Genomic DNA, 454352 nt, shown 5'->3' on the forward strand with positions numbered 1-454352 from the left:
GTGCCGCGTGAGCGCATCGACCCCGGCCCCGATCGCCGCCGGCACGAGCGCCTGACTGACCATCCACAGAATGCCGAAGCAGACGCCCCCGGCAATCAGCGCAAGTTGCTGTCGAGCCACCCAGAGGAGATAACGCCCCGCCGAACGACTGTCGGGCTCACCGGCTTCAGCACGTGGCAGTTTCCGCACAGCCCCCGACGGTAACTGCAAACCGGCCCCGAGCGCCTTACATTTTTCAGCGGTCGACCTCGGTGAAGTCCCAGAACTGCGGCTTGCGGGCGACCAGGTGCGACGGCGGCTCGGCGAACGGTTCCGGGGTGCTGCCCCGCCACTTGGAGATGACGACGAGGCGCTGGTCGGTCGAGGAGTACACCTCGCTGCTCAGATGCATCGGATGCACCTCGACCTTGGGCAGCATCGCCTCACAGACCCAGGACAACAACTCCCCGAACGCCTCCGGGTGCGCCCTGACCTCCCACATGCGCACGATCACGGCGCTGGACTCTACCCCCATCGCGCTTCCTCCTCCCAGTGGCCGTTCGATCACCGTCGGCCGGACCACAAACCCTCGCGCCGGCAACATTCGCACGACCGGCCCACCGCGCGATCGAGCAAGGCCGCGCGACCGTTCCAACGCCGCGCGACCGAGCGTGGCCAACGCCGCGCGACCGTTCCAACGCCGCGCGACCGAGCGTGGCCGACGCCGCGCGACCGAGCGTGGCCGGCGCCAGGGCGGGCCCGGCGCCGCGGTGGGCGGGCGTCAGGCGGTCACGAGCGTGATGGGCATGGCCGAGTCGGACGGGAGGCCCAGTCGGCCCGGCAGAGCGCCCGCGGCGACCAGGTGGGAGCCCAGCGCCGCCACCATCGCGCCGTTGTCGGTGCAGAGCTTCGGGCGGGGTACGCGCACCGTGATCCCGTACTTCTCCGCGCGCTCCTGCGCCATCGAGCGGATCCGGGAATTGGCCGCCACGCCGCCGCCGATGACCAGGGTTTCGATGCCGTGCTCGCGGCAGGCGTCGACGGCCTTTGCGGTCAGGACGTCGCAGACCGCCTCCTGGAAGCTGGCCGCCACGTCGTTGACCGGGACCGGCTCGCCGTTGCGCTCGCGGGCCTCGACCCAGCGGGCGACCGCCGTCTTCAGGCCCGAGAACGAGAAGTCGAAGCGGTGCTCGGCCAGGTCGCGGGGGCCGGTCAGGCCGCGCGGGAACGGGATGACGACCTGGCCCTCGCGGGCGGCCTTGTCGATCGGCGGGCCGCCGGGGAAGGGCAGGCCGAGCAGGCGGGCCACCTTGTCGAAGGCCTCGCCGGCGGCGTCGTCGATCGTGGCGCCGAGCGGCGTCACGCCGGCGGCCAGGTCGTCGACCCGCAGCAGCGAGGAGTGGCCGCCGGAGACCAGCAGCGCGACCGCGGGCTCGGGCAGGGCGCCGTGCTCCAGGGTGTCGACGGCTACGTGCGCGGCCAGGTGGTTGACGCCGTAGATCGGCTTGCCCGCGGCCAGCGCGTAGGCCTTGGCCGCCGCGACGCCCACCAGCAGGGCGCCCGCGAGGCCGGGGCCGGCCGTGACCGCGATGGCGTCCACGTCGGACAGGGTCACGCCCGCCTTGTCCAGGGCCCGCTGCATGGTCGGGACCATGGCCTCGAAGTGGGCGCGGCTGGCCACCTCGGGCACCACGCCCCCGAACCGGGCGTGCTCGTCGACGCTCGACGCGATCTCGTCGGCGAGCAGCGTGTGCCCGCGGACGATCCCGACGCCCGTCTCGTCGCAGGACGTCTCGATCCCCAGAACGAGCGGCTCAGTCTTGCTCACGCATCATCACCAGTGCATCCGTGTTGCTGGGCTGGTAGTAACCGCGGCGGATGCCGACGGCCTCGAACCCGTACTCCGCATAAAGCCGCTGCGCCGGCGCGTTGTCGACGGCCACCTCGAGCAGCACCTGCCGCGCCCCGCGTCGCTTCGCCTCGGCCAGCAGCGCCTCCAGCAGCCGCCGGCCGATGCCGCGCCGCTGGGCCGACGTGCGCACCCCGAGGTTCTGCACCCACGCCTCGTCGGGACCGGCGACGGCCAGCCCGGCGTAGCCCAGCACCGAGCCGTCGACGTCCAGCGCCACCAGGTAGTAGTGGCCGAGCGCGAGCTCGTTCCAGAACATCCCCGCCGACCAGCGCTCCTCGCCGAACAGCTCGTCCTCGATCGGCAGCAGCTGCTCGATGTGAAACCACCGCAGCTCGGCGAGGTCGACGTCGCGCATCACAGAGCCGGTCACTGCAGCGCCGGTTTCCGCTCACCCGGCAGCACCGCATCGGGCCGCCGCAGGTACAGCGGCGTCAGCGTCTCCCCCGGCGCCTTGCTCCGCACCCGGTCCGCCGCCAGCGCGGCCAGCGCGAGCGCACCCGGATAGCGCGGCCCCTCGACCGGCACCCCGAGCACGTCGGCGTACTTCTCGGCCCCGTCCCCGGCCGCCACCCCGATCCCGGCAAGGGCCAGGTCGGCGGGCTTGGCCACGTCGGGCCCGTCGAGGCGCACCCCGTCCACGTACGTGGCCCAGTAGACCTCCTTGCGCCGCGCGTCCGTCGCCACCAGCGCCCGCCCGGGCAGCACCAGCCCGATCGCGTCGAGCGTGCACACCCCATAGACCGGGATCGCCAGCGCGTGCCCGAGCGCGGCCGCCGTGACCATGCCGGCCCGCAGCCCGGTGAACGGCCCGGGGCCCACGCCGGCCACCACCGCGGCCAGGTCGCCGGGAACCGCCTCGCCCTCGGCCAGCACGGCGGCGATCTGCGGGGCCAGCAGCTCGCCGGCGCCGCGCGCGTCGACCGTCACCCGCTCCGCGAGCAGCGTGACATCGTCGTCGATCCGCGCGAGCGCCGCGGTCACCGCCGCCGTCGCCGTGTCCACCACCATCACCAGCACACCCCAACCTTAGAGGAGGGGTAGGACACTTTCCCTGAGCGGCTCCGTAACGCGCCCGCAACGAGGCACCCCTAGCATCGGCGGCTATCGACGCCCGGGAGAGAGCCGCCGTGAACCCACCGATCCTGGTCGTGGACGTCGGCTCATGGGCCCTGTCCGCCGCCGTCGTCCTGCCGGACCAGCTCCAGCCGATCAAGGAGCCGGTCACCGGAGCGCTGCGCTGGCCCGGGGGCGCCACCCTGACCGGCCGCGACCAGCTGCTCATCGGCAGCCAGGCCGAGCACGCCCGCGACGAGCACCCGCAGCGCTACGTCGACGGCGTCCGCCGCGCCATCGACGCCAACGCCCCCATCTGGCTCGGCGACCGGCTCGTCACCGGCGCCGACCTGCTCGGCACGGCCCTCGACGCCATCGTGCAAGAGGCCCGCCGCTTGTACGGCCCGATCGCACGCCTGGTGATGAGCGCGCCCGTGACGTACCGGACGCATGATCCAAGGCGGGAAACGCTGGTCGCCGCCGCGGCGCTGGCCGGCTTCCCCGACGCCGAGCTCGTCAGCGACGCGAGCGCCGCCGTCCTCGACCCGATGACCTTGCTCGAGGTGCCCGAGGGCGGCTACGTCCTGGTGTGCGACCTCGGCGCGACGTGGACCGCGACGCTGGCGCAGGTGCGGCACGGGCAGCCGGTACCGCTGAGCCAGGAGAGCGCCGGGCACGGCCGCGACCTCGACGTGCTGCTCGTCGCCGACCTGCGGGCCGCGCTGGCGGAGTGGGTCGAGCCCGCGCTGACGGCCGGCGGCGACACGGGCGTGCGGGCCGGCCTGCACGCCCTGGACGTCGTGCGGCGGCTCAAGCACCGGCTCGCCGACCTCCCGGAGGTGACGGGCGAGGTGGAGCAGGGCGTTCCGCCGTACCGGATGGATCGCCGGCTCCTCGACAAGGTCACCGAGCCGGCGGCGCGCTGGTTGATCGCCAGCTGCCGGGCGGTCGTGGCGCGCGCGGGCATCCACCCGGGCGACGTGACCGCCGTCCTGCTCGTCGGCGGCGGGGCGCGCCTGCCGGGCCTCGGCCAGGTCCTGCACAACGGGCTCGGGCGCCCGGTCACCCGCCCGGCCGACCCCGAACTGTCCGTGCTGCGCGGCGCCGCGGCGTGGGTGCGCGGGCGGCAGTCGCGCGCGGTGCCCGCCGACCCGCCGACCTGGCGCGTCGAGCCGCTGTCGTGGACGATCCCGGGCGGCCGCGGGCGGGTGGTGCGGTGGCTGGTGCGGGAGGGTGAGCAGTACGGCCGCGACGCCCTTCTGGCGCAGGTCCGCACGGCCGACGACCGGGTGTTCGACCTGTCCTCCGGCCGCGGCGAGGGCGTCCTGCTCGAGCAGCGGGTCGCGGTGGGCGACGTGGTCGTCTCCGGGGCGGTGGCCGCGCACGCGCGCCTGGAGCCGGCCGGGGTCGAGCGCTTCCAGCTGGCCAAGCGCCACCACCTGCGGGTCGCCGGCGACTGGCTGCTCATGCCGGACCGCCGCACGCTCGTGGAGTGCTCCGGCGACGGCGAGTACGTCAAGGTGCGCGCGATCGCCAGCGGCGCCCTCGTCACCGAGCTGCGGCCGGGGCGCAGCGGGCGGGGCGGGCACGCGCAGGTCGCGCTGGGGCCGGGGCAGCAGCTGGCCCTGGTCACCTGGGACGCCGACGGCCGCTTCGCCGTCTGGGACGTGCTCTCGGGCCGCGTCATGGCCAGCTTTGCCGACGTTCACAAGCCGGATTTGGTACTGCTCAACGAATCCGAATGGCGCCTGCTCGCCACCGGCGAGGGCGCCGCGCACGTCGGACGGTACCGCCGGGACGTCGCCACGGTGTGGGACCTCGCGACCGGGGCCCGCCTCGACCGGATCGTCGGCGAGGACCTCGGCAAGCGGTTCACCGGCTACACCGAGACCAGCCGCGCGGACGCGTTCGCGAGCGAGGCCGAGAGCCCGGACGGCCGGCTGCGCGCGGCCGCGCTGGACGGCACGGTCTCGGTGCGCGACCTGGAGACGGAGGCCGAGGTGTTCCGGGCCGACCTGTCACCGGCGCGCCGGGTGAGCACCGCCTTCTGCCACGAGGGCCGCCACCTGCTCGCCCGCGGCACGGACGACGACGGCGCCTGGGTCGACGTGTGGGAGGTTTTGCAGCCCGCGTGAAACCGGGCATAACCGAAATTTCCGATAAGTCGCGGCGCGCCAGCGCCCGACTTATCGGATCAAAAGCGGAAGTCCAGCGCCCGACTTATCGGACCAAAACCGCAGCGCCGAGCTTCATCGGACCAACGCCGACGTCCGCGCAGACCAGTCGCTGCCACGGGGAATGAGCTCCACGACCCGGGAGTCGTCGTCGCGGCGGTCCAGCCGGATCTCCAGGTGCTCGTCGCTGAGCTGCGACACCACCCCGGACCCCCACTCGACCAGCGTCACCGAGTCCTCCAGCGTCGCGTCGAGGTCCAGCGCGTCGACCTCGCCGATCGGATCGGCCACGTTGCCCAGCCGGTACGCGTCGACGTGCACGAGCGGCACCACGCCCCCGCGCGCGCTGTCCGGCTGATGCACCCGGGCGATCACGAACGTCGGCGAGGTCACGTCCCCCCGCACGTTCAGCCCCGCGCCCACGCCCTGGGCCAGGGCGGTCTTGCCGGCGCCCAGCGGGCCGGTGAGCACGACCAGGTCGCCCGCGCGCAGCACGGCGGCGAGCGCCCGGCCGAAGTCCCGCGTCTCGTCGACGGTGGACAGGATCTTCGTCACGGCAGCACCTTCGATAGGAACGCGTCCATGGCCTCGTTGACCTCGCCGGCGTGCTCGAGCAGCACGACGTGGCCGCCGTCGGCGATGACGTCGAGCTCCGCCTCGGGCAGCACCGAGGTTATCTCCTGCGTGTGGGCGAGCGGCGTCAACACGTCCTTGTCGCCGCAGACCAGCAGGACGGGCACCGACTTCAGCGGGCCGAGCACGAGCAGCCGGGAGTGCGTGTAGAGGGTGCGCAGGTACCGCGCGATGACCTCGGTCGAGGTGGTCGAGTTCATCTTCTCGACGTACGAGACCAGGGCCGGGCTGGGGCGCGCGGTGCCGAACCCGTACCGGCGGGTCAGCAGCCAGGCGAGGTCGGTCGAGGCGCGCCGGCCGCGGTCGATCACGGCCGAGCTGATCGGGCCGGCGAACCCGACCAGCGGCAGCAGCGGCCGGCGGAACCGGGCCACGACCTCGGGGAAGCCGAAGGTGACGGTGTCGAGCTTGCCGGCCGAGGTGGAGATCAGGATGCAGGCCTCGACCCGGGTCTGGAACAGCTCGGGCAGCTGCTCGGCCAGGGCCATGATCGTCATGCCGCCCATCGAGTGCCCGACCAGCACGATCGGGCCCTCGGGGCAGGTCGCCTCCAGCACGGCGCGCAGGCCGGCGCCGAGGGAGTCGATCGTGTACTCCCCCTTCGTCAACCGCCCCGACCGCCCGTGCCCCGGCTGGTCGTAGAGGACCATGCGGTTCTTGCCCTCGTAGTGCTTGCGCTGGAAGTGGAACGTGCCCATGTCCAGGCAGAACCCGTGGACGAACACGAGCGTCGGCCCGGGGCCGTCGACCACCTCGACGTGCAGGTCGATCCCGTCGTCGGTGGTGACGGTCAGCTCCTCGTCGAAGTCCCAGACCCCGAAGTCCTCGTCCGTGTACGGGTCGTCGGCGTTCTTGGACCGGCGCACGATGTACCGCTCGGTGGCCACCCCGGCGGCGACCCCGGCCGCGGCGAGGCCGACGATCGCCCCGATGATCCCGGCCGTGCGCTTGCGACTGCCGCCCTTCACCACCTCGGTACCCATACCAAGAGCCTAAACGGTCGTTACCGGCGAGTTAAGCTCCCGACGGCTTCGCGCAGGTGGGCGGCCACATCGGCGGCGGTGACCGGCCCGTGCTCGGCGGCCCGGCGGCCGGCCAGCCCGTGGACGTAGGCGGCGGCGACCGCGGCGTGCTCGGCCTGCAGCCCGCCCGCGAGCAGGGATCCGAGCAGCCCGGCCAGCACGTCCCCGGTGCCGCCGGTGGCGAGCGCGGCGGTGCCGGTCGGGTTGACGTACACCCGGCCGTCAGGGGTGGCCACGATGGTCCGGTCGCCCTTGAGCAGGACCACCGCGTCCATGCGCGCGGCCAGGCCCGCGGCCGCGGCGATCCGGTCGTCGCCCGGCGCCCCGCCGGACAGCCGCTGGAACTCCCCGTCGTGCGGGGTGACCACGGTCGGCGCGTCCCGCTCGCGCAGCCAGTCGGCCATCCGCGCGTCGGCGAGCAGGGTGAGGGCGTCGGCGTCGAGGATCGCCGGCACCGGGGCGCCGAGGACCGCGCGCAGCTCGCCGTAGGAGCGCTCGTCGGTGCCCAGGCCGCTGCCGCACACCCAGGCCTGCACGCGCCCGGCGTCGGGCACCCGCTCGGTGGCGATGACCGTCGGGTGGTGGAAGCGCACGGCGTCGGCGGCGCCCCCCGCGTACCGCACGAGCCCCGACGGCCCCGCCAGCGCCCCGGCGGTGGAGAGCACCGCGGCCCCCGGGTACTTGTCGCCGCCGGTGGCCAGCCCCACGACCCCGCGGGAGTACTTGTTGTCGTTGGCCTGCGCCCGCGGCCACCACGCGGCGATGTCGTCCGCGTCGGGGACGTAGAGGGCCGGGTCGCCGTCGAGGTGCCCGGTCAGGCCGATGTCGACGAGCTCGACCAGCCCCGCGTGTACCGCCCCCGCCCCGACCAGCAGCCCCGGCTTGAGGACGCCGAACGTGACGGTGATGTCGGCGTGGATCGCCATGCCGGTCACCGCGCCGGTGTCGGCGTCGACCCCGGACGGCACGTCGACCGCGATCACCGGCGCCCCGGCCAGGATTCCGGCCACGTCGGCGACCCGGGAGGCGACCGGCTCGCGCAGCCCGCCGTGCCCGCCGATGCCGAGAATGCCGTCCACGACAAGATCGACGTTTCGGTACGACGGCGCCTGCTCGCCGAGCCGCCCGCCCGCCCGGTACAGCGCCTCGGCCCCGCCCCGGTGCACCCGGTCCGGGTCGAACAGCAGCGCGTCGACCCGGGCGCCCCGGCGGGCCAGCCGAGCGCCCGCGTGGAGCGCGTCGCCGCCGTTGTTGCCCGGGCCGACGAGGAGCAAAATGCGCGCGCCGTACACCCGGGGAAGGGTGTCGGCGCAGCGCCGGGCCAGGCCCGAGGCGGCGCGCTGCATGAGCGCGCCGTCGGGCAGGAGCTTCATCACGGACTCTTCGGCCGCGCGCACCTGCGCGACCCGCCAGGCTGCTCTCACGGGAACAACCCAACCACACCGTCCCTATTCGACGGTGACGGACTTCGCCAAGTTGCGCGGCTGATCCACGTCGTGCCCCCGGGCCGAGGCGATCTCGCAGGCCAGGACCTGCAGCGGGACCGTGGTGACCAGCGGGGCGAGCAGCGTCGGGGTGACCGGGACGTAGAAGAGGTGATCCGCGTACGGCTTCACCGCCACGTCGCCCTCCTCCGCGATCACGATCGTGCGCGCGCCGCGGGCCCGGACCTCCTGGATGTTGGAGACCACCTTGTCGTGCAGCACGCCGCGGCCGCGGGGCGAGGGGACCACGCAGATGACCGGCGTGCCCTCGTCGATCAGCGCGATGGGGCCGTGCTTGAGCTCACCGGCGGCGAAGCCCTCGGCGTGCATGTACGCCAGCTCCTTGAGCTTCAGCGCGCCCTCCAGGGCCACCGGGTAGCTCACGTGCCGGCCGATGAACAGCACGCTCTTGGCCTCGGCCAGCTCGCGGGCGAGCTCGCGGATCGGGGCCATCATGTTCAGCACCTGCTCGATCTTGGCCGGCATCTCCTGCAGCTGGGCGACGACCGCGCCGACCTCGTCCGCGTACTTCACCCCGCGCACCTGGGCCAGGTGCAGCCCGACGAGGTAGCAGGCGACGAGCTGGGTGAGGAACGCCTTGGTGGAGGCGACCGCGATCTCCGGCCCGGCGTGGGTGTAGAGCACGGCGTCGGACTCGCGCGGGATCGTCGAGCCGTTGGTGTTGCAGACGGCGAGTACCCGGGCCTTCTGCTCCTTCGCGTGCCGCAGCGCCATCAGGGTGTCCATGGTCTCGCCGGACTGGGAGATGGACACCACCAGCGTGGAGCGGTCGAGCACCGGGTCGCGGTAGCGGAACTCGCTGGCCAGCTCGACCTCGCAGGGGATGCGGGTCCAGTGCTCGATCGCGTACTTGGCGACCATGCCCGCGTGGTACGCCGTGCCGCAGGCGACGATGAACACCTTGTCGACGTCGCGCAGGTCCTGGTCGGTCAGGCGGACCTCGTCGAGCATGAGGTCGCCCTGCTCGTTGAGCCGGCCCAGGAGGGTCTCGGCGACCGCGTGCGGCTGCTCGGCGATCTCCTTGAGCATGAAGTACTCGTAGCCGCCCTTCTCGGCGGCGGAGGCGTCCCAGTCGATGTGGAAGTTCTTGCCCTCGGCCGGGTTGCCGAGGAAGTCGGTGATCACGATCTCGGACCCGCTGATCAGCACGACCTGGTCCTGGCCGAGCTCGACCGCCTCGCGGGTGTGCTCGATGAACGCGGAGACGTCGCTCGCCAGGTAGTTCTCGTCCTGGCCGCGGCCCACGACGAGCGGGGAGTTGCGCCGGGCGCCGACCACCACGCCGGGGGCCCGCACGTCGACGGCGAGCAGGGTGAACGCGCCCTCCAGCCGGCGGCAGACGGACCGCATGGCCTCGGCCAGCCGCGCGCCCGGGGTGTCGCCCTCGGCGTCCACGAGGGCCTGGGCGAGCAGGTGGGCCGCGCACTCGGAGTCGGTGTCGCTGGCGAACTCGATGCCGCCGTTCTCCAGCTCGGCGCGCAGCTTGGCGAAGTTCTCGATGATCCCGTTGTGGATCACCGCGACCCGGCCGTCGAACGAGCGGTGCGGGTGCGCGTTGCGGTCGGTCGGGCCGCCGTGGGTGGCCCAGCGGGTGTGGCCGATGCCCGTGGTGCCGGTGCCGAGGCCGTGCCCCTGCTCGTCGGCCAGGGCCTTCTCCAGGTTGGCGAGCTTGCCGGCGCGCTTGGCGGTGAGCAGCTCACCGTTCACGATGGCCACGCCGGCGGAGTCGTAGCCGCGGTACTCCAGCCGCCGCAGCCCGTCCAGCACGATGTTCAGAGCCGGCCGGGCGCCGGCGTACCCCACGATTCCGCACATGCCCGTACCGTAGCAGAATTTCGAGCAGAGCCCGTGCGCGAAACTGTCGCATACGCGCACGGGAAATGCGCACGAACGGCTGACCCTAGATAAGTGACGATCGGATCTGCGCGCCGCCGTCCACGACCAGGGTCTGGCCCGTCATCCAGCGTGACGCAGGACCGGCCAGGAAGGAGATGACATCGGCGATGTCGTCCGGCTCGCCGATCCGGCCGAGCGGGAGCTTGTCGTTGAGGTAGTCCTCGTTGCTCTCCCACAGCCCGCGCGCCAGGTGGGTGCGCACGATCCCGGGCGCCACCGCGTTGACCCGGACCGGGGCCAGCTCGGCGGCCATCTGCCGGGTCAGGTGGATGACGGCGGCCTTGGTGGCGTTGTAGTAGCCGATCCCCGGCTCGGTGAGCACGCCGCCGACCGACGCCACGTTGACGATGGTGCCGCTGCCCCGCTGGGCCATCGAGGCCTTCCAGACCAGCTGGCTCCACAGCACCGGGCCGAACTGGTTGAGCCGCACGGTCTTCTCGGCCCGGACCGGGTCGATGTCCATGAGCGGGCCGAAGTACGGGTTGGTGCCGGCGTTGTTCACCAGCACGTCGATCGCGCCGAAGTGCTCCATGGCCGCCTCGACCACCACCGCCGCCTGCTCCGGCTCGGCGGCGTGGGCGGCGCGGGTGAGCACGCCGACGTCCGGGAACTGCGCGGTGATCTCGGCCGCGACCTCGTCCAGGGCCTCGATCTTGCGGGAGGTCAGCACCACGTTGCAGCCCTCGGCGGCGAAGGCCATGGCGCTGGCCTTGCCGATTCCGCGGGACGCACCGGTGACGATCACTGTGCGGGCATCAGTCATGCGCGCACGTTACTACTGGGTAGGGCTGACCGTCCGCACGATGTGAGCGATCCGCTCGGCCGCGGCCCTGGCGATCTCCTGCGTGCCGGCCTCGACCATGACGCGGACGAGCTGCTCGGTGCCGGAGGGGCGCAGCAGCACCCGGCCGGTGCCCCCGAGCTCGCCCTCGACCTGCTTGGCCGCGTCGAGCACCTGCGGCGAGCGGGCGGCCGCGGCGCGGTCCAGCACCGGTACGTTGATCATGACCTGCGGCAGCCGCTTGACGACCTCGCCGAGCTCCTTGAGGCTCTTGCCCGAGCGCTCCATGCGGCCCATGAGGTGCAGGGCGGTGAGCACGCCGTCCCCGGTGGTGGCGAACGCCGGCATCACGATGTGCCCGCTCTGCTCGCCGCCGAGCGCGAGGCCCTTGGCGCGCAGCTCCTCCAGCACGTACCGGTCGCCGACCTTGGTCTCCAGCAGCCGGATGCCGGCCTCGGCCATCGCGAGCTTCAGGCCGAGGTTGCTCATCACGGTCGCGACCAGGGTGTCGTCGGTCAGCAGGCCGGCCTCGCGCATGGACAGGGCCAGGATCGCCATGATCTGGTCGCCGTCGATCTCGGTGCCGTCCGCGGCCACCGCGATGCACCGGTCGGCGTCGCCGTCGTGCGCGATGCCCAGGTCGGCGCCGTGCTCGACGACGGCCGCGCGCAGCTGGTCGATGTGGTTGGAGCCGCAGTCCTCGTTGATGTTGAGGCCGTCGGGGTCCGCGTTGATGGCGATGACGGAGGCACCCGCGCGGCGGTAGGCCTCGGGCGCGGCGGACGAGGCGGCCCCGTTCGCGCAGTCCACGACCACGGTGAGCTCGGCCAGCGGGCTGGGCAGCGAGGTCAGCAGGTGCTGGACGTAGCGGTCCTCGCCGTCGGCGTAGTCGGTGACCCGGCCCACGCCGGCCCCGGTCGGGCGGCGGTGGGTGCCGTCGTCCATGAGCCGCTCGATCTCGTTCTCGACCTCGTCGGGCAGCTTGTGCCCGCCGGCCGCGAAGAGCTTGATCCCGTTGTCCGGCATCGGGTTGTGCGACGCCGAGAGCATCACGCCGATGTCGGCCTCGAGCACGCCGGTCAGGTAGGCCACGGCCGGCGTCGGCAGCACCCCGACGCGCACCACGTTGGCGCCCGCGCTGGTCAGGCCGGCCACGACGGCCGCCTCCAGCATCTCCCCGCTCGCGCGGGGGTCGCGCCCGACCACCGCGACCGGGGCGTGGGAGTGGTCGTGCTCGAACAGGGCCTGGGCCGCCGCGATGGCGACCGCCATGGCCAGCTCGGGAGTCAGGTCGGCGTTGGCCCGCCCCCGGACTCCGTCGGTGCCGAAGAGTCGCCCCATCGCGAAACCTCCCAAGGTCGAACCCACCGCGCGCGCTTCGCCCGGCCCCTACCGCCCGAACAACACGAAACGGCCGGGCGCCCACCTCCAGGGTGGCACCCGGCCGACGTGCTTCGTTAGCGCTTCGAGTACTGAGGCGCCTTACGGGCCTTCTTCAGACCGTACTTCTTGCGCTCGGTCGCACGGGCGTCCCGGGTCAGGAAGCCGGCCTTCTTGAGCGCGGGGCGGTCGTCCGGGTCGTTCTCGATCAGGGCCCGGGCGATCGCCAGACGCAGGCCGCCGGCCTGGCCGGTGGTGCCGCCGCCACGCAGGTTGGCGAAGACGTCGAACTGCTCCGCCTTCTCCACGATCACCAGCGGCTCTTTCACCGACTGCTGGTGCACCTTGCTCGGGAAGTAGTTCTCCAGCTCGCGGCCGTTCAGCAGGAACTTGCCGGTGCCGGGGACCAGGCGGACCCGGACGATGGCCTCCTTGCGGCGGCCGACGGTCTGGATCGGCTGGCCGGCGCGGCGGGCGCGGGTCGGCGTCGTGCTGGTCGCGGTCGCGGCCGGAGCCGCGGTCGCGGCCGGGGCGGCCGGAGCCGCGGCGGCGGGGGCCTCAGCAGCGGCCGGAGCCTCGGCAGCGGCGGGGGCCTCAGCGGCAGCGGGAGCCTCAGCGGCCTCCGGAGCCTCAGCGGCGGCGGCAGGGGTCTCGACGGTCTCGACGGCCTCGGCGGCCGGCGTCTGGTCGGCGGTGGTCTCGTCGGTCACGCTCAGTCCTTCGTCCGCGCTCACTGCGCGATCTGCTTGATCTCGAACGGCTGGGGCAGCTGCGCGGCGTGCGGGTGCTCGGCGCCCGCGTACACCTTCAGCTTGTGGATCTGGCGCGCACCCAGCCGGTTGTGCGGGAGCATGCCCTTGACGGCCAGCTCGATCGCCCGCTCCGGGTTCTTGGTGAGCAGCTCCTCGTAGCCGACCCGCTTGAGACCACCCGGGTAGCCCGAGTGGCGGTAGGCCACCTTCGTCTGGCGCTTGTTGCCGGTCAGCGCCACCTTGCCGGCGTTGATCACGATGACGAAGTCGCCGGTGTCCACGTGCGGGGCGAACGTCGGCTTGTGCTTGCCGCGCAGCAGCGTCGCAGCGTGCGTGGCCAGGCGGCCGAGCACCACGTCGGTGGCGTCGATGACATGCCACACGCGCTCGATCTCACCCGGCTTCGGGCTGTACGTACCCACAGGTCTACCTTGCTTCCACGTCGTCGGTCTGGGGTGCGTCTCGATGACGGCACACAGAGCGCACGGTCATCCAGCGTACCCGAACGGTGGGAACGCCTTGTCATCGCACAACAGCAATCCACGATACTCGGCGTCCCCAGCGGAACAAAATCGGGTCAGACTTCCGGGAGCCGCCGCGGCGAGCGCCGGAGGTAGACCGCCCACGTGACGAGGACACACAGGGCGTAGAAGGCGATGAAGGCGACATAGGCCCCATCACCGGACTTGTACGTCAGGAAGGACTGCCGGAACGCCAGGTTCACGAGCACGCCGCCGGCCGCCCCGACCGCCCCGGCGACGCCGATGAGCGCGGTCGCCAGCCGCCGGGCCTCGCGCTCGTCGTCCGGATGCCTGGCCTTGAAGATCGCCGGGATCATCTTGTACGTCGATCCGTTCCCGAGCCCGCTGCAGAGGAACAGGAACACGAACCCGGCCACGAACAGCGGCAGCGAATGCCCACGGGAGGCGAGCAGCACCGTGCCCGCCCCGAGCGCCATGGCCACGAAGTTCCAGAAGGTGACCCGCGAGCCCCCGAACCGGTCGGCCAGCAACCCGCCGACCGGCCGGACCAGCGAGCCGAGCAGCGGACCCAGAAAGGTCAGGTAGGCCGCCTTGACCGGGGTGTCGAAGTCGGCCTTGAACTGCACCTGCAGCACCTGCCCGAAGGCGAAGCCGAAGCCGATGAACGAGCCGAACGTCCCGATGTACAGCAGCGACATGATCCATGCGTGCCCGTCCTTGATCACGTCCCGCATGGCCCGCTTGTCGTTCGAGGCGTGCGTCAGGTTGTCCATGTAGACGGCGGCCAGCAGCGCCGCGACCACGATCAGCGGGAGATAGATCAGGACGATCAGCCGCGGATGGGCGGCCCCGGCGGTGGCCAGCACGAGCAGCCCGACCAGCTGGACCGCGGCCACCCCGATGTTCCCGCCGCCGGCGTTGATCCCCAGCGCCCAGCCCTTGAGCCGCTGCGGGTAGAAGGCATTGATGTTGGCCATCGAGGAGGCGAAGTTGCCGCCGCCGACCCCGGCCACCGAGGCGGCGATGAGCAGCGTGGTGAACGAGACCCCCGGCTGCAGCACGATCCCGGCGTAGACCGTCGGGACGAGGAGCAGCAGCGCGCTGAAGATCGTCCAGTTGCGCCCGCCGAACGTGGCCACGGCGAACGTGTACGGCAGCCGCAGCACCGCGCCGACCAGCGTGGGCGCGCTCGTGAGCAGGAACTTCTGGGCCGGGTCGAGCCCGTAGCGGGGGCCCAGGAAGAGCACGAAGACCGACCACAGGCTCCAGATCGAGAAGCCGATGTGCTCGGACAGGATCGAGACGACCAGGTTGCGCCGGGCCACCCTGGCCCCGGTCGCGGCCCAGAACGCGGGGTCCTCGGGCCGCCATTCGTCGATCCACCGGCCACCGCGCCGCGGCGCGGGCTGGGACTGCGGCTTGTCCACGGCGAGAGTCATGGCCGCGAATGTAGGAACGACCCGTTTCCGCCCGTCGCACCGAAGTTGACGAGCCCGAAACGGAAACCCCACGGCGGCGGGATCCCGGTTGTGAGATCCCGCCGCCGTGGGGTTCAGCGAGCGATCAGGCCTTCTTGAAGGTCCACGTGCCGGTGTCGTCCGCGCCCGCGGGCGGGGACAGCTTCAGGGTGCCGCTGCCGCACTCGTACGCGCTCTTCTTGAGGATCGGCTGCGAGTCGACGGCGCCGCCGGTGTTGGTGGTGCCGCTCCCCGCGAACTCGGCGATCGAGACCTTGTCGGCCACGCGCTGGGCGACCGGCGCGGTCAGGTCCACGGTCACCGTGAGGGTGCTGAAGTCCACGGAGCCGGTCGGCTCGAGCGTCCCGGTGGTGCCGGACGGGCTCTTGATCGCGCCGTTGACCTTCCCGCCGTACGAGAAGCTGCCCTTCACGTCGTTGCCCGAGACGGAGAACGTGAAGGTCACCGGCTGCATCGGGCCGAAGTCGACCTGCGTCTTGCCGCCGGAGTCGATGGTCAGCAGGGTGCCGCCGCCACCTTGGAAGTTGCCGCCCACCGGCCCGGAGAGCTTGCCGGTGATGTTGTCCGCCTTCCAGGTCCCGACCAGGCACGACGCCACGGATCCCTGCCCGCCGCCGGTGGTCCCGTTGGTGTCGCCCGAGGCGCCCGTCGAGGCGGTGGCCGTCGAGCCCGCGCCGGGAACGCCGGAGGCGCCCGCCGAGGCCCCGGCGCCGGGGCTGGCCTTGTCACCACTGCATCCGGTGAGCCCGATGCTGAGCGCCGCAACGGCCGCGAGTGCGGCCTTGCCGGTCGTGCGCATCTGCTTCCTCCTCGCTGCTGTATAGGGGTCCATGGTTGTGTACCCCGCCGTGGACCGTCGCCAATCTACCGTGGGGGGATCTGGCACGGAGATTCGAGCACAGCTCGGTAACGGCCTGCTCAAGTTGCGTGTGAGTCGCTCTTAGCAGGCGCGAAACATTCGGGACCTATCGGCGAAACCGCCCTTCGGCAGCCTTTGGCCATGTCCGAAGCGGTCGCGGGGTCAGATTCGTCGAGGAAAGTGGTCGTGGTCGGCCACGGCATGGTCGGGCACCGGTTCGCCGAGGCGCTGGCGGCGCGCGACCCGGAGCGCCGGTGGCAGGTCACCGTGCTGGCCGAGGAGGGCCGCTCGGCCTACGACCGGGTGCGGCTCTCGGCGTACTTCGACGGCGTGTCCGCCGCCGACCTGACCTACGACGTGCCGGCCGGAGTGGACGTCCGCCTCGGCGAGCCGGCCCTCGCCATCGACCGGGGTGCGCGGCGGGTGGTGACGGCGCACGGGGAGTACACCTATGACGCCCTGGTCCTGGCGACGGGCTCGTCGGCCTTCGTGCCGCCGATCAGCGGGGTCGATCAACAGGGCGTCTTCGTGTACCGCACGCTCGACGATCTCGACGCGATCCGCGAACACGCGCGGGGGCGTGAGGTCGGGGCGGTGATCGGCGGCGGCCTGCTGGGCCTGGAGGCGGCCAACGCGCTGCGGCTGCTCGGGCTGCGCACGCACGTGATCGAGTTCGCCCCGCGGCTCATGCCGGTGCAGGTCGACGCGGCCGGCGGGGCGGTGCTGCGCCGCTACGTCGAGGACCTCGGGGTGCGCGTGCACCTGGGCGCCGGCACGACCGCGATCCGCGCGACCGCGCCGAGCGGGCGGCTCGGGCTGACCCTCTCCGACGGCGCCCACGTGCCCGCCGACATCGTGGTGGTCGCGGCCGGCATCCGGCCCCGCGACGAGCTGGCCCGGGCGGCCGGGCTCGCCGTCGGGGCGCGCGGCGGGGTGGTCGTCGACGCCGGCTGCCGCACCGAGGACCCGGCGATCTACGCGATCGGCGAGTGCGCCGAGGTCGGCGGGCGCTGCTACGGGCTGGTCGCGCCCGGGTACGCGATGGCCGAGGTGGTCGCCGACCGGCTGCTCGGGGGCGCGGCCGAGTTCCCCGGCGCGGACACGTCGACCAAGCTCAAGCTGCTCGGCGTCGACGTCGCGAGCTTCGGCGACGCCCTGCGCGAGGACCTGCTCGACGTCGTGTACCTGGACCCGGCCAACGGGCGCTACGCCAAGCTGGTGCTCTCCGACGACGCTCAGACGCTGCTCGGCGGGATTCTGGTCGGGGACGCGGGCGCGTACCCCACGCTGCGGGCCAGCGTCGGCGGCCCGCTGCCCGGCCACCCGCTCGCCCTGCTGGCCGGGGACGCCGCCCAGGCCGACGTCGCGCTGCCCGCCGCGGCCCAGGTGTGCAGCTGCAACGCGGTGACCCAGGGCCAGGTGGTGGCCGCGATCGCCGACGGCTGCACGGACGTCCCCGCGCTCAAGGAGTGCACCCGGGCCGGGACCAGCTGCGGGTCCTGCGTGCCGCTGCTGAAGAAGATCCTCGCCCAGCAGGGTGTCGTGGCCTCGAAGGCGCTGTGCGAGCACTTCGAGTACAGCCGCGCCGAACTTTTCGACATCGTGCGCATCCGGGAGATCCGGACCTTCTCGGAGCTGATCGCCGGCCACGGCCGCGGGCGCGGCTGCGACGTGTGCAAGCCGACGGTCGCCTCGATCCTCGCCTCGCTGCACAACGACTATGTGCTCGACGGGGAGCAGGCCTCGCTGCAGGACACCAACGACCACTTCCTGGCCAACATCCAGCGCAACGGCACCTACTCGGTCGTCCCGCGCATCCCGGGCGGCGAGATCACGCCGGAGAAGCTGATCGTGATCGGCGAGGTGGCGCGGGACTTCGGGCTGTACACGAAGATCACCGGCGGCCAGCGGATCGACCTGCTGGGGGCCCGGGTCGAGCAGCTGCCGGCGATCTGGGGCCGCCTGGTCGCGGCCGGGTTCGAGTCCGGGCACGCCTACGGCAAGGCGCTGCGCACGGTGAAGTCCTGCGTCGGCTCGACCTGGTGCCGGTACGGCGTGCAGGACTCCGTCGCGCTCGCCATCGAGCTGGAGCTGCGGTACCGCGGGCTGCGCGCCCCGCACAAGCTCAAGTCCGCCGTGTCCGGGTGCGCCCGCGAGTGCGCCGAGGCCAAGGGCAAGGACTTCGGCGTCATCGCCACCGACCAGGGCTGGAACCTCTACGTCGGCGGGAACGGCGGCTTCCGGCCCCGCCACGCCGACCTGCTCGCCGCGGACCTGTCGACCGCGGAGCTGATCCGGCTGGTCGACCGGTTCCTGATGTTCTACATCCGCACCGCCGACCGCCTGCAGCGCACCTCGGCCTGGGTCGAGGGGCTGGAGGGCGGCCTGGACTACCTGCGCGCGGTGATCGTCGAGGACTCCCTCGGCATCGCCGAAGAGCTCGACGCCATGATGGCCCGCCACGTCTCGTCGTACGCGGACGAGTGGCGGGCGACGGTCGAGGACCCGGAGCGGCTGGCGCGGTTCGTGTCGTTCGTCAACGCCCCCGGCACCCCCGACCCGACGATCTCCTTCGTTTCCGAACGCGGACAACCCGTCCCCGTCGTCCTAGGAGCGCGCCCGTGAACTGGACCGCCGTATGCCCGTACCTCCGGCTGGAGCCGGACCGTGGGGTGGCCGCCCTCGTCGGCGGCGAACAGGTGGCGCTCTTCCGCGTCTTCGACGGCGGCCTCTACGCCATCGGCAACGTCGACCCGATCAGCGGCGCGGCCGTGCTCTCCCGGGGGATCGTGGGCAGCCGCGGCGACCGCCCGGTGGTGGCCTCGCCGATGCACAAGCAGGCCTTCGACCTCACCACCGGCGAGTGCCTCGACGAGCCCGGGATCAGGGTTCCGGTGTACTCCGTGCGGGTCAACGACGGCATGGTGGAGATCGCGTGAGCTCCGGGAGCACGCTGGCGTCGCGTCTCGAGTCGGCCGAGGACCTGCCCCTGGCCGGCTTCACCGTGGCGGTGACCGCCGACCGGCGCCGCGACGAGCTCAGCGCCCTGCTGGAGCGGCGCGGGGCCCGGGTGGTGCTCGCCCCGGCGCTGCGGATCGTGCCGGTGGCCGACGACACCGAGCTCAAGGCCGCGACCGTGTCGTGCGTCGACATCGCCCCGGACATCGTGATCGCCACGACCGGCATCGGGCTGCGCGGCTGGATCGAGGCGGCGGAGGGCTGGGGCCTGGGCGAGGCGCTGCGCACGCGGCTCGGCGAGGCGTACCTGATCGCCCGCGGCCCCAAGGCCAAGGGCGCCGTCCGCGCCGCCGGGATGCTGGAGAACTGGTCCCCGGAGACCGAGAGCTGCGACGAGGTCCTCGACTACCTGATCTCGGGCGGCTACCGGGGCGGGATCCGGGGCCGGCGCATCGCCCTGCAGCTGCACGGCGAGCCGCACCCGGAGTTCACCACGGCGCTGCGGGACGCGGGCGCGATCGTCGTGGAGATTCCGGTGTACCGCTGGGCGCCCCCGGTTGACGCCGCCCCGCTGCGCCGCCTCGTCGACCTGATCTGCTCGCGCCTGGTCGACTCGGTCACCTTCACGTCGGCCCCGGCGGTCAGCTCGCTGCTGCGGGTGGCCGGCCCGGAGGCCCCGGACGTGCTGGAGGCGCTGCGGACCGACGTGCTGGCGGCCTGCGTGGGCCCGGTGACCGCGGCGCCGCTGCAGCGCCTGGGCGTGCCGGTCGCGGCGCCGTCCCGGGCCCGCCTGGGCGCGCTGGTGCGCATCCTGGTGGACGAGCTGCCCAAGCGCTCGCCCACCCTGCAGGTCGCGGGCGCGGCGGTGACCCTGCGCGGGCACGCCGCGATCATCGACGGCACCCTCAAGCCGCTCGCCCCGGGCCCGATGGCGGTCCTGCGCGCGCTGGCCGCCTCCCCGGGCCGCGTGCTGTCCAGGGCCGCGCTGCTGCGGGAGCTGCCGCGCGGCGCCGACGAGCACGCGGTGGAGATGGCGGTGGCCCGGCTGCGGGCGGCCCTGGGCGGCTCGTCCTTCGTCCAGACCGTGGTGAAGCGGGGGTACCGCCTCCGGGTGGACTGACTACTGCAGGTAGTGCTCGACCTCGTCGACGGAGTGGGCCTCCACCTCGTCGGGGGAGACGCCCTGCAGCTTGGCGGCGCGGCGCCGGCGCATGAGGTCCCAGAGCTGGTCGAGCTGCTCCTCGACGGCGCGCAGGCGGTCGTGCTCGTCCTGCTCGGTGATCTTGCCGGCCTGCAGCTGGGTGCGGAGCTTGTGCTCCTCGTCGACCAGGGTGGAGATCTGGTGGATCAGCGTCTTCTCGTCCATGGTCTGCATCATCCACCACGACCCCCGCGTCAGCGGAGGGTGAGGGCGGACCACCCGAATTGATCGATCGGGCCGGTGCCGCCGCCGATGCGCCACTCCGAGGCGTCGCCGATCGCGCGGCCGACGAAGCCCTTGGCCCAGGCCACCGCGGCGTCGGCCTCGTCGCCCGAGGCCAGCCGCGCGGCCACCGCGGTGGCGAAGGTCGCCCCGCTGCCGTCGGTGTTGCGGCTGGCGATGCGGGGGCTGTGCAGCACGCGCGCCTCGCCCTCCAGCCAGACCACGTCGATCGCGTCGCCGCCGGCCGCGAAGTCGCCGCCGGTGATCACGACGCAGCGCGGGCCGCGGGCGGCGAGCTGCGAGGCCGCGGTGGCCATGTCCCGCGGGGTCGCGACCTGCCAGCCGAGCAGGGCCGACGCCTCCTCGCGGTTCGGGGTGAGGACCGTGGTGTGGGGCAGCAGCCGCTCGTACGCCGCGATGAGGCCGCGCCGCGAGCCCTCCGCCGCCGTGAGCACCGGATCGACCACCAGGTTGGGCAGCGCCCCCGTGCGGGCGCGGGCGGCGATCGCCACCGCCGTCTCCGGGGTCGGCAGGATGCCCGTCTTCACCGCGGCCACCGGCAGGTCCTCCAGCACGCTGGTGAGCTGCGCGGTGACCACGTTGGTCGGCTGCGGGAACAGGTCGGCGGTGTCCCGGGTGTTGCGGGAGAGCACCGCGGTCACCACCGAGGCGCCGTGCATCCGCAGGGCGGCGAGGGTCCGCAGGTCGGCCTGCAGGCCCGACCCGCCGGAGGAGTCGGACGCCCCGATCGTGAGTACAACAGTCGGCTCCATTGGCGATAGGTCACCACGGAGGGTGACCCGCCGCCCGCACAAGCAGTCCGTTCCTAGCCGCGGCCCTCCCAGACGGGCTCGGGGACCTCGACGACCTCGCCGTCGGCGCGGAAGAGGACGTAGCGGTCGAAGGAGCGGCTGAACCAGCGGTCGTGGGTCACCGCGATCACCGTGCCGTCGAAGGCGGCCAGGCCCGCCTCGAGCGCCTCCGCGCTGGCCAGGTCCAGGTTGTCGGTCGGCTCGTCGAGCAGCAGCAGGGTCGCCCCGGACAGCTCCAGCAGCAGGACCAGGAACCGGGCCTGCTGGCCGCCGGAGAGGGTACCGAAGCGCTGGTCGGCCTGGCCCGCCAGCTCGTACCGCCCGAGGGCCGGCATCGCCTGCGGCCGCGGCAGCCCGGTGCGCCAGTCGTCGCCCCGCCAGAGGATCTCGGCGAGGGTCTTGTCCAGCAGCTCCGGCCGGTCGTGGGTCTGCGAGAAGTGGCCGGGCCGGACCCGCGCGCCGAGGCGTACCCGGCCGCCGTGGGCCACCGGGCTGAGCTCCGCGTTGATCTGCGGGCCGTCCGGGTCCGACCCGCCGCGGGCCAGCAGCCGCAGGAAGTGCGACTTGCCGGTGCCGTTGCCGCCGAGGACGGCCACCCGGTCGCCGTACCAGAGCTCCAGGTCGAAGGGGTACGTCAGCCCGTCGAGCTCCAGCTGCTCGCACATGACGGCGCGCTTGGCCGTGCGGCCGCCGGAGAGTCGCATCCGGATGTTCTGGTCCTTCGGCGGCTCCGGCGGGGGGCCGGCCTCCTCGAACTTGCGCAGACGGGTCTGGGCGGCCTGGTACCGCGAGGCGAGACCGTCGTTGTAGGCGGCCTTCGTGCGGTACATCAGGACCAGGGCCTTGAGCTTTTCGTGCTCCTCGTCCCAGCGCCGGCGCAGCTCGTCCAGCCGCTCGTGCCGCGCGCTGCGGGCCTCGTGCCAGGACGCGAACCCGCCGGGGTGCACCCACGCCGAGCCGCCCTCGACCGCGACGACCCGGTCGGCCGACTGGGCCAGCAGCTCCCGGTCGTGCGAGACGTAGAGGACGCTCTTCGCGGACTCGCGCAGCCGCTCCTCGAGCCAGCGCTTCCCGGGCACGTCGAGGAAGTTGTCCGGCTCGTCCAGCAGCAGCACCTCGTCCTCCCCGCGCAGGAGCAGCTCCAGCGCGAAGCGTTTCTGCTGCCCGCCGGAGAGCGTGCGCACCGGCCGCTCCCGGGTCTCGTCCCACGGCAGCCCGAGCGCGGCGACGCTGGCGGTGTCGAAGAGGACCTCCGCGTCGTACCCGCCCGCCTCGCCCCACGCGGCCAGCGCGTTGGCGTACTTGAGCTGCGCCTTCTCGTCGCCCTTGGCGTGCATGGCGATCTCGGCCGCGTGCAGCCGCCGCCCGACCTCGGCCAGGCGCGGCGGGGCCAGGTCGAGGGCCAGGTCGCCGAGCGTCCGGTCGTCCCCGATCATGCCGATGAACTGCCGCATCACGCCGAGCCCACCGGAGCGCGCGACCGCGCCCTCGTGCACCGGCAGGTCGCCGGCCACCATCTTCAGCAGGGTCGTCTTGCCGGCCCCGTTCGGCCCGACCAGCGCCACCTTCGCGCCCTCGCCGACCCGGAACGAGACCTCGGAGAAGAGCTCACGACCGTCCGGCAGCGTGTGCCCGACCCCTGCGACGTCCACATATCCCACGCATCAAAGCTTCAGGCGGCAGCGGTACCTCACGAAAGAGGTTTTTCGACCCGCAACACCCGGAACCCTTTGCGACTGGCGTGCCGCTCGGCCGCGAAACCCTGCTCCTCGAGCCACCGCTGCAGCGAGTCCCCGCCGAGATTCTTGGCCACGACCAGCCACGCGACCCCCGCGGGCGCGAGCCGGGGCAGCCACCGCAGCAGCAGCGCGTGCAGCTCCGGCTTGCCGATCCGGATCGGCGGGTTGGACCAGATCTGCGCGAAGCCGACAGTTTCCGCCACCTCGTCCGGTGCCGCGGCGATGACGTTCCGGCCGGCGGTGTTCTCGCGCGTGAGCTCGAGCGCGCGCTGGTTGACGTCGACGGCGTACACGGTGGCCCCGGGCGCGGCGGTGGCCAGCACGGTGGCGATCGGCCCGTACCCGCAGCCCAGGTCGAGCAGTGCCCCCTCGGTCCCGGCGTCGGGGAGCGGGGCCTCGGCGAGCAGCGTCGCGGTCCCGGGGTCGAGCCGGCTCCACGAGAACACCCCGGATGCCGAGGCGAGCCGGAACTCGCGGCCGAGCGCCTCGAAGACGACCTCGTGCCGCTCGTGCTCGACCGCCGGGTCGGCCGAGAAGTAGTGCTCGCCTGCCAAGATTTCCGCCTCCGATCGCGCTCGACACGATTGTCCCGCACGCCCGATCTTCGGCCGGCCCGTGCCCACCCGGTCACGCTGCGCAACCCGCCCGTTGCTGCTCTTGTTCGCCGGGGTCGCTGGGTGTCGGCGCCCTGACCAGGAGTGTTCGGCGGGACCGGGTGCATCGATGTCCGGCCAGGTTGGCACGGCCGGGCAACGCTGCGTCCATACGCAGGTGACGGGTCGTTTGGACGGCCACCCGATCGGATTGTGCGAAACATCGCCGACAAGCCACCGCCCGGCGGCGTCGGCTACCCTGTGCGACATGACTTCTCGGGACGAGCAGCGCCGGAAGCGGCGATCCGACTCGTTCCGCCGGGACGAGGCGGACGAAGCCGACAACTGGCTGGCCGGCCTCCGCGGCAGCGGCCGGGGCGAGCCCGATCCCTTCTCAGCGCCACCCCCGGACCCGTACGACGCGCCGCCCTTCGACTCGTTCGAAGGCCGCACCCCCGACGGCCGCGGCCGCCCTTCCGACGGCCCTGGACGCTCGTTCGACGGCCCTGGGCGTTCTTCTGACGGCCCTGGACGCACTTCTGACGGCCCTGGACGTTCGCCCGACGGCGCAGGCCGCTCTTTCGACGGTCCTGGCCGCATGGAGCGCTCAGGGGCCTCGGAGCGCGCTTTCGACGGCCCCTCACGGATGGAGCGTTCAGGCACGAGCGAGCGGGCCTTCGACGGCCCCTCACGGATGGAGCGTTCGAGCACGAGCGAGCGGGCCTTCGACGGCCCCTCGCGGATGGAGCGCTCGGGCACCAGCGAGCGCGCGGCCTCCTTCGACCGCACCACGGCCATCAAGCGCCCGGCACGCGGCGGCGATGCCCCCCGGACGGGCGAACCCCGCACGGGTGAAACCCGGGGCCGCCGTTCCCGCGAGGACTCCCCCAGCGGCGTGTTCGGCCCGGGCTCCCTGCCCCCGGCCCCGCCGCCGTCCCGCCCGGCCAACGTCGACGGCTGGTCGACCCCGGACGCCACCCCCGGCCGCCGCCGGGCCCAGGACGACGACTCCCCCAGCGGCGTGTACGGCCGCACGGCGCCCCCCGCCCGCCCCCCGCTCGACCAGCAGCTCCCCACCTCGACCACGTACGGCGCGCCGGACAGCGGCGGCTACGGCACCGGCGCGGCGTCGACGGGCATCGGCTCCCGCGGCGCATCCGGCGGCTACGGCGACGCCCCCGCGACCGGCTCGTACGGCAGCGCCACCTCCGCCTCACGCGGCGCGGCCGGCGCCAACGGCACCTACGGCAGCACGGGCGCCGACGGCACCTACGGCGGCACGGGCGCCGACGGCACCTACGGCGGCACGGGCGCAGCGACACGCGGCACGGCGGGCGGCACCAGCGCCGACGACTCGCGGGGCCGCCGGCGCGCCCGGGAGCGGGACGGCGACTCGTACGACCACGGTCCGGAGCTCACCCCGATCATCAAGCCGCTCGCCGAGCTGGCCGCGGCCCCGCCGACCACCGCCGACCCGCCGCCGTTGGTCCCGATCTTCCCCAACATGCGGCCCGACTCCTCCCCGACGAGCGGCGCCGCCCGCCGAGCCCGCCGCGCGGCCGCCGAGCAGCCCGCCGCCTTCGCGGGCGACCCGGGCTCCCGCACCGGCGAGGCCAACCCGCGCACCGGCGACCTCGGCCGCGGCGCCTCCCGAACCGGCGACCTCGGCACCCGCACCGGCGAAGCCGGCACCCGCGGCTCCCGAACCGGCGACGCGGTCACCCGCACCGGCGACCGCATGGGCGGCTTCACGACCGACCGCACCGGCGGCCTCACCGCGGACCGCACCGGTGATCGCACCGGTGGTTTCGGCGCCGACCGAACGGCCGACCGCACCGGCGGCCTCAGCGCAGACCGCACGGGTGGCCTGAGCACGGACCGCACGGGCGGCTTCGGCGCGGACCGCACCGGCGACGTCGCCGGTGGTGGACGCCGCCGCGCCGCCGACGACCCGCGCACCGGTGACGTGGCCGGCGGTCGCCGCCGCGCCGCCGCGGACGACCCCGACGCGGGCCGCAACGGCACCGGCGAGAGCGGCCTCTACGCCGGCGAGACCACCATGTTCCGCCCCGGCGACGACACCGGCGTACGGCGCCAGCGCGGCGCCAACGGCACCCGCGGCGCCGCCGACGACCCCGACACGCGCCGCAACGGCACAAGCGAGAGCGGCCTCTACGCCGGCGAGACGACCATGTTCCGCCCCGGCGAGGACACCGGCGTGCGGCGTCAACGCGGCGCCAACGGCACCCGCGCCAACGGCGTCTACGGCGCCCCGCCCAGCGGCCTCGACGACGACAGCCCCCGCAACGGCACCCGCGGCGGACGCGGACTCGACGACGACACCCGCAGCGGCACCCGCGGCCGCGGACTCGACGGCGGACGCGGCTTCGAGGACGACGGTGCCCGTGGTGGGCGTGGCCGCGGGTACGACGACGACGGCCCCCGCAGCGGCGCGCCCTACGCCGGCGAGACCACCATGTTCCGCCCCGGCGAGGACCCGCGCGGCGGGCGACGGGGCCGCCCGGCGTACGACGACGACGAGCGCGGCTTCGAGGACACCGGCCGCCGCTCCCGCGCGAGCTTCGAGTCCGCCGCCGCGCCCGACACCGCGCGGCGCGAGGACACCGGCGTGCGGCGCCGGAAAGAGGCCATGCGGGGCCGGTACGACGAGCCCCCGCAGCAGCGCCGCGCGCTGGATGACGACATGCCGTACGACGAGCCTTCCGAGGTTCGCCGGCGCCCGCGCGGTACCGGAGAATTCACCTCTGGCGGGACCAAGCGCCGCAGCGGGCCGCCCGATCGGCTGGATCGGCCGCGCGCGGTGATCGATCCGGTGCGTCCCGGCGGGCCGCGGCCGCACCGGTGGGTGGCCATGCTCAGCGTGATCGCGGTCGTGGTCGTGCTCGGGGCCTGCGGCGTGGGGACCTGGTTCATTCTCAAGGACGAGAAGAACGGGCCCGACTCGGCCAAGTCGAGCCAGACGTCGGCGCCGAAGAAGCGGGACATCAGCAGCCGGGACGTGGACCCCAAGCCGCTGTCCGAGGCCGAGGTGTTCCCGACCAACAACATCGTCGCGGCGCCGAACGAGCCGCCGTACGTCATCCTGACCACCCGCGCCGACAAGGACTGCAAGGTGGCCGCGACCGAGGAGCTGGCGACGCTGCTGGCCGGGGCGGGCTGCACGGAGGTCGTGCGGGCGACGATGAAGTCGCCGACCGAGGAGTACCTCATCACGGCCGGCATCTTCAACGTCAGCAGCGAGCAGGTGGCGGCCAAGACGTTCGACGGGATCAAGCCGATCGTCGACGGGCAGAAGGGCCGGTTCGCCGGCATGAGCGTCGGCGCGGGCACCGGGACCGACGCGCTCGTCCGCGCCCCCACGCAGCTGGGGTGGAACTACAAGGGCCACTTCATCACGTACTGCGTGATCGCCCGCGTGGACGGCAACAACTTCGCGCCGGGCGACGCGTACCCGAACCAGATCACGTACGACATCGTCGAGACGTACCTGGACAACGGGATCATCGAGAACCGCTCGATCATCCAGCCCGAGGCGACCCCGGCCGCGTCGCTGCCGAACACGCAGCCGAGCTGATCATCGATCCGGACATCTGGCTGAAATGTTGAAATTTCCGATAAGTCGCGGCGCGCCAGCACCCGACTTATCGGCCTAAAGGTCCCGCCGCCGCCGGGTGAGCTCCGAGCGGGCCAGCAGCGCCGCCGGATCCTCCGGGTAGGTCACCTCGACCAGGGTCAGCCCGTGCGCGGGCGCCACGACCACCTCGTCGGCCCGCGCGGTGCGCGTCAGCAGCGACCCCGGCCACTCGATGGCCCGCCGCCCGTCCCCCGCGACCAGCTGCGCCCCTACCAGGCTGCGCACCATCGACCAGCAGAACGCGTCCGCGGCCACGGTCGCCACCACGGTCCCGTCCGGGTCGCGCCGCCAGTCCATCCGGCTCACCGCGCGGATCGTGCTGGCGTGCTCCTTGCGCCGGCAGAACGCCGCGAAGTCGTGCTCGCCCACCAGCCCGGCCGCGGCCGCGTTCAGCAGCGCCAGGTCCAGCGGGCGCGGCCAGGCGAGGGTGTCCCGCCGGCGCAGGGGCTCGGCGCCGAAGGGGGCGTCCGTCACCCGGTACTCGTACCGCCGCGCCAACGCCGAGAAGCGCGCGTCGAACTCGGCGGGGACCGCCCGCGCCGCGAGCACGCGGACGTCCTGCGGCAGCAGCCCGGCCAACTTGCGTACGAGGGACGTCTGAAAAGCCTCCCAGCGCGGCAACGGCACGTCGACGTGGCACACCTGGCCCGTCGCATGCACCCCGGCGTCGGTGCGCCCGGCCACGGTCATCCCCTCGACCGTGCCGAAGAGCCGCTCCAGGACGGCCTGAAGCTCGCCGGCGACCGTGCGGCGGCCCGGCTGCACGGCCCACCCCGAGAAGTCCGTCCCGTCGTAGGCGACGTCGAGGCGAACGCGAACGCTCATTCGGTACTCCAAAAGGAAGGCCCGGCACCCCGTGAAGGGTGCCGGGCCGTCGAACCGTGGCCGGTGATCAGGCCTTGGTCTCGTCGTCCTTCGCCTCGGCGTCGCCCTCGTCCGCGGACTTCGCCGCGGCCGGGGTCTCGTCCTCGTCGTCGCCGGCGAGCACCGCGATCGAGTCGGCCTTGGCGGCCTTCCGGGCGGCCTTGCGCGGCGCCTTGGGAGCGGCGGCCACCTCGAGCTCCTCGACCAGCTCGATGATCGCCATCGGAGCGTTGTCGCCCTTGCGGGGGCCCTTCTTCACGATCCGGGTGTAGCCACCCGGACGGTTGCTGAACCGCGGCGCGATCTGGTCGAACAGCTGGAACACCACGTCCTTGTCCCGCACCACGGAGAGCGCTTGACGGCGCGCGTGCAGGTCGCCGCGCTTGGCCTTGGTGATGAGCTGCTCGGCGAGCGGGCGCAGCCGCTTGGCCTTCGTCTCGGTGGTGGTGATGCGACCGTGCTTGAACAGCGACGTGGCGAGATTCGCCAGCATCAGCCGCTCGTGCGCGGGGCTGCCGCCGAGGCGGGGACCTCTGGTGGGCGTGGGCATTCTCGGGACTCCTCTAGTACAGCAGCGGTTACAGCTGCTCGGTCTCGCGGTAGTCGTCGGCGTCGTAGTCCACCTCGGCGAAGGAGTCCACGACGTGGGCCGGGTCGAACGTCGGGGCGGAGTCCTTCAGACCCAGGCCCATCCCGGCGAGCTTCATCTTGACCTCGTCGATCGACTTCTGACCGAAATTCCTTATATCGAGGAGGTCTGCTTCCGTACGGCTTATCAATTCGCCCACGGAGTTGATGCCCTCGCGCTTGAGGCAGTTGTACGAGCGGACGGTCAGGTCCAGCTCCTCGATCGGCAGCGCCAGGTCGGCCGCGAGCTGCGCGTCCTGCGGCGACGGGCCGATGTCGATGCCCTCGGCGGTCTCGTCCAGCTCGCGCGCCAGGCCGAACAGCTCCACCAGCGTCGAGCCGGCCGAGGCCAGCGCGGTGCGCGGGGTCAGCGACGCCTTGGTCTCGACGTCGATGATGAGCCGGTCGAAGTCGGTGCGCTGCTCGACACGGGTCGCCTCGACGCGGTACGTCACCTTGAGCACCGGCGAGTAGATCGAGTCGACCGGGATGCGCCCGATCTCCTGGCCCTGCTGCTTGTTCTGGTTCGCGGTGACGTAACCGCGGCCCCGCTCGACCGTGAGCTCCATGTCGAGGCGGCCCTTGCCGTTGAGCGTGGCCAGCTTGAGGTCGGGGTTGTGCACGGAGACGCCGGCCGGGGGCTGGATGTCGCCCGCGGTGACGTCGCCGGGGCCCTGCTTGCGCAGGTACATCGAGACCGGCTCGTCGAGCTCGGAGCTGACGCACAGCTCCTTGATGTTCATGACGAGCTCGACCACGTCCTCCTTGACACCGGGGATCGTGGTGAACTCGTGCAGCACGCCGTCGATCTTGATGCTCGTCACCGCCGCGCCGGGGATCGAGCTGAGCAGGGTGCGCCGCAGCGAGTTGCCGAGGGTGTACCCGAAGCCCGGCTCGAGGGGCTCGATGGTGAACTTGGACCGGACCTCGCTGATCGACTCTTCGGCGAGGCTGGGCCGCTGGGAGATGAGCACTTCTGGTTCCTCCAGTTCGTTGCGCGCCCGCTATTTGACGCGCTCCGGGTCGGCGGGGCCTCGCGGCCCCGGCCGACAGGTAGAGCTACTTGCTGTAGAGCTCAACGATGAGCTGCTCCTGGACCTGGGTGTCGATGACCTGCCGGGCCGGCAGGCTGTGCACCAGGACCTTGAACTCGCTCGGGATGAACTCCAGCCACGCCGGGACGGTCTTGCTGCCCGCGAGGCCCTGGGCGACCTGGAAGGGGGTGAGCTCCCGCGACTTCTCGCGCACCTGCACGATGTCGTGCTCGCGCAGACGGTACGACGGGATGTCGACCTTCCGGCCGTTGACCACGATGTGGCCGTGCTTCACCAGCTGGCGGGCCATGTCGCGCGACGACGCGAGGCCGGCGCGGTACACGACGTTGTCCAGCCGCGACTCGAGGATGCGCAGCAGCTCCTCGCCGGTCTTGCCCGGCTTGGAGACGGCCTCCTCGTAGTAGCCGGCGAACTGACGCTCGAGCACGCCGTAGATGCGGCGGGCCTTCTGCTTCTCGCGCAGCTGCAGGAGGTACTCGGTCTCCTTCGGCCGGCCGCGGCCGTGCTGGCCGGGCGGGAAGGGACGCGACTCGAACGGGCATTTCGGCCCGTCGCACTTGCTGCCCTTGAGGAACAGCTTCATCTTCTCGCGCCGGCAACGGCGGCAGTCGGCACCTGTATAGCGAGCCATGTTCTCTGTCTCTTCCCTTAGACCCGGCGGCGCTTCGGCGGACGGCAGCCGTTGTGCGGCTGCGGCGTGACGTCAGAGATCTGCCCGACCTCCAGGCCGACGGCCTGCAGCGAGCGGATCGCGGTCTCGCGGCCGGAGCCGGGACCCTTCACGAAGACGTCGACCTTGCGCATGCCGTGCTCCATCGCGCGACGAGCGGCGGCCTCGGCGGCCAGCTGCGCGGCGAACGGGGTCGACTTGCGCGAGCCCTTGAAACCCACCTGGCCGGCGGAGGCCCAGGAGATGACAGCACCGGTCGGGTCAGTGATCGACACGATGGTGTTGTTGAACGTGCTCTTGATGTGCGCCTGCCCGTGGGCGACGTTCTTGCGTTCCTTGCGCCGGACCTTCTTGACAGCGGCCCCACCGGCGCGAGCCTTCGGCGGCATTCTCTATGCGCTCCTAGATTCGTTTGCTGAGATCTCGAACCGGCGGTTACTTCTTGCCCGGCTTCTTCTTGCCGGCGACCGTGCGCTTCGGACCCTTGCGGGTGCGCGCGTTGGTCCGGGTGCGCTGACCGCGCACGGGCAGGCCCTTGCGGTGCCGAATGCCCTCGTAGCAGCCGATCTCAACCTTGCGGCGGATGTCCGCCTGGACCTCGCGGCGAAGGTCACCTTCAACTTTGTAATTGGCCTCGATGTGGTCGCGCAGCTGCACGACCTCTTCGTCGGTCAGGTCCCGGGCCCGCTTGTTCGGGTCGATGCCGGTGGCGGCCAGGGTCTCGACAGCGCGCGTGCGCCCGATGCCGAAGATGTAGGTAAGTGCGATCTCCGTGCGCTTGTCGCGCGGGAGATCAACACCGACGAGACGTGCCATAGGTGGGCGTGCTCCTCAAGTGTGCGGAGGTCTGTGCCCGCTCCACTCCCGTCTGCCCACAGACGGGCCCTGGCCTCCGACCAGGGGTGCAGCCCCACGCATGCCACGCCGTCACGGCGGGCCGCCCGAGGCTGGAACGGGCGAAACAAAAAGCTCGCGGTGCTAGGGACTCAGCCCTGGCGCTGCTTGTGGCGCGGGTCAGTGCTGCAGATGACCATGACCCGGCCATGCCGCCGGATGACCCGGCAGTTGTTGCAGATCCGCTTGACGCTCGGCTTGACCTTCACGGTGTGCCTAACTCTCGCTGCGCACGCGCTCGCTCCCGCGAGCGGGCACGACAGAACCCGACCGTTATCTGGGTACCGACACCGATTACTTGTAGCGGTAGACGATGCGCCCGCGAGTGAGGTCGTAGGGCGAGAGCTCCACGACAACACGGTCCTCGGGCAGGATACGGATGTAGTGCTGCCGCATCTTGCCGCTGATGTGCGCCAAGACCTTGTGGCCATTGGCGAGCTCCACCCGGAACATCGCGTTCGGAAGTGGCTCGATCACTCGGCCCTCGATCTCGATGGCCCCGTCTTTCTTCGGCATGTCCTCCGCTACCTGACATCGGGTCTGGTGGTCGACGCTCGCATCCTTTTCTCAGAGGTCACGAAACCCCTGAGCCAGCCGCGGCTCCGGACATACCACTAGAAGCGCGTGGAGGCATGCCGGAGTGGACGCTTTGCGCCAATGGGCAAGTCTACGCGCGGGACCCCGTAGTACCAAATCCGGGGTCTCAGCTGTCGCGATAGCGGCGCTGACTCTCCGGCGGGTCCTTCCCGAGCACCTTGACCGAGAAGGTCGAGGCGAGCAGCACCGCACCCCACGGGCCCGCGACCCACATCGGCCAGAAGTAGACCGGCGAGCCGGCGGACAGGCTGACCAGGGCCCAGATGACCACGTTGACCGAGACGGCCACGAGCCAGGCGCTCCAGATGCCGACCAGCCACTTGGGGTTGCTGCGCTCCGCGTCGCCGCGCTCGTCCCGGTCGTCGGCCATGGGCGCCTTGGGCTCCAGCTGGGAGCCGCCGGTCGGGTGGAAGCCGGGCAGGTCCTTGAGGATGCCGTCCAGGTCGCCGTAGGTGCGGGCGGCGTAGGTCTCCTTGAGCCGATCGTCGTACTCGCCGAGCGACAACCGGCCCTCGTCGAGCGCCGCCTTCAGGCGCTCCGCCACGAACTGCCGGTCCACGTCGGCCGCGCGCAGGTCTTCCCGCCGGTCTGCCACCGCTCCCCCTTCGGACACTGCACACAGCATCGCATTCGGCGCTACGGCGCTTCCACCCCGGACTTTCCCTTACTCGGACGCCCCCACCGGCTCACGGGCCGTGACCAGGTCGCCCAGGCGGGCGCGACCCCCGTCGTGGGCCGTCAGCACCCAGACGCCGTCCTCGCAGAAGGCCATCGTGTGCTCCACGTGCGCGGCGACCGAGCCGTCCACGGTCACGACCGTCCAGCCGTCGTCGAGCTCGGCCACCTTCGGCTTGCCCCGCGTGATCATGGGCTCGATGGCGAGCGCCATGCCCGGGCGCAGCATCGGGCCCTTGCCCGGCCGGCCGGAGTTCTGCACGAACGGGTCCTGGTGCATGGCGCTGCCGATGCCGTGCCCGCCGTAGCCCTCGACGATCCCGTAGCGGCCCGCCTTGCGGATCGTCGACTGAATGGCGAAGGAGATGTCGGTCAGCCGCCCCTTGCCCGTCCGCGCCCCGCGCGCGGCGGCGGCGATGCCGGCCCACATGGCGTCCTCGGCGACTCGCACGAGGCGGAGCAGATCCGGGTGTACCGTCCCCACGCCGACCGTGATCGCCGCGTCCCCGTGCCATCCGTCGAGGTCGGCGCCGCAGTCGATGGAGATGAGGTCCCCCTCGCGCAGGACCTGCCGCGGGCTCGGGATCGCGTGCACGACCTGGTCGTTCACGGACGAGCAGATGGATGCCGGATAGCCGTGGTAGCCCTTGAAGCTCGGCACGGCCCCGGCGGCGCGGATGGTCTCCTCCGCGATCCGGTCCAGCTCGGCGGTGGAGATCCCGGGCGTGACGGCGTTGCGCATGCGGGTCAGGGCGTCGGCCACGACGAGCCCGGCGCGGCGCATGGCACCGATCTGCTCGGGCGTCTTGAGCTCGATCTCGACCTGGGAGTGTGCGGCCATGAAACGTACGTCCGCCGGCGCTCAGGCGCCGTAGGAACGGAGGGCGTCGATCGCGCGCACGGTGATGTCCTCCACGGGACCCGTCGCGTCGATGCCCACCAGCTTGCCCTGTGCGCCGTAGTAGTCGACCAGCGGCGACGTGTCGCGCGCGTAGACCTTCAGCCGCTCGGCGATGGTCTCGGCCTTGTCGTCGTCGCGCTGGAAGAGCTCGCCGCCGCACCGGTCGCAGACCCCGTCGTGCGTCGGCGCGTCGAACTCGATGTGCCAGATCTTGCCGCAGCCGCGGCAGGTCCGCCGGCCCGAGAGCCGGCGGATGACCTCTTCGTTCTCGACCACGAGCTCGAGCACGATGTCCAGCCCGGTGCCGAGGTCGGCCAGCAGCTTGTCCAGCGCGTTGGCCTGGGGCACCGTGCGCGGGAAGCCGTCGAGCAGGAAGCCGTCGGTCGCGTCGCCCTCGCTGAGCCGGTCGGACACCATGTTGATGGTGACCTCGTCCGGCACCAGCTGGCCCGCGTCCATGTACCGCTTGGCCTCGACGCCGAGCGGGGTGCCCTGCCCGACGTTGGCCCGGAAGATGTCGCCGGTGGAGATTTTGGGCACGGCGAGGTGCGCGGCGATGTACTCGGCCTGGGTCCCCTTGCCCGCCCCGGGGGGACCTACCAGCACCAGCCTCACTACCGGAGGAACCCTTCGTAGTTGCGCTGCATCAGCTGGCTCTCGATCTGCTTCACCGTCTCGAGGCCCACACCAACAATAATGAGGACCGCGGTGCCACCGAACGGGAAGTTCTGCAGAGCCTGCCCGCCGCCCACGATCCCGATGAGCAGGTTGGGCAGGATCGAGATGATGCCCAGGTAGAGCGCGCCGGGGAGGGTGATGCGGCTGAGGATGAAGTCAAGATACTCGGCGGTGGGCTTGCCCGGGCGGATGCCGGGGACGAATCCACCGTACTTGCGCATGTTGTCCGCCACCTCGGTCGGGTTGAAGGTGATGGACACGTAGAAGTAGGTGAAGAAGATGATCAGCAGGAAGTAGATCGAGATGTGCCAGGCACTGTTCTGCGGAACGATGTTCCGGTTGATCCACAGGATCGTCTTGTTCGTCGAGTCGGTGCCGGCGAACGAGGTGATCAGCTGCGGGATGTAGAGCAGCGAGGAGGCGAAGATGACCGGGATGACGCCCGCCTGGTTGACCTTCAGCGGGATGTAGGTCGAGGTGCCGCCGTACATGCGCCGGCCGATCATCCGCTTCGCGTACTGCACCGGGATGCGCCGCTGGGCCTGCTCGAGGAAGACCACGAAGGCGATGACGACGACCGCCAGGCCGACGATCACGAAGAACGTGGTCTTGTTGTCCTGCCAGATCTGGATGCCCTCGAGCGGGAGCCGGGCCGCGATCGAGGTGAAGATGAGGACCGACATGCCGTTGCCGACGCCGCGGTCGGTGACCAGCTCACCCAGCCACATGATGACGCCGGTGCCGGCGGTCATGGTGACGACCAGGCAGGTCAGCGTGAGCCACATCGGGATGCGGCCGGTGTCCGGGATGATCGGGTACTGCGACTGGTCGCACGCGCCGCCGAAGAGCTGGCCGGACCGCGCCAGGGCGACGAACGCCGAGGCCTGCAGGATGCCGAGCCCGAGGGTCAGGTAGCGCGTGTACTGCGTGATCTTCGCCTGGCCGGACTGGCCCTCCTTGCGGAGCTGCTCGAGGCGCGGGATCACCACCGTCAGCAGCTGCAGGATGATGCTCGCGGTGATGTAGGGCATGATGCCCAGCGCGAACACCGACAGCTGGAGCAGCGCCCCACCGGAGAACAGGTTCAACAGGGTGAAGACCTGGTTGTCCTTGCTGTTCTCGACGATGTTGAGGCACTTCTGCACGTTGCCGTAGCTGACGCCCGGGCTGGGCAGGGTCGCGCCGAGCCGGTACACGCCGATCATCAGCAGCGTGAACAAGATCTTCTTGCGCAGGTCAGGCGTTCGGAACGCACTAACAAAGGCGGAGAGCAACTTCATCCTCCTGCGCAAGGCGGCCGGTCGTTCGGCCGACGAGGTGGGGTCCGGGTGGTGCGTGTGACTGGGCCGTGCGATTGAGTCGAGCGTGTTACTGCGCAACGGACTCTAACAGGATGTCCGGGGCACATCACGTCCGGCTTTGAATGCGCCGCGTGGCGCCCACCACGGTGGTGGACGCCACGATAGCGCTCTATTCCGAGTCGCCGCCGAGCAGCTTGACAGAGCCGCCGGCCGCCTCGAGCTTCTCCTTGGCCGACGCGCTGAACTTGTGCGCGCTGACCTGCAGCTTCACGCCGCCGAGCTCCCCGTCGCCGAGGACCTTGACGAGCTCGCCCTTGCGGACGGCGCCGGCGTCGACCAGCTCGGCCACGCCGACCGTGCCGCCCTGCGGGAACAGCTCCGCGAGGCGTGCAAGGTTCACAACCTGGAACTCGATCCGGTTCCGGTTGCGGAAGCCCTTCATCTTCGGCAGGCGCATGTGCAGGGGGATCTGACCACCCTCGAACGCCGCCGAGATGTTCTTGCGGGCCTTGGAACCCTTGGTACCACGACCGGCGGTCTTGCCCTTGGAGCCCTCACCGCGACCCACACGGGTCTTCGCGGTCTTGGCGCCGGGGGCCGGACGCAGGTGGTGCAGCTTGATCGTCATGAGTTACTCCACCTCTTCCACCGTGACGAGGTGCGACACGGTGTGGATCATGCCGCGGATCTCCGGGCGATCCTCCTTGACGACCACGTCGCGGATCCGCTTCAGGCCCAGCGAGCGCAGCGTCTCGCGCTGGTTGTGCTTGCCGCCGATCTCGGACCGGATCTGGGTCACCTTGAGACGGGCCATGGCTATGCCCCCGCCCCGGCGCGCGCGGCCAGCATGGCGGCCGGCGCGACGTCCTCGACGGGCAGGCCACGGCGCGCGGCCACGGCCTCCGGGGACTCGAGCTTCTTCAGCGCCGCCACCGTCGCGTGGACGATGTTGATGGCGTTGGAGGAGCCGAGGCTCTTGGAGAGCACGTCGTGGATGCCCGCGCACTCCAGGACGGCGCGGACCGGGCCGCCGGCGATGACGCCCGTACCGGCGGAGGCCGGCTTGAGCAGCACGACACCGGCCGCGTCCTCGCCGATCACCGGGTGCGGGATGGACGCCGCGAGCCGCGGGACCTTGAAGAAGTGCTTCTTGGCCTCCTCGACACCCTTGGCGATGGCCGCGGGCACCTCCTTGGCCTTTCCGTAGCCGACGCCGACCGTGCCGTCGCCGTCGCCGACGATCACCAGGGCGGTGAAGCTGAAGCGACGACCACCCTTCACGACCTTGGCGACGCGGTTGATCGCGACGACCCGCTCGAGGTGCGGGGTCTTCTCGGCGGGCGCGTTGCCGCGGCCGCCTCCCTCACGACGATTCTCGCGACGGCCGCCACCACCTTCTTGGGTGTTACCGGACCCGCCGCCCCTGCGCTGAGGACCAGGCATGAACGTTTCTCCTTAGAACTCGAGTCCGGCTTCGCGGGCGGCATCCGCCAGCGCCGCGATGCGGCCGGCGTACTTGTTGCCACCACGATCGAAGACGACCTTGCCAACACCCGCGGCCTTGGCCCGGTCGGCGAGGAGCTTGCCGACCTTCGCGGCCTGCGCCTTCTTGTCGCCGTCGGTGCCGCGGACGGTCGCGTCGAGCGTCGAGGCCGAGGCCAGCGTGTGGCCCTTGAGGTCGTCGACGATCTGCGCGGTGATGTTGCGAAGCGAGCGGGTGACCACCAGGCGGGGACGCTCGGCGGTGCCACCGACGTGCTTGCGGATACGGAAGTGCCGGCGAGCACGCCCCGTGCGGCGCGCGGCGGCAACGCCGCCGGAGTTGCGGCGCTTGAGCAGCGTGGCGCTCATTTCTTACCAGCCTTTCCGGCCTTGCGGCGGATGACCTCGCCCTGGTACCGCACGCCCTTGCCCTTGTACGGCTCCGGCGGGCGAATCTTGCGGATGTTGGCGGCGACCTCGCCGACCTGCTGCTTGTCGATGCCGGCGATGTGGAACACCGTCGGCTTCTCGACCGTGAAGGTGATGCCGGGGGGCGGCGTCACGAGGACCGGGTGCGAGAACCCGAGCGCGAACTCGAGGTCGCTGCCCTTGGCCGTGACGCGGTAACCGGTGCCGGCGATCTCCAGGCTCTTGCGGTAGCCCTCGGTCACGCCGATCACCATGTTGGAGACCAGCGTGCGCGACAGGCCGTGCAGTTCCTTGGACTTCCGCTCGTCGTTCGGGCGGACGACGCTGAACGTGCCGTCCTCGGCCCGCTCGATCGTGATCGGCTCGGCCAGGGTGTGGCTCAGCTCGCCCTTGGGGCCCTTGACGGTGACACGGGCGCCGTCGACCTTGATGTCGACGCCGGCGGGCACCGTGATCGGCTTACGTCCGATTCGAGACATGTGATGCCTTCCCTTACCAGACGTAGGCGAGGACTTCCCCGCCCACCCCTCGCTTGCGAGCCTGCTTGTCGGTCAGCAGGCCCTGGGACGTCGAGATGATGGCCACGCCGAGGCCGCCGAGCACGCGCGGCATCTCGACCGACTTCGCGTACACGCGGAGGCCGGGCTTCGACACGCGGCGGATGCCGGCGAGGCTGCGCTCACGGTTCTGGCCGTACTTGAGGTCGACGACAAGGGTCTTGCCGACCTTGCCCTCTTCCGGGTCCTGAACCAGCCACGCGGACACATAGCCCTCGGACTTGAGCACCTCGGCGATGTTCGCCTTGATCTTCGAATATGGCATCGACACCCGGTCGTGGTACGCCTGGTTGGCGTTGCGCAGACGGGTCAGCATGTCTGCGATCGGGTCGGTCATGGTCATGGGTTTGTCAGCCTTTCTCGCCGCGGTTCCGCACCGGGTCGGTGGGCCTGCGGCGAAGGAGGATTACCAGGAAGCCTTGGAAACGCCGGGCAGTTCGCCACGGTGCGCCATCTCACGGATGCACACGCGGCACAGGCCGAACTTGCGGTAGACGGCCTTGGGCCGGCCGCAGCGCTGGCAGCGGGTGTACGCGCGGACCGCGAACTTGGGCTTCGCGGCGGCCTTGAGGACAAGGGCCTTCTTCGCCATTGGTCAGTTCTCCCTAGTTCTCACGGAAGGGGAAGCCGAGCAGCTTGAGCAGCGCGCGACCTTCCTCGTCCGTGCGGGCGGTGGTGACCACGGTGATGTCCATCCCTCGCGGCCGGTCGATGCGGTCCTGGTCGATCTCGTGGAACACCGACTGCTCGGTGAGACCGAACGTGTAGTTGCCGTTGCCGTCGAGCTTGCGCCCGTCGAGGCCGCGGAAGTCGCGGATACGCGGCAGCGCGATCGACAGCAGGCGGTCCAGGAACTCCCACATGCGGTCGTTGCGCAGGGTGACCTTGGCGCCGATCGGCATGCCCTCGCGCAGCTTGAACTGCGCGATCGACTTGGTGGCCCGCCGGACCTGCGGCTTCTGGCCGGTGATGGTGGCCAGGTCGCGGACCGCGCCGTCGATGAGCTTGGAGTCGCGAGCAGCCTCGCCGACACCCATGTTCACGACGACCTTGACCACGCCGGGGATCTGCATGACGTTGTCGTACTTGAACTGGTCCCGCATCGCGCCGGCGATCTCGTCGCGGTAGCGCTGCTTGAGGCGCGGGTTCACCTTCTCGACCGTCGTCATCACAGTTCCTTACCGGAACGGCGGGACACGCGGGTCTTCACGCCGTTCTCGTCCTCGCGGGAGCCGACCCGGGTCGCGTTGCCGTCCGAGTCGATCACCATCACGTTCGAGATGTGGATGGGGGCTTCCTGCGTCACGATGCCGCCGGTCTTCGAGCCCCGCTGGGTGGTGCGGATGCGGGTGTGCTTCTTGACCCGGTTCACGCCCTCGACGACGACCTTGTCCTCGCGCGGAAGCGCGGAGAGGACCTTGCCGCGGGAACCCTTGTCCTTGCCGGCGATGACGAGGACGGTGTCGCCCTTTTTCACCTTCATGGCTACAACACCTCCGGCGCGAGCGAGATGATCTTCATGAAACGCTTGTCCCGCAGCTCGCGACCGACGGGGCCGAAGATGCGGGTTCCGCGCGGGTCGCCGCCGTCCTTGATGATCACGGCGGCGTTCTCGTCGAAGCGGATGTACGAGCCGTCCGGCCGGCGCCGCTCCTTCGTGGTCCGGACGACGACGGCCTTGACCACGTCGCCCTTCTTCACGCCGGCGCCCGGGATGGCGTCCTTCACCGTGGCCACGATGATGTCGCCGATACCTGCATAGCGGCGGCCGGAGCCACCGAGAACGCGGATGCAGAGAATCTCCCGAGCACCCGTGTTGTCGGCGACGCGCAGCCGCGACTCCTGCTGAATCACGCTTGTCTCCTAATGTCTGCCAGTTCTCGGCGCCGGCCCGAGGCGATCCTGGGCACCGGCGCCGAGCTTGGCGGAACGACGGCCCTACTTGGCCTTTTCGAGGATCTCCACGACCCGCCAGCGCTTGGTCGCCGACAGGGGGCGGGTCTCCATGAGCAGCACCCGGTCGCCGACGCCGCAGGCGTTCTGCTCGTCGTGCGCCTTCAGCTTGCTGGTGCGGCGCATGACCTTGCCGTACAGCGGGTGCTTGACCTGGTCCTCGACCGCCACGACGACGGTCTTGTTCATCTTGTCGCTGACCACGAGGCCCTCACGGACCTTGCGGCGGCCGCGCACCTCGGTGCCCGACTCGGTCGTCTGCTCGCTCATGCTCATGCCACCTCAGCCACAGCGTCGGGCGCGGCGGAAAGACCCAGCTCGCGCTCGCGCATGATCGTGTAGATCCGGGCGATGTCCCTGCGGATGGTCTGCAGGCGCCCGTGGTTGTCCAGCTGGCCGGTGGCCGACTGCACGCGGAGATTGAACAGCTCCGCCTTGGCTTCCCGCAGCTTCTCGACCAGGGCCTCGTCGGACTGCTCACGCAGCTCGGTCGCCTTGATACCGGCGGCCATCACACATCAGCCCCTTCGCGCGTGACGATCCGGCACTTCAGCGGAAGCTTGTGGATCGCGCGGCGCATTGCTTCCCTGGCGATCTGCTCGTTCGGGAACGACATCTCGAACAGGATCCGGCCCGGCTTGATGTTGGCCACCCACCACTCCGGGGAGCCCTTACCGGAACCCATGCGGGTCTCGGCCGGCTTCTTGGTGATGGAGCGGTCCGGGAAGATCGTGATCCAGACCTTGCCACCACGGCGGATGTGCCGGGTCATCGCGATACGGGCCGCCTCGATCTGGCGGTTCGTGATGTACGCGGGCTCGAGAGCCTGAATACCGAACTCACCGAAGACCACGCGGGTGCCGCCCTTGGCCGGGCCGTGCCGGTCCGGGTGGTGCGGCTTGCGGAAGCCCTTCGGGGGCTTACGAGGGATCAGCATTCGTCAGCCCTCCTGCTGCGTCTCTGCCGGAGCGGCGGCGGGCGCCTCCGCGGCGGGGGCGCTGTCGCCGGCGGCCGCCTCGGCGGCGTGCGCGGCGGCGGCGGCCCGGCCGGCCTCGGTGCCACCGGCGGTCGTGCCGGAGGAACCGGAGCGACCGCGGCGCGGGCGCTCGGGCCGGTCGGCGCGGTCACGGCGGCCACGGGACGGAGCGGCCTCGGCCGGCGCCTCGCGACCCGGAACGGCGTCGCCCTTGTAGATCCAGACCTTCACGCCGATGCGGCCGAAGGTCGTACGGGCCTCGAAGAAGCCGTACTCGATGTTCGCGCGCAGCGAGTGCAGCGGCACGCGACCCTCGCGGTAGAACTCGGTGCGGCTCATCTCCGCGCCGCCGAGACGGCCGGAGACCTGCACCCGAATTCCGCGCACGAGCGGGTTCTTCATCGCCGACTGCATCGACTTGCGCATCGCGCGGCGGAAGCTGACGCGGCTGGACAGCTGCTCCGCCACGGCCTGCGCGACGAGCTGGGCATCCGACTCGGGGCTCTTCACCTCGAGGATGTTCAGCTGCACCTGCTTGCCGGTGAGCTTCTCGAGCTCGGCGCGGATGCGGTCCGCCTCGGCGCCCTTGCGGCCGATGACGATGCCCGGGCGGGCCGTGTGGATGTCCACGCGGACCCGGTCGCGGGTGCGCTCGATGTCGACCTTGGCGATGCCGGCCCGCTCCAGGCCCTTGGACATCATCCGACGGATCTTGACGTCCTCGGCGATGTAGTCCTTGTAGAGCTTGTCGGCGTACCAGCGGGACTTCCAGTCGGTGCTGATGCCGAGCCGGAACCCGTGCGGGTGAACCTTCTGACCCATTACTCGGTCCCTTCCTCGGCCTCAGCCTGGTCGGCGTCGGCCTTCTTGGCCGCAGCCTTCTTGGCCGGAGCCTTCTTCGCCGCCTTCTTGGCGGGCGGGGCCTCGACCTCGTCGACCTCGTCCGTCTCCGGCGTCACGGCCTTGGCGGCCTTGGTCGCCTTCGCCACGCCGGCCTTCGCCGCGCGGGCCTGGGCGGCCGGGACGCTCTCGACCACGATCGTGATGTGGCTGGTGCGCTTGCGGATGCGGTACGCCCGGCCCTGCGCCCGCGGCCGGAACCGCTTGAGCGTGGGGCCCTCGTCGACGTAGCACTCGGCGACCAGGAGCGAATCGGGGTCGAGACGCTCGTTGTTCTCTGCGTTGGCAATGGCGCTCGCGAGCACCTTGTAGACCGGCTCGCTCGCCGACTGCGGCGCGAACTGCAGCACCGTGAGCGCCTCGCGCGCGGGGAGACCGCGCACCAGGTTCACCACACGGCGCGCCTTCATCGGCGACACGCGGACGTGCCGCGCGATCGCCCGCGCACCGGGCAGCGCCGCCTCGCTCTTCGTTGGCATCGGGAAATCCTCTTGATTCCTATCGGCTGCCTTAGCGGCGGCGGCTCTTCCGGTCGTCCTTCTCGTGACCCTTGAACGTGCGGGTCAGCGCGAACTCGCCGAGCTTGTGCCCGACCATCGCCTCCGTCACGAAGACGGGCACGTGCTTGCGTCCGTCGTGGACGGCGATCGTGTGCCCGAGCATCTCGGGGACGATCGTCGACCGGCGCGACCAGGTCTTGATGACGTTCTTGGAGTTCTTGGCGTTCTGGACTTCCACCTTCTTGATCAGGTGGTCGTCAACGAACGGGCCCTTCTTCAGGCTGCGAGGCATTGCTCAGGCTCCTTAGCCGCGCTTCCGGGTGGCGTAACGCCGACGGACGATGAGACGGTCGCTCGGCTGGCCCTTGCGCCGCGTACGGCCCTCCGGCTTGCCCTTCGGGTTGACCGGGTGGCGACCACCCGAGGTCTTACCCTCACCACCACCGTGCGGGTGGTCGATGGGGTTCATCGCGACACCACGGACGGTCGGGCGCTTGCCCTTCCACCGCATACGGCCGGCCTTGCCCCAGTTGATGTTCGACTGGTCGGCGTTGCCGATCTCGCCGACGGTGGCACGGCAGTGCACGTCGACGCGCCGGATCTCACCCGAGGGCATACGCAGCGTGGCGTACTGGTCCTCGCGGCCGAGCAGCTGAATGCCGACGCCGGCCGAGCGGGCCAGCTTGGCGCCGCCACCCGGGCGCAGCTCCACCGCGTGCACGGTGGTGCCGACCGGGATGTTGCGCAGCGGCAGGTTGTTGCCGGGCTTGATGTCAGCGCCGGCACCGGCCTCGACCGCGTCGCCCTGCTTGAGGTCCTTCGGGGCGATGATGTAGCGCTTCTCGCCGTCGGCGTAGTGCAGCAGGGCGATGCGCGCGGTGCGGTTGGGGTCGTACTCGATGTGCGCGACCTTGGCGGGAATCCCGTCCTTGTCCGCACGCCGGAAGTCGATCAACCGGTACTGGCGCTTGTGCCCGCCGCCCTGGTGCCGAGCGGTGACCCGCCCGTGGACGTTGCGGCCGCCCTTGTTCGGCAGCGGCACGAGGAGCGACTTCTCGGGCGTCGATCGGGTGATCTCGGCGAAGTCGGAAACGCTCGAGCCACGACGACCGGGCGTCGTCGGCTTGTATTTACGGATAGCCATCGTCTATACCCCTCAGCTGACCGGTCCGCCGAAGGCTTCGATCCGGTCACCCTCGGCGAGCTTCACCATTGCCCGCTTCGTGTCCTTGCGCTTGCCCCAACCCGTGCGGGTCCGCTTGCGCTTGCCTTCGCGGTTGATGGTGTTGACCGTCAGGACGCGGACGTTGAAGATCTGCTGGATCGCGATCTTGATCTCGGTCTTGTTGGCGTCCGGGTGCACCAGGAACGTGTACCAGTTGCGGTTGAGCTCGCTGTAGCTCTTCTCCGAGACCACCGGCTGGATGATCACGTCCCGCGGGTCGGCGATCGTCGCCATGGCTCAGCCCTCCTCGTTGCTGTCGGCGTCGGCGCTTGCGCCCGACTCGGCCGGCACCCCGAGGAACTCGTCCAGCGCCGCGGTGGTGAACACCACGTCGTCGGCGACGAGCACGTCATGGGTGTTGAGCTGGTCGGCCACCAGCAGGTGGACCGACTGCTCGTTGCGCAGGCTGAGCCAGTTGGCCTCGTCGTCGCGGGCGAGCACCACGAGCACCCGGCGGGCCTCGGTGATGCCGCGCAGCGCGGCGAGCGCGTCCTTGGTCTTCGGCGTCTCGCCCTCGATGAAGGTCTCGACGACGTGGACGCGGCCCTCGCGGGCACGGTCCGACAGCGCACCGCGCAGGGCGGCGGCCTTCATCTTCTTGTTCACCCGCTGGGTGTAGTCGCGCGGCACGGGGCCGTGGACCACGCCACCACCGGTGAACTGCGGCGCGCGGATCGAGCCCTGGCGGGCGCGACCGGTGCCCTTCTGCTTGTAAGGCTTCTTGCCACCGCCGGCGACCTCGCCGCGGGACTTCGCCTTGTGCGTGCCCTGCCGCGCGGCGTTGAGCTGCGCGACGACGACCTGGTGCATCAGCGGGATGCTGGCCTGGGCGTCGAAGATGTCGTCGGGGAGCTCGACGGAGCCGTTGGTGGTGCCGTCGGCCTTACGAACGTCGACGGAGGTCATTTGGTGATCCCGCCCTTCTGCGCCTTCGTCTCGATCTTGGCCGCGCTGCGCAGGAGCACGAGGCTGCCCTTCGGGCCGGGGACGGCGCCCCGGACCAGGATCAGGCCCTGCTCGGCGTCGACCGCCTGAACGGTGACGTTCTGCACGGTGAAGCGCGCGCCACCCATGCGACCGGCCATGCGGACACCCTTGAACACGCGACCCGGGGTCGCGCAGGCGCCGATGGAGCCGGGCGAGCGGTGCTTGCGCTCGACACCGTGGCTGGCCCGCAGGCCGTGGAAGCCGTGCCGCTTCATGACACCGGCGTAACCCTTGCCCTTGGTGCGGCCGGTCACGTCGATGCGCTGGCCGGCGGCGAAGGTGTCGGCGCTGATCTCCTGGCCGAGCGAGTACTCGCCGGCGTCGGAGGTCCGCAGCTCCACGATGTGCCGCCGCGGCGCGACGTCCGCCTTGGCGAAGTGGCCGGCGCGCGGCTTGTTGACCTTGCGCGGGTCGATCTGCCCCCACGCGAGCTGAACCGCCGAGTACCCGTCGTTGTCGGGCGTGCGCACCTGGGTCACGACGCACGGGCCGGCCTGCACCACGGTCACCGGGACAACCTTGCCGTTGTCCCAGACCTGGGTCATGCCGAGCTTCTCACCCAGGATGCCCTTGACTTGCCTGTCCATAAGTCCGAGTCCCTACAGCTTGATCTCGATGTCGACACCGGCCGGCAGGTCGAGCCGCATGAGCGAGTCGACGGTCTTCGGCGTGGGGTCGATGATGTCGATCAGACGCTTGTGCGTGCGCATCTCGAAGTGCTCGCGCGAGTCCTTGTACTTGTGCGGCGAGCGGATCACGCAGTAGCGGTTGATCTCAGTGGGCAGCGGCACCGGCCCAGCGACCTGAGCCCCGGTGCGCGTGACCGTCTCGACGATCTTCCGCGCCGAGGAGTCGACGACCTCGTGGTCGTAGGCCTTGAGCCGGATGCGGATCTTCTGTCCCGCCATGGTGGCTTCAGTTCCCTCTCTCATGCGGGGCTTCGCAACCCCGCCAAACCCCGAAGGGTCCGGTGCCGCCTAATGTGTTTGTCCGACCCCCGCGGTCGGGCGTGTCGCGGCCAAGGGCCAGGCTCCGCCATATGCGATTTCCCGCTATGGAGACCGACCCCAGGGCGTGCCACGCCCGTCGAGGGGATCCGCGCCGGTCCAGTGGACCGACGCCGCGCAGAAGCGGTCGAGACTGTTCAACGAGCAGTCTCGACCGCCCCGCGACGCAACCCGTCCATTATGCCGCAAGCATCGCGACAAAGTGAAATCGGGGTACCTCTGGTGCTACTTGATGATCTTCGTCACGCGGCCGGCGCCGACGGTACGGCCACCCTCGCGGATCGCGAAGCGGAGGTTCTCCTCCATCGCGATGGGCTGGATGAGCTGCACCGCCATGCTGGTGTTGTCGCCCGGCATGACCATCTCGGTGCCCTCGGGCAGCGTGACGACGCCGGTGACGTCCGTGGTGCGGAAGTAGAACTGCGGCCGGTAGTTCTGGAAGAACGGGGTGTGCCGGCCACCCTCCTCCTTGGAGAGGATGTAGACGGTCGCCTCGAACTCGGTGTGCGGGGTGTTGCTGCCCGGCTTCACCACGACCATGCCGCGCTCGACGTCCTCGCGCTTGATACCGCGCAGGAGCAGGCCGACGTTCTCACCGGCGCGCGCCTCGTCGAGGATCTTGCGGAACATCTCGATGGCGGTGCAGGTGGTCTTCATCGACTTGGCCTTGATGCCGACGATCTCGACTTCCTCGTTCGGCTTGAGGATGCCGCGCTCGACACGACCGGTCACGACCGTGCCACGACCGGTGATCGTGAAGACGTCCTCGACGGGCATGAGGAACGGCTTCTCGGTCTCGCGCTCGGGCTGCGGGATCGCGGTGTCGACGGCGGTCATGAGCTCCATGAGAGCGTCCGACCACTTCTGGTCGCCCTCGAGGGCCTTGAGCGCCGAGACGCGCACGACGGGAGCGTCGTCGCCCGGGAACTCCTGGCTCGACAGCAGCTCACGGACCTCGAGCTCGACGAGCTCGAGGAGCTCCTCGTCGTCGACCATGTCGCTCTTGTTGAGCGCCACGACGATGTACGGCACACCGACCTGGCGGGCCAGCAGCACGTGCTCGCGGGTCTGCGGCATCGGGCCGTCGGTCGCCGCCACCACCAGGATCGCGCCGTCCATCTGCGCGGCACCGGTGATCATGTTCTTGATGTAGTCGGCGTGACCCGGGCAGTCGACGTGCGCGTAGTGCCGGGCCTCGGTCTGGTACTCGACGTGCGCGATCGAGATCGTGATGCCGCGGGCCTTCTCCTCCGGCGCCTTGTCGATCTCGTCGAACGGCGTGTACGGGTTCACGTCCGGCATGCGGTCGTGCAGCACCTTGGTAATGGCCGCCGTCAGCGTCGTCTTACCGTGGTCGATGTGACCGATGGTGCCGATGTTGACGTGCGGCTTAGTCCGCTCGAACTTCGCCTTCGCCACTGGTGTCCTCCTGTGGACTTCTTGGTTCACGGTGCGCCGACGCTGGAAGCGCCGACGCACCCTGTCGACTTGGGTCTGGCGGCCTAAGCCTCAGCCCCGCTGACTCAGCCTCACGGCCAATACCGGCGGCTTTACTCGCCGGTTGCCTTCGCGATGATCTCCTTCGCCACGTTCGCGGGAACCTCGGCGTAGGAGTCGAACTGCATCGAGTAGCTCGCCCGGCCCTGCGTCTTCGACCGCAGGTCGCCGACGTAGCCGAACATCTCCGACAACGGCACGGTGGCGCGGACGACACGGGCGCCGCCACGCTCCTCCATCGCCTGGATGGTGCCACGCCGGGAGTTGAGGTCGCCGATGACGTCGCCCATGTTCTCTTCCGGAGTGGTGACCTCGACGGCCATCAGCGGCTCGAGGAGCGTCGGAGTGGCGCGGCGCGCCGCCTCCTTCATCACCATCGAGCCGGCGATCTTGAACGCCATCTCCGACGAGTCGACCTCGTGGTACTGGCCGTCCAGCAGCGTCAGCTTCACGCCCACCATCGGGTACCCGGCCAGCACGCCGTACTGCATCGCGTCCTGCGCGCCGGCGTCCACCGAAGGAATGAACTCCTTCGGGATGCGCCCGCCCGAGACCGCGTTGACGAACTCGTAGGTCGCGCCGTCCGCCGACATCTCCAGCGGCTCGAGCTTGACGATGACCTTCGCGTACTGCCCCGAGCCACCGGTCTGCTTCTTGTGGACATAGTCGATCTTGTCCACAGTGCCCTTGATGGTCTCGCGGTAGGCCACCTGCGGCTTGCCGATGTTGGCCTCGACGCTGAACTCGCGGCGCATGCGGTCGACCAGGATGTCGAGGTGGAGCTCGCCCATCCCGGCGATGATCGTCTGGCCGGTCTCCTCGTCGTTCTTGACGCGGAAGGTCGGGTCCTCCTCGGCCAGGCGCTGAATGGCGGTGCCCAGCTTCTCCTGGTCGGCCTTGCTCTTCGGCTCGATGGCCACCTGAATGACCGGCTCCGGGAACGTCATCGACTCGAGGATGACCGGGTTGGCCGGGTCACACAGCGTGTCGCCGGTGGTGGTCTGCTTGAGACCCTGCACGGCGATGATGTCCCCCGCCTGGGCGCTGGGACGCTCTTCACGCTTGTTCGCGTGCATCTGGTAGATCTTGCCGATCCGCTCCTTGCGGTCCTTGGTGGAGTTGACCACCTGGGCGCCGGATTCGAGCGTGCCGGAGTAGATGCGCACGTAGGTCAGCTTGCCGAGGTGCTTGTCCGTCTGGATCTTGAAGGCCAGCGCGGAGAAGGGCTCGCTGTTCGACGGCTTGCGCAGCAGCGGGGTCTCGCCGTCGGTCGCCACGCCCTCGACCGCCGGAATGTCCAGCGGCGACGGCAGGAACTCGACCACGGCGTCGAGCATGGGCTGAACGCCCTTGTTCTTGAACGCCGAGCCGCACACGACCGGGTTGAGCTTGCCGGCGATCGTCGCCTTGCGGATCGCGGTCTTGAGCTCCTTGACGTCGAAGGTGTCGCCGTCGAGGTAGCGGACCATGATGTCGTCGTCGGTCTCGGCGAGCGTCTCGAGGAGCTTGTCCCGGTACTCGTTGGCCTGCTCGACCAGGTCCGCCGGGATCTCCTCGATCGCGTAGTCCTCGCCCTTCTGGGTCTCGCCGCGCCAGGTCAGCGCGCGCATCTCCAGCAGGTCGACGACGCCGATGTGGTCGCCCTCGAGGCCGATCGGAATCTGCAGCACCAGCGGGGTGGCGTTGAGCCGGTCGACCATCATCTGCACGCAGCGGAAGAAGTCGGCCCCGGTCCGGTCCAGCTTGTTGACGAAGCACATACGCGGGACGTTGTACTTGTCCGCCTGCCGCCAGACGTTCTCGGTCTGCGGCTCCACGCCGGCGACGCCGTCGTAGACCGCCACCGCACCGTCCAGGACGCGCAGCGACCGCTCGACCTCGACCGTGAAGTCGACGTGGCCGGGCGTGTCGATGATCTGGATCGTGTGGCCCTTCCACTCGCACTTCGTGGCGGCGGAGGTGATGGTGATGCCGCGCTCCTGCTCCTGCTCCATCCAGTCCATGACCGCCGCGCCCTCGTGGACCTCGCCGATCTTGTACGTGATGCCGGTGTAGAAGAGGATGCGCTCGGTCGTCGTCGTCTTACCGGCGTCGATGTGCGCCATGATGCCGATGTTGCGGACCTTGGCGAGGGCGGCGTCTGCGGCAGCCACTACAAATCCCTACTTCGTCTCTCGTCGGATGTGCTGAGAAGCGACGCTTACCAGCGGTAGTGCGCGAAGGCCTTGTTGGACTCCGCCATCTTGTGGGTGTCCTCGCGGCGCTTCACCGAAGCACCGAGACCGTTGCTGGCGTCCAGCAGCTCGTTCATGAGCCGCTCGGTCATGGTCTTCTCGCGACGGGCGCGGGAGTAGGTGACCAGCCAGCGCAGGCCCAGCGTCGTCGCCCGGGGAGGGCGCACCTCGACCGGCACCTGGTAGGTCGCGCCACCGACACGGCGGCTGCGAACCTCGAGGGTCGGCTTCACGTTGTCCATGGCGCGCTTGAGCGTCACCACGGGGTCGGTGCCGGTCTTCTCGCGGGCGCCTTCGAGCGCGGTGTACACGATGCGCTCAGCAAGCTGACGCTTGCCCTCGACCAGGATCTTGTTGATCAGCTGGGTGACGAGCAGCGAGTTGTAGACCGGGTCCGCCACGAGCGGCCGGCGCGGCGCGGGGCCTTTACGCGGCATGTCAGCTCTTCTCCTTCTTCGCGCCGTAACGGCTGCGGGCCTGCTTGCGGTTGCGGACACCCTGGGTGTCCAGCGAACCACGGATGATCTTGTACCGGACGCCGGGCAGGTCCTTCACACGGCCGCCACGGACCAGCACGATCGAGTGCTCCTGAAGGTTGTGACCGACACCGGGGATGTAGGCCGTCACCTCGATGCCGTTGCTCAGTCGCACACGGGCCACCTTGCGAAGCGCCGAGTTGGGCTTCTTCGGCGTGGTGGTGTACACACGCGTGCAGACGCCCCGCCGCTGCGGGCTTCCCTTGAGCGCCGGCGTCTTGGTCTTGCTCAGCTTCGCCTGGCGGCCCTTGCGGACCAGCTGCTGGATCGTAGGCACTGGGCCTGCCTCTCCCTTCGGCCTCGCGGCCGCAACGTCTTCTCTTCTGTCTCCCGGCGTGACCGGCACCCGCGGTCGGGCGTGTCGCCCGTTCCGCGGCCCGGCCCGATTGATCCCAGCCCGGGGTTGTGGTCCGCACCCACCCTCACTCCCGCGGAGCGGGGCCGATGTGGGCGCACGCACGAGTTGCCCGGCAATGCCGGGCACGAGGGGAAAGAGTACCCACCGTAAGGACGCTGGTCAAAATCGCCCTAGGCGCCCGCCGACGGAACACTCTTCACACCAAGAGTACCTGGTCGCGGATCGAAGTGTCCGGGGGGCCCGTTTCCCGTGCTCAACTGCCCGGATTCGCACCCGTCCGCCCTTGCTCGCGCCTGGCGTCCCGGGCCGCTTCGGGCTGCGCTTCGAGTTCAGCTCACGAGGGACGTGCGTGCTCTCGCGCGGCGCTCCGGGCTGCGCTTCGGGCTGCGCTTCGGGCTCAGCTCGCGAGGGACCTACCTGCTCGCGCCCGGCGCTCTGGCCTGCGCTCCGGGCTCAGCTCACGATGAACGTGAGCAGGATGACCAGCACCGCGAGGCCGCCGCCGACGCCGCCCAGGATCATCCCGGTGATCGCCATGCCCCGGCCGCTGACCTTGACCCCGGTGCCCGCGGCCCGGCGGATCTGGCGGGTGGCGGCGAGGCCCAGCCCGGCCGCTCCGGCGCCCAGAAAGACACCCAGGACGGTGAACGCGCCGGCGGCCGCCAGGCCCCAGCCCTCAGAGGCGCCGGTGAAGCCCAGGCACATGGCGAACAGCGCGACCAGGATCGAGGCGATGCCCGCGATCAGGGAGCCGATGGAGGGGCCGCTGGGCGTGGCCGCCACGGACGGGTAGGCGACCCCGAACGGGGTGCCCTGCACGGCGTCCACGCGCATGGCCGGGGCCAGTGCGGGCGACGGCGGGGCCATCGGCTGCGGGTACATGGGCTGCGGCTGGCCGTAGGCGGGAGGCGGCGGGCCGTAACCGGGCGGCTGCGGCTGATACGGCGGGTACGACATCTAGTTCACCGTCGAGTCGAAGTCGGTGCCGCGCTGGCGGGCGTAGTGCAGCAGGCCGATGATCGTGAGCACGACCAGGCCGGCGATGGCGAGCACGATCCCGGTCCAGGCGAGCCGCACGCCGCTGCGCAGGCGCCGGGAGCCGAGCAGGAAGCCCTCCGCGGCGACCAGCTCTCCCCGCGACTCGCGGGCCATGAGCAGCGCCAGCGTCGCCGGGATCACCCCGCCGAGGAACGGCCCGGTGACGACCGACAGCAGGCCCAGCCCGAACACGGCGGTGGCCTTGGTCGCCCGGACGGGGTCCGGGTCCAGCGGATGCCGGCTCGATGACGTCACGAGTCGACTCTATCCGGTGAACGGCGCCGGCTCCTTCCGGTGCCGTGCACCGCTTCGGTCCGGCGCGGTGCTCGGTCCGGTCCGGCGCGGTGCTCGGTCCGGTCCGGCGCGGTGCTCGGTCCGGTCCGGCGCGGTGCTCGGTCCGGTCCGGCGCGGTGCTCGGTCCGGTCCGGCGCGGTGCTCGGTCCGGTCCGGCGCGGTGCTCGGTCCGGTCCGGCGCGGTGCTCGGTCCGGTCCGGCGCGGTGCTCGGTCCGGTCCGCCGCGGGGCTCGGCTCCGGTCCGGAGCTCAGCTCCGGTCCGGGACTCGGCTCTGGTCCGCCGTGGGGCTCCGGCTCCAATCCGGCGCGGTGCTCGGCTCCGCGAGGGTCCACGGCGAAGGGGCGGGGACCCCGGAAGGTCCCCGCCCCTTGTTGCCTTGCGCCGTGCTCGTTACCGGAAGGAGCCCAGGTCGAAGTCGTCCAGCGGGACGGCCTGGCCACTCGCGGGCCCGAAGCCGTAGTCGGCCTCCGGGTAGCCGGTCATCGAGTAGACCTTCGCCTTCGCCTCCTCGGTCGGCTCGACCCGGATGCTGCGGTACTTGCTGATGCCAGTACCCGCCGGGATGAGCTTGCCGATGATGACGTTCTCCTTCAGACCGATCAGCGAGTCGCTGCGCGCGTGGATCGCGGCATCGGTCAGCACCCTGGTCGTCTCCTGGAACGAGGCCGCGGACAGCCACGACTCCGTCGCCAGCGACGCCTTGGTGATGCCCATGAGCACCGGACGACCAGCGGCCGGCTCACCGCCCTCGGCGACGACGCGGCGGTTCTCCGCCTCGAACATCGCGCGGTCGACGAGCACGCCCGGCAGGAACTCGGTCGAGCCGGAGTCGATGACCGTCACCCGCTTGAGCATCTGGCGGATGATGATCTCGATGTGCTTGTCGTGGATGAGCACGCCCTGCGAGCGGTACACCTCCTGGACCTCGGACGTCAGGTGCACCTGCACCGCCCGGGGACCCATGATGCGCAGCAGCTCGTGCGGGTCGATCGTGCCCTCGGTGAGCTTCTCGCCCACCTCGACGTGCTCGCCGTCCTGGATCCGCAGCTTGACGCGGCGGCTGAGCTTGTCGTGGACGATCTCGTCGCTGCCGTCGTCCGGCACGATGATGATCTTCCGCATCCGCTCGCCGTCCTCGATGCGCACGCGGCCGGGGGTGTCGGCGATGGGCGCCTTACCCTTCGGCACGCGGGCCTCGAAGATCTCCGTAACACGGGGCAGACCCTGGGTGATGTCCTCACCCGCGACACCACCGGTGTGGAAGGTACGCATCGTCAGCTGCGTGCCCGGCTCGCCGATGGACTGGGCGGCGATGATGCCGACCGCCTCGCCGACGTCGACCGTCTTGCCCGTGGGCAGCGACCGGCCGTAGCAGGCGCCACAGACGCCGAGCTTCGACTCGCAGGTGAGCACGCTGCGGACCCGGACCGTCTCCACGTTGGCCGCGACCAGCTGGTCGACCACCATCGAGTTGATGTCCGTGCCGCGCTCGGCGACCATGCGGCCGTCCGGGTCACGCACGTCGTCGGCCAGGGTGCGGGCGTGCACACCGGTCTCCGCGTGGACGTGGATGCGCATGACGCCGTTGTCGAGCTCGCCGACCGCCATCGGGATGGCGCGGTCGGTGCCGCAGTCCTCTTCGCGGATGATGACGTCCTGCGAGACGTCGACCAGACGACGGGTCAGGTAACCCGAGTCGGCGGTCCGCAGCGCGGTGTCGGCCAGACCCTTGCGGGCACCGTGGGTGGAGATGAAGTACTCCAGCACGGACAGACCCTCCCGGTAGCTGGCCTTGATCGGCCGCGGGATGATCTCGCCCTTCGGGTTGGCCACCAGGCCACGGATCGCGGCGATCTGGCGGAGCTGGAGGAGGTTACCGCGGGCACCCGAGTTGATCATCTTCCACAACGGGTTCTCGCGCGGCAGCGCGCTCTCCATCTCCTTGGCCACCTCGCCGGTCGCCTTGGTCCAGATCTCGATGAGCTCGCCGCGGCGCTCCTCGGCGGTCATGAGACCACGCTGGTACTGCTTGTCGATCCGCTCGGCCTCCTTCTCGTAGCGCTCGAGGATCTCGCGCTTACGAGGCGGCTGGATGACGTCCTCCATGCCGATGGTGACGCCGGACCAGGTGGCCCAGTGGAAGCCGGCCATCTTCAACGCGTCCAGGGCGGCCGCGAGGGAGACCTTCGGGAACCGCTCGGCGAGGTCGTTGACGATCGCCGAGAGCTGACCCTTGCGGATCTCGTAGTTCACGAAGCGGTACCCCACGGGGAGCGCCTCGTTGAACAGCACGCGCCCGAGCGTCGTCTCGACGATCACCGGCTCGCCCGGCTGCCAGCCCTCCGGCGCCTCCCACGGCTGCGCACCGGCGCCGTTGTCGACGCCGACGATGTCCTTCAGCCGGATCCGCACCGGCGCCTGCAGGTGCAGCTCGCCGTTGTCGAACGCCATCCGCGCCTCGGCGTCGGAGCTGAAGGTCCGCCCCTCACCCAGCAGGTTCTTCTGGATGTGCGAGAGGTGGTACAGGCCGATGACCATGTCCTGGGTGGGCATGGTGACCGGCTTGCCGTCGGCCGGCTTGAGGATGTTGTTGCTGGACAGCATGAGGATGCGGGCCTCGGCCTGCGCCTCCGCGGACAGCGGCACGTGCACGGCCATCTGGTCGCCGTCGAAGTCGGCGTTGAAGGCGGTGCAGACGAGCGGGTGGATCTGGATCGCCTTGCCCTCGACCAGCTGCGGCTCGAAGGCCTGGATGCCCAGGCGGTGCAGGGTCGGCGCGCGGTTGAGCAGCACCGGGTGCTCCGCGATGACCTCCTCCAGCACGTCCCACACGACCGGGCGCTGACGCTCGACCATGCGCTTGGCCGACTTGATGTTCTGCGCGTGGTTGAGGTCCACCAGGCGCTTCATCACGAACGGCTTGAACAGCTCCAGGGCCATCTGCTTGGGCAGGCCGCACTGGTGCAGCTTGAGCTGCGGGCCGACGACGATGACCGAACGGCCGGAGTAGTCGACGCGCTTGCCCAGCAGGTTCTGCCGGAAGCGACCCTGCTTGCCCTTGAGCATGTCGGACAGCGACTTCAGCGGCCGGTTGCCCGGGCCGGTGACGGGACGACCGCGGCGGCCGTTGTCGAACAGCGCGTCGACGGCCTCCTGCAGCATCCGCTTCTCGTTGTTGACGATGATCTCGGGGGCGCCCAGGTCGATCAGGCGCTTGAGCCGGTTGTTGCGGTTGATCACCCGGCGGTACAGGTCGTTGAGGTCGCTGGTGGCGAAGCGGCCACCGTCGAGCTGCACCATCGGGCGCAGGTCCGGCGGGATGACCGGGACGCAGTCCAGCACCATGCCCAGCGGCGAGTTGGCGGTGTTGAGGAACGCCGCGACGACCTTGAGGCGCTTGAGGGCCCGGATCTTGCGCTGGCCCTTGCCGCTGCGAATGGTCTCGCGCAGCAGCTCGGCCTCGTCGTCGAGGTCCAGGTTCTCCAGCAGAGCCTTGATCGCCTCGGCACCCATGGCGCCGTTGAAGTACTCACCGAACCGGTCGCGCAGCTCGCGGTAGAGCAGCTCGTCGGTGATGAGGTTCTTGCGCTCCAGCTTGCGGAACGTGTCCATGACCTCGTCGAGGCGGTCGATCTCACGCTGCGCGCGGTCGCGGATCTGCCGCATCTCGCGCTCGCCGGCCTCCTTGACCTTGCGGCGCACGTCGGCCTTCGCACCCTCGGCCTCGAGCTCGGCCAGGTCCTGCTCCAGCTTGGCGGCCCGCTTCTCGATCTCGGAGTCGCGCGCGTTCTCCGCCTGCCGCTTCTCGGCCGACACCTCGTTCTCGAGGGTGGCCAGGTCGCGGTGGCGAGCCTCCTTGTCGACGCTGGTGATCACGTACGACGCGAAGTAGATGATCTTCTCGAGGTCCTTCGGCGCCAGGTCGAGCAGGTAGCCGAGGCGGCTGGGCACACCCTTGAAGTACCAGATGTGCGTGACCGGCGCGGCGAGCTCGATGTGGCCCATGCGCTCACGGCGGACCTTCGCCCGGGTCACCTCGACGCCGCAGCGCTCGCAGATGATGCCCTTGAAGCGGACCCGCTTGTACTTACCGCAGTAGCACTCCCAGTCCCGGGTGGGGCCGAAGATCTTCTCGCAGAAGAGCCCGTCCTTCTCCGGCTTCAGGGTGCGGTAGTTGATCGTCTCGGGCTTCTTGACCTCGCCGTGGGACCACTGCCGAATGTCGTCGGCTGTGGCCAGGCCGATGCGGAGCTCGTCGAAGTAGTTGACGTCGAGCACTTCGTCTATGTCCTCACGATTCAGTTGCTCGGGTAATTGCTAGGTCGCGGCGGTGATGCCCCCCGTGGCTACGAGGGGCATCACCTGCGAATCAAACTTCCTCGACGCTGCTCGGCTCGCGCCGCGAGAGGTCGATGCCCAACTCCTCGGCGGCGCGGAACACCTCGTCGTCCGTCTCGCGCATCTCGAGGGCCACACCGTCGCTGGAGAGCACCTCGACGTTCAGGCACAGCGACTGCAGCTCCTTGAGGAGCACCTTGAAGGACTCCGGGATGCCCGGCTCGGGGATGTTCTCGCCCTTGACGATCGCCTCGTAGACCTTGACGCGGCCAAGGACGTCGTCGGACTTGATCGTCAGCAGCTCCTGCAGCGCGTAGGCCGCGCCGTAGGCCTGCATCGCCCAGCACTCCATCTCACCGAAGCGCTGGCCACCGAACTGCGCCTTACCACCCAGCGGCTGCTGCGTGATCATGGAGTACGGACCGGTGGACCGGGCGTGGATCTTGTCGTCGACCAGGTGGTTCAGCTTCAGGATGTAGATGTAGCCGACGGCGATCGGGTCGGGCAGCGGCTCGCCGGAGCGGCCGTCGAACAGCTGCGCCTTGCCGCTGGCCCCGATGAGCTGCTTGCCGTCCCGGTTGGGCAGCGTGCTGCTCAGCAGGCCGGCGATCTCCTCTTCCTTGGCGCCGTCGAAGACCGGGGTCGCCACGTTGGTGTCCGCCTCGGACTCCCCCGCGTTGATGGACTTCAGGGCGCGCTGCCACTCGTGTTCGTCGCCGTCGATCTTCCAACCGGTCTTGGCCACCCACCCGAGGTGGGTCTCCAGGACCTGGCCGATGTTCATACGGCTCGGCACGCCGAGCGGGTTGAGGACGATGTCGACCGGCGTCCCGTCCTCGAGGAACGGCATGTCCTCGACGGGCAGGATCTTGGAGATGACACCCTTGTTGCCGTGCCGGCCGGCGAGCTTGTCGCCGTCCTGGATCTTCCGCTTCTGGGCCACGTAGACGCGCACCAGCTCGTTCACGCCCGGGGACAGCTCGTCGCCGTCCTCGCGGCTGAACGTCCGCACGCCGATGACCGTGCCGGTCTCGCCGTGCGGCACCTTGAGGCTGGTGTCGCGGACCTCGCGGGCCTTCTCACCGAAGATCGCGCGCAGCAGCCGCTCCTCCGGGGTCAGCTCGGTCTCACCCTTGGGCGTGACCTTGCCGACGAGGATGTCGCCGGTGACGACCTCGGCGCCGATCCGGATGATCCCCCGCTCGTCGAGGTCGGCGAGCATTTCCTCGCTGACGTTCGGGATGTCGCGGGTGATCTCCTCCGGCCCCAGCTTGGTGTCGCGCGCGTCGACCTCGTGCTCCTCGATGTGGATCGAGGTGAGGACGTCGTTCTGCACCAGCTTCTGGGACAGGATGATCGCGTCTTCGTAGTTGTGCCCCTCCCAGGGCATGAAGGCCACGAGCAGGTTGCGCCCGAGTGCCATCTCGCCCTCGTCGGTGCACGGGCCGTCGGCGATGACCTGCCCCGCCTCGACCCGGTCGCCCTCGAAGATCACCGGCTTCTGGTTGACGCAGGAGCCGGAGTTGGAGCGGCGGAACTTGTGCAGCAGGTAGGTGCGGCGGTGGCCGTCGTCCTGGTGGATGGTGACGTAGTCGGCGCACATGTCCTCGACGACCCCGCCGACCTCGGCCACGACCACGTCGCCGGCGTCGACCGCGGCACGGTACTCCATGCCGGTGCCGACCAGCGGCGACTCCGCCTTGACCAGCGGCACGGCCTGGCGCTGCATGTTCGCGCCCATCAGTGCCCGGTTGGCGTCGTCGTGCTCGAGGAACGGGATCATCGCGGTCGCGACCGAGGTCATCTGCCGCGGCGACACGTCCATGTAGTCGACCTGGTCGGCGGGGACGTTGTCGACCTCGCCGCCCTTCCGGCGAACCAGGATCCGGTCCTCGGCGAAGTTGCCGTCGCTCTTCAGGGGAGCGTTGGCCTGCGCCTTGACGTACCGGTCCTCCTCGTCCGCGGTCAGGTAGTCGATCTGGTCGGTCACCTTGCCGTCGACGACCTTGCGGTAGGGCGTCTCGACGAAGCCGAACGGGTTGACCCGCGCGAACGTCGAGAGCGCGCCGATGAGACCGATGTTGGGACCCTCAGGGGTCTCGATCGGGCACATGCGGCCGTAGTGCGACGGGTGCACGTCACGGACCTCGAAGCCGGCCCGCTCACGGGACAGACCACCCGGGCCGAGCGCGCTCAGCCGGCGCCGGTGGGTCAGGCCCGCCAGCGGGTTGGTCTGGTCCATGAACTGCGACAGCTGGGAGGTGCCGAAGAACTCCTTGATCGCCGCCACGACGGGACGGATGTTGATCAGGGTCTGCGGCGTGATCGCCTCGACGTCCTGGGTCGTCATGCGCTCGCGGACGACGCGCTCCATCCGGGACAGGCCCACGCGGACCTGGTTCTGGATGAGCTCGCCGACCGTGCGCAGGCGACGGTTGCCGAAGTGGTCGATGTCGTCGGCCTCGTAGCCCTCTTCGCCAGTGTGCAGGCGGCAGAGGTACTCGACCGTGGCGACGATGTCCTCTTCGGTCAGAACGCCCTGGTGCATCGGGACGCCGACTTCGAGCTTCTTGTTGAACTTGTATCGGCCAACCTTGGCGACGTCGTACCGCTTCGGGTTGAAGAACAGGTTGTCGAGGAGGTTCTGCGCGTTCTCCCGCGTCGGCGGCTCACCCGGCCGCAGCTTGCGGTAGATGTCCAGCAGCGCCTCGTCCTGGCCGGCGATGTGGTCCTTCTCGAGCGTGGTCATCATGAGCTCGGACCAGCCGAACTTCTCACGGATGCGCTCGGCGGACCAGCCGATGGCCTTGAGCAGGACGGAGACCGCCTGCCGACGCTTGCGGTCGATGCGGACACCAACGGTGTCGCGCTTGTCGATGTCGAACTCCAGCCAGGCACCCCGGCTCGGGATGACCTTGACGCTGGTGAGGTCGCGGTCGGAGGTCTTGTCCGGCTGCTTGTCGAAGTACACGCCCGGGGAGCGGACAAGCTGGCTCACCACGACGCGCTCGGTGCCGTTGATGATGAAAGTGCCCTTGGGCGTCATCATCGGGAAGTCACCCATGAACACCGTCTGGCTCTTGATCTCGCCAGTGGTGTGGTTGGTGAACTCCGCGGTCACGAACAGCGGGGCGCAGTAGGTGAGGTCCTTCTCCTTGCACTCCTCGATCGGGGCCTTGACCTCGTCGAAGCGCGGAGCGGAGAACGACAGTGACATCGTTCCGGAGAAGTCCTCAATAGGACTGATCTCTTCGAGGATCTCCGCGAGCCCTGAACGGGCGTGCTGATCACCGGCCGAGCGGCTCTGCCAATTCTCGTTGCCAACCAGCCAATCGAACGAGTCGGTTTGGATGGCAAGGAGGTTGGGAACCTCTAGGTGTTCGGTGATCCTGCCGAAGGAGACCCGGCGGGGAGCGTAAGCGCTCGAACTGGTCTTCGCAGGGCGGGAAGCTGCCAAGATGCGTCCTTCCGAGGACCGGTGTTGCAGACAGGCCGTTTCGCGTGCAGCCTGACGACCTCCGATGTGGAGGAGCCCACGAAGAGGCACCTCACGCCGAAGGTGAAGTCAGAAGACAGCGCAAACTAGCAGTGTAGCCGAGAGGCTCACCGCTGTCCAGCGGCATCGTGCACGATGTTTCCAACGACCTTTTCGCAAGATCGTTTCGCCACCGGCCGAGCCGCTCGCGTCGGTCGTGGCCTGCGGTTTCCTGTCGATGCGCTCGGAGCCGAGTCCAAGAAGGATCGGGGCACATCAGGTCGGTCCGCTCGGCCGCCGCGTCCGCGGAAGGCAGTGCCTGATTAGCGTGCCTGCCCGCCGGTCACCGCGTCAAGGGTTCCCACGCGCGTCGGGGCTTCGTGACAGATATCTCGCACACCGACCACTAAGTGTTGTGGTCGGCCCCCTAGATCTTGGGGTCCTTACATCTCGCTGACAAAAAAGACGGCCGCCGGAGTCCGGCGGCCGTCCACGTGCCCGGAGCTAAGTTACTTGAGGGTAACCTTGGCGCCCTCGGCCTCGAGCTTCGCCTTGGCCTTGTCGGCGGCGTCCTTGTTGGCCTTCTCGAGGACGGCCTTCGGCGCGGCCTCGACGAGGTCCTTGGCCTCCTTGAGGCCCAGGCCGGTCAGCTCGCGCACGACCTTGATGACCTGGATCTTCTTGCCGCCGTCACCCTCCAGGATGACGTCGAACTCGGTCTTCTCCTCGACCTCGGGCGCGGCGGCGGCCGGGCCGGCAGCGCCGGCGACGGCGACCGGGGCGGCCGCGGTGACCTCGAAGACCTCTTCGAACTGCTTCACGAACTCGGAGAGCTCGATCAGCGTCATCTCCTTGAACGCGTCCAGGAGTTCGTCGGTGCTCAGCTTCGCCATGGTGGCGTTTCCTCTCAAAAGTTTGATTTTTCGGGGCAGGCCGGAATTACTCGGCCTCGCCACCGGCTTCCTGCGCGCGCTTGTCGACCAGAGCCTGGGCGGTGCGGACCGCCTTGGACAGCGGAGCCTGGAACAGCGCCGCGGCCTTGCTCAGGTTGCCCTTCATGGCGCCGGCCAGCTTCGCCAGCAGCACCTCACGGGACTCCAGGTCGGCCAGGCGACGGACCTCGTCCGCGCTGATGGCCTTGCCCTCGAAGACGCCACCCTTGATGACCAGCATCGGGTTGGCCTTCGCGAACTCGCGGAGGCTCTTGGCCGCCTCCACCGGGTCGCCGCCGACGAAGGCGAGCGCGGTAGGACCGGAGAACAAATCGTCGAGCCCGCTGATGCCCGCATCCGTCGCGGCACGCTTCGCGAGCGTGTTCTTCGCGACGGCGTACGTGGTCTCGCGGCCCAGGCTGCGGCGCAGATTCTTCAGCTGCGCCACGGTGAGGCCGCGGTACTCGGTCAGCACGGTGGCCGAGGAGCCCCGGAAGTGCTCGGTGAGCTCCGCGACTGCCGAGGCCTTGTCGTCTCGAACCGGCTTGTCCGCCATGTCCCTCCTCTCTCGTTGCTTCGGTGCTGATCAGGCCCCGAGCAATGAAAAACGCCCCGGGCGCAGGGGCGCTCGGAGCGGAGGACGGCACATGATCGCGCCGGCATTCACACCTGTTTCGCGGCCCTGCGCGGGTCGCCCGCATTGCGGCGGGACCTTCGATGTCCGCTCACGCGGACATGACCAGCGGTCTTCGGGTTTGCAGCTGACACACTACGTGACAATTTCGGTGATCGCCAAATCACGCGCGTTCTGTACGGATTTTTGCGTATATCGCGGTGAATGCGGCGCTCCATGCCGCACCCCAGAGGGTCGTCATCACCAGGGTGGGCAGGTGCGCCGCGCCCACCGTGTCGCGCGCCGCGGCCATCACCGGCGGGGCCAGCCAGGGCACCGGGAAGCTCTTGAGGCCGAACACGATCGTGAAGACGAGGCCGGCCACCAGCACGGCCAGCCCGCGGGCCGCCTGCACGGTCACCGCCCGGCTGGCCAGGCCGCCCAGGGCCACGGCGGGCAGCAGGAGCAGCAGGTGGGCCCAGAGCCCCATGGCGATGCCGGAGGCCAGCGAAGGGTCGCCCGCCTTCGGGGTGGTCACGCCGCCGACCAGCCACGGCAGCACCATGGCGATGAGCACCAGGGGCAGCCCGGCCAGCACGGCGGCGATCAGCCCGGCGGCGATCTCCCGGCCGGCCCCGCCGACGGCGACCCGGCCGAGGCGCCGCTGCACGTCGGGCTCGACGTCCAGGAGGATCTTGGTCTGCCAGGCGAGGACGGCGAACAGGATGGCCGCGGAGACGCCGTAGGCCTCGCCGGCCTGGGCCTGGCCGCCGCCGTACAGGATGGAGAGCACCACCAGAGCCGCCAGCACGGGTGCGGCGGCGCGGCCGGTCTGCACGAAGCCCGCCAGGCGCATGCGGATCAGGGCGGTCACAGCGGGAGCTCATCTCGTACCGTGACGATGTCAAAACCGGCCGAGCGCAATCGTGCGACGGTGTCGCCCGCCTCCGCCGCGTCGACGGAGAGCTCGATGACCTTCCTGCGGGCCGGCCGGTCGCCCGCGTGCACCTCGCCGTCGCGCACGTGCCAGCGGCGGGCGCCCGGCAGCCGCGCGACCTCGCCCAGGTGATCGCTGACCAGCACCGAGCCGCCGCGCCCGACGACCTCGGCGACGATCGCGGGGACCTGCTCGCGGGTCTGGGCGTCCAGGCCCTCCCAGGGCTCGTCGAGCACCAGCAGGCCGGGCGGGGCGAGCAGCGCCTGGACCAGGCCGACCTTCTGGGCCGAGCCCTTCGACAGCCGGCCGAGCCGGACGTCGAGGAAGTGCTCGAAGTGCAGGCGGCGGGCCCACCGCTCGATGTCCGCCCGCCCGTCCAGGCCGTGGATGGCCGCCATGTGCCGCAGGTGGCCGCGCGCCGTGAACGGCTGGTCCGCCGGGAAGCGCTCGGGGACCCAGCCGACGATCGCCGGGCGCTGCGTGACCAGGCCGCGCCCGGGTCGCAGTACACCCGCGGCAAGCTGCAGCAGCGTGGACTTGCCCGATCCGTTGGGGCCGGTCACCACCGCGGTCTCACCCGGCTCGAGGCTCAGGTCGACGCCCCGCAGCGTCCAGGGTGCGCGGCGGCCGTATCGAAACCACACGTCCTGGAAACGCACCGGGACAGCGTGCCATAGACACGCTGTCCCGGGTGGTACCGCTTCGCTGGGAGTCTGCTGACTACTCCGCCGCGGTGACGACGCTGTCGTCCTCGAGGAGGTTGCGGGTCTTGCTCGGGTCGACCGGGATGCCCGGGCCCATGGTGGTGGTGAGGAAGACCTTGCGCAGGTACTTGCCCTTGGAGGCCGACGGCTTGGCCCGGTTGATCTCGTCGAGCACCGCCGCGTAGTTCTCCACCAGCTGCTGCTCCGAGAAGCTCGCCTTGCCGATGATGAGGTGCAGGTTCGAGTGCTTGTCAACGCGGTAGGTGATCTTGCCACCCTTGATCTCGTTGATCGCCTTGGTGACGTCCATGGTCACCGTGCCCGTCTTCGGGTTCGGCATCAGGCCGCGCGGGCCCAGGATCCGCGCGATCCGGCCGATCTTGGCCATCTGGTCGGGCGTGGCGATCGCCGCGTCGAACTCCAGCCAGCCCTCCTGAATGCGGGCGACCAGCTCGTCGGTGCCGACCGCGTCCGCACCGGCGGCCTCGGCCTCGGCGGCCTTGGCGCCCTGCGCGAAGACGATGACGCGGGCGGTCTTGCCGGTGCCGTGCGGCAGGTTGACCGTGCCCCGGACCATCTGGTCGGCCTTGCGCGGGTCGACGCCCAGGCGCATGGCCACCTCGACGGTGGGGTCGAACTTCACGGTCGTGGTCTGCTTGGCCAGCTTGACGGCGGCCATGGGGCTGTAGAGCGCGTTGCGGTCGACGAGGTCGACGGCCTTGCGGTAGTTCTTGCCGTGCTGCGACATGTCGCTGACTTCTCCTGTGGTCTCAGTGCGGACGCCCTCGCGGGGCGTCCTCCCACTACCTGCTTCGGTTTTGCTTCAGACCGTGCTTCAGTCCTTGACGACGATGCCCATGGAGCGGGCAGTGCCGGCGATGATCCGCTCGGCCATCTCGATGTCGTTCGCGTTCAGGTCGGCCATCTTCTTCTCGGCGACCTCGCGGAGCTGGGCCTTGGTGATCGACCCGACCTTGTCCTTCTGCGGCACACCCGAGCCCTTGGGCACGCCGGCGGCCTTGAGCAGCAGGCGGGCGGCCGGGGGCGTCTTGAGGATGAAGGTGAACGTGCGGTCCTCGTAGACGCTGATCTGCGCCGGAATGATGTCACCGCGCTGGGACTCCGTCTGGGCGTTGTACGCCTTGACGAACTCCATGATGTTCACACCGTGCTGACCGAGGGCGGGACCGACCGGCGGCGCCGGAGTGGCCTGGCCGCCCGGCAACTGAAGCGTGAAGGTCTTGACGAGCTTCTTCTTCGGAGGCATGGCTGCTTTCGTCTTCCTGGGCTGGAATCGTTTTTTCGTGCGTTCTTTACGCACGCATGAGCGCCCGGCATCTTCGGCCGGACGCTCAAGCGTACCGCAGGGCTTTTTGAGATCTTTGACCAGGCCTTGCGGCCTTCGTTTTAGATCTTCGTGACCTGGTTGAAGTTGAGCTCGACCGGGGTCTCGCGGCCGAAGATCGAGACGAGGACCTTGAGCTTCTGCTGGTCCGCGTTGATCTCGCTGATCGTGGCCTGGAGCGAGGCGAAGGCGCCGTCGGTGACGGTGACCGAGTCGCCGACCTCGAAGTCGAGGACCTTGACCTCGGGCTTGCCGCCGGCCTTCTTGCCGCCCTCGGGCTGCACCGCGGGGGCGAGCCACTTGAGGACCTCGTCGAGCGAGAGCGGGGCCGGGCGGTCGGCCCGGTCGGTCGCGCCCACGAAGCCGGTGACGCCGGGCGTGTTGCGCACGCACGAGTACGACTCCGGGCTCAGCTCCATCCGGACGAGGATGTAGCCGGGGAAGACCTTGTTCTGCACCTGGGTGCGCTTGCCGTTCTTGATCTCGACTTCTTCACGCGTCGGGACCTCGACCTGGTAGATGAACTCTTCCATGTCGAGGCTCGTGATGCGGGTCTCGAGATTCGTCTTGACCTTGTTCTCGTAGCCGGCGTAGGAGTGCACGACGTACCAGTCACCGGGCGCGAAGCGCAGTGCGGCACGCAGCTCGGCGACGGGGTCCTCGGCTTCGGACGCCGCCGTCGGGGCGGCCGTCATCACCGGCGACGCCTCCTCGGGCTGCTCGTCGTCAGTCCCGGGCGTCTCGTCGAATTCCTGCACGCTGCTCACTTCCGTCTGTCTTTGTCTTCGGTAGCCGTCCGGCCTTTTCCCCGTCGGCCTTGTTGCTTCGGTCGCGGTCCGGTCAAAGCCCGGTCGCACGGCGCCGCCTGGCGGTCGCGGCGCCGTCGCCGCGCCTTACTGGTCGGCGTTGCCGTTACCGAAGGACCAGAGGACGAGCTTCGCGAAGCCGTAGTCGAGACCGCCGACGATGGCGAGCATGATGATCACGAACACCACAACGACGACGGTGTAGGTGGTCAGCTCCTTGCGGGTCGGCCAGATAACCTTACGCAGCTCGGCGACAACCTCGCGGATGAAGTTGATGAGCCGCGCGAAGATGTTGTTCGAGCCGCCCTCTTTGACCTTGACCTTCTGGCCGTCCTTGACCTTCAGGTCCTTGGACTTGGCCGCCTTGGTCTTGTCCTTGGCGCGACCGTTCTTGCCCGCGGTCTCGTCGTCGTCGAGATCGTCGTCGTCGGTGTCGTCGTCGACGTCGTCCGCGGCGTCGAGGCTGTCCAGCTCGTCGGCGAACTCTTCCTCGATGGCGGCGTCCTCGGCGCTGAGCTCCTCTTCACGGCGATCGTCGGCGGGGTTGGTCCCGCGTCGCCTGCGTTCGGCCACTTTCGCCCTCTTCCGTGATCTCGCGAGTGCTCGGTCCGTGGTGTCGGCCGGCAGCAAGACCCCGGGCCCTTGGACGACCCGTCGACCACCGGTTCGGCTCTACTCGCGAAGCCCCCGGCGAGAGCCGGCGGCGACGCGGTCGGACCAACCGTGACCGCTGTGGTCGACGTCCCGGCCTTCCGGCCGGGCGCACTAGACCCAGGTCAGGCCTTCGGCGCAGGGGCGACAGGACTCGAACCTGCAACCTGCGGTTTTGGAGACCGCTGCGCTACCAATTGCGCCACACCCCTTCGTGAGGAAGGCATCCCCGACGTCCCCGGACAGGCCGGTGTCGAGTTGCTCACCCCACGGCGGACCAGTGTACGGGTTGCGGGCGGGATATCCCAACCACCCCCCTCTACCGGTTGTCCCCCCGGTTTTTGATCGGGGCGCCGCGGACGATCGCCTTGGCCGCTCCCAGCACTTTCTCGCCCTGGCACGTCGCGGTCACGTCGATCTGCACCAGGCCATCGTCGAGGATCTTCTTCACCACGCCGCTGATCACGATCTCGGTGCCCTTGTCGTCATCCGGCACCACGACCGGATTCGCGAACCTGGTCGAAAATTCCACGATCGCGTTGGTACCGCCCACCCAGCACGCCACCGCCTGCCCGGCCAGCCCCATGGTCAGCATGCCGTGCGCGATGACCCCCGGAAGCCCGACGGCGCTCGCCTGGCGGTCGCTCCAGTGGATCGGGTTGAAGTCGCCCGACGCGCCCGCGTAGCGCACCAGCGTGGCTCGCGTGACCGTGTACGTCTGGGCCGGGAACTCGGTGCCTGGCTGCATCGTTCAGCCCTCCCCACGGATGACGAGCCGGGTCCAGATCGTGACGACAGGTTCACCCTCGACGGTGGAAACCTCATGCCGCGTGGTGAGGAACCCGTGCCCGGCCCGGCTGCTGATCTCCTCGACCGCCATCACCGTGACGAGGTGATCGCCGGCCTGGATGGGCCGCTCGTACTTGAACGTCTGCCCGCCGTGCACGACCCGGCTGTAGTCCAGCCCGAACCCGGGGTCGTCGACCAGCTGCTGGCCGGCGTTCTGGCTGAGGATGATCGCGAACGTGGGCGGGGCGATGACGTCGCTGTACCCGTGCGCCCGCGCCTCGGCCAGGTCGCGGTGAACGGGGTCGGCGGCGAAGACCGCGTCCGCGAACTCGCGAATCTTCTCCCGGCCCACCTCGTACGGCGGGGTCGGCGGGTACACCCGGCCCAAGAACGACTGATCCAGCGGCATACCGAGAAATTTACCGGTCGCGCGCGTCCGCCCCGGTCGCAGGCCCTCCGCTCGCTCGCACAGCGGCTTTTGCGCGCACGACGAAGCCCCGGCCGCTCGGGCCGGGGCTTCGTGAGGTCGTTGTCTCGGGCGCTGGGCGCCCGGCGACTAGCGGGTCTCGCGGTGCAGGGTGTGCTTGCCGTCCCGGGGGCAGAACTTCTTCAGCTCGATGCGGTCCGGGTCGTTGCGGCGGTTCTTCTTCGTGATGTAGTTCCGCTCTTTGCACTCCGTGCACGCCAGCGTGATCTTCGGACGAACGTCGGTCGCCTTGGCCATGGCGAAGTGCCTTCCTTCAGAACGTTCAGGTGGGGCGGATACAGATCCAGCGAACCATCATAGCGGCTCACACAGATGGACGCCCAATCGGGCGTCCCGTAGTGCTTGTGTAGCGGTGGCCGGACTTGAACCGGCGACACAGCGATTATGAGCCGCTTGCTCTGCCATCTGAGCTACACCGCCGCGGCGGACTCGATGTCTCAAGCCCGGTCTCGAGCCCCCTTACGGAATCGAACCGTAGACCTTCTCCTTACCATGGAGACGCTCTGCCGACTGAGCTAAGGGGGCGCGTCGCGTACGTTCCCGCACACGCGCTCGCTAAGCGTACACGGCCCCGCCCCAGGCACGAAATCGACTTGCCCACTTTGGGTCTACGCGCAGCTCAGGTGCCCTTTTCGGGGCCTCGATCGGGGTTTCTGCTCCTGTTTTCCGGCGTCCTGCGGAGCCGCGCGTCTGACGGAGTTGCGCGTCTTTACGGAACTGCGCGGAGCCAGCGGACCTCGCCCGCCGGGGCCTCGGCCGAGTCTTCCGCGGTCTGCACCTGCAGCCAGGACTCGAAGCGCTCGTACGGCAGCGGCCGGCTGAACAGGAAGCCCTGCCCCATGTCGCAGCGCATGTCCTCGAGCAGCCCGAGCGTGAGCTCGCTCTCCACGCCCTCGGCCACGACGTCGAGCCCGAAGTTGCGCGCCATGTCCACGATCGTCCGCACGATCGCGAGATCGCTGGGCGAGGTCGCCATGCCCTGCACGAACGTACGGTCGATCTTGACTTCCTGCACCGGCAGGCGGCTCAGGTCCGCGAACGACGAGCGACCGGCGCCGAAGTCGTCCACGGAGAGCCGCACGCCGAGGTCGCGCAGGCGGGTGAGGGTCGACAGCGCCCGGCCGCCGGCGAGCAGCCCCTCGTCCTCGGCGATCTCCAGGATCAGCCGGTCGGCGGGGACACAGTGCTCGTCCAGCAGTTCCGAGATCTGCAGCGGCAATTCAGAGTCGCCGAGTGTACGGGCGGAAAGGTTCACCGACACCACCAGCGGCCGCCCGGCGTCGTCCCACTCGCGGGCGCGGCGGATGGCCTCACGGAGTACCACATCGTTCAGGCGGTTGAGCTGGCCCGTGTGTTCGGCGACCGCGACGAAGTCCGGCGGTGCCACCTGCCCGTGCACCGGGTGCTCCCAGCGGGCCAGGCACTCCACGCCGACCAGCCGGCGGTCGGTGAGGGCGACCTTGGGCTGGAAGTACACCTCGAGCTCACCGCCGGCGAGGGCCGTGCGCAGATCGGCGGCCAGGCCCACCCGCCGCACCGCCCGCGACTGCAGGCCCGCGTTGAACACCTGGACGATGCCCCGCGACTTGGCGACGTGCGTGGCCACGTGCGCCCGCTGCAGCAGTTCCTCCGGCTCGGTGCCGTGCTCGGGATAGATCGCGACGCCGACGTACGTGTCGATGTCGATCGTCAGCGAATCGATCACCATCGGATCGCGCAGGCCCTGGCGTAACGTGTCGGCGACGTTCGCGGCCGCGTCGGCACTGGCCGTGCGCAGCTCGATCGCGAACTCGTCGTCGCCGACCCGGCCGACCAGCGCACCCTGCGGCGCGAGGGCCCGCAGCCGCCGGGCCACCTCGACCAGCACCTTGTCGCCGGCCGCGTGCCCGAGCGAGTCGTTGACCTGCCGCAGCGCGACGACGTCGAACAGCAGCACGGCGACGACCTCCCGCTGCTGCCCGCGCCCGCTCATCGCCTCGCCGAGCGCCTCGAGCATCCGGCGCCGGTTGGCCAGCCCCGTGAGCGAGTCATGGTTGGCGTCGAACTGAAGCCGATCGACAAGCCGACTGTTCTCGACGGCGACGCCGGTGTGCGCGGAGAGCGTCTCGATCAGCTGGACGTCGTCCTTGCCGAACGCCGTCCGCTCGCCGAGCCGCCCGGCCACCTCCAGCGTGCCGATCGTGACGCGCCCGGAGCGCAGCGGCACGACGATGATGTCCTTGACCGACGCCTCCTGCAGCGCCGTGCGCAGTTCGGGGTCGCCGACCCGGGGTCCCACCGCGATGGTACGGCCGGTGCGCATCGCCAGCTCCCGGAACAGATCCGGCGTCGGGGCGGTATCGAGCAGTCCCGGGTAGTCGAACCGTGCCGACAGCAGGATCTCCTGGTGCCGGCCCTGCGGCGGCAGCCAGAGCGAGGCCGAGTCGGCCACCAGCAGCGCGCGGACCCGGCCGAGCAGCACGTCCGGCAGCGTGCCGTCGTGGTTGGTGCTGGCGATGTCGCGGGTCAGGCCGTACATCTCCATGAGGCTGCGGTGCTGGCGCAGGAAGCGCGCGTAGGCCCGGTTGGCCAGGACCATCACCACGGCGATGAAGATCAGGAAGAGGATCGCCCAGGGGCTCGCCTGCAGCGTCAGCAGCATGACCAGGCCGAGCACGATGCCGACGGCCATCACCCCGAACCCGGGCAGCGCCGTGCGCAGGAACTGCGGCAGGTGCGCGACGCCCTGGACGAGCGTCATGACGCTGGCGACGGCGGCCAGCGTGACGATGTTGTTGGCAACGATGGCGAGCGCCAGCACCAGCCAGGTGCGCGGCTCGCTCGCGCCGCCCATGTGCATCGTGTAGACGACGAGCGTCGCCGCCGCCACACCGGCGAAGTGACTGGCCGCATTGAAGACGATCTTGTGCGGCCCGGGCCGGACGTTGAACAGGTACCACGTCAGCCCGGCGATGATCCGGATGACGATCACGAGCACGGGCGGCAGGTAGTACAGCGCCAGCAGGATCGGGACGTCGTTCATGCCGATCGCCAGCACCTGCCGGCGCACATCCAGGCGCAGCTGCATGTGCGTGGCCAGAATGGCAAAGAGCAGCAGCACGGGCGCGAACTGGATGTTGTCCATGATCGGATGGGCCTGATCAAAGAACAGGCCCGGCATGGCCATGAGGAACCCGATGACGATCAGCGGCCCGGTAACGAGCCAGGCCTGCGTGTCAGCGCGCCTGATCGGCGCCTTCGGTGCGGGCACCAGTTCCCCAATCGCGTGCAGCCGAGGCCATGATCAACCGCCGCCCCGCTGCATCGGCGACGTGTAGGGTCAGTCCCAGCTGAAGTCTTCGGTGACGAAAATGTGCTCAGGCGCGGCCGGGGACAGTTGTGCCGTGCCGACGAGCCCGGGTCGCGACCGGCCGAAGGCGGTCGAGTCATCAGCGTTCGCCGCAGCGGCTGACAGGCCTAACGCCATCGATCCAACTCCGATGGTCACCGCCAGCCGTACAATCCACCGGCCGAGCGTCTTGTCGCGCATCTGTTGCTCCCATGCGATCGCTGTGACACGTGGCCCGGTTTTGTTACCCACGATCGTGCCACAAGCCACGTCAGGACCAACAGAGCGCGGGCCAAGATGACGCGGTCGCGCGGAAGAATCGACCTTTCGGCCGATTTCAGGTCTGGCGGACCGGCTATATCACCTCACTCGTCGCAGCGTCCCCGCAACGTTTCGGCGCCGTCGGCAGTCGGCCTTCGTCGAACCCTGCCACCGCTTCCTCCATCGTGGTCCGCCGTTCGGCTGGCCCAAGTCCGCCCAAATCGGGCCCTCCTTCGTGTCTTCCGTGTCCGAACGACCTACCACGGCCGAACATTCAAATCGCGGACACCACGGCCATTGCGACTTACTAGACGCACCCACTGGAACCGGACAATCCCTCACCCCGCCGCGGCATTTTCTCCCGCGGCTGCGACGCTCGGCTGATGGCTCTATGGCGGTTCGCGATCCACCGCCCTCTCGGCGCGCGCACCGCCTGGGTGCGCTGAGCCGGCACCACGCACTGGGCGCCGTTCCCTATTACTTGTTCCTGGCGCTCGCCGACCCCTCTCCTGCTTCCGCACTGGCCGCCCTTCGCGCCTGAAGAGGGCGGCCACCGCACCCGGACCGGTCACCGGCTTTCCCGCCGCCGGCTTCGGACCCGCCTCGCGGGGGCCGTACGCCGGCCCTACCGCGCCCGACCCGTTCGTGCCGAACCCATTTCCGTGCCTGACCTGTTCCGTGCCGAATCCGTCTGCGCCCGACCGGTTTCTGGGCCCGACTCGCCCTGTGCCCGACTCGCTGGGCCCTGCCCTGCCTGCCCTGCCTGCCCTGCCTGCCCCCCCGTCCCCTCCCCCGCCCGCCCCCTGCCCCGGCCCCACCGCGCCCCGGCCCCGCCGCCCTACGCGACCCGCCCGCCCGGGACCGCCTTCAGCGCCCCCTGCCGATTGCGCGCCTTCCGCTTCGGCCGAGCCGCCACGATCTCGCGCCACTCCGCCTCAGCCCCGACCACCGAGGCCTCGATCCACTCGACCGCCTCCAGCTCGGTGCCGAACTCCCGGGTCCGCACCCGACCCTCCGGCCCACCCCGGCGAAGCTCGACCTGCCACCGACCCTCGGCCGCGTTGCGCACGTAGACGTCACGGCGCGTGAGCCGCGACCAACTGCCGTTCCACCACCGTCGCTCGTTCATGGGTACATCTTAGAACTGGTGTACGACATTTTTTGGGGCCGCCGAGTCGCACCACCCTCTCGGGTGCGGTGTTACCTTCCGAACGTGGAGTTTCCGGGGAAGGGTCTCGCCAAGGGACTGGCCGTCACGCTGGGCACGATGACCAAGCGGTCGCACACCCAGCAGTACCCGGACGTCGAACCCGACCTCCCGCCCCGCTCCCGCGGCGTGATCGCGCTGCTCGAGGAGAACTGCACCGTGTGCATGCTGTGCGCGCGGGAGTGCCCGGACTGGTGCATCTACATCGACTCGCACAAGGAAGAGGTCCTGGTCCCCGGCGCCGCCCGCGCCCGCCAGCGCAACGTCCTCGACCGGTTCGCGATCGACTTCTCCCTCTGCATGTACTGCGGCATCTGCATCGAGGTCTGCCCGTTCGACGCGCTGCACTGGTCGCCGGAGTTCGAGTACGCCGAGCACGACATCCGCGACCTCCTGCACGAAAAGCAGCGGCTCGAGGAGTGGGTGCCGACGGTACCGGCGCCGCCCGCTCACGATCCGCGGGGCGAGCCGGCCAAGGAGCAGACGGCCGCCGCCAAGCGCGCCGCCCGCGACGCCGACTGACCGTTCCCGCGATGCCGAACTGACCGTTGAGGTCGTCCGACTACGCGGCAGACGCCTGCGCAAGCTGAACCGGAGCACGCGCAGACCGAACCCCGTGGAGCGCATCTTGATGTTGCGCGGGAACCGAGGGTGATCGCGAGGCGGCCCGGCGGTCGATTCCTGTCATACCCGGATGGCAGGATGACGCGCAGAGAAAGGGGCGCAGCGATGACCGTGGCGGACGTGCTCACACTGGCGCTCGGCGCGGTTGCGCTGGGGGCCGGCCTACTGGTCGTGACGACCCGCCATGTCGTGCGCGCCGGCCTCTGGCTCGTCGTCGCCCTGGGCGCGATCGCCGGCCTCTACCTGGTGCTGACCGCCGAGCTGGTCGCCTGGGTCCAGGTGCTCGTCTACGTCGGCGCGGTCGTCGTACTGCTGCTCTTCGCCGTGATGCTCACCCGAGCCCCGATCGGCGCGAGCGACGACCTGGACCGCACCCGATGGCCCGGGGTCCTGATAGGCGCCGGCGCCGGAGCCGGACTGGCCGCATTGCTCATCGACGCATTCCGGTGGACCCGGCTCGACCTCCCGGAACCGGGAACGGCCGAGCGCCTGGGCGCTGCGCTGTTCCGCACCTGGGTACTGCCCTTCGAGCTCGTCTCGGTCCTGCTCCTGGCCGCCCTGGTCGGCGCGATCGTGGTCTCCCGCCCGGACATCGGTACCCGCATGACGGGACGGGGGCGCGGCTGATGCATCCCGTCCTGCCCTTCACCATCGCGGCCCTGTTGTTCGGCATCGGGGTGTACGGCGTCCTGGTACGCCGCAACGCCGTGCTCCTGCTGATGGCCGTCGAACTCATGCTCAACGCGGTCAACCTGGTCTTCGTGTCGGCGGACGCGACGATTCGAGCCGCCGTCCCCAACGCCGGGCAGTCGTTCACCCTGTTCGTGATCGTCCTGGCCGCCGCGGAGATCGGGGTCGGTCTGGCCCTCATCCTGCAGCTGTACCGGCTCCGCCAGACGGTCGGCGTCGACGACCTTCCCCTCGGCGACGGGCCCGCTCCCCCGCCACCGCCGACAACTCCCCGGCTCGGCTCGCAGCCAATGGCCCTGTCGGAAGAAGCAACACCGACCGACGTCGAGGTCGGACGGACCGACGTCGAGATGCCGGGCGCCGACGAAGAGACCGCAGGGGGCGCCGACGAAGTGACCGCAGGTGGTGCCACCGAAGCAAGGGGCGCCGCCGAGGCCGCGAGCGCCGACGACGAAACGCCACGGGTCGACGACGAGGTTGTAGGGGCCAGCGACGAAGGGGCTCAGGCCGACGGCAGGGCCACGGTAGTCGGAGATGACGTGGCCCAGGTCGACGACGAGCGGGCGCAGGCCGACGACGAGGCTGTTCGGATCAGCGGAGGAGAGGTGCGGGCCGGCAGCGACGTAGCGGCCGGCACCGAAGCCGGGTCCAGCGCCGGAGCTGAGCCCGACGCCGGCACCGAAACTGAGCCCGGTGCCGGAGCGGAGTTCGACGCTGAGCCCGGTGCCGAAAATGCGGCTGGTGCCGAAGCTGAGGCTGGCGCCGGAGCTGAGACCGGAGCCGGGGCTGGCGCCGGAGCTGAGACCGGAGCCGGGGCTGGCGCCGGAGCTGAGACCGGAGCCGGGGCTGGCGCCGGAGCTGAGGCTGAGACCGGAGCTGAGGCTGGTCGGGCTGGGGGCGACGGTGATCCGCCCGGCGGGGTGCGAACCGATCGCCAAGGTCAATCCGATGAAGAGGCGGACGGCACGAACTCGGGTGGATCGGGGGTGGCACGGTGAGCGTCGATGCACTTGGTGCCGCTCTGCCGGCTGTGCCGTTGGGGGCGGGGCTGGTTGGGCTGCTCTTGCGGTACAAGATGAGGGGCTTTTCGGTTCTTCTGGGTGTTGGCGGGGCAGCCATTGCGCTTGGGCTGGCGGTTGCCGTGGCGCTGCGGGGGGTGCGCGGGGCGGATTCCGGGGTCACGGTCGCGGAGTTTGGCCGGGTTGTGGTGACCTTCGGGACCTGGTTGGACGGGCCGGCAGGGCTGGTCGCCGTGGCCGTGGGGGTGGTTGCGCTCTGCGTTCAGATTTATTCGGTCGCGTATCTGCACGATGACTTGCGGTACGCGCCCTATGCGGCGCAGGTGAGCCTCTTTACCGGGGCGATGTTGCTGGTGGTGGTGTCCGGGGACCTGATCGCGTTGTTGGTCGGGTGGGAGGTCATGGGCATTTGCTCGTACCTGTTGATCGGGCACGATCGGCGGCTGCCCGAGGCGCCGCGGGCTGCGGTGAAGGCGTTCCTGGTGACGCGGGTCGGTGACATCGGGTTTCTGCTCGGGATCGTGGTGCTGGGGCTGCACGCGCGCAGTTTTCGGATCGCCGATGTGTTCGCCGCTGCCGGGTCGGGGGCGATCTCCGGTGGGACGCTGACGGCGGCGTGCGTGTTGCTGCTGGCGGGGGTGGCGGGGAAAAGCGCGCAGTTCCCGCTGCATACCTGGTTGCCGGATGCCATGGCTGGTCCGACGCCGATTTCCGCTTTGATCCACGCGGCGACGATGGTGGCGGCGGGGGTGTACGTGGTGGCGCGGCTGTATCCACTGTTCGAGCGGGCTCCGGCGGCGCTGGTTGTGCTGGCGGTGATGGCCTCGGTGACCATGCTGCTCGGGGCGCTCAGTGCGCTCGGGCAGGACGACATCAAGCGGGTGCTGGCCTGGTCGACGGTCAGCCAGCTCGGGTACATGACGGGGGCGCTCGCGGTGGGGGCGCCCTCGGCAGCGCTGTTCCACCTGCTGACGCACGCGGCGTTCAAGGCGCTGTTGTTCCTGGCGGCCGGGTCGGTGATCCACGCGGTCGGGAGCAACCTGATGGCGACGATGGGCGGGCTGCGCGGACGGATGCCGGTGACGTTCTGGACCATGACGATCGGGCTCGGGGCGCTGGCCGGGGTTCCGCCGCTGGCCGGGTTCTGGAGCAAGGACGCGATTCTCGAGGCGGCGACCGGGGCCGGGCCGGTGCCGCGCGGGGTGGCGTGGATGGTGCTCGGGTCGGGGGCGGTGACGGTGGCGCTGACCGCGGCGTACGTGGTGCGGCTCTGGCGTCGGACGTTCTTCGGGGCGCCGCGCACGGACGCGGCCGCGGCGGGGCACGAGCCGCCGTGGGCGATGCGCGGGACGCTGGTGGTGCTGGCCGTGCCCGCGGCGCTGCTCGGGCTGGCCGGTCTCTTCGCCGGGTTCAGCGAGCGGCTCGGGGCCGACGAGCGGGTCGCGCATCTGGGCTGGATGACGCTGGTCGCGCTGGCGCTGCTGGCCGTCGGAGGGCTGGTCGCGTGGCGGCGTGATCCGGTCGCGGCTCTGCCTGACACGGCGGTCGGGCGGGTGCTGGCCAATGCGTTCTACATAGACGCGGTGCAGGATGCGGTGGTGACTCGGCCGGTGACGGCGCTGGCGCGGCTGGCGCGGCGCGGGGACGAGGGGCTCGTGGACGGGGCCGTCGAGGGGGTCGGCGCCGGCGCCGGCGGGCTCGGCGGGCTGCTCGCGCGGGTCCACACGGCGGCGTTGCCTCGGGCGGCGACCGCGGTACTGGCCGGCGGCGTGGTGCTGGCGGCCGTGATCGTCGTCGCGCTGGGGGTGGGGCGATGAGTTCCGCGCAGGCGTTGTTGCTCGCGGCGTTGTTGTTGCCGGCGATCGGGGCGCTGTTCGCGGCCGCGATGCCGGGGCGGCTGGATCGGGCCGGGCGGGTCGGTGGGACGGTGTTTGCCGCCGCCTCGCTCGGGGTGGTTGTGGCGCTCGGGCTGGCTCGTACGGCGGTGCCGGGGGTGCGGCGGATCGAGCCGTTCGCCGAGATCGATGTGCCGTGGGCGCCGACGCTCAGCCTGCGGTTTCACATCGGCGTGGATGGGATCTCGTATCCGCTGGTGGTGCTGACCGCGCTGTTGACCGTGTTGTGCTGTGCGTACTGCTTGTGGCGGGTGCCGGAGCCGGGGCGCGGGCGGCTGCTTGTTGCGCTCCTGCTGGTGCTGCAGGCCGGCATCACGGGGGTGTTCCTGGCCCTCGATCTGGTGCTGTTCTTCGTGTTCTTCGAGGTCGTACTGCTGCCGATGTACGCCGTGATCGCGGTCTGGGGCGGGTCGGAGCGGCGGCGGGCGGCGCGGAAGTTCGTGCTGTACACCCTCTTCGGCTCTGTGCTTTTGCTTGTCGGGGTGTTCGTCGTGGTCTCGTCGGCGGGCACCGGGGACCTGGTGGCGCTGAGCGACCCGGCGGTGCGGCCGATGTCGGCGGGGATGCAGCTGCTGGCGTTTGTGCTGCTGGCGGTGGCGTTCGCGGTGAAGAGTCCGCTGTGGCCGCTGCACACGTGGCTGCCGGCGGCGCACACCGAGGCGCCTACGGTCGGGTCGGTGATCCTGGCCGGGGTGCTGCTGAAGATGGGCACGTACGGGCTGCTGCGGGTCGCGGTGGGGGTGGCGCCCGACGGGGCCGCTCGCGCCGCGCCGGTGCTCGGGATTCTGGCGACGGCGGCGATCCTCGCGGGTGGCCTGATCTGTTTGGCGCAGACGGAGTTGAAGCGGCTCATCGCGTACTCGTCGGTGGGGCACATGGGCTTCGTCCTGCTCGGCGTGGCGACGCTGACGGCGACGGGCATGCAGGCGGCGCTCATCGGCAACATCGCGCACGGGCTCGTGACCGGGCTGCTGTTCTTCGTGGCCGGCGCGATCAAGGACCGGACCCACACCGGGGAGCTCGATCAGCTGGGCGGGCTGCGGGAGACGGCGCCGGCGCTGAGCGGGGTGCTGGCGTTCGCGGCGATCGCCTCGCTGGGGCTGCCGGGGCTGGCCGGGTTCTGGGGTGAGGCGTTCGCGGTGGTGGCGGCGTTCCAGCGCGGCGGGGGCCTGTGGACGACGCTGGGCGTTCTGGCCGCGGTGGGGGCGGCGCTCGCGGCGGCGTACTTCCTGCGGCTGCTGCGGCGGGTCACCCACGGCGCCGCGACGCCGCTGGTCGCGCAGCTCGCCGCGCCCGTCCCGGTGGCCGCCGGCGTCTCGCCCGCGGCCGAAGAGGATGCGGCGCAAGCGGTCGGTGGTGGGGCAACCAGCGACGAGAGCGGATCGAGCCGGGGCGTGGGGCCGACCCGAGCCTTGGCGCGGCTGACCGCCGGTGAGCTGGTCGCGTGGGCGCCGTTGATCGTGCTCACGCTCGTCGTGGGGGTGGCGCCGGCGGTGGCGCTGCACTGGTCCAACGCGGCCGTCGAGGCGCTGGCGGGGGTGTTCGGGCGATGAGGATCGACCAGGTGGCGCTGATTCCCGCGTACGTGGCGGCGGGGACGGCCGTGCTCGCGCTGCTCGTGGACCTGTTCGTGCCCGGCCGGCGGGGGCCGGTGATGGGGGCGACCGCGCTCGGGATGGCCGGGGTGATCGCCGCCGCGATCGCGGTGGGGGTCGGGGGTGAGCATCGGACGGCGTTCTGCGTCGGGCCGGATCAGTGCTCGCTGGTGCTCGATCCGGCGGCCGCGATCGTCGCCGGGGTGTTCGCCGCGCTCGCGCTCGGGGCGCTGGGGCTGTCGGTGCCGCTGCTGCGGACCGGGGAGGTGCCGGTCGGGGAGTACTGCTTCCTGCTGGCCTGCTCGCTCACCGGCGCCGTGGTGCTGGGCGGGGCGCGGGACCTGATCACGCTGATCGTGGCGCTGGAGACGCTGACGCTGCCGCTGTACCTGCTGGTGGGGTTGCGGCGGGGTGCGCGCGAGGGCGGTACCGCCGCGGTCACGTTCTTTGTGGTGAGTGTTGTTTCGACCGCAGTGGCGCTGCTCGGGGCGGCGCTGGTCTTCACCGCGACCGGCGGGGTGCACTTCTCGGACATCGCGGCGGGGCCGGCGCACCTGGCCGGGCAGTCGGCGGAGGTCGGCGCGCCGGTGGCGGCGACCGGGGCGCTGCTGAAGGTCGGCGTGGTGCTGCTGCTGGTCGGGCTCGGGTTCAAGGTCGCGGCGGTGCCGGCGCATGCGTGGGCGCCCGCGACGTACGACGGGGCGCCCTTGCCGATCGCGGCGTATCTGTCGACGGCGTCCAAGCTCGGTGGGGTCGTCGCGCTGCTGCTGGTCGGGGTGTCGGCGGCGCGGCCGGTGCTCTCGACGTCGGGGCTGACGCTCGCGGTGCTGGCGGCGGCCAGCATGACGGTCGGCAACCTGGTGGCGCTGCGGCAACGGCGGATGGTGCGGCTGCTGGCGTGGTCGTCGGTGGCGCAGGCCGGCTATCTGCTCGCGCCGCTCGGGGCCCTGATCGCGGCCGACGAGGTGACGCCACTGCTGGTGGCGGCCGCCCTTGGATATGCCTTCTTCTATGTCGTACTGGAGTTCGCCGCCTTCGGAGCGCTGGTCGCGGTGCGCGGGGCGGGCGACGGCGGGGAGATCGCCGACTACCGGGGGCTGGCGCGGCGCTCGCCGTGGCTGACCGCGGTGCTGGTGCTCGCCCTGGCCGGGCTGGCCGGGTTGCCGCCGGGGCTCGCTGGGCTGTTCGCCAAGGTGGCGGTGGTGCGCGCGCTGCTCGGCGGGGATGCGACCTGGCTGGCGATCGTGGTGGCGGTGAACGCGGTGATCGGCCTGGCGTACTACGTCCGGGTCGGCGCCACCTTGTTCTCCCCCGCCGAGGTGAGGGGTGACGTGACGCAGCGCACGCGGGTGCCGTGGTCCGTGGGAGTTTCCGTGGCGTTTGCGGCGGTTGCGGCGGTCCTGGTCGGATTTGGACCGGAGCTGGTGATGCGGGCGGCCGGCATGTTCGGATGAGCTTTCAGCTAGCTCACAGCGAGCATTGGGAAGGGGTACGGGGAGTGGCGCTGTTGTAGGGAGCATGCAGCACAGGCATTTCAACGGCGTGAAGACGGCGGCCCTCCTCGGGCTGCTGACCTCCATCATTCTGCTTGTCGGCTACTGGCTCGGCGGTAGCACCGGTCTGGTCATCGCCGTGTTCCTGTCGCTGGGCATGAACGCGTTCAGCTACTTCTACTCCGACAAGATCGCGTTGCGGGCGATGAACGCGCAGCCGGTCACCGAGGCTCAAGCGCCGCAGCTGTACGCCATGGTCCGCGAACTGGCGACCTCGGCGGGACAGCCGATGCCGCGGCTGTACATCAGCCCGACCCGGCAGCCGAACGCATTCGCGACCGGGCGCAATCCGCAGAACGCCGCCGTGGCGGTCACCGCCGGCATCCTGGAGATGCTCACCCCCCGGGAACTGCGGGGCGTGATCGGCCATGAGCTCTCCCACGTGTACAACCGCGACATCTTGATCTCGAGTGTCGCCGGCGCCCTGGGCGGCATGATCACCATGCTGGCCAACCTCGCGATCTTCCTGCCGCTCGGCGGGTCGAACGACGACGAGGAGGGGCCCGGCATCGGCGGGCTGCTGCTCATGATGATCCTCGGCCCGCTCGCCGCGACCGTGATCCAGCTGGCGATCAGCCGGAGCCGGGAGTACCAGGCGGACGAGTCGGGCGCGCAGCTCACCGGCGACCCGCTGGCCCTGGCGAGCGCGCTGCGGAAGATCCACCGGGGTACCCAGGCCATGCCGCTGCCGGCCGACGGTCAGCTGGCGAGCCAGGCCCACCTGATGATCGACAATCCGTTGCGCGGGGGCGGCATCGCCTCGCTGTTCTCGACGCACCCGCCGATGGAGCAGCGGGTGGCCCGGCTCGAGCAGATGGCCGGGCTGGCGTTGCACCGGTAATCGCCAAACGCCCAGCTCACGGGCGTGTCGTTCACTCGGACAGGTAGTCGCGCAACGACGGCCGTGTAGCGTCTGCACCCATGGCTCAGACGCTCCACGCCGTGCTCACGGACCCGGACGAGTCCACAGAGCGTGACATCGAGATCCGCGAGGCGGACAGCTTCCTGCTCGTACGCGCCCCGAACGACCTGGCCGGGCTTCGCGATCTCGCCGATTTCCGCGATCTTGCCGATCGAGACGGGTCAACCCGCGAGGTGACTGTCAGCTAGGCTGCGCGGCCATGGGTGCAATCAGGCCATGGCACGTTCTGCTGCTGCTCTGCTGTCTTCTGGTGGTCGCCGCGGTCGCCACGACCATCATCGTGGTCACGCTGCGGCGCGGGAAACGATAGACAACCGAACGCCGCCCCGGCCCCTCGCGAGGGAACCGGGGCGGCACCGTTTCAGCGGTAGTTCGTGAACTGCAGCGCGATGCCGAAGTCCTCCTGCTTGAGCAGGGTGATCACGGCCTGCAGGTCGTCCTTCTTCTTGCCGGTCACGCGCAGCTGGTCGCCCTGGATCTGGGCCTGGACGCCCTTCGGGCCCTCGTCGCGGATCTTCTTCGAGATGGCCTTGGCCTTCTCCGACTCGATGCCCTGAATGATCTTGGCGTCGATCTTGTACACCTTGCCCGAGGCGCGGGCCTCGCCGGCGTCGAGGGACTTGAGCGAGATGTTGCGCTTGACGAGCTTCTCCTTGAAGACCTCCAGCGCGGCGACGACCCGCTCCTCGGTCTCGGCCTGAAGGGCGACCGCCTCCTCGCCGGACCACTTGATCTCAGCGCCGGTGCCGCGGAAGTCGAACCGCTGCGCCAGCTCCTTCTCGGCCTGGTTGAGCGCGTTGTCGACCTCCTGCCGGTCGACCTTGCTGACGATGTCGAACGAGGGTGCCGAAGCCATGGCAGACGCTCCCTGTTACTGCGTGCGTTAGACGGGTGTGGGCGTGCCGAGGGTACCCGTTTGCAAACCCCCGGGGGCCTACCGCTATTCTGGCTTCCGCCAGGCGGGTTGCCCGAGCGGCCAATGGGAGCGGACTGTAAATCCGTCGCGAAAGCTACAGAGGTTCGAATCCTCTACCCGCCACTGGCAAGACTGAAGGGCCTGTCACCAGGGTATGCCCCCGGGTGGCAGGCCCTCAGTGTCACGACAGCAGTCGCCCGATGCCGCCGCGGCGGGGATCGCCGGCGGCGCCGGCCACGCCCACGGCGCTCACCCCGCCGAAGTAGTGGTCCATCTTGTCCCAGCGCTGGATCTTGTACCCCGCCTCCTGCAGCGCCTCCAGCTCATCCTCCGGATACCCCGGCTCCGCATGCACCAGGTCCGACACCACATGGAACCGAGGCCGATGGATGGCCGAGAAGGTGTCAGTCCCGTCGACGAGCGTGTTGATCAGGGCGTGCAACAGCGCAGTCCGAATGCGAGTAGCGCCAGCCGACCCGATCGCCAATAAGAGCGGTCCATCCGGAGCGGTCACCACCGTCGGGCACATGCAGGACGCCATGCGCTCCCCAGGCAGCGTCCCCGGCCGGATGAGTTCCCCCTCGCCCAGCATCGAGTTCAGGTGAATCCCGAGCCCGTCCAGCCAAACCCCAGATCCGATCCCCAGCGTCAGCGTGATGACGCAAGCGTTGCCCCAAGGGTCGACCACCGAGATGTTGGTCGTGTCGCCCAGCCGCTGCGTCCCATAAGCCCGCAACGCGTCCGCCAATGCCACCGCCCGCGCCGGGCGGCCCATCGACTCCAGGTCCGGCAGCGACCCGAGCGTCACGATGAAGTCATTCAGGTCCGGCCGGGCCGAGACGGTCAGCCCCGCCAGCGAGGCCGAGGCCACCGGCTGCGCCAGCACCCGGTACGAGGCCAGATCGGCGGGCGTCAGAATCCCGCCCCCCGCCGCGATGGTCGACACCATCTGCTGCCCGATCCGCCCCGTGTAGAACGCCCCCGGGCCCTCGTCCGCCAGGATCCCCAGCGCCAGGTCCAGCCCCGGGTGGTACAGCAGGTCCCCGCCCGCCAGCAGCCGACCGGCCGGCGCGTACACCTGCGAGCCCAGGCCCGGCAGCATCGCCGGCGCCAGGGACTCCAGCGTCGCGGCATGCGGCTGCGGCAGGAGCGTTCCCGAGCGGGCGAGCGACAGGGCCGGCGCCACCACCCGCGGCCACGCCAAGCGGCCCCAGCGCTGGTGGATCGCCCCCGCGCCGGCCGGAACCCCGGGCACGCCAACGCTCGAGGCGCCGATCTCGTACCGCTGCGGCACCCCGCCGAACGCCACCGCGATCGGTTCCATCGGGGCCGCGGGGCGCCCGGCGTCTAGGCCGGGGACCGAGCAGAAGAAGTCCAGGCACGTCGTCGTGCCGGTCGAGGCCTCGTAGAACGTGGCGAAGCCGCCGCCCGCGATGCCGGTCAGGACGCTCTCGGCCACGCAGCTGGCCAGCATGGCGGCCACGGCGGCGTCGGCGGCCGTGCCGCCGTCCTGCAGGACGCGCAGGCCGACCTCGGTCGTCGCGGGATGTCCGGCGGCGACGCCCGCAGAAATTGAGGAATTCTCGCGGTAGCATCCGTGGACCATGGACCACCCGTCGGTTTCGCTGCCCGGTCGCGTGCGGGCGGGGTACGCGCTCGGCTCGCTCGTCACGGGCGCGTTCGGCACCGTGCCCGGTTTGTTGCTTCTGCCCTACCTGACCGACACCCTCGGGGTCGCGGCCGGGATCGCCGGGCTGCTCGTGCTCGCACCGAAGGCATGGGACGTGCTCATCAACCCGGTTGCCGGGAGGATCTCCGATCGTACCCGCACCCGATGGGGCGCCCGCCGACCATTTTTGCTCGGGGCCGGGCTGGCGGTGGCGGTACTGTTCGCGTTGATTTTCGCGGCACCGGTGAAAAGCGGCGTATACGTCGCCTTGATGTTCCTGGCGACGGCCACGGCGTACGCGTTCTATCAGGTGCCGTATGTCGCGATGCCCGCCGAAATGACCGATGACTACAGCGAGCGGACCCGCCTGATGACCTGGCGCGTCGCGTTGCTCGCGGTCGCCATCCTGGTGTCGGGCGCGCTGGCGCCGGTGGTCACCAAACAGTTCGGCGACGGCATTCCCGGCCATCGCGCCATGGGAGTCTTCGTCGCCGCACTCATCGTCGTCGGTACCCTCGGCAGCTTCTTCGGCACCCGCAAGGCCCCCGTCGGCGCCATTACGCAGAGCGAGCCGAGCCTGGCCGCGCAGCTGAAAACGGCACGGGCGAACAAGGCATTCACCCGATTGCTCATCTGCTTCATCATTCAGGCGGCCGGAATCGCCACCATGCTGGCCGGCGTGAGCTACTTCGCCACCCAGATCCTGGCCGATCCGGACACGGGATCGACATTGCTCTTCGCGTGTTTCGTCGGGCCGGCGCTGCTCGTCATGCCGCTCTGGTCGCGAATCGGAGCAAAAATCGGCAAACTCCGCTCGTACGTCCTGTCCTCCCTCATCTTCGCCGGTGCCGCCGCGCTCATCGCCTTGGCGCCGGTGCTGCCCAACGCCGTCGTGTACGTGCTCACCGGCCTGGTCGGCTGCGGCTACGCCGGCCAGCAGGTCTTCGGGCTGGCCATGCTGCCGGACTGCATCGCCTTCGACGCCGCGCGCACCGGCCGCCGCCAGGCCGGGGTGTTCACCGGGCTGTGGACGGCCGGGGAGACGTTCGGCCTGGCCCTGGGCCCGGGGATCTTCGCGCTGCTCCTGGCCGCGACCGGGTACGTCTCCAGCGACTCTGGCACCGCCGTCGCGCAGACCGACACCGCGCGAATGGGTGTGCAGCTCGGCTTCACGGTGATTCCCGCCGTTGTCGTCGCATTGGCGCTGTTCACTCTGCGAGGCTATGACCTGAACGAAGCGCGACTGTCGGAGGGCGAAGCACTTGAACGCACGGCCTGAGCACGACCTCGGCGGAGCCGAGGCCGACCGCCGCGGAGGGTTGGACCTGTGAGCGCGTTGCCTGAGCGGGGCATCCCGGCCAGGGACGTGCTCGCGGAGCTCGACGAGCTGCGCGCGCACGACCTGCCGACGCACGGCGGCCAGTTGTTCGCCTACGTGTACGACCCGGGCCTGGCCGGCCTCGACGACCTGGCCGCGGCCGCCCACGCGAGGTCGGCGCACGTCAACGGGCTCGATCCGACCGCCTTCCCCTCGCTGCTCGCGATGGAGAACGACCTTGTGGCGGCGGCCGCGCAGGTGCTCGGCGGCGACGAGCGGGCCGTGGGGAGCGTGACCTCAGGCGGTACCGAATCCCTGATCCTGGCAGTGAAAGCGGCCCGCGACGGACGGCCCGAGATCGCCCGGCCCCGGCTGGTCATGCCGGTCACCGCGCATGCGGCGCTGGCCAAGGCCGCGGCCTATCTGCGCGTCGAGCTCGACACCGTGCCGGTCGACCCGGTGTCGCTGCGCGTCGATCCGGCGGCGGTCGCGGCCGCGATCACCCCGGAGACGGTGCTCGTGGCCTGTTCGGCGCCGTCGTACGCGCACGGGCTGATCGACCCGGTCGAGCCCATCGCCGCCGCGGCGCAAGCGGCCGGGGTGCGCTGCCACGTGGACGCCTGCTTCGGCGGGTGGACGCTGCCGTACCTGCGCCGGCTGGGCGAGCCCATCCCGCCGTTCGACCTGTCGGTGCCCGGGGTCACGAGCATCTCCGTCGATCTGCACAAGTACGCGTACGCGCCCAAAGGCGTCTCCGTGCTGCTGCACCGCGACGAGGCCCTGCGCGCGCCGCAGTACTTCGGCTACGCGGACTGGCCCGGGTACACCATGGTCAACCCGGTCATCTCCTCGACCCGCTCCGGCGGCCCGATCGCCGCGGCGTGGGCGACCCTGCGGCACATCGGCGACGACGGATACCTGGCGCTGGCCGCGAAGACGCGTGACGCCACCCGCGACATCGCCCGCGCGGTGGCGCGGATCGAGGACTTCACGGCGGTACCCACGGAATCGACCGTCGTCGCGTTCATGTCGTCCGGCGTCGACCTGTTCGTGCTGGCCGACGAGCTCGCGGCGCGGGGCTGGCACACGCAGCCGCAGTTCCGCCACGGCGAGATTCCGGCCTCGGTACACCTCACGGTGACCGCGGCCGTCGCCCCGCGGGTCGGCGATTTCGAGGCCGACCTGTCCGCCGCGGTCGCCGCGGCGCGCGCGCACGGACCGATCGAGCTGCCCGACGGCCTGCTCGAACTGCTCGGCAGCGCCCCGGTGGACCAGATCGCGGCCGCGCTGGGCGTCGGCGAGGGCGGGGGGCTGCCGGAACGCATGGCGCCGATCAACTCGCTGTTGAATGCCGTCGATCCAGCAGTACGAGAGCAGCTTCTGGTGGCTTTTCTCAGTCTCCTGCAGCGACCTTCACGGCGGCCGTGAGCACGAGCTGGGCCAGCGCGGCGGGGACCAGGACGAGCCAGCACAGGCGCTGGAGCTGGTCCTCGCGCAGGCGCGGGTAGGACACGCGCACCCAGATCACCACGAACGACACCGCGAAGATCTTGATCAGCGTCCAGGCCCACCCGAGCTCGGCGTCCAGGCCGAACGGCCCCTTCCAGCCGCCGAGGAACAGCACGGTGGTGAGCGCGGCGATGACGACGATCCCGACGTACTCCGCGAGCAGGAAGAACGCGAACCGCAGCCCGGTGTACTCGGTCATGTAGCCGAACACCAGCTCGGAGTCCGCGATCGGCATGTCGAACGGCGGCCGGCGGATCTCGGCCAGCCCGGCGATGAAGAAGACGAGCATGGCCGGCAGCTGCCACAGCAGCCACCAGGGCCGCCACGCCTCGACGATGCCGGAGAGCGACAGGGTGCCCGCCGCCATCGCGACCGAGAGCGCCGAGAGAATGAACGGCAGCTCGTACCCGAGCAGCTGGGCCGCCGCGCGCAGGCCCCCGAGCAGCGCGTACTTGTTGGCGCTGGACCAGGCGGCCATGAGCACCGCGACCACGCCGATGCCGACCACCGCGAGCACGAAGAACAGCCCGATGTCGAGCTTCTGGGCGACCAGCCCGTTGGGCCCGAGCGGGATCACGAGCAGCACGACCAGGTACGGCAGCAGCGCGATCACCGGCGCCAGCCGGAACACCGCCCGATCGGCCGCGCGCGGCGTGATGTCCTCCTTCTGCACGAACTTCACGCCGTCGGCGACGAGCTGGGCCCAGCCGTGGAAGGCGCCCGCGTACATGGGCCCGAGCCGGCCCTGCATGTGCGCCATGACCTTGTGCTCGGCCTGCCCCACGATGAGCGGCAGCGTCAGAAACGCGATCACGACGCCGAGCACGCGGATCGCGACATCCAGCCAGACCGGCATCACTTCGGCCACTCTTTTGGATCCGGTACTCCCGGTGGCCGCATCGGCGCCCGCTTGCTCACGGTGTGCTCGCTCTCCCCGGGCTCCTTCGCCCCGGGCCAGGGCTTGGCCACCCGCGAGGCGAGCACGAACTCCTTGCGCAGCGGATGCCCCTCGAACTCGTCCGGCAGCAGCAGCGGCTTGAGCTCGCCGTGCCCGGTGAACCCGATCCCGAACATCTCGTGCGTCTCCCGCTCGTGCCACGCCGCGCCCGGGTAGATGTCCTTGACACTCGCGATGGCGGGCGCGGAGCGCGGGATCTCGGCCCGGATCAGCACGCCCCGCTTCTCCGTGGTCGACCAGAGGTGCACGACGAGCGTGAACCCGCCCGGCAGCTCGTCGACGGCGGAGAGCCAGTCGAAGTAGTCGTACCCCTCGCTCTTCGCGGTCTCGATCGCCTCGGCCCACCGCTCGGCGGCCACGTCGACGGTCGGGCGGGCGAACTGGCCCCCGCCGCTCTCGGACGTGTCACCCAGGTCGAAAAGGCTCATGGCTTCACTGGCTTCACCGGCGATGCCGTGAGCGCCTTGACGTCGGGCCGCGGGGTCCCGCCCAGCCCGGCCTGCTCCCCGGCGATCTTCTCCTGCAGCCGCATGATCCCGTGCAGCAGCGCCTCGGGCCGCGGCGGACATCCGGGCACGTACACGTCGACGGGGATGATCTGGTCGACGCCCTTGGTGACCGAGTACGAGTCCCAGTACGGCCCGCCGCAGTTGGAGCAGGCCCCGAACGAGATCACGTACTTCGGCTCGGGCATCTGGTCATAGAGCCGCTTCACGGCCGGCGCCATCTTGTCGGTCACGGTGCCCGACACCACCATGAGGTCGGCCTGCCGCGGCCCATGGGCGAACGGAATCACCCCGAGGCGCATGAAGTCGTGCCGCCCCATCGAGGTCGCGATGAACTCGATGGCACAACAGGCCAGCCCGAAGTTGAACACCCACAGCGAGTAGCGCCGCCCCCAGTTGAGCACGAACTTGATCGGCTCACCCAGCACTCCCGACATGGCGACAGCGTACTCGTGCCACGGCCTCCGCGACGCGGGGTAGGAACGTGCTTCGCGCTCCCTCGACGTCGACCACCGCCAGATACCCGTGCAGCCGCCAGAGTTCCTTCCGCTGGGCGAAGCCTTCCTCGATGGCCTGGACCTCCCGGTACCCGTCGAAGAGCGCCTCGCGCACGGGCGCGAAGTAGTCGACGAGGGCCAGGTCCGCCTCGGGATGCCCGTAGGAGGCTCGGCACCACGTCGGGGATCTCGGCTTGGCCGACCGCACGCTCGACGGCTCGCGCGAGTTCTTCGGGCAGCCGAGCGTCTGCGAGCCGGGGCTTGATCCGGCGCTCGAGATAGCACTCCCGCCACGTGTTGGCCGCGACGGGCCGGTTGTCCTGCAGGAACGGGCCGAGGAGCCATCAAAAGCTTCAAGCCGCATTTTGTACTTTCTGTGCCCGTGCAAGGTCGCGAGAGCCCGACGAGTTCGAGTCCCTTGGCCTCGGCCTCGAACTGCACGCGGTTCCCGAGCTTCGCGAACACCCTCAACGCGCCGGCCCGATAGATCCCGGCCGGGTGGGACGCGAGGTCATCCAACGAGACGAAGTCGTCGACCCGCCCGATCGCGGCGCCGACGGCTTTCAGGAGTTGCGGTTCGAGCAGCGGGTGCCACGCATGCCGAATAGCTCCACGCCGATGAATGACGCCGCCCCTGCCGCCGTCGAGCATCTGCGAAACCGCCCTAGAACGCGCGATATTCGACTACCAGGATCACGCCGCCGTCCGGTTCGTCGACCCAATCCACTACCACGCCGCTGTTTACAACCTGGTCACCGACCCTCGCGCGAACTGGGGTGCCAATCACCTCCTCGCGGCTGTGCTCCAGTGCAAACTCTGGCTTCATGGAGAGTTCGAACTGCTCGGGCCCTGTCGGGATCTCGTAGCGAATTGACGTTGCGCGGTCAGGCATCGACGCCCCCACCCTTGGAAGATAGCGACCAAGGTACCGGCATCGGAGATGGCACGCACGTTCGATTCGCGAAGGTCGGGACGACGCCACGACCGCACGGACTACCAGCTGGGCGCCATCGAGCTTCAGTCGCAATAGGTATACCGGCCGATCACTCTTCGTAAACGAGCGTGCTGGTCGACCGCGCGTTGCCTTAAAACGTTGCGGCCGAGGTTCGGTGCGACTATTAAAAGACAAGCGAGTTAACCCTACGAGTGACTAACCTTGGTAGCCGCCACATGAGCGATGCGATCGATTTGGCTTCAGGTAACTGGCGAAAGTCGCCATGCCTGGGCTGCGGAGAACTCACCAGGCGCGCCCGAGACGCGTGGATTGAAATCGTCGGGACCAGAAGCGGCAGCTGGCTTGCGGCAGTTAACGTCGACCCTCTACGGATGGTTGCCGACGAACTTCCCCCTCCCGCCGACGAACCGCTGGTCGCACTTGGCGTTGCTCACAACGTCTGCTTGGAACTGTCCGTAGCGCGTCTCCGTCGGCGCGAGATTGAACTTCCAGACGTTCTGCCGATCGCCATGCTAGAGGTACTTGACCACAACACGCCTCTACGCCAACCGCAGGACCCGACGCCCGTCGGAGAATGCCCGTTCTGCCAGGGACACGGTCGGCATATCACGAATGAAGACATTTACCCGAAGTGGCTACTGAGGTATCTGGAATCACGTGGCGCCCGAATGGTCCGCGACGACCGGACTGCCCGGCGGCTCGGCGGGCTGGTGACACCAGTATGCAACGACTGCAACAACACCTGGATGTCCACGATCGAAAATGATGTCAAGTACATCATTGTCTCAATGTTGAACGAACCTCGTGGCATTTCAATCGATGAGCAGCGGCGTCTGGCGTTGTGGGCTGCGGTCAAAGGCGTTCTGTTTGACCGGGTGGGTGGCGCTCCAGTTTTGCCGTTGGGCGTCGGGCACGATCTGAACATCAAACGCCGACCGCACCCTGAGATGCGCATCTGGATCGCAGCCTATTCAGATATGAGCAGCGTACTCGAAGCGCACCCGTGGCGAATCTTCACGCCGAAGGGCAGTTCCTCTGATCACCCCGACGAGTTACTCGGCTACTGCATGACGTTCTCGATTGTCCATCTGGTCTTCCAAGTCTTCGTGCCCATCATCGGTGGCTCGCTCGCGGAGCTGGAGAATTTCGACGGATCGGTATTGCAGATCTGGCCTACCGCGGCCGAGGAGTTGTCGTGGCCGCCGAGGTGGCAGTTCGACCGGCACTCCATTGTCGCCCTGGCACGCCGGATTTTTGACAATCGAGAGCCCGTGGAAATGGAGGTGACCCTCAAGCGGACGGACATCCACGAGCCTCGCAGGAGGCGACCATTCCTAGAGGGACCCGCACTATGACGGCTGAGCACACGCGCCTACAGCAGGACGAGGTCGTCTCGGTGGACTACTTCGCGTTCGTAGGCCGGGCCCAGCTCCGCGGCCAGGTCGCCCGTTGAGCGGCCCAGCAGTGGCGGTAGCTCCGTCGCGTCGTAGTTGACCAGACCTCGCGCCACCGGTACGCCGCCGCCATCCACGAGGTCCACCGGGTCCCCCGCGGCGAAGCGTCCGTCCACCGCCGTAATCCCCGCCGGCAGCAAGGACGCGTGGCCGGCCACCACCGCTCGCACCGCCCCCGCGTCCAGGACCAGGCGGCCCCGGGGCGAGGTGGCGTGGGCCAGCCAGAACAGCCGGGCCTGCGGACGTTCCCGCTGCCGGTGGAACAGTGTGCCGACGGTCTGACCGGTCAGGACCGCCGAGGCCTGGGGAGCCGAGGCCAGTACCACCGGAATCCCGCTCGTCGTGGCGATCCGTGCCGCCTCGACCTTCGTGACCATGCCGCCGGTGCCGACCCCCGCCTTGCCCGGGCGGCGGATGTCCACCCCGTCGAGGTCCGCGAAGGTGCGGACGTCCGTGATCGGGGACGAGGTCGGGAGGGAAGGGTCGCCCGTGTACAGGCCGTCCACATCGGACAACAGGACCAGCAGGTCGGCGTGGACCAGGGCGGCTACCAGAGCGGCCAGGCGGTCGTTGTCGCCGAAGCGGATCTCCTGCGTGGCCACCGTGTCGTTTTCGTTCACGATGGGGATGGCCTTGAGATCCAGCAGGCGGCGCAAGGTTCGGTACGCGTTGCGGTAGTGGGCCCGCCTCGTCACATCGTCGACGGTCAGGAGGACCTGGCCCACCACTCGGCCGTGGTTGGCGAAGGCGTCGTTGTACGCGCGCATCAGCAATCCCTGGCCGACGCTCGCTGCTGCCTGCTGGGTCGCCAGATCTCTTGGGCGGCGTGGCAAGCCCAGCGGGGACAGGCCCGCGGCGATGGCGCCCGACGAGACCAGGACCACCTCGGCCGGCGTCGCTGTCAGGGCGTCTACCAGGGCGTTCACTCGTTCGAAGTCCAGGCCGCCCGTGGCGGTGGTCAGGGAGGACGAACCGACCTTGACTACGATTCGCCTTGCCTCCGTGACCTGTTCTCGCACGGGGCTAATCTTGCCGCCTGGCCAGGGCACCAGCGCGGTAGGTTCCCATATCGTGGCCGACGAGGAGTACACCGAGCAGGTTCTCTCCCTGGTGGAGCGGATTCCGCCCGGGCGTGTCATGTCGTACGGGGCGATCGCTGAATACCTCGGCCGGGGCGGGCCTCGCCAGGTCGGGGCGGCCATGTCCCACTATGGCGGGCCCGTCCCCTGGCATCGGGTGGTGGCCGCGAACGGGCGGTTGGTTCCTGGGCACGAGCAGGAGGCGCTCCGCCGGCATCGGCGGGAAGGTACTCCGCTGCGCGGCGAGAAGGTCGACATGCGCCACGCCGCGTGGTGGCCCGAGGAGAGCTAAGCCACGGCGCCGTGGGCGGTGACCGTGGTCAGGCCGCCGTCGACCGGGAGCGTTGCGCCGTGGATGTGGGAGGCCTGGTCCGAGGCCAGGAACACGGCCGCGGCGGCGATCTCGGCCGGTGAGGACAGGCGGCGGCTCGGGACCGTGGCGACGATGCGCTCCAGGTGGGGGCGGATCGACGTGGCCCACTCGACGTCCGTGGGGCCGGGGGCGATCGTGTTCACGCGGATGCCGTGCGGGCCGAATTCCGCTGCCCACGCCGCGGTCAGGGCGTGCAGGGCCGCCTTCGTCGCGCTGTACAGGGCGCTGCCCGGCATTCCCGTCAGCGCGTTGATGGAGCCGATGTTGACGATGGCGCCGCCGCCTCTGGCCTGCATCTTCGGGGCCAGGGCGGCGGTCAGCAGGTATGGGGCCTTGATGTTGGTGGCCAGGGCGGCGTCCACCACGTCCTCGGGGGTGTCTGCCGTGGGGCGGCCGCCCACCAGGTACGCGGCGTTGTTGACCAGGATGTCGACGTCGCCGGACCGGGCGGCGAACGCTTCGATTGCCTCGCGGCCGGCGGTCAGGTCGGCCTGGAGATAGGTGGCTTGGCCGCCGGCGGCGGTGATCTTGCGGACGACCTCCGCGCCCATGTCGGGGCGGCGGCCGGTGACGATGACCTTTGCGCCCTCGGTGGCGAACCGTTCGGCGATCGCGCGGCCGATGCCGCTGGTCGAGCCGGTGATGAGGGCGGTGCGGCCTTGAAGGAGGCTCATGCTGTACAACCTCTGCTGTTTGGACTGTTTGGTCCAGGCGAACGTAACACCTTCTGGACTGGAGGGTCCAACAGACTAGGATGTGGGGATGAGCACGGCATTGACGGCGAAGGGGGCGGCCACCCGGGACCGGATCGTGGCCGGTGCGGCGGTGCTGCTGCGCGAGCGGGGCGTGGACGAGGTTTCGCTCGACGACGTCCGCGCGGCGACCGCCACCAGCAAGAGCCAGCTCTTTCACTACTTTCCGGCGGGGCGCTCCGGGCTGCTGCTGGCCATCGCGCAGCATGAGGCTTCCGCGGTACTGCACGATCAGGAGCCCCACCTCAGTTCCCTCGGGTCGCCGGAGTCCTGGGCGGCCTGGCGGGAGGCGGTGATCGCGCGCTATGAGGCGCAGGGGACGCGGTGCCCGCTCGCGGCGCTGACGCGGCAACTTGCTCCGAGCAACCCCGAGGTTCGGCCGATCGTGTCCGGGCTGCTCACGACGTGGCAGACGAAGCTGATCGAGGGGGCGCGGCGGGCGAAGGCGGCGGATCCGGAGAAGACTGGGCTCGTGATCCTGGCCGCGGTGCAGGGCGGGGTCGGGATCCTGCTCGCCACGGGCGACTCGACGGCGCTGCGCGTGGCGCTGGACGCCGCCCTGGTCGAGGTGCTCAGCGCAGCGCGCGGATAGCCTGCAGCGTCGTGTGGACGTTGAACTGGTCGCCGTCGTCGCTGGTCCAGCCGCCGTCCCTGCGCTGGGTCTCGATGAGGCGCTTCCTCGCCGCGCCCAGCAGCCAGTCCTCCGTGGACATGCCGATGCGGCGCAGTGAGGAGTAGAGCCAGGCCGTGTCCGCGCCGCTCATGGTCGGGACGCGGTCGGCCAGGGCGACCTGGATCTGGGCCGACTCGTAGAACCAGCCCAGGTGGTACAGCACGGCGCACCCCAGCCAGCCGGTGACCAGGAACGACGGCCAGCTGCCGTCGGGGCGCAGCGAGGCGCGGAAGGCCTCTGCCGCGCGGGCGATGCGGGCCGCGTGCTCGTCCTCGTCGCCGGGGGCGGGGCCGCCGATGACCAGCCAGTACGCCGCGCTGCAGGTCAGGAAGAGCTTGGCCTCGTCGTCGCCGGGCTGGGCCCAGGGCGGGGCGATGCCGGCCAGCGACTCGTCCTCTTCCCACATGCCGTCCGGGCGCTGGCTGCGGCCGAGCCAGTTCAGGGCGCGGCGGGCCGCGGGGCGGGTGATCGCGCCGAGGTCGTCCAGCTCGGCCAGGCGGAAGCAGGTGGCGTCGATCGAGGCGACGTGCGCGCCGTGGTACGCCGGCCAGCCACCCGTGGACGCCTGGCCGATCTCCGCGCGGTCGAGGACGTCGGCCGACGGGGCCTGGCCGGTGCGCAGCCAGGCTGAGCGCGCCCGGTCCACGGCGTCGCCGTGGGCGATGACGTAGCCGATCGCGGCGTCAAGGTCGACCATGCGCCGCAGACTACCGCTCGCCCGGCCCGCCCACATGGGTCGAGCCGGGCGATGTCCGGTTGATCACTGGAAACGAAGTATGGCCATCAGTAGATCGGCAGCGACGGGTCGACCGTCTTGACCCACGAGACCACGCCGCCCTGGACGTGTACCGCGTCCTTGAACCCCGCGGCCTTCACGGCGGCGAGGGCCTCGGCGGAACGGACGCCGCTCTTGCAGTACAAGACGATCTGCTTGTCCTGAGGGAGGTCGGCGAGCGCGTTGCCGTTGAGGAACTCGCCCTTCGGCACGAGCCGCGCGCCGGGCACCCGGACGATCTCCCACTCGGCCGGCTCCCGCACGTCGATCAGCTCGATCGGCTTGCCCGAGTCCTGCCAGTCCTTGAGCTCGCTCGCGGTGATGGTCGAGCCCACCGTCGCGGCCTGGGCCTCGTCCGACACGGCGCCGCAGAAGTCGTCGTAGTCGATGAGGCCGGTGACGGTCGGGTTCTCGCCGCAGATCGCGCAGTTCGGGTCCTTGCGCAGCTTGATCTTGCGGTACTCCATCTCGAGGGCGTCGTACACCATCAGGCGCCCGAGCAGCGTCTCGCCGATGCCGGTCAGGAGCTTGATCGCCTCCGTCACCTGGATCGCGCCGATCGACGCGCACAGCACGCCGAGCACGCCGCCCTCGGCGCAGGACGGGACCATGCCGGGCGGGGGCGGCTCCGGGTAGAGGCAGCGGTAGCACGGGCCGTGCTCGGCCCAGAAGACCGACGCCTGGCCGTCGAAGCGGTAGATCGAGCCCCACACGTACGGCTTGCCCAGCAGCACCGCGGCGTCGTTGACCATGTACCGCGTCGCGAAGTTGTCGGTGCCGTCGATGATCAGGTCGTACTGCGCGAAGATCTCCATGACGTTGTCGTTGGAGAGCGCCTCGTTGTGCAGGATGACGTTGACGTACGGGTTGATCTCCAGCACCGAGTCCCGCGCCGACTCGGCCTTGGGCCGGCCGATGTCCGACTGGCCGTGGATGATCTGGCGCTGCAGGTTGGACTCGTCGACGGTGTCGAACTCGACGATGCCGAGGGTGCCGACGCCGGCGGCCGCGAGGTACATCAGGGCGGGCGAGCCGAGGCCGCCCGCGCCCACACAGAGCACCTTCGCGTTCTTGAGTCGTTTCTGCCCGGCCACCCCGACGTCGGGAATGATCAGATGGCGTGAGTAGCGGCGGACCTCGTCCACCGACAGGTCGGCGGCGGGCTCGACCAAGGGAGGCAGCGACATGGTTCTCATTCTGCCTCGCCAGGGCCCCGAACCCGAGTGAGCTACGGCACTTGGGGACCCGTGTACGGCTTCCCGTCCACGTAGGGCCAGCTGTTGGCGATGCAGCCCTTCAGCCCGTACGTCTGCTGCATCATGACGGGCGCGGGCTTGCCGGCGTCCGGGCAGGCCTCGTGGCCGTGCCCGAGCTCGTGGCCGGTCTCGTGGTTGATCACGTACGTCTGATAGTCCGCGACCGGCGCGCCGTAGTCCGGGATGGCGGTGTTCCAGCGGGCCAGGTTAATGATGACCTTGCCGGTGATGCGGCAGGAGCTGTACCCGTCCGTGTGCAGCCCGGCCGTGCCGCACATCGCCTCGGAGGTGACCGGCGTGGCCAGGAACACGGTGAAGTCGGCGGCGCCCTCGCCCTTGACCCGCTGCAGGCGCAGCTGGCCGCCCGCGGTCCAGCCGCGCGGGTCGGCGTAGGTCTTCTCGACGGCCGCGGCGAACGCGTCGGCCTGCAGCGAGGCGCCGTTCTCCACGGCGATCCGGTACTTCTTCAGCGCCCCGGCCCCGCCCGCCACGGGACCGTCGGTGGTCGCGTACGCGAACGTGCCGTCCCCCTTGGCCGCCCCCGCCTCGGGCGGCGGACTGGCCGGCTGCGAGGGCGGGGCGAGCATCGGCTGCTCGTGGCGCACGGCGGCGGTGGGTTTTTCTTCCTGCGGCCCGGCGAAGAACAGCTGGCGGGTCAGGCCGGCGGCGGCCAGGAGCCCGGCCCCGGCCATCAGCCCGGCGATGAGGTACCGGCGGCGCCGGGCCTCCATGCGGCGGCGGTGGCGGGCGGCCCGCACGACCTCGCGGGCGGCCGTCGGGTCGCTCGGCAGCGCGGCCGGCTCCCGCCGGCGGTCACTGATCAGCCGGCTCACCATCGACGCTCAGCTTGCCATGCGCACCCGGGCGACGCGCGAGCGGACGGGCTCCTGCACCTGTACCGCAACCTGCCTTGTGGCTTCTGCTTTTCGGGTGGCTTCCGCCGTGACCTCGTCCAGCAGGCCGAAGACGGCGCGGGCGACCGAGCGTGGAACTTCCATCTGCGCCACGTGGCCGACGCCCTCGAGCATCATCAGCCGGCTGTCCGGGATGAGCTGGGCGACCTGCGGCGCCGTGCGGATGTCCACCAGCTTGTCCTGCCGCCCGGCGATCACCAGCGTGGGCGCGGTGATCTTGGCGGCGGAGCGCCAGATGGAGCCCTCCCCCGGCAGGTACGCCCGCAGGAAGCTGCCGACCAGGCCGCGCAGGCTGCCGACGTACGCCTCGGCGTACCACGGCACCAGGTGGCGCAGGCGGGCCTCCTCGATCGCCTCCAGCCGGCGCTGCTCCGGGTAGCGGGTCGGGTCGGCGTAGCAGGAGTCGATGACCATGTCCGCCAGCACCTCGGGCGTCATCGACGACATGTGCCGCGCGGCGAGGCGGGCGGCATTCGGCAGGAGCAGCAGCGGTACGACCCGGCCCTGCAACGAGCGCCGCGGGTCCAGGAACGGCATCGCCGGGGAGATCAGGGTCAGCGAGCGGACCAGGTCGGGGCGCTTGGCCGCGGCCTTGACGATCGCGGCGCCGCCCATCGAGTTGCCGAACAGGTGGACCGGGCCGCGGTCGCTGTACTCGATCCAGCGGATCACGTGCGACGCCATCGCGTCGATGGTGTAGCTGCGCGCCCGGCCGCTGTAGCCGAATCCAGGCAGGTCGATGGCCTGCCCGTCCAGCGCGACCCCGTCCGCGCGGGCGGCCAGGATGCCGGCCAGGTCGGTCCAGTTGGTCGACGAGCCACCCAGGCCGTGCACGTAGACCGCGGGCTCCGCGGTGGGGGACGCGGAGGGGGTGTCCCGGACGTACGCGACCGATCCATCGAGCTCGACCTCTCGCCCCGGCCACCGCTTGGGCACGTCGTCGGGTGACGGGACGGTGAACTCTGGGACAAGAGTGGCGCGCTTCATGCCCCAAGTGTGCCCGGAGAATCCAAGCAATACACGATCTTGGGCGCAGTTGAGCAACGCTACGGGAGGAGGGCCTCCAGGCGGCGGTTGACGGCGGCGAGGGTCGCGCGCACGATCGCCTGGCGGGCGTCGCCGTCGGCGCCGACCACCGCGGAGCCGGTGAGCTGCTCGACGAAGCCGTCGTACATCAGCAGGAGCACCACCACCGCGACCTCGCAGCTGCCGAGCGAGACCTCGGCGGCGTGCTCGATGTAGCAGCGCGCGCGGACCGTGGCATCGGTGTCGATGAGCAGCTGGTCGACGGCGGAGGCGGCGGCCAGGGCGGCCAGCTTCAGCATGTACCCGTCGAAGTTCGGGCCGCCGGCCACGCCCACCGCGGGCTGGTTGTCGGCGGTCAGCCGGACCTCGACGGTCGCGTCGATACCCTGGGTGCTGACGTCCACCGATTCGATGACGACCCGCGGCGAGACGATCGCGCCCGGGTTGGGCATCAGGGCGGGCGCCTTCTTCTCCTGGGCGGCCGGCTTGACGCGCGCGCCGCTGCTCACCGGGCGGCGGCGACGGGCCTCGCGACCGTACCCCGGAAGCGCACTGTGCGGCGCGTTGCGGGCGACGGACAGGCCGGGCGACGGGGGCCGGGGCGTCATCACCGGCGCGTCCAGGCTCGCCTCGGGCGCGTACGGGGCGGGCGCCAGCGGCTCCGGCATGCCGTCGGGCAGCAGCGGGTTCTGCTCGGCCGAGAGGCCCATGGTGTCGTTGAGCATCCGGGCCACGAGGCGGCTGACCAGGCCCGCGTCGGCCTCGTCGGCCAGCTCCAGGCGCAGGGTGTGCAACCCGTCTGCGTTCTTGCGCAGCGTCGCGCGGTCCACGCCGCGGACCGTCTGCACGGCCCGCAGGACGCTCTGCACGTCGAAGCCGTCGGGGCGGCTGTCCGGGTCGCCCGGCACGCCGTCCTCGTCCTCGCGCAGGTAGTTCTTGATCCGGGCCAGCTCGGGGGCGCCGACCGCGGCGGCCTGGGGCTCGCCGGCGACCAGGGCCGGGACGTCGGGCTCGGCGGGCACGCGCTGGGGCAGCTCCGGCGGGTCGTACGCGGGCTGGCGCATGTCGTCGGCGAACGTCGGCATGATCGGCTCGGCGGTCGTCATCGCCGTGGCCGAGCCGAGCAGGAGGGGCGGCAACGGCCCGACGAGCGGGTCGTCCTCCGGGACGCGCTGGGCGGGCAGCTGCTGTGGCTGGACCGGGGCCGGTGGTGGTGGCGCCGGTACCGGCTCGGGCTGCTGGCTCGGCGCGGCCCAGTCGAACTCCGGCTGCGCGGGCTCGGGGGCCCAGTGCCGCTGCTCCTGCGGCTGATACTGCTCCTGCGGCTGATAGGGGGCGGCCTGATAGCCCCATTGATCGATCGGCTGCTCGTACGACTGCTCGTACTGCTGGCTGTAGGCCGACGGCTGGGCGGAGATCGGACGGTGCACCTCGCCCGTGTTCTCCAGCTCGCGGCCGCCGTACACCGTGCCGGGGGCCGGAACGCTTCTGGTCTCGCCGGTGGGGCTCGACGTGGGCCAGCCCTGCCCGTCCGGGCCGTAGTGGCCGTAGTGCAGCGTGGACGTGGGCGGCTGGACGGGCGGCTCGACCTGCGGCGGAGGTGAGGAGACGGGCGGGCTCACCGGGGCCAAAATGTCGGAATACGAGCTCCGCACCTCGGCGCGGCCGCGATTGGCGGGATTTACGCCGTTCGTCCCATTCGTGCCGTTCCCGTTGATGCCGTGGCCGTTCACTCCATGGAGGTTGAAGGCGCCGGTCACCTGGGCGCGCCCGGCGATCGCGCCGGAGGCGGGCTCGCGCCAGGCCGAGACGATCGCCTCCAGGGCGTCGTCCGTCGGCGTACCGCCATTGGCCTGCGGATCCGGGTATGCGGCACGACCGCGACCCAGGCCCGGGGTCGGGCCGAGGTTTGCACCAGGGTAGGCGCCACCCGATTCCGGGTTACCGGCTTGCCCCGTTTCGTCCACCGCACGCTCCTCCGTCGCCCCTAGGTGAGGCTACCGTGTGGGTGGAAAGGGGGTAAGTTGCAATCTCGACCCAAATCCGGATGGTGAACATGACCTCGGCGATGAGCGGCACGCAGGCGGCCGGTCGGCCCGTGCGACTGCCGCGGTCGGCGCGGCGAAAGCAACTGCTCGCCGCGGCTCAGCAGGTGTTCGTGGCCCAGGGATACCACGCCGCGGCGATGGACGATATCGCGGAGCGGGCGGGCGTCTCGAAGCCGGTCTTGTACCAACATTTCCCGGGCAAGTTGGAGTTGTACCTCGCCCTGCTCGACACGCACTGCGACGCGATGGTCTCCCGGGTCCGCTCGGCCATGGAGGCGACCACCGACAACAAGGACCGCGTGCGGGGCGCCATCCAGGCGTACTTCGACTTCATAGACCACGAGAGCGAAGCGTTCCGCCTGGTCTTCGAGTCCGACCTGCGCAACGACCCGGCCGTGCGCGAGCGCGTGGACCGCGTCGAGACCGGGTGCATCGCCGCCATCACCGACACGATCATGGCCGACACCGGGGTGAGCCGCGCCCGCGCCGAGCTCCTCGCGTCCGGCCTGGTCGGCGCGGCCGAGATCGCGGCCCGGTTCTGGCTGGCCGGCGGCCGCCAGGTGGACAAGGCCGAGGCGGAGACCCTGCTGACCACATTGTCGTGGCGCGGCATCGCGAGCTTCCCCCTGCACGGCGAACACGCCTGATCGCGTTAATCTTCAACCACACTGGGTGTGCGGGCCGATGATGGCCGCGCCCGATCAAGGAGGAAGACGTGGAGGTCAAGATCGGCGTGCAGTACGCGCCTCGGGAACTGGTGCTGGAGAGCACGCAGTCGCCGGCCGAGGTCGAGTCTGCGGTCACCGACGCGATCAATGGTGGCGATAAAGGTGTGCTGTCCCTGGTCGACGACAAGGGCCGCCGGGTGATCGTGCCGGTTGGCAAGATCGCCTACGTGGAGATCGCCGAAGCGTCGCCGCGGCCGGTTGGGTTCTCTGCGGCGCGCTGAACCTATTTTTTTGGAAGGGCTCCCAGAATTTTTTGGGAGCCCTTCTTGGTGCACGAAATGTCGGGCGCTTCGCTAGCCGCGACATTTCGGACTTATACCCTGACGGGGGATGCGCGCACTTTGCCTGCTTTGTCGGGTTTCTGGGGCAAGATCAGTTGTTCAGGCCGACGGCGCCCATGCGGGCTGTGTGGGCCGTGGTCAGGCGCCTGAGCAGGGCCGGGAAGTCCGTACCGCGGGCCGCGAGCAGCATCGCGATCGACGGGCGCTCGGCCGCCACCCGCATCGACTGCGAGATCGCCTCCCCGACCAGCCGGCGGGCCCACATCGAGAGGCGGTTGCGCACCTTCGGGTCGATGGCGATCGCCGCCCGCAGCTCGTCGGCGGCGAAGTCGGCGTGCCGGGAGTCGTGCAGGACGTCGAGAATGAGGTCCCGGTCGGCGGTCGCGAGCACGACGGCGACCTCCCGGGTGAAGTCGTCCGCGATGCCGTCGCCGACGTACGCCTTGGCGAGCCCCTCGAGCCAGTCGTTGGGCTCGGTCTGCTCGTGGTACGCCGAAACGGCCTGCACATAGGGGGCCATCGCCGCCTCGGGGTCCGCGCCGAGCTCCGCCAGGCGGTCGGACAGGCGGCCGTAGTTGGCGATCTCACGGGCCGCCATCTCGCTGAGCACCGCACGTCGGCGCAGGTCGGGAGCGAGCCGGGCGTCGGCGGCCATGCGGTCGAAGGCGACGAGTTCGCCGTACGCGAGCATGCCCAGAAGGTCGGTGACCGCCTCCACCGCCGCCTCGCCGGTCGCTGCGGCCATGGACGGATCGTCTTCGGACCGGACGGCCGGGGTGACATCGGACACGTCGGCACAGTACCCCGCCGGAGACCTTGACGGGCGGCACGCAGTGTTGTGAGCGGATCCGCCTTTGTGTCGGTACAATGGATCGGATAGCCCTGGGCGGACCCTAGCCCTGGCAAACCGGCGCTTGTAGCCCGTGACCACAGTCAAACGGTCGCGTGTGGCCCGCGCCCCACACAGATCGAGCGCACCCAGCACTTCAGGGGCGCTCCCGCGAGAGAGACACCCCGAGCACAACATGACCATCGACAACACTGAGGCCGCCGAGACGGTGGCCCCCCGTGCGCCTGTGCGCACCGACAGTCCCTCCTTCGCCGACCTGGGCGCGCGGCCCGAGACCGTGGCCGCGCTCGAGGCGGTCGGCATCACACGCGCCTTCGCGATCCAGGAGTACGCGGTTCCCATCGCACTGCGGGGCACCGACCTGATCGGACAGGCGCCGACCGGCACCGGCAAGACCCTCGGGTTCGGCGTACCGCTGCTGGACCGCGTCACGGCCCCCGGCGAGGGCGCCGACGGGCTGCCCCAGGCGCTCGTCGTCGTGCCGACCCGCGAGCTGGGCCTCCAGGTCGCGCGGGACATCGCGGCGGCCGGAAAGACCAGAAACGTCCGAGTGCTTCCCTTGTACGGCGGTGTCGCGTACGAACCGCAGATCGAGGCGCTGCGCAACGGCGTGGAGATCGTGGTCGGCACGCCCGGCCGCCTGCTGGACCTGGCCAAGGGCAAGCACCTGCGCCTGCACGCCGTGCGCGCGCTGGTGCTCGACGAGGCCGACCGGATGCTCGACCTGGGCTTCCTCGACGACGTCGAGCGAATCCTGACCCTGCTGCCGGAGGAGCGTCAGACGATGCTCTTCTCGGCCACCATGCCCGACCCGATCGTCACGCTCGCGCGTAGGTTCCTGCGCCACCCGATGACGATCCACGCGCACCACGACGCCAACACCGGCCCCTCGCCGTTGACCAAGCAGTTCGTGTACCGCACGCACCCCCTCAACAAGATCGAGATCGTGGCCCGCGTCCTGCAGGCCACCGACCGCGGTCTCACGATGATCTTCTGCCGCACCAAGCGCGCCGCCGACCGGGTCGCCGAGGACCTCGACTTCCGCGGCTTCGCGGCCGCCGCCGTCCACGGCGACCTGGGCCAGGGCGCCCGCGAGCGGGCCCTCCGCGCCTTCCGCGCCGGCAAGATCGACGTCCTCGTCGCCACGGACGTGGCCGCCCGCGGCCTCGACGTCTCCGGCGTCACGCACGTCATCAACTACGACTGCCCGGAAGACCCGGACACGTACACCCACCGCATCGGCCGCACCGGCCGCGCCGGCGCCACCGGCGTCGCGGTGACGTTCGTGGACTGGGAGGACATGCCCCGCTGGCGGATCATCGACAAGAGCCTCGGGATGGAACTTCCGGAGCCGCCGGAGACGTACCACACCTCGGCGCACCTCCTCAGCGACATCGGCATCCCCGAGGGCACCACGGGCTCCCTCCCGACGGCTGACCGCAAGCGGGCCGGCCTGTCGGCGGAGAAGCTCGAGGACATTGAGGGCAAGCCCCGAGGCCGCGCCGCCCGCACCCGCGGCCGGGGCCGGTCCTCGTCCAGCGCCGTGTCTTCCTCCCCCGCCTCCTCCTCGGACACCGCGGAGTCGACGGAACCGCGCCGCCAGCGCCGCCGTCGCCGCCGCGGCGAGGTGGACGCGACCGAGCACGCCGAGTCGTCGGTGGCCACGGCCACCACCACCGGCTCCGCTACTGCGGGCACCGCTACCGCGCTCTTCTCCTCCGCCGGATCGGACGACGCGGCTTCGTTCGCGCCCGAGACGGCCGGCGACGAGGGCGGCGCGGGCCGGACTCGTCGGCGCCGCCGCCGTGGCGGCCGCGGGCGCGGTGGAGCGGGCGAGGCTGGGGAGAGCTCGGAGGGCTCGGCGGAGTAACCAGCACCGACATCGAGGGGCGGGCCTTTCAGGGGCCCGCCCTTTCGCATGTCCAGGGCCGGGTGGGGCCCGCCGCCCGCGGGGTGCGACTGCGACGCCCGCGCTGTGTCGGCCGAGGTTGCCGAGGCCGAGGTTGCCGATTAGGCAGCCGTCGTTAGGTCGCGTGGCGAAGTTCGGCCGGTCCGCGTCCGACCGCGGGCGATGGTGAACCCTCCGCACGCGTGGGCCAGTCTTGTGCGGCGTCTCCCGCGAGGGTGAGCCCCTCCGGATCTGCGGCGGACCTTTCTGGACGCGTGGCGAGCCCTTCATACGCGGGGCCGCTCGCACGCAGGGCCGCCTGCGGCACCTGTCCCGCGCGGTCCCCCCTCGGCGCGCGAGCTTTGACGCGCGCTCGCCTCGCGCTCGGCTGAGCCCGGCGCCGGACAGCTGTCTCCCGTCCACCCGACCGGCGGACCACCCCGACCGAGGCCGACGGGCTGGCGGCCGACCACCCGACCGACCGACCACCCGACCGACCGACCACCCGACCGACCGACCGACCGGCGGACCGACCGACCGGCGGACCGACCGACCGGCGGACCGGCGGGACCGGCGAACCGGCGGGACCGGCGGATCACCCGACCGAGGCCGACCGGCTGGCGGCGCACTGCCCGACCTAGACCGGCAGACTGGCCGCGCTCAACCCGACCGAGGCCGACCGGCTGGCGGCGCACTCCCCGACCGACGTGCTGGCGGGCCGCGCGAGGCCCTACTGCACGTCGAGCGTGAACTCGGCGCGGTGGACTGCGCCCGACTTCTGGAACTCGAAGTACATGCGGTAGCGGCCCGGGCTCGGAGCGGACAGCCAGAACTTCACCGCGCCGCCCACGAGCTGGTCCTCGGGGTGGACGTGCAGGTAGCCGAGGTCGCCGTCGCGGATGACGACCAGGTGGCCGTACGCCGCCAGGTAGCGCTCCAGATCGGTGACCGGGGAACCGTTCTGGAAGACGCGGAAGCTGATCGGCGCCGTGGCGTTGACCCTCGGAGTGCCCTCGTAGGTGACCGTGAATCCGTCAACCGCGACGCTACGCCCAGGGTCCGACATTTTCTGGGGCGTGTAGTCGCCGGCCACCGTGGCGTCGATCGACAGGGCCAGGGGCACCTGTTGGCCGGCCGGGTCGAGGGTCACGAAGTCGGAGTACAGGCGCCAGATTCCGGGGCTGCCCAACGTGAGCGGGATCGACCAGGTGCCGTCCGGGGCCATCTCCGGGTGCAGGTGCTGGAAGCCGGAGAGATCGTGTCGTACCACGATGAAGTGCATGAGCTTGTCGTGGTTCGGGACGAACTTCGTGACGGGCTTTCCGTCCGCGCCGAGGATGCGGAACGCGAACGTGCGCTGGACGTTGGCGGTGAAGGTGGGGGGCTCAGACGGTACCAACGTGAAACCGCCGGCGCTCAAGGAGAAGCCGCCCAGGTCGCCGATGACGGCACCGCCGTGCGAGTGGGACGGGATCGTGTTCGGGTCGGCCGTCGCCGCCGGGGTCGACTGCGGCGCCGTTGCGCGGGCTATGCCGAAGCCCAGCAGCAGGGCCGCGACCAATCCGGCCGCCACGAACGGTCCCTTGAACGCCATGCGATCCACCCTACCGAGGGAGTTTAAATAACTTTTGTCCAAATTGCGGGGTTAGTGACACGTGGGGTTTTGTCGCAAGAACTTGCGCAGCGCCGCAACTCTGGCCGTCACCGGACTCATTCTCCTGGTGGCGCCCGGGACCGGGCACGCGGATCCGACCGTGGACCGGCAACGGCAGCTCGCCAACGCCTGGCAGGAGCTCGAGAGCGTCATCGAACGGTACAACGCCGTGCGGGACGACCTGCGAGCCACCGACACGCGCCTTCAGCAGGTGAACTCGCAGCTCGGACCGCTGCAGACGGAGGTCGACGCCGCCCAGCGGGAGACCGATGCGCAGGCCGCCGCGCTCTACCGTAGCGGCGCCATCGGCTCGACGGCGGTGCTGATCACGGCGCAGTCGCCCGAGGCGTGGATGGATCAGCTGGCCATGCTGGACCAGATCTCGCGCCGGCGCGCTGGGGCACTGAAGTCACTCAAGTCCGCACAGGACCGGCTGAACACGCAGAAGGCCGAGCTCTCAACGCTGCAGCAGCAACAGCGCACGCAGAGCGCGGAGCTGGGCCAGCGCAAGGCCACGATCGAGGCCCAGCTGCGCCGGCTCGGAGGCGCGCGGGGCGCGCGGGCACCGTCGGGCGCGCTGCACGACGGGTTCGTGCCGCTGTTCACCGACGATGCCGCCGGTCGGGCGGTCAAGTTCGCGTTTTCACAGCTCGGCAAGGTGTACCAGTGGGGCGCCGACGGTCCGAACAGCTTCGACTGCTCGGGGCTGACCATGGCGGCGTGGAAGACCGCCGGAGTGGTGCTGCCGCACAACGCCGCCCGGCAGAAACAGACGGTCAAGCCGATCACGCGCGCCGAGCTGCAACCCGGTGACCTGGTCTTCTATTACAAGGACGTCAGCCATGTGGGGATCTACATCGGCTCGGGCCGCGTGATCGAAGCACCCCGGGCCGGAGAGCGTATCTCTATGCGACTGATCGACTACGCTCCGGTGGCCGGATTCGGCCGTCCGGTGTGATCGTTTCGGTTTTTGTCAGACCCCTCGTCTAGCGTCGTTGGCGTGCGACAGGAAGCGACAGAGGTACTCAAGAAGCTCGCCGGCCCCGCCGCTGAGCTGCGTGAAGATCAGTGGACGGCCATCGAGGCACTGGTGGCCCAGCACCGCCGCGTGCTCTGCGTGCAGCGCACCGGATGGGGCAAATCGGCCGTCTACTTCGTGGCCACCGCCCTGCTGCGAGCCCGCGGCGCCGGGCCGACCGTGATCGTGTCTCCGCTGCTCGCGCTCATGCGCAACCAGACCGACGCGGCGGCCCGGGCGGGGATCGTCGCCCGGACCATCAACTCCGCCAACCTGGAGGAGTGGGACGGGATCAGGGACGAGATCGCCGACGGCGCGGTCGACGTCCTGCTGGTCAGCCCGGAAAGGCTCAACAACCCAGCGTTCCGCGATGATGTACTGCCCAAGCTCGCCGCCACCACCGGCCTGCTCGTGGTCGACGAGGCACATTGCGTGTCCGACTGGGGCCACGACTTCCGGCCCGACTACCGCCGCCTGCGCACGCTGCTGCTCGACCTGGCGCCCGGCACGCCGGTCCTCGCGACCACGGCCACGGCCAACGCCCGGGTGACCGCGGACGTCGCCGAGCAGCTGGGCGACGCACTGGTACTGCGGGGATCCCTCGACCGCGAGTCCCTGCGCATGGGATCGCTGAGCCTGCCGTCTCCCGCGCACCGGCTGGCCTGGCTCGGCGAGCACCTGCGGGACCTGCCCGGCTCCGGGATCATCTACACGCTGACGGTGGCCGGCGCGCACGAGACGGCGGCGTTCTTGCGGGCGCAGGGGTACGACGTCGCGGCGTACACGGGGAAGAGCGAAGGCGCCGAACGGCTGGACGCCGAGGCGGACCTGCTCGGGAACCGCATCAAGGCACTCGTCGCGACCTCGGCGCTCGGCATGGGCTTCGACAAGCCCGACCTGGGGTTCGTGGTGCACCTCGGCGCGCCGTCGTCGCCGATCGCCTATTACCAGCAGGTGGGGCGGGCCGGCCGGGCGGTGGAGAAGGCCGACGTGCTGCTGCTGCCGGGCAAGGAGGACGGCGAGATCTGGCGGTACTTCGCCTCGCTCGCCTTCCCGCCCGAGCACCAGGTCCGCCAGGTGCTCGACGTGCTCGCCGACGCCGGCCGCCCGCTCTCGCTGCCGATGCTGGAGCCGCGGGTCGAGCTGCGCCGCGGCCGCCTCGAGCTGATGCTCAAGGTGCTCGACGTCGACGGCGCCGTGCACCGGACGCGCAGCGGCTGGGAGTCGACGGGCGAGCCGTGGAAGCACGACACCGAGCGGTACGCCCGCATCGCCGCGGCGCGCGAGGCGGAGCAGAAGGCGATGCGGCAGTACGCGGCGCTGACCACCTGCCGCCTGGAGTTCCTGCGCCGCCAGCTGGACGACCCGCAGGCCGCCCCGTGCGGACGGTGCGACACGTGCGCGGGCGCCTGGTACGCCACGGAGGTCTCCCCCGCCGCCCTCGACGCCGCCCGCGCCCACCTCGGCCGCGCCGGCGTCGAAATCGCCCCGCGCAAGCAGTGGCCGACCGCCCTGCCGGCCGTGGGCGTGCCGCTGAGCGGCAAGATCCCGCCCGCCGAGCAGTCCGAACCGGGCCGCGCGATCGGCCGCCTGAGCGACCTGGGCTGGGGCGACCGCCTGCGCGCCGTGCTCAGCGGGCCGGACGCCCCGGTCACCGACGAGGTCTTCAAGGGCGTGGTGGCCACCCTGGCCGAGTGGGCCAAGGGCGACGCCCGCTGGGAGGAGCGCCCGGCCGGCGTCGTGGTGCTGGGCTCGCAGCACGCCCCGACGCTGGTCGCCTCGCTGGGCGCGCGGATCGCCGAGGTGGGGCGGCTGCCGCTGCTCGGCACGATTCCGCCGGCCTGGTCCACGGAGTCCGCCTCGCGGACGAACAGCGCCCAGCGGGTGCGCGCCCTGTACGGCGGCTTCGAGGTGCCACCGGCCCTGGCCGACGCGGTGGTCTCCTTGGACGGCCCGGTCCTGCTGGTCGACGACATGGTCGACAGCGGCTGGACGATGGCCCTGGCGGCGCGGGCCCTACGCCAGGCCGGGGCGAAGGGGGTGCTGCCGTTCGCGTTGGCAGTGACCGCCTGACGCACGAGCCGCGCGACGACGACCGGGGGGCCGGGGCCGGGGGGAGGAGTGGAGGTTCGCGAGGAGAGGCAGGGGCCGCGCGGGGCAGGGGCCGCGCGGGGCAGGGGCCGCGCGGGGCAGGGGCCGCGCGGGGCAGGGGCCGCGCGGGGCAGGGGCCGCGCGGGGCAGGGGCCGCGCGGGGCAGGGGCCGCGCGGGGCAGGGGCCGCGCGGGGCAGGGGCACGCGAGGAGTTGCGGTCGCGTGGAGCAGGGGCCGCGGGGAGCGAGGGCAGGGGCGACGCCAGAGAGGGGCCGTGCGGGGCAAGAGCCGGGAGGAAGGGGTCGCCCGAAGGACTGGAAGCCGCGCGGAGCAGGGGCCGCGCGGGGCAAGCGCAGGGAGCGAAGCCGGCAGAGGGCCGCGCGGTGGTGGTAGGTGAGAGGGGGTTCTAGTCGACCAGGCGGAGGGCGACCGTCGGGGCGTCCAGGAGTACTGAGGCCGGTTCGGAGCCGACGACGGTCTGCAGGCGGTTGTCGCCCAGAACCAGTTCGACGCCGGTGTAGAGCTCCAAAGAGTCCCAGGCTTGGAGTTGGTAGGACTTGCGGTAGATGCGTTCGGTCTCCTCCTTGATGTCCGGGGAGGAGCGCTTCCAGATCAGGGTGCCGTTTTCGCTCGTGTCGGTGGCCTGTAGGCGGCCGGCTACCACTTCGAGTTTGACGTGTTCCTTGGCGATCCAGGCCGCCGCGGCCTCGTGGAGCCAGGCGGCTACCGAGATGTCGTCCGGGTCCGCCGGGTCCTTGCCTACCACCACCGGGTGGTTGGCGCTCACGACGAATCTGCGTCTGGCCAGGTCGTCCACCACTACCGCGACTGCGAAAGCCGCGGGGCGGGGGCCGATGTCCTTGACCGCTTCGCCGTGGCGGGGGCAGGCGGGTACGCCGGCTCGCATGCGCGGGACGGGCTGGCCGATCCGGCGGTGTTCGCCGAAGGCGGGGCATTCCTGTTCCTTGCAGCGCCATTCCCTGGCCATGAGGGACGCGCCTACGCCGCTGGGGTCGGCTCTGGTGAAGCGGCGGCGTACCACTCGGGTTCGGCCGAAGCGTTGGGAGCCTCTCGCGGTGAAGGACTGGAGGCCGTCCGGGCGGCCGCCTCTCGACTCTGGGGCATCCGAAGACGCTGGCACCGTTGGCGAGGCCACCGTGTCCGGAGATGACGTTTCCGGAGAAGCCGTGTTCGAAGAGGCCGTCTCGCCAGCAGAAGGCGAATCAGCAGAAGGCGAATCAGGAGAAGGAGAGTCGGGCTGCTCGGCGGAAGACGCCTCCGGAGCAGCATCGGCCGCAGAAGGTTCCGCGGCAGGGTCGTCGGAGGAAGCAGCAGAGGAAGCAGCTGAGGCAGCGGCAGAGGCAGCGGGAGCGGCAGAGGCAGCGGGAGACGAAGAGGGAGAGGCGTCCGACGGAGAAGAGGCGTTCTCGGGGGTCGGGGGCTCCGGCTCGGCCATCTCCTTCTCCGTGGCCGGGTCGTTCGGGTCCGGCGGGACGATCGGCAGGGTGGCCTTGCCGACCACCACCAGGCGTTCCTTGCCGTCCTTCGGCGGCGTCGGCTCGCCGCCCGGCGTCAGGACCGCGCCGCCCGCCCTCGGCGTCAGGCGCAGAATGCGCTCGGGGCTGTCCGCGATCCACGGGAAGCGGGCCGCCTGTTGCGGCAGGTCGCGTACGGCGATCAGGGGCAGGCCCGTGAAGTCGGCGATCTCCGCCGGGCGGTCGGCGACCACCGGGGTGACCTCGATCAGGCCGTCGTCGGCCCAGCGACCCAGGACCATGCGTTCCTTCGAGGTCAGGGCGGCTTCCGACAGGACCTCGCGGCCCGCTACCGGGTACAGCATGGCGCCGGCGTCGATCAGGTAGCGGCTCAGGGCGTCGACCACCATGCCCAGGCGCAGGAGGTTGATCGGGCGGCCGCCGTCCAGGGCCTGGAAGCGGGCTACCTCGGCCAGGTCCACTACGGCCTGGGCCAACGTTACGTCCGTGGTCAGCCGCTGCTCGATGGTGTCCATGACCCGGCTGATCTCGAACCGCACGGCGCCTCCTACCTGTCGACCCCATCACCCTACGGCGGGGCGGCCCGCGGACATACGGGACGCCACCAGGATCAGACTTGTGTACCAGGCAGGAAGGTTGCACGCCAGAACCTACAAAACGACGTTCGACTTACGAAACGGTCAATCGTCGTCTTCTTTGCCCTTTTTCTCGGGGCCGCGGCCTGGACCTGGGCCCTTGCCCGGGGCCTTCACGACCGGCGGTTTGGCCGCGGGCGGAGCGGTTTTCTGCGCGGTGGGAGCCTGCGTCACGACCGTGACCGCCGCCGGGGCCAGCAGGACCGAGCGGCACGCGGCGCCGTTCAGGGTGAAGTCGGCCGGCAGGGTCGAGGCGTCCCGGTACGCGCCGGCCACCGCGAAGTGCGCGCCGGCGGCGAGATCGGCGGCAAAATCAGGGCCGCCCAGCAGTACCGTCGTGCCGTCCTGGTGCCAGGTGGCGCCGTCGATCGCGCCGATTGCCTGGCCGTCGGGGACGCGGAAGGTCAGCGACCAGCCGCCCGAAGCGCCGCCGGCCGCCTTGAGGTCGAGATCCGCGTTGAAGGCGCCCGCGTTCTCGCTGCGCACCGAATATTCCACGGTGCAGTCGACCGGGGACGGGGCGGGAGCCGAGCCGGACATCCACGCGGGTTTCTTCGCCTGCGCGTCCGCCGCGGCGCTGCCCGAGGAGGACATGGCGAACACGCCGACCACGGCCACCGCCGCCACGCCGACCGCCGCCACCTTCCCGCGCGCGTCGCGGGACCGAAGCACGCGCGCGTTGCGAGACAGCAGCGCACGGACGTTGGGCGACAGGACCACGCGCCGGGTGGAAGCAAAGACCGCCGACGGCAAAGCCGAAAACGAGGACAAAGACGAAGAGGACGAAGCCGGCGAAGACGAAGACGAAAAAAGTGAGAACGACGAAGAAGGCGAGAACGACGAAGAACGCGACGAAGCCGTGGACAAGAGGTGCGCCATCTCCGCGGCCGAAGGGCGGTTCTCCGGGGCCTTGGCCAGGCAGCGCGCGATGGCCGCGGCCACGTCGCGCGAAACCCGGCCCGCCGGCAGCGGCTCCGGGCGGGTCCTGCGGTGCGCCTCGATCACGCCGGTCGTCGTGGTGCCGTCGGGCCAGGGGAAACGGCCGGCGAGGGCGCGGTACAAGAGGAGGCCGAGGGCGTAGATGTCGGTCGCCGCGGTGGTGGGCAGGCCCCGGATGCGCTCCGGGGCCAGGTAGGCCGGCGTGCCCATGATCTGGCCGGTCTTGTCGCTGTGGTCGCCGGCGACCGCCGAGATGCCGAAGTCGACGAGCTTGGCCCCGCCGTCGGTGAGCATCACGTTGGCCGGTTTGACGTCGCGGTGGACCAGGCCGCGGGCGTGCACGGCGGCGAGGGCGCCGGCCAGCTCGGCGCCCGCGCGCAGGATCGCCTCCGGGGACAGCGGGCCCGCGTCGTCCAGGGAGCGGCCGGTGACCAGCTCCATCACGACGTACGGGGCGCCGTCGGAGCGGTGGCCGAAGTCGTACACCTGCGCGATGTGCGGATGGCTCAGCAGCGCGGCCGCTCGGGCCTCGGCCTGGATGCGGCGGCGGGACTCCGGGTCGTCGAGCAGCTTCGGGGCCAGCAGCTTGACGGCGACCGGACGCTCGAGGATCTCGTCGAACGCGCGCCACACGACGGACATGCCGCCCGTGCCGAGGGGCTCGATCAGCCGATACCGGTCCACGCCATCGTGTTGCCCAGATTCATGTCCGTCACACGCACTTCCTCGGCATGCCGGGCTCCGTGGGCCGTGAGCAGGGCGAGGACGGGTTCGATCTTCTCGTACAGCAGCAGCACGACGTCCCCCGGCCGGGCCATCGACAGCGCGGCCGGGACCGCCTCGTCGACCGAGCGGACCTGGACGCAGGCGGTCTCCGGGGCGACCTTGACCAGCTCGTCGTGGACGATGCCGGGCACCTCGCCGGGCGAGCGGCCGCGGCGGTCGGCGTCCTCGTAGAGCACCACCCGGCCGAACCGCGCCCCGACCACCGCCGCCGACTCGCGCAGCAGGTCGTCGCGGCGGTCGCCCGGGAGCGTGATCACGGCGACCGCGCGCTCGTACCCCCAGACCCGCTCGACCAGGTCGCTCACCGCGGCGATGGCGTCGGGGTTGTGCGCGTAGTCGACCAGCACGTCGACGTCGCCGCAGCGCAGCAGCATGCCGCGGCCCGGGTTGTCGGCCGGGTCGGCGCCGAAGCCGCGCAGGCGCTCGGCGACCCGGGCGGTGGTCACGCCGAGGACCCGGGCCGCGGCCGTGGCGGCGAGCGCGTTGGCCACCAGGTGCCGGGCCGCGCCGCCGAAGCCGCCGCCGAGCTCGTGGGCGGCCAGCAGCGGGACCCAGCGGCGGCCGGCCAGTTCGACCAGCCAGCCGTCGGCGAGCAGGTACGCGCGGCCGCCCGTGTCCCAGTGCCGCCGGACGAGCGGGTTGCGCGGGTCGAGCGAGCACCAGATGATCTCGCGGCCGGGGAAGTCCAGCTCGCGGCTGCGCGGGTCGTCGGCGTTGAGCACGACCGCGCCGCCCTCCCGCACCCGCTCGGCCACGACGGACTTGACGTGCACGAGCTCCTCGACGCTCTCGACGCCGTCCTGGCCGAGGTGGTCGGAGGAGAGGTTGGTGATGACGCCGACGTCGCTCCAGTCGTACCCGAGGCCCTGGCGCAGCAGCCCGCCGCGCGCGGTTTCGAGGACGGCGGCGTCGACCGTCGGGTCGCCCAGCACCACCTGGGCCGAGCGCGGGCCGGTGGCGTCGGCGCGCTGGATGAGCCGGCCGCCGACCTCCACGCCGTCGGTGGTGGTCGTGCCGACCCGCAGCCCGGCCCCGGACAGCAGGTGCGCGGTCAGCCGGGCCACCGTGGTCTTGCCGTTGGTGCCGGTGATGGCCACGATCGGGATCCGCGAGGGGGTGCCGGCCGGGTACAGCGCGTCCACGATCGCCGCGCCGACGTCGTGCTGCTCCAGGTGCATGCGCAGCCCGGGCGCGGCGTTGACCTCGATCACCCCGCCGCCGCGCAGCGGGAGCTCCTCGGCGATGTCGGGCAGGCGCAGGTCGATCCCGGCGATGTCCAGCCCGACCAGGCCGGCGACCCGGCGGCACAGGTCGGCGACCGAGGGGTGCACGGTCTTGGTCACGTCCACGCTGGTGCCGCCGGTGGACAGGTTCGCGTTGTCGCGCAGCCACACCGTCCGCCCCGCCTCGGGCACGTCCGCGACCGCGAGCCCCTGGCGGCCGAGCAGCGACCGGGCCACCTCGTCGACGGCGAGCCGGGTCAGCGCCCTCGCGTGCCCGTCGCCGCGCCGGGGGTCCTCGTTCGCGCGCTCGATCAAACCGGCGACGTCGGTACGCCCATCGCCGATCACATGCGCCGCCACCCGCTCGGCCGCGGCGACGATCTCGCCGCCGACCATCAGCACCCGGTAGTCGCGCCCCTCGACCTGCCGCTCGACCACGGCATCGCCCCCGTCCGCGGACGCCGCGGCGAACGCGGTGCGCACGGCGTCCGGCGAGTCCAGCCCGAGGTACACGTGCTGCCCCTGCCGCCCCCCGCGCGGCTTGACCACGACCGGCGCGCCGAGCTCCGCGTAGAGCGCGAGCGCCTCCTCCGCCGTGGCGGCCGGGCCCCCGGCGGCGACCGGGATGCCGGCCTCGCCGAGCAGGCAGCGGGTGAGCTCCTTGTCCCCGGCGATGTCGACCCCGATGGCCGAGGTCTGGTCGGTGAGCGCGGCCCAGACCAGGCGGCGGTGCCGGCCGTACCCCAGCCGCAGCAGGCTCAGGTCGCCCACGCGCTCGACCGGGATGCCGCGCGCCCGGGCCGCCTCGGCGATCGCCTGGGTCGACGGGCCGGGTCTCTCCTGCTCGTACCGGCGCTGCAGCTCGGCCAGGTCCGGCGGCGGGGGCATCTCGTCACGCACGAGCGCGTGGACGATGCTTATCGCCTTTTCCAGTAATTTTTCCGACATGTCGGAGTCGAGCGGCTCGTCCAGCGGGCACTCCATGATGACGTCGAACGCCGCCGGGTCCTCGGTGCCCACGGTGCGGCCGAAGCTGACCTCGCGCCCGATGATGTTGGAGAGCTCGATCGCGATGTGCTCCGCGGTGTGGCCGAAGTAGGTGCCGCCGTGCAGCCGGGTGACGAACCCGCCGGGCGCCCCGAACGCGCAGTGGTGCTCGGCCAGCCCCGGCAGCAGGGCCAGCACGCGCTCCGGCAGCCCCGGGAAGTCGCAGGTCTCGCGGCCGGTGAGCTCGTCGAGCAGCACCCGGGTCACCTGGACCGGGCGGGCGACGTACCGGTTGGGCCCCCGCAAGCGGCGGCTGCTTTCAATACGCATTGTCCTCTTCCGCTTTCCTCATCGGAGCTCGCTCGGTCAGGTTGAACCGGTGTCCGGCCGGCAGGACGTGCAGTTGGGCGCCCCACAGGGCGATCGGCCCGCCCGCCTCGCCGGCGAACCCGGCCGACGGGCAGTGGATGTCCTGGGCCTGGCCGGCGTCGATCACGGTGACCGTGCCGCGGCCGAGCACCTCGAACACGTCGCCCTCGACGAGGATGGCGGTGTTCTCGTCGATGCCCAGGCCGAGCTCGTGGGGGAACATCGCGATGGCGCTGAGCAGCCGGTTGAGCCGCCCGCGCTCGGCGAAGTGCATGTCGATGAGCACGCCGGGCAGGAACTCCATGCCGGGGCCGGTCCGCACGCTGGTCGTGCTCACCGAGGCGATGCTGCCGCCGAGGATCATGGTGCTGGACATCATCGCGGCGCCCGCGCTGGTGCCGGCCAGGATCATGCCCTCGCCCAGCCGCGCGTGCAGCGCCGTGTCGACCTTGGAGCCGCCGACGACGGTGGTGATCCGGAGCTGGTCGCCGCCGGTGAAGAAGACGCCCGTGGCCCGCTCGATCGCGGCCACGGCGACGTCGCCGTTGGCGTCCTCGCGCGACTCGAGCCGCAGCGCGGTGACGCGCCGGGCCCCGAGGCGGTGAAAGACCTCGGCGTACTCCTGTTCCCGCAACCCCGGGCTCTGGCTCGCCGTGGCGATCACGACGAGGTGCGCGTCGCTCCCGCCCGCGAGCAGCACGAAGCGCTCGAGGATCTCGTCATCGCCGGCGTCGTGACTCTCCGCGCCCCCGATGACGAGCAGTTTTCCCGCCATCCCACCTCCACACCCAATAGTGCAAACCGGGACCGCCCGGCGCCCCGCGTTTGCCCGGATCGGGTTTCGAATTTGTTCGGGTGTTGGCGGCCGATGTGCCAGTCGCGCCATTGCGCATCGATCGGCGTCTCACTACAGTGAGCGCACTACGTGCATATGAAACGTTTTAATGAAACGTTTCACAATCAAAGGGAGCCCGCCATGCCCCTGCACAGACGAACGCGCGCGGCCGCCACCGCGCTGATATCCGCCGCCGCCCTGGTGCTCGTCGCGCCGCCCGTGCCGAGCAGCGCCGCCACGCCGGTCGCGCTGTCCGGGGCCCATTGGATCTGGTACCCCGAGGGCGACGCCCACGTCAGCGTGCCTGCCGGCTACCGGTACTTCCGCAAGTCCTTCACCGTCGCGGCCGGCAGTGTCAGCGACGCCCAGCTCGTGGTCACCGGCGACGACACGGTCGACGTGTGGCTCAACGGCAAGCCGCTCGCCGGATCGCAGCGGGTCACGGACTCGTGGAAGAGCGCCGTGTACGTCGATCTGCAGAGCGCACTGACAAGCGGTACCAACACCATTGCTCTTGCTTCGAAGAACACGACCGCCGGACCGGCCGGCGTGATCGGGCACGTGCACGTCGCCACGAGCGGCGGCACCACCGATCTCGTCACCGACGCCGGCTGGAAGAGCGGCCAGAGCGCGACCGCCGGCTGGGAGCAGCCCGGCTTCGCCGACGGCGGCTGGCCCGCCGCGAGCGACCTGGGCCTCTACGGCACCTCGCCGTGGAACACCTCGGTGGTGCTGCCCGACACGAACGCCGCCTCGCCGCTGAGCGTGGCGAGCGCGACCGTCGAGCACGTGGCCAACCCGCTCGGCATCGACGCCGCGCAGCCGCGCTTCGGCTGGAAGCTCGCCGCCTCGTCCGGGCAGCAGGAGCAGGCGGCGTACCAGCTTCAGGTCTCCACCAGCAGCGCGAACACCGCCGACGTGTGGGACAGCGGGCGGGTCGCCTCCGGCAACCAGGTCGACATCGCCTACGCCGGGCCGGCCCTGACCAGCATGCGGAAGTACTACTGGCGGGTGCGCGCCTGGGACACCCAGGGCCGGACCGGGGCCTGGAGCGCGACCCAGACCTTCGAGACCGCCCTGCGCGCGCCGGCCACGGAGTGGACCGGGGACTTCATCGGGCAGCCGGCCGTGAACGCCGATGTCTCCGGAGCGACCTGGATCTGGTACCCCGAGGGCGACCCCGCCACCTCCGTGCCCGCCGCCACGCGGTACTTCCGCCGGACCTTCAGCCTCGCCAGCGCGCCCGCCAGTGCGTCCCTGGTGGTCACCGGCGACGACACTGCCGACGTGTGGGTGAACGGGGTGCTGGTCAGCTCCTCGCCGCGGGTGACGGACTCCTGGAAGCGGGCGGCGACCATCGATCTCGCCGGGCGCCTGACCAGCGGTACCAACACCATCGCCATCGCGGCCCAGAACACCACCGCCTCCCCGGCCGGCGTGCTGGCCAAGCTGTTCCTGCCCGGCGGCACGACGATCAGCTCCGACGCCGCCTGGAAGTCGTTCACCAGCGCCCCCGCCGGCTGGAACACCACCGGCTTCAACGACTCGGGCTGGCCCGCGGCCAAGGCGGTCGCGACCTACGGCAGCGGCCCGTGGGGCGCCCAGGTCGTCGTCACCAAGCCGTCGCCGCTGCTGCGCAAGGGCTTCACGGTGAGCAAGGCGGTCGCCTCGGCCCGGCTGCTCACGACCGCGCTCGGCCTGCACGAGACCCGGCTCAACGGGGCCAGAGTCGGCAACGACGTGCTCGCCCCCGGGTGGACGGACTACAACAAGCGGCTGCAGTACAAGGAGTATGACGTCACCGGCCAGATCCGCCAGGGTGCCAACGCCCTGGGGGCCTATGTCGGCAACGGGTGGTACTCCGGCAACGTCGGCTTCGCCGGGACCGCGATCTACGGCTCCCAGCCGTGGTACTCCGCGCAGCTGCTCATCACCTTCACCGACGGCACCACGCAGACCGTGCGGACCGACAACACGTGGAAGGTGAGCGCGGGACCGATCCGCGCCGACGACCTCTACGGCGGCGAGTCCTACGACAACCGCCTGACCGTCGCCGGCTGGGACGGGCCCACGTTCAACGACAGCGCCTGGTCCACCGCCGCGGTCAAGGGCGGGACGAAGCCGAACCTCGTCGCGCAGGTCGACAACGGCGTCACCGTGCAGCAGGAGTTCCGGCCGGTCGCGATCACCCAGCCGCAGTCCGGCGTGTGGGTGCTCGACCTCGGCCAGAACTTCACCGGCTGGGACCGGCTCACGATGAGCGCGCCGGCCGGCACCACGGTGCAGCTGCGCCACGCCGAGGTACTCAACCCCGACGGCACCATCTACACGGCGAACCTGCGGGGTGCGGCGGCGACGGACCGGTACACCTTCAGCGGCTCCGGCACGGAGACCTACGAGCCGCGGTTCACCGTGCACGGGTACCGGTACGTGGAGCTCACCGGCCTGCCCGCGGGCTTCACCCCGACCGCCGACACGCTCACCGGCCGCGCGGCGTGGCAGACGGGCGCCCAGTCCGGCACGTTCACGTCGTCCAGCGCGATGCTCAACCAGCTGGCCAAGAACATCCTGTGGGGCGAGCGCGACAACATGCTCACCATCCCGACCGACTGCCCGCAGCGCGACGAGCGGCTCGGCTGGACCGGCGACATCGCCGCGTTCGTGGCCACGTCGACGTTCAACCTCGACGTGCACACGTTCCTGGACAAGTTCACCGACGACCTGACCGACGCCCAGCACGCCGACGGCGCGTTCACCGACGTCGCCCCGGGCGTGTCGGCCGGCGCCGGGACCGCGGGCTGGGGCGACGCGGGGGTGATCGTGCCGTACACCCTGTGGCAGCGCTACGGCGACACCCGCGTGATCGACGAGCACCTCACGGCCATGACCCGCTGGGTCGACTACCTGCGCAACACCTCGGGCAGCGACCTGATCCGCAACCAGAGCACGTACGGCGACTGGCTCAACGTCAACGACAACACCGCGCAGGATGTCGTCTCGACCGCGTTCTTCGCCTGGTCGGCCCGGCTGGTCTCGCGGATGGCCGCGGCGACCGGGCACACCGCCGAGGCCACCTCGTACGGCCAGCTGGCGGACCAGGTCGGCGCCGCCTTCACCAACCGCTTCGTGGCGGCCGACGGCACGGTCAGCGGCAACACCCAGACCGGCTACGTGATGGCCCTGGCCTTCGGGCTGCTGCCGGCCAACCGCGTCCAGGCGTCGGCGGACAAGCTGGTGGCCAAGGTCAACGCCGCCGGGGGCCACCTCTCGGTCGGCTTCCTCGGCGTGGAGAACCTGCTGCCGGTGCTGGCCGCGACCGGGCACGCCGACACCGCGTACACGGTGCTCATGCAGCCCGGCTTCCCCGGCTGGGGCTACCAGATCGCGAAGGGCGCCACCACGATCTGGGAGCGCTGGGACGGCATCCGTACCGACGGTTCCTTCAACGACCCCGGCATGAACTCCTTCAACCACTACGGCCTCGGCTCGGTCGGCGACTTCATGTACCGCCAGGTCGGCGGCGTCTCCCCGGCCAGTCCCGGCTACGCCGCGCTGACCATCGCCCCGATCCCGGGCGGCGGCCTGACGTCGGCCAAGTCGTCGTACGACACCCCGTACGGCGGCGCGGTCAGCGACTGGTCCATCGCCGGCGGCACGCTCACCCTGCGCGTGACGGTCCCGGCGGGCGCGACGGCGACGGTCAAGGTGCCGACGTCCAACGCCGCCTCGATCACCGCCCCCGCCCAGGCCGTGCCGAACGGGTCCGCCTCCTTCTATCTCCCGTCCGGCTCCTACACCTTCACCGCTTCCGTCTGAGCGACGAACCGCGGGACACTCAGGCGCATGAGTGTCCCGCGGTTCATCGACGCCGCCACCCTGCCGGCGACCACCCCTCCGCCGCTGACCGGGCCGTGGGCGCCCACCGACACCCGCATCGACCAAGCGGTCCTCGTCCCGCTGCCGGCCGGCCACGCCCCCGAGGACGTCGCCGTCTCCCCGGACGGAAGCGTCTTCACCGGTACCGCGGAAGGCACGATCTGGCGCCGCCGGTCCGACACGTTCGAGCGCCTGGCCGACACCGGCGGGCGGCCGCTGGGCATCGAGCACGATCCCCGCGACGACTCCCTGATCGTCTGCGACGCCTACCGGGGCCTGCTCCGCCTCACCCCCGACGGCGCGCTGCACGAGCTGACGAGCTCTGCTGCCGGTACTGGCATCCTCTTCTGCAACAACGCGGCGATCGCACAAGACGGCACCGTGTTCTTCAGCGACTCGTCGAACCGCTTCCCGCTCTCGCACTGGCGCCGCGACCTGCTGGAGCACCGCCCGAACGGCCGCATCCTGGCGTACTCCCCGGCGGCGGGCACCACGACGGAGGTCGCCACCGGCCTCTACTTCCCCAACGGCGTGGCCCTCACCCCGGACGAGTCCGCCCTGCTGGTGTGCGAGACGGTGGCGCACCGGCTGACCCGGATCGCCCTGCCTTCCGGTGAAGCCACGGTGCTGGCGGACCTGCCGGCGTACCCGGACAACATGTCATCCGTGGGCGACGGCACGTTCTGGATCGCGCTGGCCAGCCCGCGCGTCCCGATCGCCGAGCGGCTGCTCCCGCACCCGCGCGTGCGCACGGTGGTCGCCGCCCTGCCGACGTGGATGCAGCCCCAGCCGGGCAAGCACACGATCGCCGCCCAGGTCGACGCCGACGGCACCGTGCTGCGCACCCTGCACAGCCCGGCCGGGCGCTACCCGATGCTGACCGGCGTCCGCCAGGCCGGCGACACCCTGTGGTTCGGCAGCCTGACCGAGCGCAGCCTGGCCCACGTCCCGCTGAGCTAGTCGGTCTCGGGCCGTTCCAAAACGCGGGTCTCGTCCGGATCGGGCTGCTCGCGTTCGCCGCGGGCTTCTTCGAGAGCGGCCATCAGGGCGGCGTTGATGCGGGTGCCGCCGCGCTTGAAGCCGAGCTGCCGGCGCGCCTCTTCCAAAACCTGTTCCTCGGTACGCAGCAGCGTGTCCGACTCGATCCAGCGCACCAGCTCGACCAGGAGGGCGTGCGGGTACTCGGCGATCGGACGGCCCGGGGTGAACTCGGGCCTCGGCAGCGAGCGGGCCTCGTCCTCGTCCTCCGGGGCAGCGGCCGGCGGGTCCAGATGCAGGACCACCGTCGGCTCGTCGGTGCGCCTCGCCTCCACCGCAGCCACGGCCTCGTCGTAGGCGGCCCGCGCGCGGGCCGTCTCGGCGGCGGGGTCGGCGAACCAGTCGGTGGACCAGATGCGGTGGAAGCGCCAGCCCAGCCGTTCGAGCTGCTCCTGGCGCAGGCGGTCGCGGTCGCGGGCGGTGCTGGCCGCGTGGTAGGTCGCGCCGTCCGTCTCGATGGCCAGGACCATCTCGTTCGGGTTGGTCGGGTGGGCGCAGGCGAAGTCGATCGCGTACCCCGCGACGCCGAAGTGCGGCGTGACCGGGATGCCGGCGGCGGTCAGGCGGTCGCGGACGTCGGCCTCGAAGGCGCCCAGCGGCGGGCGGTCGGCGGCGGCCGGGCGCAGCGAGGTGCCGCCCGACTCGGTGTACTCCAGGTAGGAGCGCAGCAGCCGCACGCCGTCGCTGGTGGTGCGGGCCGGGTCCATGTCGGCGGCGGTGAACGAGCTGACCAGGGTCATCCGGCGGCGGGCCCGGGTCACGGCGACGTTCAGGCGGCGCTCCCCGCCCGGCAGCAGGAGGGGGCCGAAGCGGTACAGCAGCCGCCCCTGGGCGTTCTTGCCGTACCCGATGGACAGGATGATGGCGTCGCGCTCGTCGCCCTGGACGCGCTCGAGGTTCTTGACGAAGAACGGCTCGGCCGCGGTCTCGGCGAAGAACGGGTGCAGCTCCGGCCGCGCGGCGATGGCCCGGCGCAGGGCGAGGTCGATCCGCTCGGCGTGGGTGATGCCCATCGTGATGACGCCGAGCGACTCGTTGGGGCGGATCTGCGCGTGCTGCAGGATCAGCTCGACGACCCGCTCCACCTCGGCCGTGACCGAGTCGGTGGCCTCCTCGTCGCCCTCTGCCGCAACGAACGGCACGTGCACGTGCGAGACCGAGCCCTCCCCCGCCACGCCCGGGAACGTGACCAGCGAGCCCTCGTAGATGTGCGCGTTGGAGAAGCCGATCAGCCGGTCGTCCTGGCTGCGGTAGTGCCAGCGCAGGAGGTACCCGGGAAGCAGGGCACTGAGGACATCGAGGATGGACTCGTAGCCGGACGTCAGGGACAGGTCGATGGAGCCGTCCGCGTTGACGCCCAGCGGGTCGGCGCCGGTCCCCTCCTCGGCGGCGGTGAAGAACGAGGTCGGCGGGAGCTGGTGCTCGTCGCCGGCGACCACGATCTGGCGGCCGCGCAGCAGGGCGGGGACGGCGTCGGCCGGGGTGACCTGGCTGGCCTCGTCGAAGACGACCACGTCGAACAGGTCGGCCTGGGCCGGCAGCAGCTGGGAGACGACCAGCGGGCTCATCGCCCAGCACGGGCGCAGCGCGGTGAGCATGTGCGGGGCCGTGGCGAAGAGCTGGCGGATCGGCAGGTGCCGGCGCTTGAGGTTGGCCTGGTGCTCGACCAGCTTGCTCTCGTCCGGGTACTCGTCGCGGACCCGGGTGATGTGCTCGGCCACGGCCCGCAGGACCCGGGTGGCGGTGGCGTCGATGTGGCGGCGGTCGGCGTCGCGGTACTCCGCGACCGTGCGCTCCTGCAGCGGCCCGTCGAACGCGCCCACGCGGGGGTCGGTGAAGTTGAGGTGCTGCAGGATCGAGGCGTACCAGCACGCGTCGAAGACCGCGCCCGCCACGTCGGCGTCGGCGCGCCGGGCCTGCAGGTCGTCGACCAGCTGGTGCAGGCCGGCGTGGGCGAACGCCTCGGCGAGCTCGTTGAGGCGCGGCACCCGGCGCAGCGTGCGCTCGTCGGCGGCCAGCGACTGCACGACCCTGGCCAGGCGGTCGAGGTCCATGGTGAGGAGGGGGAGCTGCACGCAGTACCGCTGCAGCTCCTGCACTTCCCGATCGAGCTTGTCGAACGCGGCGCGGGCCCGGGGCAGGTCGTCGGGCAGCCGCGGCTCGCCGCCCCACTGCTCGCGCTGGCGCCGGGCCACGGCCAGGCCCTCGAAGAGCTGCTCGGGGCTCGGGGTGCCGGGGCCGCGCCACAGCCGGGCGGCCTGTTTGCGCAGCTTACGCCGGGCCCACCAGCCGGCCTCGGCGACCTGCGCGTAGGGGCGCAGGTCCTCGCGGTACACCTCGGGGCGGAAGTGCTGCAGGGTGGCGGCGATCTGGTCGAGGAACGCGAACAGCGCCCGCCAGCCCGTGACGTTCGTGGGACGCTGCAGGCCGGTCTGGGCGGCCACGTATTCCAGGGCGGGGCGCGTCTCGGCGAGGGTCCGGCCGGTCAGGCGCTCGGTCAGGTCGAACGCGACCTGGGCCTCCTGCGGGGTGCGCACCGCCGAGCCGATCCAGCCGGACTCCTGCTCGGTCAGGTTGAACCCGCCGACGGTGGCGTAGTCGCGCAGCTGCTCGCGCAGGCGGCGGGCGCCGGCCTCGTCGAGGCCCTCCAGGACCGGGCCGCGCAGCCGCACCCCGGGCATCGGGTGCACGACGGCGTTGAGGCGGATCAGCTCGGTCTGCGCCTGGAACGCCGAGATCCCCCACGGGCCGCGGATCTGGTGCATGGCCTCGTCGTGGTCGTTGAGCGCGGCCCGCCGGGCGGCGAGCGTCTCGTGCAGCACGACCAGGTCGGGCTGGGCGATGCGGGCGGCCGAGTCGAACGCGGCCTTGAGGTCGGCCGCGACCTTGCGCCGGGAGGTGGTGCCGTCGTGCACGTCCATGACGAGCTGGCCCAGGCCGCGGCGGTTCAGCCGGTCGGTGACGGCGGTGATCGCGGCCCGCTTCTCGGCCACGAACAGCACCCGCTTGCCCCGCGCGACCAGCGAGGCGATGAGGTTGGCGATGGTCTGGCTCTTGCCGGTGCCGGGCGGGCCCTTGATCACGCTGTGCTGGCCGGCCAGGACGGCGTTGATCGCGTAGTTCTGCGAGGAGTCGGCGTCGAGGACCAGGAACTCGTCCTCCGGCGGGATCCAGTCCGGGTCGCGCAGGGCGATGCCGGCCGCCGGGCGCAGCGCGGCCTGGGCGTCCCGGTCGCCGGCGATGGCCGCGATGACGTCGTGCTCGACCAGCGCCCGGGCCCCGGCCCGCAGGTCGGTGACCATCGGCAGCTTGGCGTAGGAGAAGGTGCCGAGCACGAAGCGCTGGGTGATCGCGAAGCCGCGCACCCGGCCCGCGGTTTCCTTCATGAGCCGCTCGTACAGCGGGCCTGCATCGAACCCCGCGGTGTAGCTGACCAGCTCCTCGAGCTCGTCGGCGTCGACGCGCACGCCGAAGTCCTCGTCGAGCAGCTGCAGCAGCGTCGGGTTGAGCTCCAGATCGCCCTGCAGGGTGAGGTCGAAGTCGTCCTCGGCCGCGCCGCGGGCCCTGAGCTGGGCCGAGCGCAGCAGCACCGGCGCGGCCGGAGTGCCGCCCTGGGGACCCTCGTCCCAGGTGGCGCTGCCGATCGCGGCGAAGCAGGTCTCGATGCCCCGCTCCTCGGTGAGCTCCCGCGCCTTGTTGCGGATCGTCCGGGCCCGCTTGATGGCGGCGGTGTGCGCGTCCTTGTCGGCGAACAGCTGGCCGAGCGGCAGGGTGCGGCCGCCGAGCAGGGCCTGCAGGGCGACGGGGTCGGCGGCGCTGAGGTCGAGCGTCCCGGCGCGCAGGTCGCGGTAGTAGAGCAGCGTGTTCCGGCCGCCGAGGTCGATCAGCTGAGACCGCCAGCGGCGGGCGGCCTCCTGGACAAGGTTGCCCCGCTCCTGCACGGCGCTAGCGTATCCGGCTGCGCAAGTTATAGATCGGCATCTTTACTGTTAACAAACCTTCGCGTACTGTCCTCCGCCAAGGGCGCCCTACCCTCCTTCTACCCGAGGCAGGACCATCGTGCGGAGACTGCGAATCGGGGTGATCGCGGCTGCCCTGGCAACGGTCGCGGCCACCGTCATCACCCAGACGCCGGCATTCGCCGCGGGCGCCACCGCGACGTTCGCCAAGACCTCGACCTGGGGCACCGGCTACGAGGCGAAGTACACGATCAACAACGGCACCGCGTCGGCCATCAACGGCTGGACGGTCGCCTTCGACCTGCCGTCCGGCACCTCGATCAGCTCGTCGTGGGACAGCAACCGGACCGGCTCGACCGGCCACATCGTCTTCACCGGCAGCTGGAACAACAGCATCCCGGCCGGCGGCTCGGTGAGCTTCGGCTTCATCGCGGGCGGCAGCGGCGACCCGGCCAACTGCACCCTGAACGGCGCCTCCTGCTCCGGCGGCACCACGAACCCGGGCGTCCCGAGCGCGCCGGGCAACCTGCGGGTCACCGCGACCACCAACACCAGCCTGGCGCTGGCCTGGGACGCCTCGACCGGTAGCCCGACCGGGTACCGCGTCTACGAGGGCAGCACCGTCCGGGCCACGGTCACCGGGACCAGCACCACGATCACCGGGCTGGCCGCGGGCTCGACCCACACGTACACGGTCAAGGCCTACAACGCGCAGGGCGAGTCGGCCGCGTCGAACAGCCTCACCGCCACCACCACGGGCGGGACCACGAACCCGACCGGCGGGGGTACCGCGGCGCCGTACCTGTACATGGGCTGGGGTGACCCGCCGAACCCGCAGACCGTGCAGCAGGCCACCGGCATCAAGTGGTTCACCATGGCCTTCGTGCTGTCCAGCGGCGGCTGCACCCCGGCCTGGGACGGCAGCCGGCCGCTCACTGGCGGCGCCGACCAGACCGCGATCAACCAGATCCGCGCCGGCGGCGGCGACGTCGTGCCGTCCTTCGGCGGCTGGCAGGGCAACAAGCTCGGCCCGAACTGCTCCACCCCGCAGGCCCTGGCCGGCGCCTACCAGACCGTGATCAACGCGTACGGGCTCAAGGCGATCGACATCGACATCGAGAACACCGACGAGTTCGAGAACGACACCGTCCGCAACCGGATCGTCGACGCGTTGAAGATCGTCAAGCAGAACAACCCGTCGATCAAGACCATCGTCACGTTCGGCACCGCGACCACGGGTCCCGGCTACTACGCCCAGCAGCTGATCAGCCGGGCCCAGTCCACCGGGGCGAACATCGACGTGTTCACGATCATGCCGTTCGACTTCGGCGGCGGGGCGAACATGTACCAGAGCACCGTCTCAGCCTCCGAAGGCCTCAAGACCATGCTCAAGTCCTCCTTCGGCTGGGACGACGCCACCGCCTACCGGCACATGGGCATCTCCGGCATGAACGGCCTGTCCGACCAGCAGGAGAACACCAGCCCGGCGCAGTGGCAGCAGATCCGCGACTACGCGCAGAACAACCACCTCGCCCGCCTCGCGTTCTGGTCGGTCAACCGCGACCGGCCCTGCCCCGGCGGCGGCGTGGTCTCCAACTGCTCCGGCGTCTCGCAGAACAATTGGCAGTACACCCAGATCACGGCCACCTTCACGGGCTGATCTCGGTGTGGAGGGGGCTCGCCTGCCTACAGGGCGAGCCCCCTCCGATCCGGGTGTCGTCCCAGCCAGTTCGAGTACCGCTCGTTGCGCCGGACGGCATCCGCGTACGACTCGATCGCGTACGCCCAGACCTGGCTCGCGAGGTTCGCCGCCGGCCCGTCGGGCAGCCACCCGAGCATCTGCCGCCAGTGCAGCGGCGCCCCGGCGATCGGCACGGTGACCAGCCCGGCCATCGGCCGCAGCGTCGCCTGGCACAGCCCGACGGCGTCGCCGGACTCGATGAGGTCGATCGCCCCGCGCACCTCGGTCTCGAACAGCACCTTCGGCGTGAACCCGGCCCGCGCGCAGGCCGCCGCGTGGCAGGACGAGAAGCACCCGTCCCCCGGCGCCGCCACCCACTGGGCCTCCGCCAGCTCCGAGAGCTCCACCTCGTCCCGCCCGGCCAGCACGTGGCCCTCGGGCAGCAGGAGGAAGACGGGATCGGCCGCGACCACCCGCCAGGCCAGCCCCGTGTCCGTCGCCGGCGGCGCGTCCCCGCACGCCCCGACCAGCACGAAGTCGAGCTTTCCGGCCAGTACGAGATCACCCAGCTCGGTCGACGACCACGATGCGTGCGTCGCGACCTGGGCGGCCGGGTGGTTGCTGGTGATCCGGTGCACGAGTCCGCCGAGGATCGGGCCGTTCACTGCCCCTATTCGGTACCGCCCATGCTGTTGTTCACTCGCGCTCGCCAGTCGAGTCGCCTCGTCCTGCAGTCCCTTCACGGCCGGCAGCAGAACCCGGGCCCGTGCAAGTACCAGCTCCCCCAGCGGCGTTGCTCGCGCACCGCGCCGGTCCCGCTCGAACAACGCCCCGCCGAGCGCGCGCTCGATCCGCTGCAGTTGCGCGGTGAGCGCGGGCTGGGCCAGGCCGAGCACGGACGCGGCCTTGGTCACGCTGCCGGCGTCCGCGATCGCGCATACGACGCGCAGATGCCGCAGCTCCAGTTCCATACCAAGACGGTAGGGCCGTTCCGCTCCTGGCAGAAGGCCTCCAGACATCGAGACATGCCGTTTTTACATAGCGGTACCCCCGGGGGGTATATACTTCGACGCTATGGAATCCCTCACCCGCCAGGCCGTGACCGCGACCCTGCACTGCCTGACCGGCTGCGCGATCGGCGAGATCCTCGGCATGGTCATCGGCACCGCCCTGGGTTGGTCCAATCTGCCGGTGATCGTGCTGTCGATCGCGCTGGCCTTCGTCTTCGGCTACGCCCTTACCCTGCGCTCGGTCCTGTCATCCGGCCTGGCCCTGGCCGCCGCCGTGCCGGTGGTCCTGGCCGCGGACACGGCCTCGATCACGTCGATGGAGATCGTGGACAACGCGGTGGTGCTGGCCATTCCCGGCGCCATGTCCGCCGGGCTGTCCTCGCCCTTGTTCTGGCTCAGCCTGGCGATCTCGCTGGTGGTGGCGTTCGCGGTGACGGTGCCGGTGAACCGCTGGCTGATCGCCCGCGGCCGCGGCCACGCGGTGGTGCACCAGCATCATCACTAGGCTTGCTTGGTGATCACCCGCTGGCCGGCCGCCGCGTCCGCTGTTGCGGGCTGCCTGGGCGCGGCCGGCCTGAGCTTCGCGGTGGCGGGTTCGCCCTGGTCGACGTACGTCTCCGAGGCGGGCGTGCCGGGCGCTCCGCACGCGGGGCTGTACTCGCTGTCGCTGGCCTTCCTGGCCCTTTCGCTGGCCCTCCTGGCGATCCCGGCGCGGCGGGTGCTCGGCCTGATCGGGTTGTCGCTGGCCGTCGCGGCGCCGCTGGCCGCGCTGTCCGGGGTGGTGCACTGCAGCCCCGGATGCCCGCTGCCGCCCTACGAGACCCCGGCGGCGCGCGACCTGATCCACGCGGCGGCGGCGATCGGCGCGTTGTTGCTGTGCGCCTTGGCGATCCTCCTGTACTCCCTGCTGCCACCCCCGCTGCGCTGGACCGGCTTGCTGGGGGTGTTGATCGCTTATCCGCCCCTGCTGGTCTCGGCCGCGGGGATCTTGTTCGCGGGCCGCTCTATGTTGACTGGCATAGCGGAGCGCGCGTCTCTGATCGCGGTCTCGGGCTGGGTCGTTTTCGCGGCTGCACGGCATTTCTTCGGACATTTCGCACTTTGTTATGGTTTATCCGATTTATGGCGCAAGCGCTCATGACCCGGACCGTGGTGATCACCGGGGCCAGCGCGGGCATCGGCCAGGCGGCGGCGCGCCGGTTCGCGGCGGCGGGCGACCGGCTGATCCTGCTCGGCCGCGACGCGCGCCGCCTGGCCGCGATCGGCGCCGAGCTGCCCGGTTCGACGACCGTCCGCGCCGACTTCGCCGACCTCGACCAGGTCCGCTCGGCCGCCGCGCGGGTCCGGGCCGCCTCCGACCGGGTGGACGTGCTGGTCAACAACGCCGGCGGCCTGTACCGCGGCCCGCGCGCCATCCTCGTCAACCACCTGGCCGGCTTCCTGTTCGCCCACGAACTGCTGGACCACCTGCGCGCGGCCGGCACCGCGCGCCTGATCACCACCGCCTCCCTGGCCGAGGCGTGGGGCGTGCTCGACGTGGACGATCCGCTGCGGGCGTCGCTGTGGCACCGGGTGCGCTGGCTGGCGTACGGCTCGTCCAAGCAGGCCAACATCCTCTTCACCGTCGAGGCCGCCCGGCGCTGGACTTCCTACGGCGTGCTGCCGACGGCGTTCTTCCCGGGGCTGGTGCGCAGCCGGTTCGCGTCCAGCAGCCCGCTGTTCATGCTCGGCAAGCTCATCCCGGTGCTGTTCACCTCGCCGTCCCGAGCGGCGGAGACGCTGCAGTGGCTGGCGGACGCCCCGGTCGGCGAGCTCGCGCCGGGCGGGTACTACTTCCTGCGCCAGCCGTTCGCCGCGACGCCTCGCTCGACCAACCCGGACCGCGCGCGGCGGCTGTGGGAGACCTCGCTCGCCGCGGCCGGGCTTCGCTGAGGCTTCAACGCCCGCCCGCACCGCGCCCGGCGGCTGTGGCTTCAACGCCCGCCCGCCCGCACCGCGGCCGGGCTTCGCTGAGGCTTCAACGCCCGCCCGCCCGCCCGCACCGCGGCCGGGCTTCGCTGAGGCTTCAACGCCCGCCCGCCCGGACCGCGCCCGGCGGCTGTGGGAGTCCTCGCGCGCCGCGGCCAGGCTTCGCTGAGGCTTCACCGCGGCCGGCGCTTCACTGAGGCTTCAACGCCCGCCCGGACCGCGCGCGGCGGCTGTGGGAGACCTCGCTCGCCGCGGCCGGGCTTCGCTGAGGCTTCACCGCGGCCGGCGCTTCACTGAGGCTTCGACGCCCGCCGTCTCGACACGCAGCCCCGCCGGTCCGGCCCCCTTTCCTCTTTGCTTTTGTAACCTGATCCTACCCAGCGCCGCCTAATCGATCTTCCGTGTCGACTCCGCGCAGTAATCGCGCACCGTCAGTTGGGTAGTTGAATCTCGGACCACTTTGCGTCCGGCCCAGGGTTCGCGGTGAAGTCGTACCGCACCCCCGGCTCCCCGATCGCCACCAGAGCCGCCGACCCCGACCCGTACAGCAGCCCCTCCACCTCGCGTCGTACCAGCAAGGGGCGCACCGCCGCCCCCGTGAACTCGCCGCCCGACAGCAGAGCGATCCAGTCGCCCCAGGCTTCCGGCGATGTCAACCCTGGCTTCGGATCCGGGGTGGAAGCAGTTCGCAAGGGTGCGAACGCATTGACATCCACGCCCTGGTTCACGAAGACGTGGTCGCCGGGCGAGAGCAAGCGGTGGGTCACCTGCACGCCGTCCCAGGACGTGACCGCGACCTCCGTCGGTTCGGCGCGCACCAGGTGGAAGGCGTCGAACGAGCGCAGCACGTCGTCCGAGGGCAGCAGGTGGGCCAGCGGCAGCGAGCCCCGCGTCGGGCGATCCCCCGCGGCCGGCAGGGGCGGGTAGCCGTTCAGCAAGGCCGTCACGCTCGGGCGGGCCGGGTCGACCGCCAGCCAGGTGCCGCCCGCGGTGCTGTCGCGGCCGCCGAAGCGGCCCGGCCAGTGTTCGGCGGGGGGTTCCCAGGGGCGGGCCAGGTACTCGTCGCGGACCGCGGCCATCAGGACGGGCCACGTGGCGTCGGGGTCGAACCGGAGGAGCACGGTGCACATGGACCGAACGTTATTCGTCCCAAAAGGGAAAAGAAAAGTCAGCCGACCGCGACGCGCGCGGTGAGCCAATCCGCGAACTCGTCGGCGGGCAGCGGCTTGGAGATGAAGAAGCCCTGGACCAGGTTGCAGCCCTCGCGGCGCAAGTGCAGGAGCGTCTCCTCGTCTTCGACGCCCTCCGCCACCACCATCAGGTCGAGGGCGTGGCCCAGCTGGACGGCCGAGCGCACGACGGCGCGGTCGCGATGGTCGACGGCGATGCGCTGGACGAAGGAGCGGTCGATCTTCATCTCGTGGATGGGCAGTTCGCGCAGGCGGCCCAGGGACGAATAGCCCGTGCCGAAGTCGTCGATGGCCAGTTTGACGCCCAGCGCGTGCAGGCGGTCGAGGATGGCCATGGCGCCGGTGGGGTCGGCCATGATGCTGCTCTCGGTGATCTCCAGAGTCAGAGCGCTCGCCGGTACGTCCGCCTGGCCCAGCAGTCGCGCCACGATGTCGGGGATGTCGGTCTCCTGCAGGCTGTTCGGCGACAGGTTGACCGCGACGTGCATGTCGTGGCCCATCCGGCGCCAGCTCGCGCAGCGGCGCAGGGACACCTCGAGGACGTGCAGGGTCAGGGGACGGATGAGGCCCGAGTGCTCGGCGAGCGGGATGAACTCGTCCGGCGGGACGAACCCGTGCACGGGGTGGTGCCAGCGGGCGAGGGCCTCGGCCCCGACGACCTGGCCGGTGGCGGTGGAGAGCTTGGGCTGGAAGACCACCACGATGTCGCGGCGCTGGATCGCCTCGCGCAGGTCGGCGACCATGGCCAGCCGGCGCGGGCTGTTGCGGTCGTCGTCGCTGGTGTAGACGCGCACGCCGGTGTGGGTGTTCTTGGCGACGTACATCGCCACGTCCGCGCGCTGGATCAGCGTCTTGGCGTCGTTGCCGTGCTCGGGGGCGAGCGCGATGCCGATGCTCACCCGCGCGTTGAGCCGCAGGTGCCCGATCGGGATGGGCTGATCCATCGCGGCGTCCAGGTCGTCGCCCACGGCGATGGCGACCTCGCGGGTGCGGATGTTCGGCAGCAGTACCGCGAACTCGTCCCCGCCGAACCGCGCGACCGTGCCGCGCTCGCCCAGCCGCTGCTGGAGCCGCTCGCCGACGAGCCGGAGCAGCTGGTCGCCGACGTCGTGGCCGAGGGCGTCGTTGACGTCCTTGAAGCGGTCGAGGTCCATCAGCAGTACCGCAACAGGGGTTCCCGAGGCTCTCAGCTGGTCGGTCAGCGCCTGGAAGCGCTGGCGGTTGGGCAGGCCGGTCAGCGGGTCGTAGGTGGCCAGGTGCTCCTTGAGCGCCACCTCGCGGCGCAGGTCGTCGAGCAGGCGGGCCTTGGTGAGGGAGAGGCTCGCGTGGTTGGCGAGGGCCTGGAACAGCCGCACGTGCTGCTCGCCGAAGGTCGGGATGTCGGGGAGGCTGTCGGCCACGAGCAGCACGCCGGAGTCGCCGTCGTTCAGCGGTACGGGCACCGCGATCCCGTCGTCGATCGAGCCGATCATGCGGCTGGCCTTGGTCACGAGCACCGGTTCGCCGGACCGCGCGGGCTGCCACCAGGCGGTGGCGGGCAGGACGTCGACGGTACCGATCTCGAAGGCGCTCTGCCCGTGCATGCGCAGCCGCAGGTAGGTGCCCTCGGGGCCGGGGATGATGAGCTCGGCCCGCTCCGCGCGCAGCTGGTCGCGGGCCTGTTCGAGGACGATCCGGGCCACGCCGCGGGTGTCGAGCGGGCCGTCGAGGGCACGCGTGAAGGCGTACAACTCCTCGACCTGCTGGTGGCCCTGGCTCTGGTGGACGAAGGCGCGGTAGGCGCGGTAGGTGACCGCGGAGACGATGCCCAGCAGGGCGATGGCGCGCGCGTCCCGCTCGATGGCGAGGGCGCTGATGAGCCCGATGCTGGTGGTGATGGCGACGAGCGGGAGGCCCTGCACGGCGCTCGGGAGCCGGCGCCACTCGGAGGGGTCGTCGTGCAGCGCGATCACGGCGGTGACCAGGACCGCGGCGATCACGTCGGCGACCAGCATGACGACGAGGACGAGCAGCCACTCCCGCGGCCCGCTGGGCAGGACCGGACCGGCGAGGGCCCGCAGCAGTACGGCCGAAGCGGTCGTCTGCACCCCCAGCAGGGCGATGTTGAAGCCGAGCTTGATGCCCCGCTGCCGGCGCAGCACGGTCAGGCCGACCACGCCGCCGATGAGCCGGACGCAGAGCAGCAGGGTCGGGTCGACGGACAGGAGTCCCAGGACCATCGGGATCTCGCTGAGGCTCATCGCGTGCCCGCCGCGGCGGACCCGGATGTGAATGGCGAAGCCCTCGGTCAGCGCGAACGCCACGAGCAGGATCGCCAGCGGCACCGGATCGGGATCGGCCGGCAGCCCGACGGAGCGGATACGCAGCGCATGGGCCGCGACGGTCGCGACACCCAGCCAGAGACTGAGCGTCGCGACCCGCGTGTCCGGGCGACTCCAACCGCGAACTTTCTTCATCAATCGCCCTGTTTGTACGGTTTATTGCCAGATGGAGCTGGACCAGTAGCTTCCACTCCATGTTCGGCCGCTCCAGGTGTTTCCTGACCAAGTTCGGCCGCTCCATGTGCGCCCGTCCCATGTGGCGCCGCTCCAGGTCCGCCCGCTCCAGGTGCGGCCGTCCCAGTTGGTGCCCGACCAGGTGGCGCCGGTCCAGCTCTTCTCGGTCAGCAGCCCGGTGAACAGCCCGGTGTTCATGGCCGTGCCGGTCCAGGTCGCGCCGTTCCAGGTGCCGCCGGTCCACGCGGTGCCGGCGGTGGAGGCCTTGCCCCAGGTCGTACCGTTCCAGGTCCTGCCCATGATGTCCTTCTCGCCGGTCAGCTCGACGCCGCTGATCGGGTCGGCGACGTGGGCGCTGCCGCGGGAGGCCTCCAGCGAGCCGGTGCCCGTGGAGGACGCCCAGGTCTGCGCCGCGGCCGCCGTGCTCGGCGTCGGGGCGTCGATGGCCTTCTTGACGTTCAGCTCGCCCGCGCCGCTGCCGAGCTTCTCGGCCTTGGGCATGACGTCGGCGGTACTGGTGAGCAGCTTCTTCACCTGATCCGGAGTGAGCGACGGGCGTTGCTGCAGCAGCAGCGCGACCGCGCCGGAGGTGATGGCGGCGGCCTGGGAACTGCCGCTGCCGCGGAAGTAGCGGCCCGTCGTGTCGCCGGGGACGAGGCCGGTCGGGTAGTTCGTGTCCACGTACGAGCCGGGGTCGCGCAGGCCGACGATCGAGCGCCCGGGCGCGGTCAGGTCGACCGAGCGGGTGGCGTTGCCGCGGCTGCTGAAGTCGGCCACGACGTCGTCGGAGCGCGAGTCGGTGCCCTTGGAGTCGGCCGCGCCGACCGCGATGACGTACGGGTTCATCGCGGGCATCGACAGGTTGCTGCGGGACGTGCCGTCGTTGCCGCCGGACACGACCACGGTGATGCCCTTCTTCCAGGCCGACTCGACCGCGTGCGAGAGCGGGTCGAGCTTCTCGTCCTGGTTGGAGTCGGTGCCGAAGGACAGGTTGATCACCTTGATGTTCAGGCCGGGGTCGTTGCGGTGGGTGACCACCCAGTCGATGCCGGCGATGACCTGCGACACGTCGGTCGCCCCGTCGGCCGCCGCGACCTTGACGCTGACCAGCGTGGCGCCGGGGGCCATGCCCGTGAACCGGCTGGGGTCGCTGACCGTCAGCAGGTTGGTGAGCGGGTCGCGGCCCGCGATCAGCCCGGCCATGTGCGTGCCGTGGCCGAACGTGTCCGCGTAGCGAAGGTTGGACGCCTGCGACTCGAACGACAGGTCCGGGCCGTTGACGATCCGGGTGGCGTCGTTCAGGCCGGTCACCGGCGAGACGCCGGAGTCGATCAAGGCCACGCCGACGCCCTGGCCGGTGATGTTCTGCAGGCTCGAGTCGAGCTTCTTCCACACGTCGAGGGCGCCGGTGGCGCGCACGACGCTGAACATCGAGTTGGAGTCGCCGTCGGCGCGCCATCGCGCCGCGGAGAGTGTGACCGTGCCGTCCACGGTCACGCCGCGCACTCCTTGCGCGGTCTTGAGCGCATTGATCTGCTGGCCTGGTACCTCGGCCACGAAGCCGTCCACCACGGACAGCGCCTGACCGACCGTGCCGCCGGCGCGGGTGACCGCGCGCGCGGCCGCGTCGGCGTCGGAGTACTCGACGATGACGCGGGTCAGTCCGGCGGTGGTGACCGTCGGTGTCGTGGCTGCGGTGGCCGCCGGCCCGCCCGGCGCGACCGCCCCCGCCGTGATCGCGATGATCGCGGCTGACGCGGCGCCCAGTGCGCTCCGGTATCTGCTCGGCATGCGGGCCCCTTCCATGGGTCGATGACTCGCCGTGATCCATGGTTGGGCAGTTCGTAACGGGACGTTGTCACCAGATCGGTCGTACTTCGCTCACGCTCGGTGACGCACAGCACTAAACCTCAGCCGGTACCCGCCGGATCGCACCCGGGCCGGCCTGCGGGACGACGTCGCGGGGCGCGATCCCGGCATGCCCCTCGTCACAGACGAGCTCGGCGTGCACGTGGGCGCCGCAGCCGCGGTGCACCGTCTCCAGGGGCGGGCCGCCGGGGTCGGCGAGGTAGCGGTCGCCCCACTCGCGCAGGGCCACGAACATCGGGTAGAGATCGAAACCCTTCTCCGTGAGCTTGTACTCGTCGCGAGCCCGCGCCCCCGGCTCGCGGTAGGGCACGCGGCGCAGGATCCCGTTGTCCACGAGTACGCCGAGCCGGTTGGTGAGCACCTGGCGGGGGATGCCGGTGCGGACCCGCATGTCGTCGAAGCGGAAGATGCCGTTGAAGACCTCCCGCAGGACGACGATGGTCCACCGCTCGCCGAGGATCGCCATCGCGCGCCCGATGGTGCAGTTGTCGACGGAGAACTCGAGGGCCTTCGGTCTCATGCGCTCAGGCTAACCCTTTTGCCGGGCTGAGTCTTGTTGACAGATCCAGCCCGCCCCGCGAGGCTGGGTCCATGACGCAGACCGAGGGCGACCTCCGCACCCGCACGTTCTCCTGGTCCGACCCGATGCTCAACGCCGAACAGCTCGGCCGGGTCAGCGGGCTGGAGCTGCTGCGGGCGATCAGCCGGGGCGAGCTGCCGGCCCCGCCGATCACGCACCTGCTCGGCACCGGGCGGATCGAGGCCGAGGAGGGGCGCGTGCGGGTCACGCTGGAGCCGCGGGAGTACCACTACAACCCCCTCGGCACCGTGCACGGCGGGGTGCTCGCGACGCTGCTCGACACCGCCACGGGGTGCGCGGTGCACTCGACGCTTCCGGCCGGCGTGGGGTACACGACGCTGGACCTCAACTCCAGGTTCCTGCGCCCGGCGTCGATCGCCTCGGGCACGCTGACCTGCGAGGGGACCGTGGTGTCGAAGGGCCGGCGGACCGCCCTGGCCGAGGCCCGGATCACCGACGCCCGCGGCGCACTGGTCGCCCACGCCACGTCGACATGCATGCTGTTCGATATCGACTAGCGGAGATGTTGACCGGAAATAAGGTATAAATCCGATATGTCGGGCTGAGGAACGATGCCCGACATATCGGCACTAACTACGCGCCGAAGGCACCGCTTCGCGAGCGCCCATAGGCACCAGCGACTGCCCCGGAGTGATCACGACCTGGCGCGGCTGCGCGATCTGGGCCACCAGGAGCGTTCCGATCAGGCCGAACAGTGCGTAGCCACCGAGCACGATCGCCGCGCGCTGGACGCCGGCGCCGGAGAAGTACACGATGCCGCGGATCGCCTCCGTGCCCAGGCCCGGGGGCAGCCACTGGCCGATCGCCCGCCAGAAGGGTGGCAGGAGCGGCGCCGCGTACGCCCCGCCCGCGCTCGGATTGCCCAGCACGACGAAGAGCAGCACCGTGAGGCCGGTACCGACGAAACCGAACGCCGCCTGCAGGGCCATCGTGCAGCAGCCCGACGCGAAGACCAGCAGCGCGCCGAACCACCACAGCTGCGCGAGGTGGCCGCCCAGCGCGCCGAACAGGGAGCCCGCGATGAGCGCGCCGCCCACGCCCGAGACGGCCGAGTAGACGGCCAGGGACAGCAGGCGGATCAGGGCCCGGTGCGGGTTGGCCGGCCGGGCGCCCTTGCTCATGCTGACCGCGAGCGCGACGAGGTACCCGCCGACGACCCACCCCAGCGCGAGGTAGAAGCCCGACAGGCCGCGCGCGTCGCCGAGCAGCGCCGGGTGGGCGTCCTCGGTGGTGAACGCGCGCTCCTGGGCGTCCTCGAGCGGGGTGAAGATCTGCTCCAGGACGGTGGCCACGCTCGCGCCGGCGGCGCTGGCGACGATGAGCCGGTCGGTGGCGTCGGTGTTGGAGACGACGAACGCCCCGTACACCTCGCGCTGGTCGATCATCCGGCGTGCGGCGTCCTCGCTGAACGCGGGGCGCGCGTCCAGCGGCTCGCCGGGCAGCCGGTCGAGCTTGCCGACCAGGTCGTCGAGGGCCTCCGGGGGCGCCGCGACGGCCACAGGAATCCGGTGCGGGGTCGGCTCGTGGAAGGCCCCGATGTAGCTCGCGATGAACGCCAGCTGCAGGGCCAGGACCGCGAGGACCAGCGCACCCGCGCGCGGCGTGACGCCGTCGCGCACTTCATGAAGAAATCCCGCTTTCACCACATTTGACGGTATCGTACGGGCGACTCCCGCGTGTCAGACTTGACCTAAATGTCCTTTCGGAAGACCCAGACCCGCATGAGGACGAACCGCAGCAGCGTCGTGACCGCGTTGGCGAACAGCAGGACCCCCAGCTCGGCCGCGTGGCTGTGCACCGGCGCGGCGGCGTCGAGCCCGGCCAGCGCCGCCGCGTTGAGCGCCAGGCCAAGGGCGAAGAGCAACAGACCCTGAAGCTGATGCCGTACCGCGCCGTCGCCGCCCCTGATCGCGAACGTCAACCGGCGGTTCAGCGCGGTGTTCGCGATCGCGGTCGTCAGCAGCGCCACGAAGTTCGCGGCCTGGGCGCCGATCTCGGGCCGCAGCAGCGCGTACAGGCCGAGGAAGGCCACCGTGGAGAGGACGCCGATCGCCCCGAACCGCAGCAGCTGCGGCAGCAGGCCCGCCGGCACGCCCTCCACCAGCGGCGCGCGGCCGAGCCGGCTGCGCAGTGCGGCCACCGGGACCTTGCCGGTGACCAGGGCCCGGCCCAGGCGGGCGATGCCCTTCAGGTCGGCCACGGCGGTCGCCACGATGTCGACCCGGCTGTCCGGGTCGTCGATCCAGTCCACCGGCACCTCGTGGATGCGCAGCCCGGCCCGCTGGGCCAGCACCAGCAGCTCGGTGTCGAAGAACCAGCCGGTGTCCTCGACCAGCGGCAGCAGCTGCTCGGCGACGTCGCGGCGGATGGCCTTGAAGCCGCACTGGGCGTCGGAGAAGTTCGCGCTGAGCGTCGTGCGCAGGATCCGGTTGTACGAGCGGGAGATGAACTCGCGCTTCGGCCCGCGCACGACCCGCGACCCGCGGGCCAGCCGGCTGCCGATGGAGACGTCGGAGTGCCCGGACAGCAGCGGCGCGACCAGCGGCAGCAGCGCGTTGAGGTCGGTGCTCAGGTCGACGTCCATGTACGCGAGCACCGGCGCGTCCGACGCCGTCCACGCCCGCTTCAGCGCGCGCCCTCGGCCCTTCTCGGCCAGCCGCAGCACCTCGACCCCGTCCAGCTCGACGCCGAGCGCCTTGGCCACCTCGGGGGTACCGTCCGTGCTCGCATTGTCGGCGACCGTGATCCGGAACGGGTACGGGAAGCTCTCCCTGAGGTACGCGTGCAGCCGTCGCACGCACGGCCCCAGATCCGCCTCCTCGTTGTAGACCGGAATGACGACGTCGAGGACGGCGCCGGCGTTCCGGGCGCCCGCGCCGACCGCGCGAGGAAGCGTCTCTGTGCTCATGCCGAAAGATTCGGCCCGCGACCTTCCGGCAAGGTCCGGCAAGCCTGTGACCGGGCTGTGAACGCGGAAACGGCCCCGCCGGGGCGGGGCCGTTCGCGTTGCGCAAAAGGTCAGCTGGTCAGGTCGTACAGGGTCGTGTTGCCGACCGTGGTGGCCGTGAAGTTGGCCTGCACCCAGGCGGCGATCTCGGCGCTCACGCTGCTGCCGCCGTTGCTCTGCCCGCCGAGGCCCGAGCCGCCGATGAAGTAGTGGATCTTCCCCTCCTGCACGTACTGCTGGAACTGGGCCAGGCTCGGCGCCGGGTCGCTGCCGTTGAAGCCGCCGATCGCCATCACCGGCAGCTCGGTCGCCAGCTGGTAGCCGGAGGCGTTGTTGGACCCGACCGCCGCCGCCACCCAGGTGTACTGCGAAGCGCCGGCCCGCAGCGCCGCCACCACCTCACTGCTCGGCGTCGTGGCGTTGAGCAGGCCGCCCATGCCGCCACCACCGCCGCCGGTCCGGGTGCCGCCGCCGAAGCCGCCGCCGCCGAAGTTCGCGCCACCGCCCCCGGCACCGCCGCGGAAGCCGCCACCGCCGCCGCCGAAGCCGTTGCCGCCCGCGACCGCGGGGCCGGCGGTGACGATCGAGCCGGTGTGCGCCGTCGCGGCCGTGTTCAGGGAGTAGGCGACCGGGCCGCCCAGCACCGCGAACAGGGCCAGCGCCGCCGCGGCCAGCCGCAGGTTGCGGCCCAGCTGCTGGCCGAGCAGGAGGCCGGCCGCGCCCAGGGCGCCGGTGACGAGCACGGCGACCTTCAGCCACGGGTGGAAGTCGGTGGCCCGGTCGAGCAGGATGTAGGACCAGACCGCGGTGACCGCGACCGCGCCGCCGAGGACCAGCAGGGCGTAGAGGTCGGTCCGGCGCCGCCACAGGGTCGCCGCGCCCATGCCGACCAGCGCGCCGATCGCCGGGGCCAGGGCCACCGTGTAGTAGTCGTGGAAGATGCCCTGCATGTAGCTGAAGACAACCACGGTGGTGACCAGCCAGCCGCCCCACAGGACGTAGGCGGCCTTGCGCGAGGACCAGATCAGGCCGGCCACGGTCAGGATGAGCGCCGCCGGCAGCAGCCAGGAGGCCTGGCCGCCGGTCTGCCCGTCGAGCATCCGCGACCAGCCGGTCTCGCCCCAGCCGCCGCCCCCGCCGCCGACGCTGCCGGTCTCGTCGCCCGTCAGCCGGCCGAAGCCGTTGTACCCGAGGGTGAGCTCGAGGATCGAGTTGGTCTGCGAGCCGCCGACGTAGGGCCGCCAGGACGCCGGGGTCAGCGAGACGGCCGCCACCCACCAGCCGGCCGAGACGATGACCGCCGCGCCCGCCGCGAGCAGCTGCACCAGCCGGCGGCCCCAGCCGGTCGGGGCGAAGAGCAGGTACGCCAGCCCGAACGCCGGCACCACCAGCAGCGCCTGCAGCATCTTGGTGAGGTAGCCGAAGCCGATCGCGGAGCCCGCGAAGACCAGCCACCAGGTGCTGCCCCGCTCCAGGGCCCGTAGCACGCCGTAGACGCCGGCCACGAGCAGCAGCATGAGCAGCGCGTCGGGGTTGTTGAACCGGAACATCAGGGTCGCCACCGGGGTGCTGGCGAGCACCGCGCCGGCGAGCAGGCCGGCGGCCGGGCCGTGCCAGCGGCGGACCGTGACGTACAGGAGCCAGACGGTCGCGACCCCGATCAGCGCCTGCGGGGCCAGGACGCTCCACGAGCTGAGCCCGAACAGCCGCGTCGACAGGCCGGTGATCCACAGCGCGGCCGGCGTCTTGTCGACCGTGATGAAGTTCGAGGCGTCGGACGAGCCGAAGAACCACGCCTTCCAGCTCTCGCCGCCCGCCTGGGCCGCGGCCGCGTAGAACGCGTTGCCCCAGCCGGAGGCGCTGAGGTTCCACAGGTACAGCACACCGGTGGCGAGCAGCAGCAGGACGAGCGAGGGCCGCACCCAGACGGGATCGCCGGCCCGCGCCCGGGTCTCGGCGGGCGCGGGGGGCGCGGCCGGAGGGGTCAGCGTGGTGGTCATGACGATCACGGTGCGGCCGCAGCCTTCCGGCCCCGTGCGGACAGGCTGTGCGCGAGCTGTGAGTCAGTCCCAGCTCGGATTGCGGCGTTCCCTGAAGGCGGCGATGCCCTCGGCCATGGCCGCCTCGTCCTGCGGCGGCACGGGGAGGTCCCCCAGCACGGCCTTCGCGGCCCGCAGGGTGAGCTCCGACCGGGCGGCGATCGTCGCGGCCAGGTCGTCCACCGTCGCCGCCAGGTCGCCGTCCGGGACCAGGACGTCGACCAGGCCCATCCGAAGCGCCTCCGCGGCCGGGAAGAGCTCAGCGGTGTACAGGAGCAGCTTCGCCTTGGCCGGCCCGACCAGCGAGGCCAGCCGGCGGGTGGTGGACGGCGGGTAGACGATGCCGAGCTTGGCCGGGGTGATCCCGAAGCGGGCCGACTCCCCCGCGACCCGCAGGTCGCAGGCGACGGCCAGCTGGCAGCCGCCGCCGACGCAGAAGCCGTCGATGCGGGCGATGACCGGCCGCGGGAACTCGGCCAGGGCGCGCTCGGCCGCGACCGCGAGGCTGTCGTCGCCGGACCGGGCGATCGCCGCGGCCTCGGTGATGTCGGCGCCCGCGCAGAACGTCCCGCCGGCCCCGGCCACCACGAGCACCCGCACGCCGGGGTCCTTGGCCAGGGCGTCGAGCATGCCGGGCAGGGCGCCCCACATGGCGGCGGTCATCGCGTTGCGCTTGGCCGGGTTGGTGATGACGAGCGTGGCGAGCGGGCCGTCCTGCGTGAGCAGAAGCTCGCCGGTCACCATTCGTGGACGGGGACGTTCGAGTGCATCCTCGGAAGGTACTCCGCGAGCAGCTTGCGCATGGTGTCGTCGCGCTGCACCGGGCCGCTGCCGTCGATCGCGTGGGCGGCCTCGACCAGCCAGGCGGCGCCGTTGCGCTGGGACAGGCAGCGGTGCTCGATGATGCCCAGCAGCCGGTCGCGGTGCCCGGGGTCGACGCCCCACTCGTCGAGGCCCTCGTAGGCCAGCGGCAGCAGCCGGCGCAGCACGAGCTCGGTCACCGGCAGCGTGCCCAGGCCGGGCCAGAACACCGAGGCCTCGATGCCGTGCCGGGCGGCGGTGTGGAAGTTCTCCTCGGCCGCGCCGAACGACATCTGCGTCCACACCGGACGGTCCTGCCCGGCCAGGCGGTGCACCAGGCCGAAGTAGAAGGCGGCGTTGGCCATGCTGTCCACGACGGTCGGCCCGGCCGGCAGCACCCGGTTCTCCACCCGCACGTGCGGCTTGCCGTCCACGACGTCGTAGATGGGCCGGTTCCAGCGGTAGATGGTGCCGTTGTGCAGCTTGAGCTCGCCCAGCCGGGGTGCCTCGCCGCGGTCGAGCACGTCGATCGGGTCCTCGTCCTCGCAGATCGGCAGCAGGGAGGGGAAGTACCGGACGTTCTCCTCGAACAGGTCGAAGATCGAGGTGATCCAGCGCTCGCCGAACCAGACCCGGGGCCGCACGCCCTGGCTCTTGAGCTCCTCGGCGCGGGTGTCGGTGGCCTGCTCGAACAGCGGGATGCGGGTCTCGCGCCACAGCTCCTGGCCGAACAGGTACGGCGCGTTGGCCCCCAGCGCCACCTGCACGGAGGCGATCGCCTGGGCCGCGTTCCAGTACGCCGCGAACTGCTGCGGCAGCACCTGCAGGTGGAACTGCACGCTGGTGCAGGCCGCCTCGGGCGCGATCGAGTCGCAGCGCACGTGCAGCCGCTCGACGCCGTCGATGGCGATCATGAGGTCCTCGCCGCGGACCGCGAAGATCTGCTCGTTCAGCAGCGCGTACCGCGGGTTGGCCGACAGCACGTCCGGGGTCAGCAGGTCGCGGCGCAGGGTGGGCAGGATGCCGATCATCGCCAGCCGGGTGTCGACCTGGGCCGCGTGCTCCTCGGCCGCGTTGAGGCTCTCCCGCACCTGCGCCTCGAAGCGGGCCAGGCCGTCGCCGGCCAGCCGCTGCGGCGGGACGTTGATCTCGATGTTGAACTGGCCGAGCTCGGTGACGAAGGCCGGGTCCGCGAGCGCGTCGAGGACCCGCTGGTTGCGCAGCGCCGGGTCGTAGTTCTCGTCGACCAGGTTGAGCTCGATCTCCAGGCCGCTCATGCCGTCGCCGGCCTCGAACGGGTCCTCGGCGAGCATCCGCGCGAAGGCGTCCAGGCAGCGGCGCACCTTGTCGCGGTACCGCATCCGGTCTTCCCGGCTGAACACCGTCGATTCGACGTCCTTGCCCATGGGATGCCACCTCCGCCGGGAGAACCGTGCATCTGGCATACCACGAACCGTGGACTTTTACTCCTGTCCGCCGCCCGTCGGCCGAAGACTGAGATGCCGCAGGGCCGCATGGACGTCACTCAACTTGGGCAATCCGGCCAGGAAGTCGTCCCACGCCTGCCGGTCGCGCTGCCAGGCGGCGAGGTAGTCCACGCACAGCTGCGGGGTGATCTTCTCCCGGCTCTCCTGGGCCGCCCGCAGCGCGCGGCGCATCTTGGCGCCCTCGGCGTCCAGCGGCAGCCGGGCCGTGATCCCGTCGATGAACGCGCCCCGCCGGTCCAGGTAGTCGCTCCAGAAGCCGTGCCCGGCGTCGGCGAGGTCGCGGCCGTCGTCGAGCAGCTCGAACACGCCCTCGGCGAGGCAGTCGCCGAACTCCTGGCGGCGGGCGCGGCCCGGGCCGTCGAACGGGTCGTAGGCCTTCTGGTCGGCCAGGCCGGTCACGGCGACGCGGCGCTGCCGGATGTGCTCGAAGAGGAAGAACCAGTCCTCGTTGTACACGTTGGGGAAGTACGAGCGGCTGCTCGTCGGCACCAGCAGCGCCCCGCCGCCGATGAAGGTGTCCTGCACGGCGCCGACCGCGCGGTTGGCGTGGCAGACCACGGAGTTGTCGGGGTAGCCGGTGTTCTCCAGGCCCACGGCGTCGTACTCGCCGAGCAGCCCGGCCGCCCCGCGCACGTCCTCGGCCGACACGGCGACGTCGTCGTCGAGGAACAGCACCGCCCGCCAGCCCGGCATCATGTGCGCGACCGCGAGCCCGACGTTGCGCTTCATGCTGGTGTCGGTCCGGCTGCGGAACGGCAGACCGCGGCGGCGCCAGGCGCGCGGCCCGGCGGTGCTGCCGCTGCGCGGTGCGGCGCCCCGGCCGGCGAGCAGCGCGTCCGCGCCCGGGCGGGGCAGCCGGGCCCGCGGCGGCACGTCCACGGCCACGGCCCGCACGCCCGCCCGCTCGGCCTCGTTGATCACCAGGCTGGCCGTGCTCCACCGGCTGCACAGCACCAGCAGCAGGCAGTCCAGCTCGCCGGCCAGGCGCATGGCGGCGCTGATGAAGCTCACCGGCCGGTTGGTGGGCACGATGATCGCGTCGAGGCTGCCGGGGCCGGCGCGATCGGGCCGGAGCAGCTGTCGGTGGGAGGAGTGGTGATGCGGCTCCGCGGAGGTCATGAAGCTGCCGACTCCACGCGATGCCTCCCCGCACTCCCCGATCGTGTGACGAGTACTCTAACGGCCCGCGCGCCCGGCGTGTCGCCGCTGCTCAGCCGGAGTCGGTCGGCCATTCGTGCAGTCGGATGTTCGGATCGGTCCAGTCGGGCACCGTGACGATCCCGGTGACGATCCGCACCCGCGAGACCAGGCTGAACGAGGCCGCCCCGGCGAAGCGGCGCTCCAGGTAACGGAAGTTGCGCTCGCGCCAGTCGACGTCGGTGAGCGCCCGCACGATGCCGTAGGTGCCGCGGCCGTACACCCCGTTGAAGATCGTCACCGTGGAGCCGTCCCGGCCGTAGGGGTTCGGGGCGCGCCAGAGGTGGGCCACGTCCTCGCGCAGCGTGAGCCGGCCGTCCTCCTCCTTGAGCACCGGCACCAGCGTGCGGCCCGTGCCGTCGGCGTCGCGGACCTCGAACGCGCCGGCCTCGATGCCCTCCCGGCCGACCTGGCGGACCGGGATGTCGAGCAGGTCGTACGTCTCCCGGGTGAGGTTGTTCCAGTCCACCCCGCCGAGCAGCAGCAGGTGGGTGTGGAAGTCGTCGCGGTCGAGCCGGGTGACGAGCTTGTAGCGGATCCGGTTGTTGGGGTTCACCTGGCGCAGGTAGCTGTAGAGCTCGAAGAGGGCGTCCGGGTCGGCGTAGCTGTAGAGCTCGACGTGGTCCGGGGCGAGCGGGTCGGCGTACTCCCGGGCCGCCTGCAGCTGCTCGGGCAGCTCGGCGCAGACCACGGTGAGCGGCTCGCCGGGCGGGAACCTGAGCGGGTTGAGCGGCTCGGACTCCATCCCGAACGCGCGCTTGAGCTCGTCGTAGCCGACCCGCTCCTCGGCCGTGAGCTGCTCGACCTCGAAGAGCACCGGGCCGCCGCCGGCGAACGAGCGGGGCGTGGCGAACAGGCGCGCGTACTTGTCCAGATGTACGTCCGGCGGCCGCTTGGCGTCGGCCCGCTTCTCCCACGACGAGATGGACGGCACGCTGACGCCGAAGACGCGCGCGAGGTCGCCCTGGCTCACCTTGCCGTCGGGCCGATCGTGCAGCCGGGCGTCGGCGCGGAGCGCCCGCAGCGCGTGCGCGAGGATGTCCGGATCGGTCACCGCTCCCCCCTTCAGCCGATTTCAGCGGGGCCCGAAGTGCCCGGGCCGACCGTGAGGATCGTCGATCCTCGCCGCGATCTGCTGCTACGTCGGCATTGTGCCGCTCTTGAGCGCTCACATTGTTTCAGGACGTGCTGAAACAATAGGCTCATCGACGTAAGAGCGGTAGGACTTCAGGGCATCGCTGAAATTCAGTCCCGATGACTGAAACGAGGGGGGTCGGAGCGATGTCCTCCGGACCGGTCCACCGCGAAACGCAAGACGGGGCGTGCCCGGTTGCCGCCGGGCCGCCCCAATTTCGGTAGCCCTGTCACGCCAGTAAAAGGACGTACCGATGCCCATGGTATTGGTTTCCGGTTCATCCGTACATCACAGTCCCGATGCGAATGTCATGGCCCTGTTCTTCGCCGTGCTCGTCACCTTCGCGGTGGTGGTCGGCTGGCTGGGCCGCTCGGTCAACACGTACCGGCATCCGGAGGCGACCCCGACGCCATATCACCGCGAGGTCAAACGCGAGGCACGCGACAATGTCGTGCGGGGTTGGCTGTGGATAGCGGTCCTGTGTCCCGTAATGTTCGTCACGCTGTACACCGTGATCCACTCCGGCGCGGGGTGAGCCCTTCAGCCGGGTTTAGCACACAGACAACCGGGGACGGAGCCTTTTCAGGGGCGCCGTCCCCGCCCCGCATTCCCCCGTCGGCCAAAGGAGCTCGACAACGGTGCCAGAGGTTCGTCCGGCGGTTCCCGCCGATCTTCCGGCCTTAGTGCGCGCATTCCATCAGGAGCGGTACTTCGCGGAGCGCATCGCCCGCCAGCCGCAGCTCGGCGTGCTGTTCGTGGCCCCGGCCGGTGAGCGGGTGGCCGGCGCGGCCTTCCTGCGCATGCAGCCCGCCGAGGAGTGGGAGCTGCGCGCCCGGCTGCGCAACGTGCCGGTCCTGAGCCACCTGCAGGTCGCCGCCGACCGGCGCCGCCAGGGCGTGGCCTCGGAGATCATGCAGGCCGCCGAGGACTACGCCCGCGGCCGCGGCCGGGCCGGCATCGCGCTCGGCGTGACGCCCACGAATGCCGCCGCGCGCCGGATGTACACCGGCCGCGGGTACGAGGAGTGGCCGCACGGCGAGGTCAACGCCATGGTCATCGACTACGACGACGAGGGCCGCAAGACGTTCAGCACCGAGCGCTGCCTGATCATGGTCAAGCCGCTGCCGGTGCACGTGCGGACCCCGGCGGCCGCGCTCGCCGCCGGAGCCAAGTAGGAACGGCGTTTCCGGGAACACCCACAAATGCGACTTATCCTCGCGTACCGTCGCTCCCATGGCGGGAAGCGTGCTGCTGAGGATCGCGAACGTGAATCCCGCCGGCGTGCGCACCCACACCGACCGGGCCCTCTACGGCTCGATCGGCATCTTCATCGTGCTGTACGGCGTGTACGCGATCGTCGGCGCCGCGAGCTTCGTCGACGCCTCCACCAACTACGCCCATCCCTGGTGGCAGTGGCTGGTCGGGCCGCCGGTCGCGCTGGCCGTGATCGCCTACGACCGGGCCGTCGTCGGGCGGGTCGCGGTCAACTTCGAGCAGCTCGACTCGGCCGACCCGCACCACCTGCTGAAGCGGCGGACCTTCGGGCTGTACGCCGGGCGGATCCTGCTGGCCCTGCTGTTCGCCGTGGTCATCACCGAGCCACTCATGCTGGCGCGGTACAAGGGCGAAATCGACGCCTACCTCGGCACGGTGCACAACGGCCAGCTCATCCAGCTTGAGCAGAGCGGTGCCATCGCGGCGTTCCAGAAGCAGGTCGGCGGCCTGCGGGCCGAGGACGCGGCCGACGACGCGGCCGTGGCCGACCTGCACAGACTCGCCGCGGACAAGCGCAAGGAGTCCGCCGCCGTCTACGACCAGGCACTGGCCGACTCCGGTGGCGACGGCGTCTCACGCCGGGCCGGCTGCCCGGCCGGCGGCTACTGCGACACCCTCGTGCAGCAGTCCCGCGCGCTCATGGACGAGGCCACCCGGCTGGACGGCGAGGCGGCCGCCCTGCGCACGGCCCAGGATCCCGGCCGCACGTCCCGGGCGGACCAGATCACGTCGCTGCTGGCCCAGATCGCCGAGCAGCGCGCCGACAACCGCGCCTCGGTCGAGGCCGGAGCCGGCTTCGGGGCCCGCACGACCGCCATGTGGCACCTGGTGACCAGCGACTTCTGGGGCTTCGGCTTCTTCTACCTGGGGGTGGCGGCCCTGCTGGTCTGCCTGGACTGCGCCGCGGTCTGGCTCAAGCTCGTCTCGCACGGCAACGGCTACGAGCGCACCGAGGCCCGCGAGGCCCGGCGCCGGGAGCTCTCCGAGACCCGGCGGCACGAGCAGGAACTGCAGGTCACGGCCCAGGCCCAGACCCTGGCCGGGGACGGCCTGGAGACCGTGGTGGCCGAGCGCCGCCTCATGGACGCCGCGGTCAGCCGCGCGACGGAGCGCCTGGTAGCCGAGCTCGAGGACCAGAGCCGACTGGTCCGTTAGGGCAGATCTTGCCCGATGTCTTGCTTTCGCCCCGGGTGGCCCGTGCATAGTGGGCCGGTGCAGACCCGCCTGCCTCAACGCACGTCGGTGCTGCCGCTCGTCATCGGCATCGTGCTGGTCCTCGTCGGCGGGGTCGGGGTGGCCCGCATGGTGTGGGACAAGTCCATCAACGCCTCGGCCAACTCCCCCGACGTCGACCGGATCGACCGCGGCGGCGAGCGGGCCGACCGGGCCGCCGACCCGCGCGCGGCCCGCTGCGGCGGCGCCCCGCTGAGCGCGCCCCGCGAGCTGCGCGGCGTCTGGATCACCACGGTCGAGAACATCGACTGGCCGAGCCGGCCGGGGCTGCCCGCGGACCAGATCAAGCAGGAGTACCTGGGCTGGCTGGACCTCGCCGTGCAGCGCAACCTCAACGCGGTCTTCGTGCACGTGCGGCCGAGCGGGGACGCGCTGTGGCCCTCGGAGTACGCGCCCTGGTCCGAGTGGATCACCGGCGTGCGCGGCCAGGGCCCCGGCTTCGACCTCATGCAGTGGATGATCGACGAGACCCACCGGCGCAACCTGGAGTTCCACGCCTGGTTCAACCCGTACCGGGGCAGCCAGCCCGCGCCCGCCGGGGCCGGACCGGACATCAACGCGCTCGCGCCCGACCACCCGCTGCGCAAGCACCCGGAGTGGGCCGTGGTCTACCCGTCGGAGGGCACCACCGGCAGCCGCCTGCACTTCAACCCGGGCATCCCGGAGGCGCGCAAGTTCGTCGAGGACTCGATGCTGGAGGCGGTGCAGAAGTACGACGTCGACGGGGTGCACTTCGACGACTTCTTCTACCAGTACCCGGTGGCCAAGCAGGACTACCCGGACGGCGCGGCGTACCGGACCTACGGCGCCGGCAAGAGCCTGGCCGACTGGCGCCGCGACAACGTGAATCTCCTGGTCAAGGAGATGAGCGAGCGGATCAAGAAGATCAAGCCGTGGGTGAAGTTCGGGATCAGCCCGTTCGGCATCTGGCGCAACGACGCCACCGACCCGGCCGGCTCCCCGACCCGCGGCCTGCAGAGCTACGACGAGATCTACGCCGACACCCGCCTGTGGGTGCAGCAGCAGTGGCTCGACTACATCGTGCCGCAGCTGTACTGGAACATCGGCTTCGAGGTCGCCGACTACGCCAAGCTCGTGCCCTGGTGGGTCGACGTCGTCAAAAAGACCAGGGTTCAGCTGTACGTCGGGCAGGCCGACTACCGCGCCGGCCAGTCGGGCCCGTGGTCCGATCCCGGCGAACTCGACCGCCAGCTGGCCCTGAACCGCAAGTATCCGCAGGTCACCGGCAGCGTCCACTTCAGTGCCAAGAACCTGCGCGCGGATGCCCTTGGGTCCGTCACGAAGTACACGAGCGACTTCTATGGTTCTCCGGCACTCCCGCCGGTGATGTCGTGGCTGCCCAACACCGCCCCCGCCGCCCCGACGCTGAACACCGAACCCAGCGGCGGCGGCGTGAAGCTGACCTGGAAGGGCAAGGGCGTCTCGTCGGCCGTCTACCGCGTCGACGGCGGCGCCGCCAGGCTCGTCGCCACCCGCCGCGGCGGCGACGGCGACTTCACCGGCCCCAAGGGCACCTACTGCGTCACCGAGCTGGACCGGTCCTGGAACGAAAGCGCTCCGTCTGGGTGATCCCCGCTCATCCGGGATTTACCGAGGCTTCGGCCCATGACGAGCTTCATCTCGGACCAGGACTTCACCACGCCCGCGCACGTGCGCCCCTCATTTTCCGATGAGCCCCCGGCCGCCGCCACGAACGCCCGCCGGCTCCCGCTGACCATCGTGTTCCTGGCCGCGGTGTGGCTGGTAGTCTCGTCGGTGCCGTTCGGGTACATCGGCGAGGGCCGCTACGACGCGTTCTGGAGCGACGCGGTCACCGGGATCGCGCTCGCCGTCGTGACCATCATCCGCCTGCTGCAACCGAGCGCGGCCGGCTTCACCCCGATCATCGGCGGCCTGGCCGGCTGGCTGCTCGTCGCCCCGCTGGTGCTGCAGTACGGCTGGACCGCCTCGACCGCGAACGACGTCGCCGTGGGCATTCTGATCCTCACCTGTGCGGCCCTGGGCCCGGAGGAACGTTCCCGGTGACGCAGGCGGGCCGCCCCAATACGGGGCGGCCCGAAATCCGTCGCTTTGTGTGGGGTCAGCGATCAAACACGTCGGCCACGTCGTGCCCGGCGTCCTTCACGTGATCCCCGGCCTGCTTGGCCTTCGCGGCGGCGCGCTCAGCGGCGCCCTCGGCCTGCAGACGCTCGTTGTCGGTGGCGTCGCCGTACTTCTCCTTGGCGGCACCCTTGAGCTCTTCGGCCTTGTGCTCGACCTTGTCCGTGAAACTCATCGCACATCCCTTCCACGTATTTGGTCTTTCGCCTTGCACTAAGCAGGTTGCCCGGCTTTCCGCCCCGCAAACGCAACTGCCGCGCGGCGGTCGTCACACCGGTGAGCACGAACGAGAGCGCAATCCCCAGCCCGGCCGCGGCGAGCGGGTTGTCGGTGAACACGTTCCCGCCCAGGTAGCCGAGCCCGACCACGTAGAGGCTCCACAGGATCGCCCCGACCGCGAAGGCGGGGAGCAGGCGGTTGCGGGGGAACTGGGCGTACCCGCTGACCAGGGCGACGGTGGTCCGTCCGAGCGGAACGAACCGCCCACCGGCGACGATGGCGCCACCGTGCCGATCGAGCAGGCGGGCCACCCAGCCGACGGCTTTGGCGTACCGCTCGCCGCGCAGGAACCGCTCGACGAACCTCCGGCCGCCACGCCGGGCCACCTCGTGCATGAGCACGTCGCCCACGAACACCGCCGTCGCCGACGCGAGCAGCACAATCCCCACGTGGAGGTGGCCGTTCGCGGCCAGCGCTCCCCCGGCGATCACGCTCGTCTCCGCCGGGACCGCGGGAATCAGGCAGTCCAGCACCAACAACACGAAGATCACCAGGTACGCCCAGCCGGCCATCGCTTCCATGCTCTTGAGCCTGCCGCCCGGGGGCCGCGGAATCAGCGGTGCCAACCCGCCGATCGTTCGGGGGGTTTCCCCTACCCGTACGGGTCGTTTCGGACCGCTTGCGCGACGGCCCGAATGTCGCCGCCGAGGTACGGGGCAGTCCATCGCGCCGTTCTCCCCACCAGCATCGGCGGCTGCTTCTGGACCAACGCCGTCCTGAGCGCCGCGAACGAATGCCCGGGCCAGCATTCGGATTCCACGCCGCCCTGGCGGTGGTGGCGGCGTCGACTATGTGTCCGAAGAGGTCCCGTTCGGCGCCTGGGTGTAGTGGCCAGGACCGTTGTTGACGCGGCTGATGGGTGGCCGGCCTCCGAGCGCGGTGTGTGATCGGTGGTGATTGTGGGTGTGCAGCCATGCGGGTAGGGCGTCGGCGCGGTCTTGGTTGCTGGTGTAGGGGCGTGCGTAGGCCCATTCGTCGGTCATGGTGCGGTTGAAGCGTTCGGCTTTGGCGTTGGTTTGTGGTCGATGTGGGCGGGTGCAGCGGGGTTCGGCGGCGGGGTCGATGCGGGCGTCGCGCCAGGCGTGGCCGCGGCGGTAGGCCAGGGCGTTGTCGGTCATGACCCGTTCGATGCGGTGACGCCAAGGGCGGCGACGTGGGCGGCGGCCCGGCGCAGGAAGCCGGCGCAGGTGGTGCTGCGTTCGTCGGGGTGGATTTCGGCGTAGGCGAGGCGGGTGTGGTCGTCGACACGCTGGATGAGCAGTCGCCGGCCGTGCACAGTCAGCCGGGCATGACGGTGGGCCATAGTGACCTCCGGTTCGGTGAAGCGTCGCCCGGCCGCTGCAGCGGTCGAGCGCCGCGCGTTGACGGTCGTGCCGGCGCTCGTCGTGGCGGTGGTTGCCACGGTGCTGGCGGTGAGTCTGTGCGCCGGGTTGGGCGTGATGGTCGCCCGGCGGTGAACGCGAGAACTCACGGGCCGGCGGTCGGTGCGGGAGACGCGGAGGTCGAGTCGAATGCCACCAGGTCCCAGGACGTGATGGTGGATGCCCGGCAGCGGCCGTGGATGCGGATGCTCAAGGCCGCAGGCAGCGTGAGTTCGGTGTGGGCGTCGCCGTAGGTGGTTGAGCTCCAGGCGCCGAGCTGCCGTTCGAACGAGGCCGGCGTCGGGGTGGCTGTCGATTCGGTGGGGCCGTTGTGACGAAACGGCCCCCGGCCCCGTGATGGGGCTGAGGGCCGTTCCTCTATGTCGGGCGCGTGTACTCAGGCCGTGAAGACCTCGCAGCGCGCGCCGGAATTGGTGTTGTTGCCGCGGCCCGGGTTTGCCGTGTCGGTGCCCGTGCCGCAGTCCACGGTGTCGTTGCCGCTGCCCGTGGTGATGGTGTCGTCGCCGGCGGCGGTCGTCACCGTGTTGTTGCCGTTGCCGGCGTTCACGGTGTCGTTGCCGCTGCCTGTGGTGATGGTGTCGTTGCCGGACTCTGACGCGATGGTGTTGTCGCCATCGCCGGCCCGGATCACATTGTTGCCGCCGCCCGCGGTGATTGTGTCGTTGCCCGGGCCGGTCGTGATGGTGTCGTTACCCGAGGCGGCCGAAATGACGTTGTTGCCCCCACCTGCGGTGATGACGTTGTTGCCGCCGCCGGCGTCCACCCAGTCGTTGCCGTCGCCGACGGTGATGGTGTCGTTGCCGGGGCCCGTCGTGATGCAGTCGGTTCCGCCGTTGCCGTCGACCACGTCGTTGCCGCCGCGGCCGAGGATCAGGTCGTTGCCCGCGGTGCCGGTCAGGCGCTCGTTGCCCGTTGCGCCGATGAGGACGTTCTGGACCGCGATGCCGGTGCAGGCGTCGGCGGGCTGGCTTGCCGACCGTACCGAAACGGGGCCCTTGGAAACGATTCCCGTCAGGGCGTCGGTGTAGGTGACCGAGCCGCCGGCCGCCACGGTGAGCAGGATCGGCTGGGACTTGAGGGTCACCGTCACCACGGCCGGCTCGCCGGACAGGGTCGCGACGCCGCCGGAAAAGAGGCCGCCCGACAGGGTGTAGACGCCGGTGCCGAGGGCGATCGTCGACGTGCTGCCGTCCAGGCGGACCTGCAGCGGCGAGGTGCCCGCGCCGACCGTGAACTTCAGGCCCGGCTCGACCGTCAGCGTACGGCCGCCGCGGTTCAGGACCGCGCCGCCGGTGAAGTCGTCGCCCGGGACCGTGGGGTGCGGGTCGACCGCGTCCTGGATGCCGTCGGCGTCGGCGTCGGGGACGGTGCAGGTGATGGTGCCGGCCCGCAGCGCGTGGCCCTCGTCGTTGGTGTCGTCCGACCACCAGACGCGCTTCTGGCCGGCGACGCACTCGGACTGGGGGGCGACCGCGAAGCCCTCGTTGTTGTAGTTCGGCATGCCCGCCGGGCGCTCGTACACCTTGGTGACCGCGAGCTTGCCCGACGCGTCGACGTCCAGGGTGGCCGTGCGGCCGCCGCAGGTGTCGTCGCAGGCGGCCCAGATCGGGCCGGTCTCCGGCTCGTACTGCAGATCCATCACCGAAACGAAGCCGCTCGCGATGGTGGCGACCCGGGTGAACGAGCCGTCGTCGGACAGCGCATAGGCGTAGATGGTGCCGTTGGCCTCGAGCCCGACGAGGAACAGCCCGCCCCCGTGGTTCGGGTAGGTGGCCGGGTCGTACGCCGCGCCGGTGTGCTCGTCGCGGAAGCCCTTCGCGGTGAGGTACCCGTCCGGCACGAACGCGATGCCCTCGAGCCCGCTGTTGGCGGCGACCGGCGGCAGGTCCGCGGTCAGCACCCACTCCTTGGTGATCGCGCCCGCGGCGACGTCGAAGCGCTCGACGGCCGGGCGGCTCACGCCGGAGTTGCTGTTGTCCCGCTCGGTGGAGATGTAGACGGCGCCGTTGGCGAGCGTCACGCCCTCGGCGTCCGGGTCACCGGTGCCGGTGCTCGGGTAGTGCAGGGGGTACGTGGCGGCCGGGTTCCACTGCGTGCCGTCGAAGCTCAGGCGGTACAACGTGCCGGGGCCGTTCTTGACCGCCCACAACTCGTCTTTTTGGTAAGCGAGGCCGCTCATGTTGCCGCCGAGGACGTTGGCGCCGTCGACGGTCGTGATCGCGGTGCCGCCCGGCCACGGGGACGCGGGGGTCTGGCCGGGGCACGCGTTGGCCGCGCCCTTGGTGCCGACCGTCGTGGTGGTGAACTCGCCGGTGCCGTCCGGGCAGCGGCCGTACGTCGTGGCCGCGTGCGCCGTCCAGGAGTACGAGTCGACCAGGGCGCCGCTCGCGGTGAACAGCCGCGCGGAGTCGGCGCTGCCCAGGCCGAAGACCGGGTCGACGTCCAGTGCCAGGAAGCCGCCGCCGGCGAGTGCAGTGCCGGAGCCGATGGTGTACACGTGGCTGTCGTCGTTGTCCTTGAGCGTCCAACCGGACACGTCGACGGCCGCCGGTCCGGTGTTGGTCAGCTCGATCCAGTCGCCGGGGGTGCCGCCGTTGGACTCGACCTCGTTGATGCGCACGGTCGCCACGCCCGGCTCCCGGCAGTCGTTCGCCGCCCCGCGCGTCGACGTCGTGGTCGTCTTGAACTCGCCGGTGCCGTCGGGGCAGCGGCCGTACGTGGTGGCCGCGTGCGCCGTCCACGAGTAGGAGTCGACGAGCGTCGTGCCGTCCGGCAGGAACAGCCGCGCGGAGTCCGCCGCGCCGAGGCCGTAGGAGGTCTCCACGTCGACCGGCAGGAAGGCGCCCGGGGCGATCGTGGTGCCGGCGGCGATCGTGTAGACGTGGGTGTCGTCGCTGTCCTTGACGATCCAGCCGGACAGGTCCACCACGGCGGAGCCGGTGTTGGTCAGCTCGACCCAGTCGCCCGGGGTGCCGCCGTTGGACTCGACCTCGTTGATGTGGATGGCCGGCGCGTCGGCCGCCTGGGCCGCGGTCACGCCCAGCCCGACGATCAGCAGCGGCGCCGCGGCGGCGAGCAAGAGGATTTTGGTGCGCACCTGCGCAGCGTCGGCCATCGTGGCGAAGCCGGCGTGAACACTCTGCGAACGGCTAGCTGCGCAGGGCCGCACGCTGGTCGGGCGTGAGCCGATCGGTATTCGCGACGGCGATATACCGCCCGTCCGGCCCTATCAAAGGAGCCACCGGGTCAGCGAAGCCTGGCCGCTCCGCCAGGGCGAGGGCCGCGGACACCCGTTCCACCGGCCAGCCCAGGGCGGCGGCCAACTCCACCGAGGAGCGCGGCGCAGAAGCATGGACCAGGGCCGCGATCACCGTCAGCATGTCCTCGGCCACCGCCGGGTCGTAGTCGTGGGCCATGGTCTGGCTCAGCTTCTCGAAGAACTGCCCCATGCGCTCCAGCCGGGCCCCGGCCGCGCCGCCGTATTCCAAGGCGCCCGCGCGAGCCGCCGCGCCCCAGCGGGCGTGCTGGTCGGCGCTGGTCTGCCAGGTGCGCAGCCAGACGTCGTCGTCGATCACGTACCGCTCCCGCCGCCCCGCCACCCGCTCCCGCCGCACGATCGACAGGGCCTCCAGGTAGGCGACCGCCTTCGACACCGAGGCCGGGCTCACCCGCAGGCGGGCCACCAGCTCGGCCGCGGTCAGGGTGCCGGCGTCGGTGGTGACGAGCGCGGTCAGCAGCCGGGACGCCATGCGCGACAGCCCCGACTCCACCATCAGCGCGGTGAATCGCTCGTCGAAGTCGGGGACGCCGACCGGCGCGGACGGCAGCGGCCGGGGCGCGTAGGTGCCGCGGCGCAGGTTCCGGGCGACCTCGCGGGAGACCGTCGAGGTCGGCCGGCCCAGCCGCCGGGCGATCTCCGCGTAGTCCAGCCGCTCGGCCAGCCCGGCCGCGATCTGCTCGCGGTCCTCGGGGGTGAGTCGCGCTCCTGCCACGAAACGCATCGTTGCATAAGCCATGGCAATTTTGAGCGCCAAACGCTCTACGTTTCCGAATATGGAAACTTTCGAGGTCGACGAACTGCGGATGCGGTACGGCGGCGACCGCGACGTCCTGCAGGGCGTGAGCTTCCGGGGCCGGCCCGGCGAGGTGCTCGCGCTGCTCGGGCCCAACGGCGCCGGGAAGAGCACCACCATCGAGATCCTCGAGGGCTTCCGCGCCCGCACCGGCGGCCGCGCGGCCGTCCTCGGCGTGGACCCGGCCCGCGGCGACGAGCGGTGGCGGGCCCGGGTCGGGATCGTGCTGCAGTCCTGGCGCGACCACGCGAAGTGGCGGGTCCGGGAGCTCCTCGCCCACCAGGCCCGGTACTACCCCGGCCGCGCCTGGGACCCGGACGCCCTCGTCGCCCAGGTCGGGCTGGCGGACCAGGCGCGGCAGCGGATCGGCACCCTCTCCGGCGGCCAGCGGCGCCGCCTCGACCTGGCCCTGGGCATCGTCGGACGGCCGGAGGTGCTGTTCCTCGACGAGCCGACGGCGGGCCTCGACGTGCTGGCCCGCCGCGAGTTCCACGGGCTGGTCGAGCGGCTGGTCGCCGAGGAGGGCACCGCGGTCCTGCTCACGACCCACGACCTGCACGAGGCCGAGCACCTGGCCGGGCACATCGTGATCCTGGACGGCGGGCGGGTGATCGCCGACGGGACCGCGGCCGAGCTCGCCGGCCCGGACGAGGTGCGCTGGCGGATCGGCGGGCGACAGTACGCCGAGACGACGCCCGACTCGACCCGCTTCGCCTACGAGCTGTTCGGCGCGCACGGCGAGGCGGTCGCCGACCTGGAGATCCGCCGCTCCTCGCTGGAGCACACCTACGTCGGGCTGGTGGCGCGATGAGGGCCTGGGAGCGCGCGCGGATCGAGCTGCGGCAGTCGCTGACCACCCCCGGCGACCTGTTCAACCACTGCTTCTGGCCGGCGCTGATGCTGGTCACGCTGTGGTTCCTGCGCGACCGCGCGGAGCTGTTGCCGTCGATCCTGGGCATGAACGCCGCGATGGCCATGGTGACCATGAGCCAGCACCTGACGGCCGACCGCGAGGACGGCACCCTGCTGCGCGCCCGCGCGACACCGGACGGCGTGCGGGCCTACCTGGCGGGCAAGGTCATCTCGGTGGCGGCCACCGTGCTCATCGACCTGGCCATCTTCGTCATTCCCGGAATTTTTATAACAAAAGTGTCAAATGTCGCTTTTGATCGGATCGCCTGGGTGCTCGCGCTCGGACTGCTCGCCACCCTCCCGCTCGGCGCGATCCTCGGCACGCTGTTCCCGACCGCCCGCGGGCAGGGCCTGCTCACGCTGCCGGTCCTGGCCGTCATCGGCATCTCGGGCATCTTCTATCCGGTCACCGTGCTGCCCGGCTGGGTTCAAGCAACCGCACAAGCCTTCCCGGTGTACTGGATGGGCCTCGGCATGCGCGCCGCGTTCCTCCAGGCGCCGGGTGCGACCGCCGGGATCGTCGCCGTCCTGGGTGCCTGGGCGGTCGGCGGCCTGGTGCTGGCCCCGCTCGTGCTACGCCGCAGCCTGACCCCGTGACTTGCGGCGGATCACCCAGACCAGAGCGCCTACCGCGAAGAGCGCGAGCCCAGGCAGTACCGACGAAACAGGCAAGGCGACCGCGAGCACCAGGCAGCCGGCCAGGCCCACGATCGGGACCACGGCGACCCGGAGCGTGAGCGCGGACGCGTTGGCGATGGCGTAGTACACGAGGACGCCGAACGACGAGAAGCCGATCGCGCCCCGCAGGTCGAGCAGCGCCACCAGCACCATGACGACCAGCCCGACCGCCACCTCGGCCCGGTGCGGGACCTGCCGCTGCGGGTGCACGGCGGCCAGGAAGCCGGGCAGGTGGCGGTCCCGGGCCATCGCGAGGGTGGTCCGGGAGACGCCGAGGACAAGCGCCAGCAGCGAGCCGAGCGCGGCCACCGCCGCGCCCGCGCGCACCACCGGGCCCAGGGCGCCGGCCCCGGCCGCGGCGACCGCGTCGGCGATCGGCGCCGTGGACGAGGCGAGCCGCGCCGGGCCGAGGGCGTGCAGGAGGGCGACGGCGACCGCGAGGTACACGAGCAGGGTCACGGCCAGGGCGATGAACACGGCCCGCGGAATGGTCCGCGCCGGGTCCGCGACCTCCTCGCCCAGCGTGGCGATGCGCGCGTAGCCGGCGAACGCGAAGAACAGCAGGGCGGCCGCCTCCAGCACGCCGAGCGGCCGCTGCGGCATGAGGGTCGAGGGCGGCGGGACGGCGGCCGGCCCGAGCAGCGCGACGACCACGGCGACGGCGAGCACGGCCAGCACCACGGCGACGATGACCCGGGTGGCGAGCGCCGACTTCTGCACGCCGAACAGGTTCAGCAGCGTGACCGCGCCGACCGCGGCGACGGCGATCAGGCGGGCGTGGCCGGGGAACGCGTACGCCCCGACGGTGAGCGCCATCGCCGCGCACGAGGCGGTCTTGCCGGCCACGAACCCCCAGCCGGCCAGGAAGCCCCAGAAGTCGCCGAGCCGGCGGCGGCCGTAGACGTAGGTGCCGCCGGACTCCGGGTACAGCGCGGCGAGGCGGGCGGAGGAGGCGGCGTTGCAGTACGCGACCAGCGCGGCCAGGCCGAGCGCGGCGAACAGCAGCCCGCCCCGCGCGTCCACGGCCCGCGCGGCCGGCGCGAACGCCGCGAACACGCCCGCGCCGATCATCGCCCCGAGCCCGACGACGACCGCGTCGAGGGTGCTCAATCTCCGGGCCAGTCTCGGGTTCGTCACGCCGCAATGGTGCCCGCATGAGGATTCGCGGTGGGGCCCGCCCTACCCCGAAGACTCCGTCCAGCAGGCTGGGGCATCGACGGCCGCCTGCATAGCGTCACCGTATGACGACGACCGTCCTGACGCGGGCGACCGGCGCGGAGCGGGCCCGGATGACCTGGCCGACGGTACTCGCGCTGCATCTTCTCCCGGGCGCGGCGACGTTCGCCGCCGCCCTCGCCCTGGGTCCGCTGATGCGGGCGTGGCACCTGCCGCCGCAGTTCGCGCTGACCCTGGCCTTCGCGTTCGTGCTGACCCCGATCGAACTCGGCCTGCTGCTGCGCGCGGCCGGCTGGTCGTGGCGGGGCCTGCCGGGGATCCTGGCGTTCCGGCGGAAGTTGCCGATCCGGTTGTACCTCCTCATCCTGCCCTGCGTCACCGCGATGGCCATCGGCCTCGTGGTGCTGCTCGCCCCTTTCGAGCAGCGATTCCTCGACGTCTATCCGATGGCGTGGCGGCTACCGGCCGATTCGACCGCGTTCCCGGTCTCGACGATGGTCGGCACGCTGCTGTTCACGCTGGCCGTGGACGGTCTCGTCAATCCGGCGGTCGAGGAGTTGTACTTCCGCGCGTACCTGCTGCCCCGCCTGCCCGTCCGCGGCGCGCTCGCGGTGCTGACCTCGGCCGGCCTGTTCGCCGCGCAGCACTTCTGGCAGCCGGAGAAATTCGTGTTCGTCTTCGTCGCGCAGGTCCTGCTGATCGCGGTCATGCTCCGGGTGCGCAGCGTGCGAATCAGCATCGCCGCGCACTGCCTGACCAACAGCCTGGCCATTCTCATGGCCCTCGTGCTTATGGTGTGAACTCGTCGGGCATCGGCGCCTCGACGGTCACCCGCTCGCCCCGGTGATCGAAGGAAAGGCGCCAGGAATGCAGCAACGTCCGCCCGGCGGGGTTCTTCTCGAACAGCGGATCCCCGACGATGGGATGCCCGATCCACGCCAGGTGCACCCGGATCTGATGCCGCCGCCCGGTGTGCGGAAACGCCTCGAGCAGCGCCCGCCCGTCGGTCTGTTCCCGCACGCTGAACGACGTCTGCGACGGATACGTTGACACGGTGTCAAAGATCGCCGCCGCCGGTACCGTCCATGCGTCGCCGTCCCGCTCGATGCTCTCCCGCGGCGCCGCGATCCGCACCCGGTTCTTGCGCCCCACACTGAGCGGCAGGTCGATCCGCCCGCTCGCCGGCAGGCCGCCGGGGCTGGTGACGGCGAGGTACGCCTTCTCCACGGTCCGCTTGTTGAACTGCCGGGTCAGCCCCCCGTGCGCGGCCAGGTCCTTCGCGAACAGGATGACCCCGGAGGTCACCTTGTCGATCCGGTGCACGGGAAACAGCTCCTCGCCCGCCTCCGCCGCCATCCGGACCAGGTCGGACTCGTGCCGCTCACCCATCACGGACACGCCAACCGGCTTGTCGAGCACCAGGACGGCGTCGTCCTCCAGGATCACGCGCTCACGAAACTCCGCCCACATCGTCTTAGCCTCTGCCCTGTCGCGCCTGTCGAGCCGAGACGGAGTCCAGATTTCGTCTGCGTGCGTCCCGTGGAAGCCAGGCTACCGGTGTTGTAACCGGGCTTTCACGGGAGGTGCGCAGGCGGAATCTGGGCCCGTCGCAGGCCGGCAGGCGCGGCAGGGTAGAGGCTTTATCTCGCACGTACGGACGAGGGGGCGAACGTGGGACTGGACCTGACCGAGCTGGAACCGTACCGCCGCGAGCTGGAGGTGCACTGCTACCGCATGCTGGGCAGCTTCCACGAGGCGGAGGACCTGGTGCAGGAGACCTATCTGCGGGCGTGGAAGAGCTGGCCCTCGTTCGAGGGGCGGTCCTCGGTGCGGGCTTGGCTGTACCGGATCGCCACGAATGCCTGTCTGGACGTGCTGAAGAGCGCTCAGCGGCGGGTCCTGCCCATGGACCTGGGCCCGCCGTCGGCGCCTGGCGCGGACGGCCCGCCGGTGACCGACGTGTCCTGGCTGGAACCTCTCCCGGATCGGGTGCTGGACGCCGACCCGGAGACGTGCACCGTGGCGCGGGAGACCGTGGAGCTCGCGTTCCTGGCCGCGCTGCAGCACCTGCCGCCGCGCCAGCGGGCGGTGCTGATCTCCCGCGACGTGCTGGGCTGGTCGGCGGCGGAGACGGCCGCCCTGCTGGACGTGACGGCGGCGTCGGTGAACAGCGCCCTGCAGCGCGCCCGCGCCACCTTGCGGGAGCGCCTTCCGTCCCGGGGCGAGGACTGGACTCCCGCGCGCGGGCCGGACCCCGCCGAGCAGGAGGTGCTGCGGCAGTACGTGGACGCCTTCCAGCGCGCGGACGTGGCGGGGATGGCCCGGCTGCTGGCCGCGGAGGCGCGCGCGGTGATGCCGCCGATCTCGGCCTGGTACCTCGGCCGCGACGCGATCGCCGGCGCGCTCGCGTTGAGCGTGCCGCCGGGGTCGCCGTTCTTCGTGGGGCGCATCCGGGTCGAGCTGACGCGGGCGAACCGCGACCCGGCGCTGATCGCGTACCACGTCCCGCCGGGCGAGACGGCGGAACGCCCGTTCGCCATCTCGGTGCTGCGCGTGGAGGGCGGCCAGATCCGGGAGCTGACCGCCTTCCACGACCCGGCCGTCTTCGCCGGCTTCGTCGCCCGGCGCTAGCCGGCCGTCAGCTTCCAGGCCAGGCCGGCCGGGTTGCCGCTCGGGTCGTACGCGTTGATGTTCGTCACGGTGATCGAGATGGTGTTGGCCCCCGGGACCAGGTGCACGCCGGTGGTCTGCGGGGTGCCGAGGCTGCCCGCGGCGACCGGCGCGCCGTTGAGCGTCACGGTGTAGAGGTTGTCCGCGTCGACCGTGAGCGTGACCGGCTGGGCGGCCTCGGCGGCGGTGACGGTCACCGTGCGGGTGAACGTCACCGTCTCCTGGTCCTCGGTGGTGAACTGGCCGGTCCAGATCCACGGTGCGGCCGGGACGACCGGCCAGAGCCCGCCGGTGCACAGGCCCTGCGCGTCGATCGCGGTGCAGCCGATGTGGCCGTAGGTGAGGGCCGCGGTGCCGGTGGCCCCGGACGGGTCGCTCCAGGCGTCGCCCGCCGACGACGCGGCCAGCACGGTCGACACCGGGGCCAGGGTCCAGGTGCCGGTCTGGCCGGCGTACGTGTAGGTGCCGCTCATCGCCCCGCCGGCGCCGATCGTGCCGACGTAGGAGACGCCACCGGCGCTGAAGGTGATCGACGTGCCGGTGAGCTTCCCGGTCAGCGGGCCGTTGCCGACCAGCGGCGGGTCGATGGTGACCAGGCCGGACAGCGTGCCGTCGGTGGCCACCGCGAGGCCGGTCACCCGCCACGGGCTGCTGATGTTGTACGTGATGTTGTGCTCGATCCCCGCGTAGGCCGTGGCCAGCACGGGGTTGCCCGGGTTGCCGAACGCCTGGGCCGCCGCGGCCGCGGTGACGGTGCCGAGGTCCCCGGTGAACGCCAGGTCGAGCACGCACGAGTCGAGGTACGGCTGCGCGGTGACCCCGGCGGCCCGGCAGACCGCCGTCGCGGCGTCCCGGTTGGCCGAGGGCAGCGCCGCCACCTCGGCGTACGCGTACGGGAACGCGAGGTCGGTGAACGTGCCGGTGGACTCCCCGTCCGCGTAGTCGAACAGCGACTCGGTCGGCGTCACCCGCCAGCTCGCGGCGTAGGCCCCGTAGAGCTGGACCGCCGTCGCCGGGTACGCCAGCACGTCCCCGGTCCGGCCGGTCAGGTCGTTGGCGGGGTTGCCGTCGTCGTTGCCGAGCAGCCCGGCGAGCTGCCCCTGCCGGGCCGGCGCGACGCTGACGTCCATGGTGAGGAAGCCCGCCAGCACGAACACCGTCGCGAAGGAGCCGTCGGGCCACGCCACCGTCTCCCCGGAGGCGCCCGCGGTGAGCGTGCCGCCGCCGGGCAGCGCGTACGGCGTGGCCGCCGGGGTGACCGGCTGGCCGTCGACCAGCGTGGTGATCCCGGAGCCGCCCAGGTAGATGCCGACCCGGTGGCCGGCGACCGAGAACGCCACCGCCGTGTTGCCGGCGACCAGCCGCGAGCCGTTCCACGGCCGTTGACGCACCTGGATCTGCAGGTCATCGACGGTCGAGGCGACCGCGACGAACTCGCCGGCCTGCTGGAAGTCGTAGTGCGCGCCGTCGAACGTGGTCAGGTGCGGGTCGCCGAGCGACGTGCCGCACTTGCCGTGACAGACCGGCTGGGCCGGCGGCGCCGGCGGGGTGCCGGGCGGGACCGGTGGCAGCGCCGGGGCCACGGTGAGGCTGAGCGTGGCCTCGGCCGTGGCGCCACCGTCGTCGGCCACCGCGACCTGCACGTGCCCGGCGGTTCCGGCCGCGGTGGGGGTACCGGTGATCAGCCCGTGCTCGTCGACGCGCAGCCCGGCCGGCAGGCCCGCCCCGGTCCAGACGTAGGGCGTGCTGCCGCCGGATGCTGCGAGCTGGTAGGAGTACGCCACGCCCACCTGCGCGTCCGGCAGCGCCGTGGTGGTCACGGCGACACCGTCGCACGTGATCGGGACCTTGACCTCGCGGGTCGGCGTCGGCGTCACGTGGCTGTTCCCGACGGGCACCCCGGTCAGCGTCACCACGGCCGTCGTGGTGCCCTTCTTCCGGCACGTCACGTCGATCGTCCCCGAGCCGGTGCCGCCGCGGGGCAGCACCTTGAACACCTTGCCGCCCTTGCCGATGTCGACCTTCGCGATCGCCGGGTCGTCGGCCGCGGCCGCCATCGAGACCCGGGTGTTCGGGATGACCAGGGGGTCGGAGGTCGCCGTGATCTTCACGGTGACCGGCTTGCCATCGGCCGCGGCCACCGTGGCCGGGCTCGCGACGACGTCGGCGACGAACGCGTGCGAGCACAGCGCGGCCGGCAGCGCGGGCCGGTTGCCCAGCAGCAGCGCCGGGATCGTGGTGGCCCGCTTCTGGTCCTGCAGCCTGCGGTACCGCTGCGCACTGAGCACACTCGCCCGCGCCCAATTCTCGTTCCGGATCGATTGCTGGATCTGCGCCGCGTTGGCCGAGCCCGCCGCCCAGCCGTTGTAGACCATCGACACCATCGCGGCCCGCCGGTTGAGATTCTCCGCGTTCCAGTCCTTGTTCGAGTACCCGAACACCGATTTCGCAACGCCGATGTAGCTCTGCAGAATCCGCTTGAGCACCACCATTGCCTGCGCCTGCGTCAGACTGGCGCGGGCGGATTCAACGTCCTGTTCACCGACCCGATACCCGGGCGCCGAACGCAGCGACGGATACTGCACGGTCTTGATCCCGGCCTCGAGCATCGCCGCCCGGTTCTGCCGGAGATCGAACCCGTACCCGACGGTCCAGACGTCCCGGATGTCCAGGTACGCCCACGAACAGAAGGCCTCCTGGCTGGCCAGAACACTCGCATAGACATCAACCTCGCCGGCCGGGGCCGCAGCCGCGGTCGCCGGCGAGGTCGGCGTCCCGACCAATGCGCTCAATATCAGGGCGAGCACCACAAACAGGCGCCGCGCTTTCCGGCCTACCGTCATCGCTTATCCCCAGACAATCGTCGCGGCAACTGGCGCCGCCGACGCTATTCGCGACCGTGCCGGACTGACAGGCCGCGGAGTCCGGCCGCCGCCGCCATTCGGCCGATCACATCCGCCGGGAAAGACAATGGCCCACGAACCGCCGACGGTATTGCCGCTCTACGCCCGACCTTTTTCCCATTCGGGCCCCTTGGCGACCATTTCGCGCAACCGCTCCTAGCGGCCGACCAGCACGCCGAGCCCCGCGCACAGACCCACCGCCAGCACCGTGGCAACCACCGCCACAACGAGCGCCCACCGCCGCTCACTCACGGCCCGGTGGTACCAGGCAACGGCCGCGGTGGCGACGGTGAGCACGAAGGTCACCAGCGACCCGAAGAACCCGGCCACTCCCGCCGCGAACGTGGCCATGCCTTCCGGTGCGTCCAGGGAGTCGCGGTACAGCAGCCCGTCCAACCCGAGCAACAGCCAGGCGATCCCCGTCAACACCGCGAGAACCACAACGGCCGGACCGGCGCGGCTGCCGCTGTTCGGGGCCCAGTGCTCGGGAATCTCGTCCGCCATCGCCATCCCCCGTCTTGACGACCAGATCAACGACCGTCGCGGCGAGGGTAACGCCATTGATCCAGTCGCCGGGGTGCGTGGCCAGTCCCTTCCGGATTCGCGGCGAGCCGGGAACGCGGATCTCCGGGATTCGTGGGCAAAGATTCAGGGACTACTCGGATCCGCCTCAGCGGTCCTCCACGATGAAGCAGGCTCGTTCGTAGAGTTCGTCGAACGTGATGATCTCGACGTCTTGGATGGATCGCCTGTATTGCTCGAAGGAGGAGATCTTTTCCGGGTTCGTCGAGCCATGCTCGGAGAACTCACTCAGCCGTCCGATCACCAGAACCTGCCGGGGGCGGATGGTGGAGATCTCGATGTCGGTCGGGGTGCCGTCGTCCTCGTAGAACCTGTGAAGCTCGCCGGTAACCAGGCGTAGCGCCTTATAGGCGGTCTTCTGCACCTGCGCCACCGCGCCGACGACGTCTCTGGATACCTGGTAGACGTCTGGCGGCCGGTACGGCGTGCCGGCAAGGAGGGGCGTGGTTTGAGTCTTGATCTCGCATAGTAAGAGACTGCTGATGAAACCCTTGGAGCGCATAACGGCGTCACTGCGCTTTCCCGCTCCACTGAAGATGTTGGCGCCGGTTGTGATGCGCTCCAGCCTGCCGCCGTGGAGCGGTTCACATGCCACAAGGTTGAGCCCGTACCCGAAAATCCAGGGATTCTCCTCGAAGAGCCTCTGCCAGACCGCCTCAGGCCCGGCAACCAGTTGGCGTTCTTGTTCGAAGTAATCCGGCTCGGTCAGGAGTTGCCGGAATCGATCAAGCTGCGTCTTGCGGTTGCTGATCAGCCTGATGTCCTTCTCCGTGAGGGAGCCGCCAACGGCAGTTCTGACGGCCTCGAGGAGCATCGTGCGGTCTTGGCCGGCCAGGAGCCGGGCCAACTCGGCTTCGTCGCCGACGACCAGCCGCAAGCCTGTATCAGGGAGGTCTAGTCCCACGCAGTTTTGGAGGAAGCTGATGACCTTCCAAAAGTTGTCGTGGACGTCGCTGGTGTCGACGAGTGCCTTGACGATCTGAGGCACTTCGGTGCCAGGAATTACTTCCATGGCCGCCGTCCTCACGAACTTGGTCTTGTCTTTTTTCCACAGCTTTACTCGCGGTGAAAGGACTCCATCTTTGTTGATGAGAGCGACGTGAAGGAGCGTTGCCACCTGTGGGCGGTTGTCGAGTCGGAACTCCGTGATCAACTGGCTTCGGCTTGTGTCGTAGAAATATGGAAACTCCCGCCCCCGGATCTCGAGGTCCGAGAAGTCCTGCCCCGTGACGTCGAACTCCTTGGACGGGCTGCCGAGATGGAAGCGTTGCATGCTGGGTACAGCGGGCTCCGCCGGCTGGTTCCTCCAGTCCGGTGAGACGGCGGGCAGCGGCTCTACGTGGCCCTCGATGACAAGGGACTGGACATCCGTACGCTCGAAACGGGTAAATACGGCTTCCATCCTCTTCCAGCACGCATGGGTGACGGCCTCCGTGTATGCAGGCAGGAGGCGAGAAGGAACGGTTAGGACCGCCTCGTACGTGGCGACGGTCCAACTGTCACCGGGCATGGGTTGGTAGTAGCCGCCGTCGGGGCGCAGCGTCAGCACAGCCGAGCGGAGGAGATCGCGGGCGACCTCCTCGCCGTCGCGTTCGAGGAGGCTGTACGTGTGCCCGAGGACGAGATCCAGTTTGTCGATGTCGTCGTCATCTAGCGGCAGAGAGACCAGCGGACCGGTTGGCTGCACAGAGGCTGGCGAGTAGATCGGCCGCCCCGATATGAACTCGAATGGTCGGAGGGTCCAGCCATCTGGCCCGAGGAGGCGATTCAGATCACCGACGCGTCGCGATGATTGATCAGGGTCAGGCTGTACTTCGGGATGCACAAACCTTGCCAGGAAGGCGAGAAGAATCTCGTCAGGGCCGTCGAGGAGTTCGAACTGGGCGTGCTCGAAGACCCAGCAGTCGGGCCAGTCGAACGGATTATTGATCCGATGCTGGGCGATGTCCTCCCGTGCCGTCGCGAACCGAGGGTCCGTCGATGCGAGCGTGTCCAGGTCGTACAGCGATCCCAGAAAGTCGATCTCGTCGAGCCTTCCCCACCATGGGCCGCCCTCACCGCACACATAGTTGAGAATGTCTCGCCGAGTGAGAGTCGTGATCCTCCGCTTGCTCCGAGGCTCCTGGGAAGCGGCAGATTCCGTCATGTCCCTAAGGATGGACGTTCTGCGGCTCGACCGGAACCTACAGGCTGCCCGGTAGGGCGTCGGCAAGCCCCTGCTGCGAGTCTTCGATGAACTTTGCTGCGTCCAAAATCCGGCACGCAAGATGTCGCGCTCGTCTGCGTTCAACTGGACCTGAAATGCACTTCACGCCCGACACGGTCGCCAGCCACACGGCCGTCGACAGGATTGGTGCGCTCACCGCCGGATGACAGTCCGACGAAGTGCTGCTGAGGCCCGCGAGGTGTCTTGACCCGCGATTGAGCGGAGCCGTCACCCGGTCACGGCGGTGCTGGGTGCACACCGTCCTTCGGACGTCGGTGCGAGAACCGGGCACGCTTCGGGTCGGCCGCTGTGTGCCACCCGAGACCTGGGTCAAGCAGCACCGCCGGCGGCCCGAGGGCCGCGCGATGGTGTTGAGGGGGTGTGGGTGGAGCGGAGCTCCCCCACGAAGGGGAAACCCAGTGTGGCCCCGGCGCGAATCGAACGCGCGACACCCGCTTTAGGAGAGCGGTGCTCTATCCCCTGAGCTACGAGGCCTCGTACCTGCGCCCCCGAGTCTAGGGGAACCACGGCATCGACCGAAATCGCGTATCCGGGCAACCTTCGTCACGGCGGCGCTCGATCAGGGTCGGGACTGGGTGGAGGTGCCGATGAAGGCGCGCGCCCGCGCGACTTTCACCGCCTCGGTCAGGGTGGCCAGGTCGTAGGCGCCGTAGTGGCGCTGGCCGTTGATGAAGAAGGTCGGGGTCCCGCTCACCCCGCTCAAGTCCGCCGACTCCACGTCCTGGGCGATGCGGGCCTCGTGCGCGTGGTGGTGCAGCTCGGAGCGGAAGCGCTCCGCGTCCAGGCCCAGCTCCACCGCGTACCCGACCAGCTGCTGCGGCTTGAGCTCGTCCTGGTGGTCGAGGAGGAGATCGTGCATGGGCCAGAAGGCGCCCTGCGCGGCCGCCGCCTCGGCTGCCTCGGCGGCGAGCTGGGCGTGGGGGTGCACGTCGGTCAGCGGGAGGTGCCGCCACACGTAGCGCAGGTCGGCGTCGGAGAGCAGTTCGCGCACCACGGGTTCGGCCTGGCCGCAGTAGGGGCACTGGAAGTCGCCGTACTCCACGATCGTCACCGAAGCGCCCGCCGCCCCGCGCACGTGGTCGACCGTCACGTCCACGGGCGGGATGAGGTCTACGAGCACGTCGGCGTCGCCGAGCAGGGCGCGGGCGCGCTTGTGCTTCGGAAGTCGGGCCGTCACGCGGTACACGATGAAGGTCAGCAACGACGCCAGCACCGCAGCGGCCAGCACGCCCAGTTTGGCCTCGGCGAGCTCGTCGCCCGTGAACGCCAGGTTGGCGATGAGCAGGGACACCGTGAAGCCGATGCCCGCGATCGTGCCGCTGCCGAGCACCGCCGCCCAGCCGACGCCCGGGCGCACGCGGCCGCCGGAGAGCCGGGTGACCAGCCACGACGTGGCCACGACGGCCAGCGGCTTGCCGAGCACGTAGGCGACCACCACGCCCAGGGTCACCGGCGAGGTGAACGCGCGGGCCAGGAACGCGCCGTCGATCGGGATGCCGGCGTTGGCCAGGCCGAACAGCGGGACGATGAGGTAGCTGGTCCACGGGTGGTACATCCGCTGCAGCCGGTCGTTCGGGGACAGCGTGCGGCTGAGGCCGAGCGACGCCGTCCGGGCCAGCTCGGCGGTCGGCTGCTCGCGGAACAGCTTGAACAGGCCGCTGGCCGCCTCCAGGGCGCTGCGGGCCGGCGTGTACGCGGGGGCGATCAGCCCGATGGCCAGGCCCGCCACGACCGGGTCGACGCCGCTGCGCAGCATGAAGTACCAGAGCACGATGCCGATCGGGGCGTACACGAAGCCCGCCCGCAGCCCGAGCAGCCGCAGGCCGAGCATCACCCCGAAGATCACCACGGCCACGATGAGGTGCATGACCAGGATGTGCTCGGAGTAGGCGACGGCGATCACGAGCAGCGCGACCAGATCGTCCACCACGAACACGGTCAGCAGGAAGACTCTCGCCTGCTCGGGCACGCCCTTGCCGACCAGCGCGAGCAGGCCCAGGGCGAGCGCGGTGTCGGTCGACATCGCCACGCCCCAGCCGCCGGCGCCGGCGCCGCCGCGGTTGATCGCGAGGTACAGCGCGACCGGCACCACCATCCCGGCCACCCCCGCCGCGAACGGCAGCAGGAAGCGGCGGCGGTCGCGCAGGTCGCCCAGGTCCAGCTCGCGGCGCGCCTCCAGGCCGACGACCATGAAGAACAGGGTCATCAGGCCGCTGTTCACCCAGGTGCGCAGGTCGCAGGCGAGCTCCCAGCCGCCGAGCCGGACGGAGAGGTCCGTGCTCCAGAACCGCTCGTACCCCGCGGTGTCCACGTTCGCCCACACCAAGGCGGCCACGATGGCGGCCACGAGGACCCCGGCGCTCCCGGACTCGGTCGTGATGAAGTTGCGGAAGGGCGCGGCGACGTCACGGCGCCAGAGGGACGTGCCGCCTTCGGGCGACGGGTCGGCCATAGCGGGAAAGTCTAGGCTTTTGGATCGTGGGCATCCGGGTGGTGATCGCCGACGACCAGGCGATGGTGCGCGACGGTCTGCGGCGCATCCTGGGCGCGGCCGACGACATCGAGGTGGTGGGCGAGGCCGCCGATGGGATAGAAGCCCTGGATCTGGTACGCGCAGTGCTCCCCGACGTCGCGCTCGTCGACATCCGGATGCCGCGGATGGACGGGCTCACCCTCACCCGCGAGCTGGCCGGCGGCCCCACCCGGGTGGTCGTGGTCACCACGTTCGACCTGGACGAGTACGTGTACGCGGCCCTGCGCAACGGCGCCGCCGGGTTCCTGCTCAAGCGGTCCGGCCCGGCCCTGCTCACCGAGGCCGTCCGCGCCGCCGTGTCCGGGGAGAGCCTGATCAGCCCGGCGATCACCGTCAAGCTGCTGCGCCACCTGTCCAGCCCCCGGCCCGAGTCGCCGGAGCCGCTCACCGAGCGCGAGCTGGAGATCGCCGCGCACGTCGGCGCCGGGCGGACCAACGCGGAGATCGGGGCCGAGCTGTTCATCTCGGCGGGCACGGTGAAGACGCACGTCGCCGCGGTACAACGGAAGCTCGGGGTCCGGAATCGGGTCGGGATCGCGGTCTGGGCCTGGAACAACGGGGTCGTCGCGCCGTGAGGGCACCCTGGCTGCTGCTGCTCGTCGTCCCGGTCCTGTGCGGGCTGCCGTTCACGCGCGCGGCCGGGCTGCTGGTGAGCATCGCGGCGATGGCGGCCGTGGCGGCGGCGCTCCGGCCGTCCCTCGCGCTCGCCGCGGCCGTGGTCTCGCTCCTGGTGACGGTGATCTACCGGGGTCCACCGGAGCCGCCGGGCCTCTGGCTCATCCTCGAGTTCACCCCTTTTCTGGTACTGCTCGTGCGCACCACCCGCGCCGGAAGGTGGACCGCGGCGCCGGTCGCGCTGGCCGTCACGGTCCTGCCGCTGCGGGTCACCCTGCACCAGCCGCACAGCCGCGCCGAGGCCTCGATCCTGGTGGTGGCGACGGCGTTCGCGTGCGCGGTCGCGGCGACGGGCCTCGGGCTGTACCTGCGGGCGGGCGACGGACGGCGCGCCCGCGCGCTGGCGGCGGCCCGCCGCGCGCAGCGCCTGGAGCTGGCCCGGGACCTGCACGACCTGGTCGCCCACGAGGTCACCGGCATCGTGCTGGAGGCGCAGGCGGCCCAGGTCGCGCCCGCCGCTGACGCCCACGAGCGGATCGAGGCGGCCGGGCAGCGGGCCCTGGCGGCGATGGACGACATGGTGGCCGCACTGCGCGACGACGCCGCCCCGGTGCGCGTGCACGGCGTGGCCGACCTCCCGGACGTGGTCGCGCGCTTCGGCCCGACGGCGACCCTGGTGGTCGAGCCGGGGGTGGCGCTCTCCGCTGCGGCGGGGAACGTGGCGTATCACGTGGTGATCGAGGCCCTGACCAACGTCCGGCGCCACGCCCCCTCGACGGCCGGCGTCGTGATCACGCTAACGAGCGCAGGGATTCTGACCGTCGCTTCGGATATGCCGGAAATGTCCGCCATGGCGGAGCCGCCGCCCGAGGGCCGCGAGCGTGGCCTTGGAGAACGCGCGACGCCGGGCGGCAGCGGACTGGCCGGGTTGCGGGAGCGGGTGGCGGCAGTGGGCGGGGCGTTGAGCGCCGGCGCCAGGGACGGCCGGTGGGAAGTCGTCGCCGATCTCTCCCATTCGGCAGATGTGCCGGGGAACGGCCGCCAGCAGCCTTGAGGACATGCTCGAACTGCTCGATATCACGAAGGTCTACAAAGGACAGAAGCGCGCCGTCGACGGGTTGACGCTCAGGCTGGAGCCCGGCCTCATAGGGCTCCTCGGGCCCAACGGGGCCGGGAAGTCGTCGCTGCTGCGCATTGCGGCTACCGTCACCCGGCCCACCAGCGGGCAGGTGCGGTTCGAGGGGCGGGACGCGGTCGCCCACCCGGACCAGCTCCGCCGGGCGCTCGGCTACCTGCCCCAGGACTTCGGCGTGTACCCGAATCTGAGCGCCGTCGAGTTCCTGACCTACCTGGCCGCGGTCAAGGGGCTCTCCTCCCGCTCCGCCCGCGCCCGCATTCCGGAGCTGCTGGAGCTGGTGAACCTGACGCATGCGGCGAAGCGCGCGCTCGGCGGGTACAGCGGAGGAATGCTGCGCCGCGTCGGGATCGCGCAGACGCTGCTCGGCGATCCGCGCGTGGTGATCGTGGACGAGCCGACGGCCGGGCTCGATCCGGAGGAGCGGGTGCGGTTCCGCAACATCCTCAGCGACCTGGCCGCGACCCGGGTCGTGCTGCTCTCGACGCACATCGTGAGCGACGTCGAGTCGGTGGCCGGCCGGATCGCGGTGGTCGCGGGCGGGCGGGTCCGCTTCGACGGGGCGCCGGCCGACCTGTTGAGCAGCGTGGCCGGGCGCGTGTGGGAGGCGACGGTGCCGGTCGAGCACGCGGCCGGGCTCCAGCAGCGGCTGCTGACGACGCGGGCCGTGCGGACGCCACAAGGGGTACAGCTGCGGATCCTGGCTCTTGAACGCCCGCTGCCCGACGCGCAGCCGGTGCCGCCCGAGCTCGAGGACGCCTACGTCGGGGCGGTGCACCGGTGATCGCGGGGGCGGCCGTCGCGGACTTCCGGGAGCGGGTGCGGCGCCCGGCGTACCTGCTGATGCTCATCTCCGCCATCGGGCTGGGCCTGATCGCGGTGCCGCCGGTCGACGCGCACTGGTCGGTGCTGGTGATCGGCGGGTTCCGCGGCCGGTACACCAGCGGCTACGTGGGCATGGTGACCGCCCTGACCAGCGCGCTGTGGCTGACGCTGGTCGGCTTCTACCTGGTCCGCGACGCGGTGGCCCGGGACGGGCGGACCGGGGTCGGGCAGCTGCTCGCGGCGTCGCCGATGCGCAGCTGGGCGTACCTGGCCGCGAAGCTGGCGAGCAACGTGGCCGTGCTGGCCTCGATGACCGCCGTGCTGGCCGCGACCGCGCTGGTGCTGCAGCTGCTGCGGGGCGAGTCGCGCGCCGTCGACCCGGTGGGCCTGCTGCTGCCGTTCGCGCTGGTGGCGCTGCCGATGCTGGTGCTGACGGGCGCGCTGGCGCTGCTGTTCGAGGCCACCCCGGTGCTGCGCGGCGGGCTCGGCAACGTGCTGTGGGTCTTCGTGTGGATGGTGGGCGCGATCGGCGGGCAGTCCCCGCAGGCGCCCCTCGGTGGCCTCGGGCTTCGTCCGGTACCGCTGCCCGCCGGCGCCTCGCAGGACGTCGGACTGGGCCTGATGTACGTCGACGAGCCCCTCGAGGTCTTCGACTGGCCCGGGCTGCGGCTCGACGCCCCGTTCCTGCTCGGCCGGGCGGTCCTGGTGCTGCTGGCGGTGGCCGTGGCCCTCGCGCCCGCGCTGTGGTTCCACCGGTTCGACCGCCCGGCCCGCCCCGGTCGCGGGCCGGCGGGTCCGGAGCCGCGCCCGGTGTACCGCGGGCTCCCGAGGGCCGAGCCGCGCACCGGCCCCGGGTTCGGGCGGCTGCTGGCGGGCGAGGCGCGCATCCTGGTCGCGGGCGCGCCGCTGTGGTGGTGGCTGGGCGCGGCCGCGCTGACCCTGGCCGGGCTGGCGCTCCCGCGCGGCGCCGTGCTGGCCGTCGCCTGGGTGTGGCCGGTGCTGCTGTGGTCGCGGCTGGGCACGCAGCCGGCGACGACGGGCACGGCGGCGATCCTGGGGGCGTACCCGGCCCCGCGCCGCCGCGTGCTCGCCGAGTGGCTCGCGGGCGTCCTGCTGGCGGCCGCCCTGGGCGCGGGCGCGGCGGTGCGGATGGGGTTCGCGGCGGACGGCCCGGGCCTGGTCGCCTGGGCGGCCGGCGCCCTGTTCATCCCCGCGCTGGCCCTGACGCTGGGCACGCTGACCGGCGCCCCGCGGTTCTTCCAGGCGGTCTACACGGCGCTCTGGTACCTCATGATCAACGACGCCGACGCGCTGAACTTCATGGGCATCCTGCGCGACGGGGACGCGGTGACCGGCCCGGGCCCCGGTGCGTGGGCGGCCCTGGCCCTCGCCGGTGTGACGGGTTCCCTGCTGTGGACCAGCTTCCGCCTCGCCCGCCGCTGACCGCCGCGGTTCGCCTAGTCGATGCCAAGTCCTGACCAACCGGCGGCCGCCATGGTGTCGGCATGACCACTGCACTGACTTCCCTCCCGGCGGTTGCCGGTCCCGTATACGTCCCCGGCGACGAGGGCTTCGCCGACGAGGTGTTCGCCTGGAACTTCGCCACCACCCACGAGCCCCTGGCCGTCGTCGGCGCCACCTGCGCCGAGGACGTGGCCGCGACGGTCCGCTGGGCCGGCACCCTGGGCCTGCCGGTCTGGATCCAGGCCACCGGGCACGGCGCCGTCCGACCGGCCCGGGGCGGCGTCCTGGTCACCACCGGCCGGATGACCGAGGTCAGCGTCGACCCGGCCGCCCGGCGCGCCCGCGCGGCCGCCGGGGTCCGCTGGTCGCAGGTCGTGGAGGCGGCCGCCCCGCACGGGCTGGCCCCGCTCAGCGGCTCCTCGACCCAGGTCGGCGTGGTCGGGTACACCCTCGGCGGCGGGACCGGACCGCTCGGGCGGGCGTACGGCTTCGCCGCCGACCACGTGCGCTCGATCGAGATCGTCACCGCCGACGGCGCGCTGCGCACCGTCGACGCCGATCGCGAGGCCGAGCTGTTCTGGGCGGTCCGCGGCGGCAAGGGCAACTTCGGCATCGTCACCGCGATCGAGTTCGACCTGTTCGACGTGCCCGGCTTCGTGGGCGGCGGCATCTACTTCGCCGTCTCGCACGTCGCCAAGATCCTGCACGCGTACCGCGAGTGGTCCGCCGCCCTGCCCGAGGCGATGAGCACCTCGGTGGCCCTGCTCCGGCTGCCCGACCTGCCGATGCTGCCGCCGCCGCTGCGGGGCGCGTACGTCGCCCACCTGCGGGTGTTCTTCCTCGGCGGCGAGGACGAGTGCGCGGCCCTGCTCGCCCCGATGCGGGAGGTGGCCCCGGCGCTCATCGACGACATCCAGGCGCTCCCGTACGCCGCCGTCGACGCCGTGCACCGCGACCCCACCGACCCGATGCCGACCCGCGAGCGCGGCGTCCTGCTCGGCGAGCTCACCGCGGAGACGGTCGAGCGGGTGCTGGCGGCGGCCGGTCCGCAGGTCAACGTGCCGATCCCGATGGTCGAGGTGCGCCACTTGGGCGGCGCCTTCGCCCGCCCGCCGGCCGTGCCCAACGCGGTCAGCGGCCGCGACGCCGCGTACTCCCTGTTCGTCATCGGCATCGGCGAGCCCGGCCTGCGACCGGTCGTGGACGCGGTCACCGAGCGGATCCTGGCCGTCGACGCGATCCCCGGCGGCCTGCTCAACTTCTCCGGCGGCGCGGACGTCGAGTCGATCCTGGCCAGCTGGGCGCCCGCCGACCGCGACCGGCTGCTGCGGGCCAAGCGCTCCTACGACCCGGCCAACATGTTCTCCAGCGGCCAGGCCCTCATCGCCTGAAACCGTCTCGCACCCGGCCCGCCCTGTTGCGGGCCGGGTGCGAGCCGATCTCAGGTGCATGTCGCTGTCCTGGCTGGGCCTGCGGCGGCGCAACCGGGAGCAGGCCGCGCTGCTGCACACCCTCCTGCGCCGCTTCCCCGCCCCGCTGCTGCTCACCGGCCCCGACGGCCTCACCCGGCCGGTCAACCCACTGGCCCGCGACCTGCTGGGCCCGGAGGGCCTGACCCTGCCCCCGGGCAGCGACCCCGTCGAGATCCGGGTGACCCGCCCCGACGGCACGGCGGGCGACCTGCTCATCTCGCCCGTACCCGACGAGGGCGGCTCGATCGCGCTGTGGACGGCCCAGGACGTCAGCGCCCACCGGGTCTACGAGGAGTCGCTGCACCACGCCGCCTACCACGACGAGCTCACCGGCCTGCCCAACCGCGTCTCCCTGTGGCAGCACCTCCGGGTCTTCGGCGCCGGCCCGGCGGTCACCATCCACATCGACCTGGACGGCTTCCGAGCGGTCAACGAGACCCACGGCCACCAGGCCGGCGACGAGCTGCTGATCGGCGTCGCGCACCGCCTCCGCGACGCGGCCTACGCCGGCACCCGCACCGCCCCGCACCGCGCGATCACGGCCCGCCTCGGCGGCGACGACTTCGCGGTCCTCCTGCCGGGCGCGGACGCCGAGGCCGCCGACCGGCTGATCCCCGCCCTCCGGGCCGCGTTCGACCGCCCGTTCCCGACCGGCGCCGGGTCCCTGACGGCCCGCGCCACCTTCCGGGTGTCGACGGCTTAGCTTTCGAGCTTCGCCAGCAGGCGCGCCAGCTCGTCCAGCTCGTCCGCGGTCAGCGTCATCATCTGCGGCGGCGGCTCGGCCAGGATGTCCTCGGCGCGCCGGGCCTCGCGCAGGCCCAGGTCGGTCGCGGTGACCAGCTTGGCCCGCCGGTCCGAGGGGTGCGGCTCCCTCCGCACCAGGCCGCGGCGCTCCAGGTCGTCGACGACCAGCGTGGTGTACGGGGCGTCGGTCGACAGCCGCGCCGCCAGCTCCCGCATCGTCAGCGGGGAGCCGGCCAGCCGGCGCAGGGCCTTGATCCGGACGAAGCTCAGGTCCAGCGCCTCGCTGACCTCCTTGCGGCGGTCGTGGCGCTCGTGGACCAGGGCGAGCATGGCGCGCCAGACGGCGGCCGCACGGTCCGGATCTGGTTCAGGCATCGACGAGCTCCGCATCGGGTTGACGGCTGATCGCCCGCTGGCTGGTCGTGAGCGTACCGATGATGAGGATCGCCGCACCGCACCCGGCCACAATCCACCAGCCCGCGTGGCTGGCGGGGCTGAAGCCGGCGGCCATCCCGCGGCCGTGCAGCCCCGCGGTGACCACGGCGCCGAGGACGGCGATGCCCAGCACCGAGCCGAACTGGCGGCTGGTCGAGGCGAACGCGGCCGCCACGCCGGCCTGGGACACCGGCAGGCCGGAGACCGCGGTGACGGTGATCGGCGGGTTGACCATGGCGAAGCCGATGCCGAACGCGACGTACGCGGCGACGATCCACAACAGCGGCGTGTGCGGCGTGAGCGTGGTCAGCAGCACCCCGCTGACCATGATCCCGGCCCCGCCGACGAGCAGCGACGGGCGCGGCCCGACCGAACCGACCAGCCGGCCGGAGACCGGGCCGAGGACGACGGTGATGGCCGCGATCGGCAGCGTGAGCAGGCCGGCGTGCAGCGGGGAGAGGCCGCGCACGTCCTGCAGGTACAGCGTGTTGAGCAGCAGGAACCCCGCCAGCGCGCCGAACGCGGCGACGGCGATCGAGGTGGCGCCCGCGAACGGGGGGCTGCGGAACAGCGTGACGTCGATGAGCGGCTCGGGCCGGCGCGGCTCGATCACCAGCAGGGCCGCCAGCGCGGCCACGGCGACCAGGCCGACCAGCGCCTGGTGCTCGATGATGGCGAAAGTGGCGCTGGCGAGCAGTACCAGCACGATGATCTGACCCGGCACGTCGACCTTGCGCGGCCGGGGCGCCTTGGACTCGGGCACGAACAGCGCGGTGAGCACGATCGCGGCGATCCCGATCGGCACGTTGATCCAGAAGATGGTCCGCCAGCCGACGGTCTGCACGAGCAGGCCGCCGACGACCGGACCGAGCGCCATGCTGATGCCGACGACCCCGGCCCAGACCCCGATGGCCCGGGCGCGCTCGCGGCGGTCGGTGAACACGTTGGTGATGATCGACATGGCGACCGGGTTGAGCATCGAGCCGCCGACCGCCTGGACCACCCGGAACGCGATCAGCCAGCCCAGCGAGGGGGCCAGCCCGCACAGCAGCGAGCCGAGCGCGAAGATCACCAGGCCGATCTGGAAGACGAGTCGCCGGCCGAGCCGGTCGGCGGTCGAGCCACCCATGATCAGCAGGCTGGCCAGCACGAGCGTGTACGCGTCGATCGCCCACTGCAGCCCGGACAGCGGCGCGTCCAGGTCGCGCCCGATCGCCGGGACCGCGATGTTCACGATCGTGTTGTCGAGGCCGACGATGAGCAGGCTCATGCAGCAGATGCCGAGAATGAGCAGGCGCCGACCACGTGTTTGTACGACCATAATAGTTATGTTCGTACAACAAACTGGTCGGCGCCAAGGGCTTGCGGTTTACATCACGTTCTAATTGGTCTGGTTGGTCGTGCCGCCAGGCATGTTGCCGCCCTGCGGGCCGGTGTTGCCGTTGGCCTGGTTCAGGGTCGTGTCGGTGATCGTCGTCGCGGTGGCGGTCGAGCCGTCTACGGTGCCGACCACCGTCACCGTGTCGCCGGTCTGGATGTCGGAGACCTGGTCCTGCCCGTTGTCGACCGACGTGGCGGAGCCGATGACGAAGGTCGTCGTGTGCCCGTCGGCGCTCTTGGCCGTGATCGAAGTGGTGCTGATCTCGGTGACGGTCCCGGTCTGGAGGCGTTTCGTCGTGTACCCCCCGTTGCCGTCGGACGCCGTGAAGTCCCCGTAGAGCGCGCCGGACAGCCCGGTCGAACCGCCGCCGCCCATGCCGCCCCCGCCCATGCCGCCGCCCGGCCCGCCCTGCCCGTTGCCGCCTCCGGGCCCGGCCTGCTGCGTCGTGGTCGACGAGGAGCCGCCGGCCGCCTTGACCACCGCGTACCCGCCGCCACCGATCACCAGCGCCGCCACCACGCCCACGATGATCGTCTTGACCCGGTTCGACTTCGCGGCCGGCGCCGGAGTCACGGCCGGCGGGAGCCCGGCGGGCGGCGCCGGGGGCTGCTGCGGCGTGGCCCAGACCGGGGCGGCGTCGACGGGCTGCTGCTGGTCAGTGGTCGGCGTGGTCATTGGTGCTCCCCTGGAGTCCGGCGGCCCGCTCAGGGGAGCCGCTCACCAGCAACGATCGCGGCGCACCCTGGCACCGGGCCTACCGGACCTTGGCAGTCACCTGTGAGCCTCAGGCGGCGACCAGCTCGGGCTCCTTGGCGGGCTCGACCGGACGGCGGCTCTTGCGGACCGCGGCGATGCCGGCCAGGAGCAGGCCGAAGACCGCCCAGGCGGCGAGCACCAGCACGTGCGGCCACGCGCCCGCGCCGTCGAAGAAGGCGGTGCTGCGCAGCAGGGACCCGGCCGCGCCCGGCGGCAGGTACTGGCCGAACGCGCCCCACCCCGCCGGCAGCATCTCCGGCGCGCTGGTCAGGCCCGAGAGCGGGTTGCCGAGCAGCATCATGATGGCCGCCCCGATCGCGAGGCCGCGCGGCCCGAGCAGCGACTCCAGGCCGAGGATGGCGAGGGCGGTGGCGGCGATGGACAGCGCGACGACGCCGCTGTTGGCCCAGTAGTCGCCCTCGAGGGAGCCGAGCCAGTACTGGAGGATGGCCACGAGCGCCAGCCCGCCCGTCACCGCGAACGCGAGCGCGCCCGCGACCCGGCGGCCGGTCCCGGCGATGAGCGCGGTGAGCAGGCCGGCGGCCACGATGCCGCCGAGCACCAGCGGCAGCGCCCCGGCGGCGAGGCCGGCCCCGCGCTGGTCGTCGGGCGGCAGCGGGACGAGGTCGCGCACGGCCACCTCGCTCGGCGACTGGCTCAGGCCGGCCGCCACCTGCTGCAGCGCCTGGGCCACGGCCGGGCTGGCCGCGGAGGCGATGATCAGCTGGGGCTTGCCGGAGGTGAGGTCGATCGCGCCGTACACCTCGCGGTCCTTGATGAGTCGCTCGGCGGCGGCGGTGTCGGCGACCGTGCGCACGTCGAAGGCGCCGGGCCGCTTGGCCTCGAGCTGCTGCACCACCTGCGCGGTCGCGGGCGCCGGCCCGGCCACGGCGAGCGGGATGTCGTGCACGCTGGACCGGGTCGCGGGCCAGGCGAACGCCACCATGATGAGGCTGAGCAGTGCGGTGAGGAGCAGGACGACTCCCGCGACCTTGCGCATGACGATCCCCTTAAAAAGAACGTTCGTTCGTTCTTTTTAGCCTGGACCCGCGCGGCGCCCCCGTCAAGAATGAGCGTTCGCTTTACTGTGCGACGCCGCTCACGATCGCAGCGCGAGCGCGAACGGCGTTCGCGTCACGGTGCGACGCCGCTCACGGTTCGGACGGACGTGGCCGGCGGGAGCGTGAACGTGAAGCGCGAGCCGCCGCCCGGGTTGTCGGTGGCGGCGATCGTCCCGCCGTGCCGCTCCACGATGCGCTTGCAGATCGCCAGCCCCAGGCCCGTCCCCGCGTACCCGCTGGAGCGGTGGGCCCGGTGGAAATTGGTGAAGATGGCGTCGTGGTGCCCGGCCGGGATGCCGATGCCGTTGTCGGCCAGCGAGATCCGGACCAGCCCGTCGCGGTCGACGGTGGAGGCGATCTCGATCCGCGGAACCGTGCCCGGCGCCGTGTACTTCACCGCGTTGCCGACGAGGTTGTCCAGCAGCTGGCGGAGCAGCACCGGGTCGGCCTGCACGTCGTCGAGCCGGCCGAGGCTGAACTCCGGCGCCGGGGTGCCCGCGGCCGCGGCCAGGTCCGTGCGCGCGTTGGTCACCTCGACGACCAGGTCGCGCAGCGGCACGTCGACGGGCGCGATCGCGGCATTGCGGGCCGTCGTGTACGCCAGCAGGTCGTTGATCAGGTGCCGCATGCGCGCCGAGGCGCGGGTGATGCGGGCCAGGCTGTCGCCCGCGTCGCGCACGGCCGGGTCGCCGGGGGGCATGGTGGCCAGGGTGTCGGCCAGGTTCTCGGCCCAGCCGTCGATCGTGGTGAGCGGGTTGAGCAGGTCGTGCGCGACCACGCCGGCGAAGGACGAGAGCTCGTCGCGGTGCCGGCGCTCGGCGGTCACGTCGTGGAAGACGACCACGGCGCCGCCCTCGTCCGGCAGCCGGGTGGCGCTGACGTCCAGAATCCTTCCCTCGGGTACTCCGGCGTTGCGGATCAGCACCTCCTGCCCCCGCACGTCGTGGCCGCCCAGGGCCTGGATGTGGGCCATCTCCTCGCCCGGCAGCGGGGTGCCGTCGGGGTGGAAGAGGCCGTAGTGGCCCGGGTGGGCGACCGTGCCGTCGCCGCTCGTCACGCCGCCCAGCAGCGCCATGGCGGCGGGGTTGCGCATGATCCAGGTGTGATCGGGGCGTACCACGGAGACGCCCTCGCTCATCGAGTTGACGATCGTGGTCAGCAGGCGGGAGTGGGCCGCCGCCTCCCGGCTGGTCGCGGTCAGCCGCCGCAGCAGCTCGGCGCGCTCGTCGCGGCCCAGGGCGATGGCCAGCCCGACGATCGCGATCATGCCGACGAACGCCTGCGCCAGGAGCGCGCGGACGGGCAGCGAGGGCACCGCCGCGAACGGCCCGTTGCCGTGCAGCGTGAACAGCACGGCGATGGTGCCCAGGCCGAGGTCGTGCAGGACGACGAACGTGGTGTGCAGCCGCAGGGCCGCCCACACCGTCACCGCGACCAGCGGAAACGCCAGCGGCAGGTGGGCCACGCCGAAGCCGAGGCCGTAGGCGGTCAGCGAGCAGACGATCAGCGCCGCGTACTCGAACAGCCGCCCCGGACCCGCCCGCATGAGCGGCCGGCCGGCGCTGTAGTGGTAGCCCAGCCGCAGCCCGACCGCCCCGATGAGCAGGATGCTCACCGCGTTGCGCAGGAACCACACCAGCCCGTCGGTCCACACGTACGAGTCGGTGGTCAGCCACACCGCGGTCGGCCCGACCAGCGCGCCCGCGCCGGCGCCCAGGCACGTGGCCGCGACCAGCCGCCAGAGGTCGGCCGAGCGGGCCAGCGGCTCGTCCCCGCCGGCGCCCCACAGGTGCGGGCTCAGCCGGTGCAGGACCCGCATGAAGACCGCGACCTGGACCAGGTTGGCCACCACGAACCACAGCGCGAGCAGCGTCGGCGCGCCGGTGGCGAGGTTGACCGCGACCGTGATCGCGGCCAGCACGATCGGGTCGAGCCAGCGGGCCTTCGCCTTGCGCTGGGTGGCGAACCAGACCACGGACACGCCCGCGGCCGGCCAGACCAGGCTCAGGCTGGAGCCGTCCATGATGGTCTTGCGGCCGGCGTACGTCGCCAGGACGTACACGACGGCCCACACCGCGGTCCGCAGCAGGGACGCGGTCATCCGGCCCCCCGCAGGACCCGCTCCAGCCCGGCCCGCAGCGCCTCGGCGGTGAACGGCTTGCGCACGTACTGCGCGCCGGTCTCCTGCGCCCGCGCCGCCACCGCCCCGTCCCACAGCACCGTGAGGAACATGGCCGGCAGGTCGGCCCGCTCGCGCCGCAGCCGCTGCAGCAGCTCGATGCCGTCCATGCCGGGCAGGTCGACGTCGAGGATCGCCGCCTCCGGCAGGCCGTGCCTGGCCACCGCCTCGAGCGCGGCGGCCCCGTCCTGCGCGGCGAGCACGTCGTGGCCGTCGGCGGTGAGCCGCTTGACGATCAGGTCGCGGACGTCGGGCTCGTCGTCCACCACGAGCAACCGGGCCATCGGAACCACCCGCCTCTCCGCCACCCTGATCGGCAGCGGAGCGACGAGCCTTACTTCGTCGGAAGAATTCCCTGCAGGTGGCGGCCGTTCACGGCGGAGCGGCGGCCGGCGTCGACCTCGCTCTTCCAGTTCCGCACGTAGTTGGAGGCGGTCAGCCGCTCCACGTCGTCGAGGTCGAGCAGGTCGCCGACCATGGTCGTCAGGGCCACCACGTCGCGCCGGTCGTTCGCCGGCACGTTGTCCTCCAGCACCTGGTACACCTGGTTGCGCAGGGACCCCTCCCGGATGATCGTCGGCGGGGTCAGGGTCGGCTCCTCCGCGATCTCGAGCACCTCACCGATCTCGTGCGTCACCGGCGCGGTCCGGGCCCGGCGCGGGCGCGGCGGCGCCGGGGTGGCCGGCAGGATGCCCTCCAGCTCGCCGCGCAGCCCACCCAGCGGCGACGGCGGCATGATGACCGGCTGCGGCTCCAGCTCGGGCTCCCGCTCGGTCGCGGCCGTCGCCCGGGCCACCGCCTCGCGGGCGGCCCGCCGCTCCGCGTCCTCGACCTCCCGCTTAGCGACGGGCTGGGCTTTTGGGACGGTCGGCAGGGCGGGCTGCTCCTCCTCGGCGTCGAGCACCGGAAGCGCGGGGACCGCCGGGGCCACCGGCGGCGCCGGCGGGCTGTCGGAGATCGCGGCCAGCCGGGCCGGGGCCAGGTCGGCGGCGATGAGCGCGGTCAGCCCGTCGTAGTCGGCCCCGTCGGCGAGCCGGACGGCGATCTCGTCCAGGTCGTAGACGGCCACCGCGATGTCGGCCGTCTTCGGGTCCACCGCCGAGCGGATCTTGCGGTGCAGCACCTTGGCGATGGCCGCCGTGCGCTGCTCCTTGCGCTTCTCGGCCCGGGCCGCGGCGATCGACGTGTAGAGCCCGAGGCTCACGTCGGCCTTGGCCAGGTTCTTGGCCCGCAGCGTGATCCACGGGTGGCGGACCCAGTGCCCGACCACCTCGTAGGCGGGCGTGGTCGGCGGCAGGTCGCCCTTGGCCCGCAGCCGATCGCGGCGCTGGTTCTCGGTGTGCATCAGCCAGACGAGGTACCCGAGCGCGGACATGCCGGCGAAGAACCCCGCGAGGAGCTTGTTGTCGTGCGCCATCCAGTTGAACGCGACCGCGAACGCGGCGATGGCGGCGGACAGGATGCGCGAGGCGGTCGCCTTCTCGCCCAGCCGGCGGCGCACGTCGGCGTTGGCGAGGACCACGATGCCGCCCAGCTCCAGGGCCCCGACCGCGGGGATCGCCCAGATCAGCGGAATCCCGAGGGCCTCGACCGCGCCGGAGACCTGCCCGGCCAGGGCGACGAGCAGCACCACGAAGTAGAACAGCTGCCGCATGTACGAGGTCTGCTTGACGGTCCTCTGCAGATCGGCGTCGAGCTCGTTGATGCCCGGCGTGCTCACCGGCTTCTCCCGTCGTCTTCCGGCAACGGGTATCCCCGCGCGGCTAGAAATTCGGCCAGGGCGAGGTCCACGGAGCTCTGCACCGTGGTGTTGTGGTCGACGACGAACCGCTGCAGGGTCTGCTCGATCTCCACCCGCACCCGGGTGTTGAGCTGCACCCGCTCGAACCGCGGCCGCTGCGGCGGCATCGCCACCGCCTTCTCTGTCGCTTCCAACACCACTCCCGCTAGCCGTTTGCTAGCGGGCACGCTAGCAAAGCAACCGTCGATGACCGAATCCGACACGCCCGACAAGTGTTCGAAAAGAAAAGGCGCTTACGACCGTCGCGGGGTGAAGGTTCAGGCTCACGTTCGGTAGTCATCCGGCCGCGTTCTTGCGGCTGGGCCGCGCCTCGCGGGTTCGGTAATCTCACCGGCATGCGGCGCCGAGTACTCATCCTCATGGCTGCGACACTCGTGCTGATCGGCGCCTTCGCCGCTCCCGCCGGTGCCGCGCCAGGTGATCCGACGGGCGCCCCCAACGAGGGCACCGACCTCACGCTCGGCGAGAAGCTCGACGCGGCCAACACGGAGTGGCTGCAGGCCCAGGCCGTGCTCGACCAGTCGAAGAAGCGCCAGGCCGAGCTGGCCGCGCAGGTCGACGCGATGCAGAAGGAGCTGGAGCCGGTCCGCGCGAGCGTGAACGTGATCGCGGCGGCGGCCTACCGCACCGGCGGCAACGTCCGGCTCACCTCGGCGCTGGTGAACACCGACTCGCCCGAGCAGTTCATGGACCGCATCCTGCTGGTCAATACGATCGCGCAGTACAACGACCGGCAGATCGCGCGGCTGACGAAGCTGGAGAAGGAGCTCGCGGACGCCAAGAAGGCGGCCGACGACGAGGTGGCCAAGCAGCAGGCGCAGATCGCGGTCCAGGCGAAGAAAAAGGCCGACGCGGAGTCCGCGCTGGCCAAGATGAAGGGGCGGGCCGACGGCTACGTCAACGTGAACTCGCCGCTGGCGACCCCGGCCCCGCGCAACGCCGACGGCTCATGGCCGGCCGAGAACTGCATTCTCGACGACCCGACGACCACCGGGTGCATCACACCGCGGACGTACCACGCGGCGCAGGAGGCGCGGAAGGCCGGCTTCACGCACTTCTACTCGTGTTTCCGCCCATCCGGGCCCTACGAGCATCCGAAGGGCCGGGCCTGCGACTTCGCCGCCGCGTCGGACGGCTTCGGGGGCGTGGCGAGCGGGGCGGACAAGACGTACGGCACCAACCTGGCCGCCTTCTTCGTGAAGAACGCGTCCTCGCTGGGCGTGCTGTACGTCATCTGGTTCAGACAGGTGTGGACGCCGGCCGCCGGGTGGCATGCATACAGCGGCGGCAACGGCGACCCGTCGAGTGACCACACGAACCACGTCCATCTGTCACTGATTTGACGCAATCTGCGAAAAGCAGCCTGCGGCAAACCTGATCAGCGGGCGCCGGCGGTGGTCAGGGCGCGCTCGCAGACGGAGCGGGCCCACTGAATGCGGTTGAGCGCGACGTCCGGGCGGTCGCCGAAGACCTCGGCGGCGCGGGCGTAGCACTCCTCGGGGCCGAGGCGGTCCAAGGTGTTGTCCACCGTGGCGCGGACCGTAGCGGCGTCGGGGTCGGAGAAGCACGGGGTGTCGGACACGAACAGTGCCATGCACAGCACCGGGTCGACCGGGCGGTTCGTCATGGTGGATCACCTGTTCAAGGGGGTGTGGATGACTTATCCACCGTGCCTCCGGACGACTGTCCGTTGCCTCGCGGCCAGCGGGGTTTAGCGCCTGCGGGTTTTCCGACCCCGCGATACCTGCTGGCCTCCATGCCCGCCTCAACACGCCTCACCCTCGCAAGGGGATGGAGATGCCCAGGCGGGTGCCGTTGCCGGGGCGGCTCGCGATCTGCAGGCTCCCGCCGAGCGCGGCCACCCGGTCGGCCAGGCCGGTGAGCCCGGTGCCGGTGCCGGGGTCCGCGCCGCCCACGCCGTCGTCCTCGATGGCCATCTCCAGGCGGCCGGCGGCAACCGTACCGTTCACCGAGATCAGCGTCGCGTGCGCGTGCCGGACGGCGTTGGTGAGGGCCTCGGCCACCACGTAGTACACCCCGATCTCAACCTTGGCGTCGAGCCGTTCGGGCAGGTCAAGGCGCACTTCCACCGGGACCGGGGACCGGCGGGCCAGGGAGCGGATGGCCGGTTTCAGGCCGCCCTCCGACAGGATCGACGGGTGGATGCCGCGGGCCAGCTCCCGCAGCTCGTCGATCGCCTCCGACAGGTCGCTGCCGATGCCGTGCAGCCGGTCCTGCACGCCCCCGGACGTCTGGGTCTCCGTGGCCCGCAGCGCGAGCAGCAGGGCGATGAGCCGCTGTTGGGTACCGTCATGCAGGTCCCGCTCGATCCGCCGCCGGCTCTCGTCCGTGGCCGCCACCACCCGGGCCCGCGACGCGGTGAGGTCGGCCCGGGCCTGCGAGTTGGCGATCGCGCTGGCCACCAGCTCGGTGAACTCGGCGGCCCGCTCGGCGTCGTGCTGCTGCAGCGGCGCGGCGCAGGTCGACAGGGCCTTCAGGGCACCCCAGGTGCGCCCGGCCACGAGCACCGGGGCGCCGATGGCCGAGCGGATGGTCACGTCGCCGAACTCCTGCTGCAGGAAGTCGGCGCTGCGCAGCCCGGCCAGCCGGATCGGGCGCCCGGAGCGCAGCACCTGCCCGGCCACCCCGCCGTCGTTGACCTTGACCTTGCCCAGGCCGACGCGGTGCGCGGGGTCCTGGCTCCAGCTGGCCACCACGGTGCCGTTGCCGTCGGGCTCGAAGCGCAGCAGCACGGCCGCGTCGGCCCCGAAGAGCTTGCCGGCCTCCTCGGTCACCGCGGCGAAGACGTCCTCGGCGGGCTTGCCGCGGGCCGCCACGGTCGCCACCCGGCGCAGCGCCGCCTGTTCGGCCGCCACCGCGCCGAGCATCGTGCGGCCCTTGTCCAGCGCGGCGACCATCGAGTTGAACGTGCGCTGCAGCGCGCCCACCTCCTCGGGGCCGTCCGTGGCCACCCGCACCGTCAGGTCGCCCCCGGCCGCCCGGTCGGCCGCCATCACCATCCGGTGCAGCGGCCGCACCACCATGACCGCCAGGGACCGGGTGAGGACGGCCACCGCGAGCAGGGCGACCACGAACCCGGAGATGCCGGCCATCAGGGCCCGCTTGCCGGCCTGCCGGGCCTCCTCGTGCATCCGGTCCACGGTCAGCTTCTGGCTGTCGATGAACTGGTTGAACTCGGTGCGCAGCGCGGCGATCTGTTTCTGGCCGTCCGTGATCGAGGCCTTGTCGATGTTGACCGGGTCGCCCTTCTCGTCGTTGAGGACCCGCGGGTCGGCGTAGCGGTCGAGGTACGCCGTGACGTCCGAGTTGAGCTTGGCCACCCGGGCCGACTGGGTCGCGCTGCCGGTCACCGACGAGGCGAGCTCCTGCTGCCGCTGGGGGATCTGCTGCTGGGCCCGGATCCAGGGCACGAGCAGCTCCCGGTCGTGGGTGAGGGCGTACCCGCGGCGCCCGGCCTCGACGTCCAGCACCAGCCGCTCGAGGGTGTTGCTGGCCGAGACGGCTCGCTCCGCCTGGGTGACCACCATGACCGAGGCGCGGAGCTGGTAGACCGACACGAGGATCACCGCGAACGCCGCGCTGATCATGACGGTGAACAACGCGCTGATCACCGCGAGCCGGACGGTCAACCCCCCGTGCATGGGGTGGTGACTACCCCGGTTCGCAGGGATATGTTGGATTTGATGGCATTCGAGGCGAGCGCGGCACTGCGCCGGTCAGTGGTGATCGCGGACGACGACGTGCTGCTGCGCGAGGGGCTGGCGAGCCTCCTCGACCGGCACGGATTCGATGTGACCGGACTCGCCGACGACGGCCCGCACCTGCTCGAGCTGGTGGAGAAGAGCGGCCCGGACATCGCGGTGGTCGACATCCGCATGCCGCCGACCCACACGACCGAGGGTCTGGCCGCGGCCCGGGAGATCCGGGTGCGCTTCCCGTCGGTGGCGATCCTGGTCCTGTCCGCGTTCGTCGAGGTCGAGCACGCGATCGAGCTGCTGGCCAGCGGCGAGCGGATCGGCTACCTGCTCAAGAGCCGCGTCACCGACGTCGACGACTTCGTGGAGACGCTGCACCGGGTGCACGACGGCGGCACCGTCGTCGACCCGGCCGTGGTGCAGGAGCTGGTGGCCGCCCACCGCCGCCGCGATCCGCTGGACGTGCTGAGCCCGCGCGAGCGCGAGGTGCTCGCGCTGATGGCCGAGGGCCGCTCCAACGCCGGCGTGGCCAAGGCGCTGTGGGTCACCGAGGGCACGATCGAGAAGCACGTCCGCTCGATCCTGACCAAGCTGGACCTGCCCGAGACCGACGAGACGCACCGGCGGGTCCTCGCGGTGCTCACCTTTCTCGAAGCGGCATCCTCTGCAACAGGTCCGTGATCGCGCAGCCCGAGAGCTGGTCCTTGGGCAGGTAGCCGATGGCCGGGCTGCCCGCGAGCAGCTCCGCCAGGTCGTCCGGGGCGAGGCTGGAGACCATGATGACGGCACCGTGGCGGATGCGGGCGGCCAGGTCGAATCCGCTCTCGGCGCCCAGGCCGACATCCACCAGTACGACATCCGGCTCTTGCTCTTCGATCGCGTGCAGGGCCTGCCGACTGTCCGAGGCCGTCGCGACCACCGCGATGCCCTGGGTCGAAAGGAGTTTCCGGGCACTCGCCCGGAACCGCTCCGAGTCGTCGACGATGACACAGCGGATCGTCATTCTTGAACCGTGCCACGGGCCGGGGTGGTACGCCTTTGCTGCTAACCGGAAAAGAAGAGAGGCCACCCGTGGCGGCGGGTGACCTCTGGTCTGGAATCGTTCTAGAAAAAGGGTTTAGAACGTGCCTTGCGCGTTGCATTTGTAGCCCTGGTCGAGACAGTCCCGCACGCGCTGGGCCAGCGCATCCGGCTCCCACGCATTGAAGAAGTCCGCATGCATGGAGAATCCGTTGCCGGACGAGAGGGTGATGCCGCTCGTGTCGGTGTTGAGCGGATACGCGATGACGAACGACACGGACGGAATCGGCACCGGGTGACTGGCCGGGCACGCCCCGGTGTGGTCCCCGTCGGCCATGTGCGCCTTGTGGTCGGGGGTGTCCAGATGCACGCCGTCCCAGCAGTCCGGGAAGGTGATCTGGCGGACGAGTTCGGCCGTCTTCGCGCAGACCGGGTACTCGCCGCCCGCCGTCCGGCCGGTCTCGCCGCCGACGCCCGCGCACCAGAAGTGGTTGCCCTGCCTGTCCGGGGTGTCGCTCTGGTTCTTGGCGTCGCCGGTGATCATCCGCAGCCCGAACGGGAACGGCTGGGTCTTGCTCGGGTCCTTGAGGCGGGAACCGTAGTAGACGGTCACCTCCTTGGGGTCCACGACCTTGCCGTTCTGGTACAGCGTCGGAATCCAGTACGCGCTGTGGTCCTGCGCCGGCGTGCACGTCGTGCCGGCCGCGTAGAGCGACTCGGCCGTCGAGGCGGCGCTGGTCGACCGGTTGCCCAGGAACGTGTGGTCGTGCGAGGCGCCGGGCAGGCCGGGGAAGACGATCGGGTCGTCGGGCCCGTGGTGGCTCACCGTGCAGGTGGCGTGGAACTCGGGCACCTTGACCGGGTTGTTCGTGACCGGCGCGGGCCGGCGGGCGAAGAACGCGGCGGTGTCGGCCTTCTGCTGCTCGGGATCGACGATGTCGGAGACCGGGGCCGGGGTCGGCGAGCCGGGCAGCACCGCGGTCGGGGTCCGCTTGAACTGCAGCCAGTTGACGTTGACGAAGTCGCCCGCCTGCGGGCTCTTGAACAGCAGGAACAGCGTCTGGGGGCCGGTCAGCCGGGTGCCGCTGACCGCGGTCTTGGTGGTCCAGTTCTGCCAGCCGCCGGTGTACCCGACCGGGTAGCTCGCCAGCAGCTCGCCGTCGCGCGCCCCGGCCCGCAGCTCGATCGTGCCGCCCGCCCGGCTGGCCGCGGCGACCCGGACGCTCGCGGTCAGCGAGCCCGGGCCGCCGAGGTCGGCGTTGTCGTAGCGCATCCAGTCGCCGTCGGCCAGCCACCCGACGTTCTTGCCGCCCCCGGCGTCGGCCGTGTTCTCGGTCCGCGCCCCGCTCTGCGCCGTCCAGGCCTCGGCCTGCACCACGCCGGCCGTGTCGACCTGCTCGGCGCCGGCCGTCGTGGTGAGGATCAGGCTGGTCGCCAGCGCGCCGAGGACGGGGATCGCGAGCAGCGCCAGCAGGGTTCGGCGCCGCTGCGGCGGTCGGCTCGGCGGAACCCGATACGGGTTCAGCCGGGGGTCGAGCGGCATCGTGGACGTCCTCCGGTGCGCTGGTCTGTGGCCCGACCGTACGATCCGGAGAGCGCTCTCTCAAGGTCTCTAAGTGGAACGTAAACCTCGGCTAAGCCAGTTCACGGCCACTTCAGAGGCGGACCGACCAGCCGAACGGGTCCTCGGCGCGGCCGCGCTGGATGCCCACGAGCGCGTCGCGGATCGCCGCCGTGACCGGGCCTTCCGCCCCGCCGCCGATGGCGAACTCGCCGTCCTGCGAGCGGGCCCGGCCGATCGAGGTGATCACCACGCCGGTGCCGCAGGCGAAGGTCTCCAGCAGCGTGCCGTCGGCCGCGTCGGCCCGCCACTCGTCGACCGAGTACGGCCGCTCGCTGACCGTCCAGCCGCGGTGCCGGGCGAGCGCGAGCACCGAGTCGCGGGTGACGCCGGGCAGGATCGAGCCGTTCAGCGGCGGGGTCACCAGGACCGGGGCCTCCGGCGAGCCGTGCACGAAGAACAGGTTCATGCTGCCCGACTCCTCGATCCAGCGGTGCTCGACCGCGTCGAGGAAGACCGTCTGGTCGCAGCCCGCGTCCTGGGCCTGGGCCTGGGCGCGCAGGCTCACCGCGTAGTTCGCGGCCGCCTTCACGTGGCCCGTCCCGCCCGGCGCGGCCCGGGAGTAGTCCTGGGAGATCCAGACCGTGACCGGCTTGGCCCCGCCGGAGAAGTAGCCGCCGGCCGGGGAGGCGATGACCGCGAAGAGGTACTCCGAGGACGGCCGCACCCCCAGGAACGGGTCCATGGCGATCATGAAGGGCCGGATGTAGAGGCTCTGCCCCTCGCCGGTCGGCACCCACTCCCGGTCCGCCTCGACCAGCGTGCGCACCGCCTTCAGGAACAACTCCTCGGGCAGCGCCGGCATGGCCAGCCGCTCGGCGGTCGCGTTCAGCCGGCGCGCGTTGGCCTCGGGGCGGAACAGGCCGACCCCGCCGTCCGGCAGCGCGTACGCCTTGAGCCCCTCGAACAGCTCCTGGCTGTAGTGCAGCGCCGCGGTCGCCGGCGAGAGCGACAGCGGCCCGAACGGGATCAGGCGGGCGTCGTGCCAGCCCTCCCCCTCGGCATAGCGGACGGTGACCATGTGGTCGGTGAAGATGCGGCCGAACCCGGGGTCGGCGAGCAGGGCGGCGCGCTCGTCCGCCGGGCGGCGCTCGGCCGGGACGATGTCGAATTCGAGCATCCCGGAACTGTAAGCGCTTCCTGAACGATCCCTAAGCTGAATCCCGGGGACTGGGCGGTAATAACCACTCAAAACAAGTTGGCCGGGGGCGCGGGCGACGGAACCGCTGTCGCATCGGTGACCACCTTTGCCCCCGCGATCAGGTCGGTGAGGTCGTTCTCGGCCACCAGCCGGGCCGGGAACGGATCGCCCGCGCCGGCCCGGGCCAGCCGCGCCTGCGGGATGCGCCCCGGCTCGGCCGCCGCCACCAGGATCACGTTGCCGAACCGCCGGCCGCGCAGCACGGACGGCTCGGCGAGCAGGACGACCTCGCCGTAGAGGCGGCGCAGGGTCACCGCCTGGCCGCGGGCGAAGCCGAGCCCGGCCCCGTCGGCCAGGTTGGCCACGTAGATCCCGCCCGGGCGCAGCAGCCGGGAGGCCGCGGTCAGGAACTCCAGCGACGCCAGGTGGGCCGGCACCCGGGCCCCGCCGTAGACGTCGGCGATGACCAGGTCGAAGCGGCCCGGGGCGAGCGACTCGACCGCCTCCCGGGCGTCGGCCGCCCGGACCCGGATGTCGGCCCCGCGCGGCAGCGGCAGGTGCTTGCGCACGAACGCGATGAGCGCCGCGTCCCGCTCCACCACCCGCTGGGCCGAGCCGGGCCGGGTCGCCGCCACGTACCGCGGCAGGGTCAGCGCCCCGCCGCCCAGGTGCAGCACCGACAGCGGGGCGCCGGCCGGGGCCATCGCATCGATGACCGACGCGACCCGGCGCATGTACTCGAAGTCGAGCGTGCGCGGTTCCTCCAGGTCGAGGGCCGACTGGGGGTACCCGTCCAGCAGCAGCGTCCACCGGCCCGGCCGCCCGTCGTCCGGGCACAGCTCGGCCAGCCCGCCGTCGACCCGCTCGGCGATGCCCGTCTCGCGCTTCCGTCCGCCCACCGGTCAATCTTGCATTGACGCCCGAAAGAGGACGACGATGCCTCTGTCTGGATCCGAAAGACCGGAGGCGCGATGCAAGTACCCGCCGCATTCGAATACGCCAGAGCCACGAGCGTCGGTCAGACCCTGCAGCTCCTCGCGGAGTACGGCGAGGACGCCCGCGTGATCGCCGGTGGCCACAGCCTCATCCCGATGATGAAGCTGCGGCTGGCCCGGCCGACCGCACTGATCGACATCAACGACGTGGCCGAGCTGTCCTACATCCGCGTCGAGGGCTCGCAGCTGCGGATCGGCGCCCTGACGCGGCACGCCGAGCTGCTCGCCTCGCCGCTGGTCGAGGAGCACTACCGGATCTTCGCCGACGCGGAGAAGGTGATCGCCGACCCGCTGGTGCGCAACCGGGGCACCGTCGGCGGCTCGCTGTGCCAGGCCGACCCGGCCGAGGACCTGTCGGCCGCGTTCGCCGCCGTCGACGCGTCCGTGGTCATCCAGGGTGCCGGCGGCGCGCGGACCGTGCCGCTGACCGAGTTCCACGTCGGGCCGTACGAGACCGTGGTCGAGGCGGGCGAGCTGCTCACCGAGATCCAGGTGCCGATCCGGCCGGGCGGCGGCTCCGCGTACCTCAAGGTCGAGCGACGGGTGGGCGACTGGGCGGTCGCCGCGGCCGGGGCCGCACTGTGGATCTCCGGCGGCACCGTGCAGGCGGCCGGCATCGGCCTGGCCGCGGTCGGGGCCGCGCACTTCCGGGCGGCCGAGGCCCAGGAGTTCGTGGTGGGCAAGCCGGCCACCGAGGAGACGTTCGCCGAGGCGGGGCGCATCGCCGCCGAGCACACCAACCCGGTCGCCGACCAGCGGGGCCCGGTCGACTACAAGCGGCACCTCGCCGGCGAGCTCACCACGCGCGCGCTGCGCGCCGCGGCCGCCCGAGCGCAAGGGCTGGAGGCCTGAGCATGCAGATCACCGTGACGGTCAACGGGGAGCAGCACACCCGCGACGTCGAACCCCGCCTGCTGCTGGTGCACTTCCTGCGCGACGAACTGGGCCTGACTGGCACGCACTGGGGCTGCGACACCTCCAACTGCGGCGTATGCACCGTGACCCTGGACGGCGTGCCGGTGAAGTCGTGCACCGTGCTCGCGGTCATGGCCGACGGCAAGCAGGTCGGCACCGTCGAGGGCCTGGAGGGCGCGGACGGGCTGGACCCGATCCAGCAGGGCTTCGTGCAGTGCCATGGACTGCAATGCGGCTTCTGTACCCCGGGCATGCTGGTCTGCGGCCGCGCGCTGCTCGACCGCAACCCCGACCCGTCCGAGGCCGAGATCCGCGAGGCGATCTCCGGTCAGCTCTGCCGCTGCACCGGCTACGAGAACATCGTCCGCTCGATCCGCTGGGCGGCCGAGCACCCGAAGGAGGCGGCGGAGGCATGACGGTCACCGAGGAGAACCAGACGCCGATGGGCTTCGGCCGCATGCACCGCAAGGAGGACGCGCGGTTCGTGCGGGGCAAGGGCAACTACGTCGACGACGTGCGGCTGCCCGGCATGCTGCACGGGGCGTTCCTGCGCAGCCCCTACGCGCACGCCCGGATCGTCTCGATCGACACCAGCGCGGCCGAGGCGCTGCCGGGCGTCAAGGCGGTCATCACCGGCGCCGTGCTGGAGACGCTGAAGCTGGCCTGGATGCCCACGCTGTCGTACGACACGCAGGCGGTGCTCGCCACCGACAAGGTGCGCTTCCAGAACCAGGAGGTCGCGTTCGTGGTGGCCGACAGCCACTACATCGCGCGCGACGCGCTGGAGCTCATCGAGGTCGAGTACGACCCGCTGCCGGTCGTGGCCGACGCCAAGCAGGCCCTCGCCCCCGGCGCCCCGGTCATCCGGGACGACAAGGAGGGCAAGACGGACAACCACATCTTCGACTGGAGCGCCGGGGACAAGGAGAAGACCGACGCGGTCTTCGCCGACGCCGAGATCGTCGTGGCCGAGGACGTGCTCTACCCGCGGGTGCACCCCTCGCCGCTGGAGACCTGCGGCGCGGTCGCCGACTTCGACAAGGTCAGCGGCAAGCTCACGATCTACTCGACCACGCAGGCGCCGCACGCTCACCGGACCGTGTACGCGCTGGTGGCCGGCCTGCCCGAGCACAAGATCCGGGTGATCTCGCCCGACATCGGCGGCGGCTTCGGCGGCAAGGTCGGCATCTACCCCGGCTACGTGCTGGCGATCGTCGGCTCGATCGTCACCGGCAAGCCGGTCAAGTGGATGGAGGACCGCAACGAGCACCTGACGTCCACCGCGTTCGCCCGCGACTACCACATGCGCGGCGAGATCGCGGCGACGAAGGACGGGAAGATCCGCGCGCTGCGGGTCAACGTGCTCGCCGACCACGGCGCCTTCAACGGCACCGCCCAGCCGACCAAGTTCCCGGCCGGCTTCTTCCACATCTTCACCGGCTCCTACGACCTCGAGGCCGCCTCGTGCGACGTCACGGGCGTGTACACCAACAAGGCGCCGGGCGGAGTGGCGTACGCCTGCTCGTTCCGGATAACCGAGGCCGTGTACCTCGTCGAGCGCATGATCGACGTGCTGGCCTACGAGCTGAAGATGGACCCGGCCGAGCTGCGGATGAAGAACCTGCTCCGGCCCGAGCAGTTCCCGTACACCACGCCGACCGGCTGGGAGTACGACTCCGGCGACTATCCGAGGGCCCTGCGGCTGGCGATGGACATGGTCGGCTACGAGGAGCTGCGCCGGGAGCAGGCGGAGAAGCGGGAGCTCGGGCAGTACATGGGAATCGGCCTGAGCTTTTTCACCGAGGGTGTCGGCGCCGGCCCGCGCAAGCACATGGACATCCTCGGGCTCGGCATGGCCGACGGCGCCGAGCTGCGGGTGCACCCGACCGGCAAGGCCGTCCTGCGGCTGTCGGTGCAGACCCAGGGGCAGGGCCACGAGACCACGTTCGCCCAGATCGTGGCCGAGGAGCTCGGCATCTCCCCCGACGACATCGACGTGGTCCACGGCGACACCGATCAGACCCCCTTCGGCCTCGGTACGTACGGATCGCGCTCGACCCCCGTCAGCGGCGCGGCCACGGCGATCGTCGCGCGCAAGGTCCGCGACCGGGCCCGGATCGTGGCCTCGGCGATGCTGGAGGTGTCCCCGGACGACCTGGACTGGGAGAAGGGCCGCTTCTTCGTCAAGGGCGACCCGGACCAGGGCAGGACGATCCAGGAGATCGCCATGGCGGCGCACTCCAGCCTCGAACTGCCCGAGGGCGTGGAGGGCCACCTCGACGCGACGACGGTCTACAACCCGCCGAACCTGACGTACCCGTTCGGCGCGTACGTCTGCGTGGTCGACGTCGACCCGGCCACCGGCCAGGTCAAGGTGCGCCGGTTCATCGCGGTCGACGACTGCGGCGTGCGGATCAACCCGATGATCGTCGAGGGGCAGGTGCACGGCGGCCTGGCCGACGGCATCGGCATGGCCCTCATGCAGCTCATGGCGTTCGACGAGGACGGCAACCACCTCGGCGCGTCGCTCATGGACTACCTGCTGCCGACGGCCCTCGAATGCCCGTCGTGGGAGCTCGGCGAGACCGTCACCCCGTCGCCGCACCACCCGATCGGCGCCAAGGGCGTCGGCGAGTCGGCCACCGTCGGCTCCCCGGCCGCGGTGGTCAACGCCGTGCTCGACGCGATCAAGCCGTTCGGGGTCCGGCACGCCGACATGCCCCTGACGCCGTCGAACGTCTGGCGGGCCGTGCAGGGCAACCCGATCCGGACCGACCTGGCCATCAGCTGATGAACCTCCTCAACCGCGCGGACCAACTGCGCGACGCCCGCACCCCGTTCGTTCTCGCGACGGTGGTGCGGGCGGAGCGCCCCACCAGCGCCAAGGCCGGCGACCGCGCGCTGGTCCTGCCCGACGGCACGATGGAGGGCTTCGTCGGCGGCACCTGCGCCGAGTCGACGGTGCGCCTGCAGGGGCTGCAGCTGCTGGAGACGGGCGAGTCGACGCTGCTGCGCATCACGCCCGACGACGCCGAGCCGGAGGCGCGGCCGGGCGCCGAGGGCCTGTTGACGGTCGCGAATCCATGCCTGTCCGGCGGCACCCTGGAGATCTTTCTGGAGGCGATGATCCCGGCGCCGCTGGTCTTCGTCTTCGGTGAGGCGCCGGTCGCCCGCGCCCTGGTCGACGTCGTGCGGTCGGTGGGCTGGGAGGCTCGGCGGGCCGTTTCGCTCGACGACCCGGTCCCGCTGGACGCCGACGCCGTCGTGGTCGCCTCGCACGGGCGGGACGAACTGGAGATCCTGGCGGCCGCGGTCAAGGCGCGGACGCCCTACATCGCGCTCGTGGCCAGCCGCAAACGCGCGGCGGCCGTCCTCGGCGAGCTCTCCGTGACCGACGCCGAGCGAGCGACCGTCAAGGCACCGGCCGGCCTGGACATCGGCGCGCGGACGCCGCACGAGATCGCGCTGTCCGTGGTCGCCGAGATCATCGCCGTCCGCCCCCGGCAGACGGCGCCGGCGGCCGCCGTCGCGACCGCCAAGGATCCGGTGTGCAACATGGACGTCGCGGTCGTGCCGGGCGCACTGCACTACCAACACGAGGGGACCGTGTACTACTTCTGCGGCAGCGGCTGCCGGAGCGCGTTCGCCGACGACCCGGCGCGGTACCTGTGATCGACGACGTCGACGCGCTCGTCGCCGGGCTGGACCGGCAGGGCTACCTGGCCGAGGAGGGGCTGGGGACGGCCCTCTTCCTCGCGGTGCGGCTGCGGCAGCCGATCCTGCTGGAGGGCGAGCCCGGCGTGGGCAAGACGGCCGCGGCGGGTGCGCTGGCGTCCACACTGGACACGCCGCTGATCCGGCTGCAGTGCTACGAGGGGCTCAGCGCGGCGGAGGCGCTGTACGAGTGGAACTATCCGCGCCAGCTGCTCGGCATCCGGCTCGCGGAGGCGCGCGGCGAGACCCCGCGCGAGGCGGACCTGTTCGCGCCGGAGTACCTGCTGCGCCGGCCGTTGCTGGCCGCCATCGAGCATCCGGGGCCGCGGCCGGCGGTGCTGCTCATCGACGAGATCGACCGGGCCGACGACGAGTTCGAGGCGTTCCTGTTCGAGCTGCTCGCCGAGGGCGCGGTCACCATCCCGGAGCTGGGCACCCGGCGCGCCGCCGTGCCGCCGATCGTGGTGCTGACCTCCAACCGGACCCGGGACCTGCACGACGCGTTGTTGCGGCGCTGCCTGTACCACTGGATCGGCTATCCCGACCAGGCCCGCGTGGCCGCCATCATCGCCCGGCGCGTCCCCGGGGCCGGCGAGCCGCTCGTGACCGGGGTGGCCGGCGCGGTCTCCCGGCTGCGCGGGCTGGACCTGGTCAAGCCGCCGGGTGTGGCCGAGGCGATCTCGTGGGCCAACGCGCTGCAGCTGCTCGGGTTGCCGCTCAACGCGGGGTCGGCCGAGCTGACGCTCGGGGCGGTGCTGAAGTACCGCGAGGACGAGGAGGCGGCGCGTGCCCTTCTCGCCGACATCGCTGGCTGATCTCGTCGCCGCCTTCGGTGCGGCGCTGCACCAGGCCGGGCTCTCCGTCGGGCCCGATCGTGCGGCCCGCTTCACCCAGGCGATCGCGGTGCTCGATCCGCGGACGGTGGACGACCTGCATCGCTGCGCCCGCGCGACGCTCGTGTCGTCGCCCTCGGACTTCGCGCTGCTGGACGCCGTCTTCGACGCCGTCTTCCGGGGATACACCGACATCGCCGAGTTCCGCGGGGACATGAACGCCGCCGGCGCGCTCCCCAGCTCCGGTTCGTCCGTGTCGGACTTCTCGGATGGTTCGGGAAGGTCCGGCTCGCTGCGAGAGGTGCAGGTCGGGGTGTCGGGCAGCGCCGCCGAGCGGCTGGCCTCGCGCGACTTCGCCACGCTCAGCGAGGACGAGCTGGCCCGCCTGGCCGAGATGATGAAGCTGCTGCGGTTCGCCACCCCGCCCCGGCGCAGCCGCCGCTTCCGCCCGGGTGCCGACGGCCGTCAGATCGACCTGCGGGCCGCCCTGCGCAAGGCCCGGCGCACGGGTGGCGAGCCGCTGCACCTGCCCCGCCGGACCCGGCGCGAGAAGCCCCGGCGGCTCCTGGTGCTGTGCGACATCTCCGGGTCCATGGAGCCCTATGCAAGGGCGATGATCCAGCTCTTGTACTGCGCAGCCGGCGCCTCAAGGGCCGAGGTGTTCACGTTCGCCACGCGGCTGACCCGGCTCACCCGGCTGATGGCCCGGCGCACGACCCCGGCCGCGGCGCTGCAACGGGCGGGGCAGGCGGCGCCGGACTGGTCGGGCGGGACGCGGATCGGGGCGGCGCTGCGGCGGTTCAACGACGACTTCGGACGCCGGGGTCTGGCTCGCGGCGCGGTGGTCCTGATCGTCTCCGACGGGTGGGAGACCGGCGACCCGGCCCAGGTCGGCGCCGAGATGGCCCGCCTGCGCCGGCTGGCCCACCGGATCGTGTGGGTCAATCCGCGGACCCAGAGCCCGCGCTACCGCCCGCTGGTGGGCGGCATGGCGGCCGCGTGGCCGCACTGCGACGCCGTGGTCAGCGGGCACTCCCTGGACGCGATCGGCCCCCTGCTCGAAGCGCTCCGAGCAGGGGGCCGGTGATGCTCTTCTAGCAGTGGAACGAGGCGGGGGCCGCGTTCGGTCCCCAGGGGACGGTGCCGACGAGCAGGACCGTGGTCTGCTCACCGGGCTTGAGCTTCCGGTCGCGCGGCGCCAGTTCGACGTTCGCCGCCGTCTGGGTCGCCGTGCCGTTCACCGCCAGCTCGACCTTCTGCGTGCCGGTGTAGGCGAAGCGCACCTTCACGTCGTTGAGCGTCTGGCGGCCGGTGTTCTTGATCGTGGCCTGCGCGATGTACACGCCGCCGAGGTTGAGCACGGTGGAGTACTGCACCGAGCACGCCGACGCCGCCGGCGCGCCGCCCTCGCCCTGGTCGGCCATGAACGCCGCCACCCACGACAGGGTCGAGTTCCAGTTGATGGCGATCTCGTTGGTGGAGTACGAGTTGATGTCGTCGACGTAGCAGAACTGCGGCGCGCAGCCGGGCAGGAGCTTCTGCGCGAGCGGGTCCTGCAGGTTCGAGTTCGGCCCGCCCGCGAGGGAGCCCGCCGGCGGGTGCGGCAGCGCCGCGTTGAGCTGGTGCGCGAAGATCCGCGTGTGCTGGTTCTGCGAGGCGCGCTCGCCGTAGCCGGTCACGTAGGACTGGTTGAGGGCGTTGCGGCCCAGCAGGTAGTCCATGCCCGTGGCCACGCCGTCGCGGAAGTCCGCCGACCCGGTCAGGTCGTAGGCGGTCGCGATGACGACGAGGTTGTTGAGCACGGCGCTGTTGGAGCCCCACTCGTACTTGCCCGAGGTGGGCGCGTACGCGATGCCGTACGGGTTGGCCCGCACCGTCGCCAGGTAGGCCTTGGCCCCGTCGACCACCGACTGGCGGACCCGGTCGCGGTCCGGCAGGCCGTTGGGCACGGTGGCCAGGTCGAGCCGGCCCAGCGCGGCGGTGAAGCCCCAGCTGAAGCCCTCCGGCTTGAACACGTCCGCGGTGTGCCACTTGGAGGCGGTCACCGCGTCGCGGTAGGTCTTCTCGCCGGTGCTGATGTACAGCTCGGCCGCGGCCCAGTAGAACTCGTCGGTCACGTCGGCGTCGTCGTACGCGCCGCCGCCGTTGCCGTCGCTGACCAGCGCGTAGATCGCCGGGTGGGCCAGCGCCGCCGCGTACGCGGTCTTCGACGCCGCGAGCAGCTTCGCCGCGAACGCCTTGTCGTAGGGCTGGAACAGGCGGGCCCCCTGCGCCGCCGTGGCCGCCAGGTTCAGCGTGGCCGCGGTCGACGGCGCGTGCAGCTCGCGCGGCTGCGGGTCGGCCGCCGGGTCGAGCGGCAGGCCGGTCCAGTTCTGGTCGTGGATCTTGTGGGGGGCCATGCCGGCCAGCGGCTGCCCGGCGGGCACCTGCATGCGCAGCAGGAACTCGAGCTCCCAGCGGGCCTCGTCGAGCACGTCGGGCACCTGGTTGCCGTGCTCCGGCAGGCGCAGCGAGCCGTCGGCCAGGCGCTGCGGGTCGCCGCTCGCCGCCGTCTTCGAGCGCTCGTAGGTGCTCATCAGCTGGGCCGCCGCGATGCCGCCGTTGACCACGTACTTGCCGTGGTCGCCGGCGTCGTACCAGCCGCCCTGCACGTCGAGGCGGTAGTCGCAGACCCCGGCCTGGCACGGGACGTCGGTGTCGCCCTGGTTGGGCGCGACCCCGATGTGCCCCGCCTTGCGGCCGTACCCGGGCGCGATCGCGTCGGAGATCTCGATGCCGCTGCGCTGGACGTAGAACCAGGACAGCGCGTCGGTGCGCAGCTGCTCGTAGGCCGCCCCGGCGCCGATGTCGAACGGCACGCTGGTCTCGCCGTCAGCGGTCAGCGTGAAGCCCTTGCCCTGGGTCTTGTACCGCGAGAAGTCAGCCGTCTGCACGTTCTGCCCGCTCGTGGCGTCCGTCCCGCGCGGGGTGGTGGTCCCGCTGGCGACCACGGCGCCGGCGGCGTTCTTGAGCTGCCAGGGCAGGGCCGCGGTCGCCTCGGTGACGACGGTCGCCTGCTTCGGGCCGTTGGCCTGGTAGCCGACCTGGTTGACCCGCACCCGCGGGCCGGTGTCCGGCACGTACACGGGCGGCGGTGCCCCTCCCTGCAGCGAGACGTTGTCGACGCAGAACGTGTAGGCCGTCGCGCTGCCGCCGACCTGGAACGCGACCTGCCCGGCGGTGGTGTCGGCGGCCGCGGTGAAGGTGTAGCTGAAGTCCTTGGCCTCGGGCGTGAGCTGCGGGGCCTCGGAGATCTCCTGGGTGTACGGCGGGTCGGCCAGCTGCACGTTGGCCCGCACGGTGACCGGGACGGACGCGCTGGCCGAGAACGCGAGCTTGTACGACTCGCCGGCCTGCAGGGCGATCGCGTTCTGCCCGATGATGGCGTCCCACGGGTTGGTGGTGCCCGCGGGAATACTTGCGCACAGTCGCCCGTCAATGACCGAGGCCGGCGAGTTCCCGGTCCACCACCACGGGTCGGTGCCGTTGTCGAACGTGCCGTTGACGATCTGTTCCGCCGGGTCCGCGTGGGCCGCGGAGGAACCGAGCGGAACGAGCAACAATGCCGCCGCAATGGCGACGGGTAATTTGCGCTGCACAGACACCCCTTTGGCGGAAAAGTGTTGGGAGCGTTCCCACGGTGTCTTAGCGCACAGGGACTGTCAAGATGTGAAGCGCTTCAACGCTTGAGCGTCGGCATGACGTACCAGACCCCGATGAAAGCTGCAGCGAAGGCCCCACCGGCCGCGACGGCCCAGGGCAGGCCCACCACGACCTGAAAAATCAGGAAGACCGCGCCCACCACCGACATCCACAGGAACCACAGTCCGAGGCCGGCCAGATTGCTGCTGACGGCGACCAGCTGCCCCTTGCGGCCGCGCCGGAACAGAATGCGGTGGTGGCTGACCGGCGCGATGAGGAACAGGGTGGCCACGACCGTGCACAGGATCGTCACGATATAGGTGGCCTTCTGGGCCGGGGTGACGGTCGCGAATCGCTCGTTGAACGGCAGCGTCAACAGGAACGCGAACAGGATCTGCACGCCGGTCTGGGCGACCCGCAGCTCCTGGAGCAGTTCCGTCCAATTCCGGTCGTACCGCTCGTTGCGCGTCTCATCGCCCCGGTCAGGCGGCTCGCGATCGGCCATGCGGGTCCAATTACCCACCGGATCAACCGGACGAACCTGGCGGTTCGGGTCGTCCTGGGCCGGTGCGGGCCGTCGATGACCATGTCGGGGCTGTGCAAGCTTGCACGCTGGGCTTATGGTCGCGACGTGAGTGCCCCCTTCGATGAGCTGACCGCCGGGCGCCGCGCGTGGATCGCGCGGGCCGGCCTCGCCGAGCTCGCCGCGACGATCGGCGCGCCCGGCCGGGCGGCGGTCGCCGCCCGGCCGGACCTGCTGGCCCGGGTGGACCAGCACGCGGCCGCGATCCGAGAGTCCCTCGGCGGTGCGCTGCTGGACCCGGTCGCCCTGGCCGGTTACTCGGCCGCGATCCGCGACGCGGCGCGCGATGCCGGTGAACCGCTGGACGACTGGTCCCGCCCCACGTGGGCCATGCTGCGCCTGCTCGCGGTGTGCTGCCTCGTTCCGTAACTTTCAGGGGCTACTTCAGGAACCGCTTGTCGGCGTGCAGGTTGTCGGCCAGGCGGATGGTGATGAACTCGTTGTTGTCCGGCTGGCCCGCGGTGCGGCCGTTGGAGAACGGGAAGTTGTTGTCGTTCACCACGCCCAGCGTGCGGTCGTCGAGGATCACGACGTCCTCGATGGTCTGGAACGGGAACGTGAAGACGTCCGCGCTGCCGCCCAGGTGGCGCGGGTCGGCGATGTTCATCAGGTCCGCGACCAGGGTCTTGTCCATCTTGCCGTCGCGGTTGCGGTCGCGCTTGTCGGCCATGTAGATGCGCTTGAACTTGGCCGTGGCGCCCTGGCCGTTGTCGCGCTCGATGACCAGGAACCGGTCGCTGTCCACGGCGATGGCGTCGCCGATCGCGTTGGCCGGGTCCTCGAGCTGGTAGGTGAAGAACTTCCCGGTGTACTGCTGCTTCGGCAGGTCGAACTCGTTGAGCCGCAGCGCACCGGCGGGGTCGCCGGCCACCGTGCCCTCGAGCAGCGGGTACAGCGTCCGGCCGTCGGGCGACTGCGCCATGCCCTCGAAGCCCTTGCTGCTGTTGATGGTCGGGTTGCCCGCGGGGTTCTCCGGGGCCCGCACGCCGGCCAGCGGGATCGGCGCCTGCAGCAGGCGGCCGGCCCGGTCGAAGTGCAGCAGGTACGGGCCGAACTCGTCGCCGATCCAGTACGAGCCGTCCTTGACCCGCTGGATCGACTCGATGTCGAAGTCGGCCCCGGTGAGCACGCGGTCCTTGCGGGTCAGCGCGAACGGCACGAAGTTGTTCGGGTCGGTCAGGTTGATGCCGCCGAGCACGTCGACGGTCTTCTTGCCGTAGTCCGGACCGAGGTGCTGGATGCGCAGCACGAAGTCGGCGCTGTTGGACTTGCTGCCGTAGCCGTTGTCGGAGATGACGTCGAACGTGCCGTCACCGTTCTTGACGATGCCGCTGAAGCCCTGGATCGGCTGGTCGTCGAAGGGCGGGGTGATGCCGTTGGACGGGGTGCCGCCCAGCTGGGAACCGGACGGGTCGCTCGCCGAGACGAACGTCGCCGCGGGCAGCATGGCCCAGCCGGTCAGCGTCACCCGGTTCTCGTGGCCGCTGTGCGCATCGGCACTCGGCGCCGCCAGCGTCAGCGTGAGCGCGCCGATGCCCACACCAAGGGCAACGCGTCGAAGATTCTTCATGCGCCCGCACGCTATGCAGCCGCCGTGAACCGTTCCTAGACTTTTTGTGTCATCTGCCCGAGCAGCGTATGTAGGCGGTTGACGATGCCCGGCCCATCGGTGATCTTGCCGCTGTCGAGGTAGTACACGAACGACGCGCGCAGCACCAGCGCGCCGTCCGAGGTCTCGACGTAGGCCTGGCCCTCATCGAAGTACGAGAACGTGCCGGCGTCGAGTTCCCTGGCGTCCTTGACCGCGGCCTTGTCGAAGCCGACCTGCTCGCCGGCGGCCATGGCCGGGCGGGAGACGCTGAGGAAGATGTAGAACGCCCCGGACGCGCCGTCGACGGCGCAGGCCTTGAGGCTGTCGGTGTCGCGGCGCTCCTTGCCGGCGGGCTGCTCGCCCAGCGCGGCCTGATACTGCGCGTCGTCGGCGAGCGCGCACACGTCGACGGAGTCGTAGGCGGCGGCGTTGGACTTCGCCTCGGGGGGCGCGGCCACCTTCTCGTCACCGCAGCCGGCGAGCACCAGGACGGCGCTCGCCAGCAGCAGCGTCTTACGAAGGGTGAAGGTCACCCATGTTTTCTACCGCGTTTTGAGACTCGGCTCCTACGTCCTTTTTTCACACCCGGCCGAAGTCCTGGGTCCAGTACGGCGTGCCGTCGGCCTTGTAGGCCACGCCCACGCCGACCGCGACGGACGAGCAGTTCAGGATGTTGGCGCGGTGCCCCGGGCTGTTGATCCAGCCGGTGACGACGTCCTGCGCGGTGCGGTAGCCCCACGCGATGTTCTCGGCCGAGGCGCCGGTGGTGTAGCCGGCGGCCACCTCACGCTGCACGAAGTTGCTGCCGTTGGAGCCGGTGTGGTCGAAGAAGTTCTTCGTCACCATGTCGGTGCTGTGCGCCCGGGCGGCGGCGACCAGGCGGGTGTCGATACGCAGCGCGCCACAGCCGTTGGCCGTGCGGTAGTTGTTCGTGAGGGTCACGACCTGGGTCTCCAGCACCGTGTACTTGTCGGCGGCCGGGGTGCTCGGGGTGGTCGGGGCCGCGGTCGGCGCCTTGGTCACCGGCGTGGCCGGGGTCTTCTTGGCGACCGTCTTCTTCTTTTTCTTCTTCTTGGTGGACGCCTGGGCGGCCACGTCGTCCGCGGCGTTGGCGCCCACGGCCTCGGCGACGTGCGCGACAGCGGCCTTGGCGGGCGCGGCGGCCGCGAAGGCCTGGGCACCGGTGGTCGTGACGAGCGCGAAACCGAGGGGAGCCGCGATGAGCGCGGCGGCGATCGTGGTGGCGCGGCGGGCGAATCGGGTCACTGTTCGGGCCTTCCGTTGCGGGGACAGTGATGTCTGACGCAATGGGTATCGGGCCCGTCACACCCCGCTTGAGCTGCTGAACCGGCAAGCAACCCCCGGCAACCGACCGGCTACCACCGACCCGCGCTGGGTGCTTCCTCCCTAGTGGTGGGGCACCCGGATTTCGCCCAAAGGTTGGAGGGAAGCGCGGCCGGGCATTTCTACGGTTGAGGTACACATCGACGAAGGAGCCCACGCCATGTCCAGTCTCGTCAGGCCCCGTGACAACCGCTGGATCGCCGGCGTCTGCTCGGGCCTCGCCCGCCGCTTCGGCGTGTCGCCGAACATCATGCGGCTGATCTTCGTCATCTCCTGCCTGCTGCCCGGCCCGCAGTTCGTGATCTATCTGGTCCTGTGGGTGCTGATGCCGGACGAGTCGAAGGCGTACCGCTGAAGCCTGGTGGCCCGGGGGTGCGGCCCCGGGCCACCATCCCTTGCTTGTCTCGCGATATGTCGGGCGCTGACGCGCCGCGACATATCGGACTTATCGCCCGACAGGGGATGTGCAGGGTATCGGGTGGGTTAGCGCCGGGTGCGGCCCGGTTCGTCCGTTTATCCGCCGCCCCAAGACGGCCGAAGTCGGTGGCATGTCCAACGACACGAGCACCAGCGCGGCCGGCACCTACGGCGACTACTCCGAGGCCACCCGCCGCAGCATCGCGCGCTCCACGCTCAACGGCCTGATGACCTGGCTCGGCGAGCCCGGCCTGGCCGCCGCCCGTGAGTCCGCGGGCCTGCAGGCGATGATCGACCAGCACGCCGCCTCCGTGCGCGATGCGCTGGGGGATCCCGAGAGCGGCCCCGGCGCGGTACCCCTGGCGGGCTATGCGACGGGCGTGCGCGACGCGCTGATCGAGGCCGAGTGGCAGCTGCCGCCGACCACCGAGCTGGACTGGTCAAGCCTCGAGTGGCCGGCCCTCCGCCTGATCGCGATCTGTTCCCTGGCCCGCGCCGGCGGCTTCGTCTGAGCCTGCTCGACCGGGCCGACCGGACAGCAGCAGCGCGCACGCGGCCCCGACGACGCAGATGACGGCGGTGGCGAGGAAGATTTCGCGGTACTCCGTGCGAAGCGCCGCCTGCACCGCCGCCTTGTAGGCGTCGAGCATCCGCCGCTGCTCGTCCGGCGGCTTGCCGAACACCAGCGGAATGTTCAGGTGCGCGGTGAGCTCGTGGAAGCGGTGCAGCCCCCAGGCGGTCAGCGCCGCGACCCCGATGAGCATGCCCATCATGCGCGCCACGACCACGGCCGACGAGGCGACCCCGTGCTGCGCGGGCGGCGTGGCCCGCAGCACCGCGGCGGAGAGCGGCCCGATCACGAGCCCGAGCCCGAACCCCGCGATCGCGAGGTCGGTGTCGAGCCGGGGCAGCACCCCGAGGTACTGCCGCGCGAGCACGTCGGCGGGCCATCCGGCGATCAGGACGTACCCGAGCGCGGAAACCAACAGACCGGCGACGGCCACGACCCTTTCGCCCAACCGTCCAACCAGCCACCCGCCCAGCACCGCCCCCACCGGCAGCGCGACGAGAAACCGGGTCAACACCAGCGTCCCCTGCACCCCACCGCGCCCGAGCAGCGTCTGCGCCACCAGCTCCACGTCGACCAGCGTCACCATGAGCGCCGCGCCGGCGCAGAAGCTGGCCCCCAGCGCGGCGAAGAACGGCCGCGGCACCGCCCCGCGCAGATCCACCAGGCGCGTCCGCGCCCGCATCTCCCACACGACGAACAGCACGGCCGCGACCCCAGCCCCGGCCAACGCCCACCCACCCCACGGCGGCAGCACCGCACGCTCGGGATCCGGGTTGTAGAGCGCCACCACGGCCGCCCCGAGCGAGACTGCCAGCAGCAACCCTCCCACGACGTCCGTTTTCCGCGTCGGTACTTCCTGTGCCCGCTTCGGCAGCGCCACCCACACGAGCACGATCGCGGCGGCCGCCAGCGGGAGGTTGAGCCAGAAGATCCCCCGCCACGAGCCGAGGGCCGCGGCGATGCCGACGCCGTACAGCGGCCCGAGCACGCTGCCGAGCTCCTGCGCCGCCCCGACGACGCCGAGCACTCCCGCCCGCCGCTGCTCGGCCCAGAGGTCCCCGGCGAGCGCCAGCGTCACGGGCAGCAGCGCCCCGCCGGCCAGCCCCTGGAGCGCCCGCCCGGACGCCAGCAGCCAGATCGAGTCCCCGGACGCCGCGGTGACCGCCGACCCGGCCGCGAACCCGATCAGACAGGCGATGAGCACGGCCCGCCGCCCGAACCGGTCGGAGAGCGAGCCGAGCAGCGGCATTCCGGCGATGTACCCGAGCAGGAACCCGGTGACGACGGGCGTGACCCGCTCGAGCCGGTTGGTCGCGATGTGCAGCGCGTCGAGGATGTCGGTGAGCACCCCCACGACGACGTACGCGTCCAGCGCCGCGAGCAGCACGGTAGCCCCGCCGACCCCGATGGCCAGCCGCCGCCGCGCCGAACCGGTGGCCGCCCGCTCGATCACCGCCACCGGGGTTACTTCGGCGGCGCGATGCTGACGGCGGCGTCGAACTCGGTGAACGTGACCGTCACCGTGCCGCCCTTGGAATCCCCGGACGCGGGCAGCTCGAACGCCGCCTTCAGCAGCCGCTTGCTGTCCTTGGCGATCCAGAGCTTCCCCGGCACCGTCCCGGTCACCCCGGGCACGATCTTCGAGAGGTCGTCGGCCACGAACTTCGCGCTGACCCGGTAGGTCGCCTGCCCGTCCACGCTCTCGGACGCCTCGGTCTTGCCCTCGGTGGCGGTGCTGAGCACCTTGGCGATCCCGCGCTCCGGATCGAGGATCGCCGACGGGTCGTAGACGGTCGCGGCCAGGGCGAGCGGGAGCTGCTGGTAGTCGCCGGTGGCGCCCTTGAGCCACATCGTCTTGCCGACGATGGTGAAGCTCAGGTCCGTCGTGGTGCCGAGCTGCTCGATCTGCGCCGTGCCCTGGGCGTTCCCCTCCTTGGTGAGCACCCCGTCGGCCCGCTTGAGCGCCAGCCCGGCAATCGTCCCGTCGGCGGTGATGAGGAACTTGGCCGTCTTGATCGACCCCATCGCCGCGGAGGAGTCCTTGAGCAGCCCGTCGGCCGCCGGCAGATTCTGATCGACCGCGGGGGCCGAGCTCTTGTTGTCCTTGTCGCTGCCGGTACAGCCGGCGAGCGCGACAACGACCGCCGCGAGCGCAGCGATACCGGCAACGAGCCGACCGGGCCGAGACTGGATGCGGGACATACCGGCATGCTAGCCCCGCCGGGGAAACCCCACGGCAACGGACACTGAGCGCCGTCTCAGCCTCGGACCTCGATCACGCCCCGGGTTTTGTCGTACCCCGCGCGTACCGTCAGTGGCGGCCGGCGAGGAGTTCGGCCACGGCGCGGCCCGCGGCGGCGGTGGCGCCGAACGTCGCGATGTGCACGTCCCCCAGCGGCGCGGCCGGGACGCCCATCTCGACCACGATGGCGTCGGGCCGGACGGACAGCGCGGCCCGCATCGCGTCCGTCATCCAGCCGTAGCGGTGCGGGTCGCGCACGACCAGGACCAGCGGGCGGCTCCGGGAGGCGTCCAGGGCGGCGGGCAGGCCGTCCGCCGAGGACAGCCGCACGCCCGTCGCCGGCACCAGCTCGGCCAGCGGCGCCAGCAGGCCCCACGGCGTTTCCGGCGCGATGGCGAGGTTCAGCTCCGGCTGGAACTCGATGACGTACGGGGCGGACGTCAGCGGGAACAGCGCGTCCGGGGCCGAGATGCGCAGGGCCCGGCGGGCCGCCGAGAGGCCGAGGGCGGCCGCGCGCGGGTCGGGGGTCAGTTTGGGAGCGGCCTGCGACCAGGCGGCCAGGCGGCGCACGCGAGCCGCCGCGTCGGCCAGGCGCTCCTCCGGCAGGTCGCCCGAGCGGACCGCGGCCACGATGGCGTCGCGGAGCATGGTGGCGGTCTCCTCGTCCGCGTGTTCGCCGCCCACGCAGATCGCGTCCGCGCCTGCGGCCAGGGCCAGGACGGTGGCGTTGGTCAGGCCGTAGCGGTCGGAGATGGCGCGCATCTCGATGCCGTCCGTGACGATCAGGCCGTCGAAGCCGAGTTCACCGCGGAGGAGGTCCGTCATGATGGCCCGGCTCAGGGTGGCGGGCATCTCCGGGTCCAGGGCCGGCACCCGCAAGTGCGCGCTCATCACCGCCTGCACGCCGGCGGCGATCGCGGCGCGGAAGGGGATCAGTTCGATGGCGTCCAGGTCGGCCCGGCCGGCCTTGATGAGCGGGACGTCCAGGTGGGAGTCGACGTTGGTGTTGCCGTGGCCGGGGAAGTGCTTGGCGCACGCGGCTACGCCTGATTCCTGCAGGCCGGTGATCCAGGCCGCGGTGTGGCGGGCCACGCGGTCGGGTTCGGCGCCGAAGGCCCGGGAGCCGATGACCGGGTTGTTCGGGTCGTTGTTGACGTCGGCGTCGGGAGCGTAGTCGAACGTGATGCCGGCGGCGGCCAGGTCGCGGCCGATGTGGCAGGCCACCTCGCGGGTCAGGGCCGGGTCGTCGATCGCGCCCAGGGCCAGGTTGCCGGGCCAGGGGCTGCCGGTGTGGGCGTCGATGCGGGTGACGTCGCCCGCCTCCTCGTCGATGGCGACGATGACGTCCGGCTTCTCGGCGCGCAGGGCGGCGGTGAGCTCAGCCACCTGGTCGCGGTCGACCACGTTGCGGGCGAACAGCGCGACGCCGCCCAGCCCTTCGGCGAGGCGGCGGCGCAGCCAGGGTGGGGGCTCCTTGCCCACGAATCCCGGCTGGAGCACGGCGTTCGCCATGCCCTCGAGTTCGACCCCCGTGCTTGCGTCCATGCGTGTGACCCACCCCTTCGCTTGGCGAAAATGGTCACATCACGACTCGGTAATAGTCAAGAAACCTTCCAGTAGTTAACAGCGTCTTCGCAGTTCAACCAGCAAATGGGATTAGCCGTTCGGGCGGATGGTCCAGACCACGGTCATCGCGGTTGTGACGGCGCCGTCCGCGCGGGTGATCTCCACGTGCACCGGGAACTCGGGCCGCGCGCCGCCCGTGAGTTCCTCGATGACGTCGCGCACGGGGCGGCCCAGCGTCGCCGTGGCCGTCACCGGACCGCGGGCCAGCTTGAGGTACGAGATGTCGGATCGCACTGCCAGTGGCGTGCCGAGGTGCATGTAAGGCCCGAACGCGGCCATCCCGACCGCGCCGGAAGCGGTCTCGCCCAGCGTGAACAGGGCGCCCGCGTGCGGGCCGGCCACGTGGTTGTGCAGGCGGTCCTCGTCGGGCAGGGTCGCCACGGCCCGGACGCTGTCACCCTCGGCGGCGATGTCGGTGATCTCGATGCCGAGGGTGCGCGCGAACGGTACGGCCGCGATGAGGTTCTCCGCGACCGCCTTCATGTCGGTAGTCATGCCGGGGATGTTACCGGCGGGTAGCAACGGGCGGACTCAGGAGAACAGCCGACCGATCGCCCGGACGATCTCGACGTAGAAGTTGCCCTCGATCTGCCGGAAGATCTGGAACGGCTCGTCCGGTGAGCCGAAGAACGGCCGCAGCGTCCAGGCCAGCTGCGTGCCCACGAAGCCGAACAGCAGGATCCACACGTTGAGCAGGGTCATGCTGGCCGGCCGCTCGCCCGGCGGGAGCTCGGGCTGGCGCGGCGGCAGCGGCCTCGGTACGAGCGGCTGCGGGTACATGGGACGCCCGTCCGGCGCCAGCATCATCACCGGCGGGGCGGGCGGCGAAACCATGGTCTGCACAAGTCCGTTGGCCGGCGCCGCGGCGGGAACAGCCGCGGGAACGGCGGAGACCGGCGAGACGACCTCGGCGGCGGCCGCTTCCTTCTCCGGGGCGGCGGGAGTGGACAGCGCCGCGAGGGCCGCCGCCGCCTCGCGATCCTCCCGCTCCTTCTCCAGCCGCCGCGCCGTGGCCAGCGCCGCGGTCTGCTCGTTGAGCGCCCGCATGCCGCTGGTCAGGAACCGCAGGCCGACGAAGGCGGTCAGGGTCAGGATGCCGACGTTGAGGATCTTGTAGAAGTCGTAGCTGAACGCGGTGATCAGGAAGAACAGGCTGATCGGCGCGAAGGCCAGCGACATGACCGACGTGACGGTGATCGTGACCATGACGAGCGACAATGCCTGCTTCACCTGCAGCCGGGCCCCGAAGACCAGGTTGAACAGGTACAGCGTGGGAAGGCAGATCGCCAGCGTCATGAGGAACAGCAGCGGCAGCTTCACCGCCGAGAGCGCCGCCATCGCGACGCTGTGAGAGGCCCCGAGTACAGCTCCGTAGCAGGCCAGGGCCACCACGGAGCTGTACAGCATCTGCCTCGTCAGCTTGCCGAGCTCGCGCTCCTCACCGATCTGCCGCCAGATCCCCTCGCGGTCGCGCAGGATCCGCTCGATGATGAGCAGTCCCGAACTGGATTCGCCATAGGCTGCCATCGGCGCAGGCTATGTGATGCCTGTCACTCAGCGCCACCCCACGTCGATACGTTGTCCTCTTTCGTCGAAAAAGTGCAGTGCTTCCATGCGCACAGCGACGGTCAAGGGGTGACCGTGGGTCACATTCGGGTACGGCGCCAGGCGCACCGCCAGTTCGGCCGGGCGGCGGTGGTGGCGGCCCGGGTCGCTCAGCACGCTCTCGCGGTTCTGCTGGCGGCGCTGCGGGGCCCGCCCGTTGACGCCCGCACCGACGAGCTCGTCCTCGCCGCCGCGGCCGGTGAGCTTGCTGACGAACTTGCGCAGCCCCCCGCCGTTGATCGGCACGTCGGTCGGCGGCTTGCCGATCTCGTCGACGATGACCGCCGTCGCCCCGATGTCCAGGAAGGCGAGCGACTCGTGACCGTGGTGCTCGAGGTACCGGATCCGGCCTCGCAGAACGTCGCCCGTGGTCGAATCCGGGACCGGGGTCAACGCCTCCGCCCGCACCCCGATGACGATCCGCTCCCCGTGGAAGTGCGCGACCTGCCGCGAGCGCAGGTCGTTCCAGGGCAGGTGCAGCACCTGGTCGCCCATGTGCAGCGCGATGTGCCGGTCGAGGTGCACGTACACCTCGGCCTCGAGCAGGTTCATGCGCGGGCTGCCCAGGAACGCGGCGACGTAGAGGGTCGCCGGCCGCCCGTACACCTGCGTCGGCGTCCCCACGTCCTGCAGGACGCCCTTGCGCAGGATCGCCACCCGGTCGGCCATGGTCAGCGCCTCGGCCTGGTCGTGGGTGACGTAGATCGTGGTGACCCCGAGCTCCCGCACCAGGCCGGAGATCTCGGCCCGCAGCTCGGCGCGCAGGCCACTGTCCAGGTTGGACAGCGGCTCGTCCATGAGGAAGAGCTTCGGCCGCCGTACGATGGCCCGCCCCATCGCGACGCGCTGGCGCTGACCACCGGAGAGCTGCCCGGGCTTGCGGGCGAGCACGTCTCCGATGCCCAGTGCGCTGGCGACCTCGGCCACCTGCTCCGACCGCGGCTCCGGCTCGATGCCGGACAGCCGCAGCGGGAAGCCGATGTTCTCCCCGACGGTCATATGTGGATAGAGCGCGAAGTCCTGGAAGACCATCGCGACCCCCCGCTCCCGCGGCGGCAGGTCGTTGGCCAGTTCACCATCCATGATGATCGCGCCGGAGGTGGGGTCCTCCAGCCCGGCCACCATGCGCAGCAGCGTCGACTTCCCGCAGCCGCTGGGACCGAGGAGCACCATGAACTCGCCCTGTCCCACATCGAGGTTCACTCGGTCGACGGCAACCGTGCCGTCGGCGAAGACCTTCATCACATCTTTGAGTGCGACGGTAGCCACCGTCACCTCCACCCCAGGTCAGCATTCGCGGTTCGGCCAGTTACCCCGAGTCAAATACTGTGATGAGGCGCACGCAACTTGGTCCATCGGGTGAACGACCAGTGTTCGGCCCGTTACCGCGCAACTACGGAGGCGGAGCTTTCCTGGTGGCCCCGGGAATCAGCCCGCCGGGAAGTTCACCGTCACCGATGTGTAGCCCAATGCCCCCAGGAACTGCTGGAGCATCTTGCGCGTGTTGTCCTCAGCACGTTTCTGCAGGCCGGCGTCCTTGGCGGCGTCACCGATCTTCTGTTCGGCGAGCTTGTAGACCTCCTGGAGGCGGTTCGGGTCCGAACTGAACGCGTCGCCGATGCGGTTGAAGACCCCCCGCTCCTCCGAGTAGACGTAGCTGTGGTCGTTGTCGATCCGGACCGGCCGCAGCGCGGGCGCCGGGAGGTTGATCTCGGCGGTACGCCGGTCCTCGGACTCCTTGACCGCGCCCTGGCCGATGCTGGAGAAGTCGACGTACACCTCGACGGAGCCGGCCGCCACGAACAGGATGCGCTCGTTGAGCAGGAAGTCCGGGATGTACTTGCGGTCCTTCTGCACATCGACGATGACCTGGAAGTTGCCCTCGGCCGCGACGAACTGGTTCAGGTCCTGCACGGACTTGAGCAGCGCCGGGCCGGAGCGGTCGGTCTGCTCCTGGGCGAACGGGTTCTTCAGGCCGGGGAACAGCCCGATCGTCTTGGCCCCGAGGACCAGCGCGACGACCAGCCCGATCGCGGCGACGAGCCAGAACAGCCCGCGCATCGCGCCGCCGCCCTGCTTGACGATCACCGGCTGCGGCGGCTCGGTGCCGCGGCTGTCCCGCGCATCGAGCCGGTCGCCGATCTGCAGGTCTTTTCCAGGGCCAGACGTGACCTCGGGGTACTCGGAGGTCTTCGACTCGTTGTTGTCCGCCATGCTGACTCCTGGATGAGGAGGATCTACCTACCCTCAACGGTAAGGGGATCAGTAAAGCCCCGCGAATCGATCTCAGGCGAAAGCGGCCAACCCGGTGAGCCGCTGGCCGATGACCAGCTGATGAATCTCCGAGGTTCCCTCGTAGGTGAGCACCGTCTCAAGGTTCGCGGCGTGGCGCATGACCGGGTACTCCGCGCTGATCCCGTTCGCGCCGAGAATCGTGCGGCACTGCCGGGCGATCGCCAGCGCCTCCCGCACGTTGTTGAGCTTGCCCACGCTGACCTGCTCGGGGCGCAGCTTGCCGGCGTCGGCCAGGCGGCCCAGGTGCAGCGCCAGCAGGTACCCCTTCTGCAGCTCCACCGCCGCATCCGCCAGCTTGGCCTGGGTCAGCTGGAACCCGGCGATCGGCCGGCCGAACTGCTCGCGGGCGCCGGCGTAGTCCAGCGCCGTGTGCAGGCTGTCGCGGGCCGCGCCCAGGGCGCCCCAGACGATCCCGTAGCGCGCCTCGGTGAGGCAGGACAGCGGCGCCTTCAGCCCGCGCGCCAGGGGCAGCTGGGCCGAGGCGGGCAGCCGGACCTCGTCGAGGAAGATCTGCCCGGTGCAGGAGGCCCGCAGCGAGAGCTTGTGGTGCACCTCGCGCGCGCTGAAACCAGGTGTCTGCGCCGGTACCGCAAAGCCGCAGATCCCGTCCTCGCTCCTCGCCCAGACGACGGCGACGTCCGCGACCGGCGCATTGGTGATCCACATCTTGCCGCCGCTGAGAACCCAGTCGTCCCCGTCGCGCCGCGCCCGGGTGGCCATCGCGGCCGGGTCGGAGCCGTGGTCGGGCTCGGTCAGGCCGAAGCACCCGATCGCGTCGCCGGCCGCCATCCTGGGCAGCCACTCCGCCTTCTGCTCCTCGGAGCCGTACTTCCAGATCGCGAACATCGCCAGCGACCCCTGCACCGACACCAGGCTGCGCACCCCGGAGTCGCCGGCCTCGAGTTCCAGGCAGGCCAGCCCGTAGGCCACGGCGCTCGCCCCGGCGCAGCCGTAGCCCTCCAGGTGCATGCCGAGCAGACCGACCCCGGCCAGTTCCTTGGCCAGCTCGCGGACCGGCACCGCGCCGCGCTCGTACCAGTCGGCGACGTTGGGCCGCACGTGGTCGTCGACGACCCGGCGCACCAGCGCCCGGATGGCCAGCTCCTCCTCGGAGTGCAGGCCGTCGAGATCGAGCAGGTCAAGGGGGCGCACCGGAGTGGTCACGCCCCCAAGAATATGCACTAGGCCTGCAGGACTCGTGCGTGGATCGAAGTGCGCTGCTGGAGCGCGGCCCGCAGCGCCCGGTGCAGCCCGTCCTCCAGGTAGAGCCCGCCGCTCCACTCCACGACGTGCGGGAACAGGTCGCCGTAGAACGTCGAGTCCTCCGCAAGCAGGTGGTCGAGCGCCAGCTCGCGCTTGGTGGTGATGAGCTGGTCCAGCCGCACCGGCCGCGGCGGGATCTCCGACCACTGTTTCAGTGTCAGCCCATGCTCCGGATACGGCCGACCCTCCCGGACCGCCTTGAAGATCATGAACGCGTCACCCCCCTGACCCGTGCCAGGGTACCGACTGGGTGCGACAAGAACGGCGTCACGAGTCGGCTCTGTTACCCCAGTTGCCCCGGTGCGTAACGCTCGGTGATTCGCGCCGCCCCCGTTTGAGTGACGGCGACTTCTTGTCCACGGCGCGGTACCCGATGGTCATGGCCCCGATCGGGGTGTAGGCCTCGGGCACCGCGAACTCGGCCCGGAACTGCGGGATCCGGTCCGGCGTGATGCCGAAGAAGCAGGACGAGAGCCCCTCGTCGACCGCGCCGAGCAGCACCAGCAGGCTGGCCATCCCGGTGTCGATGTGCCAGTAGGGCACCGGCCAGCGGGCCTCGTCCCGGTCGGTCCAGCCCTTGTCGGGCTGGGCGTAGCGGTCGAGGTACGCGTCGCGGTGACTCAGCGGCACGACGATGACCGGCGCCTTGGTCATGCCCTCCATCCAGCCGGTGGGCGGCGCCTCCGCGGGCGCGGTGGCGGTCCAGAACCGCTCGACGTCCGCGCGGGTGTCGAGCAGCAGGAACTCCCAGCCCTGGGAGAAGCCGGCCGACGGGGCGTGGGTGGCGTACTCCAGCAGCCGCTCCACCGCCTCCGCCGGCACCGGACGGTCGGGGTCGTAGTTGCGCACCATCCGCCGCCGGCGGATCACCTCGGAAAGCTCCACGCACAGAGCCTAGATCGCGCGGATCCCCCACGAGCCGCGCCAGGTCGTCCCGGGCTCGAGAATCACGAGGTCGCGGCCGGAGCGGAAGGCGTCCGGCGGGCAGGTCATCGGCTCGATGGCCAGCGCCTTGCGCAGCCGGTCGGCCGGGAGGGTGTCCGAGGAGTACACCTGCCACCAGGAGAAGGCGGCGTCGGCCCAGACGGTGACCCCGCGCCCGTCCGGCGCCGTCACGTCGACCTGCGAGCCGCCGTCGGCGTTGGTGTCCACGTCGCCGAAGGCCGTGTCGAGGACGGTCGCGCCGAGCCGGCGGCCCTCCAGGAAGTCGTACTCGGTGCCCGCGACCTTGGCCCCGCCGATCGGCAGCAGCCGCATGTCGACGAGCACCCGGCTCTGGGCCGGCACCCGCAGCGTCAGGTCGTCCACCGGGACGCCCGGCACCAGCACGTAGGGGTGGGTGGCCAGCCCGAACGGCGCGGCCGTCGCGCCCGTGTTGGTGACCTCGTGGTCGGCGCGCAGCCCGGCGTCGCTCACCGACCAGGTGGTGCGCAGCCGCAGCGGCCACCGGTACCCCGGCTGGGGCACCAGGTCGTGCTCGACCGTCACGCGGTCCGCGGCCACGTCCACGGCGGTCCAGCGGGCCCAGTTGACCAGGCCGTGGATGGCGTTGTGGCGCTCCGGCTCGGTCAGCGGCAGCTGCTGGTGCTCACCCTCGAACGCATACTGCCCGTCGCGGATGCGGTTCGGCCAGGGTGCCAGCACCTGCCCGGCGCAGCCGACGGCGTGCTCCTGCTCCTCGTAGCCGGCGACGACGTCCCGCCCGCCGGCGGAGAAGGCGCGGACGCCCCCGCCCACCTCGACGATGACGGCCTGCTGGCCGCCGGAGCGGATCGTCCACTGTGTACCGGAGGGCGCGTGCTGGAGCTGCGCGGCGGCGACGGTTTCCATGGTTGGTGACAATATCGTCACGAAGACGTGTCGGTGTAGCGGAGGAGCACCGGGAACGCGGCCGCGAGCAGCACGGCGACCACCGCGGCGGCGATTCCGCCGGCGACCCACGACACCGTCGCGTTCGTCACGTCGGCCACCGAACCGGCCCGAAGGTCACCGAGACGTGGACCTCCGGCCACCACGGCGAAGAAGACGCCCTGCAGCCGGCCGCGCATCGCGTCGGGTGCGCTGAGGAGCACCGTCTGGCGGTACACCCCGCTGATCATGTCGGCCGCACCCGCCAATGCCATGAAAGCTACACATGCCCACAGCCACGGGACCGCTCCCGCCGCCGCGACGGCGAGCCCCCAGCCGACCACGGCGCCCACGAGCGCGATGCCGCGGCGGTGCACCCGGTTGATCCACCCCGACGTGAGCCCGGCGAGCACGGCGCCGATCGCGATCGAGGAGTACAACCAGGCCAGCGACGATTCCCCGAAGCGCTCGTCGGCGACGACCGGGAACAGCGCCTTGGGCATGGCCAGCACCATGGCCGCGATGTCGATCGCGAACGTGAGCAGGATGAGCCGGTGCCCGGCCAGGAAGCGCAGGCCGACGCCGATGTCGCGCACGCCGGCGGACTGCTTCTTGCCGGTCGGCGGCAGGGCGGGCAGCCGGAGCGCGGCCCAGAGCACGACGGTGAACAGCACGGCGTCGACGGCGTAGGCGGCCGAGAAGTCGAACGCGGCGATGGCGATGCCGGCCCCGACCGGGCCGCCGATCGCGGCCACGTTGGACACGGTGAAGCCCAGCGTGTTGGCCGAGGCGACCTCCTCCGGCCCGACCAGGGACGGGATGATCGCCTGGCGCACGGGGCTGTTGATGCCGAACGCGGCCGACTGGGCGGCGATCAGCCCGAGCATCAGCCAGGCGTTGTCCAGGTGCAGCACGGCCTGCGCGAACAGCCCGAGCGTGGTGAGCCACATCAGCACCGAGCTGACCAGCAGCACCTTGCGCCGGTCGTAGGCGTCGGCGATCGCCCCGCCCCAGATCGAGAACACGATGAGCGGGATCAGGCCGACGAAGCTGGCGATGCCGACCCACAGCGCCGACTTGGTGATGGCGTAGACCTGCACCGGGACGGCGACGGCGGTGAACTGCACGCCGAAGAAGGACACCGCGTTGCCGATGAAGATCCGCCGGTACGGCCCGTGCCGCAACGGCCGGATGTCGATCGCGTGCCGGCGCAGCCAGCCCCGGTTGCCGGCCTGTCGCTGCTGCTGCTGCTCTTGTTCGTCCTCGATCGACGTCACGGTGCGAGCCGTTCGATCTTGGTCACACCGTCCACCATGGCGTACCGCAGGCGGTCGTGCAGGCGGCTCGCGCGACCCTGCCAGAACTCGACCTCCTCCGGCGCGACCCGGAACCCGCCCCAGTGCGGCGGCGGCTCGATCGGGCCGTCCCCGAAGCGCTCCTCGGCCGCGGCCAGCCGGTCGTCGAGCTCGGCCCGCCCCCCGATGACGGTCGACTGCGGGCTGGCCCAGGCGCCGAGCTGGGCGCCCCGCGGACGCACGGCGAAGTACTCCTCGGTCTCCTCGCGGGCCACCCTGGCCACGGAACCGCTCACGATCACCTGGCGGTGGAGGTGGTACCACGGGAAGACGAGCGTGGCCCGCGGGTTCCCGGCCAGGTCCTGCCCCTTGCGCGAGTCATAGTTGGTGAAGAACGTGAAACCGCGGCGGTCGTACCCCTTGAGGAGCACGGTCCGCGCGGATGGGCGGCCCTCGGCGGAGGCGGTGGCCAGCAGCATCGCGTTGGGCTCGGGGAGGCCGGCGTCCTGCGCGTCGGCGAACCAAGTGGCGAACTGGTCAAGCCAGTTGTCCGCCAAGCCGTCCTCGCCGAACTCGCCGGAGTACTCGGTGCGCATGCGCGATAAATCTTGCGGTGATGTGCTGGGTCTCACCCTCACATCCTTCCTCCGGCGATCGAATTTGCGTGAAGATGTGTCATGCAGGACACATCTGAGCCTCCGTTCAGTCGGCATTCGCCGCCGACTCGGGTGAAGATGTCTGGGAAGTGACACCCCGATTGCCGTCAGGAGTGCGTCATGTCCGATTTCAAGCCGGGACTCGAGGGCGTGATCGCCTTCGAATCGCAGATCGCCGAGCCTGACAAGGAGGGCGGCGCGCTGCGGTACCGCGGCGTCGACATCGAGGATCTCATCGGCCAGGTGTCCTTCGGCAACGTTTGGGCCCTGCTGGTCGACGGGAAGTTCGGCCCGGGCCTGCCGCCCGCCGAGCCGTTCCCGGTGCCGGTGCACTCGGGTGACATCCGCGTCGACGTGCAGTCCGCCGTCGCCATGCTCGCCCCGTACTGGGGCCTGGGCCAGCTGCTGGACATCGAGACCCCGCAGGCCCGCGAGGACCTGGCCCGGGTCAGCGTCACCGCGCTGTCGTTCGTCGCGCAGGCGGCCCGCGGCCTCGGGCTGCCGGCCGTGCCGCAGAAGGAGATCGACAAGGCCGAGACCATCGTCGAGCGGTTCATGCGCCGCTGGCGGGGCGACCCCGACCCGCGGCACGTCAAGGCGGTCGACGCGTACTTCATCTCCGCCGCCGAGCACGGCATGAACGCCTCCACCTTCACCGCCCGCGTGGTCGCCTCCACCGGCGCCGACGCGGCCGCCTGCATCTCCTCCGGCATCGGCGCCCTGTCCGGCCCGCTGCACGGCGGCGCCCCGTCGCGGGTGCTCGGGATGATCGAGGCGGTCGAGCGCAGCGGCGATGCCGAGGGCTACGTGAAGGGCGTCCTGGACCGCGGCGAGCGGCTGATGGGCTTCGGGCACCGGGTGTACCGCGCCGAGGACCCCCGCGCCCGCGTGCTGCGCCGCACCGCCAAGGAGCTCAACGCGCCGCGCTTCGGCGTCGCCGAGGCCCTGGAGAAGGCGGCGCTGGAGGAGCTGCACGCCCGCCGCCCCGACCGCGTGCTCGCGACCAACGTCGAGTTCTGGTCGGCCGTCGTGCTGGACTTCGCCGAGGTGCCGGCGCACATGTTCACGTCGATGTTCACCTGCGCGCGGGTGGCGGGCTGGAGTGCCCACATCCTGGAGCAGAAGGAGCTCAACCGGCTGGTCCGGCCGTCGGCCAAGTACGTCGGCCCGGCGCCGCGCAAGCCGCAGGACGTCGAGGGCTGGGACCGCATCCCGCACGGGGTCTGATCTCACCCGGTGTGACGCTGATTAATTTTCTCCGGGGTGCGGCATAGAAGGTGGCAGGATCCGCGAGGTACCCGCTGCCGCCGCACCCCGGGAGTATCCGCATGGCTGACATCCGCATTCCGGACGAGATCAAGCCCAAGGACGGGCGCTTCGGCTCCGGTCCGAGCAAGGTGCGGCCCGAGGCCGTGCAGGCCCTCGCCGGCGTCGCGTCGACGTGGATGGGCACCAGCCACCGCCAGAAGCCGGTCCGCGACCAGGTCGCCCGGCTGCGCCGCGGCCTCGCCGAGCTGTTCAGCCTGCCCGAGGGCTACGAGGTGGTCCTGGGCAACGGCGGCAGCACCGCGTTCTGGGACGTCGCGGTCTTCGGCCTGATCCGGGACCGGGCGCAGTTCGCGAGCTTCGGCGAGTTCGGGGCCAAGTTCGCCGCGGCCGCCAAGAAGGCCCCGTTCCTGGGCGAGCCGACCGTGATCAAGGCCGACCCGGGCACCGGCGCGTTCCTGCGCGCCGAGGACGGTATCGACGCGTACTGCTCGCCGCAGAATGAGACCTCCACTGGGGTAGCGGTGCCGGTGCAGCGTTTGCACGGTACAAACGAAGGCTCTTTGCACTTGACTGACGCAACCTCGGGTGCTGGCGGCCTCGATGTGGACGTCGCCCAGACGGACGTCTATTACTTCGCGCCGCAGAAGGGCTTCGGCTCCGACGGCGGCCTGTGGTTCGCGCTCATGTCGCCGGCGGCCATCGCGCGCGCCGCGGAGATCAAGGAGTCGGGCCGCTACATCCCCGACTTCCTCGACCTGCAGACCGCGATCGACAACTCGCGCCTCGAGCAGACCTACAACACGCCGGCCCTGGCCACCATCTTCATGATGGCCGAGCAGGTCGACTGGATGCTGGCCGGCGGCGGCCTCTCGTTCGCGGCCAAGCGCAGCGAGGAGTCGGCGTCGCTCCTGTACGGCTGGGCCGAGCGCTCCAGCGTCGCCACCCCGTTCGTCGCCGATCCGGCCGTCCGCTCCAACGTCGTCGGCACGATCGACTTCGCGGACGCGATCGACGCGACCGCCATCTCCAAGGCGCTGCGGGCCAACGGGATCGTGGACACCGAGCCGTACCGCAAGCTGGGCCGCAACCAGCTGCGCATCGCCATGTTCCCGGGCGTCGACCCGGCCGACGTCGAGGCGCTGACCGTGTGCATCGACCACGTCATCGAACGGCTCTGATCTGCTTTTCCCCGGCGCGGCGCACGAAGTTCCAGCTAGGGTTGCCGTACTGTGACCGGAAGGCGCCGGCCGATGGCGCCTGAAGCGGGTGGGACGGAGGCACGCGATGCGGCCTGTGCGATTCGTCGCCCTCTCGGAGGACGGCCAGGCGTTCGTCCTTGCCGACGAGGTTGGGCGACTGCTGGCGCTGCCCATCGACGACCGTGTCCACAGTGCCCTCCGGCCTGATCACGCCCACCCGACCAGCACGCCCGAGACCGGCTCCTCGCAGCTCGCGCCGCGCGACATCCAGGCCCGCATCCGCTCCGGCGAATCGGCCGAGGAGGTCGCGCGGGTCGCCGGCGTCCCCGTCGACCGCGTCCTGCGCTACGCGGGCCCGGTGCTGCAGGAGCGGGCCATGCTCGCCCAGCACGCCCGGCGCACGCGGCTGAAGACCTCGGAGCGCGGCTCGTCCCTGGCCGAGGTGGTCGACACCCGGCTCGGGCAGCACGGCATCGACACCGAGAAGATCTCCTGGGACGCGTACCGCCGCGAGGACGGCACGTGGCGGATCACCGCGACCTGGCCCAGCGGCAAGGCGACCGCGCAGGCCGTCTGGGAGCTGGACAAGACCCGGCAACTGGTGGCGCCGCACGACGACATGGCGCAGTACCTGTGCACCGAGCGCGGCGCCGGGGCCCTCGGCCAGGAGCCGCCCGCCCCCGAGCGCTCGATGCCGAGCCGCGGCGAGACCAGCCGCGGCGACCTCGGCCTGCGCCCCGACGCCGTGCGCAGCGGCGGCCACGAGCCGATGCGCCCCACCACCCCGGAGCGCCGCCCGGGCGGCCGCACGCTGGGCAACGACCCGATCCGCGCCGGCCGCGACGCGCTGCTGGCCTCGCTGGACCGCCCGCTCGGCTCGCAGCCGGGCGAGGAGGCGGCGCCGGTCGTGCAGCCGCCGGCCAAGCACGAGCGCGCGCGGGGTGCCGCGGCGCTGATCGGCCGCTCCCCGTTCGACGAGGACTCTGATCAGAGCAAGGAAGTTCCGGCGGTACCGTCGCTCGCCGTGCTCCGCCCGCGCCGCAACACGACGTCGGCGGCCGGACCGGTCGACCAGCCGTCGGCGGCGAACGAGAAGCCGCGCAAGCGCCTGCCCAGCTGGGACGACGTGCTCTTCGGTGGCGCCCCGGCAGCCAGGGAGACCTCTTAGTAGGTTGGTGTGCATGGAGTACACCAACCTCGGGCGGACCGGTCTCTCTGTCAGCCGGCTCTGCCTGGGCACCATGAACTTCGGCCCCAAGACCACCCCGTCCGACAGCTTCGCGATCATGGACCGCGCGCTGGACCACGGGATCAACTTCTTCGACACGGCCAACGTCTACGGCTGGAAGATCGGCGAGGGCATCACCGAGACGATCATCGGCAACTGGATCGGCCAGGGCGGCGGCCGCCGCGAGAAGATCGTCCTCGCCACGAAGGTGTACGGGAAGATGCGGGAGTGGCCCAACGGCCAGGGCCTGTCCGCGCGCCACATCATCGCCGAGGCCAACGCGTCGCTGCGCCGGCTGCAGACCGATTACATCGACCTGTACCAGATGCATCACATCTCCCGCAGCACGCCGTGGGAGGAGATCTGGCAGGCGATGGAGGTGCTCGTCGCGCAGGGCAAGGTGTTGTACGTCGGGTCCTCCAACTTCGCCGGCTGGCACATCGCGGCCGCCCAGGAGTCGGCGAAGTCCCGCCACTTCCTCGGCCTGGTCGCCGAGCAGTGCATCTACAACCTCATGGCGCGCACGGTCGAGCTGGAGGTGCTGCCGGCGGCCCGCCAGTACGGCCTGGGCGTCATCCCCTGGTCCCCGCTGCACGGCGGCCTGCTCAGCGGCGCGCTGGCCAAGCTGGCCGCGGGCGAGGCCGGCCGCAGCGGCGAGGGCCGCGCCGCCGACGACCTCGAAAAGAACCGAGCGGCGATCGAGCAGTTCGAGAAGCTCGCCGCCGAGCTGGGCGCGGCCCCCTCGAACCTGGCCCTGGCCTGGCTGTTGGCCCAGGACGGCGTGACCGCCCCGATCATCGGCCCCCGCACGAACGAGCAGCTGGACGGCGCGCTGGGCGCGCTGGAGCTCACCCTGACCCAGGAGACGCTGGACCGCCTGGACGAGCTCTTCCCGCCGGTGGGCAAGGGCGGCCCGGGTCCGGAGGCCTGGGCCTGGTAGTTCGTTGTTGCTGGCGCCGGTTCATGCCGGCGCCAGCTTTGTTTCGGCCAGCACGTCATATTCGGGGTGGGGACCGAGCCGGCTCCGCATCAGGCGTACGTCCTGCATGCGCCATTCGGGCCCCCGGTACTGGCTGAGCAGCTCAAGATCCGCGGCCAGTTCCTCTTTTGTGAGCACGTCCCCGGGCCGCGCGATGGTGACGTGCGGCTGCCAGTCCCGCCGGTCGAACGGCAGCCGGTGCCTGCGCAGCGCCTTCCGCACCGCGACGCCGAGCTGCCTGAGTGTCTTGCCCTCGTCTTCGGTCTCAAGCTCCGCGACCAGATGCTTGAACTGCCGGCGCCCGAGCGTCTTCCCTCCGGCAATGCGCACGGTGGGCGCCACCGCCGTTTCGAGCTCGCGCAACGCCCGGGTCGCGGCATCGGCATCCTCGACCTCCCCGATGAACGCCACGGTGAGATGCCACCGCTCGGGCGAGGCGAGCCGCACCGACCGCTCCCGCGGCCGCGCCACGGCCAGTCGGTCTACCACTTGCTTGAAGTGCTCCCGCACCTCGACCGGCGGGTACGCCGCCATGAACACCCTCAAACGCTGTTACCGCTTCCTATCTCCCTGCGCAGCACGAGCCCGGCCCGCTGCAACTCCCCCTCGACCCGCAGCCGCTCGAGCTCGAGATCGATCCCCGACACCTCGTCGAGATGCTGCTCAATGTCCAACTGCGCGCAGGCGGTGTGCAACCCTTCGTCGTACGCCTCCTGCACCGCCACAAACCACACCCGCGACCGCGTAGCCACGCTTTCCCGAAGCCGGTTGAGCCGCCGCAGATCCCCGGCGACCTGCTCGATCGGCGGCCCCACGAGCCGGCTCGGGTCCTTGACCTCGTCGCCCTCACGCGGCGCCCGCCCGATCCGCCACTTCGTCCTGGGCTCCCGCGCCTGCCGCCGCCGCTTCCGCTCATCGAGCCGCGCCCGGGCGCGCCTGGGCAACATTCGGCGGACCCGCTCCCACCCTTGGGGAACGACCTCGCCACCGGACATGAGCAGCACGCACACGAAACACGGAGCCACGGCGATCAGCCCAATGACTCCGGCCACCAGCAGGCCGTGCAGGACGCCCACGTTTTGAGACTAAGCTCACACGAGAACGACCGCCACCGATTTGCCCTCCTTCGTCAAGCCAACTTCCCCACCCTCCGTTCGGACGCCGCTCGCCTGGCTTTTGCGACCACCAAAGTCTCGCCGCTGGACGGATGCGTCCCGAACGGACGGGCGCCGCGTTGAGGCCGCGCCGCAACGGTGGCTGCATCACACCGGGTCGCCGTCAGGGGTTTCGCCGCGCCAGAGCCGCGCCGGATCGATCGCCGCGCGGGGTGGTACCGCGTCGCTGAGCAAGAACCGGTCGGCACCATGTGCTCCCCGCCCCGCCATGCGACCCGGCTCGCCCTGGGCCCGGCTCACGCAATCGCCACACGGCCGGCTCGCCCGGGGCCCGCCTCGCGCAGCTCGCCACACGGCCCGGCTCGCCCTGGGCCCGGCTCACGCAATCGCCACACGGCCGGCTAGCCCTGGGCCCGGCCCACGCAATCGCCACACGGTCCGCGCGGGTGCAACCTGGCTCGGCTGGCCCGGCTCGGCTGGCCCGCCTCACGCAGTCGCCACACGGCCCAGCTCACTCTGGGCTCGGCTCACGCCCCTCGCCACGCGGCCCGGCTCGCCCTGGGCCCGGCTCACGCAATCGCCACACGGCCCGCGCGGGTGCAACCCGACTCACCTGGCCCGACTCGGCCGGCCTGCCCAGCACCCTCGCCACGCGGCTCGCCCTACCCCGCTCTAGCTCGCCCCGGCCCGGCCGTCGCCGCGTGGCTCGCACGGGTGCAGCTCACCCGACTTGTAATCGGAAGGTTGGGGGTTCGAGTCCCCCCGTCGGATCTTTCGCACGCAGTGCGCTCCACACGTGTGACAGCACCCCGACTCGCCCTGGCCCGACTCGCCCTGGCCCGACTCGTGCGCTCGCCACGCGGCTCGCGCAGATGCAGCCCGGCTCGGCTCGCCCTGCCTGGCCCCGGCCCCGCCCGCCCCGCGCCCTGACCTGGCCCTGCCCCGCCCTGACCTGGCCACTGCCCGCCCGCGCCCTGGCCACCCCCGGCCGGCCCCGCCCGCGGTCGCCGTGCCGTCGGTGGGTGAGGCCGAGCAGGCGCCGCCCCCTCGTCGTCGCCTGCTCAGCCGTCACCGCCAGGTTCCCGGGGCCCGCCCGGGAAGGGCTTACTGCGTCCCGGCCCTCAGCAGAGTCCGGAGCTCCGCGATTGCCTCCTCGTCACCCTTCACCTCGATCGGTTGATGCACATCGGTCGTTGGGTTCGTTTCGCGTGCCCAAAGCCATCGCAGAAGTGCGCCCGGAGAGCCCGTTACCGTCGCGGAAGGTGGAGGCGTCGTGACGGAATCGTCGATTGCGGTGACCAGCACGTGCTGGGGCGTGGCCTGGACCTGCCAGCAGCGGGACGGGAGCATCCGGATCTCGGCCACATGCCCCTTGGCCTGGGCCAGCGGCTGCTCGAAGTCGTCCGTCCACTGGGTCGAGCCGTAGCCGATGAAGAGCTCCAGCACCTCGTCCACCCCGTCCGCCGCCAGGTCGTCGGGGATCGGGGCCGGGTCGGCGTTGTGGGCGATCTCGGCGTCGAGGCGGTGGATGAGCGTCTCCTGGGCCATCCGCCGGATCCAGAACTTGACCGTCTGGTCGGCCGCGTGCCAGGTCGTCGCCTGGTCGCCGTCGTGGCGGCGGGAGAATTCGTGGGTCAGCGCACCGTACCCGCGGTCGAGCAGGCCGATCGGGTCGTCAGTGATCTCCGGCGGCCACGGATCGGGCCAGGAGCCGAGCCGCATGACCTCGGCCTTGTGCAGGTACACCAGGCCGACATGGCGCACCAGATCGCCCACGGTCCACAGCGGGCAGGTGGGCACCTTGGCCGTCAGACCGGCCCCCGCGACGTCCCGCAGGCGCATGTAGTCGGCGGCCAAACACTGCAACAGTCGCGATCGCTCCATGCCCGTGACTCAACCACACAGGTACGACAAAAACGCCGACGGCCGCACCATCAAGATGCGGCCGCCGCGACGAAGTTCTACCGAACCGCCGGCCGGACGGCCGGCACCCCCGAAGCCCGCTCGTGGACGTGCACGTTCAGGCGCGGCCGCAGCGCGACGTGGATGCGCCCGCCGGCCCGACGCAGCTGCAGTACGCCCAGGACCACCGCGGCGACCAGCGAGATCCCGCCGCCCACCAGCACGCCCGAGCGCGGGCCGTACTGTTCCGCGCACCAGCCGATGACGAGGGAGCCGATCGGGGTGCTGCCGAGGAAGACCAGGACGTACAGCGCCATGACCCGGCCCCGGAAGGCCGCGTCGGTGCCCAGCTGGACCCGCTGGTTCGCCGCCTGCGCGAAGTAGATCATGAAGAATCCGGTCGGCACCAGCAGTACAACCGCGGTCACGAAATTCGGCGAGAATCCGACCAGCGTCTCGAATCCGGCGAACAGGATGGCCGCCGCCAGAACGCGATAGACCGACGGTCGGGCGCGCCGCCGCGAGCTGGCCAGGGCACCGGCGAGGGCGCCGATCGCGATCGCGGTGGTGAGCAGGCCGAAGTACTTCGCGTCGACGTGGAACTCCACGCGGGCCAGCACGGCCAGGGTCAGCTGGAAGTTGAACCCGAACAGGCTCACCACGAAGACGAGCAGGATGGCCAGGCTGAGGTCTGGGCGCTGCCAAACGTACCGCAGACCGTCCACGGTCCTCGCCTCGCTGGCGGCGATGGCGTCGCGCTCCACGCGGTACAACTCGGCGGGTGTCATTCGCGCCAAGGAAACCAGCGGCGCGGTGCAGAGGACGGCCGTGAGCAGGAAGATCGGGCCGGTCTTGTCGTGCAGGAGGGCGATGATCACCCCGGCGACGGCGGGCCCGACGATGCGCGCGGTGTTGAAGGTCGCCGACGACAGCGACAGCGCGTTGGGCAGCAGGTCCTTGTCGACCAGTTCGGACACGAAGGACTGGCGGACCGGGGTCTCGATGGCGCTGATGACGCCGAAGAGCGCGGCGGTCACGAAGACCCACCACAGGTTCGCGATCCCGATGACGACGAGCACGCCGAGCAGGGTGGCCACCACGGCGGACGCGGCGTTGGCGAACAGCAGCAGGCGCCGCTTGTCGAAGCGGTCGGCGAGCTGGCCGCCGTAGAGGGTGAGCAGGAGTACCGGCGTGAACTGCAGCGCCGTGACGACGCCGAGCGCGGATGCGGAGTTGTCCGAGAGCTGCAGGACCAGCCAGTCCTGCGCGGTGAACAGCATCCAGGTGCCGAGGAGCTTGATGAGCTGACCGATGGTGAACAGACGGTAATTGCGAACCTGTAACGAGCCGAACGTGGTGCCGATCATGCGCTGCGCCCGATCCTCCCCAATATCTCGGCGGCCTTGGTCAGCACCTCTCGTTCCTCCGGGGTGAGGGCCATGAGCTGCTTGGCCAACCACTCGTCGCGGGTGCGGCGGTGCTCGGCCACGACGGCGCGACCCGACTCGCTGGCGGCGAGGATGACCTGCCGCCCGTCGGTCGGGTGCGGCGAGCGCTGGATGAGACCGCGGTCCTCCAGCTTCGCGACGATCTTGGTGAGGGTGGGCGGCTGCACCCGCTCGACCTCGGCCAGCTCCCGCGGCGTCAGCGCGCCGTTGAGCTCCAGGCTGGTCAGCGCCGACAGCTGCGTGATCGTGAGGTCGCCGATGGGGCGGGCCTGACGCAGGCGGCGGTTGAGGCGGGTGATGCTGTCCCGAAGGGCCGCCGCGAGCTGGGCGGCGGCGAGTCTGGGCACTCGAACCATCACGATAGTTAGCTTACCTAATGAGCATGGCTAACGACCTGTGCCATCGGTCACGCACGCGCGGCACCAGGAGGTACCGTGTGCAGCGTGACCACGCCGCCCAAGCCGCTCGACCCGCCGATGGTGCCCTTCGCCGTCGTGGGCATCGCGCTGTGGCTCATCGCCCTGCTGGTCATGCTCCCGTTCCGCGACGACCTGGCCGCGCACGGGCACGGCAACTGGTTCGGCATCGCGGTCGCGGGCGCGATCTGGGGCATTCCGGGCCTGACCGCGATGGTCGTGCACGATCGGAACCGGCGGCGGCGCCGAGCCCGGGAGCAGGCGGCGTCCGATTCGTTCAAGACGGACGCGCCGACCGCCCCATAGCCTGGGGTCCATGAGACTGAACGTATTCGGCCTGGTCGTGGCCGACATGCCGCGCGCGCTCGCCTTCTACCGCCGACTGGGCCTGGACGTGCCCGAGGCGGAGGACAAGAGCCCGCACGTGGAACACGTGCTCGACGGCGGCGTCAAGCTCTGCTGGGACACCGTCGAGACGGTCCGCTCGTTCATGCCCGAATGGTCCGCGCCGACCGGCGGCAGCCGCATCGGCCTCGCGTTCGAGTGCTCGTCGCCCGCCGAGGTCGACCGGGTGTACGGTGAGCTCGCCGCCGCCGGCCACGACGGCCACAAGGCGCCCTGGGACGCGTTCTGGGGCCAGCGCTACGCCGTGCTGCACGACCCCGACGGCAACAGCGTCGAGCTCTACGCCGCCCTCTGAAGCAGAGCCTGCATCGGTACTCCGGCCAGCGCCTTCACATCGCGCGCCAAGTGGGCCTGGTCGGCGTACCCGGCACTCGCGGCCGCCGCGGCATACGCGACACCGCCCCTGGCCAGGCCCAACGCGTCCTGCAGGCGGAGGATGCGGCCGAGGGTCTTGAGGCCGTAGCCGTACAGCGCCAGCCCCCGCCGGTGCAGCTGCCGCTCGCTCAACCCGACCTCGGCGGCGATCCCGGCCACCGTCCACCCGGCGCGCAGGCGGGCCGTCAGCCGCGGGGCCAACGGGTCCGGCTCCCGGTCGGCGGCCATTGCGAGCAGCACGGACTCGAGCACGGCGCCGGGGTCGGCGGCCTCGTCGAGCCGTTCGGTCAACCGGCGCACCGTCGTTTCAGACCAAAGAGCCCGCAGTGGTACCCGCTGATCGCGCAACTCCCACGCCGGCACCCCGAGCAGCGCCGGACCCTGGCCGGGCGCGAATCGCACCGCGGCGGATCGCTGGCCGGCGTGGCTCCACGACAGGTGCGCCGTCGTGTCGGGACCGGCGACATACAGCTCACCGTCGCTGTGGATGACGTCCATGCAGCCGTCGGGAAGGATACGCGCGGGACCGTCCCGGCGCGAACGCTTGCTCCATACAACGGCGCCGCGCAGCCGCGACGCTCGCTCGATGTACCCGAACTCAGCCGTGCCCATAGGGTTCGGCGGGTTCGTCGCCGTCCACGGAGCCGGGCGCGTGGCCGACCGCGACCTCCTCGACCTCGCTGTCGTCGAAGACCGTCGGCAGCTCGTCGACCGCCTGGACCTGCTCCACGAGGACCTCGGAGTGCGCGCCGCAGCCGTGGTCGGCCGAGACCACCTGGGCGTCGTCGGGCGCGTACTCGTTGCCGCACACCCCGAACGCCAGCCGCAGCGACCCGGCCAGCTGCAGGTAGAAGCCGCACGAGCCGCAGCGGGCGGCGGCCGGGGCGCCCACCGAGATGGGCGCGTTCGGACCGCGATCGCCGTCGTACCAGCGCTGCGCCGTCTCCAGCCGCCCGTCCCGGGACATCACCCGGGCGCGGCCGAGGCCGATCTCGCGGTTGACCTCGTCGTCGGCCGGGTCGTCGGACTGCACGTACCCGGGCTGCAGCCGCGGGTCGTCCGGCGGGGTCGGCAGCAGGTCGCCGACGCCCAGGTCGCCCGGCTGCAGGCGCTCCTGCCACGGCACCCACTCGGGCGCGCGCAGGGCCTCGGGGCCGGGCAGCAGCGTCGACTCGCAGATCGTGACCTGCTTGCTGCGCGGTATGCGGGTCACGGTGACGGCCCAGCGCCAGCCGCGGTACCCGGGCAGCCCGCACTCGAAGAAGTGCGTGACCAGCCGCTCGCCCTCGGCCACGACGCCGAGATGGGCGCCGATGTGGTCGGGATCGACGACATCGAGGCCCTGCAGCGCGACCTCGACCGCGTCCGTCAGGACCTGGTCGGGCTTGGCGGCGCGGCCGCTTCCTCGCGTGGGTGCAGTCGAGGCAGTCACGGGTCCATTCTTGCTCATCGCCGCGCAGGTTGAGCACGGCGCCCCGTACCGATCTTCTCTTCGCTCTTCTCTTCCGCGTTGATCACGCTCCTGGCCCGCGTTGAGCAGGGCGCCGCGGCGCGGGTACGGAAAGTGTCGTACCCATGGTTCAGGATGGTGGCATGTCGGTGATTCGAGGAGTGGCGCAGACCGTGGTGACCACCGTGCGCGCGGCACGGGTCGCGACGGTGGGCACCACGCGCGCGGGCCGGTTCCTCGGGCGCAACCTGCTCCGCGTGCGCGAGCGCGGGGCGGGCGGCGAGGCTGGCATGCTGCGCCTCCTCGACCTGCATGCGGCTTCCTGCGCCGGCGACGCCCTGGTCGCGCTGGGTCTCGCCGGGACGGTTTTCTTCTCGGTACCAGCCGGCGAGGCCCGCGGCCGCGTGGCCCTCTACCTGCTGATCACCATGGTGCCGTTCGCCCTGCTCGCCCCGGTCGTCGGGCCGGTGCTCGACCGGTTCCGCCACGGCCGGCGATACGCGCTCGCGGTGACCATGCTGGGCCGCGCCTTCCTGGCCTTCATGCTCTCCGACCACCTGTCGAGCTGGGCGCTGTATCCCGCCGCGTTCGGCATGCTCGTGCTGTCCCGGGCCTACGGGGTGGCCCGCAGCGCCGCCGTACCGCGGGTCCTGCCGCCGGGCCTGGGCCTGTCCGAGGCGGGCGCGCGCGCCTCCGTCTTCGGGACCTTCGCGGGCGCCATCGCGCTGCCGATCGGGCTGCTCGCCGGGCAGTGGGGCCCGCAGTGGCCGCTGCGGGTGTCGATCCTGGTGTTCCTCTGGGGCATGGTGACCGCCCTGCGGCTGCCGCCCCGAGCCGACTCCGACCCGCCGGAGACCGTCCCGCGCCTGTTCAAGGGCGCGCTCGGCGGGCGCAAGGTGCTCAGCGGCCGCGTGGTGATCGCCGCGCTGCTCGGGAGCGCCACGCTGCGAGCGCTGTTCGGCTTCCTGACGTTGTACCTCGCGTTCGCGATCAAGGAGGGCACGCTGCCGGTACGGCTGCTGGCCTGGAACCTCTCGCAGCAGGTGGCGGTCGTCGTGGTAGCGGGCGCCCTTGGGGTGGGGTCGTTCCTCGCCACGGCCATCGGCACCAGGCTGCGCATCCACCGCCCCGCGCTCCTGCAGGCCATCGGCATCGTGCTGGCCGCGTTCGTGGCGATCCTGGCGGCCGACCGCAACTCGCTGGGCATGGTGGCGCTGCTGTGCCTGTTCACGGCGATCGCGAGCGGCCTGGCCAAGCTGGCCGTGGACGCCTCGATCCAGGAGCGCATCGACGAGAACGTCCGGGCCAGCGCGTTCGCCCACTCCGAGACCCTGCTCATGATCGCCTGGGTACTGGGCGGCGCGGTCGGCCTCATCCCGTTCGGCGGCCAGTGGGGCCTGATCGTGGCCGCGGCGTTCGTGACGCTGGGGGCGGTGCGGGCGCTGTACTCCGCCGTGGTGCTGCGCAAGGAGAGGCTGCGCGGCGCCCCACCGGACGTGGCCGACAGCGACGCCACGACGGTCGCCACGCCGGCGACCCCGGGCGGTTCGAGCGGCCCCGGCGCTTCGGGCGGCTCGGGCGGTCCAGGCGCTTCGGGCGGTCCCGGCACTTCGGGCGGCTCGCGCGGTCCGGTCGGCTCGGGCGGTCCAGGCGCTTCGGGCGGCCGAGGCGGCTCGGGCGGCGCTGGTGGGTTTGGCGCTTCCGGTGGTTCGCGGGCTTCTGGCCCTTCCTCTACATCTGACGCTCCGACCGCACCGTGGACGGCTCCCAGCGCGGCCTCGGGCGGCGAGCGCACGACGGTTCCCCGGCCGGCCACCGCGCCGGAGGATCAGGGGAAGCGGCGGTTCGGCTTCGGCAAGCGGCGGGGCTCCCAGCCCGCGGCCGCGCCTGCGTCGGGGTCGTCAGCCTCGGGCGGTGCCCGGTCGTCGGCTCCGGCCGGTGCGGGGTCGTCGAGTGCGGGCGGTGCCGGGTCTTCGGCCGCGGGCGGCGCCAGGTCGTCGTCCTCGAGCGGCCCGGGATCGTCGGCCCGCGGCGGGGCGGGGTCCTCCGGCGGCGCGGGGTCCACGGGCGGCGCGGGGTCCTCGGGCGCAGGGTCGTCGGGCGCCGGGGGACGCTCGACCGGGTCCGAAACCGCGAACGACGTGCGGAAGACGACCGAGACGAGGAAGATGCCCGCCGTGGAGGTTGAGGACGGTTCGCCGCTGGCGCCGCCGGGGTACACCCTGTACCGGCCGTCGGGGACCGATCCGACGGCACGGCTGGAGGACGACGAGCGATGAGGCCGTTTCTGGGGTACTCGCGGACACTGATCGTGACCGCGGTCGACGCCGAACGGGAGAGCGTGCTGGCCGGGCTGGGCCTGGCCGGGCAGTCCCCCGACGCCCTCGAGACCGGCGCGCCGGTCGTGGTGACCGCCTGCGGCGTGGGCCCCGCGGCCGCCGCGGCCGTGACCGCCCAGTTCCTGACCACGGCCGTACACCTCGGCCCCGCGTTCGACCTGGTCCTCTCGGCCGGCATCGCCGGCGGCTTCGCGGGCCGGGTCGAGATCGGCGGCCTGGTGGTGGCCACCGAATCGATCGCCGCCGACCTGGGCGCAGAGTCGGAGGACGGCTTCCAGAGCGTCGACGAACTGGGCTTCGGCTCGGCACGCTGCGACGCCGACCCGACCTTGCTGCGTACGCTGCGGCAGGCCCTCCCCGAGGCGGTCGGCGGCCCGATCCTGACGGTGTCGACGGTGACCGGCTCGGCCCGCTCCAAGGAGGCAGTGCAGAAACGCCACCCCGACGCCGTGGCCGAGGGCATGGAGGGCTTCGGCGTAGGTTCCGCGGCCCGAGTCTGGCCCGGCACCGCCTTCGGCGAAATCAGAACCGTCTCGAACGCCGTGGGCCCCCGCGACCGCGGCGCCTGGCGAATCCCGCAGGCCCTCGCTTCACTGCGCGAGGTGTTCGCCACCCTCGCCGCCCGCTGACCGCTGACCACGGCCCGCCGACCACGAACCCCTCGCCTCCCTGCGCGAGGTGTTCACGAGGCTCGCCGGCCGCTGAACGCTGAGGCACCTACCGCTTTCACGGACCACTGACCGAGCACCGAGCACCGAGCACCGAGCACCGAGCACCGAGCACCGAGCACCGAGCACCGAGCACCGAGCACCGAGCACCGAGCACCGAGCACCGAGCGAGTCGACCCGCCAGACATGAATCCGCCACAGCGGCCAGGGTCGGCCCGCTGACCACGGCCGAGCGACCCAGCCAATCCGCCAGACGCGAGCCCGTCACCGCCATCAGCCTTCGAACCGCAGCACCGGTCAGTCGTCGGACCGCAGCCGTCGGCGCGCTGCCGAAGTCCCCGCCACCGGCCCGCCCCGCCACCGCCAAGTCGCGCCACCGCCGTACCAGAGGCCGCCGCCCTCGGCGCGCCGCCGAAGTCCCCGCCACCGGCCCGCCCCGCCACCGCCAAGTCGCGCCGCCGCCGTACCAGAGGCCGCCGCCCTCGGCGCGCCGCCGAAGTCCCCGCCACCGGCCCACCCCGCCACCGCCAAGTCGCGCCACCGCCGTACCAGAGGCCGCCGCCCTCGGCGCGCCGCCGAAATCCCCGCCACCGGCCCACCCCGCCACCGCCAAGTCGCGCCACCGCCGGACCAGAGGCCGCCGCCCTCGGTGCGCCGCCGAAGTCCCCGCCACCGACCCGCCCCGCCACCGCCAAGTCGCGCCACCGCCGGACCAGAGGCCGCCGCCCTCGGTGCACTGCCGAAGTCCCCGCTGCCGGGCCGCCTCGCCACCGCCAAGTCGCGCCACCGCCGGACCAGAGGGGGCCGCCGTCGGTCGTCGGGCCGGAGTCGGTCGTGGGGCGGCAGAGTCGCGAGGGTCACAGTTGGGGTTTCGTTACTCGGGGTGCGGGCTCGGCCGTGAGGGCTAGATTCGGGTTTGTGACGCTTTCGCTCGCCTTTTCGCCGTGTCCGAATGACACGTTCGTCTTCCACGCGCTTACGCATGGGCTGGTCCCGGGGGCGCCTGACTTCGACGTGACTTTCGCCGACGTCGACGTCACCAATACCGCTGCGCTCAGTGGGCGGTTTGATCTGGTCAAGGTCAGTTACGCGGCGTTGCCGTGGTTGCTGGACAAGTACACGTTGCTGCCCTGTGGTGGGGCGCTCGGGCGGGGGTGTGGGCCGCTCGTTCTGGTGAAAGACCAGAGCGTTGCGTCACTCGAGGGCAAGACGGTGGCGGTGCCTGGGGATCGGACCACGGCGTACCTGCTCATGCGGCTCTGGTCGGCCTCGGCGCCGCCGGCGCGGATCGAGGTTGTGCCGTTCGCCGAGATCATGCCGGCGGTGGCGGCTGGGAAGTTTGATGCCGGGCTGGTGATTCATGAGGCTCGGTTCACGTACCAGCGGTATGGGCTGCACGCGCTGGCCGATCTTGGCGAGTGGTGGGAGGGCGACACCGGGCTGCCGATTCCGCTCGGGGCGATTCTCGCGCATCGGGATCGGGTCGATCCTGAGCAGGCGACCGCCTGGATCAAGGAGTCGGTTCGCCTGGCGTGGGAGAACCCTCGGGTCAGCCGGGACTTTGTGCTCGAGCATGCTCAGGAGATGGAGCAGGCGGTCGTCGATCAGCACATCGCCCTGTACGTCAACGAGTTCACCTCCTCGCTCGGGCCCGACGGGCACGCGGCCGTTGACGCGCTGCTCAACCGGGCTGCGGCCGAAGGGCTCGTGCCGGCCACGCCGCTGGTGAAGGCCTAGAAACGCCGCTGGTGAAGGCCTAGAAACGCCGCTGGTGAAGGCCTAGAAACCACGCCGCGAGAAGAGCTTGCAAAGCAAAAGGGGCCCGTCGTGCAGTACACACGGCGGGCCCTTCGTTTTTTGCGACAGCGGCTAAACCTCTAGCTCCCGTGCGACCAGGTGGACGGCCTCGGCCACCGTGCGGGAGGTCTTGCGGTCGGGGAAGCGGCCGCGCTGGAGGTCGGGCTGGATCTTGGCCTCCAGCACCTTGATCATGTCCTCGATGAGGCCGTGGAGTTCCTCAGGCGGGCGGCGGTTCGCCACCGCCCGGGCCTCGGTCACCGACGGCGGGGCTTCGAGCAGTTTGACCTGCAGGGCCTGGCTGCCCTTGCGGCTTTCGACCACCCCGAACTCGACCCGCTGACCGGTCTTCAACTCACCCACATTCGACGGCAGCGCCGCCTTGTGCACGAAGACGTCTCCACCGTCGTCGCTGGTGAGGAATCCGAAACCCTTCTCCTGGTCGTACCACTTCACTCGACCCGTCGGCACGCTGCCCTGCTCCCCAGTGTCGGACCCGGTCCCGAGCGAGCCGCGTCAACGGGCGCCCGGGATTGCACACCAAGGCTAGTCACCCGAAACGGCACTTCCAACCGAGATCATGCCTTGGAGAAACGCCGGAAACGGGTACAGATCGGGGAAGACGACCGTCGCCCCGGCCGCTTCGAGTTCCTCGGCCGAGCAGGGGCCCGACGTGACGCCGACGACCGGGATGCCGGCCAGGACGCCGGCCTGCATGTCGGCCACGTGGTCGCCGACGTAGAGCGCCGCGCCGATGTCGCGGAGCACCTCGGCCTTTCCGGCGTGGAAGACGTCGCCGTACACCTGGTCCACCTCGATACCCAGGTGCGCCAGGTGGAGCTCGACGAGGCGCCCCAGTTTCGAGCTGATCACGACGATTTGGGCGGGCACACGCCGTACCGCGGCCAATGCTGCTAATGCCCCTGGCAGGGCGACCGAGGGCGTTATGGCGTGGTCGGGGTAGAGCGCCCGATAGATCCCGACCGCTTCCTCGATGCGTTCGGCGGGGAACCACTCCGCCATTTCGAGGCGGAGCGGCGGGCCCAGGCGGCTCACGGCGAGGTCGGCGTCGACATGGACCCCCGTGCTTGCGGTCAGCGCGCGCCAGGTGGCGGCGACGCCGAGCCGGGTGTCGAGGAGCGTCATGTCAAGGTCAAAGCCAATGACAACCGGTTGTTGAGACACCCTTAAGGATGCCCAGGTCACAGTGGGTACGCCAGCGAAATACAACCACGAACTCCTATTGACGGGTGAGATCCAGACCACTACCGTCATCACAACTTTTAGGAAAGTTTCCTAAGAGACCATCCAGGAGACGCGATGAAACGATCCGTCCGCAACGGCCTCATCGTCGCCGCCGCTTTGGCGGTCGCGGGGGCCGTCGTGCCAATCGTCACGACTACCGCCAATGCCGCCGGCAACCTCAGTGCGACGTTCACGGTCGACCAGGACTGGGGCTCCGGCTGGGGCGCCAGCTACAAGATCACCAACGGGACCGCCAGCACCGTCAACGGCTGGACGCTCGAGTTCGACCTGCCCGCGGGTGGTCAGATCACCAGCTTCTGGGACGCCGACGTGACCCGCTCGGGTCAGCACTACGTCGCCAAGAACAAGTCGTGGAGCCCGACCCTGGCCGCGGGCGCGAGCTTCAGCTGGGGCATGAACGGCTCCGGCGCCAAGCCGCCGACCAACTGCACGATCAACGGCGTCGCGTGCAGCGGGGGCTCCCCGACCACCGCCCCGCCGACCACGACCAAGCCGCCGACGACGCCGCCGGTCACCACGTCGCCGACGAGCACCACCAAGCCGCCGACCACCCCGCCGCCCACCACGACCACGCCGCCGGCCACCGGCAGCAAGAAGGTCGTCGGGTACTTCGCCGAGTGGGGCGTCTACGGCCGCAACTACCACGTGAAGAACATCGAGACGAGCGGCTCGGCCGCCAAGCTCACCCACATCCTGTACGCGTTCGGCAACACCACCGGCGGGCGCTGCTCGATCGGTGACAGCTACGCCGACTACGACAAGGCCTACACCGCGGCCGACTCGGTCGACGGCGTCGCCGACACCTGGGACCAGCCGCTGCGTGGCTCGTTCAACCAGCTGAAGAAGCTCAAGGCGATGCACCCCGGCCTCAAGGTCATCTGGTCGTTCGGCGGTTGGACCTGGTCGGCCGGCTTCACGCAGGCCGCGCAGAACCCGACCGCGTTCGCCGACTCCTGCTACAACCTGGTCAACGACTCCCGCTGGGCCGGTGTCTTCGACGGCATCGACATCGACTGGGAGTACCCGAACGCGTGTGGCCTGCAGTGTGACGGCTCCGGCCCGAACGCCTACAAGAGCGTGATCGCCGCGCTGCGCGCCAAGTTCGGCTCGTCGAAGCTCGTCACCTCGGCCATCACCGCCGACGGCAGCAACGGCGGCAAGATCGACCTCACCGACTACGCCGGTGCGGCCGCGAACCTCGACTGGTTCATGCCGATGACGTACGACTACTTCGGCGCCTTCGCCGCGCAGGGCCCGACGGCCCCGCACTCCCCGCTGTCCTGCTACTCGGGCATCCCGACCGCCGGCTTCTGCTCCGAGGCCGCGATCAGCAAGCTCAAGAGCAAGGGCATCCCGTCCAACAAGCTGCTCCTGGGCGTCGGCTTCTACGGCCGCGGCTGGACCGGCGTCACCCAGTCCGCTCCGGGCGGCACCGCCACCGGCGCGGCCCCGGGCACCTACGAGGCCGGCATCGAGGACTACAAGGTCCTCAAGAACTCCTGCCCGGTCACCGGTACCGTCGGCGGCACCGCCTACGCCAAGTGCGGGAACAACTGGTGGAGCTACGACACGCCCTCGACGATCAACAGCAAGATGGCGTACGCCAAGGCGCAGAGCCTCGGTGGTGCCTTCTTCTGGGAGCTCTCCGGCGACACGAGCAACGGCGAGCTGATCTCCGCGGTGAGCGGCGGTCTGAAGTAAGCGAACCCTAGAGAGAGGGCGGGCCCGCCGGGCCCGCCCTCTTTTGTCGTACCGGCCGGTTAGCGTATGAGGCGAGATGACGACTTCGCTGGCCGACCATTTGCGCGCCCTGCCCGACGACGAGCTGACGGCGCTCATCCGCCTGCGTCCCGACCTGGTCATCCCGCCCCCGTCGGACTTCTCGGCGCTCGCGCACCGAGCACAGTCCCGGGTGGCGGTGGCCCGCGCCCTGGACGCCCTGGACCAGTTCACGCTCGAGATTCTGGACGCGTTGCGGTACACCCGCGTCGGCCACAGCTCGTCGGCCGAATCGGTGCTGGCGCTCACCGCGCAGTCGGGCGTGGAGGCGGCGCGCGTGCGGGCCTCGATCGACCGGCTGCGCGCCTGTGCCGTGGTCTACGGGCCCGACCAGGCGCTGCGGATCGTGGGGGCGGTGGACGAGGTCTGCTCGCCGTACCCGGCCGGGCTGGGCCGCCCCGCCGAGGAGCTCGATCCGGTGGCCGGCGCGCTGGTCGCCGACGCCGCCGGGCTGCGCCGCACGCTGCTGGCCGCCTCCCCCGCCGCCCGGGCCGTGCTCGACCGCCTGGCCGCGGGGCCGCCGGTCGGCACCGTCTCCGCCGCCGTCCTGCAGGCCGAGTCCGACTCGCCGGTCCGCTGGCTGGTCGACCGGCACCTGCTGGTCGCCGTCGGGCGAGACGCCGTGGAGCTGCCGGTCGAGGTCGCGCTCCTGCTGCGGCGCGAGGCCGGCCCGCTCGGCCAGCTGCACCCCGACCCGCCGCCGATGGAGACCCCGCGGCGCGAGCCGGCCCAGCTGGATCGCGCGGGCGCGGGTCAGGTCCTGGAGCTGGTCCGCAACGCCGAGGCGCTCATCGAGACGATGGGTCAAGATCCGCCGGCGGTACTGCGCTCAGGTGGCCTCGGCGTCCGCGAGCTGCGCCGGTACGCCAAGACCGTCGGGGTGGACGAGCAGCAGGCGGCCCTGCTGGTGGAGATCGTCGCCGCGGCCGGGCTGATCGGCGAGGAGATCGTCGACAACAAGCGGGTCGAGAGCGTGTTCCTGCCCACCGTCGCGTACGACGCCTGGCGCGCCTTCGGGATCGCCGCCCGCTGGCACCGGCTGGCCGTGGCCTGGCTCACCATGAGCCGCGCGCCGGCCCTGGTCGGCCAGCGCGACGACCGCGACCGCCCGCTCAACGCGCTCGCCCCGGAGCTGGCCCGGCCCGGCGCCCCGGCCCAGCGCCGCGCCGCCCTGCAGGTGCTGGCCGACCTGGCCGCCGGCTCGACCGCGGCCCCGGCGGCGGTGGTCGAGACGCTGACCTGGCGTGCGCCGCGGCGGATCACCCGGGGCGCGTCGGCGGGCATCGAGGCGAGCCTGGCCGAGGCGGCGTTCGTCGGGCTCACCGGCTTCGACGGGATGACCGGCTACGGCCGGCTGCTGCTGGCCGAGCTCGCCGCGGAGGCCCCCGATCCGGAGGACCCGCTGGGGATCGGCTCGCCGGAGGGGTACGCGCTGTCCGGCTCGGCCGCCCTCCTCGACACGCTGCTGCCGACCCCGGTCGACCACGTGCTGCTGCAGGCCGACCTGTCGGTGATCGTCCCCGGCCCGCCCGAGCCGACCCTGGCCGGCGAGCTGGAGCTGCTCGGGCAGCAGGAATCGGCCAGCGTGTACCGCATCACGGCCGACACCGTCCGCCGCAGCCTCGACGCCGGCTACTCGGCGGCCGACCTGCACGCGCTGCTCGCCCGGCGCTCGCGCACCCCGGTGCCGCAGACCCTGTCGTACCTCATCGACGACGTGGCGCGCCGCCACGGCGGGATGCGGATCGGCTCGGCCAACTCCTACGTGCGCAGCGACGACGAGACGGTGATCGCCGAGGTGCTGGCCGATCGCCGCCTGCAGCCGCTGGGCCTGCGCCGCCTGGCCCCGACCGTGCTGGCCTGCCGCCACACGCCGACCCGGCTGCTGGAGGCGCTGCGGGAGGCCGGCTATCCGCCGGTCCAGGAGGACTCGACGGGCGCGGCGGTGCTGACCCGGCCCAAGTCGCGCCGCGGGGCGCCGCGCCCGACGTGGGCCTCGCGCGGGGTGGAGGACCCCACCGCGGCGGTACGGCTCTCCGCTCCCCGCCTCGCCGGCGTCATCGAGCAGATCCGCCGGGGCGACGCGGCGGCCCGGGTCGCGCGGCGCGCGCCGGTGACGGTGCGGGCCAACGGGGCCTCGGGCGCCACGCACACGGAGGCGCTGGAGGTGCTGCAGCAGGCGCTGCGGGAGAAGACCCGGGTGTGGGTCGGCTACGTCGACGCGCACGGAGCGACGGCGTCGCGGCTGGTCCGGCCGGTGTCGATGGGGTCGGGGTACCTGCGGGCGGAGGACGAGCGCACGGAGATGCTGCACACCTTCGCGCTGCACCGCATCACGGGTGCGGTGCCGGAGGCGGAGGCCTAGTTCTAGTTCGCCCGGGTCGTCCCGATGATGGAGACGACCAGGAGCAGGACGGCCAGGCTGCCGAAGGTCTCCCCGATGGCGTCGGTCAGCGGGCTCTTGAACACCCGCCAGGACAGGAAGAAATAGGTCACGGCGGCGGCTATGACGGCGGTTACACCCAGCTTGGCCAGGGCGGTCATGCATCGATGCTAGGCGCGGTCGGCCGTCACCGGATCAGGTGATGTTCCCGATGTGTACGGCCCGCCGGCCCCGGCGGGACGCGCTCGCCCCCGAACTGTTTCACCCGAGCGCGTCCGGCCGAGACCGTACAAGTTCTTGAACGCATCCCATGGGTCCAGCGGTTGCATGGGTATGGATCGTTCCCACTATCCGGGAAGTGTCAGACCCTCATGCGACACTGGGTCAGTGCCTGAAGGTCCACTGATCGTCCAGTCCGACAAGACCCTTCTCCTCGAGGTCGACCACCCCGACGCCCAGGCGTGCCGGATGGCCATCGCGCCGTTCGCCGAGCTCGAGCGGTCGCCGGAGCACGTGCACACCTATCGCCTGACGCCGCTGGGGCTGTGGAACGCGCGCGCCGCGGGCCACGACGCCGAGGGCGTGGTCGACTCGCTGCTGCGCTACTCCCGCTATCCCGTGCCGCACGCGCTGCTCGTCGACATCGCCGAGACGATGGACCGCTACGGGCGGCTGCGGCTGCTCAACGACCCGATCCACGGCCTGGTGCTGAACGCCTCCGACCGGGCCGTGCTGATCGAGGTGTCCAAGAGCAAGAAGCTCGCCGGGATGCTCGGCACCCAGATCGACCCCGACACGATCGTCGTCCACGCGTCCGAGCGCGGGCGGCTCAAGCAGGCGCTGCTGAAGCTGGGCTGGCCCGCCGAGGACCTGGCCGGCTACGTCGACGGCGAGGCGCACACCATCGACCTGGCCGAGGACGGCTGGGTGCTGCGCTCCTACCAGCGCGAGGCGGTGGAGTCGTTCTGGGCCGGCGGCTCCGGCGTCGTGGTGCTCCCCTGCGGGGCGGGCAAGACGCTGGTCGGCGCGGCGGCGATGGCCGAGGCCAAGGCCACCACGCTGATCCTGGTCACCAACACGGTCGCCGGGCGGCAGTGGAAGCGGGAGCTGCTGGCCCGCACGAGCCTGACCGAGGAGGAGATCGGCGAATACTCCGGCGAGCGCAAGGAGATCCGGCCGGTCACCATCGCGACGTACCAGGTGCTCACCACCCGGCGCGGCGGCCAGTTCGCCCACCTGGACCTGTTCAACGCCCGCGACTGGGGCCTGGTCGTCTACGACGAGGTGCACCTGCTGCCGGCCCCGATCTTCCGGTTCACCGCCGACCTGCAGGCCCGGCGGCGGCTCGGCCTGACCGCGACCCTGGTCCGCGAGGACGGCCGCGAGGGCGACGTGTTCTCGCTGATCGGGCCGAAGCGCTACGACGCGCCGTGGAAGGACATCGAGGCGCAGGGCTGGATCGCGCCGGCGGAGTGCGTCGAGGTCCGGGTGACGCTGACCGACGAGGAGCGGATGGCGTACGCGGTGGCGGAGCCGGAGGAGCGCTACAAGGTGGCGGCCACCGCGCGGACGAAGCTGCCGGTGGTGCGGAAGCTGATCGACCGGCACAAGGACGACCAGGTGCTGGTGATCGGCGGGTACATCGACCAGCTGCATCAGCTCGGTGAGTTCCTGCAGGCGCCGATCATCCAGGGCTCGACCACGAACCGGGAGCGCGAGAAGCTCTTCGACCAGTTCCGGGCGGGGGAGCTCCGGACGCTGGTGATCTCCAAGGTCGGGAACTTCTCGATCGACCTTCCCGAGGCAGCGGTGGCTGTGCAGGTCTCGGGGACGTTCGGCTCACGGCAGGAGGAAGCCCAGCGCTTGGGGCGAGTGCTCCGGCCGAAGTCCGATGGTCGGCAGGCGCACTTCTACACGGTCGTGGCTCGGGACACCATCGATACCGAGTACGCGGCGCATCGGCAGCGGTTCCTGGCCGAGCAGGGATACGCCTACACGATCACTGATGCGGACGACGTGGTGGCTTAAGAGCTTTTCCCTCCGGGGGGGGCGGGGGGGAGGTGTGTCAACACACCGCACTTTGCCGCTGGGCTTGGTTAGTGGCTGAGGTTTCTCGCTAAGGGCCTTCGGCCACTACGTTCAGGGCCTCGTCGATTTTGTCCAGGGCTTCCTGGGCGGTGCCGCCGTCTTTGGTCCAGGCCAGGAGGGCGTTGATCATGGCGCCTACGCAGGCGCCTACGAAGGCCTGGCAGCGGAAGTCGTCCTTTGGGCGGCCCAGGCGTTCGGCCAGGGGGACCGCCAGGTAGTGGATTGAGTCCTGGAGGTTGTCGAGGGCTCGCATGCGCAGGGCCGGGACGCCCAACTGGAGGCGGGCTCGGTTCAGGGCCTGCTCTGCCTCCTCCTCGGTGATCGACCGGAAGGCGCCCGTGAAGGCCTGGCGGATCACGTCCAGCGGGGTCAGGTCGTCCGGGGCCCGGCGGATCAGGTCGGCCATCAGTTCGTCGTAGCGGTCCTGGATGACCACGTCTTCCTTGGTCTTGAAGTAGCGGAAGAACGTGCTCGGGGAGACCTCGGCGGCCTCGGCGATCTGCTCGATGGTGGTCGCGTCGTAGCCCTGCTCGGTGAACAGGCGCACGGCGTGCTCCTGGATCGCCCAGCGGGTCTTCTGCTTCTTGCGTTCACGCAACCCTGGCGAGCTCATTTGCCGATTGTTCCCCACCTCGGGCTTTGCGCGCATTGGGCAGCAACAGAGCGGTCAGGATGGCGCCGGCCACCGCGATCGCGGCGCAGACCAGGAGGACTGCCGTCATGGCCTCGACGAACGCTGTTCGGGCGGCTACCGCCGTGGCGGCGTTGGCCACGCCGGCCGAAACTGAGCGCTTGGCGGCGTCCGGCACCTGGCCGCGGTACACCGCGTTGGTCAGGCTGCCCAGCAGCGCCACCCCCAGGGCGCCCGCCACCTGGCGGAACGTCATCGTGATGGCCGTGCCCGAGCCGGCCTCGTCGCGCGGCAACGAACCCAGGACGGCGTCCATGGCCGGGGTGATGGCCAGGCCGATGCCCAGGCCGGCGATGGCCAGCCAGGTGGCGACCATTCCATAACCGCTCCCGACCTCGGTCCGCGCGCCCAGGGCCAGGCCCGCCGCGCCGATGAACAGGCCGGCCGCCACCGGGAGCCTCGTCGCCGTGAACCTGGCGATGCGTTCGCCGAGCGGGGCGCCTACGAACAGGCCGGCGATCAGGGGCAGCAGGCGCAGGCCGACTCCCAGGGCGTCGTTGCCCCGGACCGCCTGCAGGTACTGGGGCAGGATGAACAGCACGCCGAAGAGGGCGAAGGAGGCCAGGGTGCCTGCCGCGGTACCCCACGCGAAGCGGGGCTTGCGGAACAGGCGCAGGTCGATCATCGGGCTTTCGCTGCGGCGTTCCACCAGGACGAACACGGCGAGCAGCGCTGCTCCGGCGGTGAGCGCGGTCAGGACGCCGGGGTTGGTCCAGCCGCGGGTGGGGGCCTCGATCACGCCGTACACGAGAAGGATCAGGCCGGACGTGGACAGGGCGGCGCCCCAGAGGTCGACTCGTTTGGGTGTGGTGGCTCGGGATTCCGGGACCAGGAAGGCCACCGCCACCAGGGCGATGAGGGCGACCGGGACGTTGATCACGAAGATCGAGCCCCACCAGAAGTGTTCCAGCAGGTAGCCGCCGATGATCGGGCCGAGCGGCAGGCCGATGCCCATGCCCATGGTGAGCAGGGAGATCGCGCGGCCGCGGCCGTGGTCGTCGAACAGAACCGGCAGGACGGCCATGGTCAGCGGGGTGAGGATCGCGCCGCCCACGCCCATCAGGGCCCGGGCCGCGATGACCTGGGCGGCGTCCTGGGCGAAGACCGCTACCAGCGAGGACGCGGCGAACAGGCCCAGGCCCAGCATGAGCAGGCGCTTGCGGCCGTAGCGGTCGCCCAGGGCGCCCATGGGGAGCAGGAGGCCGGCGAAGACGAGGACGTACGCGTTGACGATCCACTGCAGGTCGTCGCTGCCCGCGTTCAGGTCGGTGGCCAGGGTGGGCAGGGCGACGTTGAGGATCGTGGTGTCGAAGCCGACGGTGAGCACGCTCAGCACGATGGCGACCAGCGCCCACCACCGGCGCGGGCTGGAAGTGACAGCGTCCATTTTTTGAGAGTAGCTGTTACTTGGTAGTGGCTGTCAATTTTTTTCGGGCATGCTGAAGCCCGGACCAAGCGGCCGTTTGCTAAAAAATTACGCGGTCAGCTCCGCCGAGAGCAGTTCCGCGATCTGGGCCGTGTTCAGCGCCGCGCCCTTGCGCAGGTTGTCGCCGGTCACGAAGAAGTCCAGCGCGCGGGGGTCGTCGACCGAGCGCCGGATGCGGCCGACCCACGACGGATCGGTACCGACGGCATCGATGGGCATCGGGAACTCGCCCGCGGCCGGGTCGTCGACCAGGATCACGCCGGGGGCGTGGCGCAGGACCTCGCGGGCGCCCTCGGCGTCGACCTCCATGCCGAAGACCGCGTGCACGGCGACCGAGTGGCCGGTCACCACCGGGACGCGGACGCAGGTGGCGGAGACCTTGAGGTCGGGCAGGCCGAGGATCTTGCGCGACTCGTTGCGCAGCTTCAGCTCCTCCGAGGACCAACCGGCCTCGCGGAGGGAGCCGGCCCACGGCACGACGTTCAGGGCCAGCGGGGCCGGGAACGGGCCGAGGTCGTCGCCGACCGCCCGGCGCACGTTGCCCGAGCGCGAGCCCAGGGTGCGGTCGCCGCCGACGCGCTCCAGCTGGTCGAGCAGCGTGGTCACGCCGTCCTGGCCGGCGCCGGAGACGGCCTGATAGGAGGCGAGGACGAGCTCCTTGAGTCCGTACTCCCGGTGCAGCGGCGACAGCGCCACGATCATCGTCAGCGTGGTGCAGTTGCCGTTGGCGATGATGCCCTTGGGGCGGTTGCGCACCTGCTCGGGGTTGATCTCGGGCACCACGAGCGGGACGTCGGGGTCCATCCGGAAGGCGCCCGAGTTGTCCACCGCGATCGCGCCGCGGCCGACGGCGATCGGGGCCCACTCGGCCGAGACGTCGTCGGGCACGTCGAACATGGCCACGTCGATGCCGTCGAAGACCTCGGGCGACAGCTCGTGGACGACCAGCTCCTCGCCGCGCACGGTGAGCTTGCGGCCCGCCGAGCGCTTGGAGGCCACGAGCCGGATCTCGCCCCACACGTTCTTGCGGGACGAGAGCAGCTCACACATGACGGAGCCGACGGCCCCGGTGGCACCGACAACAGCCAGGCTCGGAAGACCGCCCATGAGGGACGACGCTACCTTCCGGTCCCCGCGTAGACCACGGCTTCCTCGTCGCCGCCCAGTTCGAAGGCGTCGTGGATCGCCCGGACGGCGACGTCGAGGTCGGTGTCGCGGCAGACGACCGAGACCCGGATCTCCGAGGTGGAGATCATCTCGATGTTCACGCCGGCCTCGGCCAGGGCCGCGAAGAGCTTGGCGGCCACGCCCGGGTTGGAGCGCATGCCCGCGCCGACCAGCGAGACCTTGCCGATGTGGTCGTCGAACAGGATCGTCTTGAAGTCGATCGAGGCCTTGATCCGCTCCAGGGCGGCCATGGCGGTCGCACCGTCGGTCTTCGGCAGCGTGAACGAGATGTCCGTGCGGCCGGTGCTCTCGGTCGACACGTTCTGCACGATCATGTCGATGTTGGTCTCCGCGGCCGCGACCGTCTGGAAGATCCGCGCGGCGACGCCGGGCTGGTCGGGCACGCCGACGATGGTGATCTTCGCCTCGTCGCGATCGTGCGCGACGCCGGTGATGAGCGCTTGTTCCACGGAGAGGTCCTCCATCGATCCCGTGACCATGGTGCCGTTGGCGGTTGAGTACGAGGAGCGCACGTGGATCGGCAGCGAGAACCGCCGCGCGTACTCCACGCTGCGCAGGTGCAGCACCTTGGCGCCGCAGGCGGCCAGCTCGAGCATCTCCTCGTACGTGATCTGCTTGATGTGCCGCGCGTTCTTGGCCACCCGCGGGTCGGCCGTGAAGATGCCGTCGACGTCGGTGTAGATCTCGCAGACGTCGGACTGCAGCGCGGCGGCCAGCGCGACCGCGGTCGTGTCGGAGCCGCCGCGGCCGAGGGTGGTGATGTCCTTGGTGTCCTGGGAGACGCCCTGGAAGCCGGCCACGATCGCGATCGCGCCCTCGTCCAGCGCGCTGCGCAGCCGGCCGGGGGTCACGTCGATGATCCGGGCCCGGCCGTGGGTCGACGTGGTGATCACGCCGGCCTGGCTGCCGGTGTAGGAGCGGGCCTCGTACCCCAGGTTGTTGATCGCCATCGCGAGCAGCGCCATGGAGATCCGCTCACCGGCGGTCAGCAGCATGTCCAGCTCGCGGCCGGCGGGGACCGGGCTCACCTGCGACGCGAGGTCGAGGAGCTCGTCGGTCGTGTCGCCCATGGCCGAGACCACCACGACGACCTCGTTGCCGGCCTTGCGCGTGTCGACGATCCGCTCGGCGACACGCTTGATGCGCTCGGCGTTGGCGACGGAGGAACCGCCATACTTCTGCACGATCAGCGCCACGCCGCCGAGCTCCCTTCCATGAGGTCAACGCAGCCGAGCCTACCGGGGTCGGAAACCCCCCGGGAGTGGCGTTCCACGATCCGGCCACGCCGCCGGGCGAGAATACGCGGATGCGGGGACCTCGGGTCGGCCAATGTCCGATCACTGTGACCACCGGCACGGCCCTGGCCGCGCTCACGGCGCTGCTCCTGGCCGGGTGCAGCTCGTCGGGCACGCCGGCGCCGGACGCCACGACCACGCCGGCCGGCACGCCGGTCGCGGCCCAGCCGGACCCGCGCGGCCTGCTCGCGGCCCGGGTGGCGGTGGCCAAGGACCAGCGCTACGTCGCCGCGTACACGCTCACCGTCCAGGGCAAGGGACCGCGCTCGGTCCTGGTCTCCGTCGCCACCGACCGCACCTGGCGGGTCGACATCCAGGGCGGCGCGCTGGGTGGCACGGCGGACGTGGCCATCGCGAGCCGGCCCGAGGGGATGTACCAGTGCCAGATCAACCCCTCCGGCCAGTGCGTGCGGGTGGCGGCGGCCGGCAAGAAGCTGCCGGCGGCGATTGATCCGCGGATTCAGTACGTCTTCGTGAGCTGGCTCGACGTGCTCCTGGACCGGCAGGTCCCGCTGTCCGTGGCCTCGGCCGAGCCGCTGGCGGGCACTTCGGCGCCGTGCTTCGCGGTCGAGCCGGGCGTCACCGCGATCGCCCCGCCGATCGACCCCGGCACCTTCTGCTACAGCGACAAGGGCATCCTGACCGCGGCCAAGCTGCCGTTCGGCCAACTCATGCTCACCGGCGAGGTGGTCGCCCCGCCGGACACGATCTCGCTGCCCGCCCCGGTCGGCGACGGCAGCGCGCTGGGCACCGCCACGCCGCCACCCCCGAAGCCGTCGGCCAGTGGCGCACCGTCGGCGAAGGCCGTAGGCTAGCGCCTGACATGTGGCAGACGCTTCTTCTTCGTCGCCGCGACGAGGCCTGACCAGGCCGGCACCTCGTCGCGGGGATGATGCGCGCGTCCGCGCTCCTGCCGGTCTGACTTCCCAGACCTCTTCCCGCGTATCGCGCGGGCCAACTCAGGAGCAAGAACATGTCCGAAATCGCCACGCAGTCCGCGAGCCGTATGCCGATTCACCGCTACCGGCCGTTCTCCGAACAGTTCCCGATTCCGCTGACCGACCGGCAATGGCCCGGCAAAGAGGTCACGGTCGCGCCCCGGTGGTGTGCGGTCGACCTGCGCGACGGCAACCAGGCCCTGATCGACCCGATGTCGGTCGAGCGCAAGCGGCGGATGTTCAACCTGCTGGTACGCATGGGATACAAGGAGATCGAGGTCGGATTTCCGGCGGCCTCGCAGACCGACTTCGACTTCGTGCGCACGCTGATCGAGCAGGACCTCATCCCCGAGGACGTCACGATCCAGGTGCTGACCCAGTGCCGGGACAACCTGATCGAGCGCACGTTCCAGTCGCTGGTCGGGGCCCGCCGCGCGATCGTGCACTTCTACAACTCGACGTCCACGCTGCAGCGGCGCGTGGTGTTCGGGCTGGACCGGGCCGGGATCACCGACATCGCCACCTCGGGCGCGCGGCTGTGCCAGAAGTACGCCGAGGCGATCACCCCGGACACCGAGATCTTCTACGAGTACTCGCCGGAGTCCTACACCGGTACGGAGCTGGACTACGCGCTGGAGGTGTGCAGCGCGGTCATCGAGGTGCTGCAGCCGACCCCGGACCACCCGCTGATCGTCAACCTGCCGGCGACGGTCGAGATGGCCACGCCCAACGTCTACGCCGACTCCATCGAGTGGATGTCGCGCAACCTGCCGCACCGCGAGTCGGTGATCCTGTCGCTGCATCCGCACAACGACCGGGGTACCGCCGTCGCCGCCGCCGAGCTGGGCCTGCTGGCCGGGGCCGACCGCGTCGAGGGCTGCCTGTTCGGCAACGGCGAGCGCACCGGCAACGTCGACCTGGTGACCCTGGGCCTGAACCTGTTCTCGCAGGGCGTCGACCCGCAGGTCGACTTCTCGGACATCGACGAGATCAAGCGCACCGTCGAGTACTGCAACCAGCTGCCGGTGCACGAGCGGCACCCGTACGCGGGCGACCTGGTGTACACCGCCTTCTCCGGCTCGCACCAGGACGCGATCAAGAAGGGCTTCGACGCGCTGAACCGGGACGCCGCGAAGGCCGGGGTCGACGTCGACCAGTTCACCTGGGGCGTGCCCTACCTGCCGGTCGACCCGAAGGACCTGGGCCGCTCCTACGAGGCCGTCATCCGGGTCAACTCGCAGTCCGGCAAGGGCGGCGTCGCGTACGTCATGAAGTCCGAGCACCACCTGGACCTGCCCCGCCGGCTGCAGATCGAGTTCTCCGGCGTCGTGCAGCGGCACACCGACGACGAGGGCGGCGAGGTCAACCCGCAGCAGATGTACGACTTCTTCGCCGCCGAGTACTTCTCCGACCGCCGCTTCACGCTGACGTCGTACGAGGCCAACACCGCCGACGGCAAGGTCTCGCTCGCCGCGGACATCACCGTCGGCGGCGAGGCGCGCAGCGTGTCGGCGACCGGCAACGGCCCGATCGACGCGTTCGTGCACGCGCTGGGCGACGTCGGCGTGGACGTGCGGGTGCTGGACTACGCCGAGCACGCGCTGACCTCCGGCGAGGGGGCCCAGGCGGCGGCGTACGTCGAGTGCGCGGTGGACGGTACGACGTACTGGGGCGTGGGCATCGACGCCAATATTGTGACCGCTTCGTTGCGCGCCGTATTGAGCGCGGTCAACCGCGGTTAGTCGTGAATCGGACCCGCCCGTGGTGATCGACACGGGCGGGTCCTCCAACACTTGTTCGCATTGATGGCGCACAGTAGGCATGTGCGCCCCTCCACACACGGCAAAGCCGTCCTCATCGCTCTCGCGCTCGCCACGGTGCTCACCGGCGCCGGCAGCTGCGATGTCTCCTCCACTCCCGGCGCCGCCGAAGGTTCCGCGGGAACCGGCGCGGGAACCGGCGGCGGAGGTGGTGGCGGCACCGCGTCACTCGACGCGCTGACCGTCGCCGCCGCCGGCTCCATGTCCGGCTACACCCGGGAGAAGTTCACCCACTGGATCAGCCAGGGGAACGGCTGCGACACGCGCGACGTCGTACTGAAGCGCGACGGCAAGAACGTCAAGGCGACCGCCGACTGCAAGATCACCGGCGGCTCCTGGCACAGCCCGTACGACAACAAGGACACGACCGACCCGCAGGACATGGACATCGACCACATGGTGCCGCTGGCGGCGGCCTGGCGCTCGGGCGCGTCGAAGTGGACCGACGCGCAGCGCAAGGACTTCGCCAACGACCTGACCCGGCCGCAGCTGTTCGCGGTCAGCCTGCAGTCGAACCGGTCCAAGGGTGACCAGGACCCCTCGACCTGGAAGCCGCCGAACAAGGCGTTCTGGTGCACGTACGCACAGGACTGGGTAACAGTGAAGACGTACTACAAGCTGACCGTGTCGCAGGCCGAGAAGTCGTCGCTCGCGGACATGCTGGCGACCTGCTGATGCCTTTTTGGAGGAACCGGATGACGGAGACGACCTCGACTGCAGCGGCTCCGGCCGTTCCGGTTCCTCCAACGGACATCACCGCTGGGCCCGGCGGGGTCATGACCGACGAGGTCGGCGTGGTCACCGGCGAGCTCACCCTGCAGTCGGAGATCGGCACCGACGGCGCCTTCGTCGTCAAGGTCCAATACAAGGACGCCGAGGAGTGGTACTGCGTGACGGGCGCCAAGGGCACCTTGAAAGATCCCGCCGATCTGGCCGCCGTCCAGTCCGTCGTCGCCGGGATCCTCAACCGCCCGGAGGGTTAGACCGCTCTTCGTCCCTCGAAGGCCCTGCCCAGCGTGATTTCGTCGGCGTACTCCAAGTCGCCGCCGACCGGCAGGCCGCTCGCCAGTCTGGTCACGTTGAGGCCCATCGGCTTGACCAGCAGCGCGAGGTAGGTGGCGGTCGCCTCCCCCTCGGTGTTGGGGTCGGTGGCCAGGATGAGCTCCTTGCAGGTGCCCTCGGCGAGCCGGGTCATCAGCTCCCGGATGCGCAGGTTGTCCGGGCCGATGCCCTCGAGCGGATTGATCGCGCCGCCGAGCACGTGGTACCGGCCGCGGAACTCACCCGTGCGCTCGATCGCCACGACGTCCTTGGGTTCCTCCACGACGCAGTACACCTCGTCGCTGCGGCGCGGGTCGCGGCAGATCCGGCACAGCTCGGCCTCGGCCACGTTGAAGCAGCGCGTGCAGAACCGCACGAGCTCCTTGACCCGCTGCAGGGCCTGGGCGAGCCGCTTGACGTCCACCGGGTCGGCCGCGAGCACGTGGAACGCGATGCGCTGCGCGCTCTTCGGGCCGACCCCCGGCAGGCGACCGAGCTCGTCGATCAGATCCTGGATGGCGCCTTCGTACATTTAGAAACCGGGAAGCCCGAGCCCGCCGCCCAGGCCTCCGAGGCCGGCGGTCAGCGGACCCATCTTCTGCTCGGTCAGGTCGCGGGCCGCCTGGGCGGCGTTGTGCACCGCGGCGACGACCAGGTCCTCGAGCGTCTCGACATCGTCGGGGTCGACCGCCTTGGGGTCGATCTTGATGGAGACGACCTCGCCGGTCCCCTTGACCGTGGCCGTGACCAGCCCGCCGCCGGCCGTGCCGGTGAGCTCGGCCTCGGCCAGCTCTGCCTGCGCGGAGACCATCTGCTGCTGCATCTTCTGGGCCTGCTTCATCATCTGCTGCAGGTTGGGCTGTCCACCGGGCCGCACAGGGTGCTCCTTCATCCGTCGTCGGCAAGACCTTCGGTCCAGCTTAGGCCCTACCCCGCCGAGTCCCGGCCCGGGCGACGCGCTTTTGAGGCCTTGGCCGCCTGTACGAGATCGTCCACGACCGCTCGGTCCTCGACGCCCAGATAGGCCAGCAGCGGCCGCAGGTCGTTCGCGGAGATGGCGACGTCACCCGATTCGATGCGCGTCACCTTGGACAGCGACCACTCCATGGCCTCGGCCACCTGGGTCTGCGTGTCACCCTTGGCATTGCGGGAGTCCTTGATCGCCAGCCGGACCTTGCGGCGCGCGACGGCCGGCCTGTCACCCTCGACATACTTCATCTTCATCGCCCGATCTCGCTGGTCGCCGGATCGTCGCCTACTCGCCGATAGGGCAACGATCCGGCCGGTTGCCGGTCAGGCGGACGCGTACCGGGCGCGCCACTCCAGGGCGCGGATCAGAGCGCGCCGGACCTGGCCGAAGGTCTGGCGGTCGGTGCTGTGGAAGAGCCGCACCTCGTGCAGGCCGTACTGCGCGCGGATCTCCTGCGCCGCGCGGAGGCGGCCGGTGCGCGGGTGCTGCAGGACGTAGACGCCCTCCAGGAAGTCCAGGCGGTACTGGACCGGGGCGGGGCGCAGGATCATCCAGTGGTCGCTCGTGACGACCAGGTCGGGACTTCGGTAGAACATTCGCATCTCCCTCTTCCCCCTCGGTCTTGCAAGAGGGGCCGACGATGCGGTAGGCATAACTTCAGGTGAAGACGCTGCCCCTCCGCTTAGCCAGAGTGGCGGCCGCAAACAGAACAGCGCCCGGTGGCCGCCGGGCGCTGTTGCGTTTCCGCCACTCGCCCCCTCGTGGCTCTCCTTCGATGGTTGCATGGCTGTACGCCTATGCGCTAGCTCACAATCTGCCATATCGCAGAGTGCCGAACCGCCAGTGGCAAGATCGGAGCGGCGCCGCTCAGATCGGCAGCGGATCCGCGCGGTACTCCAGGGCCCGGATCAGGGCGCGGCGCACCGTCCCGAACACGGCCCGATTGGTGGTGTAGAAGATCCGGACGTCGGCCGAGCCGTGCCGGGCGCGGATCTCGTGGCCCACGCGGAAGCCGGCCCCCCGACCGTGCTTCACGATGTAGGGCGCCTGGATCTCCTCGAGCGGGAGACGCAGGGGCTGCGGGCCCATGACGACCACGTGCGTGCTGGTGATCAGGATGTCCGAGCTTCGATAGAACATCACGGCCCCCTCCAACAGCGTGTCGGTAACAAGATGGTCGCACGCTGTGTCATGCCGGAGAAGGCGTCAACCTGCCATATCGCAGATGGCGGTGTGACGTTTGGCCGAGCGGTGGATGGCGTTCCGGGATCCACGGTCCCCCGAACGGGGGCGTGAGACGCTCGCCACACTCGGCTTCGCGCCATCTGTGGCCTCTTGGGGCTTCAGAGCGCGACGCCCGGCTTCCGTGTGGGAGGCCGGGCGTCGTGCCTGGTAGATCGTGCGGAGGATACGAGATTCGAACTCGTGAGGGTTTTATCCCAACACGCTTTCCAAGCGTGCGCCCTAGGCCTCTAGGCGAATCCTCCGTGCGCCAGGATACCCATCGCTCGGCGGGTTCGTGCACCGGGTATTGTTGTCGGCAAGCCGCTCGTGCGGCGACACCTCATGAACCTCCCCAGGGCCGGAAGGCAGCAAGGATAAGTGAGCTCTGTCGGGTGCACGAGCGGTGTCTTCGTATCCCCTTCTCCTCGCGCGTTCTCCTCGCGCGTGCGGGCGTGCGCTTTGGTCGCCTCGCGCGTGCGGCGTGCGCCGTGGTCGCCTCGCGCGTGCGGCGTGCGGCGTGCGGCGTGCGGCGTGCGCCGTGGTCGCCTCGCGCGCGCGGCGCGTGCCTCGGTCGGCGAAAAGTGTCGGGGGTCGGGAGTACGGTGGTCGCGGCTCGAGACATCGGACTAGTCGAACGGAGGACCGCAGGTGGCGCTCGCGTTGTACCGCAAGTACCGGCCTCGGACGTTCGCCGAGGTCATCGGCCAGGAGCACGTCACCGAGCCGCTCTCGCAGGCGCTGCGCTCGGGGCGGCTCAACCACGCCTACCTCTTCTCCGGCCCGCGCGGCTGCGGCAAGACCAGTAGCGCCCGGATCCTTGCCCGCTCCCTCAACTGCGAGCGCGGCCCGACCCCCGAGCCGTGCGGCGAGTGCCAGTCCTGCCGCGACCTGGCCCCCGACGGCTCCGGCTCGATCGACGTCATCGAGATCGACGCGGCCAGCCACGGCGGCGTCGACGACGCCCGCGACCTGCGCGAGCGCGCCTTCTTCGCCCCGGTCTCGAGCCGCTTCAAGGTCTACGTCATCGACGAGGCCCACATGGTCTCCTCGGCCGGCTTCAACGCCCTCCTCAAACTGGTCGAAGAGCCACCTGAGTACGTCAAGTTCGTCTTCGCCACCACGGAGCCGGAGAAGGTCCTCGGGACGATCAAGTCCCGCACCCACCATTACCCCTTCCGGCTGATCCCCCCGGGCGTCCTGCGCCCCTACCTCGAGCAGCTGACCGCCGCCGAGGGCGTGAAGGTCGAGCCCGCCGTCTTCCCCTTGGTGGTACGGGCAGGTGCCGGCTCCGCCCGCGACACGCTCTCGGTCCTGGACCAGCTCATCGCGGGCGCCGGCGACGAGGGCGTCACCTACGGCCGGGCGGTCGCCCTGCTCGGCGTCACGGACGCGGCCCTCCTGGACGAGATGTGCGAGGCCCTGGCGGCGGACGACGGGCGCGGCGCCTACGGCGTCATCGACCGGGTCGTCGAGGCCGGCCACGACCCGCGCCGCTTCGCCTCCGACCTCCTGGAGCGCCTGCGCGACCTCATCGTCCTGCAGCAGGTGCCGGACGCCGTCGACAAGGGCCTGCTGGACGCCCCGCACGACCAGCTGGACCGGATGGGCGCCCAGGCCGCACAGCTGGGTCAGGCGGCGTTGTCGCGGTACGCGGACATCGTCCACAACGGCCTGACCGAAATGCGCGGCACGACGGCCCCGCGGCTCCTGCTGGAACTGATCACCGCGCGCATGCTCCTACCGGGCGCGGACGACTCCAGCTCGGCGCTGTTGCAGCGGCTGGAGCGAATGGAGCGGCGCCTGCAGGCCGGGGGCGTGCCGTCCGCTCCGGCGCCTTCGATGGCTTCGCACGCGGTTCCTTCGGCGGCGCCGTCCGTGGCTCCTCCGACAACTCCGTCCGCGGGCTCTTTCGTGGCTCCTCCGACGGCTCCGTCGGCCGGTCCTTCCGGGGGTCCGTCCGGCGGTCCTTCCGCGGGTTCCTCCGGGGGTCCTTCCGTGGGTTCCTCCGGGGGTCCTTCCGGGGGTCCTTCCGGGGGTTCCTCCGGGGGTCCTTCCGGGGGTCCTTCCGGGGCCTCTTCCCAGGCTGAAAACGGGAACCGGGGGCTGGATTACATCCGGGAGGCGCGGCCGGCTGCCTCCGCTCCGGCACCGACGCCAACGCCGGCCACCTGGGGCGAGGCGGCACCGCCCATGTCCGCCCCACCGGCGCCCGCTCCGGCACCGTCGGCTCCGATCTCCGCCCCACCGAGCTCCGCGCCGCCGCAGGCCGGCGCTCAGGGGTATGCCGCGGAATCGGCTCCCGCCCCTGTTGCCCAGCCTCCCGCGGGTGGTGGCGGCATGGACGCGGACGCGATCCGCCGGGTCTGGCCGGACCTGCTGGCCCTGGTGAACGACAAGAGCAAGAAGGCCGGCGCCATCATCCGCGAGGCGACGGTCCAGGACGTGGAGGGCACCACGCTGGTGCTCGGCTTCAAGTACTCCACGCACGCCGACATGCTCAACGCCTCCCCCGACGTCCTGCTCAAGGCGTTGCAGGAACTCCTGGGCGGCCGCTGGCAGGTGCGCTGCGAGGTAGGCGGCCAACCGGGCGGCAGCTGGGGCGGCGGAGGCGGCGGCAGTCGCCCGACCCCGCCGAAGCCGTCACCGCAGCCCTCGGGCCCGTCGGGAGCGCCCGCCCCGACATCCGGCCCGTCGTACGGCGCGCCCCAACAGTCTCGCCCGCAGAACGCCCCCCACCAGGTCGGCGCCCCAAGCGCGGCCCACCAGGTCGACGCCCCTAGCGCGTCCCACCAGATCGGCGCCCCAAGCGCGTCCCACCAAGGCGGAACCCCGAGCGCGGCCCAGCACGACGGAACTTCGAGCGCGGCCCAGCACGGCGGATCGCCTGGAGTGACCCACCACGGCGGTTCACCGGGCGCGTCCCACCAAGGCGGAAGTTCGAGCGCGGCCCAGCACGGCGGATCGTCCGGAGTGACCCACCACGGCGGTTCACCGGGCGCGTCCCACCAAGGCGGAAGTTCGAGCGCGGCCCAGCACGGCGGATCGTCCGGAGTGACCCACCACGGCGGTTCACCGGGCGAAACCCAGCACGGCGGATCACCTGACGCCACCCACCGTGGCGCGGCCCCGAACGCGGCCCAGCACGGCGGATCACCTGACGCGGCCGGGCACGGCGCGGCGCAGCACGGCGGATCACCTAACGCGCCAGGGTACGGCGCGACGCAGCATGGCGGGTCGCCGAGCGCGTTGTCCGAGCGGCCGGGCGCAGGGCCGGCCTCGCACGCTCCGATCCAGGCGGCGGCCGAGGACGAGGATTGGCCGGTCGCGGCAATTCCAGGCGGTGCGGCGGCTTCGACGGCTTCCGCGGCCGGCGACGAGGACTGGCCGACGCCTGCCGCCCCCGGTGGCGACTGGCCGACGCCCGCGACTCCCGGTGGTCCTTTCGCAACCTCTGTCGTCGCCCAGCCGTCCTCTGATGTGCATGCGGCGGCGCCATCGCCGGGAGGCGACGCGGCCTCGCCGCCGTTTGCATCCGGGGCCGCGGCTTCGTCCGCTGGCGGGACACGCTTCGAGACGAGCGGACCTCCTGCTCCCGGACCGATGTCGGCACCAGCTCAGGCGGCGCCGTCCAGTCCGGCGGCTGCTGCGGCGCATGCGGCGGCCGCCGCCGCGTCCAGTTCGTCCGCATTTGCCGGAAACGCCGGGCCCGGCGCAACAGATGGCGGCGATCCCGCACGACCGGGCGCGGGCTATGGTGCGGCCGGTGGCGCTCCGGCACGACCGGGCGCGAGCCAAGGTGCGGCCGGTGGCGATCCCGAACGACCGGGTGCAGGCCAAAGCGGGGTCGGTGGCGCTCCGGCACGACCCGGCGCGGGCCAAGGTGGGGTCGGTGGCGCTCCGGCACGACCCGGCGCGAGCCAAGGTGCGGCCGGTGGCGCCCCCGCGCGACCGGCTGCGGGCCATGGTGCGAGTGGCGGCGCCTCGGGCGGCCACGCGGCGGGCGGTGGCGCTCCGGCCCGACCGGCCGCGGGCCAAGGTGCGGCTGGTGGCGCCCCCGCGCGACCGGCCGCGGGCCATGGTGCGAGTGGTGGTGGCGCTTCGGCGGCGCCCGCGCGGGCTCGGCAAGGTGGGTCCAGTGCGATCGAGAAGGCGCGCGAGGCGGCACGGGCGGCGGCCAGCGGGACTCGGCGGCCTGCGGCGGGTGGGAATGCCGGGCCGGCCGGCTCGGCGGGCGGCCGGGGTGGGAATGCGAGTGAGTCGGCCTGGGAAGGGACCGGGGCCGATGAGCCGCCGTTCGATCCCGAGTACGACGGGGCTGTTTCCGACCCTCGGTTCCCTGGGCTCGATCCCGGGGACGAACTGCTCGACGACGCCTCCGAGGTGCGGGAGACGAGTGAGGAAGCGGCGCTGCGGCTGTTGATGGAGACGCTGGGCGCGGAGAAGATCAGCGAGATCAGTGGCTGACGCAAAGCCGGGAAATTCTTTGGGCGGGGCGGCAACGGTTCGCGGGTGAGGTTGCGTCTTGGGTGGCGTCCGTTCGCGATGCCTCCCCTGACCCAAGGATCCTGATGGATGAGTTCGACTCGTTCGTACGGTCTCGCAGTGCTGTGCTGTTGCGGTCGGCTTATCTGCTGACCGGCGATCAACATCTGGCCGAGGATCTCGTGCAATCGGCGCTGGCCCGGACGCATCGGGCCTGGGGGCGGTTGCACGATCGCGGGAATGCCGAGGCGTACACCCGCAAGGTCATGTACCACCTGCAGGTCTCCTGGTGGCGGCGGCGGGTGCCCGAGGCGATGCCGGGGGAGCTGCCGGAGCCGCGGCGGATAGCGGGGGGCGCCGCGGATCACGCGGATCAGACGACGGTGCGGATGACGTTGCGGGCGGCGCTGTTGCGGTTGTCGGCCAAGCAGCGGGCGGTTCTGGTGCTGCGGTACTTCGAGGACTGCACCGAGACCGAGGCCGCCGAGCTGCTCGGCGTGGCGGTCGGGACGATCAAGAGTCAGACCTCGAAGGCCCTGGCCAAGCTGCGTGTCGTTGCTCCTGAACTTGCCGAGCTGTACTCCCTGGAAGGGGTTGCCCGATGATGCATGACAGCCGTCTGCGCCTCGACCTGAGCGCTCTGGCCGACGAGGTGGACAACGTCGATCTGCGGGACCGGGTGCTGCGCACCTCGCGGCGGCTGGGGGTGCAGCGGGTTGTGGCCAGTACCGCCGCTGTGGTCGCGGTGCTCGCGGCGGCCGCGGGAGTTGCCGTTGCCATGCGGCCCGATCAAACGACCCTGCCGCCCGTGCCGGCCGGTTCGGCCACCGTGACCGGGGCGCCCACCGTCGAGCCGTCCGGCAAAGCGCCCGCGGGGAACGGCAGCAGCAGCCCGGGGTCGGTGTTGGCGGGCACGCGGTGGTACCTCGGCGGGGCTCAGAACAAGGTGACCATTCACGCCGTCAAGGGGCAGCAGGACACGGTCGTGGCCAAGATTGCCGAGGACGCGGCCGGCTGTGTGAGCAACACCGTCAAGGTGTCGCCGGACGGGAAGCGGATCGCGTGGGTGCAGGGGGCGGCCGGGGACACGTCGGGGTTGGGCGCGCTGATGACGTCGGCGATTGACGGTACCGGCAAAAAGACCCTCGGCACCGGCATCCTCTGCCTCGGCACCAACGCGATCCGGTGGAGCGGGGCCGACAAGCTGGTCGTGCGCAAGGGCGAGCCGCAGCAAGTCGTGGACGTGAGGACGGGCACCGCGACCGCGCTCGATCAGCGCGAGTTCCAGGCCGCGTCGCCCGATGGCAGCTGGGGGGCGCGGCAGCTCAACGACGAGCGGACGGTCGGCAACGGACAGCAGACGCGGGCGTACCACTACACACCCGACCCCGTCCAGGCCGAGCACTACGACGGCTGGGAGGCCAACGGCGTGGCCAGGGACGGCCGGTACATCACGCTCGGCTGGAAGGGCACCGACCCGTCCCGCGAGGACGACAGCTTCGCCGTGCTCGACACGACCACGAGCGAGGTCGTGGCGCTTCCGGTGTCCGGGGACGTGCGGCGGGTGCTGTTCACGGCGGACGGGACGGTGCTCGTGCGGCAGGCCGGCAAGGTCGTGGTGCTGGACGCGACGCTCCACAAGATCGGCGAGGTCGCCGAGCCGAAGGCGTTGGAGGGCCTGACGCTGTTGGCGTACGCGTGACTAGGCAGCCTGGCGGAACGGGGCGAGCACCGTTCGCGTGCGCGTCAGCGTCGCGAACGGGTTCGCGAACTGCAGGACCAGCGCGTCGAACTCGGCGCCCGGCAGGCATTGGATGATGAGGAGCTGGTCGCCCCGGCGGACGTCCCAGAACGTGGTGCCGTGCGGGCCCGCGGTGATGATGCCCGGCAGGTGCAGGGTGTTGCCGCGGCCCGGCAGCGGCGGGGCCTCGGAGCGGGGCGCGATGCGGATGGAGAAGACCGCGGACAGCGGCACCTCGATGCGGTCGCGCCTGGTCCACAGGCGGTCGAGGCCCTGCGGCTCGATGACGAGCGCGCTGTCGGTGACGGTCAGCTGGAGATTCGTCGGTACCTTCATCAACGCGAGCAGACCCGCGGCCAGCACGATCGGGACCGCCGCGAGCACCAGTGCGGAGCTCATGAAAACCGAATGTACGCGGATCGACGTCCGGTGTCGGCGCTTTAGGGAAACCGAGGCACCGTAGATCCGAACGGCCGAATGCGAACGGGCGACGGAAGGCAAGTGGCATTGATGTACACCATTGACTGGATTGACGGGGCCGTGGTGCTCGTGGATCAGACCCGGCTGCCGGCCGAGGAGGTGTACCTGCGCCTGGAAACCGTCGACGCGCTCGTCGAGGCGATTCAGCGGCTGCGGGTCCGCGGCGCGCCCGCCATCGGCGTCGCGGGTGCGCTCGGGGTCGCGCTCGCGGCCAGGCAGTTCGAGCGGGCGGAGGAGCGGGCACAGGCGGTACAAACGCTGGCTCTGGCTCGTCCGACGGCGGTGAATCTGGCTCGCGGCGTGCATCGGGTCGCGGCGTTCCTGCCGTCGTTCGACGCGGCGCTGGCCGAGGCGCTGCGCGTGCGGGACGAGGAGATCGCGAGCTCGAAGGGCATGGCGCGGCTCGGGGCCGACCTGGTGGAGAAGCTCTGCGCGCCGAACCCGACGCTGCTGACCCACTGCAACACCGGCGGGCTGGCCACGGTCGTGGACGGCACCGCGCTCGCCGTGGTGTTCGAGCTGCACCGGCGGGGCGCGCTCGGCGGGGTCGTGGCCAGCGAGACCCGGCCGCTACTCCAGGGCGCCCGGCTGACCACCTGGGAACTGCGTAATCAGGGCATTCCGCACCGGCTCGCGGTCGACTCGGCCGGGCCGTTCCTGATGGCCCGGGGCGAGGTCGACGCGGTGATCCTGGGCGCCGACCGCATCTGCGCGAATGGCGATGTCGTCAACAAGATCGGCTCGTACGCCCATGCGCTCGGCGCCCGCGCCGCCGGCATCCCGTTCATCTGCGTGGCGCCGGAGTCCACGGTGGACCTCGGCACCGCCTCGGGCGCGGACGTGGAGATCGAGGACCGCGGCTCGATCGAGGTCGCGGGCACGGCGGCGCCCGAGGGCACGGAGGCGATCAACCCCGCGTTCGACGTGACGCCGGCCGAGCTGGTGACCGCGGTGGTCACCGAAAGGCGAACGTTCTCAGGCCGGGCGGACCGCCCTGACGGTCTTGCGGTCGTCTGACACCGATTCGATCCAGCCGCCGACGCGGCCCAGGCGCAGCAGGACGTCGGCGCGCGCGGGGAGATCGGCCGACTCGCCCGGCTCCGGCGGCCAGTTGACCCGCGCCGTATGGCCGGGGGTCAGCCACGGCGTGAGCGCGCCGATCGGGTCGGCCCCGTCCAGCGCGGCCCGCGCCGCACCGAGGTCGGCCAGCACGGCGTCCAGGGCGCGCCCGACCGCGGGGGCGTTGCCGCCGCACATGGCCGCGGTGAGCTCGGGGCGGGAGGCGGCCACCCGGGTGCCGTCCCGGAACGACCCGGCGCCCAGCGTCCCGGCCAGCGGATCGTTGGAGATCAGCGCGGCGACCGCGGCCGCCACGAGGTGCGGCACGTGCGAGATGGCGGCGGTGGCGGCGTCGTGCTCGTCCGCGGTGGCCGGCACGACCCGCGCCCCGAGGCCGGTGACGAGCGCCGCGAGGTCGACCCAGTCGCGCAGGTGGGCGCCGTCCTCGCCCAGGCACAGCACCCAGGCGCAGCCGTTGAACAGCCGGGGATCGGCGGCGGTGAAGCCGGACGTCTCGCGGCCCGCCATCGGATGGCCGCCGATGAACGTGGCCAGCGCCTGCCCGCCGGTGCGCAGGCGGTCGGCGGCGAGGTCGCGCACCGGGCCCTTGACCGAGGTGACGTCGGTGACGACGCCGACGTACCCGAGCGAGGCGAGCTCGTCGAAGACCGTACCCACGGCCGGGAGCGGCACCGCCACGATCGCCAGGTCGGCATCGCGCACGGCGTCGGCGATGGAACCCGTCACGTGCCAGCGCGCGTCCTTCGGCGCCTGGGCCGCGGCCGTCCGTGCGGTGGCCCTGGTCGCCGGGTCCGCGTCGTAGCCGCTCACCCGGTGCCCGTGCACCGCGAGGGCCCGTAGGACCGACCCGCCGATCAGCCCGAGGCCGATCACCGCCACGTTCAACGTCGCAACCCGCACTGCGGAACTTTCCCACACCACCCGATCACCCGTTCGGCTCGGGACGGCCGCCGAACGACTCATCGGGCCGGTTTCCATCCGATTCGTACGATTACGTCCGATTACCGTCGCCGCATGCGATTTGTGGGAGCCGCGGTGGCGGCGGCCGTCCTGTTCAGCGGCATCGCGAGCGCGGCCCCGGTCCGGCCCGGCCCGCTGCCCGCGCCGCAGTTCGACGGCACCGTCTACAGCGCCGCCGAGCTGGGCGGGACCGTCTTCGTCGGCGGCTCGTTCGGCAACGCGATCGTGGCCGGCCGCAGCGTCCCGCGCTCCCGCCTGGCCGCGTTCGACGCCCGTACCGGCGCGCTGCTGGACTGGGCCCCGAGCGCCGACGACACGGTACGCGCGGTGGCGACCGACGGTCACGCTGTGTACGTGGCCGGCGACTTCGCCCGGATCTCGGGCACCAAGCGCGACTCGCTCGCGCGGCTCGACGCGAGCACGGGCGCGGTCGATGCGTTCAGCCACGCCGTCGCCGGTTCGCCGCGGGCGCTGGCGGTCGGCGGCGGGCGGCTCTTCGTCGGCGGGCACTTCAGCCGGATCGACTCCGCCGCGCGCGCCAACCTCGCGGCGTTCTCGACGAGCACCGGCGCGCTCGACGCCCGCTGGGCCCCGACCACCGACGACACCGTGGAGGCGCTCGCCGCCGGGAAGACTCGGGTGTACCTCGCGGGCTCCTTCCACAAGACGAACGACGTCTCCAACGCGCGGCGGCTGACCGCGGTCGACCCGGCGACCGGCGCGCTCGACCAGGGCTTCCTGCCGCGCCCATCGGCTCTCGTCCTGTCCGTCGCGACCGGGCCGGACGGGACGGTCTACGCCGGGATGGGCGGCCAGGGCGGCCGGGCCGTCGCGTACGCGCCCTCGGGCCAGGAGCGCTGGGCCCGGGTCTTCGACGGCGACGTGCAGGCGGTGGCGGTGCTGGGCGGCGTGACGTACATCGGCGGGCACTTCGACAACGCCTGCACGACCGCCCGCAACGGTGGCCAGGGCGCGTGCACCGACGGCTCGCTCGGCCGGGTGAAGCTCGCCGCGGCCGACGGGGCGGGGCGGCTGCTGGACTGGGCGCCGCAGGCCAACGGGGTGGCCGGGGTGCGCACGCTGACGACGAGCGAGGCGCTGCACCGGGTGGTGGCGGGCGGCGATTTCACCACGATCGGCGGGAAGGGCTGCAAGCGTCTCGCACTGCTCAGCGCCTGGTAGCGGCGAGGTCGCCGCCGAGCTCGGCGGCGGATGACGCCGGGTGACGCGGGGTGACGCCGGGTCGTGGGGCCGAGCAAGGGCTGCAAACGGCTCGCACTGGTCAACGCCGCGTCAGCACAGAGGCCGGGCTGAGCACAGCGACCGGGCCGAGCGCAGAAGCCGGGCCGAGCGCAGAAGCCGGGTAAGCGCGGGGGCCGGGCTAAGCTGCAAAGGTGGCAGTGAGCGAGTCGCAGTGGAAGGAGCCCGGCGGTCCGTCCGCGGCCACCGCCCCGCCCGGAACCTGGCCTGGGGCCATGGGGCCGCCGGTGGTCGGTCCCCCGCCGCGGCTGAGCGCCCAGCCGCCGACCGCGCGGCCGCCGACACCCGCCGCCGCGTACGGGGCCTGGCAGGGCGCGCTGCGGCCGCCCGTGTTCAAGGTGAGCCAGCCCCGCCCGGTCTTCCGCGAGCCCATGCCGGTCAACGGCCAGATGATCGCGCTCGGCGGCGCCGCCGGGGCGGCCTGGATGCTGTTGTTCGGGCTGCTGATGACCGGCTCGGCCCGCGGGTACGTGTGGATCACCCTCATCGCCGGCTTCCTCGCCTGGGGCGCGGCCGCGATCCTGGCCCGGTTCGGCGACCGCGGCGTGGCCGTGGGCGTCGCGGCGGCCGGCGGACTCGGCGTCGCCATCGCCGGCATCCTGGTCGCCTACCGCCTGGCCGGCGGCGACTGGCTCCTCTGGTAAAACGCAAAAACAGACTCTTGACGCGGATTCCGGCGAGGATCACGCTCAGCAACATGGCTTTGAGGCTGCAGCGGCTCGACCCCGAGCGGCGACGCCGGCGGCTCGCGCTGCTGGTCGAACTCGCGGACGCCAAGGCGCTGCGCGAGCGGCTCCATCCCCGCCGGCTGCGCGCCGACCGCCTCCGTGAGCTCATCGCCAACCGACGACGCATCGCCGGCTAGGGCCCCGTTTCGGAGCTGGGCCCGCCTCAGTTCCGAAGCAGGCCCTGAATCCCAACGCCCGCACAAGACTCGCCGAGGCGAACTCCGGGCCCCTTTGCGCGCAGAGCGCAACCCGCTCGAATAGTGTTCACCGCGTACCGACGAGCACCGACCGGGGGGACCGTGTCGCACTTCGCTGCCGCTGTCACGCGCGGCGCTGAGGGCTGGGCCGCAGCCGAACTCGACCTCAGCGGCGTCGCCGACATCGAAGAGATCACCGATCGCCTGCGGGACGCCGATCCGGAGGCGGCCGTCTCGCTGTTGTTCGTCGAGTCCGACGACGCCTACCTGGCCATCCTGCGCCTCGACGACGGCGAGGACCTGCGGGTCTTCGGCTCCGACCAGGTGTTCGCGGACGAGTCGCGGCTGGGCGCGATCCTGCTGGGCGACATCGAGGAGCAGCTGCCCGACATCGCCGACGAGGACGACGACGAGCCGTCCGACGGGGACGACGACGACGAGGACGACCGGCCCTCGGCCGAGCCCGACGTCGAGCCGGTCGGCGACCCGGAGCTGCTGGCCGACCTCGGCATGCCGGGCGGGCGGCTGCTGGAGCTGTGCGCCCAGGAGGGCATGCTGCCGGCCGACCTCACCGCCGAGATCTGCCAGGCCATCGGGGCCGGCGACGAGATCGAGGAAATGCGCGAGGCCTGATGCCCCGCTGGGAGCCGGCCATGCGGCGCGCGCTCGCGGTCGCCGCGCAGGCCGGCCCGGACGTGCCGATCGGCGCCGTGCTCCTCGGGCCCGACGGCGCCGAGCTGGGGGCCGCGCACAACGAGCGCGAGCTGACCGGCGACCCGACCGCGCACGCCGAGATGCTGGCCCTGCGCCGGGCGGCCGGGGCCAGCGGCTGGCGCCTGGAGGACTGCACGCTGGTCGTCACGGTCGAGCCCTGCACCATGTGCGCGGGCGCGATCGTGCTGGCCCGGGTCGGCCGCGTGGTGTTCGGCGCGTGGGAGCCCAAGACGGGCGCCGCCGGCTCGCTGTGGGACGTGCTGCGCGACCGGCGGCTCACCCATCGCCCGGAGGTGATCGGCGGCGTACTGGAGGCCGAGTCCTCAGTGCTGCTGCGCGAGTTCTTCCGCACCCACCGCCAATAGCGGCGAAGCGGCCACCGCCGACAAGCAGCGAAGCGGCCACAGCCAACAGCGGCTAAGCCGGCGAAGCGGCCAGCGAATCCGACGACGAATCCACCGCGAGAAGCGGCCGGCACAGCTCCCGCGCCTCCGGCGTCCACGGCGCCGGCCGCAGCGTGGAAGGGTCGAGCTTCACGTTGACCCGCCGCCCCTCCGCGTGGACGGTGCCGCCGTCGGCCGAGAGGATGCGGAAGCGGTACACCGCGCTGCTCTCCCCCAGCGTCTCGATCCAGAACTGCACGCCGATCTCGCCCGTGCCGCGGACCGGCGCCCGGTAGGAGATCGCGTACTCGGCGACCGCGTGCATGGCATCCGGCGACGAGGGCCGCCCGCCGTCGAAGGAGACCCCGCGCGCCGCCCACCACTGCGAGAGCGCGCGTTCCAGGAAGACCGCATAGCGCGCGTTGTGCACGATCCCCATGGGATCGAGATCGTCGAAATGCACCGTGAAAGGCGCAACATGGCCCGACATCAAACCTCCGGAAGCAGATGTGGTACTGGACTGAGCCCGCGCAATCGCTCCAGCGCGGCCGTGCGCGCGTGTGCGTAGACGAGCGGGGCGGCGAGCAGCCGGGACTCGTACACGGCGGCGGTCCCGAGCGCATTGAGCTCGAAGGAGAGCTGCCCCGCATCGGTGCCGGGTCGGAGCTCGCCCAGCTCGACCGCCTCCGCGATGAGCCGTTCGAGCAGCACATGCCAGTGCTCCAGGGCGACCGCCAGCCGCTCGTGCACGGGGCCCGTGCGGGCGGCGAAGGCGAACTGTGCGGTACCGAAGAAGCACCCGCCGGGAAGCGCGCCCGACGCGATGTCGGCCAGCCGGTGCTCGTGCAGCGCGAACAGCCGCCGGACGCCCCGCGGCGCGCGCAGGGCCGGGCGCACCACGACCTCGGTGAAGCGCGCCTCGGCGTGATCGGCCGCGGCGAGCTGGAGATCCTCCTTGGTCGGCCAGTGCGCGAACAGGCCCGACTTGCTCACCCCGAGGCGCTCGGCGAGCTGGTTGAACGAGAGCCCGTCGAGGCCGGACTCGGTGGCCAGGACCACCGCGGCGTCCAGGGCGGCGGTGCGGGCCCGTTCGCCGCGGGCGAGGCGGCCGTCAATCATGCTTTGACGGTACCAACAAAAAGTGCGATCGATCGGTTAGTTTTCTGTGGGCAGGGTCACCGTGACGCGGAGCCCGCCGCCGTCGCGCGGCTCGGCCTCGACGCCGCCGCCGTGCGCGGTCGCGACCGAGCGCACGATCGACAGCCCCAGGCCGGTGCCGCGGGCCGAGCCGGTGCGGGAGCGCAGCCGCCGGAAGGGCTCGAACAGGCCCGGGATCTCGTAGCCGGGGATCGCCGGCCCGGTGTTCTCGACCACGAGCCGCGCCCTGTTCCCGCTGCGCCCGGTGCTGACCCAGACCCGGCCGTCCGGGACGTTGTAGGCCAGCGCGTTGTCGACCAGGTTCTGCACCACCCGCTCGAGCAGCACCGGGTCGCCGATCACCGGCGCGGGGTCCAGCGCGGCCTCGACGTCCTTGTCCGCGACCACGTGCCGGGCCACCTCGGCCAGGTCGACCCGGTCGCGCACGGTCAGCGCCTGCTCCGACGCGACGAGCGTGAGCAGCCCGTCGATGAGCCGCTCGTGCCGCGCGTTGACGGCCAGCAGCGTCTCGCCCAGCTGCACGACCTCCGGAGGCGGGTCGGGGCGGCTCAGGGCCACCTCGATCAGCGTGCGGTTGATGGTCAGCGGGGTACGCAACTCGTGCGAGGCGTTGGCGGCGAACCGGCGCTGCCCGTCGAAGGCCTGGTCGAGCCGCTCCAGCATCGAGTCGAAGGTGTCCGCGAGCTCCTTGATCTCGTCCCGCGGCCCCTGCAGCGCGATCCGCTCGTGCAGGTTGCCGCCGGCGACCCGCCGGGCCGTCTCGGTGATCTGCCCGACCGGCCGCAGCGCCCGCTCGGCCATCAGCCAGCCGAACCCGATCCCGATCACGGTCACCAGCCCGAGCGCGATCGCGCCCTGGGTGAGCAGCGCGTTCAGGGTGTCCCGCTCGATGCGGTCCTGCCGCTGCTGCAGCTGCTGCACCAGGTCGAAGAACCGCCGCTGGTCGGCCCCGAGCAGGTTCTTGGCGTCCTCCGGCAGGTCGCTGATCGTCGCCGAGCCGGCGTTGCGCTGGTGGATGTTCTGCTCGACCAGCAGGTACGTCAGGCCCAGCAGCAGCGCGCCGCCGGCCAGGAACAGCGCGCCGAACAACGCGGTCAGGCGGACGCGGATGCGCAGGTGTTTCACGGGATCTGGTACCCCACTCCGGCGACGGTCTCGATCACGGGCGGATCGCCGAGCTTGCGGCGCAGCGTCATCACGGTCACCCGCAGCACGTTGGTGAACGGGTCGATGTGCTCGTCCCAGGCCCGCTCCAGCAACTGCTCGGCGGTGACCACGGCGCCGCCGGCCCGCAGCAGCTCCTCCAGCACGGCGAACTCCTTGCGGGTCAGCACCACGAAGCGCCCGCCCCGCACCACCTCCCGCCGGCTCGGGTCCAGCCGCAGGTCGCCGCGCTCCAGCACCGGCGGCGCGGCCGCGCGGGCGCGCCGGCCCAGGGCCCGCACCCGGGCCACCAGTTCGGTGAACGCGAACGGCTTGCCCAGGTAGTCGTCGGCCCCGAGGGACAGCCCGGCGACCCGCTCGGCCACGGCCGACGCCGCGGTCAGCATCAGGATCCGGGTGTCGGGCAGCGTCGCGCTCACGTGCCGGCAGACCTCGTCGCCGCCCACCGAGGGCAGGTCGCGGTCGAGGATCAGCACGTCGTACTCGTTCACGCCGAGCCGCTCCAGCGCGCCGTCCCCGTCGTAGGCGACGTCGACCGCGAACGACTCGCGGCGCAGCCCCTCGGCGACGGCGTCGGCCAGCAGGTGCTCGTCCTCCACCACCAGTACGCGCATGCCCTCATGGTGCCGCGCCGGAGCGTAAGCCGGGGATAAGCGCCGGGGCTGATGCCGCTCTTACCGCGCCCTCCCTTCACTGGCGGCATGAGGAAGCTGCTGGTCGTCATGAGTTGTCTGCTGCTGTTCGGGTGCTCGTCCGCGCCGTCGGGGCCGTCCGTCGCGACCGCCGACGGGGGCACCGCCAAGCCCTCGGCGAGCGCCGCGCCGGACAAAGCCGAGGCCAATCGCCAGTTCGCCAAGTGCATGCGCGAGCACGGGGTGGACGTGCCCGACCCGGGGCCGGACGGGAGCATCCAGTTCAATCCCGACGCGGCGGGCGGGGATCGGAGCAAGGCGGTGGCGGCGGCTTCGGCCTGCCAGCAGTACCTGCCGAACGGGGGGACGCTGGAGAACCTCTCGCCGGATCAGCTGGAGCAGGCCCGGGCGTTCGCGAAGTGCATGCGCGAGCACGGGATCGACATGCCGGACCCGGACCCGAACACCGGCGTCTCCGCGATCCTCAACAGCGGGATCGACTTCAACTCGCAGGCGTTCAAGGATGCGGCGTCCTCCTGCAAGTCGCTGGTCTCGCGGTGAGGCGCCTCTGGTGGCTGCTGCCGGTTGCTGCGGTGCTCGGGCTTATCGGATATGTCGGATTTGGACGTTCCGAACCAGCGCCCGCTTCGGAAAGCCCTATCCGCACCACCACCATCACCAAAGGCACGCTGGCCGCGACCGAGAGCGTCGACGGCACGCTCGGCTTCGGCGATCCGGTCACGGTCAACGGCCGCCTGCCCGGCACCGTCACCGCGCTGCCCGCCGAGGGGTCGCGCATCGGCCGAGGCCAGCCCATGTACCGCGCCGACGGCCGCCCCGTCGTCCTGTTCTACGCCGCCGCGCCGTTCTACCGCGCGCTGAAACCGGGCGACGAGGGCGAGGACGTGCGGGCGCTCGAGGCGAACCTGGCCGCGCTCGGGTACAAGGGTTTCACGGCTGACGACTCGTACACGGGCGCGACCGCCGACGCCGTGCGCGACTGGCAGGAGGACCTCGGGCTGCCGGAGACGGGCACCGTCGAGCTCGGCCGGATCGTGGTCGCCCCGGACGCGGTGCGCGTGGGCGAGGTCAAGGCCCACCTCGGCGACGGCGCGACCGGGCCGATCCTGCAGTGGACCGGCTCCACCCGCCTGGTCACCGTCCAGCTCGACGTCACCGAGCAGCGGCTGGCGGCGATCGGGGCGGAGGCTACGGTGAAGTTGCCGGACGATCGTGAGGTACCCGGGAAGATCTCGGCGATCGGGGCGGTGGCCACGGCGTCGACCCAGAACAACCAGACCAAGGTGACGGTGGACGTCACGGTGACCGTGGCCGACCAGGACAAGCTCGGCACCTTCGACGTCGCGCCGGTGACCGTGACCCTGGTGTCGGAGCAGCGCAGGGACGTGCTCATCGTGCCGGTCGGCGCGCTGGTCGCCCTGGCCGAGGGCGGCTACGGGCTGCAGCTGGTCAGCGGCGGCAGCACGCGCACGGTCGCGGTGACGACCGGGCTGTTCGCCTCCGGCAAGGTCGAGGTCTCGGGGCCGGAGCTGGCGGCGGGACTGACGGTCGGAGTCGCCGGATGATCGCGCTCGAGAAGGTCCGGAAGGTGTACCCCGGGGGCGTCGTCGCCCTCGATGACGTCTCCCTGACGATCGCGGCCGGCTCGCTCGTCGCCATCGTCGGCCCGTCGGGCTCGGGCAAGTCGACGCTGCTGCACCTGATCGGGGCGCTGGACGTGCCGTCGGGCGGTGTGGTGCGCATCGACGGGCAGGACGTCTCCGGGCTGTCGGACGCGGGGCTGTCCCGGCTGCGCGCCTCGACCATCGGCTTCGTCTTCCAGCAGTTCCACCTCGCGCCGGGGATGTCGGCGCTGGACAACGTGGCGGACGGGTTGCTGTACGCGGGCGTGGGCCTCGCCTCGCGCCGCCGCCAGGCCGCTTCGGCGCTCGCTCGCGTCGGCCTCGGGCACCGGCTCTCCCATCGACCACACGAGCTCTCGGGCGGCGAGCGGCAGCGGGTCGCCATCGCCCGGGCGGTGCTCGGCGATCCGCCGTTGCTGCTGGCCGACGAGCCCACCGGAAACCTCGACAGCGCGGCGGGGGCCGCCGTGATGGGGATCCTGTCGGAGCTGCACCGGGCCGGCACCACCGTCGTGGTGATCACGCACGACCGGGACATCGCCGCCTCGCTGCCGCGGCAGATCGCCATGCGGGACGGGCGGCTGTCATGAACCCTGCGGACATCCTGCGGCTCGGCGGGATCGGGCTGCGGACCCGCCCGCTGCGCGTGGTGCTCTCCGCGCTCGGGATCGCCATCGGCATCGCCGCCATGGTCGCGGTGGTCGGCATCTCCGCCTCCAGCCGCGCCGAGGTCGACCGCCGGCTGGCCGCGCTCGGCACCAACCTGCTCACCGCCGGCCCGGGCAAGTCGTTCTTCGGCGACGCCTCCCACCTCCCCGAGGAGGCCGAGGCCATGGTCGCCCGCATCGGGCCCGTCACCGCCGTGTCGGCCGTCGGACGCGTTCCGACCGCCCACGTGTACCGCAGCGACCGCATCCCCGCCGCCGAGTCCGGCGGCATCGCGGTCCTCGCGGCGCGCACCACGCTGCCCGGCACCGTCGGCGCGACCGTGCACGCCGGGACCTGGCTGGCCGCGCCGACCTACCCCACCGTGGTGCTCGGCTCCCGCGCCGCCGGCATCCTGGGCCTGACCGACGGCCTGGGCCTGAACGTCTGGCTCGGCGGCCATTGGTTCACGGTCGTGGGCATCCTGGATCCGGTACCGCTCGCGCCCGAACTCGACTCCGCCGCCCTCATCGGCTGGCCGGTGGCGGCGGACGTGCTGGGCTTCGACGGGTACCCGACGACGATCTACAGCCGCTCCCGCGACGACGCGGTGCCGGACGTGGCCGCGGTCCTCGCCGCGACCGCGAACCCGGCGGCGCCGAACGAGGTGCAGGTGTCCCGGCCGTCGGACGCGCTGGCGGCGAAGGAGGCGACCGACACGGCGTACACGGGACTGCTCTTGGGTCTTGGGGCGGTTGCCCTTCTCGTGGGCGGCGTCGGGGTGGCCAACACCATGGTCATCTCCGTGCTCGAGCGCCGCCCGGAGATCGGCCTGCGGCGCGCGCTCGGCGCCACCCGCGCCCACGTCCGCCTGCAGTTCCTGGCCGAGTCGCTGCTGCTCGCGGCCCTGGGCGGACTGTCCGGCGTGCTCCTGGGCGCGCTGGTCACGGCCACCTATGCGGCCTGGCGCGACTGGCCCGCCGTGCTGCCCGCCTGGTCGCTGGCCGGCGGCCTCGGCGCCACGCTGGTGATCGGCGCGATCGCCGGCCTCTACCCGGCCATGCGGGCCGCCCGGATGTCCCCGACGGCGGCCCTGAACACGGCGGCTTGACTCACTTGATGATCGTCTGCAGCGCGATCTCCACCATCTGGCTGAACGTCTGCTCCCGCTCCTGCGCGGTCGTGCGCTCCCCGGTCTTGATGTGGTCGCTCACCGTCAGCAGCGTGAGCGCCCGCGCGTTGTACCGAGCCGCGATCGTGTAGAGCGCCGCGGACTCCATCTCCACCGCCAGCACCCCGTAGTCGGCGAGGCGGTCGTAGAGGTCGGGCCGATCCGTGTAGAACGCGTCGGCGGCCAGGATCGGCCCGACCACCATCTGAATCCCCTTCTCGGCCGCCACGTCGACGGCGGTCCGCAGCAGCCCGAAGTCCGCCACCGGCGCGTAGTCGATCAGCCCGTCGAACCGCGCCCGGTTCATGTTGGAGTCGGTGCTCGACCCGATGGCCGCCACGACGTCGCGAAGCTTGAGCTCATCGCGAATCGCCCCGCAGCTGCCCACCCGGATCAGGGCCTTGACCCCGTAGTCGTTGATCAGCTCGTGCGCATAGATACTGGCCGAGGGCATGCCCATGCCAGACCCCTGGACACTCACCTCGACCCCCTCGTAGGTCCCGGTGAACCCGAGCATGTTCCTGACGGTCGAGTAGCAGCGGGCATCCTTGAGGTACGTCTCGGCGATCCACTTGGCCCGGAGAGGATCTCCCGGCATGAGGACCCGCTCGGCAATCTGACCCGGCTCGGCGCCGATGTGCGTGCTCATACCGTGATCCTGCCAAACGGCGAGCCCCCGCGCGGATGGCCCTGGGGAGTCAGGTAATCTCGTCGGCGGTGGCGTGTCCGAGTGGCCTAAGGAGCACGCCTCGAAAGCGTGTGAGGGTGCAAGCCCTCCCGGGGTTCGAATCCCCGCGCCACCGCCAACGGCCAATCCGGACGCCCGGCCCTCCTGACTGAGGGGCCGGGCGTTCGGCATTCCGGCCGAGTCAGAAGAACTGGAGATGCGGCAGGAGCTTCGCCGCTGCCTCGATGATCGCCGTGGCGCTCTCGTGCGCCTCCCGGGCCTCCTCCGTCGCGATGCCGGCGTTGTGGGCGGTTGGGTACTCCAACTCGTTCCGGCGACGTCGAAGTGTTCCGAAGGTGCGGAAGTGCGCTTGGAACTGAGCGCGCACCGCCTGTTCGACGGCGTAATGCCCGCCCTTGGTGGTCGGTCGGAGGCCTTGCTGCGCCAGGAGCGCGGTGCACGCGAAGCGAGCTGCGTCGTAGGCCAGCGTGTAGCTGCTGTCAGCGTCGGCGTTCTGGAGCGCCAAGGAAGAAGCGAGTGTCCGTGACGCTTTGTCCAACAGCGGCTGACCGTTCGCCTCACCTCCTTGCACCTTTTGCAAGTCGCCGATGTTCAGTAGCTCCTGGATCTTGTCGGCGCCAGGCGCCCAACGTGTCACGGGGAGTCCCTTTCCTGATCGGTATCCAGATCGAAGACAGTGACGAGTGGCGAGGATCGTATTTCCTTGACCAGGCCGTCGATCGGGTGCAGCCACTGCTCAACGGTTCGGATGCTCGGGTTGACCGGCAGGCCCAGCTTCTCCTGGGCGATGTCCGACGCGGCGTAGACGTCGGCGCGAGTGGGCGTGCCCACGACGAGTACGTCCACGTCCCCCGGCGGCGGACCTGGTTGTCCCATGTATCGGGCAGCCCAAGAGCCGTAGATATGGACACTGCGTACGCCCTCGACGTCGAGAAAGAGTTCCTCAAGCACCGTCTGCGGGCCGAACGTGTATGCCAGGAGCTGTGTCAGCGGGGCAGCCACGCGGTGATCGACGGCGGCCTTCAGCAGACGGGAACGCCCAACCGCGCGCTCCTGAAGGAGACCGGCCTCCACCAGGCGATTCGCCTCGCGAAGTACTGTCGTGAGTGCGAGGCCGAAGCGGGTCGCCAGCTCGGTCGCGGTGTACTCCCGATCCGGGTGAAGGTAGAGCCAGGCCAGCAGGTCGGCCTGGTGGCGCGATCTGAAGAGCGGCAGAAGGTCCGGCGCTCGACTACGCATAAACGCAATATAACTTGCGTTTATGTGTAGTTGCAACAGGCGCCGGAGCCTTGGAGCCTGCGCGGCGGCTGGCCTCTGGCTTTTACGCGATTTCGACTGATTGCCCGTTTTGGCCGGCGAGCGGCGGGCCGGCGCCCCGTTCGGTTCACCTTCCCCGTCGGGCGGCTGACCCCGGGGGTGGGATGGGGGGCGATCGACCGGGCGGAATTCCATTTGTGCCGATGCGTGTGTGCTGGGCGACGCTAGGGTGGCGTTCACCAGGGGGGACCACCGGTTGCGACACCAGGGGCACGGCGAGTGGGAATTACGCAACGTGCGATATGGCACTTCGCGGTCTAGCGGGCAGTCGCACAGCCGATAGATACTGAGACGAGGCTAAGGGGGGAACCGATGCCCAACGTCTTCTATCAGGACCGAGATATCGTCATCACCGACGACGTGTTCGCGGTCTGGAAGCCCGAGCCCCAGGTGTTCGACCTGGAGGCGCTCCAAGATCTGCGCATCGAGCACAGTCGACGTGCGATACCTACCGTACCGCTCGTTGCCGGGGCTCTGGTCATCGTGGGGGCGGTGGCGGGAATTTCGATCACGGACCGGCCGGGTCAATTCATGATCGCGGCGGCGGTGTTGTCGGTGTCGCCGTTCTCCGGGCGGGTGGTGCGGATCTTCACGCCCGTCGTGTGGTTCTTGCGGGCCACCTACGCGGGGGCCGGGGTCACGCTATTCGCATCGAGCAACGCTGTTGCTCTGTTGCGGGTCCGCCGCAGTCTGATGCGGGCGTTCGCGGCCAACGCGGCGAGCGTCGAGCGGCTGGATCGCGGGGGTTACGCCGAGGAGTACCGGCAGCTGAACGCACTGCTCTGAAGATCGCCGAGGGATCTGCCCGCGGAACTGTGGTTCCGCGGGCAACGCTCGTTGCCCGGTTTGCCGGTAATGTGCATTCATGGGCCAACTTCGCATATTCACGTGTCGTGTAATGACTCGATACGTATGCTGAAGGTTCACGTCCTAGGGTTACGAGGAGGCCGACCCGATGGCCGAGAACAGCAGCGGTCCCGCTTGGCACAAGTCGCGTTACTGCTCCAATAACGCGTGTGTCGAGGTCGCGACGGCAAGCGGCGCGGTACTGGTCCGCGACTCGAAGGATCCGGCCGACGTTCAATTGCGATTCAGCAAGGCGGACTGGCGGGCTTTCGTCACCGACCTGCGCTCCGGCACGCTTCCTCCGCCATGCTGAATGCCTACTGAAGGTCGAACTCTCCGTCCTTGATACCGCCGACGAACGCGCCCCAGGTCTGGCGGTCGAACGACAGTACGGCGCCCTCCGGCTTCTTGGCATCGCGGACCAGAATGGTTGCCGTTGTCAGGTCGGCGACCTCGACGCAGCTCTGGTTTGCGCAGTAGCTGCTCTTCTGCCAGCCGGACAGCGTGACGGGCTTCTGCATTGTTTCACCTGGTTTTCTTCGCGGGGAGGCGGCCGCCGGGGCCACCCCCATTGGGTCCTCGGCTAGCGCGAGGATCCTCTCTCGACCGGCCCGGAATCGTCGGGGGCGTCGGCGGCGGCGCGGGGGAGCTGCGCCGCCTGGGCGATCCGGGCTGTCGAATTCTCTTCGTCCAGCGAGCCTTCCCACATCTGGTCCCACGCCTTGCGGTGCCGGACGATGCGGGTCTCGTCGTCGACGATCTCGTCGACGGTGCCACTCTCCCGGTACAGCACGGCGTGACCGCTCTCCTCCGATGAGAGGTACAGCAGGTCGAAGTGGCCGAATGGCGAGAACGGGTTCGCCATGGGATGGATGCGGATGTGCAGCCAGCCCTCGCCGATCAGGGAGTGAATGAGCGTGAACTGTTCCCGGGTGGTTGTGTCGCCGCCGATGTTGCGCAGCAGCACCGACTCGTCGAGCACCATGTAGATGCTGGGCCGGGGATTGCGTTTGAGCAGGACATTCCGCCGCGCTGTCCGGATCGCGGACCGGGCCGAAATGACCTCGCTGGTGAGATCCTCGACAAATGGCTGCATCACGGCATTTGCGTATGCTTCCGTCTGCATCCATCCGGGAATCGCGGCCGGTGCGAATGTCCGGGTGGACATCGCCTCGGCCTCGAAGCTGATGTACTGTCGCATGGCCGGCGTCAAATGGCCCTGATAGCGACTCTCGTCCCACCATTGGCGCCGTTGTTTCGAAGCTTTTGCGGCCTGCACCAAATCGTCGACGATCCGGCGGTCCTTGATGCCGAGATACGACAACAGAGGGCGCAGATCGTTCGCGGAAATCGTCACTTCGCCGGACTCGATGCGCATCACCTTGGACAACGACCATTCCATGGCCTCGGCCACTTGGGTCTGGGTGTCACCCTTGGCGTTCCGGGCGTCCTTGATCGCCAATCGCACCTTGCGGCGCGCGACGGCAGGGGTGTCGCCCGAACTCATCGTGTCCCTCGTTGGACGTCAGTCGTACGTCTAGGTGCCGTATGGCCGATTGTCGCCCACCCTACTCGCGATTCGGTCTGGTTAGGGTCGAAGACCTGGGAAAAGCCGGCCGAGGGACGACATGCCCGATCTTGTGACAAGTATGTCGGCCGTTCGGATGGCCCCGGTCGGGCCGGAGACAGTGTAAGACTCATCTGCCATAAGGCAGGTTGGGATGTGGCAGGTTAGCCAAGTTGTTACACAACCGACTTATGTGAACCAACCCGGCAAACCGCCGCGAGCTGCGACAACCCGCCCCCGGTGCCGCCCGGCGGCTCGGGCGCGCGAGCGATAGCGTGGTGCGCATGCCAGAAGCGCGTGACCCGCTCGCCGACCTGCGACGCATCGCGTTCCTGCTCGAGCGGGCCCACGAGAAGACCTACCGGGTCCGCGCCTTCCGGGGCGCCGCCGCCAAGCTCGGCAAGCTCCCCGAGGGCGAGCTGGCGACCCGGGCCCAGGCCGGCACGCTCACCGACATCGCCGGGATCGGGGACGTGACCGCGCGGTGCGTGGTCGAGTCGCTCAACGGCGAGGAGCCCGTCTACCTGCGCCGCCTCGAGGCGACCGCCGGGCAGGACCTGGACGCCGAGACGGCAGGGCTGCTGCACGCGCTGCGCGGGGACTGTCACGCGCACTCCGACTGGAGCGACGGCGGGTCGCCGATCGACGAGATGGCCATGGCGGCCGCGCAGATCGGGCACGAGTACCTCGTGCTCACCGATCACTCGCCGCGCCTCACCGTGGCCCGCGGGCTCTCCGCCGAGCGGCTCGCGGAGCAGCTGGACGTGGTGGCCGACATCAATGCCGGGTTCGCGAACATCGGGATGTCGTTCCGCCTGCTGACCGGCATCGAGGTCGACATCCTCGCCGACGGGTCGCTCGATCAGACCGACGAGCTGCTCGACCGGCTCGACGTGGTGGTCGCGTCCGTACACAGCAGCCTCAAGGACGAGCCCGAGGTGATGACCCGGCGGATGGTCACCGCCCTGGCCAACCCGCGGATGGACATCCTCGGGCACTGCACTGGGCGGCTCATCACGGGCGGGCGGGGCACGCGGCCGGAGAGCCGGTTCGACGCCGAGGCGGTGTTCGCGGCCGCGGTCGAGCACGACAAGGCGATCGAGATCAACTCCCGGCCGGAGCGGCTGGACCCGCCGAAGCGGCTGCTACGGCTGGCGCTGGAGGCCGGCTGCCGCTTCACCATCGACACCGACGCGCACGCCCCCGGCCAGCTCGACTGGCTCGCCAACGGCTGCGAGCGCGCCATCGCCTGCGGCGTCCCGGCCGACCGGATCCTCAACACGCTCCCGGCCGAGGACCTGCTTGCGTGGACGGCCTCCCACCAAAAAACCGCGTCGCGCAAGTAGGCCCTGCGAGATTCCCACGCCGAGCAGGACGATCACGCCGCCGACCGGCTGATGCCAGGTCAGGTGCTCGTTGAGGAACACGACGCCGGCGATCGCGGCCACGAACGGCGGGAAGTACGTGACCATCGAGCCGGTCGTCACGCCCGCCGTCTGTACGACGTGGAAGTTCAGCCCGAACGCGATGCCGGTGCCGAACACGCCCAGGGCGACGATCGCGATCCAGACCCGCGGGCCGAGGTCCAGCGGCGACGCCGGCAGCCCGGCGATGAGCGGCGCGGCGATCACCAGGTGCAGCGTGGACATGAGCAGCTGCCCGGCCGAGAGCTGGAACGCCGAGATCTCGAAGTGCTGCAGCAGCCAGCGGGTGTAGTTGAAGGCGATGCCGTAGCAGGTGACCGCGCCCAGCAGCATGAGCTGGCCGGCGAGCGAGGCGCCGCCGACGCCCTCCCAGACGCCCAGCACGACGAGTACGCCCACGAACCCGACCAGCAGGCCCCAGATCTGCCGCTGGGCCGGCCGCTGCGAGCGGACCGCCACGAGGGTGACCAGCAGCGTGGTGAGCGGGGCGGTGCCGTTCCAGATGCCGGCCAGGACGGACGGCACGCGCTGCTCGGCGTATCCGAAGAGCACGAACGGTACCGTCGAGGCGAACAGCGCGAACAGGAACAGATGCCCCCACAGCCTCAGCCCGCGGGCCAGCGGCAGCCGGCGAACCGCCAGGAACAGCACGAGGGTGAGGGCGCCGAGGGCGATGCGGTAGAGCGCGATGTAGACCGGCGCGAGCCCCGTGAGCGCGTCCTTGATGAACATGAAGCTCGTGCCCCAGATCAGGGCGACGGCGGCGAAGGCGGGCAGCCAGCGCTTGATGTCAGGGGCGGGACTCGTCATAGTCCTTACTCTGCATCATCCCCGAACGCCGGGGACACACCGCGACGGCCGGCTGAGCCACGGGTTGCGAATTGGCCTCCGGACGCGAGGCGGTGATCGGTTTCGTAACGTATGGTCGGCCCCGTGGGTTCTATCGATGACATCGCCGACCGGTATGTCGAGCAGTGGGCGCCCCTCGACCCGATCGGGGCGACCTTCGTCGGCGTGGCCGGCCACGATCACGAGCTGACCGACCTCTCGCCCGACGGCTTCGCCGCCCTCGCCGACCTGGACCGGGCCGCGCTCGCCGCGCTGGATCGCGAGACGCCCGCGACCGAGACCGAGCGGGTGGCCAAGGAGGCCATGCAGGAGCGGCTCGGGCTGGCCCTGGAGCGGTACGAGGCGGGCGACCTCACCAGCGACGTCAACGTGATCTCCAGCCCGCTGCACGGCGTGCGGAGCTCGTTCGACCTGATGCCCACCAGCGGCGAGGAGGCGGTGGCCAACATCCTGGCCCGCCTGCGCGACGTGCCGCGGGCGCTGGCCCAGTGGCGCACGACGCTGCTGCACGAGGCCCAGCGCGGCAACGTCGCCCCCTCGAAGCAGATCGTCGAGGTGGCCAAGCAGTGCGAGGTCTGGGCCGACCCGCAGGGCGACAACTTCTACCCCGACCTGGCCGCCCGCATCGGGGCCGAGAGCCCGGCGCTGGCCGCCGAGCTCGCCACCCGGGCCGAGGCCGCGCGGGCCGCGACCGTGGAGACCAGCGAGTTCCTGCGCCGCGAGCTCGCCCCGCTCGGCCGGCCCAAGGAGGCCGCCGGACGCGAGCGCTACCAGCTCGCCTCCCGCTACTTCCTGGGCGCGACGGTCGACATCGACGAGGCGTACGCCTGGGGCTTCGACGAACTCGCCCGCCTCGAGTCCGAGATGCGCACCGTGGCCGACAAGATCGTGCCCGGTGGCACGGTCGACGAGGCGGTCGCCGCCCTGGACAACGACCCGAACCGGGTGATCCAGGGCAAGGAGGCGTTCCGCGACTGGATGCAGCAGCTCGCCGACGCCACCGTGGACGAGCTCAACGGCCGCCACTTCGACATCCCCGAGCAGGTCCGCGCGATCGAGTGCATGCTGGCCCCGACGTCCGACGGCGGCATCTACTACACCGGCCCGAGCGAGGACTTCACCCGCCCCGGCCGCATGTGGTGGGCCGTCCCGCAGGGCGTGGACAGCTTCTCGACCTGGCGCGAGGTCACCACGGTGTACCACGAGGGCGTCCCCGGCCACCACCTGCAGATCGCGCAGACGTACGTCCGCGCCGAACTGCTCAACCGCTGGCGCCGCGTGCTCGCGTGGTCGTCGGGGCACGGCGAGGGCTGGGCGCTCTACGCCGAGCGGCTGATGGACGAGCTCGGCTACCTCGCGGACCCGGGCGACAAGCTGGGCATGCTCGACGGCCAGGCGTTCCGCGCCACCCGCGTGATCGTCGACATCGGCATGCACCTGGAGCTGGAGATCCCGCGCGACAACCCGTTCGGCTTCGCGCCGGGCGAGCGCTGGACGCCGGAGCTGGGCTGGGAGTTCCTGCGCGCGCACTGCCGCGTGGAGGAGAAGAGCCTGCGGTTCGAGCTCAACCGGTACCTCGGCTGGCCCGGCCAGGCCCCCTCCTACAAGCTGGGCGAGCGCGCCTGGCTGGCCGCCCGGGCCGACGCCCAGGCCCGCAAGGGCGCGGACTTCGACCTCAAGGCGTTCCACCGCGACGCGCTCAACCTCGGCTCGCTGGGCCTCGACCCGCTGACCGCCGCGCTCGCCCGCATCTAGGCGCTGCTCCTGGTGGGCGTCGGCGTGCGACGCCCACCAAGAGGCTAAGCGACCGGGGCGATGTCCAGCTTCGGGGCCGTGAGCAGGTTGGACTGCACGTACACCAGCTCGATCTCGCAGGCCGTGTAGAAGCCCGGCAGCGGGATCGGCGGCGGCGGGAACGACGGGGTGAAGGTCAGCGGCAGCAGTCCCAGCACGTTGGCCGAGAACCGCGTCGTGTAGAACTTCACGTCGCCCGAGACTGTCAGCTTCGAGCTCTTGGTGACGAGCAGCTTCGGCCCGCCCGGGGTGTCGAGCTCGAACGGGGTCGAGACCGAGTTCTTCATGGAGAAGGCGAGCACCTTCACCGTGGTGCCGTCCTTGCGCGGGAGGTCGGCCACGCCGTCGTAGGTCAGGCTGTCCATCGTCATCACGTCCGCCTTGAGGATCGACGGCTGCTTGGCGACGAAGGGCTGGCCCGCCGCGACCTGGGCCTTCTTGTTGTTCGGGGTCGGCGACGCGCTGGTCAGGCCGCAGGCCGGGGTCGACGAGGCCTTCGGCGAGACCGGCTGCTTGGTCGGGACCGCGGTGGTCGCCGCCTCCGTGGGCGCGGTCGACGCGGCCGTCGTGGCCTCGGTTTCCGCTTTCTTGTCGTCTTTCTTGTCGTCGCCGCCGGTGAACAGATCGCCGAGCCAGCCGAGCAGCCCCTCGCCCTTCGTCGGGGTGGGAGTGGGCGTCGGCGTGGGAGTTGGGCTCGCGGACGGGGTGGCCGCGGCCGTGGTCGGGCTGGTGGAGGCGGGCTTGCCGGACGAGGCCGACGGGCACGCGGCCGGCGCGGCGTACGCCTCGCCGCCCCGGTTCGCCGCGGCCACGACCGCGGCGGTGAGCAGCAGGGCCATCAGGAGCGGGCCCAGGTGACGCCGCTTGGGCAGATCACCTGGGCCGTCCGATGGGGGGAGCTGCTCATCGGCGCTGCCCGCACCGCGCCCTTCGTGCAGGGGGCTGAGCTGGGTCGTCGGGATCTCGTCGCGCAGCACGCCGGATGGCGGCCGCCGGGACTCGTCGTACGTCGGCCAAGCCTCGGCCGCCGCGCCGGGAGCCGCGTCGTCCTCGACCATGAAGTCGTCCAGCTTCGCGTCCCGGTAGTACGGCGCCGATTCAGGCGATTCAGGCGCCTCGACCGAAGAAGCCGCAAAAGGCGAAGCAGCCGACGCGTCCGAAGCGGCCGAGGAAGCCGGCGCGTCCGTGGAAGCCGTCGCAGGTGGTGCCCACGCGACGGCGAGGCCGCCGCCGATCAGGCCCAGGACGGTACCAAGGAAGAAACCGCCCAGGTTGAGCCCGATGAGCGCATAGAGCGCCACCACGGTCCCGAGAATCCCGTAGAACAGCCGCTGCTGCGGGCTGAACCACGTCAGCGCCCCGCAGAGCAGCATCATCAGCGGAATCACGTAGGACAGGAAGCCGGTCGGTCCGAAGTGGACCTCCAGCGCAAGCTTGAGGTTGCCGCTGACGAAGAGCTCCACGCCCGAGAGCAGCAGGAACAGCCCGCCCCAATACGGTCGTTGGGCACGCCAACCGACCGAAGCGTGCGAGGGGGTCACTGGGTCCTCCAAGAACAAACAGGGAGCCCGCGGGGGTGCATCCCCGCGGGCCCTGATGGAGCTGCTAGAAGCACTCTTCGGCGTTGGCGCCGGTCGAGATGCCGAGGTCCAGGCCGGTCAGCTTGAACGTGCCGGCGGTGGTCGACCAGGCGACCTGCTTGAGGTTGTTGATCGTCACGCCGTCCGCCTGCTGGGCGAAGCCGCCCTGCAGACCCTTGGCGTTGGCGCCGCCCTTGGTGAGGTCGGACGCGTCGATGCCGATCTGGATGTTGTCGAACGTGGCGTCACCCTTGAGCGACGTCAGGTCGATCAGCAGGTCGGTCGCCTCGGCCGGGTTGTTGGCGTCCTTGCCGGCGTGGATGACCATGGTCACCGGCAGGCCGGGCACCTTCACCGACTGGCAGAGGTTGTACAGCTTGGCGCTGGCGATGCCGGAGACGGCGACCGGGTGGTTCTTCGGGTCGGCCGGGTTGCGCGGGTCGCCGCCCTTCTCGGTGGCCATGCCGCCGTACTGCACGAAGCCGGTGCCCACGAGCTTGTCGGCGGACACCTTGAACTGACTGCCGGAGACGTTGAACGACGCGGCGATCGCGCCGGTGGCCTGGCCGAAGACGATGGCGCCGGCGATGAAGCTGGCCGGCACGACGACGGTAGCGAAGCGCTTCCATCGCGTGCGGCCCTTCACCGCGCTGCCCTGAGCTACGGACACGTAGGGCTCCCTCTTGTCGCGGGGTGCTGGTGGTGCGGCGCTCCTGCAATGCGGGCGCACGCATCGCGCCGTCGGGACCGGTTCCTGGCGCTGCCGGGCGGGTTCCAGGGGCCGGGTCGGGGCGTGCGCAGAATGTTGCCCCGTCCCCCGCGCGGGTTCAAGGCCGGTCGTTACCGGCGGGTAACCCCGAATTTCGCAAATTCGTACGCTGCGTAGTCATGCAGCGAAATCAGAAGGCCCGAGGACGCCATCAAATCGGACGAACGCCCACTGTGATCACTACCACAGGTGACCGATCTTGCCGATTATCACGGTTCCATAACGGCAAACCCCCGGGGTTCTTTTTTCACTATCAGCACACCGGCCCATTGCGAAAACTATCGATGAATGGTTAGTTAGCACTCGTAACAAATGCAAGCGCGATCGGCGCGCGTCTTGCCTGGCTGAACCCCACAGCTCAGGAGGACACCCCACCATGGCACCATCCCCGCGCCGACGATCGCTGCTGCTCGCCGCAGCCGTTCTCGGCACCTTCGTGGCCGCCGTGGCCGAAGCCCCGGCCGCCCACGCGATCACCATTCCGGCCAGCGACTACCAGCACGTCCAGCTCGCCCTCGGCCCGTCCGAGCTCGGCGAACCGATGTCGCTGGCCGTGCTCCCCGACCGGTCGGTGATCCACACCGCCCGCGACGGCACAGTCCGGATCACCGATGCCGCCGGCAACACCAAGGTCGCCGCCAAGCTCTCCGTATACACGCACGACGAGGAGGGCCTGCAGGGCGTCGCCGCCGATCCCGGCTTCGCGACGAACCGGTGGGTCTGGCTGTACTACTCCCCGACCCTCTCGACTCCGTCGGGCGACGCGCCGGCAACCGGTACAACCGCGGACTTCAACGCGTGGAAGGGGCACCTGAACCTGTCCCGGTTCACCCTGAAGTCCGACAACACGCTGGACCTGACCAGCGAGAAGGTGGTGCTCACGGTCGACAACGACCGCGGGCTGTGCTGTCACGTCGGCGGGGACATCGACTTCGACGCGGCCGGCAACCTCTACCTGACCACCGGCGACGACACCAACCCGTTCGAGTCCAACTCCTACGCGCCGATCGACGAGCGCACCAACCGCAACCCGCAGTACGACGCCCAGCGCTCGTCGGCCAACAGCAACGACCTGCGGGGCAAGGTCCTGCGGATCAAGCCCAACACCGACGGGACGTACGCGATCCCGTCCGGCAACATGTTCGCCCCGGGCACCGCGAAGACCCGCCCCGAGATCTACGCGATGGGCTTCCGCAACCCGTTCCGGATGAGCGTCGACAAGCCGACCGGCATCGTCTACCTCGGCGACTACGGCCCCGACGCCGGCACGAGCGACCCGAACCGCGGCCCCGGCGGCCAGGTCGAGTTCGACCGCGTCACCGGCCCCGGGTTCTACGGCTGGCCGTACTGCACCGGCACGAACACCACCGCCGAGACCTACAACGAGTGGGACTTCGCGGCCAACGTGACCGGCGCGAAGTACAACTGCGGAGGCGGGCCGGCGAACAACTCCTTCCGCAACACCGGACTGGCCACGCTGCCCGCCGCCAAGAGCAGCTGGATCCGGTACGGCGGCGACGCCGGCACCCCGCCCGAGTTCGGCACCGGGTCGGAGTCGCCGATGGGCGGTCCCGTGTACCGCTACAACGCCGGGCTCAGCTCGACCGTCAAGTTCCCGCAGAGCCTCGACGGCATGTTCTTCGCCGGGGAGTACGGCCGCCGCTGGATCAAGCCCGTGAAGGTCAACGCGGACGGTTCACCCGGCGAGATCTCCACCTTCCCGTGGGCCGGTACGCAGGTCATGGACATGGCCTTCGGCCCGGACGGCGCGCTCTACGTGCTCGACTACGGCACGAGCGGGGCGAACAACCAGGCGCTGTACCGCGTCGAGTACGTCGGCGGGGCCAACCGCGCCCCGATCGCGAAGATCACCGCGGACCGGACCTCCGGCCCGAACCCGCTGACGGTGGCCTTCTCCTCGGCCGGCTCGTCCGACCCCGAGGGCGGCGCGCTGACCTACGCGTGGGACTTCGACGGCAACGGGACCACGGACTCCACCGCGGCCAACCCGAGCTTCACCTACACCACCAACGGCACCAAGACGCCGACGCTCACGGTCCGCGACCCGCAGGGGCTGACGGGCACCGCGAGCACGGTCGTCACGGTGGGGAACAGCGCTCCGACGGTACGGCTCAATCTCCCCGCCAACGGCCAGCTCTTCAGCTTCGGCGACACGGTGCCGTTCTCGGTGACGGTGACCGACCCGGAGGACGGGACGATCGACTGCTCCAAGGTCACCGTGACGTACCTGCTCGGCCACGACGCCCACCAGCACCAGATCACGGCGAACACCGGCTGCACGGGCACGATCGCGGTCCCGGTCGACGGTGAGCACGACGCCGCGGCCAACGTCTACGGGGTCTTCGACGCCTCCTACACCGACAAGGGCGGCCTGACCGGGCACAGCGTCTCCACGCTGCAGCCGCGGCACCGCCAGGGCGAGCACTTCAGCACCCAGTCGGGCGGGATCCAGATCGCCAGTCACACGGCGGCCGAGGGCGGCTCGACGGTCGGCTTCATCGACAACAACGACTGGGTGTCGTTCGCGCCCTACCTGCTGAGCAACGCCACGCAGTTCACCGCGCGCGTCTCGTCGGCCGGCGCCGGCGGCACGATCGAGGTGCGGGCCGGTTCGGCGACCGGCACGCTGCTCGGCACGGCGACGGTGGCCCCGACCGGGAGCTGGGAGACGTTCACCAACGTCACCGCCGCCCTGAGTGGCGCGCCGTCCACCACGACGACGCTGTTCCTCGTGTTCAAGGGCGGCGCCGGGAACCTGTTCGACCTGGACGCGTTCACGCTGGCCACCTCCGGAGGCACCAGTCTGCGGGCCACGGCGAACTCCAAGTACGTGACGGCGCTCAACGCGACCACCGCGCTGATCGCCGACGCGACGACGGCGGGCACGGCCCAGCAGTACGACCTGGTCGACCTCGGCGGCGGCAAGGTGGCGCTCAAGGCCCGGTCGAACGGGCAGTACGTCTGCGCGGAGAACACCGGGGCGAACCCGCTGATCGCCAACCGCGCGGCCGTCGGGGCCTGGGAAACGTTCACCCTGGTCCGCAACTCCGACGGCACGGTGAGCTTCCTGGCCCAGGCGAACAGCAAGTACGTCACCGCGGAGAACGCCGGGGCGAGCGCGCTGATCGCCAACCGCGCGGCCATCGGGCCCTGGGAGAAATTCACAATCGTGCAGTAGTACGTACGGCTGTATGTTGACACTTCTCGTTGGAATATGAGTGGATGTGTTGGTCCATGGGGATCTATAGATCTCCATGGACCGGCTACGGCCGCCACCGTTGCCTCGAGGAGCACGCATGAGACTCTCCAGACGGGTCGCGCTCGCGCTCGCCCCGCTCGTCGCCACCGCCGGTCTGCTGGTCGCGTCCGCCCAGCCGGCCAGCGCCTGGACCCCCAAGACCCCGCCGATGACCACGCCGTGGACGAACTCGGTGTCGACCACCAACCCCCTGCCCGAGTACCCGCGGCCGCAGCTGACCCGCGCGGACTGGACCAACCTGAACGGCATCTGGGACTTCGCGGTCACCGGCTCCGGCCAGACCACCCCGCCGGGCACGTTCGGTGAGCAGATCCGGGTCCCCTACCCGGTCGAGTCGGCGCTGTCCGGCATCCAGCGGCGCATCACCGAGAACGACCGGATGTGGTACCGCCGGACCTTCACGATCCCCGCCGGCTGGGCCGGCAAGCGGGTCCAGCTCAACTTCGGCGCCGTCGACTGGCAGACCACGGTCTGGGTGAACGGCACGCAGGCGGGCGCCGTGCACAGCGGCGGCTACGACGCCTTCACCTACGACATCACCACGCTGCTCAACGGCGGGACGAACACCATCGTCGTCGGGGTGTACGACCCGACCGACGCCGGCTCCCAGGCCGTGGGCAAGCAGCGGCGCAACGACGTCCTGCCGCACGCCGGCGGCGGCATCTTCTACACGGGCGCCTCGGGCATCTGGCAGACCGTCTGGCTGGAGCCGACCCCGACCGCCCGCATCACGCGCGTCGACCTGGTGCCGAACATCGGCAACAACACCCTGTCGGTGAACGTCCTCGGCGCCGGGCTCTCCGGCCAGACGGTGACCGCCACCGTGTCGTCGGGCGGAGCCCAGGTCGGAAGTGCCAACGGCAGCGTCGGTACCGCATTCAGCGTGCCGGTCCCGAACGCGCACCGGTGGACCCCGAACGACCCGTTCCTCTACGACGTGAAGGTCGACCTCAAGAGCGGCTCGACGGTGGTCGACTCGATCGGCAGCTACGCCGGCATGCGCTCGATCTCGATCGGCAACGTCAACGGCAAGCTGCGCATCCTGCTCAACGGGCAGTTCGTGTTCCAGAGCGGGACGCTGGACCAGGGGTACTGGCCGGACGGCATCTACACCGCCCCGACCGACGCGGCGCTGCGCTCCGACCTGCAGCAGCACAAGAACCTGGGCTTCAACATGGTGCGCAAGCACATCAAGGTGGAGCCCCAGCGCTGGTTCTACGCCGCCGACCAGCTCGGCCTGCTCGTGTGGCAGGACATGCCGGCCATGCCGACCGGCAAGAACCCGACCACGGCCGCCCGCACCCAGTGGGAGGCGGAGTTCGACCGCATCATCGACCAGCACCGCAGCTCGCCCTCGCTGGTCATGTGGGTGGATCAGAACGAAGGCTGGGGGCAGTACGACCAGGCCCGGATCGCCACGCATGTGAAGTCCTACGACCCGTCCCGCCTCGTCAACAACATGAGCGGGATCAACTGCTGCGGCGCGGTCGACGGCGGCAACGGCGACGTGCTGGACAACCACATCTACGTCGGCCCGGGCGCCACCCGCCCGTCCGGCACCCGCGCGGCCGTGCTCGGCGAGTTCGGCGGCCTGGGCCAGCGCGTCGCGGGCCACGAGTGGTCGCCCGGCAACGGCTTCTCCTACGAGGACCAGCCCAGCACGGCCCGGCTCAACGACCGGCTCAACGGCCTCTACGAGCAGATCCGCACCGGCGGCATGCCGCAGGGTCTCTCGGCCTCGGTGTACACCGAGATCACCGACGTGGAGAACGAGGTCAACGGCCTGCTCACCTACGACCGGCAGGTGGTGAAGGTGGACGCGGCCCGGCTGCGGGCCAGCAACCAGGCGCTCATCAACGCCTCGTCCAGCCCGGTCGGCTCGGCCGCGCTGCAGACGGGCGTCTACAAGTCGCTGCGCGCGACGACGGCCTGCTGCACGACCCGCTACGTGCGGCACCAGAACAGCCTCGGCTACACCGAGGTCGTCGACGCGAACAGCTCGGCCCTGCTCAAGCAGGACGCGACCTGGCGCGTGGTGCCCGGCCTGGCCGACTCGTCCTGCTACTCGTTCGAGTCCCGCAACTTCCCCGGCCGCTACCTGCGCCACCAGGCGTTCCGGGCGCGCATCGACACCAACGACAACTCGGCGCTGTTCAAGGCCGACGCGACGTTCTGCGTGCAGCAGGGCAACGGCGGGGTCAGGCTGACGGCCTGGAACTTCCCCGGGCAGTACCTGCGGCACTACAACTCGGAGGTCTGGCTGGCGACGCCGGGCGGGCCCAACCCGTATGACGGCGCGGGGCTCTTCGTCGAGGACAGCACCTGGTCCGTCGACGCTCCCTGGGCTCCGTAGTGTTTGGGCCGGCCCTCGCACCTGCGGGGGCCGGCCACTTTCCTGCACCCCATTGCGCACCGCCTCGAACGAAGGCCGGGACCGAGCACGCCGATGCTCAGGTCACGAACCCCCGTTAGGAGCACGGATGCGCCTTCTCACCTCTGCCCTCGGCCTCGCGCTGGCGGCGGGCGGCACGCTGATCGCCGCCCAGCCCGCGCTGGCCGACACGACGGCCCTCCCCCATCCCGTCGGCGGCTTCGCGGCGCCCACCACCCGGGTCAACGCGAGCGTCCCGGCCTTCCGGGCCCAGGACGCGCTCCCGGACAGCTCCTCGCTGATCACCAACCTGCCCCCGGTCGGCGACCAGGGCCAGATCTCCTCCTGCGTGGCGTGGACGATCGCGCACACGATCATGGGCTTCTACGCGAACCGCGACAGCGGCACCGGCGCCCCCTACGCCCCGCTGTACCTCTACATGCGCGCGGTCACCAAGGGCGGCGCCCCGAACGTGGGCCTGAACCCGGGCGTCGCGCTGCAGGAGGCCACCGCCAACGGCGTGGACACCCAGGACGACTACGTGCAGGGCGTCTACGGCTACCAGACGGCCCCGACCGCGACCGAGGTCGCCAACGCCGCGAACTACAAGCTCTCCGGCTGGACCACGCTGTGGGTCGGCGACAAGCAGGGCGACAAGGCCAAGACCGCGATCAAGACGGCGATCGCCGCGGGCACGCCGGTCGCGATCGGCATCCCGGTCTTCAAGGACTTCATGTACCTCAAGGGCAACGCGCTGTACAACACGCTCACCGGCACCAACCTCGGCGGGCACATGATCACGGCGTACGCGTACGACGCGGACGGCGTGTGGATCCGCAACCAGTGGGGCACCGGCTGGGGCGCGAACGGCGACGCCCACCTGTCCTGGTCGTTCGTGACGACCGACGTGCAGGCCGCGTACACCGTGAACGGCCTCAAGTCGCCCGAGAAGGCGGTCATCCCGACGCCGGCCGTCACCGGGCTCTCCGCGGTCCGCGGCCCGGTGGCCGGCGGCACCAAGGTCACCATCGCCGGCGGCAACCTCTCGACGGCGACCTCCGTCAAGTTCGGCGGCGTCGACGCCACGTTCACCACGTCCCAGGCCAACGGCATCACCACGCTGGTCGCGACCGCGCCGGCGCACGCCAAGGGCGCCGTCGACGTGACCGTCACCAACGCCAAGGGCACCAGCGCGCTCAGCGTGGCGGCCAAGTTCACCTACGTCCCGGCCGCGCCGGTGCTGACCAAGCTCTCCGCGTCCTCGGCGTCGACCGCCGGCGGCGAGACGATCACCGTCACCGGCACCGACCTCGCCGAGGTCACCGCCGTGAAGCTCGGGTCGGCCGCGGTCGCCGGGTTCAAGCTCACCTCGCCGACCACGATCACCTTCCCGGTCCCCGCGGGGATCGCGGCGGGCGGCTACGACGTCACGGTCACCACGCCGTACGGCACCAGCCCCGTCGTCCCGGCCGGCCGCCTCACGCTGGTCGCCCCGCCCGCGCCGACCGTGAAGGCGCTCAGCGTCAGCAGCGGCCCGACCAACGCGGCCACCGCCGTCACGGTCACCGGCACCGGCTTCGCCAGCCTGAAGTCGGTCACCGCGAGCGGCGTCGCCGTCGGCTTCACCAAGGTCTCGGACACCCAGCTCACGGTGACCATGCCCGCCCACGCGGCCGGCCGGGTCACGCTGAAGCTGACCAACGCGGGCGGCAGCTACGAGGCGACGGCGCTGCCGTTCACCTACGTCGCCCCGGCCGCACCGACGGTCACCTCGCTCCTGCCGAGCACCGGCGGCACCAAGGTCGCCACCACGGTCACGCTCTCCGGCGCGAACCTCGGCGGCGCGACCCGCGTGACGGCCAACGGCGCCGTGGTCTCCTTCACCAAGGTCTCCGACTCGCAGCTGCGCGTGGTCCTCCCGCCGCACGCCGCCGGCGCGACCACGGTGCAGGTCACGACCCCGGGCGGCACCGCCGGATCGACCTTCACCTACAAGGTGTAACCCCCGGATCACCCGCCCCGTCCCCCGATCCGGGGGACGGGGCTTTTCCGTGTGCATCCCTCAATCGGGGCATCGGCGTCATACCAGTGGCGGTTAGCCTGTGCCGAACTTCAATGCCGAGGGGTTTGCGGATGCGACGGATCTTGCCTGTACTGGCGGCGCTCGGCCTGCTGGCCGGATGCACCGCCTCTGGAGCGGCCGAGCAGCCCCCGCCGGGCCTGGCCGATCGCGGCACCGCGGTGACCACCGCGAAGCCGACCCGCCAGGACCTGACCAACAAGGTGAGCCTCAGCGGCAAGGTCACGCTGAACCCGACGTTCGGGCTCGTCGCGCCGATCGACGGCGAGGTGCGTTACCTGGACGTCAAGGCGCCCACCGGTACGCCCACCAAGCCGACCAAGGTCGCCAACATCTGGGTCAGCGGCAAGGCCACGCCGGTCGAGGTGCCCGCGGGCGCGGTCTTCGCCGGCCGGCTCGTCGACGACCGCGCCAAGGTCACCGCCGGCATGCCGATCGTCTCGGCCCGCCAGGCCGGCTACGGGATCGTCGCGGACATCGACGGCACCCAGGCGTACCAGGTGAGCGACACCCTGCAGTCGGTCACCGCGCAGGTCAAGAGCGGCCCCGGCCCCTTCCCGTGCACGGTCCTCGGCACCCTCGCGGCACTCCCCGGCGGCACCATCCCGGAGCCCAAGGCGCCCGCGGTCAACCCGTCGAGCACCGCGCCCGTCGTGCAGCCGACACAGGGCCAGCAACAGCAGCCCTCGGAGGCCACCGGCATGCGCCTGGTCTGCACGGGACCGGCCGACACCAAGCTCATCAACGGCGCCGCCGCGACGGTCGAGATCATTACTGCCAAGGCCGCGGGTGTACTCGTACTGCCCGTCGAAGCCGTCGCCGGCTCGCAGGGCAAGGGCAAGGTCGAGGTGGTCAAGGCCGACCAGAGCCGCGAGGTTCGCGAGGTGACCCTCGGGCTCACCGACGGCAAGGTGATCGAGATCAAGAGCGGGATCACCGAGGAGGACACGGTCTCCGTCCCCGGCCCGAGCATCCCGGACGCCAAGGGCGCCAACCCGGGCGGCGGCAAATGAGCCACCCGATCATCGAGCTCACCGGCATCACCAAGACCCTCAAGGGCCAGAAGGAGCCACGGGTCATCCTCGACGGCGTCGACCTCTCCGTCGGCGAGGGCGAGAGCGTGGCCATCCTCGGCCGCTCCGGCTCCGGCAAGAGCACCCTGCTGAGCCTGATCGGCCTGTTCGACCGCCCCGACTCGGGCACCTACTTCATGGGCGGCCGCGACCTCTCCCGCATCTCCGAACGCCGCGCGGCCGCCCTGCGCAGCGCCCAGTTCGGCTTCGTCTTCCAGCGCTTCTTCCTCCTCAAGCACCTGACCGCGGCCCAGAACGTGGCCATGGCCCTGGTCAACGGCCAGGGCTGGCTCCCCCGCCGCAAGCGCCGGGCGCGCACCATGGAGGCGCTGGAACTCGTCGGGATCGCCCATCTCGCCCGCAACAAGCCGGCCAAGCTCTCCGGCGGCGAGCAACAGCGCGTGGCGATCGCCCGGGCCCTGGTCCGCCAGCCGCGCCTGCTCCTGGCCGACGAGCCCACGGGCGCCCTGGACACCGAGACCGGCAACCTGGTGATCGAGGTGATGCGCGCCGCCACTGACCGCGGCTGCGGCCTGATCCTCGTCACCCACGACCAGGCCCACGCGGCCAAGATGCAACGCGTCGTCCGCCTCGCCGACGGCGTCCTGCACCCCGAGGCACTGACCGCCGCGGGGGTCCTGTGATCAGGCTGTCGGGGCGGTTCCGGTCCGCCCTCATCATCGGCTTCCAGGGCATCCGCGCCCGCAAGACCCGCACGTTCCTCTCGATGATCTCCCTGTTCCTGGGCGTCCTGGCCGTCGTCACGGTGCAGGCCGGCGCCGAGACCGTCCGCACGCTGCAACTCGCCGACATCGAACTCCAGATGGGCCGCGACGGCACCCGCACGTACTGGGTCCCCCCGGTCCCCGGCGCACCCCAGGCCACGGCCGAGACCATCAAGGGCCGCCCCGGCGCCGCCGCGAACTACAGCATGCAGGCCATCATCGGCGAGCCGAAGGTCCGCCCGATCAACCCGGGCGGCCAGTCCTTCGAGCACCTGGACCAAATGGGCGACGGCGTCGTGTACGGCCCCGACACCAGGTTCGAAATGCAGTGCGACGACGCCGGCAACTGCCGCCCGGTCCCCGTCAACGCCGCCGCCCCGGCCCCGAAGGGCGCCGCGATCGAGCTGTCGCTGGTGGCCCTGATCAACGACATCCGCCCGTTCCGCCCGTTCCGCCCGGTGGCCGGCACCTTCCTGGACTTCTCGGGCGACCCGTCCTACTCCCCGCGCCTGGTCATCAACAAGGCCGCGGCGGTGGGCTTCGCGAAGTTCACCATCCCCGCCGAGATGCGCCTGGACGGCGGCACGGCGAACCCCACCCCGCGCATCATCGGCGTCGTGGACGACGGCAACTCCCAGCCCGCCGCCTACGCCCGAGCCGACGAGATCGACAACTGGCTGCCGCCGCCTTCTCCACCGGCCGCCTCCACGTCCTCCTCCTCGGACCCTGGCGCCGGCGCAAAGGGCGCCATGCCGATGGCCTGGTCGGGCCAGCCCTTGGCGGTCTCCTTCGCCCCCGGCAACGGCGAACTGGAGGCCCTGCTGGTCCGCAAGCTGGTGGCCCTGGGCGTACCGCGCGAGTCGCTGAACCCCGACATCCGCAACGCCCGCAAGGAGCTCGAACAGGAGCTGACGATCCTCAACTGGATCTTCCTTGGGATGGCCGGCCTGGTCCTGCTGATCGGCGTGGCCGGCATCCTGAACGTAGGCCTCGCCACAGTAGGCGAACGCGTGGAGGAGTTCGCCCTGCGAAGAGCCGTAGGCACCCCGAGAATCCTGCTGGCCGGCATCGTCCTGGCCGAGACACTGCTGACCGGCCTCCTGACAGCGGGCGCCGCGATCGCCACGGCCGCGGCGGCCATGAGCGCCGCGACAACGCTGCTGGGCAGCCGAATACCCCAGCTCCAGGAGATCACCTTCCCCTGGCAGGCAGGCGTGGCAGGCGTGATCGCCGGCCTGATCGCGGGCGTACTGGGCGGCTTCATCCCAGCGCTGCGAGCGGCGAGGATCCCGATCGCCACGGTGATGCGGGCTTAGGTTTCTCGGTTTCTTCGGGTTCTTCGGGGCTTCGCTTTCTAGCGGAGCCCCCACTCGTATGCGATCACGACCAACTGCGCCCGATCGTGTGCGCCGAGCTTGGTCATGGCCCGGTTGACGTGGGTTTTCGCGGTATGCGGACTGACCACGAGATGTCCGGCAATCTCATCGTTCGACATCCCGGTGGCGACGAGCCTGACCACTTCCCGTTCCCGCTCGGTCAACAGCCCGACGAGCTTCCGATCCCCTCGCGGCGCGCGGGCCGGTTCAGCGAGAAATCGCGTGATGAGACTGCGCGTGGCGGCGGGCGAGAGCAACGATTCGCCCCGATGCACGGTACGGATCGCCGCCAGCAACTCCTCCGGCTCGGCCCCCTTCCCGAGAAAGCCACTGGCCCCGGCGCGGAGCGCCTCGAACACGTACTCATCAACCTCGAACGTCGTGAGGATCAGCACCCGAACTCCGGCAAGGGCCGGATCTCCGGTAATCAGGCGAGTCGCGGCCAGCCCGTCGAGCTCGGGCATACGAATGTCCATGAGCACGACGTCGACCTGCTCGGCGCGGACGAACTCGACCGCTTGCCGCCCGGTGGCCGCCTCCCCGACGACCAGTACATCTTCGGCCGCCTCAACGAACACCTTGAACCCACTGCGAATCAGCGCCTGATCATCGGCCAGCACAACCCGAATGACCTCACCCACCGGCAGTCTCCCCCTTCCCCACTCCGAACCGCCGCGGAGCCCGTCCCGGCCACGTCCTCACGCCGCATGAGCCCAGCACCGCTCGGCCTCACGCCATGCCAGACCCCGATCCGCGAGCCGCCCCGCCTCACGCCGTGCCAGACCCCGGTTCGCGAGCCGCCCCGCCTCACGCCATGCCGGACCTCGATTCGATGCCGCCCGCCGAGTGGGGAAGCCGCGCGTCGACGCGATAGCCGCCATCGGGCCGCGGCCCGGCGGTGAGCGATCCGCCCAGCGCCAGAACTCGTTCCCGCATCCCGACAAGCCCGAGTCCACCCATCCGGCCGGCCCCGAAACCGTCGTGCGGCTCAACCTCAGGCCCCGCCGCCCGACGCGCTGCCAGCCCGAGGTTCGGCTCACCGGCAGGCGGCGCCGGGCCGTTGTCGACCCGGACGTGCAGAAACTGCGGCTCATAGCTCACCGACAGCCGAATCGGAGCCCCCGGCGCATGCTTGCAAGCGTTCGTAAGCGCCTCCTGAAACACCCGGTACGCCGTCAGATCGACCGCCGCCGGCACCTCGGCCCCACCAACGCCCGGACCAGCGCCGGCAATGGCCTCCTCCGCCGCTCGATGTGTCACCACCGGCAGCTCGACCCCACCATCGGCCGGACCAACCACAGTGATGGACTGCCCCGCCGCCCGATGCGCCGCCACCAGCGAAGGCAACCCCGCCAAGCCCGGTAAGGGATCGAGCGGCAAGGCAGGCTCATCCGCCCGCCGCAACAACCCGATCGTGTCGCTCAGCTCGTCCAGCGCGGTCCGCCCAGCCCGGCGAACATGAACCAACGCCTCGCGGGCCCGCGCCGGCGAGGAGTCCAGCAACTGCGACGCCACCCCCGCCTGCACGGTGATCAGCGCCAGCTGATGCCCCACGGCGTCATGCAAGTCGCGGGCGATCCGCAGCCGCTCCTCCGTAACGCGCCGCAGCGCCTCGGCCTCGTGCTCCTGCTCCGCGAGCCGAGCCCGGTCCTCCACCCCCGCCAGGTACTCGCGCCGGGACCGCGCCCCGTCGCCCGCCGCCACCGCGAGCCCGCCCAGCGCCGCCAGCGCCAGGTTCTCCGCGCCCAGCCACGAGGACGGCTTGACCAGCATGTGCAGCCCCGCAAACGCCAGCACCGCCAGCACGCCGATGGCCAGAGCGCGCCGTCGGGACTGCGACTCCGCCACCGTGTAGAGCGCGATCAGCGGCGCCGCCAGGATCATCGTCCCGTTGGTGCTGCTGTGGTTGACGATCAGGTACACCTCGGCCGCGATCGAGCTGACGAGAAACGCCGCGAACGGATGCCGGCGGCGCAGAGCCAGGGCGGCGCAGGCAACCAGAACGGCGGCCAGGGCAGCCGGCTCGATGGGCATGCCGGTCGGGGAGCCGTGGGTCGTGACCAGCACCACGACCCCCACCACGATCCCGATCAACAAATCCATCCGCATGCCAAAACCGTAGACCCGGGGTACGACAAAAACGTCCCACCAGCGCGGTATCCCGGATGCCGCACGCGGGGGACGACCGGACGACCGAAGCGGCCGAGAGTGGCGGCATGACAGAGGTTCAGATTCGGGGGCTCAGCAAGCGGTACGGCCGCAGAACGGTCGTCGACGGGCTCACCTTCGACGTCCCGGCCGGGGCGGTCACCGGCTTCCTGGGGCCGAACGGCGCGGGCAAGACGACCACGCTGCGCATGCTGGTGGGCCTGGTCCGGCCGAGCGCCGGGGAGGCGCTTATCGATGGGCAAAAATATCAACAGCTAGCGCACCCGCGCCGCACGGTCGGCGCGCTGCTGGAGGCGAGCGGCTTCCACCCGGGTCGCAGCGGGCGGGACCACCTGCGGATTCTCGCCGACGCGGCGAACCTGCCGGCGCAGCGGGTCGACGCCGTGCTCGACGAGGTCGGGCTGGTCGAGGCGGCCGGGAGCCGGGTCCGCACCTACTCCCTCGGCATGCGCCAGCGCCTCGGCCTGGCCGGCGCGCTGCTCGGCGACCCGGGGCTGCTCGTGCTCGACGAACCGGCCAACGGCCTCGACCCGGCCGGCATGGCCTGGCTGCGCGCCCTGTTGCGGCGCCGCGCGGCCGAGAACAGGACGGTCCTCATCTCCAGTCACGTCCTCGCCGAGATCGCGCAGACCGCGGACCGGATCATCATCGTCCACAATGGACAGCTCAACCACATCGGCCCGGTCGAGCCCGATCTCGAGCGCACGTTTCTGAAGGTGACGGGGGCGGGACATGCGGGCTGAACTGCGCAAGCTCACGACGGTACGGTCACCCTGGCTCCTCCTCGCCGCCGCCGTCGCGCTCGTGGCGGTGGGCGCCGGCAGCCGGATCGCCAAGCACCCCGAGGACGCGGCCGGCGCCGCGGCCCACGCCGGCCTGGCCGCGCTCTTCCCGCTGGTGCTCGGGATCATGGCGCTCGCCGGCGAGTACCGGCACCGCACGATCGCCGACACGTACCTCGCCACGCCCGACCGGACCCGCGTGCTGCTGCGGAAGTTCGGGGTGTACACCTTGATGGGAGCGGGCTTCGGGATCGCGGCGGCCGGCACCGCGGCGATCGTCGTGCTGCTCAGGAACGACGCGCTGCCGTGGAGCACGCTGGCCGGCGCCGTGGCCTGGAACGCGCTGTTCGCGGCGATCGGGGTCGGGCTCGGCGCGCTGGTGCGCAGCCAGGTCGGGGCGATCGCGGGCGCGCTGGCCTGGCTGGCGCTGATCGAGGGGGTCGCGGCCGAGCTCGTCGGCGACGACGCGGCCCGCTGGCTGCCGTTCCGCGCCGCGACGGCGCTCGGCGGCATGCCCGGCTCGACGCTGGGGCAGGGCACCGCGGCGGTCGTGCTCGGTGCCTATGCGCTGGCGTTCATCGCGGCGGCTTTTGCGGTACAACAGCGGGATCTTTAGCGTCGTAACGCTCCTGCGCCGTGGTGATCGTGGGCATCTCGGCCTCGACCAGGTCGATGAGCTCGGCGAGCTTGGCCGCGATCCTGTCCCCGGAGTCGGTGAGGCTGTATTCGACCCGGGGCGGGATCGCGCTGCGCACCTCGCGCACGACGAGCCCGTCGCGCTCGAGCGCGTGCAGGGTCTGCGACAGCATCTTCTCGCTCACGCCGTCCACCCGGCGGCGCAGCTCGTTGAAGCGGTGCGTGCCCTCCCGGAGCGCGGCCAGCGTGAGGATGCCCCAGCGGCCCGCGACGGTCTCCATGACGGGCCGCGACGTGCAGTTGCGCGCGAAGACGTCGAACACCAACGGGTCGAGGGACATGTCACTACGATAACCCGATAGCTTGCACTTTCGAAAAGTTAGTGCCTACGATTCAGAAATGACGATCACCGTAACCGGCGCGACCGGTCACCTTGGGCAACTGATCCTGCGCGAGCTGAAGGGCCAGGACGTCCGCGCGGTCGCCCGCCGCCCGGAAGCGGTTGACGGCGTGGAGGCCCGCCTCGGCGACTACGACCGCCCGGAGACCCTGACCGGCGCGCTCGCCGGCACCGACACCCTCGTGTTCGTGTCCGCGAGCGAGGCCGGCAAGCGCCTCCCGCAGCACCGCAACGTCATCGACGCGGCCATCGAGGCCAAGGTCGGGCGTATCGTGTACACGAGCATCACGCACGCCGACACGAACCCGATCCCGCTCGCCCCCGAGCACAAGGCGACCGAGGAGCTCATCCAGGCCTCGGGCATCCCGTACACGTTCCTGCGCAACAACTGGTACCTCGAGAACTACACCGGCAACCTGGGCGCCACCGTCGAGAACGGCGCGGTGCTCGGCGCCGCGGGCAACGGCCGCATCGCCGCCGCGACCCGGGCCGACTTCGCCGCGGCCACCGCCGTCGTCGCGACCACCGAGGGCCACGAGAACAAGGCGTACGAGCTCGGCGGCGACCAGGCCTTCACGCTCGCCGAGCTGGCCGACGCGATCGCCCAGCGCTTCGGCAAGCCGGTCGTGTACCGCGACCTGCCCGCGGACGAGTACCAGGCGGCCCTGGAGAGCTTCGGCGTGCCCGCCGGCTTCGCGCACATCCTCGCGCAGGTCGACGTCACGATCGCGCAGGGCTCGCTCGACGTGGTGACCGGCGACCTCAGCCGGCTCATCGGCCGCCCGACCACGACCGTGGCCGAGTTCCTGCAGAAGTTGTAGGGCCGCGGGAACGGCACGGGCCCCCATTGCGTGTATCAATCGTGGCAACGCCCGTGCTCATCAAGGATTTCGAGGGTTTCTACCGCGCCGAGGCCGACCGCCTCTATCGCGCGCTGGCGGTGACTCTCGGTGACCCCCAACTCGCCCGCGAGGCCGCGGACGAGGCGATGGCGCGCGCCTACGCCCACTGGGATCGGGTGCGCGACCGGGAAAACCCCGGTGGGTGGGCGTTCCGGGTCGGACTGAACTGGGCCACCTCGTGGTGGCGCAAGGTCCGCCGGGAACGCCCGCTCCCGCCGGACGGTGACCGTGCGTCACCGGACGATCCCGCGGGCCGGCACGCGCTGGCCGCCCTGCACCGCCTCGCCCTGCCCCAGCGCGCGGTCATCGTCTGCCGCGTCCTGCTGGATCTGTCCACAGTGGAGACCGCGGCGGTGCTCGGCATCGCCGAGGGCACCGTCAAGAGCCGCCTGGCGCGCGGCCTCGCCGAGCTGCGCCGCGAGCTCAGTGAGGAGCAGCGATGATCGACGACGAGTTCACGTCAACCGTGCACCGGGCCGCGGACGCGGTGCCGCCCAACGCGCCCGACCTGCCGGCCATCTACCACCGGCACCGGCGTCGGCGCACACGGCAGACGGCCGCCGCCGGAGTCGCCGTCCTCGCCCTTTTTACAACCTCCGCGTTTGTACTGTCCAAGCTCACACCATCCACCGACCCCACCCCGGCGACAACGTCGGCGACGACCGCTCCGACGCCGGACGAACCGCTGATCGCCGTCCATCGCCACGCCGACTCCGTCTTCCAGGACAAGGCGGGCCACGAGCTCGGCTTCCGCCTCCCGGACGGCCTCGTCACGCTGCGCGGCACCCGGATCGACACCGTCTCCCGGCCATCTGTCGTCGACGATGTACGCCAATGGCTGCCGCGCCCCGACGGCGGCTACGCCCTGCTCGGCACCAAGAACCTCGCGCCCGGCACCCAGCGCGAGGACGGCGTGAACGTCACCGGCCTGGAGATCCGCCTGGTCACCATGAGCGCCGACGGCCACCAGACCCAGTCGCGCAACGTGCGCATCCAGGGCCAGGACGTCCAACTGGCCGGCTCAGGCCCCGGCGCGGGGGTCGGCGCCGGGTACGTGTACCTCGCCCGCACCAACGGCGGCCTGGTCCAGCACGACCTGGCGACCGGTGTGGAGACCCGGCTGACGGCGCTCGACGCGGCCACGGCCGACCCGAGCCGCACGTACTCGATCCAGCACGGCGTCCTCGTCTCGGCCTCCACCGAGGAGTGCGCGGTGCAGGCCTACGACCTCGAGGGCCACGTCCTCTGGACCCTGCGCAAGCAGGGCCAGTCGGAGTGCGCCCACGCCGACGAGGCCGCGGTCTCGCCGGACGGCCGGCGACTGGCGTTCCCCGTGGTGACCTACGACGGCGGCCGCGCCACCACTGAGCTGGTCGTCGCCGACCTGACCACCGGCACGGTACGCACCGGCGAGGTCTCACAGGTCGAACCGGCCGGCGACATCGTGTACGGCGCGGGCATCCTCGGCCTGACCTGGTCCGCCGACAAGGTCGTCGTGGCGTGGCCGGTCCTGCCCAGCCCCCTGACCGGCGTCGTCGACCTCGCCACCGTCGTCCAGGTCAAGCAGCTCTAGCACTTTCGAGGCGCCGCGCTGCTAATGCGGCGCCTCGAGCAGTTCGGCGATGCGCACGAGCGGGCCGAACCGGGCGGGAATCGCGTCCGGTTCGGTCAGCCGCCCGGTCTCCACGACCATGAGTTCGTCGCCGTGCAGGCTCCAGTCGGGCAGCCATCCGGCCAGGTGCTCGGCCACCAGCGCCTGCCCGAACACAGTCCGCACCATCTCGGGCCGGTCCGCCGAGATCCGGAACGCGCTGTCGAACGCCTCGTGCCCCAGCGCCGTCGCGCGGTCGCCGAACAGCGTCCGCCCGAACCGGGACATCGCCCCGCGCCGGTGCACCGAGAGCGCCGGCCACGAGCCGCGGATCCGCACCACCCAGACCACGAAATGATGGGTCTGGCTGCTGGTCGACGTCGTGCCATCGGCCCCCGAGGTCGTGCTCGTCGTCGTGTACCGGTACTCCCCCACCGACACCGGCCGCCCGCCGACCTGCCCGCTGAGCGCGAGCGTCACGCCCCGCGCATTGCGCCCGGGCAGCCGGCGCCACCACTCGTTCGGCGGCCGCGGCACGTACTGCCAATGGCTGCGCACCGCCCACACCTGCAGCAACTCGCGCCGCTGCCGCTCCCGTCGCGCGCCGACCGCGACCACGACGATGACCAGCGCCAGCACCACGCCGATGCACGTGATGCCGGCGACGATCACGGACGAGTCCATGTCCCCACGCTAAGCACATCGATCAACTCACGCGAGCCGTGGGCGCGGTCAGCGCTTCGACCGTCCCGGGGAAATCAACCCACGCGAGCCGTGGGCGCGGTCAGCGCTTCGACCGTCCCGGGGAAATCAACCCACGCGAGCCGTGGGCGCGGTCAGCGCTTCGACCGTCCCGGGAAATCAACCCATGCGAGCCCCCGAACCGGTCAGCACGCCGGCCAAGGCCTCGGCCGTCGCGGGGAAGTCACCCAACAGGGCCAGCGGCCCGGCACCGGCCCCGGCCTCCGCGACGTGCCAGGTCGCCGGCAGCCCCAGCGCCGCGGCCAGCGCCTCCGTGGTCGCCGGGTGGGCGGCCAGGAACGGGCCCACCGGCCCGGTCGCCGGCGCCGCCACCGCAGCCGCGGCCCGGGTCGCCCGCCACGGCGGCACGAACGCGTCGACCGCGGCCAGGCCGGCCGGGAACGTGCGCCCCGCCTCCCGGATGAGCAGCGGCACCAGCTCGCTCGCCTGGTCGCGCAGCGTGGTGATGAGCGTCGGCAGCCAGGGCAGCAGCACCGGGTCGGGCAGCTTGGCGAAGGCGTTCGACATGAACTCGACCACGAACGGCGTCAGCTTCGGCGCCGGGTCCAGCGCCTGGATGAAGCCGCTCAGGTACTGCGGCACCGACGGCACCACCAGCGGGTTCGCCAGCAGCTCGGCCCCGCGCGCCCGCAGGTCGGCCAGCGGCAGCAGGCCCAGCTGGTGGTGGGCCGACCACAGCAGCGCCACCTTGCCCGGGCTCTCGGGGTGCGACTGGCGCACCGCGAGCTCCAGCTGCGCCCGGTCGCAGCCCAGCGCCAAGGCCAGCCCCTCCATCGTGAACAGGAAGCCGAGCATCGCGGCGACCTGCCGGACCCCGGTCTCGTCGTCGACGAACGCGGTCGGCAGCAGGGTGCAGTAGTGCGCGTACCCCGCGGTCACGAACGACTCCGCCCACGCCGGCAGCGTCGGCTCGGTGGCCCGGTAGTGCGCGAGCAGCCGCCGGATGCGCTTGAGCACCTCCGGGGCCTCGTCGACCGTCCGCTCGGCCGCGAGCAGCTCGACCGCGCGGGCGCCGAGCTCGTCGGTGAAGCGGCGGCTGCCGAGGAACAGGATCGAGTCCTCGACGGCCCGCAGCGCCACCGCCGCCGTGGCGTCGTGCGCCCACACCGACCGGCGCAGCCGCTGCTCCACCACCTGCTCGACGGTCACGCCCTCGTAGCCGAGCTCGATGATGTATCGCTGATGCTTGCCGATCGAGAGGTCCCAGCTCTCCTGGATCGACTTCTCGCCGAGGCGCCGGGTGCCCATGATCGGGCGTACGGCGCCGTCCGGCAGCAGGTACCGCAGCATCCACAACAGGTGCGAAGCCGGTCCGAGCTCGGGGCGCCCGGCCAGGTCGAGCAGCGCCCGCTGGACGGTCGCGCGGGTCAGGTCCAGCCCGATCGGGGCGAGCCGGTCGTAGACGTCCTGGGCCAGCGGGGGCAGCGCCTCGTACCCGACCTGCCCCACCCGGTCGCCGCCGAGCAGGATCTCGCACAGCCGCCGCACGTCCCGCCGTCCCGGCACCGAGTCCTTCTCGATGCAGGTGACCGCCGCGTCCTGGAAGTCGTACGGCGTCGGCCGCGCTCGGTTGCGCATGCCCGCCAGCAGGATCGACGTCTCGAACACGGCGATCGCATCCGCGGTACTGGCGAGATAGCCGTTGCGCCGCGCCAGCCGCACGATGTCCACGCACCAGCCGAGCAGCTCCTCCTCGTCCAGCGCGTCGAGCGCCGGCGGGCTGGCCAGGAACCCGGTCAGCTTGTCCGCGACCGGCTCGTCGGCCGCCGCGGTGCCGGCCGCGACCGCCTTGCGCTTGCGGCTGCCCTTCTGCCCCGACAGCTGAAACGGCGTGAGCTTGGCCCGGGTGACCGCCTTCTGCCAGGTGGCGGCGGCGATCGAGACCGAGCCGGAGGCCAGCCCGAACTGCCCCTCGATGGCCGAGTGGCTGGACGGGATCAGGCCGTAGAGCCACTTCGTCGCCGTGCGCGGGCTGATCTCGAAGTCGGGCACGCCCGCCGCGGTGCCGAACTCCTCGACCCGGCTGGCCGCGTGGAAGGCCCCGCAGACGTACAGGCAGGCGCCCTTGTCCACGCCCGTCCGCGCCAGGTGCTCGCGCATCCGGGTCCACATGTACCGCTCGCGGTCCTCGTCGACCCGGACCCGCCGCGAGCCGGACGGGGCGAGCCGCCGGAACAGGCTGCCGATCAGGACCATGACCTGCCGGTACGTCTCGTAGTCGGCCCCGGCCAGCGGCTGCTCGACGTACTGGTCCCACCACTCCGACCAGTGCCGCACCTTGCCGTGGTGCAGCAGGTGCTCCTCCAGCTCGGCGAAGCGCGGGCGCAGGTCACCGATCTCGATGCCGACCGCGTCGCCGTGCAGGTCGGCGTCCTCGGACTCCTCGCTGCCCTCGGCCGGTGGGGTGCCGGCCTCGTCCTGCGGCTGCCACTGGAAGACGTGGTCGGTGGAGCGGTCGACGAGCACCAGCTCGACCCCGGGCGTGTCCAGCGCGTACGCGATGGCCTGGTACTCCGCCGACGCCTCGGTGATCGGCGCGACGATGCTCAGCGGCCCCCACTCCTGCGGGAAACCGTCCAGCTGCGACGCGAACGCCTGCAGCGCCACCGGGAGCCGGCAGTTGCGCAGCTCGGTCAGCAGCGGGCCGAGGTCCTCGCACAGCTCCAGGTAGATGACCTTCGGCTGTTTCTCGCGCAGCCGCCGGACCATGGCCAGGCCCGACGCCGGCGAGTGGTGGCAGACCGGGAAGATCTCCAGCTCCTCGCGCAGCGCCCGGTCGACGTCGTCGACGATCCCGGCCAGGATCTCGGGCACCGCGCCGCGGTCGGCCAGCGCCGTGGCGGCGCCGACCAACTGCGTCCGCAGCTCGTCGAAGATCATGACAGGGTGGCAATCGCCTGCCGGCCGCCCTCGAGGAACGCCGGCCACTCCCCGCCGTCCTCCTTGCTGCGCGGCTCGACGACCCCGTGCCAGTACTTGTTCAGGATGGCCAGGTCCTCCGGGCTGCGCCGGGCCAGCGAGCCGACCAGCGACCCGGCGAGGGTCTCGGCCCGCAGGCTGCGGTCCCCGAAGAACGTGCTGTGCAGGATCGCGTCCTCCAGCACGCCGATCTGCTCGGCGGTCGACAGCGCCGACTCGAGCTTCTCGTCGTCGCTGGTCGCCGAGGCCGCCGCGGCCCGCAGGTCGGCGAAGCTCTGCAGCAGGATGTCGAGCAGGTTCGGCGGCACGTCGAGCTCGATCTGGTGCCGGCGCAGCAGCTCGGAGGTGCGGAAGCGGACGATCTCCGCCTCGCTCTTCTTGTTGGTCACCACCGGGATCCGCACGAAGTTGAAGCGCCGCTTGAGCGCCGAGGACAGGTCGTTGACGCCCCGGTCGCGGCTGTTGGCGGTGGCGATGATCGAGAAGCCGGGCTGGGCGAAGACGATGTTGTCGTCCTCGAGCTCCGGAATCGACACGTACTTCTCCGACAGGATCGAGATCAGCGCGTCCTGCACGTCGCTCGTCGACCGGGTCAGCTCCTCGAACCGCCCGATGACGCCCTTCTCCATCGCGGTCATGATCGGCGACGGGATCATCGAGGCCCGCGACTGGCCCTTGGCGATCACCATCGAGACATTCCAGCTGTACTTGATGTGGTCCTCGGTCGTGCCCGCCGTCCCCTGCACCACCAGCGTCGAGTTGCGCGAGATGGCGGCCGCCAGCAGCTCGGCCAGCCAGCTCTTGCCGGTGCCGGGATCGCCGATCAGCAGCAGCCCGCGGTCGGAGGCGAGGGTCACGATGCTGCGCTCGACGAAGCTGCGGTCGCCGAACCACTTCTGGGAGATCTCCCGGTCGAGGCCGTCGGCGCGTTCGGAGCCGAGGACGAACAGCCGGACCATGCGCGGGCTGAGCCGCCACGAGAACGGCTTGGGGCCGTCGTCCACGGACTCGAGCCAGTCGAGCTCCTCGGCGTACTTGACCTCGGCGGGGGCGCGAAGCATTTCAGTCATCTGAGGGATCTCCTATGCCAGGAAGCTCTTGAGTTCGAAGACGAGTTTCTTGATGTGCCCGGAGAGCACCGGCGCGCCCATGTCCTTGAAGCGCTGCCGGAACCAGGGGTTGACGCTCTGCTGCCCGCCGCTGCTCACCGAGCCGACGGGGATGAACTTGATGCCGGAGCGGTGCATCGCCTGCATCGCGTCGAACAGCACCTGCTGCTGCGACTCGTAGAAATCGGAGATCCACACCACCACGGTGTTGCGCGGGTCGGACACCTTCGGCTGGGCCAGCGCCATCGCGACCGTGCCGTCGGTGCCCCCGCCGAGCTGGGTGCGCAGCAGCACCTCGAACGGGTCGGCCACCCACGGGGTCAGGTCCAGCGCCTTGGTGTCGTACGCGATCAGGTGCACGTCGACCTTCGGCAGCCCGGCGAAGATCGAGGCCAGGATGGTGCAGTTGACCATCGCGTTGACCATTGAGCCGGACTGGTCGACGACCACGATGAGCCGCGCCGGGGTGGTGCGCTTCGCGGTCTGCTTGTAGAAGAGCCTGTCGACGTAGAGCCGCTCGTCCTCGGGGCTCCAGTTGGTCAGGTTCTTCCAGATCGTGCGCTCGATGTCGAGGTTGCGGTAGACCCGCTTCGGCGGCACCGACCGGTCGATCTCGCCGACGCTGGTCTGCTGCACCTGCGTCCGCAGCACCGCCGCCACCTCGTCGACGAACCGGCGGATCAGCGACTTGGCGTTGGCCAGGGCCAGGCCAGACAGGTTGTGCTTGTCCCGCAGCAGCTGCTCGATCAGCGACATGCTCGGCGTCAGCTGCTTGGCCAGCGCCGGGTTGGCCAGCACCTCCCGCAGGTGCATCCGCTTGACCAGGTCGCCCTCGATGCCGCCGAGCACGCCCGCCAGCCCGCCGGCGTTGGGCCGCCCGCGCAGCTCGCCCGGGTCCATGCCCAGCGCCTTCTCGAACCAGCCGGCGTCGGCCTGCCAGTTGGTCAGCTGGGTCGCGCTGACGTTGCCGTGCCCGGTGTTGAAGACGTTGATGAGCAGCTTGGACACCAGCGCGGCCCGGCGCACCTCGGCGCCTGCCTCGTCACCGCCCGGCTCCGGGGCCATCAGCCCCTCGAACTCGGCGGCCAGCTCCGGGTGGCGCTGCACCAGGTTGTCCACAGAGACGCCCGGGTCGAGCAGCGCCGGCGGAAGCCCGATGTCGTCGACGATGGCGACGCTCGCCGATTCGAGCGACAGCTGCTCGTCGGCCTCGAACAGGCGGCCCAGCATGCGCCAGTAGAGGACCTGGCGCCGGTTCTCGTCGGCGGTCGTCATTTGCGCAGCAACCTTCCGGCCCGCTCGCGCAGCACCTCGACCGCCTCGCCCGCCGCCTTGGCCAGCTTGGCGTCCGTGGGCCCGAGCGCCCAGTCGGCGGTGTGCACCCCGACCGGCTTCTTCTTCACCATGGCCAGCACCCCGAGCGGCTGCACCGTCCAGGTGCCGTCGTCCCAGCGCAGCAGCCCGATGCAGGCGCTCGCGGACGCCACCGCCGCCGGGGTCAGCGGCCCGCAGGCGGGCAGCCGGGTCGTGTCCAGCGTGACCGCGGACAGGTCCTCGACGAACACCGGCTCGGCGATGCGGGCCGGGTGCCGCTCCAGCGGCGGCGTGGCCGGGGCGAGCGCGCCGCCGAGGTGCACCCGCGCGGTGGTGAACGGGTCGGCCGCGTCGCCGGGCCGGGCCCGGTCGTCGCGCCAGATCAGGTCGCCGCCGGGCAGCAGCGGCATGTCGGTCAGGTCGAGCGCGCGGTGCTCGGCCAGCGCCGTGAGCAGCATCGGGTGGCCGGCCAGCAGGCGCCAGACCGCCGGGCCGACGATGGTGTCGACCTTCGCCGCGGAGACGCTCGCCCGCACCAGCCGGACCGGGGCGCCGGCCGCCTCGAGCACGCCGTGCACCTGGACCTGGACGGCGGTCGGGTGCTCGTGCACGTCGACGCCGAGGACCAGCAGCCGCCCGGTGACCGTCTCGGCCTGCGCGGCGCGCTGGGCCCGGCCGCCGTCGCGGGCCAGCAGCAGCGCGCGGCTCCACAGGTCGGCCCAGCGCCGCACGGGCACCGGCTCCATCGTGGCGATCGGGCTGCCGGCCCGCAGCTCCGCCGCGAGCCCGTCGAGCAGGACCGCGAGGCGGCGCAGCTCCGGGTCGCCGAGCGCGGCCTCGATGGCCTGGGAGGCGGCGGCGACCAGGTCGTGGTCGACGCCCCGCCAGCCGGTGATCGCGAGCTCGCGCAGCCACGACCGGGCGCCGCCGAGCAGGTGGGTGGCGGCCGCGGCCGGGCCGGGCTCGCCGTGCCACTCGGCCCGCTGCCGCCCCAGCTCGGCGTCGGCCCGGGCCAGCAGGGCGTCGTGCACCGCGCCGAAGAGCGCGATCCGGGCGGCGGCCAGGGCGAAGAGGTGGTCGTCGGCGACGGAGCCGGCCGCGATCTTCTCCACGGCCTCGGCGACCGCGTCGCCCAGCGGGCTGCCGGCGAACGCCGCGGCCAGGGCGGCCAGCGCGGCGGCCCGGTCGTCGTCGATCCGCGCGAAGCCGTGCAGCAGGCCCTCGTCGATAGCGCCGGCGGCCTCGAGCGCGGCGTCGATCTCGGCGCCGGGGGCGGCGTCGGCGCTGAACAGGGTGGCCAGCATCAGCGCTCTCCCGCCGGGGCGACGGACGGGAACCAGTGCAGCTCGGGGATGGGCTCGTCGCTGCCGGGCAGTTCCAGGTAGGCCAGGTGGCGCAGGAACCCGGCGAACACCGTCGCGGCCGGCGACGGCTCGTGGTGCGCCTTGAGCCCCTGCACCAGCGAGGTGCTCTCGTCGACCTCGATGCGCAGGTAGCGCGCCACGCGCTCGCGCCCGTACTGCAGCTGGGCCTCGTCGAGCAGCGCGACCAGATGCTTGCACGGGTAGGACCCGCGCAGCCCGCCGCAGGGCCGGTTGTTGTTGGTGCTGCAGCTCAGCCCGTGGGAGCCGGCCCCGATCGAGGAGACGTAGACCCGCTCGATGTCAGATCCGCTCGACACCACGCCCTGCAGGCGACCGTCGGCCAGTTCGACGAACGGCACCTTGGCCAGCTTGCGGGGCTGTACGGGCGGTATGACCACCGCCGTCGAGCGCGTTTCGACGCCCAAGACCATCAACCTCCAGCGTTGCGGACGTTCCGTGACGCGAGAAGTTGTATCGCATGGGTACGACAAAATCGCGTCAGGCCTGCTCCACGGCCGTTTTCAGGCAGGTCGGGACGTCGTCGGCGTGGTACGGCCATTCGCTTGGCTCGATGTTGTGGACGAAGTTGGCGTACACGACGGCGCCGAGGAGCGGGGCCACCGGCCGCAGCAACTCGACCGCGCGGGCCGGGTCACTGCCGGGCGCGACCTGCCGCCAGAGCGCCGACCAGCGCTCGATCAGCGGCCCGGCCTCCCCGGGCTCGAGGCCCTCACAGAGCCTGATCAGGTCGAACGCCGGATTTCCCAGGAAGGCGTCGCCCCAGTCGAGGACAGCGGGCGGTACCGACGCGGAAAAACGCACATTGCCCGGGTGAAAGTCCCCGTGCACAAGCGTGTCGGGCACGGCGCAGTCCTCGACCGCCGCGAGCCGGTCGGGCAGGCCGGCCACCAGGTCGTCGAGGCCGAAAATCTCGCCGAGCCACGGCTCCGCGGCCGCCACGATCTGCTCCAGCAGCAGCCCGCCGCGCCGGTCCCGGACATCGCGCTCGGCGAGTGCGTCCGCATCCTCCAGCGCCCGCCGCTGCAGCCGGTGCAGCAGATCGGCCATGGCCACGCGGTCCTGCGCGGGCGCAAAGAAGCCGTCCTCGCCCGGCAGGTGCCCGAGCAGCTGCCGGCCGGTCCCGTCGGCCGCGATCAACGGCGGGGCGGCCCCGGGCGCGACGGCGCCGATCCACGCGAGGACCTCGTGCTCGGCCCGCAGAAACGGGGGCAGGTGCTTGAGCCAGACGGTTCCGCCCGCCGTCTCCAGCCGCCACAACCCCGACAGGTTCCAGGTTTTCCGCTGCCGGATTTCCTTGGGTGTACCGTACGCAGACCGCTCCAGCAACCCCCGCGCCCACGCGAGCGACTCGGCCGGCCCGCCCACCTCCGCGAAGGGCGCCCGCTGCGGATGTGGGGCCGGCTCGAACGACGTCGGCACGAGTTCTGGCTTGCCTTGCTCAAGCTGCGCGAGGTACCGGACGAGGCCCCCGTGCGGATGCGCGCGATCGGCGTGCAGGAGCCGCAGGACGCTCACCCGCGCCCCGAAGCGCTCCCGCGCGCCGTCGACGATCTCCTCGACCTCGGGCCACCAGGGCGAACCGACCTCGAACGGCGGCAGCTCGCCCAGCACACCGCCGTCCCCGTCGACGAGCACGAGGACGACGATGCGCGCGGGAAACGTCATGGCCTTACAGCGATCGGGCCAGGCGGTCGGCCAGCAGCCGCGTGAAGCGGGACGGGTCGGCCAGCTCGCCGCCCTCGGCCAGCAGCGCCATGCCGTACAGCAGCTCGGCCGTCTCCCCCAGCGCCGGCGCCTCCGGGTCGGCCGTGAAGGCGTCGCGCAGCCCGGTCACGAGCGAATGCTCCGGGTTCAGTTCGAGAATGCGCTTGGTGTGCGGCATTTCCTGACCCATCGCGCGGTACATCTTCTCCAGCGTCGGCGTGATGTCGTGCTCGTCGCCGACAATGCACGCGGCCGACGTGGTCAGGCGCGTGGAGAGACGCACCTCCTTGACGTCCGACTCCAGTTTCGTGCCGAGCCACGACAACAGCGGCGCGAATCCCTCGCTGCGTTCGGCCGGAATCTCCTCGCTGCCGAGGTCGACCTGGCCCTTGGCCACCGATTGCAACTGCTTGCCGTCGTACTCCGGGACCTGCTCGACCCACACCTCGTCGACCGGATCGGTGAGGATGAGCACCTCGTACCCCTTGGCCAGAAAGGCCTCCAGGTGCGGCGAGTTCTCGACCATCGCGCGCGATTCACCGGTCATGTAGTAGATGGCGCTCTGGCCGTCCTTCATCCGCCCGACGTAATCGCGCAGCGAGGTCGGCTCCTCGGTCGAATGCGTCGAGGGGAGCCGCAGCAGGTCGAGCAGTGTGTCGCGGTTCTCGGCGTCGTCGAGCAGCCCCTCCTTGAGGGCGCGGCCGAACTCGTTCCAGAACGTGGCGTACCGATCGGCGGGCAATTCCTTGAGCGTCGAGAGCACCTTCTTGACCAGGCGCCGGCGGACCACCTGGATCTGCCGGTCCTGCTGCAGAATCTCGCGGGAGATGTTGAGCGAGAGATCGTGCGCGTCGACGACGCCCTTCACGAATCGCAGGTACCGCGGAGTAAGCGCCTCGCAGTCGTCCATGATGAAGACCCGCTTGACGTACAACTGGACGCCCCGGTGCCCGTCGCGCATGAACAGATCGAAGGGCGCGCGGGCCGGGATGAACAGCAGCGCCTCGTATTCGAAGGTGCCCTCGCCGCGCATGTGAATGGTCTCGAGCGGGTCGGTCCAGTCGTGGCTGACGTGCTTGTAGAACTCGTTGTACTCCTCGGCGGCGACCTCGCTCTTCGACCGCGCCCAGAGCGCCTTCATCGAGTTCAGCGGCGCTTCTTGGTTTTCTTCGCCCTGCAGGCGGATCGGCCAGGCGATGAAGTCCGAGTACTTCTTGACGATCTCGCGGACCTTCCATTCCGCGGTGTAGTCGAAGAGCTGGTCCTCGCTGTCCTCGGCCTTGAGGTGCAGCGTGACGCTGGTGCCCTGCGGGGCGTCGTCGACGCTCTCGATCTCGTACGTGCCCTCGCCCGCCGACTCCCACCGCGTGCCCTGGCTCTCGCCGGCCTTGCGGGTCACGAGCGTCACCTTGTCGGCGACCATGAACGTCGAATAGAACCCGACGCCGAACTGCCCGATGAGCTCGGCCCGCTGCTGCTGCTCGGACGATTCCCGCAGCTGCTTCAGCAGTTCCGCCGTGCCCGACTTCGCGATGGTGCCGATGAGCGAGACGACATCGTCGTGGGACATGCCGATGCCGTTGTCCCGCACGGTCAGGGTGCGCTGATCCTTGTCGATTTCGAGCTGGATGTGCAGGTCGCTGGTGTCGACCTCCAGCTCCTTGTTCACAAGGGATTCCAGGCGCAGCTTGTCCAGCGCGTCGGAGGCGTTCGAGATCAGCTCGCGCAGGAAGATGTCCTTGTTCGAGTAGATCGAGTGGACCATCAACTGCAGCAGCTGCCGCGTCTCCGCCTGGAACTCCAGCGTCTCGCTCACTCCGGCTCCCCTTCAGGCTGTTGCCCGCCTCGCGCGGGTCTAAGGCCGCCGAAAAGGATACTCACCTCGGCGCGTGCGGGATGGCGCAAGTGTCAACGGATCACGTCGAATCCGGCGATCATGGCGTCGACGGCGAACGTGAAGCGGTTGGCGTCGTCGATGCCGGCGAGCGTCTCGACCGCCTCGACCAGCAGCGGGTGCCGTTCGGCGTCCGTCGGCGTCGGGCCCTCCGGACCGATCGCCACCTCGGCGGCGGCGTGCCCGAGCACGAACAGGGTCAGCGCGTTCAGGGCGTCCAGGGCCGCGCCGAGCTCGAAGCCGGCGTCGGTCAGCATGCGCAGGCCCGCCTCGGCCGCGTCCAGCGCCGCCGGGGTGACCACGGGCCGGTTCACCGCGGGCAGCAGGTACGGGTGGCGCAGCAGGACGGCCCGCAGATCGTGCGCGTACCGCCGCAGGTGACCCTGCCAGTCGCCGCCGGGCTCGGCCGGGTGCACGGCGGTGAACAGGCGCTCCACGATGCCGTCGATCAGGGCGTTCTTGTTGGGCACGTAGTGGTACAGCGTCATCGCCTCGACCCCCAGCTCGGCTCCCAGCGCGCGCATGGTGAGCGCGCTCAGGCCCTTGCGGTCGACGAGCGAGAGGGCGGTGTCGAGCACGTGTTCGCGGGTGAGGCCGGCGCGCTCGCCGCGCTGACGGTTCGCTGCCAAGCCTGGTCTCCCTCGGCGGGGTTGCGGTTTCTTACGCCGTAAGTCTACACTCGGCCCCATCAAACTTACGCCGTAAGAAAGGCAGGTCGGCAATGGACGCGAACAAGCAGGTCGTGACCGGTTTCTTCGAGGCGCTCAACGAGCGGCGGGTCGGCGACTGGGATCAGTACATGGCGGCCGACGTGATCGATCACAACAAGATCATCTTTGGCGAGGAGGACGCTCCGGGGGCGGCGTTCGAGGGGTTCAGGCAGCAGCTGGATGCGTTCGGGGAGGGCGGGCTGTATCCGGAGCAGGTGATCGCGGAGGGGGAGACGGTCGCGGTGCGGCTGGTCGCGCGGGGGACGCATACGGGGTTTCATCCGCGGATGCCGGAGCCGACTGGGCGGTCGTTTGAGGTGGAGCAGATGTGGATCTTTACGGTTCGGGACGGGAGGATCTCGGAGATTCGGGGGGTCAGTGATCGGTTGGGGATGTTTTTGCAGTTGGGGTGGGATTGGCCGACTGTGGGGTGAGGTGGGTTGGGGGCGGGGGGGCCGGGGGGGGGGAGGGGGGCCGGGGGGCAGGTAAACAAAACCCACACTCACGGGCTCGGGTTGGCCGGGGGCAGGCAGGTAACACCACGCACAGGGGGGCCGGGTCGGCTAGGGGTTGGGCCAGCAAACACCGCACGCATCGAAGCCGGGTCGGCTAGGGGTTGGGCAAGCAAACACCACACGTGTCGGGTCCGGGTGGCTAGGGGTTGGGCAAGTAACCCCGCGCATCGGGTCCGGGTCGGTTCGGGGCAGGCGAGCAACCGCGCGCATCGGGTCCGGGTCGGTTTGGGGCAGGCAGATAGGCCCGTACGCGTCGGGTTCTGCGTCGGGTTCTGGTCGTCTGGGTTGAGCAGGAAGGGCGTCCGGGTTTGGCCGGGTGGCTAGGTGGCTGAGTTTGCTTGGGCGGTCAGCGGCCCTGGTGGCCGGCGACTGTGCCGATGGCGATGCTCAGGGCGATGAAGGCAAGGAGGCCGAAGACGGTCTGCCAGGCGCGGCGGTGGCCGAAGTTGATCGTCCAGCCGAGGCCGAGGCGCTTGGGGACGAAGAGGTTCGGGTCGTCTGGGTTGGCGTAGATGAAGCCGTACCAGCCGCGTTCTTCGTCGCGGCGACCCGGGCGGGTGCGGACGCTGATGGGCGCGCCTCGGCGGTTGAACGGGATGACGACTACGGCCAGCGCACAGACCGCGACGATCAACGCGACCGCGAGCAACTGGGCGAGCACCGGATGGGTCATCTTTCGAGCATCCCACTCGCCGACAAGATGGTCGAGCGCTGCTACGAGAGCGAGGGTAGGAGGTTCGCACGTTGGGTGAGTAAATAATCACGTTCCGCCGTGTTGGCTGTCAGTTCGGCTGCCGTTTCGTATGCCTCACCGGCCTCCGCCGTGCGGTCGGCTCGGCGCAGGAGGTCGGCTCGGACTGCGTGGAAGACGTGGTACCTGGTCAGCGGCAGGTCCTCGATCAACCGCAAGCCGGCTTCGGGGCCGTCCAGCTCCGCGACCGCCACGGCTCGGTTCAGGGCTACCACCGGTGAGGGTGACACGACCATGAGCTGGTCGTACAGCTGGACGATCTGACGCCAGTCGGTCGCCTCGGCGGTCGGGGCGTCGGTGTGGACTGCGTTGATCGCGGCCTGGAGCTGGTAGGGGCCGGGGCTGTCGCGGCGTAAGCACTCCCGGACCAGGCGGTGGCCCTCGGTGATCGCCGCTCGGTCCCAGCGCGAACGATCTTGACGTGGCAACGGCACCAGGGCGCCCTCGGCGTCGACTCGGGCTGGGCGGCGGGCGGCGGACAGGACCATCAGGGCCAGCAGGCCGGCCACCTCCGGCTCGTCCGGCATGAGGCGGCGGAGCATGCGGCCCAGGCGGATGGCCTCGGCGCACAGGTCGTCGCGGACCAGGGGGCCCGAGCTGGCGGCGTAGCCCTCGTTGAAGATCAGGTACACCACAGCCAGGACGGCGGTCAGGCGGTCGGGCAGGTCGGCGGCGCGGGGCATGCGGTACGGGATGCCGGCGTCACGGATTTTGGTCTTGGCGCGGACGATGCGCTGGGCCAGGGTCGGCTCGGGCACCAGCAGGGCGCGGGCGATCTCGGGGGTGGTCAGGCCGCCGAGGAGGCGCAGCGTGAGCGCTACCTGGGCGTGCCGGGCCAGCGCCGGGTGGCAGCAGGTGAAGATGAGCCGGAGGCGGTCGTCGGGCTCGTCCGGGGGGATGTTGTAGATCAACTCGGCCTCGGCGTGCTTCTCGGCGCGCTTGGCGTCGCGGCGGAGGCGGTCGATCGCGTGGTTGCGCGCGGTCGTGATGATCCACCCGGCCGGGCTGGGCGGCGGGCCGTCGTCGGGCCAGCGCTGCAGCGCCGCGGTGAAGGCCTCCTGCACCGCCTCCTCGGCGAGGTCGATGTCGCCGAAGGTGCGGACCAGCACGGACACGGCACGGCCGTACTCCTCCCGGAAGACCCGCTCGACCGCCCCACCCCTCATCGGAAGGGCCGCACCTCGACCGGCAGCGTGGTGGCCTCGGCGCAGCGGCGGCCCCACTCGAGGGCGGCGTCGAGGTCCTCGCACTGGATGATCGTGAAGCCGCCCAGGTGCTCCTTGCCCTCGACGAACGGGCCGTCGGTGACCAGCACCTCGCCGTCCTTGGGGCGCAGCGTGGTCGCGGTGGACGGCGGGAACAGGCCGCCGCTGAAGACCCAGACCCCGGCCTCCCTGGCGCTGCGCTCGTACGCCGCCACCCGCTCCATGATCTTCTGCATCTCGGCGGGCGGCGGCGGGTCACCCTGGCTCGGCTCGATGACCGCCAGCAGGTACTGCTTCATGCTCTTCCTCCTCGTGAAGCGACTTCCACCGGCCATACGAACGGAGCCGACCCGAATTCGACATCGCTGCCGGAAAACGAGCTCAGTGCGCGCTGGATTTCGCCCACAGGTTGATGCCCGACTCGGTGGCGTGCTTGTCGATCGCGGCCAGTTCCTCCGCCGAGAAGACGAGGTTGCCCAGCGCCGCCACGTTGTCCTCGAGCTGCGCCACGCTGCTCACCCCGATCAGCGTCGACGTGACCCGCGAGTCGCGCAGCGTCCAGGCCAGCGCCATCTGGGCCAGGCTCTGCCCGCGGGCCGAAGCGACGTCCCGCAGCGCGCGGATCTTGCCCAGGTTCTCCTCGGTGAGCCAGTCCGGCGAGAGCGAGCTGTTCTCGCTGGCCCGCGAGCCGGAGGGCACCCCGTTGAGGTACCGGTCGGTGAGCATCCCCTGCGCCAGCGGCGAGAAGGCGATGCAGCCCATCCCCTCGCGGTCGAGCACGTCGAGCAGGCCGTCCTCGATCCAGCGGTTGAGCATCGAGTACGACGGCTGGTGGATCAGCGCCGGCGTGCCGAGGTCCCGCAGGATCTGCGCCGCCTCCGCGGTCTTGGCCGGGGAGTAGGAGGAGACGCCGACGTACAGCGCCTTGCCGGCCCGCACCGCGGCGTCGAGGGCGCCCATCGTCTCCTCGAGGGGCGTGTCGGGGTCGAAGCGGTGCGAGTAGAAGATGTCGACGTACTCGAGGCCGAGGCGCTTGAGGCTCTGATCGAGACTGGCCGTGAGGTACTTGCGCGAACCGAGGTCGCCGTAGGGGCCCGGCCACATGTCGTAGCCGGCCTTGCTGGAGATGACGAGCTCGTCGCGGTACGGGCGGAAGTCGGTGGCCAGGATGCGGCCGAAGTTCTCCTCCGCCGAGCCGTAGGGCGGGCCGTAGTTGTTGGCCAGGTCGAAGTGGGTGATGCCGAGGTCGAACGCGCGCCGGGCGAGCGCGCGATGGCCGTCGAGCGGCCGGTCGTGGCCGAAGTTGTGCCACAGTCCGAGGGAGACGGCGGGCAGCTTGAGGCCGCTGCGGCCGGTCCGGCGGTACTGCATCTGGTCGTAGCGCGAACCGTCTGCGGAATACGTCACGACCCCACACTAAAACCGCTAGCCGATGGTGCGGACCACGTTGCCCTCAGGATCGCGGATCTCGGAGCGGACGATCTCCACCACGATCGGTCCGGCGCCGGCGGCGACGCGGACGCCGGCCGTGGGTACCAACACCTGGAGCAGGCCGTCGAGGGCCTCGCCGGTCAATCCGATCTGGAGATGGTTCTCGAAACCCTCCTCGGTGGCGATGTAGAAGCTGTCCGAGGCGAACTCGACGCTGCTCTCCGGCCCGTCCAGGCGCAGCGTGCGGCCGAAGGGCAGGCGGCCGACCAGCGTCTCGGCGACCCGCGGGGCCACGTGGGCGCCGATGACCAGGCGGACCAGGTCGCCGTCGGGGCGCCAGCCGAACTCGGCCAGGGCCAGGGTCGCGGTGGACGAGCCGTCGAGGCGGCGGCCCCCGTCGACCGTCTCGGCCACGGCCGGGTCGTCGGTGAGCGAGGCGCGGTCGAGGTCGGTGACGAGCAGCGGGATGCGCCCGGCGAGCAGGTCGAGGAAGGCGTGCACGCTCCAGGCCTGGGTCGCCGCGTACTCGTCGGCGGTGATGCCGACGACCTGCAGGAACTGCACCGCGCCGTTGGGGGAGTCGATCGCGCCCAGCTCCGGGTCCTCGGTGAAGACGACGGCCCGGATGAGCGTCTCGCGGTCCAGCGCGATGGGGCCGTTGAGGTCCATGTGGTGGTTGGGCTCGAACCAGTTGCCGGTCTGGAAGACGTACCGGGCGAGGTTCTGCAGGAAGTTCGCGGCCCAGATCGGCGGCTCGGTCTCGGCCGGGTCGCGGCGCACGCGGAAGGTGAACTCGAAGCCCCAGCCGGACTCGTCGGGATTGTCGGACTGCTTCCCGTAGAGCTCGCTCATCCCGTAGGTGACCGCGTGCCAGTGCGGCACCGGGTCGAGGCGGGGATAGAAGCTGATGCCATCGAGCGGATCGGGGCCGCCGAGCGCCCACTTGATGATCGTGCCGAGGTGGCGCGGCTCGACGCCGGGGTAGATCTGCTCCAGCGCCGCGTCGATGGCGTCCCAGCCGGGCGTTTCGGAGGTCATGACGTGAATTAAACCCGCTCGATGAGCTAAATTCCCAGCCGCGCCGCGACCATGGCCGCCGCCGGGTGGCCCAGGCGCTCGTAGATGGCGTGGGCCCGGCGCCAGAGCCCGATGGCCGGCGCCCCGTCGAGCGCGTCGCCGAGCCGGGTGGCGGTGTCCGCCTCGTCCAGCCGGTCGCCCAGTTCGGTGTACTGCTCGAGCGCCGCCCGCAACCGATCGAGTGAGCGTTCGCGTTCGCCCAACGCCGCGTGAACCCGGCCCAGATGCGCCAGCGCGGCCGCCACCTCGTGCGGGTCGGCGTGCAGCGAAAGCGCCGCCTCGCCGTGTGCGACCGCCTCCGCCGCGCGACCGGCCTGCGCGTAGTGCCACGCGGCGGCGGCGTGCGCGGCGGCCTGGCCGTGGCGGTCCCCGGCCCGGCGGAACAGGGCCAGCGCCAGCTCGTCGTGCACGATCGCCTCGGCGAAGCGGGCCATCGACTCGAGCAGCGCGGCGAGGTCCTGCCGGCAGTGGGCGGCCGCGGCCGGGTCGCCCTGCGCGAGGAAGCAGTCCGCCGCCTCCCGCAGCCGGCGCAGGGCGGCCTCGTGCTGGCCGGTGCGCAGGTACGCGGCCGACTGGGCCCGCTGCGCCCGCGCCAGCAGCGCCGCGTCGCCGAGCCGCGAGGCCGCGCGGATGGCGATCTCCTGCGCGGCGATGCGGTCGTCCCAGCGCCCGGCCGCGTCCAGGTGCTCATCGAGCGCGTCGGCAATGCGCCAGGCATCACGGTACCGCCGGCGCCGCATCGCCAGCGCCAGCACCGCGAACTCGGTGGCCTGGCTGACGAGCCGGTCCTGCATCTCGGCGCGCTCGGCCGCCGTGGTGCGCGCGGCCGCGTGTTCGCGCAGCAGTGCGTGCATCGCGAAGCGGCCCGGCCGGACCTCGGTGACGAGCTGTGCGCGGCTCAGCTCGGTCAGCGCGTCCACACTCGACTGTCCAATGAGGACGTCTGCCTCGGCCGCCGACACGTACGGGCCCGGATGCGCGCCGAAGCCGCGGAACAGGTGCTGGGCGGCCGGGCTGAGCAGGTCGTACGACCAGGCGAACACCGACTCGTCGGGCACGGCCGCCAGCCGCAGCTCGGGATGCAGGGCGACGCGCGCGGAGACCACGGCGAGCGCCATCGGCAGCCGGCCGCACGCGGTGATGATGCGGTCCACGGCGTCCGGCTCGGCCGCGGTGCGCTCGGCCCCGATGCGCGCGGCGAGCACGGCCCGTGCCTCGGTGCGGTCGATCGCCTCCAGCGGCACCGTCACCACACCGTCCACTTCGGACAACCGGCCCGGTCCGGCGCGGCCGGTGACGATCGCGACGCTGTCCCCCGCGGCCGGCAGCAGCGGGCGGACCTGCGCGGCGTCGGCGGCGTCGTCGAGCACCAGGAGCACGCCGCGGCGGGCGGTGAGGGTGCGGAACAGTCCGGTACGAGCGGACATGCCCAACGGCAGATCGGCCGGTGCGACACCGAGGGCGTCGAGCAGCATGCGCAGCGCCTCGGCGGGCGGCAGCGGCGGACCCGAGGGGTCGGAGCCGCGCAGGTCCAGGAAGATGGCGCCGCCGGGGAAGCGGTCGGCGATGCGGTGTCCATAGTGGACGGCCAGCGCGGTCTTGCCGACGCCGCCGGGGCCGGCGAGCACCACCGCGCGGGTGCCGGGCAGCAGGCCGTCCAGGCGGGCGATCACCCCGGCGCGACCGGCGAAACCCGGGGTCGCGGGCGGAAGTCCGGGCCGGTCGGCGGGGTGGGCGGCGGCGACCGGGAGGGGCGGTTCCAGGGTCTCGATGCGCTCGCGGGCCGAGGCGAACGCGCCGCGCTCGGCGGGGCTGGCGCCCAGGAGACGGACCAGGGCGTCCAGGCGCTCGGCGGGCGGCAGCGCGCGACCGTCGAAGTAGGCGCCGATCGCCGTGCGCGGCCAGCCCGTGCGCGCGGCCAGCTCGGCGAACGTCAATGGGGACGAGCAGACCCGGCGCGCCTGCCGGCGACGCAGGTCGCGCAGGAGGCCCGAGAGCTCGTCCAGGGTGGAGACGCCCGATGGATCGACCACGTGCGGAAGCCTGCCACAGCGCATCAACTTCGGCGTGGCAAAACGAGCGATGCCCTGCTCCGCCATGACGCAGAGCAGGGCATCGAACGACGCAGCGTCAGCCGCAGATGGCTTCGAGGTCCTTGCCGGCCGCGTCGATGTCGTTGGTCAGCTTGTCCATGTCGTTGAGCGAGTTGATCTTCGCCAGGTACTCCGGCGAGCCGAACAGCTTGATGCCGTCCGCGCCCTTGTCCAGCGCCGCCTGCAGCTTCGGGTCGGCCGCCTCGGCCTTGAGCGCGCGCAGCTTCTCGGCCAGCGCGTCCGCGAGCTCCTTGGCCTTGGCCGCGGCGGCCGTCTCGGCCTGCTTGTTCTTGGCCTGCTTGGCCGCGATCATGATGCCGATCTGCTCACCGATCGGCTTGACCGCGTCCTCGGTGATGATCTTCTCGGCCTTGCCGCAGACCTCCTTGGTGTTGGCCGCGACGTCGACCGTGGGAGTCGGCGAGGCGGTCGTCGCCGCGGGAGCGGCGGCACCGGTGGAGGACGTGGCCGTGGTGGAGCTGTCGTCGGAGTTTCCGCAGGCCGCGGAGGTGCCGACGAGCGCGACGAGGATCGCCGCGGTCAAGAGCCGTCGCACAGTGGGGGTCTCCTCAAGGTGTGCACGATGTGTGGGAGGCGTCACGCTCGGCGTTGCCCCGCGGGCTTTCCGGGCTCCCAGGGGCGAGCGGACGCCGGACTGTAGCAGCCGAGAGCGTAGGCGCGCGGTGCAACATCCGCTCGGGAACGTCGATGCCGAGCAGGTCGAGACCCACCTGCAACGTGCGCGCCGTCAGGCCGCACAGGGCGAGCCGGCTTTCGCGCACGGGCCCTTGCGCACGCAGGACCGGACACTGCTCGAAGAACGCACTGAAGGCCACCGCGACCGCGTGCAGATGCGCGGTGAGCCGATGGAACGCGAGCGTTTCACCCGCCTCGCGCACGATGCCGGGGAACTCGAGCAGTTCGAGCGCGAGCGCATGTTCCGCCGGATGGGTGACAGTGAACGCGGCGATCGGAACGTCCACGTTCCCCTTGCGGAAGATTGAGCGAACGCGCACGTGGGCGTACTGCAGATACGGCGCGGTGTCCCCGCTCAGCGCGAGCATGCGATCGAAGTCGAACGTGTAGTCCTTGATGCGGTCGTTGGACAGATCGGCGTACTTGAGCGCACCGATGCCGATCGCCGGATCGTCCGCCCGCGCGACGGCCTCGTCGAGCAGCGCTGTGAGCTTGATCGCACCTCCGGCCCGGGTGCGCAGCATCTTACCGTCGGTGCCGAGCACCGAACCGAACGCGATGTGCTGGGCGCGCGCCGGCGGCACCAGCCAGCCCGCGGCCCGCGCGACGGCGAAGACCATCTCCAGGTGGTGCCGCTGTGGTGTGCCGATGACGTAGAGCAGGCGGGTCGCGTGCAGCTCCTGGGTGCGGTACCGCAGCGCGGCGAGATCCGTCGCCGCGTACCCGTAGCCGCCGTCGCGTTTGCGCACGACGAGCGGGCTCGGGAAGCCCTCCGGAAACGCGCACAACGCGCCGTCGCTCTCGCGCAGCAGCCCCTTCGCGGACAGCTCGGCGACCACGTCGTCGAGCGCGCCGCTGTAGGTGCTCTCACCCGCGAAGTCGGTTTCCCGCAGGCGTACGTCGAGGCGGTCGTAGACGCTCATGAGGTACACCCGCGAAATCTCGACGACCGTGCGCCACTGCTCGATCGTGTCCACATCGCCGGCCTGCAGCAGGAGCACCCGGCGCCGTGCGCGTTCCTGGAAGTCGCTGTCCGCTTCGAATCTGCGCCGCGCGGCCGCGTAGAACGCGCTCATGTCGCCCGGATCGAGCACGCCGCCGTCCCGGAGGTGCTCGACGAGCATGCCGAAGTTGGTGCCCCAGTCGCCGAGGTGGTTCTGCCGGATCACGGTGTGGCCGAGGAACTCCAGCACCCGCACGGCCGCGTCCCCGATGACGGTCGAGCGCAGGTGCCCAACGTGCATCTCCTTGGCGGCGTTCGGACCCGAATAGTCCACGACGACGGTCTCGGGCTCCACAGTGGACACCCCGAGCCGCGGGTCGGCGGCGGCCGCGGCGAGCCACTGCGCGAGTGCGCCGCCGGCGAGCGTCAGGTTGATGAAGCCCGGCCCGGAAACGCTCACGTTCGCGCACAGGTCGCCCAGGTCGGCCGCCGCGACGACGGCCGCGGCGACCGCGCGGGCATCGGGCCGGCCGAGCGCCCCGTCGGCCTGGAAGTCGGCGTGGCGGGATCGGCGCAGGGCGGGGTCGACGGTCGATCCGGTCACGGTCTCGAACGCGGCCGCGAGTCTTTCCCGCAGCACCTTGCCGATGTCAGCCATGCTCCTGCACGGTAGCGGGGTGACTCACAACGCGCCCCTGGATTTCGCCTTCGAAGCCGGCACCGCCCGCACCTACGACGCGCTGTCCGTCAATCATCTGCACATCGTCAGCTCGGATCTGAGCGATCGTGCGCACTTGGAGCTGTTCGCTTCGGCGGTACTGCGCGATCCCGGCCCGGTCGCCGACGTCGGCTGCGGCCCGGGCGGCGTCACCGGGCTGCTGCACGAGCTGGGGCTGGACGTGTTCGGCGTGGACCTGTCCCCCGCGATGGTCGCGCTGGCCCGTGCGACGCACCCGAACCTGCGCTTCGACATCGGCACGATGCTCGCGCTGAACATCGCGGACGGCTCGCTCGCCGGCCTGCTCTCCTGCTACTCGTTCATCCACGTGCCGTGGGAGCTGCGCCCGGTCGTGTTCGCGGAGTTCCGTCGCGTCCTGCGCCCGGGCGGCGTGCTGATGCTCGTGTACCAGGTGGGCTCCGACGCCAAGCACCGCTCGTCCCACGACGGCCTGGAACTCGACGCGACCTGGTACCGCCAGCAGCCCGACGAGCTCGTCGGGCTGCTCGATACCGCCGGTTTCGACGTGCTGCACGAGGAGGTTCGGCCTCCCCGCGAGGGCGAACTAACGCCCCAGGGCCACCTGCTCGCGACGGCTCGGCGCCCAGAGGAAGACGATCGCGGCGAGCTCGCAGACCAGTGAGAGCGCCTGCAGCGCGACGAGCGGCACGGCGTACCCGGGCATCTGCGCGATCACGCTCGGCAGCGTCACGTGCGCCACGACCTGAATGGCCAGCACGAGCGTGAGAATGCGGCGCGCCTTGGGCCGCCCGCCGCGCAGCTTCAGGGCGCGAACCGGGAGCAGCACGGCGAGCACCAGGTGCGGCACGATCGCCCCGATGCCGGCGGAACCGAGCGCCACGAGCGTCACCCCGATGGCGAGCACGTGCAGCGCGGCGATGGCGAGGACGGCGGCGAGGGTCCGGTTCATGTTCTTCTCGGTCATGACTGAAAGCTATGGCCGGGAGGGCTTCCGGACTCCTGCCCGCCGTCATCGCCGCGCCATGACGGATGTCATCCCCCGGCCCATGACGCGGGTCCATCGGCCTTTACGAATAAGGTCGGTGAGCCGCCCCGCAAACGAGCAGGGGAAACTACCGAATGCGCGGCAACGATTACTCCGTGGTATCAACGCCTTTCGGCGCTGGCGTAGAACTCCTGTTCGATGCTAACGTGACCGCATCGATTACCAGTTCGACCGCAGTATCGAGAGCCTCATGCTCCCAAATTCGGACCACGGTCCAGCCAGCACTCGAAAGCGATTCATTTACCGTCCGATCGCGGGCCACATTCCGCGCGAGCTTCGGACTCCAATACCAGTCATTGACCGCAGGCTTCCTGCCGTGCACGGGGCACCAATGCCAGAAACAACCGTCGACAAAGACCGCGACCTTACGAGCAGTAAAGACAATGTCCGGCCGGACCCGCACGCCATCGGGCAGCCGCAGCAGGAGATCCTTGCGGTAGCGGTAACCGAGCCGATGCAGGCTGCTACGGAGCACGACCTCGGGCTTGGTGTTCGACCGCCGGTTGGCCTGCATGTTGCGCGAGCGGCCCTCATTGAGCGGAGCTGGGTAGAGGCCCGCCGCATGAGCACGTTTCCGTGCCTCGCTGCGGTCGCCAGTCGGCACGGAGCCCCCATCGAAGCCGGGTCCCAGCCATCACCGGGATTTGATGGCAAGATACCCGCGTGCACTCTTGCCCAACGCACCAGCCCTAGAGGAGGCCAGCGATGAACTTGGAAGCTGTCGAGATCTGCGCTGGCGCCGGCGGTCAGGCGCTCGGGCTCGAAAAGGCGGGATTTGAGCACGCGCTGGCCGTCGAGCTCGATCCGAACGCATGCAACACACTGCGGCACAACCGATCGAAGTGGAAAGTCAGCGAGGGCGATGTCGCCGATCGCGAAGTGTGGGATCCGGCGGATTACAGAGACATCGCCTTACTTGCCGGCGGTGTCCCGTGCCCGCCATTCACCATTGCCGGAAAGCAGCTCGGGGCGACCGACGAACGCGACCTCTTCGCCTGGGCCATCGAGCTGGTCGCGATCGTGCGCCCGCAGGCGCTGCTGCTGGAGAACGTGCGCGGCCTGAGCATGCCCCGCTTCACCGGCTACCGCCAGCACGTGCTGGACCGTCTCATCGACCTGGGCTATGTGGCCGAGTGGCGCCTGCTGCAGGCGTCCGACTTCGGGGTTCCGCAGCTCCGGCCCCGCTTCGTCCTGGTCGCCCTGCGTCCGGAGCACGCCGAGTACTTCTCCTGGCCCGAGCCCCTGGGCACCCCGCCCACGGTAGGCGCGACCCTGCGCGACCTGATCGGCTCCGATGGCTGGGAGCACGCCGAGGCTTGGGCACAGAAGGCCAACAAGATTGCGCCGACCATCGTCGGAGGTTCCAAGAAGCACGGCGGCGCCGACCTGGGTCCGACGCGAGCCAAGCGAGCCTGGGCCGAAATGGGAGTCGACGCCCTCGGCGTGGCCGACACGCCGCCGAAGCGCGGTGACACCTTCCCCGTCGGCCCGAAGCTGACGGCCGACATGGTCGCCCGCATCCAGGGCTGGTCAGACGCCTATCCCTGGGAGTTCACCGGCCGGAAGACCACGAAGTACCGGCAGATCGGCAACGCCTTCCCGCCACCGGTGGCCCACGCCGTCGGCAGCGCCATCTACAGCGCACTCGAGCACAAGGGCGAGCGAATCGAACGGGTACTGCCCGAGCACGACCCGATCTACAAGGTGCTGCGCGACAACGCCGACTTCATGACTCCCGCCCAAATCAGCCGCGCCGTCGGCCAGGCGCTGGAGGCAGCCGACCTCGAGCACCGCATCAGCCTGCTGAGCCGCGACTTCGACGTCGAGATGCAGACGACGGCCACCGCGACCGCCTACAAGCTCGGCCGGTTCAAGGCGTTCGTCGGGCAGGAGGATCATGCTCGCAACGAGCTGTTCCTCAAACACCGCGCACGAATCAGCTGACCCCGGGCCGGCGGCGCTACCAGAAGGCGGTTCCCCGAATCAGGGGCGAGGCGTCGCGCCGAAGAAGCGGGCCGAGCGCGGGGATACCTGCGCTCAGTGCGCTCGGCGGAACGGTCAGCCGGCACGACTGCCAGCGGCCATAGGCGGTCGTGTCGGCCGGGACCTGCTCCGCCACCCAATCGCGCCGGATGGTGGCTACGGCCGCGACGGTCAGCTCGGCGGTGAGGCGGACTGCCACCAGCTCCCACTGAAGGTCCCGCAACATCGTCTCGTACTCGTTGCGGGACAGGAAAACCACGAGCCGCTCCCGCCGGTAGGTCGTCTTGACCTCCAGGTGAGCGCCGAGCCCGGGGCCATCCACCGCGATGTCGTACCCGTAGCCGTCCGACCGCAGCGCAACGTGGTCGACATGGGCATCGGTCCCGCCGGTGAGCAGCTCGGCCAGGGCCTGCTCGCCCGATGCGCCGATGAGCTCCCGCTCCGCGGTGTCGACCTTCCCCCAAGCGACGACGATCTGGTTGTAGGCCTCGCGATCATCGAGGCCCAGCACTTCAGCTGCACGCAGCGCGTCGCCGGGGAGCTCGGCCGGCCCCTGCACGAGCACGTCGGCGTCGGCGAACCACGCCGTGCCGCTGCAGGCTATGGCCGCACTGAAAACACGGTGCGCGGCCGGGACGGCCGAGTTCAGATCGTCGAGCAGTCCCGACTCTCTCAGCCATGCGAGGGCGGCGTCGTACTGCGTCGGCGTCAGGTCGCTGAAGCTGCCGTGGGTCGCGAACAGCGTGCGGCAGCGAGAAACTCCGGAGGCAGGCAGGTGGCGGAGCCATCGCTCCGCCGCCCGCAACAGTGAACTAGGCGGGACGGGCACCGAGGTGGCCCATCAACGCCTGCAGGTCGTTCCGATCCAGGCCACCGCCGATGGCCGGCTCCTCTTCGAGATCGGCAAGCTCCTGGACTGCCGGATCGTCGAGGATCCGGCCCATGAACGTCAGCTTGGCGCTCAGCCGCTGCTCCACGACCTCGTCGATGGTGTCGCCCGAAGCCAGCACGGTGATCCGGGTCTCCGTCTCCGGTGCGAGCCCGAGCCGGTGGATCCGGTCCAGACTCTGGAGAAAACGGCCGGCCGCGAAGTCCCGGTCGACGTAAACAGCGTCGTGGCACTCGCGGTGCAGGCTGATGCCCTCGCCCAGCGTGGCCGCGTTGGACAGCAGCACCATGCAGTCCGGGTCCGCACGGAACCGGCGTAGCTGCGCCTCACGGTCCTCGGTGCCGCCATGGACGACCGCGGGCGAGAACCGGCCCAGCAGGCGCTCGAGCGTATTGATGCTCCGGATGAACGTCGACCACACCAGCGTCTTACGGCCCTGGGCGGCGTTGGCGGCCACGATCGCGAGCGTCTCCTGATACTTGGGAGACATCTCGTAGCTCGGCAGGTCGCGCATCAGATCGAACAGCGGTGTGCCCTCGGGCACTTCCAGCGGCGGAACCTGATACGACAGCGGGTCGTACCGGGTCGTGCCGACGGACAACAACGCTGGCGAGGTCGCCGCCATGAGGAGGTACACGACAATCTTGCCCAGCGCCTCGAAGTCGCCCTCGGCTCCCACGGTGCGAGCGGAGAAACGGCCCACCAGCGCGTCGTAGACCTCGCGGTGCAATTCCGGCATCGGCAGCACACGCAGGTTCGTCGACACCGGCGGCAGACCCAGCTCGTTCTTGGTGGTACGTGCGAACAGCGGACGCAGCACCTTGCTCGCCGTCGCGAGGTCGCCGCCCGCCACCGCCTGTGTCACCCGCTGGCGGCCATAACCGGGCCAGACAAAGCCGAACAGGCTCTCCAGGTCGGCGACCCCGTTCGGGGCGGGCGTCCCCGTGAGAATCAGCCGATGCTTCGCGCGGGGACCCAGCGCAAGGCAGGCGGAACCATAGGCACCCCGCGCTCCCAGCTTCATCCGGTGCGCCTCGTCGAGCAGCAGCATGGACGGGCGCCCGGCAAGCCAGTTGCCGAGTTCGTTGACCGCCCCAGGCAGGCGCTCGTAATTCACAATCAGCACCTCGGCTGACGGATCGGTGTCCGCGGACAGCACCGCCATGCGCAGCGGCTCCGCGAAGCACTCCTGGTTCTCCGTCAGCCAGGCCTCATAGCAGGACTTTGGCCCGACGATCAGCAGCCGCTCGATCTCGTGCTTGGTGCGGAGCGCCTGGAAGACCGCTAGCCCGGTCCGGGTCTTGCCGGCACCGGGAACCGAGAAGTTGGCGCCGTGGCGCAGGGACAACAGTTTGGCGATGTCCCTGAGCTGGAACGGCGTGAGGCCGCCGGTCCAGCTCGCACCGAGCAGATCCGGCAGGTCACCGGGATCGACCTCGGCAAGCTGCGCCGTTTCCTGCAGGCGATCGGCAACGACCTGGGCGTCATGGGCCGAGCTGGTGGCCAGCTCGGCGAGGTGGGGATCCCAGTGCACCGATTGCGGGGCGGGCCACGACGCCAGGACGACCAGATTTGTCAGCAGATCATCGACCTCGACATCCATCGTCTGCGGTGATCGCTGCACACCACTGCGCAGCCGCAGCGCGAGCTTCCGCAGGTCGTTCTCGTATCCCGCGGTAACCTGGAGCCGCGCTTTGGCCACGCTGTCGCCGAAACCGATGCTCAGGCTGGGCGCGGAGGCAGCCGCCACTACTGCTCCCGGGTGGCGGCCAGCAGCCAGGCCACGCCCTGGCTCGACGGATTCTGCACGCGGGCCGCCTGCCGCGCCAGGCGCTCCAGGCTCGCCTTGAGCACCACCAGCGCGTCGTCGAAAGCGTCCTCATCCAGCGCCCGCTTGGCTTTCGCGGCGGCGAACTCGGAGGCGCACTGGTCGACGAAGTCAGCCGCGTCGGTGAGCCGCTCGGGCACCGCGGTCTGCCGCTTCTTGAGCCGGCCGCTCTGCACCGCAAGCTTGACGGCGTTGTCGGTGGTGGCGCGGACCGTCTTGAATACCCGGTCCGCCTCGGCGACCTCGGCCGCCGGGACCTTGTCGGCCGCCTCGGCGGTGGCCTTGGCCTTCAGCAGCTTGTCGGTCAGGCCGCGGACGACCTGGACGTCCTCGTTGCCGTCGACGGCCGTCACGCCGGGCAGCCCCGGAATAGCCTGGGCGACCACCGCGGTCGTGGCCGGGCGGACGTCGTCGGGCAGCCGGTCGCCGATATAGCGGTCGTAGAAGTCAGGTTCGACCGCGCGGACATCGGTCTTGGAGTAGCCCAGCACCACCATGGCCAGGCGGGACTCCTTGAGCTGCTCGGCCGCGTCGACATTCTTCTTGCGCAGGTTCTCGAAGTCGCGCTGCAGCTCGCGCAGCTTCTCCTGGTGGTCCTCGAAGTGGACCAGCCGCAGTTCGGCTCCGGAGTCGGTGCGGCTGCGCTCGATGGCGTCGGTGATGAGCTGGTACACCCACCGGTCCTGCTGCAGCGTCTTGAGCTTGATATTGAAATCCTTGGCAACATCGTCCTCGCGCCGGCCACGCCCGAGCTGCTCCTCGATCGCGATGAGCCGGTTGATGTACGAGTACTCACGGCGCTTGTCCCGGCGGAGCTGCAACGACAGCTCGACATTGTTGATGTCGTCACGCGAGGTGTCCGGCGGCAGCACCGCCACGCGAATGAATCCCGCTCCGAGGTCCCGCAGCGCGGCGCATCTGGTGTTGCCGTCCACCAGGATGCCGGTGGGGCTGATGATGCCGGGATCCTTCTGGCCGAACTCCTGCAGCTCTTCCTTGAGCGCGGCGTAGTCTGGATCTACCTGTTCCGGCTTGGCCGGATCGCAGGTCAGCAGATGACGCAGGTACAGCTGGGCGGGCTCGCTCCAGGGCGCCTCATCCAGGATCTGGTTGCGCTCCGGGTCTAGCGTCCGCTGCGCCCGGATTCGGTGTGTGTCGGGGTTGAGGTACAGCAGTTCCACCGGCATGGCGATGACGTCGAGGTGGCGTGGCTGCCCGCGCCAGTCCACCGTGACCTTCGCGCCATTCTCGGTGATCGCCTGCCTGAGCCGCTCCTCCACCATGGAGCGAATGCGCTCGCCCTCAGGGGGAACGCCGAATGTGGCGGTCATTGCTGGGCCTCCTCTGAATCCTCGACCTCCGCTGCATGATTGCAGAGGCCCCCCACAGATGGACGCCTGATGGTACAAACGCCGGTGCACCTAACGTGATAACGGGAAGGACCGAACGTTCGTGCCAACGCCTGTCTGGAATGACCCGGAAGTAGCGGCTCGGCAGGGCGCGAGGAACAGAATCGCCCTCTGGCTGATGCAGGAGGTCGGCACCGGCAACACGTTCACCAAGGAGCAGCTGCGGCGGGCGTTCCCGGGGCTATCGCAGGCGGACCGCCGCATGCGCGACCTCCGCCCGTACGGCTGGGTCATCTCGACCAACACGGACGACGCGACGCTGCTGCCGGAGGAGCACCGATTCGTGTCCGTCGGTGTTCCCGTCTGGGACTCCGCCGCCCGGCGCGAGGCCGACCTCCGGCGTCCGATACCGGCCAAGGACCGGGACGCCATCCTGGCCCGAGATCACTACATGTGCACTGTTTGCGGGATCGCCGGCGGCGAGGAGTACCTTGACGATCCATCCCAGACTGCGGTGCTCTCCGTGTCGCAGCGCGTGGCAGTGCTGCCGGACGGCGACGAGGCCATCGGCTGGGCCACCGAATGCAAGCGCTGCCGGGCGGGAGCATCCGGAAGCGCGGCCCAGGCGGCCGACGTGATCGCGTCGATCCAGCGGCTCAGCCCAGACGATCGGCAGCGCCTGGTCCGGTGGATGATCGTCGGGCGCCGGGAGGCCAGCGCACTCGAGCAGGCCTGGATCGCCGTACGCCGATTGCCGCCCGAGGCCAGGCAGGCCATGCTCACCGAAATCGGCGAATGAGCGCCGAGCAGTCCGCCTTCGATCTCGGGGTCGTTCCCGAGGTCCCGGCGCCTCGGCGTGGGTCGCGGCAGGTCGCGCTGCCCGGCACGCTTTGCCAGAACGATCGGGGCGAGACGCACGAGCTGCTCGACCCGGCCGCCGACGCCGAACTGCGCACCGTCTGGGCCTGGCTGAGGAAGCGGCCGAACTTCGTGCAGGAGATGGGCGACGCCGTCGAGGACGCCATCTACTACGTGCTCGACGGCTCGCGCACGCACCGCTTCGACCTGCGCGATGAGCGGGTGGACAGTGACGAGCGGCGGGCGGTCGGCACGAAACTGCAGTACCACGTGCTGGAGAATCTGAAGTTGCCGAAACTGCGCCACCCCGACACGCAGATCGAGGGCATCGGCGTCGAAATCAAGGGCACGATCGCCGGCAACTGGGCCATCCCGCGGGAGGGCCAGTGCGGAGTCACCCTGTTGATCCAGCTCGACATCGACGCGGACCGGCACATGACCCGCCTCATGCGCACCCACCGCGCCTGGCTGCGGGACGGGCCCAACCACGACGGCAAGCGCGGTGTCGCGGCGGCGGCGCTGCGCCAGTTTGCGACGGTGCTGTATCCGTGGACGTCGTTGCGACCCAATCCGCTCAAGATGCTCACCGATGAACAGCGCGACGAGGTGTTCGGCAGGCGGGGCCAGGAGGTCCGGCTCGCCCATCTCTTCCGCGCGCTTCCCGGCGTCGTCATTCCCCGGGCGGTCATCCTCACCGTCTGCGCGAACAGAGACGATCCCCTCCGGCGGGCCCGCGCCACGCGTCCGCGAGTGCGGCCCGAACTCGAGCTGTTGTGCGGTACGTGGCCCGCCCAGCGCGAGCTAGCGGCGGTGCTCGGCTACGACCTGACCGGGGCAGCCTGGGTGGCCGTGCCGTCCACCGAGATCCTCGGGTATGGCGCGCTCACCGAGCGAACCGTTGCCGAGATTGCCCAGCCTCCGGGTGCTCACGAGGCAATGGGCCCAGACGACTGAAGCGTCACCCGGACGCCGGAGGCGGCTGTTAGGTTCGGCCGGTGACGTTCCCTGAGAACACCAAGACGTTCGCCGGGCGGCCGGTGGTGGAGCTGGAGTCGGGCGAGCCGCTGCCGCCGGTCCAGGGCCCGGTCGCGTGGCGGTTCGGGTTCTGGGAAGAGGACTTCGGCACCGACTACGGGCCCTGCCAGGCGTACAACGAGGCGCTCGACGAGCTGCTCGACGGGATCGACACCGAAGCGGTGCACGCGCTCGTGCTCGGGTCGTGGGGGTACGCGGCGTTCGCCGACGCGCCCATCGTCAAGCTGTGCGACGTCGCGCATCGGCTGCCGAATCTCGAGGCGCTGTTCCTCGGCGACATCGAGGCCGAGGAGTGCGAGATTTCCTGGATCCGGCAGGGGGACCTCACGCCGCTGCTGGAGGCGTACCCGAAGCTGCGCGTCCTGCGCGTCCGCGGGGCCGACGGCCTGGCGCTGCGACCCACGCGGCACGCGAACCTGCGCGAGTTGGCGTTCGAATCCGGCGGTCTGCCGGCCGACGTCGTGCGGGGCGTGCTCGGCAGCGACTTCCCGGCGCTCGAGCACCTCGAGTTCTGGCTCGGGGTGGCCAACTACGGCGGGGACGTGACCGTGCGCGACCTGGAGCCGCTGCTCAACAACAACCCGTTCCCAGCGCTGCGCCGGCTCGGGCTGTGCAACTCGGAGATCGCCGAGCGGATCGCCGCGGCGCTGGCCGGGGCCCCGGTCGTCGGGCGGCTCACGGAGCTGGATCTCTCCATGGGCGTGCTCGACGACGCGGGGGCCGAGGCCCTGCTGACCGGGCAGCCGCTGACCCATCTGCGGCGGCTCAGCCTGCGGCACAACTTCCTGTCGCCCGAGTTCGCCGCGCGGATCGCCGCGGAACTGCCCGGGGTCGACGTGGACGTCGAGGAGCAGCAGGAAGAGACGCAGTGGGGGCGGTACACCGCGATCTCCGAATGAACTCAGCCCCAGTTCTGCGGGCCTGCGTGCGGGTCGTCGCGTTGATCCGGTTGAAGAAGTTGGTCGTGGCGATCCAGAGCACGATCGCCGACAGCTCCTTGTCGCCGAAGTGCTCGGCGGCCGCGTTCCAGATCTCGTCCGGCACCGCGTCGCCCTTGTCGGCCAGGCGGGTCGCGGACTCGGCGAGGGCGAGGGCGGCGCGCTCGGCGTCGGTGAAGTACGGCGTCTCCCGCCAGGCGGCGACGGCGAACAGGCGCTCGTCCGTCTCGCCGGCCTTGCGCATCGAGCGCGCACCGGAGTCGACGCACGCGCTGCAGCCGTTGATCTGGCTCGCGCGGAGGTGCACGAGCTCCAGGACGGTCTGCGGCACGCCCGCCGAGTGGGCCGCCTTGTACAGCAGGGCGACCGCCTTCGGCACGTCGGGCAGCAGGGCGGCGGGGTTGTCGATTCGAGCCTGCATGGTTCGTCTCCTGTCACATCGGAGCGGTTTGCTTCGTCACGGGTACGACGGAACGCTTCAAGGGCATGTGACAAAAGTGGCGTAGACCACAAATGGGGGATTTCGTGAGCGGCGACGAGTTGTTGACCGAACAGTTCGAGGCACAGCGGCCCCGGCTGCGCGCAGTGGCCCAGCGCATGCTCGGGTCGGCCAGCGAGGCCGAGGACGCGGTGCAGGAGGCCTGGCTGCGGCTCAACCGCTCCGACGCGGCGGAGGTGGACAACCTCGCGGGCTGGCTGACCACGGTGGTGGGGCGGATCTGCCTGGACATGCTGCGCACGCGCAGCAGCCGCCGCGAGGACCCGCTGCCGCCCGTCGAACCGGTCGGCGGCGCCGATCCCGAGCAGGAGGCGGTCCTGGCCGATTCGGTCGGGCTGGCGCTGCTCGTGGTGCTCGAGACGCTCAGCCCGACCGAGCGGCTGGCGTTCGTCCTGCACGACATGTTCGCGGTCTCGTTCGACGACATCGCGGTCGTGGTCGGCCGCACCCCGGCCGCCGCGCGCCAGCTGGCCAGCCGGGCCCGCCGCCGGGTGCAGGAGGGGCCGGTGCCGCACGACGACGCCCAGCGCCGCCGGGAGATCGTGGACGCGTTTCTGGCCGCGTCGCGGGGCGGTGACCTGGGTACCCTCCTGCGGCTGCTGGATCCGGACGTCGTCATGCGCGCGGATGAGACCGCGGCGCGCATGAGCGGCCACGGCGAGGTGCGCGGGGCCGAGGTGGTGGCCGGCTTCTTCAACGGCCGCGCCCAGGCCGCCCGGGTGGCCGACCTGGTCAGCGGGCCCGGCGCGCTGGTGGTGGTCGGCGGGCGTCCGCGCATCGCCATGACGTTCACCATCGTCGGCGGCCGGATCACCGCCATCGAGGCCATCGCCGACCCGGCCGACATCGCCGAGATTTCGAAAACCATGGATTGATCGAACGAACACCTTCAGCCTGCCAGAGTGAAGAGCATCCTTGCGGCGGCCGCCACCGTCGCAACCCTCCTCGTCGCGGGCGCCACCGCAGCCGTCGCCAAGCCGGTGGACGGCAACGCGGCCATGTATCCGCGCGCGATCCGGCTGGCGGACGGACGCGTGATCGCAGCCATGACCCAGTTCCCCGCCGGCGGACCCGTCGGCGGGATCTACGAGAGCACCAGCGATTCGAGTGGCTTCCAGCGCGTCGGTACCGTCAGCGACCCCGACGCCCGCGCCGGCCTCTGCTGCACCACCCTGTTCCAGCTGCCCCAACCGGTGGGCGGACTGAGCGCGGGCACGCTGCTGTGGGCCGGCGCCGTCGGCCAGGACGGCGGCAGCGGGCGGCGCATGACGATCCGCCTGTGGGCCAGCACGGACACCGGCCGCACCTGGCGCCTGCTCGCCACGATCGCGCGCAGTGAGAACTTCGGCGGTCTGTGGGAGCCGGAGTTGTACGTCGATGCGGCCGGGCGCCTCGTCGCCCTGTTCGCCGACGAGAGCCAGCCCGGACGGAGCCAGGTGCTCGTCCAATCGGTCTCGACCGACGGCGTGAACTGGTCGTCCCGCACCCCGATCGTGACCGGCCCGCAGCCCGGCAACCGCCCCGGCATGCCGGCCGTCGAGCGCCTCGCGGACGGCCGATGGCTGCTCGCTTATGAAGTGTGCGGTTTCGGCGGACAGTACGACTGCGCGGTCCGCTCACGCACCTCGGCCGACGGCACCACGTGGGGCGACCCGGCCCGGCTCGACCCGCTGGTGACGGCGGGCGACGGGCGGTACCTCACCGCGACCCCGACGCTCGCGACGACCGCAACCGGACGCGTGCTGTTGATCGCTCAGCGGGTGCGCAACGCCGACGGCACCGACTCGGCGGTGAACGGCCGCGCCATGTTCACTTCTGTCGACAATGGACGGAGCTGGTACGCGACCGCCACCCCCGTCGCGGTCCCGGGCGCCCGCTCCGAGGTCTGCCCGAACTACAGCCCGGTGCTCGTGCCGACCGTCGACGGCACCGGCGTGCTCGAAGTGAGCACGGACGACACCGGTTCCGGCTGCCGCGCGAACTGGGACGCCGGCCTCCTGCCGCCCACGACCACGCGGGCCGGCCGGTTCGCCAACGGCAGCGCCTGCGTGGACGTCGCGGCCGGTGGAAACGCCAACGCCGCAGCGGTACAGGCCTGGCAGTGCAACGACGCGCCCGTACAACGGTGGACCCTGCGCCCCGACGGCTCCATCGAGGCGCGCGGCCGCTGCCTGGACGTGCCGGGCGCGGCGACGGCGAACGGCACCCCGCTGCAGATCTGGGACTGCAACGGCGGGCCGGCTCAGCAGTGGCTGCGCCGTACCGACGGATCGCTGCTCAATCCGAACTCCGGACGGTGCTTGGATGCGCCCGGTGGAAACACCGCGAACGGGACCCGCCTGCAGCTGTGGGACTGCAACGGCCTGGCCCCGCAGCGGTTCGCGTTCGCCGCGGCGGTCGACCACCCGGCGGAGCTCGCGACCGGTCGCACGGTGACGCTGCGGGCCACGACGCCGGGCTTCACCGACCGGTACCTGCATGGGCAAACCGGCCCGCTCGCCCTCGCCCCGGGCAACGGCGGCGACGCGGCGTTCACCGTACGGCCGGGCCTGGCCGATGCGAACTGCGTGTCGCTGCAATCCGTGAGCACAGGGGGGTACATCCGGCATCGGAACTTCGCACTTCGCGTCGATCCGTCGGACGGTTCTGCGCTGTTCCGCGCGGATGCGACGTTCTGCCCGGAGACCGCGGCCGGCGGGGTGCGCCTGCGGTCGCAGAACTTCCCGGATCGCTATGTGCGGCATTACAACTCGGCGGCCTACATCGCGGTGCCCTCGGGCGCTCAGGCGTTCGACGCACCCGCCAGCTTCGACGCGGACGCGGCCTGGGCTGTCGCTTGATGCGCTTCGGCTGTCGCTTGACGCGTTTAGCTATCGCTTGATGCCCCACGCCGAGATCATCGGCGAGGTGGCCACGTCCAGCTCACCCGCGTCGAGGTTGGCGAGATGCTCGTCGATCTCGGCGCGGGTCGCCAGCCCCGCGTCGAGCAGCCGCCCGCGAATCTGCTCGATCGTGGCCCTTTCGAGCCGCGCACACGCCGGCCCGGTGACCGGAAAGTACGCATCCGCCGCAACGTCACGCAGCCCGGCCCCGCGCAGGAGGCGGGGCAGCTTCCGCCCGTACGCGAGATCGACCCCCCGCTCCGCCATCAATGCGCGAAAGTCATGCTTGAGCTTGTTCGCCAACCGCTGCGCCGCCCCCGACTCGTCCGGACACGCGAGCGGCTGCAACGCCGGATCGGCCTCCTCAACGAGCAACACCCCGCCGGGCCGCAACGCCCCCACCATCGCCGCGAGCGCCGCCGCCCGGTTGTTCACATGCACAAGCAGAAGCCGCGCGTGTACCAGATGAAAGTCCCCACCCGGCGCCGCTTCCACCCCCACGTCGTGCCGGCGCACGTCGTACCCGGCGTCGGTGGGCAGCCAGGAAACGTCGAGGTCGGTGGCGAGCACATGCCCCTCCGGCCCGACGCGCGCGGCCAGCCACCCCGGCACCGACGGCCCGCCCGCCCCCACCTCCCAGCACCGCATCCCCGGCCCGATCCCGAGCGCCTCGAAATGCCGGAACGTGGACGGGTCGAACAACTCCGCCAGCGCGCCGAACCGGGCTCCGGCCTCGGGCTGAGCATTGTCGAGCAGATACGCGCGCTCACTTTCCATGCTTCTTTTGTACGCCGCTCCTCTGGCACCCCACGCAAGTGCACACAGCCCGCACCGCGCCACGCCCGTACACGCACCACACAACCCACCCGGCACGGCGTCGATGCACACAGCGCACAACCCACGCGACGCAGACGCACACAGCACCCACGACGCGGCGTCGGCGCACGCAACCCGCACGACGCGGATGCACACACCGCACAACCCACGCGACGCGGATGCGCACCGCGCACAACCCCACCCAACGCAGACGCACACAGCACCCACGACGCGGCGTCGGCGCGCGCAACCCACGCGACGCGGATGCACACACCGCACAACCCACGCGACGCGGATGCACACCGCACAACCCCACCCAGCGCAGACGCACACAGCACCCACGACGCGGCGCCAGCGCGCGCAACCCGCACGACGCGGATGCACACCGCGCACAACCCACCCGGCGCAGACGCACACAGCACCCACCACGCGGCGCCGGTGCACGCAACCCGCACGACGCGGATGCACACACCGCACAACCCACCCGGCGCAGACGCACACAGCACCCACCACGCGGCGCCGGTGCACGCAACCCGCACGACGCGGATGCACACACCGCACAACCCACGCGGCGCGGATGCACACAGCACCCACGACGCGGCGTCGGCGCGCGCGGCGCGGGTGGGGCCTAGACCCTGTAGGCGGCGACGGTCGCGCGCAGGTCGCTTGCCATGCGGGCCAGTTCGGCGGCGGTGGCCTGGGTCTCGGTGGCGCTGCTGGAGACGGTCGCGGCGCTGGCGGCGACGTGCGTGATGGTGCCGGCGATGCCTGACGAGCCGTCCGCAGCCTGGCCGACGCGGCGGGCGATCTCGGCGGTGACCGCGGTCTGCTCCTCGACCGCCGAGGCGATCGTGGCCGCGTAGTCGTTGATGGTGGCGATCACCGCCGCGATCTCGCCGATGGCCGTGATCGTGCCGCCGGTCTCGTGCTGCATGGCGCCGACCTGGGCCGCGATCTGCTCGGTGGCCGCCGCGGTCTGCCGGGCCAGGTCTTTGACCTCGCCGGCCACGATCGCGAAGCCCTTGCCCGCCTCGCCCGCGCGGGCCGCCTCGATGGTGGCGTTCAGAGCGAGCAGGTTGGTCTGCTCGGCGATCTGCGTGATCAGCGCTACGACGGTGGTGATCTGCTCGGACGCCGCGCCGAGGCGGGCCACGCCGGCGCTGGTCTGCTCGGCGTTGCCGGCCGCGCCCTGGGCCACGCCCGCCGCCTCGGCCGCGTTGCCGGCGATCTCGCGGATGGCCACGGTCATCTCGTCGGTGGCCGCGGCGACCGCCCGCACGTGGTGCGAGACGTCGTCGGCGCCGGTGGACACGTCGCCGACCTGGGCGGTGGTGCCCTCGGCGGCCCTGGCGAGCTGTTCGGATACGGCCGAGAGCTCCCCCGAGGCGCCGGCCACCTGGTCCGAGGCCTGGCCGATGCGGCGCACCATGGCGGCGACCGCCTCCGCCGTACCGTTCAGCGCCCCCGCCACCCGCCCGATCTCGTCCCGATGCTGCGGCGGCACCCGCGCGGTCAGATCCCCCGCCCCGATCCGGGCCAGCGCCGCGACACAGGCCCGCAGCGGCCGGGTGATCATGCGGCTGATGACCAGCGCGAGCGCCACGCCGATGATGAAGCTGACGCCGAGCATGATGGCGACGGTGTCCCAGGTCCGCTGGTACATGCGCTCGGCGGTGGCGTCCTCCGCGTCCGCCCGCGCCACGGTCGCCGATTCCAGGCTCGTCAGGGCGGCCCGCACCGGCGGCTCGAGCGTGGCGCGGGCGCGGCGGTCGTCGACGCTCAGGAGGTACAACTGCCAGGCCTTTTGAAACGCCTCGAGGGCAGCGCGCTGGGTGCTGTCGAGCCCGAGGCCCCGGCACGCCTGCACGGCGGCTGTGACCTGGGCTTCAAGCCCCGCGAGGGTCTTGGTCGCGGTGTCCCGCCCGGCGTCGTCGGTCGCGAGCACGAAGTCGTCCGCGGCGACGATGGCCTGCCCGGCGAGGTCGCGCAGGGAGCCGGTGGCCTGGAGCTGCCGGTTGTACCCGGCCATCGAGCCCACCTGCGCGTTGATCGACCCGAGACTCTCCAGCCCGACGATGCCGTCCCCGACGCTGAACAGCGCCACGACCAGGACCGCGAGCAGAATCTTCGTGCCGACCGACCGGTCCGCGACGATGCCAGACAGGCGCATCAGCACCGACCTTTCCTTTCGGAAGGACGCATAAGGGGCCTATCCGACAGTACGGTCAGTTCTCCCCCTGCGTGGCCGCTTCCCCGGTCGTCCGTTCCTGCCCCCGCGTCAGCCCTCCCGCCGCTTCAGCCCTCCCGGTGCGTCGCCTTGCCCTCGGGTCGTCCGGTTTGCGGCCGCGTCAGCCAGCCGCTCGAGCCTCCCCACGCGTCGCCTTCCCTTGGGTCGTCCGGTTTTGTGGCGCGTCAACCCGCCGCTCGAGCCCTCCTGGTGCGTCGCCCGCTTCAGCCTCCCGTCGCTCGAGCCCTCCCGGTGCGTCGCCCGCTTCAGGGTCGCCCGCTTCAGCGTCGCCCGCTTCAGCCTCCCGCCACTCCAGCCCTCCCGCAGCTTCAGCCCTCCCGGTGCGTCGCCTTGCCCTCGGGTCGCCCGGTTTGTGGCCGCGTCAGCCCGCCGCTCGAGCCTCCCCGCGCGTCGTCTTCCCTCGGGTCGTCCGGTTTGCGGCCGCGTCAGCTTCCGCCGTGTGGCCTGGTTCTCGTGGCGTTCGGTCTGTTGCGGTTTGTGGGTTGGGTCAGCCCAGTTGCTGCGTGGGCCGGATCAGCATCTCGTTGATCGCCATGTGTCGGGGCCGGGTCACGATGTACGCGATCGTGTCGGCGATGTCCGGTGCCTGCAGCCGCTCGACGTCCTCGAAGCGCTGCTGGATCGTCTCGCGGATCTCGGGCCGGTTGTGCCCCGCCAGCTCGGTCGCGACCGCACCCGGCTCGACCAGCGAGATGCGCACGTACCGCCCGGTGACCTCCTGGCGCAGTGCCTCGCTGAACGCCCCGACCCCGTGCTTGGTCGCGTTGTACACGCCGCTTCCACTCCGCGCGACCCGCCCCGCGACGGAGCTGATGTTGACCATGTCGGCCACCCGCCGTGGGTCCGACTCGGCGGCGGCGAGCAGGTGTGGGAGGGCGGCGTGGGCGCAGTACAGGAGGCCCATGACGTTGATGGAGACCATCCGTTCCCACTCCTCGACCGGCGCGCCGACCACCGGCCCGAGCAGCATCATCCCGGCGTTGTTCACGAGCGTGTCGAGCCGCCCGAGCTCCTCGACGGTCTTCTGCACCACGCCCTCGGCCTGCTCGCGGTCGGTGATGTCGGCCTCGATGACCAGCGCCTGACCTCCGCCGGCCTCGATCCGCTTGGCAAGTTCGTTGAGCCGGTCCCCGCGCCGCGCGGCCAGGGCTACGGCCGCACCCCGCTCGGCCAGCGCCTCGGCGGCGGCTTCCCCGATCCCACTGGACGCGCCGGTGATCAGCGCGACGGTTCCATCCAGAGTTCCCATGCTCCGTAGTTTCCCAGCTTTGGGATGCCCGCAACCCGGCCATCCACATGGCCGACCGCGCCGTCCGCCAACCCGGCCATCCAACGGCGGAAAACCGGTTCACGCCTGTGGAAAACCTTCGGCGCCCGCGACCGGGGCAATCGTGCGGCGCCGAGCCGGATCGCGCCCCGCCAGGACCGCTCAGGAGCGAGCGGCGGCACCTGCAGCGACCTCTCGGCGTCCGCGACCGGGGCAATCGCAGGACAGCGAACCGGATCACGCCCCGTCAGAACCTCACGGCGTCCGCAACCCGGGCAATTGCGCGGCGCCGAGCCGGATCGTGCCCCGACAGGACCATTCGGCGTCCGCGACCTGGGCAATTGCGCGGCGCCGAGCTGGTTCCCGCCCGGCTAGGATCTTGGGCGGAAGGCAGCAGGGCGGGGGCGCAGTGGAAATCCGGGACATCGAGATCTTCCTGACGCTGGCCGAGGAGCTGCACTTCGGGCGGACCGCGCAGCGGCTGCATGTGTCACCGGCCCGGGTCAGCCAGGCGATCAAGGCGCAGGAGCGCCGGATCGGCGGGGCGCTGTTCGAGCGGACGAGCCGGGCCGTGGCCCTCACCCCGCTGGGGCGGCAGTTGCGCACCGACCTGCAGGCGGGGTACGACGCGATCCGCGGTGGCCTCGACCGCGCGACCGAGACGGCGCGGGGCATCGCGGGGACGGTGCGGCTGGGTGTGATGGGCGCCGTCGGGTACGAGCTGCAGGACGTCATCGACCGGTTCACCAAGCGCTGGCCGGCCTGCGACGTGCTCCAGCGCGAAATTTACTTCAGCGATCCGTTCACCGACCTGCGCACCGGTGCGGTGGACCTGGCCCTGGTGTGGCGGCCGGTCCGCGAGCCCGACCTCGTCGAGGGGCCGGTCATGATGGTCGAGGGGTCCCTGCTGGCCGTGTGGGACACGCACGAGCTGGCCGGGCGCTCGTCGGTGTCGGTGGAGGACTTCGCCGACCGGCTGTTCGTCGACCCTGGGCCGCGGGCCCCCGGGTACTGGATGGACGCCATCCTGCCCCGCACCACCCCGGCCGGCCGTCCGGTACCGCGGGGTCCGCGGGCGGACACCTTCCACGAGCTGCTGCACGCGGTGTCCACGCGCCAGGCACTCGCCCCGGTGCATGAGCACTACCTGCGGTACTACGCCCACCCTGGCCTCACCCTGCTGCCGGTCCAAGACGCCCCGCCGGCGGAGTGGGTGCTGACCTGGATGGCGGGACCCCTCCCGGCGCGATCACGGGCCTTCGTCGAGGTCGCATCGGCCCGCGGCGCCCGCCGCCTCGGCGAGACCTGACCACCCCGATCGCAGCGTGCCGCGCGGTCGCAGCCGGCTGGTTTGGTGTTGCCGCTCGGTGCGCCGGCCGATCAGAGCCGGGTGACTTGCCCGATCGCAGCGTGGGGTCGCCGCGCCGAAGCGCCGCCCGATCGCGGTGCGCCGCCCGATCGCGGCCGGGCGCTTGGCGTGGGTGCGTGGGTGCGCGGGTGCGCGGGTGCGCGAGTGCGCGGCCCGATCGCGGCGCCGCTGGCTTCGTCGCGCCAGGCGGGGCGCTGGCCGGTCGCGGCTCGGTCACCAGCGGATGCGTCGTGCCGGACGCGGGTGCAACGCAACGCGGAGCGTTATGTCCGCAGGGTGTGGCTCGGCAGTACTCCGTACTGTGCGCGGTATGAGGCGGTGAACCGGTCCACGGATCCGAAGCCCCACCGGGCCGCGATGGCGGCAACGGTGTCGCCGGCCGTCGGGTCGCCCGTCTGCAGGTCGCGGTGGGCGGCGTCGAGTCGGGCGCGCCGCAGGTATCCCATCGGTGTGGTGGCGTAGTACCGGCGGAACGCGGCCTGCACGGATCGGCCGGTGACTCCGCCCGCGGCGGCGATGTCGGCCAGCGTGATCGGCTCGCCGATGTGTGCGTCGATGTAGGCGACCGCGCGGCGCAACGCAGCCGGCGGCACCGCCTTCGGCCCGGGCCGGTAGTGGCTGGTCATGCTGGTGTTCGGGAAGACGGTGAGTGCCGTTGCGGAGATCAGACCGGTCAACTGGCTGAGTAGCAGCGGGCTGTCCAGCCCGGGGCCGGGCATGGCCAGGCTCCGGTGCACGTACTCGGTCAGCACTCGCCACTGCCGCGCTGCGGTGTCGGACACGGCAGTGATGCCGTCGAACCGCAGTTCGCCTGCGCCGATGCCCAGATGCGCCTCGGCGAACCGTTCGAGCGTCGCGGTGGGGATGCTGATCGTGGCGATGTCGTAGGCGACGAACGACGTGTCGTTCGGTCTCGTGTTGCTGTACCGGATCACGTCGGTGCGGCGCAGCGCCACCGCTTCGTTGCCGGCGGACCAGTTGATCCGCCCGCCGATCAACACACCGGCCATGAACTCGTCGAAGGGCTCTGCGACCGCGCGGCACATGAGTTCGCCCCAGCCGAACCGGGCCGCGCGGAGTTCCCCGGCCTGGGCGGCGGTCAATGACAGCTGGACCGGCCGGCCCGCATGCTGGAACCGGAACGGGCGCTGCGGCTGGAATACCTGCTGCAGGATGCCGATGGCGGTGTCGGTCTCCCCGGCCGCCAGCGTCACCCGGTCTACCGTCACGTGCCCTCCGGTACCCCTGTCCCCGACGGCCAGCCATGCGAAAGCGAAGCCGTACCATCCGCGAACGAATCCTCCGCGAGCGGCGGCTTGACCGTATCGCCCGGGAGCACGCGTCATGCAAGGATGAGTGTCGTCCTGGACACCGCCACCGGCAACGTGGAGTCCATCGGCTCGCCGAACCTGCGGCTGGATTTCGCGGCCCGAGCGCGTGACCGGGCCGACCGGCACCGTGACTTCGCCGACGACGCGCTCAAGCGCGCCAGGCAGGCATCCCGTGAGGCCGAGGAAGCCGCCCTCCGGTGTGCTGCCGCCCGCCGCCGCTTGCGCGAGGTCTGCCGCCACGCCGACACGGCTCGATGGCCGGCATCCGCCCGGCCGGATCGCCCTGTTCCCCTGCGGTGACCAGGCCCAGCCATCATCCACAAAGGACAGAAACAGTCAGGGGTCTGAACCGCGTTGCCGCAGTTCAGACCCCTGACGATCTTGCGCGCCCGAAGGGACTCGAACCCCTAACCTTCTGATCCGTAGTCAGATGCTCTATCCGTTGAGCTACGGGCGCTCGGTGCTCGCCTAGTGTACACACCAGGTTTTTCGTCTTGCGCGGAGGCTCCGGGATTCGAACCCGGGATGGGCTTTAAGACCCAAACCGCATTAGCAGTGCGGCGCCATAGACCGAACTAGGCGAAGCCTCCAGCCGTCCCCGTCACCGGAGACCGCCGTCCGAGGATACAGGCAGCCCTCAGCACCCGGCAAAGCGGGTACACCTTCCGCGTCCTCTGGTCCCATCATCGCAGAACGGGTGCTCAGGGCGCTTGGCCATTACGCTCGTGCAGATGGGAGAGGACGCAACTCCGCCGCGGCGTCGTCAGGAAGCGCAGACGCAGGAATCGGACCCGGGCCCGCGTAAGGCTGCGGCCCTGGGCGATACATCGCTGCGATTTGAACCTCCGCCGCGCGATCCGACGGATGAGGATGCGCCCAAGGCTCCCCCGCGGCCGCGTACGCCGGCTGCCACGACACCGTTCGCGCCCGCTGCGCCTACGGTTGCCTCGACGCCCTTCCGGGTGACTCCGCCCCGGCAGGCCACCTCCGAGTCCACCCCGAACCCCCCGCGGGCCGCAACCACCGAGCCGGCGAGCACGCCTGAGCGGCCGGCCGCGGCGAAGAAGGCCGCGCCCCCCGCCGCCGAGCCGACGCCGGTTGCCGCCAAGAAGGCCGCGCCCGTGAAGAAGGCGGCGGCGAAGAAGGCGACCCCGGCGAAGAAGGCGGCCGAAGCGGCACCGGCAATCAAGAGCGCGCCACCCGCAGCGGAACCGCCCACCGCACCGGAACCGCCCGCCGCCATGCAAGAGGCCACCCCGGCGAACAAGGCCGCTCCGGTCAAGAAAGCCACCCCAATCAAGAAGGCGGCCGCGGTCACAAAGACCAAGAAGGCCGCGCCGACCAAGGAGACCGTCGAGGAGGTCCCACCCGCAGCCGAGGCCACCCCGCCGGCCAAGAAGGCGGCCAAAGCGACGAAAGCCGCACAGCCCGCCGAACCGGTCAAGAAGGCGGTGGCCAAGAAGGCTCCCGCGAAAAAAGCCGCAGTGACAAAGGCCACGTCCGCGATGAGCTCCGAGCCGATCGTCGAGCAGCCACAGACGGTGATCCCCGCACCACGAAACGCCCCGGCTGCCACCGCACCCGAACCGCAGCCCGTCATCGCCGCCGCGGGAACGAAGCCCGAGGCAGCACAGATCCAGCCGAAGCCTGAAGTGGCCGCGGTTGAGGACGAACAAGCCCCGGCCCCCACGCCCGCTGTGTCGATCGCTGCGAAGAGCGACGAAGCGACCGGCGGCATCAATCCCGCGTACCTGCCCGAGTCGTTGGCCATCGCGGCCGTCGAGCGGCTCGGGGCCGGCGCGAAGCGGCGCGTGGACTGGTACAAGGTGACCTATCCCGACGCCGACGGCGATGCGCTCTCGCGGGCCATCACGCGCGAGTTCGTCCGGCGGGCGCGGCGGCAAGGGTTCGCCGCCGGGCTGGTCGGGCCCACCGGGCTGGTCGTCGAGGCCGCCGGGGTCGCGTGGCTGCAGGCCAAGCTGGTGCTGCACCTGGCCGCCGCGTACGGGCACGACCCCGAGGACCGCCGCCGCGCCGCCGAGCTGCTCGTGCTGCAGCGGGTGCACGGATCCGTGGAGACCGCCGAAGCTGCGGTCATGGCGGCCGAGCGGACGGCCGGGCGGCGGGCCAGCCGGCGGGTCGGGGCCGATCGGGTCAGCGCTCCGCTCGCGCGGATGGTCGGAGCTGGGCTTCTCCGGGCTGCCGCCACGCGGATCGCGCGGCGGTTCGTGCCCGGGGCCGGGCTCGTCGTGGGCTCCGTCACGGCCGCGCGCAGCACCGAGCGTTTGGCGGCCCGCGCGGTGCGGTACTACCGCGGTTTCCGTGGTTGAAAAAGCCGAAGGACCCTCGCACAACTGTGAACCCCGGCCGGCGCGGGCGGGGTAGAACTGGGTGTACGGGGAGTGAGGAGAGCCGTCGTTGTGGGCTGGAATACCTTCGTGGACAGCAACCGGAAACGCACCGGCAACGTCGAAGTCACTGTGGAAGCCAATGACTCGACTCGGCAATGTGAACTGGGCTTATGTATAGTCTCGCCCTGTGTCGCTCCCCTCTGGCGCTATTGAAACTGACGCTGCCGACGTGAACGATATCGACCTCGATGACTTGCACAGTGAGCGAGAACCGGGTAAGCCGGTGACTCCCGCCACAGTTTCAGAGATCGAAAAAACCCAAGCCGAGCCAAACATCAAAAGAGCATGGCTCCAGCCGTGGCTGCGGTCGCTCAAGGTCGCCGCGGGCGTGTGGGCCGCCGCCGGGGCCGCGTACGTGTTTGTGACGTTCTACGCGTGGCGGTTCATGCCCGACCGCATCCCGCCGGTCCACGACCTGATGGGCACCTGGTACAAGTTCGACACCATCTTCTACGTCCGCATCGCCGAGGACGGGTACCTCTGGAGCAAGTTCGCGCCGGCGTTCTACCCGCTGTACCCGGGCCTGATCAAGCTGGTCAACCCGATCCTCCCCGGCGGCGGGCTGCCCGCGGCGCTGGCGATCAGCGTCTTCTTCGGGCTCGTGGCGCTGGTCCTGCTGCACCGGCTCACGGACGAGGAGTTCGGCGACAAGGTCGCCGGCCGCACGACGTTCTACATGGCCGCCTTCCCGGCCGGGTTCTTCCTGCTCGCGGCCTACAACGAGTCGCTGTACATCACGCTCGTCATCGCCGCCCTCTACGCCGCCCGCAAGGGGAACTTCTGGTGGGCCAGCGTGTTCGCCGCGCTCGCGGGGTCGACGCGGCTGTTCGGGCTGCTGCTGGCCGCGCCGCTGATCTACGAGTACCTGCGCCAGCGCGGGTGGAGCCTGCGCAAGGTCCGCTGGGACGCGCTCGGGTTCCTGCTGATCCCCAGCGGCGTCGTGGCGTTCGCGATCTTCCTGCACCACACGACCGGTGACTGGCTCGCGTTCAGCCATGCGCAGGACGGGTGGCACCGGCAGTACGGGTGGCCCGGTCAGCCGATCTGGAAGACCATCAAGCTGCTCAACGACAAGCCGTTCCTGCAGGACTGGCGCCTGTTGCAGGTGTTCAACCTGGTCTCGGTACTGGGCGCGATCGGTCTGCTGCTGCTCGCCCTGCGCCGGCGCAGCAAGTTCAGCTTCCGCTCCGACCAGTTCTACCTGCTGATCTACGCGGCGCTGCCCATCTTCCTGTTCATCTGCACCGAGACGGCGTTCCCGAACTACCTGATGTCGGCCCCGCGGATCGCGCTCGAGTGGTTCCCGGCCTTCATCGTCCTGGGCATGCTGGGCGCCAGCCGGACGTTCGAGCGCTTCTACCTCTTCCTGGCGCTCGTCGCACAAGGCCTCTTCCTGGCGCCGATGTTGCTGCAACTGCAGTTCACGGCCTAGCCAGGGAAGACCCGAAAGGCCGAGGCGGCAACGGCAAGGAAGGCGGGGCGAGCGGAATCGTCGGCGGCCGCGGGCCGATCACCACGGTGGTCCAGGCCCGCGCCGCCGTACCGTCGCCGAACTCGATCATCCCGAGGTAGCGCTTGTCCGCCGCCAAACCCTGCCACGCCACGTCGAAGTGCAGCTTGTCGTTCGGCGCGACGGGCCGGGTCTTGGGCGAGACGGTCAGGTTCCCGGTGACCGGGGCGCCGACCACGAACAGGTGCGCCTTCGCCACCTGCTCGTTCAGCGTCGGCGGCAGCGCGAACTGCACGACGTACACCTGGAACGTCCCGGAACCCCCGGTCAGCGGCACCTCCTCGTCGGACGAGGTGCCGTCGCTGCGGCCGACCAGCTCGCCGTTCTGGTAGACGTACAGGTCCAGGTCCGTGCCGGGCGCGACGTCCGCGTCGTAGGTGGCCAGCCGGGCCAGCTTGGTCGCCGGCGGCAGCGTGAACTCGAAGCTGAAGATCGCCGGGGAGACGCCGGGAGCCGACGGCACGAACGCCGCGGTGCTGCCGATCAGCTTCTGGGCGTGCTCGGTGGAGGCGGCCAGGCCGTAGGGGTGAGCGGTGACGGTACCGCCGAAGCCTGAAACAAGGTCGATGCCCGCCTGACCGGACGTCCCGGTGCCGACGATCTCCCCCGGCCCGGTGAGGGCGACCGGGCGCACGGCGATCGGGCTGCGCACCGCGTGGCCGCGCAGGTCGGTCCAGGTCAGGGCGCCGAAGGCATACTCGCGGTACGCCGCGTCCGTCCGCTTGACCGTGACCGTGAACTTCGCCGAGCCCCCCGCGGGCACCGTGATCGTCGACGGCTCCACCGTGACCGTGGTGCCGGCCGGGGGCGTGACCGCCGCGACGTACACGCTGGGCAAATCGGTGACGTTGGTGACGGTCCGCGTGACGGTCTGCTCGCCCGGCAGCGAGCCGATGCCGATCGACGGATAGTTCAGGTCGCTCGGGTCCGCCGTGCCGACGGTCGGGCACCAGTCGCTCGCGAGCTGCAGTTGGCCGATCCCGCAGGCGTACCGCGCCCAGTCCTGCGCCCCCGCGTCGTACACGAGCCCGGGGTCGAAGGCGCGGGCCGGGCGGACCTGGCCGGAGCCGTCGTCGAACGGGCTGGCCGGGCGGCTGCCGCGCTGGATGGCCGCGCCGGTGTTGTCGGCGTTGCCGGCCGTCGTCATCAGCGCCGACTTCAGCGCGGCGGGCGACCACTGCGGGTGCCGGGCCCGCAGCAGCGCGGCGATCCCGGCGATGTGCGGGCTGGACATCGACGTGCCGCTCTCGCCGTCCCACAGGTTGCCGTGGTGCCCGGCCGGCGACACGCCCGCCACGATGTCGACCCCGGGCGCGGTGAGGTCGGGCTTGATCAGGTCCCCGTCGCCGGCGTCGGCCGGGCCGGGCGAGGAGAAGGCGGCCATGGCCGGGGCGCGGGCCACGGTGATCGTGGTCGCCGACAGCGAGGCACGGGCATCAAGGCTTCTCGTGTACTCCTTGATCTCCGCCCCCGCCTTCTCGTCCACGTGCACCGTCGGAATGACGTGGTAGTCGGCGTTCAGCGAGTTCTCGCTCGGGTTGTAGAGCACCATCCCGACCCCGCCGGCGTCACGCACCGCGATGCTCTTGTCGGTCCGCGGGTTCACGCCCCGCTTGCACAGCACGATCTTGCCCTTGACCTTGGCGGGGTCCAGGGCGCCCGGATAGCACAGCTCAACCCGGTCGGGCTCGGCTCCCGCCAGCCCCGCGGCCACCGAGTCGACCAGCGGCGCGGCCGGCACCGCGTCGCCCTGGCCGACCCCCTGGTACGTCTTGCCGTTGCCGAGCGTCACCGACTTGACGGAGCCGCGGTCGTGCGAGCTCGCCGCCACCGTGGTGATCCACGGGGCGTTGTGGCTGACCGTGGACGCGTCGGGCCCGTCGTTGCCGGCCGAGGCGGCGACGAACACGCCGGCCGCCGCGGCGTTGTAGAAGGCGAGGCTGATCGGGTCGACGACCAGGCCGCTGGAGCCGGAGACGGAGTAGTTGATCACGTCGGCCCCGTCGGCGACCGCGTCGTCCACGGCGGCCAGCAGGTCGACGGTCGCGCCCGAGCCCTCCCCGTCCTCCTGGCGCCACAGCGCCTTGTAGACCGCGATCCGGGCCGCCGGGGCCATCCCCGAGACGTTCCCGACGGGCTTGCCGTTGATCGTCGCCAGCACGTTGAAGTCGCCGGCGGCGGTGGTGGCGGTGTGGGTACCGTGGCCGTCGTAATCCCGCGGCGACTGGAACTCGCCGGTCCAGTCCCCGAAGCCGACGCTGTTGTAGAACCGCGCCCCGATCACCTTGTTGTTGCAGGTGATCGTCTGCTGCGGGGTGCCGGTGCCCGCGGCGCACGTGCCCTTCCACTTGCCGGCGATGGCGGCCTGGTCGGGGCGCGGCTCGGGCAGCGCGGCGAGGCTGGGGTTCTCGGGCCAGAAGCCGGTGTCGATGTCGGCGATGATCATGCCCTCGCCGGCGTGGGCGGGGTCGCCGAACTGGCTCGCCCAGACGCCGTCCGGCCCGGAAAGGCCGAGGAAAGCGGGTGTACTGATCGTCTGCACCGTGCGCGTCTCGTTCTTCCAGATCCGCTGCACCCCGGGCGTGCGCTGCACCTTCTCGCGCTGCGCGGGCGTCAGGGCGGCGGCGAACCCGTTGAAGGCGGTCTCGTAGTCGTAGATCGTCCGGCCGATCCCGGCTCTGCGCAGCACCGCCTGCCGGTTCGCGCGCACGCCGGCGCGGGCGGCCTCCGTGCGCAGCGCCGGGTCGCCGGCCAGCTGCACGATGTAGATCGCCGTCTCCGCCTTGGCGGACGCGGGAGTCGGCACGAGGAACGCGCCGCTGAGAACGAGGGTGACTGCGAGAATGATCCGGCCCACGCACTCAGCGTAATTGTCCGGATTTGTCCTATCTCAGGAATCCGAGATGATCCTTGAGCAGCGCGTACCCCACGAAGGACACGATGTCGAGGATCGAGTGCGCGATGATCAGCGGCATCACGCGCTGGGTGCGGCGGAAGAACCAGCCGAACACCAGCCCCATCACGAAGTTGCCGATGAAGCCGCCGAAGCCCTGGTAGAGGTGGTACGAGCCGCGGATCACGGCGCTCGTCACGACCGTCGTCCACCAGCCCCAGCCCAGGTCGCGCAGGCGGGTCAGGAGGTACGCGATCATCACGACCTCCTCGAGCACCCCGTTCTCGACGGCCGAGAGGATCAGCACCGGCACCGACCACCAGTGCGTGCCGAGCGCCTCGGGCACGATCTGCGCGCTGATGCCGAGCTGCCGGGCGGCCCACACCAGCCCGAGCCCGGGCAGGCCGATGAGCGCGGCCATCCCGACGCCGAACAGCAGATCCCGCCCCGGCCGGCGCAGGTCCAACCCCACCGCGAGGTCCTCGTGCGACTTCCGCAGCAGGTGTACCGCGAGCAGCGCCGGCACCACGCCCAGCCCGATGCCGGCCAGCTGGTACAGCAGGTCCAACCAGGGCCGGTCGGCCACCACGGTCGGGTTGAGCGTCGCGGTCTGCTCGGAGAGCGGCTTGACGTACGTCAGGCGATTGATGATGTTCAGAATCGCGTAGATCGCCGAGCTGCCCAGCGAGACACCGAGCACGAGCAGCACTTCACTCCGGATGCCACGCCGGTCGATCGCCGCGCCAGTGTCGATCACGGCGCAACTGTACTTTCCGAGCCGCGGGCGGGGCGGTCACCGCACCTGGACCGCCCAGCCCGCGCTCACATATCACCGAAGGCGTCGTACTTGATCCGGATCGCCGGGACCTGCAGCTCGGCGAGGGTGCGCAGGGTCGCCCGCACCATGGTGGGCGAGCCCGACACGAAGAAGTCGTGGTCGTTCCAGGGGCCGTAGCGGGCCACGATGTCGGAGATGTTGCCGTGCTCGCCCGGGAAGTCCGGGTCCTCGCTGGTCGCGGCGACCACCGACAGCCACGGGTAGCGGGCCGCGAGCCGGTTGAGGCAGGCCAGGTCGTAGAGGTCGTCGCGGTCCTTGGCGCCGAAGAACACGTGCACCCAGCGCGTGCGGTTGGCCCGGGTCATCTCCTCGATCAGGGCCTTGATCGGCGCGAGCCCGGTGCCGCCGGCCACGCAGACGATGTCGCGGGTCGAGCGCCGGTCGAGCGTCATCTGGCCCATCGGCGCGGCCAGGCGGATCATCTCGCCGGGCTGCACCCGGCGGACCAGGGCCGACGAGACCCAGCCGGCGCCGACCGCGCGCACGTGGAAGTCGAGCGAGCCGTCCTTGCGCGGCGCGTTGGCCACCGAGTACTGCCGCCACAGCCGCGGCTGGAACTTGGTCTCGACGCTCACGTACTGCCCGGCGCGGTACTCCATCGGCTGCATCGGCTTGCAGGTCATGACGGCGATGTCACGGCTGCGCCGCTCGTGGTACAGCACCTCGGCGTGCCAGTACGGCGGGTTGCTGGAGTCGGCGTCCGCCCCCTCGATCATGATCTCGGCGATCTTGGCGTACGCGTCGGTCCAGGCCTGGTCGTACTCGATGTTCCACTGGTCGCCCGCGTAGGTGCGCAGCGCCTCCATCAGCGCTTCGCCCACAACGTCGTAATGCTCTGGTTGCACGTGAAACTTCCGGTGATCCCGGCCGAGCGACGCCAGGTATTCGTGGAAGTGCTCGGGGTCGTCGACGGTCTGGATGGCCGAGACGATGGCACCCATCAGCCGGGAGCGCTGGACGTCCATGTGCACCGGGAACAGGTCCCGCAGATTCGGGTTGTTGAGAAACATGCGCGCGTAGAAGTAGCTGGCGAGCTTGTCCTGCTGCTCCTCGACGAGCGTCCAGCTCTCCTTCAGTAATCGCGACAGATTGCTCATCGGTGCCCTTCGCCGTCAAACGTCGGTGCCGTGGTGTCCATCAGCGTCACTACCTGCGGAGACCACGCATCGCACTGACTGTGCGACGACGGGTGTGCGGGACCGATATTCCCCGCGACGCGCCGGTGCGAAGCACTGGACATGCCAGTCGCATCCACCGAACGGTCGCGTCGCACCGGCTGTCCGGCTGGAATCGCCGACCGGTGCCAGGTTGTCTCCAGGCGCTCATCAACTCGGAGGTGTCCAGTGCCTGCCGCGTCAATCGACCATCGACCCGACCGCACCGTTCAGACCGCGCTCGACGAACGGATGCAGAGCTTCGTCCGCCGCCAGGAGATGATGTTCGTCGCCACCGGCGAACCCGACGACGGACACGACTGCACGTTCGTGACCGGCGGCGCGGGCTTCGTTCGCGTCCTGAGCGTGAATCGTCTCGCGTGGCCCGAGTTCGACGACGCGAGCCTTTCCACGGCGGTCGCCGACATTGCCCGGGATCCGCGCATCAGCCTGTTGTTCGTCGACTTCGCCCGCGGCGCGATCGGGCTGCACCTGAGCGGTCTGGCGAAGGTCCTGGACGACGATGCCATGCGCCGGGCGTACCGGCAGCTGAACCTCGACCCCTCTCTCGACCTGGTCGCGGACCGTCGCCCGGCCCGCTGGATCACCGTTTACGTGTCCGAGGCCTACCTCTCGGCGGCCGGCGAACTCGACTGAGCACCTTTGAGCACCGTCGAACAAAACGATACCTAAGCTCATAAGAATCGAACACATTCATTCACGTTCAACGAGACCTATAGGGGTTCACACCCGGCTCATCGCCACTCACACTGGGTGGATGGCGCTGAGCCGGGCCGTTGCATTTGTTCTGCACCCGTACGATTCTTCGCGCCGCGGCCCCGCCAGGCCGCGGCATTTTGCGCACTGGCTCGCGCCCATTCACGAGGCGATTGCAGCGACCCGCCCCTTGAAGGAGCACCGATGACCAGCGACGTGGCAGACGACCGCAAGACCGCCCCGGCCCCCGCGCCCCGCCGGCCCGCCGAGGGCGCCCTGTGGTCCCCCTCCTCGGACGGCCGGCCAGGCCCCGGAGCGTCGCCCGGAGCGGCCTGGCCCTCGCCGGGCGCCCGCCGCCCGCCCCAGGCCGGGGCCCGTCCCAGCGAGGTGATGGCCGCGCTGGGCATCGTGCAGCTGGGCGATCCGATGCTGACCCGGGGCACCCGCCCGTTCGACCTGCCGCGGGAGCGCGACGAGGCGCTGCGCATCCTGGACCGCCTGACGACCACGGCGGATGCGGTGATGAAGGTGCATGACTTCAGTACCGGTGCGATGGGCCTGGCGGCTCCGCAGATCGCCGAGCCGCGCTCGATCGCGATCTTCCGCGCGCACGGCGAGGAGCAGCTGGTGCTGATCAACCCGCGGGTGATCGAGATCGGCCCGTCGGCCCGCGCCGACTGGGAGGAGACGACGGAGGGCTGCCTGAGCTTCTTCGACTTCCGCTGCGCCCTGCGCCGGCCGCGGACGGCGGTGATCAGCTACCTGACGCCCGCGGGCGCGGAGGCGATCATCACCTTCGACCGGGGCCGGCTGGCCCGCGACGTGCTGCACGAGGTCGACCACCTCAGCGGGGTGCTGTGCATCGACCACGTGGAGCCGGGCGCACCCTCGCTGTCGATGGCCTAACGGGCTACCGGCTCCCGGTTGTCCCAGAGGGCGACCGCCCCGCGCAGGTCGGTCACGCCGACGTGCAGCAGCGACGGGGCCCAGGTGTGAGCCAGGTCGGAGCGCATCATCGGGGCGACGTTGAGCACCGAGCAGCCGGCCACGTGCGCGCTCGCCACCCCGACGGCCGAGTCCTCGACCGCGACGCAGTCCGGGCCGGCCAGGCCGAGGAGGTCCATCGCGGCCAGGTACGGCGCCGGGTCGGGCTTGGGCCGGTGCCCGTCGTCGCCGCAGACCACGGCGTCGAAGGTGCCCGGCCCGGCCTCGGCCAGCACGTAGCGCACGAGCTCGCGATAGGTCGACGTCACCAGCGCCACCCGCAGGCCCGCGGCGCGCACCGAGGCGAGCAGCGCGCGGGCGCCGGGCAGCCAGTGCACGCCCCGGGCGTACGCCTCCCGGACCCGGCGCTGGACGAACGCGACGTCGGCGTGCACGTCGAGGCCGGCCCAGCCGTAGTACCGGTGGATGCGTCGCATCGCCACCGTCGCGTCGATCCCGCTCAGGCTCCGCAGCAGCTCATCGGTGACCTCGGCGCGGCGGGAACGCACCAGGGCGGTGTTCGCGGCGGCCCAGATGGGCTCGCTGTCGATGAGCGTGCCGTCGAGGTCGAATAAGACCGCTTCCGCCACGCGGGCCATCGTAGCGACGGCTCGCGGGCGGTCTCACGCGGCGTACAACTTTTTCACGCTCAAGGTGTACGCATTGTAGCCGCACCCGTCGCGCACGGTGTCACACACGAGGTGCGGCACCCGAAAGAGGTCACGCCTCCGCCGGGCGCCGCGCGCGGTCAGGCCGAGAGCTGGTGCGCGGACGGCGGGACGAACGGCGGGTCGGGCCAGTCGTCCGCGTCCTCGACCGCGCCCTCGGGACGGCTGCCCCGGAAGCGCCACTCGAGCCGGTAGTAGTCGTGCAGCGTGGCCGCCTCGGTGTGCCAGGAGAACACCGCGCGCCCGTCGTCCGACAGCTCCTGCGTGATCGGCGTGCGCAGCGGGACCTCCTCGGCCGACAGCGACGTCTGCACGCCCCACACCACCGGGCGCATGCGGGCTGGGAACTCGACCTCGACGGTGAGGTGGCGGGTGGGCAGGCGGATGGCCCGCTCGAACCAGTTGCCCCACTTGTCGATGCCGATGTGCCACGAGTACGCGATGGTCGTGCGCTGCCCGGGGTACAACGGGAAACGCCCTTGCGCGTTCTCGAAGAGCAGCCACAGCTCCTTGAGGGTGTCGCGATCGGTCTTGGCCCGCCACTCCATCGGCTCACCGGCGCACGAGGCCACCAGCGACAGCTCGTCGAGCGACAGCGGGTGGTCGTGGTGGTGGCGGTTGGAGCGCGCCGGGTCGTCGGGGTAGCGGTCGACCGAGATCCGGACCAGGTACCGCGTGATCGGTTCCGTGCCGGCGTTGTACAGCGCGCGGCGGACCGTGCAGCGGTACTTCCCCTCGACATAGGACAGCCGCGCCGTCTCCCGCTCGACCACGAGCCCGGTGCCCGGCGGCAGCCACTGGTCCGGGACCGGCGGGTCGCGCCCGGGCACGCCCACGCGGCTGCGCGCGGTCGCCCGCAGTTCGTCGTACTCCTTGTATCGCTGCCAGACCGAGCCGCCGCTCTGCAGGATCGCCTCGGCGCGCCGCGCGAAGTCCTCGGTGGGGCGGTGCCGGCCGGCCTCCACGTGGCTGACGTACGAGGCGTCGAAGCCCATGGCCGCGGCCAGCTGCTTTTTGGACATGCCGCGCTCGACGCGCCAGCGTCCGAATTCTGCGACGAACGCCTCCGCCGCCCGTTGCACGGGAGATGGGTCGCTCGTGGTCATGTCCGGTCCAGCCCTACAGGGAGACGGCCCCTGTCCGGTTAGTGTCCACGAGTCCGGCTGTTGACCAGACTAGGGGGACAGATTCCTGACAAAATGGTTGACACCACCGCCGGATTGGTCTTGATCAACGCGATTCGGTCACCACCCGCTCGACCAGCGGTCACGCACCGTCACCGTACCCCTCCCGCCGAAGTGCGCACGAGTTATGCTGGTTAGGCTTACCTAATAGCTGTATCGTGGGCGCTTGGCTTGCACTTCTGGGGGTACGCAACGGTGGTGAGCACCAACAGCACGCATGCGCCGACCGCCGCGCCGCGGTTCCGGCTCACCGTGCCCCCGGCCGAAAACGGCGACCCAACGTGACCGCGCTCATCAGCCGCGAGGGGGTCGAGCCCCTTCGCCCGGTCGTCGCCACGCTCGCCGCGCTGCAGAATCGGCACGGCAAAGATTCACTCCAGGGGCTGGTGCCGGATCTTGTCGGCGCCGGCGGTCCCGAGTGGCGCCCCGCGGCCGACCTCGACGTGGCCGACCTCCTGGACACCGCGGCCCGCCGCTGGAGCGCCCAGCCGCACGCGGCCGCCGCGCTCGCGTGGAAGTGCTACTCCTACTGGTGCGCGCTGCCGGCGGTGCTCGGCTTCGCCGCCTCGCGCCGGGTCCCGCTGATGACGCCGGATCACGTGCTCGTGCGGTACAGCGAACCCAGGCCCTTTCTGACCCTCGCCCTGCGCGCCCCGGTGACGGCGGTGCTCGCCGACGACCCGATCGTGGCGACCGACGCGCCCGGGCTGCTGATCGTCGAGGACGAGGACGAGCTGCTCGGGGTGCTGCGGCGCTCCCTGGTCGACGCCCACCTGGACCCGCTCCTGGAGGAGTTCCGCAAGCGGGCGCGGCTCGGGCGGCGGACGCTGTGGGGCTCGGTCGGCTCCGGCGTGGCCTACGGTCTCTCCCGCGCGGCCGATTCCCTTCCCGGGCCGCTGCTCGAGACCGCGCACCGGCTGCTGCGGGTGCTCGACGCCGACGACCTCGTGGAGCTCTCGCCGCGGGACGGCGGCGGCCTCGACATCCAGCGCAAGACGTGCTGCCTGGCCTTCACGTTGCCGACGCCGAAGGTCTGCACCACCTGCTGTATTCGTTAGACGTTTCACGAACCACGCGCGTTGGGTAGACCGCGTAGGTTGAATCCCATCAGCGAACCGATGTCCGCCACGCACGCAGGGCGCGTCCGCCCTGGGGACCATCTCTGCCTGCCCTTCGCCAGCGAGGTCGAGCAGCGCGAGGTCGTCTCCGCCTTCATCGCGGACGGGCTGCGGCGGGGTGAGCGCGTGCTGTACTTCACGGACCGCACCAACCCCGAGGCCCTCGACGCGTGGCTCGACCCGCGCGGGGTGGACGGCGCGCTCGCGATCGCCCGCGGGCAGCTCGAGGTGCGCGGGGCCGACGGGCGCGACGGCTTCGACCCGGCCGAGGTGGTCGGCGGCATCCGGGACGCGGTGCGCGACGCGCGGGCGGCCGGGTTCCAGGGGTTGCGCCTCACCGGCGAGATGAGCTGGGCGCTGCGCGGCGTGCCGGGGGCGACGAAGCTGCACGAGTACGAGTCGGGGGTTTCCTCGACGGTCGTGGACTCGGGCGATCTGGCGGCCGTCTGCCAGTACGACGAACGGCTCTTCGAACGCGCGGACCTGACGCGTCTGGTGTCCGTGCACCACGGTGTGGTCTGCATCGACCCGCTGCACGACGACCGGCAGCTGCGGATCGTGCCGACGTATTCGCCGCGCGGGCTGCGCATCGCGGGTGTCGTCGATGACGCCACGGCCGCCCCGCTCGCCGACGCCCTGCAACAGGCGGCGGCCTGGCCGACCGGGGAGCCGGTGCTCGTGCTCGACCTCGCCGAGCTCACGTTCATCGACGTGGCCGGCATCCGGGCGCTGGTGCGCTTCGCCGAGTCGGTCGCGCCCGAGCGCCGGGTGCAGGTGCGCCACATGCCCACCGCGATGCGCAAGGTCCTGCACATCGCGCGCTGGACGCTGCCGGATGCGGACGAGTCGCCGTGAACCTCATTCATCAGGCGCTCGTGTTCGACTCGCCCGCCGCGTTCCTCGCGGCGGCGGTGCCGTTCGTGACCGAGGGCCTGCACCGCGGCGACACGGTCCTCGCCGTCACCTCCGACGAGAACGAGTCGCTGCTGCGCGAGCGGCTCGGCGCGGCCGAGGGCCGGGTCACGTTCCTGCCCGCCAACGGCTGGTTCGACTCCCCCGGCCGCACGCTCGACGCCCACCACCGCCGCATCGATGCGCTCCCGGGCCGCACCGGGATCCTGCGGGTCCTCGGCGAGCCGGTCTGGGCCGGGCGGGACGCGCTCGAGACGTCGGAGTGGGGCCGGTACGAGTCGGTCATGAACGTCGCACTGGCCGATGCGCGGGCGTGGGTGATGTGTGGGTACGACACCCGCAACCTGCCGACCGCGATCGTCGACGATGCCCGGCGCACCCATCCGGCCCTCGCGATCGGCGAGCACAGCGAGGCCAGCGCCACCTATGCCGATCCCGTTTCCTATTACGCCGAGCACAACGTCGCGCTCCTGGCCCGCCCGGCCAACGGCGTCGAATGGCTCCCCGATTTCACAGACATGGCTCCGGTACGGCAATTCGTCGCCGATCACGCCGAGCGCCTCGGCGTGCCGGCCGATCGCCTCGACGACTTCACGCTCGCGGTGAACGAGGTCGCGACGAATGCGATCCGGCACGGCGCCGGCCGCGGCCAGGTGCGCCTGTGGGCCACCGACCGGCGCGTGATCTGCGAGATCATCGACGAGGGCCGGGCCCGGGACAGCTTCCTGGGCTTCCTGCGCGCCGATCCGCAGGCCGGCCAGGGCCACGGGCTCTGGATCGCGCGGCAGATCTGCGATCTCCTCGAAATGCGCACCGGCGGGCCCGGCACCACGGTGCGCCTGCACATGCGGCGCGGGTAGACGGGCGGCGGCATCCCGCGCGGATACCGCCGCCCGTCCATTCTTTCTCGTGGCCACCCCCAGCGCACGAGAACGCAAATCCCTGTCTGCACCCACCCCTTTCGGTCGAGCAATTCGGCAATGCATTCACCTTGGCACCGGCGCGGTTCCGGACACCATCAGCGGTCCTGCTCGCTTCGGACGGGCGGACGGCGTACCCCGTTGGGATGAGCGATTCACTTACTCAGTGCGGCGTCATTGGGTACTCAGCTACTTCCGGGGGAATCCGGACGGTCGCCGTGTGCCGACTGTTCGTGGTCTAACGATCCGGTGGCGATCCGCGCACACTCTGTGTCGTGAGTATTCAAACGAGCAGCAGCGGCCACGTCGCCAGGCACCGGGCCGCCGGTCCGACCACCCGCATGCTGCGCAAGGTGCGCTGGCTCCGGGTGACGCACCCGCGGTACGCGGCCCCGGCGAGCCCCCAGCTCGACGCCGCCTGCCGCGCCGCCACACCCACCATCGAATAACCACGGGGATACGAGCACATGACGCGACGCCACACGAAGGTTCTGCGCCGGCCCGACGAGGACGAGTACGTCCCCCGGCACGCCGTCGACCTGCGCAACACCCGCAACGACCTCGAACTGCGCGAACGTTCGGACGCCGAGCAGAGCGCCGATGGGGATCTCGACCTCGCCGCCTCGGCTGAGGACACCTGATTATTTGCGCAAAAAAGAGGGGCGGATCTCCGGCCGCCCCTCTTTTTCGTACTCAGCTTTTGGCTATTGTCCAGCCAGTGTCGCTTTTGGCTGGTTGTCCAGCCAGTGTCGCTTTTGGCTGGTTGTCCAGCCAGTGTCGCTTTTGGCTAGTCGTCCAGCCAGTCGAGCGGGCGTCGGTTGCCGCCGCTGCCGCGGCCCTGGGAGCGGGCGTCGTCGTAGTCGCCGCCGCCGTTGGGGCCGTAGCCGCCGCGGTCGTCGTAGTTGCCCGCCGGGCCGCCGCCGGGGCCGTAGCCGTTGCCGGCCCGCGGGGGCTCGGGAACGCGCTCGTAGCCGTCGCGCTCGTAGCCGGAGGCCGGCTCGTAGCCGCCGCGGCCCGCGTAGGGGCCGTCGCCGTAGCCCTGGTTGCCCTGGCCGTCGTAGCTTTGGTTGCCCTGGCCGTCGTAGCCGCCGCGGTCGCCGCCGCCGTTCGGGCCGTAGCCACCGCGGTCGCCGCCGGCCGGGTTGTAGCCGCCGCCCGCCGAGGGGCCGTCGCCGTAGCCCTGGTTGCCTTGGCCGTAGCCGCCGCGGTCGTCATATCCGCCTTGGCCGCCGCCCGCCCCGGGGCCGTAGCCGCCGCGGTCGTCGTAGCCGCCCTGGGCTCCCTGGCCGCCGGCGCTCGGACCGTAGCCGCCGCGGTCGGCGCCGTAGCCTTGGCCGCCGCCTTGACCTTGACCTTGACCGTAGCCGCCGCGGTCGTCGTAGCCGCCTTGGGCACCGCGGTCGTCGTACCCGCCGCCGCCGTAGTTGTTGCCGCCGGCTGAGGGGCCGTCGTAGCCGCCGCGGTCGCCGCCGAAGCCGCCGACCGACGCGGGCGGGCCCTCGTAGCCGCCGCCGCGCTGGCCGCCGCCGTAGCCGCCGCCCGCGGAGGGGCCGTCGCCGTAGCCCTGGTTGCCCTGGCCGTCGTAGCCGTTGGCGCCGCCGCCGTAGCCGCCGCCCTGGCCGCCGCCGTAGCTGTTGCCGCCGGTCGCCGGGTTGTTGTTGTAGCCGTTGTTGTTGCCGGCGTCGTAGCGCTGGGTCGCGTCCGGGTAGCCGCCGCCCGCGCCGCCGCCGTTGTAGTCCGGGGCGTACGGGTCGACCGCGGGGCCGGGGGCCGGGCGGCCCTGCGCGCCGTAGCCGTTCGCGCCGCCGCCGTTGTACCCGCCGCTGGCGAAGCCCGCGCGGTCGTCGTAGCCGCCGGCCGACGGGTAGCCGCCCTGGCCGGGCGGGGGCGCGCCGTACGGGTCCGGCGGGACGTCGTCGAAGACGCCGCGGCCGGGCCGCACGATCGCGGTCGCGTCGTTGCTGCCACCACGGTTGACCATCGTCGCGGCCGGGCCCATCGCGCCGACCATCGTCGGGTCGGGACCCTGCCCGTAGCCACCGGGGCGAACGCCACCCGGGGCACCGCGGCGCGGGGCCGGCTCGTCGTTCTCGTCATCGTCGTCGTCATCGCCGCGGCGGCGCAGCAGCAGCACGATCGCCACGATGCCGAAGCCGACCAGCAGCACGCCCAGCGCGATCAGGATCCAGGAGACCCCGCCGCCGCTGTCGTTGGAGGCGTTGTTGGTCTGGGTGTTCTGCGGCACGACGCCGTTGGCCGACTGGTTGTCGATGATCGCCGGGTCGTTCGCGGTCGGCAGCGGGGCCGCCGACTGCGTGTCCGCCAGCACCGGCAGGCCGATCTTGAGCTGGGTGTTGGCCTTGCCCGCCGTACCGGTGATCTGCTTGGTCTCGTTGTCGAAACCGCTGGCCCCCGCGGTGATCGTCAGGGTGCCCGGCGCGATCGGGTTGGCGTCGGTGCCGGTGAACTTGAACGTGCCGTTGGTCGGGGTCTGCAGCTGGCGCCGCTTGCCCGCGCCGTCCTCGAGCACGACCGTCGCGCCGCCGACGGCCTTGCCGGTCGCCGAGTCGGTGATCGTGCCGGAGACCTCGGTGACCGTGGTCGGCGCCGCCTGCGTGGTCGGGGCGGCCGCCGCGGCCTTGAGGGTGACGTTGAAGCCCTTGGTGTCGGAGCCGCCGGCGGTGATGATCGCCTGGCCGCCGCCCGACTTGCTGCCCCCGGCCGGGATCGAGCTCTGCGCCGGCGGGGAGATGCCGATCGGCAGGTTCTTCGTCGCGCCGATCGCCAGCGAGTCGATGTCGCAGCTGGTGCTGGTCGTGCCGTCGGAACAGCCCGCCGGCTTGCTGGAGATCGTGAGGCCGAGATCACCGGGAATGGTGATGGAGACGGTGACCTTGCCCTCAGTCGGCGCATCACCGGTGTTCTTGATCTGAATGTTGACGGTCTGCTGTCCGGCGCCTACGGTCAGTTGCACATCTGGCGCACTGCTCACCACGACATTGGGGCCGGCGGCGTAAGCCGGGGCCGTAATGCCGAACAGAGCGCCTGCGGCCAGTACAGCCACCGTCCCCGCCCTGAACAGCAGGGCTCGTCGGTGCGCAGTCACGTCCACACCCCTCCGGATCTTGACTTTCACCCGAGCTTCGCTGCCGAGCATGTCTGTCTATGGTCCAACATGCGAGCGAGGCTCGCCTTGCATGGTGCGCCGCAGCAAACTATGCCCTGTCGGCCGGGGTCGGCGAAACCCGCAGCGTCTTGCGATGCGCCCACACCCGGTCGTATCGTCCGGCTATGTCCAGTCCGCACCGATATTCCGACACGGTGCAATGCGTCCTTGATGCCCTGAACGGCGGACTCGATCCGGACCGGATCGCCGTGCGCGACGCCGTCCGGGAACTGCTTGCCGACCTGCGGTCACGCGCACCCGGACGTTCGGTGGAGGTGCGGATTCCTCCTTATGGCGCGATTCAGTGCATCGAGGGGCCGAGACATACGAGAGGTACGCCACCCAACGTCGTGGAGACCGACCCGGTCACCTGGATCGAGATCGCCACGGGCCGGAAATCGTGGCATGAAGCCGTCACCGCCGGGAAGATTCGCGCCAGCGGGATTCGCGCGGATTTATCCGGCTATCTTCCCTTGTAACCGGGCAAATCCTGGGGCACACTCCTCACCAACGGCCTTCGATACGTCGCTCTGCGTCATGCCCGAAACCTCGCGTACACTGGCTCCCGCGACGGCGACCCAGCTTGTGGCGTCGACCAGCCCCCGGACGGTTCGCCATCCGTCGGACCGCGTCCATCCCAGCGCCACCTCCCCTTTGGTCTTCAGCCACCCCGGCAACTGCGACGACAGGAGCGGCACGTGCCCCGAGGCGATGGCCGGTTGAGCCACGAGCTCGACCCCCAGCGTCCAGGTCCTCAGGACGAATGCGGTGTGTTCGGCGTCTGGGCGCCGGGCGAAGAGGTCGCCAAGATGACCTACTACGGGCTGTACGCGCTGCAGCACCGTGGTCAGGAAGCGGCCGGCATCGCGGTGTCCGACGGATCCGGTGTGGTGGTCTACAAGGACCTCGGCCTGGTGTCCCAGGTCTTCGACGAGCCGACCCTGGCGAGCCTGCGCGGGCACATCGCGATCGGCCACGCGCGCTACTCGACCACCGGCGGCTCGACGTGGGAGAACGCGCAGCCCACGCTGCGCTCGACCCGCGCCGGCGACGACCGGGCGGGCACCACGATCGCGCTCGCGCACAACGGCAACCTGGTCAACACCGCGGAGCTGGCCCGCCGGGTGGCGGAGCTGCCCGACGTCGAGCCGGACGCGATCAACTCGACCAACGACACCGCCCTGGTGACGGCGCTGCTGGCGGCCCGGCCCGACCTCTCCGTCGAGGCCGCGGCGCTGGAGGTCATGCCGACCCTGCGCGGTGCGTTCAGCTTCGTCTTCATGGACGAGGACACCCTGTACGCGGCGCGCGACGTCAACGGCGTCCGCCCGCTGGTGCTCGGGCGCCTCGAGCGCGGCTGGGTCGTGGCGAGCGAGACCGCGGCGCTGGACATCTGCGGCGCCAGCTGGGTTCGCGAGATCGAGCCGGGCGAGCTCATCGCGATCGACGAGCACGGGCTGCGCTCCAGCCGCTTCGGCACCCCGGATCCGAAGGGGTGCCTGTTCGAGTACGTCTACCTGGCCCGCCCCGACACCACCATCTCGGGGCGCAACGTGCACGCGGCCCGCGTCGCCATCGGCCGCACGCTGGCCAAGGAGCACCCGGTCGAGGCCGACCTGGTCATCCCGGTCCCCGAGTCCGGCACCCCGGCCGCGATCGGCTACGCCACCGAGTCCGGCATCCCGTTCGGCCACGGCCTCGTCAAGAACGCCTACGTCGGCCGGACCTTCATCCAGCCCTCGCAGACCATCCGCCAGCTGGGCATCCGGCTCAAGCTCAACCCGCTGCGCGACAACGTGCGGGGCAAGCGCCTGGTCGTCGTGGACGACTCGATCGTCCGCGGCAACACCCAGCGGGCCATCGTGCGCATGCTGCGCGAGGCCGGGGCGATCGAGGTCCACGTGCGGATCTCCTCGCCGCCCGTGAAGTGGCCGTGCTTCTACGGGATCGACTTCGCCACCCGGGCCGAGCTGCTGGCCAACGGCCTCGAGCTCGAGGGCATCCGCCGCTCCATCGGCGCGGACTCCCTCGGCTACGTGTCCCTGCCGGGCCTGATCGCCGCGACCGAGCAGCCCGCGACCCGGCTCTGCAGCGCCTGCTTCGACGGGCAGTATCCGATCGAGCTTCCGGCCGACCACGTGATCGGCAAGCACGTGCTTGAAGGCGTCGCGCGCGCCGCTGGGGCCGCCGCGACCACGAACGACGGCGGCGCTCCGAGCGTCGCGAGCAGTGTTGGCGGTTCGGGCGCGCTGCTGCGTCCGTAGGGTTGGGGTGCGCGCCTGCGCCCGCAACCGCCGCCACCGACGACATATCGCGGTGCCACCGCCGCAGAGGCAATCAAAGGGGAGAAAGTGACGCACGTGGACGAGCGCGCCGACAAGACCGGTCAGTCCGGTCAGGGCAGCACCCCCGAGCGGCAGCTGTGGAGCGCCGGCAACGGCCGGAGCCGCCGCAAGACCGTGACGTACGCGGACGCGGGTGTGTCGATCCACGCCGGCGAGCAGGCCGTCGAGCTGCTGCGCACCAAGGTGCACCGCACCCACCGGCCCGAGGTGATGGGCGACATCGGCGGGTTCGCCGGGCTGTTCCGGCTCGACCTCAAGAAGTACAAGAGCCCGATCCTCGCCTCGTCGACCGACGGCGTCGGCACCAAGCTGGCCATCGCGCAGGCCCTGGGCATCCACGACACGGTCGGCATCGACCTCGTCGCCATGGTCGTCGACGACCTGGTGGCGTGCGGGGCCGAGCCGCTGTTCCTGCTCGACTACATCGCCTGCGGCGAGGTCGTGCCGGACCGCGTGGCCGAGATCGGGGCCGGGATCGCGGACGGCTGCCGGTACGCCGGCTGCGCCCTTCTCGGCGGCGAGACCGCCGAGCACCCGGGCGTGATGCGCCCCGACGAGTACGACATCTCGGGCACCGGCGTCGGCGTGGTGGAGGAGGACGCGATCCTCGGCCGCGACCGGGTCGAGGTCGGCGACGCGGTGATCGCGCTGCGCTCCACCGGCCTGCACTCCAACGGCTACTCGCTCGTCCGCCACGTGCTGCTGGGCGCCGGCCGGATGCGCCTGGACAGCGTGATCGACGAGTTCGGCAAGCAACGGACCCTCGGCGAGGAGCTGCTCACCCCGACCCGGATCTACGCCAAGGACTGCCTCGACCTGATCAAGGAGAGCGAGATCCACGCGTACGCCCACGTCACCGGCGGCGGCATCCCGGGCAACCTGTCCCGGGTCCTGCCCGAGCACCTCGACGCCGTCGTGGACCGCTCGACCTGGCGCCCGCAGCCGATCTTCGAGCTGGTCCGCACGAAGGGCCGCATCGAGGACATGGAGATGGAGAGCACCTTCAACATGGGCATCGGCATGATGGCCGTGGTCTCCGCCGAGGACGCCGACCGCACCCTGGCCTTCCTGGCCGGCCGCGGCCTCGACGCCTGGCAGGTCGGCGAGGTCATCGAGGGCACCGGCACCGTGCAGATGGTCGGCTCGCACACCCGGGGCTGAGTTTTCCCTTCCGCGCGGACTTTCGCGGGGGGCTGGTTTCTTTTCGCGGGGGCGGTCCACCGGTGCAACCGGGACCGCCCCTTTGCGCGTTTCAGTAGTGCGGGTTGTGTCGGAATGTGCGAACTCTCGCGCGGGACTTACCGCGGCGCTGCGTTGCACCTAGGCTGGTGCGACACGTCCCTAGGGTCTGGGCCTGTGAGGAGGACGGGGCGGTGTCGTGGAGCGGCATGCAAGGCATCTCGCCGGTCCCCGGCTACGTGGTCATGCAGCCGACGACCCTGTGCAACCTCGACTGCACCTACTGCTACCTGCCCTTCCGCTCCCGCCAGGACCGCATGTCCCCGGCCGTCGCCGCGGCGGTGGCCGACTCGGTGAACCCCTGGGCCGCCGCCGACGACCGCTTCTCGGTCGTCTGGCACGCGGGTGAGCCCCTGGCCGCCGGCCGAGCCGCCCTGGCTTCACTCATGGCCCCGTTCGCCGGCGTGGAGCACCACATCCAGACCAACGCCACCCTGATCGACGACGCCTGGTGCGACTTCTTCGCCACCCACGCCGTCCGCGTCAGCATCAGCGTCGACGGCCCGGAACGCCTGAACGGCCAGCGCGTCAACAAGGCCGGCCAACCGACGTACCGCACGATCCTGCGCGGCATCGAAGCGCTCCGCCGCCACGCCGTGCCCTTCTCCGCACTCTGCGTGGTCAGCGACCCGCGCCCCGGCCTGGCCTCGGAGCTGTACGAGTACTTCCTGGACCTGGGCTGCGACGTCCTGGGCATCAACATCGAGGAGCAGGAGGGCGTCAACGCCCGCCCGAACGCCTTCGCCGACGACGCCGTTCGCGCCTTCTGGTCCGAGCTGGTGGCCGCTTGGCGCCGCGACCCAAGAATCCACGTCCGAGAGATCGAGTGGACCTTGCGATACGCAGGCGCCGTCCTATCCAACCGCGCCGACGGCATCCTCCCCGGCACCCTGGACCCGATCCCAACCATCGCCGCGGACGGTCGAGTCTTCCTGCTCTCCCCCGAACTCGCCGGCTTCACCGACCCCCGCTACGGCGACTTCTCCTCAGGCAACGTCCTGACCACACCGCTGTCGACGATCCTCAGCGCCGCGGCGACCTCGGCCCCCTGGATCGCCGAGTACCTGCAGGGCGTCGAGTCCTGCCGCCAGACCTGCCCGTACTTCGGCTTCTGCGGCGGCGCCCACGCAGCCAACCGCTACTTCGAACACGGCCGCTTCGACGGCACCGAGACCAACCACTGCCGCAACAGCAAGATTCGCCTTCTGGAGGGAGTGCTGGACCATGCCGGATCAAGCTGACCCGCTCACCGAGCGCGTCCACCGGGCCGCCGACGGCCTACGGACCCTGCTCGAAGAGGCCGCCACCGCAAGAACGGCAAGGGCCGAAGCCTCAGGCGAGGACGGCTCAAGCGCGGTGTGCGCCTGGAACCACTTCGAGAACATCCCGACCTTCTACAACTGGAACAACCGCCCCAGGTAGCCGCACCCGCTCCCTCCGACGCTCCTTCCCCGGCGCCAGGCACGGCGGCCCTCCGCTAGCTGGAGACACCCCCACCGCCAACTCCACGCCGCGCCCCTCCCTGCCCTCTGCACGTCCCCTGGCAGCCCGAAGCGCACCACGCCGCCCGTTGGCCGCCCAGCCTGAAGCGCGCCACGCCGAACGTGCGCCGCGCCGCTCGTTGCCCGCCCAGGCCGAAGCGCACCGTGCCGAGCTGCGCCGCGCGGGCAGTTGCCCGCCAGGCCGAAGCGCACTGCGCCGAGGCTTGTTGCCCGCCCAGCCTGAAGCGCACCACGCCGAACGCGCGCCGCGCCGCCTAATTGCCCGCCGAGGCCGAAACTCCCCACGCCAAGTGGGCCACGGCTCGTTGCCAGCCCGGGCCGAAGCTCGCCACGCCGAGGTGCGCCGCGCGGCTCGTTGCCCGGCCGGTGTCCTCGCGATCGGGCTTCGGAGCCAAGGTGCTTTGCCTGCTCGGGCTAACCCGTTCGAGCGCACGATCCAGCCGCCGGTGCCCGCTGGCCGCACGAGCGCCAGCTGCCACGCCGGCCAAACCGCCAGCGCCGGCCGCCCCATCGCCGGCTCGCCGTCCGCACGAGCCACCGCAACAGAGCTGCCGCCACGCACACCTGATCGCCGGAGCCCGCCGTCCGCACGAGCGCCAGCCGCCATTCCGGCCAGCCCGCCAGTGCCGGCCGCCCCATCGCTGGCTCGCCGTCCGCACAAGTCACCGCGACAGAGCTGCCGCCGGCGCCCACCTGACCGCCAGCGCCGCCGCCCCATCGCCGGTCCGCCGTCCGCACGAGCCGGCGCGACAGAGCTGCCGCCACCGCGCTGCCGCCACCGCCGACCTGAACCGCCGGCGCCCGCCGTCCGCGCAGGCTCCAGCAGCCACGTCGATCTGACCGTCGGCGCCCGCCGTCCGCGTGGGCTTCGGCGGCCATGCCAGCCCGGCTGCCGGGTGCTCGCCGTCCGCACGAGCTCCCGGCCGCCACGCGGCCTCGGCTGTCGCCGGCTCGCCGTCCGCACGAGCTCCGCGACTGCCACGCGAGCCCCAAACCCTCGCTGCCGCTCGCCGTCCGCGCGTGCGCTCAGCTCAGGAAGTGGCCCACCAGGGAGCGACCGCGGCCACACGCACCCTCAGATCGCCGCCTCCTAGGGGGACCGGTCACCCCGCCGGCTGCGTCGATCCGGGGGAACGCCTGGCCCAAACACCCCTGGCCACCGAAGGCGTTTGTGGTCGTTCCGTCCGATTCCAACGCGGTCAGACTATCGGCGGGGTACGACAAAAAATCCCGCCGCCGTCCCAACATCTGGACAAGCGCCGAGCGGGAAGCAGGAGCGGGGCGGACCAGGGTGTGGCCAGGGCGGGACCGGGCGTGGCCAAGGCGGGCGAAACCGGGGCGCGGCGTGGCCAAGCGGTGGCGACCGGGGCACGGCGCGGCCAAAGCGGGGGCAACCAGGGCACGGCGCGGCCAAAGCGGGGGCAACCAGGGCACGGCGCGGCCAAAGCGGGGGCAACCAGGGCACGGCGCGGCCAAAGCAGGGACAACCAGGGCACGGCGCGGCCAAAGCGGGGCGACCCATGGCGCGGCCAGGGCGGGTTCGACCAGGCGTGGCGTGGTCAGGGCGAGCGTGCCTGTGGTGTGGCCAGGGCAGGCGCGACAGTGGCGCGGTCAGGGCCGGCGTGACCGTGACGGGCGGGACCGGGCGTGGCGTGCCCAGGACCGACCCGGGACATGGCCAGGGCAGGAGCAGCGCCAGACCGAAAGCCCAGCGCGCAGCCCCGCCGAGAGGCCCCGCCACAGCGATCACGACGCAGCCGGAGCGCGAGCCAAAAGATGTAAGGACCACGCCACCCAGCCCGCGGAGGGCACGGCAAAGGTATCGATGGCGCGTGGCCGTACCCCAAGCAGCCAAGGACAAGCGTCAGCGCACGTCAAAGGCCAAACTGGGGTGTAAGGGACAAGCCCCACACAGGAGGCGGTGCACCAATGCACCGCCTCGCGAGGGGCGCCCCGTGCCGGAGTCAGGTGGGAAGCAGACCCAGGCGACGGCTACGCCGAGACACCCGCATGGCGGGCCGTCGAGAGAACGGCCAGCCGTGCGGGTGCTGTGGACACGACTCGGGCACGTGGTAGTCCACGTGCCCGCGTGCCGGGTGACGCCTCAGCCGAGCCGACCACGGCGGCGAAGCCAGGTCGGGCCAGACTGGACGCACGATGGTCAACGACCCCGTGAGCGCCAATCACTGTCGCTGGAGGGGTTGTCGTAGTCGTCCTCGTCGTCAGCCTCTTCGTCGACTCCGTCTATCTCGGCGTAGTCGTCGCTTGACTTAGGGCTACCCGCCGCGAGCTCGCGCTGCAACGCTTCGAGGTCGGTGTTAGGTGAGTGATATTTCAACTCCCTGGCCACCCTAGTCTGCTTGGCCTTCGCACGGCCGCGCCCCATGGCTCGACCCCCTCGCACAGAATTACGGGGCAGCCATTACCGGCAGGCCCCGACAACGTCAGGCATCTCTCGTGGCTCTTACGGTACATGTCGCGGGCACCTTTCGGCATCTCGCCCCTACCGACCATTTCGGTGGCGTTGCTTACCCGACCGGACCGGTCGGGTTCCCGGCGGGTAAGCACCACCGTGGTCGTCGGGTCGTCACGTCCGCAACGAGCCCCCGCGCATGGTTACACCAAGATGGTACGGAGCCTGCCGACGTCGGCCATCCGCCGTTCGGCGAGGCGGTCGGCGGCCAGCGCCGGCGGTACACCCTCGGCTGAAGCAAGTTCCAGAATCTGCTTGGTGGTGTCGTAGATCCGTCCCGCACGTTCCTTGGCCCGGGCGAAGTTGAAGCCCTCAATCTCGTCGGCCACCTGGATGACCCCGCCGGAGTTGACCACGTAGTCCGGGGCGTACAGCACGTCCCGCTCCGCGAGCAGCTTCTCGATGCCGGGGTGGGCCAGCTGGTTGTTGGCCGCCCCCGCGACGATCTTGGCGCGCAGGAGGGGGACCGTGTCATCGTTGAGGGCGCCGCCGAGGGCGCACGGGGCGTACACGTCGATCGCCGACGCGATGAGCTCCTCGTTGCCGTCGACGAGGTCGACCTGGGGGTACGTCGCGCTCGCCCAGTCCCGCGCCCGCTGCGACACGTCGGTGGCGACCACCGAGGCGCCGTCCTCGAGCAGGTGCTTGGTCAGGTGCTTGCCGACCTTGCCCAGCCCCGCGATGCCGACCCGGCGCCCGGCGAGCGTCGGGGTGCCCCAGCGGTGCTCGGCCGCGGCCCGCATGCCCTGGAAGACGCCGTAGGCGGTGAGGACCGACGAGTCACCCGCGCCGCCGTGGGACTCGGAGCGGCCGGTGACGAACCGGGTCTCCTTCGCCACGATGTCCATGTCCTGCACGTACGTGCCCACGTCGCACGCCGTGTAGTAGCGCCCGCCGAGGGACTGCACGAACCGGCCGTATGCCCGCAGCAGTGCTTCGCTCTTGTCCTTGTCGGGATCTCCCCAGATGACGGCCTTGCCGCCGCCGAGGTCCAGACCCGCCAGGGCGTTCTTGTACGCCATGCCGCGGGAGAGTTCCAGCACGTCGTGCAGGGCCTCGTCCTCCGACGCGTACGGGTAGAAGCGCGTGCCACCCAGCGCCGGTCCGAGCGCGGTGGAGTACACGGCGATGATGGCCCGCAGGCCGGACTGGTGGTCGTGGCAGTACACGACCTGTTCGTGATGGCTGGTGAAGACGGCCATGGATGCTCCCGGGGCGATGGCGGCCCGTCCTCGTGAGACGGGGCCGCGCGCGAAGTGCGGTGAGTCGACCCTAACGCCGACACACGGACACCGGTTCCAGGGCGCCTTCGCGTCGTTCGGCCGTTTCGTGCGACGATCGGGCCGTGCCGTCGCTCTTCGCGTCATACCTGCGGGTGTACGAGCCGCTGGCCGCCTTCGACCGCGACCACCAGCTGTACTGGCGTCGCTACGTCAAGGAGGGCCGCGCGGTCGCGCTGTCCGACGGTCCGGTGCGCCAGCGCAGCGCCGTGATGGAGGCGCTCGGGGCCGGCTGGACCCGGCTGCCGGCCCTGCCCGAGGAGGCCTACGTCCTCGAGGCCGACGACACGCTGCTCGTCTGCCCGTGGAACCTGCGCATCCGGGTGGCCGAGGCGGCGCTGACCGCCCGCGACGGAGTTCCCAGCGTCATTGCCGATGCGTTTGTACCTCCAGTGCTCGCCGGCCTCGCGCAGACCATCGTCGACGACTGGCGCAGCGGCGACCACGTGCTGGAGCGAGGTCTGCCACGGGTCCACGAGCAGGTCGCCACCTGGGGCGTGCCACTGCGCTGGTTCGTCTTCGTCGACCTGGAGGAGCGCGAACTGTCGCTGCGCCCCGGCCGGCGCGTCCTGCGGTACCGCACGGAGATCTCCAAGGCCCGCCGCCGCGCCCACCGCGCCTATGCGGTCCTGCGGCGCGCGATGGGCGACGCGCCGATCACGGTCGCCGTGGAGGAGACCGCCCGGTGGCTGGAGGAGTTCCACTCGCGCTCGATCGTCGAGCTCGACTACGGCGGCCTGGTCGGCCTGATGTCCGACGAGGCGCTGGCGGCCGACGACTCGCCCGGCCTGGTATCGGCGGGGCTGTCGAACGTGGCGCGCGGCGACGCCGACGCGGCGACCGAGGTGTACGAGAAGCTCGTCGAGCGCTGGCGCTCCGTGCAGCTGCTGGAGCGCTGCAACTAGGGGCCCTTGGGCCCTTGGGCCCTCTCGAACCGCGGACCTGAGTCATGTTCTTGCTCTGGGTCAAGATTTTGACGGTGCTAAATGCCCGATTCGTCACCCACCCGATCGGGTGTCACCCTCCGCAACCGAATCGCACCTCGTTGGTGTCCGTTATGCCGAATACGGGGGTGTTTGTGGGCTAGCCGTCACCCCGAAGAGTGAGCTAGATTCGTGGTTGATCGCTCACCCTCCGTCAAAATGAGTCCGAATTTATCCGGTTTTGCGGTGTCAAAATCGGAAAATTCACTTATTCATCATCCGTCCATACAGGGACCTTCAGCCGTTCGGCCCATGTCGGACATCGGGGACTAGCCGGACCATAGGAAACGCGTCGACCGGCGGGACCCCGGCCGGCGTTCCTGGGTACCTGTGGAGGAGTGACCGATGCCATCTCGCACGCATGAACCTGAGCCGTTGCTAACGCCGGCTGAGGTCGCGTCGATGTTCCGCGTCGACCCGAAGACCGTCACCCGTTGGGCGAAGGCGGGCAAGCTGAGCGCCATTCGGACGCTGGGCGGTCACCGTCGCTACCGGGAGTCGGAGGTGCGGGCCCTGCTCCAGGGCCAGATTCCCACGCAACGGACTGGCGACTGACGCCGACAGTACCCTCGGTCGACCGCCATCGCCAAAACGACACGACTTCTTACCGCAACGCGCTCGGATCGTCACCCCCCGGTGATCCGAGCGCGTTGCTTTTTCAGCCGATCAGGTCAGCGTGATCCGGATGCCCACGGTGCCGTCGGCGCCGCGGCGCCGGACGCTGAACCAGACGTACACCCGGCCCAGCAGGCCGTATTTGCGCTTGATCAGCTCGCGCACGACCGGGCCGCCGTCCGGGCCGAGCACGGTCGCGTGCCCGGGAACCGGCTCGCCGGTCGGCTTGCCCCGGACCGTGCACGGCGCGACGGTCACGGTGCCGTCGCGGCGGATGCGTTTCACCTTGCCGGAACCGGCCGCCGTCCACACCATCAGTGCGTCGCCGTCGCGGGCCGCCCACACCGGGGTCGGCACTGGTGTACCGTCCCGGCGGAACGTCGTCACCAGGAGATACTGTTCCTCGCCCAACCGTTCCACCGAGGCGGATGCGTTCGTCATACGACACAAGGTACGAGCGCGCCCTCCTGCGCGGGAGGGTCACGCGCCAGGGTGACGGGCAGTTACTCTGGTGGTCCAGTCAAACGCCCACGGAGATCGTGATGAAGCTGTCGATTCTGATGCCGGTCTACAACGAGGAAGTCCGCGTGGCCGACGCCGTGAAGCAGGCGTTGGACGTGGATTACCCGACCGACATCGAATTGGTGATCGTCGACGACGGCAGCCGGGACCGGACGGCCGAGATCCTCGGCGGGCTGACGGACGAACGACTGCGCGTGATCGTCCACCCGCGCAACAAGGGCAAGGGCGCGGCGATCAAGACCGCCGTCGAGAACGCGGCCGGCGACTACATGGTCATCCTGGACGCCGACCTCGAGTACGACCCGCAGGACATCCCGAAGCTGCTCGAGCCGGTGCTGGACGGCCGCGCCACCGTCGTCTACGGCAATCGCACCTTCGGCTCGCACAGCTCCTTCTCGTTCTGGTACGTGATGGGCAACAAGGCCGTCACCACCGCCGCGAACATGCTGTACAACTGCTACCTCGGCGATCTGGAGACGTGCTTCAAGCTGATGCCCGTCTCGCTGTACCGCTCGCTCCAGGTGCGCTCGGCCGGCTTCGGCATGGAGGCCGAGGTGACCGGCAAGCTGCTGCGCAACCGGCACCGCCCCTACGAGGTGCCGATCAGCTACCGCGCCCGCACCCGCGAAGAGGGCAAGAAGATCACCTGGAAGGACGGCGTCGAGGCGCTGTGGATCCTGTCGCGCGAACGCATGCGCAAGCCGTCCCGCACGATCGGGACCTCCTGAGCATCGGGGAACTCTCCGCCCGCAGCGGCGTGGCCCCGTCCGCGCTGCGGTTCTACGAGAAGCTCGGCCTGATCCAGGCCACCCGCACCGGCGGCAACCAGCGCCGGTACGAGCGCTCACAGCTGCGCCGGGTCGCGTTCATCCGCATCTCGGCGCAGGTCGGCGTGCCCCTGGAGACCATCAAGGAGGCGCTGGCGTCGCTGCCGGCGAACCGGACTCCGACGAAGGCGGACTGGGCCCGGCTCTCCGCCGGCTGGCGCTCGCACCTCGACGAGCAGATCAAGCTGCTCGAACGCCTGCGCGACACGCTCACCGGCTGCATCGGCTGCGGCTGCCTCTCCCTCAAGAGCTGCGCGCTCGCGAACACCGACGACCGCCTGGCGGGCAAGGGGCCGGGCCCGGTGATTCTCACGTCCGTTCAAGAATGAGCTTTCCGAAGTGCTCGTTCGTTTCCAGCACCCGGTGCGCCTCGGCCGCCTCCGCCATCGGGAATCGTCGGTCGATCACGGGCCGGATCATGCCTTCATCGAGCAGCGGCCATACTTCTTCGCGCACACCCCGTACAATTGCCGCCTTTTCTGAAGCGGGCCGGGCACGCAACGTCGTCCCGGCCACGAGCGCGCGCTTTGCCAGCAGTTGCCCGAGGTCCAGCTCCCCGCGGCGCCCGCCCTGCATGCCAATCACCACGAGGCGCCCATTCGTCTTCAGTACGTCGATGTTCTGCTTGAGATACGCCCCGCCCATGATGTCGAGCACCACGTCGGCGCGCACTTCCTTGGAAAAGTCGGCCGCCTGATAATCGACGACGCGATCCGCCCCGAGCGCGAGCAACCGCTCCCGTTTCGCCGCGCGCGCCGTCGCCACGACCTCAGCCCCAAGTGCCTTTCCCAGTTGTACCGCGAATGTCCCGATCCCGCTCCCGCCCCCGTGCACGAGCAGCGTCTCCCCCGGCTTGAGCCGAGCCACGTCGACAACGTTCGAAAACACCGTGGCGGCCACCTCAGGCAATCCGGCCGCGTCAATGAGGCTGACATTCTTCGGCACCGGCAGCACCTGCCCGGCCGGGACGTTCACGAGCTCGGCGTACCCGCCGCCCCCGAGCAGCGCACACACCTCCTGCCCGACGTGCCAGCCGTGCACCCCGTCGCCGAGGGCCTTGATCCGCCCGGAGACCTCGAGCCCGAGGTACGGCGGCGAGTCCTTGGGCGGCGGATAGTTCCCCTGCCGCTGCAACGCATCGGCGCGATTGACGCCGGCCGCGGCCACCTCGATCAGGACCTCGCCGGCCGCCGGCTCGGGATCGGGCACTTCGGTCCAGCGGAGCGCTTCGGGACCACCGGGGCGTTCGATCGTGATCGCATGCACGGGTCCATCATCGCCGCTCCCACCAAGACCCCCACTGGCGGCCGTCCCTGTTGCCGAATGGGTTCCACTGGTCCTGCTGATGCCACCGGTGCCTTCCGACGTGGTCGTCCTGTCCGTCCGGCTCCTCCTCCGGCGGTTCCTCGATCACCGGCTCCGCCACTGGCGGCGTCTCCACCACGACGACGGGCGCCTCGGTCGTCGGCGCGGCCGCGGGCGTGGTCTGCGCGGGCATGGGGGTGCTCCGCTCCACGCGTACGACCGCTTTATCCGCATTTTTCGTCTTGTTTTGCGTCGAAACGGACGGCGGCGTCGGCACGGCGGTGCGGATCGCCCCGAGATCGAGAATCGGCACGGGTGCAGCCGGCACGGTACTCATCCCGAGCGGCCCGGCCGTCCTGGTCTCCCCGGCGGTGGCCACCGGGAGCGCAAACCCGCCGGCCTCGGCCTCGGTCCTGGTCCCGGCCCGCCCGTCGTCGTACCCGGCCGCTCCCACGATGACCCCGATCGCCGCAACCCCCACCCCACCGACGACAAGCGCCGCGAGCGAGGGCCTGGCAATTCGGCGATGCCTGGTGACGTACTCGTCCCGAGGATCGTTGAAGAAGAGGTGCACGGTCCCATTCCCCCCGTCGGCAGCCTGCTCAATGTCGAGTCTGCGCAGGTCATTCCCGGTTCGCGCGCGTTTGCCACACCGCGCCCAGGGGTTCACCGCCCCGCGTTCCCCCGAACGGCGTCCCTCACGTGGGTGACGTCCCACGGGCGGGCGGGGATCTGGCACACTTAGCGTCGTTCCGCTGGAGGGCTCGCCTAGTGGCCGATGGCGCCGGTCTTGAAAACCGGTGAGGCGTTCCGCGTCTCCGTGGGTTCGAATCCCACGCCCTCCGCCACCAATCAACCGGAGCTTATGCGGCGTCCCCCCGGTGCCGTTCCAGATACTCCTCGACCGCGGCCCGGATGACGCCGGATCGGCCGGCCCGGTCACGGCCCGCTGCACTGTCCAGCTTCGCGACCATGTCGCTCGGCATCTTCACCGTCACGACTCGCTCCACTGGGTTGCCGGCCTGGTCGACCTGGACGAAGGTCCCGGACACGCGAGACGGCTTCGCCCACTCGCGCCATGGCGTGATGTCGTCGGCTTCCAGTAGCCAGTTTGCGATCTCGTCCCTGCTCATCCGCGCAAAATCCGGCGCTCCGGTCATCGCTCGTCTCCTCTCTGCTTCCACTGCACTCCGTCGGAAGCGCTGGCAACGCGAGCGTTGTACACACGCCAGACGAACGAGTCATCGTTGCGCACCAACACCACACGGACGAGCACCAAGGCGTCCGTCTCGGCCAGCACTAGCAACAACAGGTCGCTATGCACCCGGAGCTGCAGCCGTTCGACACGGTCCAGCGCCTCGGCGATGTCGGCCACGGTCAGCCCATCCCGCAGGGTTGCCTGTGGGCTCTCCTCTGGCTGCGGCATCCGCCACTGCAGCTCGCTCACCGCAGCAGCGTATTACCGGTATTACGTCGACTACTACCCGATGGCCGAGATCGGCACACCACGCTTGGGAACGAGCGATTAGGTCGTTCAAGTCGTCAGCGGCGGAAGGCCCAGAACTTGCTCAGCTGGTAGTTGATCAGCGGGGCCGTCACGATCAGTACGGCCTGGGCGATCAGTACCGGGACGCCGGCCAGCTCGACCAGCAGCGGTAGCCCCGCGTACGTGAAGGCCAAGGCCCACAAGCAGATCACGTAGAACTTCAGGAAGCCGCTGACCACCGGCCCGGACGACTGGAAGACCCAGCGCCGCTGGAGTGGATACGTGGCCAGGGCGCAGCCGAGGTTGGCCAGGATCGGGATTGCCAAGTAGTGCAGGTGGCCGCGGGTGGTCAGGTAGATCGCGGTGAACAGGGCGTAGTACACCGCCGAGGAGAAGCCACCGACCGCCACGTATCGGACGCGGCGGTCGGACAGGACTCGTTCAACCGTTGTGGTCACTTGGGGCAGGACACCGGCCGGCGGATCGGGCGGTAGGACTCGACTGCGCGTACGACCAGGTTGATGTCGTCGTCGTCCATGCCGGCGTAGATCGGGAGGCGCAGCAGGCGGTCGGCCACGTCCTCCGTCACCGGGCAGCCCAGCGTTCGGCCGTAGCGCTGACCTGCGGGAGCCAGGTGCAGGGGCTGGTAGTGGAAGGTTCCGAGTACGCCCTGCTCCAGGAGGTGGCTCAGCATGGCCGAGCGGGTTTCCAGGTCCGGCAGCAGCAAGTAGTACAAGTGCGCTGGGTGGGTTCGGTCCTCCGGCACCGTGGGCTGGATGACGCCGTGCTCCACCGCCCACGTGGCCAGGCGGTTGTGGTAGGTCGTCCAGACGTGCATGCGGCGGCGCTGGATTTCGCCGAAGTGTTCCAGCTGGGCGGTCAGGAAGGCGGCCAGGAGGTCCGACGGGAGGTAGGAGCTGCCCAGGTCCATCCAGCGGTACTTGTCGACCATGCCGCGGAAGAACTGGCCTCGGTTGGTGCCCTTTTCGCGGATGATCTCGGCTCGGTCGTAGAAGCGGTCGTCGTTGAGGATCAGGGCGCCGCCCTCGCCGCAGTGGATGTTCTTCGTCTCGTGGAAGCTCTGCGTGGCCAGGGCGCCGATCGAGCCCAGGTTGCGGCCTCGGTACGTGCCGCCCAGGCCGTGGGCGTTGTCCTCGATGACTACGAGGTTGTGGCGGCGGGCCAGCGCCGTGATGGCGTCCATCTCCGCGGCCACGCCGGCGTAGTGGACCACCACGATTGCTCGGGTGCGCTCGGTGATGGCCTGTTCGATCAGGCGCTCGTCGATGTTCAGGGTGTCGGGGCGGCAGTCGACGAAGACCGGGCGGGCGCCGCGCAGGGCGTAGGCGTTGGCCGTGGAGCAGAACGTGAACGACGGCAGGATGACCTCGTCGCCCGGGCCCAGGTCGAGCAGGAGGGCGGTCATGTCCAGGGCGTGGGTACACGAGGTGGTCAGCAGCGTGTGCCGGGCGCCGATGATCTGGTTCAGGAGCTGGTTGGCGCGCTTGGTGAAGGGGCCGTCGCCGGTCATCGGGCCGTTCGCCATCGCCTGTTGCATGTAGCCGCTCTCGGCACCGGTCAGGTAACCCTTGTTGAACGGGACGGCGAGTTGCTTCGTCGCTTTCACTGGCCAGCGCCTACCTAACGTCAGGGACGGGGCAGCTCGTACACCACGCAGACCCCCGCTCGGAAGCGGAACTTCGCAAAGGTCGCAAGTCGTGGCGAAACGCTGCTCTGCGTTTCATCAACGAACAGCCACCGGACTCGGTAGCGATTGCGAAGAATGTCCACATTTGCCGCGCTTGGATCGGCGAAGACGGCGTCGTTGGCGGCCAGCACTTCCGGCTTCCAGTACGGGACCGCGCCGACCCAGTCGCCCGTCGCCGCCGCGCGGTCGTGGGCCGTCGTCGTGAAGCCCCAGCCCTCGACGAGCATCCGGCGCTCGGAGTACGCCGTCATCGAGAAGTGCAGATTGCTGCACCGGCCCTGGTACGTCAGGCAGTGCGCATTCGTCGCCACCAGGTCGTCGGCGGACGAGTGATCGCGCAGCCAGCGGCCCGCCTCGAGGGTGCCGGCGCTGACGTACCGCGGGCTGCGCACCACGTCCCGCAGGCCGCCCTGCCTGGACTCTTGCGCGATGAGCACAAAGTGCTGGACGCTCGTATTGACGCAAAATCCCGCGAGCAACCCCAAAATCATGAAATATCCGAAATATCCGTTGCGGAGCGGCGGATATTTCGAGATCAACAGTGCCCCGACGAGCAGGGCCCCCAGCAAGACATAGGGCACGACCAGCGGAACAACGGACCCGTCCCGCGGAATGTCGTGCCGCCCAACCGACTGCACCAGCTGGATGATCACCACGCCCGCGGCGGCCGAGAGCAAGAGGACCCGCCAGCGCGACAGGCCGGCCACCGCGAGGATGCACAGGTACGGGCGGGCGGACTCCAGGAAGTACCGCTGGCTGTCGCCGTCCTGCCCCAGCAGCATCGTGGCCGCCATCCCGGCGATCCCGATGCCCAGCATGACGATCATCGCTGCGTCCCACGAGCGGACCAGGGCCACGCCAGACCACATCGCGGCCCAGCACAGCAGGGTCAGGACGGCCAGGAGCAGCAGCTTCCACCACACGCGGCCGGCGCTGAAGCCCGTTGTCACGCCGATGCCGCCGGTGGCCACGTCCGTCAGCGGGGCCAGGCGCGTGCCCTGGCTGCTCGCGCCGAACAGCACCAGCTGCGCGATCACGATCGCCGTCAGCACGAAGGCCAGCGCAAGCAGGGCCTGACGGTGCCAGCGGCGGACCAGCACCAGCAGGGCCAGGCCCGCTGCCAGCAACGGCAGGTACGTGGCCTTGCCGCCCGTGACGCCCGCCAGCAGTACCGCGAACAGCACCCACTGCCGACGCGTCGCCTTGCCCTGCAGCAGGTCGACGAGGACGAGCATGACGGGCACGAACAGCAGGGCGCCGAAGGTCTGGGTCGGGCCGGTCCAGGTTGTCTGACGTAAGTAGGCACCGTCGTCGAAGCCGCTGAAGGCCAGGTCGCGATAGAAGGCGTTCACTTGCCACTGGTACGGGTTCGGGGCCAGGACCAGCAGCGTTGTGGCGCTCGCGGCGGCCGCCTTCCACCAGTCGCGCAGGACGCGGCGGGCCAGGAGGGCGACCAGGACAGTGAAGGCCATGAGCATCGGGAGCAGGGAGAGGCGCAGCAGGAGTACGTTCGGTTCAATGCCGGTGACCCAGCTGGTCGAGGCCAGTTCGGGATAGACGAACCAGTGGTACAGCAGGGGCTCGCCCTGAATCCACGGGATCGTCAGCGGCATGTGGTGCTTGGCCTCGCCGACCAGCGCGAGGTGGAACGGACTGTCGGTGTCGGGGGAGGCGTTGGAGGGGTAGCTCAGGCCGTACACGCGGAAGAACTTGATGCTCCAGACCAGGGTCAGGCCGGCCAGCCCGGTCATGATCCACCGCCAGGCCGCCGGGGGGTGCTCAACGTCCGAAGCCCCGCGGAGGTGCCGGCGGAGGGCGGGCACCGCGGCGAAAAGTGCCACGGTGCCGAGCGGGAAGACCAGCACGAGGAGAGGAGCGCCGATCAGCCGGGCCAGCACATAGCAGAAGACCTCGCCGATGTACCCCACGACGAGCCCCGAAGCCGCATCCGCCACGAGCCAGCCGGGACCGCCCCGCAGCAGCCGCCACCAAAGGGTGCCCGGAAGCGTGACGCCGAGCGCGAGATAGAGCACGAAGATCGCCGTGCTCAGCGGCGGCACGCGGTAGAACCACAGCACCGCGAACGTGGCCACGAGCAACAGGGCGGGGCCCGCGAACCGGCCCGCGACGACGACGGCCCTCGGGGGCGCCGCGTTCATGGGCTCAGCGGGCGCCCTCGTCAGGGTCTGCACGATCAAGTTCAACGATCGCGCCGGCGAGGTGGGGCTTTCCTGTCCTTCGATCGTGTACCGCGAACCCGTCGGCGGCTCGGGAGGAAGCTCCGGAGGAAGCTCCGGAGGAAGCTCCGGAGGAAGGCCCGGAGGAAGGCCCGGAGGAAGCTCCGGAGGAAGGCCCGGAGGAAGCTCCGGAGGAAGGCCCGGAAGAAGGCCCGGAGAACTCCACGGTCGCGGGCAGGAGCATCGGCGTCTTGAAGGCCACCGAGACGGAGAACGTCTCCGGCAGGCGGCCCTCGAGCTGGGCCAGGCACCGCGCCTTGGTCCACATGCCGTGCGCGATCGTCGAGCGGAACCCGAACGCCCGGGCCATCAGGCGGCTGGTGTGGATCGGATTGCGGTCGCCGGACACCGCCGCATAGTCGTTCCCCGTGCGCCGCGGCACGCGCCAGACCGCGGACGCAGGAGGCGGCCCCACGGCCGACAAACCAGACTTACCCGATTTGTCCGAATTGCCAGGACCGCGCCGCAAGTACGTCGACCGCCCGCGCCACACGGGCGAATCGTCGATCGAGGCGGTCGCGACCAGATCGAGCTGCATGCCGCGCGGGTGGGGGCGGAGCGCCTCAGCCTGTACCGACAAGGAAAACGTATCCGAGGACGTCAGCGGCCGGAGCACCTCGATGGTGTTCTCCACGTGCACCAGGCCGAGCACCGGGAACGGGAAATCCGCGGCCGTCATGAGCGAGAGCGCCATCGGAAACGCGAGCACGTGCACGTAGGTGGCCGGCAACTCGTCGCGCAGGCGGAAGCCGCAGACCCGGCCGTACTCCGCCAAGTGAACGCGATCGATCGTCACCCCGTCGAGGCGCAGCGAACGCCCCGGCAGCCCCGAACCGTGCGGCCGGCGCAGGACCGCCGCGCGGTACAAGGGAAACAGCCGAGGCGACGAGGACAGCACGGTCGTCTCCATCAGGCCCCCAGCAGGCTCTGCCCGCACACGCGCACGACGTTGCCGTTGACCCCGCCGGACGCCGGGTGGGCGAGCCAGGCGATCGTCTCGGCCACGTCGACCGGCAGCCCGCCCTGCGACATGCTGTTGAGCCGGCGCCCGCCCTCCCGCACGAACATCGGCATCGCGGCGGTCATCTTGGTCTCGATGAACCCCGGCGCCACCGCGTTGATCGTGAGGCCGCGCTCGGCGACCGCGCCCGCGCAGGACTGGACGAGGCCGATCACGCCGGCCTTGGAGGTGGCGTAGTTGGTCTGGCCGCGGTTCCCGGCGATGCCCGAGACCGAGGAGACGGAGACGATCCGGCCGTTGCCGCCCAGGAGGTTCTCGGCGAGCAGCACGTCGTTGATGCGCTCCTGGCTGCCGAGGTTGACTTCGAGTACCGAGGACCACTGCCCCTCGTCCATCCGCCCGAGCGTCTTGTCCCGGGTGATGCCCGCGTTGTGCACGAAGACGTCCGCGTGCACGTGGCGGGTGGCGATGAAGTCGGCGAGCCGGCGCGGCGCGTCCTCGGCGGTCAGGTCCAGCTGCAGCGCGGTGCCCTTGAGCTCGTTGGCGACGGCGGAGAGGTCCTCGCCGGCGGCCGGCACGTCGAGGCAGACGACGTGCGCGCCCTCGCGGGTGAGGACCTGGGCGATCGCCGCGCCGATGCCGCGGGCCGCGCCGGTGACGATGGCGGTCTTGCCGACCAGCGGGCGGTCCCAGTCGTCGGGCACGTCGACGGCCGCCGGTCCGACCCGGATGACCTGCCCGGAGACGTACGCCGACCGCCCCGACAGGAGGAATCGCAGGGTGGACTCGGTGGCCTCCTCGGCGCCCGGCGCCACGTACACGAGCTGCGCGGTCGAACCCCGCCCGATCTCCTTGCCGACCGAGCGCACGAACCCCTCGAGTGCGCGCTGGGCCGTCGCCTCGCGGGCGCTCGTGCACAGCTCCGGCGGGGTGCCCAGCACGATCACCCGGCCGGCCGGGCGCAGCGAGCGGATCACCGGGTGGAAGAACTCGTAGAGGGCGCGCAGGCCGGCGCTGTCCGCGATGCCGCTGGCGTCGAAGACCAGCGCGGCGACCCGCTCCTCGGAGCCGCGCCCGGCGGTCGGCAGCTTGTCGAGGATGTGCCGGGTCGGCTCGACCAGGCGGCCGTCGCCACCGAGGGTGACCGGGCCGAACTCGTTGCCGGGCCCGTGGCGGCGCAGCTTGGGCGGGTCGGGCAGGCCGAGGCGTTTGACCAGGAACCTCCCGGCACCCGAGTGGGCGAAGGTCGCGTAGCGATCGGTCATTGCGGTGCCTCCCCAGTCACAACTCCGCGCGCTAACCTACTCGTGAGTAGGGTAACGCCAGGATGCCCTGCCCCGTCGAGAAGGAGACTTCGATGGCCCCCTCGAATCGTCCCTCGCAAACCCCTGTCCGGGTCGCGGTCGTCGGCGGCAACCGCATCCCCTTCGCCCGCTCGGGCAGCGCATACGCCACTGCATCAAACCAGGACATGCTGACCGCCGCCATAGACGGACTCGTGGCCCGTTTCGGCCTGGCGGGTGAACGGCTGGGCGAGGTCGCCGCCGGTGCGGTGCTCAAGCACAGCCGGGATTTCAACCTGACGCGTGAATCCGTGCTCGGCTCGCGGCTCGACCCGCGGACGCCGGCGTACGACGTGCAGCAGGCGTGCGGTACCGGCCTGGAGGCGGTCACCCTGGTGGCCAACAAGATCGCCCTGGGCCAGATCGGGGCCGGCATCGCGGGCGGCGTCGACACCACCTCCGACGCGCCGCTGGGCGTGAACGAGGACGCCCGGCGGATCATGATGGAGCTCAACCGGTCCCGCTCGCTCGGGGCCCGGCTGCGCGCGGTCAGCAAGTTCCGCCCGACCCAGCTGCGGCCCGACATCCCGCGCAACGCCGAGCCGCGCACCGGGCTGTCCATGGGCGAGCACGCGGCGCTGACCGCGGCCGAGTTCGCGATCGGCCGCGAGGAGCAGGACGAGCTGGCGCTGGCCTCGCACCGCAACCTCGCCGCCGCGTACGAGCGGGGGTTCTTCGACGACCTGGTCACGCCGTACCTGGGCCTGTCCCGCGACCAGAACCTGCGCCCGGACACGTCGCTGGAGAAGCTCGCCAAGCTCAAGCCGGTCTACGGCAAGGGCCCGGACGCCACGATGACCGCCGGCAACTCCACGCCCCTGACCGACGGCGCGGCGGTGGTGCTGCTGGCCTCGGAGGAATGGGCCAAGACAAGGAAACTGCCGATCCTGGCGTACTTCGAGACGGCCGAAACCGCCGCCGTGGACTTCGTCAGCGGCGCGGACGGCCTGCTCATGGCCCCGACGTACGCGGTGCCGCGAATGCTGGAGCGCGCCGGGCTCACCCTGCAGGACTTCGACTACTACGAGATCCACGAGGCGTTCGCGTCGCAGGTCCTCGCCACGCTGAAGGCCTGGGAGAAGTCGCTCGGGGTGATCGACCGGGCCAAGCTCAACGTGAACGGCTCCTCGCTGGCGGCCGGGCACCCGTTCGCCGCGACCGGCGGGCGGATCGTCGCCACCCTCGCCAAACTGCTGGCCGAGCGGGGCGAGGGGCGCGGGCTCATCTCGATCTGCGCGGCGGGCGGGCAGGGCGTCACGGCAATCTTGTCGCGCTGAATGTGGCGCGGGCCAATATCGTGGTCGCATGACCGTCCAGCCCACGATGCTGCGCCCGGCCACGCCCCGACCCGCCTGGCAGGTGGTCGTCGGCCTCGTACTGGTGCTCCCCGCCCTGGTGCTGCTCATCACCTCGTACGTCGAGCCCGTCTTCTGGACCTTCAAGAGCTCGTTCAACAAGCTCAGCGGCATCCGCGCGATCAACGGCGGCGGTGCGGGCGAATCCGTCGGGTTCGACAACTACCGCGACGCCTTCGAGCACGGACTCGGTGGCGCCATCGGGTACACCCTGCTCCTCGCCCTCCTCCCGCTCCTCGCCGTGGTCCTGGTCGCGCCGGCCGTCGCCTGGGCCGCCGAGACCACCGGCAAGGCGGGGCGGTGGGTCGCCCGCGGCCTGCTGACCTTCCCGCTCGTCGCGTTCACCCCGTTCGGCATCGCCGTCGCGCACTTCGCCGACGGCCACTCCCAGCTCTCGGCGTTCTGGCTCGGCACGTTCGGCTTCGTCACCGCCGCGGCCGCGCTGCTCTACCTGGCCGCCTTCCGCAGCGGCCGCAGCCCGTGGCCGGGGGTGATTCTCGGCGGCCTGCTCGCCGTGCTGGCCGTGGTCGGCGTGGCCCTGCAGGAGTTCGCGTTCGCGCTGGTCTTCCAGAACGTCCCGCCGGACGAGCGGCACGCCTCCCCGGTCCTGCTCTCGACCCAGTACGGCTTCGTGCGCTTCGACTTCGGCCGGGCCGCCGCCGTCTCCTCGGTCGTGCTCGTCCCACTGCTGCTGCTCGGCGCGGCCGCGACGGTCCTGATCATCGTCACCAACCTGCGTTTTCAGGTTTCGTCGGTACCGCGGGAAGGCCGGACCTGGGGCTGGGGCCCGCTCGCCGGCGGCCTGGCGATCGTGCTGCTGATCACCCTCATCGGGATCTGGCCCTGGCTGAGCCGCATCACCGATGACACCGACCGGTTGCCGGCCACGTTCGTCAACACCTGGGTGCCGCCGCTGATCTCGGCGCTGATCGGGGTCACCGTGGCCGCCCTGGCCGCGTTCGGCATCAGCGGGTTGCGTCCGCTCGGGAAGTACAGCGAGCTGCTCTTGCTGCCCTTCGGCTTGTTCTTGTTCGTCGGCATCGGGCCGCTGGTGCTGCGCGAGTATGCAGCCGGGGCGACCGCCGGCCGGCTCAACACCTTCCTCGCGCTGGTCCCGCCCTCGCGGGTGACCATTCCGGCCCTCATCCTGCTGGCCATGCTGTTCCGCGGCCAGGCGCTGCGGCGCGAGGTGCTGCACCAGGAGGGGCGGCCGGCCTCGTGGTGGTCGGTGATCTGGCCGGGGCTGCCGGCGTTCGGCCTGGCCTTCGTCGCCACCTGGTTCGTGCAGGGCATCGACGCGGCGTGGCCCTATGTGAACGGCACCGGGCAGTATCCGAACGGGCTGTACGCGGTCTTCACCACCATGCAGCAGTTCGCCGCCCGCGACGAGCTCCCCCTCGCCCGGCTCCTGCCGCTGCCGCTGCTGCTGGTCTTGCTGGTTGTCGGCATTGCCGGGCAGCTTTGGTACCTCGACCGCGTCGCGATGCACTACGGCCTGCCCGAGCGCGATCACCCACCCCGCACTTAGGCAGAATGGGCGGCGTGACTAAAGCTCGGATCCCCGATGTGCTCGCCGCCCGCTACGCCTCTCCCGAACTGGTCGACATCTGGTCGCCGGAGGAGAAGGTCCGCCTCGAGCGCCGGCTCTGGCTCGCCGTGCTCAAGGGGCAGCGGGACCTCGGTGTGGCGGTGCCGGACGGCGTCGTCGAGGCGTACGAGCGGGTCCTCGACGACGTCGACCTGGTCTCCATCGCCGAGCGGGAGCGGGTCACCCGCCACGACGTGAAGGCCCGCATCGAGGAGTTCTCCGAGCTGGCCGGGCACGAGCACATCCACAAGGGGATGACCTCGCGGGACCTGACCGAGAACGTCGAGCAGCTGCAGATCCGGCGCTCGCTGGAGCTGGTGCGGGACCGGATGGTGGCGACGCTGGCGCGGCTGGCGGCGCGGGCCCAGCAGTACGGCGAGCTGGTCATGGTCGGCCGCTCGCACAACGTCCCGGCCCAGGCCACGACGCTCGGCAAGCGGTTCGCGAGCGCGGCCGAGGAGCTGCTCATCGCGTACCACCGGCTGGAAAATCTGATCGAGCGCTATCCGCTGCGTGGCATCAAGGGCCCGGTCGGCACCGCGGCCGACCAGCTGGATCTCTTCGGCGGGGACGCGGGCAAGGTCGCCGAGCTCGAGCGCCAGGTCGCCGCGCACCTGGGCTTCCGCAACGTGCTGACCAGCGTCGGCCAGGTGTACCCGCGCTCGCTGGACCTCGACGTGGTGTCCGCCCTGGCCCAGGCCGTCGCCGGCCCGTCGAGCCTGGCCACCACGATCCGCCTCATGGCGGGCTACGAGCTGGTCACCGAGGGCTTCAAGGCGGGCCAGGTCGGCTCGTCGGCGATGCCGCACAAGATGAACACGCGCTCCTGCGAGCGGGTCAACGGCCTCGCCGTGATCGTCCGCGGCTACCTGTCGATGGTCGGCGAGCTGGCCGGTGACCAGTGGAACGAGGGCGACGTGTCGTGCTCGGTCGTGCGGCGGGTGGCCCTGCCCGACGCGTTCTTCGCGGTCGATGGGCTGTTTGCCACGTTTTTGACGGTACTGGACGAGTTCGGGGCCTATCCCGCAGTCGTCGCCCGGGAGCTTGATCGCTACCTGCCCTTCCTCGCCACGACGAGGGTCCTGGTGGCCGCGGTCGGCCGCGGGGTGGGCCGTGAGGATGCTCACGAAGCGATCAAGGAGCACGCCGTCGCCGTGGCGCTCGCCATGCGCGAAAAGGGCATCCAGGACAACGACCTCCTTACCCGGCTGGCCGGGGACGAGCGGCTGCGGCTGTCCAACGAGGACGTACAGGCCCTCGTGGGCAACCCGTCCGAGTTCGTCGGGGCCGCGTCCGCGCAGGTCAGCGCGATCGTCGAGCAGATCGCGGCGGTGGTCGCGGCCAACCCGGGGGCCGGTGCCTACGTGCCGCCTCCCATCCTCTGAGCGTCGATCTTGGGCTCTCCCGGACCCCGGTAAGATGCGTGTCGGGCGATGTTCTTCCGGGCTTCGCCGCGTGGTCGACCGAACCGTGACACGGGCGGTGATCTGCGGCGGAGCCCCGCCCGGTAGGCTCGTGTCGCTCGCCCTCGAGCGCCCGACTCAACGTCAGGAGTGCCCCGTGGCCCGCGTCGTGGTGGACGTCATGCTCAAACCGGAGATCCTGGACCCGCAGGGCCAGGCCGTCGCGAACGCGCTGCCGCGCCTCGGGGTGGACGATGTCGCCTCCGTGCGCATCGGCAAGCGCATCGAGATCGAGTTCGCGGGCGCCGCGGACCTCGACCGGGCCCGCGAGATCGCCGACAAGCTGCTCGCCAACCCCGTGATCGAGGACTTCAACCTCCGGGTCGAGGAGTCCGAGCCGGAGCCGGTGGAGGTCGAGGCGCAGTGACCGCGCGCATTGGTGTCGTCACGTTCCCCGGTTCGCTCGACGACCGCGACGCCGCCCGGGCCGTGCACCTCGCCGGGGCGGCCGCCATCCCGCTCTGGCACGCCGACGCCGACCTCTACGGGGTGGACGCCGTCATCCTGCCGGGTGGCTTCTCCTACGGTGACTACCTGCGGGCCGGCGCCATCGCCCGGTTCTCCGCGGTCATGGACTCGATCGTGAAGGCCGCCGGCGACGGGCTGCCCGTGCTCGGCATCTGCAACGGCTTCCAGGTGCTCTGCGAGGCCCACCTGTTGCCGGGCGCGCTCACCCGCAACCAGCACCTGCACTTCCGCAACCGCGACCAGGGCCTGCGCATCGAGAACAACACGACGGCCTGGACGGTCGGCTTCCAGCCCCGCCAGGAGATCGTGATCCCGGTCAAGAACGGCGAGGGCTGCTACATGGCCGACGCCCGGGTGCTCGACGAGCTCGAGGCCGAGGGCCGGGTCGTGGCGCGGTACATCCGCGGGAACCCCAACGGGTCGCTGCACGACATCGCGGCCATCAGCAACGCAGCCGGCAACGTCGTCGGGATCATGCCCCACCCGGAGCACGCCGTCGAGGTGCTGACCGGTCCGTCCATCGACGGCCTGGGCATCTTCACGTCCGTGCTCGCTCACCTTGGAGCCCGTGTATGACCGCCGAGGCCTTTGACACCGTCGATCATGCTGTCAAAACTCCGGACGACGAGCAGCCCTACGAGGAACTGGGCCTGCGCGAGGACGAGTACCAGCGGATCCGCGCGATCCTGAACCGCCGCCCGACGACCTCGGAGCTGGCGATGTACTCGATCATGTGGAGCGAGCACTGCTCGTACAAGAGCAGCAAGGTACACCTGCGGCAGTTCAGTGAAAAGGCGCCGAAGTCCGATCTGATGCTGGCCGGCATCGGCGAGAACGCGGGCGTGATCCGCATCTCCGACGAGATCGCGGTCACCTTCAAGGTCGAGTCGCACAACCACCCGAGCTTCGTCGAGCCCTACCAGGGCGCCGCGACCGGCGTCGGCGGCATCGTGCGGGACATCCTGGCCATGGGCGCCCGCCCGGTCGCGGTGATGGACCCGCTGCGCTTCGGCGCCGCCGACCACGAGGACACCAAGCGCGTCCTGCCCGGCGTCGTCGCCGGCGTCGGCGGCTACGGCAACTGCCTGGGCCTGCCCAACATCGGCGGCGAGGTCGTCTTCGACCCCTGCTACCAGGGCAACCCGCTGGTCAACGCGCTCTGCGTGGGCATCCTGCCGGTCAACCGCCTGCAGAACAAGGAGGCCCACGGCCCCGGCAACATCGTCGTGCTGCTCGGCGCGAAGACCGGCCGCGACGGCATCGGCGGCGTGTCCGTGCTGGCCAGCGCCACCTTCAACGCCGACGGCCCGGCCCGCCGCCCGTCGGTGCAGGTCGGCGACCCGTTCATCGAGAAGCTGCTCATCGAGAGCTGCCTGGAGCTGTACGAGCGGGACCTCATCGTCGGCGTGCAGGACCTCGGCGGCGCGGGCCTGACCTGCGCGCTCACCGAGACCAGCGCCTCCGCCGGCACGGGCATGGACATCGACCTGAACACCGTGCCGCTGCGCGAGGCCTCCATGGACCCGCAGGAGGTGCTGGCCAGCGAGTCACAGGAGCGCATGCTGCTCATCGTCGACCCGGCCAAGCTCGACGAGGTCCTGCACGTCGCCGAGCGCTGGGGCGTGATCGCCACCGCGATCGGCACCGTCACCGACACCGGCCGCCTGCTCATCAAGTGGCGCGGCGAGACGGTCGTCGACGTGCCGCCGGGCTCCCTCGTGGACGACGGCCCGGTCTACGCCCGCCCGATGCGCGAGCCGGCCGACCTCATCCTGCTGCAGGCCGACCGGGCCGAGACGCTGCCCCGCCCGCGCACCGGCGTGGAGCTGCGCGAGACCCTCCTGCGCCTCGCGGCCAGCCCCAACCTGTGCGACAAGAGCTGGGTGACCGAGCAGTACGACCGGTACGTCCAGGGCAACACGATCCTCGCCCAGCCGGAGAACGCCGGCGTCGTGCGCATCGACGAGCAGTCCGGCCTCGGCGTCGCCCTGTCCGTCGACGGCAACGCGCGATTTGCGCGGCTGGACCCGTACAACGGAGCCAAACTCGCCCTGGCCGAGGCCTATCGCAACGTGGCCGCCGCCGGCGCGACCCCGCTGGCCGTGACCAACTGCCTCAACTTCGGCTCGCCGGAGGACCCGCAGGTCATGTGGCAGTTCGCCGAGGCCGTGCGCGGCCTGGCCGACGGCTGCCAGGAGCTCGGCATCCCGGTGACGGGCGGCAACGTCTCCTTCTACAACTCCACCGGCTCCCAGGCCATCCACCCCACCCCGGTCGTGGGCGTCCTGGGCATCATGGGCAACGTCGGCAGCCGCGTCCCGATGGGCTTCGGCGGCGACAGCGACCTGATCATGCTGCTGGGCGAGACCACTGAAGAGTTGTCCGGCTCCGAGTGGGCCTGGGTCACCCACGAGCACCTGGGCGGCCTGCCCCCGCGCGTCAACCTGACCCGCGAGCGCATCCTCGCCTCCGTCCTCACCGAGGCCGGCGAGCGCGGCCACCTGTCGAGCTCCCACGACCTCTCCGACGGCGGCCTCGCGCAGGCGCTGGTGGAGGCGACACTGCGGTACGACTGCGGCGCCAACATCACGCTGCCGGAGGGCCTGAACCCGTTCGTGGCCCTGTTCTCGGAGTCGACGGCCCGGGCCCTCGTGTCCGTCCCGCGCGGCCACGAGAAGGCGTTCACCGCGCTGTGCGCCCAGCACGGCCTGCCGGTGACGACCATCGGCTCGGTCGACGGCCGCAGCCGCGCCCTGGACGTGCGGGGCCAGTTCACCATCGCGCTGGACGAACTGCGCTCGGCCTGGATGGGCACGCTGCCGTCGCTCTTCGGCGAGGTGTCGACGGAGGCGCCGGCGTACCGCACGCCGAGCGAGCCGGAGCCCTCGCTCGCTTCGGTTTTTGAAAAGGTCGATGCTCCTGAGGTGCCCAACGCACCGCGGGACGACGACAGCCCCGAATCCTGACCCATGGCCGAGGGCGTCTACAGCCAGCCCGGCTCGGGCGCCCGCTTCGACTGGGGCCCGGCGGGCGCGGCGGAACTCGCGCGCGTCTGCTCGGTCCTGGTCGTGGTCGACGTCCTGTCCTTCTCGACCGCGGTCGACGTGGCGGTGGGCCGTGGCATTCGGGTACACCCGTTTCCGTGGAGCGACCAGGCGGCGGCCTACGCCAACCGCCTGGGCGCCGCGGTAGCGGTGGGCCGTAGGCAGGCGAACGCCGAGCAGCCGTGGAGCCTGTCCCCGGCGGCCTTGCAGTCGGCCCCGCTTGTGGACGAGCTCGTCCTGCCCTCCCCGAATGGCGCGACAATCTGCTCGGCGGCCGCGTCGACCGGGGTCCCTGTGGTGGCGGCCTGCTTGCGAAACGCTCCGGCGGTGTCGCGCTGGTTGCACGCCCACGGCCACGGCACGCCGACAAGCCCGGTGGGCGTGATCGCGGCCGGCGAACTGTGGCCGGACGGCACGCTGCGCCCGTGCGTCGAAGATCTTTTAGGCGCGGCGGCGGTACTGGACGGGCTGTCGATGCTTGGCGCCCCGCTGTCGGTGGAGGCGGCGGTGTCCTTGGCTGCCCTCGCGGCCGTGCGCAACGTGGCGGCGGCGGTGCGGCGGTGCGTGAGCGGGCAGGAGCTGATTCAGCGCGGGTTCGCGGAGGACGTACGGCTGGCCTCCCAGTCGGGCGTCTCACATACCGTGCCGATCATGACCAACGGCGAGTCCTTCGCCCCCGCCTAGCGTCAGAAGAGCCGCTCCTGACCGGGCATCGCCTCGTCGTCGAGGGGACCCGCGATCTGCCAGAGCCGCACGACGCGCTCCTCATGGCTGCGGGTGAGCCACCGGCCGGCGCCATCCGCGGGATAGATCGAGTTCTGCGTCATCGGAACCGGGTACTCCACTGTGGACCGGCACCGCATCGAGCGCGCGGACAACAGCAGATGCTCCTCGAAGTCGGTCTCGAAGTCATCGAGGTTCACCGCGACGACGACCAGCTCGTCGGAGACGACCGCGGCGGCCTCGAGCAGCCACATCCGTCCGGTGTGCGCCGCCGGTCCCGGAACGTCGTCGATGTGCCGAGCGGCCACGACCTGATCGGTGGCGACCGCGCGGACGGTGAGGAATCCGTGCGGCATCGCGAAGTACCGGTCGCCCGATGGCGTGAAACCGACGAGCCTCTCGCCGGCGAGCGGCCGCAGCGCGATCCGGCCGGATTCGAGCCGGACCAGCCAACTTCTCGAGGAGTAGCCCATGGCGACATGCAGCCCCGTCTACACGCCGGCCGGGTCGCTGACGAACAGGCCCTCGCCATTGGTGGTTTCCAGGTTCACGCGAGCGATCTCATGCCCGGTCGCCGCCTCGACCGCCACGAGCTCGTCCACGGGTGGCCGGTGAACCCACAGCACGCCGTGGAATCGAGATGGCATCCCGGCGACGCGGCGACGCCACGCTCCCAAGGCGTTCGCCACAACAGCTGCCCCCGGTAGTCCACGACGGCCAACTCTTCGCCGGTGGAGACGGCGACATGGCGATCATCGGCGCTGACTCGGAACCGCTGCTCGCCGGTCGGCACGTTGACCAGTGCCTTGAGCCGCAATCGGCTGTCGAGTATGCGCACCGCCGGCGCGGACGGTTCGGTGACCACCCACCCGACCCCGCCGACGTGCGTGATGTGCTCCATGTCCGGCAGGGATGCCTCAGCGATCAGGCTGGGACGCATCGCAGCAGGATAGTCAGCCGCCGACGTCGCAGTAGACGGCCATTGTGGTGCGGGGTGGGTCGGCTGTCTCCGGGACATCCCGCGGTGACAGCATTTCGCCCGCGTGCGAGCCGGCGCAGTACTCCCCCGAATACGGCACGAACTCCCCGCCGACGACCCTGCCCGATGCGTCGCGGTACACCAGCGCTGCGCCCGTAGCCGACAGCCCCGTGCACCGCACCTCCCCCAAATTCGCCGGCAGCAGGAAGTCCCCATCGGACTCCGGCGCCCCATCGAAGCGTTGGAACAGGCGGTTTTCCGGCTCCACCGCCACCCAGTGCGTGGTGCTCAGCACGACCTCCGCCCGCGCCACCAATGACACCCGCTCCGGTGGCACCGCAAGCGTCGCCCCCACCGGTAAGGCGGCCCCCGGCAACACCATCGGCAGCGTGGACGACGGCAGGTCCGCCACCACCCCGCCGCCGGCGTCCAGCAGGCGGACGCTCATCGAGGTGCGGTAAGCCGCCCAGGCCGGCGACCGGTTCGCCACCAGTGCGCCCACGCTGAAGGTCGAGGCCCCCAACCGGCTGGTGCCCGACTCCGCCACCGCCAGGCCGTCCTGCACCGGGACCTCGTTACCCAAACCCTGTGGTGGGCGGGCCGAGCAACTGCTGCCGCCACCGCCGTCGTCAGCACTCCAATGCCGCGCCGCCGAGCCCGAGAGCACCAGGACCAGCGCGACCGTCAGAACCAGAACCGTGAAACGCCCCCGTGTCACACGAACCAGGCTGCGCCCCGCCCGGGGAAGACCACAAGCAGCAAGCTCCGCCTGTGGATAACCCCGGAACTACAGGCTCATCTCGTACACCGAGGCGTGGCCGACATGGTCGCGGATGACGTAGGTCGGGCGGCCCATGCCGTGGGCGTGGACGCGGCCCAGGTACTCGCCCAGGACGCCGATGCCGATCATCTGGGCCGAGGAGAAGATGGTGACCAGGGACGCGAGCGTGGTGAAGCCGGCGACCTTGGTGTCGCCCGTGAAGTACAGCCAGATCAGGCGCATGGTGAGCAGCACCCCGCACACGCCGATCAGGAAGCCCAGGTACGTCACCAGGCGGAGGGGCTTGGTCGAGTACCCGAGGATCATGTTGACGGCGTGCTTGGTCAGGGATCGCAGCGTGAAGCCCGAGCGGCCCTCGGTGCGCTGGTCCATGCGGACCACGACGGAGCCGACGCGGGTCGTGGTCCAGGACAGGGCGATGTCGACCGAGACGTGCGGGCCGCTCACCTGGTCCAGGCCGGCGCGCAGGAAGGTGCGGAAGATGCGCAGCGCGCCGAGGACGTCGGCGTTCGGCACGCCCATGGTGCGGCCCATGACCAGGTTCTTGGCGCCCCAGGAGGTCAGGTTGCGCAGCGGGCCGTGCTCCTCGGACTCGGCCACCGCGTACACCACGTCCAAGTCGTCAGTGAGCGCCGCGACCAGCTTCGGCAGCTCCTCCGGCGGGTGCTGCAGGTCGTCGTCCATGGTGATGATCCGGGCGCAGTTGGCCGCGCGGATGCCGGCGATCAGGGCGTTGTGCTGGCCGTAGTTGCGGGCCATCCGGATCGCCTGCACGGCGGGGTGCTCGGCGGCCAGGTCGCGGGCGGCGTCCCAGGTGGCGTCGGTGCTGTCGACGACGAGGATGATCTCGTGGATCGGGTCGATCCCGGGCAGGACCGCATTGAGCCGCTCGACCAGCCTCGGCAGGATGCCCGCCGAGCGGTAGCAGGGCACGACGACGGAAACAGACACGGGTAGTACCCCCTAGGCGATCGTGATGATGCGCGTGAACTCGTGCAGCAGGTCGAGGCCGTCCCAGACGCCGGCGAAGGTCAGGGCCTGGCCGAACGGGACGATGCGGTCGAGGCCGCGGCCGGCGACGAGCGTGACGAAGTCGTCGAGCTCGGTCAGGGTGAAGCCGAAGTGCGCCAGGGTCTGGTCCTTGCGCCGGATCGCGGGGGCCAGCTCGGCGAGCGAGCCGGCGGTGACGTGGCAGACGGTGCCGGCGCCGAGCCAGCCGCGCTGCAGCTCGCCCAGGGAGGCCAGGTCGACCTCGGCGAGCGCGTTGCCGGCGAAGGCGACCCGGGTGGCGGCCCCGTCGGCGGCGAGGCCGTAGGTCGCCACGTACTTCTCGACCGCCATGGCCGGCTCGACGGTCCAGCCGCGCAGCGAGATCTCCTCGGCCATCAGGCCGGTGAACTCGGCGCGGGCATCCGCGACCGCTTCATGAGATCCGACCCAGAACAGCGCCCGCGGCGAGGAGCAGGCCGCCTGGTCGAACCAGTACAGGTCGTTGGCGAACCCGGCCACCGCCGCCCGCCGCTGCGCCGCCGTGGCCGAGCGCCAGCCGGCGACCGAGATGGCGGCGAACGAGCTGCGGTCCGGGAACGCGAGCTCGCGCGCGAGCGGCCGGACCGGGTGGCGGCGCAGGGCGGTCACCGAGGCGTCCCCGCCCCACAGGACCCGCAGGTCGCACACCGCGCTGAGGGCCGCCGTCAGGGTGTCGTCGCGCTCGTACGTCACCATCCGCTGCGTCTGCGCGATCGCCGGGTCGGCGTCGGCGAGCACGTCGTTCAGGGCGGCCAGCACCGCCTCGGCCGCGCCCGCCGAGCGGTTGGAGATCCGCACGACGTTGTGGTTGCCGGCCAGGGCGGAGAGGGCCCAGCTGTACACGAAGATCGTGTCCACGTTCGCCGGCGGGAAGTGCAGCACGAGGCCGCGGGGCGCGCGCCGCTGCCCGGCCACCCCGTCGCCGAGGCGGGAGACGGCCCGGGCCAGCTCGCCCTTGCGCAGGAAGAAGCCGAGCGAGCCCAGTTCGGGATGGCGGCGGGCCACGTCGGGGCGCAGGAGGCGGCGGGAGAACTTGGTCAGGAAGTCGCGCACCCGCTCGTCGCCGACGACCAACGGGCCGCCGGAAGGCGCGGCAGTGACCTCGGCCAACAACGAATCAAGATCGAGCTGACCGGAAAAATGCGGAAATTTCACCACAAAGCTCAAACCGACGCTCCCACAAACGTGTCGCTGCACCCACGCGCCTCGGCGCGCGGCAAGCGGCCCAGGATCGAGAACCGCTTCCCGGGCCAGGAACCGTCGTCCACCCCGTGCACCACGCCCAGGTCCTCGGTCAGCAGCACATGCCCCGGGTACGACTCCGGCAGCGTCGACACCACCTCGACCAGCCCCGGCCGGCCGGGCGGCAGCGGCTCCCAGGTGTCCGGGTCGCGGATCACCACGTCGGCGAAGTCCGGGCAGTACAGCGAGTCGCCGTCGGGCCCCTCCAGGTACACCACGCCGATCTGCTCCACCATCCCGTAGAAGTTGTGGATGCGGGTCAGGCCCGTGTCGCTGCGGAAGGCGCGGCGGAACTCGGCGTTGCCGACCCGGCGATCGGCGAGCTTCTTCCAGCCGCCGGAGTGGATCAGAATGCCGTTGGACAGGTCGAGCTTGTGCTCGCGGGCGAGCTCGTAGAGGTACAGCCAGACCATGAACGTGAAACCGAACACGAGGAACGGGCGGTCGCCGTGGGCATCCAGAAAGGAGCGGACGGCCGCAAGCGAAGGGCGGCCCTCGTCGTCCAGGGCCCAGACGTGGTCGCGGCCGAACGTGACCATGCCGAGCACCCCGGCGCCGCGGGCGCTGAACGAGCGCCGGTCCTTGATGATCGCCTTGGTGTCGACCACGAGCATCGGCAGCCGGCGCGGGCCGAGGACGGTCTGGATGGTCGCGCCGAGCATCCTGGTCTGCGCGGCGGCCGCCTCCTTGTCCAGGTAGATGCGGCTCACGTCGCCGGTGGTGCCGCTGGAGGTGAGCACCTTGAAGACGGCCTCGTCGGGGATGCTCTTGAGGGCGCGGGTCTTGAACAGCCGGACGGGCAGCCAGGGCAGCTCGGCGGTGTCGCGGTAGACGCGGCCGACGGGGTGGCCGGTGGCGGCGAGGATGTTCGCGTACGCCGCGCCGCGCGCCCGGTGCCGCTCGGTCAGCTCGATGAGCCGGGGCAGCAGCCGCGCGTCCTTCTGCGCCTGGTCCAGGGTGAACACGCTCATGAGGCCAGCGCCCGGTAGTCGACCTTGCCGTTGCTCAGCAGCGGGAACGCGTCGATCGCGCGCACGTCGAACCCGGTCCAGTGCAGCTTGAGCCGGTCGGCGAGGGAGCGCCGAAGGTGCGGCGGCTCCCCATCCGTGACGAACACGATGACCTTGTCGTCGCCCGAGACGGCCGCGGCCGGGACCGGCAGCATGCGCTCGATGTCGTCCAGGTTGAGCCGCACGCCGAAGACCTTGCCGAAGCGCTTGCGGCGGCCGTCCAGCCAGAGGTACCCGTCCGCGTCGAGCCGGCCGAGGTCGCCGGTGACCAGCAGGCCCCCGTGGTCGTCGCCGCGGGCGAGGTCGGCGGCGGTCTCGGCGTACCCGAGCATGACGTTCGGGCCGCGGTAGAGCACCTCGCCGCGCACGTCCGGGGCCGTCGTCTCGGTGCCGTCCTCGAGCCGGATGCTCAGCCGCCCGCCGGGGACCGCCGGGCCGACCGAGCCGAGCTTCTCGCCCAGGCGGCCCGCGGGCAGGGTGGTCAGGCGCGGGGCGGCTTCCGTCTGGCCGTACATGACGAACAGCCGGCCGCCGACGGACGCCATCCGCTCGTGGAAGTCGCCCACCAGCTCCGGGCGCAGCCGGCCGCCGGCCTGGGTGAGCGTGCGCAGGCTCCGGTGCCGGGCGGGGTCGAAGCGCAGGCGGACCAGCATCTCGTACTGCGACGGCACCAGGGCCAGGGAGGTCACTCCGAACTCGTCGACGGCGGGCCAGAAGCCGCGGCCGAGCAGCCCCTCGCCCTCGACGACCAGGGTGGCCCCGGCGGTCAGGTGGGTGTTGAGGACCGACATGCCGTAGCTGTAGTAGAACGGCAGCGCGCTGATCGCGACGTCGTCGCCGGTGATGCCGAGGGCCTCGACGATCGAGTCGGCATTCGCCAGCACCGCGCGGCGGGAGAGCCGGACGAGCTTGGGATTGCCGGTCGAGCCCGACGTGGCCAGCAGCACCGCGAGATCGGGATGCGGCGCGGTCCTCGGGTCCGTCGCACGCACCCGGTCGGCGAGCTCCGCGGGCACGGGCCCGAGGACGGCGGCCGGCTCGAAGCGATCCACGAGCTCCAGCAGCGTCTCGTCGGGCAGGCCGGGGTCGAGCAGCGCGACCGGGCGGCCGGTCTCGAACGCGGTGACGTACCGCAGCACCGACTCGACCGTGGTCGGCATCCGCAGGAACACCATGCCGGGCGGGACGTCGGCGAACAGCTCGGGGCGCACCAGGTCGCGCACGACCTCGCCGGTGGCCGCGTCGATCAGCCGCGCGCCGGGGTGCAGCAGGGCGGTCACACGACCACCCCGCCGTCGACGCCGATCACCTGGCCCGTGACGAACCGGGCCCGCGGGGAGAGCAGGAACGCCACGACGTCGGCGATCTCCTCGGGCCGGCCCAGGCGGCGCAGCGGGGTGGCGGCGATCCGCTCGGCCCGCCCGGCCTCGTCCAGGGTGGACAGCATGTCGGTCTCGACGAACCCGGGGGCCACCGCGTTGACCCGGATGCCGGCCGGGCCCAGCTCCTTGGCGGCCGCGCGCGCGAGCCCGGCCACGGCGGCCTTGGACGCGCCGTAGACGGCCTGACCGGCGGCACCGGACGTTCCCATGACCGAAGCCAGGAGCACAACAGCAGGTGTCGTACCGCGCCGCAGCAGCTTCACCGCCGCCTGCAGGGTGTGCGCGGCGCCGGCCGCGTTCACCGCGAACAGCCGGTCCACGGCCTCGGCGCCCATCATGCCGAGCAGCCCGGCCTCGTGCACGCCCGCGTTGACGACCAGCGCGTCGAGGCGGCGGTGGCGCTCGAAGACGGCCCGGACCATGCCGGCCACGTCGTCCGGCCGGCTCACGTCGCCGTGCACGAGCAGGTGGTCGCCGGGGATGGACTCGGCCGCGGCCTTGGCCGAGCTCTCCTCGCGGCCGTGCAGGACGATCCGGTACCCCTCGGCGGCCAGGGTCGCCGCGATCGCCCGGCCGATGCCGCGGGACGAGCCGGTGACCAGGGCGACCCGGGGCGAGGCTTCAGCCGGCGAGCGCAACGTCGTGCTTCCCCAGGATCTCGACGGCCTTGCCGAAGGAGCTCAGGTCGATGACCTCGTCGGTGTCGATCATGACGTCGAACGCATCCTCGATCTCGGCGACGAGGGTCAGGTGGGCCAGCGAGTCCCATTGTTCGATGCCGCGGTACTCCAGCCGGTCGACGTCGAGGTCCTGCGGCAGGCCCAGCGCCGTGCGGAACGCGGCGCGGAGACGGTCGAGGTTGCTCATCGGCGGTCCTTCGGGTCGGCGCATCCCGGGGGGCCATGCGCGAGTTGTACGGCTTGTCACGCGGTTCAACGACCTAGGAGGTCCCGAAGGTGCTGCGCGAGGCCCGCGAGTCCGACGTGGAGACGATCCGCACCTGGCGGAACCACCCCAAGACCAGGGGCGCGAGCATCCACACCGCGTTCATCACGCCGGAGGGGCACGCGCTGTGGTGGGGCAAGGTGCGGGCGGACCCGGCGCGGCGCGTGCTGATCTTCAGCTATCGCGGCCGGGACTGCGGGGTCGTGACGTTCAACGACCATGACCCTTCCGCCGGTACCGCGGAATGGGGCTTCTTCCTCGACGTCGACGGTCTGGAGGCGCGCGGGGAGCTGCTCCCCGCCTGGATGGAGCTGGAGAAGGCGGCGGTCGGCTACGCGTTCGACGAGATGGGCCTGCGCGCGTTCGGCGGGCGCACCCTCGCCTGGAACAAGGCGGTCATCGCGCTGCACCGGCGCTTCGGTTTCGAAGAGATTCCCGCCCGCCGGTACACCACTGAGGTCGAGGGCACCGAGCAGCTGGTGGTGTGGACGGAGAAGTCGCGGAAGTCGCGTACAACCTGAGGCATGACCGCACCCGTCCAAGGGGGCATGGGCGACCACGACTACGTCGAGTACGTCACGGCCAGGCTGCCGGCGCTGCACCGGCTGGCCTACGTGCTCAGCGGCGACGCGCACCGCGCCGACGACCTGGTCCAGCAGACCATCACCACGCTCTACGTGAAATGGTCGAAGGTGCGCCAGGTCGACAACCTGGACCGGTACGTGCGCAGCATGCTCGTCAACACCTTCATCGACCAGCGAAGACTCGCCTGGTCGCGGGTCCGGCTGTTCGCCGAGCCGCCCGAACGGATCGCGCCCGAGCCGGATCAAGACGAGCGGACGGCGGTGCGCCAGGCGCTCGCCCGCGTTCCGCGCCGCCAGCAGGCGGTGCTGGTCCTGCGCTTCTTCTACGACCTGCCGGTGGCCGAGGTGGCCGAGATCCTCGGCGTCTCGGTCGGCACGGTGAAGAGCCAGACCGCACACGGACTGACGGCCCTGCGCCGGCTGCTCGGCGAGCAGACCGTCGCCGCCCTGACCAAGGAGCGCTGACATGGTGGACCTGAACGAGCACAACGCCGGCGACCTGTTCCGGGCCGGGCTGGACCCCGAGTCCCCGCGCCCGCCCCGCGTCTCGATCGCCACGGCCATCCACGACGGCCGCCGCCGGCGCACCTCCCGGCGGCTCGCGGTGGCCGGCGGGGCCGCGGTCGCGATCGCGGTCGCCGTGGCGGTGCCGGCCGCGCTGGCCGCGACCCGCAACGACAGCGCGCCGCCCGGCCTGAACCCGACGGCGCCCGCGGCGTCGCCCTACCCGGCCATCACGGACACGGGCACCCCCGGCCCGACCCGCTCGGGCCCCCCGATCGGCGCGACCCCGGGGGCCTCGTTCGCGGCACCGCCCTTTGCCGAGGCGCCCACCGCCTGCGACGTCCACGCGCTGGCGGGGACGGCGGACGGGACCGCGACGCTGGTGACGGCGGGCTCGCCGGACGGCGCCGTGCACTTCGGCCAGCAGTACCGCAAGGGCGAGGCCGCGGTCGAGGTGGTGCGCTGGCGGGCCGGGCAGCCGGCCGTGGTGGCCGTCCCCGGCGCCGATGCGGAGGTCGTGGCGGTCAACAACGGCGGCGATGCGGTCGGCAACTCGAAGTTGGACGGGCAGCCGACCGCCTGGCGGCTGCGGGGCGACACCGTCACGCCGCTGCCGGGCCCGGGCGAGGCGTACGCCCACGCCGTCAACGTCCAGGGCGACGTGGCCGGGAACCGGGGCGCCGACGACGTCAGGGGCCGGCCGGTCGTCTGGCGCGGCGGCAACCCGTACGCGGACCTGCCGCTTCCGGCCGGCGCGACCGGCGGCCGGGCGATGGCCATCGACGAATGGGGCTCGGTCTTCGGCTCGGTCGCCTTCGGCGCGCGCGTGGTGCCGTACTCCTGGGCCGCCAACGGCACCGGCACGCAACTGCCGCTCCCGCCGAACACCGGCTCGGCCACCGTCACCAGCGCCCGCAGCGGCTGGGCGACCGGTACGGCCGGGGACGGCGCGAGCGCCCGGCCGGTCCGCTGGAGCACGCTGGGCGGCATCGTCGTGGTCCTCGAGGGCATCAAGCCCGCCCCCGGCGAGGTGAACGCGAACGGCATGGTGCTCGGCCGGGCCGACGACGGGCGTGCGGTGCTGCTGGCCGGCGAGAAGCGGATCGTGCTGCCGGCGATCCTGGACCCGACCGGCGACCGGCCGAACCTGGCCACGGCCCTCAGCGACGACGGCCGCACCATCGCCGGCCGAGCCCTCGGCGCCGACGGCACCGTCCAGGCCGTCGTCTGGACCTGCCGCTAGGCCCCCTACGAGATGTCGGGCACGCGGCCCGGCGACAGGCGGTCCTCGGGGTCGAGGGCCAGCTTGAGCCGGGCCGCGGCGCTCGGCAGCGGCTCCGGGCCGTGGCTCTCCACCAGTTCGCGTAAGTCCAGCGGGGCGCGCAGCAGGGTGCAGCCGCCCCCGCCGCGGGCCAGCAGGACGGTCCGGGCGGCGGTCAGCATGCCGTCGAGGCGCTCGGGGGTGACGGTGTCGGGCAGCGCGACGTGGGCGACGCCCAGGCCGACCGAGCCGCGCACGGGCACCGGCAGGCCGGCCGCGTCGCGCAGGGCGTAGACGACGGCGAACAGCTCGCTCGGCCGGCCCCAGATCTTGAGCGCCACGTCGTCAGCCGCGAACGGGTAGCGGCCCCACCAGGCCGGCGGCAGCGACTCGACGGCCGCCCCGCCGCCGAGCAGCTTGGCGGCCGACTCGGCGCGGTGGGCGACGAAGACCTCGTCGCCCTCGAACAGCGCGGCGAGCTCGGCCGGGCGCGCGCCGATCCCGCCGGGCAGGTCGGCCTCGATCGCCACCGGCTCCAGCGGCGAGGCGACCAGGGCCTCGGTGAGCTGCTGGACCTCGCGCGGGGTGGAGACCGGCCGGACCACCCAGGCCCGCGCGGGCGGCAGCGGCTCGAGCCGCACGGTCGCCTCGGTGATGACGCCGAGGGTGCCGTAGGAGCCGCAGACGTACCGCTCCAGCTCCTGCCCGTCCACCGCCCGCACCAGGCTGCCCTCGTCCAGCGCGACCCGCACGCCGGTCACGAGGTCCCGCGGTGCGCCGAAGCGGTGGCGCAGCGGACCGGCCTCGTTGGTCGCCAGCACGCCGCCGAGGGTCGCGGCCGGGGAGCCGACGTCGAGCGGCAGCCGGCGGTGGTGCCTGGCCAGCAGCGCGCGCAGGGCCCGCAGCGGGGTGCCGGCCGCGATGGTCGCCGTCGGGGCGCCCGGGGCGTAGTCGAGCACGCCGGTCAGCCGGCTGACGTCCAGCAGCACGTCCGCGTGGCTCGGCGGCACGCCCCAGTCGAGCTTGGTGCCGGCCCCGGACGCGACGACGGACAGGCCCTCGGTCGCCGTGAAGCGCAGCACCTCCGCCACCCCGGCGGCGTCACCCGGCTCGGCCACCCAGCCGACCGGCACGCCGTCGACCGTGTCGGCCGGGCCCGCCTCCCACGCGTGGTCCGGCCCGCACGCCTCGGACAACGCCTCGATCACCGTCACCGCAGACTCCCGCTTCCCTGGTGTCACCAGCCGTGGACATGGGGAAGATCGGTCGCTGGGATTCGCGGCTGCCCGGACGACGACGACATGGTCCAGGCATTCCCAATGACACGTTCGAAGTACGCCCGGAGACCGGTTGATTCACATGGCGCATCAACCGACACCGAACATACGTTCGAAAGCCTATGGGGTTGTCACGACAGTCGCAAGACCTGCTTGAGGAACGCCGCCCGATCGGCGGTGGCGGCGGCGAACGCACGCAGGTCGTTGCCGGTGGCGTAGTCCTTGCGCTGCTTGGCCCCGGCGACGGCGGCGACCAGCTCGGCCCGCTCGGCCTCGGGCACGAGGGTGTCCTGGCTGCCGAACTGCAGCAGCACCGAGCGCTTGCCGCCGACCGCCACGTACGGGCCGGCGTCGAACCGGGACAGCGAGTCGAGGTACGCGTGCCAGTCGGCCGGCACCTTCTGCTTGACCATCCAGCGGGAGAACCGGCTGGTCCCGCCGGCCAGAACCGCGCCGGTGATACGGGACTCCAGGCCGAGCAACACCGCGCCCAAAGCCGCACCGGAGTGGTGCCCGGCGTAGCCGACCCGGCTGCCGTCGCAGTCGCTGCGGCGGATGAGCAGGTCGAAGGCCCGGCGCTGGGCGAGCACGGCCGCCGCCATCAGGTTGGCGTCGGCGCTCGGGTCGCCGGTCGGCTTGATCGGCAGGCTCGGGATCATGACCAGCGCCTTCATCCGGGCGATGGCGGTGGCCTCGTCGAGCAGCTTGTCGCGGTCCCCGTCGGGGCCGGTGCCGAGGACGATGGCGGGCATCCGCAGCGTGTCGCCGGGGATGTCGGCACTCACCACGTACGCGGGCACGTTGTCGTTCCCGCGGGTGTCGGAGTACGTGATGTCCTCGAGGATGATCCCGTCGCCCGTGCGGCGGTCCGTGAGGTTCGCGTTGAGCGTCGAGCCCTTGTCGTAGTTGTAGAGCTTCTTGAGCTCCGCGATGGCGACCGGTTTGGGGACGTACCCCGAGGGGTCGAGCGTCGACGCGGCCTGGGGCTCGGCACTCGGCGAGGCTGGACCGCCTGCCGAGGAGCCGTTCCCCGTTCCCGGTGTCGTCGTCGATCCCTCGGAGCACGCTTGGACCAGCATTGCTGCCAGCCCGGTCACCCCGATGTGCAACACCCCACGACGCCGCACCGGCATCCCTCCGTGGTCTCGCCCGAACTACAAGACCATGACGGTACCGGCGTCGCTCTCTCCTAGTGGACAGACCGGCGAACGACGCGCGTGGTTGCGTGTGAAAACAGGTAACGTTTCCGAGCGTGACGAGCGAGCAGCCACCAGTCGCGAAGCGTGTCCCGCACGAGCGGGTCCAGCACGGCGACACCGTGATCGACGAGTACTTCTGGCTCCAGAACAGGGACGATCCGGACACGGTGGCCTACCTGGAGGCCGAGAACGCGTTCACCACGGCCGCCACCGCCCACCTCGAGCCGCTGCGCGAGACGCTGTTCAACGAGATCAAGTCGCGCACCAAGGAGACCGACCTCTCGGTGCCCACCCGCAAGGGCGGCCACTGGTACTACACCCGCACCGAGGAGGGCCGCCAGTACGGCATCCACTGCCGCGTGCGGGCCGCCGAGGGCCGCGACGCCCCGCCCGAGATCGGCGACGGCACCCCGCTGCCCGGCGAGGAGGTGCTGCTGGACGGCAACGCGCTCGCCGGCGACTCCGACTTCTTCGCCCTCGGTACGTTCGACCTGAGCGTGGACGGCAACCTGCTGGCGTACAGCACCGACTTCTCCGGCGACGAGCGCTTCACGCTGCGGGTGAAGGACCTGAGCACGGGCGAGGACCGGCCCGACGTCATCGAGAACGTCTTCTACGGCTCGGCCTGGTCGGCGGACGGCTCGACGTTGTTCTACACCACGGTCGACGACGCCTGGCGGCCGAACCGCGTGTGGCGGCACGCCATGGGCACGACCGGCGACGACGCGCTCGTGTTCGAGGAGCCCGACGAGCGGTTCTGGGTCGGCATCGAGCTGACCCGCTCGGAGCGCTTCCTGCTCATCGACGTGAACAGCAAGGTCACCAGCGAGGTGCTGGTGATCCCGGCCGACGCCCCGCTGAGCGAGCCGCGCTCGATCGCGCCGCGGCGGCAGGGCGTGGAGTACTCCGTCGAGCACCACGGCCACCGCTTCCTGATCCTGCACAACGACGGCGCCGAGGACTTCGCGCTGTCGTACACCTCGGTGGACGCCCCCGGCGACTGGACGGCGCTGATCGAGCACCACCCGGGCACCCGGCTGCTGCAGGTCGACGCGTTCTCCGGGCACCTCGTGGTCTCGCTGCGCCGCGACGGGCTGACCGGCATCCGGGTCGTGCCGCTGCACGGGGCCGCGCCCTACGACATCGCCTTCCCCGAGCCGCTGTACTCGGTCGGGCCGGAGGCGAACCTGGAGTACGACACCACGTCGTTCCGCCTGCACTACACCTCGATGGTGACCCCGGACTCGGTGTTCGACTGCAACCTCGACAGCGGCGCGCTGACCCTGCGCAAGCAGAAGCCGGTGCTCGGCGAGTTCGACCCGGCCCGCTACGAGCAGCACCGCGAGTGGGCGATCGCCGACGACGGGACCCGGGTGCCGATCTCCATCGTGGCCCGCAAGGGCGTCCCGCGGGACGGGTCCGCTCCCCTGACGCTGTACGGCTACGGCTCCTACGAGACCTCGATGGACCCCTGGTTCTCGATCCCCCGCCTCTCCCTGCTGGACCGCGGCGTCGTCTTCGCCGTGGCCCACGTGCGCGGCGGCGGCGAGATGGGGCGGCGCTGGTACGACGAGGGCAAGCTGCTGGCCAAGAAGAACACCTTCACCGACTTCGTGGCCTGCGCGGAGCACATGGTCAAGGCCGGCTGGACCGCCCCGGACCGGATCATCGCCCGCGGCGGGTCGGCCGGCGGCCTGCTCATGGGCGCGATCGCGAACATGGCGCCCGGGGCGTTCGGCGGGGTCGTGGCCCAGGTGCCGTTCGTCGACGCGCTCAACACGATCCTCGACCCGTCGCTGCCGCTGACCGTCACCGAGTGGGAGGAGTGGGGCAACCCGCTGGCCGACCCCGAGGTGTACGCGTACATGAAGTCCTACACGCCGTACGAGAACCTGGCCGACGTGCCGTATCCGGCGATCCTGGCGGTGACCAGCCTCAACGACACCCGGGTGCTGTTCCACGAGCCGGCCAAGTGGGTGGCCCGCCTGCGGGTGACCTCGCCGGCGAGCCACGTGCTGCTCAAGACCGAGATGGGCGCCGGACACGGCGGCCCGAGCGGCCGCTACGACGCCTGGCGCGAGGAGGCCTTCATCGCCGCCTGGCTGCTCGACAAAGTGGGCCTGGCCTAGCGGCGGGTCGGGTTGTCCACAGCCTGTGGAGAACTTGCTGTGGACAACCCGCCGTCCGCCTGTGGATAACTTGGGTCGAACGAGCGCCCGCGCGGCGCGTGACTGTGCGGATCCACACAGGCATTACCCACAGCCTGTGGACAACTTCAGGCAAACAAGCGCGCGGCCAGCTCAGGGGCGATGTTCCCACCGCTGATCACGGCGACGGTACGGCCCGCCGGCAGCTCGTCCCGCCGGTGCAGGACGGCCGCCGTGGCGACCGCGCCGCTCGGCTCGACGATCAGCCGCGCCTTGCGCGCCAGCGTGCGGACGGTGTCGAGGATCTCCTCCTCGCTGACCGTCACGATCGCGTCCAGGTAGGTCGACAGGTGGGCCAGCGTCAGCTCGGACAGCGGCGTGCGCAGCCCGTCGGCCACCGTGCTGAGCATCCGCTCGACCGGCCAGACCCGGACCATGCCCGCGGCCAGGCTCTCGGCCGCGTCGGCGGCGACCGCCGGCTCGACGCCGATGACCGCCACGTGCGGGGCCAGCGACTTGATCGCGGTGGCCACGCCGGAGGCCAGCCCGCCCCCGCCGACCGGCACCACGACCACGTCCACGCTGGAGAGGTCCTCGAAGATCTCCAGGCCGACGGTGCCCTGGCCGGCGATGATGTCCGGGTGGTCGTACGGCGGGATCAGCGTCAGCCCGCGCTCCTCGACCAGCCGGTTGGCCTCGTCCTCGCGCTGGGCCTGCGGGACCAGGATGACCTCGGCCCCGTAGCCGCGGGTCGCCTCGATCTTGAGCGGGGTGGAGACGTCGGGCATGACCACGGTGACCGGCACCCCGAGCGCCCGCCCGGCGTAGGCGAGGGCCTGGCCGTGGTTGCCGGAGGAGTGCGTGACCACGCCGGTGCGGCGGCGCTCGAGGTCGAGGCGGTGCAGGGCGTTGGTGGCGCCGCGGAGCTTGAACGCGCCGATGGGCTGGAGGCTCTCGGGTTTGAGCCACAGCTCCTCGGCCCAGGGGCTCGGGAGCAGCGGGGTGCGCACCACGAGCCCGGAAATCCGCGCGGCCGCGTCACGGATGTCGTCCAGGTGAACGAGGTTTTGCTGAAGTGCGGTCACGGTCGCAATCCTGACATCACCCGGCCCGGATCGCCCTCGTCCCTTGTGCCGAATGAGATCTCCCTAACGTCGGCGTTCAGCCGCTGCTGTAGTAGCGGGCGGCGCCCGGATGGAGGGGGATGGGATCGGTCTGCGGGGCGGTGCCCTTGTCGAAGTTTCCGCCCTCCGGATGGACCCGGCTCAGCTCCTGCTGGTAGTCGAAGAGCACCTTGGTCAGGTCGTGCGCGAGCTGCTCGGGCATGTCGGGCGAGACCACGATGAAGTTGCCCACCGCGATGGTGTCGATGTCGCCCGGCGTGTTGTACGTCGCCTTGGGGATCTTGGCCCCGCTGTAGACCGCCCCGTACTTGCCCGTCAGCGCGGGCAGCAGCGCGTTGAGCGGCAGCACGGTGAACGCGTTGGGCTGGTTGCTGAGCAGGTCGGCGATGCCGGGCGTGGGCAGGCCGCCGGTGAAGAACAGCGCGTCGGTGGTGCCGGCCAGCATGCCCTTGGTGGTCTCGGGCAGGGACAGCCGCTGGCGCTGCACGTCGGCGTCCGGGTTGAGCCCGCCGGCGGCCAGGATGCGCCCGGCCAGGATGTCCGCGCCCGAGCCCGCCGAGCCGGTCGAGACCCGCTTCCCACGCAGGTCGGAGAACTTCGTGATGCCCGCGCCCTTGCGCACCACGAGGTGCACGTAGCTCTTGTAGATCCGGGCCAGGGCGACGACCTTCTGCGGCTTGCCGTCGAAGGCGTTCTTGCCCGCGTAGGCGTCGGCCGCGGTGTCGGCCAGGGTCAGCGCGACGTCCATGTCACCGGTCGCGACCCGCTGGATGTTCTCGCCGGACGCGCCGGTCGCCTCCGCCCGGGCCTCGTACCCGGCCACGTGCTTGGTGATCAGGTCGGCGTACCCGCCGCCGAGCGAGTAGAAGACGCCGGTCGTGTTGCCGGTGGCGATGAACAGCCGGCCGCCGTGATACAGGTCGGCGCCCGGCCGCGCGGACGCGCTGGCGCAGCCCGCGGTGGCGAGGGCCACCGCCAGGAGCAGCAGCGCAAGGTTCCTGATCTTCAAGCCGACCTTCTCAATCAGCGGGACAAGGCGTCGCGCGGCAGCGGGTCCAGGGCGTCGGCGACGCGGTGGACCAGCATGGCGGTCTCGTAGCCGACCTGGCCGAGGTCGCAGCCGGGCGCCGCGAGCACGCCGAGCAGCGCGCGGTCGCCGACCGACATCACGATCATGACGCCGCCGTCCATGTCGACGATGGTCTGCCGCACGTGGCCGGCCTGCATGACCCGGGCGGCGCCGAACACCAGGCTGGCCAGGCCGCTGATCACGGCGGCCAGGTGGTCGGCCTGATCGATCGGCAGGTCGGCCGAGGCGGCCAGGCGCAGCCCGTCCCCGGACACAGTGATGGCGTGGGCCACGTCGGGCACCTGTCGCGCGAAGCTGACCATCAGCCAGTCGAGCTGTCCGGCGCCGTGGGTTTGCTGAGACATCACAATTCCTTGCCTGGTTGTCCTGGAGCGGTGCTGGTGGTGCGTCGTGCGGCCGCCGAGACCCCCTCAGCGAACGCGGACAGCCGGGACCGGATCTGCTCCGGATCGACCGCCGCGGCGCTGCGGCTCTCGGCAGGTGGTGCGGTGGTTTCCGGCGCCAGCTGGGCACCGGGACGACGACGAGGAAGATGTTGGTCCTGCTCCGACATCGAGCCACCTCCGGCACTGGAGGACGGGCTCCCCTGGCGTGGCGGCCATGTGCCGGGGGAACCCCAGGTGGTCTGTGCGCTGTACTGGGGCGACCGGACCGGCGCGGCCGCCGGTGGGGTGTCGGCCACCTGGGGCATGCCGCGCGGCGGGGTGTGACCGCCCGGCCTGCCCTGCGGCGGCGCCGGCGGCGGGGTGACTGGCCCGCCGGCACCGGGATCTCCGCTGCTCAGATAGGGACGGAACCACGGCGCCACGCCCCCGGCCGGCGCGGCCGCCTGGGTGGCGACGGGCTGGGGCGCGCGCTGCGGCTGGGACTGCGGCTGGGGCTGCCGCTGCTGCGGGATGTGTGCGGGCTGGCGCTCGAGCGGGGCGCCGACGGTCGAGGGCACCTGCACGGGCCGGCTCGGCGGCGCCTGTACCGCCGGAATCGTCACCGTCGGCGCCTCCCGGCCCGACGGCAGCGCGGACACCTGCTCGAGGAGCCGGTGCGGCAGCGCCACGTAGGCGATCGTCCCGGAGCCGGTGGCCTGCAGCTGCACCCGGACGCCGTGGCGGGCCGCGAGGTGGGAGACCACGTGCAGGCCCATCGTGCCGGCGGCGGCACTGGACAGCACGCTCGGCACGGCCAGCCGGGAGTTGATCTCGGCGAGCCGGGCCGGGAGGATGCCGATGCCCTGGTCGTGCACGCGGATCATGGCGCCGTCGACCGTGGCCCGCGCGTCGACGGTCACCGGCTCGGTCGGCGGCGAGAAGGCGGTCGCGTTCTCCAGCAGCTCGGCCAGCAGGTGCACGAGGTCGCCGACGATCGGGCCGGCGATGGCCAGGTCGGCCGGCTGGAACTCGACCCGCGCGTAGTCCTCGATCTCCGACGCGGCGGCGGTGATGACCGCGCCCAGCCCGACGGCCTTGGTCTGCGGCCGGCCGGGCTCGCCGCCGGAGAGGACCAGCAGGTTCTCCCCGTTGCGGCGCAGGCGGGCGGCGAGGTGGTCGAGGGCGAAGAGCCGGGCCAGCACGTCGGGGTCGGTCTCGTCGCGCTCGAACTCGTCGAGCAGGCGCAGCTGGCGGGTGATGAGGGTACGGATGCGCCGGGCCAGCACCTCGGCCATGCGCCCGACGTCGACGCGCAGCTCGGCCTGCTCACCGGCGAGGCGCAGGGCGGTGCGGTGCACGGTGCTGAACGCCTCGGCCACCTGGCCGACCTCGTCGTTGAGGGCGGCGATGCCCCGGGTGACCTCGGCCGCCGTCTGGCCGCCCTCCATGATCGAGGGGGCCGGGGCCGACGAGCCGGCCGAGACCGCGTTGATCGCGTCGGGCAGGTCGCGCCGGGCCACCTGCAGGGCGGCGCCGCGCAGCGAGTTGAGCCGGCGGGCCGTGCGCACGGCCAGGGCGATGGCGATGGCCAGGGCGCCGAGGGCCAGCAGCACCGTGACGAACCCGGTGGCCCAGGCCCGGCGGCTGGCGCCGACCGCGATCTGCTCGGCCCGGGCGTCGAGGCTGTCGGCGATCTCGACGCTGACGATGCTGACCCGGCGGATGACGCCGCTCTGGGCCACGAACCAGGCGTCGGCGTCGACCTTGAGGCCGGCCGGGTCCCGCTCGGCGTCGCGCACCTTGGCGGTCATGCTGTCGGCGTTGTCGACGTCCGTGCCGCGCACCTCAGTGGTGTACAACTGCAGCTCTTCGCCTGTTGCGACCCGGCGGAACTCGGCCTCGCGCTGGCCGCGGGCGCCCTCGACCAGGGCCAGGTTGCCCAGGTCGCCGGGCTGCAGGTTGCCGCGGCTGAAGATGGTGCGCAGCAGGTCGCGCTTGACGGCCGAGTAGTGCTCGACGAAGGCGCTGGCGGCCAGGGCGCGGGCGGCGTTGGCCAGCTCGATGTCCTCGATCTGGCCGGGGACGGCGTCGGCCACGGCGAGCAGTGCGTCGGCCAGGCCGCCGTAGACGACGTCGGTGACCAGGACGATGGTGGCCGTCCCGTTGTCGATGGCGGCCCGGGTGAACCCCAGCTGGCCGTAGTTCTCGCCGGCCACGCGGACCCGGGTGCTCAGCGCGGGCACGGCGTCCACGGCCTTGGCGGCGTCGGCGAAGAACCGCGACGCGGCCTGGTCGGTGCGCGCCCGCTGGGCGGTGACCAGGGCGGAGCCGCTCTGCCCGCCACGCTGGCGGAGGGCGGCCGTCTCGGCGAGCTCGCGCTCGATCTCATGGACGAACAGCACCGCGCTGGTGGCGGTGATGGTCAGCGTGCGGGCGTGCCCGGCGTCGCGGGCCGAGTTCACCGCGTTCGTGACCTGGATGCCGCCCAGGATGAACAGGCCGACCATCGCCACGATGATCGGCGCGAGAAGCTGCGCACGGACCGATTGGAACAGGCCCGCGCGCGGGCCACCGCCCCGCCGGTGACCGGCCACCGAGGTGTCCGTGCCAGCCGTACGGCGCGTCGGTCCGCCGGGGCCCACGCCGTGCCTCGGCACCGGGGCGCGGGAGGGGCCGCTGCCTGCCACCGCCTGGCCTCCTAAAAGTAGCGGCTCCGTTACGGAGAGTGCCGAAGAGAGCGCTCCAACACGGAGGTGTCGAAGTTGGATCCACTACGGAACACGATCAGGCACGCTACTGGAAGAGGTCGGATCCCTAAAGAGTCCTTAGCCGAACGGCCGAGTCGTTCTGACTATGCGTGACGTCGGCGTCGCGCAACGAACCAGGTTGCGGCCCCGGCGACCACCACGACGGCGCCGAACAAGATCCACATGGCCGAATGACCGGATGATGCTTCCACGGACGCGGGGGTCGGCGAGATCTCCCCGGGGGCCGGCACGGCACTCGCGGCGGGGCCTGCGGGCGCCCCGCCGGCCGGGGTCGACGGCGACCCGAGCGGACGGCCCGTGGGCGCCACGGGCGTCGCGAGCGGCGGAATCGTGCCGAGGTCGGCCGGACCGGTAAGGGTCGGCGAGGGTCCCATCGGTTCCAGGATGGCCGGCGGGCCGGGCAGGGGCGGGCCGGGCGGCGGCGTCGGCCCGAGGGCCGCGCCGCCGATCAGCAACGCGGCCACGAGCGACTTCACGCCCGTCCCAACGGCAGCCGCGGCGACCGGTTGAGCCTTTTGCGCGGATTAAGCGCAGCTAAAGCCGATCAACCGCGACGGTCGTTACTCCGGACCCGGACCGGGACGGCCTCGTCCTCCCGCAGGTTCTGCATGAACCTGTAGAACAGCGCGGCGGACAGCACCACGCAGACGGCCAGCACCGTCGCCGCGGTCAGGGCGGCACGCGAGGTCGCCACCCAGCCGGCGTCGGCGAGCAGGACGAGCAGCCACATGGCGGCCGTCGCCTTCAGGACGCGGTTGCGGTATCGACTCATGACGAGATGGATACCCCGCCGCGCGAATCTCATTCCTCCACGAATACCGCCACCGTGCGTGCCGGAACGGTGAACGATCCGTGCGCACTGTCGAAAGTGGACTGCCGGGCCACCGGATCGGCCGAGGCGGCCTGGACCGGGTGCAGGGACACGTTCGCCCCGCGGTACGCGGCCACGGTCTGCGTGGTCGCCACCGCGCCCGCGTTGAACACGACCACCAGCGACCGCCAGTGGCCGTCCAGGCCGCGGGCGTCGAGCACCATGGTGATCACCCCGGGCGTGGCCTGCGCGCCCGACAGCGGGAAGCTCAGCCGCTGCTGGACCTGGGCCGCGGTGCCCAGCGAGAACACCGGCGAGCCGGCCCGGATGCGCTGCAGCTCCTGGAAGCGGGCCGCGGCCAGGTCGATCGCCGCGCAGTCCGGGATCAGGGCGGGATTCGCGAGGAGCGGCTGCGCGTACGGCCACTTGTCCTGGTTGTCCGCCGCCGGCGGCAGCCCGGCGCCGAAGCCGTTGCCGTCGGCGCAGTCCCAGCGGATCTGGTTGAACCAGTCGCCGGAGTTGAACGAGTTGCGGTCCAGCGACTTGGAGCGCAGCCGGTCGGAGCCGGTGGTCACGAAGCCGGTGCCCTGCCCGAGGACCGTCGTGGCCAGCGCGAGCACCTGCAGCCGGGCCCGCTGCTCGGCGGTCGTGGTGGTCGGCAGCTTGAAGGCCATCGTGTCGTACAGGATCTCGTTGTCGTGCGCGTCGACGTACGTCACCGCCTCGCTCGGCGCCCGCGTGTAGCCGGCCGGCGAGCCGTTGTAGTCGACCTGCGCGCCGGTCACCCGGTGCCCGGTCGAGTCGGTGAACTCGTAGGCGGCCAGGTTCCCGGTCAGCCCGACCTGGATCAGGTCCTGGTAATGCAGCAGCCGGGTCTTCTGCTCGGCGGCCGAGCCGTTGACCGGGTCGCCGTTGGGGTCGGTGAAGAGCCCGGTGGCGAAGCCCTGGATCCGCGGGTTGCCGTCGAACGGGCCGCCGCCGCGCACCGCGTCGCGCAGCCGGTCGTTGAAGGTCCCCACGCCGGTGCCGGCCATGTTGGCCTGGGTCGCCTGCACGAACCGGGCGTCGCCGGCCACCTCGCCGAAGTTCCAGCCCTCGCCGTACAGCAGGATCTTCTTCCCGTCCACGCCGTCCTTGGCCACCGTGAGCTGGTCCAGGGCGGCCCGCACGGCCATGATGTTCGCCTTCGGGTGGTGGCCCATCAGGTCGAACCGGAAGCCGTCGACCTTGTACTGCCGGGCCCACTGCACGATCGAGTCGACGACGAGCTTGCCCATCATCGCGTTCTCGGGCGCGGTGTTGGCGCAGCAGGTGGAGTTGGCCACGGCGCCGTCGTCGAGCAGCCGCTGGTAGTAGCCGGGCACGATCTGGTCGAGCACCGAGTACTGGTCGGTCCCGGCGGCGGTCGTGTGGTTGTAGACGACGTCCATGACCACCCGCAGGCCCGCCTGGTTGAGCCCGGCGACCATCTGGCGGAACTGGGTGATCCGCGGGGTGCCCTGCGGATCGGTCGCGTACGAGCCCTCGGGCGCGTTGTAGTGGAACGGGTCGTAGCCCCAGTTGTAGCCGTCCCGGTCGGCGACCTGCGCGATGCAGGCCTGCTGCTGCGGGGAGTCCGGCGGCAGCGCGGCGAGGTCGCACGGCGGCTGGGCCTGGTCGGCGCGCACCTCGGGGATGGTCGAGATGTCGAAGACCGGGAGCAGGTGCACGTACGAGGTGCCGGCCTGGGCCAGCTGCCGCAGGTGCCGCATGCCGGCCGACTGCGGCTGGGCGAAGGCGAGGTAGGTGCCGCGCTGCTCGGCCGGCACGGTGTCGTCGGCGATCGAGAAGTCGCGCACCGACAGCTCGGTGATCTGCGGGCGCGCCGGGGCCGGCGGCTTGCGCAGGTCGCCCCAGCCGGACGGGCGCAGGGCCGGGTCGGCGAGGTCGGTGAGCTGGCTGTGCGTGCCGTTGGCGGAGAGCGAGACGGAGTACGGGTCGGTGACGCTCGCCGTGGTGACCGCGTGGATCGCGGGCTGGTAGGCCGTGACCCGGAACTTGTAGTAGACGTTCTTCCAGCTCTTGTCGCCGGTGGCGGACCACACGCCGGTGCGCTCGTCGCGGCGCATGGCCACGACCTGCGGGGCCTTGGTGAGGTCGCGGTACAGCTCCAGCGCCACGCTCTGGGCGGTCGGCGCCCAGACGCTCACGCCGGGCTTCCCGCCGTCGAACGCCGGACCGAGCTTCGCGCTCAGGGCCGCCCCGTAGAGGTCGTCCAGCGCCCCGGCCAGCTGCACCCCGGTCGCCTCGGTGACCTGCCCGGACACGTCCCGCTCGACGGCCACGAGCTGCCCCTTGAGGGCCGCGGTGAAGGCGTCGCGGTCGCCGTCGAGATGGAACGTCTGGTACGCCCACAGGTGCGGGAACTTCGCCCGCTGCGCCTCGGTCAGGTTGCCCGGCACGGCGCTCATCGGGATCTTGGTGCCGTTGCCGATGACCTGCCCGTCGACCACCTTGAGCCCGCCGGCCGGGGCGGACCACAGCTCGTAGCTGTGCCCGTCGGTCGGCCCGGCTTTCCACGCGACCGTGCTCCGGTCGATCCACACCGCCTTGGCCTTGTTCACGTCGGTGTCGGGCGTGCCCTGGTCCGGGATCGGCAGCAGGTACTTCTCCTGTCCGGCGAGGATCCACACCTCGTGCCCGACGGTGACGAGGTCCAGCGCCTGGTCGGCCGGCAGGTCCTTGGTGTCGCCCTTGTGCACGATGTAGTTGAGCAGCGGGGCGTTCTCGGCCAGCGGCACGGTGAACGTCACCCCGAACGCGTCGGTGCCGGACGGCTGGAGCGGGCTGCCCCAGTCGGTGCCGGTCGCCGCGCCGGTCCACACGTGCAGGCCCCAGCCGTCGTAGTCGCCGGCCGGGCGCCGGTAGTGCAGCACCGCGGTGTGCTCGGCCGCGGCCCGGGTCGGGTGCACGGTCGCCTCCATGGACCGCACCCACGCCTCGCCCTGGGCGCTGGGCAGCACCGACTGGTCCGGGCCGGGGTCCTTGGTGTCGCCGTTGTGCACGATGAAGTTCACCGGCTTGCTCGGGTCGGCCACCGGCACGTGCCAGTACGCCCCGTACTCGTCGACGCCGTCGGGCTGGCGCGGGTTGGGCCAGTCGGTGGCGGTACCGGCGGAAAGGCCATCACCCCACAGGTGCAGGCCCCAGCCCGCGTAGTTGCCGTCGGGTCGTCCGTAGTGGATCGAAACGCTGCCGGTGGCGGCCGCCTGGGAGGTGTAGATGGTCGCATCTCCTTGCTTGAGCCAGATCTCCGGATGTTTCGACGGATCGAGCGATCGATCCGCCTCCACGTCCTTGACCCCGTTGCCGTCGATCACCAGGAAGCCCATGTTCGTGGCTCCCGGCTTCAGCTTGACCCATGCGAAGCGCCCGTACGAGTCCTCTCCCGCGAATGGCGCGCTCGCCGGCCAGGTCATCGGGTCCTGGATGTCGCCCCAGGCGTAGACGCCCCAGCCGGTGTAGTCGTTCGCCGGCCGCTGGTAGTGCACGATCGCGTAGTCGGGGGCGGCCGCACTCGGCGCCGTGCCGACCTTCGTGGAGATCTTGGCTTCCGTGGTACGTCCAGAGCCGTCCCGGACCACCGCCTTGTACTCGAGCTTCGTGCCCGCCGCGAGCCCGTCGAGGTCGTGATAGGCGGAGTACGGGCCGGCCTGGTCGGTGCCGAGCAGCTGCCAGGCGCCGTCGCCGACCCGGGCCGCGAACGTGACGCTCGACAGCGGGTCCCCGGTCACCTCGGCCCGGACCTGGGCCACGCCCGCCGGCGCTGGGTCGACCGCGAGGGTGAGCTGCGGCTTGGCGGTGGCCTTCTTGATCTGGCCGCGGGCCTTGAACACCACCGTGGTCAGGGCCGGGATGCTCAGCTGCAGCTGGCCGTTGCCCGCCGTCGCGGCGATCGCGCCCGTGCTCGGGTACAGCTGGTCGAACGTGGTCGTCGCCATGTACGTCGGCACCGTGATCGTCTTCGTGCCGGTGCCGTTGTTGCTGGCCACCACGTACTCGACCCGCTGGTCGGGGTCGATGCGGGAGAAGGCGAAGACGTTCTGGTCGGCGTACCGCGTCACCTGCACGCCCTGGCGCAGGCCCGGGTTGTGCTCGCGCAGGTCGGCCAGGCTCGCGATGGTCCGGTAGATCGGATGGCTCGTGTCGTAGTGCGACACCGCGTGGGTACTGTCGGTGCCCAGGAGGTCGTCGTCCAGGTAGTCCGCCGTCCTGGTGGCGAACATGTCCTGGCGCGCGTCCTTGTCCCCGCCGGCGCCGGTGAAGCCCTGCTCGTCGCCGGAGTAGACGACCGGCTGGCCGCGGGTCAGGAACATCAGCTCGTGCCCGAGCTCGTCGCGGCGCAGGTGGGTGGCCGGGTCGGTGCCGCCGGTGGCCACGAAGTAGCCGATGCGGCCCATGTCGTGGTTGCCCAGGAAGGTCGGCAGGCCGTTCGCGTTCGTCCCGGGCGAGATGTACATGTCGTCCTGGGCGTACATGTCGGCCAGCTCCTGGCCCGAGCCGCCCTTGGCCGCGAAGTCGGCCGCGGCCTGCTGGAACGGGAAGTCCAGGGTGCCCGGCAGCCGGCCCTTGCGCACGTACTGCGAGTCGAACGCCGGGTTCGCGTCGTACACCTCGCCGAACATGAAGAAGTCGTTCTTGCGCGCCTGCTCGGCGGCGGCGTCCACGCCCTTGACGAACTGCGGCCAGAACTGCATGTCGACGTGCTTGGCGGTGTCGATGCGGTAGCCGTCGATGCCCGAGTCCTTGACCCAGTCGGCGTAGATCTTCGTCATGCCCTTGACGACCTCGGGCCGCTCGGTCCACAGGTCGTCGAGGCCGAAGAAGTCGCCGTACTCCGAGTTCTCCCCGCTGAACGTCGAGTCGCCCCGGTTGTGGTATATCAGCGGGTCGTTGAGCCACGCCGGCTGCTTGACGCTCTGGTCCGCCGCGCTCGGGAACACCGGCGTGTAGGGGAACGACTGGGCGTTGACCGGCGGGAACCCGTGCGTGCCGTCGGCGTAGTTGCGGTCGTCGAACTTGTTGCCGTTCGCGTCCTTGTACGGGTAGTCGGTCTTGTCCCGGTACGTGTACTGGTTCTGCGCGTACCGGATGACGTCCGCGGTGTGGTTCGTGATGACGTCGAGGTAGATCTTGATGCCGCGGTCGTGCGCCTTCTTCGTGAGCGCCTTGAGGTCGTCCTTGGTGCCGAAGTGCGGGTCGATCGCGGTGAAGTCGGTGATCCAGTAGCCGTGGTAGCCGGCCGAGACGTCGGCCCCGCTGCCCTGCACCGGCCGGTTCTTGAACACCGGCGCGAGCCAGATCGCGGTGGTGCCCAAGCCCTGGATGTAGTCGAGCTTGTCGATGACGCCCCTGAGGTCGCCGCCGTGGTAGAAGCCCTTGTCGGTGGGGTCGTAGCCGGTGCTGAGCCGGTCCCCGGACAGCCCGCCGGTGTTGTTGGCCGGGTCGCCGTCGGCGAAGCGGTCGGCCAGCACGAAGTAGAACTGCTCGGCCCGCTTCGCCTTGCCCTTGTCGCGGTCCTTGTTGTCCAGCAGGCTGGCGATCGAGGGCTCACTCGACCACTCCGGGACGCCCTCGGCCGAATAACTCGTTGGCTGCTGCGGTACGTCCGGTGTGCGCGGATTGTCGCCCGGCATCGCGGCGAGCACGGCGAGGGTGGTCAGGATGCCTAACGTCAGGTGCTTGGCGGACGGCATGGCGGGGCCCTACCTCTCTGGCGAGGTGGGCACCGTATCGATCGATGGAGATCCTTACAAGCCTTGACAGCTAGCCTTTGAGCGTTGTCGTGATCGCTTCGCTGATCAGCCTCAGCTGCTCGATCTGCTGCGGGGTGAGCGGATCGAACAAATGCGTGCGAACCGTTTCGACATGGCCCGGAGCGGCCGAAACCAGGGCCGCGAAGCCCTCGTCGGTGAGGTCGGCGAACTGGCCGCGCTTGTCGTCGTCGCAGTCGCGGCGCTTGACCCAGCCGCGCGACTCGAGTTTCGTGACGGCGTGCGAGAGGCGGCTGCGCGACGAGCGGGTCTTGACCGCCAGCTCGCTCATGCGCAGCGAGCGGCCCTCGGCCTCGGAGAGCACGACGAGAATCTCGTAGTAGGCGTGCGGCATGCCGGCCTCGTGCTGCAACTCGCGGTCGAGCCGGTCGATCAGCAGCGTGGTCGCGCTGTAGAAGGCGCGCCAGGCGGCCTGCTCTTCGTCGTCGAGCCAGCGGGTCATGCTTGCATTTTTGCACGCGCAGAAAACTTCTTACTGGAGACCAGTTGACGGATTTGCCCGAGGGAAATCGCGCGAGCCCCTACGATTTCCTGGTCAACGACTATCTGCGCGCCGTCGAGCAGGCCCTGGACGGCGTTCCCGCGAACCGGCGAGCCGAGCTGCTCGCCGATCTCTCCACGCACATCTCGGCCAAGCGGGCCGAGCTGGGGCCGCAGGAGACCGAGGTCGAGGTGCGCTCCATCCTCGACCTGCTCGGCGACCCCGCGGATGTGGCCGTCGCCCTGGACGACCCGGAGCCCATCGAGCTCGAACCCAAGCGCAAATCCGCTGCGCTCATCTGGGTCCTCATCACCATCGCCGCCTCGGTGAGCCTCTGCCTGCTCGGCGTGCTGGCCATCGGGCTGCTGGCGTTCTTCCTGCGCGGGTGACCGCCCTCGGCGCGAGGGCGGCCACCCGTTGATCGGCTAGCGGACCGTGCCGGCCGAGCCGGTGCCCCTTCGGACCGGTTCGGCGCAGGCCAGCAGTTTGCCGTGGCCCAGGAACTCGATCGCCGTGGCCGCACCGATCTCGGCCATCGGCGTGTACGTGTGGCCGAGCGCGCCCAGCGCTCTGCCCTCGGCCGAGTCGATGAACGCCGGCTCCGCGGTGACGCTCGCGGTGTTGCGCTGCGAGGCGCGCGGGGCGGCGACCGCCTGCGGCAGGCTCATGCCGAGGTCGAGGCGGTTGACCAGGATCTGCAGGACGGTGGTGATGATCGTCGAGCCGCCGGGCGAGCCGAGCGCGAGGAACGGCTTGCCGTGCTGCAGCACGATCGTCGGGGCCATCGAGCTGCGCGGCCGCTTGCCGGGGCCGGGCAGGTTCGGGTCCGCGGCGGTGCCCTGCGTGTTGGTGAAGTTGAAGTCGGTCAGCTCGTTGTTGAGCAGGAAGCCGCGGCCCGGCACGACGATCCCGTTGCCGCCGATCTGCTCGATGGTCAGGGTGTACTCCACGACGTTGCCCCACTTGTCGGCGACCGTGAGGTTGGTCGTCGACTGGCCCTTGTCGGGGCTCGCCCCGCCGGTACCGGTGGCGCAACGGTCATAGCGCCCGTCGGGCGTGCCGGGCAGGACGGGCTTGGCCGCCGCCCTGGCCGGGTCGATCTGGCAGGCCCGCTCGCCCGCGAAACCGTCGGTCAGCAGGGCGTCGAGCAGCGAGCGGGAGGTGTAGTCGCCCACGTAGCGGTTGCGGTCGGCGAAGGCCAGGGCGCTGGCTTCGAGGTACCGGTGCAGGGCCTGGGTCTTGTCGAGCTTGGACAGGTTGGAGCGTTCGAGGATGTTCAGCGCCTCGCCGGTCGTCGAGCCGCCGGACGACGGGGTGGCCATGCCGTAGACGTCGTAGCCGCGGTAGGAGATCTTCGTCGGCGCCGGGTTGCGCACGTCGTAGGCCCGCAGGTCGTCGAGCGTCATGCCGCCCGGGCGGATCGGGTATTGCCAGGCCTGGCCCGGGTTCGCGGCCAGCGGCGGGTGCTGGACGGTGGAGACGATGTCCCGGCCGACCTCGCCGCTGTAGAACACGCCGGTGCCGCGCCGCGCGACGAGGTCGTAGGTCGCGGCGAGATCCGGGTTGCGCAGCTTGGTGCCGACCGCGGGTGCGACGCCGCCGGGCAGGAACAGCTTGGCCGTCGGCTCGAACTGCGCGAACGCGGCGGCGTTGTCCTTGACCTGCTGGTTGAAGGTGGCGTCGACGAGGAAGCCGTCCCGGGCGACCTGGGCCGCGGGGCGCAGCGCGGACGCGAGCGGGCGGCTGCCCCAGCGGCGGGCCGCCTCCTGCCAGGTGGCCAGGGATCCGGGTACGCCGGCCGACAGCCCGCTGACCCGCGCCTCCTGGAACGCCATGGGCAGGCCGGTGGCCGGGTCGACGAAGGCGGTCTCGCCCATCGAGCGCGGCGCGGTCTCCCGGCCGTCGAGGGTCGAGACGCGGCCGGTGCGGGCGTCGTAGTACACGAAGAATCCGCCGCCGCCGATGCCGGAGGAGAACGGCTCGGTCACGCCCAGGGTGGCCGCGACCGCGAGCGCGGCGTCGACCGCGTTCCCGCCGTCGCGCAGCACCCTGAGGCCGGCCGCGGTGGCGGTGGGATCGACGGACGCCACCGCCCCGCCGTAGCCCGTGGCCGTTGGACCATTCGTCGCCGGCTTGCTCGCGGCCGCGGGGACGGCCGGTAACAGCAGGACCGGCAGCAGGACGAGGGGAATGAGCCTTCGCACGGGTACCTCCCAGAGAGATCGACGGCGATCGCTCATATCTGCCTACCCGCCGCTGCCCTCCGGCACAACCCGGAACGTGCGGCGGTACGCGCTCGGGGCGACCCCGATCGTGTTCTGCAGGTGCTGGCGCAGCCCGGCGGCCGTGCCCAGGCCGGATCGGCGGGCGACCACCTCGACCGGCAGCTCGGTGCTCTCCAGCAGGGCGCGGGCGTGGTCGACGCGCCGCTGCAGCAGCCAGCGCGCCGGGCTCACCCCGGTCTCCTCGCGGAACCGGCGGGTGAACGTGCGCACACTCATGTTCGCGTGCACGGCCAGGTCCTGCAGGGACAACGGCGCATCCAGCCGTTCGGCCGCCCACGAACGGGTGGCGGCCAGGGTGGCGTCGGCCGGGCGGGGCAGCGGCCGCTCGATGTACTGGGCCTGCCCGCCGTCCCGCCACGGCGGCACCACGCTGCGGCGGGCCGCGCGGTTGGCGACCTCGCTGCCGAAGTCGGTGCGCACCACGTGCAGGCACAGGTCGATCCCGGCGCCGACACCCGCGCTGGTGAGCACGTCGCCGTCGTCCACGAACAGCACGTCGGCGTCGAGCTTGACCTGTGGGAAGAACTCCCGGAACTTCTCCGCCCACCACCAGTGCGTGGTCGCGGGCCGCTCGTCGAGCAGCCCGGCGGCGGCGAGCACGAACGCACCCGTACAGATGGACATGATTCTCTTGCCCTTGTCGTGGGCGCTCCGGAGCGCCTTCGTGACCATTGGGTCCAGCGTCCCTCGCTCGACGGGGTCGCCGGCGTGGATGCCCGACACGACGACGGTGTCGGCGCGGTCGAGCAGCTCCAGCCCGTGATCCGGCAGGACCTTGAAGCCCGATGCCGTTTCGACCGGGCTTCCGTTCGGACTGCATACGAGCGTTTTGTACTTCCGTTCCCCGGTCTCGTCCCTTGCTGTGCCGAAGATCTGCGTCGGGGTGCCGAGGTCGAACGGAACGAGTCCGTCCAGGACGAGGATGGCCACCAGATGCTTCATGGCTCAATTCTTGCGCATGATGGCTGCCGGGCCACTCGTCCGCCCGTACCGAATCCGCTGGAATGGTTTTGTGAAGAGACTGCACCCGGCCTGGCTCGTCGCCGCCGTCGCGTTCGTCGCCCTCGTCGGCGCGGCGGGCTTCCGCGCGACGCCGGGCGTGCTCATCCACCCGCTGCACGACGAGTTCGGCTGGTCGCTGGGGACCATCTCCCTCGCCGTGTCGATCAACCTGCTGCTGTTCGGCCTGACCGCCCCGTTCGCGGCCGCGCTGATGGAGCGCTTCGGCATCCGCCGGGTGGTCGCGTACGCGCTGCTGCTCGTCTCGGCCGGCAGCGGCCTGACGGTCTTCATGAAGCACAGCTGGGAGCTCATCGCGCTGTGGGGCGTGCTCGTCGGGCTCGGCACCGGGTCGATGGCGCTGGCGTTCGTGGCCACCATCACCGGCCGCTGGTTCGTGCACCGCCGCGGGCTCATCACCGGCGTGCTGACCGCGGGTGGGGCGGCCGGCCAGCTCGTCTTCCTGCCGCTGCTCGCGCTGCTCACCGACGCGCACGGCTGGCGCGCGGCCGCGCTCACCGTGGCCGGGGCCGCCCTCGCCGTGGTGCCGCTGGTCATGTGGCGGCTGCGGGACCACCCGTCGGAGCTGGGCGTGGCACCGTACGGCGGCGAGTTCGTGGAGGCTCCCGTCGCGACCGGCGGCGCGGCCCGGCGGGCCCTCGGCGCGCTGCGCACGGCGTCCCGCAAGCCCGCGTTCTGGCTGCTGGCGGGCGGCTTCGCGATCTGCGGGGCGACCACGAACGGCCTGATCGGCACCCACTTCATCCCGGCCGCGCACGACCACGGCATGACCGAGCCGACGGCCGCCTCGCTGCTCGCGCTCATCGGCCTGTTCGACATCGCGGGGACCATCGCCTCGGGCTGGCTGACCGACCGCATGGACAGCCGGGTCCTGCTCGGCTGGTACTACGCGCTGCGCGGCCTGTCCCTGCTCGTCCTGCCGATGCTGTTCGCGGCGACGGTGCGGCCGAGCATGCTGGTGTTCATCCTGTTCTACGGCCTCGACTGGGTCGCGACGGTACCGCCGACGGTCGCCCTCTGCCGCGAGTACTTCGGCGCCAGCGGTCCCGTCGTGTTCGGCTGGGTCTTCGCGTCGCACCAGTTCGGGGCGGCGATCGCGGCGACCGCCACCGGGCTGCTGCGGGACCGGCTGGGCAACTACGACCTGGCCTGGTACATCGCGGGCGGCCTGTCCATCTCGGCGGCGGCCTTGTCGCTGCTGCTGTTCCGGACCCGGAACGCGTCGACGGCGGCAACCCCGTCGGTTGCCGCCGTCGCTGCGTGATTCCTTAAGCGTTCTTCCTGCGGCGGGTCATGCTTTGGTCGCGGCGGGTCGCGAACAGCAGCGATCCGCCGCCGAGCACTGTCGCCAGGCCCAGCTGGAGCATCGCCGCGATCGGGGCACCGGTCACCGCGAGGTTCCCGCTGCCGCTACTGGCGCTCTGCGCCTGCACGGTGATCGCCATCTTCAGGCTGTGCGGCTGACCGTTCGGCCCGATGCCGGCGGCGACCAGCGAGTGCGCCCCGACCACCAGGTCCGGCGGCACCCGGACGGGCTTGGAGAAGTTGCCCTGCGCGTCGGTGACGACCGTGCCGAGTTCGAGCGGCTGGGAGTACACGACGATGGTCGCCGTCGAGTAGGGCATGAAGCCCGTCCCGATGACCACGATGTCCTGCCCCGGCTTGGCCGTGTTGATCAGGCCCTGGTCGGTGGTGAGCGTCAGGTTGGTGTCCGGCGGCGTGCTCGGAACCGCCGGCGCCTGCGGGGTGACCTCGTTGGACGGCCCCGCGGCCAGGGAGTCCCCGAGCGCGTTGTTGCTGACCACCGTCACCGTGTACGTCGTGCCGGCCGTCCCGCCCATCACGCACGACGTCGCCGTGGCCGTGCTGGTCGAGCACGTGGCGGGACCGGGCTTGGCGTACGCCGTGTACCCCGTGATGCCGCTCGTGTTCTGCGGCGCCGACCAGTTGGCCGTGATCGACGAGACGCCCCCGGTCGCGCTGATGCCAGTGGGCACCGGCGTCGCCGGGGCGACCGTGAACGTGTGCGTGACCTGCTCGGCCGCGTCCCACGTACCGTTGCCGGCCTGGTCCGCGGCGATCGTGCACGACCCCGGGCTGACCAGCGTGACCGTGCCGCCGGAGACCGTGCACACGAGCGGCGTGGTGCTGGTGAACGCCACCGCCAGCCCCGACGTGGCCGTGGCGCTGACCGGCACGGTGCCCTTCGACACCGACGCGTCCCCCGGCGCCGTGAAGTCGATGGTCTGCTGCTTGAGCTTGACGTACAGGGTCGGGGTGCACTCGCCCTCGGCCCGCCCGTGCTCGGCGCACCCGCCGGACAGGTCCGACCGGACGCCGGTCTCGTCGGTGACCTTCTTGTCGTCGAACTCGTACGCCCCCGCGACGGAGCTCGTGATCGGCACCGTGAACTCACAGCTCGCCTGCGCCCCGCTGAGCGCCGCCCCGCTGATCGTGAAATGGTCGGCCCCGACGGCACCCGCGATGGTGCCCCCGCAGGTGTTGCTGTTGCCGCCGACGTTGTTCGTCGCATTGGCGGCGCTGCCGACGGTCACCCCTTGCGGCAGGTCCATCCGGAATCCGAGCCCGGTCACCGACGCGGCGGCGTTCGTGTCGCTCAGGCGCAGCTCGGCGTGCAGCGTGCTGGTCTCCATCACCATGATGTGCGACGGCGAGATGTTCATCCCGACCCGCGCCGGCGCCGTGGTGACGGTCAGCGTCTGCGGCGTCTGCTGCACGGTCGGCCCGCCGGTGACCCCGGTGATCTGGGCGGCCGTCAGCTGATAGGTCCCGGACGCCTCGGCCAGCACCGGGAACGTGACCGTGCAGTCCTCGATCTCGGCACTCATCCCGAGCCCGGCCGCGACGAGCGACGTGTCGCCGGGCTCGTTCGAGAACCCGTTCGCCTCGCAGGTGGTGTCGTCGCTGCTCACGGTGTGCCAGAGCTTCCCGCCGCCCGGCAGCTGGACCGTGAACCCGATCCCGTCCACCGCCGAGCAGGTGATCCCCTTGCTGATCTGCACAACGACGGTCGTCGGATCGTGATCGTCGGTCTCGGCGGCGCCCCAGTGCGCGCTGATCGTCATGCCGGAGCCCTCGGAACACCCGAACACCGGATCGGCGGAGGCCACACTGACCCCCGGCGACGCGCTGGCACTGGGGCTTGCACTCGGCGTCGGCGACGCGCTGGCACTCGGGGTCGGCTCGACCTCGGCCGCGGTGACGGTTTGCTTGGCGAGCTTGTCGGCCTTCTTGGCCGCCTTGTCCTGCTGCTTCGTCCCGGCTTGCTTGCTACTGGCCTGCTTGTTGCCGGCCTGCTTGTTCCCGGCTTGCTCCTTGCCGGCTTGCTTGTTCCCGGCTTGCTTCTTGCCGGCTTGCTTCTTACTGGCGTGGTCCTTGGCGGCCTTCTGATCGGCCGCAGCGCCGTGGCCCGGTTTGGCCTCCGCCGCAAAGCTCGTCTGCGGTACGGCCAACACCCCGCACGTGGCAAGCAACGCCACCGCGGCCCAGCGCGTGGACCGTGCCCCTTCCCGCCGAAACATCCTCGGTTCCCCCCGTCTGGGCCCCACGCCCGACTGCGCGCGGATCACCCCCGAGGGGAAATTTACGGCAAATATCCGATTCGTTCGGGTTCGAGCAGATAATCCGGCTCCGCGGATTCCCACACCACCGCGCTGCCGATGCGGGGTCAAAGCTCATCGCCCACTGAACCGCGCCCGCAGCAAGCCGTCCCACCAACCCCGCGTCGGACGGCGAGCGCAACCGGCCGCGAACGGCCCCACCGACCGTTTCCGGCCCGACGTGGCGGCACCGGCGGCCGGCCTCCCACCACGCACATGCAGGAGCCGGTCACGCTTCACCGGATCGCGCAACGCCACACAGTGCGGGACGACGAGCCCGAGGTCGTCGCGCCGCGCGCCATCGAGGTGGCGCCGGTCGTGGGTTCGCATCTGGTCCCCGACCCGCTCGAGTGGTACTGACCAGGCACCGCCCCCCGCCCGGGCACACCGTCCCATCCCGCCCCGGGCCAGCGTTTTCACGCGGGACCGGCCACCACGCCGGACCGGGCACCACGCCGGACCGGGCATCACGCGGGACCGGCCACCACGCCGGACCGGGCATCACGCGGGACCGGCCACCACGCCGGACCGGCCACCACGCCGGACCGGCCACCACGCGGGACCGGCCACCACGCCGGACCGGGCATCACGCGGGACCGGCCACCACGCCGGACCGGGCATCACGCGAGACCGGGCACCACGCGGAGACGAGCCGCTTCTACACCGGCCCTGGGCTGTTCCCCGCGGAGACCTGGCCTCTTCCCTACAGGTTCCGGCCTCTCTGCACGGGCTCCGGACGGTTCACGCGGAGACTCGCCCCCCTTGCCCCGCGGGCTCCAGCTCCTGCTACGCGGACTCCTGCCGATTCCGCGCGGAGACTGGTCCCATCCCTGCAAGGCTCCGGCACCCACCGCGCGGGTTCCGGGTTGTTCCGCGGGCTCCAGGCTGTTCCGCGGGCGCCGGGCAGCCGGTCCCTGCGCGGCCAGTCCTGCGGGGACAGGACGGTGCGCGGGATTGGGACCGCTCGGGACTGGCATGCTCCGTGGGGAGACCAGCACCTTCTGCGCGGGCTCCGAGCTGTTCCGCACGCGCCGGGCGGCCGGCACCTTTCTGCGCGACCGGCCATTGCGCGGCGGGCCCCTGCGCGGATGCCCGCCCAAGGTGCACGCCCGCCCAAGGTGGACCGCCCGCCCGAGATGCACGCCCGCCCGAGATGGACGCCCGCCCAAGGTGGACCGGCCGCCCGGGGTGGACGGCCGCCCGAGGTGGACGGCCGACGCCCGCCCGAGATGCACGCCCGCCCGCCCGAGGTGGACCGCCCGCCCGAGGTGGACGCCCGACGCCCGCCCGGGGTGGACGGCCGCCCGAGGTGGACGGCCGACGCCCGCCCGAGATGCACGCCCGCCCGCCCGAGGTGGACCGCCCGCCCGAGGTGGACGCCCGACGCCCGCCCGGGGTGGACGGCCGCCCGAGGTGGACGGCCGCTCGGGGTGGGCCGCCGCCTGGGGTGGACGGCCGCCCGAGGTGGGCGCCCCCGGGAGCGGGCGCGATCGCTAAGGCTCCAGCCGGTACCCCATGTCCGGCGAGATGGTCAGGGTGTCCATCTGCGCGCGCTGCAGGCGGCCCGAGTAATCCCAGTTCATCGACTGCCAGCGCGTGAACTGGTCCAGGACCCACACGCCCGATTGGCGGCTGCCGTTGCCCGAGCGGCCGTTGCCGCCGAAGGGCAGATGGGCCTCGGCGCCGGACGTGGAGTTGTTGATGCTCACCATGCCCGCCCGGGTGCCGCGGCGGAATTCGAAGGCCTTGCGCGGGTCCGTGGTGTAGATCGCCGCCGACAGGCCGTAGCCCGGAGCGTCCGCGAGCTCGAGCGCCTCGTCCAGCGTCGAGTACCGCGCGACGCCCACCAGCGGGCCGAAGGTCTCCTGCTGGAAGATCTTGTCCTCGGGACGCACGCCGTGGACCAGGACCGGGTGGTAGAACAGGCCCGCCGCCGGGTCGCCGGCGAAGCCCGCCCGCGGGTTCGAAGCCGTGATGCGGCCGGTGCCCGTTGAGCCCGAGACGCGGTGGTGGCCCTCGATCCAGTCGAGGTAGCCCTCGTAGCGCTCCGCGAAGCGCGTGCTCATCAGCGGGCCATAGAGGACCGCAGGGTCCGTCGGGTCGCCGACCACCGCGCCCTGCACCGCGGACTCCAGGCGGCGGCTGAACTCGTCCAGGACGCTGTCGTGGACGATCAGGGTGCCCAGCGAGGTGCAGCGCTGGCCGGCCGTGCCGAAGCCGGCGAACAGGGCGCCGTGCACGGCCAGGTCCAGATCGGCGTCCTCGGTGATGACCATCGGGTTCTTGCCGCCCAGCTCCAGGCAGGCGCTCTGCAGGTGCCGGCCCGCCAGTTCGCCGATGCGGGCGCCCACCTCGGACGAGCCGGTGAAGCCGATCTTGTCGACCAGGCCCTCGGCCAGGGCGGACTCCAGGCCCGCGTACGTCGTGGGGCCGTCGGCGTGGACGATCTCGAAGACGCCGGAGGGGACGCCGGCGCGGCGGATCAGTTCGGCGAAGGCGTCGGCGCAGGCGGCCGCGTACTCCGCCGGCTTCCAGACGACGGCGTTGCCGCAGAGGAGGGCCGGGACGAGGTACCAGCTGGGGACCGCCACCGGGAAGTTGCCCGCCGTGACGACCGCGGCCACGCCGACCGGGACGCGGAACGTGAACAGCTGCTTGTCGGGCATCTCGCTGGGGACGGTCTGGCCGTAGAGGCGGCGGCCCTCGCCGAGGAAGAAGTCGCAGGTGTCGACGATCTCCTGGACCTCGCCGCGGGCCTCGGGCAGGGTCTTGCCGACCTCGCGGGTGACCAGGGCGGCGAGCGCCTCGAAGTTGGCCTCGACCAGGCGGCCGAGGTTGGCCACGACCCGGCCGCGAACCGGCGCCGGCACGTCGGCCCAGGCCTTCTGCGCGCGGCGGGCGGAGCGGCAGGCGGCGACGAAGGTGTCGGCGTCGGCCAGCGCGACCTCGGCGACGACGTCGTCGAGCCGGGAGGGGTTGAGGGATGGCACCCGGTGATCGGTGGCCGAAACGGGTTCTCCGCCGACGGTCGAGACGAGCAGCTTCATGGGGACATCCTGCACCCCCGGTACGACAAAAAAGTCTAGGAGGGGTCGAACGCCAGCCGCCCGCCGAATTGGTCGCGCAGCCGCTCGTCGTAATAGTCCGCCGTGTCCGCCACCCAGTCGCACGCGTTGCTGAGCTCGATCGGGTCCAACGTGGACGCGAGCATCTCGACGGCCGCGAAGACGCTGCCGTCGCGCCAGAACAGGCGGATGAAGTTGAGCTGCGAGTTGAGTTCGTTCAGCTCGGTCAGCAGCTCCGGCGAGCACGCCAGCTCGCGCAGCAGCGGCGAGAACACGCGCACGAACGGCGGCTCGCTGCCGATCAGGCGCAGGTACACCACCGCCGTCCCGCTGCGGATCGCGACCGGCCGGGAGACGAGGTCGGCCGGGACGTCCTGGCCGCCCAGGTACTCCGTGAGCAGCCCGTGCACCTTCGCCCGTAACGCCCCGTCAATCGACACGCGTTCACGATACAAGTGGCGCGCACGCCGGCTCAGCCGCTCTTGCCGGGCCTTCCGGGCGGCAGAAAGCCCCGCCGCCGGGCCTCCTTGACCCAGCGGTGGGCGGTGCTCACCGGGACCCCGTGCCGGTCCGCGAGATCGCACGCCGGGCGGGGCGAGGCGGCGGCGTACTCGAGGTACACGTCGGCGACCTGGCGATAGAAGATGTCGGGCCGGCCGCGCAGCCGCACGGATTCGGCCGGAGCCGCGCGCACGACGGCCAGTGCGGGCTCGACCATCTCCCAGCCGACGTCCTCGGCGATCCGCGGTGCCACCGGCCGGGCTCTCAAGCCCAAGACTGCAGCGGTTGTACCGTCTGTGCCTCCATCGGCCGACAGCTGCGCGTTGGCCGCGGCCTCGATGCGCCCGACCGGGATGGCCCGCAGCAGCTCGGCGCTCGGCGGGCCGTCGATGCGCAGCCCGGTCAGCACCAGCCGACCGCCCGGACCCACGCCGACGCGCACCAGCACCGTTCCGGCCAGCGGCGGCTCGTCCTGGCGCCATTCGTACCAGTCCTCGGCGACTGGAAAGAGGCGGCCCCGCACGCGGCAAGGCTAACGACATTTCCGCAAATCAACAATTGCGCTGACCTAGACGTCTAGATACGCTTACCTGGACCCACCAGCCACAAGGCGTTCAAGACCGGGGGGCGGTCGCGCACTTGGCAATTTCGCCATGCGCGCAGCCGATCGGCCGGTGGCTCGTCCGCATCGAGAAACGGGGAAACGGGGCGGTGCGGACGATGGCCGCCGAGCGGGCGTGTACAGGCGCGCTCCGCTCGGCGGTGTCAGCGCAGAGCCGCGGTCGCGGGGTCTCGCCGGGCCCCGCGGCCGCTTCACCACAGTGCTTGGGCAGCCACCTCCCGGGGGGACGCGGTGGCTGCCCATTCCAATGCGCAAAAACGAAGTGCCCCCGCCGCTATCGAGAGCAGGCGGGGGCACCTCAGTTTCAGGCGATCACTACCACGGCTGGGGAGCCGGGGGCACCACGACCGGCGGGCGGTCGTCGCACGTGATCGTGTTCGGCAGCTCCCACGGCGCCAGCCACGGACCCGTGGTCCCGCCGCCGTCGTTGCCGCCCAGGTCGGTCAGCGAGAACTCCGAGCCGGTGGGCTTGAAGTTGAACGCGCCGCAGTTGTTCACGCCGACCGCTCCGACGTTGCGGGCGTCGACGTTCTCGAAGGTCGCCGAGCCGCCCACGCGGGCCGAGACCACCGAGGTGCCGGTGCCGTCGACCTTGATGTCCTTGAAGTGGACGTTCGTGATCGTGTACTGGTCCTTCACGGGCCAGTCGACGACCAGCATCATCGCGTTGTAGGTGTTGTCGAGGAAGTTGTCCCCGACGACCTGGATGTTCGCGTCCATGTTGCGCTCGAGCGCGAACAGCCAGATGGCGCCCAGGCCGATGTTCCAGTTGAGCTCGTAGGTCCCGGCCCGGACCGTGGTGTTGTTCGTGACGTTGATCGTCCCGGCGAACGGCTGGGCGCCGAAGCGGGTGCCCAGGTGCAGCGCGCTGCCCTCGCGGATCGGGTCCGCGACCAGGTTGTTCGAGACGGTGATGTCCTTGCCGCCGTAGATCGCGATGCCGTTGGCCAGCGTCGGGGTCTGCACGGTGTTGTGGTCGAACGTGTTGTTCGCGTTGGTGGTCGTCTCCGCCCACATCGCCATCGCGTCGTCGCCCGTGTTGCGGAAGAAGCTGTTCGACACGGAGGAGTTGGTGACGCCGGTGTGGAAGTTGACGCCGTCGGCGATCTGGTCGACGACCGTGGTGTTGGTGATCTTGGTGTTGTTCATCGGCCCGTCGAACCAGAGGCCGACTTTGGTGTGCTGGATGTAGAGCCCGTCGATGGTCGAGTCCGACATGGCCCCGCCGATGCCGTTGACCTGGTCGGTGTCGATGCGCTCGCGCACGTCACCGACGATCGAGAAGCCCGACAGGTGCACGTTGCGGCTGTCGCCGTCCTTGGCGTACTTGCCGTAGAAGCCGACCCCGGTGTGGACCGAGTTGTCCGGCGCGGGCTCGCTCAGCGCGACCTCGTGGCCCTTGATGATCGTGTACCACGCGCCGGCGCCCTCGATCGTGACGTTGTCCACGATGATGTGCCGGTTCACCTGGTACGTGCCCGGCGGCACGTACACCTTGAGGTGCGTCCACTTGGCGAACGCGATCGCCATGTCGAACGCGTCCGCGGAGTCGCGCTTGCCGGTCGGGTCGGCGCCGAAGAACAGCACGTTCGACGCGATCAGGTTGAGCTTCGGGTTGCCGACGACCTGCGAGTCGAGCAGGTCGATCGCGGTCCAGGCGGCGTTGCTGCCGGCCGGAACCGTGAGCCGGACCTTGTCGCCCGCCTTGTACGTCTTGCCGAGCAGCAGCCGCTGCTCGTCGTAGAAGTGGAACGGCCGGAACGGCTTGGTGATCTGCGGCGCCGGCGTGGTCGCGGCCGGGACGCAGCCGCACTCGGTGATCCACCAGTCGGCGTGCAGCAGGTCCGCATTGGGATCGTTGGTGAACGGGTACTGGTTGTACAGCCAGGAGTACTGCGAGGTCAGCGTCATCGTCTGCTTGGACTTGCCGTTGACCGTCACGTCCAGCGGCGCGGTGATGCCGCCGCCGTTCGGCGCGTCCGGAATGCTGTACCGGACGTTGATCGCGTTGGCCGCGCTGGGCAGCGTGAACTCCACGTACTGCCCGGGCGTGAGCTTGACCGCCGACCGGCCGGAGGCCTCCGCCGGCAGCGTGTACGCCGTGCGGTCCGGGCCGATGACCACCCCGTTGGTCTGGGCCTTCTCCGCCTCCTGCTCGGCGAAGCCGACGGTGGCGCCCCGGCCCGCGACCAGCGCGGGGTCCAGGCCCGCCCGCGTCACCGGCGAGGCCGACGCGGCGAAGGCGGTGGTGCCACCGGCGACGATGAGCCCGAGGCCGACGGCGGCCGCGGTCGCCGCAGCGGACCACCGCGATGGTAATCCTGTGGTGCTCCGTGACATCGATTGACTCGTTTCTCTCGGGTTGGCGGCGCACCCAGATGCATCGAGTTGGCGGAACGTTCGAGCGGGGGTGATTGGGGTGGTGCACCTCGACGCTCGAGGCGGGGTGGGAGCGGACGCCATGAGGTGAGGTGACATTAGGGCGGCCGCAGCCCCTTGCACAAGGTCTTGCGACATAATTGCGTAACACTGCCGCCTTCTTGCACGGCGTGTTGTCCGAATTGGACGGAGTGAGGTGACTACGCGACGGCGGCCGTGGCCACCACGGCGGCGCAGATGCTCGCGAGATCGAGGTCGCTCGTGACGTACGGCGGCATCGTGTAGACCAGATCGCGGAACGGCCGCAGCCAGACCCCGTGCTCCACCGCGGCCCTGGTCGCGACGGCCATGTCGACCTCGTGGTCGAGCTGCACGACACCGATCGCGCCGAGCACGCGCACGTCCCGCACGCCGGGCGCGGTCCGGGCCGGCTCCAGCCCCGCGCGCAGCCCGGACTCGATCCGCCGCACGGTGCCGGCCCAGTCGCCGGCCAGCAGCAGCTCGATCGAGGCGTTCGCGACGGCCGAGGCCAGCGGGTTGCCCATGAACGTCGGACCGTGCGCGAGCACCGGCACGTCGCCGCGGCTGATCCCCTGCGCGACGCGGGGAGCGCACAGGGTGGCGCCCATCGAGAGGTACCCACCGGTCATGGCCTTGCCGACGCACATGACGTCGGGCGCGACGCCGGCCAGATCGGCGGCGAACAGCGCGCCGGTGCGCCCGAAGCCGGTCGCGATCTCGTCGAACACCAGCAGGACGTCGTGCTCGTCGGCCAGTTCGCGCAGCGCGGTCAGGTAGCGGGGGCTGTGGAAGCGCATCCCGCCCGCGCCCTGCACGACCGGCTCGACGATGATCCCGGCGAGCTCGTCCGCGTGCTCGCGCAAGGTCCGCGCGATCTCGTCGACGTAGCCGGCGTCGAAGTCCACCGGAGGCATCGGCACGAAGACCTGCTCCGGCAGCACGCCGCGCCACAGGCTGTGCATCCCGCCGTCGGGATCGGTCACCGACATGGGGTGGAACGTGTCGCCGTGGTAGCCGCCGCGCCACGTGAGCATCCGGCGCTTGCGGGGGCGGCCGAGCGACAGGTGGTACTGCAGGCACATCTTGATCGCGACCTCGACCGCCACCGAGCCGGAGTCGGACAGGAACACGTGCCGCAGCGGCTCGGGCGTGATGTCGACCAGGGTCTTGGCCAGGCGCACCGCGGGCTCGTGGGTCAGCCCGCCGAACATGACGTGGCTCATCCGCCCGAGCTGGTCGCGCACGGCGGCGTCGAGGACCGGGTGCCGGTACCCGTGGATCGCCGCCCACCACGAGGACATCCCGTCGACGAGCTCGCGACCGTCGGCCAGCCGCAGCCGCACGCCGGATGCCGACGAGACCACCAGCGGCGGCTGGCTCGCCGGCATCGGCGCATACGGGTGCCAGACGTGCTCACGGTCGAGGTCCTCGAGCGCCATGTTCAAGACCATAAGCGCAGGCCTCGCTCGTACCGCGGGTCAGCCCTGCGGCTGCGTGATGTTCACCATCCACTGGATCCCGAACTGGTCGACGAGCGAGCCGAACTCGTCGCCCCACATCTGCTTCTCCAGCGGCATCGACACCTTGCCGCTGGCGGCGAGCTTCTCCCAGTACCCCCGAAGCTCGGAAGCGTCGGTCCCGCTGAGGCTGATCGTGATGTGGTCGCCGGGGTTGAGCGTCATGTTGGGCGGCGTGTCGGAAGCCATCAGGGTGTACCCGCTGGGGCTCTCCAGCTGCCCGTGCATGATCTGGTCGGCGATGGCGGCGTCGTCCGAGCCGAACTCGCCGAAGGTGTTCATACGCAGCTCGCCGCCGAACACGCTCTGGTAGAACTCGAGCGCCTGACGGGCGTTGCCCCGGAAGTTGATGTACGGGTTGAGCCTCGAAGCCACAGCAAACTCCCTTGGTCGATGTGACGGTTCGCGCTTACCCGGAGCCTAGTGCGGAATGCTGGGCCGCGAGGGCATCTCCGAGGGCCGTGCGACGGTAGAGGACGGACCGCCCGGCGCGGGCCGAGCGGACCAGGCCGCTGCGGCGCAGGACCGCGAGATGGTCGCCGACCGCGCCGACGGCGAGCCCGAGCCCGGCGGCGAGCTGGGTGGTGCTGGCCGGCTCCTCCAGCGCGAGCAGCAGCCGGGCCCGCGACCGCCCGACCAGCTCGCCGAGCGCCCCGGCACCGGCCGGCGCCGGCTCCCAGAGCGCGCCGACGCCGCGGGCCGGGTACACCAGCGCGCGCCGCCACGGCGGGTCCATGAACGCGCCCACGCCGGGCCAGATCAGCGCCGAGGGCACGAGCAGCAGGCCGGTGCCGTCGGAGGGCACAGTCCGTACACCCGGATCCGCTCCTGGCAGTTGAGCCGGGGCGGCGAGCTCGATCGCGCCGTCGTGCCACCGGACCCGCCGGTGCAGGCCCGCGAAGGCAGCCGCCCAACCGCCCTCGCCGAGCCGCCCGGCGCGATGGACCACGTCGGTCTCGCAGATCGCCCGCAGCTGCGGCCAGTCCGGCGCGAGCAGCGCCGTCCAGGCCGCCTCCAGCGCCCGGGCCAGCCGCTCCACCACGTCGTTGGCGTGCAGTGTCTCGCGGACGGCGGCGCCGACCCGCGGCCCCTCGGCGAGCGCCCGCGCGATCTCCCGCCGCGCCACGTCCAGCGGGGTGGCCCGGACGGCGGCGAGGTCGTCCTGCGCCGTCTGCTGCATCCCGGCGGGCGGCGGGCCCACGAAGTCGGCGCCGTACCGCGCGGTGTGCAGCGCCACCACCGCATCGAGCTCGGTCTCGGTCCGCAGCCGCTCGTACTCGGGCCGCAGCCGCGCGAACGGCCCCAGCGGCGCGAGCCCGGCCAGCCGCCGCAGCAGCCCGCCCAGCTCGAACAGCGGCGACACCGCGAACCGCGTGCGCAGCAGATCGTCGGCGGCGACCTCGAGCCGGAGCATGCCCCGACCTTACGTCCAGGGACGAATCAGTCCCGGCGAATCGCGTCCCTCGCGAGGCTGAATCCCATGACGACGTACGCGGCCGTGTTGCGCGACGACACCTTCCGCGTCCTGTTCGGGACCCGGACCCTGAGCATCCTCGCGGACACCCTGCGCATCGTCGCGCTGTCCCTGCTCGTGTACGCCGCGACGGACTCGCCCGCCCTGGCCGCCCTCGCGTACGGCATCGGCTTCCTGCCCCAGCTGATCGGGGCGAGCGTCCTGGGCGCGCTGGCCGACCGCATCCGCCCCCGCCGCCTGATCGTCCTGGGCTACCTGGCCGAGGCCGCCGTCGCCGCCGCGCTGGCCGCGGTGCCGCTCCCGGTCTGGGCGGCGCTCCTGCTGGTCGCCGCGGCCGCCCTGCTCACCCCGGTCTTCATGGGCGCCCAGAACGCGCTGATCGCCGACGCCCTCACCGGCGACGCCTACGTGCTGGGCCGCTCCCTGGCGAGCGTCGCCTCCTCGCTGGCCCAGCTGCTGGGCCTGGCCGCGGCGGGGGTGGCGGTGGCGACCCTCGGCGGACGCAACGCGATGTTCCTGGCCGCGCTCGGGCACCTGATCGCCGCCGCGTGGACCAGGCTGTCGCTTCAAGAGGCCGCCGTTGTACGCCCGGTGCGTGGCGGAATCGCCGCCGCCAGCTGGCGGGGCAACGCGGTGCTGCTGCGGGATCGGGCGGTACGGCGGCTGCTGCTGGTCCAATGGCTGCCGCCCGCGTTCATCACCGGGGCGGAGGCCCTGATGGTCCCGTTCGCCGCCCAGCGCGGCTTCGCCACTGGGGTCGCGGGCTGGCTGCTGGCCGCGATCCCGGTCGGCATGGTCGCCGGCAATCTCGTCGTCGGCCGGCTGCTGGCTCCGGTGCGCCGCGAACGCCTCGTCCCGGCGCTGATCGCGCTCATGGGCCTGCCGTGCCTGGTCTTCGCGCTCCCGGGCGGGCCGGCGTGGCCGGTCCTGGCGGCCGCGCTGGTGGTGGTCGGCTTCGGCTTCGCGTACTCGCTGGGCGTGCAGGCGGCGTTCCGCGACGCGCTGCCGGCCGAGGGCCGCGGCCAGGCGTTCGGCCTGCTCAGCACCGGCCTGATGACCGCTCAGGGCCTGCTGCCGGCGGTGGCCGGGCTGCTGGCCGAGTCGATGCGCCCGGCCGTGGTCATCGCCCTGCTGGGCGCGGCGACCCTGCTGATCGCCCTGGCCGCCCTGACCGCCGCCAGTCGTTCCGAATTGGCCGTTCACGGCGGCCCCGCCTCGGGGTCATCGTGGGGCTCATGATCTCTCTGGGCGCGGCGGCGGGCGTGGCACTCGTGGCGCTGGGCATGGTGCTCACGCCAGGGCCGAACATGATGTACCTGGTCTCGCGCAGCATCACGCAGGGGCGCCGGGCCGGGCTGACCTCGCTGGGCGGCGTCGCGCTGGGCTTCCTGGTGTATCTCGCGCTGGCGGCGACCGGGCTCTCCGTGGTCTTTGCGGCCGTGCCGGCGCTCTACACGACGGTCAAGCTCGCGGGCGCGGCGTACCTGGCCTACCTGGCCTGGCAGGCGGTCCGGCCGGGCGGTACGTCCGTCTTCACCCCGGTCGAGCTGCCGCCGGACTCGAACCGGCGGCTGTTCGCGATGGGCCTGATGACGAACCTGCTCAACCCGAAGGCGGCCATCATGTACGCCTCGCTGATCCCGCAGTTCGTCGACGTCCGCGCGGGGCACCTGGTCGGGCAGGCCTTCGCGCTGGGCGGCATTCAGATCGCCGTCAGCATGCTCGTCAACACCGCGATCGTGTGTGCGGCGGGGACGATCGCCGCCTTCCTGGCCCGGCGCCCGACCTGGCTGCGGGTCCAGCGGTACGTGACCGGCACGCTGCTGGGGTTGATCGCGGTGAAGCTGGCCACGGACAAGGCCCGCCTGGGAGTCGTGGTGTAGAGATGGTCAGGTGACGGTCGAGGAGGAGCTTCGCGCGCTCGCGCCGCAGGTGCTGGGCGTGCTGGTCCGGCGGTACGGGCAGTTCGACGCCTGTGAGGACGCCGTCCAGGAGGCGCTGCTCGCGGCCGCGGTGCAGTGGCCGGCCGAGGGGGTGCCCGGCAATCCGCGGGGGTGGCTCATCACGGTCGCCGTCCGGCGGTTGACCGACCAGTTCCGGTCCGACGACGCCCGGCGGCGGCGGGAGCAGGCCGTGGCCGCGCTCGAGCCGGAGCCGGCCGAGGCGCTGTCCGAGCGGGACGACACGCTGACCCTGCTGTTCCTCTGCTGCCATCCGGCGCTGTCGGCGGCCTCGCAGCTCGCGTTGACGCTGCGGGCGGTCGGCGGGCTCACCACCGCCGAGATCGCCAGTGCGTTCTTCGTGCCCGAGGCCACCATGGCGCAGCGGATCAGCCGGGCCAAGGCGAAGATCAAGGCCGCCGGGGCGCGGTTCGCGCCGCCGCCCGCCGAGGAGCGGCAGGCCCGGCTCGATGTGGTGCTGCACGTGCTGTACCTGATCTTCAACGAGGGGTACACCGCCAGCTCCGGGGCGGAGTTGTCGCGCAGTGACCTGACCGCCGAGGCCGTCCGGCTCACCCGGGAGGTGCACCGGGTGCTGCCCGACGACGGCGAGGTGGCCGGGCTGCTGGCGCTCATGCTGCTCACCGACGCCCGGCGGCCGGCCCGGACGCTCCCCGACGGGACGCTGGTGCCCCTCGCGGAGCAGGACCGGTCGCGGTGGCTCCGGCCGATGATCGACGAGGGCACGCGGCTCATCACCCGCACGCTGCCGCGCGGGCAGGCCGGCCCCTATCAGCTGCAGGCCGCGATCGCCGCGGTGCACGACGAGGCCGGCGACGCCGCGGGCACCGACTGGCCGCAGATCGTGGTGCTCTATCAGCTGCTGAACCGGGTGGCGCCGAACCCCATGGTCACGCTGAACCACGCCGTGGCGATGGCCATGGCCCGCGGGCCGCAGGCCGGGCTGGAGCTGCTGGCGACGCTGGACGCGGACGAGCGGATGGCCGGCCACCACCGGCTGGCCGCGGTGCGCGCGCACCTGCTGGAGATGGCCGGGTCGCTGCGCGAGGCCCGCGAGTGGTACGCGCTGGCCGCCAAGCGCACGACCAGCGTTCCGGAGCAGCGGTACCTCGAGCGGAAGGCGGCCGCCCTCCCCGGGTGAGTCAGCGGCCGCGGGCCATGTTGATGACGCCGCGGACCACCTGGATGACGCCCCAGATGATGGGACCCCAGGCGACCACGTACACGGGGATGTCCGCCATGTAGGTGCACACCGTGATGGCGATGCCGGCGGCGATCCAGATCAGGCCGAAGATGATGTCCCGCTGGCCCTTCGAGGCGAGCGCGCTCTTGGCCTCCGGGGACTGCTGCACCTGCATGTAGTGCGGCTGCTGCGGACCGGGCTGCTGACCGTACGGAGCCTGCGGCTGACCGTAAGGAGCCTGCGGCGGCTGACCGTAGGGGGCCTGCGGCATGGGCGGCCCACTCTGCGGATAAGGAGCGCCGCTCTGCGGAGCGGCCGGCGGCGCCGAGTAAGGCTGCTGCTGGTACGGCTGCTGCTGCTGGTACGGCTGCTGCTGCCCGTAGGGCTGTCCGTAGGAAGGCTGCTGCCCCTGCGAAGAGGGATCCGGAGGCGGATATCCAGGCTGCATGACAATGACCCCGTCAGGAAATCGGTCGGCCATGGCGGTTCAGCGCCGCCATGAGGTGATCAAGGAACTCGTCCCGGCCGTTCACGATAGCGATCGGGATCATGATGGACACGCCGCCCTGGGCCTGCAGGTTGTAGTGGCTCAGCTTGCCGGCCGCGTCGCCGCGTTTGCCCAGCACCGACTGCATGCCGGTGATCTCGGGCCACGCCCAGGCCCGGACCTTGCCGTTGTGGCGGTAGACGAAGCCCTCGCCGTAGACGAAGTAGGACCGGTTGCCGACCACGATCGTCCGGATCGCCGTGACCAGGGCGAAGACCATGCCGAAGCAGAAGAACAGGCCGACGAAGCGCAGCACCGAGTACATGGCGTCGAACACGCTCATCTTGCTGCCCAGGTAGCTGATCCCGATCAGCAGGCCGAGACACGCGGCCGCGATCACCAGCCACAGCACGAACCGGTTGCGCGCGTTGGCCAGCTGCCGGACGCTCATCAGCGGGCCGAACCCGCGCGTCTGTGCGGCCTGGCTCACGTCTGCCGGCACCTCGCCCGTAGGCAGAGTGCTCCCCCCGTAGGTCACCGCGTCCTCCCCGTATGCGTGGTAACCGGCCCGCCGTGGGGCCTAGCGCACGATAACAGTCGATGCGGGGAAGCGACACCCGGGAATGGACAGCAATGGGCTCGGCGCCGTCGAGGCCTTCCTCGCACTCGACGGCGCCGAGGTCACAGGGGTGACAGCACGGTCAGTAGGCGGCTCGGCGGCGCCCGCGCGTACCGCGGAAGATCCGGAACGCGGCGAAGGCGCCGATCGCCAGGGCCAGCCCGCCCACCGCCCAGACGGCGTTGGGCTGGATCGCGACCGCGGGCGTGCTGTTGCTGGCCTTGGTGGCGGGATTGGCCGCGCTGACGGGCTCGGGGAGCGCGCCGAAGTTGACGTTGCCGATGCTCTCCAGCAGCGTCATGTGCTTCATGACGACGCTGACCGCGGTCTGCGCGAACGTGCGCACGAGCTCGTTGCGGGTGCCCGAGCGGATCTGGGACACGAGCGCGAAGACCTTGCCGTGCGCGGCCCGCAGGCGGTTGGCGAAGATGTCGTCGAACGTGGAGCCGGTCTGTGGCTCCATCTCGTTCAGCCAGCCCTGCTGCTCATCGCTGGGTTTGTTCGGCAGTTGTACCCCGAGCTGCGCCGAAACCTGCCGCACCTGCTGGTCGAGGCCCTTGTGGTCGGTGGCGAGCTGCCGGCCGACCTCCTTGACCCGCTCGTCGCCGGCGCGGGTCTGGGCCATCTCGCCGGCCGGGCCCTCCCAGAGCCCGGCCTGGCGCACCTTCGTCAGGAACTCGCGGTCGACCGGGCCGAGCGGGCCGAAGCTGGTCATCGTCCAGCCCGCCGGCAACGCGGTCCCGATCGGCTGCGCACCGGTCGCGGCGACCTGCACCGGGTTCGTGGCCGCGCCGGCGGGAGGAGCCGCGCCGGCCGGCGCGTATGCGTTCTGCTGCGCGGCACCGCCAGCATTACCTGCAGTACCCGCCGAGCCCGCCTGACTTCCGGTCAGGGCGGTGCGCAGGTTGGGCACGGCCAGGATCACGCCGACGGCCGCAACGATCAGCAGCCACCAGGGCCACGTGCGGCGGCGCGGCCACGGCCGGGCTCCAGCGCCGTCAGGCTCGACGGTGTACATCAGTAGCCGCCGGTTCCGCCGTCGCCGTTCCCGGTGGCCTCGGCCGACGCGGCCGGGGGCTGCACCGCGGTGGGGGCGGGCGTGGGCAGGCAGGTGAGGTTCTTCTTGCCGTCGGGGGCCACGACGAACCAGACGCCGCCGACGTTCTGGCCCTTCCAGGCGCCGGGCTTCGGGTCGCCGATGTAGCGGTACACGGGCCAGCCGGCCAGCGTGATCTGGCGGGAGCCGTCGTCGCGGGTCACGGTGCCGACGACGGACGGGTCGACGCCGGTGAGGTTGGGGTTGCCGTCGGTCAGCGCGGGCGGCCAGACCTGCGCGCACTTGTCGGCGCAGTTGGACTTCGGGGGCTTGGCCGTGTCCTTGTCGAACCGGTACAGCACCCACCCCTCCTGATCGGTGACGACCTTGCCCATCTTCGGGATCGAGGCGGCCTTGAGCTCAGTGGTCAGCGGGGCCGCGGGCGGGGTGGCCACTGGCGCGAGGCTCGAGCCGGCACCGACCTCGACCAGGGGCGCGTCAGCCTGAGCGGCCGTGTTGGCGGTGTTCTCGGTGTTCGCGCCGGGGGGCGCGCACGCGGTCAGGGCGGCCAGCGCGGCCGCCGCCGCGGCACAGCCGGCCACGGTGGCGGTGAGCCTGGTTGCTGCCACTGGTTCCTCCTCGGTTGGCGTTTTCCGTGTTCCGCCAAGTGGTACGGAGCGCGGCGGGCCCGGAGACTGAAGGATCCAAAGTGGACAAATTCACAAACATTGCTGCGTGAACCGTCGAACTATCGAGTGCCGCGGTCCGTAGTACCGGTACGGGCGTCCATGGCGGCGCGGAGTGAGCGCAGCGCGTAGTACACGCGCGACTTGGCCGTTCCGAGCGGCAGTCCGAGCAGCTCCGCGACCTCGTTCACGGTGCGGTCGCGCAGGTAGGTCTCGACCAGGATCTCCCGGTGGGCCCGGCTCAGGCTGCGCAGCGCGTCCATCACGACCATGTTCGCCAGCACCCGCTCCGTCTCGTCCGACTGCGCGAGATCGGCCAGCCACAGCTCGTCCAGGTCCTGCCCGTAGGTCTCGCCCGCCCGCGCGCTCGCGCTGCGATGCTCGTCGATGGCGATCCGGCGGGCGACCGTGAACAGCCACGGCCGCAGCGAGCCGACCGCGGTGTGGTCGAACCGGTCGGCGTTGCGCCAGGCCCGCAGCAGGGTCTCCTGCACGATGTCCTCCGCCCGCTGCCGGTCGCCGCCGGTCAGGCGCGCGACGAAGCGCAGCAGGGCGTCGGCGTGCTCTCGGTACAGCGCGACGAGCAGTTCGTCGTCGGCATCGCGGGGTCCGGCGGAGTGCCGTTGGGTGCGGTTTCCGTACGCCTCGATCATCACGTCACCGTTTCGGGGCAGCCATGCGCAGCGCGAGTGCCGGACACATCGCCACCGCTTGCGCGGCAACGGGTTCGAGCCGCACCGGCACAGGTGCGTCCATGAAGGCCGGATAGCCGTTGCCGTCCAGCTTGATGAGGTCCGGAGCCACGTCGGCACACAGGCCGTGGCCGTCGCAGCGGGACCAGTCGACGTGCAGCCGGCGCGTGCCGCCCTCGTCACGGGCGGTGGGCACCGGCAGCACCCCGGCGATCGCGCGTCCACAGTCGCCGGAGCGGGCGTGGCGGGCGAGATCGTCGGCGAAGACTTCCAGGGCAGAGGTGGCGAATCCGGCCGTACCGTCGGGATGACTGCAGGCCCCGCGCCCCTTGACCCCCGCGGCCGCCGCGCGCACCACGGCCGGATCCCCCGACCCCGTGGCCAGCCCCTCGACGGCGCGCGCCAGGTCCGGAAGGCCCAGCCGGCACGGGCCGCACTGGCCCGCCGACTCGGCCGCGAGGTACCGCACGACCCGCGCCACCTCGCCCACCGGGCACGTCTCCGGCCCGAGCGGCAGGATGATCCCGGCGCCGAGCGCGCCGCCGGCCGCCTTCATTCCGTGCCGGGAGACCATGGCCCGCGACGCGGCGTTCATGTCGAGCCAGCGGCCGTGGAAGCCGCCGGTGAGCACGGCCGGGCCGGCCGGGACCCCGCACAGGTCGAGGACCTCCTCGAGCGGCGTGCCGGTCGGGCACTCGACGACGGCCGGGTGCCGGGCGCTGCCGGTAACGCTGAGCAGGACGGTGCCCGGCTCCTTGTTGTCCATGTCGCCGACGTCGCAGTAGCGCCGCGGTCCGACCCGGGCCGCGATCGCCAGCTGCGCGAACGTCTCCGCGTTGGACAGCAGCGTCGGCTGCCCCTCCACCCCGGCGTCGGCCGCGCGGCGCTTGACGCCCGGCGGGATGTGCGGGAAGCCGTTGATGCCCTGCACCAGCGCGCCGCCCTCACCGGAGATGAACCGATGCGGTACGCGCACCACCCGCGACGGCACCGGCATGTCCCGCTCGGCGAGCGCGTTGAGCAGCGAGCGCTCGCCGACGCCGTCGTCCGCGACGCACAGCACGATCTCGACCGCGCGCAGCGCCCAGGCGACCAGCGCGGCGCCGTCGAGGATCAGGTGCGGCGCCCGGGTGAGCAGGACCTTGTCCTTCCACGCGGCGGGCTCGCCCTCGGTCGCGTTGACCACGACGAACGGCGCGAGCATGCGCCGCTCGACCGCGTCGGCGACCGCCTTGACCTTCTTGTGGAACGGGAAGCCCGCGCCGCCGCGCCCGGTGAGCCGGATGTCCTCGGCCAGCTCGAGCAGGCCGCGCAAATTCAGCGGGCCGATCGGGCCGTGCACCTGCTGGTGCGCGCGCAGGTCGAGCCGCTCGGCGCGGTCGAGACCGGCGGTCAGCCGGGCCGGGCCGATCGACAGGACCGTCGGCACCACCGGTGCGGCAACGGCAGTTCCACCACCACGGCGACCGCTCATGCCGACACCTCCGCAAGCTTCGGACCGCTCATCGCGCCTCGCCCCGCATGCGGTTCCAGAAGTCGACGTCGTCGTCCTCCTCGGCGGCGGCGTGCCGGCGGCCGCGCTTCTGCTGGGCCTCCTCGCGCTCCTGCCGCCGCAGCTCGCGGCGCACGTCCAGGTTGACCAGCGTGGGCGTGTCGTCGTCGGCGTGCCGAGCCTCGGCCTCGGCGGCGGCGGCCGCGCGGCGGGCCGCGAACCGGTCCCGCAGGGTCATGGGAGCTGCCTCGTCGACCCGGACCGGCTCGTCGTAAACCGGCTCCTCGTAGCGAGGCTCGTCGTAGCGAGGCTCCTCGTAACGGGGCTCCTCGTAAGCCGCGTAGGGGTCGTAGTCGTCGTAGACAGGAGTCGCCACACCGCGAGCGGGCTCGTAGACCGGCTCGTACTCAGGCTCGCGAACCGGCTCATAGACAGGCTCGTACGGCGGCTCGGAAGCGGATTCGAACACGGGCTCGACGAAACTGTCCTCATAGGACGGAATCGCCGTCACCGGCTCGGCCTCGGCCACGGCCTCCCGCCGGTAGTCCGCCCGCAGATCCGCCTTGGTGTCCGAAGTGGACCAGAGCTGGTCGGCCGGCGGCGCGTCCCACTGGAAGCGCCGCGAGGAGCGAGGGGCACTGCGCCGCTCGTACCCCCCGGGCGCGATCCGCCCGATCGGCGCGATCTCCGTCGTGGTGCGGTCGGCGGTGAGCTGCTGCCGCCGCCGGTTGCGCTCGACGGACAGCCGCAGGCCGAGCGCGACGAACGTGAGGAACGCCAGCACCAGGTAGCTGGCGGTGACCCAGACGGCCGGCGGCCGGCCGGCGTTGAGGCCGTGCCAGAGGGCGACGGGCCAGCACAGGTACGCCGTCGCGTGCAGCGGCCGCCACATCCACGGCTTGCCGGTCTGCGCGAAGCGGGCGCGGACCATGCCGGTCCACATCACCAGGATCATCAGGTACGCCGCGACCGAGCCGGCCCCGATGGTGAACGGGGCCGTGGTGAACGGGACCAGCGCGCCGAACACGCTGACCCGGGCGGCCATCAGCTCGGTGGCGATGTGCAGGGCGAGCATGCTGATGGCGACGATGCCGAGCGTGCGGTGCACCGACTGCACCCAGACGCGGTGCCGCGCCACGAGCATGATGCGGTCGGTGGCGACCAGGCCGACGATGACCGTCAGCGTCAGGGACACCAGCGTGAAGACGCCGCAGTAGAAGACCAGGAAACTGAACAGCTGGGTCATCGTCTCGCGCCCGCCGCCGGTCACGACGCCGAGCAGGAGCAGAGCGGCGAGAACCACGAGCCCGACGTTGACCGCGGACGGCGAACCGCCCAGTGTGGAACGACCGCGTGGTGGCTGGGCCCCACCGGAGCCCGGCGGGTGCGGCTGAACCATTGCAGTTCCTCTATCCTGTTGAGCTGGTTTCCGACGGTTTTCACCGCCCGGCGAAACCAACCTAGGCAGGGCCTGAGGAATGGGTCAATTTAAGTTTCATCGTGCTCGAACCAGCCCTCGGAACATGATCCACATGGCTTGTTTCAAGGTCTGTTAAACCTCTTTATTGATCGATGAGACGCGCACCGTGGCGCCGACCGGCCATATTCCGAAGGTAAATGTCCGGTTTGTCGGCCGCCACCTGCACATGGTGCACGCATCGAGGTTTGGTGTTATCGATCCACTTCGAACCGTTACCTGTGCCGGTTCGTGAGGTATTGCTTAAGTGCCCGTTAGGGCTTCTTTCGGAAACCCTTGAGCCGGGCTTGATCATGTCGTTCGGACCCGCACAACCGGTGCGACGTGGCACCCGCGAGGTTCGTACACATGTTCGTCCACAGCCTGTGGATAGCACATGTGTACGACGACGTAAGCCCTGCTCAGATGCGGTACACCGCACACGCACCGGAGCGGAACATGAGCGTCGCGTAGCGGCCGAGCTCCGGGGACGGCGGCATGATGTCGTCCTCGGTGAAGAGCCAGCGGACGCGGTACCGGTCGCGCAGGACGCCGATCGTCGCCGGGGACGGGTCGGTGAACGCGGCGTCGTTGTCGGCGAGAATGCGCGGGCGCCAATAGTCGGTGTGCTCCTGCGGTACACCCTGGAGCTTTTCCTGGTTGTGCGCCTCGGCGGTGTAGGCCCAGGACTCGACCAGGACCCGCCGCTCGCTGTAGGCGGCGATCCCGAAGTGCCGGCGGTCGCACGCCGAGCGGCCGCGGCGGCCCTCGTAGGCGCAGTGCATGTTGGTGGCCACCAGGTCGTCCGGGGACGAGTGGGCGCGCAGCCAGCGGCCCGCCTCGAGGGTGCCCTGGGTGACGATCGGCCACAGGTCGGCGCGCTCGCTCCAGCCGTTGGCGCGGCCGTCCTGGACCGCGTAGCCGACCTGGCGCACGGCGGTCGGGGCGCAGCAGCCGAGCAGGAACACGGCGACCAGGCCGTAGCGGACCGGCCGGCGGCGGGCCAGGAGCAGGCCGGCCAGGGCCACCGCGCCGATGACGGCCCAGGGCCAGACCAGGTCCAGCGCGACGGCGGCGGCGCGGCGCTCGGGGCCGATCACGGGGACCCGGCCGCCGTCGACCAGGCGCACGGCGTAAATCAGGCCCGCGCCCGCGGCGAATGCATAAAGTACGCGCGCGGACTTGATCATTGCTAGCAGGCCCCACATCGCCAATGCGGCCAGGTAGGGGCGGGCGCCCTGCAGAAAGAATCCTTCCGCTTGGCCGCCGGAATGGCCGAACAGCACCAGAATGGCGAATCCGGCCAGGCCCAGGCCCAGCAATAGGACGGCATCCGGACCGAGCAATCTGCGGCGAAGTCCGAATGCGCCGCCCCAGATGGCGAGCCAGCCGAATGCGGTGAGGGCGAAAAGCACGATCAGGCGGTACAACCGCGGATCCTCGGTGAAATGCGTGCTGACGCCGGCCGGATTGCGGCGCAGGGCGTCCAGCGGGCCGAGCCCCAGGCCCTGGCTCTGCCCGCCGAACAGCACGAGCTGGGCGAACACCAGCCAGCCGAGGACGACGGCCAGCGCGGCCGCGGCGATCCGGTGCACGCGGCGCTGCACGAACGAACACACCACGAGCACGAGCAGCAGGCCGGCGAACAGGGTGGGCAGGAAGCTCGCCTTCGCCCCGGTGACCGCGGCCGGCAGCAGCAGGAACGCGAGCCGGCGGCGGCGATCGGAACCGTGCTCGCGCAGCAGGTCGAGCAGGACGAGCATGACCGGCACGAACACCAGCGCGCCGAACGTCTGTGTCGGGCTGGTCCACAGGGTCAGCCGGATGTTCGAGCCGTCGTCCGTCGCGTTGAAGCCGTAGTCGCGGTAGAAGAGGTCCTGCACCCAGCCGTACGGGTCCGGGGCGAGCGCGAAGAACGACGCGAGCGCGGTCAATGCCCCGGCGGTCCACGAGCCGCCGACCCGCCGGCCGACCGCGGCCACGGCGACCACCAGGGCGAAGATCACCGGAAGCATGGACAGGCGGGTCACCAGGACGTACGGCTCGATGCCGGTGGCCCAGCTGGTCGCGGCCATGTCGGCGTACGCGAACCAGTGGTAGTAGATCGGCTCGCTCACGACCCACGGGGTGACCAGGCCCATATGGTGCTTGAGCTCGCCGACGAGCGCGAGGTGGAAGGGCAGGTCGATGTCGGGCTTGCCGTAGCTGGGCCAGCCGAAGCCGTGGTGGCGATAGTAGAGCGTGCTCCAGAACAGCAGGACGAGCGCGATCGCCGCGAGGGTCCACGCGTGCGCGACGGGCTGGCGGTCGGTTGGGGCCCCTGCCCGCCAGTACCGGCGCAGGCTCTTGAAACCGAGGAAGGCGGCGATGACGCCGATCGGGACCGCGAGCGCCGCGAGGGGGACGCCGAGCGCGCGGGCCGGGACGTAGGCGAGCACCTCCAGGCCGTAGCCGACGGCCGTGCCCACCGCGAGGTCCTCGCTCAGCCCGCGGGAGCCGCGGTGGATGAACCGCCACAGCAGCATCCCGGGCAGCGTGACGGCGAGCGCGATGTAGGCGGAGAAGGCCAGGAAGGCCGGCAGCGAGACGCCGTACCCGTGCAGGACCGCGCCGGTCGCGCCGAACACCAGCCCGGCCGGCCACCACCCCGACCGCCACGACACCCGGATGGCCCGCCCGGGCCGCGTGTCGGAGTCGTCCCGTTCGGCGAGCAGGGTCGTCATGCCCCGCTTCCTACCGGGCTTTGCGCCGGCTCACCCGGTGAACGGCGGTGAATTCACCCGCTGGCGGGCGGTGACCCGGACGAGCACGGCCTTGAATGCCGCGTACGCCTCCTCGCCGACGTCGGCGGCGTGCTGCGCCTCGATGCCGGCGAGGATGGCCCGCGACCTGTCCAGCAGGTCGCGGCCCGCGGCGGTCGGCACGACGAGCTTCGCGCGCCGGTCCTGCGGGTCGGGGCGGCGCTCGACGTACCCGAGCTGCTCGAGCTCGTCGACCAGCGTGCCGATGACCTGCTTGTGCTGGCCGGACTGGGCGGCCAGCTCGGTCGCCCGGGTGCCGGCCGGGTCGAGGTAGGCCAGCACCGCGCCGTGGCGGGGCCGCAGCCGCGGATGGCCCTGCTCGGCCAGGCGCCGGTACAGCTCCTTCTGCAGCGCGAACAGCAGTTGCGCGGACAGTACGCCCAGGTCGGTAGTCACTGAGCCTGACTGTATTCGGGGACCGGGCGCAGTTGCACGCCGGACAGCATCGCGGCCGGACCGCCGCCGAACGACGTGAGCGCGCGCTGCAGCGGGCGCGGCAGGTGCGGCAGCGCGCGCAGGGCCTGGGCCATCGTCCAGAGCTGCAGGCCGCTGCCCGGGATCAGGGTCTTGAGCACCGACGGGCCGATCCGCCGGCTGGCCGCGACCGTGCCCGCCATCGCCGCCTCGTAGGCCGGGAACGCCACCGTGTGGTCGCCGCCCGCCGCGATCAGCTCGGTGGCCAGCACGTAGCCGCCGACCAGGGCGAGACTGCTGCCGCCGCCGACCGCCGGGCCGGGTCCGTAGCCCGCGTCCCCGACCAGCGTCACGCGCCCCCGCGACCACGAGTCGAGCCGGATCTGGCTGATCTCGTCGAAATAGAAGTCGGGCGCGCCGTCCAGATGCGAAAGCAGCGTCGGTACCTCCCAGCCGAGCCCGTCCGTGAGCGCCCGCAGCAGCCGGCGCTGGGCCGCGAGGTCCCGGAAGTCGTAGTCGAGCTCGGGGCTGCGGATCAGGAACCCGGCCCGGCAGCGCGCGGGGTCGTTGGTCGGATAGATGGCGACGGCCCGGTCGACGGTGTTGTAGGAGAGCATCGCGTCGGTGCCAAGGTAGGCGGGCAGCGTGTAGACCGCGAGGTACGCGCCGAGGAAGTGCCGGTAGGCCCGCTCCTCGCCGAACACCAGCCGCCGCACGCCGGAGTGCAGCCCGTCCGCGCCCACGACGAGGTCGAAGTGCTCGCGGGAGCCGTCGGAGAACGTCACCGCGGTGTCGTCGATCGCCGTGATCGTGGTGCCGAACCGGTACTCCACGAGCTCCCGCGTCGCCGCGTGCAGGATCTCCGCGAGGTCGCCCCGCATGATCTCGATGTGCCGGTCGGAGATGCCGGCGAGCAGCTCCGCACCGTGGATCGTGATGTCGGCCCTGCCCGGCCGCACCAGGGTCATGAGGTCGGTCTTCGTGCGCCGGTCCCGGACGACCTCGCCGAGCCCCATCCGGTCGATCACCTCGACGGCCGGCCCGAGCAGGTCGACGGGGTGCCCGCCGGTGCCCGTGCGCAGCGACGCCGTGCGCTCCACGACGGTCACCTGAAAGCCGGCCCGGTGCAGCCAGTAGGCGAGGACGGGTCCGGCGATGCTGGCCCCGCTGATGAGTACGCGCATGTCCACCCTCCCGCGACGTTTACTTACCTACCGGACGGTAAACCCTTACCGCCCGGTAAGTCAACTAAACTCGGAGGCGTGCCGAGACCGAGAACGAGCGAGACCGCCGACCACATCCGCGCCGCCGCCCTGGAACTGATCGCCGAGAAGGGGGTGCAGCAGGCCAGCCTGCGCGAGATCGCCGAGCGGGTGGGGATCACCAAGCCGGCGCTGTACTACCACTTCGCCTCGCGCGAGGAACTGCTCCGCGGCCTGGTGCAGCCGCTGGTCGACGACGTCGCCGAGCTGCTGGGCCGGTTCGAGGCGGAGGGCGAGCACGATCCGTGGCGGCTGCTCGGGGAGTACTTCGACGTGACCTACCGGCACCGCGCGATCACGGGCATGGTGATGTCGGATCCGAGCGTGCTGTCGCAGGTGAACCTGGCCGTCGAGGTGGACGGGTGGCGGCGGCGGATCACGGCGTTGCTCTACGGGCCGGATCCGACGCTGGTGCAGCAGACCCGCGCGCTGGTCGCGATCGGCGGGCTCGGCGACTGCACGATCCTGGAGACGGACGCGACGGCGGAGGAGCTACGCGCCGCAACGCTGGAGGCCGCCGGGGCTGCTCTGGGCCTCTGACGCGCCCGCCGCGGCGGCCGCCTCGGTCACCGGCGCCGACGACGGGGCGGCGACGGCGAGCTCGGTGGGGGCGACCGAACTGGGCGGCGCCGCGCGGCTGGTCTTCGGCGCGGCCGGCGAGGCGGTGGCGGCCGTGGCGCCGGGCTTCTGCACGGTGCCGACCGTCAGCGCCACCCCGTTGAGCGTGGTGCGCCGCCCGGCGGTGTCGGTGACGCGCACGGCGAACGGCCCGTTCCCGGCCCCGCTCTCGGCGAGCCAGTAGTTGTAGTCCGTGCGGGCGAGCGCCTTCCAGGCCCCGCCGACCTGAATTTCCGCGCCGGACAACGGATTGCCGGTGTTGTCGAAACGCAGGGCCAGCCAGTACCGCGACGAGCCCTCTTTCACCCGCACCGTCACCGGGCCAGGGACGGACGGATTGGCCACCTGGCTGTACGAGACCTTGATGATCCCGTCGTTGATGACGCCGATCTTCGCGAATGCCTGTTGGCTGAGATCAATGTGACCGGGCGCGCATTCGGGACAGCGATCCGTGATTTTGACCCGGACGCTCCCCTTCGGCCCTTTGACGTCGAGGTATCCCCCGCACGCGGCCCCGCTCTGGTATTCGGCATTGCCCAGCGCGACGACCAGCGGCTCCGACACCTTGTCGAACGAGCAGTTCCCGGACCCGTCGGCGGCGTAGTAGGTGGCCTGCCCGGCGGTGTTGCCCACCGTGGCGGCACACGCGGCGCCGGAGGCCTGGGCCAGCAGCGCGACGGAGGCCGCACCGGCCACGACCACGCCGGCCCCGCCCACGTAGAGCGCACGGCGGGACTTCCACCACGGCGCGGCCCGATGCCCTCCAGGTTCCACCACGCGCCGGAGCCTACCCAGCGCGGTCGGCGCGAATCTCGCACCAAAGCCAGTCTTAAGACAGCCCTGCACTACTTCTGGCATTCGCGCGAAATGACCGAATCGTGGATGCCGCCGCGTCATGCCCGGGAAGCGGTCCGTAATCGTTCTCTCAAATTCTTCTTCGCCGTCGCCGAAATATGGCCGATCGATTGAGTTGCCCGCGTCCCGGTTTCAGGATCATGACTGGGTTGCCGCCCATTCCCTCGTCCCTCTCGGACTTGGGCGCACCTCTCAAAATCGGGGAGATACAGAAGTGACTCAGAAGCGCCCGGCGAGGCGCACCTCCGTGGCGCGCACGACCGCCATCGGTGCCATCGCCATCGGGCTCGCGGTCGTCGCAACCAATGCCGCGTCCGCCGAGTCCACCAATCCCAGCCGCAAGGTGCTCAGCCCCGGCATCCGCAAGCAGCTCGACCAGGACGCACAGCCGGCCAAGCCGAAGTCGAAGGGCGCGACCACCGGCAAGTTCCGGGCCGCGACCGAGGGCGGGATCCGGGACAGCTACATCGTCGTCCTCAAGGACACCAAGGCGACGCCGGCCCAGGTCACCGACACCGCCGACACCCTCAGCAAGGCGCACCACGGCAAGGTCGACCGCGTGTTCGGCAAGTCGCTGCGCGGCTTCTCGGCCACGCTGACCGAGGCCGACGCCAAGCAGCTGGCCAACGACCCGAACGTCGCGTACATCGAGCAGAACCGGGTCGTGCGCAAGACCGACACCCAGAACACCAAGCTCTCGTTCGACGACCAGTTGAACCTGTGGGGCCTGGACCGGATCGACCAGGCGTTCCTGCCGGCCGACCACCGCTACACCCACCCCGGCGACATCACCGACGTGCACGTGTACGTGCTCGACACCGGCGTGGAGAAGAACTCCGACCTGTCGAACAACCACGGCCTCACCGCCGGGTGGTCGGCGACGTGGGACAAGGAGCAGACCGACGCCTGCGGCCCGATGGCCAACGGTGCCGACGACGACGGCCACGGCACGTTCGTGGCCTCGGAGATCGCCGGCACCAAGGCGGGCGTGGCCAAGAACACGCCGATCGAGGCCGTGAAGGTCCTCGACTGCTTCGGCGAGGGCACCATCGACCAGATCGTCGAGGGCGTCGAGCACGTCACCGCGGTGGCCCAGAAGCCGGCCGTGGCCAACATGAGCCTCGGCGGCGAGATCAGCCAGGCCATCGACGACGCGGTCAACGCCTCGATCGCCAGCGGGATCACCTACGTGGTCTCGGCGGGCAACGACGGCAAGGACGCCTGCACCCAGTCGCCGGCCCGCGTGGCCAACGCGATCACCGTGGGCGCGACCGACGTGACCGACTTCAAGGCCAGCTTCTCCAACTACGGCCCGTGCCTGGACATCTTCGCCCCGGGCGTGAACATCCACGGCGTGACCGTCCGGAGCCTCAACGGCTACCTCAGCGGCACCTCGATGGCGGCCCCGCTCGTCACCGGCGACGCGGTGCTGCTGCTGCACAACCACCCGGACTGGACCCCGGCCCAGGTGCGCGACGCGATCGTCAAGGCCGGCATCAGCGGCACCGTCCGCGGCGCCGGCGCCGGCTCGACGACCAAGCTGCTGCGGGTCGGCGAGCCCAACACCCCGGCCCAGGTCTCGCTGCGGGCCAACGCCAACGGCAAGATCGTCACGGCCGACGGCGGCGGCAGCAAGCCGCTGATCGCGAACCGGCTCAACGCCGGCGCGTGGGAGGGCATCCGCATCGTGCCGTCCGGCGACGGCGTGCACGTCGGGCTGCAGTCGCTGGCCAACAACAAGTACATCACCGCCGAGGCCGGCGGGAACCAGGCGCTGATCGCCAACCGCACCTCGATCGGCGACTGGGAGAAGTTCACCCTGACGGTGAACGCCGACGGCAGCTACAGCCTGCTGGCCAACGCCAACAACAAGTTCGTCACGGCCGACAACGGCGGCAACTCCAGCCTCATCGCCAACCGCACCGCGGTCGGCGACTGGGAGAAGTTCTTCCTGGCCGGCCCGGCGGCGAGCATCTTCATGTTCGCCAACGCCAACGACAAGGTCGTGACGGCGGACAACGGCGGCGGCTCGCCGCTGATCGCCAACCGCCCGCCGCTCGTCGGCGAGTGGGAGACCTTCGACGTGGTCGACTTCGGTGGCCAGGCCGCGCTCTACGCGCACGCCAACGGCAAGTACGTGACCGCCGAGAGCGGCGGGGCCAAGGCCCTGATCGCCAACCGCGCCGCCCCCGGTGACTGGGAGAAGTTCGCCCTGGCCAACGGTCCGGACGGCTCGGTGGCCTTCAAGGCCAACGCCAACGGCCGGTACGTCACGGCCGACAACGGCGGCAACTCCCCGCTGATCGCCAACCGCACCGCGGTCGGCAGCTGGGAGGAGTTCTACATCTACACCTACGACGAGCTGTTCTACGAGTAAGCCGACAACGAAACCGGCCGGCGTCCACCTGGGCGCCGGCCGGTTTTTTGTGCTTTCTCAGTGCAACTGCGGGAGGAACCGGTGCCGGGCGAGCGCCGCCGTCGTCTCCACGGCGAGGGCGACGACGAGCGCGCTGATGGCGAGGATGACGACCCAGGCCCAGATCCCGTACCCGGGCGGGTGCACGTAGTCGATCCAGTGCAGCGCGAACGTGGCCACGGCGGCGTACGGGAACGCGTAGGCCCAGAGGCTCGAACTGAAGTGCAGGTGCCGGTACAGGCCGAACAGCCGCACCTGGATGAGCACGGCGAGCACGGTGTACCCGGCGAGCATGAAGGCCACCGCGTCCACCCGCCCGTGCGTGATCGCGAGGTAGGACAGCCCGGCCAGGGCCGGCGGCGCCACGTGGATCGCGAGCGTCGGCTGCAGCGGCGGCGGCAACGGCGGCCGGAACCACAGCCGGGCCACCAGTACCGACTCGATGACGAGCCAGGAGATGAGCCCGAACCCGAACAACACCCGGGCCAGTCCGGTCCACCCGGCGAGCTCCGCCCCGATCGCCCCGACCAGTCCGCCGGCGACGGTGGGCAGGACGTACCCCGGATGCAGCTTGTCGATCGGGACGCCGCCGGTCACCCACTGCCCGACCATCAGCCCGACCAGCAGGATCGTGGCCGCGGCGAACACCCCGAACAGCCACTGCCCGGCGGTGCGCTCGTGCCGCATCAGCCCGATCCCGACCAGCATGCCGACGATCGGGATGAGCGCCACGAACGGCCCCTGCACCGGATCGGCCAGCTCGGCGCCCCATCCCCCGGGCCGCCGCGCCACCTGCGGGAGGTACGCGGCCAGCACCGCCAGCCAGATGACGGCGGTCAGCACGCAGAGGACGTCGGAGACCACGACGGGCGCGATGCCAAGCATCGCCGCGTAGCCCCAGCAGCCGGCGAGGCCGCCGACGCCGTACGCGATCCCGAACATGTTGGGAACGATCCCGACCCGCGACTCACTCGTCCGCTCGTTCACCTCGGGTCGCTACCCCGCGATCGTCGACGTACTCCATCGGGATCTCGGTGCGGAACTCCGGCTGGGTCCGCGGATCCCAGCGCTCCTCGTCCTCGGCGATCCGCTCCGCCATCGCGAAGAACTCGGCCTCGACCGGGCGCAGGCCGGCCACCGTCGCGGTCAGGTCGCGACCGGCCACGAATCGAGCGCCGGACTCGTCGACGGACAGGGCCGACAGCCAGCCGTCGCCGTCCGGCTTCCACAGGCTGCCGCTCGTCTCGGACCAGAACAGCACCAGCGACTCGGCGGAGGGCCGGGCGGCGGCGAGGGCCAGCAGCGCCGCCTGCACGCCGGGCGCCCAGTAGCCGAGGTCGAACAGGTACACCTCCAGGGCCCCGTCGCGGTGGCGCAGGACCGTGCCGCTCGGGCCGGTGCAGGCGGCCTCGACGCGGTCGGCCAGCCAGCCGCGGACCGTGCGGCCCCGGGCGGCGGCGGACCAGTTGCCGGGGGCGTCCTGGCCGTCCCAGTACCAACCGGTGAACATCGCCGCCGGGTTGGCGATGGCCGGCTCGCCCGGCAGGGGCGCGTCCAGCCACTGCTCGAAGGATTCCCGGCTCATCGGCAGGCGGCCCGCCACGAGGAAGCTGTCCGACACGCGCCCGAGTCTAAATGGGCAACGCATAGTGGGAACCATGACCGCAATCGTGGAACTGACCCGCCTCCGCGTCGCGCCGGAGCAGACGGAGGCGTTTCTCAAGGCCCGGCCCGGCATGGTGGCGGATTTCGAGGAGGACCGCAGCGGGTTCCTCGGCGCGCGGCTCGTGCGCCTGCCCAACGACGAGTGGCTCGACATCGTCGACTGGGCCACGGCCGAGGACCGGGAGACCTCCCGCGCCAAGGGGGCGAACCGGCCCGGCATCGCCGCGTTCTTCGCCACCATCGCGGCGGTCGTCAGCGCGGAGGACGGTACCCCCGTCTGAAATGGCGCGAGTAGACATCGTCACGTGACGGTGGCGGGATTATTCCGGGAAGATGTCCCGTTTGGAAGGCCATAAATATTGAGAGAGGGTAACGACTAGGGTTCCGAGGCTGTCACACCGGCATCGCGGAGCGTCAGATGGGCTGGTCCCAGTCGATCTGCACGAGAGGTGCCGATGAAGCTCATCTCGATCGTGTCCCGGGCCGCCGTCGTAAGCGTCGTGACCACCACCGTGGCCGGCGTCGCGGCGGTGGCCCTGCCGGTGGCCGCCTCCGCCGCGCCGCCCGCGTTCAAGCTCCGACCGGCGATCACCGGGCACGTGGAGCGGGTCTCCCGCACCGCCCCGCTGTCCACGTCCGACTGCGTCGCGCAGATCGGCATCCACTGCTACTCGCCGCTGCAGTACCGCACGGCCTACAACCTCAACCCGCTGTACTCCCGCGGCATCACCGGCAAGGGCCGCACGATCGTCATCGTCGACTCGTTCGGGTCGCCGACGATCCAGCACGACCTCGAGGTCTTCGACGCGCAGTTCGGCCTGCCGAACACCACCGTCCAGGTCGTCAAGGCGGGCGTCATCCCGCCGTTCGACCCGAACAACGGCGACCACGTCGGCTGGGCCCAGGAGACCACGCTCGACGTCGAGTACGCGCACGCGATGGCCCCCGACGCCAAGATCGTGCTGGTCGAGACCCCGGTCGCCGAGACCGAGGGCGTGACCGGCCTGCCCGAGATGATGAACGCCGAGAAGTCGCTCATCGACAAGGGCGTCGGCGACGTGATCTCGCAGAGCTTCGGCGCGACCGAGAACACGTTCCCCGGCTTCGACAAGGGCGACTTCCGCAGCATCCAGGGCCTGCGCTACGCGTTCACCGACGCGGCGCTGCACGGCGTGACGGTGCTGGCCGCCTCCGGTGACGCCGGGGCGACCGACTACCAGGCGAACGGCGAGGACCTGTACCCGTACCAGGTCAACTCCTGGCCCTCGTCCGACCCGCTGGTGACGTCGATCGGCGGCACCCAGCTCAACCTCGACAACTCCGGCAAGCGCGTCTCGAACGACGTGGTGTGGAACGACGGCTACGGCGCGACCGGCGGCGGGCTCTCGCACGTCTTCCCGCGCCCGCTGTTCCAGGCCGGCGTCCGCAACGTGGTGGGCAACCACCGCGGCACCCCGGACATCTCGATGAGCGCGGCCGTCGACGGCGGGGCGTGGGTGTACTACTCCTTCGTCGGCGCCGACTCGCCGTGGCACATCTTCGGCGGCACCAGCGAGGCCACCCCGATCTTCGCGGGCATCGTGGCCCTCGCCGACCAGCAGGCCGGCCGCCGCCTCGGCGACATCAACGCGGCGCTGTACCTCCTGGGCGCCGGCAGCACCCGCACCCACCTGCCGACCGGCCTGGTCGACGTGACCTCGGGCGACAACAGCTTCGCCGACGTCACCGGCTTCCCGGCGGGACCCGGCTACGACCTGAGCACGGGCTGGGGCACCATCGACGCGAACAAGTTCGTTCCGGCGCTGGCGTTCCTGTAGCACCACGCGACACGGGCCGCCTCGGACAACCCGGGGTGGCCCGTTTTCGCGTCATGAGCAGCGCCCGCAGCCGGGCCAGGTCCTGGCGCCCACGCCGGCGGTCGTGAGACAGGCCGCCGCGTCGAAACCGGGCAGCGCGCCACCATCGCCGAGCGGTACGACAAGGCATCTCCTCGGCGCGGATGGGTAAGGATGCCTGGGTGAGCACGGGAAGGAGTGCGGGACGATGCGGGTGAACGAACTGCTGACCGAGGGCTTCGGGCGGCTCCCAGACCTGGTGCGCGGGGCCGTCGAGGGGCTGAGCGCCGAGCAGCTGCACTGGGCGCCGCAACCCGGGGCCAACTCCGTCGGCTGGCTGGTGTGGCACCTCACCCGGGTGCAGGACGACCACGTCACCGACCTGATCGACGGGGCCGAGCAGCTGTGGGTGACCGGGAACTACGCGCCGCGGTTCGGGCTGAAGGCCCAGGCCCACAACACCGGCTACGGGCACTCGCCGGACCAGGTGGAGACGGTCCGGGCCGAGTCGGCCGAGGCGCTGCTGGAGTACTTCGAGGCGGTGTACGAGCGCACGCGGGGCTACGTCGCGCACCTCACCGACAAGGACCTCGACAAGGTCGTGGACGAGCGCTGGGACCCTCCGGTGACGCTCGGCGTGCGGCTGGTGAGCATCCTCGACGACGACGTCCAGCACGCCGGGCAGGCGGCCTACGTCCGGGGGCTGCTGCCGCAGTAAAGCGTCGTGCAGGACACACCGTCATGTGGCCCGAACGGTGGTGTACTTGATTCAGAGGGTCCAATGCCCCACTTCGGGAGTTGCACATGGACGAGCGTTCGCAGCAGCGGCACCGCGTGGTCGTCATCGGCGCCGGGTTCGGGGGCCTTTTCGCCACCAAGGCGCTGAAGAGCGCGCCGGTCGATGTGACCCTGATCAACGGTACCGCCTATCACCTCTTCCAGCCGCTGCTGTACCAGGTGGCCACCGGCATCCTGTCGGAGGGCGAGATCGCGCCCCCGATCCGTGAGGTGCTCAAGCGCCAGCGCAACGTCAAGACACTCCTGGGCACCGCGACCCACGTCGACCCCGTCGCCAAGCGGGTGGACGTGGTCGCGCCCGGGGTGGCGTACAGCGTGGAGTACGACTCCCTGGTCGTTGCGGCCGGCGCCTCGCAGTCCTACTTCGGCAAGAACGAGTTCGCCGAGTTCGCGCCCGGCATGAAGAGCATCGACGACGCGCTGGAGCTGCGCGGGCGGATCTTCGGCGCGTTCGAGCTGGCCGAGATCGAGACCGACCCGGCCGTCATCGAGCGGCTGCTCACGTTCGTGGTCGTCGGGGCCGGACCGACCGGCGTGGAGATGGCCGGGCAGATCGCCGAGCTCGCGCACCGGCACCTTCCCGGGCAGTACCACAACATCGACCCGCGGCAGGCGCGCATCATCCTGGTCGACGCGCTGCCGACGGTGCTCTCCACGTTCGGCGACCACCTGTCCACGCAGGCGCTGCGCCAGCTGCACAAGCTCGGCGTCGAGGTGGAGCTGTCGACCAAGGTGGTCGACGTCGACGAGACCGGCATCGAGGTCGAGACGGCCAACGGGCGCCGGCGGATCGAGTCGGTGACCAAGATCTGGGCGGCCGGCGTGGCCGCGCCGGCGCTGTCGGTGCAGATCGCCGAGGCGACCGGTGCCGAGACCGACCGGGCCGGGCGGCTCAAGGTCAACCCGGACACGACCGTCCCCGGCCACCCGGAGATCTACGCCGTCGGCGACATGATGAGCCTGGACAACCTGCCCGGCGTGGCCCAGGTGGCCATCCAGAGCGGGCGGCACGCGGCCGGGCAGATCAAGAAGCGCCTGGCCGGCGAGGAGACGGGGCAGCCGTTCAAGTACTTCGACAAGGGCAGCCTGGCCACCATCTCGCGCTTCTCCGCCGTGGCGAGCGTCGGCAAGTTCCACTTCGCCGGGCTGCTGGGCTGGCTGCTCTGGCTGGTGGTGCACCTGCTCTACCTGGTCGGCTTCAAGAACCGGGTCACCGCGGTGATGCACTGGTTCGTGAGCTTCGTCGGCCGCGGCCGCTCGGAGCGGGTGGCCACGTTCCAGCAGGTGTTCGCCCGCCGGGCGCTGCAGGAGTACCAGGAGAAACTGCCGTAAGGTAGCGCTCGTGGCAGCGCGTCCCGAGCTGATCGCGGCTCGCCGTGATCGCTCCGGGGCAACCCCGGGGGCGCAATCTTGAGCACCGCAGCACATCGCCGGCCCCCGACCGCGCTACGCGCGACACCGGGCAGGCACGACCGGGCGACGTCGGGGCGCGCTGCCGCCCATGCCCTCGCGCACGCGTTCCTGGCCGCGGCCGATTGGTCGCGGCCAGCGCTGCTCGAGGCCGGCTACGAGGTGCTGGGGCGGCGACCGCGGTGGATGGGCCCGCTCATTTCTTCCATGCTGCGGGGGTACCCGCATGCTCCCGCCGACCGCCCGCTCGAGCTCGCCGCCTTCGTCGCGGCGCAGCTGCCCGACCGGGTGCCGGCGCGGATCGCGGTGCGGCGGGCGGTGCCGACGCGGGTCGTGCGGATGCGGTGGGACACGCCGCCGCTCGACGATGTGGCCGCCCTGGCCGCGTTCCTGGAGCTG

General features: G+C 71.1%; 411 protein-coding genes, 10 tRNA genes, 1 other RNA gene and 12 pseudogenes (2 of these 434 only partly in view). 155 read left to right on the forward strand and 279 right to left on the reverse strand.

The window, feature by feature from the left end; translation table 11 throughout:
• The 5 genes from ACQPZ4_RS47725 to tsaB all read right to left on the reverse strand — a co-directional run.
• Nucleotides 1–63: the beginning of an ABC transporter transmembrane domain-containing protein gene (locus ACQPZ4_RS47725; RefSeq protein ID WP_433052358.1), read on the reverse strand. The gene continues 1485 nt to the left of window position 1, outside the view; 63 of the gene's 1548 nt are visible here — the first part of the coding sequence; it begins with the start codon at nucleotides 61–63; the stop codon falls past the left edge of the window.
• Nucleotides 64–235: 172 nt separating this feature from the next.
• Complete coding sequence (locus ACQPZ4_RS47730) at nucleotides 236–493, reverse strand: hypothetical protein (RefSeq protein WP_433067048.1); 258 nt, start codon at nucleotides 491–493, stop codon at nucleotides 236–238.
• Between the two features lie 267 nt (nucleotides 494–760).
• Entirely contained in the window at nucleotides 761–1807 is a 1047-nt protein-coding gene (gene tsaD, locus ACQPZ4_RS47735) for a tRNA (adenosine(37)-N6)-threonylcarbamoyltransferase complex transferase subunit TsaD (protein ID WP_433052361.1), read from the reverse strand.
• Nucleotides 1794–2246 carry a ribosomal protein S18-alanine N-acetyltransferase gene (gene rimI, locus ACQPZ4_RS47740; protein WP_433067051.1) on the reverse strand — a complete coding sequence of 151 codons (453 nt, stop codon included), beginning with the start codon at nucleotides 2244–2246 and terminating at the stop codon, nucleotides 1794–1796. Before rimI ends, tsaD begins: the two co-directional genes overlap by 14 nt.
• An 11-nt stretch (nucleotides 2247–2257) precedes the next feature.
• Nucleotides 2258–2908: a tRNA (adenosine(37)-N6)-threonylcarbamoyltransferase complex dimerization subunit type 1 TsaB gene (gene tsaB, locus ACQPZ4_RS47745; RefSeq protein ID WP_433052364.1), complete on the reverse strand. Its 651-nt coding sequence runs from the start codon at nucleotides 2906–2908 to the stop codon at nucleotides 2258–2260.
• Nucleotides 2909–3018: 110 nt separating this feature from the next.
• On the opposite strand from tsaB, the gene ACQPZ4_RS47750 reads away from it, so the two are divergent.
• Complete coding sequence (locus tag ACQPZ4_RS47750; RefSeq protein ID WP_433052367.1) at nucleotides 3019–5079, forward strand: Hsp70 family protein; 2061 nt, start codon at nucleotides 3019–3021, stop codon at nucleotides 5077–5079.
• Nucleotides 5080–5193: 114 nt separating this feature from the next.
• Here ACQPZ4_RS47750 and tsaE read toward each other — a convergent pair whose 3' ends face one another.
• From tsaE to ACQPZ4_RS47800, 10 genes and pseudogenes are all read right to left on the reverse strand, one after another.
• On the reverse strand, nucleotides 5194–5673 hold the full coding sequence (gene tsaE, locus ACQPZ4_RS47755) for a tRNA (adenosine(37)-N6)-threonylcarbamoyltransferase complex ATPase subunit type 1 TsaE (protein ID WP_433052370.1): 480 nt from the start codon (nucleotides 5671–5673) through the stop codon (nucleotides 5194–5196).
• Nucleotides 5670–6734: an alpha/beta fold hydrolase gene (locus ACQPZ4_RS47760; RefSeq protein ID WP_433052373.1), complete on the reverse strand. Its 1065-nt coding sequence runs from the start codon at nucleotides 6732–6734 to the stop codon at nucleotides 5670–5672. Before ACQPZ4_RS47760 ends, tsaE begins: the two co-directional genes overlap by 4 nt.
• A 20-nt stretch (nucleotides 6735–6754) precedes the next feature.
• A complete protein-coding gene (locus ACQPZ4_RS47765) occupies nucleotides 6755–8197 on the reverse strand; it encodes an NAD(P)H-hydrate dehydratase (RefSeq protein WP_433052376.1) in 1443 nt (480 codons plus the stop codon).
• 24 nt (nucleotides 8198–8221) lie between these two features.
• Nucleotides 8222–10093, reverse strand: coding sequence for a glutamine--fructose-6-phosphate transaminase (isomerizing) (gene glmS / locus ACQPZ4_RS47770; protein ID WP_433052379.1), 1872 nt, complete (start codon nucleotides 10091–10093; stop codon nucleotides 8222–8224).
• Nucleotides 10094–10178: 85 nt separating this feature from the next.
• Entirely contained in the window at nucleotides 10179–10937 is a 759-nt protein-coding gene (locus tag ACQPZ4_RS47775) for an SDR family oxidoreductase (protein ID WP_433052382.1), read from the reverse strand.
• Between the two features lie 12 nt (nucleotides 10938–10949).
• Nucleotides 10950–12296 carry a phosphoglucosamine mutase gene (gene glmM / locus ACQPZ4_RS47780; RefSeq protein WP_433052384.1) on the reverse strand — a complete coding sequence of 449 codons (1347 nt, stop codon included), beginning with the start codon at nucleotides 12294–12296 and terminating at the stop codon, nucleotides 10950–10952.
• Between the two features lie 116 nt (nucleotides 12297–12412).
• Nucleotides 12413–12880 (reverse strand): annotated as a pseudogene (gene rpsI, locus ACQPZ4_RS47785) (30S ribosomal protein S9); the annotation flags it as partial.
• A gap of 185 nt (nucleotides 12881–13065) precedes the next feature.
• Nucleotides 13066–13509, reverse strand: coding sequence for a 50S ribosomal protein L13 (gene rplM / locus ACQPZ4_RS47790; protein ID WP_246655830.1), 444 nt, complete (start codon nucleotides 13507–13509; stop codon nucleotides 13066–13068).
• A gap of 155 nt (nucleotides 13510–13664) precedes the next feature.
• The gene (locus ACQPZ4_RS47795) at nucleotides 13665–15008 is read right to left on the reverse strand and encodes a nitrate/nitrite transporter (protein ID WP_433052387.1); all 1344 of its coding nucleotides are present in this window, start codon (nucleotides 15006–15008) and stop codon (nucleotides 13665–13667) included.
• Nucleotides 15009–15132: 124 nt separating this feature from the next.
• Nucleotides 15133–15846, reverse strand: coding sequence for a hypothetical protein (locus ACQPZ4_RS47800; protein WP_433052390.1), 714 nt, complete (start codon nucleotides 15844–15846; stop codon nucleotides 15133–15135).
• A gap of 201 nt (nucleotides 15847–16047) precedes the next feature.
• Between ACQPZ4_RS47800 and nirB the strand changes: the two genes are divergently transcribed.
• The 3 genes from nirB to ACQPZ4_RS47815 are packed head-to-tail and all read left to right on the forward strand — an operon-like array spanning nucleotide 16048 to nucleotide 19984.
• Complete coding sequence (nirB, locus tag ACQPZ4_RS47805) at nucleotides 16048–18531, forward strand: nitrite reductase large subunit NirB (protein WP_433052393.1); 2484 nt, start codon at nucleotides 16048–16050, stop codon at nucleotides 18529–18531.
• Nucleotides 18528–18845 carry a nitrite reductase small subunit NirD gene (gene nirD / locus ACQPZ4_RS47810; protein ID WP_433052396.1) on the forward strand — a complete coding sequence of 106 codons (318 nt, stop codon included), beginning with the start codon at nucleotides 18528–18530 and terminating at the stop codon, nucleotides 18843–18845. The genes nirB and nirD overlap by 4 nt, the downstream gene beginning before the upstream one ends.
• The gene (locus ACQPZ4_RS47815) at nucleotides 18842–19984 is read left to right on the forward strand and encodes a uroporphyrinogen-III synthase (RefSeq protein ID WP_433052398.1); all 1143 of its coding nucleotides are present in this window, start codon (nucleotides 18842–18844) and stop codon (nucleotides 19982–19984) included. Before nirD ends, ACQPZ4_RS47815 begins: the two co-directional genes overlap by 4 nt.
• Here the strand turns inward: ACQPZ4_RS47815 and ACQPZ4_RS47820 are convergent, their stop codons facing one another.
• From ACQPZ4_RS47820 to ACQPZ4_RS47835, 4 genes are read right to left on the reverse strand one after another with little or no spacing between them, the layout of a single operon-like run.
• A complete protein-coding gene (locus ACQPZ4_RS47820) occupies nucleotides 19985–20230 on the reverse strand; it encodes a DUF2630 family protein (RefSeq protein WP_433052400.1) in 246 nt (81 codons plus the stop codon).
• Between the two features lie 29 nt (nucleotides 20231–20259).
• Nucleotides 20260–21060, reverse strand: coding sequence for a bifunctional hydroxymethylpyrimidine kinase/phosphomethylpyrimidine kinase (gene thiD, locus ACQPZ4_RS47825; RefSeq protein ID WP_433052402.1), 801 nt, complete (start codon nucleotides 21058–21060; stop codon nucleotides 20260–20262).
• Nucleotides 21061–21113: 53 nt separating this feature from the next.
• On the reverse strand, nucleotides 21114–22760 hold the full coding sequence (locus ACQPZ4_RS47830; RefSeq protein WP_433052405.1) for an ABC-F family ATP-binding cassette domain-containing protein: 1647 nt from the start codon (nucleotides 22758–22760) through the stop codon (nucleotides 21114–21116).
• Between the two features lie 29 nt (nucleotides 22761–22789).
• Nucleotides 22790–23392 carry a class I SAM-dependent methyltransferase gene (locus ACQPZ4_RS47835; protein WP_433052408.1) on the reverse strand — a complete coding sequence of 201 codons (603 nt, stop codon included), beginning with the start codon at nucleotides 23390–23392 and terminating at the stop codon, nucleotides 22790–22792.
• 685 nt (nucleotides 23393–24077) lie between these two features.
• On the opposite strand from ACQPZ4_RS47835, the gene ACQPZ4_RS47840 reads away from it, so the two are divergent.
• Nucleotides 24078–27026, forward strand: coding sequence for a hypothetical protein (locus ACQPZ4_RS47840; RefSeq protein WP_433052410.1), 2949 nt, complete (start codon nucleotides 24078–24080; stop codon nucleotides 27024–27026).
• A 75-nt stretch (nucleotides 27027–27101) separates the two neighbouring features.
• On the opposite strand, the gene truA is transcribed toward ACQPZ4_RS47840, so the two are convergent.
• The 58 genes and pseudogenes from truA to ACQPZ4_RS48130 form a co-directional block, all read right to left on the reverse strand.
• Nucleotides 27102–27911: a tRNA pseudouridine(38-40) synthase TruA gene (gene truA, locus ACQPZ4_RS47845; protein WP_433052413.1), complete on the reverse strand. Its 810-nt coding sequence runs from the start codon at nucleotides 27909–27911 to the stop codon at nucleotides 27102–27104.
• A 67-nt stretch (nucleotides 27912–27978) separates the two neighbouring features.
• Entirely contained in the window at nucleotides 27979–28500 is a 522-nt protein-coding gene (rplQ, locus tag ACQPZ4_RS47850; protein WP_433052416.1) for a 50S ribosomal protein L17, read from the reverse strand.
• A gap of 28 nt (nucleotides 28501–28528) precedes the next feature.
• Entirely contained in the window at nucleotides 28529–29551 is a 1023-nt protein-coding gene (locus tag ACQPZ4_RS47855; RefSeq protein WP_350611890.1) for a DNA-directed RNA polymerase subunit alpha, read from the reverse strand.
• Between the two features lie 85 nt (nucleotides 29552–29636).
• Entirely contained in the window at nucleotides 29637–30263 is a 627-nt protein-coding gene (gene rpsD / locus ACQPZ4_RS47860) for a 30S ribosomal protein S4 (protein ID WP_223099061.1), read from the reverse strand.
• A gap of 17 nt (nucleotides 30264–30280) precedes the next feature.
• Nucleotides 30281–30691 (reverse strand): 30S ribosomal protein S11, encoded by a 411-nt coding sequence (gene rpsK / locus ACQPZ4_RS47865; protein ID WP_223099064.1) that lies wholly within the window; start codon nucleotides 30689–30691, stop codon nucleotides 30281–30283.
• A 46-nt stretch (nucleotides 30692–30737) separates the two neighbouring features.
• Nucleotides 30738–31118, reverse strand: coding sequence for a 30S ribosomal protein S13 (gene rpsM, locus ACQPZ4_RS47870; protein WP_223099067.1), 381 nt, complete (start codon nucleotides 31116–31118; stop codon nucleotides 30738–30740).
• Between the two features lie 170 nt (nucleotides 31119–31288).
• Nucleotides 31289–31405, reverse strand: a complete 117-nt coding sequence (gene rpmJ / locus ACQPZ4_RS47875) for a 50S ribosomal protein L36 (protein WP_014440745.1) — start codon at nucleotides 31403–31405, stop codon at nucleotides 31289–31291.
• 85 nt (nucleotides 31406–31490) lie between these two features.
• Nucleotides 31491–31712 carry a translation initiation factor IF-1 gene (infA, locus tag ACQPZ4_RS47880; protein ID WP_007073013.1) on the reverse strand — a complete coding sequence of 74 codons (222 nt, stop codon included), beginning with the start codon at nucleotides 31710–31712 and terminating at the stop codon, nucleotides 31491–31493.
• Nucleotides 31713–31899: 187 nt separating this feature from the next.
• Nucleotides 31900–32388: a DUF1707 SHOCT-like domain-containing protein gene (locus ACQPZ4_RS47885; RefSeq protein WP_433052422.1), complete on the reverse strand. Its 489-nt coding sequence runs from the start codon at nucleotides 32386–32388 to the stop codon at nucleotides 31900–31902.
• Between the two features lie 69 nt (nucleotides 32389–32457).
• Complete coding sequence (gene map, locus ACQPZ4_RS47890) at nucleotides 32458–33309, reverse strand: type I methionyl aminopeptidase (protein ID WP_433052425.1); 852 nt, start codon at nucleotides 33307–33309, stop codon at nucleotides 32458–32460.
• 21 nt (nucleotides 33310–33330) lie between these two features.
• A complete protein-coding gene (locus ACQPZ4_RS47895; protein WP_433052428.1) occupies nucleotides 33331–33984 on the reverse strand; it encodes an adenylate kinase in 654 nt (217 codons plus the stop codon).
• Nucleotides 33984–35321: a preprotein translocase subunit SecY gene (gene secY, locus ACQPZ4_RS47900; protein ID WP_433067053.1), complete on the reverse strand. Its 1338-nt coding sequence runs from the start codon at nucleotides 35319–35321 to the stop codon at nucleotides 33984–33986. Before secY ends, ACQPZ4_RS47895 begins: the two co-directional genes overlap by 1 nt.
• A gap of 196 nt (nucleotides 35322–35517) precedes the next feature.
• Entirely contained in the window at nucleotides 35518–35976 is a 459-nt protein-coding gene (gene rplO / locus ACQPZ4_RS47905; protein WP_433052431.1) for a 50S ribosomal protein L15, read from the reverse strand.
• A 3-nt stretch (nucleotides 35977–35979) separates the two neighbouring features.
• On the reverse strand, nucleotides 35980–36162 hold the full coding sequence (rpmD, locus tag ACQPZ4_RS47910) for a 50S ribosomal protein L30 (protein ID WP_433052434.1): 183 nt from the start codon (nucleotides 36160–36162) through the stop codon (nucleotides 35980–35982).
• Between the two features lie 2 nt (nucleotides 36163–36164).
• The gene (gene rpsE, locus ACQPZ4_RS47915) at nucleotides 36165–36791 is read right to left on the reverse strand and encodes a 30S ribosomal protein S5 (protein WP_433052437.1); all 627 of its coding nucleotides are present in this window, start codon (nucleotides 36789–36791) and stop codon (nucleotides 36165–36167) included.
• Between the two features lie 12 nt (nucleotides 36792–36803).
• Nucleotides 36804–37199, reverse strand: coding sequence for a 50S ribosomal protein L18 (gene rplR, locus ACQPZ4_RS47920; protein WP_433052440.1), 396 nt, complete (start codon nucleotides 37197–37199; stop codon nucleotides 36804–36806).
• Nucleotides 37196–37738: a 50S ribosomal protein L6 gene (gene rplF, locus ACQPZ4_RS47925; protein ID WP_433052443.1), complete on the reverse strand. Its 543-nt coding sequence runs from the start codon at nucleotides 37736–37738 to the stop codon at nucleotides 37196–37198. Before rplF ends, rplR begins: the two co-directional genes overlap by 4 nt.
• A gap of 13 nt (nucleotides 37739–37751) precedes the next feature.
• Complete coding sequence (gene rpsH, locus ACQPZ4_RS47930) at nucleotides 37752–38159, reverse strand: 30S ribosomal protein S8 (RefSeq protein WP_350611880.1); 408 nt, start codon at nucleotides 38157–38159, stop codon at nucleotides 37752–37754.
• 63 nt (nucleotides 38160–38222) lie between these two features.
• Nucleotides 38223–38408, reverse strand: a complete 186-nt coding sequence (locus tag ACQPZ4_RS47935) for a type Z 30S ribosomal protein S14 (RefSeq protein WP_190249376.1) — start codon at nucleotides 38406–38408, stop codon at nucleotides 38223–38225.
• Nucleotides 38409–38421: 13 nt separating this feature from the next.
• Complete coding sequence (gene rplE, locus ACQPZ4_RS47940) at nucleotides 38422–38985, reverse strand: 50S ribosomal protein L5 (protein WP_433052447.1); 564 nt, start codon at nucleotides 38983–38985, stop codon at nucleotides 38422–38424.
• On the reverse strand, nucleotides 38985–39299 hold the full coding sequence (gene rplX / locus ACQPZ4_RS47945; protein WP_432980335.1) for a 50S ribosomal protein L24: 315 nt from the start codon (nucleotides 39297–39299) through the stop codon (nucleotides 38985–38987). Before rplX ends, rplE begins: the two co-directional genes overlap by 1 nt.
• A 2-nt stretch (nucleotides 39300–39301) precedes the next feature.
• A complete protein-coding gene (rplN, locus tag ACQPZ4_RS47950) occupies nucleotides 39302–39670 on the reverse strand; it encodes a 50S ribosomal protein L14 (RefSeq protein ID WP_033357657.1) in 369 nt (122 codons plus the stop codon).
• An 84-nt stretch (nucleotides 39671–39754) separates the two neighbouring features.
• A complete protein-coding gene (gene rpsQ / locus ACQPZ4_RS47955; protein ID WP_344615991.1) occupies nucleotides 39755–40039 on the reverse strand; it encodes a 30S ribosomal protein S17 in 285 nt (94 codons plus the stop codon).
• A gap of 2 nt (nucleotides 40040–40041) precedes the next feature.
• Nucleotides 40042–40281 carry a 50S ribosomal protein L29 gene (rpmC, locus tag ACQPZ4_RS47960; RefSeq protein ID WP_433052450.1) on the reverse strand — a complete coding sequence of 80 codons (240 nt, stop codon included), beginning with the start codon at nucleotides 40279–40281 and terminating at the stop codon, nucleotides 40042–40044.
• Complete coding sequence (rplP, locus tag ACQPZ4_RS47965; RefSeq protein WP_190249381.1) at nucleotides 40281–40706, reverse strand: 50S ribosomal protein L16; 426 nt, start codon at nucleotides 40704–40706, stop codon at nucleotides 40281–40283. The genes rpmC and rplP overlap by 1 nt, the downstream gene beginning before the upstream one ends.
• Nucleotides 40707–40709: 3 nt before the next feature.
• Nucleotides 40710–41567, reverse strand: a complete 858-nt coding sequence (gene rpsC, locus ACQPZ4_RS47970; RefSeq protein ID WP_433052453.1) for a 30S ribosomal protein S3 — start codon at nucleotides 41565–41567, stop codon at nucleotides 40710–40712.
• A 116-nt stretch (nucleotides 41568–41683) separates the two neighbouring features.
• Nucleotides 41684–42124: pseudogene (gene rplV / locus ACQPZ4_RS47975) on the reverse strand (50S ribosomal protein L22); the annotation flags it as partial.
• Nucleotides 42125–42155: 31 nt separating this feature from the next.
• Nucleotides 42156–42437 (reverse strand): 30S ribosomal protein S19, encoded by a 282-nt coding sequence (gene rpsS, locus ACQPZ4_RS47980; protein WP_190249384.1) that lies wholly within the window; start codon nucleotides 42435–42437, stop codon nucleotides 42156–42158.
• 12 nt (nucleotides 42438–42449) lie between these two features.
• Nucleotides 42450–43289, reverse strand: a complete 840-nt coding sequence (gene rplB / locus ACQPZ4_RS47985) for a 50S ribosomal protein L2 (RefSeq protein WP_433052456.1) — start codon at nucleotides 43287–43289, stop codon at nucleotides 42450–42452.
• Between the two features lie 12 nt (nucleotides 43290–43301).
• Entirely contained in the window at nucleotides 43302–43604 is a 303-nt protein-coding gene (rplW, locus tag ACQPZ4_RS47990; protein WP_354756605.1) for a 50S ribosomal protein L23, read from the reverse strand.
• Nucleotides 43605–43607: 3 nt separating this feature from the next.
• Nucleotides 43608–44276, reverse strand: coding sequence for a 50S ribosomal protein L4 (gene rplD / locus ACQPZ4_RS47995; RefSeq protein ID WP_433052460.1), 669 nt, complete (start codon nucleotides 44274–44276; stop codon nucleotides 43608–43610).
• The gene (gene rplC / locus ACQPZ4_RS48000) at nucleotides 44273–44944 is read right to left on the reverse strand and encodes a 50S ribosomal protein L3 (RefSeq protein ID WP_433052463.1); all 672 of its coding nucleotides are present in this window, start codon (nucleotides 44942–44944) and stop codon (nucleotides 44273–44275) included. Before rplC ends, rplD begins: the two co-directional genes overlap by 4 nt.
• Nucleotides 44945–44956: 12 nt before the next feature.
• A complete protein-coding gene (gene rpsJ, locus ACQPZ4_RS48005; RefSeq protein WP_018347762.1) occupies nucleotides 44957–45265 on the reverse strand; it encodes a 30S ribosomal protein S10 in 309 nt (102 codons plus the stop codon).
• A gap of 324 nt (nucleotides 45266–45589) precedes the next feature.
• Nucleotides 45590–46783 (reverse strand): elongation factor Tu, encoded by a 1194-nt coding sequence (tuf, locus tag ACQPZ4_RS48010; protein ID WP_433052466.1) that lies wholly within the window; start codon nucleotides 46781–46783, stop codon nucleotides 45590–45592.
• A 131-nt stretch (nucleotides 46784–46914) separates the two neighbouring features.
• Nucleotides 46915–49014 carry an elongation factor G gene (gene fusA, locus ACQPZ4_RS48015; RefSeq protein WP_433052469.1) on the reverse strand — a complete coding sequence of 700 codons (2100 nt, stop codon included), beginning with the start codon at nucleotides 49012–49014 and terminating at the stop codon, nucleotides 46915–46917.
• Between the two features lie 47 nt (nucleotides 49015–49061).
• Nucleotides 49062–49532 (reverse strand): 30S ribosomal protein S7, encoded by a 471-nt coding sequence (gene rpsG / locus ACQPZ4_RS48020; protein WP_426508124.1) that lies wholly within the window; start codon nucleotides 49530–49532, stop codon nucleotides 49062–49064.
• 1 nt (nucleotide 49533) lies between these two features.
• Nucleotides 49534–49908 (reverse strand): 30S ribosomal protein S12, encoded by a 375-nt coding sequence (rpsL, locus tag ACQPZ4_RS48025; RefSeq protein WP_033357671.1) that lies wholly within the window; start codon nucleotides 49906–49908, stop codon nucleotides 49534–49536.
• A 534-nt stretch (nucleotides 49909–50442) separates the two neighbouring features.
• A complete protein-coding gene (locus ACQPZ4_RS48030) occupies nucleotides 50443–50946 on the reverse strand; it encodes a hypothetical protein (protein ID WP_433052474.1) in 504 nt (167 codons plus the stop codon).
• Nucleotides 50947–51282, reverse strand: coding sequence for a hypothetical protein (locus tag ACQPZ4_RS48035; protein ID WP_433052477.1), 336 nt, complete (start codon nucleotides 51280–51282; stop codon nucleotides 50947–50949).
• 430 nt (nucleotides 51283–51712) lie between these two features.
• The gene (locus ACQPZ4_RS48040) at nucleotides 51713–55600 is read right to left on the reverse strand and encodes a DNA-directed RNA polymerase subunit beta' (protein WP_433052480.1); all 3888 of its coding nucleotides are present in this window, start codon (nucleotides 55598–55600) and stop codon (nucleotides 51713–51715) included.
• A gap of 91 nt (nucleotides 55601–55691) precedes the next feature.
• A complete protein-coding gene (locus tag ACQPZ4_RS48045; RefSeq protein ID WP_433052483.1) occupies nucleotides 55692–59117 on the reverse strand; it encodes a DNA-directed RNA polymerase subunit beta in 3426 nt (1141 codons plus the stop codon).
• A gap of 527 nt (nucleotides 59118–59644) precedes the next feature.
• Nucleotides 59645–60028 carry a 50S ribosomal protein L7/L12 gene (gene rplL, locus ACQPZ4_RS48050; protein ID WP_433052486.1) on the reverse strand — a complete coding sequence of 128 codons (384 nt, stop codon included), beginning with the start codon at nucleotides 60026–60028 and terminating at the stop codon, nucleotides 59645–59647.
• A 46-nt stretch (nucleotides 60029–60074) separates the two neighbouring features.
• A complete protein-coding gene (gene rplJ / locus ACQPZ4_RS48055) occupies nucleotides 60075–60623 on the reverse strand; it encodes a 50S ribosomal protein L10 (RefSeq protein WP_433052489.1) in 549 nt (182 codons plus the stop codon).
• Nucleotides 60624–60864: 241 nt separating this feature from the next.
• On the reverse strand, nucleotides 60865–61554 hold the full coding sequence (locus ACQPZ4_RS48060; RefSeq protein ID WP_433052492.1) for a hypothetical protein: 690 nt from the start codon (nucleotides 61552–61554) through the stop codon (nucleotides 60865–60867).
• Entirely contained in the window at nucleotides 61551–62276 is a 726-nt protein-coding gene (locus tag ACQPZ4_RS48065) for an ATP-binding cassette domain-containing protein (RefSeq protein WP_433052495.1), read from the reverse strand. The genes ACQPZ4_RS48060 and ACQPZ4_RS48065 overlap by 4 nt, the downstream gene beginning before the upstream one ends.
• Nucleotides 62277–62337: 61 nt before the next feature.
• A complete protein-coding gene (rplA, locus tag ACQPZ4_RS48070; RefSeq protein ID WP_433052498.1) occupies nucleotides 62338–63069 on the reverse strand; it encodes a 50S ribosomal protein L1 in 732 nt (243 codons plus the stop codon).
• An 87-nt stretch (nucleotides 63070–63156) separates the two neighbouring features.
• The gene (gene rplK / locus ACQPZ4_RS48075; RefSeq protein ID WP_433052501.1) at nucleotides 63157–63588 is read right to left on the reverse strand and encodes a 50S ribosomal protein L11; all 432 of its coding nucleotides are present in this window, start codon (nucleotides 63586–63588) and stop codon (nucleotides 63157–63159) included.
• 140 nt (nucleotides 63589–63728) lie between these two features.
• Nucleotides 63729–64364, reverse strand: coding sequence for a transcription termination/antitermination protein NusG (nusG, locus tag ACQPZ4_RS48080; protein ID WP_433067056.1), 636 nt, complete (start codon nucleotides 64362–64364; stop codon nucleotides 63729–63731).
• 195 nt (nucleotides 64365–64559) lie between these two features.
• The gene (gene secE, locus ACQPZ4_RS48085) at nucleotides 64560–65045 is read right to left on the reverse strand and encodes a preprotein translocase subunit SecE (RefSeq protein ID WP_433067058.1); all 486 of its coding nucleotides are present in this window, start codon (nucleotides 65043–65045) and stop codon (nucleotides 64560–64562) included.
• 217 nt (nucleotides 65046–65262) lie between these two features.
• Nucleotides 65263–65335 (reverse strand) — tRNA-Trp (locus ACQPZ4_RS48090).
• A gap of 107 nt (nucleotides 65336–65442) precedes the next feature.
• The gene (locus ACQPZ4_RS48095; protein ID WP_433052504.1) at nucleotides 65443–65871 is read right to left on the reverse strand and encodes a MaoC family dehydratase; all 429 of its coding nucleotides are present in this window, start codon (nucleotides 65869–65871) and stop codon (nucleotides 65443–65445) included.
• 3 nt (nucleotides 65872–65874) lie between these two features.
• Complete coding sequence (locus tag ACQPZ4_RS48100) at nucleotides 65875–66321, reverse strand: FAS1-like dehydratase domain-containing protein (protein WP_433052507.1); 447 nt, start codon at nucleotides 66319–66321, stop codon at nucleotides 65875–65877.
• 147 nt (nucleotides 66322–66468) lie between these two features.
• On the reverse strand, nucleotides 66469–66636 hold the full coding sequence (gene rpmG / locus ACQPZ4_RS48105) for a 50S ribosomal protein L33 (RefSeq protein ID WP_350619868.1): 168 nt from the start codon (nucleotides 66634–66636) through the stop codon (nucleotides 66469–66471).
• 110 nt (nucleotides 66637–66746) lie between these two features.
• Nucleotides 66747–66819 (reverse strand) — tRNA-Met (locus tag ACQPZ4_RS48110).
• Nucleotides 66820–66851: 32 nt separating this feature from the next.
• Nucleotides 66852–66924: transfer RNA gene (locus ACQPZ4_RS48115), tRNA-Thr, on the reverse strand.
• Nucleotides 66925–67108: 184 nt separating this feature from the next.
• Nucleotides 67109–69649: an EAL domain-containing protein gene (locus tag ACQPZ4_RS48120; RefSeq protein ID WP_433052512.1), complete on the reverse strand. Its 2541-nt coding sequence runs from the start codon at nucleotides 69647–69649 to the stop codon at nucleotides 67109–67111.
• A gap of 69 nt (nucleotides 69650–69718) precedes the next feature.
• Nucleotides 69719–69928, reverse strand: a complete 210-nt coding sequence (locus ACQPZ4_RS48125; RefSeq protein ID WP_433052515.1) for a hypothetical protein — start codon at nucleotides 69926–69928, stop codon at nucleotides 69719–69721.
• Nucleotides 69929–70826: 898 nt separating this feature from the next.
• Nucleotides 70827–71117: a hypothetical protein gene (locus tag ACQPZ4_RS48130; RefSeq protein WP_433052518.1), complete on the reverse strand. Its 291-nt coding sequence runs from the start codon at nucleotides 71115–71117 to the stop codon at nucleotides 70827–70829.
• A 63-nt stretch (nucleotides 71118–71180) separates the two neighbouring features.
• Here ACQPZ4_RS48130 and ACQPZ4_RS48135 point away from each other — a divergent pair.
• The 8 genes and pseudogenes from ACQPZ4_RS48135 to ACQPZ4_RS48170 form a co-directional block, all read left to right on the forward strand.
• Nucleotides 71181–71714, forward strand: a pseudogene (locus ACQPZ4_RS48135) (NuoI/complex I 23 kDa subunit family protein); the annotation flags it as partial.
• A 210-nt stretch (nucleotides 71715–71924) separates the two neighbouring features.
• Nucleotides 71925–72446, forward strand: a complete 522-nt coding sequence (locus tag ACQPZ4_RS48140) for an NADH-quinone oxidoreductase subunit J family protein (RefSeq protein ID WP_433052521.1) — start codon at nucleotides 71925–71927, stop codon at nucleotides 72444–72446.
• Nucleotides 72446–72826: pseudogene (gene nuoK, locus ACQPZ4_RS48145) on the forward strand (NADH-quinone oxidoreductase subunit NuoK); the annotation flags it as partial. The gene ACQPZ4_RS48140 and the pseudogene nuoK, both read left to right, overlap by 1 nt.
• A 677-nt stretch (nucleotides 72827–73503) precedes the next feature.
• The gene (locus tag ACQPZ4_RS48150; RefSeq protein WP_433052524.1) at nucleotides 73504–75345 is read left to right on the forward strand and encodes an NADH-quinone oxidoreductase subunit 5 family protein; all 1842 of its coding nucleotides are present in this window, start codon (nucleotides 73504–73506) and stop codon (nucleotides 75343–75345) included.
• Nucleotides 75342–76976, forward strand: coding sequence for a complex I subunit 4 family protein (locus tag ACQPZ4_RS48155; RefSeq protein ID WP_433052527.1), 1635 nt, complete (start codon nucleotides 75342–75344; stop codon nucleotides 76974–76976). The genes ACQPZ4_RS48150 and ACQPZ4_RS48155 overlap by 4 nt, the downstream gene beginning before the upstream one ends.
• Entirely contained in the window at nucleotides 76973–78472 is a 1500-nt protein-coding gene (locus ACQPZ4_RS48160; protein WP_433052530.1) for an NADH-quinone oxidoreductase subunit N, read from the forward strand. The genes ACQPZ4_RS48155 and ACQPZ4_RS48160 overlap by 4 nt, the downstream gene beginning before the upstream one ends.
• Before the next feature lie 64 nt (nucleotides 78473–78536).
• Nucleotides 78537–79412, forward strand: coding sequence for a zinc metalloprotease HtpX (htpX, locus tag ACQPZ4_RS48165; RefSeq protein WP_433052533.1), 876 nt, complete (start codon nucleotides 78537–78539; stop codon nucleotides 79410–79412).
• 80 nt (nucleotides 79413–79492) lie between these two features.
• Nucleotides 79493–79681 (forward strand): hypothetical protein, encoded by a 189-nt coding sequence (locus tag ACQPZ4_RS48170; protein WP_433052536.1) that lies wholly within the window; start codon nucleotides 79493–79495, stop codon nucleotides 79679–79681.
• Between the two features lie 173 nt (nucleotides 79682–79854).
• On the opposite strand, the gene ACQPZ4_RS48175 is transcribed toward ACQPZ4_RS48170, so the two are convergent.
• Nucleotides 79855–80349: a YajQ family cyclic di-GMP-binding protein gene (locus tag ACQPZ4_RS48175; protein ID WP_433052539.1), complete on the reverse strand. Its 495-nt coding sequence runs from the start codon at nucleotides 80347–80349 to the stop codon at nucleotides 79855–79857.
• A gap of 102 nt (nucleotides 80350–80451) precedes the next feature.
• On the opposite strand from ACQPZ4_RS48175, the gene ACQPZ4_RS48180 reads away from it, so the two are divergent.
• A tRNA-Tyr gene (locus ACQPZ4_RS48180) sits at nucleotides 80452–80532 on the forward strand.
• Nucleotides 80533–80590: 58 nt separating this feature from the next.
• On the opposite strand, the gene ACQPZ4_RS48185 is transcribed toward ACQPZ4_RS48180, so the two are convergent.
• Nucleotides 80591–82015: a gamma-glutamyltransferase gene (locus ACQPZ4_RS48185; RefSeq protein WP_433052542.1), complete on the reverse strand. Its 1425-nt coding sequence runs from the start codon at nucleotides 82013–82015 to the stop codon at nucleotides 80591–80593.
• On the opposite strand from ACQPZ4_RS48185, the gene ACQPZ4_RS48190 reads away from it, so the two are divergent.
• Nucleotides 82014–83357, forward strand: a complete 1344-nt coding sequence (locus tag ACQPZ4_RS48190) for an MFS transporter (protein WP_433052545.1) — start codon at nucleotides 82014–82016, stop codon at nucleotides 83355–83357. The genes ACQPZ4_RS48185 and ACQPZ4_RS48190 overlap by 2 nt on opposite strands.
• Before the next feature lie 48 nt (nucleotides 83358–83405).
• The gene (locus tag ACQPZ4_RS48195; protein WP_433052548.1) at nucleotides 83406–84824 is read left to right on the forward strand and encodes a pyridoxal phosphate-dependent decarboxylase family protein; all 1419 of its coding nucleotides are present in this window, start codon (nucleotides 83406–83408) and stop codon (nucleotides 84822–84824) included.
• Here ACQPZ4_RS48195 and nuoH read toward each other — a convergent pair.
• The 5 genes from nuoH to ACQPZ4_RS48220 form a co-directional block, all read right to left on the reverse strand.
• Nucleotides 84790–85761, reverse strand: coding sequence for an NADH-quinone oxidoreductase subunit NuoH (gene nuoH, locus ACQPZ4_RS48200; RefSeq protein ID WP_433052551.1), 972 nt, complete (start codon nucleotides 85759–85761; stop codon nucleotides 84790–84792). The two genes, ACQPZ4_RS48195 and nuoH, sit on opposite strands and share 35 nt — an antisense overlap.
• A complete protein-coding gene (locus ACQPZ4_RS48205; RefSeq protein ID WP_433052554.1) occupies nucleotides 85761–86291 on the reverse strand; it encodes an NADH-quinone oxidoreductase subunit C in 531 nt (176 codons plus the stop codon). Before ACQPZ4_RS48205 ends, nuoH begins: the two co-directional genes overlap by 1 nt.
• Nucleotides 86288–86806, reverse strand: coding sequence for an NADH-quinone oxidoreductase subunit B (locus ACQPZ4_RS48210; protein WP_433052557.1), 519 nt, complete (start codon nucleotides 86804–86806; stop codon nucleotides 86288–86290). Before ACQPZ4_RS48210 ends, ACQPZ4_RS48205 begins: the two co-directional genes overlap by 4 nt.
• Nucleotides 86787–87230 carry a fructosamine kinase family protein gene (locus ACQPZ4_RS48215; RefSeq protein WP_433052560.1) on the reverse strand — a complete coding sequence of 148 codons (444 nt, stop codon included), beginning with the start codon at nucleotides 87228–87230 and terminating at the stop codon, nucleotides 86787–86789. Before ACQPZ4_RS48215 ends, ACQPZ4_RS48210 begins: the two co-directional genes overlap by 20 nt.
• Before the next feature lie 300 nt (nucleotides 87231–87530).
• Nucleotides 87531–87758 (reverse strand): hypothetical protein, encoded by a 228-nt coding sequence (locus ACQPZ4_RS48220; RefSeq protein ID WP_433052563.1) that lies wholly within the window; start codon nucleotides 87756–87758, stop codon nucleotides 87531–87533.
• 278 nt (nucleotides 87759–88036) lie between these two features.
• On the opposite strand from ACQPZ4_RS48220, the gene ACQPZ4_RS48225 reads away from it, so the two are divergent.
• Complete coding sequence (locus tag ACQPZ4_RS48225) at nucleotides 88037–89176, forward strand: hypothetical protein (protein ID WP_433052566.1); 1140 nt, start codon at nucleotides 88037–88039, stop codon at nucleotides 89174–89176.
• A gap of 17 nt (nucleotides 89177–89193) precedes the next feature.
• Here the strand turns inward: ACQPZ4_RS48225 and proB are convergent, their stop codons facing one another.
• Nucleotides 89194–90294 (reverse strand): glutamate 5-kinase, encoded by a 1101-nt coding sequence (gene proB / locus ACQPZ4_RS48230; RefSeq protein ID WP_433052569.1) that lies wholly within the window; start codon nucleotides 90292–90294, stop codon nucleotides 89194–89196.
• A gap of 52 nt (nucleotides 90295–90346) precedes the next feature.
• Here proB and ACQPZ4_RS48235 point away from each other — a divergent pair, with 52 nt between their 5' ends.
• Nucleotides 90347–90646: an MGMT family protein gene (locus ACQPZ4_RS48235; protein ID WP_433052572.1), complete on the forward strand. Its 300-nt coding sequence runs from the start codon at nucleotides 90347–90349 to the stop codon at nucleotides 90644–90646.
• Here the strand turns inward: ACQPZ4_RS48235 and ACQPZ4_RS48240 are convergent.
• Complete coding sequence (locus ACQPZ4_RS48240; protein WP_433052575.1) at nucleotides 90643–91401, reverse strand: SDR family NAD(P)-dependent oxidoreductase; 759 nt, start codon at nucleotides 91399–91401, stop codon at nucleotides 90643–90645. The genes ACQPZ4_RS48235 and ACQPZ4_RS48240 overlap by 4 nt on opposite strands.
• A gap of 88 nt (nucleotides 91402–91489) precedes the next feature.
• On the opposite strand from ACQPZ4_RS48240, the gene ACQPZ4_RS48245 reads away from it, so the two are divergent.
• Nucleotides 91490–92071 carry a TetR/AcrR family transcriptional regulator gene (locus tag ACQPZ4_RS48245; protein WP_433052578.1) on the forward strand — a complete coding sequence of 194 codons (582 nt, stop codon included), beginning with the start codon at nucleotides 91490–91492 and terminating at the stop codon, nucleotides 92069–92071.
• Here ACQPZ4_RS48245 and ACQPZ4_RS48250 read toward each other — a convergent pair.
• The 5 genes from ACQPZ4_RS48250 to ACQPZ4_RS48270 form a co-directional block, all read right to left on the reverse strand.
• A complete protein-coding gene (locus ACQPZ4_RS48250; RefSeq protein WP_433052581.1) occupies nucleotides 92052–92849 on the reverse strand; it encodes a prenyltransferase/squalene oxidase repeat-containing protein in 798 nt (265 codons plus the stop codon). The two genes, ACQPZ4_RS48245 and ACQPZ4_RS48250, sit on opposite strands and share 20 nt — an antisense overlap.
• 86 nt (nucleotides 92850–92935) lie before the next feature.
• The gene (gene moeZ / locus ACQPZ4_RS48255) at nucleotides 92936–94114 is read right to left on the reverse strand and encodes an adenylyltransferase/sulfurtransferase MoeZ (protein WP_433052584.1); all 1179 of its coding nucleotides are present in this window, start codon (nucleotides 94112–94114) and stop codon (nucleotides 92936–92938) included.
• Between the two features lie 41 nt (nucleotides 94115–94155).
• Nucleotides 94156–95019, reverse strand: a complete 864-nt coding sequence (locus ACQPZ4_RS48260) for a DUF3152 domain-containing protein (protein ID WP_433052587.1) — start codon at nucleotides 95017–95019, stop codon at nucleotides 94156–94158.
• 6 nt (nucleotides 95020–95025) lie between these two features.
• Nucleotides 95026–96084 carry an alpha/beta fold hydrolase gene (locus ACQPZ4_RS48265; RefSeq protein WP_433052590.1) on the reverse strand — a complete coding sequence of 353 codons (1059 nt, stop codon included), beginning with the start codon at nucleotides 96082–96084 and terminating at the stop codon, nucleotides 95026–95028.
• 59 nt (nucleotides 96085–96143) lie between these two features.
• Nucleotides 96144–97745 carry a hypothetical protein gene (locus ACQPZ4_RS48270; RefSeq protein ID WP_433052593.1) on the reverse strand — a complete coding sequence of 534 codons (1602 nt, stop codon included), beginning with the start codon at nucleotides 97743–97745 and terminating at the stop codon, nucleotides 96144–96146.
• Nucleotides 97746–98179: 434 nt separating this feature from the next.
• Here ACQPZ4_RS48270 and ACQPZ4_RS48275 point away from each other — a divergent pair, with 434 nt between their 5' ends.
• Together ACQPZ4_RS48275 and ACQPZ4_RS48280 are read left to right on the forward strand one after the other, a co-directional pair.
• Nucleotides 98180–98818 (forward strand): TetR/AcrR family transcriptional regulator, encoded by a 639-nt coding sequence (locus tag ACQPZ4_RS48275; RefSeq protein ID WP_433052596.1) that lies wholly within the window; start codon nucleotides 98180–98182, stop codon nucleotides 98816–98818.
• Nucleotides 98819–98886: 68 nt separating this feature from the next.
• Nucleotides 98887–99120 (forward strand): DUF3107 domain-containing protein, encoded by a 234-nt coding sequence (locus ACQPZ4_RS48280; protein WP_433052599.1) that lies wholly within the window; start codon nucleotides 98887–98889, stop codon nucleotides 99118–99120.
• 151 nt (nucleotides 99121–99271) lie between these two features.
• Here ACQPZ4_RS48280 and ACQPZ4_RS48285 read toward each other — a convergent pair whose 3' ends face one another.
• Nucleotides 99272–99925, reverse strand: a complete 654-nt coding sequence (locus ACQPZ4_RS48285) for a ferritin-like fold-containing protein (protein WP_433052602.1) — start codon at nucleotides 99923–99925, stop codon at nucleotides 99272–99274.
• Nucleotides 99926–100205: 280 nt separating this feature from the next.
• Between ACQPZ4_RS48285 and ACQPZ4_RS48290 the strand changes: the two genes are divergently transcribed.
• Nucleotides 100206–101900 carry a DEAD/DEAH box helicase gene (locus tag ACQPZ4_RS48290; RefSeq protein ID WP_433052605.1) on the forward strand — a complete coding sequence of 565 codons (1695 nt, stop codon included), beginning with the start codon at nucleotides 100206–100208 and terminating at the stop codon, nucleotides 101898–101900.
• A 748-nt stretch (nucleotides 101901–102648) separates the two neighbouring features.
• On the opposite strand, the gene ACQPZ4_RS48295 is transcribed toward ACQPZ4_RS48290, so the two are convergent.
• Nucleotides 102649–103512, reverse strand: coding sequence for a hypothetical protein (locus ACQPZ4_RS48295; protein WP_433052608.1), 864 nt, complete (start codon nucleotides 103510–103512; stop codon nucleotides 102649–102651).
• 160 nt (nucleotides 103513–103672) lie between these two features.
• Between ACQPZ4_RS48295 and ACQPZ4_RS48300 the strand changes: the two genes are divergently transcribed.
• The gene (locus ACQPZ4_RS48300; RefSeq protein WP_433052611.1) at nucleotides 103673–104530 is read left to right on the forward strand and encodes an NlpC/P60 family protein; all 858 of its coding nucleotides are present in this window, start codon (nucleotides 103673–103675) and stop codon (nucleotides 104528–104530) included.
• A 42-nt stretch (nucleotides 104531–104572) separates the two neighbouring features.
• Nucleotides 104573–106663: a RecQ family ATP-dependent DNA helicase gene (locus ACQPZ4_RS48305; protein WP_433052614.1), complete on the forward strand. Its 2091-nt coding sequence runs from the start codon at nucleotides 104573–104575 to the stop codon at nucleotides 106661–106663.
• Nucleotides 106664–107087: 424 nt separating this feature from the next.
• Here the strand turns inward: ACQPZ4_RS48305 and ACQPZ4_RS48310 are convergent, their stop codons facing one another.
• The 4 genes from ACQPZ4_RS48310 to ACQPZ4_RS48325 form a co-directional block, all read right to left on the reverse strand.
• Complete coding sequence (locus ACQPZ4_RS48310; RefSeq protein WP_433052617.1) at nucleotides 107088–108716, reverse strand: hypothetical protein; 1629 nt, start codon at nucleotides 108714–108716, stop codon at nucleotides 107088–107090.
• A gap of 141 nt (nucleotides 108717–108857) precedes the next feature.
• Nucleotides 108858–110435 (reverse strand): serine/threonine-protein kinase, encoded by a 1578-nt coding sequence (locus ACQPZ4_RS48315; RefSeq protein WP_433052620.1) that lies wholly within the window; start codon nucleotides 110433–110435, stop codon nucleotides 108858–108860.
• A complete protein-coding gene (gene cphA / locus ACQPZ4_RS48320) occupies nucleotides 110417–113077 on the reverse strand; it encodes a cyanophycin synthetase (RefSeq protein ID WP_433052623.1) in 2661 nt (886 codons plus the stop codon). Before cphA ends, ACQPZ4_RS48315 begins: the two co-directional genes overlap by 19 nt.
• On the reverse strand, nucleotides 113067–113891 hold the full coding sequence (locus ACQPZ4_RS48325) for a cyanophycinase (protein ID WP_433052626.1): 825 nt from the start codon (nucleotides 113889–113891) through the stop codon (nucleotides 113067–113069). The genes cphA and ACQPZ4_RS48325 overlap by 11 nt, the downstream gene beginning before the upstream one ends.
• Before the next feature lie 201 nt (nucleotides 113892–114092).
• On the opposite strand from ACQPZ4_RS48325, the gene ACQPZ4_RS48330 reads away from it, so the two are divergent.
• Both ACQPZ4_RS48330 and ACQPZ4_RS48335 read left to right on the forward strand, forming a co-directional pair.
• On the forward strand, nucleotides 114093–117767 hold the full coding sequence (locus tag ACQPZ4_RS48330) for a family 78 glycoside hydrolase catalytic domain (RefSeq protein WP_433052628.1): 3675 nt from the start codon (nucleotides 114093–114095) through the stop codon (nucleotides 117765–117767).
• 27 nt (nucleotides 117768–117794) lie between these two features.
• Nucleotides 117795–118787, forward strand: a complete 993-nt coding sequence (locus ACQPZ4_RS48335) for an SMP-30/gluconolactonase/LRE family protein (RefSeq protein WP_433052631.1) — start codon at nucleotides 117795–117797, stop codon at nucleotides 118785–118787.
• On the opposite strand, the gene ACQPZ4_RS48340 is transcribed toward ACQPZ4_RS48335, so the two are convergent.
• A complete protein-coding gene (locus ACQPZ4_RS48340; RefSeq protein ID WP_433052634.1) occupies nucleotides 118784–122806 on the reverse strand; it encodes an AAA domain-containing protein in 4023 nt (1340 codons plus the stop codon). The two genes, ACQPZ4_RS48335 and ACQPZ4_RS48340, sit on opposite strands and share 4 nt — an antisense overlap.
• A 118-nt stretch (nucleotides 122807–122924) precedes the next feature.
• Between ACQPZ4_RS48340 and ACQPZ4_RS48345 the strand changes: the two genes are divergently transcribed.
• Nucleotides 122925–124484: a cellulose binding domain-containing protein gene (locus ACQPZ4_RS48345; protein WP_433052637.1), complete on the forward strand. Its 1560-nt coding sequence runs from the start codon at nucleotides 122925–122927 to the stop codon at nucleotides 124482–124484.
• 26 nt (nucleotides 124485–124510) lie between these two features.
• Here the strand turns inward: ACQPZ4_RS48345 and ACQPZ4_RS48350 are convergent, their stop codons facing one another.
• Nucleotides 124511–125476, reverse strand: a complete 966-nt coding sequence (locus tag ACQPZ4_RS48350) for a LysR substrate-binding domain-containing protein (protein WP_433052640.1) — start codon at nucleotides 125474–125476, stop codon at nucleotides 124511–124513.
• Nucleotides 125477–125579: 103 nt separating this feature from the next.
• On the opposite strand from ACQPZ4_RS48350, the gene ACQPZ4_RS48355 reads away from it, so the two are divergent.
• From ACQPZ4_RS48355 to ACQPZ4_RS48365, 3 genes are read left to right on the forward strand one after another with little or no spacing between them, the layout of a single operon-like run.
• Nucleotides 125580–126020, forward strand: coding sequence for a DUF4396 domain-containing protein (locus ACQPZ4_RS48355; RefSeq protein WP_433052643.1), 441 nt, complete (start codon nucleotides 125580–125582; stop codon nucleotides 126018–126020).
• 9 nt (nucleotides 126021–126029) lie between these two features.
• Complete coding sequence (locus ACQPZ4_RS48360) at nucleotides 126030–126656, forward strand: DUF998 domain-containing protein (protein ID WP_433052646.1); 627 nt, start codon at nucleotides 126030–126032, stop codon at nucleotides 126654–126656.
• Nucleotides 126653–127447 (forward strand): SDR family NAD(P)-dependent oxidoreductase, encoded by a 795-nt coding sequence (locus ACQPZ4_RS48365; RefSeq protein ID WP_433052649.1) that lies wholly within the window; start codon nucleotides 126653–126655, stop codon nucleotides 127445–127447. The genes ACQPZ4_RS48360 and ACQPZ4_RS48365 overlap by 4 nt, the downstream gene beginning before the upstream one ends.
• A 467-nt stretch (nucleotides 127448–127914) precedes the next feature.
• On the opposite strand, the gene ACQPZ4_RS48370 is transcribed toward ACQPZ4_RS48365, so the two are convergent.
• From ACQPZ4_RS48370 to ACQPZ4_RS48385, 4 genes are all read right to left on the reverse strand, one after another.
• Nucleotides 127915–128613 (reverse strand): NRDE family protein, encoded by a 699-nt coding sequence (locus tag ACQPZ4_RS48370; protein WP_433052652.1) that lies wholly within the window; start codon nucleotides 128611–128613, stop codon nucleotides 127915–127917.
• A gap of 38 nt (nucleotides 128614–128651) precedes the next feature.
• Entirely contained in the window at nucleotides 128652–131129 is a 2478-nt protein-coding gene (locus tag ACQPZ4_RS48375) for a putative bifunctional diguanylate cyclase/phosphodiesterase (RefSeq protein ID WP_433052655.1), read from the reverse strand.
• Nucleotides 131130–131150: 21 nt separating this feature from the next.
• Complete coding sequence (locus ACQPZ4_RS48380) at nucleotides 131151–132959, reverse strand: S8 family serine peptidase (protein ID WP_433052658.1); 1809 nt, start codon at nucleotides 132957–132959, stop codon at nucleotides 131151–131153.
• Between the two features lie 112 nt (nucleotides 132960–133071).
• Nucleotides 133072–133557 (reverse strand): winged helix-turn-helix transcriptional regulator, encoded by a 486-nt coding sequence (locus ACQPZ4_RS48385; protein ID WP_433052661.1) that lies wholly within the window; start codon nucleotides 133555–133557, stop codon nucleotides 133072–133074.
• A 71-nt stretch (nucleotides 133558–133628) separates the two neighbouring features.
• On the opposite strand from ACQPZ4_RS48385, the gene ACQPZ4_RS48390 reads away from it, so the two are divergent.
• On the forward strand, nucleotides 133629–134135 hold the full coding sequence (locus tag ACQPZ4_RS48390) for a PaaI family thioesterase (RefSeq protein ID WP_433052664.1): 507 nt from the start codon (nucleotides 133629–133631) through the stop codon (nucleotides 134133–134135).
• Between the two features lie 72 nt (nucleotides 134136–134207).
• Here ACQPZ4_RS48390 and ACQPZ4_RS48395 read toward each other — a convergent pair whose 3' ends face one another.
• From ACQPZ4_RS48395 to ACQPZ4_RS48425, 7 genes are all read right to left on the reverse strand, one after another.
• Nucleotides 134208–135257 (reverse strand): hypothetical protein, encoded by a 1050-nt coding sequence (locus tag ACQPZ4_RS48395; RefSeq protein ID WP_433052667.1) that lies wholly within the window; start codon nucleotides 135255–135257, stop codon nucleotides 134208–134210.
• Between the two features lie 71 nt (nucleotides 135258–135328).
• Nucleotides 135329–136546: a glycosyltransferase gene (locus tag ACQPZ4_RS48400; protein ID WP_433052669.1), complete on the reverse strand. Its 1218-nt coding sequence runs from the start codon at nucleotides 136544–136546 to the stop codon at nucleotides 135329–135331.
• 110 nt (nucleotides 136547–136656) lie between these two features.
• On the reverse strand, nucleotides 136657–138585 hold the full coding sequence (locus ACQPZ4_RS48405; protein WP_433052672.1) for an ArnT family glycosyltransferase: 1929 nt from the start codon (nucleotides 138583–138585) through the stop codon (nucleotides 136657–136659).
• Nucleotides 138586–138648: 63 nt separating this feature from the next.
• Nucleotides 138649–139368 carry an enoyl-CoA hydratase/isomerase family protein gene (locus ACQPZ4_RS48410; protein ID WP_433052675.1) on the reverse strand — a complete coding sequence of 240 codons (720 nt, stop codon included), beginning with the start codon at nucleotides 139366–139368 and terminating at the stop codon, nucleotides 138649–138651.
• Nucleotides 139362–140831, reverse strand: coding sequence for a glutamate-cysteine ligase family protein (locus ACQPZ4_RS48415; protein WP_433052678.1), 1470 nt, complete (start codon nucleotides 140829–140831; stop codon nucleotides 139362–139364). Before ACQPZ4_RS48415 ends, ACQPZ4_RS48410 begins: the two co-directional genes overlap by 7 nt.
• A gap of 57 nt (nucleotides 140832–140888) precedes the next feature.
• Entirely contained in the window at nucleotides 140889–142031 is a 1143-nt protein-coding gene (locus tag ACQPZ4_RS48420) for a hypothetical protein (RefSeq protein WP_433052681.1), read from the reverse strand.
• Nucleotides 142032–142122: 91 nt separating this feature from the next.
• Nucleotides 142123–143163, reverse strand: coding sequence for a helix-turn-helix transcriptional regulator (locus tag ACQPZ4_RS48425; RefSeq protein WP_433052684.1), 1041 nt, complete (start codon nucleotides 143161–143163; stop codon nucleotides 142123–142125).
• Nucleotides 143164–143497: 334 nt separating this feature from the next.
• Between ACQPZ4_RS48425 and ACQPZ4_RS48430 the strand changes: the two genes are divergently transcribed.
• The 5 genes from ACQPZ4_RS48430 (at nucleotide 143498) to ACQPZ4_RS48450 (ending at nucleotide 147798) form a co-directional block, all read left to right on the forward strand.
• Nucleotides 143498–143779: a hypothetical protein gene (locus tag ACQPZ4_RS48430; protein WP_433052687.1), complete on the forward strand. Its 282-nt coding sequence runs from the start codon at nucleotides 143498–143500 to the stop codon at nucleotides 143777–143779.
• Nucleotides 143780–143927: 148 nt separating this feature from the next.
• Nucleotides 143928–144419 carry a GNAT family N-acetyltransferase gene (locus ACQPZ4_RS48435; RefSeq protein WP_433052690.1) on the forward strand — a complete coding sequence of 164 codons (492 nt, stop codon included), beginning with the start codon at nucleotides 143928–143930 and terminating at the stop codon, nucleotides 144417–144419.
• Between the two features lie 58 nt (nucleotides 144420–144477).
• Nucleotides 144478–145674, forward strand: coding sequence for a DUF4407 domain-containing protein (locus ACQPZ4_RS48440; RefSeq protein ID WP_433052693.1), 1197 nt, complete (start codon nucleotides 144478–144480; stop codon nucleotides 145672–145674).
• 57 nt (nucleotides 145675–145731) lie between these two features.
• On the forward strand, nucleotides 145732–147342 hold the full coding sequence (locus tag ACQPZ4_RS48445; RefSeq protein ID WP_433052696.1) for a glycoside hydrolase family 10 protein: 1611 nt from the start codon (nucleotides 145732–145734) through the stop codon (nucleotides 147340–147342).
• Nucleotides 147343–147378: 36 nt separating this feature from the next.
• On the forward strand, nucleotides 147379–147798 hold the full coding sequence (locus tag ACQPZ4_RS48450; protein ID WP_433052699.1) for an SPW repeat domain-containing protein: 420 nt from the start codon (nucleotides 147379–147381) through the stop codon (nucleotides 147796–147798).
• 55 nt (nucleotides 147799–147853) lie between these two features.
• On the opposite strand, the gene ACQPZ4_RS48455 is transcribed toward ACQPZ4_RS48450, so the two are convergent.
• The 5 genes and pseudogenes from ACQPZ4_RS48455 to ACQPZ4_RS48475 all read right to left on the reverse strand — a co-directional run bounded on the left by ACQPZ4_RS48455 (nucleotide 147854) and on the right by ACQPZ4_RS48475 (nucleotide 153526).
• Nucleotides 147854–148048 (reverse strand): CsbD family protein, encoded by a 195-nt coding sequence (locus ACQPZ4_RS48455; protein ID WP_433052702.1) that lies wholly within the window; start codon nucleotides 148046–148048, stop codon nucleotides 147854–147856.
• Between the two features lie 232 nt (nucleotides 148049–148280).
• Nucleotides 148281–148901 (reverse strand): annotated as a pseudogene (locus ACQPZ4_RS48460) (DedA family protein); the annotation flags it as partial.
• Between the two features lie 39 nt (nucleotides 148902–148940).
• A pseudogene (locus ACQPZ4_RS48465) lies at nucleotides 148941–149440 on the reverse strand (integrase core domain-containing protein); the annotation flags it as partial.
• A 470-nt stretch (nucleotides 149441–149910) separates the two neighbouring features.
• Nucleotides 149911–152631, reverse strand: a complete 2721-nt coding sequence (locus ACQPZ4_RS48470) for a lamin tail domain-containing protein (RefSeq protein ID WP_433052705.1) — start codon at nucleotides 152629–152631, stop codon at nucleotides 149911–149913.
• A 52-nt stretch (nucleotides 152632–152683) separates the two neighbouring features.
• Nucleotides 152684–153526: a MarR family transcriptional regulator gene (locus tag ACQPZ4_RS48475; protein ID WP_433052708.1), complete on the reverse strand. Its 843-nt coding sequence runs from the start codon at nucleotides 153524–153526 to the stop codon at nucleotides 152684–152686.
• A 61-nt stretch (nucleotides 153527–153587) separates the two neighbouring features.
• On the opposite strand from ACQPZ4_RS48475, the gene ACQPZ4_RS48480 reads away from it, so the two are divergent.
• On the forward strand, nucleotides 153588–154418 hold the full coding sequence (locus ACQPZ4_RS48480) for an ABC transporter ATP-binding protein (protein ID WP_433052711.1): 831 nt from the start codon (nucleotides 153588–153590) through the stop codon (nucleotides 154416–154418).
• Nucleotides 154415–155116 (forward strand): ABC transporter permease, encoded by a 702-nt coding sequence (locus ACQPZ4_RS48485; protein WP_433052714.1) that lies wholly within the window; start codon nucleotides 154415–154417, stop codon nucleotides 155114–155116. Before ACQPZ4_RS48480 ends, ACQPZ4_RS48485 begins: the two co-directional genes overlap by 4 nt.
• On the opposite strand, the gene ACQPZ4_RS48490 is transcribed toward ACQPZ4_RS48485, so the two are convergent.
• Entirely contained in the window at nucleotides 155093–156268 is a 1176-nt protein-coding gene (locus ACQPZ4_RS48490; protein WP_433067060.1) for an APC family permease, read from the reverse strand. The genes ACQPZ4_RS48485 and ACQPZ4_RS48490 overlap by 24 nt on opposite strands.
• 170 nt (nucleotides 156269–156438) lie before the next feature.
• Here ACQPZ4_RS48490 and ACQPZ4_RS48495 point away from each other — a divergent pair, with 170 nt between their 5' ends.
• Nucleotides 156439–157173: a lysostaphin resistance A-like protein gene (locus ACQPZ4_RS48495; protein WP_433052717.1), complete on the forward strand. Its 735-nt coding sequence runs from the start codon at nucleotides 156439–156441 to the stop codon at nucleotides 157171–157173.
• Here the strand turns inward: ACQPZ4_RS48495 and ACQPZ4_RS48500 are convergent.
• Entirely contained in the window at nucleotides 157163–157819 is a 657-nt protein-coding gene (locus ACQPZ4_RS48500; protein ID WP_433052720.1) for an RluA family pseudouridine synthase, read from the reverse strand. The two genes, ACQPZ4_RS48495 and ACQPZ4_RS48500, sit on opposite strands and share 11 nt — an antisense overlap.
• A 225-nt stretch (nucleotides 157820–158044) precedes the next feature.
• Here ACQPZ4_RS48500 and ACQPZ4_RS48505 point away from each other — a divergent pair, with 225 nt between their 5' ends.
• Nucleotides 158045–159004 (forward strand): RNA polymerase subunit sigma-70, encoded by a 960-nt coding sequence (locus ACQPZ4_RS48505; RefSeq protein ID WP_433052723.1) that lies wholly within the window; start codon nucleotides 158045–158047, stop codon nucleotides 159002–159004.
• On the opposite strand, the gene ACQPZ4_RS48510 is transcribed toward ACQPZ4_RS48505, so the two are convergent.
• The 5 genes from ACQPZ4_RS48510 to nhaA all read right to left on the reverse strand — a co-directional run bounded on the left by ACQPZ4_RS48510 (nucleotide 159001) and on the right by nhaA (nucleotide 167207).
• The gene (locus ACQPZ4_RS48510; RefSeq protein WP_433052726.1) at nucleotides 159001–161886 is read right to left on the reverse strand and encodes a VWD domain-containing protein; all 2886 of its coding nucleotides are present in this window, start codon (nucleotides 161884–161886) and stop codon (nucleotides 159001–159003) included. The genes ACQPZ4_RS48505 and ACQPZ4_RS48510 overlap by 4 nt on opposite strands.
• Before the next feature lie 216 nt (nucleotides 161887–162102).
• Entirely contained in the window at nucleotides 162103–162450 is a 348-nt protein-coding gene (locus tag ACQPZ4_RS48515; RefSeq protein WP_433052729.1) for a hypothetical protein, read from the reverse strand.
• Between the two features lie 166 nt (nucleotides 162451–162616).
• Nucleotides 162617–164674, reverse strand: coding sequence for a Shedu anti-phage system protein SduA domain-containing protein (locus ACQPZ4_RS48520; RefSeq protein WP_433052732.1), 2058 nt, complete (start codon nucleotides 164672–164674; stop codon nucleotides 162617–162619).
• Nucleotides 164675–165156: 482 nt separating this feature from the next.
• Nucleotides 165157–165229: transfer RNA gene (locus ACQPZ4_RS48525), tRNA-Arg, on the reverse strand.
• Between the two features lie 85 nt (nucleotides 165230–165314).
• Nucleotides 165315–167207, reverse strand: coding sequence for a Na+/H+ antiporter NhaA (gene nhaA / locus ACQPZ4_RS48530; RefSeq protein ID WP_433052735.1), 1893 nt, complete (start codon nucleotides 167205–167207; stop codon nucleotides 165315–165317).
• Between the two features lie 26 nt (nucleotides 167208–167233).
• Here nhaA and ACQPZ4_RS48535 point away from each other — a divergent pair, with 26 nt between their 5' ends.
• From ACQPZ4_RS48535 to ACQPZ4_RS48560, 6 genes are all read left to right on the forward strand, one after another.
• Entirely contained in the window at nucleotides 167234–167863 is a 630-nt protein-coding gene (locus ACQPZ4_RS48535; RefSeq protein WP_433052738.1) for a response regulator, read from the forward strand.
• Nucleotides 167860–168957, forward strand: coding sequence for a sensor histidine kinase (locus ACQPZ4_RS48540; protein WP_433052741.1), 1098 nt, complete (start codon nucleotides 167860–167862; stop codon nucleotides 168955–168957). Before ACQPZ4_RS48535 ends, ACQPZ4_RS48540 begins: the two co-directional genes overlap by 4 nt.
• Before the next feature lie 4 nt (nucleotides 168958–168961).
• Complete coding sequence (locus ACQPZ4_RS48545; RefSeq protein ID WP_433052744.1) at nucleotides 168962–169822, forward strand: ABC transporter ATP-binding protein; 861 nt, start codon at nucleotides 168962–168964, stop codon at nucleotides 169820–169822.
• On the forward strand, nucleotides 169819–171306 hold the full coding sequence (locus ACQPZ4_RS48550; RefSeq protein WP_433052747.1) for a hypothetical protein: 1488 nt from the start codon (nucleotides 169819–169821) through the stop codon (nucleotides 171304–171306). The genes ACQPZ4_RS48545 and ACQPZ4_RS48550 overlap by 4 nt, the downstream gene beginning before the upstream one ends.
• 62 nt (nucleotides 171307–171368) lie before the next feature.
• Nucleotides 171369–172718, forward strand: coding sequence for an FAD-binding oxidoreductase (locus tag ACQPZ4_RS48555; protein ID WP_433052750.1), 1350 nt, complete (start codon nucleotides 171369–171371; stop codon nucleotides 172716–172718).
• Nucleotides 172719–172776: 58 nt separating this feature from the next.
• Nucleotides 172777–173502 carry a diguanylate cyclase domain-containing protein gene (locus tag ACQPZ4_RS48560; RefSeq protein WP_433052753.1) on the forward strand — a complete coding sequence of 242 codons (726 nt, stop codon included), beginning with the start codon at nucleotides 172777–172779 and terminating at the stop codon, nucleotides 173500–173502.
• Here ACQPZ4_RS48560 and ACQPZ4_RS48565 read toward each other — a convergent pair.
• The 8 genes from ACQPZ4_RS48565 to ACQPZ4_RS48600 form a co-directional block, all read right to left on the reverse strand.
• Nucleotides 173499–173918, reverse strand: coding sequence for a MarR family winged helix-turn-helix transcriptional regulator (locus tag ACQPZ4_RS48565; RefSeq protein WP_433052756.1), 420 nt, complete (start codon nucleotides 173916–173918; stop codon nucleotides 173499–173501). The two genes, ACQPZ4_RS48560 and ACQPZ4_RS48565, sit on opposite strands and share 4 nt — an antisense overlap.
• Nucleotides 173911–175248, reverse strand: a complete 1338-nt coding sequence (locus ACQPZ4_RS48570) for an MFS transporter (RefSeq protein WP_433052759.1) — start codon at nucleotides 175246–175248, stop codon at nucleotides 173911–173913. Before ACQPZ4_RS48570 ends, ACQPZ4_RS48565 begins: the two co-directional genes overlap by 8 nt.
• 111 nt (nucleotides 175249–175359) lie before the next feature.
• On the reverse strand, nucleotides 175360–176034 hold the full coding sequence (locus ACQPZ4_RS48575) for a hypothetical protein (RefSeq protein ID WP_433052762.1): 675 nt from the start codon (nucleotides 176032–176034) through the stop codon (nucleotides 175360–175362).
• Between the two features lie 109 nt (nucleotides 176035–176143).
• Nucleotides 176144–177115: a hypothetical protein gene (locus tag ACQPZ4_RS48580; protein WP_433052765.1), complete on the reverse strand. Its 972-nt coding sequence runs from the start codon at nucleotides 177113–177115 to the stop codon at nucleotides 176144–176146.
• Nucleotides 177116–177249: 134 nt separating this feature from the next.
• Nucleotides 177250–179277 (reverse strand): ATP-binding protein, encoded by a 2028-nt coding sequence (locus ACQPZ4_RS48585; RefSeq protein ID WP_433052768.1) that lies wholly within the window; start codon nucleotides 179275–179277, stop codon nucleotides 177250–177252.
• Nucleotides 179274–179639, reverse strand: coding sequence for a response regulator transcription factor (locus tag ACQPZ4_RS48590; protein ID WP_433052771.1), 366 nt, complete (start codon nucleotides 179637–179639; stop codon nucleotides 179274–179276). Before ACQPZ4_RS48590 ends, ACQPZ4_RS48585 begins: the two co-directional genes overlap by 4 nt.
• Nucleotides 179640–179689: 50 nt before the next feature.
• Nucleotides 179690–181075: a hypothetical protein gene (locus tag ACQPZ4_RS48595; protein ID WP_433052774.1), complete on the reverse strand. Its 1386-nt coding sequence runs from the start codon at nucleotides 181073–181075 to the stop codon at nucleotides 179690–179692.
• On the reverse strand, nucleotides 181072–181290 hold the full coding sequence (locus ACQPZ4_RS48600; protein WP_433052777.1) for a hypothetical protein: 219 nt from the start codon (nucleotides 181288–181290) through the stop codon (nucleotides 181072–181074). The genes ACQPZ4_RS48595 and ACQPZ4_RS48600 overlap by 4 nt, the downstream gene beginning before the upstream one ends.
• Nucleotides 181291–181515: 225 nt before the next feature.
• Between ACQPZ4_RS48600 and ACQPZ4_RS48605 the strand changes: the two genes are divergently transcribed.
• A complete protein-coding gene (locus ACQPZ4_RS48605) occupies nucleotides 181516–182499 on the forward strand; it encodes a coiled-coil domain-containing protein (RefSeq protein ID WP_433052780.1) in 984 nt (327 codons plus the stop codon).
• A gap of 35 nt (nucleotides 182500–182534) precedes the next feature.
• Here the strand turns inward: ACQPZ4_RS48605 and ACQPZ4_RS48610 are convergent, their stop codons facing one another.
• Both ACQPZ4_RS48610 and ACQPZ4_RS48615 read right to left on the reverse strand, forming a co-directional pair.
• Entirely contained in the window at nucleotides 182535–182783 is a 249-nt protein-coding gene (locus tag ACQPZ4_RS48610; protein WP_433052783.1) for a hypothetical protein, read from the reverse strand.
• Between the two features lie 148 nt (nucleotides 182784–182931).
• Nucleotides 182932–184818 (reverse strand): GAF domain-containing protein, encoded by a 1887-nt coding sequence (locus tag ACQPZ4_RS48615; RefSeq protein WP_433052786.1) that lies wholly within the window; start codon nucleotides 184816–184818, stop codon nucleotides 182932–182934.
• Nucleotides 184819–184860: 42 nt separating this feature from the next.
• On the opposite strand from ACQPZ4_RS48615, the gene ACQPZ4_RS48620 reads away from it, so the two are divergent.
• Nucleotides 184861–185553, forward strand: a complete 693-nt coding sequence (locus ACQPZ4_RS48620) for a response regulator transcription factor (protein ID WP_433052790.1) — start codon at nucleotides 184861–184863, stop codon at nucleotides 185551–185553.
• Here ACQPZ4_RS48620 and ACQPZ4_RS48625 read toward each other — a convergent pair.
• The 4 genes from ACQPZ4_RS48625 to ACQPZ4_RS48640 form a co-directional block, all read right to left on the reverse strand.
• Nucleotides 185513–185875, reverse strand: a complete 363-nt coding sequence (locus ACQPZ4_RS48625) for a response regulator (RefSeq protein WP_433052793.1) — start codon at nucleotides 185873–185875, stop codon at nucleotides 185513–185515. The genes ACQPZ4_RS48620 and ACQPZ4_RS48625 overlap by 41 nt on opposite strands.
• Nucleotides 185876–185989: 114 nt before the next feature.
• Nucleotides 185990–187435, reverse strand: a complete 1446-nt coding sequence (locus ACQPZ4_RS48630; protein ID WP_433052796.1) for a DUF1996 domain-containing protein — start codon at nucleotides 187433–187435, stop codon at nucleotides 185990–185992.
• Between the two features lie 112 nt (nucleotides 187436–187547).
• Nucleotides 187548–188633 carry a branched-chain amino acid aminotransferase gene (locus ACQPZ4_RS48635; protein WP_433052799.1) on the reverse strand — a complete coding sequence of 362 codons (1086 nt, stop codon included), beginning with the start codon at nucleotides 188631–188633 and terminating at the stop codon, nucleotides 187548–187550.
• A gap of 68 nt (nucleotides 188634–188701) precedes the next feature.
• The gene (locus tag ACQPZ4_RS48640; protein WP_433052802.1) at nucleotides 188702–189553 is read right to left on the reverse strand and encodes a spermidine synthase; all 852 of its coding nucleotides are present in this window, start codon (nucleotides 189551–189553) and stop codon (nucleotides 188702–188704) included.
• Between the two features lie 72 nt (nucleotides 189554–189625).
• Here ACQPZ4_RS48640 and ACQPZ4_RS48645 point away from each other — a divergent pair, with 72 nt between their 5' ends.
• The 6 genes from ACQPZ4_RS48645 to ACQPZ4_RS48670 are packed head-to-tail and all read left to right on the forward strand — an operon-like array spanning nucleotide 189626 to nucleotide 196198.
• On the forward strand, nucleotides 189626–190501 hold the full coding sequence (locus tag ACQPZ4_RS48645; RefSeq protein WP_433052805.1) for an FAD binding domain-containing protein: 876 nt from the start codon (nucleotides 189626–189628) through the stop codon (nucleotides 190499–190501).
• 2 nt (nucleotides 190502–190503) lie between these two features.
• Nucleotides 190504–190980: a (2Fe-2S)-binding protein gene (locus ACQPZ4_RS48650; protein ID WP_433052808.1), complete on the forward strand. Its 477-nt coding sequence runs from the start codon at nucleotides 190504–190506 to the stop codon at nucleotides 190978–190980.
• Nucleotides 190977–193355, forward strand: a complete 2379-nt coding sequence (locus tag ACQPZ4_RS48655; RefSeq protein ID WP_433052811.1) for an aerobic carbon-monoxide dehydrogenase large subunit — start codon at nucleotides 190977–190979, stop codon at nucleotides 193353–193355. Before ACQPZ4_RS48650 ends, ACQPZ4_RS48655 begins: the two co-directional genes overlap by 4 nt.
• Nucleotides 193355–194236: an XdhC family protein gene (locus ACQPZ4_RS48660; RefSeq protein ID WP_433052814.1), complete on the forward strand. Its 882-nt coding sequence runs from the start codon at nucleotides 193355–193357 to the stop codon at nucleotides 194234–194236. The genes ACQPZ4_RS48655 and ACQPZ4_RS48660 overlap by 1 nt, the downstream gene beginning before the upstream one ends.
• Complete coding sequence (locus tag ACQPZ4_RS48665; RefSeq protein ID WP_433052817.1) at nucleotides 194233–195093, forward strand: AAA family ATPase; 861 nt, start codon at nucleotides 194233–194235, stop codon at nucleotides 195091–195093. Before ACQPZ4_RS48660 ends, ACQPZ4_RS48665 begins: the two co-directional genes overlap by 4 nt.
• Nucleotides 195065–196198 (forward strand): vWA domain-containing protein, encoded by a 1134-nt coding sequence (locus ACQPZ4_RS48670; protein WP_433052820.1) that lies wholly within the window; start codon nucleotides 195065–195067, stop codon nucleotides 196196–196198. Before ACQPZ4_RS48665 ends, ACQPZ4_RS48670 begins: the two co-directional genes overlap by 29 nt.
• Nucleotides 196199–196205: 7 nt before the next feature.
• On the opposite strand, the gene ACQPZ4_RS48675 is transcribed toward ACQPZ4_RS48670, so the two are convergent.
• Entirely contained in the window at nucleotides 196206–198749 is a 2544-nt protein-coding gene (locus ACQPZ4_RS48675; protein WP_433052823.1) for a glycoside hydrolase family 9 protein, read from the reverse strand.
• 80 nt (nucleotides 198750–198829) lie between these two features.
• A complete protein-coding gene (locus ACQPZ4_RS48680) occupies nucleotides 198830–199315 on the reverse strand; it encodes a DUF6328 family protein (RefSeq protein ID WP_433052825.1) in 486 nt (161 codons plus the stop codon).
• Nucleotides 199316–199423: 108 nt separating this feature from the next.
• Between ACQPZ4_RS48680 and ACQPZ4_RS48685 the strand changes: the two genes are divergently transcribed.
• Nucleotides 199424–199744: a DUF6401 family natural product biosynthesis protein gene (locus ACQPZ4_RS48685; protein WP_433052828.1), complete on the forward strand. Its 321-nt coding sequence runs from the start codon at nucleotides 199424–199426 to the stop codon at nucleotides 199742–199744.
• Between the two features lie 10 nt (nucleotides 199745–199754).
• Here ACQPZ4_RS48685 and ACQPZ4_RS48690 read toward each other — a convergent pair whose 3' ends face one another.
• Genes ACQPZ4_RS48690 through ACQPZ4_RS48700 form a run of 3 tightly spaced genes read right to left on the reverse strand, consistent with a single transcriptional unit; the run spans nucleotide 199755 to nucleotide 202232 of the window.
• On the reverse strand, nucleotides 199755–200945 hold the full coding sequence (locus tag ACQPZ4_RS48690; protein ID WP_433052831.1) for an esterase-like activity of phytase family protein: 1191 nt from the start codon (nucleotides 200943–200945) through the stop codon (nucleotides 199755–199757).
• 35 nt (nucleotides 200946–200980) lie between these two features.
• Complete coding sequence (locus ACQPZ4_RS48695; RefSeq protein WP_433052834.1) at nucleotides 200981–201499, reverse strand: hypothetical protein; 519 nt, start codon at nucleotides 201497–201499, stop codon at nucleotides 200981–200983.
• Nucleotides 201500–201545: 46 nt separating this feature from the next.
• Nucleotides 201546–202232: a CAP domain-containing protein gene (locus ACQPZ4_RS48700; RefSeq protein ID WP_433052837.1), complete on the reverse strand. Its 687-nt coding sequence runs from the start codon at nucleotides 202230–202232 to the stop codon at nucleotides 201546–201548.
• Nucleotides 202233–202470: 238 nt separating this feature from the next.
• Between ACQPZ4_RS48700 and ACQPZ4_RS48705 the strand changes: the two genes are divergently transcribed.
• Together ACQPZ4_RS48705 and ACQPZ4_RS48710 are read left to right on the forward strand one after the other, a co-directional pair.
• Nucleotides 202471–202665 (forward strand): PspC domain-containing protein, encoded by a 195-nt coding sequence (locus ACQPZ4_RS48705; protein ID WP_433052840.1) that lies wholly within the window; start codon nucleotides 202471–202473, stop codon nucleotides 202663–202665.
• A 193-nt stretch (nucleotides 202666–202858) separates the two neighbouring features.
• Nucleotides 202859–203239, forward strand: coding sequence for a DUF6401 family natural product biosynthesis protein (locus ACQPZ4_RS48710; RefSeq protein WP_433052843.1), 381 nt, complete (start codon nucleotides 202859–202861; stop codon nucleotides 203237–203239).
• Here the strand turns inward: ACQPZ4_RS48710 and ACQPZ4_RS48715 are convergent.
• The 13 genes from ACQPZ4_RS48715 to pdxH form a co-directional block, all read right to left on the reverse strand.
• Nucleotides 203168–204757 carry an MFS transporter gene (locus ACQPZ4_RS48715; protein WP_433052846.1) on the reverse strand — a complete coding sequence of 530 codons (1590 nt, stop codon included), beginning with the start codon at nucleotides 204755–204757 and terminating at the stop codon, nucleotides 203168–203170. The two genes, ACQPZ4_RS48710 and ACQPZ4_RS48715, sit on opposite strands and share 72 nt — an antisense overlap.
• A gap of 5 nt (nucleotides 204758–204762) precedes the next feature.
• A complete protein-coding gene (locus ACQPZ4_RS48720; RefSeq protein WP_433052850.1) occupies nucleotides 204763–205500 on the reverse strand; it encodes an LppX_LprAFG lipoprotein in 738 nt (245 codons plus the stop codon).
• Nucleotides 205501–205609: 109 nt separating this feature from the next.
• Nucleotides 205610–207085, reverse strand: a complete 1476-nt coding sequence (locus ACQPZ4_RS48725; RefSeq protein ID WP_433052853.1) for a glycoside hydrolase family 3 protein — start codon at nucleotides 207083–207085, stop codon at nucleotides 205610–205612.
• Nucleotides 207086–207196: 111 nt separating this feature from the next.
• Nucleotides 207197–207661 carry a DUF4442 domain-containing protein gene (locus ACQPZ4_RS48730; RefSeq protein ID WP_433052856.1) on the reverse strand — a complete coding sequence of 155 codons (465 nt, stop codon included), beginning with the start codon at nucleotides 207659–207661 and terminating at the stop codon, nucleotides 207197–207199.
• Nucleotides 207662–207697: 36 nt separating this feature from the next.
• Nucleotides 207698–208693 (reverse strand): hypothetical protein, encoded by a 996-nt coding sequence (locus ACQPZ4_RS48735; RefSeq protein WP_433052859.1) that lies wholly within the window; start codon nucleotides 208691–208693, stop codon nucleotides 207698–207700.
• Nucleotides 208694–208720: 27 nt separating this feature from the next.
• A complete protein-coding gene (locus tag ACQPZ4_RS48740) occupies nucleotides 208721–210040 on the reverse strand; it encodes an ABC transporter ATP-binding protein (RefSeq protein WP_433052861.1) in 1320 nt (439 codons plus the stop codon).
• Between the two features lie 159 nt (nucleotides 210041–210199).
• A complete protein-coding gene (locus ACQPZ4_RS48745; protein ID WP_433052864.1) occupies nucleotides 210200–210985 on the reverse strand; it encodes a DUF4230 domain-containing protein in 786 nt (261 codons plus the stop codon).
• A 72-nt stretch (nucleotides 210986–211057) separates the two neighbouring features.
• Nucleotides 211058–212218, reverse strand: coding sequence for an acyl-CoA dehydrogenase family protein (locus ACQPZ4_RS48750; protein ID WP_433067062.1), 1161 nt, complete (start codon nucleotides 212216–212218; stop codon nucleotides 211058–211060).
• A 29-nt stretch (nucleotides 212219–212247) separates the two neighbouring features.
• The gene (locus tag ACQPZ4_RS48755) at nucleotides 212248–212538 is read right to left on the reverse strand and encodes a type II toxin-antitoxin system VapB family antitoxin (RefSeq protein ID WP_433052867.1); all 291 of its coding nucleotides are present in this window, start codon (nucleotides 212536–212538) and stop codon (nucleotides 212248–212250) included.
• Nucleotides 212539–212596: 58 nt separating this feature from the next.
• Nucleotides 212597–213214, reverse strand: coding sequence for a nitroreductase family protein (locus ACQPZ4_RS48760; RefSeq protein WP_433052870.1), 618 nt, complete (start codon nucleotides 213212–213214; stop codon nucleotides 212597–212599).
• A 9-nt stretch (nucleotides 213215–213223) separates the two neighbouring features.
• Nucleotides 213224–214159: an aldose 1-epimerase family protein gene (locus ACQPZ4_RS48765; RefSeq protein WP_433052873.1), complete on the reverse strand. Its 936-nt coding sequence runs from the start codon at nucleotides 214157–214159 to the stop codon at nucleotides 213224–213226.
• 17 nt (nucleotides 214160–214176) lie between these two features.
• A complete protein-coding gene (locus ACQPZ4_RS48770) occupies nucleotides 214177–215445 on the reverse strand; it encodes an MFS transporter (protein ID WP_433067065.1) in 1269 nt (422 codons plus the stop codon).
• A 5-nt stretch (nucleotides 215446–215450) separates the two neighbouring features.
• Nucleotides 215451–216068: a pyridoxamine 5'-phosphate oxidase gene (pdxH, locus tag ACQPZ4_RS48775; RefSeq protein ID WP_433052876.1), complete on the reverse strand. Its 618-nt coding sequence runs from the start codon at nucleotides 216066–216068 to the stop codon at nucleotides 215451–215453.
• Between the two features lie 180 nt (nucleotides 216069–216248).
• Here pdxH and ACQPZ4_RS48780 point away from each other — a divergent pair, with 180 nt between their 5' ends.
• From ACQPZ4_RS48780 to ACQPZ4_RS48795, 4 genes are all read left to right on the forward strand, one after another.
• Nucleotides 216249–217355, forward strand: a complete 1107-nt coding sequence (locus ACQPZ4_RS48780; RefSeq protein ID WP_433052879.1) for a citrate synthase 2 — start codon at nucleotides 216249–216251, stop codon at nucleotides 217353–217355.
• 101 nt (nucleotides 217356–217456) lie between these two features.
• Nucleotides 217457–218575 (forward strand): phosphoserine transaminase, encoded by a 1119-nt coding sequence (gene serC / locus ACQPZ4_RS48785; RefSeq protein WP_433052882.1) that lies wholly within the window; start codon nucleotides 217457–217459, stop codon nucleotides 218573–218575.
• A 106-nt stretch (nucleotides 218576–218681) separates the two neighbouring features.
• Nucleotides 218682–219764 carry a septation protein SepH gene (sepH, locus tag ACQPZ4_RS48790; protein ID WP_433052885.1) on the forward strand — a complete coding sequence of 361 codons (1083 nt, stop codon included), beginning with the start codon at nucleotides 218682–218684 and terminating at the stop codon, nucleotides 219762–219764.
• Between the two features lie 13 nt (nucleotides 219765–219777).
• The gene (locus tag ACQPZ4_RS48795) at nucleotides 219778–220764 is read left to right on the forward strand and encodes an aldo/keto reductase (RefSeq protein WP_433052888.1); all 987 of its coding nucleotides are present in this window, start codon (nucleotides 219778–219780) and stop codon (nucleotides 220762–220764) included.
• A 21-nt stretch (nucleotides 220765–220785) separates the two neighbouring features.
• On the opposite strand, the gene thpR is transcribed toward ACQPZ4_RS48795, so the two are convergent.
• From thpR to ACQPZ4_RS48820, 5 genes are all read right to left on the reverse strand, one after another.
• On the reverse strand, nucleotides 220786–221337 hold the full coding sequence (gene thpR / locus ACQPZ4_RS48800; protein WP_433067068.1) for an RNA 2',3'-cyclic phosphodiesterase: 552 nt from the start codon (nucleotides 221335–221337) through the stop codon (nucleotides 220786–220788).
• Nucleotides 221338–221345: 8 nt separating this feature from the next.
• Nucleotides 221346–221879 carry a hypothetical protein gene (locus tag ACQPZ4_RS48805; protein WP_433052891.1) on the reverse strand — a complete coding sequence of 178 codons (534 nt, stop codon included), beginning with the start codon at nucleotides 221877–221879 and terminating at the stop codon, nucleotides 221346–221348.
• Nucleotides 221880–223022: 1143 nt separating this feature from the next.
• Nucleotides 223023–223802 (reverse strand): maleylpyruvate isomerase family mycothiol-dependent enzyme, encoded by a 780-nt coding sequence (locus ACQPZ4_RS48810; protein ID WP_433052894.1) that lies wholly within the window; start codon nucleotides 223800–223802, stop codon nucleotides 223023–223025.
• Between the two features lie 77 nt (nucleotides 223803–223879).
• A complete protein-coding gene (locus ACQPZ4_RS48815) occupies nucleotides 223880–225187 on the reverse strand; it encodes an MFS transporter (protein WP_433052897.1) in 1308 nt (435 codons plus the stop codon).
• Complete coding sequence (locus ACQPZ4_RS48820; RefSeq protein ID WP_433067070.1) at nucleotides 225184–225624, reverse strand: MarR family winged helix-turn-helix transcriptional regulator; 441 nt, start codon at nucleotides 225622–225624, stop codon at nucleotides 225184–225186. The genes ACQPZ4_RS48815 and ACQPZ4_RS48820 overlap by 4 nt, the downstream gene beginning before the upstream one ends.
• A gap of 120 nt (nucleotides 225625–225744) precedes the next feature.
• Between ACQPZ4_RS48820 and ACQPZ4_RS48825 the strand changes: the two genes are divergently transcribed.
• A complete protein-coding gene (locus tag ACQPZ4_RS48825; RefSeq protein WP_433067073.1) occupies nucleotides 225745–225990 on the forward strand; it encodes a DUF2530 domain-containing protein in 246 nt (81 codons plus the stop codon).
• A 10-nt stretch (nucleotides 225991–226000) separates the two neighbouring features.
• The gene (locus tag ACQPZ4_RS48830; RefSeq protein ID WP_433052900.1) at nucleotides 226001–226384 is read left to right on the forward strand and encodes a VOC family protein; all 384 of its coding nucleotides are present in this window, start codon (nucleotides 226001–226003) and stop codon (nucleotides 226382–226384) included.
• Here the strand turns inward: ACQPZ4_RS48830 and ACQPZ4_RS48835 are convergent.
• Together ACQPZ4_RS48835 and ACQPZ4_RS48840 are read right to left on the reverse strand one after the other, a co-directional pair.
• Nucleotides 226369–227076 carry a helix-turn-helix domain-containing protein gene (locus ACQPZ4_RS48835; protein WP_433052903.1) on the reverse strand — a complete coding sequence of 236 codons (708 nt, stop codon included), beginning with the start codon at nucleotides 227074–227076 and terminating at the stop codon, nucleotides 226369–226371. The genes ACQPZ4_RS48830 and ACQPZ4_RS48835 overlap by 16 nt on opposite strands.
• Nucleotides 227063–227914: a DUF3027 domain-containing protein gene (locus ACQPZ4_RS48840; protein ID WP_433052906.1), complete on the reverse strand. Its 852-nt coding sequence runs from the start codon at nucleotides 227912–227914 to the stop codon at nucleotides 227063–227065. The genes ACQPZ4_RS48835 and ACQPZ4_RS48840 overlap by 14 nt, the downstream gene beginning before the upstream one ends.
• 143 nt (nucleotides 227915–228057) lie before the next feature.
• Between ACQPZ4_RS48840 and ACQPZ4_RS48845 the strand changes: the two are divergent.
• From ACQPZ4_RS48845 to ACQPZ4_RS48855, 3 genes and pseudogenes are all read left to right on the forward strand, one after another.
• Nucleotides 228058–229572: pseudogene (locus tag ACQPZ4_RS48845) on the forward strand (MFS transporter); the annotation flags it as partial.
• Between the two features lie 617 nt (nucleotides 229573–230189).
• Nucleotides 230190–230882, forward strand: coding sequence for a futalosine hydrolase (locus ACQPZ4_RS48850; RefSeq protein WP_433052909.1), 693 nt, complete (start codon nucleotides 230190–230192; stop codon nucleotides 230880–230882).
• A gap of 957 nt (nucleotides 230883–231839) precedes the next feature.
• A complete protein-coding gene (locus tag ACQPZ4_RS48855) occupies nucleotides 231840–232658 on the forward strand; it encodes a 1,4-dihydroxy-6-naphthoate synthase (RefSeq protein ID WP_433052912.1) in 819 nt (272 codons plus the stop codon).
• A gap of 132 nt (nucleotides 232659–232790) precedes the next feature.
• On the opposite strand, the gene ACQPZ4_RS48860 is transcribed toward ACQPZ4_RS48855, so the two are convergent.
• A complete protein-coding gene (locus tag ACQPZ4_RS48860) occupies nucleotides 232791–233189 on the reverse strand; it encodes a cold-shock protein (protein ID WP_433052915.1) in 399 nt (132 codons plus the stop codon).
• A gap of 75 nt (nucleotides 233190–233264) precedes the next feature.
• Nucleotides 233265–233864, reverse strand: a complete 600-nt coding sequence (locus ACQPZ4_RS48865; protein ID WP_433052918.1) for an HAD family hydrolase — start codon at nucleotides 233862–233864, stop codon at nucleotides 233265–233267.
• Between the two features lie 174 nt (nucleotides 233865–234038).
• Here ACQPZ4_RS48865 and ACQPZ4_RS48870 point away from each other — a divergent pair, with 174 nt between their 5' ends.
• Together ACQPZ4_RS48870 and ACQPZ4_RS48875 are read left to right on the forward strand one after the other, a co-directional pair.
• Entirely contained in the window at nucleotides 234039–235685 is a 1647-nt protein-coding gene (locus ACQPZ4_RS48870) for a glycosyl hydrolase family 18 protein (RefSeq protein WP_433052921.1), read from the forward strand.
• A gap of 76 nt (nucleotides 235686–235761) precedes the next feature.
• A complete protein-coding gene (locus tag ACQPZ4_RS48875; RefSeq protein WP_433052924.1) occupies nucleotides 235762–238128 on the forward strand; it encodes a helicase-associated domain-containing protein in 2367 nt (788 codons plus the stop codon).
• Nucleotides 238129–238130: 2 nt separating this feature from the next.
• Here the strand turns inward: ACQPZ4_RS48875 and ACQPZ4_RS48880 are convergent, their stop codons facing one another.
• A complete protein-coding gene (locus ACQPZ4_RS48880; protein ID WP_433052927.1) occupies nucleotides 238131–238307 on the reverse strand; it encodes a hypothetical protein in 177 nt (58 codons plus the stop codon).
• Nucleotides 238308–238533: 226 nt separating this feature from the next.
• Here ACQPZ4_RS48880 and ACQPZ4_RS48885 point away from each other — a divergent pair, with 226 nt between their 5' ends.
• Nucleotides 238534–240174, forward strand: coding sequence for a DNA repair helicase XPB (locus ACQPZ4_RS48885; RefSeq protein WP_433052930.1), 1641 nt, complete (start codon nucleotides 238534–238536; stop codon nucleotides 240172–240174).
• Nucleotides 240175–240262: 88 nt separating this feature from the next.
• Here ACQPZ4_RS48885 and ACQPZ4_RS48890 read toward each other — a convergent pair whose 3' ends face one another.
• From ACQPZ4_RS48890 to ACQPZ4_RS48905, 4 genes are all read right to left on the reverse strand, one after another.
• Entirely contained in the window at nucleotides 240263–240847 is a 585-nt protein-coding gene (locus tag ACQPZ4_RS48890; protein ID WP_433052933.1) for a TetR family transcriptional regulator, read from the reverse strand.
• Complete coding sequence (locus ACQPZ4_RS48895; protein WP_433052936.1) at nucleotides 240825–242312, reverse strand: MFS transporter; 1488 nt, start codon at nucleotides 242310–242312, stop codon at nucleotides 240825–240827. The genes ACQPZ4_RS48890 and ACQPZ4_RS48895 overlap by 23 nt, the downstream gene beginning before the upstream one ends.
• 87 nt (nucleotides 242313–242399) lie before the next feature.
• Nucleotides 242400–243458, reverse strand: a complete 1059-nt coding sequence (locus ACQPZ4_RS48900) for an aspartate-semialdehyde dehydrogenase (RefSeq protein ID WP_433052939.1) — start codon at nucleotides 243456–243458, stop codon at nucleotides 242400–242402.
• 11 nt (nucleotides 243459–243469) lie between these two features.
• On the reverse strand, nucleotides 243470–244735 hold the full coding sequence (locus ACQPZ4_RS48905) for an aspartate kinase (RefSeq protein WP_433052942.1): 1266 nt from the start codon (nucleotides 244733–244735) through the stop codon (nucleotides 243470–243472).
• 146 nt (nucleotides 244736–244881) lie between these two features.
• Here ACQPZ4_RS48905 and ACQPZ4_RS48910 point away from each other — a divergent pair, with 146 nt between their 5' ends.
• The 4 genes from ACQPZ4_RS48910 (at nucleotide 244882) to ACQPZ4_RS48925 (ending at nucleotide 248575) form a co-directional block, all read left to right on the forward strand.
• The gene (locus ACQPZ4_RS48910) at nucleotides 244882–245649 is read left to right on the forward strand and encodes a hypothetical protein (RefSeq protein WP_433052945.1); all 768 of its coding nucleotides are present in this window, start codon (nucleotides 244882–244884) and stop codon (nucleotides 245647–245649) included.
• 158 nt (nucleotides 245650–245807) lie between these two features.
• The gene (gene leuA / locus ACQPZ4_RS48915) at nucleotides 245808–247514 is read left to right on the forward strand and encodes a 2-isopropylmalate synthase (protein ID WP_433052948.1); all 1707 of its coding nucleotides are present in this window, start codon (nucleotides 245808–245810) and stop codon (nucleotides 247512–247514) included.
• Between the two features lie 63 nt (nucleotides 247515–247577).
• The gene (locus tag ACQPZ4_RS48920; RefSeq protein ID WP_433052951.1) at nucleotides 247578–248267 is read left to right on the forward strand and encodes an HNH endonuclease family protein; all 690 of its coding nucleotides are present in this window, start codon (nucleotides 247578–247580) and stop codon (nucleotides 248265–248267) included.
• A gap of 101 nt (nucleotides 248268–248368) precedes the next feature.
• Nucleotides 248369–248575, forward strand: a complete 207-nt coding sequence (locus tag ACQPZ4_RS48925) for a hypothetical protein (RefSeq protein WP_433052954.1) — start codon at nucleotides 248369–248371, stop codon at nucleotides 248573–248575.
• Here the strand turns inward: ACQPZ4_RS48925 and recR are convergent.
• The 6 genes from recR to ACQPZ4_RS48955 form a co-directional block, all read right to left on the reverse strand.
• The gene (gene recR, locus ACQPZ4_RS48930; RefSeq protein WP_433052957.1) at nucleotides 248572–249165 is read right to left on the reverse strand and encodes a recombination mediator RecR; all 594 of its coding nucleotides are present in this window, start codon (nucleotides 249163–249165) and stop codon (nucleotides 248572–248574) included. The two genes, ACQPZ4_RS48925 and recR, sit on opposite strands and share 4 nt — an antisense overlap.
• Nucleotides 249166–249486, reverse strand: coding sequence for a YbaB/EbfC family nucleoid-associated protein (locus tag ACQPZ4_RS48935; protein WP_433067076.1), 321 nt, complete (start codon nucleotides 249484–249486; stop codon nucleotides 249166–249168).
• A 74-nt stretch (nucleotides 249487–249560) separates the two neighbouring features.
• Nucleotides 249561–249857, reverse strand: a complete 297-nt coding sequence (locus ACQPZ4_RS48940; RefSeq protein WP_433052960.1) for a helix-turn-helix domain-containing protein — start codon at nucleotides 249855–249857, stop codon at nucleotides 249561–249563.
• Between the two features lie 69 nt (nucleotides 249858–249926).
• Entirely contained in the window at nucleotides 249927–250199 is a 273-nt protein-coding gene (locus ACQPZ4_RS48945) for a hypothetical protein (protein WP_433052963.1), read from the reverse strand.
• Nucleotides 250200–250470: 271 nt separating this feature from the next.
• On the reverse strand, nucleotides 250471–250743 hold the full coding sequence (locus ACQPZ4_RS48950; RefSeq protein WP_433052966.1) for a hypothetical protein: 273 nt from the start codon (nucleotides 250741–250743) through the stop codon (nucleotides 250471–250473).
• 262 nt (nucleotides 250744–251005) lie between these two features.
• Nucleotides 251006–251090, reverse strand: a tRNA-Ser gene (locus ACQPZ4_RS48955).
• Between the two features lie 54 nt (nucleotides 251091–251144).
• Here ACQPZ4_RS48955 and ffs point away from each other — a divergent pair.
• The 4 genes and pseudogenes from ffs to ACQPZ4_RS48975 all read left to right on the forward strand — a co-directional run bounded on the left by ffs (nucleotide 251145) and on the right by ACQPZ4_RS48975 (nucleotide 257011).
• Nucleotides 251145–251238: signal recognition particle sRNA small type (ffs, locus tag ACQPZ4_RS48960), an RNA gene on the forward strand.
• 237 nt (nucleotides 251239–251475) lie between these two features.
• A pseudogene (locus tag ACQPZ4_RS48965) lies at nucleotides 251476–253551 on the forward strand (DNA polymerase III subunit gamma and tau); the annotation flags it as partial.
• Nucleotides 253552–255395: 1844 nt separating this feature from the next.
• A complete protein-coding gene (locus ACQPZ4_RS48970; RefSeq protein ID WP_433052969.1) occupies nucleotides 255396–255914 on the forward strand; it encodes a SigE family RNA polymerase sigma factor in 519 nt (172 codons plus the stop codon).
• Entirely contained in the window at nucleotides 255911–257011 is a 1101-nt protein-coding gene (locus tag ACQPZ4_RS48975; RefSeq protein ID WP_433052972.1) for a hypothetical protein, read from the forward strand. Before ACQPZ4_RS48970 ends, ACQPZ4_RS48975 begins: the two co-directional genes overlap by 4 nt.
• Here ACQPZ4_RS48975 and ACQPZ4_RS48980 read toward each other — a convergent pair whose 3' ends face one another.
• Nucleotides 257012–257449, reverse strand: coding sequence for a hypothetical protein (locus tag ACQPZ4_RS48980; RefSeq protein ID WP_433052975.1), 438 nt, complete (start codon nucleotides 257447–257449; stop codon nucleotides 257012–257014).
• 111 nt (nucleotides 257450–257560) lie between these two features.
• Here ACQPZ4_RS48980 and mtnA point away from each other — a divergent pair, with 111 nt between their 5' ends.
• Nucleotides 257561–258547, forward strand: coding sequence for an S-methyl-5-thioribose-1-phosphate isomerase (mtnA, locus tag ACQPZ4_RS48985; RefSeq protein ID WP_433052978.1), 987 nt, complete (start codon nucleotides 257561–257563; stop codon nucleotides 258545–258547).
• Here the strand turns inward: mtnA and ACQPZ4_RS48990 are convergent.
• Nucleotides 258506–259510 carry a prephenate dehydrogenase gene (locus ACQPZ4_RS48990; RefSeq protein WP_433052981.1) on the reverse strand — a complete coding sequence of 335 codons (1005 nt, stop codon included), beginning with the start codon at nucleotides 259508–259510 and terminating at the stop codon, nucleotides 258506–258508. The two genes, mtnA and ACQPZ4_RS48990, sit on opposite strands and share 42 nt — an antisense overlap.
• 114 nt (nucleotides 259511–259624) lie before the next feature.
• Between ACQPZ4_RS48990 and ACQPZ4_RS48995 the strand changes: the two genes are divergently transcribed.
• The 5 genes from ACQPZ4_RS48995 (at nucleotide 259625) to ACQPZ4_RS49015 (ending at nucleotide 262834) form a co-directional block, all read left to right on the forward strand.
• Entirely contained in the window at nucleotides 259625–260752 is a 1128-nt protein-coding gene (locus tag ACQPZ4_RS48995) for a hypothetical protein (RefSeq protein WP_433052984.1), read from the forward strand.
• A gap of 212 nt (nucleotides 260753–260964) precedes the next feature.
• On the forward strand, nucleotides 260965–261474 hold the full coding sequence (locus ACQPZ4_RS49000) for a hypothetical protein (protein ID WP_433052987.1): 510 nt from the start codon (nucleotides 260965–260967) through the stop codon (nucleotides 261472–261474).
• A gap of 53 nt (nucleotides 261475–261527) precedes the next feature.
• Nucleotides 261528–261695 (forward strand): hypothetical protein, encoded by a 168-nt coding sequence (locus ACQPZ4_RS49005; RefSeq protein ID WP_433052990.1) that lies wholly within the window; start codon nucleotides 261528–261530, stop codon nucleotides 261693–261695.
• A 162-nt stretch (nucleotides 261696–261857) separates the two neighbouring features.
• Nucleotides 261858–262388, forward strand: coding sequence for a tRNA adenosine deaminase-associated protein (locus ACQPZ4_RS49010; RefSeq protein WP_433052993.1), 531 nt, complete (start codon nucleotides 261858–261860; stop codon nucleotides 262386–262388).
• Nucleotides 262388–262834, forward strand: a complete 447-nt coding sequence (locus tag ACQPZ4_RS49015) for a nucleoside deaminase (protein WP_433052996.1) — start codon at nucleotides 262388–262390, stop codon at nucleotides 262832–262834. Before ACQPZ4_RS49010 ends, ACQPZ4_RS49015 begins: the two co-directional genes overlap by 1 nt.
• A 52-nt stretch (nucleotides 262835–262886) precedes the next feature.
• Here ACQPZ4_RS49015 and ACQPZ4_RS49020 read toward each other — a convergent pair whose 3' ends face one another.
• Genes ACQPZ4_RS49020 through ACQPZ4_RS49035 form a run of 4 tightly spaced genes read right to left on the reverse strand, consistent with a single transcriptional unit; the run spans nucleotide 262887 to nucleotide 265788 of the window.
• Nucleotides 262887–263342 (reverse strand): acyl-CoA thioesterase, encoded by a 456-nt coding sequence (locus ACQPZ4_RS49020; RefSeq protein ID WP_433052999.1) that lies wholly within the window; start codon nucleotides 263340–263342, stop codon nucleotides 262887–262889.
• The gene (locus ACQPZ4_RS49025) at nucleotides 263342–263971 is read right to left on the reverse strand and encodes a TetR/AcrR family transcriptional regulator (protein WP_433053002.1); all 630 of its coding nucleotides are present in this window, start codon (nucleotides 263969–263971) and stop codon (nucleotides 263342–263344) included. The genes ACQPZ4_RS49020 and ACQPZ4_RS49025 overlap by 1 nt, the downstream gene beginning before the upstream one ends.
• A gap of 36 nt (nucleotides 263972–264007) precedes the next feature.
• On the reverse strand, nucleotides 264008–265135 hold the full coding sequence (locus ACQPZ4_RS49030) for a sensor histidine kinase (protein ID WP_433053005.1): 1128 nt from the start codon (nucleotides 265133–265135) through the stop codon (nucleotides 264008–264010).
• Entirely contained in the window at nucleotides 265132–265788 is a 657-nt protein-coding gene (locus tag ACQPZ4_RS49035) for a response regulator transcription factor (protein WP_433053008.1), read from the reverse strand. The genes ACQPZ4_RS49030 and ACQPZ4_RS49035 overlap by 4 nt, the downstream gene beginning before the upstream one ends.
• An 87-nt stretch (nucleotides 265789–265875) precedes the next feature.
• Between ACQPZ4_RS49035 and ACQPZ4_RS49040 the strand changes: the two genes are divergently transcribed.
• Genes ACQPZ4_RS49040 through ACQPZ4_RS49055 form a run of 4 tightly spaced genes read left to right on the forward strand, consistent with a single transcriptional unit; the run spans nucleotide 265876 to nucleotide 269205 of the window.
• The gene (locus ACQPZ4_RS49040) at nucleotides 265876–266367 is read left to right on the forward strand and encodes a hypothetical protein (protein WP_433053011.1); all 492 of its coding nucleotides are present in this window, start codon (nucleotides 265876–265878) and stop codon (nucleotides 266365–266367) included.
• A complete protein-coding gene (locus tag ACQPZ4_RS49045) occupies nucleotides 266364–267392 on the forward strand; it encodes a peptidoglycan-binding protein (RefSeq protein ID WP_433053014.1) in 1029 nt (342 codons plus the stop codon). The genes ACQPZ4_RS49040 and ACQPZ4_RS49045 overlap by 4 nt, the downstream gene beginning before the upstream one ends.
• On the forward strand, nucleotides 267389–268039 hold the full coding sequence (locus tag ACQPZ4_RS49050; protein WP_433053017.1) for an ABC transporter ATP-binding protein: 651 nt from the start codon (nucleotides 267389–267391) through the stop codon (nucleotides 268037–268039). Before ACQPZ4_RS49045 ends, ACQPZ4_RS49050 begins: the two co-directional genes overlap by 4 nt.
• A complete protein-coding gene (locus tag ACQPZ4_RS49055; RefSeq protein ID WP_433053020.1) occupies nucleotides 268036–269205 on the forward strand; it encodes an ABC transporter permease in 1170 nt (389 codons plus the stop codon). Before ACQPZ4_RS49050 ends, ACQPZ4_RS49055 begins: the two co-directional genes overlap by 4 nt.
• 1 nt (nucleotide 269206) lies before the next feature.
• Here ACQPZ4_RS49055 and deoD read toward each other — a convergent pair whose 3' ends face one another.
• A complete protein-coding gene (gene deoD / locus ACQPZ4_RS49060; RefSeq protein WP_433053023.1) occupies nucleotides 269207–269914 on the reverse strand; it encodes a purine-nucleoside phosphorylase in 708 nt (235 codons plus the stop codon).
• A gap of 67 nt (nucleotides 269915–269981) precedes the next feature.
• Between deoD and ACQPZ4_RS49065 the strand changes: the two genes are divergently transcribed.
• Nucleotides 269982–270071 (forward strand) — tRNA-Ser (locus ACQPZ4_RS49065).
• Between the two features lie 63 nt (nucleotides 270072–270134).
• Here the strand turns inward: ACQPZ4_RS49065 and ACQPZ4_RS49070 are convergent.
• Both ACQPZ4_RS49070 and ACQPZ4_RS49075 read right to left on the reverse strand, forming a co-directional pair.
• Complete coding sequence (locus ACQPZ4_RS49070; protein WP_433053026.1) at nucleotides 270135–270590, reverse strand: HEPN domain-containing protein; 456 nt, start codon at nucleotides 270588–270590, stop codon at nucleotides 270135–270137.
• Nucleotides 270587–271192 carry a winged helix-turn-helix domain-containing protein gene (locus tag ACQPZ4_RS49075; protein ID WP_433053029.1) on the reverse strand — a complete coding sequence of 202 codons (606 nt, stop codon included), beginning with the start codon at nucleotides 271190–271192 and terminating at the stop codon, nucleotides 270587–270589. Before ACQPZ4_RS49075 ends, ACQPZ4_RS49070 begins: the two co-directional genes overlap by 4 nt.
• A 390-nt stretch (nucleotides 271193–271582) precedes the next feature.
• On the opposite strand from ACQPZ4_RS49075, the gene ACQPZ4_RS49080 reads away from it, so the two are divergent.
• Nucleotides 271583–272056 carry a DUF6232 family protein gene (locus tag ACQPZ4_RS49080; protein WP_433053032.1) on the forward strand — a complete coding sequence of 158 codons (474 nt, stop codon included), beginning with the start codon at nucleotides 271583–271585 and terminating at the stop codon, nucleotides 272054–272056.
• A gap of 169 nt (nucleotides 272057–272225) precedes the next feature.
• Nucleotides 272226–272429, forward strand: coding sequence for a DUF397 domain-containing protein (locus tag ACQPZ4_RS49085; RefSeq protein WP_433053035.1), 204 nt, complete (start codon nucleotides 272226–272228; stop codon nucleotides 272427–272429).
• A 4-nt stretch (nucleotides 272430–272433) separates the two neighbouring features.
• Here ACQPZ4_RS49085 and ACQPZ4_RS49090 read toward each other — a convergent pair whose 3' ends face one another.
• Both ACQPZ4_RS49090 and ACQPZ4_RS49095 read right to left on the reverse strand, forming a co-directional pair.
• Complete coding sequence (locus ACQPZ4_RS49090; RefSeq protein ID WP_433053038.1) at nucleotides 272434–272637, reverse strand: DUF397 domain-containing protein; 204 nt, start codon at nucleotides 272635–272637, stop codon at nucleotides 272434–272436.
• A gap of 62 nt (nucleotides 272638–272699) precedes the next feature.
• Nucleotides 272700–273623: a helix-turn-helix domain-containing protein gene (locus ACQPZ4_RS49095; protein ID WP_433053041.1), complete on the reverse strand. Its 924-nt coding sequence runs from the start codon at nucleotides 273621–273623 to the stop codon at nucleotides 272700–272702.
• Between the two features lie 344 nt (nucleotides 273624–273967).
• Here ACQPZ4_RS49095 and ACQPZ4_RS49100 point away from each other — a divergent pair, with 344 nt between their 5' ends.
• Nucleotides 273968–275029 carry a PHP domain-containing protein gene (locus ACQPZ4_RS49100; RefSeq protein ID WP_433053043.1) on the forward strand — a complete coding sequence of 354 codons (1062 nt, stop codon included), beginning with the start codon at nucleotides 273968–273970 and terminating at the stop codon, nucleotides 275027–275029.
• Nucleotides 275030–275101: 72 nt separating this feature from the next.
• On the opposite strand, the pseudogene ACQPZ4_RS49105 reads toward ACQPZ4_RS49100, so the two are convergent.
• Nucleotides 275102–275917, reverse strand: a pseudogene (locus tag ACQPZ4_RS49105) (DMT family transporter); the annotation flags it as partial.
• Between the two features lie 123 nt (nucleotides 275918–276040).
• Here ACQPZ4_RS49105 and ACQPZ4_RS49110 point away from each other — a divergent pair.
• Nucleotides 276041–277711, forward strand: coding sequence for a DUF885 domain-containing protein (locus tag ACQPZ4_RS49110; RefSeq protein ID WP_433053046.1), 1671 nt, complete (start codon nucleotides 276041–276043; stop codon nucleotides 277709–277711).
• 44 nt (nucleotides 277712–277755) lie between these two features.
• Here the strand turns inward: ACQPZ4_RS49110 and ACQPZ4_RS49115 are convergent, their stop codons facing one another.
• Together ACQPZ4_RS49115 and ACQPZ4_RS49120 are read right to left on the reverse strand one after the other, a co-directional pair.
• Nucleotides 277756–279213: a DUF6114 domain-containing protein gene (locus ACQPZ4_RS49115; RefSeq protein ID WP_433053049.1), complete on the reverse strand. Its 1458-nt coding sequence runs from the start codon at nucleotides 279211–279213 to the stop codon at nucleotides 277756–277758.
• 142 nt (nucleotides 279214–279355) lie between these two features.
• Nucleotides 279356–280000: a DUF6230 family protein gene (locus ACQPZ4_RS49120; RefSeq protein ID WP_433053052.1), complete on the reverse strand. Its 645-nt coding sequence runs from the start codon at nucleotides 279998–280000 to the stop codon at nucleotides 279356–279358.
• Between the two features lie 475 nt (nucleotides 280001–280475).
• Between ACQPZ4_RS49120 and ACQPZ4_RS49125 the strand changes: the two genes are divergently transcribed.
• From ACQPZ4_RS49125 to ACQPZ4_RS49150, 6 genes are all read left to right on the forward strand, one after another.
• The gene (locus ACQPZ4_RS49125; RefSeq protein ID WP_433053055.1) at nucleotides 280476–283298 is read left to right on the forward strand and encodes a PQQ-dependent sugar dehydrogenase; all 2823 of its coding nucleotides are present in this window, start codon (nucleotides 280476–280478) and stop codon (nucleotides 283296–283298) included.
• Between the two features lie 118 nt (nucleotides 283299–283416).
• The gene (locus tag ACQPZ4_RS49130) at nucleotides 283417–285732 is read left to right on the forward strand and encodes an AbfB domain-containing protein (RefSeq protein WP_433053058.1); all 2316 of its coding nucleotides are present in this window, start codon (nucleotides 283417–283419) and stop codon (nucleotides 285730–285732) included.
• A gap of 127 nt (nucleotides 285733–285859) precedes the next feature.
• Nucleotides 285860–287752, forward strand: coding sequence for an IPT/TIG domain-containing protein (locus ACQPZ4_RS49135; RefSeq protein ID WP_433053061.1), 1893 nt, complete (start codon nucleotides 285860–285862; stop codon nucleotides 287750–287752).
• A 131-nt stretch (nucleotides 287753–287883) separates the two neighbouring features.
• The gene (locus ACQPZ4_RS49140; protein WP_433053064.1) at nucleotides 287884–288843 is read left to right on the forward strand and encodes an efflux RND transporter periplasmic adaptor subunit; all 960 of its coding nucleotides are present in this window, start codon (nucleotides 287884–287886) and stop codon (nucleotides 288841–288843) included.
• Nucleotides 288840–289547, forward strand: a complete 708-nt coding sequence (locus tag ACQPZ4_RS49145) for an ABC transporter ATP-binding protein (protein ID WP_433053067.1) — start codon at nucleotides 288840–288842, stop codon at nucleotides 289545–289547. Before ACQPZ4_RS49140 ends, ACQPZ4_RS49145 begins: the two co-directional genes overlap by 4 nt.
• Nucleotides 289544–290944, forward strand: coding sequence for an FtsX-like permease family protein (locus tag ACQPZ4_RS49150; RefSeq protein ID WP_433053070.1), 1401 nt, complete (start codon nucleotides 289544–289546; stop codon nucleotides 290942–290944). Before ACQPZ4_RS49145 ends, ACQPZ4_RS49150 begins: the two co-directional genes overlap by 4 nt.
• 38 nt (nucleotides 290945–290982) lie before the next feature.
• Here the strand turns inward: ACQPZ4_RS49150 and ACQPZ4_RS49155 are convergent, their stop codons facing one another.
• Together ACQPZ4_RS49155 and ACQPZ4_RS49160 are read right to left on the reverse strand one after the other, a co-directional pair.
• Nucleotides 290983–291645 (reverse strand): response regulator, encoded by a 663-nt coding sequence (locus ACQPZ4_RS49155; RefSeq protein WP_433053073.1) that lies wholly within the window; start codon nucleotides 291643–291645, stop codon nucleotides 290983–290985.
• A gap of 166 nt (nucleotides 291646–291811) precedes the next feature.
• Entirely contained in the window at nucleotides 291812–293113 is a 1302-nt protein-coding gene (locus ACQPZ4_RS49160; RefSeq protein ID WP_433053076.1) for a sensor histidine kinase, read from the reverse strand.
• A gap of 107 nt (nucleotides 293114–293220) precedes the next feature.
• On the opposite strand from ACQPZ4_RS49160, the gene ACQPZ4_RS49165 reads away from it, so the two are divergent.
• Both ACQPZ4_RS49165 and ACQPZ4_RS49170 read left to right on the forward strand, forming a co-directional pair.
• Nucleotides 293221–293916 (forward strand): ATP-binding cassette domain-containing protein, encoded by a 696-nt coding sequence (locus tag ACQPZ4_RS49165; RefSeq protein ID WP_433053079.1) that lies wholly within the window; start codon nucleotides 293221–293223, stop codon nucleotides 293914–293916.
• Nucleotides 293906–294571, forward strand: a complete 666-nt coding sequence (locus tag ACQPZ4_RS49170) for a hypothetical protein (protein ID WP_433053082.1) — start codon at nucleotides 293906–293908, stop codon at nucleotides 294569–294571. The genes ACQPZ4_RS49165 and ACQPZ4_RS49170 overlap by 11 nt, the downstream gene beginning before the upstream one ends.
• On the opposite strand, the gene ACQPZ4_RS49175 is transcribed toward ACQPZ4_RS49170, so the two are convergent.
• Nucleotides 294531–294932, reverse strand: coding sequence for a winged helix-turn-helix transcriptional regulator (locus ACQPZ4_RS49175; RefSeq protein WP_433053085.1), 402 nt, complete (start codon nucleotides 294930–294932; stop codon nucleotides 294531–294533). The two genes, ACQPZ4_RS49170 and ACQPZ4_RS49175, sit on opposite strands and share 41 nt — an antisense overlap.
• Before the next feature lie 58 nt (nucleotides 294933–294990).
• Here ACQPZ4_RS49175 and ACQPZ4_RS49180 point away from each other — a divergent pair, with 58 nt between their 5' ends.
• From ACQPZ4_RS49180 to ACQPZ4_RS49190, 3 genes are read left to right on the forward strand one after another with little or no spacing between them, the layout of a single operon-like run.
• Nucleotides 294991–295812: an SDR family oxidoreductase gene (locus ACQPZ4_RS49180; RefSeq protein ID WP_433053088.1), complete on the forward strand. Its 822-nt coding sequence runs from the start codon at nucleotides 294991–294993 to the stop codon at nucleotides 295810–295812.
• Between the two features lie 53 nt (nucleotides 295813–295865).
• Entirely contained in the window at nucleotides 295866–296336 is a 471-nt protein-coding gene (locus ACQPZ4_RS49185; protein ID WP_433053091.1) for a sigma factor-like helix-turn-helix DNA-binding protein, read from the forward strand.
• The gene (locus tag ACQPZ4_RS49190) at nucleotides 296333–297466 is read left to right on the forward strand and encodes a hypothetical protein (RefSeq protein WP_433053094.1); all 1134 of its coding nucleotides are present in this window, start codon (nucleotides 296333–296335) and stop codon (nucleotides 297464–297466) included. Before ACQPZ4_RS49185 ends, ACQPZ4_RS49190 begins: the two co-directional genes overlap by 4 nt.
• A 21-nt stretch (nucleotides 297467–297487) precedes the next feature.
• On the opposite strand, the gene ACQPZ4_RS49195 is transcribed toward ACQPZ4_RS49190, so the two are convergent.
• The 9 genes from ACQPZ4_RS49195 to ACQPZ4_RS49235 form a co-directional block, all read right to left on the reverse strand.
• The gene (locus tag ACQPZ4_RS49195; protein ID WP_433053096.1) at nucleotides 297488–298168 is read right to left on the reverse strand and encodes a hypothetical protein; all 681 of its coding nucleotides are present in this window, start codon (nucleotides 298166–298168) and stop codon (nucleotides 297488–297490) included.
• 177 nt (nucleotides 298169–298345) lie between these two features.
• Entirely contained in the window at nucleotides 298346–301126 is a 2781-nt protein-coding gene (locus ACQPZ4_RS49200; protein WP_433053099.1) for a DUF5682 family protein, read from the reverse strand.
• Nucleotides 301123–302235: an ATP-binding protein gene (locus tag ACQPZ4_RS49205; protein WP_433053102.1), complete on the reverse strand. Its 1113-nt coding sequence runs from the start codon at nucleotides 302233–302235 to the stop codon at nucleotides 301123–301125. Before ACQPZ4_RS49205 ends, ACQPZ4_RS49200 begins: the two co-directional genes overlap by 4 nt.
• Nucleotides 302236–302247: 12 nt before the next feature.
• A complete protein-coding gene (locus tag ACQPZ4_RS49210; protein ID WP_433053105.1) occupies nucleotides 302248–303549 on the reverse strand; it encodes a VWA domain-containing protein in 1302 nt (433 codons plus the stop codon).
• Nucleotides 303546–304892 (reverse strand): hypothetical protein, encoded by a 1347-nt coding sequence (locus tag ACQPZ4_RS49215; RefSeq protein WP_433053108.1) that lies wholly within the window; start codon nucleotides 304890–304892, stop codon nucleotides 303546–303548. Before ACQPZ4_RS49215 ends, ACQPZ4_RS49210 begins: the two co-directional genes overlap by 4 nt.
• A complete protein-coding gene (locus ACQPZ4_RS49220; protein WP_433053111.1) occupies nucleotides 304892–305383 on the reverse strand; it encodes a hypothetical protein in 492 nt (163 codons plus the stop codon). Before ACQPZ4_RS49220 ends, ACQPZ4_RS49215 begins: the two co-directional genes overlap by 1 nt.
• A 67-nt stretch (nucleotides 305384–305450) precedes the next feature.
• On the reverse strand, nucleotides 305451–306638 hold the full coding sequence (locus ACQPZ4_RS49225) for an aminoglycoside phosphotransferase family protein (RefSeq protein WP_433053114.1): 1188 nt from the start codon (nucleotides 306636–306638) through the stop codon (nucleotides 305451–305453).
• 4 nt (nucleotides 306639–306642) lie between these two features.
• On the reverse strand, nucleotides 306643–308442 hold the full coding sequence (gene htpG / locus ACQPZ4_RS49230; RefSeq protein ID WP_433067080.1) for a molecular chaperone HtpG: 1800 nt from the start codon (nucleotides 308440–308442) through the stop codon (nucleotides 306643–306645).
• A 143-nt stretch (nucleotides 308443–308585) separates the two neighbouring features.
• Nucleotides 308586–309200, reverse strand: coding sequence for a TetR/AcrR family transcriptional regulator C-terminal domain-containing protein (locus tag ACQPZ4_RS49235; RefSeq protein WP_433053117.1), 615 nt, complete (start codon nucleotides 309198–309200; stop codon nucleotides 308586–308588).
• A 92-nt stretch (nucleotides 309201–309292) separates the two neighbouring features.
• Here ACQPZ4_RS49235 and ACQPZ4_RS49240 point away from each other — a divergent pair, with 92 nt between their 5' ends.
• Entirely contained in the window at nucleotides 309293–309715 is a 423-nt protein-coding gene (locus tag ACQPZ4_RS49240; RefSeq protein ID WP_433053120.1) for an ester cyclase, read from the forward strand.
• Nucleotides 309716–310142: 427 nt separating this feature from the next.
• Here ACQPZ4_RS49240 and ACQPZ4_RS49245 read toward each other — a convergent pair whose 3' ends face one another.
• The 8 genes from ACQPZ4_RS49245 to argS all read right to left on the reverse strand — a co-directional run bounded on the left by ACQPZ4_RS49245 (nucleotide 310143) and on the right by argS (nucleotide 318650).
• The gene (locus ACQPZ4_RS49245; protein ID WP_433053123.1) at nucleotides 310143–310469 is read right to left on the reverse strand and encodes a DUF5808 domain-containing protein; all 327 of its coding nucleotides are present in this window, start codon (nucleotides 310467–310469) and stop codon (nucleotides 310143–310145) included.
• A gap of 41 nt (nucleotides 310470–310510) precedes the next feature.
• The gene (locus ACQPZ4_RS49250; RefSeq protein ID WP_433053126.1) at nucleotides 310511–311713 is read right to left on the reverse strand and encodes an RNA polymerase sigma factor; all 1203 of its coding nucleotides are present in this window, start codon (nucleotides 311711–311713) and stop codon (nucleotides 310511–310513) included.
• Nucleotides 311710–312051: a YciI family protein gene (locus tag ACQPZ4_RS49255; protein ID WP_433053129.1), complete on the reverse strand. Its 342-nt coding sequence runs from the start codon at nucleotides 312049–312051 to the stop codon at nucleotides 311710–311712. The genes ACQPZ4_RS49250 and ACQPZ4_RS49255 overlap by 4 nt, the downstream gene beginning before the upstream one ends.
• A gap of 82 nt (nucleotides 312052–312133) precedes the next feature.
• Nucleotides 312134–313123 carry an L-glyceraldehyde 3-phosphate reductase gene (gene mgrA / locus ACQPZ4_RS49260; protein ID WP_433067083.1) on the reverse strand — a complete coding sequence of 330 codons (990 nt, stop codon included), beginning with the start codon at nucleotides 313121–313123 and terminating at the stop codon, nucleotides 312134–312136.
• Between the two features lie 54 nt (nucleotides 313124–313177).
• Complete coding sequence (locus tag ACQPZ4_RS49265; RefSeq protein ID WP_433053132.1) at nucleotides 313178–314221, reverse strand: suppressor of fused domain protein; 1044 nt, start codon at nucleotides 314219–314221, stop codon at nucleotides 313178–313180.
• A gap of 26 nt (nucleotides 314222–314247) precedes the next feature.
• Entirely contained in the window at nucleotides 314248–316293 is a 2046-nt protein-coding gene (locus ACQPZ4_RS49270) for a helix-turn-helix domain-containing protein (protein ID WP_433053135.1), read from the reverse strand.
• 97 nt (nucleotides 316294–316390) lie between these two features.
• The gene (locus ACQPZ4_RS49275) at nucleotides 316391–316909 is read right to left on the reverse strand and encodes a hypothetical protein (RefSeq protein ID WP_433053138.1); all 519 of its coding nucleotides are present in this window, start codon (nucleotides 316907–316909) and stop codon (nucleotides 316391–316393) included.
• A 13-nt stretch (nucleotides 316910–316922) separates the two neighbouring features.
• Nucleotides 316923–318650, reverse strand: coding sequence for an arginine--tRNA ligase (gene argS / locus ACQPZ4_RS49280; RefSeq protein WP_433053141.1), 1728 nt, complete (start codon nucleotides 318648–318650; stop codon nucleotides 316923–316925).
• A gap of 19 nt (nucleotides 318651–318669) precedes the next feature.
• On the opposite strand from argS, the gene ACQPZ4_RS49285 reads away from it, so the two are divergent.
• Nucleotides 318670–319353, forward strand: coding sequence for a class I SAM-dependent methyltransferase (locus ACQPZ4_RS49285; protein ID WP_433053144.1), 684 nt, complete (start codon nucleotides 318670–318672; stop codon nucleotides 319351–319353).
• Here the strand turns inward: ACQPZ4_RS49285 and ACQPZ4_RS49290 are convergent.
• Nucleotides 319276–319656 carry a hypothetical protein gene (locus ACQPZ4_RS49290; RefSeq protein ID WP_433053147.1) on the reverse strand — a complete coding sequence of 127 codons (381 nt, stop codon included), beginning with the start codon at nucleotides 319654–319656 and terminating at the stop codon, nucleotides 319276–319278. The two genes, ACQPZ4_RS49285 and ACQPZ4_RS49290, sit on opposite strands and share 78 nt — an antisense overlap.
• A gap of 169 nt (nucleotides 319657–319825) precedes the next feature.
• Nucleotides 319826–320341 carry a very short patch repair endonuclease gene (locus ACQPZ4_RS49295; RefSeq protein ID WP_433053150.1) on the reverse strand — a complete coding sequence of 172 codons (516 nt, stop codon included), beginning with the start codon at nucleotides 320339–320341 and terminating at the stop codon, nucleotides 319826–319828.
• 101 nt (nucleotides 320342–320442) lie between these two features.
• On the opposite strand from ACQPZ4_RS49295, the gene ACQPZ4_RS49300 reads away from it, so the two are divergent.
• Entirely contained in the window at nucleotides 320443–321681 is a 1239-nt protein-coding gene (locus ACQPZ4_RS49300; RefSeq protein WP_433053153.1) for a DNA cytosine methyltransferase, read from the forward strand.
• Between the two features lie 16 nt (nucleotides 321682–321697).
• Here ACQPZ4_RS49300 and ACQPZ4_RS49305 read toward each other — a convergent pair whose 3' ends face one another.
• From ACQPZ4_RS49305 to ACQPZ4_RS49315, 3 genes are read right to left on the reverse strand one after another with little or no spacing between them, the layout of a single operon-like run.
• Entirely contained in the window at nucleotides 321698–322525 is an 828-nt protein-coding gene (locus tag ACQPZ4_RS49305; RefSeq protein ID WP_433053157.1) for a protein NO VEIN domain-containing protein, read from the reverse strand.
• Nucleotides 322526–322532: 7 nt separating this feature from the next.
• A complete protein-coding gene (locus tag ACQPZ4_RS49310; protein ID WP_433053160.1) occupies nucleotides 322533–324359 on the reverse strand; it encodes a DEAD/DEAH box helicase in 1827 nt (608 codons plus the stop codon).
• Nucleotides 324359–325768, reverse strand: a complete 1410-nt coding sequence (locus ACQPZ4_RS49315) for a hypothetical protein (RefSeq protein WP_433053163.1) — start codon at nucleotides 325766–325768, stop codon at nucleotides 324359–324361. Before ACQPZ4_RS49315 ends, ACQPZ4_RS49310 begins: the two co-directional genes overlap by 1 nt.
• Nucleotides 325769–325964: 196 nt before the next feature.
• Between ACQPZ4_RS49315 and ACQPZ4_RS49320 the strand changes: the two genes are divergently transcribed.
• The 3 genes from ACQPZ4_RS49320 to ACQPZ4_RS49330 are packed head-to-tail and all read left to right on the forward strand — an operon-like array spanning nucleotide 325965 to nucleotide 328578.
• Nucleotides 325965–326585: a hypothetical protein gene (locus ACQPZ4_RS49320; protein WP_433053166.1), complete on the forward strand. Its 621-nt coding sequence runs from the start codon at nucleotides 325965–325967 to the stop codon at nucleotides 326583–326585.
• Nucleotides 326582–327598, forward strand: a complete 1017-nt coding sequence (locus ACQPZ4_RS49325) for a NaeI family type II restriction endonuclease (RefSeq protein ID WP_433053169.1) — start codon at nucleotides 326582–326584, stop codon at nucleotides 327596–327598. Before ACQPZ4_RS49320 ends, ACQPZ4_RS49325 begins: the two co-directional genes overlap by 4 nt.
• A gap of 41 nt (nucleotides 327599–327639) precedes the next feature.
• On the forward strand, nucleotides 327640–328578 hold the full coding sequence (locus tag ACQPZ4_RS49330) for an STM4015 family protein (RefSeq protein WP_433053172.1): 939 nt from the start codon (nucleotides 327640–327642) through the stop codon (nucleotides 328576–328578).
• Nucleotides 328579–328816: 238 nt separating this feature from the next.
• Here ACQPZ4_RS49330 and ACQPZ4_RS49335 read toward each other — a convergent pair.
• A pseudogene (locus tag ACQPZ4_RS49335) lies at nucleotides 328817–329038 on the reverse strand (carboxymuconolactone decarboxylase family protein); the annotation flags it as partial.
• Between the two features lie 92 nt (nucleotides 329039–329130).
• On the opposite strand from ACQPZ4_RS49335, the gene ACQPZ4_RS49340 reads away from it, so the two are divergent.
• Entirely contained in the window at nucleotides 329131–329991 is an 861-nt protein-coding gene (locus tag ACQPZ4_RS49340; RefSeq protein WP_433053175.1) for a sigma-70 family RNA polymerase sigma factor, read from the forward strand.
• Between the two features lie 27 nt (nucleotides 329992–330018).
• Nucleotides 330019–331956 (forward strand): AbfB domain-containing protein, encoded by a 1938-nt coding sequence (locus tag ACQPZ4_RS49345; RefSeq protein WP_433053178.1) that lies wholly within the window; start codon nucleotides 330019–330021, stop codon nucleotides 331954–331956.
• A gap of 30 nt (nucleotides 331957–331986) precedes the next feature.
• Here ACQPZ4_RS49345 and ACQPZ4_RS49350 read toward each other — a convergent pair whose 3' ends face one another.
• From ACQPZ4_RS49350 to ACQPZ4_RS49360, 3 genes are all read right to left on the reverse strand, one after another.
• A complete protein-coding gene (locus tag ACQPZ4_RS49350) occupies nucleotides 331987–332775 on the reverse strand; it encodes a methyltransferase domain-containing protein (RefSeq protein WP_433053181.1) in 789 nt (262 codons plus the stop codon).
• A 667-nt stretch (nucleotides 332776–333442) separates the two neighbouring features.
• Nucleotides 333443–334984: a methyl-accepting chemotaxis protein gene (locus ACQPZ4_RS49355; RefSeq protein WP_433053184.1), complete on the reverse strand. Its 1542-nt coding sequence runs from the start codon at nucleotides 334982–334984 to the stop codon at nucleotides 333443–333445.
• Between the two features lie 565 nt (nucleotides 334985–335549).
• Nucleotides 335550–336311 (reverse strand): SDR family NAD(P)-dependent oxidoreductase, encoded by a 762-nt coding sequence (locus ACQPZ4_RS49360; protein ID WP_433053187.1) that lies wholly within the window; start codon nucleotides 336309–336311, stop codon nucleotides 335550–335552.
• Nucleotides 336312–336738: 427 nt separating this feature from the next.
• Between ACQPZ4_RS49360 and ACQPZ4_RS49365 the strand changes: the two genes are divergently transcribed.
• Nucleotides 336739–337638: a LysR family transcriptional regulator gene (locus ACQPZ4_RS49365; protein WP_433053190.1), complete on the forward strand. Its 900-nt coding sequence runs from the start codon at nucleotides 336739–336741 to the stop codon at nucleotides 337636–337638.
• A gap of 323 nt (nucleotides 337639–337961) precedes the next feature.
• On the opposite strand, the gene ACQPZ4_RS49370 is transcribed toward ACQPZ4_RS49365, so the two are convergent.
• From ACQPZ4_RS49370 to ACQPZ4_RS49380, 3 genes are all read right to left on the reverse strand, one after another.
• Nucleotides 337962–339269: a helix-turn-helix transcriptional regulator gene (locus ACQPZ4_RS49370; RefSeq protein ID WP_433053193.1), complete on the reverse strand. Its 1308-nt coding sequence runs from the start codon at nucleotides 339267–339269 to the stop codon at nucleotides 337962–337964.
• Nucleotides 339270–339413: 144 nt separating this feature from the next.
• Nucleotides 339414–339486, reverse strand: a tRNA-Arg gene (locus ACQPZ4_RS49375).
• A 42-nt stretch (nucleotides 339487–339528) separates the two neighbouring features.
• Nucleotides 339529–339619 (reverse strand) — tRNA-Ser (locus ACQPZ4_RS49380).
• Between the two features lie 141 nt (nucleotides 339620–339760).
• On the opposite strand from ACQPZ4_RS49380, the gene ACQPZ4_RS49385 reads away from it, so the two are divergent.
• Nucleotides 339761–341359, forward strand: coding sequence for a hypothetical protein (locus ACQPZ4_RS49385; protein WP_433053196.1), 1599 nt, complete (start codon nucleotides 339761–339763; stop codon nucleotides 341357–341359).
• A gap of 409 nt (nucleotides 341360–341768) precedes the next feature.
• Nucleotides 341769–342872 (forward strand): mannosyltransferase family protein, encoded by a 1104-nt coding sequence (locus tag ACQPZ4_RS49390; protein WP_433053199.1) that lies wholly within the window; start codon nucleotides 341769–341771, stop codon nucleotides 342870–342872.
• Here the strand turns inward: ACQPZ4_RS49390 and ACQPZ4_RS49395 are convergent.
• From ACQPZ4_RS49395 to ACQPZ4_RS49405, 3 genes are all read right to left on the reverse strand, one after another.
• Complete coding sequence (locus ACQPZ4_RS49395; RefSeq protein WP_433053203.1) at nucleotides 342862–345807, reverse strand: S8 family serine peptidase; 2946 nt, start codon at nucleotides 345805–345807, stop codon at nucleotides 342862–342864. The genes ACQPZ4_RS49390 and ACQPZ4_RS49395 overlap by 11 nt on opposite strands.
• 28 nt (nucleotides 345808–345835) lie before the next feature.
• The gene (locus ACQPZ4_RS49400; protein WP_433053206.1) at nucleotides 345836–346600 is read right to left on the reverse strand and encodes a CPBP family intramembrane glutamic endopeptidase; all 765 of its coding nucleotides are present in this window, start codon (nucleotides 346598–346600) and stop codon (nucleotides 345836–345838) included.
• 65 nt (nucleotides 346601–346665) lie between these two features.
• Nucleotides 346666–347778: a globin domain-containing protein gene (locus ACQPZ4_RS49405; protein ID WP_433053209.1), complete on the reverse strand. Its 1113-nt coding sequence runs from the start codon at nucleotides 347776–347778 to the stop codon at nucleotides 346666–346668.
• Between the two features lie 141 nt (nucleotides 347779–347919).
• Here ACQPZ4_RS49405 and ACQPZ4_RS49410 point away from each other — a divergent pair, with 141 nt between their 5' ends.
• Together ACQPZ4_RS49410 and ACQPZ4_RS49415 are read left to right on the forward strand one after the other, a co-directional pair.
• Entirely contained in the window at nucleotides 347920–348492 is a 573-nt protein-coding gene (locus ACQPZ4_RS49410; RefSeq protein WP_433053212.1) for a pyridoxamine 5'-phosphate oxidase family protein, read from the forward strand.
• 264 nt (nucleotides 348493–348756) lie between these two features.
• The gene (locus ACQPZ4_RS49415) at nucleotides 348757–349458 is read left to right on the forward strand and encodes a peptide deformylase (RefSeq protein WP_433053216.1); all 702 of its coding nucleotides are present in this window, start codon (nucleotides 348757–348759) and stop codon (nucleotides 349456–349458) included.
• Here the strand turns inward: ACQPZ4_RS49415 and ACQPZ4_RS49420 are convergent.
• Together ACQPZ4_RS49420 and ACQPZ4_RS49425 are read right to left on the reverse strand one after the other, a co-directional pair.
• Complete coding sequence (locus tag ACQPZ4_RS49420; RefSeq protein ID WP_433053219.1) at nucleotides 349455–350126, reverse strand: HAD family hydrolase; 672 nt, start codon at nucleotides 350124–350126, stop codon at nucleotides 349455–349457. The two genes, ACQPZ4_RS49415 and ACQPZ4_RS49420, sit on opposite strands and share 4 nt — an antisense overlap.
• Before the next feature lie 230 nt (nucleotides 350127–350356).
• Nucleotides 350357–351310 (reverse strand): annotated as a pseudogene (locus ACQPZ4_RS49425) (helix-turn-helix domain-containing protein); the annotation flags it as partial.
• 359 nt (nucleotides 351311–351669) lie between these two features.
• On the opposite strand from ACQPZ4_RS49425, the gene ACQPZ4_RS49430 reads away from it, so the two are divergent.
• From ACQPZ4_RS49430 to ACQPZ4_RS49450, 5 genes are all read left to right on the forward strand, one after another.
• Nucleotides 351670–352446 (forward strand): hypothetical protein, encoded by a 777-nt coding sequence (locus ACQPZ4_RS49430; RefSeq protein WP_433053222.1) that lies wholly within the window; start codon nucleotides 351670–351672, stop codon nucleotides 352444–352446.
• A 60-nt stretch (nucleotides 352447–352506) separates the two neighbouring features.
• A complete protein-coding gene (locus ACQPZ4_RS49435; RefSeq protein ID WP_433053225.1) occupies nucleotides 352507–353361 on the forward strand; it encodes an MEDS domain-containing protein in 855 nt (284 codons plus the stop codon).
• Nucleotides 353358–354278, forward strand: a complete 921-nt coding sequence (locus ACQPZ4_RS49440; RefSeq protein WP_433053228.1) for an anti-sigma factor RsbA family regulatory protein — start codon at nucleotides 353358–353360, stop codon at nucleotides 354276–354278. Before ACQPZ4_RS49435 ends, ACQPZ4_RS49440 begins: the two co-directional genes overlap by 4 nt.
• Nucleotides 354279–354613: 335 nt before the next feature.
• On the forward strand, nucleotides 354614–354787 hold the full coding sequence (locus ACQPZ4_RS49445) for a hypothetical protein (protein WP_433053231.1): 174 nt from the start codon (nucleotides 354614–354616) through the stop codon (nucleotides 354785–354787).
• Between the two features lie 18 nt (nucleotides 354788–354805).
• A complete protein-coding gene (locus tag ACQPZ4_RS49450) occupies nucleotides 354806–354979 on the forward strand; it encodes a hypothetical protein (RefSeq protein WP_433053234.1) in 174 nt (57 codons plus the stop codon).
• A gap of 146 nt (nucleotides 354980–355125) precedes the next feature.
• On the opposite strand, the gene ACQPZ4_RS49455 is transcribed toward ACQPZ4_RS49450, so the two are convergent.
• A complete protein-coding gene (locus tag ACQPZ4_RS49455; protein WP_433053237.1) occupies nucleotides 355126–357312 on the reverse strand; it encodes a carboxypeptidase-like regulatory domain-containing protein in 2187 nt (728 codons plus the stop codon).
• Between the two features lie 317 nt (nucleotides 357313–357629).
• On the opposite strand from ACQPZ4_RS49455, the gene ACQPZ4_RS49460 reads away from it, so the two are divergent.
• The 5 genes from ACQPZ4_RS49460 to amcA all read left to right on the forward strand — a co-directional run bounded on the left by ACQPZ4_RS49460 (nucleotide 357630) and on the right by amcA (nucleotide 362510).
• Complete coding sequence (locus ACQPZ4_RS49460; protein ID WP_433053240.1) at nucleotides 357630–357983, forward strand: sterol carrier family protein; 354 nt, start codon at nucleotides 357630–357632, stop codon at nucleotides 357981–357983.
• Between the two features lie 219 nt (nucleotides 357984–358202).
• A complete protein-coding gene (purF, locus tag ACQPZ4_RS49465) occupies nucleotides 358203–359768 on the forward strand; it encodes an amidophosphoribosyltransferase (RefSeq protein ID WP_433053243.1) in 1566 nt (521 codons plus the stop codon).
• Between the two features lie 87 nt (nucleotides 359769–359855).
• Nucleotides 359856–361010, forward strand: a complete 1155-nt coding sequence (purM, locus tag ACQPZ4_RS49470; RefSeq protein WP_433053246.1) for a phosphoribosylformylglycinamidine cyclo-ligase — start codon at nucleotides 359856–359858, stop codon at nucleotides 361008–361010.
• A 227-nt stretch (nucleotides 361011–361237) separates the two neighbouring features.
• On the forward strand, nucleotides 361238–362329 hold the full coding sequence (gene amcB / locus ACQPZ4_RS49475) for a cyclophane-forming radical SAM peptide maturase AmcB (protein ID WP_433053249.1): 1092 nt from the start codon (nucleotides 361238–361240) through the stop codon (nucleotides 362327–362329).
• Complete coding sequence (amcA, locus tag ACQPZ4_RS49480; RefSeq protein WP_433053252.1) at nucleotides 362313–362510, forward strand: multiple cyclophane-containing RiPP AmcA; 198 nt, start codon at nucleotides 362313–362315, stop codon at nucleotides 362508–362510. Before amcB ends, amcA begins: the two co-directional genes overlap by 17 nt.
• Before the next feature lie 2241 nt (nucleotides 362511–364751).
• Here amcA and ACQPZ4_RS49485 read toward each other — a convergent pair.
• Both ACQPZ4_RS49485 and ACQPZ4_RS49490 read right to left on the reverse strand, forming a co-directional pair.
• A complete protein-coding gene (locus ACQPZ4_RS49485) occupies nucleotides 364752–364976 on the reverse strand; it encodes a DUF3073 domain-containing protein (RefSeq protein WP_433053255.1) in 225 nt (74 codons plus the stop codon).
• 230 nt (nucleotides 364977–365206) lie between these two features.
• Nucleotides 365207–366265, reverse strand: a complete 1059-nt coding sequence (locus tag ACQPZ4_RS49490) for a Glu/Leu/Phe/Val dehydrogenase dimerization domain-containing protein (protein WP_433053258.1) — start codon at nucleotides 366263–366265, stop codon at nucleotides 365207–365209.
• 143 nt (nucleotides 366266–366408) lie between these two features.
• Here ACQPZ4_RS49490 and ACQPZ4_RS49495 point away from each other — a divergent pair, with 143 nt between their 5' ends.
• A complete protein-coding gene (locus ACQPZ4_RS49495; protein WP_433053261.1) occupies nucleotides 366409–367248 on the forward strand; it encodes a hypothetical protein in 840 nt (279 codons plus the stop codon).
• 423 nt (nucleotides 367249–367671) lie between these two features.
• Nucleotides 367672–367881, forward strand: coding sequence for a BldC family transcriptional regulator (locus ACQPZ4_RS49500; RefSeq protein ID WP_223099768.1), 210 nt, complete (start codon nucleotides 367672–367674; stop codon nucleotides 367879–367881).
• A 111-nt stretch (nucleotides 367882–367992) separates the two neighbouring features.
• On the opposite strand, the gene ACQPZ4_RS49505 is transcribed toward ACQPZ4_RS49500, so the two are convergent.
• Nucleotides 367993–368382 carry a PPOX class F420-dependent oxidoreductase gene (locus tag ACQPZ4_RS49505; protein ID WP_433053264.1) on the reverse strand — a complete coding sequence of 130 codons (390 nt, stop codon included), beginning with the start codon at nucleotides 368380–368382 and terminating at the stop codon, nucleotides 367993–367995.
• A gap of 101 nt (nucleotides 368383–368483) precedes the next feature.
• Here ACQPZ4_RS49505 and ACQPZ4_RS49510 point away from each other — a divergent pair, with 101 nt between their 5' ends.
• Entirely contained in the window at nucleotides 368484–369191 is a 708-nt protein-coding gene (locus ACQPZ4_RS49510) for a glycosyltransferase family 2 protein (RefSeq protein ID WP_433053267.1), read from the forward strand.
• Nucleotides 369192–369220: 29 nt separating this feature from the next.
• A complete protein-coding gene (gene soxR / locus ACQPZ4_RS49515; protein ID WP_433053270.1) occupies nucleotides 369221–369619 on the forward strand; it encodes a redox-sensitive transcriptional activator SoxR in 399 nt (132 codons plus the stop codon).
• On the opposite strand, the gene ACQPZ4_RS49520 is transcribed toward soxR, so the two are convergent.
• On the reverse strand, nucleotides 369600–370556 hold the full coding sequence (locus ACQPZ4_RS49520; RefSeq protein ID WP_433053273.1) for an NAD(P)H-quinone oxidoreductase: 957 nt from the start codon (nucleotides 370554–370556) through the stop codon (nucleotides 369600–369602). The genes soxR and ACQPZ4_RS49520 overlap by 20 nt on opposite strands.
• 7 nt (nucleotides 370557–370563) lie before the next feature.
• Nucleotides 370564–371169, reverse strand: a complete 606-nt coding sequence (locus ACQPZ4_RS49525; protein ID WP_433053276.1) for a hypothetical protein — start codon at nucleotides 371167–371169, stop codon at nucleotides 370564–370566.
• Nucleotides 371170–371352: 183 nt separating this feature from the next.
• On the opposite strand from ACQPZ4_RS49525, the gene ACQPZ4_RS49530 reads away from it, so the two are divergent.
• Nucleotides 371353–371443 (forward strand) — tRNA-Ser (locus ACQPZ4_RS49530).
• Between the two features lie 15 nt (nucleotides 371444–371458).
• On the opposite strand, the gene ACQPZ4_RS49535 is transcribed toward ACQPZ4_RS49530, so the two are convergent.
• The 7 genes from ACQPZ4_RS49535 to ACQPZ4_RS49565 all read right to left on the reverse strand — a co-directional run bounded on the left by ACQPZ4_RS49535 (nucleotide 371459) and on the right by ACQPZ4_RS49565 (nucleotide 378252).
• Entirely contained in the window at nucleotides 371459–371755 is a 297-nt protein-coding gene (locus ACQPZ4_RS49535) for a ribbon-helix-helix domain-containing protein (protein ID WP_433053279.1), read from the reverse strand.
• Nucleotides 371752–372042 (reverse strand): hypothetical protein, encoded by a 291-nt coding sequence (locus ACQPZ4_RS49540; RefSeq protein WP_433053282.1) that lies wholly within the window; start codon nucleotides 372040–372042, stop codon nucleotides 371752–371754. Before ACQPZ4_RS49540 ends, ACQPZ4_RS49535 begins: the two co-directional genes overlap by 4 nt.
• Before the next feature lie 95 nt (nucleotides 372043–372137).
• A complete protein-coding gene (locus tag ACQPZ4_RS49545; protein WP_433053285.1) occupies nucleotides 372138–372539 on the reverse strand; it encodes a GtrA family protein in 402 nt (133 codons plus the stop codon).
• The gene (rffA, locus tag ACQPZ4_RS49550) at nucleotides 372536–373708 is read right to left on the reverse strand and encodes a dTDP-4-amino-4,6-dideoxygalactose transaminase (RefSeq protein ID WP_433053288.1); all 1173 of its coding nucleotides are present in this window, start codon (nucleotides 373706–373708) and stop codon (nucleotides 372536–372538) included. The genes ACQPZ4_RS49545 and rffA overlap by 4 nt, the downstream gene beginning before the upstream one ends.
• Nucleotides 373709–373728: 20 nt before the next feature.
• Nucleotides 373729–375948 (reverse strand): hypothetical protein, encoded by a 2220-nt coding sequence (locus ACQPZ4_RS49555; protein ID WP_433053291.1) that lies wholly within the window; start codon nucleotides 375946–375948, stop codon nucleotides 373729–373731.
• Between the two features lie 4 nt (nucleotides 375949–375952).
• A complete protein-coding gene (locus tag ACQPZ4_RS49560) occupies nucleotides 375953–376936 on the reverse strand; it encodes a MaoC family dehydratase (RefSeq protein WP_433053294.1) in 984 nt (327 codons plus the stop codon).
• Entirely contained in the window at nucleotides 376936–378252 is a 1317-nt protein-coding gene (locus ACQPZ4_RS49565) for a 3-oxoacyl-ACP reductase (protein ID WP_433053297.1), read from the reverse strand. Before ACQPZ4_RS49565 ends, ACQPZ4_RS49560 begins: the two co-directional genes overlap by 1 nt.
• Before the next feature lie 92 nt (nucleotides 378253–378344).
• Here ACQPZ4_RS49565 and ACQPZ4_RS49570 point away from each other — a divergent pair, with 92 nt between their 5' ends.
• From ACQPZ4_RS49570 to ACQPZ4_RS49600, 7 genes and pseudogenes are all read left to right on the forward strand, one after another.
• Entirely contained in the window at nucleotides 378345–379607 is a 1263-nt protein-coding gene (locus ACQPZ4_RS49570; protein WP_433053300.1) for an acetyl-CoA C-acetyltransferase, read from the forward strand.
• Nucleotides 379608–379635: 28 nt separating this feature from the next.
• The gene (locus ACQPZ4_RS49575) at nucleotides 379636–381213 is read left to right on the forward strand and encodes a hypothetical protein (protein WP_433053303.1); all 1578 of its coding nucleotides are present in this window, start codon (nucleotides 379636–379638) and stop codon (nucleotides 381211–381213) included.
• A 14-nt stretch (nucleotides 381214–381227) separates the two neighbouring features.
• A complete protein-coding gene (purB, locus tag ACQPZ4_RS49580; RefSeq protein ID WP_433053306.1) occupies nucleotides 381228–382658 on the forward strand; it encodes an adenylosuccinate lyase in 1431 nt (476 codons plus the stop codon).
• A gap of 175 nt (nucleotides 382659–382833) precedes the next feature.
• Nucleotides 382834–383103 carry a phosphoribosylformylglycinamidine synthase subunit PurS gene (purS, locus tag ACQPZ4_RS49585; RefSeq protein WP_433053310.1) on the forward strand — a complete coding sequence of 90 codons (270 nt, stop codon included), beginning with the start codon at nucleotides 382834–382836 and terminating at the stop codon, nucleotides 383101–383103.
• The gene (gene purQ / locus ACQPZ4_RS49590) at nucleotides 383100–383780 is read left to right on the forward strand and encodes a phosphoribosylformylglycinamidine synthase subunit PurQ (RefSeq protein WP_433053313.1); all 681 of its coding nucleotides are present in this window, start codon (nucleotides 383100–383102) and stop codon (nucleotides 383778–383780) included. The genes purS and purQ overlap by 4 nt, the downstream gene beginning before the upstream one ends.
• Before the next feature lie 14 nt (nucleotides 383781–383794).
• A pseudogene (gene purL, locus ACQPZ4_RS49595) lies at nucleotides 383795–386170 on the forward strand (phosphoribosylformylglycinamidine synthase subunit PurL); the annotation flags it as partial.
• A 3-nt stretch (nucleotides 386171–386173) separates the two neighbouring features.
• Nucleotides 386174–386932, forward strand: a complete 759-nt coding sequence (locus ACQPZ4_RS49600; RefSeq protein ID WP_433053316.1) for a 2-phosphosulfolactate phosphatase — start codon at nucleotides 386174–386176, stop codon at nucleotides 386930–386932.
• Nucleotides 386933–386934: 2 nt separating this feature from the next.
• Here the strand turns inward: ACQPZ4_RS49600 and ACQPZ4_RS49605 are convergent, their stop codons facing one another.
• From ACQPZ4_RS49605 to ACQPZ4_RS49645, 9 genes are all read right to left on the reverse strand, one after another.
• Nucleotides 386935–387444, reverse strand: coding sequence for a hypothetical protein (locus ACQPZ4_RS49605; RefSeq protein ID WP_433053319.1), 510 nt, complete (start codon nucleotides 387442–387444; stop codon nucleotides 386935–386937).
• 74 nt (nucleotides 387445–387518) lie between these two features.
• Complete coding sequence (locus ACQPZ4_RS49610; RefSeq protein ID WP_433053322.1) at nucleotides 387519–387911, reverse strand: hypothetical protein; 393 nt, start codon at nucleotides 387909–387911, stop codon at nucleotides 387519–387521.
• 13 nt (nucleotides 387912–387924) lie between these two features.
• Nucleotides 387925–388668, reverse strand: a complete 744-nt coding sequence (locus ACQPZ4_RS49615; RefSeq protein ID WP_433053325.1) for a hypothetical protein — start codon at nucleotides 388666–388668, stop codon at nucleotides 387925–387927.
• 69 nt (nucleotides 388669–388737) lie between these two features.
• A complete protein-coding gene (locus ACQPZ4_RS49620; RefSeq protein ID WP_433053328.1) occupies nucleotides 388738–389682 on the reverse strand; it encodes a glycosyltransferase family 2 protein in 945 nt (314 codons plus the stop codon).
• 12 nt (nucleotides 389683–389694) lie between these two features.
• Nucleotides 389695–390870, reverse strand: coding sequence for an acyl-CoA reductase (locus tag ACQPZ4_RS49625; RefSeq protein ID WP_433053331.1), 1176 nt, complete (start codon nucleotides 390868–390870; stop codon nucleotides 389695–389697).
• 53 nt (nucleotides 390871–390923) lie between these two features.
• Nucleotides 390924–391973, reverse strand: coding sequence for an acyl-protein synthetase (locus tag ACQPZ4_RS49630; protein ID WP_433053334.1), 1050 nt, complete (start codon nucleotides 391971–391973; stop codon nucleotides 390924–390926).
• On the reverse strand, nucleotides 391970–393292 hold the full coding sequence (locus ACQPZ4_RS49635; RefSeq protein ID WP_433053337.1) for an AMP-binding protein: 1323 nt from the start codon (nucleotides 393290–393292) through the stop codon (nucleotides 391970–391972). Before ACQPZ4_RS49635 ends, ACQPZ4_RS49630 begins: the two co-directional genes overlap by 4 nt.
• Nucleotides 393289–394032, reverse strand: a complete 744-nt coding sequence (locus tag ACQPZ4_RS49640; RefSeq protein WP_433053340.1) for an SDR family NAD(P)-dependent oxidoreductase — start codon at nucleotides 394030–394032, stop codon at nucleotides 393289–393291. The genes ACQPZ4_RS49635 and ACQPZ4_RS49640 overlap by 4 nt, the downstream gene beginning before the upstream one ends.
• Complete coding sequence (locus ACQPZ4_RS49645; RefSeq protein ID WP_433053343.1) at nucleotides 394016–394261, reverse strand: acyl carrier protein; 246 nt, start codon at nucleotides 394259–394261, stop codon at nucleotides 394016–394018. Before ACQPZ4_RS49645 ends, ACQPZ4_RS49640 begins: the two co-directional genes overlap by 17 nt.
• Before the next feature lie 89 nt (nucleotides 394262–394350).
• Between ACQPZ4_RS49645 and ACQPZ4_RS49650 the strand changes: the two genes are divergently transcribed.
• The 3 genes from ACQPZ4_RS49650 to ACQPZ4_RS49660 are packed head-to-tail and all read left to right on the forward strand — an operon-like array spanning nucleotide 394351 to nucleotide 396670.
• Complete coding sequence (locus ACQPZ4_RS49650) at nucleotides 394351–394860, forward strand: GNAT family N-acetyltransferase (protein WP_433053346.1); 510 nt, start codon at nucleotides 394351–394353, stop codon at nucleotides 394858–394860.
• A gap of 3 nt (nucleotides 394861–394863) precedes the next feature.
• Entirely contained in the window at nucleotides 394864–395388 is a 525-nt protein-coding gene (locus tag ACQPZ4_RS49655) for a SigE family RNA polymerase sigma factor (protein ID WP_433053348.1), read from the forward strand.
• A 1-nt stretch (nucleotide 395389) separates the two neighbouring features.
• On the forward strand, nucleotides 395390–396670 hold the full coding sequence (locus ACQPZ4_RS49660) for a hypothetical protein (RefSeq protein WP_433053351.1): 1281 nt from the start codon (nucleotides 395390–395392) through the stop codon (nucleotides 396668–396670).
• A gap of 5 nt (nucleotides 396671–396675) precedes the next feature.
• On the opposite strand, the gene ACQPZ4_RS49665 is transcribed toward ACQPZ4_RS49660, so the two are convergent.
• Nucleotides 396676–397902, reverse strand: a complete 1227-nt coding sequence (locus ACQPZ4_RS49665) for an FAD-binding oxidoreductase (protein WP_433053354.1) — start codon at nucleotides 397900–397902, stop codon at nucleotides 396676–396678.
• 194 nt (nucleotides 397903–398096) lie between these two features.
• Nucleotides 398097–399044: a hypothetical protein gene (locus tag ACQPZ4_RS49670; RefSeq protein WP_433053357.1), complete on the reverse strand. Its 948-nt coding sequence runs from the start codon at nucleotides 399042–399044 to the stop codon at nucleotides 398097–398099.
• Nucleotides 399045–399217: 173 nt separating this feature from the next.
• Here ACQPZ4_RS49670 and ACQPZ4_RS49675 point away from each other — a divergent pair, with 173 nt between their 5' ends.
• Nucleotides 399218–401293, forward strand: coding sequence for a S9 family peptidase (locus ACQPZ4_RS49675; protein WP_433053360.1), 2076 nt, complete (start codon nucleotides 399218–399220; stop codon nucleotides 401291–401293).
• Nucleotides 401294–401439: 146 nt separating this feature from the next.
• On the opposite strand, the gene ACQPZ4_RS49680 is transcribed toward ACQPZ4_RS49675, so the two are convergent.
• The 7 genes from ACQPZ4_RS49680 to ACQPZ4_RS49710 form a co-directional block, all read right to left on the reverse strand.
• Complete coding sequence (locus ACQPZ4_RS49680; RefSeq protein ID WP_433053363.1) at nucleotides 401440–402396, reverse strand: threonine ammonia-lyase; 957 nt, start codon at nucleotides 402394–402396, stop codon at nucleotides 401440–401442.
• Between the two features lie 76 nt (nucleotides 402397–402472).
• Entirely contained in the window at nucleotides 402473–403444 is a 972-nt protein-coding gene (locus ACQPZ4_RS49685; RefSeq protein WP_433053367.1) for a TAXI family TRAP transporter solute-binding subunit, read from the reverse strand.
• A gap of 14 nt (nucleotides 403445–403458) precedes the next feature.
• A complete protein-coding gene (locus tag ACQPZ4_RS49690) occupies nucleotides 403459–403869 on the reverse strand; it encodes a roadblock/LC7 domain-containing protein (RefSeq protein WP_433053371.1) in 411 nt (136 codons plus the stop codon).
• Nucleotides 403869–406397, reverse strand: a complete 2529-nt coding sequence (locus ACQPZ4_RS49695) for a sensor histidine kinase (RefSeq protein WP_433053373.1) — start codon at nucleotides 406395–406397, stop codon at nucleotides 403869–403871. The genes ACQPZ4_RS49690 and ACQPZ4_RS49695 overlap by 1 nt, the downstream gene beginning before the upstream one ends.
• 805 nt (nucleotides 406398–407202) lie before the next feature.
• Entirely contained in the window at nucleotides 407203–407430 is a 228-nt protein-coding gene (locus ACQPZ4_RS49700; RefSeq protein WP_433053375.1) for a hypothetical protein, read from the reverse strand.
• A 29-nt stretch (nucleotides 407431–407459) separates the two neighbouring features.
• Nucleotides 407460–413204, reverse strand: a complete 5745-nt coding sequence (pulA, locus tag ACQPZ4_RS49705) for a pullulanase-type alpha-1,6-glucosidase (RefSeq protein ID WP_433053378.1) — start codon at nucleotides 413202–413204, stop codon at nucleotides 407460–407462.
• A 70-nt stretch (nucleotides 413205–413274) separates the two neighbouring features.
• A complete protein-coding gene (locus ACQPZ4_RS49710) occupies nucleotides 413275–413724 on the reverse strand; it encodes a MarR family winged helix-turn-helix transcriptional regulator (RefSeq protein ID WP_433053381.1) in 450 nt (149 codons plus the stop codon).
• A 44-nt stretch (nucleotides 413725–413768) separates the two neighbouring features.
• Here ACQPZ4_RS49710 and ACQPZ4_RS49715 point away from each other — a divergent pair, with 44 nt between their 5' ends.
• Nucleotides 413769–414152: an HAAS signaling domain-containing protein gene (locus tag ACQPZ4_RS49715; protein WP_433053384.1), complete on the forward strand. Its 384-nt coding sequence runs from the start codon at nucleotides 413769–413771 to the stop codon at nucleotides 414150–414152.
• Nucleotides 414153–414188: 36 nt separating this feature from the next.
• Here the strand turns inward: ACQPZ4_RS49715 and ggt are convergent, their stop codons facing one another.
• Both ggt and ACQPZ4_RS49725 read right to left on the reverse strand, forming a co-directional pair.
• Nucleotides 414189–416003: a gamma-glutamyltransferase gene (gene ggt / locus ACQPZ4_RS49720; protein ID WP_433053387.1), complete on the reverse strand. Its 1815-nt coding sequence runs from the start codon at nucleotides 416001–416003 to the stop codon at nucleotides 414189–414191.
• 6 nt (nucleotides 416004–416009) lie between these two features.
• Nucleotides 416010–416990: a GlxA family transcriptional regulator gene (locus tag ACQPZ4_RS49725; RefSeq protein ID WP_433053390.1), complete on the reverse strand. Its 981-nt coding sequence runs from the start codon at nucleotides 416988–416990 to the stop codon at nucleotides 416010–416012.
• 19 nt (nucleotides 416991–417009) lie between these two features.
• On the opposite strand from ACQPZ4_RS49725, the gene ACQPZ4_RS49730 reads away from it, so the two are divergent.
• Nucleotides 417010–418332, forward strand: coding sequence for an MFS transporter (locus ACQPZ4_RS49730; protein WP_433067086.1), 1323 nt, complete (start codon nucleotides 417010–417012; stop codon nucleotides 418330–418332).
• A gap of 4 nt (nucleotides 418333–418336) precedes the next feature.
• Here the strand turns inward: ACQPZ4_RS49730 and ACQPZ4_RS49735 are convergent, their stop codons facing one another.
• Nucleotides 418337–420568: a hypothetical protein gene (locus ACQPZ4_RS49735; RefSeq protein WP_433053393.1), complete on the reverse strand. Its 2232-nt coding sequence runs from the start codon at nucleotides 420566–420568 to the stop codon at nucleotides 418337–418339.
• A gap of 336 nt (nucleotides 420569–420904) precedes the next feature.
• Between ACQPZ4_RS49735 and ACQPZ4_RS49740 the strand changes: the two genes are divergently transcribed.
• A complete protein-coding gene (locus ACQPZ4_RS49740; RefSeq protein WP_433053396.1) occupies nucleotides 420905–421048 on the forward strand; it encodes a hypothetical protein in 144 nt (47 codons plus the stop codon).
• A 1133-nt stretch (nucleotides 421049–422181) separates the two neighbouring features.
• Here ACQPZ4_RS49740 and ACQPZ4_RS49745 read toward each other — a convergent pair.
• From ACQPZ4_RS49745 to ACQPZ4_RS49775, 7 genes are all read right to left on the reverse strand, one after another.
• Complete coding sequence (locus ACQPZ4_RS49745; protein ID WP_433053399.1) at nucleotides 422182–423735, reverse strand: aldehyde dehydrogenase family protein; 1554 nt, start codon at nucleotides 423733–423735, stop codon at nucleotides 422182–422184.
• Between the two features lie 35 nt (nucleotides 423736–423770).
• On the reverse strand, nucleotides 423771–424193 hold the full coding sequence (locus ACQPZ4_RS49750) for a T3SS (YopN, CesT) and YbjN peptide-binding chaperone 1 (RefSeq protein WP_433053402.1): 423 nt from the start codon (nucleotides 424191–424193) through the stop codon (nucleotides 423771–423773).
• A gap of 32 nt (nucleotides 424194–424225) precedes the next feature.
• A complete protein-coding gene (locus ACQPZ4_RS49755) occupies nucleotides 424226–424777 on the reverse strand; it encodes a hypothetical protein (RefSeq protein WP_433053405.1) in 552 nt (183 codons plus the stop codon).
• A gap of 414 nt (nucleotides 424778–425191) precedes the next feature.
• Nucleotides 425192–427216 (reverse strand): glycosyl hydrolase family 28-related protein, encoded by a 2025-nt coding sequence (locus ACQPZ4_RS49760; RefSeq protein WP_433053408.1) that lies wholly within the window; start codon nucleotides 427214–427216, stop codon nucleotides 425192–425194.
• Between the two features lie 239 nt (nucleotides 427217–427455).
• Nucleotides 427456–428715, reverse strand: a complete 1260-nt coding sequence (locus ACQPZ4_RS49765; RefSeq protein WP_433053411.1) for an adenosylmethionine--8-amino-7-oxononanoate transaminase — start codon at nucleotides 428713–428715, stop codon at nucleotides 427456–427458.
• Nucleotides 428716–428754: 39 nt separating this feature from the next.
• Nucleotides 428755–429168: a VOC family protein gene (locus ACQPZ4_RS49770; protein ID WP_433053414.1), complete on the reverse strand. Its 414-nt coding sequence runs from the start codon at nucleotides 429166–429168 to the stop codon at nucleotides 428755–428757.
• 34 nt (nucleotides 429169–429202) lie between these two features.
• Nucleotides 429203–430207: a DUF5937 family protein gene (locus tag ACQPZ4_RS49775; RefSeq protein WP_433053417.1), complete on the reverse strand. Its 1005-nt coding sequence runs from the start codon at nucleotides 430205–430207 to the stop codon at nucleotides 429203–429205.
• A 66-nt stretch (nucleotides 430208–430273) separates the two neighbouring features.
• Here ACQPZ4_RS49775 and ACQPZ4_RS49780 point away from each other — a divergent pair, with 66 nt between their 5' ends.
• From ACQPZ4_RS49780 to ACQPZ4_RS49790, 3 genes are read left to right on the forward strand one after another with little or no spacing between them, the layout of a single operon-like run.
• Nucleotides 430274–431506, forward strand: a complete 1233-nt coding sequence (locus ACQPZ4_RS49780; RefSeq protein WP_433053420.1) for an MFS transporter — start codon at nucleotides 430274–430276, stop codon at nucleotides 431504–431506.
• Nucleotides 431503–432150, forward strand: coding sequence for a LysE family translocator (locus ACQPZ4_RS49785; RefSeq protein ID WP_433053423.1), 648 nt, complete (start codon nucleotides 431503–431505; stop codon nucleotides 432148–432150). The genes ACQPZ4_RS49780 and ACQPZ4_RS49785 overlap by 4 nt, the downstream gene beginning before the upstream one ends.
• 10 nt (nucleotides 432151–432160) lie before the next feature.
• Entirely contained in the window at nucleotides 432161–433369 is a 1209-nt protein-coding gene (locus tag ACQPZ4_RS49790) for an RNA polymerase sigma factor (protein ID WP_433053426.1), read from the forward strand.
• A 1-nt stretch (nucleotide 433370) separates the two neighbouring features.
• On the opposite strand, the gene ACQPZ4_RS49795 is transcribed toward ACQPZ4_RS49790, so the two are convergent.
• From ACQPZ4_RS49795 to ACQPZ4_RS49840, 10 genes are all read right to left on the reverse strand, one after another.
• Complete coding sequence (locus tag ACQPZ4_RS49795; RefSeq protein ID WP_433053429.1) at nucleotides 433371–433859, reverse strand: hypothetical protein; 489 nt, start codon at nucleotides 433857–433859, stop codon at nucleotides 433371–433373.
• A 13-nt stretch (nucleotides 433860–433872) separates the two neighbouring features.
• Complete coding sequence (locus ACQPZ4_RS49800) at nucleotides 433873–434388, reverse strand: hypothetical protein (protein ID WP_433053432.1); 516 nt, start codon at nucleotides 434386–434388, stop codon at nucleotides 433873–433875.
• Nucleotides 434389–434599: 211 nt separating this feature from the next.
• Nucleotides 434600–435535 (reverse strand): DUF4142 domain-containing protein, encoded by a 936-nt coding sequence (locus ACQPZ4_RS49805; RefSeq protein WP_433053435.1) that lies wholly within the window; start codon nucleotides 435533–435535, stop codon nucleotides 434600–434602.
• Entirely contained in the window at nucleotides 435535–436182 is a 648-nt protein-coding gene (locus ACQPZ4_RS49810; RefSeq protein WP_433053439.1) for a hypothetical protein, read from the reverse strand. Before ACQPZ4_RS49810 ends, ACQPZ4_RS49805 begins: the two co-directional genes overlap by 1 nt.
• A 119-nt stretch (nucleotides 436183–436301) precedes the next feature.
• The gene (locus tag ACQPZ4_RS49815) at nucleotides 436302–436892 is read right to left on the reverse strand and encodes a sigma-70 family RNA polymerase sigma factor (RefSeq protein WP_433053442.1); all 591 of its coding nucleotides are present in this window, start codon (nucleotides 436890–436892) and stop codon (nucleotides 436302–436304) included.
• Between the two features lie 4 nt (nucleotides 436893–436896).
• On the reverse strand, nucleotides 436897–438405 hold the full coding sequence (locus tag ACQPZ4_RS49820; RefSeq protein WP_433053445.1) for an NADH-ubiquinone oxidoreductase-F iron-sulfur binding region domain-containing protein: 1509 nt from the start codon (nucleotides 438403–438405) through the stop codon (nucleotides 436897–436899).
• Between the two features lie 28 nt (nucleotides 438406–438433).
• The gene (locus ACQPZ4_RS49825; protein WP_433053448.1) at nucleotides 438434–439726 is read right to left on the reverse strand and encodes a hypothetical protein; all 1293 of its coding nucleotides are present in this window, start codon (nucleotides 439724–439726) and stop codon (nucleotides 438434–438436) included.
• A gap of 575 nt (nucleotides 439727–440301) precedes the next feature.
• Nucleotides 440302–442602, reverse strand: coding sequence for a hypothetical protein (locus tag ACQPZ4_RS49830; RefSeq protein WP_433053451.1), 2301 nt, complete (start codon nucleotides 442600–442602; stop codon nucleotides 440302–440304).
• A gap of 30 nt (nucleotides 442603–442632) precedes the next feature.
• Nucleotides 442633–443076 carry a MarR family winged helix-turn-helix transcriptional regulator gene (locus tag ACQPZ4_RS49835; RefSeq protein WP_433053454.1) on the reverse strand — a complete coding sequence of 148 codons (444 nt, stop codon included), beginning with the start codon at nucleotides 443074–443076 and terminating at the stop codon, nucleotides 442633–442635.
• The gene (locus ACQPZ4_RS49840) at nucleotides 443073–444278 is read right to left on the reverse strand and encodes an FAD-dependent monooxygenase (protein ID WP_433053457.1); all 1206 of its coding nucleotides are present in this window, start codon (nucleotides 444276–444278) and stop codon (nucleotides 443073–443075) included. Before ACQPZ4_RS49840 ends, ACQPZ4_RS49835 begins: the two co-directional genes overlap by 4 nt.
• 78 nt (nucleotides 444279–444356) lie before the next feature.
• On the opposite strand from ACQPZ4_RS49840, the gene ACQPZ4_RS49845 reads away from it, so the two are divergent.
• Nucleotides 444357–444896 (forward strand): TetR/AcrR family transcriptional regulator, encoded by a 540-nt coding sequence (locus ACQPZ4_RS49845; RefSeq protein WP_433053460.1) that lies wholly within the window; start codon nucleotides 444357–444359, stop codon nucleotides 444894–444896.
• Here the strand turns inward: ACQPZ4_RS49845 and ACQPZ4_RS49850 are convergent.
• A complete protein-coding gene (locus tag ACQPZ4_RS49850; RefSeq protein ID WP_433053463.1) occupies nucleotides 444849–445751 on the reverse strand; it encodes an expansin EXLX1 family cellulose-binding protein in 903 nt (300 codons plus the stop codon). The genes ACQPZ4_RS49845 and ACQPZ4_RS49850 overlap by 48 nt on opposite strands.
• A gap of 325 nt (nucleotides 445752–446076) precedes the next feature.
• Between ACQPZ4_RS49850 and ACQPZ4_RS49855 the strand changes: the two genes are divergently transcribed.
• A complete protein-coding gene (locus tag ACQPZ4_RS49855; protein ID WP_433053466.1) occupies nucleotides 446077–448206 on the forward strand; it encodes a S8 family serine peptidase in 2130 nt (709 codons plus the stop codon).
• 57 nt (nucleotides 448207–448263) lie between these two features.
• On the opposite strand, the gene ACQPZ4_RS49860 is transcribed toward ACQPZ4_RS49855, so the two are convergent.
• On the reverse strand, nucleotides 448264–449187 hold the full coding sequence (locus ACQPZ4_RS49860) for a hypothetical protein (protein WP_433053469.1): 924 nt from the start codon (nucleotides 449185–449187) through the stop codon (nucleotides 448264–448266).
• Between the two features lie 25 nt (nucleotides 449188–449212).
• Nucleotides 449213–449866, reverse strand: a complete 654-nt coding sequence (locus ACQPZ4_RS49865; protein ID WP_433053472.1) for a hypothetical protein — start codon at nucleotides 449864–449866, stop codon at nucleotides 449213–449215.
• A 37-nt stretch (nucleotides 449867–449903) separates the two neighbouring features.
• Between ACQPZ4_RS49865 and ACQPZ4_RS49870 the strand changes: the two genes are divergently transcribed.
• The 5 genes from ACQPZ4_RS49870 to ACQPZ4_RS49890 all read left to right on the forward strand — a co-directional run.
• A complete protein-coding gene (locus ACQPZ4_RS49870; protein WP_433053475.1) occupies nucleotides 449904–450191 on the forward strand; it encodes an antibiotic biosynthesis monooxygenase family protein in 288 nt (95 codons plus the stop codon).
• A gap of 174 nt (nucleotides 450192–450365) precedes the next feature.
• On the forward strand, nucleotides 450366–451727 hold the full coding sequence (locus ACQPZ4_RS49875; protein ID WP_433053478.1) for a S53 family peptidase: 1362 nt from the start codon (nucleotides 450366–450368) through the stop codon (nucleotides 451725–451727).
• Nucleotides 451728–451953: 226 nt separating this feature from the next.
• Entirely contained in the window at nucleotides 451954–452463 is a 510-nt protein-coding gene (locus tag ACQPZ4_RS49880; RefSeq protein ID WP_433053481.1) for a mycothiol transferase, read from the forward strand.
• Between the two features lie 86 nt (nucleotides 452464–452549).
• Entirely contained in the window at nucleotides 452550–453875 is a 1326-nt protein-coding gene (locus tag ACQPZ4_RS49885) for an NAD(P)/FAD-dependent oxidoreductase (RefSeq protein ID WP_433053484.1), read from the forward strand.
• Nucleotides 453876–454160: 285 nt separating this feature from the next.
• A protein-coding gene (locus ACQPZ4_RS49890) for a hypothetical protein (RefSeq protein WP_433053487.1) crosses the window boundary here: on the forward strand, nucleotides 454161–454352 show its 5' portion. Its footprint extends 42 nt past the window's final position; only the first 192 of its 234 coding nucleotides appear in the window; it begins with the start codon at nucleotides 454161–454163; its stop codon lies off the right edge, out of view.

The sequence above is a fragment of the Dactylosporangium sp. CS-033363 genome (genome assembly GCF_050942475.1).
Taxonomy (GTDB): domain Bacteria; phylum Actinomycetota; class Actinomycetes; order Mycobacteriales; family Micromonosporaceae; genus Dactylosporangium.

Bases quoted from the DNA above. Each gene is read 5' to 3' on its own strand.
- moeZ (WP_433052584.1), bottom strand. From the start codon at position 94,114: ATGTCGCTGCCTCCCTTGGTCGAGCCCGCCGCCGACCTGTCGGTGGAC.
- ACQPZ4_RS49130 (WP_433053058.1), top strand. From the start codon at position 283,417: ATGAGACTCTCCAGACGGGTCGCGCTCGCGCTCGCCCCGCTCGTCGCC.
- ACQPZ4_RS49100 (WP_433053043.1), top strand. From the start codon at position 273,968: ATGCCAGAAGCGCGTGACCCGCTCGCCGACCTGCGACGCATCGCGTTC.
- ACQPZ4_RS49830 (WP_433053451.1), bottom strand. From the start codon at position 442,602: ATGACGACCCTGCTCGCCGAACGGGACGACTCCGACACGCGGCCCGGG.
- ACQPZ4_RS49050 (WP_433053017.1), top strand. From the start codon at position 267,389: ATGATCGCGCTCGAGAAGGTCCGGAAGGTGTACCCCGGGGGCGTCGTC.
- rplK (WP_433052501.1), bottom strand. From the start codon at position 63,588: ATGCCTCCGAAGAAGAAGCTCGTCAAGACCTTCACGCTTCAGTTGCCG.
- ACQPZ4_RS49785 (WP_433053423.1), top strand. From the start codon at position 431,503: ATGATCTCTCTGGGCGCGGCGGCGGGCGTGGCACTCGTGGCGCTGGGC.
- ACQPZ4_RS48380 (WP_433052658.1), bottom strand. From the start codon at position 132,959: ATGCCGAGCAGATACCGGAGCGCACTGGGCGCCGCGTCAGCCGCGATC.
- ACQPZ4_RS48645 (WP_433052805.1), top strand. From the start codon at position 189,626: ATGCAAGTACCCGCCGCATTCGAATACGCCAGAGCCACGAGCGTCGGT.
- ACQPZ4_RS49610 (WP_433053322.1), bottom strand. From the start codon at position 387,911: ATGCGTCCCAGCCTGATCGCTGAGGCATCCCTGCCGGACATGGAGCAC.
- ACQPZ4_RS49225 (WP_433053114.1), bottom strand. From the start codon at position 306,638: ATGACGTTTCCCGCGCGCATCGTCGTCCTCGTGCTCGTCGACGGGGAC.
- ACQPZ4_RS49730 (WP_433067086.1), top strand. From the start codon at position 417,010: ATGGCTGCCGGGCCACTCGTCCGCCCGTACCGAATCCGCTGGAATGGT.
- ACQPZ4_RS48240 (WP_433052575.1), bottom strand. From the start codon at position 91,401: ATGAGCCTCCTTCAAGGCCGCACCGCCCTCATCACCGGCTCGACCAGC.
- ACQPZ4_RS48920 (WP_433052951.1), top strand. From the start codon at position 247,578: ATGGCGCACAGTAGGCATGTGCGCCCCTCCACACACGGCAAAGCCGTC.
- ACQPZ4_RS48880 (WP_433052927.1), bottom strand. From the start codon at position 238,307: ATGACCGCCCTGGCCAAGCTGGGTGTAACCGCCGTCATAGCCGCCGCC.
- amcA (WP_433053252.1), top strand. From the start codon at position 362,313: ATGCCGGATCAAGCTGACCCGCTCACCGAGCGCGTCCACCGGGCCGCC.
- ACQPZ4_RS48130 (WP_433052518.1), bottom strand. From the start codon at position 71,117: ATGAACGAGCGACGGTGGTGGAACGGCAGTTGGTCGCGGCTCACGCGC.
- ACQPZ4_RS49860 (WP_433053469.1), bottom strand. From the start codon at position 449,187: ATGTTCGGGATCGCGTACGGCGTCGGCGGCCTCGCCGGCTGCTGGGGC.
- sepH (WP_433052885.1), top strand. From the start codon at position 218,682: ATGCGGCCTGTGCGATTCGTCGCCCTCTCGGAGGACGGCCAGGCGTTC.
- ACQPZ4_RS48795 (WP_433052888.1), top strand. From the start codon at position 219,778: ATGGAGTACACCAACCTCGGGCGGACCGGTCTCTCTGTCAGCCGGCTC.
- ACQPZ4_RS49885 (WP_433053484.1), top strand. From the start codon at position 452,550: ATGGACGAGCGTTCGCAGCAGCGGCACCGCGTGGTCGTCATCGGCGCC.
- cphA (WP_433052623.1), bottom strand. From the start codon at position 113,077: ATGCGTATTGAAAGCAGCCGCCGCTTGCGGGGGCCCAACCGGTACGTC.
- rplC (WP_433052463.1), bottom strand. From the start codon at position 44,944: ATGGACAGGCAAGTCAAGGGCATCCTGGGTGAGAAGCTCGGCATGACC.
- ACQPZ4_RS49700 (WP_433053375.1), bottom strand. From the start codon at position 407,430: ATGAGTCGATACCGCAACCGCGTCCTGAAGGCGACGGCCGCCATGTGG.
- ACQPZ4_RS48565 (WP_433052756.1), bottom strand. From the start codon at position 173,918: ATGCCTGAACCAGATCCGGACCGTGCGGCCGCCGTCTGGCGCGCCATG.
- ACQPZ4_RS48260 (WP_433052587.1), bottom strand. From the start codon at position 95,019: ATGGTGAGCCGGCTGATCAGTGACCGCCGGCGGGAGCCGGCCGCGCTG.
- ACQPZ4_RS47840 (WP_433052410.1), top strand. From the start codon at position 24,078: ATGGAGCGTTCAGGCACGAGCGAGCGGGCCTTCGACGGCCCCTCACGG.
- mtnA (WP_433052978.1), top strand. From the start codon at position 257,561: ATGTACACCATTGACTGGATTGACGGGGCCGTGGTGCTCGTGGATCAG.
- ACQPZ4_RS49490 (WP_433053258.1), bottom strand. From the start codon at position 366,265: ATGGCCGTCTTCACCAGCCATCACGAACAGGTCGTGTACTGCCACGAC.
- ACQPZ4_RS48450 (WP_433052699.1), top strand. From the start codon at position 147,379: ATGACGAGCTTCATCTCGGACCAGGACTTCACCACGCCCGCGCACGTG.
- ACQPZ4_RS48485 (WP_433052714.1), top strand. From the start codon at position 154,415: ATGAGGGCCTGGGAGCGCGCGCGGATCGAGCTGCGGCAGTCGCTGACC.
- ACQPZ4_RS49290 (WP_433053147.1), bottom strand. From the start codon at position 319,656: ATGACCGAGAAGAACATGAACCGGACCCTCGCCGCCGTCCTCGCCATC.
- ACQPZ4_RS49565 (WP_433053297.1), bottom strand. From the start codon at position 378,252: ATGACCGATCGCTACGCGACCTTCGCCCACTCGGGTGCCGGGAGGTTC.
- ACQPZ4_RS49020 (WP_433052999.1), bottom strand. From the start codon at position 263,342: ATGTCGGGCCATGTTGCGCCTTTCACGGTGCATTTCGACGATCTCGAT.
- thiD (WP_433052402.1), bottom strand. From the start codon at position 21,060: ATGGAGCCGACTGTTGTACTCACGATCGGGGCGTCCGACTCCTCCGGC.
- ACQPZ4_RS48735 (WP_433052859.1), bottom strand. From the start codon at position 208,693: ATGGCAGCCTATGGCGAATCCAGTTCGGGACTGCTCATCATCGAGCGG.
- ACQPZ4_RS49015 (WP_433052996.1), top strand. From the start codon at position 262,388: ATGCCCCGCTGGGAGCCGGCCATGCGGCGCGCGCTCGCGGTCGCCGCG.
- ACQPZ4_RS48210 (WP_433052557.1), bottom strand. From the start codon at position 86,806: ATGTCGGGAGTGCTGGGTGAGCCGATCAAGTTCGTGCTCAACTGGGGG.
- rplB (WP_433052456.1), bottom strand. From the start codon at position 43,289: ATGGCTATCCGTAAATACAAGCCGACGACGCCCGGTCGTCGTGGCTCG.
- glmM (WP_433052384.1), bottom strand. From the start codon at position 12,296: ATGGGGCGACTCTTCGGCACCGACGGAGTCCGGGGGCGGGCCAACGCC.
- ACQPZ4_RS48185 (WP_433052542.1), bottom strand. From the start codon at position 82,015: ATGGTCCACGGATGCTACCGCGAGAATTCCTCAATTTCTGCGGGCGTC.
- ACQPZ4_RS47795 (WP_433052387.1), bottom strand. From the start codon at position 15,008: ATGACTCTCGCCGTGGACAAGCCGCAGTCCCAGCCCGCGCCGCGGCGC.
- ACQPZ4_RS48745 (WP_433052864.1), bottom strand. From the start codon at position 210,985: ATGGCGGACAACAACGAGTCGAAGACCTCCGAGTACCCCGAGGTCACG.
- ACQPZ4_RS48585 (WP_433052768.1), bottom strand. From the start codon at position 179,277: ATGACCGCGTCCCTGCTGCGGACCGCGGTGTGGGCCGTCGTGTACGTC.
- ACQPZ4_RS48940 (WP_433052960.1), bottom strand. From the start codon at position 249,857: ATGAAGATGAAGTATGTCGAGGGTGACAGGCCGGCCGTCGCGCGCCGC.
- ACQPZ4_RS48655 (WP_433052811.1), top strand. From the start codon at position 190,977: ATGACGGTCACCGAGGAGAACCAGACGCCGATGGGCTTCGGCCGCATG.
- ACQPZ4_RS48250 (WP_433052581.1), bottom strand. From the start codon at position 92,849: ATGGTCGACCTTGACGCCGCGATCGGCTACGTCATCGCCCACGGCGAC.
- ACQPZ4_RS48610 (WP_433052783.1), bottom strand. From the start codon at position 182,783: ATGACGAACCGCCCGGTCGACCCGGTGCTGTGCATGGCACTGTTCGTG.
- ACQPZ4_RS48515 (WP_433052729.1), bottom strand. From the start codon at position 162,450: ATGGCGGACGAGATTCCCGAGCACTGGGCCCCGAACAGCGGCAGCCGC.
- ACQPZ4_RS48705 (WP_433052840.1), top strand. From the start codon at position 202,471: ATGTCCAGTCTCGTCAGGCCCCGTGACAACCGCTGGATCGCCGGCGTC.
- ACQPZ4_RS49840 (WP_433053457.1), bottom strand. From the start codon at position 444,278: ATGCGCGTACTCATCAGCGGGGCCAGCATCGCCGGACCCGTCCTCGCC.
- ACQPZ4_RS49775 (WP_433053417.1), bottom strand. From the start codon at position 430,207: ATGCTCCGGCTCGAGGTCGCCGCCGACGATCTGCTGCGCACGCGGTTC.
- ACQPZ4_RS49175 (WP_433053085.1), bottom strand. From the start codon at position 294,932: ATGTCCCTCGACCCGTTGGTGTTCGACGTCTTCGCGCGCAACTGCACG.
- htpX (WP_433052533.1), top strand. From the start codon at position 78,537: ATGCAGCACAGGCATTTCAACGGCGTGAAGACGGCGGCCCTCCTCGGG.
- ACQPZ4_RS49655 (WP_433053348.1), top strand. From the start codon at position 394,864: ATGACCGCACCCGTCCAAGGGGGCATGGGCGACCACGACTACGTCGAG.
- rplL (WP_433052486.1), bottom strand. From the start codon at position 60,028: ATGGCGAAGCTGAGCACCGACGAACTCCTGGACGCGTTCAAGGAGATG.
- rpmD (WP_433052434.1), bottom strand. From the start codon at position 36,162: ATGGCCCGTCTCAAGGTGACCCAGATCCGGTCCGAGATCGGCGGCAAG.
- ACQPZ4_RS48490 (WP_433067060.1), bottom strand. From the start codon at position 156,268: ATGATCGGCGCGGGCGTGTTCGCGGCGTTCGCGCCGGCCGCGCGGGCC.
- ACQPZ4_RS48660 (WP_433052814.1), top strand. From the start codon at position 193,355: ATGAACCTCCTCAACCGCGCGGACCAACTGCGCGACGCCCGCACCCCG.
- rplW (WP_354756605.1), bottom strand. From the start codon at position 43,604: ATGGCGACGATCGCCGACCCGCGGGACGTGATCATCCAGCCGGTGGTC.
- ACQPZ4_RS48140 (WP_433052521.1), top strand. From the start codon at position 71,925: ATGACCGTGGCGGACGTGCTCACACTGGCGCTCGGCGCGGTTGCGCTG.
- ACQPZ4_RS48620 (WP_433052790.1), top strand. From the start codon at position 184,861: ATGGCATTCGAGGCGAGCGCGGCACTGCGCCGGTCAGTGGTGATCGCG.
- ACQPZ4_RS49215 (WP_433053108.1), bottom strand. From the start codon at position 304,892: ATGCTGGCCACCCTGTTCAGCGCCGACGCCGCCCCCGGCGCCGAGATC.
- ACQPZ4_RS49350 (WP_433053181.1), bottom strand. From the start codon at position 332,775: ATGGAAAGTGAGCGCGCGTATCTGCTCGACAATGCTCAGCCCGAGGCC.
- ACQPZ4_RS48370 (WP_433052652.1), bottom strand. From the start codon at position 128,613: ATGTGCACCGTGCTCCTCCGGTTCGACCCCGACGCCACGTGGCCCGTC.
- ACQPZ4_RS48330 (WP_433052628.1), top strand. From the start codon at position 114,093: ATGCCCCTGCACAGACGAACGCGCGCGGCCGCCACCGCGCTGATATCC.
- ACQPZ4_RS48350 (WP_433052640.1), bottom strand. From the start codon at position 125,476: ATGGAACTGGAGCTGCGGCATCTGCGCGTCGTATGCGCGATCGCGGAC.
- ACQPZ4_RS48835 (WP_433052903.1), bottom strand. From the start codon at position 227,076: ATGGGCACGGCTGAGTTCGGGTACATCGAGCGAGCGTCGCGGCTGCGC.
- ACQPZ4_RS48875 (WP_433052924.1), top strand. From the start codon at position 235,762: ATGACGACTTCGCTGGCCGACCATTTGCGCGCCCTGCCCGACGACGAG.
- ACQPZ4_RS49740 (WP_433053396.1), top strand. From the start codon at position 420,905: ATGCAGGAGCCGGTCACGCTTCACCGGATCGCGCAACGCCACACAGTG.
- ACQPZ4_RS49300 (WP_433053153.1), top strand. From the start codon at position 320,443: ATGAACTTGGAAGCTGTCGAGATCTGCGCTGGCGCCGGCGGTCAGGCG.
- rplR (WP_433052440.1), bottom strand. From the start codon at position 37,199: ATGAGCGCCACGCTGCTCAAGCGCCGCAACTCCGGCGGCGTTGCCGCC.
- ACQPZ4_RS49095 (WP_433053041.1), bottom strand. From the start codon at position 273,623: ATGAGTTCGGGCGACACCCCTGCCGTCGCGCGCCGCAAGGTGCGATTG.
- pulA (WP_433053378.1), bottom strand. From the start codon at position 413,204: ATGCCGTCCGCCAAGCACCTGACGTTAGGCATCCTGACCACCCTCGCC.
- ACQPZ4_RS48440 (WP_433052693.1), top strand. From the start codon at position 144,478: ATGGCGGGAAGCGTGCTGCTGAGGATCGCGAACGTGAATCCCGCCGGC.
- ACQPZ4_RS49500 (WP_223099768.1), top strand. From the start codon at position 367,672: ATGCCATCTCGCACGCATGAACCTGAGCCGTTGCTAACGCCGGCTGAG.
- ACQPZ4_RS48275 (WP_433052596.1), top strand. From the start codon at position 98,180: ATGACCTCGGCGATGAGCGGCACGCAGGCGGCCGGTCGGCCCGTGCGA.
- ACQPZ4_RS49145 (WP_433053067.1), top strand. From the start codon at position 288,840: ATGAGCCACCCGATCATCGAGCTCACCGGCATCACCAAGACCCTCAAG.
- ACQPZ4_RS49780 (WP_433053420.1), top strand. From the start codon at position 430,274: ATGACGACGTACGCGGCCGTGTTGCGCGACGACACCTTCCGCGTCCTG.
- ACQPZ4_RS48365 (WP_433052649.1), top strand. From the start codon at position 126,653: ATGACCCGGACCGTGGTGATCACCGGGGCCAGCGCGGGCATCGGCCAG.
- rplD (WP_433052460.1), bottom strand. From the start codon at position 44,276: ATGACCTCCGTCGACGTTCGTAAGGCCGACGGCACCACCAACGGCTCC.
- ACQPZ4_RS48625 (WP_433052793.1), bottom strand. From the start codon at position 185,875: ATGACGATCCGCTGTGTCATCGTCGACGACTCGGAGCGGTTCCGGGCG.
- ACQPZ4_RS48430 (WP_433052687.1), top strand. From the start codon at position 143,498: ATGCCCATGGTATTGGTTTCCGGTTCATCCGTACATCACAGTCCCGAT.
- ACQPZ4_RS48710 (WP_433052843.1), top strand. From the start codon at position 202,859: ATGTCCAACGACACGAGCACCAGCGCGGCCGGCACCTACGGCGACTAC.
- ACQPZ4_RS48390 (WP_433052664.1), top strand. From the start codon at position 133,629: ATGACGCAGACCGAGGGCGACCTCCGCACCCGCACGTTCTCCTGGTCC.
- ACQPZ4_RS48900 (WP_433052939.1), bottom strand. From the start codon at position 243,458: ATGGGCGGTCTTCCGAGCCTGGCTGTTGTCGGTGCCACCGGGGCCGTC.
- rplA (WP_433052498.1), bottom strand. From the start codon at position 63,069: ATGTCGCAGCACGGCAAGAACTACCGCAAGGCCGTCGACCTCGTCGAC.
- ACQPZ4_RS49805 (WP_433053435.1), bottom strand. From the start codon at position 435,535: ATGTACACCGTCGAGCCTGACGGCGCTGGAGCCCGGCCGTGGCCGCGC.
- rplJ (WP_433052489.1), bottom strand. From the start codon at position 60,623: ATGGCGGACAAGCCGGTTCGAGACGACAAGGCCTCGGCAGTCGCGGAG.
- ACQPZ4_RS49385 (WP_433053196.1), top strand. From the start codon at position 339,761: ATGGGAGAGGACGCAACTCCGCCGCGGCGTCGTCAGGAAGCGCAGACG.
- rpsM (WP_223099067.1), bottom strand. From the start codon at position 31,118: ATGGCACGTCTCGTCGGTGTTGATCTCCCGCGCGACAAGCGCACGGAG.
- ACQPZ4_RS49600 (WP_433053316.1), top strand. From the start codon at position 386,174: ATGGCCGAGGGCGTCTACAGCCAGCCCGGCTCGGGCGCCCGCTTCGAC.
- ACQPZ4_RS48635 (WP_433052799.1), bottom strand. From the start codon at position 188,633: ATGCTCGAATTCGACATCGTCCCGGCCGAGCGCCGCCCGGCGGACGAG.
- ACQPZ4_RS48375 (WP_433052655.1), bottom strand. From the start codon at position 131,129: ATGAAGAAAGTTCGCGGTTGGAGTCGCCCGGACACGCGGGTCGCGACG.
- ACQPZ4_RS49360 (WP_433053187.1), bottom strand. From the start codon at position 336,311: ATGGGAACTCTGGATGGAACCGTCGCGCTGATCACCGGCGCGTCCAGT.
- ACQPZ4_RS49555 (WP_433053291.1), bottom strand. From the start codon at position 375,948: ATGAACGCGGCGCCCCCGAGGGCCGTCGTCGTCGCGGGCCGGTTCGCG.
- ACQPZ4_RS48975 (WP_433052972.1), top strand. From the start codon at position 255,911: ATGATGCATGACAGCCGTCTGCGCCTCGACCTGAGCGCTCTGGCCGAC.
- ACQPZ4_RS48825 (WP_433067073.1), top strand. From the start codon at position 225,745: ATGGTGCCCTTCGCCGTCGTGGGCATCGCGCTGTGGCTCATCGCCCTG.
- ACQPZ4_RS49450 (WP_433053234.1), top strand. From the start codon at position 354,806: ATGACGCGACGCCACACGAAGGTTCTGCGCCGGCCCGACGAGGACGAG.
- ACQPZ4_RS47935 (WP_190249376.1), bottom strand. From the start codon at position 38,408: ATGGCGAAGAAGGCCCTTGTCCTCAAGGCCGCCGCGAAGCCCAAGTTC.
- ggt (WP_433053387.1), bottom strand. From the start codon at position 416,003: ATGAGCGATCGCCGTCGATCTCTCTGGGAGGTACCCGTGCGAAGGCTC.
- rpsQ (WP_344615991.1), bottom strand. From the start codon at position 40,039: ATGAGCGAGCAGACGACCGAGTCGGGCACCGAGGTGCGCGGCCGCCGC.
- ACQPZ4_RS49080 (WP_433053032.1), top strand. From the start codon at position 271,583: ATGCCCAACGTCTTCTATCAGGACCGAGATATCGTCATCACCGACGAC.
- thpR (WP_433067068.1), bottom strand. From the start codon at position 221,337: ATGGCGGCGTACCCGCCGGTCGAGGTGCGGGAGCACTTCAAGCAAGTG.
- ACQPZ4_RS49410 (WP_433053212.1), top strand. From the start codon at position 347,920: ATGCCAGTCGCATCCACCGAACGGTCGCGTCGCACCGGCTGTCCGGCT.
- ACQPZ4_RS49460 (WP_433053240.1), top strand. From the start codon at position 357,630: ATGTCCAGTCCGCACCGATATTCCGACACGGTGCAATGCGTCCTTGAT.
- glmS (WP_433052379.1), bottom strand. From the start codon at position 10,093: ATGTGCGGAATCGTGGGGTACGCCGGCGCCCGGCCGGCTCTGAACATC.
- ACQPZ4_RS48245 (WP_433052578.1), top strand. From the start codon at position 91,490: ATGAGCACGGCATTGACGGCGAAGGGGGCGGCCACCCGGGACCGGATC.
- rpsS (WP_190249384.1), bottom strand. From the start codon at position 42,437: ATGCCTCGCAGCCTGAAGAAGGGCCCGTTCGTTGACGACCACCTGATC.
- ACQPZ4_RS48865 (WP_433052918.1), bottom strand. From the start codon at position 233,864: ATGACGCTCCTCGACACCCGGCTCGGCGTCGCCGCCACCTGGCGCGCG.
- ACQPZ4_RS49435 (WP_433053225.1), top strand. From the start codon at position 352,507: ATGTCCGCCACGCACGCAGGGCGCGTCCGCCCTGGGGACCATCTCTGC.
- ACQPZ4_RS49560 (WP_433053294.1), bottom strand. From the start codon at position 376,936: ATGGAGACGACCGTGCTGTCCTCGTCGCCTCGGCTGTTTCCCTTGTAC.
- ACQPZ4_RS49765 (WP_433053411.1), bottom strand. From the start codon at position 428,715: ATGGCGCTCGAGGACCTCGACCGTGAGCACGTCTGGCACCCGTATGCG.
- rimI (WP_433067051.1), bottom strand. From the start codon at position 2,246: ATGCGCGACGTCGACCTCGCCGAGCTGCGGTGGTTTCACATCGAGCAG.
- ACQPZ4_RS49695 (WP_433053373.1), bottom strand. From the start codon at position 406,397: ATGGTCGGCCTGTTCATCCTGGGCGGCATCCAGGTCACGAACGCGGTG.
- ACQPZ4_RS48555 (WP_433052750.1), top strand. From the start codon at position 171,369: ATGACCACTGCACTGACTTCCCTCCCGGCGGTTGCCGGTCCCGTATAC.
- rplO (WP_433052431.1), bottom strand. From the start codon at position 35,976: ATGACGATCAAGCTGCACCACCTGCGTCCGGCCCCCGGCGCCAAGACC.
- ACQPZ4_RS48415 (WP_433052678.1), bottom strand. From the start codon at position 140,831: ATGGGCAAGGACGTCGAATCGACGGTGTTCAGCCGGGAAGACCGGATG.
- ACQPZ4_RS49055 (WP_433053020.1), top strand. From the start codon at position 268,036: ATGAACCCTGCGGACATCCTGCGGCTCGGCGGGATCGGGCTGCGGACC.
- ACQPZ4_RS48870 (WP_433052921.1), top strand. From the start codon at position 234,039: ATGAAACGATCCGTCCGCAACGGCCTCATCGTCGCCGCCGCTTTGGCG.
- rpsE (WP_433052437.1), bottom strand. From the start codon at position 36,791: ATGCCTGGTCCTCAGCGCAGGGGCGGCGGGTCCGGTAACACCCAAGAA.
- ACQPZ4_RS47775 (WP_433052382.1), bottom strand. From the start codon at position 10,937: ATGACTGATGCCCGCACAGTGATCGTCACCGGTGCGTCCCGCGGAATC.
- rpsH (WP_350611880.1), bottom strand. From the start codon at position 38,159: ATGACCATGACCGACCCGATCGCAGACATGCTGACCCGTCTGCGCAAC.
- ACQPZ4_RS49670 (WP_433053357.1), bottom strand. From the start codon at position 399,044: ATGCTGGTCCAAGCGTGCTCCGAGGGATCGACGACGACACCGGGAACG.
- ACQPZ4_RS48335 (WP_433052631.1), top strand. From the start codon at position 117,795: ATGAGTGTCCCGCGGTTCATCGACGCCGCCACCCTGCCGGCGACCACC.
- ACQPZ4_RS48970 (WP_433052969.1), top strand. From the start codon at position 255,396: ATGGATGAGTTCGACTCGTTCGTACGGTCTCGCAGTGCTGTGCTGTTG.
- nuoH (WP_433052551.1), bottom strand. From the start codon at position 85,761: ATGCCGGTCTGGCTGGATGTCGCGATCCGCGTGCTCGGCGTCGTGATC.
- ACQPZ4_RS48265 (WP_433052590.1), bottom strand. From the start codon at position 96,084: ATGAAGCGCGCCACTCTTGTCCCAGAGTTCACCGTCCCGTCACCCGAC.
- rpmC (WP_433052450.1), bottom strand. From the start codon at position 40,281: ATGGCCGCCGGTATCAAGGCGACCGAGCTGCGTGAGCAGTCCGACGAG.
- rpsK (WP_223099064.1), bottom strand. From the start codon at position 30,691: ATGCCGCCGAAGGCTCGCGCCGGTGGGGCCGCTGTCAAGAAGGTCCGG.
- ACQPZ4_RS49160 (WP_433053076.1), bottom strand. From the start codon at position 293,113: ATGCGGATGGATTTGTTGATCGGGATCGTGGTGGGGGTCGTGGTGCTG.
- ACQPZ4_RS48290 (WP_433052605.1), top strand. From the start codon at position 100,206: ATGACCATCGACAACACTGAGGCCGCCGAGACGGTGGCCCCCCGTGCG.
- ACQPZ4_RS49605 (WP_433053319.1), bottom strand. From the start codon at position 387,444: ATGGGCTACTCCTCGAGAAGTTGGCTGGTCCGGCTCGAATCCGGCCGG.
- ACQPZ4_RS49880 (WP_433053481.1), top strand. From the start codon at position 451,954: ATGCGGGTGAACGAACTGCTGACCGAGGGCTTCGGGCGGCTCCCAGAC.
- truA (WP_433052413.1), bottom strand. From the start codon at position 27,911: ATGAGCGTTCGCGTTCGCCTCGACGTCGCCTACGACGGGACGGACTTC.
- rplF (WP_433052443.1), bottom strand. From the start codon at position 37,738: ATGTCTCGAATCGGACGTAAGCCGATCACGGTGCCCGCCGGCGTCGAC.
- ACQPZ4_RS48730 (WP_433052856.1), bottom strand. From the start codon at position 207,661: ATGACTACCGACATGAAGGCGGTCGCGGAGAACCTCATCGCGGCCGTA.
- ACQPZ4_RS48630 (WP_433052796.1), bottom strand. From the start codon at position 187,435: ATGCCGCTCGACCCCCGGCTGAACCCGTATCGGGTTCCGCCGAGCCGA.
- ACQPZ4_RS48615 (WP_433052786.1), bottom strand. From the start codon at position 184,818: ATGCACGGGGGGTTGACCGTCCGGCTCGCGGTGATCAGCGCGTTGTTC.
- ACQPZ4_RS48575 (WP_433052762.1), bottom strand. From the start codon at position 176,034: ATGACCACGCCGACCACTGACCAGCAGCAGCCCGTCGACGCCGCCCCG.
- rplQ (WP_433052416.1), bottom strand. From the start codon at position 28,500: ATGCCCACGCCCACCAGAGGTCCCCGCCTCGGCGGCAGCCCCGCGCAC.
- rpmG (WP_350619868.1), bottom strand. From the start codon at position 66,636: ATGGCCAAGGCGACCGACGTTCGTCCGAAGATCACGCTGGCGTGCACG.
- nhaA (WP_433052735.1), bottom strand. From the start codon at position 167,207: ATGGCCGACCCGTCGCCCGAAGGCGGCACGTCCCTCTGGCGCCGTGAC.
- ACQPZ4_RS49170 (WP_433053082.1), top strand. From the start codon at position 293,906: ATGCGGGCTGAACTGCGCAAGCTCACGACGGTACGGTCACCCTGGCTC.
- ACQPZ4_RS49140 (WP_433053064.1), top strand. From the start codon at position 287,884: ATGCGACGGATCTTGCCTGTACTGGCGGCGCTCGGCCTGCTGGCCGGA.
- ACQPZ4_RS49240 (WP_433053120.1), top strand. From the start codon at position 309,293: ATGGACGCGAACAAGCAGGTCGTGACCGGTTTCTTCGAGGCGCTCAAC.
- ACQPZ4_RS49405 (WP_433053209.1), bottom strand. From the start codon at position 347,778: ATGAGCAATCTGTCGCGATTACTGAAGGAGAGCTGGACGCTCGTCGAG.
- rplE (WP_433052447.1), bottom strand. From the start codon at position 38,985: ATGACGACGGTCGAGAAGGTGAACCCGCGCCTCAAGCAGCGCTACCGC.
- ACQPZ4_RS47800 (WP_433052390.1), bottom strand. From the start codon at position 15,846: ATGCGCACGACCGGCAAGGCCGCACTCGCGGCCGTTGCGGCGCTCAGC.
- ACQPZ4_RS49870 (WP_433053475.1), top strand. From the start codon at position 449,904: ATGACCGCAATCGTGGAACTGACCCGCCTCCGCGTCGCGCCGGAGCAG.
- ACQPZ4_RS48385 (WP_433052661.1), bottom strand. From the start codon at position 133,557: ATGAGACCGAAGGCCCTCGAGTTCTCCGTCGACAACTGCACCATCGGG.
- ACQPZ4_RS48980 (WP_433052975.1), bottom strand. From the start codon at position 257,449: ATGAGCTCCGCACTGGTGCTCGCGGCGGTCCCGATCGTGCTGGCCGCG.
- ACQPZ4_RS48125 (WP_433052515.1), bottom strand. From the start codon at position 69,928: ATGCGCGACAAGACGCTCGGCCGGTGGATTGTACGGCTGGCGGTGACC.
- ACQPZ4_RS48570 (WP_433052759.1), bottom strand. From the start codon at position 175,248: ATGAGCCTGCTCATCGTCGGCCTCGACAACACGATCGTGAACATCGCG.
- infA (WP_007073013.1), bottom strand. From the start codon at position 31,712: ATGCCGAAGAAAGACGGGGCCATCGAGATCGAGGGCCGAGTGATCGAG.
- ACQPZ4_RS48815 (WP_433052897.1), bottom strand. From the start codon at position 225,187: ATGATCGGCACCACGTTCGGCTCGTTACAGGTTCGCAATTACCGTCTG.
- ACQPZ4_RS49690 (WP_433053371.1), bottom strand. From the start codon at position 403,869: ATGTCTCAGCAAACCCACGGCGCCGGACAGCTCGACTGGCTGATGGTC.
- ACQPZ4_RS48690 (WP_433052831.1), bottom strand. From the start codon at position 200,945: ATGAAGAATCTTCGACGCGTTGCCCTTGGTGTGGGCATCGGCGCGCTC.
- ACQPZ4_RS49210 (WP_433053105.1), bottom strand. From the start codon at position 303,549: ATGACGACCGCCGACGAGAACCGGCGCCAGGTCCTCTACTGGCGCATG.
- ACQPZ4_RS49510 (WP_433053267.1), top strand. From the start codon at position 368,484: ATGAAGCTGTCGATTCTGATGCCGGTCTACAACGAGGAAGTCCGCGTG.
- ACQPZ4_RS49180 (WP_433053088.1), top strand. From the start codon at position 294,991: ATGACGATCACCGTAACCGGCGCGACCGGTCACCTTGGGCAACTGATC.
- ACQPZ4_RS48155 (WP_433052527.1), top strand. From the start codon at position 75,342: ATGAGTTCCGCGCAGGCGTTGTTGCTCGCGGCGTTGTTGTTGCCGGCG.
- ACQPZ4_RS48840 (WP_433052906.1), bottom strand. From the start codon at position 227,914: ATGAGCAAGAATGGACCCGTGACTGCCTCGACTGCACCCACGCGAGGA.
- recR (WP_433052957.1), bottom strand. From the start codon at position 249,165: ATGTACGAAGGCGCCATCCAGGATCTGATCGACGAGCTCGGTCGCCTG.
- ACQPZ4_RS49265 (WP_433053132.1), bottom strand. From the start codon at position 314,221: ATGACCTCCGAAACGCCCGGCTGGGACGCCATCGACGCGGCGCTGGAG.
- ACQPZ4_RS49760 (WP_433053408.1), bottom strand. From the start codon at position 427,216: ATGTCACGGAGCACCACAGGATTACCATCGCGGTGGTCCGCTGCGGCG.
- ACQPZ4_RS49325 (WP_433053169.1), top strand. From the start codon at position 326,582: ATGAGCGCCGAGCAGTCCGCCTTCGATCTCGGGGTCGTTCCCGAGGTC.
- nirB (WP_433052393.1), top strand. From the start codon at position 16,048: ATGTCCGAAGCGGTCGCGGGGTCAGATTCGTCGAGGAAAGTGGTCGTG.
- ACQPZ4_RS49355 (WP_433053184.1), bottom strand. From the start codon at position 334,984: ATGCGCCTGTCTGGCATCGTCGCGGACCGGTCGGTCGGCACGAAGATT.
- ACQPZ4_RS48420 (WP_433052681.1), bottom strand. From the start codon at position 142,031: ATGACCTCCGCGGAGCCGCATCACCACTCCTCCCACCGACAGCTGCTC.
- ACQPZ4_RS48095 (WP_433052504.1), bottom strand. From the start codon at position 65,871: ATGCAGCCAGGCACCGAGTTCCCGGCCCAGACGTACACGGTCACGCGA.
- ACQPZ4_RS49205 (WP_433053102.1), bottom strand. From the start codon at position 302,235: ATGACTGAAATGCTTCGCGCCCCCGCCGAGGTCAAGTACGCCGAGGAG.
- ACQPZ4_RS49165 (WP_433053079.1), top strand. From the start codon at position 293,221: ATGACAGAGGTTCAGATTCGGGGGCTCAGCAAGCGGTACGGCCGCAGA.
- ACQPZ4_RS49820 (WP_433053445.1), bottom strand. From the start codon at position 438,405: ATGAGCGGTCGCCGTGGTGGTGGAACTGCCGTTGCCGCACCGGTGGTG.
- ACQPZ4_RS49090 (WP_433053038.1), bottom strand. From the start codon at position 272,637: ATGCAGAAGCCCGTCACGCTGTCCGGCTGGCAGAAGAGCAGCTACTGC.
- ACQPZ4_RS48755 (WP_433052867.1), bottom strand. From the start codon at position 212,538: ATGATCTTCAAGGCGGTCCGGGAGGGTCGGCCGTATCCGGAGCATGGG.
- ACQPZ4_RS49795 (WP_433053429.1), bottom strand. From the start codon at position 433,859: ATGCAGCCTGGATATCCGCCTCCGGATCCCTCTTCGCAGGGGCAGCAG.
- ACQPZ4_RS48400 (WP_433052669.1), bottom strand. From the start codon at position 136,546: ATGAGCACAGAGACGCTTCCTCGCGCGGTCGGCGCGGGCGCCCGGAAC.
- ACQPZ4_RS49575 (WP_433053303.1), top strand. From the start codon at position 379,636: ATGACCGTCCAGCCCACGATGCTGCGCCCGGCCACGCCCCGACCCGCC.
- serC (WP_433052882.1), top strand. From the start codon at position 217,457: ATGGCTGACATCCGCATTCCGGACGAGATCAAGCCCAAGGACGGGCGC.
- ACQPZ4_RS48590 (WP_433052771.1), bottom strand. From the start codon at position 179,639: ATGGCCCGGTTGCTCGTGGTGGACGACGAGCCCGACGTCCGCGACCTG.
- ACQPZ4_RS49085 (WP_433053035.1), top strand. From the start codon at position 272,226: ATGGCCGAGAACAGCAGCGGTCCCGCTTGGCACAAGTCGCGTTACTGC.
- ACQPZ4_RS48810 (WP_433052894.1), bottom strand. From the start codon at position 223,802: ATGGAGCGATCGCGACTGTTGCAGTGTTTGGCCGCCGACTACATGCGC.
- ACQPZ4_RS48215 (WP_433052560.1), bottom strand. From the start codon at position 87,230: ATGCGGCTTGAAGCTTTTGATGGCTCCTCGGCCCGTTCCTGCAGGACA.
- ACQPZ4_RS48325 (WP_433052626.1), bottom strand. From the start codon at position 113,891: ATGGCGGGAAAACTGCTCGTCATCGGGGGCGCGGAGAGTCACGACGCC.
- ACQPZ4_RS48455 (WP_433052702.1), bottom strand. From the start codon at position 148,048: ATGAGTTTCACGGACAAGGTCGAGCACAAGGCCGAAGAGCTCAAGGGT.
- ACQPZ4_RS48100 (WP_433052507.1), bottom strand. From the start codon at position 66,321: ATGCCGCTGGATCAGTCGTTCTTGGGCCGGGTGTACCCGCCGACCCCG.
- ACQPZ4_RS48175 (WP_433052539.1), bottom strand. From the start codon at position 80,349: ATGGCTTCGGCACCCTCGTTCGACATCGTCAGCAAGGTCGACCGGCAG.
- ACQPZ4_RS48725 (WP_433052853.1), bottom strand. From the start codon at position 207,085: ATGGACGCAAGCACGGGGGTCGAACTCGAGGGCATGGCGAACGCCGTG.
- ACQPZ4_RS48890 (WP_433052933.1), bottom strand. From the start codon at position 240,847: ATGAGCTCGCCAGGGTTGCGTGAACGCAAGAAGCAGAAGACCCGCTGG.
- ACQPZ4_RS48945 (WP_433052963.1), bottom strand. From the start codon at position 250,199: ATGTTCTACCGAAGTCCCGACCTGGTCGTCACGAGCGACCACTGGATG.
- ACQPZ4_RS49005 (WP_433052990.1), top strand. From the start codon at position 261,528: ATGGCTTTGAGGCTGCAGCGGCTCGACCCCGAGCGGCGACGCCGGCGG.
- ACQPZ4_RS48780 (WP_433052879.1), top strand. From the start codon at position 216,249: ATGTCCGATTTCAAGCCGGGACTCGAGGGCGTGATCGCCTTCGAATCG.
- ACQPZ4_RS48495 (WP_433052717.1), top strand. From the start codon at position 156,439: ATGACGACGACCGTCCTGACGCGGGCGACCGGCGCGGAGCGGGCCCGG.
- ACQPZ4_RS48205 (WP_433052554.1), bottom strand. From the start codon at position 86,291: ATGAGCCTTTTCGACCTGGGTGACACGTCCGAGAGCGGCGGGGGCCAG.
- ACQPZ4_RS49255 (WP_433053129.1), bottom strand. From the start codon at position 312,051: ATGAAGCAGTACCTGCTGGCGGTCATCGAGCCGAGCCAGGGTGACCCG.
- mgrA (WP_433067083.1), bottom strand. From the start codon at position 313,123: ATGCAGTACCGCCGGACCGGCCGCAGCGGCCTCAAGCTGCCCGCCGTC.
- ACQPZ4_RS47760 (WP_433052373.1), bottom strand. From the start codon at position 6,734: ATGGGTACCGAGGTGGTGAAGGGCGGCAGTCGCAAGCGCACGGCCGGG.
- amcB (WP_433053249.1), top strand. From the start codon at position 361,238: ATGCAAGGCATCTCGCCGGTCCCCGGCTACGTGGTCATGCAGCCGACG.
- ACQPZ4_RS48160 (WP_433052530.1), top strand. From the start codon at position 76,973: ATGAGGATCGACCAGGTGGCGCTGATTCCCGCGTACGTGGCGGCGGGG.
- argS (WP_433053141.1), bottom strand. From the start codon at position 318,650: ATGGCTGACATCGGCAAGGTGCTGCGGGAAAGACTCGCGGCCGCGTTC.
- ACQPZ4_RS49220 (WP_433053111.1), bottom strand. From the start codon at position 305,383: ATGGTCTTGGGCGTCGAAACGCGCTCGACGGCGGTGGTCATACCGCCC.
- ACQPZ4_RS48030 (WP_433052474.1), bottom strand. From the start codon at position 50,946: ATGTCGTACCCGCCGTATCAGCCGCAGCCGCCCGGTTACGGCCCGCCG.
- ACQPZ4_RS48520 (WP_433052732.1), bottom strand. From the start codon at position 164,674: ATGACGGAATCTGCCGCTTCCCAGGAGCCTCGGAGCAAGCGGAGGATC.
- ACQPZ4_RS49200 (WP_433053099.1), bottom strand. From the start codon at position 301,126: ATGATCTTCGACGAGCTGCGGACGCAGTTGGTCGGCGCCGCCACGGCG.
- ACQPZ4_RS48480 (WP_433052711.1), top strand. From the start codon at position 153,588: ATGGAAACTTTCGAGGTCGACGAACTGCGGATGCGGTACGGCGGCGAC.
- pdxH (WP_433052876.1), bottom strand. From the start codon at position 216,068: ATGCGCACCGAGTACTCCGGCGAGTTCGGCGAGGACGGCTTGGCGGAC.
- rplP (WP_190249381.1), bottom strand. From the start codon at position 40,706: ATGCTGATCCCTCGTAAGCCCCCGAAGGGCTTCCGCAAGCCGCACCAC.
- ACQPZ4_RS48170 (WP_433052536.1), top strand. From the start codon at position 79,493: ATGGCTCAGACGCTCCACGCCGTGCTCACGGACCCGGACGAGTCCACA.
- ACQPZ4_RS48355 (WP_433052643.1), top strand. From the start codon at position 125,580: ATGGAATCCCTCACCCGCCAGGCCGTGACCGCGACCCTGCACTGCCTG.
- ACQPZ4_RS49025 (WP_433053002.1), bottom strand. From the start codon at position 263,971: ATGATTGACGGCCGCCTCGCCCGCGGCGAACGGGCCCGCACCGCCGCC.
- ACQPZ4_RS48560 (WP_433052753.1), top strand. From the start codon at position 172,777: ATGTCGCTGTCCTGGCTGGGCCTGCGGCGGCGCAACCGGGAGCAGGCC.
- ACQPZ4_RS48510 (WP_433052726.1), bottom strand. From the start codon at position 161,886: ATGACGGTAGGCCGGAAAGCGCGGCGCCTGTTTGTGGTGCTCGCCCTG.
- ACQPZ4_RS48295 (WP_433052608.1), bottom strand. From the start codon at position 103,512: ATGGCGTTCAAGGGACCGTTCGTGGCGGCCGGATTGGTCGCGGCCCTG.
- ACQPZ4_RS48190 (WP_433052545.1), top strand. From the start codon at position 82,014: ATGGACCACCCGTCGGTTTCGCTGCCCGGTCGCGTGCGGGCGGGGTAC.
- ACQPZ4_RS48410 (WP_433052675.1), bottom strand. From the start codon at position 139,368: ATGGTGACCGGCGAGCTTCTGCTCACGCAGGACGGCCCGCTCGCCACG.
- ACQPZ4_RS48650 (WP_433052808.1), top strand. From the start codon at position 190,504: ATGCAGATCACCGTGACGGTCAACGGGGAGCAGCACACCCGCGACGTC.
- ACQPZ4_RS49195 (WP_433053096.1), bottom strand. From the start codon at position 298,168: ATGGACTCGTCCGTGATCGTCGCCGGCATCACGTGCATCGGCGTGGTG.
- ACQPZ4_RS49710 (WP_433053381.1), bottom strand. From the start codon at position 413,724: ATGACCCGCTGGCTCGACGACGAAGAGCAGGCCGCCTGGCGCGCCTTC.
- ACQPZ4_RS49505 (WP_433053264.1), bottom strand. From the start codon at position 368,382: ATGACGAACGCATCCGCCTCGGTGGAACGGTTGGGCGAGGAACAGTAT.
- ACQPZ4_RS49630 (WP_433053334.1), bottom strand. From the start codon at position 391,973: ATGAGCGTGTTCACCCTGGACCAGGCGCAGAAGGACGCGCGGCTGCTG.
- deoD (WP_433053023.1), bottom strand. From the start codon at position 269,914: ATGAGCACGCACATCGGCGCCGAGCCGGGTCAGATTGCCGAGCGGGTC.
- ACQPZ4_RS48580 (WP_433052765.1), bottom strand. From the start codon at position 177,115: ATGCGCAAGGTCGCGGGAGTCGTCCTGCTCCTCACCGCACTGCTCAGC.
- htpG (WP_433067080.1), bottom strand. From the start codon at position 308,442: ATGGTCCACTCGATCTACTCGAACAAGGACATCTTCCTGCGCGAGCTG.
- ACQPZ4_RS49570 (WP_433053300.1), top strand. From the start codon at position 378,345: ATGGCCCCCTCGAATCGTCCCTCGCAAACCCCTGTCCGGGTCGCGGTC.
- ACQPZ4_RS48950 (WP_433052966.1), bottom strand. From the start codon at position 250,743: ATGTTCTATCGAAGCTCGGACATCCTGATCACCAGCACGCACGTGGTC.
- ACQPZ4_RS48850 (WP_433052909.1), top strand. From the start codon at position 230,190: ATGAGGCCGTTTCTGGGGTACTCGCGGACACTGATCGTGACCGCGGTC.
- rplX (WP_432980335.1), bottom strand. From the start codon at position 39,299: ATGAAGGTGAAAAAGGGCGACACCGTCCTCGTCATCGCCGGCAAGGAC.
- ACQPZ4_RS49250 (WP_433053126.1), bottom strand. From the start codon at position 311,713: ATGAGGGGTGGGGCGGTCGAGCGGGTCTTCCGGGAGGAGTACGGCCGT.
- leuA (WP_433052948.1), top strand. From the start codon at position 245,808: ATGTCCGAAATCGCCACGCAGTCCGCGAGCCGTATGCCGATTCACCGC.
- ACQPZ4_RS49245 (WP_433053123.1), bottom strand. From the start codon at position 310,469: ATGACCCATCCGGTGCTCGCCCAGTTGCTCGCGGTCGCGTTGATCGTC.
- ACQPZ4_RS49340 (WP_433053175.1), top strand. From the start codon at position 329,131: ATGGGGGATTTCGTGAGCGGCGACGAGTTGTTGACCGAACAGTTCGAG.
- ACQPZ4_RS48545 (WP_433052744.1), top strand. From the start codon at position 168,962: ATGCTCGAACTGCTCGATATCACGAAGGTCTACAAAGGACAGAAGCGC.
- rpsJ (WP_018347762.1), bottom strand. From the start codon at position 45,265: ATGGCGGGACAGAAGATCCGCATCCGGCTCAAGGCCTACGACCACGAG.
- ACQPZ4_RS49125 (WP_433053055.1), top strand. From the start codon at position 280,476: ATGGCACCATCCCCGCGCCGACGATCGCTGCTGCTCGCCGCAGCCGTT.
- ACQPZ4_RS48285 (WP_433052602.1), bottom strand. From the start codon at position 99,925: ATGGCCGCAGCGACCGGCGAGGCGGCGGTGGAGGCGGTCACCGACCTT.
- rpsG (WP_426508124.1), bottom strand. From the start codon at position 49,532: ATGCCGCGTAAAGGCCCCGCGCCGCGCCGGCCGCTCGTGGCGGACCCG.
- ACQPZ4_RS48720 (WP_433052850.1), bottom strand. From the start codon at position 205,500: ATGTCCCGCATCCAGTCTCGGCCCGGTCGGCTCGTTGCCGGTATCGCT.
- ACQPZ4_RS49320 (WP_433053166.1), top strand. From the start codon at position 325,965: ATGCAGGAGGTCGGCACCGGCAACACGTTCACCAAGGAGCAGCTGCGG.
- ACQPZ4_RS49875 (WP_433053478.1), top strand. From the start codon at position 450,366: ATGAAGCTCATCTCGATCGTGTCCCGGGCCGCCGTCGTAAGCGTCGTG.
- ACQPZ4_RS48405 (WP_433052672.1), bottom strand. From the start codon at position 138,585: ATGACCACCACGCTGACCCCTCCGGCCGCGCCCCCCGCGCCCGCCGAG.
- rpsC (WP_433052453.1), bottom strand. From the start codon at position 41,567: ATGGGTCAGAAGGTTCACCCGCACGGGTTCCGGCTCGGCATCAGCACC.
- ACQPZ4_RS49190 (WP_433053094.1), top strand. From the start codon at position 296,333: ATGATCGACGACGAGTTCACGTCAACCGTGCACCGGGCCGCGGACGCG.
- ACQPZ4_RS49660 (WP_433053351.1), top strand. From the start codon at position 395,390: ATGGTGGACCTGAACGAGCACAACGCCGGCGACCTGTTCCGGGCCGGG.
- ACQPZ4_RS49645 (WP_433053343.1), bottom strand. From the start codon at position 394,261: ATGAGCAACCTCGACCGTCTCCGCGCCGCGTTCCGCACGGCGCTGGGC.
- ACQPZ4_RS49535 (WP_433053279.1), bottom strand. From the start codon at position 371,755: ATGACCGGAGCGCCGGATTTTGCGCGGATGAGCAGGGACGAGATCGCA.
- ACQPZ4_RS47820 (WP_433052400.1), bottom strand. From the start codon at position 20,230: ATGGACGAGAAGACGCTGATCCACCAGATCTCCACCCTGGTCGACGAG.
- ACQPZ4_RS48605 (WP_433052780.1), top strand. From the start codon at position 181,516: ATGGCTGCGACACTCGTGCTGATCGGCGCCTTCGCCGCTCCCGCCGGT.
- ACQPZ4_RS49135 (WP_433053061.1), top strand. From the start codon at position 285,860: ATGCGCCTTCTCACCTCTGCCCTCGGCCTCGCGCTGGCGGCGGGCGGC.
- ACQPZ4_RS49485 (WP_433053255.1), bottom strand. From the start codon at position 364,976: ATGGGGCGCGGCCGTGCGAAGGCCAAGCAGACTAGGGTGGCCAGGGAG.
- ACQPZ4_RS49815 (WP_433053442.1), bottom strand. From the start codon at position 436,892: ATGATCGAGGCGTACGGAAACCGCACCCAACGGCACTCCGCCGGACCC.
- ACQPZ4_RS48830 (WP_433052900.1), top strand. From the start codon at position 226,001: ATGAGACTGAACGTATTCGGCCTGGTCGTGGCCGACATGCCGCGCGCG.
- ACQPZ4_RS48820 (WP_433067070.1), bottom strand. From the start codon at position 225,624: ATGGTTCGAGTGCCCAGACTCGCCGCCGCCCAGCTCGCGGCGGCCCTT.
- ACQPZ4_RS48220 (WP_433052563.1), bottom strand. From the start codon at position 87,758: ATGCCTGACCGCGCAACGTCAATTCGCTACGAGATCCCGACAGGGCCC.
- ACQPZ4_RS48765 (WP_433052873.1), bottom strand. From the start codon at position 214,159: ATGGAAACCGTCGCCGCCGCGCAGCTCCAGCACGCGCCCTCCGGTACA.
- ACQPZ4_RS48895 (WP_433052936.1), bottom strand. From the start codon at position 242,312: ATGGACGCTGTCACTTCCAGCCCGCGCCGGTGGTGGGCGCTGGTCGCC.
- ACQPZ4_RS48995 (WP_433052984.1), top strand. From the start codon at position 259,625: ATGCGATTTGTGGGAGCCGCGGTGGCGGCGGCCGTCCTGTTCAGCGGC.
- ACQPZ4_RS49745 (WP_433053399.1), bottom strand. From the start codon at position 423,735: ATGAAGCTGCTCGTCTCGACCGTCGGCGGAGAACCCGTTTCGGCCACC.
- ACQPZ4_RS49315 (WP_433053163.1), bottom strand. From the start codon at position 325,768: ATGACCGCCACATTCGGCGTTCCCCCTGAGGGCGAGCGCATTCGCTCC.
- rpsD (WP_223099061.1), bottom strand. From the start codon at position 30,263: ATGGCTCGCTATACAGGTGCCGACTGCCGCCGTTGCCGGCGCGAGAAG.
- ACQPZ4_RS48925 (WP_433052954.1), top strand. From the start codon at position 248,369: ATGACCGACGAGGTCGGCGTGGTCACCGGCGAGCTCACCCTGCAGTCG.
- ACQPZ4_RS48225 (WP_433052566.1), top strand. From the start codon at position 88,037: ATGAGCGATGCGATCGATTTGGCTTCAGGTAACTGGCGAAAGTCGCCA.
- ACQPZ4_RS49415 (WP_433053216.1), top strand. From the start codon at position 348,757: ATGACCAGCGACGTGGCAGACGACCGCAAGACCGCCCCGGCCCCCGCG.
- ACQPZ4_RS49040 (WP_433053011.1), top strand. From the start codon at position 265,876: ATGAGGAAGCTGCTGGTCGTCATGAGTTGTCTGCTGCTGTTCGGGTGC.
- ACQPZ4_RS49075 (WP_433053029.1), bottom strand. From the start codon at position 271,192: ATGCGTAGTCGAGCGCCGGACCTTCTGCCGCTCTTCAGATCGCGCCAC.
- map (WP_433052425.1), bottom strand. From the start codon at position 33,309: ATGGCCGCACACTCCCAGGTCGAGATCGAGCTCAAGACGCCCGAGCAG.
- ACQPZ4_RS49035 (WP_433053008.1), bottom strand. From the start codon at position 265,788: ATGCGCGTACTGGTGGTGGAGGACGAGCACCTGCTGGCCGACGCCGTC.
- ACQPZ4_RS49725 (WP_433053390.1), bottom strand. From the start codon at position 416,990: ATGAAGCATCTGGTGGCCATCCTCGTCCTGGACGGACTCGTTCCGTTC.